This is a genomic window from Nocardia sp. NBC_01009, assembly GCF_045208035.1.
GTDB lineage: Bacteria > Actinomycetota > Actinomycetes > Mycobacteriales > Mycobacteriaceae > Nocardia.
Genome location: NZ_CP108695.1, coordinates 4,999,810 through 5,461,182, shown reverse-complemented (window position 1 = coordinate 5,461,182; position 461,373 = coordinate 4,999,810). Strand labels below are relative to the sequence as shown.

The 461,373-nt window shown below is 65.5% G+C and carries 386 protein-coding genes, 1 tRNA gene, 15 pseudogenes and 1 riboswitch (2 of these 403 cut by a window edge); of the genes and pseudogenes, 201 read left to right on the top strand and 201 right to left on the bottom strand.

Going from position 1 to position 461,373, the window contains the following annotated elements; translation table 11 throughout:
- Together OHA42_RS24360 and OHA42_RS24355 are read left to right on the top strand one after the other, a co-directional pair.
- Window positions 1-644 carry the 3' portion of a vWA domain-containing protein gene (locus OHA42_RS24360; protein ID WP_406230171.1) on the top strand. 556 nt of this gene lie to the left of the window's left edge, so the window shows 644 of its 1,200 coding nt (coding positions 557-1,200); its start codon lies beyond the left edge, outside the window; the stop codon is at window positions 642-644.
- 715 nt (window positions 645-1,359) lie between these two features.
- Window positions 1,360-2,373 carry an alcohol dehydrogenase catalytic domain-containing protein gene (locus OHA42_RS24355; RefSeq protein WP_406230170.1) on the top strand — a complete coding sequence of 338 codons (1,014 nt, stop codon included), beginning with the start codon at window positions 1,360-1,362 and terminating at the stop codon, window positions 2,371-2,373.
- Window positions 2,374-3,169: 796 nt separating this feature from the next.
- Here the strand turns inward: OHA42_RS24355 and OHA42_RS24350 are convergent.
- A pseudogene (locus tag OHA42_RS24350) lies at window positions 3,170-3,637 on the bottom strand (transposase); the annotation flags it as partial.
- Window positions 3,638-3,641: 4 nt separating this feature from the next.
- Window positions 3,642-3,881 carry an excalibur calcium-binding domain-containing protein gene (locus tag OHA42_RS24345; protein ID WP_406239578.1) on the bottom strand — a complete coding sequence of 80 codons (240 nt, stop codon included), beginning with the start codon at window positions 3,879-3,881 and terminating at the stop codon, window positions 3,642-3,644.
- On the opposite strand from OHA42_RS24345, the gene OHA42_RS24340 reads away from it, so the two are divergent.
- Window positions 3,844-4,062 (top strand): hypothetical protein, encoded by a 219-nt coding sequence (locus tag OHA42_RS24340; protein WP_406239910.1) that lies wholly within the window; start codon window positions 3,844-3,846, stop codon window positions 4,060-4,062. The genes OHA42_RS24345 and OHA42_RS24340 overlap by 38 nt on opposite strands.
- Before the next feature lie 356 nt (window positions 4,063-4,418).
- On the opposite strand, the gene OHA42_RS24335 is transcribed toward OHA42_RS24340, so the two are convergent.
- Both OHA42_RS24335 and OHA42_RS24330 read right to left on the bottom strand, forming a co-directional pair.
- Window positions 4,419-6,377, bottom strand: coding sequence for a glycoside hydrolase family 15 protein (locus OHA42_RS24335; RefSeq protein WP_406230169.1), 1,959 nt, complete (start codon window positions 6,375-6,377; stop codon window positions 4,419-4,421).
- A 432-nt stretch (window positions 6,378-6,809) separates the two neighbouring features.
- Window positions 6,810-7,037, bottom strand: coding sequence for a hypothetical protein (locus tag OHA42_RS24330; RefSeq protein ID WP_406230168.1), 228 nt, complete (start codon window positions 7,035-7,037; stop codon window positions 6,810-6,812).
- 522 nt (window positions 7,038-7,559) lie between these two features.
- On the opposite strand from OHA42_RS24330, the gene OHA42_RS24325 reads away from it, so the two are divergent.
- Entirely contained in the window at window positions 7,560-8,309 is a 750-nt protein-coding gene (locus OHA42_RS24325) for a FadR/GntR family transcriptional regulator (protein ID WP_406230167.1), read from the top strand.
- Complete coding sequence (locus OHA42_RS24320; protein WP_406230166.1) at window positions 8,309-9,040, top strand: cache domain-containing protein; 732 nt, start codon at window positions 8,309-8,311, stop codon at window positions 9,038-9,040. The genes OHA42_RS24325 and OHA42_RS24320 overlap by 1 nt, the downstream gene beginning before the upstream one ends.
- Window positions 9,041-9,191: 151 nt before the next feature.
- Here the strand turns inward: OHA42_RS24320 and OHA42_RS24315 are convergent, their stop codons facing one another.
- Window positions 9,192-10,097 carry an MFS transporter gene (locus OHA42_RS24315; protein ID WP_406230165.1) on the bottom strand — a complete coding sequence of 302 codons (906 nt, stop codon included), beginning with the start codon at window positions 10,095-10,097 and terminating at the stop codon, window positions 9,192-9,194.
- Between the two features lie 27 nt (window positions 10,098-10,124).
- On the opposite strand from OHA42_RS24315, the gene OHA42_RS24310 reads away from it, so the two are divergent.
- The 5 genes from OHA42_RS24310 (at window position 10,125) to OHA42_RS24290 (ending at window position 14,485) form a co-directional block, all read left to right on the top strand.
- Entirely contained in the window at window positions 10,125-10,697 is a 573-nt protein-coding gene (locus tag OHA42_RS24310; RefSeq protein WP_406230164.1) for a sigma factor-like helix-turn-helix DNA-binding protein, read from the top strand.
- A gap of 143 nt (window positions 10,698-10,840) precedes the next feature.
- A complete protein-coding gene (locus OHA42_RS24305; protein WP_406230163.1) occupies window positions 10,841-11,755 on the top strand; it encodes an SDR family NAD(P)-dependent oxidoreductase in 915 nt (304 codons plus the stop codon).
- An 86-nt stretch (window positions 11,756-11,841) separates the two neighbouring features.
- The gene (locus OHA42_RS24300; protein ID WP_406230162.1) at window positions 11,842-12,309 is read left to right on the top strand and encodes a hypothetical protein; all 468 of its coding nucleotides are present in this window, start codon (window positions 11,842-11,844) and stop codon (window positions 12,307-12,309) included.
- A 111-nt stretch (window positions 12,310-12,420) separates the two neighbouring features.
- The gene (locus tag OHA42_RS24295; RefSeq protein WP_406230161.1) at window positions 12,421-12,603 is read left to right on the top strand and encodes a hypothetical protein; all 183 of its coding nucleotides are present in this window, start codon (window positions 12,421-12,423) and stop codon (window positions 12,601-12,603) included.
- 445 nt (window positions 12,604-13,048) lie between these two features.
- Window positions 13,049-14,485, top strand: coding sequence for a glyceraldehyde-3-phosphate dehydrogenase (locus tag OHA42_RS24290; RefSeq protein WP_406230160.1), 1,437 nt, complete (start codon window positions 13,049-13,051; stop codon window positions 14,483-14,485).
- A gap of 236 nt (window positions 14,486-14,721) precedes the next feature.
- On the opposite strand, the gene OHA42_RS24285 is transcribed toward OHA42_RS24290, so the two are convergent.
- Complete coding sequence (locus OHA42_RS24285; protein WP_406230159.1) at window positions 14,722-15,306, bottom strand: isochorismatase family protein; 585 nt, start codon at window positions 15,304-15,306, stop codon at window positions 14,722-14,724.
- A gap of 471 nt (window positions 15,307-15,777) precedes the next feature.
- On the opposite strand from OHA42_RS24285, the gene OHA42_RS24280 reads away from it, so the two are divergent.
- Window positions 15,778-16,737, top strand: a complete 960-nt coding sequence (locus OHA42_RS24280; protein WP_406230158.1) for a LysR family transcriptional regulator — start codon at window positions 15,778-15,780, stop codon at window positions 16,735-16,737.
- Window positions 16,738-17,214: 477 nt separating this feature from the next.
- Window positions 17,215-17,715, top strand: coding sequence for a tetratricopeptide repeat protein (locus tag OHA42_RS24275; RefSeq protein ID WP_406230157.1), 501 nt, complete (start codon window positions 17,215-17,217; stop codon window positions 17,713-17,715).
- Between the two features lie 296 nt (window positions 17,716-18,011).
- Here the strand turns inward: OHA42_RS24275 and OHA42_RS24270 are convergent, their stop codons facing one another.
- From OHA42_RS24270 to OHA42_RS24255, 4 genes are all read right to left on the bottom strand, one after another.
- Window positions 18,012-19,157, bottom strand: coding sequence for an alpha/beta hydrolase family protein (locus OHA42_RS24270; protein ID WP_406230156.1), 1,146 nt, complete (start codon window positions 19,155-19,157; stop codon window positions 18,012-18,014).
- A gap of 154 nt (window positions 19,158-19,311) precedes the next feature.
- Window positions 19,312-19,578, bottom strand: a complete 267-nt coding sequence (locus OHA42_RS24265) for a family 1 glycosylhydrolase (RefSeq protein WP_406230155.1) — start codon at window positions 19,576-19,578, stop codon at window positions 19,312-19,314.
- Between the two features lie 91 nt (window positions 19,579-19,669).
- Complete coding sequence (locus OHA42_RS24260; RefSeq protein ID WP_406230154.1) at window positions 19,670-20,488, bottom strand: class I SAM-dependent methyltransferase; 819 nt, start codon at window positions 20,486-20,488, stop codon at window positions 19,670-19,672.
- A 51-nt stretch (window positions 20,489-20,539) separates the two neighbouring features.
- A complete protein-coding gene (locus OHA42_RS24255) occupies window positions 20,540-21,025 on the bottom strand; it encodes a hypothetical protein (RefSeq protein WP_406230153.1) in 486 nt (161 codons plus the stop codon).
- Between the two features lie 457 nt (window positions 21,026-21,482).
- On the opposite strand from OHA42_RS24255, the gene OHA42_RS24250 reads away from it, so the two are divergent.
- The gene (locus OHA42_RS24250; protein WP_406230152.1) at window positions 21,483-22,889 is read left to right on the top strand and encodes a selenium-binding protein SBP56-related protein; all 1,407 of its coding nucleotides are present in this window, start codon (window positions 21,483-21,485) and stop codon (window positions 22,887-22,889) included.
- 312 nt (window positions 22,890-23,201) lie between these two features.
- On the opposite strand, the gene OHA42_RS24245 is transcribed toward OHA42_RS24250, so the two are convergent.
- Entirely contained in the window at window positions 23,202-23,432 is a 231-nt protein-coding gene (locus tag OHA42_RS24245) for an ATP-binding protein (protein ID WP_406230151.1), read from the bottom strand.
- 206 nt (window positions 23,433-23,638) lie between these two features.
- A riboswitch (guanidine-III (ykkC-III) riboswitch) is annotated at window positions 23,639-23,703 on the top strand.
- Between the two features lie 14 nt (window positions 23,704-23,717).
- Between OHA42_RS24245 and OHA42_RS24240 the strand changes: the two genes are divergently transcribed.
- Both OHA42_RS24240 and OHA42_RS24235 read left to right on the top strand, forming a co-directional pair.
- Window positions 23,718-24,032 carry a DMT family transporter gene (locus OHA42_RS24240; protein ID WP_406230150.1) on the top strand — a complete coding sequence of 105 codons (315 nt, stop codon included), beginning with the start codon at window positions 23,718-23,720 and terminating at the stop codon, window positions 24,030-24,032.
- A 1-nt stretch (window position 24,033) separates the two neighbouring features.
- Window positions 24,034-24,336: pseudogene (locus OHA42_RS24235) on the top strand (DMT family transporter); the annotation flags it as partial.
- A gap of 273 nt (window positions 24,337-24,609) precedes the next feature.
- On the opposite strand, the gene OHA42_RS24230 reads toward OHA42_RS24235, so the two are convergent.
- Window positions 24,610-24,990, bottom strand: a complete 381-nt coding sequence (locus OHA42_RS24230; RefSeq protein WP_406230149.1) for a nucleoside deaminase — start codon at window positions 24,988-24,990, stop codon at window positions 24,610-24,612.
- Between the two features lie 389 nt (window positions 24,991-25,379).
- Between OHA42_RS24230 and cynR the strand changes: the two genes are divergently transcribed.
- The 5 genes from cynR to OHA42_RS24205 all read left to right on the top strand — a co-directional run bounded on the left by cynR (window position 25,380) and on the right by OHA42_RS24205 (window position 28,944).
- Window positions 25,380-26,264, top strand: a complete 885-nt coding sequence (gene cynR / locus OHA42_RS24225) for a transcriptional regulator CynR (RefSeq protein ID WP_406230148.1) — start codon at window positions 25,380-25,382, stop codon at window positions 26,262-26,264.
- 140 nt (window positions 26,265-26,404) lie between these two features.
- Complete coding sequence (locus tag OHA42_RS24220) at window positions 26,405-27,007, top strand: carbonic anhydrase (RefSeq protein ID WP_406230147.1); 603 nt, start codon at window positions 26,405-26,407, stop codon at window positions 27,005-27,007.
- Window positions 27,008-27,122: 115 nt separating this feature from the next.
- Complete coding sequence (gene cynS / locus OHA42_RS24215) at window positions 27,123-27,593, top strand: cyanase (RefSeq protein WP_406230146.1); 471 nt, start codon at window positions 27,123-27,125, stop codon at window positions 27,591-27,593.
- A 142-nt stretch (window positions 27,594-27,735) separates the two neighbouring features.
- Entirely contained in the window at window positions 27,736-28,236 is a 501-nt protein-coding gene (locus tag OHA42_RS24210) for a nucleoside deaminase (RefSeq protein ID WP_406230145.1), read from the top strand.
- A gap of 150 nt (window positions 28,237-28,386) precedes the next feature.
- Window positions 28,387-28,944, top strand: a complete 558-nt coding sequence (locus OHA42_RS24205; protein ID WP_406230144.1) for a heme-binding protein — start codon at window positions 28,387-28,389, stop codon at window positions 28,942-28,944.
- 28 nt (window positions 28,945-28,972) lie between these two features.
- On the opposite strand, the pseudogene OHA42_RS24200 reads toward OHA42_RS24205, so the two are convergent.
- Window positions 28,973-29,149 (bottom strand): annotated as a pseudogene (locus OHA42_RS24200) (class I SAM-dependent methyltransferase); the annotation flags it as partial.
- A 62-nt stretch (window positions 29,150-29,211) separates the two neighbouring features.
- The gene (locus OHA42_RS24195; RefSeq protein WP_406239576.1) at window positions 29,212-30,069 is read right to left on the bottom strand and encodes a class I SAM-dependent methyltransferase; all 858 of its coding nucleotides are present in this window, start codon (window positions 30,067-30,069) and stop codon (window positions 29,212-29,214) included.
- Between the two features lie 410 nt (window positions 30,070-30,479).
- On the opposite strand from OHA42_RS24195, the gene OHA42_RS24190 reads away from it, so the two are divergent.
- The 3 genes from OHA42_RS24190 (at window position 30,480) to OHA42_RS24180 (ending at window position 34,462) form a co-directional block, all read left to right on the top strand.
- Window positions 30,480-31,844 (top strand): hypothetical protein, encoded by a 1,365-nt coding sequence (locus OHA42_RS24190; protein ID WP_406230143.1) that lies wholly within the window; start codon window positions 30,480-30,482, stop codon window positions 31,842-31,844.
- Window positions 31,845-31,988: 144 nt separating this feature from the next.
- Entirely contained in the window at window positions 31,989-33,233 is a 1,245-nt protein-coding gene (locus OHA42_RS24185) for an AAA family ATPase (protein WP_406230142.1), read from the top strand.
- Window positions 33,230-34,462: a DUF2201 family putative metallopeptidase gene (locus OHA42_RS24180; RefSeq protein ID WP_406230141.1), complete on the top strand. Its 1,233-nt coding sequence runs from the start codon at window positions 33,230-33,232 to the stop codon at window positions 34,460-34,462. The genes OHA42_RS24185 and OHA42_RS24180 overlap by 4 nt, the downstream gene beginning before the upstream one ends.
- A gap of 160 nt (window positions 34,463-34,622) precedes the next feature.
- On the opposite strand, the gene OHA42_RS24175 is transcribed toward OHA42_RS24180, so the two are convergent.
- The gene (locus OHA42_RS24175) at window positions 34,623-35,174 is read right to left on the bottom strand and encodes a hypothetical protein (protein ID WP_406230140.1); all 552 of its coding nucleotides are present in this window, start codon (window positions 35,172-35,174) and stop codon (window positions 34,623-34,625) included.
- Window positions 35,175-35,916: 742 nt separating this feature from the next.
- Here OHA42_RS24175 and OHA42_RS24170 point away from each other — a divergent pair.
- The 3 genes from OHA42_RS24170 to OHA42_RS24160 are packed head-to-tail and all read left to right on the top strand — an operon-like array spanning window position 35,917 to window position 38,589.
- On the top strand, window positions 35,917-36,891 hold the full coding sequence (locus OHA42_RS24170) for a 4Fe-4S binding protein (RefSeq protein ID WP_406230139.1): 975 nt from the start codon (window positions 35,917-35,919) through the stop codon (window positions 36,889-36,891).
- Entirely contained in the window at window positions 36,888-38,003 is a 1,116-nt protein-coding gene (locus OHA42_RS24165) for a 4Fe-4S binding protein (protein WP_406230138.1), read from the top strand. Before OHA42_RS24170 ends, OHA42_RS24165 begins: the two co-directional genes overlap by 4 nt.
- Window positions 37,993-38,589, top strand: coding sequence for a cupin domain-containing protein (locus tag OHA42_RS24160; protein ID WP_406230137.1), 597 nt, complete (start codon window positions 37,993-37,995; stop codon window positions 38,587-38,589). The genes OHA42_RS24165 and OHA42_RS24160 overlap by 11 nt, the downstream gene beginning before the upstream one ends.
- Window positions 38,590-38,824: 235 nt before the next feature.
- On the opposite strand, the gene OHA42_RS24155 is transcribed toward OHA42_RS24160, so the two are convergent.
- Window positions 38,825-39,061 (bottom strand): hypothetical protein, encoded by a 237-nt coding sequence (locus OHA42_RS24155; protein WP_406230136.1) that lies wholly within the window; start codon window positions 39,059-39,061, stop codon window positions 38,825-38,827.
- 36 nt (window positions 39,062-39,097) lie between these two features.
- Between OHA42_RS24155 and OHA42_RS24150 the strand changes: the two genes are divergently transcribed.
- Window positions 39,098-39,961: a class I SAM-dependent methyltransferase gene (locus OHA42_RS24150; RefSeq protein ID WP_406230135.1), complete on the top strand. Its 864-nt coding sequence runs from the start codon at window positions 39,098-39,100 to the stop codon at window positions 39,959-39,961.
- Window positions 39,962-40,042: 81 nt separating this feature from the next.
- Here OHA42_RS24150 and OHA42_RS24145 read toward each other — a convergent pair whose 3' ends face one another.
- The 5 genes from OHA42_RS24145 to OHA42_RS24125 all read right to left on the bottom strand — a co-directional run bounded on the left by OHA42_RS24145 (window position 40,043) and on the right by OHA42_RS24125 (window position 44,829).
- On the bottom strand, window positions 40,043-40,207 hold the full coding sequence (locus OHA42_RS24145) for a hypothetical protein (RefSeq protein ID WP_406230134.1): 165 nt from the start codon (window positions 40,205-40,207) through the stop codon (window positions 40,043-40,045).
- Window positions 40,208-40,780: a hypothetical protein gene (locus OHA42_RS24140; protein WP_406230133.1), complete on the bottom strand. Its 573-nt coding sequence runs from the start codon at window positions 40,778-40,780 to the stop codon at window positions 40,208-40,210.
- Between the two features lie 241 nt (window positions 40,781-41,021).
- A complete protein-coding gene (locus OHA42_RS24135; RefSeq protein WP_406230132.1) occupies window positions 41,022-41,627 on the bottom strand; it encodes a recombinase family protein in 606 nt (201 codons plus the stop codon).
- Window positions 41,628-41,970: 343 nt separating this feature from the next.
- Window positions 41,971-42,984, bottom strand: a complete 1,014-nt coding sequence (locus tag OHA42_RS24130) for a fatty acid desaturase (protein ID WP_406239574.1) — start codon at window positions 42,982-42,984, stop codon at window positions 41,971-41,973.
- A gap of 114 nt (window positions 42,985-43,098) precedes the next feature.
- Window positions 43,099-44,829 carry a BCCT family transporter gene (locus OHA42_RS24125; protein WP_406230131.1) on the bottom strand — a complete coding sequence of 577 codons (1,731 nt, stop codon included), beginning with the start codon at window positions 44,827-44,829 and terminating at the stop codon, window positions 43,099-43,101.
- A 1,097-nt stretch (window positions 44,830-45,926) separates the two neighbouring features.
- Here OHA42_RS24125 and OHA42_RS24120 point away from each other — a divergent pair.
- The 5 genes from OHA42_RS24120 (at window position 45,927) to OHA42_RS24100 (ending at window position 50,332) form a co-directional block, all read left to right on the top strand.
- Complete coding sequence (locus tag OHA42_RS24120) at window positions 45,927-46,382, top strand: hypothetical protein (RefSeq protein WP_406230130.1); 456 nt, start codon at window positions 45,927-45,929, stop codon at window positions 46,380-46,382.
- 91 nt (window positions 46,383-46,473) lie between these two features.
- Complete coding sequence (locus tag OHA42_RS24115; RefSeq protein WP_406230129.1) at window positions 46,474-47,988, top strand: DUF4158 domain-containing protein; 1,515 nt, start codon at window positions 46,474-46,476, stop codon at window positions 47,986-47,988.
- Window positions 47,989-48,054: 66 nt separating this feature from the next.
- Window positions 48,055-49,467 (top strand): PQQ-binding-like beta-propeller repeat protein, encoded by a 1,413-nt coding sequence (locus OHA42_RS24110; RefSeq protein WP_406230128.1) that lies wholly within the window; start codon window positions 48,055-48,057, stop codon window positions 49,465-49,467.
- Window positions 49,468-49,818: 351 nt separating this feature from the next.
- On the top strand, window positions 49,819-49,992 hold the full coding sequence (locus OHA42_RS24105; protein WP_406230127.1) for a hypothetical protein: 174 nt from the start codon (window positions 49,819-49,821) through the stop codon (window positions 49,990-49,992).
- Between the two features lie 130 nt (window positions 49,993-50,122).
- Window positions 50,123-50,332 carry an inositol monophosphatase family protein gene (locus OHA42_RS24100; RefSeq protein ID WP_406230126.1) on the top strand — a complete coding sequence of 70 codons (210 nt, stop codon included), beginning with the start codon at window positions 50,123-50,125 and terminating at the stop codon, window positions 50,330-50,332.
- A gap of 517 nt (window positions 50,333-50,849) precedes the next feature.
- Here OHA42_RS24100 and OHA42_RS24095 read toward each other — a convergent pair.
- The 3 genes and pseudogenes from OHA42_RS24095 to OHA42_RS24085 all read right to left on the bottom strand — a co-directional run bounded on the left by OHA42_RS24095 (window position 50,850) and on the right by OHA42_RS24085 (window position 52,588).
- Window positions 50,850-51,296, bottom strand: coding sequence for a hypothetical protein (locus tag OHA42_RS24095; protein WP_406230125.1), 447 nt, complete (start codon window positions 51,294-51,296; stop codon window positions 50,850-50,852).
- A 392-nt stretch (window positions 51,297-51,688) separates the two neighbouring features.
- Window positions 51,689-51,857: pseudogene (locus OHA42_RS24090) on the bottom strand (DUF4158 domain-containing protein); the annotation flags it as partial.
- A 272-nt stretch (window positions 51,858-52,129) separates the two neighbouring features.
- Window positions 52,130-52,588, bottom strand: a complete 459-nt coding sequence (locus OHA42_RS24085; protein WP_406230124.1) for a MarR family winged helix-turn-helix transcriptional regulator — start codon at window positions 52,586-52,588, stop codon at window positions 52,130-52,132.
- Window positions 52,589-52,651: 63 nt separating this feature from the next.
- On the opposite strand from OHA42_RS24085, the gene OHA42_RS24080 reads away from it, so the two are divergent.
- The 4 genes from OHA42_RS24080 to OHA42_RS24065 all read left to right on the top strand — a co-directional run bounded on the left by OHA42_RS24080 (window position 52,652) and on the right by OHA42_RS24065 (window position 54,190).
- Window positions 52,652-53,020, top strand: a complete 369-nt coding sequence (locus OHA42_RS24080; protein WP_406230123.1) for a VOC family protein — start codon at window positions 52,652-52,654, stop codon at window positions 53,018-53,020.
- Between the two features lie 211 nt (window positions 53,021-53,231).
- Complete coding sequence (locus tag OHA42_RS24075; protein ID WP_406230122.1) at window positions 53,232-53,450, top strand: hypothetical protein; 219 nt, start codon at window positions 53,232-53,234, stop codon at window positions 53,448-53,450.
- A 123-nt stretch (window positions 53,451-53,573) separates the two neighbouring features.
- On the top strand, window positions 53,574-54,014 hold the full coding sequence (locus tag OHA42_RS24070) for a hypothetical protein (RefSeq protein ID WP_406230121.1): 441 nt from the start codon (window positions 53,574-53,576) through the stop codon (window positions 54,012-54,014).
- A gap of 26 nt (window positions 54,015-54,040) precedes the next feature.
- On the top strand, window positions 54,041-54,190 hold the full coding sequence (locus OHA42_RS24065) for a hypothetical protein (protein ID WP_406239908.1): 150 nt from the start codon (window positions 54,041-54,043) through the stop codon (window positions 54,188-54,190).
- A 578-nt stretch (window positions 54,191-54,768) separates the two neighbouring features.
- Here OHA42_RS24065 and OHA42_RS24060 read toward each other — a convergent pair.
- Together OHA42_RS24060 and OHA42_RS24055 are read right to left on the bottom strand one after the other, a co-directional pair.
- Entirely contained in the window at window positions 54,769-54,942 is a 174-nt protein-coding gene (locus tag OHA42_RS24060; protein WP_406239572.1) for a helix-turn-helix domain-containing protein, read from the bottom strand.
- Complete coding sequence (locus OHA42_RS24055) at window positions 54,932-55,129, bottom strand: recombinase family protein (protein ID WP_406230120.1); 198 nt, start codon at window positions 55,127-55,129, stop codon at window positions 54,932-54,934. The genes OHA42_RS24060 and OHA42_RS24055 overlap by 11 nt, the downstream gene beginning before the upstream one ends.
- Window positions 55,130-55,254: 125 nt before the next feature.
- Between OHA42_RS24055 and OHA42_RS24050 the strand changes: the two genes are divergently transcribed.
- Window positions 55,255-55,683, top strand: a complete 429-nt coding sequence (locus OHA42_RS24050) for a hypothetical protein (RefSeq protein ID WP_406230119.1) — start codon at window positions 55,255-55,257, stop codon at window positions 55,681-55,683.
- A gap of 813 nt (window positions 55,684-56,496) precedes the next feature.
- Entirely contained in the window at window positions 56,497-56,742 is a 246-nt protein-coding gene (locus tag OHA42_RS24045; protein WP_406230118.1) for a hypothetical protein, read from the top strand.
- On the opposite strand, the gene OHA42_RS24040 is transcribed toward OHA42_RS24045, so the two are convergent.
- The 4 genes from OHA42_RS24040 to OHA42_RS24025 form a co-directional block, all read right to left on the bottom strand.
- Window positions 56,743-57,057 carry a hypothetical protein gene (locus OHA42_RS24040; RefSeq protein ID WP_406230117.1) on the bottom strand — a complete coding sequence of 105 codons (315 nt, stop codon included), beginning with the start codon at window positions 57,055-57,057 and terminating at the stop codon, window positions 56,743-56,745.
- 74 nt (window positions 57,058-57,131) lie between these two features.
- Window positions 57,132-58,577 (bottom strand): MFS transporter, encoded by a 1,446-nt coding sequence (locus tag OHA42_RS24035; RefSeq protein WP_406230116.1) that lies wholly within the window; start codon window positions 58,575-58,577, stop codon window positions 57,132-57,134.
- Window positions 58,562-59,020: a MarR family winged helix-turn-helix transcriptional regulator gene (locus OHA42_RS24030; RefSeq protein WP_406230115.1), complete on the bottom strand. Its 459-nt coding sequence runs from the start codon at window positions 59,018-59,020 to the stop codon at window positions 58,562-58,564. The genes OHA42_RS24035 and OHA42_RS24030 overlap by 16 nt, the downstream gene beginning before the upstream one ends.
- A 483-nt stretch (window positions 59,021-59,503) precedes the next feature.
- Window positions 59,504-60,406 (bottom strand): LysR family transcriptional regulator, encoded by a 903-nt coding sequence (locus OHA42_RS24025; protein ID WP_406230114.1) that lies wholly within the window; start codon window positions 60,404-60,406, stop codon window positions 59,504-59,506.
- A 188-nt stretch (window positions 60,407-60,594) separates the two neighbouring features.
- Between OHA42_RS24025 and OHA42_RS24020 the strand changes: the two genes are divergently transcribed.
- From OHA42_RS24020 to OHA42_RS24010, 3 genes and pseudogenes are all read left to right on the top strand, one after another.
- Complete coding sequence (locus OHA42_RS24020; protein WP_357962516.1) at window positions 60,595-60,888, top strand: DUF1330 domain-containing protein; 294 nt, start codon at window positions 60,595-60,597, stop codon at window positions 60,886-60,888.
- 512 nt (window positions 60,889-61,400) lie between these two features.
- Window positions 61,401-62,180 (top strand): family 16 glycosylhydrolase, encoded by a 780-nt coding sequence (locus OHA42_RS24015; protein ID WP_406230113.1) that lies wholly within the window; start codon window positions 61,401-61,403, stop codon window positions 62,178-62,180.
- 1,138 nt (window positions 62,181-63,318) lie between these two features.
- Window positions 63,319-63,453 (top strand): annotated as a pseudogene (locus OHA42_RS24010) (Tn3 family transposase); the annotation flags it as partial.
- A 286-nt stretch (window positions 63,454-63,739) separates the two neighbouring features.
- Here OHA42_RS24010 and OHA42_RS24005 read toward each other — a convergent pair.
- Window positions 63,740-63,958, bottom strand: coding sequence for a hypothetical protein (locus OHA42_RS24005; RefSeq protein ID WP_406230112.1), 219 nt, complete (start codon window positions 63,956-63,958; stop codon window positions 63,740-63,742).
- A 328-nt stretch (window positions 63,959-64,286) separates the two neighbouring features.
- On the opposite strand from OHA42_RS24005, the gene OHA42_RS24000 reads away from it, so the two are divergent.
- The 3 genes from OHA42_RS24000 to OHA42_RS23990 all read left to right on the top strand — a co-directional run bounded on the left by OHA42_RS24000 (window position 64,287) and on the right by OHA42_RS23990 (window position 66,362).
- Window positions 64,287-65,498, top strand: a complete 1,212-nt coding sequence (locus OHA42_RS24000; RefSeq protein WP_406230111.1) for an IS110 family transposase — start codon at window positions 64,287-64,289, stop codon at window positions 65,496-65,498.
- A 53-nt stretch (window positions 65,499-65,551) separates the two neighbouring features.
- Entirely contained in the window at window positions 65,552-65,920 is a 369-nt protein-coding gene (locus tag OHA42_RS23995) for a VOC family protein (RefSeq protein WP_406230110.1), read from the top strand.
- Between the two features lie 190 nt (window positions 65,921-66,110).
- On the top strand, window positions 66,111-66,362 hold the full coding sequence (locus OHA42_RS23990) for a hypothetical protein (protein ID WP_406230109.1): 252 nt from the start codon (window positions 66,111-66,113) through the stop codon (window positions 66,360-66,362).
- An 808-nt stretch (window positions 66,363-67,170) separates the two neighbouring features.
- Here OHA42_RS23990 and OHA42_RS23985 read toward each other — a convergent pair.
- A tRNA-Leu gene (locus OHA42_RS23985) sits at window positions 67,171-67,255 on the bottom strand.
- 427 nt (window positions 67,256-67,682) lie between these two features.
- On the opposite strand from OHA42_RS23985, the gene OHA42_RS23980 reads away from it, so the two are divergent.
- The 5 genes and pseudogenes from OHA42_RS23980 (at window position 67,683) to OHA42_RS23960 (ending at window position 70,705) form a co-directional block, all read left to right on the top strand.
- The gene (locus OHA42_RS23980; RefSeq protein WP_406230108.1) at window positions 67,683-68,039 is read left to right on the top strand and encodes a winged helix-turn-helix transcriptional regulator; all 357 of its coding nucleotides are present in this window, start codon (window positions 67,683-67,685) and stop codon (window positions 68,037-68,039) included.
- A 214-nt stretch (window positions 68,040-68,253) separates the two neighbouring features.
- Window positions 68,254-69,615 carry a M20/M25/M40 family metallo-hydrolase gene (locus tag OHA42_RS23975; protein ID WP_406230107.1) on the top strand — a complete coding sequence of 454 codons (1,362 nt, stop codon included), beginning with the start codon at window positions 68,254-68,256 and terminating at the stop codon, window positions 69,613-69,615.
- Window positions 69,616-69,635: 20 nt separating this feature from the next.
- Window positions 69,636-70,163 carry a YbhB/YbcL family Raf kinase inhibitor-like protein gene (locus tag OHA42_RS23970; RefSeq protein ID WP_406230106.1) on the top strand — a complete coding sequence of 176 codons (528 nt, stop codon included), beginning with the start codon at window positions 69,636-69,638 and terminating at the stop codon, window positions 70,161-70,163.
- A 133-nt stretch (window positions 70,164-70,296) separates the two neighbouring features.
- Window positions 70,297-70,347, top strand: a pseudogene (locus tag OHA42_RS23965) (hypothetical protein); the annotation flags it as partial.
- A 217-nt stretch (window positions 70,348-70,564) separates the two neighbouring features.
- Entirely contained in the window at window positions 70,565-70,705 is a 141-nt protein-coding gene (locus tag OHA42_RS23960; protein WP_406239906.1) for a hypothetical protein, read from the top strand.
- 157 nt (window positions 70,706-70,862) lie between these two features.
- Here the strand turns inward: OHA42_RS23960 and OHA42_RS23955 are convergent, their stop codons facing one another.
- The 5 genes from OHA42_RS23955 to OHA42_RS23935 all read right to left on the bottom strand — a co-directional run bounded on the left by OHA42_RS23955 (window position 70,863) and on the right by OHA42_RS23935 (window position 76,285).
- Window positions 70,863-72,314 carry an amidase gene (locus tag OHA42_RS23955; protein WP_406230105.1) on the bottom strand — a complete coding sequence of 484 codons (1,452 nt, stop codon included), beginning with the start codon at window positions 72,312-72,314 and terminating at the stop codon, window positions 70,863-70,865.
- A 224-nt stretch (window positions 72,315-72,538) separates the two neighbouring features.
- The gene (locus OHA42_RS23950; RefSeq protein ID WP_406230104.1) at window positions 72,539-72,712 is read right to left on the bottom strand and encodes a hypothetical protein; all 174 of its coding nucleotides are present in this window, start codon (window positions 72,710-72,712) and stop codon (window positions 72,539-72,541) included.
- Between the two features lie 233 nt (window positions 72,713-72,945).
- The gene (locus OHA42_RS23945) at window positions 72,946-73,674 is read right to left on the bottom strand and encodes a GTP cyclohydrolase II (protein ID WP_406230103.1); all 729 of its coding nucleotides are present in this window, start codon (window positions 73,672-73,674) and stop codon (window positions 72,946-72,948) included.
- 95 nt (window positions 73,675-73,769) lie between these two features.
- On the bottom strand, window positions 73,770-74,600 hold the full coding sequence (locus tag OHA42_RS23940) for a GTP cyclohydrolase II (RefSeq protein ID WP_406230102.1): 831 nt from the start codon (window positions 74,598-74,600) through the stop codon (window positions 73,770-73,772).
- Between the two features lie 215 nt (window positions 74,601-74,815).
- Window positions 74,816-76,285, bottom strand: coding sequence for a carbohydrate kinase family protein (locus tag OHA42_RS23935; protein ID WP_406230101.1), 1,470 nt, complete (start codon window positions 76,283-76,285; stop codon window positions 74,816-74,818).
- 490 nt (window positions 76,286-76,775) lie between these two features.
- Here OHA42_RS23935 and OHA42_RS23930 point away from each other — a divergent pair, with 490 nt between their 5' ends.
- Both OHA42_RS23930 and OHA42_RS23925 read left to right on the top strand, forming a co-directional pair.
- A complete protein-coding gene (locus OHA42_RS23930) occupies window positions 76,776-77,054 on the top strand; it encodes a hypothetical protein (RefSeq protein WP_406230100.1) in 279 nt (92 codons plus the stop codon).
- 55 nt (window positions 77,055-77,109) lie between these two features.
- Entirely contained in the window at window positions 77,110-77,526 is a 417-nt protein-coding gene (locus tag OHA42_RS23925; protein WP_406230099.1) for a hypothetical protein, read from the top strand.
- Between the two features lie 46 nt (window positions 77,527-77,572).
- On the opposite strand, the gene OHA42_RS23920 is transcribed toward OHA42_RS23925, so the two are convergent.
- From OHA42_RS23920 to OHA42_RS23910, 3 genes are read right to left on the bottom strand one after another with little or no spacing between them, the layout of a single operon-like run.
- Window positions 77,573-78,649, bottom strand: coding sequence for a quinone-dependent dihydroorotate dehydrogenase (locus OHA42_RS23920; RefSeq protein WP_406230098.1), 1,077 nt, complete (start codon window positions 78,647-78,649; stop codon window positions 77,573-77,575).
- A 4-nt stretch (window positions 78,650-78,653) separates the two neighbouring features.
- Window positions 78,654-78,935, bottom strand: a complete 282-nt coding sequence (locus OHA42_RS23915) for a DUF5703 family protein (protein WP_406230097.1) — start codon at window positions 78,933-78,935, stop codon at window positions 78,654-78,656.
- Window positions 78,935-79,957 carry a YncE family protein gene (locus tag OHA42_RS23910; protein ID WP_406230096.1) on the bottom strand — a complete coding sequence of 341 codons (1,023 nt, stop codon included), beginning with the start codon at window positions 79,955-79,957 and terminating at the stop codon, window positions 78,935-78,937. Before OHA42_RS23910 ends, OHA42_RS23915 begins: the two co-directional genes overlap by 1 nt.
- A gap of 165 nt (window positions 79,958-80,122) precedes the next feature.
- Here OHA42_RS23910 and OHA42_RS23905 point away from each other — a divergent pair, with 165 nt between their 5' ends.
- Genes OHA42_RS23905 through OHA42_RS23890 form a run of 4 tightly spaced genes read left to right on the top strand, consistent with a single transcriptional unit; the run spans window position 80,123 to window position 83,528 of the window.
- Window positions 80,123-80,479 carry a hypothetical protein gene (locus tag OHA42_RS23905; RefSeq protein WP_406230095.1) on the top strand — a complete coding sequence of 119 codons (357 nt, stop codon included), beginning with the start codon at window positions 80,123-80,125 and terminating at the stop codon, window positions 80,477-80,479.
- Between the two features lie 6 nt (window positions 80,480-80,485).
- A complete protein-coding gene (locus OHA42_RS23900) occupies window positions 80,486-81,019 on the top strand; it encodes a hypothetical protein (RefSeq protein WP_406230094.1) in 534 nt (177 codons plus the stop codon).
- Window positions 81,019-83,112, top strand: coding sequence for an MMPL family transporter (locus tag OHA42_RS23895; protein ID WP_406230093.1), 2,094 nt, complete (start codon window positions 81,019-81,021; stop codon window positions 83,110-83,112). Before OHA42_RS23900 ends, OHA42_RS23895 begins: the two co-directional genes overlap by 1 nt.
- A gap of 17 nt (window positions 83,113-83,129) precedes the next feature.
- Window positions 83,130-83,528, top strand: a complete 399-nt coding sequence (locus OHA42_RS23890) for a YrdB family protein (protein ID WP_406230092.1) — start codon at window positions 83,130-83,132, stop codon at window positions 83,526-83,528.
- 249 nt (window positions 83,529-83,777) lie between these two features.
- Here the strand turns inward: OHA42_RS23890 and OHA42_RS23885 are convergent, their stop codons facing one another.
- The 4 genes from OHA42_RS23885 to OHA42_RS23870 form a co-directional block, all read right to left on the bottom strand.
- On the bottom strand, window positions 83,778-84,641 hold the full coding sequence (locus tag OHA42_RS23885) for a heme ABC transporter ATP-binding protein (RefSeq protein ID WP_406230091.1): 864 nt from the start codon (window positions 84,639-84,641) through the stop codon (window positions 83,778-83,780).
- Window positions 84,642-85,032: 391 nt separating this feature from the next.
- A complete protein-coding gene (locus OHA42_RS23880) occupies window positions 85,033-86,106 on the bottom strand; it encodes a FecCD family ABC transporter permease (protein WP_406239571.1) in 1,074 nt (357 codons plus the stop codon).
- Window positions 86,107-86,488: 382 nt separating this feature from the next.
- Entirely contained in the window at window positions 86,489-87,553 is a 1,065-nt protein-coding gene (locus OHA42_RS23875) for a hemin ABC transporter substrate-binding protein (RefSeq protein ID WP_406230090.1), read from the bottom strand.
- Between the two features lie 62 nt (window positions 87,554-87,615).
- The gene (locus tag OHA42_RS23870; RefSeq protein ID WP_406239569.1) at window positions 87,616-88,590 is read right to left on the bottom strand and encodes an aldo/keto reductase; all 975 of its coding nucleotides are present in this window, start codon (window positions 88,588-88,590) and stop codon (window positions 87,616-87,618) included.
- A 294-nt stretch (window positions 88,591-88,884) separates the two neighbouring features.
- On the opposite strand from OHA42_RS23870, the gene OHA42_RS23865 reads away from it, so the two are divergent.
- The 7 genes and pseudogenes from OHA42_RS23865 to OHA42_RS23835 all read left to right on the top strand — a co-directional run bounded on the left by OHA42_RS23865 (window position 88,885) and on the right by OHA42_RS23835 (window position 93,617).
- A complete protein-coding gene (locus OHA42_RS23865) occupies window positions 88,885-89,814 on the top strand; it encodes an undecaprenyl-diphosphate phosphatase (RefSeq protein WP_406239567.1) in 930 nt (309 codons plus the stop codon).
- Between the two features lie 13 nt (window positions 89,815-89,827).
- A complete protein-coding gene (locus OHA42_RS23860) occupies window positions 89,828-90,598 on the top strand; it encodes a histidine phosphatase family protein (RefSeq protein ID WP_406230089.1) in 771 nt (256 codons plus the stop codon).
- 71 nt (window positions 90,599-90,669) lie between these two features.
- Window positions 90,670-91,254 carry a DUF3090 domain-containing protein gene (locus OHA42_RS23855; protein WP_328400927.1) on the top strand — a complete coding sequence of 195 codons (585 nt, stop codon included), beginning with the start codon at window positions 90,670-90,672 and terminating at the stop codon, window positions 91,252-91,254.
- Between the two features lie 3 nt (window positions 91,255-91,257).
- Window positions 91,258-92,058 (top strand): SCO1664 family protein, encoded by an 801-nt coding sequence (locus OHA42_RS23850; RefSeq protein WP_406230088.1) that lies wholly within the window; start codon window positions 91,258-91,260, stop codon window positions 92,056-92,058.
- A 121-nt stretch (window positions 92,059-92,179) separates the two neighbouring features.
- Entirely contained in the window at window positions 92,180-92,620 is a 441-nt protein-coding gene (locus OHA42_RS23845) for an aldo/keto reductase (RefSeq protein WP_406230087.1), read from the top strand.
- 22 nt (window positions 92,621-92,642) lie between these two features.
- Window positions 92,643-92,852: pseudogene (locus OHA42_RS23840) on the top strand (MarR family transcriptional regulator); the annotation flags it as partial.
- 294 nt (window positions 92,853-93,146) lie between these two features.
- A complete protein-coding gene (locus tag OHA42_RS23835; RefSeq protein ID WP_406239565.1) occupies window positions 93,147-93,617 on the top strand; it encodes a nitroreductase family deazaflavin-dependent oxidoreductase in 471 nt (156 codons plus the stop codon).
- A 55-nt stretch (window positions 93,618-93,672) separates the two neighbouring features.
- Here the strand turns inward: OHA42_RS23835 and OHA42_RS23830 are convergent, their stop codons facing one another.
- Entirely contained in the window at window positions 93,673-94,539 is an 867-nt protein-coding gene (locus tag OHA42_RS23830) for an LLM class flavin-dependent oxidoreductase (protein WP_406230086.1), read from the bottom strand.
- 275 nt (window positions 94,540-94,814) lie between these two features.
- Here OHA42_RS23830 and mshC point away from each other — a divergent pair, with 275 nt between their 5' ends.
- Window positions 94,815-96,053, top strand: a complete 1,239-nt coding sequence (gene mshC / locus OHA42_RS23825; RefSeq protein WP_406230085.1) for a cysteine--1-D-myo-inosityl 2-amino-2-deoxy-alpha-D-glucopyranoside ligase — start codon at window positions 94,815-94,817, stop codon at window positions 96,051-96,053.
- Between the two features lie 253 nt (window positions 96,054-96,306).
- Window positions 96,307-97,407, top strand: a complete 1,101-nt coding sequence (locus OHA42_RS23820; RefSeq protein ID WP_406230084.1) for an MBL fold metallo-hydrolase — start codon at window positions 96,307-96,309, stop codon at window positions 97,405-97,407.
- Window positions 97,408-97,730: 323 nt separating this feature from the next.
- Here the strand turns inward: OHA42_RS23820 and fadD11 are convergent, their stop codons facing one another.
- From fadD11 to OHA42_RS23805, 3 genes are all read right to left on the bottom strand, one after another.
- Entirely contained in the window at window positions 97,731-99,548 is a 1,818-nt protein-coding gene (gene fadD11 / locus OHA42_RS23815; protein ID WP_406230083.1) for a fatty acid--CoA ligase FadD11, read from the bottom strand.
- A gap of 83 nt (window positions 99,549-99,631) precedes the next feature.
- Window positions 99,632-100,738, bottom strand: coding sequence for a methyltransferase (locus OHA42_RS23810; RefSeq protein WP_406239563.1), 1,107 nt, complete (start codon window positions 100,736-100,738; stop codon window positions 99,632-99,634).
- Between the two features lie 358 nt (window positions 100,739-101,096).
- Window positions 101,097-101,981, bottom strand: a complete 885-nt coding sequence (locus OHA42_RS23805; RefSeq protein ID WP_406230082.1) for a LysR substrate-binding domain-containing protein — start codon at window positions 101,979-101,981, stop codon at window positions 101,097-101,099.
- Between the two features lie 70 nt (window positions 101,982-102,051).
- On the opposite strand from OHA42_RS23805, the gene dapA reads away from it, so the two are divergent.
- Complete coding sequence (gene dapA, locus OHA42_RS23800) at window positions 102,052-102,999, top strand: 4-hydroxy-tetrahydrodipicolinate synthase (protein ID WP_406230081.1); 948 nt, start codon at window positions 102,052-102,054, stop codon at window positions 102,997-102,999.
- A 393-nt stretch (window positions 103,000-103,392) separates the two neighbouring features.
- Here dapA and OHA42_RS23795 read toward each other — a convergent pair whose 3' ends face one another.
- Window positions 103,393-104,319, bottom strand: coding sequence for a lipase family protein (locus OHA42_RS23795; RefSeq protein ID WP_406230080.1), 927 nt, complete (start codon window positions 104,317-104,319; stop codon window positions 103,393-103,395).
- Window positions 104,265-104,564, bottom strand: coding sequence for a hypothetical protein (locus tag OHA42_RS23790; protein ID WP_406230079.1), 300 nt, complete (start codon window positions 104,562-104,564; stop codon window positions 104,265-104,267). Before OHA42_RS23790 ends, OHA42_RS23795 begins: the two co-directional genes overlap by 55 nt.
- Window positions 104,565-104,778: 214 nt before the next feature.
- Here OHA42_RS23790 and OHA42_RS23785 point away from each other — a divergent pair, with 214 nt between their 5' ends.
- A complete protein-coding gene (locus OHA42_RS23785) occupies window positions 104,779-105,501 on the top strand; it encodes a dienelactone hydrolase family protein (RefSeq protein WP_406230078.1) in 723 nt (240 codons plus the stop codon).
- Window positions 105,502-105,702: 201 nt separating this feature from the next.
- Here the strand turns inward: OHA42_RS23785 and OHA42_RS23780 are convergent, their stop codons facing one another.
- Genes OHA42_RS23780 through OHA42_RS23770 form a run of 3 tightly spaced genes read right to left on the bottom strand, consistent with a single transcriptional unit; the run spans window position 105,703 to window position 107,862 of the window.
- Window positions 105,703-106,485: a crotonase/enoyl-CoA hydratase family protein gene (locus OHA42_RS23780; protein ID WP_406230077.1), complete on the bottom strand. Its 783-nt coding sequence runs from the start codon at window positions 106,483-106,485 to the stop codon at window positions 105,703-105,705.
- Window positions 106,486-106,530: 45 nt separating this feature from the next.
- Entirely contained in the window at window positions 106,531-107,211 is a 681-nt protein-coding gene (locus OHA42_RS23775) for an enoyl-CoA hydratase-related protein (RefSeq protein ID WP_406230076.1), read from the bottom strand.
- A gap of 33 nt (window positions 107,212-107,244) precedes the next feature.
- A complete protein-coding gene (locus OHA42_RS23770) occupies window positions 107,245-107,862 on the bottom strand; it encodes a TetR family transcriptional regulator (RefSeq protein WP_406230075.1) in 618 nt (205 codons plus the stop codon).
- 237 nt (window positions 107,863-108,099) lie between these two features.
- Between OHA42_RS23770 and OHA42_RS23765 the strand changes: the two genes are divergently transcribed.
- Complete coding sequence (locus tag OHA42_RS23765; RefSeq protein ID WP_406230074.1) at window positions 108,100-108,648, top strand: TetR/AcrR family transcriptional regulator; 549 nt, start codon at window positions 108,100-108,102, stop codon at window positions 108,646-108,648.
- Between the two features lie 4 nt (window positions 108,649-108,652).
- Here the strand turns inward: OHA42_RS23765 and OHA42_RS23760 are convergent, their stop codons facing one another.
- On the bottom strand, window positions 108,653-110,569 hold the full coding sequence (locus tag OHA42_RS23760; protein WP_406230073.1) for a Na+/H+ antiporter: 1,917 nt from the start codon (window positions 110,567-110,569) through the stop codon (window positions 108,653-108,655).
- A gap of 83 nt (window positions 110,570-110,652) precedes the next feature.
- Between OHA42_RS23760 and OHA42_RS23755 the strand changes: the two genes are divergently transcribed.
- Together OHA42_RS23755 and OHA42_RS23750 are read left to right on the top strand one after the other, a co-directional pair.
- On the top strand, window positions 110,653-111,543 hold the full coding sequence (locus OHA42_RS23755) for an alpha/beta fold hydrolase (RefSeq protein WP_406230072.1): 891 nt from the start codon (window positions 110,653-110,655) through the stop codon (window positions 111,541-111,543).
- A 43-nt stretch (window positions 111,544-111,586) separates the two neighbouring features.
- On the top strand, window positions 111,587-112,201 hold the full coding sequence (locus tag OHA42_RS23750) for a TetR/AcrR family transcriptional regulator (RefSeq protein WP_406230071.1): 615 nt from the start codon (window positions 111,587-111,589) through the stop codon (window positions 112,199-112,201).
- A 147-nt stretch (window positions 112,202-112,348) separates the two neighbouring features.
- On the opposite strand, the gene OHA42_RS23745 is transcribed toward OHA42_RS23750, so the two are convergent.
- On the bottom strand, window positions 112,349-112,723 hold the full coding sequence (locus OHA42_RS23745; protein ID WP_406239561.1) for a hypothetical protein: 375 nt from the start codon (window positions 112,721-112,723) through the stop codon (window positions 112,349-112,351).
- Between the two features lie 241 nt (window positions 112,724-112,964).
- On the opposite strand from OHA42_RS23745, the gene OHA42_RS23740 reads away from it, so the two are divergent.
- A complete protein-coding gene (locus tag OHA42_RS23740; RefSeq protein WP_406230070.1) occupies window positions 112,965-114,488 on the top strand; it encodes a GMC oxidoreductase in 1,524 nt (507 codons plus the stop codon).
- A gap of 91 nt (window positions 114,489-114,579) precedes the next feature.
- On the opposite strand, the gene OHA42_RS23735 is transcribed toward OHA42_RS23740, so the two are convergent.
- Window positions 114,580-115,122, bottom strand: coding sequence for a hypothetical protein (locus OHA42_RS23735; RefSeq protein ID WP_406230069.1), 543 nt, complete (start codon window positions 115,120-115,122; stop codon window positions 114,580-114,582).
- Between the two features lie 241 nt (window positions 115,123-115,363).
- On the opposite strand from OHA42_RS23735, the gene OHA42_RS23730 reads away from it, so the two are divergent.
- Both OHA42_RS23730 and OHA42_RS23725 read left to right on the top strand, forming a co-directional pair.
- Entirely contained in the window at window positions 115,364-115,720 is a 357-nt protein-coding gene (locus OHA42_RS23730; protein ID WP_406230068.1) for a VOC family protein, read from the top strand.
- Between the two features lie 84 nt (window positions 115,721-115,804).
- Window positions 115,805-116,413 (top strand): glyoxalase, encoded by a 609-nt coding sequence (locus OHA42_RS23725; RefSeq protein WP_406230067.1) that lies wholly within the window; start codon window positions 115,805-115,807, stop codon window positions 116,411-116,413.
- A 178-nt stretch (window positions 116,414-116,591) separates the two neighbouring features.
- Here OHA42_RS23725 and OHA42_RS23720 read toward each other — a convergent pair whose 3' ends face one another.
- The 3 genes from OHA42_RS23720 to OHA42_RS23710 form a co-directional block, all read right to left on the bottom strand.
- Window positions 116,592-118,289 (bottom strand): GMC oxidoreductase, encoded by a 1,698-nt coding sequence (locus OHA42_RS23720; protein ID WP_406230066.1) that lies wholly within the window; start codon window positions 118,287-118,289, stop codon window positions 116,592-116,594.
- A 202-nt stretch (window positions 118,290-118,491) separates the two neighbouring features.
- Complete coding sequence (locus OHA42_RS23715) at window positions 118,492-119,373, bottom strand: SGNH/GDSL hydrolase family protein (protein ID WP_406230065.1); 882 nt, start codon at window positions 119,371-119,373, stop codon at window positions 118,492-118,494.
- Window positions 119,374-119,625: 252 nt separating this feature from the next.
- Window positions 119,626-120,621 (bottom strand): helix-turn-helix transcriptional regulator, encoded by a 996-nt coding sequence (locus OHA42_RS23710; protein WP_406230064.1) that lies wholly within the window; start codon window positions 120,619-120,621, stop codon window positions 119,626-119,628.
- 61 nt (window positions 120,622-120,682) lie between these two features.
- Here OHA42_RS23710 and OHA42_RS23705 point away from each other — a divergent pair.
- Together OHA42_RS23705 and OHA42_RS23700 are read left to right on the top strand one after the other, a co-directional pair.
- Window positions 120,683-121,234 (top strand): annotated as a pseudogene (locus OHA42_RS23705) (DinB family protein); the annotation flags it as partial.
- A 33-nt stretch (window positions 121,235-121,267) separates the two neighbouring features.
- Complete coding sequence (locus OHA42_RS23700; RefSeq protein WP_406239559.1) at window positions 121,268-121,651, top strand: RidA family protein; 384 nt, start codon at window positions 121,268-121,270, stop codon at window positions 121,649-121,651.
- 216 nt (window positions 121,652-121,867) lie between these two features.
- Here the strand turns inward: OHA42_RS23700 and OHA42_RS23695 are convergent, their stop codons facing one another.
- On the bottom strand, window positions 121,868-122,500 hold the full coding sequence (locus OHA42_RS23695) for a YitT family protein (RefSeq protein WP_406230063.1): 633 nt from the start codon (window positions 122,498-122,500) through the stop codon (window positions 121,868-121,870).
- Between the two features lie 210 nt (window positions 122,501-122,710).
- Here OHA42_RS23695 and OHA42_RS23690 point away from each other — a divergent pair, with 210 nt between their 5' ends.
- Window positions 122,711-123,811 (top strand): 3-oxoacyl-ACP synthase III family protein, encoded by a 1,101-nt coding sequence (locus OHA42_RS23690; protein WP_406230062.1) that lies wholly within the window; start codon window positions 122,711-122,713, stop codon window positions 123,809-123,811.
- A 457-nt stretch (window positions 123,812-124,268) separates the two neighbouring features.
- Here OHA42_RS23690 and OHA42_RS23685 read toward each other — a convergent pair whose 3' ends face one another.
- Window positions 124,269-124,619, bottom strand: a complete 351-nt coding sequence (locus tag OHA42_RS23685) for an alcohol dehydrogenase catalytic domain-containing protein (protein ID WP_406230061.1) — start codon at window positions 124,617-124,619, stop codon at window positions 124,269-124,271.
- 389 nt (window positions 124,620-125,008) lie between these two features.
- Window positions 125,009-125,947 carry a hypothetical protein gene (locus tag OHA42_RS23680; protein ID WP_406230060.1) on the bottom strand — a complete coding sequence of 313 codons (939 nt, stop codon included), beginning with the start codon at window positions 125,945-125,947 and terminating at the stop codon, window positions 125,009-125,011.
- Window positions 125,948-126,654: 707 nt separating this feature from the next.
- On the opposite strand from OHA42_RS23680, the gene OHA42_RS23675 reads away from it, so the two are divergent.
- Complete coding sequence (locus OHA42_RS23675; protein WP_406230059.1) at window positions 126,655-127,026, top strand: DUF4913 domain-containing protein; 372 nt, start codon at window positions 126,655-126,657, stop codon at window positions 127,024-127,026.
- A 71-nt stretch (window positions 127,027-127,097) separates the two neighbouring features.
- A complete protein-coding gene (locus OHA42_RS23670) occupies window positions 127,098-127,814 on the top strand; it encodes a metal-dependent hydrolase (RefSeq protein WP_406230058.1) in 717 nt (238 codons plus the stop codon).
- Between the two features lie 531 nt (window positions 127,815-128,345).
- On the opposite strand, the gene OHA42_RS23665 is transcribed toward OHA42_RS23670, so the two are convergent.
- Complete coding sequence (locus OHA42_RS23665) at window positions 128,346-128,726, bottom strand: MerR family transcriptional regulator (protein WP_406230057.1); 381 nt, start codon at window positions 128,724-128,726, stop codon at window positions 128,346-128,348.
- Window positions 128,727-128,776: 50 nt separating this feature from the next.
- Here OHA42_RS23665 and OHA42_RS23660 point away from each other — a divergent pair, with 50 nt between their 5' ends.
- Window positions 128,777-129,676, top strand: a complete 900-nt coding sequence (locus tag OHA42_RS23660) for an NAD(P)-dependent oxidoreductase (protein ID WP_406230056.1) — start codon at window positions 128,777-128,779, stop codon at window positions 129,674-129,676.
- Window positions 129,677-129,959: 283 nt separating this feature from the next.
- Complete coding sequence (locus tag OHA42_RS23655) at window positions 129,960-130,946, top strand: SMP-30/gluconolactonase/LRE family protein (protein ID WP_406230055.1); 987 nt, start codon at window positions 129,960-129,962, stop codon at window positions 130,944-130,946.
- A 111-nt stretch (window positions 130,947-131,057) separates the two neighbouring features.
- On the opposite strand, the gene OHA42_RS23650 is transcribed toward OHA42_RS23655, so the two are convergent.
- Window positions 131,058-132,152, bottom strand: coding sequence for a hypothetical protein (locus OHA42_RS23650; protein WP_406230054.1), 1,095 nt, complete (start codon window positions 132,150-132,152; stop codon window positions 131,058-131,060).
- 95 nt (window positions 132,153-132,247) lie between these two features.
- On the opposite strand from OHA42_RS23650, the gene OHA42_RS23645 reads away from it, so the two are divergent.
- A complete protein-coding gene (locus OHA42_RS23645) occupies window positions 132,248-133,045 on the top strand; it encodes a HugZ family protein (protein ID WP_406230053.1) in 798 nt (265 codons plus the stop codon).
- Window positions 133,046-133,100: 55 nt separating this feature from the next.
- Here the strand turns inward: OHA42_RS23645 and OHA42_RS23640 are convergent, their stop codons facing one another.
- Window positions 133,101-133,472: an MmcQ/YjbR family DNA-binding protein gene (locus tag OHA42_RS23640; RefSeq protein ID WP_406230052.1), complete on the bottom strand. Its 372-nt coding sequence runs from the start codon at window positions 133,470-133,472 to the stop codon at window positions 133,101-133,103.
- Between the two features lie 195 nt (window positions 133,473-133,667).
- Complete coding sequence (locus OHA42_RS23635) at window positions 133,668-133,784, bottom strand: DUF4253 domain-containing protein (protein ID WP_406230051.1); 117 nt, start codon at window positions 133,782-133,784, stop codon at window positions 133,668-133,670.
- A 21-nt stretch (window positions 133,785-133,805) separates the two neighbouring features.
- On the opposite strand from OHA42_RS23635, the gene OHA42_RS23630 reads away from it, so the two are divergent.
- On the top strand, window positions 133,806-133,952 hold the full coding sequence (locus tag OHA42_RS23630) for a hypothetical protein (RefSeq protein WP_406230050.1): 147 nt from the start codon (window positions 133,806-133,808) through the stop codon (window positions 133,950-133,952).
- Here the strand turns inward: OHA42_RS23630 and OHA42_RS23625 are convergent, their stop codons facing one another.
- The 4 genes from OHA42_RS23625 to OHA42_RS23610 form a co-directional block, all read right to left on the bottom strand.
- Complete coding sequence (locus OHA42_RS23625; RefSeq protein WP_406230049.1) at window positions 133,953-134,930, bottom strand: HAD family hydrolase; 978 nt, start codon at window positions 134,928-134,930, stop codon at window positions 133,953-133,955. It abuts the gene before it with no gap.
- A gap of 25 nt (window positions 134,931-134,955) precedes the next feature.
- The gene (gene ligD / locus OHA42_RS23620; protein ID WP_406239557.1) at window positions 134,956-135,894 is read right to left on the bottom strand and encodes a non-homologous end-joining DNA ligase; all 939 of its coding nucleotides are present in this window, start codon (window positions 135,892-135,894) and stop codon (window positions 134,956-134,958) included.
- A 331-nt stretch (window positions 135,895-136,225) separates the two neighbouring features.
- The gene (locus OHA42_RS23615; RefSeq protein WP_406230048.1) at window positions 136,226-137,014 is read right to left on the bottom strand and encodes an FkbM family methyltransferase; all 789 of its coding nucleotides are present in this window, start codon (window positions 137,012-137,014) and stop codon (window positions 136,226-136,228) included.
- Window positions 137,008-161,451, bottom strand: a complete 24,444-nt coding sequence (locus OHA42_RS23610; RefSeq protein ID WP_406230047.1) for a non-ribosomal peptide synthase/polyketide synthase — start codon at window positions 161,449-161,451, stop codon at window positions 137,008-137,010. The genes OHA42_RS23615 and OHA42_RS23610 overlap by 7 nt, the downstream gene beginning before the upstream one ends.
- A 1,001-nt stretch (window positions 161,452-162,452) precedes the next feature.
- Between OHA42_RS23610 and OHA42_RS23605 the strand changes: the two genes are divergently transcribed.
- Both OHA42_RS23605 and OHA42_RS23600 read left to right on the top strand, forming a co-directional pair.
- Window positions 162,453-163,346, top strand: a complete 894-nt coding sequence (locus OHA42_RS23605; protein ID WP_406230046.1) for a hypothetical protein — start codon at window positions 162,453-162,455, stop codon at window positions 163,344-163,346.
- 125 nt (window positions 163,347-163,471) lie between these two features.
- Window positions 163,472-164,401: a hypothetical protein gene (locus tag OHA42_RS23600; RefSeq protein ID WP_406230045.1), complete on the top strand. Its 930-nt coding sequence runs from the start codon at window positions 163,472-163,474 to the stop codon at window positions 164,399-164,401.
- A gap of 495 nt (window positions 164,402-164,896) precedes the next feature.
- Here OHA42_RS23600 and OHA42_RS23595 read toward each other — a convergent pair whose 3' ends face one another.
- Window positions 164,897-166,336: a short-chain fatty acid transporter gene (locus tag OHA42_RS23595; RefSeq protein WP_406230044.1), complete on the bottom strand. Its 1,440-nt coding sequence runs from the start codon at window positions 166,334-166,336 to the stop codon at window positions 164,897-164,899.
- Window positions 166,337-166,568: 232 nt separating this feature from the next.
- A complete protein-coding gene (locus OHA42_RS23590) occupies window positions 166,569-167,222 on the bottom strand; it encodes a TetR family transcriptional regulator (protein ID WP_406230043.1) in 654 nt (217 codons plus the stop codon).
- Window positions 167,223-167,282: 60 nt separating this feature from the next.
- Here OHA42_RS23590 and OHA42_RS23585 point away from each other — a divergent pair, with 60 nt between their 5' ends.
- On the top strand, window positions 167,283-167,804 hold the full coding sequence (locus tag OHA42_RS23585; RefSeq protein ID WP_406230042.1) for a VOC family protein: 522 nt from the start codon (window positions 167,283-167,285) through the stop codon (window positions 167,802-167,804).
- 177 nt (window positions 167,805-167,981) lie between these two features.
- Window positions 167,982-168,857 (top strand): TIGR03619 family F420-dependent LLM class oxidoreductase, encoded by an 876-nt coding sequence (locus OHA42_RS23580; RefSeq protein WP_406230041.1) that lies wholly within the window; start codon window positions 167,982-167,984, stop codon window positions 168,855-168,857.
- Between the two features lie 434 nt (window positions 168,858-169,291).
- On the opposite strand, the gene OHA42_RS23575 is transcribed toward OHA42_RS23580, so the two are convergent.
- Together OHA42_RS23575 and OHA42_RS23570 are read right to left on the bottom strand one after the other, a co-directional pair.
- The gene (locus OHA42_RS23575) at window positions 169,292-170,137 is read right to left on the bottom strand and encodes a fructosamine kinase family protein (protein ID WP_406230040.1); all 846 of its coding nucleotides are present in this window, start codon (window positions 170,135-170,137) and stop codon (window positions 169,292-169,294) included.
- Window positions 170,134-170,922: a helix-turn-helix domain-containing protein gene (locus tag OHA42_RS23570; RefSeq protein ID WP_406239555.1), complete on the bottom strand. Its 789-nt coding sequence runs from the start codon at window positions 170,920-170,922 to the stop codon at window positions 170,134-170,136. Before OHA42_RS23570 ends, OHA42_RS23575 begins: the two co-directional genes overlap by 4 nt.
- Before the next feature lie 100 nt (window positions 170,923-171,022).
- Between OHA42_RS23570 and OHA42_RS23565 the strand changes: the two genes are divergently transcribed.
- Together OHA42_RS23565 and OHA42_RS23560 are read left to right on the top strand one after the other, a co-directional pair.
- On the top strand, window positions 171,023-171,514 hold the full coding sequence (locus tag OHA42_RS23565; protein WP_406230039.1) for a thioesterase family protein: 492 nt from the start codon (window positions 171,023-171,025) through the stop codon (window positions 171,512-171,514).
- Between the two features lie 39 nt (window positions 171,515-171,553).
- Window positions 171,554-171,694, top strand: coding sequence for a hypothetical protein (locus tag OHA42_RS23560; protein WP_406230038.1), 141 nt, complete (start codon window positions 171,554-171,556; stop codon window positions 171,692-171,694).
- Between the two features lie 827 nt (window positions 171,695-172,521).
- Here the strand turns inward: OHA42_RS23560 and OHA42_RS23555 are convergent.
- Window positions 172,522-173,337 carry a galactosyltransferase-related protein gene (locus OHA42_RS23555; protein ID WP_406230037.1) on the bottom strand — a complete coding sequence of 272 codons (816 nt, stop codon included), beginning with the start codon at window positions 173,335-173,337 and terminating at the stop codon, window positions 172,522-172,524.
- 191 nt (window positions 173,338-173,528) lie between these two features.
- Between OHA42_RS23555 and OHA42_RS23550 the strand changes: the two genes are divergently transcribed.
- The 7 genes from OHA42_RS23550 to OHA42_RS23520 all read left to right on the top strand — a co-directional run bounded on the left by OHA42_RS23550 (window position 173,529) and on the right by OHA42_RS23520 (window position 179,752).
- Complete coding sequence (locus OHA42_RS23550) at window positions 173,529-173,864, top strand: hypothetical protein (RefSeq protein WP_406230036.1); 336 nt, start codon at window positions 173,529-173,531, stop codon at window positions 173,862-173,864.
- A 5-nt stretch (window positions 173,865-173,869) separates the two neighbouring features.
- Window positions 173,870-174,016: a hypothetical protein gene (locus OHA42_RS23545; RefSeq protein WP_406230035.1), complete on the top strand. Its 147-nt coding sequence runs from the start codon at window positions 173,870-173,872 to the stop codon at window positions 174,014-174,016.
- Window positions 174,017-174,596: 580 nt separating this feature from the next.
- Window positions 174,597-175,172, top strand: a complete 576-nt coding sequence (locus OHA42_RS23540) for a hypothetical protein (RefSeq protein WP_406230034.1) — start codon at window positions 174,597-174,599, stop codon at window positions 175,170-175,172.
- A 55-nt stretch (window positions 175,173-175,227) separates the two neighbouring features.
- Entirely contained in the window at window positions 175,228-176,571 is a 1,344-nt protein-coding gene (locus tag OHA42_RS23535; protein WP_406230033.1) for a Dyp-type peroxidase, read from the top strand.
- Between the two features lie 172 nt (window positions 176,572-176,743).
- Window positions 176,744-177,850: a DUF4331 family protein gene (locus tag OHA42_RS23530; RefSeq protein WP_406230032.1), complete on the top strand. Its 1,107-nt coding sequence runs from the start codon at window positions 176,744-176,746 to the stop codon at window positions 177,848-177,850.
- 11 nt (window positions 177,851-177,861) lie between these two features.
- Window positions 177,862-178,935: a hypothetical protein gene (locus OHA42_RS23525; protein WP_406230031.1), complete on the top strand. Its 1,074-nt coding sequence runs from the start codon at window positions 177,862-177,864 to the stop codon at window positions 178,933-178,935.
- A 151-nt stretch (window positions 178,936-179,086) separates the two neighbouring features.
- Window positions 179,087-179,752 carry a nitroreductase family deazaflavin-dependent oxidoreductase gene (locus OHA42_RS23520; protein ID WP_406230030.1) on the top strand — a complete coding sequence of 222 codons (666 nt, stop codon included), beginning with the start codon at window positions 179,087-179,089 and terminating at the stop codon, window positions 179,750-179,752.
- A 281-nt stretch (window positions 179,753-180,033) separates the two neighbouring features.
- Here OHA42_RS23520 and OHA42_RS23515 read toward each other — a convergent pair whose 3' ends face one another.
- The 3 genes from OHA42_RS23515 to OHA42_RS23505 all read right to left on the bottom strand — a co-directional run bounded on the left by OHA42_RS23515 (window position 180,034) and on the right by OHA42_RS23505 (window position 182,179).
- The gene (locus OHA42_RS23515) at window positions 180,034-180,492 is read right to left on the bottom strand and encodes a hypothetical protein (protein ID WP_406230029.1); all 459 of its coding nucleotides are present in this window, start codon (window positions 180,490-180,492) and stop codon (window positions 180,034-180,036) included.
- Between the two features lie 365 nt (window positions 180,493-180,857).
- Window positions 180,858-181,814: a hypothetical protein gene (locus OHA42_RS23510; RefSeq protein ID WP_406230028.1), complete on the bottom strand. Its 957-nt coding sequence runs from the start codon at window positions 181,812-181,814 to the stop codon at window positions 180,858-180,860.
- Window positions 181,811-182,179, bottom strand: a complete 369-nt coding sequence (locus OHA42_RS23505) for a hypothetical protein (RefSeq protein ID WP_406230027.1) — start codon at window positions 182,177-182,179, stop codon at window positions 181,811-181,813. The genes OHA42_RS23510 and OHA42_RS23505 overlap by 4 nt, the downstream gene beginning before the upstream one ends.
- Before the next feature lie 164 nt (window positions 182,180-182,343).
- Here OHA42_RS23505 and OHA42_RS23500 point away from each other — a divergent pair, with 164 nt between their 5' ends.
- Entirely contained in the window at window positions 182,344-186,315 is a 3,972-nt protein-coding gene (locus tag OHA42_RS23500; RefSeq protein ID WP_406230026.1) for a CHAT domain-containing protein, read from the top strand.
- Between the two features lie 85 nt (window positions 186,316-186,400).
- On the opposite strand, the gene OHA42_RS23495 is transcribed toward OHA42_RS23500, so the two are convergent.
- From OHA42_RS23495 to OHA42_RS23440, 12 genes are all read right to left on the bottom strand, one after another.
- Window positions 186,401-186,679, bottom strand: a complete 279-nt coding sequence (locus OHA42_RS23495; RefSeq protein ID WP_406230025.1) for a hypothetical protein — start codon at window positions 186,677-186,679, stop codon at window positions 186,401-186,403.
- A gap of 503 nt (window positions 186,680-187,182) precedes the next feature.
- Entirely contained in the window at window positions 187,183-187,308 is a 126-nt protein-coding gene (locus tag OHA42_RS23490; protein WP_406230024.1) for a hypothetical protein, read from the bottom strand.
- Window positions 187,309-188,069: 761 nt separating this feature from the next.
- Window positions 188,070-188,432, bottom strand: coding sequence for a hypothetical protein (locus OHA42_RS23485; protein ID WP_406230023.1), 363 nt, complete (start codon window positions 188,430-188,432; stop codon window positions 188,070-188,072).
- Between the two features lie 67 nt (window positions 188,433-188,499).
- On the bottom strand, window positions 188,500-188,907 hold the full coding sequence (locus OHA42_RS23480) for a hypothetical protein (RefSeq protein WP_406230022.1): 408 nt from the start codon (window positions 188,905-188,907) through the stop codon (window positions 188,500-188,502).
- A gap of 197 nt (window positions 188,908-189,104) precedes the next feature.
- Window positions 189,105-190,847 (bottom strand): hypothetical protein, encoded by a 1,743-nt coding sequence (locus OHA42_RS23475; RefSeq protein ID WP_406230021.1) that lies wholly within the window; start codon window positions 190,845-190,847, stop codon window positions 189,105-189,107.
- A 31-nt stretch (window positions 190,848-190,878) separates the two neighbouring features.
- Window positions 190,879-192,621 (bottom strand): hypothetical protein, encoded by a 1,743-nt coding sequence (locus OHA42_RS23470; RefSeq protein WP_406230020.1) that lies wholly within the window; start codon window positions 192,619-192,621, stop codon window positions 190,879-190,881.
- A gap of 42 nt (window positions 192,622-192,663) precedes the next feature.
- Entirely contained in the window at window positions 192,664-194,364 is a 1,701-nt protein-coding gene (locus OHA42_RS23465) for a discoidin domain-containing protein (protein WP_406230019.1), read from the bottom strand.
- Window positions 194,361-194,864, bottom strand: a complete 504-nt coding sequence (locus OHA42_RS23460) for a hypothetical protein (protein ID WP_406230018.1) — start codon at window positions 194,862-194,864, stop codon at window positions 194,361-194,363. The genes OHA42_RS23465 and OHA42_RS23460 overlap by 4 nt, the downstream gene beginning before the upstream one ends.
- Window positions 194,861-198,850 (bottom strand): discoidin domain-containing protein, encoded by a 3,990-nt coding sequence (locus OHA42_RS23455; RefSeq protein ID WP_406230017.1) that lies wholly within the window; start codon window positions 198,848-198,850, stop codon window positions 194,861-194,863. The genes OHA42_RS23460 and OHA42_RS23455 overlap by 4 nt, the downstream gene beginning before the upstream one ends.
- Window positions 198,847-201,060 carry a hypothetical protein gene (locus OHA42_RS23450; protein WP_406230016.1) on the bottom strand — a complete coding sequence of 738 codons (2,214 nt, stop codon included), beginning with the start codon at window positions 201,058-201,060 and terminating at the stop codon, window positions 198,847-198,849. The genes OHA42_RS23455 and OHA42_RS23450 overlap by 4 nt, the downstream gene beginning before the upstream one ends.
- A 52-nt stretch (window positions 201,061-201,112) precedes the next feature.
- Complete coding sequence (locus OHA42_RS23445) at window positions 201,113-205,384, bottom strand: DUF6603 domain-containing protein (protein ID WP_406230015.1); 4,272 nt, start codon at window positions 205,382-205,384, stop codon at window positions 201,113-201,115.
- Window positions 205,385-205,398: 14 nt separating this feature from the next.
- Complete coding sequence (locus tag OHA42_RS23440; protein ID WP_406230014.1) at window positions 205,399-206,544, bottom strand: ComEC/Rec2 family competence protein; 1,146 nt, start codon at window positions 206,542-206,544, stop codon at window positions 205,399-205,401.
- Between the two features lie 1,385 nt (window positions 206,545-207,929).
- On the opposite strand from OHA42_RS23440, the gene OHA42_RS23435 reads away from it, so the two are divergent.
- A complete protein-coding gene (locus tag OHA42_RS23435; protein ID WP_406230013.1) occupies window positions 207,930-208,343 on the top strand; it encodes a MerR family transcriptional regulator in 414 nt (137 codons plus the stop codon).
- 35 nt (window positions 208,344-208,378) lie between these two features.
- Here OHA42_RS23435 and OHA42_RS23430 read toward each other — a convergent pair whose 3' ends face one another.
- Together OHA42_RS23430 and OHA42_RS23425 are read right to left on the bottom strand one after the other, a co-directional pair.
- On the bottom strand, window positions 208,379-208,597 hold the full coding sequence (locus OHA42_RS23430; protein WP_406230012.1) for a hypothetical protein: 219 nt from the start codon (window positions 208,595-208,597) through the stop codon (window positions 208,379-208,381).
- Window positions 208,598-208,761: 164 nt separating this feature from the next.
- Window positions 208,762-209,118 carry a MerR family transcriptional regulator gene (locus OHA42_RS23425; protein ID WP_406230011.1) on the bottom strand — a complete coding sequence of 119 codons (357 nt, stop codon included), beginning with the start codon at window positions 209,116-209,118 and terminating at the stop codon, window positions 208,762-208,764.
- A gap of 530 nt (window positions 209,119-209,648) precedes the next feature.
- Between OHA42_RS23425 and OHA42_RS23420 the strand changes: the two genes are divergently transcribed.
- Complete coding sequence (locus OHA42_RS23420; RefSeq protein ID WP_406230010.1) at window positions 209,649-210,080, top strand: ATP-binding protein; 432 nt, start codon at window positions 209,649-209,651, stop codon at window positions 210,078-210,080.
- 12 nt (window positions 210,081-210,092) lie between these two features.
- On the opposite strand, the gene OHA42_RS23415 is transcribed toward OHA42_RS23420, so the two are convergent.
- Window positions 210,093-210,242, bottom strand: coding sequence for a hypothetical protein (locus OHA42_RS23415; protein ID WP_406230009.1), 150 nt, complete (start codon window positions 210,240-210,242; stop codon window positions 210,093-210,095).
- Window positions 210,243-210,508: 266 nt separating this feature from the next.
- Here OHA42_RS23415 and OHA42_RS23410 point away from each other — a divergent pair, with 266 nt between their 5' ends.
- On the top strand, window positions 210,509-210,661 hold the full coding sequence (locus tag OHA42_RS23410; RefSeq protein WP_406230008.1) for a hypothetical protein: 153 nt from the start codon (window positions 210,509-210,511) through the stop codon (window positions 210,659-210,661).
- A gap of 142 nt (window positions 210,662-210,803) precedes the next feature.
- On the opposite strand, the gene OHA42_RS23405 is transcribed toward OHA42_RS23410, so the two are convergent.
- The gene (locus OHA42_RS23405) at window positions 210,804-211,367 is read right to left on the bottom strand and encodes a type 1 glutamine amidotransferase domain-containing protein (protein WP_406230007.1); all 564 of its coding nucleotides are present in this window, start codon (window positions 211,365-211,367) and stop codon (window positions 210,804-210,806) included.
- A 555-nt stretch (window positions 211,368-211,922) separates the two neighbouring features.
- On the opposite strand from OHA42_RS23405, the gene OHA42_RS23400 reads away from it, so the two are divergent.
- On the top strand, window positions 211,923-213,443 hold the full coding sequence (locus OHA42_RS23400; RefSeq protein ID WP_406230006.1) for a catalase: 1,521 nt from the start codon (window positions 211,923-211,925) through the stop codon (window positions 213,441-213,443).
- Window positions 213,444-213,447: 4 nt separating this feature from the next.
- On the opposite strand, the gene OHA42_RS23395 is transcribed toward OHA42_RS23400, so the two are convergent.
- The 6 genes from OHA42_RS23395 to OHA42_RS23370 all read right to left on the bottom strand — a co-directional run bounded on the left by OHA42_RS23395 (window position 213,448) and on the right by OHA42_RS23370 (window position 219,007).
- A complete protein-coding gene (locus tag OHA42_RS23395) occupies window positions 213,448-214,848 on the bottom strand; it encodes an AMP-binding protein (protein WP_406230005.1) in 1,401 nt (466 codons plus the stop codon).
- On the bottom strand, window positions 214,841-215,443 hold the full coding sequence (locus tag OHA42_RS23390) for an energy-coupling factor transporter transmembrane component T family protein (protein ID WP_406230004.1): 603 nt from the start codon (window positions 215,441-215,443) through the stop codon (window positions 214,841-214,843). The genes OHA42_RS23395 and OHA42_RS23390 overlap by 8 nt, the downstream gene beginning before the upstream one ends.
- Window positions 215,440-216,120 carry an energy-coupling factor ABC transporter ATP-binding protein gene (locus OHA42_RS23385; protein ID WP_406230003.1) on the bottom strand — a complete coding sequence of 227 codons (681 nt, stop codon included), beginning with the start codon at window positions 216,118-216,120 and terminating at the stop codon, window positions 215,440-215,442. Before OHA42_RS23385 ends, OHA42_RS23390 begins: the two co-directional genes overlap by 4 nt.
- Window positions 216,121-216,184: 64 nt before the next feature.
- Window positions 216,185-217,312 (bottom strand): thiolase family protein, encoded by a 1,128-nt coding sequence (locus tag OHA42_RS23380; RefSeq protein ID WP_406230002.1) that lies wholly within the window; start codon window positions 217,310-217,312, stop codon window positions 216,185-216,187.
- A complete protein-coding gene (locus OHA42_RS23375) occupies window positions 217,309-218,430 on the bottom strand; it encodes a class I adenylate-forming enzyme family protein (protein WP_406230001.1) in 1,122 nt (373 codons plus the stop codon). Before OHA42_RS23375 ends, OHA42_RS23380 begins: the two co-directional genes overlap by 4 nt.
- On the bottom strand, window positions 218,423-219,007 hold the full coding sequence (locus OHA42_RS23370) for a biotin transporter BioY (RefSeq protein ID WP_406230000.1): 585 nt from the start codon (window positions 219,005-219,007) through the stop codon (window positions 218,423-218,425). The genes OHA42_RS23375 and OHA42_RS23370 overlap by 8 nt, the downstream gene beginning before the upstream one ends.
- 855 nt (window positions 219,008-219,862) lie before the next feature.
- Here OHA42_RS23370 and OHA42_RS23365 point away from each other — a divergent pair.
- From OHA42_RS23365 to OHA42_RS23345, 5 genes are all read left to right on the top strand, one after another.
- Window positions 219,863-220,345 (top strand): TrkA C-terminal domain-containing protein, encoded by a 483-nt coding sequence (locus tag OHA42_RS23365; protein ID WP_328400793.1) that lies wholly within the window; start codon window positions 219,863-219,865, stop codon window positions 220,343-220,345.
- A gap of 3 nt (window positions 220,346-220,348) precedes the next feature.
- A complete protein-coding gene (locus tag OHA42_RS23360; protein WP_406229999.1) occupies window positions 220,349-221,554 on the top strand; it encodes a cation:proton antiporter in 1,206 nt (401 codons plus the stop codon).
- 302 nt (window positions 221,555-221,856) lie between these two features.
- On the top strand, window positions 221,857-222,630 hold the full coding sequence (locus tag OHA42_RS23355) for a BTAD domain-containing putative transcriptional regulator (protein WP_406229998.1): 774 nt from the start codon (window positions 221,857-221,859) through the stop codon (window positions 222,628-222,630).
- 512 nt (window positions 222,631-223,142) lie between these two features.
- Window positions 223,143-224,408, top strand: coding sequence for an FAD-dependent oxidoreductase (locus OHA42_RS23350; RefSeq protein ID WP_406229997.1), 1,266 nt, complete (start codon window positions 223,143-223,145; stop codon window positions 224,406-224,408).
- A complete protein-coding gene (locus OHA42_RS23345) occupies window positions 224,408-225,169 on the top strand; it encodes an alpha/beta fold hydrolase (protein WP_406229996.1) in 762 nt (253 codons plus the stop codon). Before OHA42_RS23350 ends, OHA42_RS23345 begins: the two co-directional genes overlap by 1 nt.
- A gap of 25 nt (window positions 225,170-225,194) precedes the next feature.
- On the opposite strand, the gene OHA42_RS23340 is transcribed toward OHA42_RS23345, so the two are convergent.
- Window positions 225,195-225,572: a helix-turn-helix domain-containing protein gene (locus OHA42_RS23340; RefSeq protein WP_328400782.1), complete on the bottom strand. Its 378-nt coding sequence runs from the start codon at window positions 225,570-225,572 to the stop codon at window positions 225,195-225,197.
- A gap of 115 nt (window positions 225,573-225,687) precedes the next feature.
- Between OHA42_RS23340 and OHA42_RS23335 the strand changes: the two genes are divergently transcribed.
- From OHA42_RS23335 to OHA42_RS23320, 4 genes are all read left to right on the top strand, one after another.
- Entirely contained in the window at window positions 225,688-226,200 is a 513-nt protein-coding gene (locus OHA42_RS23335) for a luciferase family protein (RefSeq protein WP_406229995.1), read from the top strand.
- A gap of 9 nt (window positions 226,201-226,209) precedes the next feature.
- Entirely contained in the window at window positions 226,210-226,821 is a 612-nt protein-coding gene (locus tag OHA42_RS23330; protein WP_406229994.1) for a malonic semialdehyde reductase, read from the top strand.
- A gap of 215 nt (window positions 226,822-227,036) precedes the next feature.
- Complete coding sequence (locus tag OHA42_RS23325) at window positions 227,037-227,951, top strand: STAS domain-containing protein (protein ID WP_406229993.1); 915 nt, start codon at window positions 227,037-227,039, stop codon at window positions 227,949-227,951.
- A gap of 143 nt (window positions 227,952-228,094) precedes the next feature.
- On the top strand, window positions 228,095-228,883 hold the full coding sequence (locus OHA42_RS23320; RefSeq protein WP_406229992.1) for a M15 family metallopeptidase: 789 nt from the start codon (window positions 228,095-228,097) through the stop codon (window positions 228,881-228,883).
- Between the two features lie 15 nt (window positions 228,884-228,898).
- Here OHA42_RS23320 and OHA42_RS23315 read toward each other — a convergent pair whose 3' ends face one another.
- The 3 genes from OHA42_RS23315 to OHA42_RS23305 form a co-directional block, all read right to left on the bottom strand.
- Complete coding sequence (locus tag OHA42_RS23315; RefSeq protein ID WP_406229991.1) at window positions 228,899-229,456, bottom strand: hypothetical protein; 558 nt, start codon at window positions 229,454-229,456, stop codon at window positions 228,899-228,901.
- A 106-nt stretch (window positions 229,457-229,562) separates the two neighbouring features.
- Window positions 229,563-230,078 (bottom strand): MarR family winged helix-turn-helix transcriptional regulator, encoded by a 516-nt coding sequence (locus OHA42_RS23310; RefSeq protein ID WP_406229990.1) that lies wholly within the window; start codon window positions 230,076-230,078, stop codon window positions 229,563-229,565.
- 231 nt (window positions 230,079-230,309) lie between these two features.
- A complete protein-coding gene (locus tag OHA42_RS23305) occupies window positions 230,310-230,534 on the bottom strand; it encodes a hypothetical protein (RefSeq protein WP_406229989.1) in 225 nt (74 codons plus the stop codon).
- A 286-nt stretch (window positions 230,535-230,820) separates the two neighbouring features.
- Here OHA42_RS23305 and OHA42_RS23300 point away from each other — a divergent pair, with 286 nt between their 5' ends.
- The 5 genes from OHA42_RS23300 (at window position 230,821) to OHA42_RS23280 (ending at window position 234,700) form a co-directional block, all read left to right on the top strand.
- Window positions 230,821-231,618: an SAM-dependent methyltransferase gene (locus tag OHA42_RS23300; RefSeq protein WP_406229988.1), complete on the top strand. Its 798-nt coding sequence runs from the start codon at window positions 230,821-230,823 to the stop codon at window positions 231,616-231,618.
- A 116-nt stretch (window positions 231,619-231,734) separates the two neighbouring features.
- Window positions 231,735-232,139: a BlaI/MecI/CopY family transcriptional regulator gene (locus OHA42_RS23295; protein WP_406229987.1), complete on the top strand. Its 405-nt coding sequence runs from the start codon at window positions 231,735-231,737 to the stop codon at window positions 232,137-232,139.
- Between the two features lie 389 nt (window positions 232,140-232,528).
- Entirely contained in the window at window positions 232,529-233,491 is a 963-nt protein-coding gene (locus OHA42_RS23290) for a M56 family metallopeptidase (RefSeq protein WP_406229986.1), read from the top strand.
- 169 nt (window positions 233,492-233,660) lie between these two features.
- On the top strand, window positions 233,661-234,209 hold the full coding sequence (locus OHA42_RS23285) for a hypothetical protein (protein WP_406229985.1): 549 nt from the start codon (window positions 233,661-233,663) through the stop codon (window positions 234,207-234,209).
- Window positions 234,206-234,700: an LOG family protein gene (locus OHA42_RS23280; RefSeq protein WP_406229984.1), complete on the top strand. Its 495-nt coding sequence runs from the start codon at window positions 234,206-234,208 to the stop codon at window positions 234,698-234,700. Before OHA42_RS23285 ends, OHA42_RS23280 begins: the two co-directional genes overlap by 4 nt.
- Before the next feature lie 169 nt (window positions 234,701-234,869).
- Here the strand turns inward: OHA42_RS23280 and OHA42_RS23275 are convergent, their stop codons facing one another.
- From OHA42_RS23275 to OHA42_RS23250, 6 genes are all read right to left on the bottom strand, one after another.
- A complete protein-coding gene (locus OHA42_RS23275) occupies window positions 234,870-235,190 on the bottom strand; it encodes a CopG family transcriptional regulator (protein WP_406229983.1) in 321 nt (106 codons plus the stop codon).
- On the bottom strand, window positions 235,183-235,392 hold the full coding sequence (locus OHA42_RS23270) for a hypothetical protein (RefSeq protein ID WP_328400740.1): 210 nt from the start codon (window positions 235,390-235,392) through the stop codon (window positions 235,183-235,185). The genes OHA42_RS23275 and OHA42_RS23270 overlap by 8 nt, the downstream gene beginning before the upstream one ends.
- Before the next feature lie 207 nt (window positions 235,393-235,599).
- Window positions 235,600-236,970, bottom strand: a complete 1,371-nt coding sequence (locus tag OHA42_RS23265) for a DUF4153 domain-containing protein (protein WP_406229982.1) — start codon at window positions 236,968-236,970, stop codon at window positions 235,600-235,602.
- Window positions 236,971-238,489: 1,519 nt separating this feature from the next.
- On the bottom strand, window positions 238,490-239,518 hold the full coding sequence (locus OHA42_RS23260; protein WP_406229981.1) for an ATP-binding protein: 1,029 nt from the start codon (window positions 239,516-239,518) through the stop codon (window positions 238,490-238,492).
- The gene (locus OHA42_RS23255) at window positions 239,515-240,219 is read right to left on the bottom strand and encodes a response regulator (protein ID WP_406229980.1); all 705 of its coding nucleotides are present in this window, start codon (window positions 240,217-240,219) and stop codon (window positions 239,515-239,517) included. Before OHA42_RS23255 ends, OHA42_RS23260 begins: the two co-directional genes overlap by 4 nt.
- A 508-nt stretch (window positions 240,220-240,727) precedes the next feature.
- Window positions 240,728-241,555: an SAM-dependent methyltransferase gene (locus OHA42_RS23250; protein WP_406229979.1), complete on the bottom strand. Its 828-nt coding sequence runs from the start codon at window positions 241,553-241,555 to the stop codon at window positions 240,728-240,730.
- A gap of 322 nt (window positions 241,556-241,877) precedes the next feature.
- Here OHA42_RS23250 and OHA42_RS23245 point away from each other — a divergent pair, with 322 nt between their 5' ends.
- From OHA42_RS23245 to OHA42_RS23225, 5 genes are all read left to right on the top strand, one after another.
- Window positions 241,878-242,594 carry a hypothetical protein gene (locus tag OHA42_RS23245; protein ID WP_406229978.1) on the top strand — a complete coding sequence of 239 codons (717 nt, stop codon included), beginning with the start codon at window positions 241,878-241,880 and terminating at the stop codon, window positions 242,592-242,594.
- Between the two features lie 28 nt (window positions 242,595-242,622).
- Window positions 242,623-242,880 carry a hypothetical protein gene (locus OHA42_RS23240; RefSeq protein ID WP_406229977.1) on the top strand — a complete coding sequence of 86 codons (258 nt, stop codon included), beginning with the start codon at window positions 242,623-242,625 and terminating at the stop codon, window positions 242,878-242,880.
- A gap of 149 nt (window positions 242,881-243,029) precedes the next feature.
- Window positions 243,030-243,557 carry a hypothetical protein gene (locus tag OHA42_RS23235; RefSeq protein WP_406229976.1) on the top strand — a complete coding sequence of 176 codons (528 nt, stop codon included), beginning with the start codon at window positions 243,030-243,032 and terminating at the stop codon, window positions 243,555-243,557.
- Between the two features lie 391 nt (window positions 243,558-243,948).
- Window positions 243,949-244,524 (top strand): copper chaperone PCu(A)C, encoded by a 576-nt coding sequence (locus OHA42_RS23230; protein WP_406229975.1) that lies wholly within the window; start codon window positions 243,949-243,951, stop codon window positions 244,522-244,524.
- Complete coding sequence (locus OHA42_RS23225; protein ID WP_406229974.1) at window positions 244,517-245,725, top strand: Dyp-type peroxidase; 1,209 nt, start codon at window positions 244,517-244,519, stop codon at window positions 245,723-245,725. The genes OHA42_RS23230 and OHA42_RS23225 overlap by 8 nt, the downstream gene beginning before the upstream one ends.
- Window positions 245,726-245,794: 69 nt before the next feature.
- Here OHA42_RS23225 and OHA42_RS23220 read toward each other — a convergent pair whose 3' ends face one another.
- The 7 genes from OHA42_RS23220 to OHA42_RS23190 form a co-directional block, all read right to left on the bottom strand.
- On the bottom strand, window positions 245,795-246,154 hold the full coding sequence (locus OHA42_RS23220) for a hypothetical protein (RefSeq protein ID WP_406229973.1): 360 nt from the start codon (window positions 246,152-246,154) through the stop codon (window positions 245,795-245,797).
- Window positions 246,155-246,350: 196 nt separating this feature from the next.
- Window positions 246,351-246,563 carry a hypothetical protein gene (locus tag OHA42_RS23215; RefSeq protein WP_406229972.1) on the bottom strand — a complete coding sequence of 71 codons (213 nt, stop codon included), beginning with the start codon at window positions 246,561-246,563 and terminating at the stop codon, window positions 246,351-246,353.
- 92 nt (window positions 246,564-246,655) lie between these two features.
- Window positions 246,656-247,051: a DUF3224 domain-containing protein gene (locus OHA42_RS23210; protein ID WP_406229971.1), complete on the bottom strand. Its 396-nt coding sequence runs from the start codon at window positions 247,049-247,051 to the stop codon at window positions 246,656-246,658.
- Between the two features lie 50 nt (window positions 247,052-247,101).
- Window positions 247,102-247,986: a virginiamycin B lyase gene (locus tag OHA42_RS23205; protein ID WP_406229970.1), complete on the bottom strand. Its 885-nt coding sequence runs from the start codon at window positions 247,984-247,986 to the stop codon at window positions 247,102-247,104.
- A complete protein-coding gene (locus OHA42_RS23200; RefSeq protein WP_406239553.1) occupies window positions 247,983-248,624 on the bottom strand; it encodes a CatB-related O-acetyltransferase in 642 nt (213 codons plus the stop codon). The genes OHA42_RS23205 and OHA42_RS23200 overlap by 4 nt, the downstream gene beginning before the upstream one ends.
- A gap of 308 nt (window positions 248,625-248,932) precedes the next feature.
- Window positions 248,933-250,324 (bottom strand): ATP-binding protein, encoded by a 1,392-nt coding sequence (locus tag OHA42_RS23195; protein WP_406229969.1) that lies wholly within the window; start codon window positions 250,322-250,324, stop codon window positions 248,933-248,935.
- Window positions 250,321-250,995, bottom strand: a complete 675-nt coding sequence (locus OHA42_RS23190; protein WP_406229968.1) for a response regulator transcription factor — start codon at window positions 250,993-250,995, stop codon at window positions 250,321-250,323. Before OHA42_RS23190 ends, OHA42_RS23195 begins: the two co-directional genes overlap by 4 nt.
- A gap of 76 nt (window positions 250,996-251,071) precedes the next feature.
- On the opposite strand from OHA42_RS23190, the gene OHA42_RS23185 reads away from it, so the two are divergent.
- The 3 genes from OHA42_RS23185 (at window position 251,072) to OHA42_RS23175 (ending at window position 255,059) form a co-directional block, all read left to right on the top strand.
- Entirely contained in the window at window positions 251,072-253,054 is a 1,983-nt protein-coding gene (locus tag OHA42_RS23185; RefSeq protein WP_406229967.1) for a glycoside hydrolase, read from the top strand.
- 3 nt (window positions 253,055-253,057) lie between these two features.
- Complete coding sequence (locus OHA42_RS23180; RefSeq protein WP_406229966.1) at window positions 253,058-254,011, top strand: endonuclease/exonuclease/phosphatase family protein; 954 nt, start codon at window positions 253,058-253,060, stop codon at window positions 254,009-254,011.
- A gap of 562 nt (window positions 254,012-254,573) precedes the next feature.
- Window positions 254,574-255,059 carry a hypothetical protein gene (locus OHA42_RS23175; protein ID WP_406229965.1) on the top strand — a complete coding sequence of 162 codons (486 nt, stop codon included), beginning with the start codon at window positions 254,574-254,576 and terminating at the stop codon, window positions 255,057-255,059.
- 473 nt (window positions 255,060-255,532) lie between these two features.
- On the opposite strand, the gene OHA42_RS23170 is transcribed toward OHA42_RS23175, so the two are convergent.
- Both OHA42_RS23170 and OHA42_RS23165 read right to left on the bottom strand, forming a co-directional pair.
- The gene (locus OHA42_RS23170) at window positions 255,533-256,084 is read right to left on the bottom strand and encodes a dihydrofolate reductase family protein (protein ID WP_406229964.1); all 552 of its coding nucleotides are present in this window, start codon (window positions 256,082-256,084) and stop codon (window positions 255,533-255,535) included.
- A gap of 292 nt (window positions 256,085-256,376) precedes the next feature.
- Window positions 256,377-256,679 (bottom strand): hypothetical protein, encoded by a 303-nt coding sequence (locus OHA42_RS23165; protein ID WP_406229963.1) that lies wholly within the window; start codon window positions 256,677-256,679, stop codon window positions 256,377-256,379.
- 452 nt (window positions 256,680-257,131) lie between these two features.
- On the opposite strand from OHA42_RS23165, the gene OHA42_RS23160 reads away from it, so the two are divergent.
- Entirely contained in the window at window positions 257,132-258,424 is a 1,293-nt protein-coding gene (locus tag OHA42_RS23160) for an IS630 family transposase (RefSeq protein WP_406229962.1), read from the top strand.
- Here the strand turns inward: OHA42_RS23160 and OHA42_RS23155 are convergent.
- On the bottom strand, window positions 258,421-259,422 hold the full coding sequence (locus tag OHA42_RS23155; protein ID WP_406229961.1) for an AraC family transcriptional regulator: 1,002 nt from the start codon (window positions 259,420-259,422) through the stop codon (window positions 258,421-258,423). The two genes, OHA42_RS23160 and OHA42_RS23155, sit on opposite strands and share 4 nt — an antisense overlap.
- A 269-nt stretch (window positions 259,423-259,691) precedes the next feature.
- Between OHA42_RS23155 and OHA42_RS23150 the strand changes: the two genes are divergently transcribed.
- The 4 genes and pseudogenes from OHA42_RS23150 (at window position 259,692) to OHA42_RS23135 (ending at window position 262,166) form a co-directional block, all read left to right on the top strand.
- Window positions 259,692-260,249 carry a cupin domain-containing protein gene (locus OHA42_RS23150; RefSeq protein ID WP_406229960.1) on the top strand — a complete coding sequence of 186 codons (558 nt, stop codon included), beginning with the start codon at window positions 259,692-259,694 and terminating at the stop codon, window positions 260,247-260,249.
- A gap of 184 nt (window positions 260,250-260,433) precedes the next feature.
- Entirely contained in the window at window positions 260,434-260,874 is a 441-nt protein-coding gene (locus OHA42_RS23145; protein WP_406229959.1) for a hypothetical protein, read from the top strand.
- Between the two features lie 339 nt (window positions 260,875-261,213).
- A pseudogene (locus OHA42_RS23140) lies at window positions 261,214-261,309 on the top strand (deaminase); the annotation flags it as partial.
- Window positions 261,310-261,650: 341 nt separating this feature from the next.
- Window positions 261,651-262,166, top strand: coding sequence for a hypothetical protein (locus OHA42_RS23135; protein ID WP_406229958.1), 516 nt, complete (start codon window positions 261,651-261,653; stop codon window positions 262,164-262,166).
- A gap of 554 nt (window positions 262,167-262,720) precedes the next feature.
- Here the strand turns inward: OHA42_RS23135 and OHA42_RS23130 are convergent.
- From OHA42_RS23130 to OHA42_RS23105, 6 genes and pseudogenes are all read right to left on the bottom strand, one after another.
- A complete protein-coding gene (locus tag OHA42_RS23130; protein WP_406229957.1) occupies window positions 262,721-267,301 on the bottom strand; it encodes a caspase family protein in 4,581 nt (1,526 codons plus the stop codon).
- Window positions 267,291-267,680: a hypothetical protein gene (locus OHA42_RS23125; protein ID WP_406229956.1), complete on the bottom strand. Its 390-nt coding sequence runs from the start codon at window positions 267,678-267,680 to the stop codon at window positions 267,291-267,293. The genes OHA42_RS23130 and OHA42_RS23125 overlap by 11 nt, the downstream gene beginning before the upstream one ends.
- Window positions 267,681-268,407: 727 nt before the next feature.
- A complete protein-coding gene (locus tag OHA42_RS23120; RefSeq protein WP_406229955.1) occupies window positions 268,408-268,791 on the bottom strand; it encodes a hypothetical protein in 384 nt (127 codons plus the stop codon).
- Window positions 268,792-268,975: 184 nt separating this feature from the next.
- Window positions 268,976-270,031: a DUF4185 domain-containing protein gene (locus OHA42_RS23115; RefSeq protein ID WP_406229954.1), complete on the bottom strand. Its 1,056-nt coding sequence runs from the start codon at window positions 270,029-270,031 to the stop codon at window positions 268,976-268,978.
- 436 nt (window positions 270,032-270,467) lie between these two features.
- Window positions 270,468-271,072: pseudogene (locus OHA42_RS23110) on the bottom strand (DUF4232 domain-containing protein).
- An 844-nt stretch (window positions 271,073-271,916) separates the two neighbouring features.
- Entirely contained in the window at window positions 271,917-272,849 is a 933-nt protein-coding gene (locus OHA42_RS23105; RefSeq protein ID WP_406229953.1) for a LysR family transcriptional regulator, read from the bottom strand.
- A 140-nt stretch (window positions 272,850-272,989) separates the two neighbouring features.
- Here OHA42_RS23105 and OHA42_RS23100 point away from each other — a divergent pair, with 140 nt between their 5' ends.
- The 17 genes and pseudogenes from OHA42_RS23100 (at window position 272,990) to zomB (ending at window position 293,516) form a co-directional block, all read left to right on the top strand.
- Entirely contained in the window at window positions 272,990-274,189 is a 1,200-nt protein-coding gene (locus tag OHA42_RS23100; RefSeq protein ID WP_406229952.1) for an ATP-grasp domain-containing protein, read from the top strand.
- Window positions 274,186-275,091, top strand: coding sequence for a CoA-binding protein (locus OHA42_RS23095; protein WP_406229951.1), 906 nt, complete (start codon window positions 274,186-274,188; stop codon window positions 275,089-275,091). The genes OHA42_RS23100 and OHA42_RS23095 overlap by 4 nt, the downstream gene beginning before the upstream one ends.
- A gap of 31 nt (window positions 275,092-275,122) precedes the next feature.
- Window positions 275,123-276,745, top strand: coding sequence for an acyl-CoA carboxylase subunit beta (locus OHA42_RS23090; protein WP_406229950.1), 1,623 nt, complete (start codon window positions 275,123-275,125; stop codon window positions 276,743-276,745).
- 37 nt (window positions 276,746-276,782) lie between these two features.
- Entirely contained in the window at window positions 276,783-277,283 is a 501-nt protein-coding gene (locus tag OHA42_RS23085) for an acetyl-CoA carboxylase biotin carboxyl carrier protein (RefSeq protein ID WP_406229949.1), read from the top strand.
- Complete coding sequence (accC, locus tag OHA42_RS23080; RefSeq protein ID WP_406229948.1) at window positions 277,280-278,710, top strand: acetyl-CoA carboxylase biotin carboxylase subunit; 1,431 nt, start codon at window positions 277,280-277,282, stop codon at window positions 278,708-278,710. The genes OHA42_RS23085 and accC overlap by 4 nt, the downstream gene beginning before the upstream one ends.
- Window positions 278,707-280,143: a hypothetical protein gene (locus OHA42_RS23075; RefSeq protein WP_406229947.1), complete on the top strand. Its 1,437-nt coding sequence runs from the start codon at window positions 278,707-278,709 to the stop codon at window positions 280,141-280,143. The genes accC and OHA42_RS23075 overlap by 4 nt, the downstream gene beginning before the upstream one ends.
- Window positions 280,144-280,148: 5 nt before the next feature.
- Window positions 280,149-281,645 (top strand): pyruvate carboxylase, encoded by a 1,497-nt coding sequence (locus OHA42_RS23070; protein ID WP_406229946.1) that lies wholly within the window; start codon window positions 280,149-280,151, stop codon window positions 281,643-281,645.
- Window positions 281,638-282,063, top strand: a complete 426-nt coding sequence (locus tag OHA42_RS23065; RefSeq protein ID WP_406229945.1) for a Zn-ribbon domain-containing OB-fold protein — start codon at window positions 281,638-281,640, stop codon at window positions 282,061-282,063. The genes OHA42_RS23070 and OHA42_RS23065 overlap by 8 nt, the downstream gene beginning before the upstream one ends.
- Window positions 282,060-283,604 (top strand): class I adenylate-forming enzyme family protein, encoded by a 1,545-nt coding sequence (locus tag OHA42_RS23060; RefSeq protein ID WP_406229944.1) that lies wholly within the window; start codon window positions 282,060-282,062, stop codon window positions 283,602-283,604. The genes OHA42_RS23065 and OHA42_RS23060 overlap by 4 nt, the downstream gene beginning before the upstream one ends.
- A 3-nt stretch (window positions 283,605-283,607) precedes the next feature.
- The gene (locus tag OHA42_RS23055) at window positions 283,608-284,780 is read left to right on the top strand and encodes a thiolase C-terminal domain-containing protein (protein WP_406229943.1); all 1,173 of its coding nucleotides are present in this window, start codon (window positions 283,608-283,610) and stop codon (window positions 284,778-284,780) included.
- Between the two features lie 60 nt (window positions 284,781-284,840).
- Window positions 284,841-286,244, top strand: a complete 1,404-nt coding sequence (locus OHA42_RS23050) for an MFS transporter (RefSeq protein WP_406229942.1) — start codon at window positions 284,841-284,843, stop codon at window positions 286,242-286,244.
- Between the two features lie 352 nt (window positions 286,245-286,596).
- Window positions 286,597-287,310 (top strand): hypothetical protein, encoded by a 714-nt coding sequence (locus tag OHA42_RS23045; RefSeq protein ID WP_406229941.1) that lies wholly within the window; start codon window positions 286,597-286,599, stop codon window positions 287,308-287,310.
- Window positions 287,311-287,710: 400 nt separating this feature from the next.
- Window positions 287,711-288,232 (top strand): hypothetical protein, encoded by a 522-nt coding sequence (locus tag OHA42_RS23040; protein WP_406229940.1) that lies wholly within the window; start codon window positions 287,711-287,713, stop codon window positions 288,230-288,232.
- Window positions 288,233-288,795: 563 nt separating this feature from the next.
- Entirely contained in the window at window positions 288,796-289,293 is a 498-nt protein-coding gene (locus OHA42_RS23035) for a pyridoxamine 5'-phosphate oxidase family protein (RefSeq protein WP_406229939.1), read from the top strand.
- A gap of 586 nt (window positions 289,294-289,879) precedes the next feature.
- Complete coding sequence (locus OHA42_RS23030) at window positions 289,880-290,536, top strand: hypothetical protein (RefSeq protein WP_406229938.1); 657 nt, start codon at window positions 289,880-289,882, stop codon at window positions 290,534-290,536.
- 877 nt (window positions 290,537-291,413) lie between these two features.
- Window positions 291,414-291,557 (top strand): hypothetical protein, encoded by a 144-nt coding sequence (locus tag OHA42_RS23025; protein WP_406229937.1) that lies wholly within the window; start codon window positions 291,414-291,416, stop codon window positions 291,555-291,557.
- Window positions 291,558-291,581: 24 nt separating this feature from the next.
- A pseudogene (gene zomB, locus OHA42_RS23020) lies at window positions 291,582-293,516 on the top strand (flagellar motor control protein ZomB).
- A gap of 347 nt (window positions 293,517-293,863) precedes the next feature.
- Here zomB and OHA42_RS23015 read toward each other — a convergent pair.
- The 4 genes and pseudogenes from OHA42_RS23015 to OHA42_RS23000 all read right to left on the bottom strand — a co-directional run bounded on the left by OHA42_RS23015 (window position 293,864) and on the right by OHA42_RS23000 (window position 296,282).
- Window positions 293,864-294,094, bottom strand: a complete 231-nt coding sequence (locus OHA42_RS23015; protein WP_406229936.1) for a DUF6400 family protein — start codon at window positions 294,092-294,094, stop codon at window positions 293,864-293,866.
- A gap of 80 nt (window positions 294,095-294,174) precedes the next feature.
- Window positions 294,175-294,417 (bottom strand): hypothetical protein, encoded by a 243-nt coding sequence (locus OHA42_RS23010; protein WP_406229935.1) that lies wholly within the window; start codon window positions 294,415-294,417, stop codon window positions 294,175-294,177.
- Window positions 294,414-294,641: pseudogene (locus OHA42_RS23005) on the bottom strand (tyrosine-type recombinase/integrase); the annotation flags it as partial. The pseudogene OHA42_RS23005 and the gene OHA42_RS23010, both read right to left, overlap by 4 nt.
- 186 nt (window positions 294,642-294,827) lie before the next feature.
- Window positions 294,828-296,282 carry an FAD/NAD(P)-binding protein gene (locus OHA42_RS23000; RefSeq protein WP_406229934.1) on the bottom strand — a complete coding sequence of 485 codons (1,455 nt, stop codon included), beginning with the start codon at window positions 296,280-296,282 and terminating at the stop codon, window positions 294,828-294,830.
- Between the two features lie 175 nt (window positions 296,283-296,457).
- Here OHA42_RS23000 and OHA42_RS22995 point away from each other — a divergent pair, with 175 nt between their 5' ends.
- Window positions 296,458-297,579 (top strand): LuxR C-terminal-related transcriptional regulator, encoded by a 1,122-nt coding sequence (locus OHA42_RS22995; RefSeq protein ID WP_406229933.1) that lies wholly within the window; start codon window positions 296,458-296,460, stop codon window positions 297,577-297,579.
- A gap of 130 nt (window positions 297,580-297,709) precedes the next feature.
- On the opposite strand, the gene OHA42_RS22990 is transcribed toward OHA42_RS22995, so the two are convergent.
- Window positions 297,710-300,499, bottom strand: coding sequence for an aminotransferase class I/II-fold pyridoxal phosphate-dependent enzyme (locus OHA42_RS22990; protein ID WP_406229932.1), 2,790 nt, complete (start codon window positions 300,497-300,499; stop codon window positions 297,710-297,712).
- A 254-nt stretch (window positions 300,500-300,753) separates the two neighbouring features.
- Window positions 300,754-301,374, bottom strand: coding sequence for a helix-turn-helix domain-containing protein (locus tag OHA42_RS22985; protein WP_406229931.1), 621 nt, complete (start codon window positions 301,372-301,374; stop codon window positions 300,754-300,756).
- Window positions 301,375-301,864: 490 nt separating this feature from the next.
- Here OHA42_RS22985 and OHA42_RS22980 point away from each other — a divergent pair, with 490 nt between their 5' ends.
- Window positions 301,865-302,380, top strand: a complete 516-nt coding sequence (locus OHA42_RS22980; RefSeq protein ID WP_406229930.1) for a hypothetical protein — start codon at window positions 301,865-301,867, stop codon at window positions 302,378-302,380.
- Between the two features lie 59 nt (window positions 302,381-302,439).
- On the opposite strand, the gene OHA42_RS22975 is transcribed toward OHA42_RS22980, so the two are convergent.
- Window positions 302,440-303,051 (bottom strand): TetR/AcrR family transcriptional regulator, encoded by a 612-nt coding sequence (locus OHA42_RS22975; protein ID WP_406229929.1) that lies wholly within the window; start codon window positions 303,049-303,051, stop codon window positions 302,440-302,442.
- 278 nt (window positions 303,052-303,329) lie between these two features.
- Here OHA42_RS22975 and OHA42_RS22970 point away from each other — a divergent pair, with 278 nt between their 5' ends.
- From OHA42_RS22970 to OHA42_RS22960, 3 genes are all read left to right on the top strand, one after another.
- Window positions 303,330-304,289 (top strand): AMP-binding protein, encoded by a 960-nt coding sequence (locus OHA42_RS22970; RefSeq protein ID WP_406229928.1) that lies wholly within the window; start codon window positions 303,330-303,332, stop codon window positions 304,287-304,289.
- Between the two features lie 343 nt (window positions 304,290-304,632).
- Window positions 304,633-305,145 carry a DUF2231 domain-containing protein gene (locus OHA42_RS22965; protein ID WP_406229927.1) on the top strand — a complete coding sequence of 171 codons (513 nt, stop codon included), beginning with the start codon at window positions 304,633-304,635 and terminating at the stop codon, window positions 305,143-305,145.
- 33 nt (window positions 305,146-305,178) lie between these two features.
- Entirely contained in the window at window positions 305,179-305,619 is a 441-nt protein-coding gene (locus tag OHA42_RS22960) for a hypothetical protein (RefSeq protein ID WP_406229926.1), read from the top strand.
- A gap of 1,013 nt (window positions 305,620-306,632) precedes the next feature.
- On the opposite strand, the gene hrpB is transcribed toward OHA42_RS22960, so the two are convergent.
- Window positions 306,633-309,071 carry an ATP-dependent helicase HrpB gene (hrpB, locus tag OHA42_RS22955; RefSeq protein ID WP_406229925.1) on the bottom strand — a complete coding sequence of 813 codons (2,439 nt, stop codon included), beginning with the start codon at window positions 309,069-309,071 and terminating at the stop codon, window positions 306,633-306,635.
- Between the two features lie 291 nt (window positions 309,072-309,362).
- Here hrpB and OHA42_RS22950 point away from each other — a divergent pair, with 291 nt between their 5' ends.
- The 4 genes from OHA42_RS22950 to OHA42_RS22935 all read left to right on the top strand — a co-directional run bounded on the left by OHA42_RS22950 (window position 309,363) and on the right by OHA42_RS22935 (window position 314,057).
- Complete coding sequence (locus OHA42_RS22950; RefSeq protein WP_406229924.1) at window positions 309,363-310,535, top strand: phosphotransferase; 1,173 nt, start codon at window positions 309,363-309,365, stop codon at window positions 310,533-310,535.
- A 158-nt stretch (window positions 310,536-310,693) separates the two neighbouring features.
- Window positions 310,694-311,953 (top strand): cytochrome P450, encoded by a 1,260-nt coding sequence (locus tag OHA42_RS22945; RefSeq protein WP_406229923.1) that lies wholly within the window; start codon window positions 310,694-310,696, stop codon window positions 311,951-311,953.
- Window positions 311,954-312,972: 1,019 nt separating this feature from the next.
- Window positions 312,973-313,314: a hypothetical protein gene (locus OHA42_RS22940; protein ID WP_406229922.1), complete on the top strand. Its 342-nt coding sequence runs from the start codon at window positions 312,973-312,975 to the stop codon at window positions 313,312-313,314.
- Window positions 313,311-314,057 (top strand): NAD-dependent epimerase/dehydratase family protein, encoded by a 747-nt coding sequence (locus OHA42_RS22935; protein WP_406229921.1) that lies wholly within the window; start codon window positions 313,311-313,313, stop codon window positions 314,055-314,057. Before OHA42_RS22940 ends, OHA42_RS22935 begins: the two co-directional genes overlap by 4 nt.
- On the opposite strand, the gene OHA42_RS22930 is transcribed toward OHA42_RS22935, so the two are convergent.
- Window positions 314,018-314,212, bottom strand: a complete 195-nt coding sequence (locus OHA42_RS22930) for a helix-turn-helix domain-containing protein (protein ID WP_406229920.1) — start codon at window positions 314,210-314,212, stop codon at window positions 314,018-314,020. The two genes, OHA42_RS22935 and OHA42_RS22930, sit on opposite strands and share 40 nt — an antisense overlap.
- Window positions 314,213-314,271: 59 nt before the next feature.
- On the opposite strand from OHA42_RS22930, the gene OHA42_RS22925 reads away from it, so the two are divergent.
- The 3 genes from OHA42_RS22925 (at window position 314,272) to OHA42_RS22915 (ending at window position 315,905) form a co-directional block, all read left to right on the top strand.
- Window positions 314,272-314,499, top strand: a complete 228-nt coding sequence (locus tag OHA42_RS22925) for a dihydrofolate reductase family protein (RefSeq protein ID WP_406239551.1) — start codon at window positions 314,272-314,274, stop codon at window positions 314,497-314,499.
- Between the two features lie 26 nt (window positions 314,500-314,525).
- Window positions 314,526-315,440 (top strand): alpha/beta fold hydrolase, encoded by a 915-nt coding sequence (locus OHA42_RS22920; protein WP_406229919.1) that lies wholly within the window; start codon window positions 314,526-314,528, stop codon window positions 315,438-315,440.
- Window positions 315,441-315,623: 183 nt separating this feature from the next.
- Entirely contained in the window at window positions 315,624-315,905 is a 282-nt protein-coding gene (locus tag OHA42_RS22915) for an alpha/beta hydrolase (protein ID WP_406229918.1), read from the top strand.
- Between the two features lie 23 nt (window positions 315,906-315,928).
- Here OHA42_RS22915 and OHA42_RS22910 read toward each other — a convergent pair whose 3' ends face one another.
- On the bottom strand, window positions 315,929-316,999 hold the full coding sequence (locus OHA42_RS22910; RefSeq protein ID WP_406229917.1) for a hypothetical protein: 1,071 nt from the start codon (window positions 316,997-316,999) through the stop codon (window positions 315,929-315,931).
- Between the two features lie 358 nt (window positions 317,000-317,357).
- On the opposite strand from OHA42_RS22910, the gene OHA42_RS22905 reads away from it, so the two are divergent.
- From OHA42_RS22905 to OHA42_RS22880, 6 genes are all read left to right on the top strand, one after another.
- Window positions 317,358-318,449 carry a TauD/TfdA family dioxygenase gene (locus OHA42_RS22905; RefSeq protein ID WP_406229916.1) on the top strand — a complete coding sequence of 364 codons (1,092 nt, stop codon included), beginning with the start codon at window positions 317,358-317,360 and terminating at the stop codon, window positions 318,447-318,449.
- A complete protein-coding gene (locus tag OHA42_RS22900) occupies window positions 318,446-319,423 on the top strand; it encodes an ornithine cyclodeaminase family protein (RefSeq protein WP_406229915.1) in 978 nt (325 codons plus the stop codon). Before OHA42_RS22905 ends, OHA42_RS22900 begins: the two co-directional genes overlap by 4 nt.
- Window positions 319,414-320,799, top strand: a complete 1,386-nt coding sequence (locus OHA42_RS22895) for a Y4yA family PLP-dependent enzyme (protein ID WP_406229914.1) — start codon at window positions 319,414-319,416, stop codon at window positions 320,797-320,799. The genes OHA42_RS22900 and OHA42_RS22895 overlap by 10 nt, the downstream gene beginning before the upstream one ends.
- Window positions 320,792-321,895, top strand: a complete 1,104-nt coding sequence (locus tag OHA42_RS22890; RefSeq protein WP_406229913.1) for a PLP-dependent cysteine synthase family protein — start codon at window positions 320,792-320,794, stop codon at window positions 321,893-321,895. The genes OHA42_RS22895 and OHA42_RS22890 overlap by 8 nt, the downstream gene beginning before the upstream one ends.
- On the top strand, window positions 321,892-323,295 hold the full coding sequence (locus tag OHA42_RS22885) for an MATE family efflux transporter (protein ID WP_406229912.1): 1,404 nt from the start codon (window positions 321,892-321,894) through the stop codon (window positions 323,293-323,295). Before OHA42_RS22890 ends, OHA42_RS22885 begins: the two co-directional genes overlap by 4 nt.
- A gap of 426 nt (window positions 323,296-323,721) precedes the next feature.
- Entirely contained in the window at window positions 323,722-324,492 is a 771-nt protein-coding gene (locus OHA42_RS22880; RefSeq protein ID WP_406229911.1) for a hypothetical protein, read from the top strand.
- A gap of 13 nt (window positions 324,493-324,505) precedes the next feature.
- Here the strand turns inward: OHA42_RS22880 and OHA42_RS22875 are convergent, their stop codons facing one another.
- The 5 genes from OHA42_RS22875 to OHA42_RS22855 all read right to left on the bottom strand — a co-directional run bounded on the left by OHA42_RS22875 (window position 324,506) and on the right by OHA42_RS22855 (window position 330,260).
- Window positions 324,506-325,951, bottom strand: a complete 1,446-nt coding sequence (locus OHA42_RS22875; protein ID WP_406229910.1) for an ABC transporter ATP-binding protein — start codon at window positions 325,949-325,951, stop codon at window positions 324,506-324,508.
- A complete protein-coding gene (locus tag OHA42_RS22870) occupies window positions 325,948-326,754 on the bottom strand; it encodes an ABC transporter permease subunit (RefSeq protein WP_406229909.1) in 807 nt (268 codons plus the stop codon). Before OHA42_RS22870 ends, OHA42_RS22875 begins: the two co-directional genes overlap by 4 nt.
- Entirely contained in the window at window positions 326,751-327,680 is a 930-nt protein-coding gene (locus OHA42_RS22865) for an ABC transporter permease (RefSeq protein ID WP_406229908.1), read from the bottom strand. The genes OHA42_RS22870 and OHA42_RS22865 overlap by 4 nt, the downstream gene beginning before the upstream one ends.
- A complete protein-coding gene (locus OHA42_RS22860; protein ID WP_406229907.1) occupies window positions 327,677-329,206 on the bottom strand; it encodes an ABC transporter substrate-binding protein in 1,530 nt (509 codons plus the stop codon). Before OHA42_RS22860 ends, OHA42_RS22865 begins: the two co-directional genes overlap by 4 nt.
- Window positions 329,207-329,816: 610 nt before the next feature.
- A complete protein-coding gene (locus tag OHA42_RS22855; protein ID WP_406229906.1) occupies window positions 329,817-330,260 on the bottom strand; it encodes a hypothetical protein in 444 nt (147 codons plus the stop codon).
- A 533-nt stretch (window positions 330,261-330,793) separates the two neighbouring features.
- On the opposite strand from OHA42_RS22855, the gene OHA42_RS22850 reads away from it, so the two are divergent.
- Window positions 330,794-331,036 carry a hypothetical protein gene (locus OHA42_RS22850; RefSeq protein WP_406229905.1) on the top strand — a complete coding sequence of 81 codons (243 nt, stop codon included), beginning with the start codon at window positions 330,794-330,796 and terminating at the stop codon, window positions 331,034-331,036.
- A gap of 93 nt (window positions 331,037-331,129) precedes the next feature.
- Here OHA42_RS22850 and OHA42_RS22845 read toward each other — a convergent pair whose 3' ends face one another.
- Window positions 331,130-331,456: a GYD domain-containing protein gene (locus tag OHA42_RS22845; RefSeq protein ID WP_406229904.1), complete on the bottom strand. Its 327-nt coding sequence runs from the start codon at window positions 331,454-331,456 to the stop codon at window positions 331,130-331,132.
- 984 nt (window positions 331,457-332,440) lie between these two features.
- Here OHA42_RS22845 and OHA42_RS22840 point away from each other — a divergent pair.
- From OHA42_RS22840 to OHA42_RS22830, 3 genes are all read left to right on the top strand, one after another.
- Window positions 332,441-332,872, top strand: a complete 432-nt coding sequence (locus tag OHA42_RS22840; protein WP_406229903.1) for a nitroreductase family deazaflavin-dependent oxidoreductase — start codon at window positions 332,441-332,443, stop codon at window positions 332,870-332,872.
- Window positions 332,873-333,110: 238 nt separating this feature from the next.
- Window positions 333,111-333,959: a hypothetical protein gene (locus OHA42_RS22835; RefSeq protein WP_406229902.1), complete on the top strand. Its 849-nt coding sequence runs from the start codon at window positions 333,111-333,113 to the stop codon at window positions 333,957-333,959.
- The gene (locus OHA42_RS22830) at window positions 333,956-334,585 is read left to right on the top strand and encodes a hypothetical protein (RefSeq protein ID WP_406229901.1); all 630 of its coding nucleotides are present in this window, start codon (window positions 333,956-333,958) and stop codon (window positions 334,583-334,585) included. Before OHA42_RS22835 ends, OHA42_RS22830 begins: the two co-directional genes overlap by 4 nt.
- Window positions 334,586-334,721: 136 nt before the next feature.
- Here OHA42_RS22830 and OHA42_RS22825 read toward each other — a convergent pair whose 3' ends face one another.
- A complete protein-coding gene (locus OHA42_RS22825) occupies window positions 334,722-335,567 on the bottom strand; it encodes a class I SAM-dependent methyltransferase (protein WP_406229900.1) in 846 nt (281 codons plus the stop codon).
- 261 nt (window positions 335,568-335,828) lie between these two features.
- Between OHA42_RS22825 and OHA42_RS22820 the strand changes: the two genes are divergently transcribed.
- The 3 genes from OHA42_RS22820 (at window position 335,829) to OHA42_RS22810 (ending at window position 338,759) form a co-directional block, all read left to right on the top strand.
- Window positions 335,829-336,455 carry a hypothetical protein gene (locus tag OHA42_RS22820; protein WP_406229899.1) on the top strand — a complete coding sequence of 209 codons (627 nt, stop codon included), beginning with the start codon at window positions 335,829-335,831 and terminating at the stop codon, window positions 336,453-336,455.
- Entirely contained in the window at window positions 336,455-337,987 is a 1,533-nt protein-coding gene (locus OHA42_RS22815; RefSeq protein ID WP_406229898.1) for a hypothetical protein, read from the top strand. Before OHA42_RS22820 ends, OHA42_RS22815 begins: the two co-directional genes overlap by 1 nt.
- Before the next feature lie 229 nt (window positions 337,988-338,216).
- A complete protein-coding gene (locus OHA42_RS22810) occupies window positions 338,217-338,759 on the top strand; it encodes a dihydrofolate reductase family protein (protein ID WP_406229897.1) in 543 nt (180 codons plus the stop codon).
- 888 nt (window positions 338,760-339,647) lie between these two features.
- On the opposite strand, the gene OHA42_RS22805 is transcribed toward OHA42_RS22810, so the two are convergent.
- Window positions 339,648-341,297, bottom strand: a complete 1,650-nt coding sequence (locus OHA42_RS22805) for a sulfatase-like hydrolase/transferase (protein WP_406229896.1) — start codon at window positions 341,295-341,297, stop codon at window positions 339,648-339,650.
- 331 nt (window positions 341,298-341,628) lie between these two features.
- Here OHA42_RS22805 and OHA42_RS22800 point away from each other — a divergent pair, with 331 nt between their 5' ends.
- Together OHA42_RS22800 and OHA42_RS22795 are read left to right on the top strand one after the other, a co-directional pair.
- Window positions 341,629-342,696 carry an ADP-ribosylglycohydrolase family protein gene (locus OHA42_RS22800; protein WP_406229895.1) on the top strand — a complete coding sequence of 356 codons (1,068 nt, stop codon included), beginning with the start codon at window positions 341,629-341,631 and terminating at the stop codon, window positions 342,694-342,696.
- A 155-nt stretch (window positions 342,697-342,851) separates the two neighbouring features.
- Entirely contained in the window at window positions 342,852-342,998 is a 147-nt protein-coding gene (locus OHA42_RS22795; protein ID WP_406229894.1) for a hypothetical protein, read from the top strand.
- A 66-nt stretch (window positions 342,999-343,064) separates the two neighbouring features.
- On the opposite strand, the gene OHA42_RS22790 is transcribed toward OHA42_RS22795, so the two are convergent.
- From OHA42_RS22790 to OHA42_RS22755, 8 genes are all read right to left on the bottom strand, one after another.
- Window positions 343,065-343,676: a TetR/AcrR family transcriptional regulator gene (locus OHA42_RS22790; protein WP_406229893.1), complete on the bottom strand. Its 612-nt coding sequence runs from the start codon at window positions 343,674-343,676 to the stop codon at window positions 343,065-343,067.
- Between the two features lie 244 nt (window positions 343,677-343,920).
- On the bottom strand, window positions 343,921-344,436 hold the full coding sequence (locus OHA42_RS22785; protein WP_406229892.1) for an SRPBCC family protein: 516 nt from the start codon (window positions 344,434-344,436) through the stop codon (window positions 343,921-343,923).
- A gap of 23 nt (window positions 344,437-344,459) precedes the next feature.
- On the bottom strand, window positions 344,460-344,840 hold the full coding sequence (locus OHA42_RS22780; protein WP_406229891.1) for an alpha/beta hydrolase: 381 nt from the start codon (window positions 344,838-344,840) through the stop codon (window positions 344,460-344,462).
- A gap of 50 nt (window positions 344,841-344,890) precedes the next feature.
- On the bottom strand, window positions 344,891-345,784 hold the full coding sequence (locus tag OHA42_RS22775; protein ID WP_406229890.1) for a short-chain dehydrogenase/reductase: 894 nt from the start codon (window positions 345,782-345,784) through the stop codon (window positions 344,891-344,893).
- Entirely contained in the window at window positions 345,781-347,244 is a 1,464-nt protein-coding gene (locus OHA42_RS22770; protein ID WP_406229889.1) for a flavin-containing monooxygenase, read from the bottom strand. Before OHA42_RS22770 ends, OHA42_RS22775 begins: the two co-directional genes overlap by 4 nt.
- 2 nt (window positions 347,245-347,246) lie before the next feature.
- Window positions 347,247-348,746, bottom strand: a complete 1,500-nt coding sequence (locus OHA42_RS22765; RefSeq protein WP_406229888.1) for an aldehyde dehydrogenase family protein — start codon at window positions 348,744-348,746, stop codon at window positions 347,247-347,249.
- A gap of 28 nt (window positions 348,747-348,774) precedes the next feature.
- Window positions 348,775-349,851 carry a PDR/VanB family oxidoreductase gene (locus OHA42_RS22760; protein WP_406229887.1) on the bottom strand — a complete coding sequence of 359 codons (1,077 nt, stop codon included), beginning with the start codon at window positions 349,849-349,851 and terminating at the stop codon, window positions 348,775-348,777.
- Entirely contained in the window at window positions 349,851-350,744 is an 894-nt protein-coding gene (locus tag OHA42_RS22755) for a metal-dependent hydrolase (protein ID WP_406229886.1), read from the bottom strand. The genes OHA42_RS22760 and OHA42_RS22755 overlap by 1 nt, the downstream gene beginning before the upstream one ends.
- Before the next feature lie 97 nt (window positions 350,745-350,841).
- On the opposite strand from OHA42_RS22755, the gene OHA42_RS22750 reads away from it, so the two are divergent.
- On the top strand, window positions 350,842-351,456 hold the full coding sequence (locus tag OHA42_RS22750) for a TetR/AcrR family transcriptional regulator (protein ID WP_406229885.1): 615 nt from the start codon (window positions 350,842-350,844) through the stop codon (window positions 351,454-351,456).
- A gap of 106 nt (window positions 351,457-351,562) precedes the next feature.
- Here the strand turns inward: OHA42_RS22750 and OHA42_RS22745 are convergent, their stop codons facing one another.
- The 4 genes and pseudogenes from OHA42_RS22745 to OHA42_RS22730 all read right to left on the bottom strand — a co-directional run bounded on the left by OHA42_RS22745 (window position 351,563) and on the right by OHA42_RS22730 (window position 354,205).
- Entirely contained in the window at window positions 351,563-352,447 is an 885-nt protein-coding gene (locus OHA42_RS22745; protein WP_406229884.1) for an alpha/beta fold hydrolase, read from the bottom strand.
- 229 nt (window positions 352,448-352,676) lie between these two features.
- A pseudogene (locus tag OHA42_RS22740) lies at window positions 352,677-353,035 on the bottom strand (Rv2640c family ArsR-like transcriptional regulator).
- Between the two features lie 91 nt (window positions 353,036-353,126).
- Window positions 353,127-353,708 carry an HdeD family acid-resistance protein gene (locus OHA42_RS22735; protein ID WP_406229883.1) on the bottom strand — a complete coding sequence of 194 codons (582 nt, stop codon included), beginning with the start codon at window positions 353,706-353,708 and terminating at the stop codon, window positions 353,127-353,129.
- An 83-nt stretch (window positions 353,709-353,791) separates the two neighbouring features.
- Window positions 353,792-354,205 (bottom strand): VOC family protein, encoded by a 414-nt coding sequence (locus tag OHA42_RS22730; RefSeq protein ID WP_406229882.1) that lies wholly within the window; start codon window positions 354,203-354,205, stop codon window positions 353,792-353,794.
- 220 nt (window positions 354,206-354,425) lie between these two features.
- On the opposite strand from OHA42_RS22730, the gene OHA42_RS22725 reads away from it, so the two are divergent.
- Window positions 354,426-355,412: a glycosyltransferase family 9 protein gene (locus OHA42_RS22725; protein WP_406229881.1), complete on the top strand. Its 987-nt coding sequence runs from the start codon at window positions 354,426-354,428 to the stop codon at window positions 355,410-355,412.
- Between the two features lie 14 nt (window positions 355,413-355,426).
- On the opposite strand, the gene OHA42_RS22720 is transcribed toward OHA42_RS22725, so the two are convergent.
- Complete coding sequence (locus tag OHA42_RS22720; RefSeq protein WP_406229880.1) at window positions 355,427-355,750, bottom strand: ArsR/SmtB family transcription factor; 324 nt, start codon at window positions 355,748-355,750, stop codon at window positions 355,427-355,429.
- 183 nt (window positions 355,751-355,933) lie between these two features.
- Between OHA42_RS22720 and OHA42_RS22715 the strand changes: the two genes are divergently transcribed.
- Complete coding sequence (locus OHA42_RS22715) at window positions 355,934-356,653, top strand: M23 family metallopeptidase (RefSeq protein ID WP_406229879.1); 720 nt, start codon at window positions 355,934-355,936, stop codon at window positions 356,651-356,653.
- 144 nt (window positions 356,654-356,797) lie between these two features.
- Window positions 356,798-357,916 carry a hypothetical protein gene (locus tag OHA42_RS22710; RefSeq protein ID WP_406229878.1) on the top strand — a complete coding sequence of 373 codons (1,119 nt, stop codon included), beginning with the start codon at window positions 356,798-356,800 and terminating at the stop codon, window positions 357,914-357,916.
- A 148-nt stretch (window positions 357,917-358,064) separates the two neighbouring features.
- On the opposite strand, the gene OHA42_RS22705 is transcribed toward OHA42_RS22710, so the two are convergent.
- On the bottom strand, window positions 358,065-358,391 hold the full coding sequence (locus tag OHA42_RS22705) for a hypothetical protein (RefSeq protein ID WP_328400577.1): 327 nt from the start codon (window positions 358,389-358,391) through the stop codon (window positions 358,065-358,067).
- Window positions 358,392-358,628: 237 nt separating this feature from the next.
- Between OHA42_RS22705 and OHA42_RS22700 the strand changes: the two genes are divergently transcribed.
- Entirely contained in the window at window positions 358,629-358,964 is a 336-nt protein-coding gene (locus OHA42_RS22700) for an RNA polymerase-binding protein RbpA (protein WP_328400575.1), read from the top strand.
- A gap of 227 nt (window positions 358,965-359,191) precedes the next feature.
- Here OHA42_RS22700 and OHA42_RS22695 read toward each other — a convergent pair whose 3' ends face one another.
- The 10 genes from OHA42_RS22695 to OHA42_RS22650 form a co-directional block, all read right to left on the bottom strand.
- A complete protein-coding gene (locus OHA42_RS22695; protein ID WP_406239549.1) occupies window positions 359,192-359,974 on the bottom strand; it encodes an ABC transporter permease in 783 nt (260 codons plus the stop codon).
- A 142-nt stretch (window positions 359,975-360,116) separates the two neighbouring features.
- Window positions 360,117-361,112, bottom strand: a complete 996-nt coding sequence (locus OHA42_RS22690) for an ATP-binding cassette domain-containing protein (RefSeq protein ID WP_406229877.1) — start codon at window positions 361,110-361,112, stop codon at window positions 360,117-360,119.
- Complete coding sequence (locus tag OHA42_RS22685; protein ID WP_406229876.1) at window positions 361,109-374,863, bottom strand: amino acid adenylation domain-containing protein; 13,755 nt, start codon at window positions 374,861-374,863, stop codon at window positions 361,109-361,111. The genes OHA42_RS22690 and OHA42_RS22685 overlap by 4 nt, the downstream gene beginning before the upstream one ends.
- A 436-nt stretch (window positions 374,864-375,299) precedes the next feature.
- Window positions 375,300-376,919: an apolipoprotein N-acyltransferase gene (gene lnt, locus OHA42_RS22680; RefSeq protein WP_406239548.1), complete on the bottom strand. Its 1,620-nt coding sequence runs from the start codon at window positions 376,917-376,919 to the stop codon at window positions 375,300-375,302.
- Between the two features lie 200 nt (window positions 376,920-377,119).
- Complete coding sequence (locus OHA42_RS22675) at window positions 377,120-378,718, bottom strand: amidohydrolase (RefSeq protein ID WP_406229875.1); 1,599 nt, start codon at window positions 378,716-378,718, stop codon at window positions 377,120-377,122.
- Between the two features lie 28 nt (window positions 378,719-378,746).
- Window positions 378,747-378,998 (bottom strand): hypothetical protein, encoded by a 252-nt coding sequence (locus OHA42_RS22670; RefSeq protein WP_406229874.1) that lies wholly within the window; start codon window positions 378,996-378,998, stop codon window positions 378,747-378,749.
- A 63-nt stretch (window positions 378,999-379,061) separates the two neighbouring features.
- Entirely contained in the window at window positions 379,062-379,364 is a 303-nt protein-coding gene (locus tag OHA42_RS22665; protein WP_406229872.1) for a chorismate mutase, read from the bottom strand.
- 52 nt (window positions 379,365-379,416) lie between these two features.
- Window positions 379,417-379,917, bottom strand: a complete 501-nt coding sequence (locus OHA42_RS22660; RefSeq protein WP_406229871.1) for an FxsA family protein — start codon at window positions 379,915-379,917, stop codon at window positions 379,417-379,419.
- 103 nt (window positions 379,918-380,020) lie between these two features.
- Window positions 380,021-380,680, bottom strand: a complete 660-nt coding sequence (locus OHA42_RS22655; protein WP_406229870.1) for a response regulator — start codon at window positions 380,678-380,680, stop codon at window positions 380,021-380,023.
- Window positions 380,681-380,831: 151 nt separating this feature from the next.
- The gene (locus tag OHA42_RS22650) at window positions 380,832-382,007 is read right to left on the bottom strand and encodes a sensor histidine kinase (protein WP_406229869.1); all 1,176 of its coding nucleotides are present in this window, start codon (window positions 382,005-382,007) and stop codon (window positions 380,832-380,834) included.
- Window positions 382,008-382,306: 299 nt separating this feature from the next.
- On the opposite strand from OHA42_RS22650, the gene OHA42_RS22645 reads away from it, so the two are divergent.
- Complete coding sequence (locus OHA42_RS22645; protein WP_406239547.1) at window positions 382,307-383,074, top strand: sulfite exporter TauE/SafE family protein; 768 nt, start codon at window positions 382,307-382,309, stop codon at window positions 383,072-383,074.
- 17 nt (window positions 383,075-383,091) lie between these two features.
- Here the strand turns inward: OHA42_RS22645 and OHA42_RS22640 are convergent, their stop codons facing one another.
- Window positions 383,092-383,643 (bottom strand): TetR/AcrR family transcriptional regulator, encoded by a 552-nt coding sequence (locus OHA42_RS22640; protein ID WP_406229868.1) that lies wholly within the window; start codon window positions 383,641-383,643, stop codon window positions 383,092-383,094.
- Window positions 383,644-384,102: 459 nt separating this feature from the next.
- On the opposite strand from OHA42_RS22640, the gene OHA42_RS22635 reads away from it, so the two are divergent.
- Both OHA42_RS22635 and OHA42_RS22630 read left to right on the top strand, forming a co-directional pair.
- Entirely contained in the window at window positions 384,103-385,632 is a 1,530-nt protein-coding gene (locus OHA42_RS22635; protein ID WP_406229867.1) for a TldD/PmbA family protein, read from the top strand.
- 20 nt (window positions 385,633-385,652) lie between these two features.
- Window positions 385,653-387,029 carry a metallopeptidase TldD-related protein gene (locus tag OHA42_RS22630; RefSeq protein WP_406239545.1) on the top strand — a complete coding sequence of 459 codons (1,377 nt, stop codon included), beginning with the start codon at window positions 385,653-385,655 and terminating at the stop codon, window positions 387,027-387,029.
- A gap of 51 nt (window positions 387,030-387,080) precedes the next feature.
- On the opposite strand, the gene OHA42_RS22625 is transcribed toward OHA42_RS22630, so the two are convergent.
- Window positions 387,081-387,464, bottom strand: a complete 384-nt coding sequence (locus tag OHA42_RS22625) for a PPOX class F420-dependent oxidoreductase (protein ID WP_406229866.1) — start codon at window positions 387,462-387,464, stop codon at window positions 387,081-387,083.
- Entirely contained in the window at window positions 387,461-388,030 is a 570-nt protein-coding gene (locus OHA42_RS22620; RefSeq protein ID WP_406229865.1) for a PadR family transcriptional regulator, read from the bottom strand. The genes OHA42_RS22625 and OHA42_RS22620 overlap by 4 nt, the downstream gene beginning before the upstream one ends.
- A gap of 331 nt (window positions 388,031-388,361) precedes the next feature.
- Between OHA42_RS22620 and OHA42_RS22615 the strand changes: the two genes are divergently transcribed.
- Complete coding sequence (locus tag OHA42_RS22615; RefSeq protein WP_406229864.1) at window positions 388,362-388,511, top strand: hypothetical protein; 150 nt, start codon at window positions 388,362-388,364, stop codon at window positions 388,509-388,511.
- Window positions 388,512-388,524: 13 nt separating this feature from the next.
- Here OHA42_RS22615 and map read toward each other — a convergent pair whose 3' ends face one another.
- Window positions 388,525-389,292, bottom strand: a complete 768-nt coding sequence (gene map / locus OHA42_RS22610; RefSeq protein WP_406229863.1) for a type I methionyl aminopeptidase — start codon at window positions 389,290-389,292, stop codon at window positions 388,525-388,527.
- A 98-nt stretch (window positions 389,293-389,390) separates the two neighbouring features.
- Between map and OHA42_RS22605 the strand changes: the two genes are divergently transcribed.
- Complete coding sequence (locus tag OHA42_RS22605; RefSeq protein WP_406229862.1) at window positions 389,391-389,654, top strand: helix-turn-helix transcriptional regulator; 264 nt, start codon at window positions 389,391-389,393, stop codon at window positions 389,652-389,654.
- Window positions 389,655-389,823: 169 nt separating this feature from the next.
- On the opposite strand, the gene OHA42_RS22600 is transcribed toward OHA42_RS22605, so the two are convergent.
- Window positions 389,824-390,216 (bottom strand): PPOX class F420-dependent oxidoreductase, encoded by a 393-nt coding sequence (locus OHA42_RS22600; protein WP_406229861.1) that lies wholly within the window; start codon window positions 390,214-390,216, stop codon window positions 389,824-389,826.
- A 176-nt stretch (window positions 390,217-390,392) separates the two neighbouring features.
- Entirely contained in the window at window positions 390,393-391,676 is a 1,284-nt protein-coding gene (locus OHA42_RS22595; RefSeq protein WP_406229860.1) for a cytochrome P450, read from the bottom strand.
- 336 nt (window positions 391,677-392,012) lie between these two features.
- On the opposite strand from OHA42_RS22595, the gene OHA42_RS22590 reads away from it, so the two are divergent.
- From OHA42_RS22590 to OHA42_RS22580, 3 genes are all read left to right on the top strand, one after another.
- The gene (locus tag OHA42_RS22590) at window positions 392,013-393,656 is read left to right on the top strand and encodes a GMC oxidoreductase (protein ID WP_406229859.1); all 1,644 of its coding nucleotides are present in this window, start codon (window positions 392,013-392,015) and stop codon (window positions 393,654-393,656) included.
- 714 nt (window positions 393,657-394,370) lie between these two features.
- Window positions 394,371-410,147: an amino acid adenylation domain-containing protein gene (locus tag OHA42_RS22585; RefSeq protein WP_406229858.1), complete on the top strand. Its 15,777-nt coding sequence runs from the start codon at window positions 394,371-394,373 to the stop codon at window positions 410,145-410,147.
- Entirely contained in the window at window positions 410,144-410,818 is a 675-nt protein-coding gene (locus OHA42_RS22580; protein ID WP_406229857.1) for a DUF6875 domain-containing protein, read from the top strand. Before OHA42_RS22585 ends, OHA42_RS22580 begins: the two co-directional genes overlap by 4 nt.
- A gap of 287 nt (window positions 410,819-411,105) precedes the next feature.
- On the opposite strand, the gene OHA42_RS22575 is transcribed toward OHA42_RS22580, so the two are convergent.
- Window positions 411,106-411,327, bottom strand: coding sequence for a hypothetical protein (locus tag OHA42_RS22575; protein ID WP_406229856.1), 222 nt, complete (start codon window positions 411,325-411,327; stop codon window positions 411,106-411,108).
- Between the two features lie 367 nt (window positions 411,328-411,694).
- The gene (locus tag OHA42_RS22570) at window positions 411,695-412,141 is read right to left on the bottom strand and encodes a MarR family winged helix-turn-helix transcriptional regulator (RefSeq protein WP_406229855.1); all 447 of its coding nucleotides are present in this window, start codon (window positions 412,139-412,141) and stop codon (window positions 411,695-411,697) included.
- 82 nt (window positions 412,142-412,223) lie between these two features.
- Here OHA42_RS22570 and OHA42_RS22565 point away from each other — a divergent pair, with 82 nt between their 5' ends.
- The 4 genes from OHA42_RS22565 (at window position 412,224) to OHA42_RS22550 (ending at window position 414,854) form a co-directional block, all read left to right on the top strand.
- Window positions 412,224-412,598 carry a cupin domain-containing protein gene (locus OHA42_RS22565; protein ID WP_406229854.1) on the top strand — a complete coding sequence of 125 codons (375 nt, stop codon included), beginning with the start codon at window positions 412,224-412,226 and terminating at the stop codon, window positions 412,596-412,598.
- A 32-nt stretch (window positions 412,599-412,630) separates the two neighbouring features.
- Complete coding sequence (locus OHA42_RS22560) at window positions 412,631-413,005, top strand: cupin domain-containing protein (RefSeq protein WP_406229853.1); 375 nt, start codon at window positions 412,631-412,633, stop codon at window positions 413,003-413,005.
- 488 nt (window positions 413,006-413,493) lie between these two features.
- On the top strand, window positions 413,494-414,159 hold the full coding sequence (locus OHA42_RS22555) for a hypothetical protein (protein WP_406229852.1): 666 nt from the start codon (window positions 413,494-413,496) through the stop codon (window positions 414,157-414,159).
- 77 nt (window positions 414,160-414,236) lie between these two features.
- The gene (locus tag OHA42_RS22550; protein WP_406229851.1) at window positions 414,237-414,854 is read left to right on the top strand and encodes a transposase; all 618 of its coding nucleotides are present in this window, start codon (window positions 414,237-414,239) and stop codon (window positions 414,852-414,854) included.
- 7 nt (window positions 414,855-414,861) lie between these two features.
- Here OHA42_RS22550 and OHA42_RS22545 read toward each other — a convergent pair whose 3' ends face one another.
- The 4 genes from OHA42_RS22545 to OHA42_RS22530 form a co-directional block, all read right to left on the bottom strand.
- Window positions 414,862-415,863 carry a zinc-binding dehydrogenase gene (locus OHA42_RS22545; RefSeq protein ID WP_406229850.1) on the bottom strand — a complete coding sequence of 334 codons (1,002 nt, stop codon included), beginning with the start codon at window positions 415,861-415,863 and terminating at the stop codon, window positions 414,862-414,864.
- A gap of 187 nt (window positions 415,864-416,050) precedes the next feature.
- Window positions 416,051-416,740 carry an alpha/beta fold hydrolase gene (locus OHA42_RS22540; protein ID WP_406229849.1) on the bottom strand — a complete coding sequence of 230 codons (690 nt, stop codon included), beginning with the start codon at window positions 416,738-416,740 and terminating at the stop codon, window positions 416,051-416,053.
- Between the two features lie 86 nt (window positions 416,741-416,826).
- A complete protein-coding gene (locus tag OHA42_RS22535; RefSeq protein WP_406229848.1) occupies window positions 416,827-419,556 on the bottom strand; it encodes a LuxR C-terminal-related transcriptional regulator in 2,730 nt (909 codons plus the stop codon).
- Between the two features lie 77 nt (window positions 419,557-419,633).
- Complete coding sequence (locus OHA42_RS22530) at window positions 419,634-420,155, bottom strand: MarR family winged helix-turn-helix transcriptional regulator (protein WP_406229847.1); 522 nt, start codon at window positions 420,153-420,155, stop codon at window positions 419,634-419,636.
- A gap of 194 nt (window positions 420,156-420,349) precedes the next feature.
- On the opposite strand from OHA42_RS22530, the gene OHA42_RS22525 reads away from it, so the two are divergent.
- Together OHA42_RS22525 and OHA42_RS22520 are read left to right on the top strand one after the other, a co-directional pair.
- Entirely contained in the window at window positions 420,350-421,216 is an 867-nt protein-coding gene (locus tag OHA42_RS22525) for an EamA family transporter (protein ID WP_406229846.1), read from the top strand.
- A gap of 110 nt (window positions 421,217-421,326) precedes the next feature.
- On the top strand, window positions 421,327-422,559 hold the full coding sequence (locus tag OHA42_RS22520; protein ID WP_406229845.1) for an MFS transporter: 1,233 nt from the start codon (window positions 421,327-421,329) through the stop codon (window positions 422,557-422,559).
- Window positions 422,560-422,687: 128 nt separating this feature from the next.
- Here OHA42_RS22520 and OHA42_RS22515 read toward each other — a convergent pair whose 3' ends face one another.
- Entirely contained in the window at window positions 422,688-425,585 is a 2,898-nt protein-coding gene (locus OHA42_RS22515) for a UPF0182 family protein (RefSeq protein WP_406229844.1), read from the bottom strand.
- Between the two features lie 287 nt (window positions 425,586-425,872).
- Here OHA42_RS22515 and OHA42_RS22510 point away from each other — a divergent pair, with 287 nt between their 5' ends.
- A complete protein-coding gene (locus tag OHA42_RS22510) occupies window positions 425,873-426,343 on the top strand; it encodes a cupin domain-containing protein (protein WP_406229843.1) in 471 nt (156 codons plus the stop codon).
- A 203-nt stretch (window positions 426,344-426,546) separates the two neighbouring features.
- Window positions 426,547-428,208 (top strand): hypothetical protein, encoded by a 1,662-nt coding sequence (locus OHA42_RS22505; RefSeq protein WP_406229842.1) that lies wholly within the window; start codon window positions 426,547-426,549, stop codon window positions 428,206-428,208.
- Window positions 428,209-428,334: 126 nt separating this feature from the next.
- Here the strand turns inward: OHA42_RS22505 and OHA42_RS22500 are convergent, their stop codons facing one another.
- On the bottom strand, window positions 428,335-430,926 hold the full coding sequence (locus OHA42_RS22500; protein WP_406229841.1) for an MFS transporter: 2,592 nt from the start codon (window positions 430,924-430,926) through the stop codon (window positions 428,335-428,337).
- Between the two features lie 419 nt (window positions 430,927-431,345).
- Here OHA42_RS22500 and OHA42_RS22495 point away from each other — a divergent pair.
- Window positions 431,346-431,610, top strand: a pseudogene (locus OHA42_RS22495) (helix-turn-helix transcriptional regulator); the annotation flags it as partial.
- 233 nt (window positions 431,611-431,843) lie between these two features.
- On the opposite strand, the gene OHA42_RS22490 reads toward OHA42_RS22495, so the two are convergent.
- From OHA42_RS22490 to OHA42_RS22475, 4 genes are all read right to left on the bottom strand, one after another.
- Window positions 431,844-432,374 (bottom strand): hypothetical protein, encoded by a 531-nt coding sequence (locus OHA42_RS22490; RefSeq protein ID WP_406229840.1) that lies wholly within the window; start codon window positions 432,372-432,374, stop codon window positions 431,844-431,846.
- Window positions 432,375-432,900: 526 nt separating this feature from the next.
- Window positions 432,901-436,473 (bottom strand): cobaltochelatase subunit CobN, encoded by a 3,573-nt coding sequence (cobN, locus tag OHA42_RS22485; RefSeq protein ID WP_406229839.1) that lies wholly within the window; start codon window positions 436,471-436,473, stop codon window positions 432,901-432,903.
- Window positions 436,474-436,719: 246 nt separating this feature from the next.
- On the bottom strand, window positions 436,720-436,944 hold the full coding sequence (locus tag OHA42_RS22480) for a hypothetical protein (RefSeq protein ID WP_406229838.1): 225 nt from the start codon (window positions 436,942-436,944) through the stop codon (window positions 436,720-436,722).
- 401 nt (window positions 436,945-437,345) lie between these two features.
- Window positions 437,346-437,786, bottom strand: coding sequence for a nuclear transport factor 2 family protein (locus OHA42_RS22475; RefSeq protein WP_406229837.1), 441 nt, complete (start codon window positions 437,784-437,786; stop codon window positions 437,346-437,348).
- 119 nt (window positions 437,787-437,905) lie between these two features.
- Between OHA42_RS22475 and OHA42_RS22470 the strand changes: the two genes are divergently transcribed.
- From OHA42_RS22470 to OHA42_RS22460, 3 genes and pseudogenes are all read left to right on the top strand, one after another.
- Window positions 437,906-439,144 (top strand): precorrin-3B synthase, encoded by a 1,239-nt coding sequence (locus tag OHA42_RS22470; RefSeq protein WP_406229836.1) that lies wholly within the window; start codon window positions 437,906-437,908, stop codon window positions 439,142-439,144.
- A gap of 29 nt (window positions 439,145-439,173) precedes the next feature.
- Window positions 439,174-439,723, top strand: a pseudogene (locus OHA42_RS22465) (hypothetical protein).
- A gap of 89 nt (window positions 439,724-439,812) precedes the next feature.
- Window positions 439,813-440,361 carry a hypothetical protein gene (locus tag OHA42_RS22460; protein WP_406229835.1) on the top strand — a complete coding sequence of 183 codons (549 nt, stop codon included), beginning with the start codon at window positions 439,813-439,815 and terminating at the stop codon, window positions 440,359-440,361.
- Window positions 440,362-440,515: 154 nt separating this feature from the next.
- Here OHA42_RS22460 and ddaH read toward each other — a convergent pair whose 3' ends face one another.
- Entirely contained in the window at window positions 440,516-441,388 is an 873-nt protein-coding gene (gene ddaH, locus OHA42_RS22455; protein ID WP_406229834.1) for a dimethylargininase, read from the bottom strand.
- A gap of 139 nt (window positions 441,389-441,527) precedes the next feature.
- On the opposite strand from ddaH, the gene OHA42_RS22450 reads away from it, so the two are divergent.
- Genes OHA42_RS22450 through cobJ form a run of 3 tightly spaced genes read left to right on the top strand, consistent with a single transcriptional unit; the run spans window position 441,528 to window position 444,200 of the window.
- Entirely contained in the window at window positions 441,528-441,965 is a 438-nt protein-coding gene (locus OHA42_RS22450) for an Lrp/AsnC family transcriptional regulator (RefSeq protein ID WP_328400492.1), read from the top strand.
- 43 nt (window positions 441,966-442,008) lie between these two features.
- Window positions 442,009-442,644 (top strand): precorrin-8X methylmutase, encoded by a 636-nt coding sequence (locus OHA42_RS22445; protein ID WP_328400490.1) that lies wholly within the window; start codon window positions 442,009-442,011, stop codon window positions 442,642-442,644.
- Window positions 442,641-444,200, top strand: a complete 1,560-nt coding sequence (cobJ, locus tag OHA42_RS22440) for a precorrin-3B C(17)-methyltransferase (protein ID WP_406229833.1) — start codon at window positions 442,641-442,643, stop codon at window positions 444,198-444,200. The genes OHA42_RS22445 and cobJ overlap by 4 nt, the downstream gene beginning before the upstream one ends.
- 45 nt (window positions 444,201-444,245) lie before the next feature.
- On the opposite strand, the gene OHA42_RS22435 is transcribed toward cobJ, so the two are convergent.
- Entirely contained in the window at window positions 444,246-445,472 is a 1,227-nt protein-coding gene (locus tag OHA42_RS22435; protein ID WP_406229832.1) for an MFS transporter, read from the bottom strand.
- On the bottom strand, window positions 445,472-446,122 hold the full coding sequence (locus OHA42_RS22430; protein ID WP_406229831.1) for a GntR family transcriptional regulator: 651 nt from the start codon (window positions 446,120-446,122) through the stop codon (window positions 445,472-445,474). The genes OHA42_RS22435 and OHA42_RS22430 overlap by 1 nt, the downstream gene beginning before the upstream one ends.
- Window positions 446,123-446,212: 90 nt before the next feature.
- Between OHA42_RS22430 and OHA42_RS22425 the strand changes: the two genes are divergently transcribed.
- Window positions 446,213-446,743: a PadR family transcriptional regulator gene (locus tag OHA42_RS22425; RefSeq protein WP_406229830.1), complete on the top strand. Its 531-nt coding sequence runs from the start codon at window positions 446,213-446,215 to the stop codon at window positions 446,741-446,743.
- A 20-nt stretch (window positions 446,744-446,763) separates the two neighbouring features.
- On the opposite strand, the gene OHA42_RS22420 is transcribed toward OHA42_RS22425, so the two are convergent.
- From OHA42_RS22420 to OHA42_RS22405, 4 genes are all read right to left on the bottom strand, one after another.
- Window positions 446,764-447,513 carry a cobalt-precorrin-6A reductase gene (locus OHA42_RS22420; RefSeq protein WP_406239543.1) on the bottom strand — a complete coding sequence of 250 codons (750 nt, stop codon included), beginning with the start codon at window positions 447,511-447,513 and terminating at the stop codon, window positions 446,764-446,766.
- Window positions 447,510-448,103, bottom strand: a complete 594-nt coding sequence (locus tag OHA42_RS22415) for a hypothetical protein (protein ID WP_406229829.1) — start codon at window positions 448,101-448,103, stop codon at window positions 447,510-447,512. The genes OHA42_RS22420 and OHA42_RS22415 overlap by 4 nt, the downstream gene beginning before the upstream one ends.
- 99 nt (window positions 448,104-448,202) lie before the next feature.
- A complete protein-coding gene (cbiE, locus tag OHA42_RS22410) occupies window positions 448,203-449,453 on the bottom strand; it encodes a precorrin-6y C5,15-methyltransferase (decarboxylating) subunit CbiE (RefSeq protein ID WP_406229828.1) in 1,251 nt (416 codons plus the stop codon).
- 236 nt (window positions 449,454-449,689) lie between these two features.
- Window positions 449,690-450,451: an SDR family NAD(P)-dependent oxidoreductase gene (locus OHA42_RS22405; protein ID WP_406229827.1), complete on the bottom strand. Its 762-nt coding sequence runs from the start codon at window positions 450,449-450,451 to the stop codon at window positions 449,690-449,692.
- Between the two features lie 156 nt (window positions 450,452-450,607).
- Between OHA42_RS22405 and OHA42_RS22400 the strand changes: the two genes are divergently transcribed.
- Entirely contained in the window at window positions 450,608-451,015 is a 408-nt protein-coding gene (locus tag OHA42_RS22400) for a PPOX class F420-dependent oxidoreductase (protein WP_406229826.1), read from the top strand.
- 54 nt (window positions 451,016-451,069) lie between these two features.
- On the opposite strand, the gene OHA42_RS22395 is transcribed toward OHA42_RS22400, so the two are convergent.
- The gene (locus OHA42_RS22395) at window positions 451,070-452,197 is read right to left on the bottom strand and encodes a M24 family metallopeptidase (RefSeq protein ID WP_406229825.1); all 1,128 of its coding nucleotides are present in this window, start codon (window positions 452,195-452,197) and stop codon (window positions 451,070-451,072) included.
- A 292-nt stretch (window positions 452,198-452,489) separates the two neighbouring features.
- On the opposite strand from OHA42_RS22395, the gene OHA42_RS22390 reads away from it, so the two are divergent.
- Window positions 452,490-453,464, top strand: coding sequence for a 5'-3' exonuclease H3TH domain-containing protein (locus OHA42_RS22390; protein ID WP_406229824.1), 975 nt, complete (start codon window positions 452,490-452,492; stop codon window positions 453,462-453,464).
- Window positions 453,465-453,601: 137 nt separating this feature from the next.
- Here OHA42_RS22390 and OHA42_RS22385 read toward each other — a convergent pair whose 3' ends face one another.
- The 7 genes from OHA42_RS22385 to OHA42_RS22355 all read right to left on the bottom strand — a co-directional run.
- Window positions 453,602-454,375 carry a DUF4333 domain-containing protein gene (locus OHA42_RS22385; protein WP_406229823.1) on the bottom strand — a complete coding sequence of 258 codons (774 nt, stop codon included), beginning with the start codon at window positions 454,373-454,375 and terminating at the stop codon, window positions 453,602-453,604.
- A 150-nt stretch (window positions 454,376-454,525) separates the two neighbouring features.
- Window positions 454,526-457,231 (bottom strand): DEAD/DEAH box helicase, encoded by a 2,706-nt coding sequence (locus OHA42_RS22380; protein WP_406229822.1) that lies wholly within the window; start codon window positions 457,229-457,231, stop codon window positions 454,526-454,528.
- Window positions 457,232-457,233: 2 nt separating this feature from the next.
- Window positions 457,234-458,187: a twin-arginine translocase subunit TatC gene (gene tatC, locus OHA42_RS22375; RefSeq protein ID WP_406229821.1), complete on the bottom strand. Its 954-nt coding sequence runs from the start codon at window positions 458,185-458,187 to the stop codon at window positions 457,234-457,236.
- Window positions 458,188-458,304: 117 nt separating this feature from the next.
- Complete coding sequence (gene tatA, locus OHA42_RS22370) at window positions 458,305-458,571, bottom strand: Sec-independent protein translocase subunit TatA (protein ID WP_406229820.1); 267 nt, start codon at window positions 458,569-458,571, stop codon at window positions 458,305-458,307.
- A gap of 87 nt (window positions 458,572-458,658) precedes the next feature.
- The gene (locus OHA42_RS22365; protein ID WP_406229819.1) at window positions 458,659-459,687 is read right to left on the bottom strand and encodes a 2-dehydropantoate 2-reductase; all 1,029 of its coding nucleotides are present in this window, start codon (window positions 459,685-459,687) and stop codon (window positions 458,659-458,661) included.
- Window positions 459,684-460,673: a YafY family protein gene (locus OHA42_RS22360; RefSeq protein ID WP_328400456.1), complete on the bottom strand. Its 990-nt coding sequence runs from the start codon at window positions 460,671-460,673 to the stop codon at window positions 459,684-459,686. Before OHA42_RS22360 ends, OHA42_RS22365 begins: the two co-directional genes overlap by 4 nt.
- A protein-coding gene (locus OHA42_RS22355; protein WP_406229818.1) for a helix-turn-helix transcriptional regulator crosses the window boundary here: on the bottom strand, window positions 460,670-461,373 show its 3' portion. 292 nt of this gene lie beyond the right edge of the window; the window shows 704 of its 996 coding nt (coding positions 293-996); the start codon falls outside the window, past its right edge; its stop codon occupies window positions 460,670-460,672. The genes OHA42_RS22360 and OHA42_RS22355 overlap by 4 nt, the downstream gene beginning before the upstream one ends.

The following is a 461,373-nucleotide window of genomic DNA, read 5'->3' as shown; positions in this document are numbered from 1 at the left end:
CCCATCCGCACGGCAAGCGGATCGACTTCCGGGCGACGATGAACAACTCCCGCCGCACCGGCTGGGAGTCGGCGGTGCTGGTCCGCACTCGTCCCCGTAGCCGCCCGCGCCGAATCGTCATGATCTGCGACGTCAGCCGCTCGATGCAGCCGTATTCGACGATCTACCTGCACCTGATGCGGGCCGCGGTGCAGCGCCGTTCGCCCGATCGCCCCGAGGTGTTCGCCTTCTCCACCTCGCTGACCAGGCTGACCTCGGTGCTGGCGCACCGTTCGCCGGATGTCGCGGTGGCCCGGGCCAACGACAAGGTGGTCGACCGCTACGGCGGCACGCACATCGGCCGATGCCTCGGCGCGCTGCTTGCCACTCCGTCCGGCAATGCGGTACGCGGCGCCGTTGTCGTCATCGCCTCGGATGGCTGGGACAGCGACACCCCCGATGTTCTCGCCCGCGCGATGGCTCGGATCCGACGCCGGGCTTGGCGCGTCATCTGGCTCAATCCCCGTGCGGGCGACTCCCGGTTCCAGCCAGCCACCGGTGCGATGGCGGCAGCCCTGCCGTACTGCGACATGATGATGCCCGCGCACACGCTGGCGGGCATGCATGCGTTCATACAGGACCTGGCATCGGCGGTTGTCACCTGATGGCCAGACAGCGAGTATTCGCCACCGTCAACGGCCGCAAGACCGACCCGGTCGACGCACGCTAAGTGGCGATGTACTCGCCGAATCTGCTTCCTGTCGAGCCCGATTCGGAGTTGGTCATACTGGGCATGCTCGCTGATCGCCGAGACGAACTCGGTCGCGCGCGAACTGCGACGATCAACCGACTGCACCGGTTTCTGCTCGAGTCTTCCTCGATGGCGCCAGAAAGTTCCGGTCCGCTATGCATCCGCTGGCACAACCAGCACACCATGCCGGTCCGCGACTTCGCAGTCGGCTCAAAGATTCGACATCCGAACCACCCACTCGAAGGTTGCTCGAGGAGCCACGCGCAAGCGCACCCGTCGCGGTACACCTCAGTACCGCCTCGGCGAACGTATAATTTTCCAGGCACCTTTATTGGGTCGGTGCCTTCTGCACGGGCGTGCGACGCCGCGCAGGCGGATGATGAGCCGTGGCCGGCCAGCGCAAGGTGGCACGACCAGATAGTTCTACGGATACGACCAGGGTGCCGCTGGCACCATCATCGAAGGCGATAGCAGCGTCGGTGGCATCCAGGGGTGCCACTGACCGTGAGAACTGATGTTTCATCCGGTGCCCCGATTGCCGTTCGAGAATTGCCGGCGCCGCTGCCTCGATCCTGCTGCGGTGAGGCCCTCGCCGCCACCGACGCTCCCCGAGGAAAGCGAGGATACCGATGTCTACTCATCATGCTGTTCACGTGCAGTCCGCCGGTGCGGCGTTGAAACTGGTCGAGGTTGATACGACTTCACCACCTCGTGACCATGTGCGCATCGCGGTCTCGGCGTGTGGGATCTGCGGCACCGACCGCGCGTTCATCAGCGGCGGGTTCCCGGACATGGCGTGGCCGCTGACACCTGGGCACGAGATCGCCGGCACAATCGCCGAACTGGGCGCCGATGTCGACAATTACGTCGTCGGTGACCGTGTGGCTGTGGGCTGGTTCGGTGGGCATTGCAGCAAGTGCGTCCCATGCCGGAAAGGCGACTTCATCCACTGCCAGAACTTGCAGGTCCCCAGCTGGCAGTACCCCGGCGGATACGCCGAGTCGGTGACCGTACCGGCCAATGCGCTGGCCCGCATCCCCGACGAGCTTTCCCTGGCCGAGGCCGCGCCGATGGGTTGCGCCGGAGTCACCACCTTCCTCGCGCTTCGCGAAACCAGGGCGGTGCCCGGCGACCGCGTGGCCATTCTGGGGATCGGCGGACTGGGCCACCTCGGCGTGCAGTTCGCGCGCGCGATGGGCTTTGAAACGATCGCGATCGCCCGCGGCCCTGACAAAGCCGAGGACGCCCGCGCGCTCGGCGCCCACCGTTACATCGACTCGACCGCCGGTGACGTCAGCAAAGCGTTGCGCGGGCTCGGTGGTGTGTCGGTCGTTCTGGGGACCGTCGGCAGCGCCACAGCCATGGCCGAAACGGTTGGTGGGCTGCTACCGCGCGGTGAACTCATCGCCATCGGCGTCACCGCCGAGCCATTGCCGATCAGCCCGGTGCAGCTGATCATGACCGGACTCAGCGTCACCGGCCACGCCTCCGGCACCGCGCGCGATATCGAGGAAACGATGCAATTCGCGGTCCAATCCGGTGTGCGCGCGCGAACCCAGGAACGGCCACTGGATCAAGCTGCCGAGGCCTATGCCGCAATGGAACAGGGGCGGGCCCGATACCGCATGGTCCTCACGGTCTGACTGCTCAGGGTTGGCCGCGACGCAATTCTGACGCTCCGAAAACTCGGATGCCTTGCGCGACGGCGCCTTCCGTGCCCGCTCGATGCGGGTAGCGCTGGCGAACTGCGGCGGATCCCAATCCGGTGGCCGCTGGCTGAACGCGTGGAGGTGGTCCGACAGTCGGTACACCGGCGAACCGCTGCTACATACCGAGGTGTGCAGCGGTTGATGCTTGTTTGATGAGCGCCTGCCGTCTCGAGTTATGTGACAGCAACACGCACCCTCCCGGGGTACGACGTGCGAGCCCGACCCTTCCACGACCAACCGCGGGCACGCGACGGGGACCTCCTCGCCCGCGTATTCGACTGGAAAAGTTTGAGTATTTGCAGTTCAAGGCGCAATTTTCTCGGCTACGGCCACAATCGCGTGTCAGGTCGGTGAACGCACGGGTTCGAGGCGATGCCGGGACGATGCGACGGAAACCCACCTTGCCGAGTACACGAGATTGCTACCATCTAGCAAGCATTGAGCCCCGCGGTTTGGAGAGGCGGATTGCAATGGTTCCCAAATGGTGCCGATGGGCCGGGACGGTGGCCATGCTGGTGGCGGCGACCGCGGCATGTTCGTCGAACAAAGAGGGGAAGCCAGAGTCGCCGGGGTCGGCAGGCACAGCGACTGTCAGCCAGGTGCCGGACACCGGAAAGTTTGTGCCCAGGTACGACCGTGCGATGCTTTCGCAACTGGCCAAAGACGGCAAGAGCGGGTCAAGCCCAAACGCGTGGTGTAGCGGGGATGGTCACCGGTGATCCGGCTTTCATTAGGCGGTGAGAGCTGCGGGGGTGGTCTCCTCCTGTTCGGTGGGGTCGGTGGTGTCACGTGAGCGGGCCAGGACATCGAGTCCGAGGTAGCGGCGGCCTTCGATCCATTCGTCGTGCTGTTCGGCCAGGACGGCCCCGACGAGACGGATGATGGCGGTGCGGTCGGGGAAGATGCCGACGACGTCGGTGCGGCGCCGGATTTCCTTGTTCAACCGTTCTTGAGGATTGTTCGACCAGATCTGGCGCCAGATCTGTTTGGGGAAGCTGGTGAACGCAAGCAGGTCGGCGCGGGCCGCATCGAGGTGACCGGCCACCTTCGGCAGTTTTTCGGTCAAGGCGTCGAGCATCCGATCATATTGTGCGGCAACCGATTCCGGGTCGGCTTGATCGAAGACTGAATGCAGCAACGTGCGAACCCAGGGCCACGATGCCTTCGGTGTGATCGACATCAGATTGACCGTGTAGTGGCCTTTACTCGCAGGCGATGCCGTCGTTGTCGCGGTCGAGTTTCGAACTGTAGCCGGGTTCGCCGCGTCGTAGCGGCGCGGCGCCCGCAGCGCGAGCTGCGGCGCAGTTCGGGTAGTAGACGCTGGGAGATGCAAGGGTTGTCGGCGCGGGCGCCGCGGCTGGAGGTGCGACGGGCGCGGGTGCCGCAGCCGGCGGTGCGGGCGCGATGATCCCTGGTGGTGTGGCCGGCGTAGTCGGTATCACCGAGGCGGTTGTCGTCGGGTCGGGCGTCGCGCGGGTGGCGGGTGCCGCCGAGGTGGTGAGCCGCGCGCTGGTTGGCGGTGTCGACGTGGCCTGGGTGCTACACGCCGAGGCTGCGAGCGTGACTGCCGCGAAAGTACTGAGGACGACGGCATGTCGCCGTGTTATTGCCATGGTTGCCTGATTTCGAGGTAGAGGCGCGCGCCCGAGCGCCGGCCTCGGTAAGCCGCTTCCCCCGACAAGGAGCAAACACGTCTCACCATGGTTCACCACGCACGGACCGTACCCAGAGTTGTTGGTCTACGGTCGATTTCGGCCCTACGCAGTACGGACATCCGTGGGACTGCCCCGTCTATCGCCACCACCTCCGACACGTTGCGGTCCGAAGCCTCGACACGCCGGGTCCCCGAGCGGTAAGACCAGACCACCTACATTTGCACCTGGATCGCGGAAGCCACTGCAGCGGTGGCATTACCGATCGGCGAACCGCACCCTCTCGCGTCCAGTGGTCGAGCTGTGTGGTTATCCCGAGCGTCAGGGTTAGCGGTGCATGTATCCCGGTGTAAATGATGCAACGTCCAGTCGTGGGGCGATCGATTCCCCGCCGAGTGCCTGCCGCAGTGCAGCTTGTTCGTCCTGGATGACGTGCATTACGGCGTTGATCAGGGCGAGGTGGGTGAACGCCTGTGGGTAGTTGCCCCAGTGCCGGCCGGTTCGTGGGTCGATCTCCTCCGCGTAGAGGCCAAGAGGACTGGCGTAGGCAAGCAGTTTCTCGCACAGCTGTTTGGCTCGCTTCTTTTCGCCGATCTCCGACAGTGCCGAGACCAGCCAGAACGAGCAGATCGTGAAAGCGCCTTCTTCCCCCGCGCATCCATCGTCGGTTTCACTGACGCGGTACCGCAATACGAGGCCGTCCTCGGTCAGTTCGTCGGCGATGGCCAACACTGTGTTGCGTACCCGGTCGTCGTCGGGGGGCAGGAAACGAACCAGCGGGATGAGCAAGGTCGAAGCATCCAGTGCCGTGCTGCCGTAGTACTGGGTGAACACCTGCCGGGAGTCGACCGCATGGGTGCATATGTCGGCGCGGATTTCGTCTGCGGCCTGTTGCCAGCGATGTGCGCGTTCGAAGTCCTGGTGGATGCGAGCCAGCCGGGCGCCGCGATCGGCGGCAACCCAACACATGACCTTGCTGGAGGTGAAGTGTTGGGACTCCCCGCGTACTTCCCAAATGCCATGGTCGGGCTCGCGCCAGTAGGTGAGGGCGCTCTTGACCGCCCGGCCCAGCAGCGGCCACGCTCGTGCGTCGATTTGGTCTTGGTTGCGTGCGTAGAGATAGACCGCGTCCAGCGCAGCGCCCCATACATCGTGCTGGCGTTGCTGGTACGCGCCGTTGCCGATGCGCACGGGGCCGGCATTTTCGTAGCCGCGCAGGTGGGTCAGGGTCCGCTCGGTGAGGTCGGTTTCGCCGCCGATGCCGTAGACGATCTGCATGTCTCGGACGTTTTCGGTCAAGTTGATGATGTACGAGAAGAAGTCGTTCGCCTCCCAGCTGAAGCCCAGTGTGTACAGGCCCCACAGCGCGAAGGCGGAGTCGCGTATCCACGAGTAGCGGTAGTCCCAATTGCGTTGTCCGCCTGGGGTTTCGGGCAACGACGTGGTGGCGGCGGCACTGATGGCGCCGGTGGGGGCGAAGGTCAGACCCTTGAGGGTCAGCGCGCTGCGGGTGAGCTGGGCGGTCCACGGATGATCCGGAAACCGCCCGCCGGCCAGCCAGTGTCGCCAATGGTGGATTGTCCGTAGCAGCCGTTCATCGGCCTCGTCAACGGCGCGGGGGGCGTCGCGACTACCCCAGGAGAGCGCACAAAAGCGTGAGTCGCCCGCCTTCAGCAGGGTGCGGGCAAGCGCGTGCGTACCTTCCAGCCCCAAGCGCATGTCGGTGCTCAGTGTCAGCTGCAGATCGATCCCGTCAGCGCTGGCCTGCGCGAGGTGGTAGCTGTCGAGGTACTCCCACTGAGCGCGATGCCTGCCGTAGTCGAAGGACGGCTGGCAGTCGAGCATGAACTGAATCTGACCGGTCTCACAGTGCACCGTCCGCAGCAGAATGTGCTCGGCGTCGTAGTCGGTGGGAGTTCGGCGATGGGCGCTATGGCCGGGTGTCTGGTGCCGCCAGGGCCCGACCAGCAGCGCATCGCGAACTGTCGCCCACCCTTCGCCACTGCGCCAACTCGTCTCCATGACCATCGTGCCAGGGACGTAGCGGCGATCGGTGGGCACCATGAAGTCGGCAGGGGCGAACCGAAACGAACCGGCGGAACGATCGAGTATGGCTGCGAAGACGCTGGGGGAGTCCATGCGGGGTAGACACATCCACTCGATGGCTCCGCTGGGGGCGATCAGTGCGGTGACCTCGCAATCGGAGATGAAACCGTAGTCGTCGATGCGCGGGAACGCGGTGAGTCGCGGCGTGCGTTCAGTCTCGTCGTCCATGTGTTGCTCCATGGTCGTCTCGGCGCTGATATCTGGCCGGCTATTCCAAGCGGTTGCCTGGTGAACCGCCTTCTTTCCCGACCGGACTGCGAGCTGATCAGGATATGAGTGATGTGGCGTTTCCAAACAGCCCACCACCTTGCAGGGCGTATCGGCAACCCCGGCTTCTTGATGCGGGCAGGGCATTGCCCGCAGTTTGCGTGGAAGAGCAGCAAGCGATTCGGTGCCGGGATCGCGATGAAGGACGACAAAGTGAGGTGTCGCCGCCCCTACGACCCGCTCGGCAATGTGCGAGGCGCGTTCAAGGAGAAGTCGGCCCACGCGGAGCATTCCTCGCGATGACACCGCCGGCCCTGGTGGCGGCGCCGAGACTCCGAGTCCACGCTGGGGTGGGCCACGACATCCGGGGCTGAGCACGCACCGGAGTGGTCGGCGTTCGGCATGTTATGCCAGTACCCGCTGCCTCGCCGCCAGAGACATCGGCGGAATGAGTTTCGTCCAGAATTCGTGGCGGACCGCATCCCACAGCCTCGTCAGTTCTGGAAGCAGTTCTCGCGCCAGGGCCAGATCCGGGTAGTTGCTGGGGCAGAAGGAAGCTACCGGCGAAGCGTCGGATGCGTTGTCCACAGCGATAATTGCGATCAGATGATGCTGGACCAAGCGCCATGTCACACGCAGTCCGTCGACTTCCGTTCGCCACATATCATCCATCTTCGATACCCCGCCGCCGCACTCTTACCTCGGGCATTTGGCGACCACCATCAACCGGCCGCACTCGGTTACGCGCCACCCTCTCGGATGGCAACTCGGCACGGCCACGGATGCACCACTGGAGGTGCCCGCTAGGACAGGTCGGGTTCTCGGACATGAGGAGTTCCTGCTTCGATCGTGACGTCGGCGCGTCAAGTTGTCCGGGTGGGGCAGTTCACATGCCTTGAACATAAGACATTAGATTTCATAGTTCAAGAGGTTCTCCAGTAAAAGTCGCGTTAAGTCTTGCCGCCCATTCCGGGACGCGCCTCGTCACCAGGCGTCTCGGCACCCACCGCCCCGCCGCCTGGCGATTGCGAATACCGCCAGGCTGACCACGGGGGCGGGCAGGACCAAGTGTGGTGTACATCTAACTTTAGAGTTCATATTTCAAGTGTTAGTCGGCTAGAATCGTGTCACGTCCCCGCCACCCGAGGAGTCGCGTTGCCCCACCAGAAGAGGGCCGGATTGACCGCGCTCGGCGCTGTGCTGTCGCCGCTCGAGGGCGGCGGTCCGAAGACCGAGGCCGTGGCGCAGCGGTTGTCCGCTGCGATCAGCCTCGGCGTGATGGTCGACGGCCAGCAGTTGCCGAGTGAGACCGATCTCGCCAACCAGTTGGGGGTATCGACGATGACCCTGCGGGAGGCACTGGTGGTGCTTCGGCAGCAGGGCATCGTGCACACCAAGCGCGGGCGCGGGGGTGGCAGCTTCATCAGCGCTTCTGCGGAGGTTTTCGAGAGCACCTCGCTGGCGCGGTTGCAGCAGATGAGCATCCAGGAGCTGCGTGATCTGGGGGACGAGCACTTCGCCGTGACCGGAGCGGTTGCTGTGTTTGCCGCGCGCCGCGGGGTGCGGGCCGATATAGTTCGGCTCCGCGCCCTGACCGACCGGCTGAAGAACAGCACCGAACTTGTTTCGGCACGTCAAGCCGACAGCCGCTTTCATATCGAGATGGCGGTGTGCGCGCAGTCCACCCGGCTGACCCGTGCCGAGGTCGGTCTGCAGGCAGAACTCTCCGCCTTGCTCTGGCTGCCGCGGCTGAAACTGGACCCGGCAGCTGAGGCAGCCGCCCATCGTGACCTGGTGGACGCGATCGAACGAGAAGACGATGCCCAGGCCAGAGAACTGGCAGAATCGCATACAGAATCACGCATCCGCCGCCTCGTCGCCCTACGCTTGGAGCTCAGTGATTGATGAGGGACACCGATAGCTTTCCGACCCCGGCGACCGTCGAGTCGCTTGCTAGTTCCGTCGCAAAACTGGTCGACGAGATCTACCTGTCGCTGGAAACTATCGGAACCGCGCTGACAATCCTGTGGGGTGGTCTCACCGAGAAGCTGCGGTCCGCTCCCCAGTCGACTGACCTGGCACCGCTGCGCGAGACTATTGCCGGTGAGCTCGAGCGGCGCGGAAGGCTGTTCACCGGCGCAGGCGTAGTGATGGCCGACAGCGTTCTCGCTGATCGCCCCCGGCACCTGGAATGGTGGCTTCCGGACGCGCAACGCCTGCTGCTGGAATTGAATCCCGATAGCGAATACTTTTACGACTACACCGGAATGGACTGGTTCACGATTCCGCGCGAGCAGGGTCGGCGATGGGTGCAGGGGCCGCACCTCGATTACGCGTGCTCCGATCAGTATGTTTGCACATTCTCGATACCGGTCACGACCACATCGGGAACATTCCTCGGAATCGCCGGTGCCGACGTACCGGTCGCCGCGATCGAGGAGGTCTTGCTTCCGCGATTCCAGGCATCCGGTCAGCGAGTAGTGCTGGTCAACAGCGAAGGCCGAGTCATTATGGGGACCGATCCCGAATTCACGACCGGATCCAAAACGAGCCGGATGGACAGGTCTGTTGCGACAGTCCCGATCGAGGCGATGCCTTGGTCGTTGCGTCCGCTGGGATCCATTGGGTCCTACTGACACTTCAGAACACCGATACAGGTTCCAGTAGTAACCGCTGAAGAACGAGGGGTATCACGTAGCCCCGCTGCTCCTGAACGCACATGGAGTCGAAACTAATTGGGGCCGAGCAAGAATCTTCGGAAGGCCGACACGGCGGACAACGGTCGTGTCATGCAGCGGTCGAGGCCAGTTGTTCGGAGGGCTCTGTTCGCCGCATCCGGTGCGGCAGCCCGAAGATGCCGAGGAAGACCGCGATCATGGTGCCCACCCCGTACCAGAGGGTGTAGCCGAACGCGCGGGCGAAGTTCTGGGCGTTGGCTTGCAGGCCGGCGGCGGTCAGGATGCGCTGCACCACAGGCGGCGTGTCAGGACGGGCCCTGCAGCTGTCGGGGATTGGGGTGGGATCGGTCGCGGCGGACCTGTCGTGGACGCAGACGCGGAACCCCGCGATAACGGAATCCTGATCCGCAGTCGGCACACCGGCCGAGGTGAGTTGCTGATGCAGGGCGGGGGTGACGGCGCCGACACCGCGTCCGGAGTCGCCGGCGAGCCGCGTGAAGAGCAGGATGCCTGCCAGGGCGATCCCGAGGGCCATCCCTACCTGTTGGACGGTGCTCAACGTTCCGGACGCCGATCCCGCGTCGGGTGCGGGGACATCGGTGAGGATCAGGTCGACCATCGGGGCGACGACCAGACCGAATCCGAAACCGGAGACCGTCAGCGGGATGATCATCTGCCAGGAGGTGATTCCGGGCCCGTAATGCGTGGCCACCCAGATGTAGCCGGCGAACCCGGCGGCGTTGACCAGGGCACCGGTCGCGAGGACCCGGCGCCCGGCCCGGGGTACGAACACCTGCACCGACAGCCCGGATCCGGCGGCCGCGGCCACAGCGAACGGGGCGGCCGTCAGCCCGGCCCGCAGGGGTGTCCAGTCCAGGCCGACCTGCATGTAGAGCGTCCACACGAAGAAGAAGCCACCGAGCGCGACCCAGAAGAACCGTCGGGACTGCAGACACCCGAACCGGGTCAGCCCGCAGCCGGCACCGGCACGGGCACGGGCACGGACCCCGAGCATGAGGCGATCGTCGCCGATTCGGTCGGGTTGGCGTTGCTCACGGTCATCGAGACACTCACGCCGGCAGAGCGCGTTACCTTCGTGCTCCACGACCTGTTCGATGTCCCGTTGGCCGAGATCGCGCCGATTCTGGGCCGCTCGGTGAACGCGGCCGCCCAGCTGGCCTCCCGTGCTCGCCGCCGGGTCCGCGGAGCCGATCCTGTCCTCGACTCGGATCAAGCCCGCCGCAGGCGCATCGTCGAAGCCTTTCTCGCCGCCGCACGCAGCGGTGACTTCGAAGACCTACTCACGGTCCTCGACCCCGACGTCGTGCTCCACGTCGACGCCACCGTGGCCCCGACACACCGCCCGCTGGCGGTGCGAGGCGCGACGGCTGTCGCACGGGGGGCGCGCGCCTTCGCCGAGCGGGCCAGATACGCGCGGACCGCGCTCATCGACGGCCGCATCGGCATCCTCAACACACCGCCCGGTCGTGCGGCGCTGGTACTCGACATCACCGTCACCGGCACACGGATCACGGCCATCGATATCGTCGCCGATCCCGAACATCTGAGCTCACTCGACATCGTCCCGCTCCGAACTGAGCCAGGACACCGATGACCATGGCGATGTGTCGTGCACGCGTGCGTGGCGGTTGCCGCCCCTTGCGCAACTGCACTAGGAGCGCGACGGTGGGGATATAGGTCTCGCCCTCGCCGGGCTCGTCGGATGAACCGACGGACCGACCGATCTTTGGAGGAAATATGGCGAACAGGTGGACGGAACAAGACATACCAGTTCAGAAGGGCCGACTGGCGATCGTCACCGGCGCCAATAGCGGACTCGGGTTCGAGGCCGCTCGGGCCCTTGCGGCGCACGGCGCGTCGGTGGTGTTGGCAGTGCGGGATGTGGACAAGGGTAAATATGCCGCGGACCGTATTGCCGGTGTAGTCCCGGGCGCGGATACCACCGTCCAACAGCTCGATCTAACCTCGCTGGAATCCGTGCGCAATGCTGCCGAACAGCTCAGGTCCGCGTATTCCACGATCGATCTGTTGGTCAACAACGCTGGGGTGATGTACACGCCGAGGCAGATCACCAGCGACGGGTTCGAGCTGCAATTCGGCACGAATCATTTGGGACACTTCGCCCTGACGGGGCTGCTGCTCGACAGAATGCTGCCGGTACCTGGCTCGCGGGTGGTCACGGTCAGCAGCGTCGGCCATCGCATCCGGGCTCGGATCAACTTCGACGATTTGCAAGGGGAACGGTCCTACAACCGGGTGGCGGCGTACGGCCAGTCCAAGCTCGCGAATCTGATGTTCACCTACGAGCTGCAACGTCGCCTGTCCGGCACCGGCGAGACGATCGCGGTCGCGGCTCACCCCGGTGCCGCCAACACCGACTTGATGCGCAACATGCCGGCTGCGCTGCGTGCGCTCGTGCCTGTTATCGCACCCATCGCCACGCAGAGCCCGGCGATGGGTGCCTTGTCGATACTCCGCGCGGCCACCGACCCCGACGTGCTCGGCGGTCAGTACTACGGACCAGGTGGGTTCTTGGAGACCCGCGGCTACCCGAAAATCGTCGAATCGAGTCCACAATCGCATGACACAGCGATCCAGCAACGCTTGTGGACGGTCTCGGAGAAATTGACCGGAGTGACGTTCCCTGTCTAATCGCAGCTTGCCGCCGTCGCTCTGCGGCGGGAACGTCGTCGACGAAGGAACAACACCCCATCACCGGCGAAACACAAGGAGCAAACATGTCCACCATTCACTTCAAGGAGACGACGAACTCGACGCCCGAGCAGTTCGTCGCAGCGCTCACCGACTTCGGGCCCGGCCGCTCACAGCTGTTCGGCAACAGCACCGACCAATACCTCGAGGTGCACGCCCGGGGCCTCGGTGAGGCCGACGTCACCGAGGGTTCGCACGGTATCTGGGAACGCCTGCACTACGACTGGTCAGACCCCAACCGCGTCGTCATGACGACCACCGACTCCAACCTGTGGGGCGGTCACTCCGGCCACACATACACCTTCACACGCCGGCCCGACGGGACGACCGATGTGGATGTTGTCGTGGTGCGCGAGGGCAAGAACCTCACGGGGCGGGTGCTCGGCGTTGTGGTCGGAACCGTCGGTCAGGGCGTCTTGAAACATGCGTTCGGAAAGACCGTCAAGGCTGTCGAAGCCCGCAACAGCGGCGCGGGACCGACGGAACGCTCGTGACCGGACCCGCCACGGGGACGCCGCTCGCGCGCGCAGCGTGGCCTCCTGCACCACCTTATTGCCGACGCTGAGGCCCGGCTCGCACGCCACCTCGCTGCTATCGAAGCCGGAATGGACCCGGCAGCTCTCGTCTCCGCGATGAACACCGCACAAGCGGACAGAGCAGCAGCCCACACGGAACTACCGAATCTGCCCAGCACGCCGCGGCTGACCGAAACCGAGATCCGCGAGCTCGTCGACTCACTCGGTGACATCGCCGCAGTGTTGCCGCAGGTGCGCGTTCGGACGAGGTAGAGCTGTATCAAGAGAGTCGTGAATGTAGCGAACCCTGAGGAAAAGTGATGGCGAGGCCGCCGGCGGCCGCGAGGGTGACAATCCGGCCGGCTCCGGCACCGGATGCTTCGGTCGTCAGGTTCAACCACGGGGTCCCGTCAATGTAGTAATGCTCGGATTGCTTTGGGCAGGGGCCAATTTGCGATTCGAGGTCCACACAACTCGCTGACGAGTGGACCTCGAACGAGATTCGTTGGTATTGCTGATTCTTCGCGTAACCGCTTGGTGGCGGAGGGCGCTCGATCGGCGTCACCACCTGGCGATCTCACGAGTGGGTATCCGGCCTCGGTGATATCGCAGCCCTCATTAGCATCGATACGGCGAACAAATCGAGGAAATCCGAGGACCTACGTTGACTACCGACCATCTTGACCGCTGGAACGCTCACGAAGCTTCCGCGGAGGCGATGATTCCGATCATTGGAAGGTTGTATCGCGAGAAGGGGGTGACCGTCCTGCTGCACAGCCGGTCGTTGGTGAACAAATCGGTGATCCGCATCCTGCGGACGCACCGCTTCGCGCGGCAGATCGAGGGTGAGGAACTGTCGATCGACGAGACCCTGCCGTTCCTCGAAATGCTCGGCGAGTTGGATCTGGGGCCGTGCAAGATCGACCTCGGCCGACTGGCCATGGCCTATCGCACTGACGATCGCGGACTGTCGATCCCCGAGTTCACCGCCGCGGTTCTGGCCGACGTCACCAACGGCAACAAGGCTGAGCCCCAGGGCCCCCGGGACGTAGTCCTGTACGGCTTCGGCCGTATCGGTCGTCTGGTCGCTCGTCTGCTCATCGAGAAGACCGGGTCCGGCAATGGGCTGAACTTGCGGGCCGTGGTGGTGCGCAAGGGCGGCGGGGGTGATCTGGCCAAGCGTGCGTCGCTGTTGCGGCGGGATTCGGTGCACGGCCAGTTCAATGGAACGATCAAGGTCGATGCCGACAATGACACGATCATCGCGAACGGCAACGTGATCAAGTTCATCTACAGCGATGATCCGGCGACGATCGACTACACCGAGTTCGGGATCAACGACGCGATCCTGATCGACAACACCGGTAAGTGGCGTGACCGTCATGGCTTGTCGCAGCACCTGCGTCCCGGCATCGAGAAGGTCGTTCTCACCGCGCCCGGCAAAGGTGACGTTCCGAATATCGTGCACGGCGTCAACCACCGTGGGCTGGATCAGTCGGAGCGGATCGTCTCGTGCGCTTCGTGTACGACCAACGCGATCGTTCCGCCGCTCAAGGCGATAGATGACGAGTACGGCATTGTCCGCGGTCACGTGGAGACAGTGCATTCGTTCACCAACGATCAGAACCTGCTGGACAACTATCACAAGGCCGACCGTCGTGGTCGCTCCGCACCGTTCAACCTCGTGCTCACCGAAACCGGTGCCGCGTCCGCCGTCGCGAAGGCGATGCCGGACTTCAAGGCCAAGATCACCGGCAACTCGATTCGCGTTCCCACTCCGGACGTCTCGGTCGCGATTCTGAACCTGCAACTCGAGCGGGAGACCACGAAGGGTGAACTGCTCGAGTACCTGCGTCAGGTGTCGCTGGCCGGACCGTTGAGCCGTAACCTCGATTACACCGCGGCCACCGATGTGGTTTCGAGCGATTTCATCGGATCACGCGCGGCGTCGATCGTCGATGCCAATGCCACCATCGTCGATGGCGACACCGCGATTCTGTATCTCTGGTACGACAACGAATTCGGCTACTCGTGCCAGGTAGTGCGGACAGTGCAGTACATCTCGGGCATCGAGTATCCGACCTACCCGCAGGTCGACGTGCGTGTGGACCGCGCCGCAGACGGTCGCGTGCAGACTGCGGTCGACGCACGGTAACTCGCGCAGCTGCACGCGGCCGAAATGCCGGTCGGCACCCGAGCGCTGGAGCCCCTGCCAATCCACAGTGGCTACCCAGTGGTGGACGAAGACGTCGCCCGCCTGACGGCGTATGTGCTCAGGCACATCCATGTCCACGGCCCTACTCGTTCCGCTGCCCGACCTCGGCGGCACTTGGCGCCCGCTACGCGTCCCCGACCACCTGACGAGGACGACTGATCCCGGCATCCCGGGTGTCAGTTGCAGGTCTTGGCAAGCATTTCAACGATCTCGGTGGTGCAACCAGTCTCGCCGAGGAGAGGGAAGATCCGTTCGATGCTGTTGCGGTGCGCATCCACATCCAGATCGGCCATGGCGTCCGTCGCGAGCGTGACGTGGTAGCCGTGTTCGTGGGCGGCACGGGCGGTCGACTCCACGCCGATGCTGGTGGTGAGCCCGGCCAGCACGATCTGTGTGACGCCGCGGCGGCGCAGTTGCAGGTCGAGGTCGGTTCCATAGAAAGCACTCCAGGTGCGCTTGGTCACTGTGATGTCGTCGGGGTGGCCGGCGAGGTCGTCGACAATGACATCCCAGCCTTCGGGCAGGGAACCTGGCCGGCGCGGGACCTCGTTGCGACCGGGAGCGGCATCCGATCCGTCCGCACGGGCCGTGACCCGCACCAGGACGACCGGGGCGTTGTGTTCGTGGAAGGCGCGGGCCAACTCGACCGCCCGGGCCACCACCTCGGGGCCGGTATGGGGGACCGTGGGAGCGTCGATGATGGCGTTCTGCAAGTCGATGATGACCAGCGCGCTGGACGAGTCGAGTGTGGTGACAGTCATGAATTGTGCCTTTCCTGCATGGGCGGCTCAGCCGCAGTGTCTGACGTGTGGCTCGGGGCCAGTTCTTGCTTTGTCGTGTGGCTTGTATCTGAAAGCTGTTGGCGGCCCCTTTACTTGGCGTCATGCGAAACGTCTGCTGCCTGTGGGTGGGCACGGGCTGTTGCCAGCTCGAGCTCGGGTCCAAGTGCAGGATCCTGGCGGCGGGGTAGCAGCAGCGGGCTGGCGTGCCAGCACGGCGATCAGCGGGAACGCACTGAACCCCACCCCCGAGCCATAGGCGCTGACTGCGTATGCCGTCCACAGCCATCCGAACTGCCGACCCAACGATCCTCTGGCCACCAAGCTCCGCACCTCCCGCTTCGAACAACCCGCTGTTGATCGCTGTGACCAAAGCAAGGGCGGGGAGGCGGAATCAAACAACTGAGCTGACGGCGAGCCACAACCTCATGTTGTGCGAGTAGGGTTTGCTGCGTGGATCTTAACGCCGTGCGCACCTTCGTCGCCGCTGCGGACGCCGGCCAGTTCCAGGAAGCTGCCGCAGCGCTGTCGATCACTCAACAGGCCGTATCCAAACGCATCGCGACTCTGGAGAAACACCTGGATGTGCGCTTGTTCGCCCGCACGGCCCGCGGCGCCCAGCTCACGATCGACGGCCAGGCATTCCTGCCCCACGCCCGTGAACTGCTGCGGGTAGCAGAGCGCGCCGACGCCTCCGTGCGCCCCGGCCGGCGCGCGTTACGCGTGGATGTCGTCGCCCGGCGCGTCGTAACGGCAGTGGCCTTGCAGGACTTCCACCGCACACATCCCGGCATCGAGCTGGACGTCGTCACCCTCGATGCCGACCTCGACGCAGCGATCGCCGCTGTCGAAGCTGGAACGATCGACGCCAGCTTCCACGCCGTCCCCCCGCAGCAGCAGCTACCCGAGGCGATCAACACCGCCCGAGTGATCGACGAACCGCACCAGCTGCTCGTCGGCCCCCGCCACCCACTCGCCGACGCCCGCGCCGTCACGCCCCCGCAACTGGCCGGACACCGAATCTGGATGCCCGGCCTTGCTGCCCGTGGCGAGGTGACCGACTACTACGCCGAACTCGCCACCACCTTCGGATTCACCATCGACGTGCTCGGCCCTGTCTTCGCAAAAGAGGCCCTGCTGGACGAGATCGCCGACTCATCGGACCTGGCGACCCTGATCGGCGAAGGCTCGCGGTATCTGTGGCCGGACAGCTACGACCTGCGGCGCATACCGGTGCGTCACCCGACACCGGTCTACCCGATGTCAATAATCTGGCGCGACGACAATCCGCATCCCGCACTCATCAAACTCCGCGACTACCTCGACTCCAGGCGAGCAGAGGCACCCGACACCGAGGTATGGGTACCGAAATGGGAGCAGCGCATCCCGCGCACCACGGCGACGTCCAGCTGATCGGCAAAGACCGCAGTCTGTCCGATGCTGCGCGGCGAACCCCAGGATCGTCTCCTCTCGAATGGGCGCCAGATGGCGCGGCCGGTCCTGAATCAATCACGAACGTTCGCGAGACACCGTGCGCGGCAGGCTGTTTGCGCAGGAGAAGAGTGTAAAGCTTGCCGTGTACGCGGCAATCGGCGATTACTACCGGGACCCCCTCGACCCGCCCGTCAAACTTCAGGCGGCGACGCGGCTGCGGATCTTGTCGAGTCGGCGGTCTTGTTGCGGTGCGCGAAATAGGTTGATGTGCGCCCTTTGTGCTGAGCGCGGTGCAGATCGGCTCGACGCCCGATCGCGGACCGCCATGCGGTCCGGGTTGATCGGGCTGGGAGCCGCCGGCCCTGCGGCGCAGCGATGACGGCGCACCAATCGCGAGCCCGTTCGGCTACGAACAGATGCGTAGTACATCGCAATTTTCGGTCGCAAAGGAGATCAATGCGCAGGTCGGCGTTCTGGTTCTGGGGTAGCAGGATTGGGGCAGGGGTTGCCGCGTACTGCACGATCTTCGCGGTCGGATCGTGGTTTGCCGACGACGGCTACTGGCGTCCCTGTGCGGCAGCCAGCGTAGTCGGCGTCATAGCGTGGTTGTTCGGTCACCGGCTGGGAGTGCGAACGGCGGCTGTCGAGCGCGCGCCTACGGTGAATCCCGATGTTGCCCAGTGTCGGTGGGAGGTTGGTCAGAGTATCGACGCGTTCGGTGCGGAGGATCCGCGCACGCTTGGGGCCCAGCTGGTACTCGCCGATGCGTGCTGGGCGTCCGGGCAGCAGGACGAAGCGCTCTACTGGTACATGGCAACCCACGCCAGCTGCCTGCGTGCCCTCGGTTCGGATCATCCGATGTCGATCAAGGCAGAGCTCCAGTTGCGCGAAGCGCATCGCCGATCGAGATCCGGCCTCGACGACAATGATTCGGCCGGGCCGCCGGATTCGCTATAGCCACAACCGATTCGGGCCGGCCGGGCGACCCGGGGTCAGCTATCGAGGATGGCCCGTTTCGAATTGGCGGCTTCGTCGGTGTGTCAGCCTGTGTTGTCGCGTCGGCGGCGATGAGTGTGTCGACTTGTCGGGGGTGCAGGCCGGTGGTGTCGATGACTCTCGCCTGTTGACGGTGCCCGTATCGGGCATGGAGGCCGCAAGGATCCGATGATCCATTGATACGCAACACATCCCGCAGCTTCCACGCCACGAAATCAAAGGCGACTCTCACCGGGGTGAGATGATCCAGCGCGGGCTCAGGGGCTATCGCTGGCCGGGCTGGACTGGATGCGGGCCACGAACTGCTCGATGGCGGTCCACATCTGGGGGTTGAGTTGCGTGTGCTTGCCGGTGCCCAAAACGGTATGGAAGTCGACACCAGCGGCGGCGAGCTGGGCGACCAGGACGCCGTGCAGTGGGGAGGGAACGATGGCGTCGGTGACGTTGATGCACAACAGGATCGGGGCGTTGTAGCCACCGGTGGGAACAGCCATGTAAGCGTCTACGGCGGCAGGCATGGGCTCGACGGACAGGGGCTTCGCCAGCACGTTGTCGATGCTGAGGCCGCGGACGCGGTCCATGATCTGGGGCGTGCACATCGCGCCGACGCTGTCGAGCACGGAGCGGCCCTCGGAGGTCAGGTATTGGTCGACGCTCACCTCTGGTCGGGTGGCGCGGAGTCCGGCCAATATGCTGACGAACAGGTCCATGAAACCATCCGCAATTGCGGGCGGGGTGGGAGTGCCGGGTCCGAACAGAGGCGCGAGCTTCTCCACGTCGGACTCGGGGTCGATCGCGATGGTGCCGCGGAAGTCCAGGTCCGGGGCATCGGTGACCTGTAGGTGGCCGGTGCCGAGCGCGGCCTGCCCACCCTGCGACGCGCCGATAACCGCCCATGTCCGCGACAGTTCTGGGTGGGCAGACCGAACGGCGCGCACGAGGTCGATCGTGGCAGTCGCCTCGGTATCGATCCCCAGGTATGGATGCGTTCCGGTGTCGAAGAGGCCGAGGCCGAGATAGTCGGGCGCGACCACGGCGAATCCCCGCGACGCCAGGTACTGGAGCAGCGCATCTTCATCTCCCGCAATCGTCTGGGAGGGGTGCGCGAGCGGATCGGACTGGCCACCGCAACCCGGTCCGAGCCCGCTGGTGCCGTGGTCGTAGGCGATGATCGGCCAGCCGGACGGCGGCGGGGTACCGGCCGGGAGGTACAGCGCTCCGCTAGCTGGCTGTGTCGTCCCGTGCGAGCCGCGCATCCAGTACTCGATCACTGAGCCATCGGCATTGGACATCCCGCGCGTGCCTTCGGGTAGCGGGTACTCCGCGATCAGGGTTCCCGGGGTTTCTGCGTGTGCCGGAACGGCATGCATCAGTAGTGCGGCGCCGACTGACAACGTGACCACCGCTCGCTGGCATGTATGGACAACTCGCATCGAACACCTCCCATCCGATCCGACACCGTCGAAACCGTGAACGAGCGTATAGATCAGAGCGCGACAGCCCGCTTCAACACGCTGCTCAGCCGAAATCGTGTCCTGGGAAAAGGGGTGCAGCCGCTCAGGAATGCGGTGTCAGGCCATTGCGCGCGATCACATCACGGAACCAAGCGGCGCTCTGCTTCGGTGTCACCTGTTGACTGACGAAGTCGGTCCAGGCGAGGCCGAACTTGATCGAGTAGCCGTTGGTCGAGGCGAAGTTGTCCTGGAAGCACCAGACGATCAGCCCGCGTAGGTCCACGCCGTCGGCGATCGCGTCGTGGGCGGCGCGTAAGTCCACAGCTGCGAACGTCAAGCCGGCTCGGCTGATTTCGGTCGTCGCGCCCATTGCTTTGCCTGCTCATCGGTAGCGCTGCGCGACGGCTCTCGCATCGGCCACTGTGGCTTTCCTGCGGTCCGGGCAACGCCATATGGCCAGGTCAGGCCGATCGGCGTGCGGTGATCAAGAGGTACTCCCACTCCATCCGCCCGTTGCCCAGGTCGTGTTGGAAAGCGAGCTCCGCGAGTTCCCGGTCCAACCGCGCGATCCGGTCGGGTTCTGCGGCAATGGCCTTGTACACGGCGACCGTCGGTCCGTAGTAGGCCTTGAAGAAGTCGCGGAACTCGGCGCCGTCGGCGAAACGATCGATGACCGCGTTTTCGCGTCGCAGCTCCAGGTCGGCGACGCGGTCGCCCAAGAGCGACCGGACATGCGTCTCGTCGCCCCACATCGGTGGCGGCAGCGCACCGGGTGGGGGCGGCGGAGCGAACGGTTTCATCGTGGCGAACATCTGCCCGATGAATCCGGTGGGTGTCCAGTTGATCAGCCCGATCGTGCCGCCCGGCTTGGTGACGCGCACCAGTTCGTCCGCGGCCGCTCGGTGGAACGGCGCGAACATGACGCCTACGCACGAGATCACGGCGTCGAACTCGGCATCGGCGTAGGGCAATGCCTCGGCGTCGGCTTCCTGCCATTGCAGGTCGACGCCCCGGGCGGCGGCGATACGCCGGCCCGCGTCGAACAGCTCCGGCGTGAGGTCGCTCGCAACGACGTCCGCGCCGGTCTCTGCGGCCGGGATCGCTGCATTCCCGGATCCGGCCGCAATGTCCAGCACGCGCTGACCGGGGCCGATACGGCAGACCTCGACGAGACGCCGGCCCAGCCCAGGGATGACTTCGGTGGCGACGGCCGGGTAGTCGCCCAGTGCCCACATTGCTCGATGCCGCGTCGTGAGATCAGCGGGGCCGGATTCGGTCATCTGATGCTCCCTCTGTAGTCGGGCCGGCGGATGCTGCCGAACCTGATTGATTTACGACGAGTCGCGAAGTCGGATGTTGCGCAGGACAATTGCGGCCGAACGGTGGGCGTCGTGTGCCCGGAACACCACCAAGGGCGCGGCTGCTGGAGCAGCCGATCGCCAGCTGACACGACCGCCATTTCGACCTATGCAGGCCCGGCGCCGCGCTGCCGTGCAGCGGGTTCTGCTCGTGCTCTTTCGATGCGGTATCGCAATCGAATCGCCAGTCGCCGAGGTCCTGGGCTCGATAGGGTCAGCACCCGGCCCGATCGAACCCAACCATTCTGCCGGCAACCCGGTGTAAACGCGCCGGGACGGTCGCAGCTTGTCGTAGGTATCGAATGTGTCCATCTCGATACCGGTGATCTCCATGGCGATATCATTCTCCACGACGCCCTCGAACAGCGGTAGGTTGATGTGCACCGTGTTGCGGCCCGGCTTGTCTGATAAGTGGTAGCCCTTTCTCGGGCAATCGAGTCTCGGAATGAACGCCTCCATTGTTGCGTGTATGGACTCTTGCCTTGAATCGGAATTCGCGCCTGCGCCTTTGATGAATGGGTCATGGCCGTCGAGCATTTGGAGCCGTTCGAGGACGACGCGGATCCTCTGGCCTTATTGTTTCTCGGTCGAGTTGTTCCAGGGCAGGTCTGAATCGTTTGCCTGTTCCACCAGTTGGCGCGCATCTTCGCGAAGAAATTCGGCTTGTCGTTCTTCTCTTGCTGTTCGACTCCCGTCACCTACTCGCCCTCCCGGTCTTCCCGGAATACGACTGCGCCCTACCGCACGCTCTGCCCCCGCACTGGCGGTAGCTGGTGGATCTATGTCGAAAGGCCGAGACTGGTTACTGTCTGCCCGCGCCATTACGGCACGCGACCCACGGGTCGCGCCCATCTCGGAACCGCCGGATCGGGCGAGGTGCGTGGGTCTGCGCCCATCGACATGAAGGAGGCTGGATATGAATCACTCAGACATGGACCCGACCTTCTATCGGAGCGCAGCGGAGGCGGCTGCCGCGCCACCGGAGCGGCTCGCATACGTCGTTGCGTTCGACCGAGCGGCACAGAAGCCGGATGCGCTGTCAGTAGTCGATGTGGATCCGGGCTCGGCCACCTACGGCCGGGTGGTGGGCTGGACCGAGGTACCCCACCTGGGCAACGAGTTGCACCATTTCGGCTGGAACGCCTGCAGCAGCGCGCTGAAGCACGAGGGCCACCACATTGATGGACTGGCTCGGCGGTACCTGATCGTGCCGGGTCTGCGCTCGTCGCGCCTATACGTGTTCGACACCGTGCCCGACCCACGCCAGCCCACCCTGTCCAAGATCGTGGACAGCTCCGAGCTCGCGGCCAAGGCCGGCTACTCCCGTCCACACACGCTGCACTGCGGGCCGGACGGTGTGTTCATGACCTGCCTTGGTGGGGCAGACGGATCGGACGGGCCGGGCGGGATCGCGCTGCTCGATCACAACACGTTCGATGTGCTGCGGCAATGGGAGACCGACCGTGGGCCGCAATACCTCGCGTACGACGCCTGGTGGCATCTCAACCAGAACACGCTGATCAGCAGCGAGTGGGGCACCCCGTCCATGATCGAGGACGGGCTGAATCCGGAGCTGTTGCTGGCCAACAAGTACGGCCACGCGATCCACTTCTGGGACCTCACCGCCGGTCGGCACCAGCAGCGGATCGATCTCGGCGAGCAGTACCAGATGCCACTCGAGCTGCGCCCTTCGCACGATCCGAACGCCACCTGGGGGTTCGTCGGCGTGGTGATCTCGACCGAGGATTTGTCGGCCTCCGTGTGGCGTTGGCACCGCGATGGTGGCGTGTGGGCGGTAGACAAGGTGATCAGCATCCCGGCCGAGCCAGCTGATCCCGACCTGCTGCCGCCGGCACTGAAACCGTTCGGCGCCGTGCCGCCGCTGGTCAGTGACATCGACCTGTCGGTTGACGATGCATACCTCTACGTCTCGTGCTGGGGTACCGGAGAGCTCGAGCAGTTCGACGTGCGCGATCCGGCTAACCCGAAACAGACCGGGTCGGTCCGGCTCGGCGGGATCGTGGGCCGCACCCCCCACCCGGCCGCGCCGAACCAGCCGCTTGCCGGCGGCCCCCAGATGGTCGAGATCAGCCGAAACGGCCGACGGGTCTACCTCACCAACTCGCTCTACAGCACGTGGGACGACCAGTTCTACCCGGAAGGGGTTGGCGCCTGGATGGCCGTGATGCACACCGATCCCGACGGCGGAATGACCATCGACGAGTCATTCTTCCCGCACGACGAGGACTTTCGAGGTTTGCGGGTGCACCAGGTGCGCCTCCAAGGCGGCGACGCCTCCTCCGACTCCTACTGCTACCGGTAGTCGGGTCGACCGGTGACCACTGGACCTCGACCGTGTACGCCCGGTCGGCGAAGTGCCCGTACACGTCCAATCTCGGACACACAGGAGTGATTGCGGAAAATAGCTATATGCCGCCACCGATGTAGTTCACCGATGCGACAGTCCGGGACACCGCCGTCGGTCGCGAACCCGCCGTGTAGCACTCCGCGCGCGCTCGTCCGCGATCGCGCTGCGCCGCGGCCGGTGGTGTCGAGCGGGTCGGCTATCTGCGCAGGATGTGGACCAGGAGCACGGGCCGTGGGCGCCAGCCTTTCGGTCGACGGCGATCTCCTACTACTCGGGGGAGTCGGCCCACCTCCGGAAGGCGGACTCGTCGGGGATCCAGTAGTGGGATAAGTCGGCTATTGGTCCCTGGATTCTGGCGCCGTGTGCGCCGACCAGGGCCAGTCCGAATCCGGACCCACCAGTGCGGGAACGTGATTCAGTGCCGCGATAGAAGCGATCGAAGACACGCGGCGCATTGTCAGGTGCGATGCCAGGTCTCTCGTCGCAGACGTCGAGCACCGCGAATTCCGCGGCATCGAACGACGTGCCCAGGTCCAGGGCTAATAGATAGGCGGCGCTCGATTGTTGTCGTCTAGTCGGTCACATCCAACCTGCAATGCGGTATTCGATTCGTAGGAAGGTCCCCGAAAAATCCGCCATACACCCCGCTCACAGGAAGTCTTCACACCTTCGAAATCTGGAATGAGCCGTGTGCTACGTTGGTTGTCAAGGCCCTGATCGGGCCTCCGGACGAGGGCTCAGTACCCGGACAGCGACAAGACTGACCATGGAGGTCAGCTCGTCATGGCTTGGGTAATTCTGATTGCGTCGGGTGTACTGGAGGCGGTGTGGGCCACCGCGCTAGCCGCGTCGCACGGTTTCCGGCGCGTCGGCGCCACCTTTGTTTTCGCGGTTGCGTTGGTGGGCAGCATGATCGGGCTCGCCATTGCTATGAATACCCTGCCGACTGGTACCGCATATGCGGTCTGGGTGGGTATCGGAGCTGTACTGACCGCGGTCTGGGCGATTATCAGCGGTATAGAGAAACCGACTGCCGCGCGAACCCTCTTGCTACTCGGGCTGATCGGCTGCGTCACGGGCCTGAAGGCGGTGAGCTGACATGTCGTGGATCATTCTGCTCATCAGTGCGGTGTTCGAGGCCGTATGGGCGACCGCGCTCGGTAGCTCCCATGGTCTTTCCGAACCGGTCCCGACGGTGGTCTTCCTGATCGGGTTGGCGCTCAGCATGATCGGACTCGCGATCGCGCTGCGCAAGCTTCCGCTCAGCGTCGCCTACGCGGTCTGGATCGGCGTCGGCGCCGCACTCACCGTCACCTACGCGATGCTCACCGGCGCGGAATCGGTTTCCGCACTGAAGGTCCTGTTCCTCGGCGGTATCGTCGCCAGCGTGATCGGTCTGAAGTTCGTGAAGTCAGCGCCCGCCCAGGAGCTCGGTGCCGCAAAGGCGAAGGCGGGCAACGTACAGGCGGGCGATCTCACTGGCCATCGATCCGGCCGTAGTCGAATTTATCCAAACCGTTGAGCTTCCAGGGCTCCCGGCGGCCGAACCTTCGACCGAGGCTGACCAAATCGGCAGGCAGATTCGGATCCGAACATCTCGATCGTGCGATCGGGATCCGAACATCTCGGTCGAAGAGTATGGCGAGAGGCTGCCGGACGGTGCTGTGCGTTGGCGTCATGGATTCGCCGCGGCGTGACGGAGGAACGGCGCGAGTGCCTCGTCGCCCAGGTTCAGGCCGCAGACGGTGACCGCCGCGTCGCTGGACTCGATGACCTCGGCGCAGCGCAGACCAAATCGCGGGTACCCGCCGATGATCGCGTTGAAATCCGGCTCGGCGGCGCCGAACACGACGCGGGCGATCCCGGCCCAGACGACGGCCGCGGCGCACATCGGGCAGGGCTCACCACTGGCGTAGATCGTGGCCCCGGCCAGCTCCGCGGCGCGCCCGGCCGTGATCGCGGCCGTGATCGCGACCAGCTCGGCGTGGGCGGTGACGATGCCCGCACTGGCCACCTCGTTGCGGCCCTCGGCGATCACGGCCCCGTCGGCGGCCACGACGGGTCTCGCGGTCGGCCCCGCGGGCAATCAACTCTCGCACAGTCGCGGCGTTGTTGTTCGCTGCCGCCTGCAGGAGCGCGGGGTCGAGGGCCGGGGCGCGAGGGGCTCGGGTCGGTGCCGGCTCGGCGGCGGGTGCAGTCGGCGTGTCCGTGGTCGGCGCTGGCGGGGTTTCCGCTGCTGTCCGAGCGGCGGGAGGATTGGCCGTGCACGCCACGGCCGCGAGGGACAGCGTCGCGAATGCGCTCGCGGCCAACACGCTTCGGAGGGGATGCTTGTTCACCTGAGAACTCCTCACTGGTTGCTGATCTCCAGAGTGCCCAGCGCGCAAGATAGAGTCCAAGACATACTTCCCATCATCACGATAGAGCGCATCTATAGTGGCGGTCATGGAGCTGCGCCATATCCGGTATCTGTTGGCGGTCGCCGATCACGGCAACTTCACCCGCGCGGCCGAGGCGTTGCACGTGTCTCAACCCACCCTCTCGCAGCAGGTCAGGCAAGCCGAGCGAGCACTGGGGGTGCAGCTGCTCGACCGGTCCGGCCGCACCGTGCGCCTCACCGAGGCCGGCGCGGCGTACGCGCATCACGCGCGTCTCGCGCTGCGCGACCTCGACGCCGGTGAGCGCGCGATCCAGGACGTGCAGGACCTCTCCCGAGGGCACCTGCGGGTGGCGATGACACCGACCATCACCGCCTACCTCATCGGCCCGCTGGTGCACCAGTTCCACGCCGCGCACCCGGGCGTGACCCTCACCGTCGTGGAGACCACCCAGGACCGGATCGAGGCGGACCTGCTCGCCGACCGCGTCGATCTCGGCATCGCCTTCACCGGCACCCACGCCGCCGGGATCGAGAACGTCGCGCTGTTCACCGAGAACCTCAGCCTGGTGGTCGGATCGGCCCACACCCTCGCCGCGCGATCGGAGCCACTGCCGGTCCAGCAGCTCACGGACCATCCACTGGCGCTGCTCAGTCGCGACTTCGCGACCCGGTCTCACATCGACGAATACTTCGATGACTGCGAGATCGCGCCGAGCATCGGGATCGAAGCCAACTCCATCGGCGCGCTGGTCGAGTTCGTTCGGCGAGGATCGCTCGCCACGGTCCTGCCCGACGCCATCACGCGTGCTCATCCCGACCTACTGCCCATCGCGCTGGCCCCCGCGTTGCCCACCCGGACGGTAGAACTCCTGCGTCGCAGTAGCGCCTACCATTCGGCGGCAGCCCGCGCCTTCACCGCGATCGCCCAGGCCGCCACATGGTCGACCTAGCGGGATCGGCCCGCCCCGACTAGCTATAGATGCAACCAATCATTGCTATGAACAGCAAGTATTGGACTCTATAGCGACAGGTTGTGCATGGTGGATCTCGTCAGGTCCAACCCGGCCAAGCGCCCTGAAGGGAGCGATCCATGCACGACCTCGCCGCCGGTGTCACGCACTTTCAACGCGATGTCTTCCCCACCAAGGCGGAGCTGTTCGCCCGCCTCGCTACCACGCACCGTCCCGAGACACTGTTCATCGGCTGCTCGGACGCGCGCGTGGTCCCGGAGTTGATCACCCACAGCGAGCCGGGTGAGCTGTTCGTGATCCGCACCGCGGGAAACCTCGTCCCCGCCTACCCGCTCGGACCCGACGGCGTCGGGGCAAGCATCGAGTACGCCGTTGCCGTACTGAGCGTTTCCCGCATCGTGGTGTGCGGCCACTCCGGCTGCGGGGCGATGACCGCGCTGGCGGAACGCCACGACCTGAGCACAACGCCGACGATCGCCGAGTGGCTGCGTCACGCGGACGCCTCCGCCGCCCGGGCCGCCGGCGCCGCTGCCGGCGACGCCGTCCCGACGCTCGTGCGTGTGAATGTCCTCACACAGCTGGCCAACCTGGCCAGTCATCCCTCGGTTGCCCACGCGGTCGCCGCCGGCACCGCGACCGTCGAGGGATGGGTGTTCGACATCGGCACCGGCGCGATCACGGTCATCGACGCCGCCGGATCGGACAGCGTGCTCGCTGCCTGATCTCCCGGATCACCCATCTTGGTCCCCACGCATGCCATCCGGGACTTCCCCACAGCGCCGATACCTCCCGACCACCGGCCCGGCCGGCGTTCGACCCGAAAGGAACCCACGCATCATGGTGCACGCACAGTTCGACCCCACCGCCCGCCAGGCACTGGCCGCCGCAGCGGTGGACGCCAAGACGAGGAAGGACCTCACCTGGCAGGAGCTCGCGGACGCCGCCGGCCTGTCGGCGGCGTTCGTGACCGCCGCTGTTCTCGGCCAGCACGCCCTGCCCGAGAAGAGTGCCGCGGCGGTCGCCGACCTGCTCGGCCTGGGCGGCGACGCGGCGATGCTGTTGCAGACCATCCCGACCCGCGGATCGATCCCCGGCGGGGTCCCGACCGATCCGACGATCTATCGCTTCTACGAGATGCTGCAGGTCTACGGCACCACCCTCAAGGCCCTGGTCCACGAGCAGTTCGGGGACGGCATCATCAGCGCGATCAACTTCGAGCTCGATGTGAAGAAGGTCGCCGACCCCGAGGGCGGCGAGCGCGCCGTCATCACCCTGGACGGCAAGTACCTGCCGACAAAGCCGTTCTGACAACACCAGTCGCCAAGCCCTCGACCTCGAAGATCCGGGCCCTTCGCCGGGGAAGGGCAGCCGCACCGCATCGGTTGGCCGACACCCCTCCCCGGTCCGACCTCCACGGGCAGTCGGCTGAAACGCACCGCAAGGACAACTCATGGATTTTGCACGACACACCATCGACCTCGCGCGCCGCCACGTCGCCGAGGGCGGCTGCCCCTTCGCGACCGTCATTGTCAAGGACGGCCAGATCCTGGCGGAGAGCCCGAACAGGGTCGCCCAGACCAACGATCCCACCGCACACGCGGAGATCCTCGCCATCCGCGAGGCCTGTATCAAGCTCGGCACCGAACACCTGACCGGCACCACCATCTACATCCTCGCCCTGCCCTGCCCGATGTGCCTGGGCGCGCTCTACTACTGCTCGCCCGACGAGGTCGTCTTCCTCACCACCCGCGACGCCTACGAACCGCACTACATCGACGACCGAAAGTACTTCGAACTCAACACCTTCTACGACGAGTTCGCCAAGCCTTGGGACCAGCGACGCCTACCCATGCGCCACGAACCCCGCGACCAAGCGGTCGACGTCTATCGCCTCTGGCAAGAGGCCAACGGCGGCGAGCGACGCGTCGCGGGCGCCCCCACCGCCACCTAACCCGCACCTACCCCCATGCCCGTGCCGCCCGAACAGCCCGCCGACTGCAGCCGGTGTGGAGACGGCGACGGACGGCATCAACCAGCAGATGGCTGTCGCGGTACCTGTTGCCCGGCCGCCATCGATCCCCGACCACAGGAGAACGCAACAATGGACATTCGCAAGAAAACGGGCAAGCGCGCCGTGGCCCTCGTCGGCGGAACGCTCGTCGCCGCTGGCGCCATCGGTGTATGGGCGGGGGGTAGTCAGGACGCGGGCCCGGCTGCGCAACCGGCGCTGGCCAGCAAGGTCGAGCCCGCCGACCTGTGGCAGACCAATCACCTCACCGTGGCCGCCGCCACCGAGGCCGCGCAGGCCGCGCTCGCCGCCGCGAGCCAGGAGAACCAGCGGGTCAGCGTCGCCATCGTCGATCGTGATGGCAACACCATCGTGCTGCTGCGCGGCGACGGCGCGGGACCACAGTCCTACGAGGCCGCGGAGCGAAAGGCCTTCACCGCCGTCTCCTGGAACGCGCCGACCTCCCAGCTGGCCGGGCGTCTGGACAAGGCCCCGCATCTGGCCGACATTCCCGGCACCCTGTTCCTGGGGGGCGGTGTCCCCGTGGTCACCGACGGCGCACCGATCGCCGGCATCGGTGTCGCGGGTGCGCCCAGCGGTGACCTGGACGAGAAATTCGCGCAGACCGGCGTGGCAGCGCTCGGCGACTGAGGTCAAGCGTGGCACGGTGCAGGAGCCGGAGCGCCGCCGGCGACGCGTCGATCCCGGTGGCCGAGTAGCCCTTGGACGCGTAGTAGATCGCGTGATGTCCCGGGCCGGTTCCGGGGTCGGGCTCCTCGCCCCGCACAGCGCCGTAGGCCACCAACTGCTGCACCACCGGCTGTGGGCCGCCAATGTCCCAGGGGATCAGCGCAGGAGCATCCTGCTCCGGCGGCGCGTCACTTTGAAGCTGTTCGCGTTTCGCTGAACAGCGCCGAATCAGGACGGCTTACTAGCTGTCAGGTATTGCGTGCTGTCGAATATTTGCGCCAGCGGCTCTGGGACTGTTGCCATGGGACGGTCGTAGCGTGCGGCCAGTTCCTGCAGGTGCAGGCTCGAGGTGGTCCAGCCGTGGACGGTGAGCAATTCAGCCGGATCGCTGCGTTCGTCGGTATAGAACAGCGACGCGAGGTCGACCTTGGCGAACGGCATGCCTTTCAAGCCTTTCAAGTATTCCGACTCCTGCTCGGCGATGCGGCCCATATCGACGTTGTTGCCGACGGTCTCCGCCGCCACTGTGCTACCGGGTGCCGAAAGCCGACCGATCCGCGCGAACAAGGCATCCTGTGCGGCGCCGGGCAGGTAGGGCAGCAACCCTTCTGCCGACCATGCGGTGGGCGAGGTCGGATCGAAGCCTGCCTCGACAAGCGCCGCGGGCCAGTCGTCGCGCAGATCAACGGCGACCTCGCGCCGGTCCGACCTCGGCGCGGTGCCGGATTCGGTGAGCACCTGACGTTTGAACTCCAGCACTTTGGGCTGGTCGATCTCGAACACAACCTCGCCTACCGGCCAATCCAGCCGGTAGGCCCTGACATCGAGCCCGGCGGCCAGGATCACTGCCTGGGTCACCCCGGCCGCCGCCGCGGGCAGGAAGAAATCGTCGAAAAACCTACTTCGGTATCCGATGAACCCGGAGGTGAACGGGGTCTGCGCCCACAACGTCGGATCGGTGATCAGTTGCTTCATGTCCGAATCGCCGGATGCCACCACGAACAGGGCGGCGTACTCGTCATGGACGAGGGCATCCGGCTGTTTCGTCTCGATCGCGCGCGCGGCCGCGACGCCGAGCGCGGTCATGCCGACGCTGCTCACAATGTCCTAGGTATCGCCCTCGGTACGCATAATGCTGTCCTCGAAGTGTCCTCAATGCCATGGCTGACAAGTCGGAATCCGTGGTTGTGTTCGAGCGAGGAAGGGGAGCCCTCTTGTCCGGGTGGCAAATATGCTGCTGTCGATGGGTAGAGCGTTACGAACTCGATCCTACGACCCACCCGGAACCTGACGACCCTGCCGTCCAGGGTGAACGCATGCGCCCGTACTCTGCGCTCTCCGCCTCGGGCCGCTGCCGAGCCCGCCTGACGGCGGCCGTCGCGAGCTTGGTTCCCGCCCCGTGTTTGGCGAGTTCCGGCGGTGCGCTCTATGATCGACGCGATGATGATTACTTCTGATCGCAGATCGGGGGTCCTGTTCGTCCAACGTGAGTGCTGATGCTCACTGTGAAGACGAATGCGGACGATTCCCGCCTTTCCTTCTGGCCGCGCGTGCGTGAGTTCGCCGTGCCGCCCTCCATGATCGAAACCGCTACCGCTCGGCGTCGCGCCGGGGATTGGGCGGGTTCCTGTGCCGCAGCGGGTTTCGATGTCGATATCGATTTATGTTCCGTGGCAAGGGATTACGGCGGGGAGCTGGCGGCCGATGTCCGATCCGATCTCCGGAATTTAGCCCCGGATCTGCTGCGCTGGCACCTGCCGAGGGTTGCTCCCGATGGTTTGCTCCGGCCGGGGCTGACGATCACGCTTGCTCGTTACCCCTGGGACGCAGCTGGTTTCGTACATTTGGTGGTTCGTACCGCGCCGACTTGGGCGGATGCCGGGCAGCGGGTCGGCCTCGCGCTCTGGGATGGGCCCGGGACCGCGGTAGGCTTACATCCGCATCCCCGGCCGGACCGCCGTTTCCGGATGGACCTGCACCGCCACCTCTGGGATGCACGCAGGGCCGATGAGCTGCGAGTGCGGTGTGGAGCCGAACCGGGCGCTGACCGGCCGGCACTGGACACGGCTCTGCTGGAGACTGCGCCGCGGGATCGCGGCTACGCTGTTGATCGCTGGGATGCAGAGGCGCGAATCCTGCTCGATTCCGAAGGGCGACAGGAGAATACGTTCCTGGTGCGGTTGGGTGCCCGGCAACGGGTGATTGCCGAACTGGGGCCTGCTGGCTTGCGGATCGTGGCGGCATATCCGGCCGGAGCTGTCTCGGCGCTTCCGGTGCTGCCCGACGCTGCGACCTGGCAATCACCCGACCTGGAACTGCTTCTCACCGGCGTGATCTCGCTCGATCGACTGCATCCGTTGGTCGCCGCGGCGCTGGTGCCGGACTATTCGCCGAGCGAGTCCGTCTGGGGGCCACCCCAGGCGGAGCGAACACACCTGGTGGGATGCAGCGGCGAGCAACACCGAATCGGCTTGGTCGGCGGTGTGTTGTCCGCGCTGGACCACGACCCGGCCGAGATCCGGCGCGAGGAACTCCTGGCCGCCTTGACCGGCACCCCGCTGCCCTGCCAGCAGGCCATCGATCAGGCACATCGCCAGCCGGACTGCCTCACAGGCGTTCGCGAACGTCTCGCACACGGTGACACCGCCGGCGCACTCGCCGTCGTCGAAGGCCTACTCGGTCCCGAAGCGATCCTGCGTGACGGCGCTCTCCGGGACGAACTGGCAGCCACCGCGCAACAGCGAATCACCTATGGGCTCTACCGATCCGGCCTGTCCGAACCGCAACTCGCCCCCAACTACCCCGGCGTTCGCCGTCCACGAGATCGCCGCGCGCACCCGCGCAACGCGACGAGAAACTGACCCTGCCGGAGCAGTGCCTCCGGCGCGACTCGACTGCTACGGCGATCTTGCGACTGCTGCGCACGATCGCCCAACGGCCCGCGTCCGCGAGACGACTTCCCAGCGTCGTATCCGTTAATCCTCCTACAACACAAGGTGATTCATATGTCTGCTTCAGTCACGGGCTCCGCAGCTCACACCCCCGCGGATGACGCTTCCCAGCTCGACATCGCCGCTGATCTACTGACCCTGCTCGGCGAGACCACCACCGAACCGTGGCCCAACACCCAACTGGAGGCCCTCACCCTGGCAGTAGCCGCTGACCTGCCGGTGCTGCTGTGGGGTGAGCCGGGAATCGGTAAGACCGCGGCCCTGACGCAACTCGCCCAAACCCTGGATCTTCCGCTGACCACGGTAATCGCGAGCGTGCATGAGCCGTCGGACTTTTCGGGTCTGCCCATCGTCGGCGACGACCCGGCGGAGCACGGTGTTCCGATGGCTCCACCGGACTGGGCAGTGCGATTGGTCCGGGCGGGCCGGGGGCTGCTGTTCCTCGACGAGCTGTCCACCGCGCCACCCGCCGTGCAGGCTGCCCTGCTGCGGCTCGTGCTGGAGCGGCGGATCGGTTCACTGAAGCTGCCGCCCGGCGTCCGGATCGTGGCGGCAGCCAACCCGCGCTCGTCGGCGGCCGATGGCTGGGAGCTGAGCCCGCCGCTGGCTAATCGGTTCGTGCACCTGCAATGGGTGCACGATCACGATGTGGTCGTGCGCGGTCTCGGCGGCACCTGGCCGCGCGCGACACTGCCGCAGCTCGACCCGGAAAAGCTCACGGAGGCAGTGGCGTTCGCGCGTCACGCGGTGTGCGTGCTACTCGCGGCGCGCCCGAAGCTCGCGCATCAGATGCCGAGCAGCGAAGCGCGCCGGGGTGGCGCCTGGGCTTCGCCTCGCACTTGGGAGATGACGCTGCGGCTGATCGCATTCGCCACCGCCGCGGGGGCGTCCAGGGATGTGCTGTCGCTGTTGGTCCGGGGCGCGGTCGGGGATGGCCCGGGTTTCGAGCTGCTGACCAGCCTGGACCGGATGGACCTCCCGGACCCCGAGACGCTGCTGGCCGATCCGGCGGGCGCTGAGCTGCCCGAGCGCGGGGACCTGCGCCAGGCCACGCTCGACGGTGTGGTCGCGGCGGTGCGTAAGCGCCCGGAGCGATCCCGCTGGGATGCGGCGTGGGTGCTGCTGGTCAAGGCGATCGAAACCGGGGCGCCGGATCTGGTGGTCGTCCCCGCGACCACCCTCGCCACACTGCGCCAGGGAAATTGGGAGGTGCCGGTGTCGATCGAGAAGCTCGCGGGCGTGGTGTCGGTGTCGCAGCGCGCGGATCGCGCCGCCGACCTCGTGCGGGCGGGCCGATGACTGTGCCGGCATCGGATCAGAAACTGGATGTCGAAAGGCTCTTCGCCGCCCGGCTGTACGCCGTCCGAGTCCGGCCTTACCTGGCGACCGCCCTTTTCGCTCTGCACATCGTCGAATCGCGCCGCGTCCCGACGATGAGTGTGGACCGGCACTGGCGCTGCTACGTTTCGCCCGCCTTCGTGGACAGCATGCCCGTCGAGGAATTGGCCGGGGTCTTGGTCCACGAGGTCTCGCACCTGCTGCGCGACCATCACGGCCGTGGTGAGCGCTTCGCCCGCGAGCACGAGCTGAGCGGCCCTGGGGAACGGCTGCGCATGAATATCGCCGCAGATTTCGAGATCAACGACGACATCTTCGGCGAGGGACTGGTCCGCCCGGAGGGCGCGATCCTGCCCGCCGACATCGACTTGCCCGCAGGCAAACTCATGGAGGAGTACCTGCGGGAGTTCCGGTTCGGAACGTACACGCCGGGCATGGCGTGGCTCGATTGCGGCAGCGGCGCCGACGGCCTGGAACGCGAATGGGAGCTGGGGCCGCTCGGGGCGGACGGCCTCAGCGAACAGGAACGCGACGGCGTGCGCTTCCGGGTGGCGCAGGGCATCATCGGCCGCCCGGGCAACGTGCCCGAAGGATGGCGGCGCTGGGCGCAGGAAGCATTCCATCCACCGCAGCCGTGGCGCGACCTGCTCGGCGCGGCACTTCGCGCGGCCGTCTCCGCGCCCGGGGTCGGCGAGGACTACACCTATGGCCGGCCTGCGCGACGCTCGGCCGGTGTGCCCGGCGTCATCCTGCCTAGCCTGCGGCGCACGCCACCCCGCGTCAGCGTGATCATCGATACCTCCGGTTCGGTCAGCGACGCCGAACTCGGCAGCGCCCTGCTCGAAGTGACTGCCATCAGCCGCGCGGCGGGCGGCCGCCGCGACCTGCTCACCGTGTTGTCCTGCGACGCGGCCGCCCGGATCGCGCACCCGCTGTGCGCGGCCGAGGGCATACCGCTGGTGGGCGGTGGTGGAACCGACCTACGCACAGGCTTCGCCAAAGCCCTTCGCGCTCAACCCCGCCCGGACGTTGTCGTGGTCCTCACGGACGGTCAGACGCCCTGGCCCGAGACCAAGCCGTGGTGCCGCACCGTCGTGGGCTTGTTCCGCCGGGCTCCTTCGTGGGAACGCGATTCTGATTACGTTCCGGACAGACCACCGGCGTGGGCGCGAGTCGTCGAAATCTGCTAGCTGTTGCAGATCATGACGCTGTTGACGAGCAGGATAGGCGGGCGCACCAAGACTTTTCCTGTCGCGGTTGTGCTCGGAGTGGAGACGTCGGCGGGCCGAGCGGCCGGCGGGTGCCCGGCCCGCTTGTCATTGTGTTCGATTACCTCTACTGGGTGACCTATCACGGGGATGGTGTGAAGAAGCCGAACATGGCGCCGACGGTCCAGCCGACCGCGCATCCGATGATGGCTCCGACCAGGAAGAACCAGATCCCGATCATAACGCCGATCGCGCAGCCGAGGGCTGCTCCCATCATGACCGACATCGGTCCCATGGCCTGCTGCACGCCGGGCATATCCTGGTACGCGACAGCCTCTTGTGTCGGCCCGCCGACCGGTGTCAGGGTCAACTGTGTGCCGGAGCTGTCCAGCCGCGGTGTGACCGCGAGATTCTGTCCGGCCTCCGTGCGCAGTGTCGTCGGGATGGTGCCGACTACCGCGCCGTCGTTCGCAAGGACTGTGACCGAGTCGGGCGTGACGACGAAACTGCCGGCGGCGAGGGTCACCAGGGCGCTCGAGTGATCGCCCGCGAGACTCGCCGTATAGGCGACCGGGCCATCCACGCCGGTGACGTCGACATTCGCCAGCGTCGCCTCTCCATGTGCTGTCGCGGTAGCTATGCTCGTCGCCGCGACGGCCATGAATGCGGCCGCTATCAATTTTTTGAAGAACATTTGCCCTCCTACCTCTGCCGATTCTCTTCACATTCCCCGACGAACGGTCCCGGGATGGGTATAATCATCCGCCGTCGAATTGATCGATGTCGATGGGGTATTCGGATACCGAATTTTCGAAGTGTAGTCGGTTTTCATCTCCGGGTATATGTATTCGAATCGAAATTCCCGTTGGTATATCGCCCCGAGGATGCGGCCGGAGTTTATTGTACGGCGACTCTGATGGAGACGCGACAGCGCGATTAACTAGGTAATGCTTGTGTATGGCCGTCACCGACCCGCTGTGGGCCGAGCTCGCCGCCACTGACGACACCACTTCCCCTCGCCCGCCCATTCGACGGCAACAGCTCACGATCTAAGACCGTGTCTCATATCGCTCCTCGCCGAACTCGGCCGTCGATGACGAGCCCGCCGACGACCCCGGCGCGGGATCACGCTGCTGTGAGGTGGAGGAAGTGGGCTTCGGCGCTGCCGCGGTTGATCGCGTCGAATTGGCCCGGGGGCGAAGCGTAGTTGTCGAGCACAGAGGCTCACACGTCGTCGCTGCCGATAGGGGATCCCGAAGTACCCATGCGGGGCTATCCGCGCCGCTCCATCGGCAGCAGGACGTACGACGAGCAGTCCAGCGTCGGTGGCGGCTATGAGCCGATGCGCGCCGTCGGTCGAGAGCTCCACCGATGATCTCGGTTCCCACCGATGATTTTTCGTGCCAGGCGGTGTCTGTATCTCTGGGAGGTATGACATGACCGGAATATTGGATGCGGCCGAACTGCGGCAGGTGTGCCTGGACGCCGGAGCTGACGACGTCGGCTTCGTGGCACTGGACACGCCCGGCCTGGAGGGGGAGGTCGACTATGTGCGTGAAGCGCTTCCGAGCACCCGCTCGCTGATCGCGGTGTGTGTGCGGCTGGCGCGGGACAACTTTCGCAGCCGGGCGGCCAGCATGGTCAATACCGAGATCGACACCGCGATACCGGTGCTCGACCGGATCGGCCACAAGATCAGTATCGCGTTGCAGGACCGTGGATTTCGTGCCATGTACCCGTCGGTGACGTTTCCCGTCGAAGCGCACCGACTGCCGAGCCGCGGCTGGACGGTGTCGCACAAACCGGTGGCGGTAGCTGCGGGGTTGGGCCACATGGGAATTCATCGCTGCGTGATCCATCCGAAGTTCGGCAGCTTCATCGGGCTCGGCACCGTGCTGACCGACGCGCGGATCGCATCGTATTCCCGGCCGCTGGACTGGAATCCGTGCCTGGGCTGCAATCTGTGCGTGGCCGCGTGCCCGGTGGGCGCGATACACACCGACGGCAGTTTCGACTTCAACAGTTGCTACACCCACACCTACAACCAGTTCGTGAACAACTTCGCCGACTGGGTCGAAACCATGGCCGACAGCACCGACGCCGACGATTACGACCAGCGCATGAGCCCAGGCGAAACCACCGTGCAGTCACGCCGCCAGTATCGTTCCGGCTACTGCGTCGCGGTGTGCCCGGCCGGTGAGGACGTGATCGGGCCGTATCTGGCCGACCGCAAGGGCCACCTGCAGCTGGTGCTGCGCCCGGTACAGCGCAAACCCGAGAACGTCTACGTCAGCGCCGGATCGAACGCGGAAGCCCACGCCCGCAAGATGTACAAGCAGAAGACGGTGCGCTACGTGGATACCGGGATCATGCCGCCCGATGGCATCGACGCAGCGCCGGAGCCGAAATGAACGACGCCGAGCGGTTGTGGAATCCGCTGCACGTCCCGGTCGAGCGGGACTCGCGCGAGCGGCCGCATCCGACGGTCGCGGCCGCGCGGGCCCGAGCCGAGCAGGCGCCCGCCGGTGAGCCCGTGGACCTCGATGCCGACTGGCTGCGCGAGATATGCCTGGCCGCGGGCGTTGACGACGTCGGATTCACGGCACTGGCAACGCCCGGCCTCGAGGGCGAACGTGACTACGTCCTCGAGGCACTGCCGGGCACCTGCACCCTGATCGGATTCTGCCTGCGAACCAGTCGCGACAACCTGCAGAGCAGATCGACAAGCGCCGCCAACCGCGATGTCGCCACCACCCAGGAGTTGGCGCACGAAGCCGCCCGGCACATCTGCCTGGAACTGCAGCGCCGCGGCGTGCGGGCGCTGTATCCGGCATCCGGATTCCCGGCCGAGATCCACCGATTCCCCAACCGGAGCTGGGTGGTCTCGCACAAGCTGGTGGCGGTGGCCGCCGGGCTGGGACAGATGGGGTTGCACCGCAACGTCATTCACCCGAAATTCGGGACCTTCATCGTGCTGGGCACGATTCTGATCGACCGGCCGGTCTCCCGGTACTCGCAACCGGTCCTATCGAATCCGTGCATCGACTGCGGGTTGTGCGTGACCACCTGCCCGGTCGGCGCGATCCATGCCGACGGGGGATTCGACTTCGACGCCTGCTACACGCACAACAATCATCACGAGCTGTCCAACTTCGCGGGCTGGGTCGAGGAGGTGGTGGACAGCGCGGACGCGGCCGACTATCGGCGGCGGGTAACACCCAGCGAGACCTTGTCCGTGTGGCAGAGCCTGTCGTTCCAACCGCAGTTCCGCGCCGGATACTGTGTCGCGGTGTGCCCGGCCGGTACCGACGTGCTCGGCAACTTCCTCACCGACCCGGACGGTCACGCTCGCGACGTGGTGGCGCCCCTGATGCGGAAACCGGAATACGTCTACGTCGACACCGGCTCGGCCGCCGAGTCACATGTCCAGTCCAGGTTTCCGCACAAGACGGTTCGTCATCCCCGCCGAATGACGGTGCCGGAACCCGAGATCGATCCGGTGCCGGAGCGTCATGACCAGTGACGGCGACCTGCGGCGGGATCTGCCGATCTTCGAGATCTATGCCGGCGGGCGCGGCGCGCGGCTCGAGATTCATCCCTGGTTCTTCGTAGCCGGACGGCAGTATCTGGGCATGACCCGGGTACTGCCGCCGGGAACCGGACGCGCGCCCGCGCACGTCCACACCGGCATCGTCCAGCGTTCGTTCCTGCTCGCCGGCGCGCAGGCCCGCTATCGGAATGGCGGGCGTATCCGCACGCTGTCGCCCGGCGACGACATGATCATCGAACCCGGTGTGCCCCACACCGATCCGTACAACGACACCGACGCGCCCATCGTCGTCCGCAGCCTCTACACGCCGGGACCGGTGTGGTTACTGTCGTTCGCCAGAACCCTCGGGCAGGCGCTGCGGGACGGAAAGGTGAACTCGCAGCAGGAACTTCACCTGCCGCATCTACTGATGATGCTGGGGACACCGGGTTCGGTGACATTCGCGGCGGGAATTCCGCTCGGTGTGCAGCGGCGGATCCTGCTGCCCGCTGCCACCCGTTTCGCAAAGCATCGAGGTCATGCCCCGGCAGCGGGCTTACGCGCCCACATCTTCCGTTGACCGGCGGTTGTCGTGGCGCGGTTCTGCCGCAAGCCGGTCGGTTCACAACCATGCGTGTCCGTACACAAACCGCACGGGTCATCATTGCGGGAGTGGACGCACACGGAAGTTCTTCCTGGCGTATTCCGTGCACGGTGTGGTCGGATGGTGATCAACAAGACATCGACCCGGGGCCCGCAGGCCCAGCGAACGAGTCGCCGGACTTCTGCCACCGTCGCCGTGGGTCGGTTCAGTGTCAATTGTGGACGATTTGGCTGGTGAACCAGTCGAGGAGCTCGCCGACACCGGCGTCGTAGCTGGTGACGTGCACTCCCGACGTGTAGAACTGCGCGGCGTCACCGCCATGACGGACGAGGTCGGCCAGATCCGACAGTGTGGAACTGGTGGTGAGGTCGGTGCCCGCGGTGACATCGGCTGCTAGCCGCGTGGGCGGCACACGCAATTCCCGCGGAGTGAGCGTGAGTGAGTTCATAGAGCACGCGCCACATTCGCAAGTAGGTTCTTGAATGTGGATAACGACGGACCCAGCCGGACAGCGCTCATCACCGCGTACGCCCGCGCCTATCACCAGATCGCTGACCGACCACAGATCTTCACCGACCCCCTGGCGGCACGTCTGCTCGGCGTCACCGCAGAGGAACTGGCCGAATTGGGCACGCCCACAACCAATCACCTCGGTGACGGGGTCAGCGATCGGCCCCGCCGACTGTTCTTCGCCGCACGCGCGCGCTTCGCCGAGGACGCCGTGGCCGCGGCCATCGCCGCTGGTGTGCGGCAGGTCGTGATCCTCGGCGCCGGTCTGGACACCTTCGCCTATCGCAATCCGCGCCCGGACTTGCGTGTCTTCGAGGTCGACCACCCCGCCACCCAAGCGTGGAAACGCGAACGCCTTACTACCGCCGGAATCGACCGCCCTGAGACGTTGACCTTCGTGCCGGTCGATTTCGAAACCCAGACGCTGGCAGCGGGATTGGAATCCACCGGATTCAAACGGACGGACCCGGCCGTATTCGTGTGGCTCGGCGTCGTCTTCTATCTGACTCCGAACGCCGCCCACGCCACTCTCGAATACATCGCTGGTCAGGCCCAGCCGGTCGAGGTGGTCTTCGACTACCTGCAGCCCGCGAACAGCGACGAGGACCGTGCGCTCCAGCAGGCACGTGCCGATCGGCTGGCCAGCGTCGGCGAACCCGTGTTCAGCTACTTCACGCCCGACGACATCGCCGCACAGCTGCGCGCCCTCGGCTTCACCGACCTCGAAGACCACTCCGCCCCCGACCTCGTCACCCGCTACCTCGACGGATCGGCAAGATTCGGAGGCGAACCGCCCCACGCACTGCGCGCGATCCGCATACTACGCGCGAGCCGCTGAGGATTGCCCGCCACGTCGACTTGCACCACAATCTGTCGCGACGGCTAGCATCTCCGGCATCAGCCTCTGAACTGCACAAACTCAGAGAAATGCGGGAACGCACGTGGGCGGAGCCCCGGAGAACGTTCCGTATGCGTAGGCGGTCTTGATCATCTGGGCGTCCCGCAATGCCGCCAACACCCCCTTGCGGCCCGAGTTGGCGATTCGCTCGACGCGTTCGTCGAGGCAGTCGAACAGTTGCTGCAACTAGTTGTAGGAGAACGGGCGTCGCCCAGGGCGGCCTTCGTAGTCGGTGAGGTGTGCGACTGTGTTCCACTCGTGGCAGACCCGAGAGGGGATCTGTCCGAACTGACCACCGGCGACGCCTGTGCACGGTGATCGGGCTGGTGCTAGGGCGGCGAGGTCGATGTCGAGGTAGTCGATGTTTCCCGCGGCGGCCAGTTCGACGTCCACCAGGGCGAAATCGCGTCCGGCGGCCTCTGCCAGGAAGTGCAGGCACCGTTCGGTCGCGGCGGTGTGGTTGCGCCACAGGGACTTACCGACGAAGGTTTCGTGCTTGGCGACGATCATCGCCGTGACGATCACCCACGCCCGCGCCGGTGTCGCGGCTTCGATGGCCTCGGGCAGCGCTTCGCGGGTGCCTCCGACGCCGAGGATGTGCAGCACCTTCTGCAGATCGGCGGTATCCAGTTTGTGGGCAATGGAGTTGGCCACAAACGCGGCGGCAAGGGTGTGCGGTGTGCGGCGGGTGAGGAAGTTGATCAGCACACCGTCGCGGCGTTGTTTCGATGCCTCGCCTCGGATGTTGAGCTCGATCACCCGGGCGCGGTGCTGGCGGGCTTGCTCAGGGGGCCTGCCGGGATACGAGCGAAAGGGGCAATGCCCGTAACGCTGCCGGTCAGCGCCGCGGAAGGTCTGGCTCGGTGCCGCGGGCTGCTGATTAGGGCTGTCAGGCGTCGTTGTCGGCGAAGGGCGGTATACGGGGCCAGCCGGGATACGGGCCAAACCTGCCGCGGCGTGTTGCAATGTCTGGCCAGTGAGCTGAATGTCGGTGACCGCGTTATGCGGTGGGCGCTTCAGTGAGGTGAGGCTCCAGGGCGCGGTAGAGGGTGGAGCGGCCGATCTTCAGGTGTTTGGCGATGGCGGTGACCGACTCGCCGCGTTTGCGGCGGTCGATGGCGACGGCGAGGGTGTCGGGGTCCACTGCTGGGGGGCGTCCGCCTTTGCGGCCTTGGGCTGCGGCGGCGGCCAGGCCGTCGAGGGTGCGCTCGCGGATCAGTTCGCGTTCCATCTCGGCGGCCATGGCCGCGACCATGAACAGCATCTTCTCGGCCATGGTCTGACCGTTGGGTTTGTGCAGGCCGGCGCAGATGCCGGTGAGGATGTGCAGGTTGACCTCGCGGGCGTGCAGCTGGTCCTCGAGCAGGACGAGGAGTTCCTTCATCGAGCGCGCGACCCGGTCCGGCTTATAGATCACGAGTGTGTCGCCGGGCTTGAGCTTGGTGAGTGTCGTGCGCAGCTTCGGCCGGTCGCCGCGCGTGCTGGCGGTCTCCACGATGATCTCGCGGCAGTCGGCCTCGGCCAGTGCGTCGAGTTGGAGTTGGTGATCTTGTGATCGTCCGGACACCCTGGCGTAGCCGATCCGGACGGTGTTGGTGCGCGCCATCCCCGAATCGTCTCGCAAACTATCCCGGAACTCGATGTCCGACACCCGGTTGCGGGATGCATTCCGGGACGGCTCGTCGTGGGCTTTCGCGACTGCCCGTCGGTCGTCCCGGATTCGTTCGCGAGACACCCATGGCAGCAGGATGTTTCCGCAGGCTGGGTCTGTAACGCATGCCGTGTACGCGCCAAGGTATACCTGTCGAGGGTTTCCCTCCGGACACACGTGTTAACCGCCGGTATCTTGTTTCCAGCTGCAGGGCTTCGTAGAGGGCTGCTTGGTCTTCGGGTGCGCACCGCCCCGATGTCACCCAATGAGTCGATGAGCTTCTCCAGCTCCTTGGCAGTCAACTGCCTGATGGCCGGGATCGCATCCCAGCTCGGCTTGGGCTATGGCTCGTTCGGCCTGAGCCTGGTTCATGGGTTCGATCAGTGCCTGCACATCGACTCCGGCTTCGATCGCAGTCTGATAGCGGCAACTTCGTCTCCGCAGCGGCAAGTCGTTGCCGAACGACCTGGCGCTGAAAGTCACCGTCGGTGTCGGCCTGGGCCGCGAGGAGTGTGGCGATTGTCTCGGCGCGGTGGTGCCGGTCGAAAATAGTTGCGATCCAATTGTTTACCGGCACGATGAGGCGCGACTCGGCAAGGTTCACCGTCTTGGGATCACTCTCGAGTGCAGGACTGCTGGGCGCGAGAGTGCTTGCCCTGCACCGATACCAGACGGAGTTGTCCTTCGTTCCGCCTTCCATCTTCCGGTCGCAATCATCGCACCGGATTCGGCTGCGGAACCGATACAGATGACGGCCAGCCACTCTTGTTCGCTGGAGTTTGGCGCGCTGCTGCAGGCCCCCACCTCCGCGCGCCCGGCGCGCACGCTGCACCTGTAGGCGTCGACGCGTCGGCATGCTCGGGAACAAATGGTGCTCGATCTGATAGTTGAGCCCACCGAGGGCGAGGTCGGTCAACACACCACCCCGCACGTTGCGGGAGGTCAGCACCTGTCGACGTAGGTAGTCGGGGCGGTCGTCGCCGGTCAAGGTTGGCATGCCCTTGTGGTTCGGTGCGAAGATGCAGCCCATGTACAGGCCGAAGAGGCCCTGGTGGACAGCAAGGAACGCGAAGGCTTTGTCGGCGGGCAGAGCCGCGAACAGTGCGGCCGAGTAGGTGGTGAAGTGGCCGAACAGTAGTGCGCCCTCCAATCCGCGGTGTTTGACCGATCGATTTCTGAGCGCACGTACGCCGGCCACATGGAGGTTCAGGCCCTCCAACAACAGGAGGGGGAAGAACAGGAACGCCTGCGCCCTCCCGATGAGACGAGGCAGACCGCGGCTGGACCGTGCCTGCCGTTGTGACCAGACCAGAATGTCGGGCGCGACATCGGGGTCGAGTTCCTCGTGGTGCTCTCGTTGCGCTCTAGCGCGGCACGCATCTCGACATCAACGCCCCGTATGTCCGTGCCCCAGAGTGTGATCCGATCAGTCGTTCGGCTGGTCCGGTGTGGTCGTTCGGGAGTCGGCTACCGGCTCCGTGACGAGCTCGAAATCGCAGTTGTGGCGCTCCTCGCCCTGCGCTACTGCGCCTTCGACTAGCTCGGCAGCGCGTTTTTCACGCAGAATCATCGGATCCGAACTCACGTCTCGGTACAACGACACGCACAAGAATCCCATCACGATCACGAACGGCAGCGACACCACCGTGGTCAGCGCCTGCAATCCGGTCAGTGCGCCACCGAGGTTGCCGGGATCGGCGATGACCAGCATGATGGCGGCCACCGCGCCGGTCGCGGCGCCCCAGAAGATCACCGTCGTCTTGGACGGCTCGATGCTGCCCTTCTCGGACAACGTACCCATCACGATCGATGCGGCGTCGGCACCGGAAACAAAGAAGATGCCGACGAGGATCATCACCAGGACGGCGGTCACCGAGGCGATCGGATAGTGATCGAGCAGACGAAACAGCGCGAAGTTCTCGTTGACGGCTCCGTTCGGCTCGGTGAGGTCACGGGTCTGGCCCTGCTGGAAGATCGCGGAACCACCGAAGACCACGAACCACACCAGGCTGACAATGCTCGGCACCACGAGGACACCGGCGACGAACTGACGGATCGTGCGTCCGCGGCTGATCCGGGCGATGAACATGCCGACGAACGGTGTCCACGAGATCCACCACGCCCAGTAGAAGACAGTCCAGCTCGACAGCCATGCCTTCATCTCATCGCCACCGCTCACCGCTGTCCGCGAGGCCATCTTGGGCAGCATGGCGATGTAGTCACCCACCGAGGTGGGCAGCAGGTTGAGCATGAACAGGGTTGGGCCGGCGATGAAGACGAAGATCGCGATAACCAGGGCCAGCACCATGTTGGTATTCGACAGCCACTGGATGCCGCGGTCGATTCCGGAGACGGCCGACACGATGAACGCGACCGTCAGCGCGGTGATGATCGAGACAAGACCGACCTTGCCGATCGAATCGACCCACCCGTTGAACTCCATACCCGCACTGATCTGCAATGCGCCCAAGCCGAGCGAGGCAGCCGACCCGAAGAGCGTCGCGAAAATCGCCATCATGTCGATCACGCGACCACCGATGCCATTGGCGTGCCGCCCGAGAATCGGCTGGAACATCGACGAGATCAGCTGCGATCGTCCCCTGCGGAACGTGCCGTACGCGATGGCCAGACCAACCACGGCATAGATCGCCCACGGGTGCAGCGTCCAGTGGAACAACGTCGTTGCCATCGCGAGTTCGGCAGCCTCAGAACTTCCCGGCTCGGCAGTCCCCGGCGGAGGGCTCATATAGTGCGATAACGGTTCCGCGACGCCCCAGAACATCAGACCGATGCCCATACCCGCGCTGAACATCATCGCGATCCACGACGTGGTACGGAACTCCGGCTTCTCGTCGTCGGCGCCGAGCGGGATCTTGCCGTATCGGCTTGCTGCCAGCCAGATCACGTACACGACAAAGGCCGAAGCGATCAGCACGAACAGCCAACCGGTGTTGGTGATCACCCACGACTGCGCATCAGCAGACGCGGAACCGAGGCCGGCGTGGTCGACGATGCCCCATGCCACGAAAGCCAAGGAGCCGATCGCTGTGACGCCGAAGACCAGCCGATCGAGACCACGCTCCGTGGGCGGCCATCCCGCAGCATCCTGGGTGCTCTCGTCTGGGTCATCAGAATTTCGGTCGGTGTCTTTCGACAATAGAAATCCGAGTCCTTTCAGGATCGCGGAACTGGAAGACCCCTTTTCATCCGGCCACCGTATAGCGCCTTGGCAAGCAGCGCAGCGCAATACGTGTGTCGGCAAGGATCGGGAAAGTGCCGTACGATAGCCGCCCTCGCACCCGGCTCGCGAGAGCTATGCTCGGCGACAGCGTCGATTTACCCGAACCGGTGGGCCGTTGGACCAGCACGACCCGAGTCATTTGGCATGCGGAATGGCATGCAACGCAACGTTGCCTGAGCTGCACCTATGCAGCGCGTACGGCACGGCATCGGCCGCCGGATACCGGGTGTTCGAAATTCCTGCGCGTACCGCGAATCCGATCATGTGGCCCAGAAGAGACCGAGTGATCCGGCGGCCAGGGCGAGATATGGCAGCGGGTAGGCGAGGTCGGAGTACCGCCGAGCGCGGCGACCACGTCTTCGACCGTCTGATCGGCGGTCTGCTGTGGCGCGCATGGGAGTCGTCGAGGGGTATGCCGCCATCGGTGTGCCGCAGAGCTGGCTCAATCCGCTTGCGGCACTTCTACTCGCCGGTGCGGCCGGTCTGCTCATCGTGCGGCGCCGGAACGCGACCGGGTCGAACACCGGCGGCCCGCAGCGTGGCCGGGCCGAACGGCGCGGACCCGCACCACCGCCACCGGGGAATCGCCGCAGCAGGGTTGCACCTGCGCAACCCTGCGCCACGACATCGCCTCACCCAACAACTCTCGCTCAGACAGAGCTCGACATCCGACGCAGGTATCGGCGAATGTGGTGGCCGAGGCGGCGCTGTCGGCGAACGTCCTCACTGTCGAGTGCGCGGCGATCGAGTCCGCGAGTTCCTTATTGCCAGACAACCTTTGCTAAGCGGGCAACTCCGCCCAGGATCGGCCGCGAGTTGCCGGAACACCGCCGGTGCGAGCGGTTCGATTCCCGGTTGTCGGGCAACCGCGACCCACACCATCCCTGACCAGGTGCACTGACCTGGCTCACACCACCACGATCGCAGCCGCTGTCGGTGTTGCTCGCAATCACTTGTGTCCATCCACCTTTGGGCACAGCCGTACCGCCTCTTGTCGACGAAGGAGATCACTGATGTCCGCCATCACTGCTATCGAGACCATCACCCGCGAGCAGTACTTGCAACGGCAATACACCGGCGCTGCCGGGCCGACCCCCGTGATCGAGGACTCCGCGGTGCTCGAGCGCCGGCGTGCGGAGTTCCCGGACTGGCGCGGCAAGTACTGGGCCTTCACCACCGATGACCGCGACGTGCTGCGGCTGCGCCCGATCAACGTCGTCGCGCAGCCTGCTACCTACCCGCTGATCGGTTGCCCGACAGCGGTTTCCAGCTACAACCCATCACGACCACACCCGAGGACGGTACCGGCGACGGCCACACCGCAGCCGAGGCCGCCGCTGCGGCAGCGGCACAGGCGGTGGCCGACCGTGAGGGGGGCCTGCCGGGATACGAGCGAAAGGGGCAATGAGCTCCCGAATCTGCTGGGCGGGGCGGATATGCTCCGAGGTTGTCAGTCAGCGGGGTGGTGAGCTCGGTGTGACAAAACCCGACCAGTGTCGGACTGCGCGGGCTGGATAGGCTGCGCTGCGTTACGTCGGTTTCTTGCTCGGGGTCTGGGTTGTGACGGCGATCGATCGCACCGCGTATCCGCGGTTCAAGAGAGTGGTTCCCGCGCGGGAGCTGGTTGAGGCGTTCACGCCGACGGTCGCCGAGGTCGCGTGGGCGCGGGAGAAGACGCAGAGCGATCAGCATCTGCTGGCCTTGGTGGTGTGGCTGAAGTCGTATCAGCGGCTGGGGTATTTCCCGAAGCTGGACGAGGTTCCCGCAGTGGTGGTCGAGCACGTGCGTGGTTTGCTGGGTCTGTCCGATGAGGTGAGGGCCGAGCATGACGCGGACCGGACCGCGAAGTGGCATCGTGGGCTGGTCCGGGCGTTGGTGGGTGTGAAGTACGACGCGGGCAAGGCCCGTGTGATCGCGGAGGAGGCGATCGGCAGGGCGGTCACGACGAAGGACAACCCGGCTGATTTGATCAACGTGGCCTTGGAGGAGTTGGTGCGGGCGCGGTGCGAGTTGCCCGGGTTCTCCACGCTGGACCGGTTGGTCGCGGCGATCCGGGCGGAGACGAACACCGCGCTGTACGCGATGGTCGCGGCCCGGATCGACCTGGCTGCCAACGCCCGGCTGACGCGGCTGTTGTGGCGGGACCCGACATCGGGGCGCAGTGAGTTCGACCGGTTGAAGACACCGGCGAAGGCGGCAACGCTGGGCAAGTTCAAGCTGCGTCTGGCCCACCTGCAGGCGCTCGACGAGCTCGGCGTGACCGAGCAGTGGCTCGACGGCATCCCTGCGACGAAGATCGCGCATTTCGCTGGTGAGGCCCGGGTGACCGACGTGGGCGACATGCGGGACATCGGTGATGCGAAGCGGCTGACGTTGCTGGCGAGCCTGATCCATGAGTGCCGCACCTGCGCTCGGGACGAGGTCGCGATGATGTTCTGCAAGCGGATGGCCGTGATCCATAAGAAGGGCAAAGAGCGGCTGGAGCAGCTGCGTGAGCAGCACCGCGCCGAGACCGAGCGGCTGATCGATGTGTTCGGCGACGTGTTGGCCGGCGCTCGGGAGGCCTCCGCCCCGGCCGGAGACGGCGCGGGACCGGCTGCGGCGGTGGCCGAGCGGGCCGGTCGGTTGCTGTTGAAGACGCTGGCGGCCGCGGGTGGGGTGGAGCAGTTGTCGGCGGCGCATGAGGTGGTGTCGGCGCACCACGGCAACGCCGGTTCGGCGACTGGGTGCTGGATCTGTCCCCACCGGACGCGGTGCCGGTCACCACGCTGGACCTGGTGCCGGGGGCGCTGTTCCCTGGCGACATTACCGCGGCCGCCCCCGCGCCGCGCCAGACGCGGCAGCGTGTCACTTCGAAGAAGGGTTCTTGATGGCCACCACCCGCTGGGGTCTGTTACATCGTCCCGATCATGGTCGAGATCCACTGCGGCGTCACCATCGGAAGCTCGTTTGCTTCCTCAGACGCGGCATCTCCAGGTCGGCGAATCCCACCGCGCCGAGAACTTGATCTTCGAGCTATGGGAAATCACCAGCGAGGGGTCGTCCTCGCGATCGCCACCCTTCAACGATGGCTGATACCTTGCAGATTCGCACAGTTCGGCCCGCCTGGTCCAGATAGATGTATGAAGGAGACCTCTCCGCATGAACACGGCTGCACAGTGGTTCACCGGTCCGAACAGGCGTCGAAGTTGGATCGCGGTGCTGGTCGTGGCCGTCGTGGTGGGTGTCGCTGCGGTCGTATGGGCGGACCGATCACCACGGCAGTCCCAGCAGGCAACGCCGGTGGTGGGCGGCAAGTTTCGTATCGAGCCCACTCTAGGCTCCGCACCCACTCCTCGCTGGACGGTGCGCGCCGCCGATCTGTCCACTGACCCCGGCGCTGTTCTACTGTCCGCTCCGCACAGTCTGAACGTCTACTACGGAAACGGCACGCCGATGGATGCCGGGACCACGATCGTGGCGGCCACCGCGGTGCCGGACAGCGCGGGTGGCGGGGTCGGGCAGCCGGTCAGCGCGGTGCGACTGCACGGTATCGACCCCGATACCGGAAAGCCGCACTGGACAATCGATGTCGGCGCGATCGCCAGCTGCGCCGAACAGGTGTTTCAGGGCCTGCTGAGCTGTTGGGACACCCATCGGGTCCTGATCATCGACAGCGCGACGGGCACGGTGCTCACCGACCACATCACCGATTTCGAGGTGGAGAAGGTCGATGCTCGCGACGGTGTCGTCACGGTGGCGGGGCGAACCGCGGATTGGCAGACCGCTGTCTTCACGCGAGGAACCGTCTCAGATATCGCCGCGAGCTGGCGTAAGACGTTTCCGACAGTGGTTCCCGGAGAGCCGGTCATACCCGTCATCAGCGCACCGGACTACTTCCGGTACGGGCGCTACGGCAACATTCGTGTCTACGATTTGCGCACTGGCGAGCCGCTTTTCACCGGACCGGTCGGCTATGTCTTCGACGGCGGCATGATCGCCTCGCAGGTGATCGATCGCAGCGGCACCGCGGGAAAGGTCGCGTTGCTCGGCCGCGACGGACACCGCATCACCGAGGTCGCCAATGCCAGCTTCATGCTCGAGTGGTACCCGGTCGCCACCACGTCGCCACTGCCGATCCTGACCGGCGAGAGTGCCTACGAGCGCACGACAGGCCGAGTCCTGTGGACCAATCCCGAGATCGGCATCGACGACACAGCCGGGCGCAAGGACGCGATCGAGGGTGTGGTGCGAGATACCGTGATCATCCGATCACTCGATGGCACAACGCTTTCCGGGCTCGATCTCACCGACGGGCATCGAATCTGGCAGCGGCCCTCGCCGTTCGAACACGCCACGAAATTCACAAGCTATGACGGCATCACCGACGCAACCCATCTCATCCTGACCGACGGTGTCACCGTGCAGGCGATCGATGGCGTCGACGGAACTCCGGTGTGGTCGATGCTGTTGCCGCCCAGTGGTGATCCCAGAGTCCACTCGCAGGTGCGGGCGATGGGCGGTCGCATGGTCACCGTGACCGCGCATGAATTCACCGGATACGCTGCGGCATAATGTGACTCGAACGTTCGGCGGCAGCCTTCATCGGCAAATTCAGTCGGCGACCGCAAGCGCCGGGTAGCCGGTTCTGTCGGTCCAAACATTTGCGGGCGACGTTGATCGCCGTCTCGATTCGTCGTCGTTCTCTTCGGTCGACGTCTAGCTAGGCGGGGTGGTCGTCCCGATATCGGTCTTTGACGAGACACCGTGCAGCGCGCTACGCGGTATGCAGAACCTTCGCCTGAACCACCGCGCGAATGAAAGTAGTTGCCGAACTCGGCCATACAGTTCGACGATCTGCGCTCGGCCAGGTGACCTTCGTCGACTCCATCAGCATCCGCTGGTATGTCCTGAGCTCCGGTATCCGTGACAGTGGTGGATGACCTGGCTCTCGTCCAACAACTGGCCGACGCCGCCGACACCATGTCGATGCGGTACTTCACGGCCGGGAACATCTCACCGCAAACCAAGCCCGACGGCAGCCCCGTCACCGTCGCCGATCGCGCGGTCGAGCAAGCCATACGCCGTCTATTCTCCTGACCACTCGGCCCCGTGACTCTATGTCGCCGAATGGGTTCCATCGCAGCGTCTGGGCGCGGCGACTGCCCTGGTTGCCAAGTGCAGCGACGGCGGCCCGTTGTCGAACTGGCCTGAAGCATGTCAGGGTGCCATGCTGGTTGCCGCCGGGCAGGTCGATGTCTTCGTGCACCTGACGGGAGGTTCCTGGGACTTTGCCGCTGCGGTCCCGATCGTTGAGGAAGCCGGTGGAATGTTCAGTGACCTACACGGCGGACGCGACATCTCCTCAGGTACAGCTGTATTCACCAACGGCCGCGTACACAAACATGTACTCGATTTCCTTGCGCACGAGAGGGCTTGAGCCACTTCGACCTCGACCTCGATCGGCCGCACATCGGCATTATGAGATGACTGCGACCGTCTGCATCCTGGATATGGGAAGCGCGCCCGGATCTAGGTTGCGGTCAGGCCACGGACCTACGCCGGGTTTCGTCGACGCCACCTGACAGCGCGAAATCACCGCCACTTATCACTGCGAGTCACAGCACAAGCACATTCCGACAGTGCAGGCCCAGCCGATCGACCCCGACAACAGCACCGGCGGGGAGCACTTCGTCAACGAGTCGGAGCAAAGGTCACGCTCGTCGGTCCTGAGCGACGACTGAGCACGAGCGCCGAGGGCGGTTCAGCCTTCAGCTTGGACTGAACCGCTTCGGCGTGGGCGGTGGACAAGGCAATCGGTAGTCAGCCAGCCGCGGGGTGGCTGGGCGTCTTCGGGTCGCGCCCTGACCTGGCTGACGTTGGTGAATCCGGTTACGCGGCGCAGTGAGTTCGATCAGCCGAAGACGTCGGTGAGGGGCTACGGCGCCGGCAACAAGCTACGGGCAGTCTGCGCCAGGAACGACTTCGTAGAATCCTCCCAGGTCGCCGTTCGGCGCAGTCCCGAGTTCTCCAACATCGATGTGCCCGTTTGCCAAACGCTTCTCCCACTTGTCGGGGTCGAGGCTGTAGCAATTGATCTGGACCCGATATCCGCCCTTCGGCAGACGGCCGCGCATAGTTTCAGCAACTTTGCTATATATGTGCAGCAGGTCGACCGGATTTGCGGTCGAAGTCGCCACATGAATCTCGTTGCCGATGACTGCGACGTTGTAGGCCGGGAGTTCGGGGAACGACGTGGATGCGGATGTGGCCGAGGTCGGCGCTGAGCTTGTGGCCGACGAGGGCGCCGCGGCTGTGCTGTCGGTGCCGGAACATGCGGTGAAGACCGGGGTTATGGCAACGGCGACGATAGCGGCATACACGGCAGGGCCAAGGTGAACCATGGCCCGATCATGCCACCCTGCATTCGGGGTCAGCGGTGCCAGGAAACCCGTCCGGGACAAGCCGGGGTAACCCGTCCAGATCGATGGACATAGCCAAGCCGCAACGGGAGAACCCCGACCCGGATACCGGGGTGGGAGCATGACCGCCACCCCGGGCGACGCGACCGCCGAGGCTGTTCTGGGCCAGCCCGGAATGCCCGCAGTGGTCGGCGGCGCGCGGCACCGCAGGTAGCGGCGCACTATGCGCGATAACTTCCAGGCCGAACTGGGCCAAAGCACCTCTCGCGGTGGGTGACTCGCGAAACTATGTGCGGTAACCCATGACCCGCCTGTCGCTGACAGGCCACCGCCGCGCCCTAGCGCCGGATTCGGCGGATTTACTACGCGCCCCACAACGCGATCGCCAGCCCCAAACGGTCCGCCGGGCCCCGGCCACGTCCCGGATCCACGAACGCCAGATCAGCCGGGGGCAGCGTGAAACCGGAACAGCTCCTCGCGGCTGATCTCCGGGAACCCCCGCAGACGCTCCATCTCCTCGTCCGCGAACACCCTCGTCGCCACGAACCTCAACCTCCAGCACACCGACCAACCTCATCGGCAGCCAGCCGAGCACCAACCACCCGACCCCGCACCCTGAACGCGAAAACCGTGCTCTACCAGGCAGATACGCCATAACGGCCCGATTTTCGACCGATCCGACGGCGACCCCATAAGGGGCTCATCGCAGAAAAGGGTGTAGTTGGAGCCTGCCGGTTTTCGAGGTCGTCTGCACGGATTTTCACGCTCGGCTGCACTCCTATCCGGGCGCGACGAGACGTGCGCCGGGGAACGAGCTATGCACCGTCATTGCCATCGCGTAGGGAATGGATCATGCTCTGCAGGATCCGGAACGCGCCTGCCTGCTCGGTCTCGGTCATGCCGGCCAGCATTCTGACCTCGACGGACCGGACCGCTACGGTCGCTTTCTCGAGGCTCCGTCGGCCGCGAGGCGTGAGCCGCGCGGGAAGAACCTTCCCGACGGGCGCCTCCGCAGGCCTGGTCACGTAGCCGTCTCGTTCCAGGGCCTGGAGCAGCACGTTCATCGTCTGCCGTGTCACAAACGCGCCCCGCGCGAGCTCGGAGTTCGACAAGCCCGGTCGTTGAGCCAGCAGCTCGAGACAGGAGTAGTGCGTCACGCTCATCCCGAGCGGCCGCAGCACCTCCTCCATGGCTGCGCGGAGAGCGCTCGAGGCCTCTTTCAGCAGGTAGCCCAGTGACGTCTCCAGGTCGACGCCGACACCGTCTTGACTCATGTCAGAATTCTGACATAGATTGACCCATGTCAGAAAGCTGACACGAAAGGAAGGAGCATCATCATGCCCGCCACCGGCCCCGACTTCATCTCGCTCCAAGCGCGCGACCTCGACGCTTCGGAGGCGTTCTACGAGCAGTACCTCGGCCTCGTCCGCTCGCAGGCCGGACCTCCGCACGCCGTCGTCTTCGAGACGAAGCCGATCGCGTTCGCACTCCGCGACGTCGTTCCCGGCACCGATCTCGCATCCGTTACCCAGCCCGGTATCGGTGCCGCGATCTGGCTCCACGCCACAGACGTCCAGGCCATTCACGATGCTCTCGTCGCCGACGGTCACACCATCGTCTCCGCACCGATCGACGGCCCCTTCGGTCGGACATTCACCTTCGCCGACCCCGACGGCTACCAGGTCACTCTCCACGACCGCGCCTGATAGGCCAAACGCCACCGGATGATCACCGTTCCCCGAAGACCGCGGTTGCGCCGAGGCTCCGACCGAGGCCATCAACGGCCGACTCGAACACCTCCGCGGCACCGCCCTCGGCTTCCGCAACCATTGTCAGAAGCCTGACACGAGGGACCGACATGGGCTCGCCGCCTCGACCGCACACCCCGACGGCGCGGGCACTTCCAGCCTGGTCGATGTGTCGGTGATCCTGGAGCGCACCCGCCACCTCGAGGACACCGTCGGCGCGACGCTGGTGGTGCCGGTCATCCGTGGAATCGACCGCGTCGCCCGCGCTTTGGCGTCCGAGCGGGCAGGCGGCGCGGCCGGCGCCGCGATCGCGGCCGAGGCCAAAAGGCTGGACAACGAACCGAGCATCGAACTGCGGACCACCACGCACGAGCCCGCCGCACGCTAACGGGAAAATGGGGGTTTACCCGGAGGCGGTAGTGGACCGTCCTTGATACCTTTGCTGCACAGAACGTTTCGATGTGCTGTGCGGACCCTGCGATGGGGTTCCGTTCGAGTAGGAAGCCGATACTTGCTGACAAGAATGAATCCGGGCCGCGCGCGGGTGACGGTGGCGCGAGCCGTCGTGATCACGACAATGGCGCTGGCTCCCGCAGCCGCAGTGGTGCCCGCGCTCGCCGCTCCCTGTACGACGGTCCTGACCGTCGGCTGCCAGTCCGACGGCTACGACGCCTTCGGTTACGACAGCTTCGGCCGGGACCGCTTCGGCCGCGACCGATCCGGTTACGACAGTTTCGGCCGGGACCGCTTCGGCCGCGACCGATCCGGTTACGACAGTTTCGGCCGCGACAGCTTCGGTCGGGACCGCTTCGGTCGGGACCGCTTCGGTTACGACAGCTTCGGTTACAACCGACAGGGTTGCGCTCGAAACGGCGAGGACAAGCCCGAGGCCGACCATGCCGCATGCGAGAGTGCGCGTCAGGCGCCTCCGCCGACCGGCAGCGCTTCTTGAGTTGAGCGGATCGGGCGCGGTTCAGCGTGCGCGAGCTCATCGACGCCAGTAACCCCCTGGACGCGGCGTGTCGGATCATGATCCTCGAAGACCAGCTCGCCGAAGCCGAACGCATCAACACCGACTTGCAGCGCGCCCTCGACGACCGGCCGCCCGGAAACCCCTCTGCGAGCTGAGTGACCCCGACCGCCGGGCTGTAGAGGCGGTATCGCCTACGACACAGCCAGACTCAACGGGTATGTGAACCGAATCGGTGGCCCGTCAACAGCCACTAGCCCAGCCCCCGGAATCCCGAAGCTGACCCGATCCGCAAAGTAGCTTCGCGCTCAGGCAGTCCTGGAGCGGCTTCCGTCGCCGCTGGGTTCGCAAGAGGTGTGTCAGCGGAGCCGCCCGAGCCAGTTGGCACGGCGCCTGCTTGGTTCAGTGCGGTGGCGATGATCGACCCAAAGTGCTTGTATCTCGCGTCTTCTGGCAGTTGGACCGCGAGTCGTTCCGCCATGAGCATGTAGGATCGCGGCTTTACGTCATCGATCGTATCCGGCGGCAGACTGATCGTCACCCAGCGTTGCGCCAAACCACATCCCTCCCGCTGTGCCGCGCGCCTCAGGTTACCTCTCGGAATCGACGAACGCAGATTACTGACCGCTGTGACCAATCCGCCAGAAGAGTGCCCTGTCATCGGCATTATGGTTCGTTTGCGTAGCCAGCCGTTCTATGAATCGGACACTCCTGGAATGACTTTCGGTTATCAGTGTCAAGCGGGCAGGGACGTCGCGGGCCCGGAGCGGAGCCGGGCGCCGACACTGGCGGGGTTGAGGTGCCTGTAGAGGGTGCCGCGTTTGACTCCGAGGATGTCGGCGATCTGGGCGACGGTGTGTTGGCCCTCGTCGTAGAGGCGCTGGGCGAGTTTGGCTTTTTCAGCGGTCAGTTTCGGCCGGCGCCCGCCGGCGTCCGTGGGCGCGTGCGGCGGCGAGTCCGTCGGTGGTGTTGGCCAGGATCAGCTCGCGTTGGTACTCGGCGAGCACGGCCAGCATCCCGAACATCGCGCGCCCTTCGGCGGTGGTGGTGTAATCTTGGACCAGGATTCGGCAGCATCGAGATACTCGGTCGGGCATTCGCGGAAACGACTGTCTCAGCTCTCGCAATGTGGGAGCCGAATCGGGATCGGCCGTCGCGTGATCTGGGGCTGCTCCGCTGGATCGTCGAAGTCTTAACCCACCTGTCGAACGTAACTGACGAGGTGAAGGAGACAGTTCGCCCTGTCGTCGAAGATGTCCGCAAGGCACTGCAACCCACGCCGTATCGAGCCGCGTTCTACGAAGATCGCAACGCCTTCATCGAGCTCGTCGCCAGAGTCGACAAGATCGTCGCTGATCCGGCGCCCGCCATCGCATCCCGCAGGTCAGCGCTGGGTGATCCGGCCCAAGTCACTGTCCGCGAACTATCGGAGGTCTCTGCAGAGGTGCTGATCGACTACCTTGACCGCCACGACTGCGACGGCAGGTTGGTCGAGAAGGCTTTGCTGGCAACAGTTTCGACCAATTACGGATCGAAACCCAACTTCGGCGACGTGCTCGCTCGGCACTCCGAGCCAGGCAGAGCGGTCAGGGAGCTCACGCACAACCTGCGTCGCCAACTCGGTGGTAATCCCGCCGCCCGAGAGCAATGAGCACGTGAGATTCTGGCCTTGCCGAACTGCGGGCCGGAGGTAATCCGCGCTCTGCCGGCTTGGACTGCCCTCAAACTGAGCGGCGGCTACAGCCGAGCGTATCCGGAGATAATCGACGTGATCATCGATGCCCTTGGCGACGAAGCCGTCGCTTGGCAACGTTTGGCTGACAGCCCTGTTAGCTACACCGGACCGACCGCGTGGCTGCGTCTTGGCGAGGTGCTCGACGCCGCACAATCCGACGGCCATTGGCCCACGGCACCATCTCGGTGAACAGCAATCCTCTGGCGACGGTGGTGCCAACAAGGTATCCAGAAATTCGAGATGCGACTGGATTGTCGAGCGTAGCCTTAACGGGTCTCCGGTCGCAAAAATAGAATTGAATCTGTTGGCGGCCAGTGGCTTTCGGCCTCGGCTTGACTTCCCTGGATTGGATGTAGTATTTGCCCATTCAACCACTCGGCAAGTTCTGGTTCGGGTCCAACGGCGGCGGCTCTAGCGCGTGGTCTGTGGGCCGAACTTGCTTCGCGGCAGTAACCACAGCTCACTCCATTGGAGTGCTCCGTGCTGCTGCTGGCGAGCAGCGAGCCGAGCCGGTCGAGCTCGAGCCACAGGCAGCATCTCGAGCGCGCTGTTCAAGAAGCACTTGGGCGCTGAATTGCCACCAGAGTTCGGTGTGACCTGAACCCGCGCCGCTTGATTGCGCGGCGCGAAGAGTGTCGTAGATCGTTCGGTTCTTGAACACCAGCCCGGCCGAACCGATGTCAATGTTCGAACTCCGACAACGAAGAACCACACCCGATCCGAATCGAGATGCCGGGCAGGATCGCCCGCCACCTGACCGGCTACAGCGGCGATCTCGGTGACACCGAGCGCCTCGCCCTGCAACAAGGCCGGAAAGTGCGACGTGGCCAAGGCTACAGCCTGCACGTCACCGCACTGCCACATGTACACCGAACACTACTGGCTGCCACCGAAACGGTCGGAGAGAGCGCTTCGGCCGCTGATCGCAAGGCATTTCGGATCTACAGGGACCGACTGAACGACGCGACTATCTGATCAATCCGCAGCGTATCCGGCGAATTCCTGGGCGGTTGTTGTGACCATGCGACCGCCCATCGCGTGCACCGCGGAGTGCAATCGAGAATCACCGCTGGGCGGCAATGGCATTGACCACACCGACGAACCGCCTGCGCCATCGATCGCCTGCACGGTGACGCCGTCGGTCAAGATGAGATGGCTTGCGTCGGTGATGCCTTCGTACCTCGTGAACTGTGAGGTGTTCGCGAATGGCGACGGCCGCTGCCAGATTCGATGTCCGTTGGTGAGATCGAGACCGGAAAGCGTTGAGCCATCGAGCGATCGGACGATCACCCTATCGCGCGCGGTTGGCGCAGCGTGTCGAGGCCGCCAACACCGTCGACTGTGTTGGGATGAGTGCATCTGACTTACGGATTGGTCTCGGACGAGCGCCGACGGGCGAGAGCGAGGCTTGTCAGCGTCGTGATCGCCATGGCGCCGATGCCGACCAGTGCCGCGGTGGTGTAGGCGTTGTCGTCGGGGAAGAGGTGGCCGGGGCCGGTGCCCGCGGCGAGGATCAGGCCGCCGATGGCGCTGCCCAGGGAGTACCCGACGCTGCGGACGACGTAGTTGAAGCTCATGGCGCTCGACGTCTCGCTCTTGGGGGTGACGGCCAGGATGACGCCGGGCATCGCGGCCGAGAAGCCGCCGACGCCGAAGCCGAGCACGCCCATCGCCGCGAACAGTTCGGCCAGATCCGACCGGGCCGCCGCGAACAGGGCGAACCCGCCGCCGACCACGACGGCGCTGCCGGCCAGGAGCAGGGGGTCGGCGATCCGCGTCCGGACCCGCGGCGTGAGCTTGCCGGCGACGAACCCCAGCACCGAGAACGGGATGAGGACCAGCCCGGCGACGAAGGTCGTCAGCCCGAAGCCGTAGCCGGCGCCGTGCGGCGTCTGCGCGTACCGGGTGATGAGCGTGAGCAGGAGGTACATGCCGATTCCGCCGACGAACATGGCGAGGTTCGCCCCGGCGACCGCCGGGTGCCGCACCGCCCGCACATCGACCAGGGGCGTCGTGCTGCGTAGCTCGATGACGGCCCAGACGCAGAGCAGCACCACCGCGACGACGGCGAGGCCCGCCGCCACGGCGAGGTGCCGGCTCCACAGATTCCGTTCGCCGGCGAGGAACAGCACCAGGAGCAGCGCAGCGGCCAGGACGACCGCGCCTGCCAGGTCCACGTGGGCGGAGCGGCCTTCGGGGGCTTCGGGCATGGAGCGCCACGCGGTCAGGAGGGCGGCGGCGGTGACGACCAGGCCGAGGCTGTAGGCGGCCCGTACCCCGCCGAGTTCGGCGAGCAGTGCGGCCAGCGGGTAGCCGACGCCGGCCCCGATGATCGAGACCACCGAGATCAGGGCGATCACGGCCGCGCTGCGCTCCTCGGGGAGGTGGTCCCGGGCCACGCCCATCATCAGCGCCGTCAGCCCGAGCCCGACGCCCTGGGCCGCCCTGCCGGCCAGCAGCCACGCGAACGGCAGCGGCAGCACGGTGAGCGCGCTGCCGGCGACGACGACCGCCAGCGTGGCGAGGATCGTGGCCCGCCGATGCGGGCCGGCTCCGAGCCGGCCCAGGACCGGCGTGGCGACGGCGCCGCTGAGCAGCGCGACGGTCAGCGTCCACTGCGCGCTGCCGAGCGAGACGTGGAACGAGGTCGCCACGCTGGTGATGAGCGGCGCCCCGAGGCTGCCGACCGCCGCCACGACCAGAGCGATGAACATCAGGGCGGGGACCAGCAGCCGCGCCTCGGAACGCGCCACCGGGAACGCCTTCACCGCGACACCGCCGACCGGCTGCCCGGTCACTGCTTCGGCCAATCGCGGTCCTGGCTTTCGAGCTCTGCCAGATGCTTCAGCGCCGGAAGGGCCGCCACCAGCGCCTCGACCTCGTCGCCGGTGAGCTCGCCGATCAACCGCTCGAACGCGTGGACGCCCGCCTGGCGCCGCGTCCGGACATAGGAGGCGCCGGCCTCGGTCAGGCACACCAGCGTGACCCGCTTGTCGGACGCGTCGCCCCGCCGCTCGACCAGGCCGGACTCCTCCATCACCCGGACCAGGGCGGTCATCGCGGGCTGGGTGACGCCCTCGACCGCGGCCAGATCGGTGATGCGCCGCGGGCCGGTCCGGTCCAGGGTGGCCAGGGTGGCGGCGGACGTCAGGCTCATGTCCCGGGGCAGGCGTCTCGCGGCCGTGGTGGCCAGGCCGTAGAGGGCTGCCCCGATGGCGGCGGACGCGCCAGGAGCGGTGTCTTGACGACTCATGCTCAAAGCATAGCATTTTTATATTCATAATCTATGGAAATGGTCGACCGGCGCGGGCGGCCTCGATCCGCACCCGCGCCGGCGGCCGGCCATCGCGCTCGGTGCGCAGCCGGAACCTGCCGCGCCCGTCGACCACGGCCTCGGCCTCGGCCTCGGGAAGCAATGGAACAGTGGTTGGCGTTAAGCATTGACCGACGTCATGGACGCCGTTGACGGCGGGCGTTCCCGCCGGTTACCCATGCTTGTCCGGTTCGGCGTCGGCGAAGGCGCGGTATCCGCCGAGATCTCGGGCTGGGCGAGGACGTCGCCGCGGTGTACGACTCGGACCGGACCCGGCGCCATCATCGGATGCTGATCCGCCGGCGTAGCGAGGTCGTGTCGGACATTCAGCAAGACCGCCGTCGTCATCACCGCGAAGTCCGCCGGGCGCAAGGTCTTCGGCCTCGCCACCGCAGGCGTCCGTCTCGCTTGACCTGCTGCGCGTCAGTCCGGCAGCCAGTGCAGCTCGTGTGCCAGGGTTTTGGCGACGGCACGGATGCGGCGGTGTAGTGGTGACTGCTCGCGTGGGAGGACCAGGTGGATGGTCAAGGTGGGTGCGCCCTGCAGCGGTCGCCACGTGAGACCGGCCGTTTGTGTCGTGACCGCGGCTTCACCGGCCGGGGCGAGGGTGAGCCCGTCGCGTAGGTCACGCTGAGACATGTCGAAAGAGACTGCGGGCGTGTGGAATCGGGGGTGTGGTCGGGTGTCGCGGAACAGGGCGGACAGCTGATCGTGGATCACGGGGTTGGCCGTACGGTCGGGGAGTCGCAGCGGATACGCGGCCGCATCGGCGATCTCGATCTCCGGGTGTTCGGCCAGCGGATGATGCTGTGCCAATTGGACCCCGACGCGCACACGCCGCAGCAGGAACCGGCGCACGCCACGACCCGGCTGTTCACCGCGGGTGATCCCGGCATCGATGCGGCCGTCGGCGACCGCGGGGGAGATCTCCGGTGTCGCCATCGGGACCGCGCCGACCTCGAGTCCCGGGCTGCTGCGAATGAGCCTGTCCACCAGGGCCGGTGCCGTCTCGGCCCCCGTGCTGAGGCTGTATCCGATGCGCAGCGTGCCCAGTTCACCGGCCCCCGCATTCCGGGCGGTGTCCCATGCCCGCTCCAGCGCCGCCAGCGCGGGCGGCGCGGACTCCGCCAAAGCCGCACCGGCCGTGGTCAATACGACGCTACGCGTGTTGCGAACCAGCAGGCTCGTACCGAGTTCCGCCTCCAATCGGCGTATCCGTGCACTGAGTGCGGGCTGCGCGATACCGATCCGTGCGGCCGCGCGGGTGAAGTTCAACTCCTGCGCCAGCACCAGAAAGTACCGCAGGCTCACCGTATCCGGCGCCACATGCCCTCCCCCTCGATTGATAACGATCCGTTCTGAGTCTATCTCGTCCCGGTCTTTCCCTCGACCACACATCAAGCCCTAACCTGCGCATATGACGATTCCACTGACCGGAGTACCCGTCGCCGGGATCGATCGATCTGAGTGTCAATTCGAAGTCGGGCGTGTCCGGCCGAACACAGGAGGTTTCCATGGCTAAGGGCTACTGGGTCAGTGTCTACCCCGCCATTTCCGACCCTGAGAGGCTGACTGCCTACAACAAGCTGGCCCGTCCGGCTGTCCAGGCTGGGGGCGGGCGCGTCCTGTCCCGTGGCGGTCGAGTCGTCGCCCACGAGGCCGGAATCACGCAACGCGTCGTTCTGATCGAGTTCGACAGCTTTGAACAAGCCGTCGCGGCATACGAGAGCGAGGCATACCAGAAGGCGCTGGTGGCCCTCCCCGACGGCATCGAGCGCGACTTCCGCATCATCGAAGGCATCGACTGACCGGCGGGCCCAGCCATCGCTGAGCATCCGTCACCTGATACGCACACGGTGCTGAACGACGACTCACGAGACGAGTTCGAAGCCATGCCCCGCGTCCCAGTTCGTCGTCGACGTCCTCGACGGCCTGATCCCTGTCGGGCGGATCGAAGATGCGACGCGACGTCCGGGCCAGCTGGACTGTCTCGCTGACCTCGTCGACGAAACTCACCCTCGCCCGAAGCGAACCGCGAACCGCTTCTCACACGACAGATCGGTCCAGCGAACACAAGGCTTCGATGACCAGGGCGCATCTTGCATCCATCTGCCGTGTGCCCCGTCGGGGCTACCCGGCACGAATCCTGGACCACCGCAACTGGGTAGCACGACTATCGGCTCCCCTTCCGATCAGGCCATCAGGCTTCTCGAGGTGATCCACACCCAGTCCCTGACCTCGTCCAGACCTCCTCGGCCAGTTGACAATCCGCGAGCATCAAGCGAATGTTTGACCGTCGATTTCTAACGAGAGGTGATCCTTGATACGTACGTTACGGACCATCGGTGCGGGCTTGGCCAGCGCGGCGATCGCAGTCGCCACCCTCGGCCCGGCTGCGTCGGCCGACCAGCCGGCGGCGGACGGCCCCGGAGCACTGGTGTTCGCGGACGAGTTCGACGGTACTGTGATCGACCAGTCGAAATGGGCCATCCACTCGAACGCGGAGCCCGACCAGTGCCTCGGGAACAAAGGCAATCAGCAGCTCGAGTGGCACACCTGGGACGCGCTGTCGGTCGGCAACGGCGTACTGACGGTCACTGCGCGCAAGGACAACCCGCAACCGGGGTACGAGTGGTCGAGCGGGCTGATCACCACCGGGCAGGCGTGCGGGCACGACCCGGCCCACTCGTTCGCGGTGAAGCCTGGTGACTACGTCGAGACCCGGCTCAAGCTCCCGGCGGCGAAGGGGTTCTGGCCGTCGACCTGGACGTGGAACGGGAACGGTTCGAACGAACAGGACACCTACGAGTTCTACAGCGACAACCACCGCAAGCTGTACCTGACCAATCACCAGTCGGGCGGTGGCAGTTGCCCGTACGAATCCCCGACCGACCTCACCACCGACTGGCACACGATCGCCGAACGCCTAGGCCCGAACAAAACCACCTGGTACCTCGACGGCCGCCAGATCTGCGAACAAGGCCCGTACTCCGGCACGGGTGACGCCCTGATTTTCGACCTCTTCGTCTACGCTGGCATCCCACCCACAGTCACCCAGGAGTCGACGCAGGTCGACTACATCCACGTCTACCGCCCCTGACCCACCACCCGCGTTCAACGACTTGATCATCACACCCTCGTGACCGGAAGCGAGCGCGCCGTCGAAGTACCGGGCAAGGCCACGATCTTCGTCTTGCCGGACCGCGTCTCGCGGACGGTCTCCGAGGCCTGCGCGACATCCGAGAACAGGCGGTAACCCCGGGGTGTGACATATCGCTCAGGACTGCTGTTAATTCACCGTTGGCAGAGCTGCGAAAGCGTCAATAAACTGGACATTTTTGGACGGGCCGGACGGTGAGACCCATGGCCTCATGGCGCGGGTGCACGCACCTGTTCTGGCAGGACGTCCGATCGAATGCCTTCCAAGCAGGGTGCCGCAAAGAACCAGACGTGGCCTCCCTGAACTCGATCTGACCAACCAACAACGGTTCCACCCAATGGGCATGGCTCGCGATCTCCGGATGCCGACCTAGCGGGTTCCGCCACAGGTGTCGGCCTCGTCGGTCCACGGTTCGAACTCTTGGGCGACCGGCCCAAGTTCGTCGGCGGTCATACACTTTGACACGAGCGCTTGGCAGTCTCCACATCGCTCGCTTGACGAGTTTGTCGTTGTAGTCGACGTCGTGGCCGACAAACCAGATCGTGTCGGCTCCCTTCGCGGTTCGGCTGGCTGTACGACGTTCGAACTGCGTCGGCCGCAGTTGCACCTCCAGCGCGTACGGCGGTTGCGGCACGAAGATGTCGGCACGGGTGTTCGGGTCTTCGGGGATCGCGGCGTATCCGAGTTCACGGCAGTGCTCGAGCAGTCTGGTTTGAATCCACAGGTGCCGGGCGCTCATCGGCCCACCGCCGTCGTCGCTTCCATGTGCCCAGTGGCCGCAGCTGCCGCCCTGCTGGGTGCCGAGCCATAGGTGGCCCCCTCTTGCTGGGGTTCCGGTAGTAATCGCCGAAAAACAACGGATATGGCATAGCCCTGGTCAGGGGTGGTCCGTCGTTTTGGGCTATGGGGCAGTGTGTTTGGTGCTTGGCTTGGCTGCCGATGATGATGGTCGGCGCGGTGGAGGTTGTGGTTCGTGGCGCCGGGGTGTATGCAGCACCAACACGAAAACCGGCTTGTACCAGCGCGCTACGCCATATCCGCCCAAAATTCGGCCGATACTACGGCGACCCCAAGCTGTCTGGATCTGATCGCCGAACATTACGACGACCTGCTCCGGCTTGCCGGATCGCTGAAGTTCGGGCACGTCACCGCGTCACTACTGGTCGGCAAACTGTCGGTCTCCGGGCGGCAGAACGCCCTGACATCTGGAATCCCAAACCGAACAGGCGTGGCGATCTTGTCGCTGATGCCAGCGTTGACGTCTTCGCTGGTGATGCCGACGACGGTGGTGTGCATGATCTGCACGATGTCATCAACCTGGTCGGTGAAGGTGTTGGTGATGGTGAGCCGGCGATACGGCGCACCGAGACACCGGGAAAAGCAATACCGATCGGGCGGCTGGTCGCTACATCCCATACGCGCACGGTTTGTTCCGTGAAGGGTATCGGGCCTTTGATCCCACCCGAGGTTGGTTCGCCAGCGTCCACTATCGCGTTCGCCTACCGACGGGGTGAGCCCTGAGGCCGTTTGCTCCTGGCGAGTGGATGCGGTTCGCCGGTGATCGTCATAAGTGCTTCGATGACATCGCCACGGAGGTGGGTCAGTACAGCTGTGCCTTCGTGGTGCTGCCCGACGTAGACCCGCTCGACCGTCTCGCCGAACAGCTGCCGGACGTAAGCACGCACGGTCTCGGTGATCGAGTAGGTGGTGACCTCCAATTCCCTTGCCCAAGGCAGGTTCTCGCGGACACGGTCCCACAGCCCGTCGTAGCGCCTGCGGGTGATCGGCCGCCCGTTGCGCTTGCGCAGTACGCGATATGTGATGTGCTCACCCGTTACCTTTCTCGTGGCCCTGACACGGGGCCACGGTCGCCAGGCCCGGTATGACTTCTTCCCCCTGTCGCATTCATGATCCGGGGGGTGGTGTCACCGGGTTCCTGGTGGCGTCGACGGACCGCTGATAGGGACAGGGCCGATCGTAGGTCTCTTCGTAACGTGGGTGCCGGGCGTTGACGCTTGATCGGGCGACCGTTTCGGTTTCGACGCGATGAGGAACTGCGAAGTGACACAGGCGTATGCCGTGTTCTGCGGCATTGACGTGGGAAAGGGCGAACACCATGCGGTCGGTCTCGACACGACCGGCAAGCGGTTGTTCGACAAGCCACTACCCAACGACGAATCCCGGCTACGTGCTGTGTTCGACCAGCTCGCCACCCGCGGACCGCTGTTGATCGTGGTCGATCAGCCCAACACCATCGGCGCCCTACCAGTCACCGTCGCTCGCGCCTGCGGCCACGACGTCGCCTATCTGCCCGGCCTGTCGATGCGCCGCATCGCCGATCTCTATCCAGGACAAGCGAAGACCGACGCCCGCGACGCCCACATCATCGCCGACGCGGCCCGCACCATGCCACACACGCTGCGCCGAGTCGACACCGGCGACGAAACTCTCACCGAACTCGGTGTTCTCGTCGGTTTCGACGACGACCTGGCGGGCCAAGCCACTCGCACCAGCAACCGCATCCGCGGGCTGCTCACCAGCATCCACCCAGCGCTCGAACGTGTTCTGGGGCCACGGGTCGCGCATCCGGCGGTGCTGGAGATCCTGTCGCGTTGCGGCGGGCCTCAAGGAATCAGAGCGGCGGGCAGACGCAAGCTCACCACGATCGCGACCAAACACGCCCCGCGCATGGGCGCACGGCTGGTCAAGGAAATCCTGGCCGCGCTGCCCGCGCAAACGGTCACAGTCCCCGGCGCGAACGCCGCCGAGATCGTCCTGCCGAAACTCGCCGACTCCCTGAAAACTGTTCTGCTGCAACGACAACAAGTTGCCGCCGACATCGAGGAGATGCTCGACGATCACCCTCTTGCCAAGGTCCTGACCTCGATGCCCGGCGTCGGAGTCAGGACCGGCGCTCGCATCCTGCTCGAGGTCGGTGACGGCTCGGCGTTCGCGTCGGCCGGCCATCTCGCCTCCTACGCCGGAATCGCCCCGGTCACCCACCGCTCCGGCAGCTCCATCCGCGGCGAGCATCCCGCTCGATCGGGCAACCACAAACTCAAACGGGCCTTGTTCCTGTCCGCGTTCGCCGCGCTAAACGACCCGGCCAGCCGCACCTACTACGACCGTAAAAGAGCCGAGGGCAAGAAACACAACGCCGCCCTCATCTGCCTGGCCCGGCGCCGCTGTGACGTCCTCTACGCCATGCTCAAAAGCAAAGAGCCCTACCGAAATACGCTGGCGCCAGCGACGACGTGATGCCACCATGGCGCGATCGGATTTCATCCGGGCAGCAGCACAGGAGTTGGTCGATGACAGAGCCCTTACAACTGGCCGGGATATCTCTGGACTGCGATAACCCCGAGGCCCTGGCACGTTTCTATATCGAATTGCTCGGCGGGCGCCTGCTATGGAACAACGACGGCAGCGCCGGGATCCGCATCCCTTCCGGGCTCACCATGATCGCCCAGAAAGTCGCCGACTACACGGCACCGTCCTGGCCCGGAACCTCGATCGTCCACCTCGACCTAGCCGCGGACACCGACCTGGACCAATGCCAGCTGCGCGCGCTCCGGATCGGAGCGAAACCAGCACCCACGCAACCCGACCCTCGCTGGCGAGTGCTACTCGATCCAGCAGGCCACCCGTTCTGCATCACGACCTGCACCCCGCCGCCATAGGCACCGGCCCGCACCCCAGCTCACCGACATCCGCAAGCGCCCCGCTCCACCTTGACGAAAACCATAGGGACACCCCCCGACGTGCGGCATGCTTTCCCAGCGCGGCCATGAGACGGGGAGAAACCGGATGCCAGTGAAACCCGCCGCCCCGCGTGCGTAGCCGCACCAGGCAGTTGTCCTGGTCGAGATCGTGGAGCGCGAGATCAATGACAGCTTGCCGGTCGCAAGCTGTTTGGATGTGCAGCATGACGATCAGTTCGTCCAACTCGGGGTCATCACCGGCGGTGGAGGCAACGCGATGAACTTCCAGCAGCTGCTCGATGGTCAGAACGTCGCCTTTGCCAGCACGCCGGGATGGAAGCTTCGCCGCCGACGCTGGATTGCTGGAGGGATCGATGAGATTGTCACGCTCGGCGTGCTTGTAGAGGCGCCGCAACGCTGACAGCAGATTCTCCGCGGCTCCATGCCCACCCCGCGAATTGGCTCGACCGCGAGAACGAACCTGATGCACATTCACCAGTTCCTCTATCTCCCTGGTGGTCGGCTCGCGCAGCTCCCGGTCACCCCATACCTCACTGATCGCACGCCATGCCGACTCATAGGTCGCCAGCGTGGTCGGCGGAACCTTCGCGCACAGCTGGTCGATGTACTCACGAAATCGAGGAGAACCAGCCGGTGAGCGGCCAAAATCGCCGGCGCAGGTGTCGAGCATCGACGGTTGCAGATGAGCCGAAGGTTGTGTCATGGGGACTTCGTCTAAACTCACAGTGCTCCTAACACGACGCGACGAACGGCGCCTGCACGACGGCACTGCTCATCGGCTCGGAGACGATCAGGAAACCGACAGCGCCAGCGCCGAACGCGCTGGACCGATTGATTGACCGCCCCGGTTCGAACCGGAAATACTTCACGGCTCGCAGCGACCATCACCACTGTCAGGTACCCATCATCCGACGCTCGCCAGTCCACGGTCAAGATCTTGAAGATACCCACCTCGATGACTCTTGCCAGGTCATCGAGTGGTACTTGGCCCGGTTCGGACACGTAGTCGCATCGAGCCGACCCAGGCCCGCGCCCGGCCGGGGTGACGGTCCCTCCGTGCTAGCCGACGTCGGCATCGGGAAGGTGTCCGGGCCTCTCAATGACACCACTGCGCGGCATTTTTGCCCCCGCTAACGTGTCCGAACCCCTGTCAAGACCAAAAAATACACGGTTCCGTGGCAGATTTGCCACGGAACCGTGTCATTGAGTGTCCGGAGGGGGACTTGAACCCCCACGCCCGTTAAAGGGCACTAGCACCTCAAGCTAGCGCGTCTGCCATTCCGCCACCCGGACCGGTGGTGCTCAGCAAGGTTATCGGATGTGAGTGCGTGGAACCAAATCGCGCGTCTACCTGGCAATTCTCGGGGATGTGGCCGGGCGGCCGGGCGTTCACGGAGGTGGTGGCGAACGCACGGCGCCGTGGTCGGGTCAGCAGAGTTCCTCGATGGTTCGCTCGAATCCCAGCGGACTGTGGCCGTCGGCGATTTGGCGGTCGATGAGGTTTTTGATGGAGGCGACGATGTCGAGGGCGACGCCAGCGTCCGAGGACCGTCACCGGAGGGTGTTGGGTTTCCACCATTGCGGGTCGTCTCCTTGGTTGGTGAATGTGGTGGTCAGCGCGCTGGAACCAAGGTTGCTCTTTGCCCGATGGACCGACAAGTACCTACTATTCGGTCGGGTACTTACCACTCGGTTTGTGAACAGGTAGCGAGGTCGGACCATGGGCGAGAAGAGATCCGGACCATACTTCTGCGGCATCGACGCGGCGATGGATGTCGTCGGCGGGAAGTGGAAGGTGCTGATCCTCTGGGAGCTGGAGAACCACGGTGTGCGCCGCTTCGGTGAAATGCGCCGCGGCCTGCCGGGGGTGTCGGAGAAGATGCTCATCCAGCAGCTGCGCGAGCTCGAGGAGGACGGCATCGTGGACCGCGAGATCTATCGCGAGGTCCCGCCACGGGTCGAATACCGCCTGACCGAGCTGGGCACGGCGCTCAACGCTGCACTCGAACCGCTCGGCGCTTGGGGCCGCGCCCGCATAGATCGCATCGGGGCGGCCAAAGTCCACTTGTCCACGTGATCGAGGTCCGCATCGTGGTGGCCGGGTCCCGCGTTTCGCCCAAGCCATGTGCCACTCGTCGGCGATCACCCGGGCGGCTTTCCGCTCAGGCTGATGTTGGCCGCGGGCGGCCGTAGGATTGCCCACCACAAGCGGTGCTGTGCGGGCGTCCTTCACCCGGCGCGGCGGGAGGCGTAGCACGGGATCCCGGCGGGTAGATGGTAGGAAAGGGTACGTGTCAGCAACTGGCGAAGGATCCGGCCCGAAAAGCAGCAGTCGTGCGGTGTCGGAGGTGGTGGAGCTGGTCAGTGCGCTGATCCGGTTCGACACCTCCAACACCGGCGATCTGGCGACCACCAAGGGTGAGCGCGAGTGTGCGCAATGGGTGGCCGATCAGTTGCATCAGGCGGGTTACACCACCGAGTATGTGGAGTCGGGTGCGCCGGGACGCGGAAATGTGTTCGCGCGGTTGAAGGGCGCCGATTCCAGCCGGGGCGCGCTGATGATGCACGGTCACCTGGATGTGGTGCCGGCCGAGGCCGCCGACTGGAGTGTGCACCCTTTCTCCGGCGCGGTTCGTGACGGTTATGTGTGGGGGCGCGGCGCGATCGATATGAAGGACATGGTCGGCATGATGCTGGCGATCGCGCGCCAGTTCAAGATCGAGGGGACGGTGCCGCCGCGCGATATCGTGTTCGCCTTCCTCGCCGATGAGGAGAACGGCGGCAAGTGGGGATCGCAATGGCTGGTGGACAACCGACCCGATCTGTTCGCCGGGATCACCGAGGCAGTGGGGGAGGTCGGCGGGTTCTCGCTGACGGTCCCGCGCCCCGACGGCACCGAACGCAGGCTCTACCTGGTGGAGACGGCGGAGAAGGGGCTGGGTTGGATGCGGTTGCGCGCCAAGGCCCGTGCGGGCCACGGCTCGTTCCTGCACGAGGACAATGCCGTCACCATCTTGGCCGACGCAGTCGCCCGACTCGGCAAACACACCTTCCCACTGGTGCTTTCGGATTCCGTCGCCGAATTCCTGGCCGCGGTATCGGAGGAGACGGGCCTGCAATTCGATCCGGCGAGCCCCGACATCGAGGGCCAACTCGCGAAACTCGGCACCATTTCCCGCATTATCGGCGCGACGCTGCGTGACACTGCGAATCCGACCATGCTGCAGGCCGGTTACAAGGCCAACGTCATCCCACAGACCGCGGAGGCGGTCGTGGACTGCCGCGTGGTGCCCGGGCGGCAGGAGGCATTCGAGCGCGAGGTGGACGAACTGATCGGCCCGGACGTCGAACGGGAGTGGATCACCAAGCTCGATTCCTACGAAACAACCTTCGACGGGCATCTCGTCGACGCTATGAACGACGCCATCCTCGCCCACGACCCACAGGGCCGCACCGTGCCATACATGCTTTCGGGCGGCACCGACGCAAAGGCGTTTGCGCGCTTGGGCATTCGCTGCTTCGGCTTCGCACCGCTGCAGCTGCCGCCGGAACTGGACTTCACCGCGCTGTTCCATGGCGTCGACGAACGCGTTCCGGTGGACGCGCTCGAGTTCGGCACCCAGGTATTGGAACATTTCTTGTTGCACAGCTGAATCAATCCGGAGAGGACCCCATGACCTACAACCCCTACGACGCGCTCCCGCAGGTCCCCACCTTCACGGTGACCTCGGAAGACATCACCCCAGGCGAGTCGCTGCGCAACGATCAGGTGAGCGAGTTCTTCGGTGTCGGCGGCAAGGACATCTCGCCGCAGTTGTCGTGGTCCGGATTCCCGGAGGAGACAAAGAGTTTCGCGGTTACGGTGTACGATCCGGACGCACCGACCGCGGCGGGCTTCTGGCACTGGGCCGTCGTGAACGTCCCGGCGACGACCACCTCGCTGCCTGCCGGCGCGGGGAGCAAGGGCGGCACGCTGCCCGAGGGTGCGATCAACCTGCGTAACGACGCGTCGTTCCCCGGCTTTGTCGGCGCTGCGCCGCCCGCGGGCCACGGACCGCATCGGTACTTCGTGGTGGTGCACGCCGTTGATGTGGAGAGCCTGGAGGTCCCCGAAGACGCGACACCGGCGTTCCTCGGATTCAACCTGTTCTTCCACACCCTCGCCCGCGCGACCGTGGTCGCCACCTATGAGGTGAAGTAGTCTCGAAAACCGTTGTGGCCCTGAGCGGGACTTGGGTTCTAGTGGTTGTTGCAACACTCCTGGTGGAGGGGAGTTGTGGACTTCGAGATTCGGGCCGACCGACAAGCCACAAGGTTTCAGACGGTTGGTCCGCGTGCGAGCTGCATACTTGCAGCTCGTGCGCGAGGGGCTGAGCAACGAGGAAGCGTGCCGGATCGTCGGGATCAACGCGAGGACCGGCAGGCGATGGGCGAACGGACGCAACGCGTGTGGCCGATTCAAGGCGGCACCACTGAGCAATGCGGTGGTGCCGCCTTCACCGTCGGAGCCAGGTCGCTACTTGTCCGAGAACGACCGTATCCATATCCGACTACGGTGGAGGCCCGAGCAGATCTGTCCACCTCCATGCCCAGGACCATCCGGTGCTCGACGCCGATGTCGCCCGGCTCTCGGCGTTCATCCGGGACCACATCGGCATCGACGGGCACTACGCCTTCCACCTGCCCGATCTGGGCGGGAATCACCGACCGCTGCGCGACCCCGACAGCGCCGATGACGACTGACTCATCGGGCCAACCGTCCGGACAGCCGCGGGATTGTCACGGCCTTGCCGCCGTCGGTCGTGCTGGTTACCGGTCGACGTCATCGACCGTGCTCCGCGTGGCCAGCTTGTCGCTCGTCGTCCGCACCTCGTCCTCGACGGACACCCGGTAGTACGCCCTACTTCGGTGCCTGGAAGCCCCCGATCTTCTGCTCGAGCAGTTCGGCCAGCCGCAGCGGGGTGCGGTCCTCGAACATCGGACCTATGAGCTGCACTCCCACCGGCAGCCCCTCGGGGGACCGGCCCGCGGGAATGGCGGTGGCAGGCAGGCCGGGCATGGTGGCCACACCGGCCCAGACGAGCTGGTCGAAGTACGGGTACTCGACGCCGTCGATGTCGATGTGCCGGTTCTCCAGACCTCCGTTGTGGTCGTGCGGGAAGGCGGGTGTGGGCGTGATGGGGCACACCACGGCATCGAACTCGGCGAAGAGCTGCCGCCAGCCGTGGCGGTGGAGTTCGCGACGGTTGTTCGCCTCGACCCAGTCGCGGTGGCTGAGCACCATGCCGCGCAGCCGCGCCGCATCGAGACTCCGATCGTCCGCGCTCAGGGTGGCGGCGTGGGTCTGCAGCTGTTCGTACACGTCGACGGGAATACCTGCGGCGGCGTTCGACAACATCAGCAGCATGTAGAGCGTCGCCGCTTCGGTCAGATCGGGCAGCAGCGGACTGCGCCGTTCGACGCGGGCGCCCGCGTCGACGAGCGCCTCGGCGACCCGGTTCACGCCCGCCCGCACCGCCGATCCGGTCGGAATGAGCGGATGGTCCTCGACGATCAGGACACGGAAGTCCGACAGCCGCTCGTGGCGCGCGGGCGGCAGTGCGACGTCGTAGGCGACGCCGTGGGTCAGCGGGTCCGGTCCGGCCATCACGTCGAGCAGCAGCGCGAGGTCGCGGGCGGTGCGCGCCATCGGACCGACGACGGCGAGGTCGAGGTCGATCGGCAGTGCCGGCGCGGGCGGCGCGACCATGCCGCGGGTCGGCGCCAGTCCGAGTGTCGGCTTGTGTGCGTAGATGCCGCAGAAATGCGCGGGGGTGCGCAGCGAACCGGCGAGGTCGGAGCCGATGGACAGCGCGCCGAATCCGGACGCCAGTGCCGCCGCCGAGCCGCCGGAGGATCCACCCGACGTGCGGCCGTGATCCCACGGATTGTTGGTGGTGCCGTAGATCTCGTTGAAGCTCTGGATATCTCGCAGCATCAACGGCACATTGGTCTTACCGAGCAGCACCGCGCCGGCCGCCTTCAACCGCGACACCTGTACCGCGTCCTCGGCCGGCACATAGTTCGCGTGCTGCGGTATGCCCCAGGTCGTGGGCAGCCCGGCCATGTTGTAGGACTCCTTGACCGTCACCGGAATACCGAGCAGCGGCCGGTCCTCGCCGCGGGCGCGCGCCTGGTCAGCACGATGTGCGGCGGCCCGCGCCCTGTCGAAATCCGGCACACAGATCGCGTTGATCACCTTGTCGTCCCGCTCGATACGAGCGATCGCCTCCTCGGTCAGTTCCACCGAGGTCACCTCACCGGCCCGCAACGCCGCCAACAGTTCTTCTGCCGACTGAAGATTCCATTCCATGAATCCGACAGTATCGGCGCGCCGCAGAAGCCATAAAATGCCGATTCACACAACGGGAAAGTCGAACAGGCCGCCGAAGTCACGCACTCGTTCTGCCTTCGTAGAAGGTCTGCCCAGGTCGCAGTGTCGACAATGGACCAACTCCACTGGCACAAGCCATGAAATGCCGCTTCGTGCAATGGGATGGATGTCTCAATACTCATCATGTTCCCCCCGGCCACAGACTATTCGCCCGACCGCTGGCGATGGCGACGCGCGGCGGGATCGGTGTCGGCCTGGAAGTTCAGGAGACCTTCCGCGGACACCTGCGCGTACTTCGCGGGGCTGTGAACCGAAGTATGCCCGGACAGCTTCATCAGCACCGGCGTGGACGCGCCCTTCTCCGCAACGTGGGTCAACCGCGAATGTTCTCGCCCGGGTTCTGTCGGTTCGACGGGGTGCCGGAACTCCTCAGCGCCGGGCGACTATCCCCGCCCCGGAACTTCAACTGCCGTCCACGCAAAACGCTCGGCTGTGAAACCACAGCCGAGCGTCTGAATAAGCTCCTCGCCGAAACCAGTGGACCAACAGCGTGTTGCAACGCCCCCAGAATCCGCCAGATGCTCAGGGCCACAACAATTTCGATAGACACTCATCGTAACCGGACGTCGGGGATCGTGACGGTTCTCACCGCGAGAGCGAATCGCCGCATGCACCAGGACACCGGCGGACACCACCACGACCCATGTGACCGCCGAAACCTCGACGACCAGCCCACATCCTCGAGCGGGATCATGTGCCCGCGACGTTCCCGCTTGGCCTCGAGATACTTGCGCGCCTTGTCGCTGCGCGGCCGCGTCCCCAAAGGCACCACCGTGACGGCGATGCCCTGATCCCGCACCGCACGCACCTTGTCCGGATTGTTGGTCAACAGCCGCACCGAGCGCAGCCCCAGTGCCGTCAGCGCCTCGGCGGCGAGTCGGTAGCACCGCATATCCGCACGTAGTCCGAGGCGCTCGTAGCTGTCGAACGTGTCGACTCCCAGACGCTCACTGGTGCGCAGGCCGCGCGCCTTGTTGACCAGACCGGCGCCGCGCCCTTCCTGCTCCAGATACACGAGCACACCGCACCCGGCGCTCTGGATGAGGTCCATCGACTTGTCCAGTTCGGGACCGCAATCGCAGTCCTCGGACTGCAGGGCGTCGCCATAGAGACAGCGGGAATGGATTCGGACCAGGCAACCGTCGGTGATCTGGCCGAAGACGAGCGCATGACCGCCGTCTTCGCCGCCGGGAATCGGCATGACCCGGACGCGGAGCTCACGCCCCTTACGAGTCAGCCGATGTCCGGTGGCGGAGAGGCCCGGTGCCGCTTTGGCCATGCTCCTCCGATGCATAGTGAAGCGGTGCACGAACTGTGAAATTGCCAGTCGCACAATGAATCCATGGTAGCCGGAGGTCAGGTCCCATGGCACTGCTACGCGGGGACGGCGGCTCGCTGGGTGACTTCGTAACCGATGTGCTGCGCGGCATTGTCGACAGCGGGCTGCGTGGCAGGAGCCGACAGGCCCGGTTCGGCAGGCAAGTACGCGACGGCTTCGCTCGCCCCGGGCTGCGGGGTGGGATCGCGGCTCGGCTCTTCCGCCGCGGCAGCGGAGGTTCGCCGCCAGAACGCCAGACGACTCTTGCGGACGCCCCTGAGTCGACGACTGCGGCGTGGACGCTGCACGGCCGGGAAAGTGCCCAAGGCATCCGATTCCCAGTCTGCGGGCGCCCATGGCGCGTCGTCGGTCGGAATCCAATGACGCCGACGTCGACGTTTGGCCTCCAGATACGCGGCGGCGCGTGCGCTCAGTGGACGGGTGCGCAGCGGAACCACAGTCACCGCAAGGCCAGCCAACCGAAAATCCTCGGCCTTGGCCGGGTTGTTGGTCAGCAGCTGCACCGATCGCAGCCCGAGTTGCACCAGACTCTTGGCCGCGTGGTTGTACGTGCGGGCATCCGCCGGGTAGCCGAGTGCCTCGTAGCTGGCGAAGGTGTCGCTGCCGGTGCGCTCACTCTGCTGATAGCCGCGCGCCTTGGCGATCAGCCCGACGCCGCGGCCCTCCTGCTCCAGATACACCAGGACGCCCGCGCCTGCCGCCTGGATGAGGTCGAGTGCCTTGTCGAGTTCGGGCCCGCAGTCGCAGTCGTCGGAGCCGAGCGCATCACCGTAGAGACACCGGGAATGCACCCGCACCAGGCACCCGTCGGTGAGCTCACCGAAGACCAGTACATATCCGTACTCGGCGCCACCGGCGACTTCCATGACAGAAACCTGTATTTCGCGTCCCTTGCGGGCGAACCGATGAGTGGTCGCACCGAGTAGGGACCCGGCTGTGATCAATGCTGCCCCGGACCCGAGCCGGAGCGACGCCGTTGGATGTGCGTGGTCACGACGGGGACTGTAGCGGATGTGTGGTGTCGTGCAGATGAAGTGCGAGGCATGGTGGTAAAAAGTCGCAGTTCACGATGATGCGATGCTCACCGGTTCGCGGCATAACGCTCGACGATCTGGTCGATATCGCCGGTCAGCGGCATGGCGCTCGGCACGTCACCGAGCTTCTGCGTCAACAGCATGGCCGCGGTCGCCCAGTCGAGGTCTTCCCGGCCGAGCGACCCCTCCGAAACGACCACCCGGTAGGCGAGGGCCGCGGAGAAGGCGGCCGCCGCACCCGGCGCGTTCTTGAGTGCCCGCGGAAAATGTGTGACGTCGACGTTGAGCCGATCCGATCGCATCGCACACTGGAATTCGCCGACCGTGCACACCGCGCCGACCCCGAGCCCGCGCAGCCGCTGCGCGACATCGTCGCTCGACGCGGTGGTCACGGCCGGGAGCATTTTGTCGAGCTCGTCGGCGGAACCCACCAGGTAGTCGACCGCGTCGAGATAGCGATAGAGATCCTGTGGTACCCGCAGACTCGGGGTCGGACAGACGATCAACCGCGGTTTGGGTCGCATGCTCGCGACCATGGCCAGCACCTGTCCGATGATGCCGATCGGGTGTTCGAATGTCAGCAGCACCACATCCGAGGCGCCGAGCGCCGCACGCACATTCGGACCATCGAGATCCGCTCCTTCCAAGCGGACCCGATCGTCCTGCACACCGATCAACGCCATGTCGCCGCTCGAGGTCATGATGACCGCGGTGATCGGTGAGGGTGCGCGAGTGGCGGTCTTGATCAGCTCGGTCCTGACACCGGCCGTGTCGAGGTATGCCCTGATGCGACGGCCGTTTCCATCGTCCCCGAGCGCCGAGACGATGCTGACCTGGAGTCCGAGGCGCGCGGCCGCCACCGCCCGATTGAGCCCTTTGCCGCCGGGATGCTCGCTGTAGCCGTTGCCGCGAGCGGGCGCGTCCACCGCGGGTATGCGGTCGACACGGAAGAGGTGGTCCATGACCGCGTCACCGACCACCGTCACCATGCCCGGTCGGGGCTGCGAGTTCGGCAGCGTCACTACGATTTTCGGCGTGGGGGCCATCTGCGGGATGGTGTAGCTGGATTCGCCTGCGAGCAGGCCGGCCAGCGCGGTGAACGCGTCGTGCTCCGAGGAGGTGCGCAGCCGCTTCACCGTCGGTGCCTCGGGAATGGCCTCGGCCCGCAGCGTCTCGTGCAACTGCTGCCACATCTCGGCCAGATACTCCCGCCGCTGCCCGAGGTTCTCGGCGTAGAGGCGATCGAGATCGATTCCGTCCGGGGGGCTTTCACGAAACAACCCGAGCGAGAGTGCCGCATCGGCGATCAAGCGGTCGGTCGGCTGCAAGCGGCGTGCCATGTCGCTGACGACGGGCAGCATGGATTCCTCCGGTGACCGGCCCGTCCGCAGCGCGCGCTGCCGGACGACCACCAGGTCGAGCAGAGGCTCGACATCGATCTCGGTGTTGCGCAAGCGATCCGAGCTCAGGCCGGAGTACTTGCACAGCCGCGTGAGGATATTGCGTATCGCGACCATGCGAGAGTCCTGCGGAAGGTTCTGCAAGTTCCGCCCCTCCCTGGGTGCTGTCGATTCGTTGTGCTCTGCCGGCGAACTACCGGACGATCGGGGTTTAGCGCGAACACGATCCGGCAATCCCCAACTTACTCCGGCAATTGACCATCATGAAGGGCAAATGCCACACTGGTTTTCGGCGATCTGATCGCCCACCAGACGACTCGGGAGGGTTTGGTGATGAGGGTGCTGCTCCTGATGCGACATGCTCGGCGGCGCGGACAACACTGCGTCGGCGACTCCGACACCGAGCAGGAGACCAACCGCGCCACGGTCTAGGCGAACGGTTCGCGTTCACCCGGACATCCGACAGAAATCAGCCACCGTCGTCCGCTCCGCTCCGCTTCTTCCGATGGCAGCGAGACCCGGTCGATGCGAGTTACTCGGATCCACCGGGGCCCGACGCTCCCCGGCCGCAGCATCGGCGACGATTCCTCCGCCCATGGAGACAGCCGTGACGATCTACGAAAGCAGCCGGTCGATGACCAGCAGCGTCACGCCCGAATGGGCATGGCGAACAGGCCCCGAGGAACCGGCGTGGCGACTGAGCTGGTTGCCCCATCCACTGACCCGCGAACAGGCACTGGCCGGCATGGAACTGCAGGAGATCCTCAGCCATCCGGACCTGGCATCGGACCCCGCCGCGCAGGCGCTGGCCGATCGACTCGGAATCACCGTGCGGCAAGCCATCGGCCTGTTGCATCAACGGATGCTCGACAGGAGTCATTCGTGACCATGTTGTACCCCCCAGAGCTCACCAGGCTCGAGCTATTGCACCGGAGGCACCCATGAACGTGCATATGACCGAATGGACGATGATCAGTGACATAACCCCCGAATCTGCGTACAAGACCACCGGATCGGGGGCGGCAGTGTGGTCGTTGAGCTGGCTGCCCGACCAGCTGCTGACGAGGGAACAGGCGTTGGCCGGCATGGAACTCGACGAGATCCTCAGCGATCCGAGCGGCGTGCATGACCGGGATGCGCACTTCGAAGCGACCAAGCGAGCGGACACCATCGGCATCCGCTGGGAGCAGGCGGTGATCCTGCTGTCCAAGCGGATCCTGGCGCGTATGCGTCAGTATGCGGGCGAGATGCCGGAACCTGCGGGTGCGGCGGCCGGTGCACCGGTCACGACCGGGCGCACCTTCCGCTCACGCCGCATTTCGCTGCATCGCAGTGGGCCGCCTCGAGTGCTCGGATAGCAACGCGGCACACCATGCAAGGCTGCACCGAATGCCGCCGCAGGTGTCAGGCGCGATCGCCGTGCTCGGCGCCGATCGCGTCGGCGATCGATTTGTACCCGTTGTCGCGCAGCCGGGCGGCGATGCCACGGTGGATGTTGCGAGTCCAGAAAGGGCCGCCGTAGATGAAGCCGGTGTAGCCCTGCAGCAGGGTAGCGCCCGCGAGGATCCGCTCCCAGGCCTGGTCGGGGGTTTCGATACCGCCGACGGAGATGAGGACGAGGCGGTCGCCGACGCGGCGGTAGAGGCGGCGGAGGACATCGAGGGAGCGCTCGGCGACGGGAGCACCGGACAGGCCGCCCGCACCCATGGCTTCGACCTCGGCGACAGGAGTGTGCAGACCGTCGCGGCGGATGGTGGTGTTGGTGGCAACGATGCCGGCCAGGCGCAGTTCGACCGCGAGGTCTGCCACCGCGTCGATGTCCTCGTCGGAAAGATCGGGGGCGATCTTCACCAGCACCGGAACCTGCACGCTGTCGAGGACGGCCTGCAGCACCGGGCGCAGCGATTCGACGGCCTGCAGGTCACGCAGGCCGGGGGTATTGGGGGAGCTCACGTTGACAACGACGAAATCGGCGAGCGGACCGAGCAGTGCCGCGCTGATCGCGTAATCGGCTGCGGCGCCCTCCGGTTCGACGATCTTCGTTTTGCCGATGTTTGCGCCGACCGGGACTACACCGCGGCGGCCACGCAGCTGCTCGGCCGCGGCGGCCGCGCCGTGATTGTTGAAGCCCATCCGGTTGATGAGGGCATGATCGGCGGGCAGCCGGAACAGTCGCGGGGCGGGATTGCCCGGTTGGGCCCGGGCGGTCACTGTGCCGATCTCGGCGAAACCGAAACCGAGCGGTGCCCACGCGTCGACGCCGTCGGCATTCTTGTCGAAGCCGGCGGCTAGGCCGAGCGGCGCGGGGAACTCGACGCCGAAGGCGGTGTTGCGCAGGATCGGATCGTCGGAAACCAGGACCTTCGACATTGCCCAGCGCGAGGGCGGGAAGCGGTCGGCCAGTTTCATTGCGGCAAAGACCAGATGGTGGATGCGTTCCGGTGGTAGCAGGAACATCAAGCGCAATAGCAGTGCGTACATCGGTTCACATCCCCGGTTCGGGCTGGGGTAGCAGCGCGGTTTTTCGGCGGCGCAGCAGCACTCGGCGGCTGCCGTCTGTATAGGCGCGCACGCGCGAGAGTTCCCAGCCGCCGAATTCGGCTTGAATGGCCAGCCGCATGGACGCGGTCACCCGATTCACCTCCGGCGGTAGTCGCAGCGGCACGTATTCGTAGTCGTCACTGGTGGTTTCCCAGCTCGCGGGGAGCGCCGCGCGATGGCCGCGGGTCCTTCGGTGCTGTGGTGGTTGGTCATCCTTCGGCGCCATCACTGCCCTCCCTTCCGCTGGTCCGCCCGGATTCGCTGCAGACCGTTCCCGGTCGCGGATCCGACGAACAGATCGCCGGTGCGCTCGTCGATGGCGACCGAATTCGGCTGCCGGACCGTCGAAAATCGGCCCACTTCCTTCGGTATACCCGTCGACAGATCGAATCCGACGACTTCGTTGGTCTGCGTGCACGTCACCCACACGGTCTCGGACCGCTGGTCGTAGGCAAGCGCGTAAGGCGACGATCCTACCGGGAAACGCTGCCGCAGGACGAGCGGTCCGGCCGTGTAGACCAGCAGTTCGTTACCTGCAGTGTCGGTGACGACGATGCGGCCGAAGTGGTCGGTGATCAGGTTGGTGGCGCCGTCCCCGGCGCGCAGAGCCAACCCGAGCTGGTCTTTGCCCAGGTCGAGTTCGGTGAGCGAGGTCTGGCGGCGGTCGAGCACACTCACCCGATCGCCGGTGAGGGCCAACGCGTCGGCCGAGGCAAGCCCGGACACGGTGTCGAGGACCTCGCCTGCGGGAGACAGGACGCGCACCTTGCCGTCGGCCGTGCCGACGACGAGTGCGCCGTCGCCGCGTTCTTGCACCGCGTGCACGTCACCCTCGACGGTCACCGCGGTGGTCGTCGACGCCGCGGCGTCGACGCGCAGCACCCGATTCGGTAGCGCGACAAGAACTTCGCCGTCCTGTCCCGAGGCGAGGGCAGCGGCCTTCGCGGGCAGCGCGACCGCGCGCACCACAGGCGGGCTGGTGGCCGGGTCGATGAGCAGCAGCGCCGTCGCGCTGCTGTCGAGCGCTGCGAGCAGGCCGGTTCCGGTGACGACGAGCAGGTCGGTGATCGGTGTGGTGACCGACAGAACTTGATCGGCCGGTGCGGCGGTCGTATCCGAGGAGACCGCGGCGGTGGCCGGTGGTCTGGTCGGCAGATCTTTACCGTCGGTGTCGGAGGAGCATCCGGCCAGCAGCACCAACACCGCGACACCCGCAATGGCCGAGGGGACCGAGCCGCGAGGGCGCATCCACCGAACTCCTTCTACCGACGTACTACCGACCGATCATCCACAACATCACCATCTGACCATGATGGCGCACCGGCGCGGCCGACCGGGGTGGCGGCTCGAGGAGAATGTCGGTGTTCGGGGTTACGGTTAGGTTGAAACAGTGTCCAACTCAGGGAGATCCGGTTGAAAGCCGACCACCCATCGGGATTTGCCATCGATGACATAACCGTTGGTCCGTTTGCTCACGGATTCGGCACCACCGCCGACGGCAGGCCCTACGCCTTCCGCACGGTCCGCTCGACTGTCACGCTGGAGATCTACCGTGCCGACCTCGACAGCGACGTGCCGGGCCCCGAGGACGTCGTCGCGGTCGCCCAGGCCCGCGTGACCGACATCGATCTCGACGACGAACGCAGTGTGGTGGCGCTGGTGCGGGACATGATTCCGGACGCGGCGCCGGTCGAAGCGGCCGCCGAGCGTGACATGACGACGGTGCGGGCGCTGCTCGGACGAATCAGTTCCGTCATCGATGGTATGTAGATGGTGATGCCAACCACACGATTCGCCCGTACCGCGCTGACCGCAGCGGCCCTCATCACGCTGGCCTCGGCCGCGGCATGCAGCTCGGGACCGGACGAAGCGGCCGTCGACGCCGCGCGCTCCTCGGCCAACGCCTCACTGTCCTCATCGGTCGCCGCCTCCTCGAGCGCCGCGCACCGGCCACTGCCGACCGCCGCCGAACTGGACGCGCAGATCAAACGCGCACTCGACCCGGCGCTGCCCGACAGCGAACGCACCGATCTCATCGAAGACGGCGAGGTGTTCAAGGACGCCATCCCAGACATGTACAAGGCGCTGCAGGACAATCCGCGCGCCGTGTACGGGGTCACCGACCCGATCTTCGACAACCGCGACGGCACCTTGACCGCGACCATGCGCCTGGACAAAGACGGAACCGGTTCCGCCGTGCGCACCACCGTGGTGCATTTCGTGCTCATCGACGGCAAGTGGAAGATCTCCCGCACCGATCTGTGTGGCATCCTGCGCTCGGCCGATTACCGCACCCCGGCCTGCGGCTAGTGCTGGATACCGGCCTGGCACGGTGGGGCCATGTCGTCTATCGCCACCGGTATCTCGTGCTCGCGGTGTTCGCGCTGGCCGTTGTCGCCTCTGGCTGGTACGGCCGTGATCTGGCGGGCAGGCTGACCCAAGAGGGCTGGTTCGACGAGAGCAGCGAATCGGTGGCCGCCTCCAAGATCGCCGACGACACCTTCGGTCGCGATACCGACAGCGACATCATCGCCGTCTACACCGCGCCCGAGGGCAGCACGGTCGACGATCCGGCGGTGCGTACCGCGGTGACGACCGCACTGAATCAGGTGCTTGCCCGGCACCCCGACCGGGTCCAGAAGATCGACAGCTATTGGGACAGCCCGTTCGCCGTGCAGGCCACCGACGCCTCGCACACCCGCGCCTTCGCCAGCATCGGATTGCGCGGTGCAGGCACCGTCACCGTGGAGAACTACGCCGCGATCAAGGACGAGCTGGGCGCGGGACGGGCCGGCGGCGGGCCCGGTGGCACGACGGTGCAGCTTGCCGGGTTGCAGCCGGTCGTCGAGGGCATCAACCAGGGCATGCAGCACGACATCAAACGCGCCGAAATGATCGCACTGCCGATCGTGGCGATCCTGCTGTACTTCGTCTTCGGTGGGGTGATCGGCGCACTGCTTCCCGTTCTCATCGGCGGGATGACGGTGCTCGGCACACAGGGCACCATGCGCGTGCTCACCGACCACATCAATGTCAACGTATTCGCCAGCGCGGTAGTGACTTTGGTCAGTCTCGGGCTCGCCATCGATTACGGGTTGTTCACTGTGACGAGGTTCCGGGAGGAGTTGGCCGCCGGTCACACGGTGGAGGAGGCGACCGCGCGCACCGTCGCCACCGCGGGGCGCACGGTGTTGTTCTCGGCGGCGATCATCGCGATCAGCCTGGGCGCGTTGTTCATCTTCCCCATCGGCGTGCTGCGCTCGGTGCCCTACGGCGGCATCAGTTCGGTATTGCTCGCCGCGCTGCTGTCGGTCACCGCACTGCCCGCGGTGCTCAGCATCGTCGGACGCCGCATCGATCTGTGGGGCTGGCATCGCTTCTCCCATAGCAAAACCGAAGCCCAGATAGATGCCGGATTCTTCTCGCGGCTCGCCACAATGGCGATGGGGCGGCCGTGGCTGGTCGCGGCGCCGATCGTGCTGATGTTGCTGGCGCTGAGTGTCCCGTTCCGCCACATCGAGTTCGGCGGGCTGAGCGAGCGCTATCTCGCCGAGGACAATGCGGCCAGGGTGGCGCAGGAACGCTTCGACGAGCTTTTCCCGAGCTTCCGCACCGAACCGCTGAAACTGGTGGTGATCGGCGCGAATCCGCAGCAGCTCAGTGATATCCGGTTCGAGGCCAACCAGGTTCCCGGGCTCACCGGGCGCTTCGAACCCGGCGCGCCGACCAAAGACGGCATCAATGTGCTCAACGCGGGCCTCGCCGACAAGCGTGACGCCGACGCGGTGATCGCCGCACTGCGCGCCATCCCCGAACCGTCCGGCGTCGAGGTCATGGTCGCGGGTGTGCCTGCGCTGGAGCGCGACAGCATCAACGGATTGCTCGACGGGCTACCGGTACTGGCCGCGATCCTGGTGGTCGCCGCGCTGGGACTGATGTACGCCGCGTTCCGATCCTTCGTCCTCGCGCTCAAGGCCGTCCTCATGAGTGCTCTGAGTCTAGGCTCCACGCTGGGCATCCTCACCTGGATTTTCGTGGAAGGCCACGGCGCGGGGATCTTCCATTTCACCCCGGGCCCACTGATGTTCGCGGTGCTGGCGCTGATCGTGACGGTCATCTTCGGACTGTCCACCGACTATGAAGTCTTCCTGCTCTCGCGCATGGCCGAGGCCCGCGCGGGCGGCGCCGACCCACCCGAGGCGATCCGCTACGGCATTGCCCACACCGGCGGCGTCATCACTTCCGCCGCGGCGATCCTCATCGTGGTGACCGGCGCGTTCGGCTTCTCCGACCTGGTGCTGATGAAGTACATCGCCTACGGCATGATCGCCGCGCTGATCATCGACGCGACGGTGATCCGCATGTTGTTGACGCCCGCGGTGCTGAAACTGATCTGGCGCTGAGCCGAAGGAGAGCGATCGTGCGTGCGATCAAGGGTGCGAATCTGGTTGTGGTGTTCCTGCTGGAGCTGGGTGTGCTTGTGGGGGTGGGAATCTGGGGGTTCACCCTGCCTGCGGACACCGCGACCCGGATCGTCGCGGGTCTGGGCGCGCCCGCATTGTTCACCCTCATGTGGGCGCTGTTCGGTGCCGGGACGACCGCGAGATTTCAGCTGTACGGCGGATGGCGTCTGGCCCTCGAATTGTTGTGGTTCGGCGGTGGCGCGCTCGCCTGGTATCAGGTGGCCGGGCCGATCGCCGGCGTCGGATTCTTCGCGATGTGGGCGATCACGGCCGCGGTGCGCGCCGGTGCGCAGGGTGGACTGATCGTCGATATTGGGCAGGCGGAAGTCTTCCCGACAGCGCGTGACCGCCGCTAGATCCGTGCCGCTGCCGGCCGATCACACGTAGGTCACAACCGCCATCCTCCAACGCCGAATACGGGGGCCCGATTCATACTGCCTCTCGGCAGGACAACATCCGGGCGCCGGTGCGTACGCACGGCGTCCCAGTCCGTGGCCGAGCGTTGTTGCACTGCTCGCGGCAACCACCCTCGTCGGTGCTTTGCTCCCCGACCCACGTCATGACAACTTCGGCCGTCCGGGGCTTCGACCCGAGGACCGTACGGCTCAGCGGCGGACCGGCAGGACGAGTTGGGCGCCGGTTACCGGGTGGTCGAGTACCTCGACGGGGTGTTGGTAAACGCGACTGAGCAGTTCGGTGGTGAGGACGTCGCGAGGCGGGCCATCGGCAGCGACGCGGCCGGATTCCAGAACGGCGACACGATCGGCGTAGGCGGCGGCGATGCCGAGGTCGTGCAGGACGACGACAACGGCCGCGCCTTCATCGGCGCGGGTGGTTGCGAGGTTCAGCACGGCCTCCTGATGGCCGAGGTCCAGGGCGGCGGTGGGTTCGTCCAGAAGCAGGGTTGCGGTGTCCTGGGCGAGGACGCGGGCCAGCGCGACGCGCGCGCGTTCGCCGCCCGACAGCGTCGGAAACGACCGGGCCGCAAGGTGTTCCACGTCGGTGGCGGCCATGGCGGCGGCGATCTTCTCGTCGTCGAGCACACGCAGCCGGGTGCGCACCCATGGCGCACGTCCCATGGCGACGACTTCGCGCGCGGTGAATGGGAACCCGACGGTGTGGCTCTGCGGGAGCACGGCGCGCCGGCGCGCCATATCGAGCGCAGACCAGTGGGCCAACGACCGCCCGTCGAGTTCGACCGTCCCTTCGGCCGGGGCGAGCTCGCCCGCGAGGGCGGCAAGCAATGTGGACTTGCCGGCACCGTTCGGGCCCACCAATGCGACGACCTGCCCGGCAACGACCTCGAAGTCCACCGCCTCGAGCACACGACGACTTCCCGATCCGGTGGCATCACGTCGATCGATGCTCACACCGACAGCGCGCAGCGTGACCGAATCCCGTTCGTGCGCTACCGGCAGCTCGTGCGTCCGCGCAAAAACCCCGCCGAGCCCGTGCCGCATGCCGCTCATGTGTCGCCCCCAACGACCACGTCGGCCACGCGGCCGGTTGTCGCAGGCGATTCATCCGTCCATGCAGGGACCCCCTCGAGACCGAAGGGCATGCCTGTCACACGGTGACTCCGGCCGCCACGTCGCCCAGCTCCGGATGACTGGCTTGTTTGCGCGCTGTGCAGACCGAACCCGCGGGGACGTCCCGAGACCACGCCGTCGCGCCGCTCAGTGCGGGAGGACATGTCCGAGTCCGCAGCAAGCAGCAGAGCCTGTCGGGACTGTTCCGACCGTGCCGCGCCATCGAAACTCCGGTCAGTACTCTGGCGGCAGCCGCCACGCAACGACCACCAGCCGTTTACCGGCGCAGAAGCCGCGGCCGAGGTACGCGGGAAACGCGTCGATGAGCCGGTCATGCCCATCCTCCCGCGCGGGCGCGTGTTCGGCGCAGCAGCCAGAAGAAAAAGGGGCCGCCGATGAGGGAGGTGAGCATGCCGAGGGGGAGGTCAGCGTTATCGACGAGGGAGCGGGCGCCCACGTCGGCGGCAAGCAGGACCACCGCGCCGATGATGGCGCTCAAGGGGATCAGGACGCGGTGGGCGGGGCCGACGAGCATGCGGACCAGGTGCGGGACGATCAAGCCGACGAACAGGATGATGCCGGTGAAGGCGACCCCCGCGGTGGCCAGGATCGCGACGACCAGGATGACGTTGCGGCGCAAGCGTTCTACGTCGACACCCAGATGGCGGGCGGCGGACTCGCCGAGGGCCAGCAGGTCCAGGCGCGGTGCGATGAGGATCGCGGCGAGCACGCCGACGGCGGTGAGTGGCGCGACCACGCGCACCGAGTCCCAGGTGGCGCCGTTGAGGCTGCCCAGCTGCCAGAACACGATCTGATCGCGGGCGGCGGGGGAAGCGACGAACAGCAGGAAGGCGATGAGGCCGCCTGCGAAGGCATTGATCGCGACGCCGGTGAGCACCAGGGTGACCACCTCGGTGCGCCCATTGGATCGGGCAAGCACATACACGAGCAGGGTGGTTGCCAGACCCGACACGAACGCCGCCGCCGCGACCGACCACGCGGCGACGAACGCGCCGCCGAACACGATCACGGTCCCCGCACCGACCGCGGCACCCGCCGACACTCCGATCACACCGGGTTCGGCGAGCGGATTGGCGAACACGCCCTGCAACAATGCACCCGCTGTCGCCAATGCCGCGCCCACCAACATCGCCAGCACCACCCGCGGGAAACGGACCTGCCACAACGTCACCTCACCGGCAGGATGGGCGGGCATCGGCCCCCAGTCCAGGCCGACCCGATGCAACACACTGCCCGCCACCTCGGCGGGCGTGGTCGGCACCTGCCCGATCGCAGCGGAAGCCAGTGCGAGCAGAACCAGCACGGCCACCGCGACAACGAAGACGATCGCGGTGCGCGAACGGCCACGGGATTTCGGAGCAGTCGGCTGCGGGCTGTACGGCATCGACCGATCGATCGAGGTACTCCCCGACGTCGCTCCGCTCACCACAGCACCTCGCCTGCGCGTGCTGCCACCGGCCTCGGGGTCCCGTTCCTGCGAGACTCTGCGGCGATCCGGCCGGAATCTGTGCCGGTCTGCACCGCCCGGGACATGCCATTGCGGTCGCAGCCCGTAGCCCTTCGACCCGACACCGCCCCGAACAGGTTCGTGCCGAACAGGTCGGTTGCCCCGCGGTTCGGGGCGATCGTTGCCCGGACCGCCGGGGCGGTCGTTCCGATGACGCTCGAACTCGTGCCGAATAGACCGGCTTCGATGCCGAATACACCAGAAGCTGCTCCGAACGGACCCGAGTCCGTTCCATCGACTACTTGCTCGCCACCCACGCTCATGCCGGTCGGGTGCCGTACACGGCCTCGCTCAGGGCTGCGATGACGCGGCCGGTGTTCGGGCCGAAGCTCAGCAGGACCGCGTCGGACATGTCGACCACACGTCGGTTGCGGCCCGCGGGAGTTTGCGCGATGCCGGGGACCTTCTCCAATCCGTCGACCCCGCCGACCGAATGCAGGCCGTCGGTCATGACGAGCAACACGTCGGGGGCGGCGCCGATCATGGCCTCGCTGGTGATCGCGACGAAGGGTTCCTTCAGTCCTGCCACGGCGCCCGCGTCCTTGGCACCCAATGTGGCGATGAGCGCATCCGCACCGGAGCCGGGCCCAGCGAGCATGGTGATGGCGGTGCTGCGCAGGTAGAGGAAGGCGATGGTGAGGGGCTTGTCCTGCCTCGGGACGGCGGCGCTCGCAGCGGCGATCTCGTCGCGGGTGCGCTGGGCGAGAGCCTGCCCGCTGTCGGGAACGCCGAGGGCGCCTGCGACGGCCTCGATCTGGGGCACCACACCGTCCATCGTGCGTTGCGGGTCGAAGTACACGACGGTGACACCTGCCGCGCGCAACTGCTCGCGCACCGCGGGCGCGGCGCTGGTGCTGTCGGTGAGGAACACCGAAGGACGCAGCGCCAGAATGGATTCCACGTTCAGCGAACCGCTGCCTCCGGTCACGTTGGGCACGTTCTGCACCGCAGGGAACGAGGCAGCGGTACTGCGGCCGACGATTTTGGGACCCAGGCCCAACGCCCACACGATCTGCGCGAGGGTGCCGTAGCGGTCGGCGGCGATAATGCGGCTTGCGCTGGTGACGGTGACCTCGGAGCCGTCGAACGACCGCACCGTCGCAGGCAGGGTCGGGGTCGGTTCCGACCCGATCGGCGTGGGGTCGAGATTCGCCAGCTTGGCAGTGCTCTGTCCCTGACGCCCGGAGGTCGTGGCATCGCTGCCGGTGTCGCACGCGGCGACCCCGACGAGGATGGTCAGCGCGAGGACGGCATAGACCGCACGCTCCCATCCACTTCGGACGCCGCCGATCCGTCGCGCCTGGACGGACGCGGGCCCGGACAAGCACGCCGGAGAAGCTGAAGGCCTCGACGTCACACACCTCATGCAGGCAAGGCTAACTTGCGTCATTCCGTGCGTGCACTGACGTCGTCCAGAGCGGCCGCGATGGCCCGCGGCAGTTCGAGAGCCTCCGCGGCGAGCACACCGGTGAGCTGCCCGATGTCGCGGGCGCCGACGATCATGCTCGAGACGCCGGGGCGATCCCGAATCCATGCAAGCGCCACCGCGAGCGGCGAGGTGGCCAGGCCGTCGGCGGCGGTGACCAATGCGTCCACGACCCGGGTTGCGCGCTCGTCGAGCCGGTGGCGGATCTCGGCGGCGGTCGCCTCGTCCGCGCCCCGCGAATCGGCGGGCACACCGTCACGGTATTTGCCGGTAAGGATGCCGCCCGCCAACGGGGCGGACGCGATCAGTCCGACGCCGTGGTGATCGGCCGCAGGCAGGAAAGAACCTTCGGAGCCGCGCGCCAGCAGCGAATACGGCGCCTGCGCGACGGAGATCGGCGCAATGGCGGCGAGACTGGCCAACTGCCAGGCACCGAACCCGCGCACGCCCGCGTACCGGACCCGCCCCGAGCGCACCGCGAATTCGAGGGTCGCCGCGACTTCGTCGAGCGGAGTCCGCGGATCCCAGGCGGCGACGTTCCAGATGTCGAGGTAGTCGGTGCCGAGCTCAAGCAGCGTCCGGTCGAGTTGACGCAGCAGGGTGCGCCGCGAGGTGTCCACCGTCGGGCGGGCCGGTTCCGGCTCGGGCACCGACGGACCTGCGGGCGCAGGCGAAATCCTCGGCAGCACACCGGCACAACCACTGAGCACCAGATCGTCACGCGAGACCAGGTCACCGAGCAGCTCGGCCAGGATCCGTTGCGCCGCACCGCCGCCGTAGGCGGGAGAGGTGTCCACCAGCGTGCCACCGGCATCGGTGAACGCCACCAGCTGCACGGCCGCTTCGTCGGAATCCGTATGCGAACCCCACGTGTGGGTCGCCAAACCTATCCGGGACACCCGTAGGCCACTGCGACCGACCGTACGCTGTTCCATCACCGTGTCCACGATTTCGTCACGGCGCCAAGCCTAGAGCGTGCGAGCGAATGCGGGCGGTCACGTGCACTGTGCGTCGCATTGCCGCTGTCACCGCGTGTCGCGGGCGCGACGGACCTGCGACGGACCGCAGCGCTGGTCACCGCCCCGTCACCCGATCCTCGCTTCGACACTGTACTGTCGCTGCGTGATTGCGGCGGTGATCATGTCAGTGCGACCCGCCTGTGGACCAATTGCCCAGCCGGAACGGATATTTCGGGCAGAAGCGGAGGACGGTACGTGGTCGGCGAGTCCATGACCTGGGTGCAAGCGCTGATACTCGGTCTGGTGCAGGGGCTCACCGAGTTTCTGCCGATTTCCTCCTCGGCGCACCTGCGCATCGTGTCGGCGGTGTTCTTCGGCGACGACGCGGGCGCCTCGTTCACCGCGGTGACCCAGCTGGGCACCGAGGCCGCCGTGCTGGTGTACTTCGCCAAGGACATCTGGCGCATCGTGCGCGCCTGGTTCACCACCCTGGTACGCAAGGTGTCCGGGCCCGCCAGGCAAACCGTGCCGCTCACCGACCAGGTCACCACCAAGCTTCCCATCTTGCGACCCGGCGAGCCCATGCTTCTCGACGAGGACGCGCAGCGCGAACTCGACTACCGCATCGGCTGGTATGTGATCATCGCGACCATCCCCATCGGCCTGCTCGGCTTCCTGCTCAAAGACCAGATCCGCACCGGAGCCCGCAACCTGTGGCTGGTGTCGTTCATGCTGATCGCGTTCGCGCTGGTCATCGCCGCCGGTGAGTACTACGGTCGCAAGATCCGCCCGATCGAGCAGCTGACCACCCGCGATGGGCTGGTCATGGGTTTCGCTCAGTGCCTCGCGTTGATCCCGGGTGTGTCGCGCTCCGGCGCCACCGCCACGGCCGGTCTGTTCCTCGGGCTCGAGCGCGAGGCCGCCGTGCGGTTCTCGTTCCTGCTCGCCATTCCCGCGGTGACCGCGTCCGGCCTGTTCAGTCTGCCCGATGCGTTCGAACCGGCAGGAGAGGGACTCAATGCCAGCGGCCCACAGCTGCTCGTCGCCACGATCGTGGCGTTCGGTGTCGGCTACGCCTCGGTGGCGTGGCTGCTCAAGTTCGTCGCCAAGCACTCGCTGGACTGGTTCGTCGGCTACCGCATCGTGCTCGGGCTGACCATGATGGGCCTGCTGGCGGGCGGGGTGGTGTCGGCGACATGATTAGGCTGACCGCATGACGGTAATCCTGCTGCGACACGGTGTGTCGACTTCGAACACCGCCCGCACACTCGCGGGCCGCAGCCAAGGCGTCGATCTGACCGAGCGCGGCAACGAACAGGCCAGGGCGCTCGCCGCCCGCCTCGCCGCACTGCCCATCGAGCACATCGTGCACTCACCGCTCCTGCGCTGCCAGCGCACCGTCGCGCCGCTGGCGGAAAAACTCGACCTGGAACCGGAATATGACGACCGGCTGATCGAGGTCGACTACGGCGACTGGACCGGCAAGCTGCTGGCCGACCTGCTCACCGAACCACTGTGGAAGGTCGTGCAACAGCACGCCTCCGGCGCGGTGTTCCCGGGGGGCGAAGGGCTCGCGCAGGTGCAGGCCCGCGCGGTGGCCGCGATCCGCGAACTCGACCGGAAATTCGCCGAGCAGCACGGCCACGACGTGCTGTGGGTGGCGTGCTCGCACGGTGATGTCATCAAGTCGGTGCTCGCCGACGCGTTCGGCATCCATTTGGACGGATTTCAACGCATCGTGGTGGAGCCCGCGTCGATCAGTGTCGTCCGCTACACCCCGACGGCACCGTATGTCTGGCGTGTCAACGACACCGGGACCGACCTTTCCGCGCTGGCGGCGTCCAATATGCCACGCCCGGTGGCCGATTCCCGCGCCACGCAGGACGCCGAACCGGTCGACACCTCCGGTCCCGTTCCTGGCGGGGAGGTAGGCGGTACCGGAAGTGCGGATAATGGGAATGCGGAGCGTCGAGATTCCTTGTAAACGAGTAGTCGGCGTGTTGAATGTCTGTGCGCCGCGGGTAGTCGATCAGGGTCACGTATCAGGAGGTGCATGTGTCACGCGCAATCCATGTATTCCGCACCCCCGATCGTTTCGTCGCCGGGACTGTCGGTGAGCCGGGCGATCGTTCGTTCTATTTGCAGGCCGTGCAGGAACCGCGCGTCGTCAGCGTGCTGCTGGAGAAGCAGCAGGTGAAGGTGCTCGCCGACCGTATGGGTCTGCTGTTGGACGAGGTCGCGCGGCGCTTCGGCGCCGAGGTGCCGCCGCAGGCCGACGACGTGGCCGATGTGGATCCGCTGGTGACGCCGGTCGACGCCGAATTCCGGGTCGGCACCATGGGCTTGGGCTGGGACGCCGACGCGGGAGCGGTGGTGGTGGAGCTGCTGGCGATCACCGAGACCGAAGTGGACGAGTCGGTGGTGCTCGATGACACCGAGGAGGGCCCGGACGCGGTGCGGGTGTTCCTGACCCCGATCCAGGCGCGCGAATTCGCGCTGCGCTCGACCCGTGTCATCGCCGCGGGGCGGCCGCCGTGCCCGCTGTGCGGCGAACCACTCTCGGCGCGCGGGCACATGTGTGTACGAACCAACGGATACAAGCGCGGGGACATTTTCGGCGCCGCCGAGCTGGAGGAGTAGCCGGTGGCCGCGTGGCACACCGCCGAGCTGACGGTGATCGGACGGGTAACCGTCGCAAGCAATGTCACCCTCGTCTGTGACGTGCCCGCGAGCACGGATCCCGACGGCGCGCCACTGCGGGTGGTGTACAAGCCCGTGCGCGGTGAGCAACCGCTGTGGGACTTCCCCGACGGCACCCTCGCGGGCCGCGAGGTGGCCTCCTATCTGATATCGGATGCGCTCGGCTGGGGTGTCATCCCGGAAACCGTCCTGCGTGAGGGCCCCTACGGTCCCGGCATGGTGCAGCGCTGGGTGGAGTCCGTGGACAACCACACCGCGCAAGGCAACCGGCTCGACCTGATCGACCTGGTGCCCGCGGGCGCGGTTCCCGACGGCTTCTGCGAAGTGCTGCGCGCCCTCGACCCGGCAGGCAACGAGGTGTCGCTGATCCACGCCGACGATCCGCGCCTGCAGCGGGTGGCGGTGCTCGACCTATTGCTCAACAACGCCGACCGCAAGGGCGGGCACGCACTCGAAGGCACCGACGGTCAGGTCTACGGGGTCGACCACGGCATCTGCCTGCACAGCGAGCACAAACTCCGTACCGTGCTGTGGGGATGGGCAGGCCGCGGCGTCGGTCAGGATCTGCTCGACGACATCACCGCGTTCGCGAAGGCGCTGCCCGGTCAGCTCGCCGACGCTCTCGCCCCGCACCTCACCGACACCGAGATCGGGGCACTCGCCGATCGGACCCAGGAACTGCTGGACGACCCGGTGATGCCGGTGCCGCGCACCGCCCGCCCGATTCCCTGGCCCGCGTTCTGATCGGCAGGGTGACCCTCGCAGGGCCTCCCTGCGGTGTCGCGTCGTGTACCAGACTGGGCGCATGCGCTACCGACTCTTCGGCTCGACCGGCTGACGAATCTCTGAACTCGTCTTGGGCACAATGGGTTTCGAGGACGCCGAGGAAAGTCGACGCATCATCGACGCTTATGCCGACGCGGGTGGCAATGTCCTGGACACCGCAGCGGCCTACGGCGAAGGAGAGAGCCTGCTCGGGGCGGTGATCCAACGCCGCGACCGTTTCGTACTCGGCACCAAGTACACGCTGTCGCGCGACACCGCGGATCTGAATGCCGCGGGCAATCACCGCAAGAATCTGGTGTTGTCGCTCGAGCAGAGCCTGCGGCGGCTGCGCACCGACTACATCGACATCTACTGGGTGCATCTGTGGGACCGGCACACCCCGATCGAGGAAACGATGCGAGCGCTCGACGACGCGGTGCGTGCGGGCAAGATCCTCTACGTCGGCATCTCCGACGCACCGTATGTTGACTCCTTCGGTGTCGCGCTCGAATTAATTATGTGCATAATGTTATTCACATAACTAATCTGGCGAAGGGAACCCCATGGACTTCGAGCAAGCCGACGCACTCAACCAGGCCATCCGCCTGCTGAGCCTGCGCCACCGAGCCAGGGCCGCGGCGCTGCTGGCCCCACTCGGCCTGCACCCCGGGCAAGAAGCGCTCCTGCTCGAACTCACCCGGACGGGCCCGATGATTCAGGCGCAGCTCAGCGAGGCGCTCGGCTGCGAGCCACCCAGTGTCACGCTCATGGCCCGCAAGCTGGAAGCCTCCGGCCACATCCGCCGCAAACCCGCTCCTTCCGACAAGCGCGCCAGCATCGTCGAACTCACAGACAGCGGCAAAGCGCTAGCCCATCAGGTCAAGCAGCTATGGTGCGCTCTGGCGGAGGAAACCGTGGCCGGCCTGCCCGCCGAGACAGTGGCAGAACTACCCGGCATACTCCAGACCCTGACCGGCAACGTGGATGCCAGGCGCCCCCGCCACCCACATGGCCGCCGGCAGGGTCTGGTCGCGGAATCGCGGCAGGCCGGGCACATTGATCAAGACATGGCGTCGACCGGTGATGACGAACCGAGGGCGCCGGGGTGGGTCCGCGAGCACGTCGAGCAGATCGCACGCACCGGCACGACCGACGGCGTCACGGTCAGTGGCCTGCCCACCGTGCTGATGACCTACCGGGGCGCCAAGACCGGCAAGGTTCGCAAGGCGCCGCTGATGCGTGTCGAACACGAGGGACGCTACGCAGCTGTGGCGTCCAAGGGGGGCGCGCCGACCAACCCGCAGTGGTACACCGGCCTGGTCGCCGAGCCGGTCATCGAGCTTCAGGACGGCGCGGCGATCCTGGGGTACCGGGCGCGCGAGGTATTCGGGGACGAAAAGGCCCTCTGGTGGCGCCGGGCGGTGGACGCGTACCCGGACTATGCCGACTACCAGCGCAAGACCGACCGCCAGATCCCGGTCTTCGTGCTCGAACCAATCAGCGGCGGCACACCGGCCGGTGACGGCACCGAGGGCTAGTGCGGCGGGCTCCGGCACGGTCGAGGACGCATGTGGCTGTCGCGGCCGCAACAGCTCAACCCAACAGCGGGCGCACTTTCTCGCCGACGAATCGAACGAACTCGACCGGGTTCGGGTCGTCGTCGGCGGGTTCGAGCACGACGGTGTCCGCGCCTGCGGCCGCGTACCGGCGCACTGTGTCGGCGATGGAATCGGGGCCGCCGGCGATGCCCGCACCCTCTTGGAATCCGTTCTGCTCGGCCTTTGCCGCCAGACGACGGTCCGCGTCGGGTCCGGTGGCCGCGGCCAGGTACACGATCACCCGATGCGGTTCGGTTCGCCCGGCTTCGGCGCGTCCCTCATCGATCAGCGCCCGCGCCGCGCGCACACCGTCGGGAGCGGTGCGCGAGGTGAGGATGGTGCCATCGGCGAGCTCGCCGGACAGGCGCAGCGTCCGTGGGCCGCTCGCGGCGGCCAGCATCGGTGCGGGCACCGTCGGCGGCCAGTCCAGCGCGACCTTGTCCAGCTGCACGTAGCGCCCCGCGGTGGTGACGGTTCGACCGGAAAGCAATCCGCGCAGCGCGCCGAGCTGTTCGCGCAGCAAGGTCATCGGTGATTCGACGCCGGCACCGACCTGCGCCATCCATTCCTGCACACCGTGCCCGAATCCTGGCAGGAACCGCCCGGGGTGCAGCCGCAGCAACGAAGCGACCTCCATGGCAGTCAGTGCGACATTGCGCAACGGCACCGGCATCACCCCGATCCCGACGCGCACCCGCTCGGTCCGCGCCAGCACGGTCGCGGCCGCCGCGACACCACCACCCCAGAAGCAGTCCTCCCACAACCAGAGTTCCTCCAGCCCGCTCTCTTCCGCGGCATCGCCGACTGCGGCAAGATGTTCCGGAGGAATCCTGGGAAGCGCTACGGCACCGAGAACAGTCATCCGGCCACGGTATCCCCGAGCACCGACAGATGCGCTGGATCCGGCCCGCGACCGCCGGGCCGCGCGGCCCTATCGCTGACTGCGAGATCGCGATTCGCCCGGTTCGCCGACATCGCAATTCGACCCCGCATCGCATCGAACCAGCGAGACCGTAAATGTTGACATCCGCCGGTGACGACATTTGCGCAGGTCGAAACCCACCATAAGGGTGTGCTAGGTCGCTAATCAGGCGGGGCGAAGGCCGATGATCTCGACCACACCTTTACCCTCGAATCATGCAGTCCTGGTCCGATACCGCCCTTCCCACCATCCCCGGAGCAGGGCCACCGTTGCGGTTGTTCGACACCGCCGACCGACAGGTCCGGCCGGTCACCCCCGGCCCCACCGCCACCATGTACGTCTGCGGGATCACCCCATACGACGCCACCCACCTCGGGCACGCGGCCACCTACCTCACCTTCGACCTGGTGAACCGGTTGTGGCGGGACGCGGGCCACACCGTGCACTACGTGCAGAACGTGACCGATGTCGACGACCCGCTGTTCGAGCGCGCCGCCCGCGACGGCTTGGACTGGCGTGCGCTGGGCACCCGCGAGATCGAGCTGTTCCGTGCGGACATGTCCGCCCTGCGGATCGTGCCGCCACGCGACTACATCGGCGCCATCGAGTCCGTCGACGAGGTCGTGGAACTGGTGCAGAAACTGCTGGCCTCGGGTGCGGCGTATGTCGTCGACGATGCCGAATTCCCCGACATCTACTTCCGCGCCGACGCCACCGAGCAGTTCGGCTACGAATCCGGCTACGACCGCGCCACCATGGAGCGACTGTTTGCCGAGCGCGGCGGCGACCCCGACCGACCGGGTAAGCGCGACACCATCGACGCACTGCTGTGGCGCGCCGCGCGCCCTGATGAACCGTCCTGGCCCGCCCCCTTCGGCGCGGGTCGTCCCGGCTGGCACATCGAGTGCGCAGCGATCGCGCTCAACCGCGTCGGACCCGAGTTCGACATCCAGGGCGGCGGCAGCGACCTGATCTACCCCCACCACGAGTATTCCGCCGCGCACGCCGAAGCCCTCATTGCAGGCCGCCGCTTTGCCCGCCACTACGTGCACGCCGGTCTGATCGGCCTCGACGGCGAAAAGATGTCCAAGTCCAAGGGCAACCTCGTCCTCGTATCCAAGCTGCGCCGCGCGGGCACCGACCCCGCCGCGATCCGCCTCGGCCTGCTCGCCGGTCACTACCGCCAGGACCGCATGTGGACCGACACCGTCCTCGCGGAGGCCACCCAGCGCCTGGACCGGTGGCGGCGCGCAACGTCGCTGGCCGCCGGCCCCGCCGCCGAGGACACCATCGCCCGCCTGCGCCAGCACCTCGCCGATGATCTCGATACCCCGAAAGCCTTGGCTGCCGTGGACAACTGGGCCGACCAAGCCCTCGAGTACGGCGGCGCGGACCGCGACGCCCCGGCCCTCGTCGCGACCGCGGTCGATGCGTTGCTGGGCGTGCAGCTCTAAAGTCTCGTGCCACCCGCCCGTTTTCCGAGTGCGCAGTGGTGGCCTGCCTCTCGCCGACGACGGTCTTCGGAGGTCGGCCCCGGACGTTCTCCGAAGACCGTCGACCGGCCCACCACCGTCCGAATCCCGCAGTGCGACCGGGTTCGGTGTTTGTCCACGCATGGCGGTGGCAGGCTGCTCGGTGAGCAGGGCGGCGGGCGCTCAGCCAGTGGTCTCCCTTGCCCGCGCTGCGATTCCGTGATCTGGTACACACGTGTGCAACATTCATCCGCGCGTTCTGATCGGTCGGCACACCGCGCTCGGTGGCGCCTTCGATGCCCTCGCGCAGATCGCGGCCGGTCGTTTGGAAGCATCCACCGAGCCGGACGCCGAACGAACGGTCGTGGCACGCAGGCGTTTCTTCGGCGCCGACATCGTCGACGCGCAAACCGGAGCGGTGCGCGCCGACCGGGTGGTGTTGTCGTGGGTGGGATGCACAACTTTCGCGCTGGCAATCGGCGGATCGGTGTTCCTGCTCGACGCGTGGGTTCCTCGGTTCACCAGTTCGGGGTATGTGCCCGCCACTGCGCAGGACCTGGCCGACCTGCGTCCCGAGGCGATCTTCATCGGGCACGGACATTTCGATCACGCGGGTGACGCGGGCCGGATCGCGCAGGCTTGCGGCGCGGTCGTACACGGCACCGCCGAGCACTGTGCGGCTATTCGCGCGCAAGTGTCGGACCCGTCGTTCCCGACCTCCGAGCTCGGCAATGCCGAGACCCTGATCGGTGCACGTCACGAATTCACCGTCGGCAACGTTGCGGTGACTGCCGTCCGTCACCTGCATTCGGCCCCGACCGCCCCGGACCGCAGCGATCCGGCGTCACCGTTCTTCCCGGCCCCGGATATACGCCCGATCATGCGGCACCCACCGACAATCGATGGCGTCCTGCAGAACCTGCCGCGACTGCGCGATCCCGAAGGCGGTGTCCTGCTCTACCAATTCCGGGTTCCCGGATTCACACTCACCTGGCACGACTCCGCGGGCCCGCTGACCGAGAAAGCCCCGCACGTGTTCGACGTCTTGGCCGGCCTTGCCCCCACCGACGTCCAGATCGGTGCCATCCAGGGCTACAACCAGATCACCAACGGCCTACGGGACCCCCGCCGCTACATCGAATCCCTCGGCCCGACCCTCTTCGTCCCCAGCCACCACGACAACTGGCTCCCCGGTTTCACCAGCCCCGCCGCCCGCTACGACACCCCACTGCGCACGGAACTGGCCCGCCTCACCCTCGCACGGCGCCCGGAATTGCGCACCATGCACGACCCGGCCGACTACCTCAGCCCGCAGCGACTGACATTCTCGCTGTAGACCTTTCCCGCCCCGACCGAATCAGTGCTGCCGAGCAGCACATGACTGCGGCAATCACCGTCCACACCCAGGTCCGTAGCGTCTGAGTCGGCCGGTAACAATCCGCCCGATGGATGCGTGGGTCTGGTGCAGGCGGATAGTGATCCTGCTCGCAGCTGCGCCCGCGAAACCACCCACACACCACCGCGCCTGTTCACAGCGACACCGAGGTGATCCGAGGGATCACTGAACATGGTGCAGCACAGGGTGTTTCATAGTCGAGAGGCTCTCGCGACCGCGCTCGAGCGGGCGCACCTGCTGCTGGTCGGCGACCACCGAACCCGCTAGCCCGCAGACAGTTCCACCGACTCTGCAGGCTCGTGCACCGTCGCCTCGGGCTCGGCGGCATAGAGCTGCTCGATGGCCGCCGCGTACTTCGTGGCGATCGGCTTGCGGCGCAACTTCATCGTCAGGGTGACCTCGTCGCCGCCGGGTTCCCAGAATGTCGGCAGGATGGTGAAACGTTTGATCTGTTCGACGCGCGACAGTTGCGCGTTGCCCGCCGCGACGCCGCGCGCAATCTCGGCGATCACGCCGGGATCGGCGGCGAGCGTGGCGGGAGAGGCATCGGGCAGTCCGTGCTGCGCGGCATACGGTTGGGCGGATTCGGCGTCCAGCACGATCAGTGTGGTGTTGAACGGTCGCGCGTCCCCGATGGTGGCGAGCGCACCGACCAGTGGCGCGGCGGCTTTGATCGCGTTCTCGATGTTGGCCGGGGACATGTTCTTTCCCGCGGAGTTGATGATCAGTTCCTTCTTACGGTCCACCACCCGCAGGTATCCGTCGGCGTCGATGGTGAGGATGTCACCGGTGTGCAGCCAGCCGTCGGCGTCGATGGCTTCCGCGGTCTTCTCCGGCTCCTTGCGATAACGACGCATCACCAGGGGACCGCGGATCAGGAATTCGCCGTCCTCGGCGATCGTGGACTCCATGCCGGGCAGCAACCGACCGACCGTGCCCAGGCGCGCCTGCGCCGGCGGGCTGGCGCTGGCCACGCACGTCAGCTCGGACATGCCCCAGATCTCGGAGATGGGGATGCCGAGGCCCGCGAAGAACCCGAGGGTCTCCGGCGGGATCGGTGCCGCACCCGAAATCGCCCACTTCACCTGGTCCAGACCGAGTTTCGCGCGCAGCTTCGACAGCACCGCTACATCGGCCTTCGCCCATTCCGCCGCCAGCTCTGCCTCGACCGGTCGTCCATCCAGCTGTGCGGCCGCCTTGCGCGCTGCCACCTCCAGTGCCCACTGCAAAGCGGCGCGGGTGGCGTCGTCGGGTTCGTTGGCAACCGAGAATTCGACCGCGGCCTTGAGCTTTTCCCACACTCGCGGCACCGCACCCCAGATTGTCGGATGCACGTCCGATAATGCGGCGGGCAGCAACGCCCGGTCCGGCACGACGGTGATCTGGGTTCCGAAGTACTCCTGCAAATACAGCGCGGTCAACCGGTCGGCCATGTGTGCGCTGGGCAGGAAGGAGGTTTGGCGGTCGCCGAATTCGACCGACAGCACCGCGTTGAAGGCGTGCACCTCGGCGTGCAGGTTCGCGTGGGTGATCTCGACGCCCTTGGGGTTTCCGGTGGTGCCGGAGGTGTAGACCAATGTCGCGACGTCCTCGGGCTGCACGGCCTGCCAAGTCGCTTCGAAGTCGAAATCGGTGCGGCCCTTGGCTTTGAGTTCGGCGACGCTGATGGTTCCCGCATGCTCTGCATCGACGCACACGATGGTCTCGATCGGCACCCCGCACGACCGAACCCGGTCGACGTACTGTTCCTCGCAGATCACCACCCGGTTCTCGGCATTGGTGAACACATAGTTCAACTGCTCGGGAGCCAGGGTGTTGTACACCGAGAACGATGTCGCGCCGGTGTGCTGGGCGCCCACTTCCAGCGGATAGAACTCGACCCTGTTGGCCATCATCAGCGCGACAGTGTCGCCACGGCCGATCCCGAGGGCGTTGAGCCCGGCGGCGATGTGCCTGACCTGATCGGCGTATTCACGCCAGGTCAGGCTCTGTCCGCCTCCGATGGAGCGAACCGCGACCGCCTCGGGTTCGATCGCGGCGATGCGCTGGAACGCAGCACACGTAGTGTTCGGTTGATTCATCCCACAATCTCAATCACGTCGCCCGGCTTTGCTGTCCACGACGTTAGGGTGCGAGCCGAGCAGCGTGGGACGTTTCGCACTATTTAGCTGCTCAGACGCCACAGCGAGGTGATCTCCGCCACGCGAGCGGTATGCAGGGGATCGGTGGGGTCCAGCGGTCGGGTGTGGCGCGGTCGGGTGTCGAGGCGGTCGAGGACCCGCAGGCCCGCCGCGGCAATGGCGTCGGTCAGGTCGTTGCGGGTCCTCAGTCCGAGGTGCTCGGCCAGGTCCGACAGGATCAGCCAACCTTCGCCGCCGGGCGCCAGATGGGCGGTAAGCCCGTCGAGAAATCCGTGCAGCATGGCGCTGTCGGGATCGTACACACCCTGTTCGACGGCGGCGGTGGGCCGCGCCGGCAGCCACGGTGGGTTGCACACGATCAGGTCGGCGCGACCGTGCGGGAACAGGTCGGGCCCGATCACCTCGATACGACCGGCGAGTTCGAGCCGGTCGATGTTGTCGCGAGCGCAGACCAGTGCGCGCGGGTTGATGTCGGTGGCCACGACCCGCCCGATGCCGCGACGGGCCAGCACCGCTGCCAGCACCCCCGTTCCGGTGCCGAGGTCGAAGGCGGTGCGGTCACCGTCGCCCGACAGGGGCGCCCGCGCAACGAGATCGACGTATTCGCCACGGACGGGAGAGAAAACCCCGTAGTGCGGGTGGATGCGCGCACCCAGCGCAGGCACCTCCACGCCCTTGGCCCGCCACTGCTGCGCACCGATGGCGCCGAGCAACTCGGTGACCGCGACGACCATCGGCTCGCCGGGCGACCCATAGGTTTCGGCGCACACCCGCCGCAGATCGGGCGCTCGACGCAACTCGAGGGTGTGGTCCGCGGACAGCTCGACGACCAGTTTCCCCAGCACCCGCGCGCGATGGCCGCGGGCCCTGCGGTACAGGTGAAACGATTCGGCGACGCTGCCGCCCCGTGGCGGCGTGATGCGGTCGATGCGGCGACGCAGTGCCTGCAACAACTGGCGCGCTTGCTGAAAATCGCCCCGCCACAACAGCGCGGTGCCTTCACACGCCAGCCGGTAGGCGGTGTCGGCGCGCAAGGTGTCGTCGGCGACGACGACATGTCGCGGCATCGGTGCGGCGCTCTCGGAATGCCAGCGCGCGCTGCGGTCGGTGTCGGCTTCGGTCCAGTGCATGGTGGGCACGGGGGTGCTCCTCGTGATCGAACGTGCATGGGCACGGAGAGCGCTTCGACGAGGAGGGAGAACAGCCGGTGTCGGACCCGGGAGGCGGGGTCGGAACGGGAGGGCTAGCGGTCCTGCGTCGAAGCGCGAGCGAAGGAGTCGCCGAGGACCATGCCGAGCGTCACGAGAAGCCCTTCCACTGAGATACCCCACAAGACTCCCACACCGCGCAGGGTGTCGGAGGTCGGGGTCCGGGACAAGAGCCGGCAGCGGCTGCCAGCGTCGCGATCGACGAGCGGCAGGGGCCGCTGCTGGAGGCCTGAAATGCCGTGGTGCCGGTGCGGGTTCGGCGAGGATCGCCCTTCCGAGCTCAGGCAGACACTGTCGCGTTCATCGCGCGGGTGAAGGCGACGATAGCCGGATGGCGGTCAGCGCCTGCGCGGAAGGCGATTCTGGTATGGCGTGCGATCGGGAGTTCGGTGAGGATCACTTCGGCCGGCGGGTGTGTGGCACTCAGTTCGGGAACCAGTGCGACGCCCTGTCCGGCGGCCACAAAGGCCAGCGCCGTGGCGAATTCGTCGATCTGGTGGCGGATGTGCGGGAGAAAGCCCGCGGCTCGGCAGGCGCGGATGGTCATGGTGTGGCAGCGGGTGCCGGTGGTGGCCACGATCCACGGCTCGTCGCGGCAGGTGGCGAGCATCCCGCCGGGAGAGGCGGCGCGGGGCGTGGTCGAGGCGAGGAACATTGTCTCGCGGTAGAGGGGCTCGGTGCGAACTCCGGTTTCGGATGGGAACGGCACCAGGTCGTAGTCGTGCACGAGTGCCACATCCAGCTCGCCGGAGCGCAGCGCGTCCGAAACCAGCGCCGGATCGAGCTCTGCCACCTGGGGTTCGAGGCCGGGATGGTCCGCGGCCAGCATGCTCAGGGCCGCGGGGATGAAAGCCTGTGTGGCGGAAGGGAAAGCGCCGATCCGCAGTGGACCGGTCAGCCCCGCCTCAGTGTTGGCCAGATCTGCTTCGGCCTCTTCGAGCCGGGCCAGCACGGCTTCGGTGTGCCCGACGAGGGTGTGACCGGCCGGGGTGAGGGTCACCCGTCGACCGGTGCGCTGCAATAACGCCGCGCCCGCTTCCCGCTCCAGCGCGCTCAGTTGCTGCGAGACCGCGGAGGGTGTGAAGGCCATGGCTTCGGCGACGGCCGCGATCGTCCCGCGCCGCGCCAGTTCCCGCAGCAGTCGCAGGCGTCGAACATCGAGCATCAGCTGAGCTTACGCTCGAAGCCACAAATGCGAACTAGACCTGCGGTTATCTGCCGGACAAGCTGGACGTATGGCTCAGCACGAACCTCTGCAGGGGATATTCGTCCCGCTCGTCACCCCGTTCACCGCCATGGGAGAAGTCGCGGTGGAGGCCCTGGAATCCTTGGCTCACCGTGTCCTCGACGAAGGCGCGACCGGGCTGGTCGCGCTCGGCACCACCGGCGAACCCGCCACCCTCGACGCCGACGAAAAGCACACTGTCCTTGCGGTGTGCGCCGAAGTCTGCCGCACCCGCAACGCACCACTGATCCTCGGTACCGGCGACAACAACACCCGCGCCACCACCGCCGCGCTCGAGGCTCTCGAATCCCATCCCGAAATCACCGCGGCGCTGGTCCCGGTGCCCTACTACACGCGCCCGTCGGAAGCCGGTGTCCGCGCACACTTCACCCAGCTCGCGGCAGCCAGCCCGATCCCCGTGATCATCTACCACATCCCTTACCGCACAGCCCGATCCGTCAGCGCCGACACTCTGCGCGAATTGGGGCGCCTGCCCGGCATCGTCGCGGTGAAATACGCGACCGGTGGCATCGACGCCGATACCGTCGACCTACTCGGCGACCTGCCCGAAGACTTCGCCGTCCTCGCAGGCGACGACCAGTTCCTGTTCCCCCTGATCGCCCTCGGCGCCACCGGCGGCATCCTCGCCTCCGCACAACTGACCACCGCACCCTTCGTCGCCCTGATCTCCACCTGGCGCAACGGAAACCATGCGCAAGCCCGCGCACTGGGAGCCGCACTGGCGAAAATGTCCGCCGCCGCCTTCGGCGAACCCAACCCGACGGTGATCAAGGCGGTCCTGCACGCCCAGGGCCGAATCCCCACTCCCGACGTCCGCCTGCCCCTCCTCCCTGCCGGACCGGACTCGGTCGCCCAGGTCATCCAACATCTCGCAGCCATTGCCGACATACCGATCCCCGATCGCGACCCGGTAGTCACGCCATCGAGTGGCGCGTGACCGGGTGCGCCACCGGCATGTTGGCACGACCATGTGCCACTCACCGCGGGGCCCGGGCCGGCGGGCGTGGTCATGAAGCTGGATAAGAGCGCGCGTGTCATACGGTTTGCCGTCGAGGTGGATAGCGATCGACACATCGAAGAGCACGCTCCGGAGAACGCGCGGGCCGGCTGGTGCTTACCGAACCGCAGCGCTACCGACTCTTCGCACGCACCCTGCTCAACCAGCTGACGCCTCCACCGGCCATGACAGTGCCCGCACCACCGCACCAGTTGAAACAGCTCACGCCGCATACTCATACACCGCCCGAACCCACCCCCGCATGACTATTCGCGTCGATCCGGTCACCCATCACTCCGCCCCCACCCCGCCATCCACCGAGGTGCGACCCCGCTACCGGCCCATCCAGGTGTCGATCCGTTCCAGGGCACCAGGGGTGTATGCGCAGGTGATGTGATCACACGGAAGCACCGTGAGCGACACGTCGGCCCCCGCGTTCTGCCAGGTCTGCTGCAGCGCCCGCGCGCCCGCGACCGGGATCCACGCGTCGAGCAGGCCATGCCACAGGTAGATCGGCATGGTCGGTGTCGCGCCACCGGCTTTCGTCTCGCGGTAGACGCGGCGCACGAGATCGGTGTCGTAGGGGTCGACCTCCGTCAGCGAGCGCAACGGCACCGGCGCGACACCGAGCACCGCGGCACTCGAGCAGAGGTTCTTGTTCTGCTGCACAGTCGACACGCCGACATCGTTGAGCAGGTCGAAGGCGCCGGGTGTCACGCGGGCCACGCCCAGTGCCGCCATCAGGTACAGCACCGAGGCCGGCGGTTTGCCGTCCATGGTCTTGCGCAGCAAGCTCAGATCCGCGGGCGTGCCGCCTGCCGCGGCCCCCAGCATTCTCAGCTCGGGTGCGTAGGTGGGCTGCATCTGCGCGGCCCACACCGTCGCGATCGCGCCACCGCTGTAGCCGATCATCGCGGTCGGACTGCCCGCCAGCCCAGCGGACGGGAAGGCGAGCGCGGCACGGAGCCCGTCGAGCACCTCCCGGCCCTGAGTGGGTCCGTGCGCGTAGGCCATCCGGGGGCCTTGATAGTCGGTCATCACGACCGCGTAACCGCTCGACAGCAATTGGCGGGTGATATCGGGCGTCTCGATGGACACCTCATGGGTCAGTTGATACGACGGGTTACATTTCAGGCCGACACTGTCGATCGCGTAGTTGTTGCCGACAACCCTGCCGTTCCACGCCTTCGGTTTCATGATCGTGGTCAACGTGGCGATCGCCGCACGTCGGCGGCTGTCGTCTTGAACCACACCTGCCACGCGTCGAAGCTCGAAGTCAAGGCCAGCGGCGGCAGGATCCGCACCGAGCGGCTCGACAGGATCGCCCCGTTGGGTAATCCATCGGTGGCGAAATGCTGATCGAGATAGGCGTCACCGGTGGGGTCGGGGTCGAAACTCGACGCGTCGACAGGTTGGGCCGCGACAAGGGTCGATGCCGTGAACACGGTGAAGGCCAAAGCAATTGCGACGAAAATCGCGCGCCATGGCGGCCGGAGTTTGACCACGTTGCCCTTCTGTCGAAAGCCGCACCACCGGAGCTCCGCCCACCGCGCAAGGCTTGCTACGCGCAGTCGATCGGGTACCGCTCCGGACCCCTTCCGCGCAGACGTTAGCCGACCGAAGTGCGAAGTTCGGTGATTTCGATGGTCGTGTGCGATCGGAGATGTTTGCCGACGCGGTGCTGTACACGTCTGAGACAGTTCCCTAGATTCGCTAGGTATGAAGACCATCGAGCTCGACGCGCCCGACGGCACCATCGAGGCGATCCTGGCCCGCCCCACCGGCACGGGGCCGTGGCCGGGCATTGTGGTGCTGCACGACGGAGTGGGTTTCAGCGCCGATCTGCGCAGCAATGTCGAGATGCTGGCCGACTACGGCTACCTCACGATCACTCCGAATCTGTTCTCTCGCGGCCGAGTTCGCTGCATTCGCTCGGTCTTCCGCGCACTGTTGGTCACCGGCGACGGCCCGCCGGTGCGCGACATCCTCACCGCGCGTGACCGCCTGCTGGTCGACGCCGACTGCACACGCAAAATCGCGGTCGTCGGCTTCTGTATGGGCGGTGGTTTCGCGTTGCTCACCGCTCCCCAGGGATTCGACGCGGCGGCGCCGTTCTATCCGGGCCTCTACGGTGACTATCGCGCCCGGCTGGAGGGCGCGTGCCCGGTGGTGGCCAGCTACGCGGCACTCGACCCGTCACTGATCGGCGCACCCGCCAAACTCGACCGCGCACTGACCGAACTCGGCGTCGAACACGACATCAAGTCCTACGCCGGCACCATGCACGGCTTCGCCAATGTTCTTCCGGTCGAGCCACTGTTGCGCGTCACCGGCCTCGGCTACGACGAGGACGCCACCCGCGACGCCTGGCACCGCATCTTCGCCTTCTTCGACCGTCACCTCACCGCCGAAAACCCTGCCACCCAACCGGACCCGAACTAGCACCGAAGCAATACGGCACCGGGTGAGCGGAGTCGATGCGCACCCGCGCTCGGATCTCGGTCGCCGATCGTCACCTGGACTGCGGCTGGTCGGCCGATGCCGTGTGAACTCGACCTCGGTAAGTGGTCCGATCGAATCGGTTCGCGCCGCCCAGAGCTCGCCACCTCGATCGGACGGGGACCCGCCTGCAGCGGGACGGTGTCATTCGCCGTGCCACTGCGGTGCGCGCTTTTCGGCGAAGGCGCGGGGTCCCTCCTGGGCGTCCTTGCTGAGGAACACCCCCATCGCCTCCTGCATGCTCATCTCCCAGATGGGGGTTTCCCACTCGGAGCCGAAGTCGTTGACGCGGTGGATGATTCGCTTCGAGGCACGCACCGCCAGCGGCGCGTTGGCGGCGATGGTCTCGGCGAGTGCGATGGCGGTGGGCAGCACCTGCTCGGCGGGGACGACACGGTTGACCAAGCCCCAGGTAGCGGCCGCGGCGGCATCGATGGGGGTGCCAGTCAGCGCCATTTCCAGCGCGATCTTGGGTGGGATCTGGCGCGGCAGCCGCAATAGTCCACCGGCGGCGGCGATGAGGCCGCGCTTGACCTCGGGCAGTCCGAGGGTGGCGTCCCTACTCATCACGGCCAGGTCGCTGGCCAGCACGATCTCGGTGCCGCCGCCGAGGGCAAAGCCGTTGACGGCGGCGATGAGTGGTTTGTCGATGAAATGCTGGACGAGGCCGGCGAATCCGTATTCGGGGTGCTCGGGGTCGCCGATGCCGTTGCCGCGGGAGAGTTCTTTGAGATCCGCGCCCGCGCAGAACGCCCGGCCCGCGCCGGTGATGATGCCGACCCGCAATTGCGGGTCGGCGGCCAGTTCCTCGAGGGCCGCGCCGACGGCGACCGACAGTGCGGCGTTCACCGCGTTCATCGCCTCGGGTCTGTTCAGGGTGATGACAGCGATGTGGCCCCGGCGTTGCAGGGTGGCGGCCTCGCTCAAGACGGTCTCCTCGAATGGTGCGCGCTGGATCTGCTGGGGGAAAATCTACTCCGACAATGGAATCGTCGAGGGCGACTCGGAGGTGAGCGCGGCGAGTGCGCCGGCGAACATGGTGTTCTTGATGGCGCCGAGGGTCCCGGAGTCCTTGCCGCCCAACGGAGCCAGCAGTTCCAGCGCGGCGGCAGTCACCGCACCCTCGGGCGCGGTCGCATCGACGATGTCGTGGGCTAGGGCGTCCACACCGCCGAAGCGGCGACCGGTGGTCATCGAGGCGATGGCCGACTTCGGGGGGAGCTTGGCCTGGATGAGCGCGGCCATGCCGGGGGTGAACGGGATGCGGATGTCGACCTCGGGGAAGCAGAAGAAGCCGCGGTCGGCACGCATCACGCGGTAGTCGTGGGCGATGGCCAGCATGGCGCCGGCACCGAAGGCGTGTCCGGGCAGCGCGGCAGCGGTCGGGATGGGCAGGGTGAGCACGCGTGCGAACAACGCCTGCACCCGCCCGACATACCACTGGGCGCGTTCACCGTTGGCGATCAGCCAGTCCAGATCCAGACCGTTGGAGTAGAACTTGCCGCCGCCGGTGGTCACCAGACCTTGTGCGCCCTCGGCCAGCACAGTGTCGAGGTGGGCCTCGACGGCATCGAGGAAGTCGGGGGAGAAGCGGTTCTCGTCGCCGCCGAGGTCGAGGACGGCGATCTTGTCGTGGTAGTCGAGGGTGGGCATGGTGATTCCTTTCGAGGGGCTTCGGGAAACGGGTCAGTGCGGGCCCACATCCAGGACCGCGCGCACCGCGGCGCGCAACTGGTGGCGGGCACGGGGATCGGTGAGCCGGTCACGGCGCAACAGGATGGCGGTGGGCAAGTCGACGAGGCAGGTGGTGATCACCTCGACCGCGCGGGCGTCGCCGCGATCCCACAGGGCGCGCGCGAGGCGGATCATCAACTCCACCAGGGTCCGGTCGGTACCTGCCAGTTCGGCGGCGAGCGCTTCGGGTACCTCGTCGCCGAGCAGTTCGTCGCGGGACACCAGGTGCAGCAGCCTCGCGGATTCGGGGAACTGTTCGGCGAAGAGCACCGGGGTCTCGGCCGCGGCGAGCACCGCTTCGATCACCGCTTGGATCGCCGCGGGCGCTGTCGCGGCGAGGTGGGTGTCGACCAGTTCGGTCTGCATGGCCAGAAACCGGTGCGCGGCGCGCAACCAGCTGCGCCCGAGCAGTTCCGCGCGCGAGCCGAAGGTGTGATAGATCGCGCCGTTGGACACCCCGGTCGCCGCGGCGACCGCGCGGATGGTGACCGCCGCCGGGCCCGATTGCACCGCCAGCAACTGTGCGGCATCGAGCACGGCGTCGGGGTCGTGGGTCCGTGGGCGAGGCATACCGACCACCATAACAGAGCAATTGCTCTGTTATAGATCTGCACGAATCCTCCGACGTCGACTCCCTGCATCGAAACCCCTGTTGCGCACTGCCACTTCATGTTTCGGCCGGTCACGGATACTTTCCGGCGATGGGAGCCCCGCATCGTAGATTTCGTTACGCTCACACGAGCCGGCAATACGATGCGGTACTGTTCGGTCCTCCCCGCCTTGCCCGAACGACAGAACGGCGCACCGATGTCACGAGTGGTCACCAAGGAGCAGTATTTCGACACCGCTCTGGAGGTGCTCGCCGAACTCGGATTCAAAGGCCTCAACATCGGTGTGCTGTGCCGCCGCCTCGGAGTCACCAGTGGCTCGTTCTACCACCACTTCGGCAGCTGGCAAGGCTTCGTCGACGCGCTACTCGAGCACTGGGAGAACCGTCAGGTGCTCATTCTGCGCACACTGAACTTCAACCAGGGCAACCCCGACGACGACATCCGCGCCATGTCCGACCTCGCCTCGGGCCTGCACCATGCCGCCGAGGCCGCGATCCGCGCCTGGGCCGCCAACGACGAATCGGTCAACCTCGCACTCAAGCGGGTCGACGAGTCGCGCCGCCGCACCGTGCACAAGGCCATCAAAGGCGTAGTAGGCGCCGAAGACACCACCGCGGTGGTCACCTCGCTGGGCATGGCGATGCTGATCGGCTACCAGCAGATCGCCGCCAGCGGCGAGGACGTCTCTTTGGACAAGCTGCTCACCGAATATGCCCGGCTGATCTACTCCCACGCCCGCCGCTGACCACTCAGCCCAGTAGCTCGTCCACATAGCACCAGCGCCACGCCTCACCCGGCTCCACACTGCGCATCACCGGATGCGCGGTCGCCGCGTAGTGCTTGCTGGCGTGGTTGCCGACCGAGGAATCACAGCACGCGATGTGCCCGCACGCCAGACACATCCGCAGATGCACCCACGTGAGGCCCTCGGCCAGACATTCCTGACATTCGTCGGGAGCACCGGGTTCGAGAACCAGCGGCGCGTCGCGCAGGTGCTCGCAATTGTCGGCCGCGCCGGGCAGGGCGAGAGGTTCGACGTTTTCTTCCTCGGTTTCGTCGTATCGGTCGATGATCGACTCTTCCAAATCGAGCCTGGCCAGCACATGCTGCAGGATCGCGTAGTCCAGGGCGCCCGAATCCCGCACCCGCAGCACCGTTTCCCGTTCCGCGCGCAACATCTCCAGCCGCAGCCGTCGGTACTCCGCGGTCGGTGTCGCCTGCTCGGATTCCGCGCGCCCCAGCCGCTCCCACGCCGCATTGGTCTTCCAGGCGACCCGATCACGCAACGACTCGACCACCCCGGGCGGGGTGTCGGGGGTGATCCGGCGTTCGAGCTCCGCCAAGCCCGCTGCGGTAGCCTGCTGCAACAGGTTCGCCTTCAGCAAGGCGTCCTCCGCGCGACTGGGTCCACGCAGATGCAGCCACCGCACCAGCAACGGCAACGAGGTGCCCTGCACCAGCAGCGTGCCCGCGACGACGATGACCGCCAACAGTTTCAACACCGGCAGCTGCGGAGTGCCCTCGGGCAGCAACAACACCGCCGCGAGGGTGACCACACCCCGCATCCCCGCCCACGACACCACCGTCGCATAACTGAGCGGCACATCCGATCCGGCGCGGTTGATCCGATGGAACAGCAGCGCCCACGGATAGATCCACAACGGCCGCGCCAGCATCGCCGCCGCCAGCACCGCCGCCGCAGCGATGATCAACTGACCGTGGTCGAGCCCACTGCTCCACGCACCCTCGAGGATCGCCCGCATCTGCAGGCCCACGATCAGGAACACCGAACTCTCCAGAATGAACTGGATGGTCCGCCAATTGGTGCGCTCGGCAATGCGCGAGGCCGCACTCTGCCACACCGGCGCGCCGTGCCCGAGGATCATCCCGCAGGTGACCACCGCGATCACCCCCGAAGCATGGATGCCCTCGGCCGGCAGATACGCGATGAACGGCGCGAGAAACGACAACGAGGTGTCCAGCACGGGGTCGGTGATCCGGCGGCGCAGCATCGCCAGCAGATACGCCACCACGATCCCCACCGCGGCACCACCGCCCGCGGCGAGCAAAAAGTCGCCGCCCGCCTTCCACACCGTCACCGTTCCCACCGACGCCGCGATCGCGGTGCGCACCGCCACCAGCGCGGTCGCGTCGTTGAACATCGACTCGTCCTCGAGGACGGTCACGATCCGCCGCGGCATCCCGATCCGGCGCGCCACTGCGGTCGCCGCGACCGCATCCGGTGGCGCCACCACCGCCCCCAGGGCCACCGCGACCGCGAAGGGCACCGGCAACAGCCACCACACCACCGCGGCCACCATGAAAGTGCTGAACAGCACCAAACCCACCGACAGCGACGCGATGGTGCGCGCGTTGGCCCGGAAATCCACCAGTGAGGTCCGAATCGCCGCGGTGTACAGCAGCGGCGGCAGCAACCCCAGCAAAATGATCTCCGGATCCGGATGCACCTCCGGGACGAACGGCAGATACGACGCCGCGACCCCGGCCAGCGTCAACACCAGCGGTTCGGAGATTCCGAACCGCCGCGCCAACGCTGCCAGCGACACCGCCGACGCAACGAGAACAACGAAGCCGAACGCGACATCCACTGTGGCATTCTCGCAGAGCAAACGACCGGCGCGAACCGACCGCACAGTACGTGACATGAACTCTGACGGTGGTTCGGCGGAATCGCTGTGGCGCCCGCGTTCGCGCGCAATGCTTGTCGACACAAATGGAGGAGGTTGATATGGAGGAGTTTGCGCTCTGGCGAGCCAACGGACGGCGCCACACCCACCGCGGTCACCAGATCTTCTGGCGCGACGGCGGAGCAGGTGCGGACGGCACGCTGCTGTGTATTCACGGATTCCCCACCGCATCCTGGGATTGGCACGCGGTGTGGCCGGGTCTGTGCGCGCGATTCGCGCGCGTGATCGCACCGGACATGATCGGATTCGGCTGGTCGGCTAAACCGCGCAACTACCGCTACGCGATCGCCGATCAGGCCGACCTGCACGAGAACCTGCTGCGCGAGCAGGGCATCGGGCGAGTCCACATCCTCGCCCACGACTACGGCGACACCGTCGCCCAGGAGTTGCTTGCCCGCGATAGTCGCCGCCGCGCCGAGGGCGACGACTCGCTGGTGATCGAATCGGTGTGCCTGCTCAACGGCGGACTGTTCCCGGAAACCCATCGAGCCCGCCTGATCCAACGGCTGCTGGCCGGTCCGCTCGGCCCGCTGATCGGCATTCTCGGCACCGAGCGCACCTTCACGCGCAGCCTCGCGGCCGTCTTCGGGCCCCGCACCAAACCCAGCGAGGAGCAGATGCGCCAGTTCTGGCTACTGTGGTGCAGCAAGCACGGTAAACGCAACGGCCACAAGCTCATTCGCTACATGAGCGAACGCAGGGCGAACCGGGCCCGCTGGGTCGGGGCACTACAGGAAACCACGGTGCCACTGCGACTGATCGACGGCCTGCGCGACCCGGTCTCCGGCGCGCACATGGTGGCGCGCTACCGCGAACTCGTCCCCGACCCCGATGTCGTCGAACTGCCCGAAGTCGGTCACTACCCGCAGCTGGAAGCCCCCGACGACACCCTCGCCGCCGTCCTCAACTTCCATAGCACGCGCGTGAAATAACGCCGCCACCCGCCATTATGGACTCTCTCATAGGATGGCGGGTATGGCAGCGGCACGCCGAACAGGCAGTGAACCCTCCGCCCGCCCGCGCACCTCGAATGCGCGGCGACGCATGACCGACGGCGCGATCGAATCGCTGCGCATTCACGGAGCGAGCGCCACCAGCGTCGATCGGGTGCTGGCCGCCACCGGCGCCCCCCGCGGCTCGGTCTACCACCATTTCCCCGGCGGGCGCACCCAGCTGATCACCGACGCGGTCACCGCGGCCGGTGTCCTGATGTCGGAATTCATCGAAAGCACCACCCGCGACAACGACCCGATCGCCGCACTCGACGAATTCGTCGGCCTCTGGCGACACACCCTGCTCGACAGCGACTTCCGTGCCGGCTGCCCGATATTCGCCGTAGCCGTCGAAACCAACGACGACGCACCGGAATTCGCGCGCGCCGCCGCCACGGTATTCACCCGCTGGCACCGCGCGCTCACCGAACTGCTCGTGCGCCACGGTCTCGCCGCCGACCACGCAGGCCGCCTGGCCACCCTCACCGTCGCCGCGGTCGAGGGCGCCATCGCGTTGTGCCGCGTCGAGCGCTCTACTGCGCCGCTGGAAGACACGGTGTGCGAGTTGCAAGACCACCTCGCCGCCGCACTGTGTTAGCGGCGGCGCCCGCCCGGCATCCCTGGTGACGGATCATGTTGGGTGTTCGGCCGCACCGGAGGGCAGGTGACCGGACGCGCCAGAGTTCTGCGCCTCGCTGTCGGACGGGAGCGTGCGCCCGAGGCGTGCGAGGTTCGTCCGACAGCATCACACTCGGTCGCATACCCCCGCACCTAAGTCGGCGGCAGGACGATCTGCCGATTCGCACCATGCTTGCCGAAGACTCGCACGCCGCATCGGGCGATCACCCTCGAGGGGGTTGTCGGGTTCGAGGTTCCAGTGGCGTAGTACGGCGAGGACTTGGGGGCGAAGGCTTCGTTGTTCGATGACGTCCATGTCGACGAGGGTGAGGCCCGCGCGGGTGAGGGCGTGCTCGGTCGCGGGGATGAGGCCGATGCCCATGGTGCGTGGTGCGGTGCCCGCCGCCGCTCGAGACCCTAGGCGGGCGACCTCGGGTGAGCATGCGGTCGATGACGCCGACGTCGAAAACCACGGCGTCCAGGGCGCGATGGCGGTGAACATTCTGTTCACACTTCTCCTTTCGGTCCAAGATCGAAAATTTTCCGGCTTGTCCCCAAAGTTCCGCGCAGCCGCGCTTCGCACCTCTATAACAGGTTCCAATCCAAGACTCGATGAGGAGCCTGCTTTGCCTGTTCGCACCCATGAAATGCCTGTTGGTAGTCAGTCCGGCCAGGGGGTGAGCAGGCGCGGGTTTCTAGCTGCAACGGGTTTCACCGCGGCCGCCGCGCTGGTGGGGAGGTCCATGGTGCGGGCAACCGCGGCACCGCTGGCGGATGGGGAGAAGGTTCCCGCGCTCGTCATCGGCAGCGGATACGGGGGATCGGTCGCCGCACTGCGGCTCGCGCAGGCGGGTGTGGAGGTGACCGTGGTGGAGATGGGTATGTCGTGGACGACGCCCGGCTCCGACGGCAAGATCTTCTGTCCCGTGCTGAAACCCGATGGGCGGTCCTACTGGCTGCGCGACCGCACCGATCAGCCGGTCGGCTACTTCGCGGGCAGCAGCTACAACAAGGACATCGAAAGGTACACGGGCGTCCTGGATTCGGAGCAGTTCAACGGGATTCGCGTCTACCAGGGTCGGGGCGTCGGCGGTGGCTCGCTGGTCAACGGCGGTATGGCGGTGACGCCCAAGCGGGAGAACTTCGCGGCCATCCTGCCCTCGGTGAACGCCGATGAGATGTACAACATCTACTACCCGCGCGCCAATACCGGTCTCGGCGTGAACAATATCGACCAGAACTGGTTCGAGAGCGCGGAGTGCTACCAATTCGCGCGCGTGGGACGCAAACACGCGGAACGCTCCGGCTTCGGCTGGACCTTCGTGCCGAATGTCTACGACTTCGAGTACATGAAGAAGGAGCAGGCCGAGCAGGTCACCCGGTCGGCACTGGCCGGTGAGGTCATCTACGGCAACAACCACGGCAAGCGGTCGCTGGACAAGACGTATCTGGCCGCGGCCACCGGGACCGGCAAGGTGCGTATCACGCCCATGCACACCGTCACCGCCGTAACGCCCACGGACGGCGGCTACCGGGTGGAGATGAACGAGATCAATACCAGCGGTGCCACGGTGGCTACCAAAGCCGTTGTGGCGCAGAAGGTGTTCTTCGCGGCGGGCAGTATCGGCACCTCGAAGCTGCTGGTGGCAATGAAGGCGCAGGGCAAACTGCCCGACCTGCCCGATGTCGTCGGCAAGAAGTGGGGCAACAACGGCAATGTGATGGTGGGCCGCGCCAATCACATGTGGGACGGCACCGGCGTACTGCAATCCAGCATGCCGTGCCTGGGTATCGACAACTGGGCCGATGCGGGCGGCCCAGCCTTCGCCGAGGTCGCGCCCTTCCCGGCGGGGCTGGAGACCTACGTCAGCCTGTATCTGGCGATCACCAAGAATCCCAATCGCGGGCAGTTCACCTTCAACTCCGGTACCGGCAAGGTCGATCTGAGCTGGCAGACCGCACAGAACCAGTACTCCATCGATGCCGCCGAGCGCATATTCGACAAGATCAACAAGAAGGAGGGGACGATCTACCGGACCGACCTCTTCGGCGTCTACAAAACCTGGGGCGACGACTTCACCTATCACCCGTTGGGTGGTTGCGTGCTCAATGAGGCGACCGACAACTACGGTCGCCTCCCCGGCTACACCGGGCTCTACGTCATCGACGGCTCGCTGATCCCGGGCAATACCAGCGTCAATCCATTCGTCACCATTACGGCTCTGGCGGAACGCAATATCGAGAACATCCTCGCCAGCGATCTGTAACCTCGGCGGCACGCCCTCCTCCAGCCAGGCCCGCAACTGCTCCGACTGGGCGACCATGGTCGCCCACGCCTCGCTCTCGATTCGCCTGCCATTAAGATCGGTCCGTTCGATCGGTAGCGAGGGGGAAGTCTTTGCGCGGCAGGTCATCTGGGAATTTCGAGGCCGGCGGACGGCGAATGTCGCGGCGAGTGGCGTATGCGCTGCCAGCCGCGGTGGCCGCATCGCTGCTCGCCACGGGATGCGGATCCGCCGAACCCCGGAAAGCGCCCAAGCCGACAGCGCCGGTCACCACCGCTCCGTCGACCGCACCGCCCACCACCCAGTCGCCGCCGCGGACGACGCTCCCGCAGCCGCCGACGGCGACCAAACCCCCGACAACCACGGAGCGCGGTGGTCTCGGTGGCGGATCCGATGGCGGCAGCGGCAGCTGAATCAGAACCTGTGAGCTGAAGTTCCACTCCAGCAGTAGCTCGAGCACCTTCGGATAGCGATGTGGAAAGTCCATGGGAATTATGCCGAGGTGGGCTCGCTCAGTGCGGCGCTCGACGAGATAGCACACGACCCTTGGCATGACGGCGGCGGCATTGTCCACGGGCCAGGCTCGGTCGGCGTGGCTGGTGAAGTTGGTGTACATCAGGCCCTAGCGCGTTCCACAGAGCAAGGTCGAGATCGCCGAGCGCCGCCGCGGCGTGGGCGGGGTGTAGATCCGTCAGCACAGCACTTGCCGTAGGCGATCCGTGCCCGGATCAGTGGATGGTTCCGTGGTCGCCACGGATGTGGGTGGGCCGCGCCGGAGGAGATGCTATGAGCACGCCCGGTTGACCTCGACAGACGGACACACCGGGTCGATGTGACCCACGACTTCAGGAGTGATCATGACCAGCTCTCTCACCCAGGGAATCAAGACCGTGCTGCATCCCGTGTCCGACCTGGCCACAGCCAAGGCGGTCTACGCCGCCCTGCTCGGCGTATCGCCGCAGACCGACTCGTCCTACTACGTCGGCTTCGAGACCGAGGGCCAGCACATCGGACTGGTGCCCAGTGGTGGACCGCAGAGTCCGACCGCACCGGTGTCCTACTGGCACGTGCCCGACATCGAGGCGAAGCTGGCCGAGCTGACCGCCGCGGGAGCCACCGTGAAAGAGCCTGCGCACGACGTCGGTGGCGGCCGCCTGGTGGCCGCGGTGACCGACACCGATGGCAATGTCCTCGGGCTGATTCAGGACCGATAAGTACCGACCCCACTGCGTGTTCAGCGTCGTCACGACACCGAGCATCCACTCGAACCACCACACCATCTCACCGAAGGAACTGCCATGACCTCCATCGAACCCGTCACCCTCGAAGTGTCCGACCCCCAGGCCGCCGAGGCCATCTATGCCGCCGCCTTCGGGTTGGGAGACAAAGTAAGGTTCCGCGCCTCGCAGGCACCCACGACCGGCTTCCGTGGATTCATCATGTCGCTGGTGGTGTCCCAGCCGAGCACCGTCGACAGCCTCATCGGCACCGCGCTCGACGCCGGCTTCACCACGCTGAAGCCGGCCAAGAAGAGCTTCTGGGGCTATGGAGGCGTCATTCAGGCCCCGGACGGGACGATCTGGAAGGTCACAACGTCGCAGAAGAAGGACACCGGACCAACCACCCGCGAGGTCGACGACGTCGTACTGCTGCTGGGAGTCGAGGATGTCAAGGCGACCAAGCAGTTCTACGTCGACCGCGGCGTGGCCGTGGCGAAGAGCTTCGGCAGCAAGTACGTCGAGTTCGCGACCCCCGGGTCGTCGGTCAAGCTGGCGCTCTACGGACGCCGTGCCGCCGCCAAGGACGCCGGCATCTCCCCGGAGGGCACCGGGTCGCACCGGATCGTCATCGGCAGCGATGCCGGGCCCTTCACCGACCCCGACGGGTTCGCCTGGGAGGCAGTCTGACGCCTCGGCCGCCCACCACACCGAGGAGCAGCCCGTCGTCGACCTCGAGTTCGATGTGAGCCGGCACTGCACGCTGCCTGCCACTTCCGCCCGCTCCGATACCACCGGTGCGGCTGGAAGTGGGAGTGTGCGCACACCACCCTCCTCGGGCGCACCCCACACCGCACCCGAACGCGCACTAGATCGGAGTAATCGACAAGCGCAACGCGCCGGGCGCGGCCACCGGCACCACCGGGTTCTTCGGTGCGATCGCATCGATCCTGCGGTACCGAGCACCCAACAGCGGACGCCGATCGACCTCACCCTTGTTGGGCCACAACGACATTGCGCGCTCCGCCTGCGCGGTGATCGTCAGAGACGGATTCACCCCGAGATTCGCCGAGATCGTCGAACCATCCACGATGTGCAAACCCTCATAGCCGTACAACCGGTGGTACGGATCCACGACACCGGTATCGGGAGAGTCCCCGATTGCACAGCCGCCGATGAAATGACCGGTGATCGGGATATTCACCATCTCGGTCCAGCAACCCTGCGGAATACCATCAATCTTCTCCGCCACCCGACGGGCGACATCGTTGCCTTCCGGAATCCACGCCGGGGGAGCCGCACCGGTCCCCGGTTTGGTCGTCATCCGCCGACCGAACAGGCCACGCTTGTTGTAGGTGATGATCGAGTTGTCCACATTCTGCATAACCAGCAGACCGATCATCCGCTCCGACCACCGCCGCGGATTGTGCAGCGTCACCAGATCCCGGCGCCGGCGCACCAATTCACGCAACCCCAGCACCCAACGGCGCTTACCGTCCTGACCATCGACCAACACCGTGGTCAACAACCCCATGAAATTGCTGCCCTTGCCATACCGCACCGGCTCGATGTGGGTGTATTCGTTGGGATGGATCGAGGACGTGATCGCGACCCCCTTGGTGAAATCCGAATCCTTGTTGCGTGAACGCGCCGCCAGCACCGCCTCGGAATTGGTGCGCGCCAGATGCCCCAATCGCGGTGAGACATTCGGCAACACCCCGCGATCCTTCAACGTGTGCAACAACTGTTGAGTGCCGAGCGCCGCCGCGGAGAACACCACCTGATCGGCGGTGAAGGTCTGTTTCGCCTTGCGCACCCACCGCCCCGTCCGCACCGTGTCCACCGCGTACCCGCCACCGTGCAACGGGCGCACCGTCACCGCCGTCGTCAACGGATGCACCGTGGCACCGGCCCGCTCCGCCAAATACAGGTAATTCTTGACCAGGGTGTTCTTCGCCCCGTGCCGACACCCGGTCATGCACTCACCGCAATGCGTGCACGCCCGCCGCTGCGGGCCCACCCCACCGAAGAACGGATCGGCCACCGCCGCACCCGGGCGAGTGTCCTTGTCGGCGAACAACACTCCCACCGGCGTACGCCGATACGTCTGCGCGATCCCCATATCCTCGGCGACCGCCTGCATCACCCGATCCGACGGTGTCGTCGCCGGATTCGTCGTCACCCCCAGCATCCGCTTCGCCTGGTCGTAATGCGGCGCCAACTCCGACTTCCAATCGGTGATATGCGACCACTGCCTATCGCGATAGAACGTCTCGGGCGCCTCGTACAAGGTGTTCGCATACACCAGCGACCCACCCCCGACCCCCGAACCGCTCATGATGAAAGTGTCGTTCAGCAACGTCAACCGCTGAATACCGAAGCAGCCCAGCTTCGGGGCCCACAGGTACTCCTTCACATGCCACGAGTTCTTCGCGAACTCTGCATCCGCGAAACGACGTCCGGTCTCCAGCACACCCACCCGGTAACCCTTCTCGGTCAACCGCAGCGCCGAGACACTGCCACCGAATCCCGAACCGATCACCAGCACGTCGTAGTGCGTCCCCATGTGCGCGCCTTACCTTCCGGTCCGAACCGACACCGAGATTCGTGTTCGGCATGTACCTGATCGAGACGGTGTAGTCATGCCGACAACGGTAGACATCGGGATACATCGGGTGAGAGAGCCGGACGGCCACTGAATCGATATTTTCGGCCACCGGCGGGGCTCGTGTTCCGCCGCGGAGCACGACCGCTACCCGCCGACGGCGCTACCGACCAACCGCGGCAAGCACACTGCGCGCCTGATGGTCGGCGCCGAGCTGGTTCGGATGGAACGGCACCGCCGGACCCACCGGGGCACTGCTGAACGGCACCAAGCCCTCCGCCCACCGCACACCCGCAGGCTGACACGCATCATGCCCGTCACTGGCCGCATACGTATCGACCAACTCGACACCGGTCGCCTCGACCGCCCGCGCAACCATCGCATTCAACTCGACCAGCTTGCGACCCACCCATCGCGCATCCCTATCGGAAATCGGGATCGCCGGAAAACAACTGCCCTCGGTGCCGACACCCTTGAAATAGTTCAACACCAGCACCCGTGCATGCGGTGCGCGCGCCCGAACGCCCTCGATCGTCGCGACCACCTTCGGCTCCGCCGCCGCGATACTCGCCGACATTCGATCAACACCATCGACGACAAAAGAATCCAGGCACGGTGTCGCGCCGGGATCGAGAGTCGGACACCCCTGGACCGCCGCGGCCAAACCCGCGTCGTTGCCGCCGATCAACAGCGTCACCAAATCCGTCGAGGGGGTGAGCCGATCGAACTGCGGGGGATTGAGCCCCTTCTGGCTTCCCGTCATGTCGACAGTCTGCGCGCCACCACAGGACGCATCCCGAAACACCGCGACCGCCAGCGCCGCAGCGACCTGCTTGGCATAGCTACCCCGGCTCTGCGCACACGTCAATGGCACGAACTCCTCGGTCACCAACCCGGGATTCAGCGTCGCATCCGCCGCCCACGAATCACCCAGCGCCACATACTCGTCGAACCGCGACGGCGTCGCAGAAGCAGACTCCGAAACGACGGGCAGCGTCACACAGACAGCCGCACACGCGATCAACACCCGAGACACCTTCTTCATGAACCCTCCACAAGTGACCCGCCGTCGCGCGTCGGGCATGCTGGACGCACGTCCAGCATGAGTGAAAATACCACCCGGACAGCGACCTTACCGATCCAATGAACACCGCCCAGGAATCCCGACGCCACCAAGGCGCGCACCGTACCCCGAAAGCGACCGCCAGTCACGCGAACACCCTTGCCGCAAACCAGATTTCAGGACGCGGCGCTTACCCGCAACCAGACAGCGGAAGCACTCGAGGCGCCACCACGATCACAGCTCCACGTCCGGCACCGGTGAGATCGGCGCACCAGCCGCCAGCAGTCTCTCCGCCAACACGCGACAACGCCTCCCCAGCTCCGGCGGATCGAGCACCTCGAAATCATGCCCTAGCAGCAGCACGTGCATCAGCACGACGTCGAGACTGGCGGCGCCACTGAGCACCTCGCAGACCTCGCTCCCTCGCCGTCGCACGACGGCCGCCGACGCCGGAATCTGCGCGCGCACCGTATCGGCCGACGCGTGCACCAGGAAACGCGCCTGCTGCGCATAGACCCGACTCGCCACACCCTCCTGCACATACGACGCCGCATCGGGCACCACACGCGGTCGGAAGCACCAGGTTCGTGCCGACACATCAGTCATCCGATCGACGCGGAAGCTTCGCCAGTCATCACGATCGAGGTCATAAGCAAGGAGATACCAGCGCCGGTCGGAGGCGACCAGACGGTAGGGCTCGACCCGCCGCCGTCGCACCTCACTCCCGGCCGGGTAGCCAAAGCCGGCCTCGACCTCGTCACGACAGGCCCTGGCCAGCGTGATCAGCACCTCGGGATCGACCGGCGTGCGGCCTCCGCCGAAAGACTCCACCGAACCGGAGAGCGCACGCACCTCGTGCCGCAACCGGGTGGGCAACACCCGGTCGAGCTTGGTCAGCGCCCGGAGTGCGGCGTCGCCGGCACCGGCGACCGCGCCACCCGCGCCGACCAGCAGCGACACCGCGGTCACGATCGCCTCCTCGTCATCGAGAAGCAGCGGCGGCAAATCCTGCCCCGGGCCGAGCCGGTAGCCGCCACCGACCCCCTGGCCGGCACACACCGGATAGCCGAGCGCGCGCAACCGCTCGACATCGCGCCGAACCGTGCGCGGCGTCACCCCGAGCCGATCCGCCAACTCGGGGCCGGTCCAGACCGGGCGCTGCTGCAGCAACCCGAGCAGGGTGAGCACCCGCTCCGTCGTACCCCTCTCGCTACCGCTTGCCACGTCCATATCGCCACCCTGCCAGAAATAGCGGACCGATCCTGTCCGCTAGGGGTGCCACGCTGACCCCATGGACACAGACGAACTCGACTGGAACCGGACGCTACGCGAGCAGTGGGACTTTCACTGGAACCATCAGCTCCGAGCCCGGCTCGACGGCCTCACCGACGACGAGTACTTCTGGTCGCCGGTGCCGGACGCCTGGAGCGTGCGGCCGCGCGGCACCTCCACGGCGCCCATGCAGGTCGGCGCCGGGGACTTCACCATCGACTACGCCTTCCCCCAGCCGGTTCCCGCGCCCTTCACCACGATCGCCTGGCGACTCGGTCACGTCATCGTCGGCGTGCTCGCCGCACGCAACGCAGCACACTTCGGTGCGCCCGCAGCGTCGTACGAGACCTGGGGATACGCCGGCAGCGCGGCCACCGCACTCGACCAACTCGAGGCCCAGCTCGATATCTGGCTGGCCGGGGTGCGCGACCTCGGCGAGGCCGGACTCCGGGTCTCGGTCGGCGCTAAGGAGCCCTTCCCCGAGTTGTCAATGGCCGATCTGGTGCTGCACATCCACCGGGAGCTGATCCACCACCTGTCCGAGGTCTGCCTGCTGCGCGACCTTTACCTGCATACGAAACCCGGCATCGCTGGAAGGAGACTCATGACCACACACCTCGACCCCGACGAGCTCCATAGCAACCCCGCCTTCACGCAGGGCGTGATCGCACCCGCCGCCCGGACGGTCTATGTCGGTGGCCAGCTCGGCACCGACAGCGCCGGGACACTGCTCGACGGTATCGAGGCGCAAACCACTCAGGCAATGCGAAACGTGTTGGCTGTGCTCGCTGCCGCGGGTACCGGTCCCGAACATGTCGTCAAACTCAACATCTACCTCGTCAATGGGGTCGACGCGCAGGTGGGATACGCGGCATCGCGATCAGTGTGGGGCAATCACCGCACAGCCATCACGGTCGTTTCCACCGCGGGACATGCTCGTCCCGGCGCGCTCGTGGAGATCGACGCAGTAGCGATCATCCCGGAATAGGACGAACCACGGATCGAGGCTGCAATGGTGCACCTCGGCGCGTGACCGATGCCGTTCAGCTTCAAACGTGAGAGAAAAATGTCACAGTGACGTTTTGCGGTAGGGTTGCCGCACCTGGCGAAGGGGAGGGGATTCGAGGTAACCCCTTGCCTCCCAATAAAATTCGAGCACGTCTGGTAGTGGGCATGCTTCCAGCAGGTGCAGAGCGGAGCGCTGTCATGGTGCGGCGACAACCACGGCAGGCTCGCTCGCACGGTCGACGCGGAATCCCGGTAGGAATCGGTCGGCATACGGGATCATCATTTGAATCAGTGGCCCGATGCCGAATGCGTACACCAGTGTTGCGATGCCGACGCTGCCACCCAACATCCAACCGGTAGCCAGCACCGACATCTCGATCCCGGTTCGCACCGATCGCACCGACCACCCGGTCCGCGCAACCAGTCCAGTCATCAGTCCATCCCGCGGACCTGGACCCATCCCTGCACCGATGTAGAGCACCGTCGCGACCGCATTCACCACCACGGCTGCGGTCATCGCTGTCACCCGCAGTGGAATCGAGTCCCACGCCGGCAGCATCCACAACCCGACATCCACCGACACCCCGATGACCACCACATTGCTCACCGTCCCGACACCGGGCCGCTGCCGCAACGGAATCCACGCCAACAGCACCACAACCCCGGTCACCGCCGTCGCCGCGCCGAAGCTGATCGGCACATGCGCCGCTACACCCTGATGGAACACATCCCACGGATCCAACCCCAAACCGGCACGAATCATCACCGCCATCGACAACCCGTACAACCACAACCCGACATACAACGCGACCAACCGGCGAACCAACATCAACCCAGCATGCCGAGCACTGGACCTTAAAAACAGATCCACTTGCCGATCACTGGACCCTCGCTATCGGTATGATGCTCAACCACTCGGCGTGGTATCCACCCCTGCACGACATCGCCGCGCACCGGCCATCATGACCTGTTTGGTACATGATCACACCGACCATTGATGGTGTTGTGGGTGCGGCTACTCGTTGAGGTGGAGGCATTCATGAAAGTACGAATCATAGGCACCGGTGCATCGGTTCCGAATCTGGTGATGACCAATGAACGCCTACTCGACATGTTCCCCGGACCCCGTAAGAACCCTTGGACGCCAACGGAATTCGAGCAGAAGACCGGCATCAGGCAACGTCGATTCAGCGTCGATCTCGACGACAGAACAGGTCGCGCCGTGTTCCCGCCCGGCTACGGCGAACCACCCGGCCCCGCCGGGATCCTCGCCGAGAACGCACTGCAGGAGGCACTCACCACTGCAGACATCGACGCAAGGGAACTCGACGGCCTTATCATCGGTTGCTGCACACCAGATCTACTGCACTTCGGCACCGATGCACAGTTGCTGCATCATCGGCTCGGCATGCGCCCCGACGCCACCGTGCTACAGACCGACGTCGGTTGCGGCGGCGCCGTCTTCTGCCTGCAGTGGGCCAAGGAAATGCTTCTGAGCGGCATCCGCAAACGGATCGCGGTGGTCATTACTCACACGATGTCACCGCTGTTCGACAGCGAAATGTATACCGGCAGTGTTACGTTCGACGAGAATGAAGTCGGGGCCTTTCTCACGCCGCTCCTGTTCGGAGACGGTGCAGGCGCAGTGATTTTGGAGGCCACCGACGACGACAGCAACTCAGGGATAGTGTCATCCCTGGCCGTCAACGAGCACTACGAAATCACCCTCAGGCCCGGGGGCGGCAACCTACATCCACCCGGCCTGCCGAGTACCGCCCTGTCCGACCACGCGTTCTACATCACCGGAAAGCGGGTTGCCGACGCCTACGTACCGGTCATGAAGAAATCCATCGACCACGCCCTCGCGGAGGCTCGAATGGATGCCGACGACATTGCGCGCTTCTATCCGCATCAGTCCAACCTCCGGCTCATCGAGCGACTCATGGATGCCGCGAATATGCGCGAAGATCGAACGGCCACCAATGTCGAACGGTACGGAAACACCGCAGGCGCCAGCGTTCTCATCCTTCTCGCCGAAGATGTACGCGCCGGAACCGTCACTCTTGGCGGTGGTGAGCCGGTTGTCGTCGCCGCCATCGGCGCCAACCTGCAATACGGTGCACACGTGATACGACTCTAGTAACCAGAGTGGTCGCGCCCGCCTATCCCATCAAATCGTCACCGTGACATTTTGAGTGGATAGGCGAAACGGCCAGGGGAGAAGTGCGTCACGTTGCCAATCACCAGCGTTCGACTCACTGAGCCACACCGCGATTGCATTGGCGCGCAGTCACCAGCCCACAGGCAACATTGATGAATTTCCGTCGCAACGCGTATTTGACAGAAAGATTTCCATTCGAAGAATCCGACATCCAGAGGGATCGACGACACCGATTGACCGGCACACATTTCATCCAAAGCCGTGTTGGGCCGAGGTACCTACCAAAACCCCCAGGCAATCGATCAACCAAAAGGATGACAAACAGTTGAGGAGGACACCCCTTCCGGCACCCTCCTTGCAACGCCGATAATCAACATTATGTCAAGTGAAGTACCGCATATTGCATCAGTACCAAGTCACTCAGCGACACGCTGAGCTAACTCACTGCCCAACCATGGTCGCGATACGCCACATAGCGGTTGCCCCACTGCATGCCCGTGACTCCGATCGTGATGACGCGTTGCCCGACGGTCAGGCCATCTGTGCCGCTACCGAGTTCGTCGATCAGACCGACGAATTCGATTCCGGGTACTGTCGGGAACTCCGGGGTGAATCCGTAACTCCCGCGGATGGTATGCAGATCGCTGGCATGGACAGGTACAGCTGTCACCCGGATCCGGACCTGGCCGGCACCGGGCTCCGGAAGCGGGTGGGTCTGCAGATGCAGGACCTCAGACGGTTCGCCCAACTTGTCGGCGACGACAGACCGCATCGTTCGCATCTTCATGATGCTCCTTCGGTCGGATCCACTAGCTCCAATGCTGCCACCACAGCGGGGTCGTTTGGGGTCTAGACCCTCAGCGCGCACCAATCGAAAGTCTTAACGTGACAGTCCTGCAGCTGCGCAACCCCTCTGGAGCACGGTGACGACCCATGACGCTACCGCTGTCCGGTTGCAGAACGATGCCACTTCCCCGGCATTGGAAGAAAAGTTCGCGAGGAGTTGGAATACGACGAGATCGAATATGCAGGGTTGCCAGTACTGGCTGCGTGCTCTCGCCACAAGGTGATAGACCTTGACCGGTTCAGCATCCCGTTAGCTGATACAGCTCGCTCAGGCGATGCCGTGCATCATGTGGACCTGCGACCATGCCGTTAGGCGCCCTGCTTTCCGGATCAGGAAAGTGTGTCCGCCAGCTCCGCATGCAAATCGAACAGCGCGGTGATCTGGTCGGCTGACCGTCGGCCCATGCCGCACTCGGTGGCGATGCCGAAGTCCGCGACGGCGGTGCGGGCGGCTTCGATCCGACGCACTGCGCCGTCTCGACCGTCGGTAGCGTGCACCAAGCCGAGATAGAGATCGGTTTCGGGCGGCAGGTGGAGATCGGCGAGGGGTTTGAAGTAGTCGGCGTCGGCACGCGACCGCGGGACCGGCATGTGGATCCAATCGAGGCGCCTGCCCAGCCCGGAAAGGATGCGGGTCGCGACCGAGGCCAGCCGCCCGGTATCGGTGGGTTCGGCGAAGTGGCGGTGGCCGAAGTCGCCGTAGCACAGGTGGTATCCGAGTTCGACTGGTTCGGGTACCGCGGCGCCCAACCGGACCAGCCGCTGTGCGACTTCCTCGAGCTGGGTCGGATAGTCGCCGCCGAACCAGGACGGGAACACGCCTTCGAAGATGGCGAACTCGACTGCGGTATCCCATTGCACCGCAAGGTCTTCCGCCGGGATGCCGTCGACGATACGGGCCAACTCGCTGCGCAGCTGCGCCTCGTACCTGCCCTCCAACTCCCCCTGCGGTCCCGCGACGAACGCCCCGATCACCGCAATCGGCGTCGGCAGGCACACCTGGAATCGGGAGCCCTGCGGGATAACGCCTTCCTCCCGCAGGCGCCGAAAGACCTGCCACGACTCCAGGGCAGCGTCGGCATAGCCCAAGGGGCCGAAGTCGATTGATGCCGCGTCGACACCCGATTTGGGTTGCACTCGTTCACTTGGCCCGTATTCCGGGCTCGGCGGCGGAACGGTCTCCAGGTCCGGGTGTGCCTGCATCTTGGGCAGCTGCCACACCACCCAGTTGTCGCGCACTCCCGTCTCACCATCCGGAATGCGCTTCAATCGAGAACCTATCCGCTGTGCTGCTTCCGAGAACACCGTCTGCGCATCCGCCAACGGAACGCTGCCGCACAGATGAACTCCGCGACCTCTGCCCACCGCAATCTCCCTACACATCGCCTACCACTGGTCGAGCCGACCTGGTCGAAACCGGATTGTTGCCGCGCACCGTCCCGCTCGGTGCGAGACCGGGCGACGGTGCGCGGTCGGGTCACAGGCTCGCGACGAGGTCGCGCTACGCGATGCAGCGTAAGCGCGGCCACGCAATAAGGTTCCCCACATTTGGGAAGTAGTAGAGCACCCGCTCAGCCCCGGAATGCGGCGATGTTGCGGCGGACGAAAGCCGATTCGCAGGCAGGATGCGGAAGGCCTCGTGCGTGCTCAGATCGACTGCAGAGTCCAGGGATTGGGCGCGATCCCGGCAGAACTTCGTCGAGCATGTCGGCCACCTCGGGTGGTAGTGCTTCGGCGGCGCGCAGCGCACTTCCCCTCCGGGGTGACGGCCTGGCCTCATAGCAGTACCGCTCCCCTATAAATCCTCGTACTGCTCAACGCTCTCCGGTGATAGGCGAGGTCTCAAACGAGTGGTTCGCGGCGGCCCACCGCTTGTCGCCGAGCACCGAGCCAACGTGGCCGGAACGGTATGAAAGCAGCCGAGATTCGTCGCTACCCTCGAAGGTGGCTGGATCTACCACAGGTACGGGGGACGAATGAGTGACGAGCACAGGCCGGCCTTGTTCGGCTCCGTTGTCGAGTTCGTCGAGAGCTACTTGACGCTGATCTATCGGCGCGACACCGACATTCACGCGTGGTGCCCGGAATGGTGGCAGCACGCCGAAGCCGTCGTACGCCTGGATGCGCTCTGGAGAACGTGGGAGCACTACCGACTCGCTGGAAACACCGGGCTCTCGGTGTGGTTCCTCGACCATGCCGATGCTCACATGGGCGTCCTACTCAGCCTCGACGGTCCGTTCAGTGGCTGCTCGGTCCGCAACGGCCACTCCGCCAAAATACCTCCCCTGCCACTCGAAGCCCCTCTCCCGGATATGTTCCGATCCCCGACACTCACCCGAGACGACTAGCAGCGGGCGGCATTTCACCACCCCCACCAGCGCTTATCTGAAAAGCTCTGTGGTCAACTAACGTTCATGCAGTGCTAGGACATTCTCATGCGACCAGTGGCGCGTTTGCCTGGTCGGTAGCGGCCGCGACCTTGCCCATATCGGCGATGACGTACCCCGTATTGACAAGTGCGGACGTGCATCTCGGCCCTGTCGACATTCTGTTGGGCGTCTTTCTGACGGCGGGCGCCGCGCTCCTGCCCGATGCAGACCACCCCAACGGCACCATCGCCCACGTGCTCGGACCGATTTCGTACTACCTGTGCCGGTTCATCTCATGGATATCGGGCGGGCACCGCCATGCCACGCACTCGTTTGCGTTCGTCATCGCCGTGGCATACGGGACCTGGGCAGGCGAACACTGGCTCGGACGATATTTCACCCTCGCACTCGTCTTTTTCCTCCTGGCCCTCGCGGTACGCGCACTACATATCTGCCCCTCCGGCGACAGCATCAAGGCGTGGGGCACCGTGGTGATCCTCGCAGCCGCAGGCACCTTCGCCATGGACCACTGGATCACCGACAAACCGGTCTGGCTACCGTTCTCCGTCGGCCTGGGTGCACTCGCCCACCTCGCGGGCGACTGCCTCACCGACCGCGGCTGCCGCCTCTTCTGGCCTTTCCCGCTGCGCACCCGCGTGCCGATCATCGACCGCACCGGCAACAAGGTCGAAACCTGGGTTCTGTCACCATTGTTCACCCTCGGCGCCCTTGCGGCGCTCTGGTACGTCTTCACCACCAGCCCCTGACCGCCACCGGCGTGGCGACTGTCTTTCGTGGACCACGACCGGTCCACGAAAGACAGCGCCTGTCGGCACAGCCTGGCCGACACTCGAAAACCCCGCGCCTACCGCCGTACCAACAACGGCGGTAGGCGCCCCCTTCTGCCTTTGCTTTTCTTTTGATGATGACGTTGTGGATATCGGTGACGACGTTTTGGTAGCTCTATGCAAAGATATGCATAGGCCGATATTGACATGCGTTTTTGGTAGAGTGGCCGGTCGCATTGACCGGAGCCTCGCCCTGCCGTGCAGCTTCCATCCCATAGTGCAACGGACTGCGAACTCGGCATCGACTGCTCTCCCCCGTTGGTAGATGAGCCCTCCCGTCGCGCTTCCCTCGCCGACCAGTCGGCTAGCGCTCCCCTGCCCCACGCCCGCAGGAGATCGGCACGGGACTGACCATAGCGGCGCCACTTTGGCGTAATCGATCAATATACCGTTCCGGCACTGGCTGATTCATGCTGCGGGACCTACTGCCGCGGTCCGCGCACGAGTCGATCACCGTGTCGGGTCGCACACGATGGCAGGCGCCCGTTCGGCTGCGTCCAGGTAGCTGCGCAACGCTTGACGGTTCTGAGTGAGTGCGTCGATGCGTTCGTCGAGTCCTCGAAGGCATGCCCGGAGTACGTCGAGCAACTCGGTACATGGCGCGATGTCAGGGCCTGCGCCGGTCGCACAGGGCAGCAGGAGACCGATGTCCTCGGTCGAGAGTCCCGCCTCGAGCAGCCCTCTGATCTGGGTGACGGTCAGGATAGCGTCCTCGGTGAACTCGCGGTATCCGTTGGCTCCACGGCCGGGCTCTAGCAAACCCTGGGATTCGTAGTAGCGCAGTAGATGCGTGCCGACTCCGGTGCGGCGGCTCAGTTCCCCGATCAACACCGTGGCTCCTCCTTGACCTTCATACCGATATGAAGGTTGATGATACCGACATGACCGATAAATCGACGCCCGACTCCAACGCCGGCCACGCGCCGGTCACTGTCATCGGCCTCGGGCTCATGGGCCGAGCCCTGGCTGAAGCGTTCTTGGCAGCTGGACACCCGACAACCGTATGGAATCGCTCGGCCACCAAGGCCGAACCACTCCTCGCCCAGGGCGCCACCCTTGCGGGCTCGGTCCGCGAAGCCGTCGCAGCAAGCCCACTCGTGGTCATCTGCGTCACCGACTACGAGGCGGCACGCGAGCTGCTCGACCCGTTGGGGGATGTGCTCACCGACACGGTTCTGGTGAACCTGACCTCGGGCACCTCCGCCCAGGCGCGGGAGACCGCAGAGTGGGCAACCTTGCGAGGCGCGTCCTACCTCGACGGCGTAATCCTGGCTATTCCCCCGGCCATCGGTACTGCAGACGCCGTTCTCCTCTACAGCGGTCCACAGCCGGCCTTCGACCACCACGAGGCGACCCTGCGGAGCCTGGGCGCGAACACCACCTACCTCGGCGTCGATCATGGCTTGTCCTCGTTGTACGACATGGCGATGCTGAGCATGATGTGGAGCGTTTTGAACGGATTCCTGCACGCCGCTGCCCTGCTCGGTACCGCGCAGGTCGACGCGGCAACAGTCGCGCCATTCCTGAACAACGGGATCGGCAGCATGACCGAGTGGATCACCGCCTACGCGGACCAGATCGATGCAGGCAAGTTCCCTGCCGAGGACGCCACCATCGACACCCACCTGGCGTCGATGGAGCACCTCGTCCAGGAGAGCGAGACACTCGGTGTCAATGCCGAACTTCCCAGGTTCGTCAAGATGTTGGCCGACCGGGCGGTGGCACAGGGTCGTGGCGGCGACGGCTACGCCGCGATGATCGAGCAGTTCCGAAAGCCATAGGCATGAGCACCGCACCATTCGATATGACGGTGGACCGCGTGCACGGCACCACGATTCGTTAGCAGTCTCGATGACCGAACCCATACCGGTACGGACGTAGCAGGGGCGGACCCCTCCCCCTGTCTCTGCTACGTCCGGCGGAGCCGGACGGTTGGTGTTTCGTACCAGGTCGATGACATGCTTCGATGCGCATATCTACGTATGATCATGTTTTCAGTAGATCCATTTCGGTCGGAAGGAGACGCCCCTCGGGCTAACCTGGGGCATGTTTGCTGGTTCGACGATGCAACCCCACCGCTGGACGCCGCCGCAGGCGCTCCCCCGCGCTCGTGAAACGCGCAGCGCCACACCGCTCCCCCCGGTTTCCCGGCTGGAGGTGTCGAGTGCGGGCCCCGAGGATGTGGTACTCGCGCCGGATGGGCGGGTGCTTGCCGGGGTCGATGACGGGTCGATCCTCAGCATCGACCCGTCCGACGGGGACGTGCGACGGCTCGTGAACACCGGTGGCAGACCGTTGGGGCTGCATGCCGACGCGGACGGCTCGATACTCATCTGCGATTCGACGCGCGGACTGCTGCAGCTGGATCCCGATGGCAGCCTCGAAATTCTCGTCGACCAGGTCGACGGCGAGCCACTCTCCTTCGCCAGCAACGTCGTTCGCGATGACGACGGCACGATCTACTTTTCGTCGTCGTCGCGCCGCTATCGCCTCGATCAGTGGATGGGCGACATATTGGAGCATTCCGGCACCGGCAGGCTGCTGCGCCGTGATCCGTCGGGCGCGGTCGAAACTCTGCTTGACGGACTGCAATTTGCCAATGGGGTGGTCCTGTCCCCCGATCGTTCATGTGTGGTGGTTGCCGAGACGGGCGCATATCGGGTGTCGCGCTATTGGCTCACCGGAGCCAAGGCAGGCACCCATGATTATCTCGTCGAGAACTTGCCAGGTTTTCCGGACAATATGGGTCTCGGTAGCGACGGACTCGTCTGGATCACCCTCCCCTCGCCTCGAAATCCCCTGCTGGACTGGCTATTTCCGCTGCCGGGCGTGCTGCGAAAGATCGTGTGGACGTTGCCGGCATGGTTGCAGCCGAAACCGCCGAAGACGGTCTGGGTGATGGCCGTCGACTTCGACGGCAATGTCGTGCACGATCTTCAGATCGAAGGCACCAATTTCTCGATGGTCACCGGCGTTGTCGAGTACGAGGGGATTCTCTATCTGGGGAGTCTCACGGAGTCCGCGGTCGGCGTGACGCGGGTTCCGTCCTGACCAGAGCATCGTCCGACGTCGGACCGACCGGGTAGCTGTTGGGTGCCCGGGCACTCTCGGGTTCATCGCGCAAGGCGTGCGGATGTGGCGCGAGGGTGTCCGGGCCCGCGGTCAGAACAGTTGTTCGGGGTGGGCGTCGGCTTCGCTGCGGACGTCGGCGGCGAATCGGGCTTCGATGTCGTCGGGGTCGCCGGAGCTGTGGGCTGTGTAGAGCAACAGGCAGCCGCGGATGCCGTCGAGGAGGTCTTCAAGCAGGTCGAGGGCGGGGCGGACCGGGTCGAGGCGGCTGATGCGGAATTCGGCGAGCAGGGCTTCGCGGGTGTCGTTGTCGAGGTCGAATTTGCGGGCTTGTTCTTCGATTTCGGCCACTCGGCTGACGACGGCCCATGGTGCGGGCACGTGCCCTTCCGAGACGGACACGGCCTCGGCGATCAGGTCGACGACGATGTCGGTGGGTGTCTCACCTCCGCCGAGGCGTTCCAGCACCATGGTGGGGGTTTCTACCTGCAGCGCTTCGATGTCGTCGGCTTCGACGACGACATCGACGGTCGGTACGCCTGCCAGTTCGCCCGCGACCTCCGCGGCGGCGTCGAGCCAGTGTGCGGCAGCGACCGCTGCCGAGGCGGGGTCGAGTTCGGTGAACAGTTCGATGGAGCCGAGTGGGTCGGCGCGCAGCAGTTCGTCGGCGGCTTGGACCTGGGCAGGTGAGACGTCGGGTCTGGACAGCTCGACTGCTTGGCGTGCGCGTCCGGTGAGGTCGCCGAGTTCGGCGGATTCGATGGCGGCTTGTTCGGTGATGACTTCGGCGAGGATAGTGTTGCGCAGTTCGAGGTCGTCGATGCTGTGCAGGGTGCGTCCGACGCGGTGCGCGGATTCGACGACGCCGCTGTAGGAGACGAGCAGGCCGTGGTCGGTGGGCAGGTTAGGGGTGCGGATGGCCGCGTCGACTTCCTTGAAGTTTCTGCGTTCTTCGGCGCGGCGCCAGGCTTCGCTATTGGGGATGTCGGGATCGCCTGCGGCGCTGGCCGGGTGCGTGTAGGTGCGCCATTGGAACCGGGACAGGGTGGTCAGATTCGACGCCAAACTGGTTGCCTGGTCTGGGCTTATCGGGGGCAGTGCGGCCACCGTCGCCGCGAGATCGCCGCGTCCGGTCGCCCAGATGGCGACTAGTGCGTTGCGGTCTGCGTCGATTGCATATCGGGTCACATCCGCAAGTCTTGCCGATTCGGCGTGGTTGCGCGCGCGCAATCCTGTCCAACCCGCTGCGGTGACCGGCGTTTCTCCATGGCACGCTGGGGAGTATGACTCTCGATCACGGTGATCCCGGCGACGCGCCTTCGGTTCCGCAGCCGACCGCGCCGGTGGTGGATTCCGCGCGTCCGTCTGCGGCGGAGGAGGCCAGAACTGTTGCGGCGGCGACGAATACGGGGACGTTGGCCAGCCTGAGTGCGGATGGTTCGCCGTGGGCTTCGTTCATCACCTATGGCTTGTTGGATGGTCAGCCGGTGTTGTGTGTGTCCAGGATGGCGGAGCACGGCCGTAATCTGGCCGCGGATGCGCGGGCCAGCATTGCGATGGTGGAGCCGAATCCGCCTGCCGATCCGTTGGCGGGGACGCGGATCACTCTCGCGGGTGTCGTCGAGCAGCCGGTGGGTACGGAGGCCGAGGCGGCGCGGCAGGCGCATCTGGCGGCGGTGCCTGCGGCGAAGTATTACATCGACTACAGCGATTTTGCGGTGTGGGTGTTGCGGGTGCAGCGGATTCGGTGGGTCGGCGGGTATGGGCGGATGGATTCGGCGACGGCCGAGCAGTATGCCGCTGCCGCGCCGGATCCGGTGATACCGGTTGCCGCTGCGGCGATTACGCATCTCAACGATGATCATGCCGATGCGCTGTTATCGATGGCCCAGGTGCTCGGCGGGTATCCGGATTCGACGGCGGCCAGTTGTGAGCGCGCGGATCGGTACGGGCTTGATTTGCGGGTTGTGACGCCGCGTGGGGTGGCGCGTACACGGGTGGGTTATGCGGTGCCGCTGGATTCCATCGATGGGTTGCGGGCGGCGACGGTCGAGTTGGCGCGGCGGTCGCGCGAGGGCTGAGCGCGGCGGTCGGCACCTGCGGTGGGCCAGGATGCGGGCGGTGTTGGGGGTGGCTTCATCGGGTCCGAGGGTGGGGTGTCGATTGCGCCCAGTCGGGGACTTCGGCGACCAGTTCTTCGGGAGCGGATAAGCGCCAGGCTTCGAAGACCAGTTCGGACAGCTCGTCGGCCTCGATGCCTGCCAGGGAGACGACTATCCAGCCGAATCCGCCTGCGGTGAACTGTACTTCGAAGACCTCGGGCCTTTCGGACACCAATGCCAGCTGTTCGGACAGGGTCTGCTTCAGGCCGACGGTTTCGGTCCGCGGCCAGTAGTAGCCGAACCGCTTGCCGCGGACACTGAAGGTTGTGTACTTCTCGCCTTTGGCGCGTTGCACGTCGACGAGCGCGTCGATGATTCGGAAGAATTCTTTGTTGTGTACCGCCACCGCGGACCCCCTTACACAGAGTCCGCCGGAGCGGCCTTGGCCGATGGCGCACCGATCGGGAGGTAGGCGATCGCGTAGGCGCGGCGCAGCAAGGTGATCGGCATGGAACAACTCAACCACATCGTTCGGGGTGTCCGGACATCTCGCTGTTGGCTGGCCGCTGCGTTGCACGGGTCGCCGGGCGGGGCCGTGTGGTCAGTCCCACCAGAAGATCCGGTGCCGGTTGGCCATGAGTGCTGCGGCGAACTGCTCGATCGTGCTCTGGTCGATGATATCCGGGCAGGAGCAATACTGTTCACGCGCGATGTCCATCGCGCTCTCGATGGTCGATGGGTGCCGGTTTATTTAGACGCACTCGTCGTGGGAATTGTTGTCCTCGGTGTGCTTCCGCTGCGTGCCGCACTGTGGGCCGGGCTGGCAGTGAGCGCGCTCGCGGGCGCGTATCAATTTCTGCGTCGCGGTTTTCGTCCGCACGTGTGATCAGAACACCGTCGTCCAGTCGTGCTTGATGCTGACCACGGTCCAGCCGTGGGTGCCGGCCAATTCGAGCGCCTGCTCGGCTCCCGCGATGTAGTCGAACTCGCGGGCGGCGTCGTCGTGGCGCAGCAGCAGCCGCAACGACGGCCGGTCCGGCCGCTGCGAGAACTGCAGCATCGGGATGTCCCCATTGCTGTTCCCCGCCGCCAGCAGGGGCCGCCCACCGACACGGTTCCAGATCCGCACCGGCTTCTCGGGACCGTCGTCTAGGACATCCGCCTCTGGTTTTCGGACGATCGCGCCGCTACGGCCGTCGTCCTTCCAGGCCAGCGACACGCCGCTGCCGATGACCCGTTGGCGTGGAATGCCGTACACGTCCTGGCTGATGGGCCGCATGAAGTCGCGGCCGCCGCCGGAGACGATGTAGTTGCGGAACCCGTTGGCGGCCAGGTAGTCGAGCAGCTCGAGCATCGGCGCGTATCTGCACGCCAGGTAGTCCCGGTCGAGGGTGGGATGCCGCGCGGTGCGCAGGAACTGGTCCGCCTGGGCTTCGAACTCCTCGACAGTCACCTCGGCGAACGCGGTCAGCACACCCGCGGCGAGCACCTTCACCCCGTTGTCGTCGCCGTGGTAGTGCCGGGTGATGACGTCGTTCAACCAGCCATAGTCCTGCGCGTAGGCGGCCTGCCAGGGCTGACGGGTGCGCAGATTCTGATCCTGCTCGGCCATCGCGACGAGACGGCGCAGGATGAAATCGAGCTGGATAGGCATCGGCTTCTCACACCACAGCGTGCCGTCGTTGTCGAAGACCGCGACCCGGTCCTCGGATGGGACGCCCTCGGCCGTCACCCGCTCGACGAAACCCACCACGGCCGCCTTGGCGGCGCCGTCCCGCCAGCTGGCAAGCGGAGCGTCGTCGGGGGGTGAGCTCTTCCCTTTGATTTCGGCAGTATGCGTACCAGCCTCGCGTCTTTCGGTCATGGTGCTGCCCCTTCGATCCTTTCCGTCATCCCGGGAGCGTCACCTCGGCCTGGTCCTTGTCACTGCGCAGCCCACGCCAACTCGGATGCCGCAACCCTTCCCCGGTGAACTCACGAAATTCGATGCTGCCGACCAACTCCGGGCGCACCCAATGCACGCCGCCCCCACGGCCTCGGCCACCGACTGTGGCGTCGAACGGCATGACAGCCGTAGCGAGCTCATCGAGCCGAGCCCGCAGGCTACGACGAGTGGCCATGCTGAAGCCGGTGCCGACGTTGCCGATGTAGGTGAGCAGCCCGTCCTTATCGTGCGCAGCCAGCACGAGCGACCCGAACGTCGGCGCCATCATCCCGGTGCCCGGCGTCCACCCGATCACGATCGCCTCCGTGGTCTTGCGGATCGGGGTCTTGATCCACACCGGCGAGCGGCGGCCCGGGTGATACAACGAGTCGATCTCCTTCGACACGATCCCCTCGAGGTGGTGCTCGCGCGCGACCTCGAGCATCCTGTCGGCCGCCACCTCCAGCCAATACGGTGGGACGCTCACCAACCGGCCCGGCAGATCCAACCCGTCCAGGCGATCACGGCGGGGCAGGTACGGCAGCACGGTGACGTCCTCGCCGTCGATGGACAGCACGTCGAACCCGTAGAACTGGACCGGCACCGACGCGATCAGCTGCGCGGTCGGTCGCGCGACATGCATGCGACGTTGCAGCAAAGCGAATGATGGTGCACCCCGGGCGGTCTGCGCGATCACCTCGCCGTCGAGAATCAACGCTCTGCCTCGCGCCGACTCGGTGAGCGCGGCAGCCAGCTCTGGGTAAGAGTCGGTAATCTCGCGCCTATTCCTGCTGTACAAACGGCACGATTCGCCGCCGCAGACTACAACGGCGCGGACACCATCCCATTTCATCTCGATGGCCCAGGCAGCCGTGTCCGGTGGCCGCCCTGCGACGGCCAGCATCGGCGCTGGCACTGCCACCACAAGATCAGCGTATACCCAGCTACCGATAGGAGGACACTATCGACGCAGCGCCGCAGACGCGTCACGCGACTAACGGCATCCGCAGTACCGCACGAGGCGATCCGCACCGAGGTCAATGCAGCCGGGGACCAGCCCGCCGCCATCACCGCCTTGGCCAGCGAGCCAGAACTGGCGACCAGCACCCGTGAGGTCGAACTCAGCCCGGTTGCCCGGGTCCGGTTCGGCACCCGCGTAGCGGTGAGCGAGGCGACTACTTGCCGATACCAGGGAGCGTCATCTCTTTCGTCGTTTTCCAACTGGCCCGGCTTATTCAGTCGGCGCGGGGCCTGGCGGCAAATACCTCGTGCATTTCGGTTCCGATCAAACGCGGGTCCTGCTGAGTCTGCGCGGACATGCCCTGCCGACCGAACAGCTCGCAGACTTCTCGCAGGCGGCCGTCGCGATCATGGACTTCGGCGACGACGACGTGGATACGACGCCAGTCCGCGTCGGTGATGCCTTGCAAGACATCCAATTCCGCGCGCTCGACATCGACTTTGAGCAACCCGATCTCCCTATTGCGGCAGTGTTCGTCCAGTATCGCCGAAACAGTGGTGACCTCGACCTCGAGTGGTACGCCGTCGTGCAGGCCGGTGGTGATGAGCGCGATGGCCTTGTCGTCCAAGCCGCAGTTGCGCAGGTAGATCTTGGTGGCTTCGTCGTCTGCCTCGCGATCGGCGAAGAAACCGGAGTTCGCCGTTGCGCGCGGATACCAGGTGAACGGCCGCGTGCCCGGCGTGGCGCCGACCGCGATCTGGAGGGATATCCCGTCCGGAACATGCGCTGCAATATTGCGGTCCAGGCAACGAAAGGTCATCGGTACGGGCTCGACCGCGATGACCTGAATTCCGGGGCAGGTGTCGGCGAACATCATCGCGCTGAGTCCGATGTTGGCGCCGATGTCGAGGGCAACGTCTCCAGGGCAAAGGCACGCGGCGGCACGCCGGTAGAACCCGTGCGTCGCGGTCATCTCGCCCCACAGCATCCCGGCCTCGGCTGGGCTCGTGCAGGTCACCATTCTGCCGTCGTCGAGACGCAGTTGCTGCATTGTGGTCAGCATTGTTCCATGAACCTTTCGAGGACAGGGCCGACGATGGCCAGCGCGTGTGGATGACTCAACTCGAGGTGGCGGGCGTCGACGACAACGTTGTGAATGTCGCCGCTGACATAGGGCCGCCATGTCTGCGCGAGAGCGTCGTGGTCCGCGTGGTCTATTCCGGCGGTGAAGAAGACCAGGTCACCGTCGAAGACGCTCGGCCGATAACCGGCGGAGATATCGCTCGCGGTTCGGAAGCTCTCCATCACCCGATCCGTCTGTTCGGCGGTGAACAGTCCGGTTGCGATCACCTGCTTCCGGATCACGTTCCACGCTTGCTCATGGGTGGTTGCCTGCAGCTTGTCGCTGAGGTCGAACAGCTCCCGCCAGCCGCCGAGCAGATCGGCCATCAGTTGTCCCGGTGCGGGCTGGCCTGCGGGGGACGCGGCCGGTTCCGATGGTGCACCTGCTGCACTGTCCAGCATCGCCACGATGCCGACCCGATCACCGTCGCGCTGCAGCTGTGCCGCCATAGCGTGCGCGATCTGTCCGCCCAACGACCAGCCGAGCAGGTGATACGGACCCGTAGGCTGCACTCGGCGAATCTCGGCCACATAGCGTGCGGCCAGTTCGTCGACGGACTCCGCACATGGTTCGCCGGACACGACGTGCGGATCCTGCAACCCGTACACCGGCCGATCTGGATGCAAATGTTCGATGATGCCGCCGTAGAACCACGCCAGACCGCCCGCCGGGTGCACGGCGAAGACCGCCGGCTCGGATCCGCTCGCGCGCAGCGCCAGCAACACCTTCAGGCCGGAGTCACCTTCCGAGTCGTCGACCCTGCGCGCCAACGCCTGCGGAGTCGCATCCTCGAACATCCAGGGCAACTCGATCGTCACACCACGAGTCCGCAACTCAGTTGCCGCCAGGGTGGCGAGCAGTGAGTTGCCCCCCAGGTCGAAGAATCCGTCGGTCACCCCGACCCGCGGAGTTCCCAACACCTGCGCGTACACATCGCTGATCACTTTCTCGGTATGCGTGCGCGGTGCAACAAACCGATGTACTGCTTTGTCGAAATCGGGAGCGGGCAATGCTTTTCGATCCAGCTTTCCATTGATGGTCAACGGCAGATCGGGCAGGACCATGACCACCGAGGGCACCATGTAGCTCGTCAGCACCTCAGCGGCGGCCGCCCGGACTTGGCCCGGATCGATCGGCTGCCCGTCGGTGCCGACGACGTAACCGATCAGCTGATCGACGTCGCGCTCGTGGCGGTGCACCGCCGTGGCGGCCCGCGACACCGACGGATGCCGTAGCAGCGCCGACTCCACCTCGCCCAGCTCGATCCGGTACCCGCGCACCTGAACTTGTGCGTCGCCTCGGCCGGCGTAGGTCAACTCCAGCCCGCTGCTGGTCTTGCGCCAGCGGCCGACATCGCCTGTCCGATATAGTCGGCCACCGTTCGGATCGAACGGGTTCGCCACGAAGCGGCTCGCCGTCAACGCCGGGGCTCGCAGGTAACCGCGCGCGAGTTGCCCTCCGGCGACATAGATCTCGCCGCGGACTCCGATCGGTACCGGCTGCAGCCGGTCGTCGAGCACGTACACCCGCAGCCCCGGCAGCGGTGTTCCGATCCTGGCTGTGTTCGGGTCATCGACCTCGGCGAATGTCACGTGTACGGTCGTCTCGGTGATCCCGTACATGTTGACCAATTGCGGCGATCCGGGCTGATGCGCGGCGAACCAGCCGGTCAACCTCGCCGCATCCAATGCCTCGCCGCCGAGGACGATGTACCGGAGCACGAGATCGCCACAGCTGCAAACAGATTCGCGATATCGGCGCTCCGCGTCGAGGAATCCGTAGAAGGCCGAAGGGGTTTGGCTCAACACCGTGACGCGCTCGCGCGCCACCAGTTCCATCAACGCCTCCGGCGACCGGGAGGTGTTGTAGTCGACGACGACCAGCCTGCCTCCGGCCAGCAGGGCGCCCCACATTTCCCACACCGCGAAATCGAAAGCGTACGAATGGAACATCGTCCACACGTCGTCGGAATGGAAGTCGAATCGTTCGGCGGCGTGGGTTAACAATGTGACGGCTTCGCGATGGCTGACGGCCACTCCCTTCGGGGTGCCGGTCGACCCGGAGGTGTAGATCACGTAGGCGAGGTTGTCCGGTCGCGCGGCCGAGGGCACGGGGCCAGAGCAATCCGGGACCGCGGCCCCGGATTCTTCGATCAGTAGCGTCGGTGCCGCGTATCCCGTTACGTCCGAGGCCATTTCGACAGAGGTCAACACCGCGGCCGGACGCGCGTCGTCGAGGATGAAGCGCAATCGCTGCGGCGGGTTCGCCATATCCAGTGGCAGATATCCGGCGCCTGCGCGCACGACCGCGAGCAGGCCCACGACCAGGTCGACTGAACGCGACAACGCCACTGCCACCAGGGTTTCCGGACCGACACCGCGCTCGGTGAGCCGAACGGCGAGCTGGGTGGCGCGCCGATCCAGCTCCGCATAGGTCAGCTGTGACACACCATCGGTCACCGCGACCGCATCCGGCTGCGCCGAGACGCGGGAAGTGAAAAGCTCGGCCAGGGTCACATCCGCGACCGCGACGCCGTCGACTCCGGCAGCGGCCAGCACCTCGCGCCGCTGGCCGGAATCCATGATGTCGATATCGCCCACGGCGACAGCCGGATTCACGGCCCCCTGCTCCAGGATCCGGGTATACGCGTGCGCGAACCGAATCATCGTCTGCTCGACGTACAGATCGGTGGCGAAGGTCAGTCGTCCGACCATGCCGTCCGGACGACCCCCCGCACCGAACCGTTCGACGAGCTTGACGTTCAGATCTCCGTGGGCCTGGTCGAAGCCGTTCTCGATCGGTTCGACGGTGAGCCCCGCCAGCTCCAACGCGGCCGCGCTGAGATCCTGGACGTCGAGGCTCACCTGATAGAGCGGCATGTGCGCGGTTGACCGCCGCGGATTCAGCGCCTCCACGACCTCCTCGAAGGGCACATCGGCGTGGGCGAACGCGGCGAGATCCGTTTCGCGGGTGGCAGCGAGCAGGTCGGCGAACGGCTGCCGTGACGACACCCGCGACCGCAACACCAGCGTGTTGACGAACATGCCGATCAGATCGTCGAGTTCGCGGTCGCCGCGGCCGGCCACCGGGGTGCCGATCGTGACATCGTCGACATCGGCCAGCCTGGACAGCAGCACGGTCAAGGCGGCGTGCAAGACCATGAACACCGTTGCGTTGGCCTCGCGGGCGAGGGCGTCGATGCGGGCGTGCAACTCGGCGGACAGCTCGAAATCGACCGCGCGGCCGCGCATGGACGCCACCGGCGGCCGGGGCAGGTCGGTCGGCAGCTCGAGCAGTTCGGGCAGTCCGGTGAGGCTGTCGGTCCAGAATCGCAGCTGCCGGGAGACGAGTGAGTCCGGCTCGTGTTCGTCGCCGAGCACCTCGCGCTGCCACAGGGCGTAGTCGGCGTACTGGATCGGAAGGGGCGGCCAGTTCGGTTGTGTCCCTTGTCTACTCGCCTGGTAGGCCATTGCCACGTCCCGCGCGAGCGGCATCATCGACTGTCCGTCGGCGCAGATGTGATGCACGCAGAGCACCAGCACGTGATCACGGTCGCCGATGGCGAACAATTCGGCTCGCACCGGAGGTGCTTGGGTTACATCGAAGCCCGCGGAGACCACCGCCGCCGCCCGCTCCAACACATGATGTTCGTCGACCCGGATCGGCGCCAGAGCCGGTGCGACCTCGTCGACGCCGACCATGACCTGGCAGGGCGTCCCGTTGATCATCGGGAACTTGGTTCGCAGCGATTCGTGCCGGTCGATGACCAGCTCGCACGCGTGCCGCAGCGCATCGATATCGAGCTCGCCCCGCAGCCGAATCACCAGCGGAATGTTGTACGCGCCGACCGAGGTGTCGAATTGATTGAGGAACCACATCCGCTGCTGCGCTGGGGACAGCGGTACCAGAGCTGGGCGGGTGCGCGGTGCAGGCGGCACGGCGACGTTCCGGTCGGCGGTAGTGAGATGCGCGGCCAGTTCGGCGACTGTCGGTGCGTCGAACAGGTCCCGAATACCGACGCTCACGTCGAGCGCCGTGCGCAATCGCGCAACCACGCGCGTCGCCGACAGCGAATTGCCGCCGAGTTCGAAGAAGCTGTCCGCTGCGCCGACTTCGCCGCCACCCAATACATCGCCGAAAACGTTCGCGATGCGCTGTTCGGCGTCGGTACTCGGGGCGACCCATTCCCGCTCGTCCGGGAACGCCGGCGTGGGTAGTGCCGCCCGATCCAGCTTGCCGGTCGCGGTCAGCGGGAGCTCGGCGAGCTGCATCAGCACGTTGGGCACCATGTGCGCGGGCAGATGACGTCGGGCAGCAGCCTTGACGTCGCTCGGATCGATGCGTCCGTAGCCGACCAGATAGCCGACGAGTTGGTCGGTGCCGCGCTCGTCTGTGCGCAACACGACCACCGCGTGGTCGACTCCGGGATGCTCGGACAGCACGGCCTCGATCTCGCCGAGTTCGATGCGTTGACCGCGGATCTTGACCTGGAAATCGCGGCGGCCGAGGTACTCCACGGCGTGGTCCGAGGTCCAGCGGGCAAGATCGCCGGTGCGGTACATGCGCGACCCTGCCGCGCCGAAGGGATTCGCCACGAAGGCACCCGCCGTGGCCGCAGGCCGGTTCACATACCCGCGCGCCAGCTGGATGCCCGCGAGATACAACTCCCCCACCACCGCGACCGGCACCGGCCGCAACCACGGATCGAGCACGACGGCCTCGACGCCACGGATCGGTCCGCCGATCGTCACCACATCGCCCGGGTGCAGCGAACCGCTGATCCCGGCCAGAATCGTGGCCTCGGTCGGTCCGTACCCGTTCAGCAGCCGCCTCCCCGGCGCCCACACCGAGACCAGCTCCGGTGTCACCGCCTCGCCGCCGGCGATCAGCACTCGCAACGAATCCATACCGGCCGGTGCCATGGTGGCCAGCACGCTCGGGGTGATGAATGCATGCGAAACCCGTTGCTCCCGAATCAATTCCGCCAGCTCATCGCCGGCGAACGCGTCCGGTGCCGGCACCACCAGCAATGCGCCGTTCGTGTGGGCCAGCAGTACTTCGAGGACCATCACATCGAAACCGGGACCAGCCGCCTGCAGCACGCGCGAACCGGTGTCCACGCCGAAGCAGTCACGCACTACCGCGGAGAAATTCGCCAGCCCCTCGTGGGTGACCACGACGCCCTTCGGGATTCCGGTCGACCCCGAGGTGTAGATCATGTACGCCGCATCCTGGAGCTGTGGTGTCCGCAGGCGATCGGCATCGGTGACACCGGCCGCGGACTTCGCCGCGATAGCGGTCTCGGTGTCCGGATCGTCGAGGACCAGCGGGCACACCGCGTCGATAAGCAGATCCCGTGATGCCTCGATGGTGAGCGCGACTCGCACACCGGAGTCCGCGATCATGTGTGCCACGCGCTCGGCCGGATTGCGCGGATCGATCGGCACGAACGCCGCACCCGTCTTGGCCGTCGCCCACAGGCCGAGCACGAACTCCGCCGACCGCGCCATCGCCAACGCGACTTGGTCGCCGGGGCCGATATCGCCCTCGATCAACTGCCGCGCCAGCTGGTTCGACCGCGCATCCAATTCAGCGTAGGACATCGTGCGCCAACCCGAAAGCAGTGCTGCTGCATGGGGATTCACGTCCACGCCCGCGACCAGTAACTCAGCGAGCAGCTGCGGCGCCGCGGCACTGCCACCCGTGGCGGGCACCAACTCACGCCGATCGGCCGTGGACAGCAGATCGACCGAATCGAGCCGCGCGTGCGGATCAGTCGTTATCGCGCGCAGCACGATGTCGAGCCGGGCGGCGAGACCGGACGCCGTCTCGTCGTCGATGCGGTCCTGCTGGTAGCGCAGGCGGACGTGCAGTTGGTCGGTGTGGTGCGCCTGCACGATGATCGGGTAATGCGCGGCGTCGCGACCTTCCGCCGCGACCACCCGCATGCCATCGATGTCGGCGTCGCCCAATCCGCGGCCGTCGACCGGGTGGGACTCGAACACGACCAGCGTGTCGAACAGGGACACGGCATCCACGGCCGCCAAGATCTGCGGTAGTTCGAGGTAGTGGTGGTCGAGCAGACGGGTGTTGTCGGCCTGCAATCGAGTCAGAGCGTCCTCGATGGTCCGGTCCGGGCGCACCTCGACGACGACCGGAATCGTATTGATGAACAGACCGATCATCGACTCGACCCCAGGCAGGTCGGCGGGACGGCCGGACACCGTGCTGCCGAAGACCACACGGTCGGTGCCGAGCAGGTTGCCCAATACCACAGCCCAGGCGAACTGGACGATCGTCGCCATCGTCACCGCGTGTGTCCGGGCGAATTCCACCAACTCGGCCGTCGCGTCGCGATCGAGAACGACCGGCAGATCGATCGGGATGGTCGCGGTCGTATCGGTGTGCGGATCGGCGACCAGCGTGGGCTCGGCGACACCACGCAGCGCGGCCTGCCACACCTCGATGCTGCGCGTACGGTCGCGCCGGTCCAACCATTCCAGGTAGTCGCGGTAAGACACCGTATCGGGCAACAGCTGCGGCTGTGCGTCCACCGCGTACAAGCCGATCAGTTCACGCCACAGCAGCGGCAGCGACCAGCCGTCGAGCAGCAGGTGATGAGCAGTCAATATCAGCCGGAAGTCTTGCGGTCCCACCGTGACGAGCACGAACCGCAGCAGCGGCGGATCAGCCGGATCGAACCCGGCCGCCCGCTCGGCATCGATTATTTCGTCCAGGTCAAGTGTGCGCTCGGACAGCGTGATGTTGCGCCATGGGACGGCGGTATCGACCGGAATCACTTGTACCGGAAGGCCTTCGGCGGTTCGGGTGAAGGCGGCCCGCAGGTTGCGATGGCGTGCGAGCAAGGCCCGCGCGGCGCGCTCGAGCCGGTGCTCGTCGACCGCACCCGCCAACGTGAGTACCGATTGCGCGATGTAGACGTCGAGGTGGCCCGCGGCGACCTCGGCGTGGAACAGCAGCCCCGCCTGCAGCGGTGCCAACGGCCACACCTCGCTCAATCGTCCGTACCGGTCGGCGAACTCGTCCAGCTCGTGCTGGGTGAGGTCGACGAGCGGAGCGTCGGCTCGAGTCAGTCCCCAGTCCTGGTTGGCGACCGCCGCGATGGCGGTCAGGGCATCGACCCATTCTTCGACGAGTTCGGCCACGTCGTCGTGGTCGAGCAACCGCGAGGCGTAGCCGACGTATGCCGACAGCTGAGGTCCGGCCGCCGCGTCGACGATGTTCACGTCGATCGTGAGGACCGCCGCCGCCGGCATATCCGGATCGAATGCGGCCCGTCGGTCGAAGGGTTCGTCGGTCGGAACCCACGGCAGATCCGACAATGCCGTGAGATCGACGCCGATTCGCCCGAGATTGTTGACACTGATCTGCGGCTCCGGCAGTACCGCGAGTCGCTCGGCCGTCTCGGGATTCAGATAGCGCAGCAGGCCGTAACCGATTCCTTTGTCCGGGATCTCGCGGAGCTGGTCTTTGACGGATTTCACCGCCGCGCGCACATCAGTGGGATCGACACCACTCAGGTCGAGCGCCGCCGGATATCGAGTGGTGAACCAGCCAACGGTTCGGGAGACGTCTGCGCCCTCGGCGATCTGCTCCTCGCGACCGTGCCCCTCCAGTAGGACATTCATGCCCGCATATGCAATGCCGCGACGCCGCCGCCAGCGAGTCAGGGCGACGGTGAGAGCGGCGAGCAGCGCATCGTCGACGCTGCCGCGCACAGCTTCGGGCACCTCGTCGAGCAACGCCGAGGTCACGTCGGCCGGGAGCGACACGGTCAGCTGACGCACGGTCGACTGTGTGTCCAGCGCGGGATCCAAATCCGCACGTCCGAGCAACGGATCGGGTGCCGAACAGATCCGATGCCACAGCTCGAATTCGCCGGCGCGCGCTGCCGCGGCGGCGATCGCCGCATCCGACCACCGACGCATAGAGGTGCCCGACGCGGTCAACTCGACCCGCCGCCCCTCGGTGATCTGCTGCCACGCAGTCACGAAGTCGGGCAGCAGAATCCGCCACGACACCGCATCGACTGCCAGGTGATGGATCACGATGAGGGCACGGGCCTCCGCGTCGACGCCTTCTTCGGGCAGCAGGCACACGACGTGCGCCATCCTGCCCGCCGCCGGGTCGAGCCGGTTGAACGCCGCGGTGGCCGCCGCCTCCACCACGGCGGTGAAACCGGCGCTACCCGGAGCCTCACCGGCACCGAAGGTCCCGACGGAGACCGAACAGGCGGTATCGGCAGCGCTCGGGGGCAGCACCTCCCAGCGTTGGGCATCGAGCCGCGAGCGCAGCACATCGTGGTGTTCGACGATCGCCCGCACGGTCGAGAGCACGTCCTCGACGCGCGCGTCACGCGGCAAGCGCACCAGCATCGACTGCGCGAACCGAGCCGGTGCCCCGAGTCGCTCGACGAACCAGGACACGATCGGCGTGAACGCAATCTCGCCCACACCACCGCCGGGCAGCTCGTCGAGCGACGCCCGCTCGGCGGCCTGCGCCACCTGCGCCAGTCCGCGAACTGTTTTGCGCTCGAAGATGTCTCGAGCCGTCACGCCGATGCCCGCGGACTTCAGTCGCGAGGCCAACTGGATCGACATGATCGAATCGCCACCGAGCGCGAAGAAGGAGGTTGTGGCACCCACCGTCGCGACGCCCAGGACATCCGCGAAGGCGGCGGCGATGGCGCGTTCCAGTTCGGTCGATGCCGCGGCGGCACCGTCCTCGGTGGTCTCGAAGACGGGCTCCGGCAACGCTTCTCGATCCACCTTGCCCGTCGAGGTGAGCGGCAAGTGGTCGAGCACTGTGATCGTCGCCGGCACCATGTGGGCGGGCAAGGCGGCCGCCACGTGATCGAGTACCGCGCTCGGATCGGCGACTGCTGCGGGTTCGGCCGTGATGTACGCGGCGAGCACAGGTTGCCCGCCGGGCCCCGTACGACTCACGGTGACCGCAGTGGCGACCGCCGGATGCGTGAGCAGCGCGACATCGATCTCGCCCAGCTCGACACGCTGGCCCCGAATCTTGATCTGGAAATCGAGGCGCCCGATGTATTGCAGCATGCCCTGCGCGGTCCAGCGGACGATGTCGCCGGTGCGGTACATCCGTGAGCCCGGCGCACCATAGGGGTTCGCCACGAACGAACTTGCCGTTGTCGCAGGGCGATTCAGGTAACCGCGCGCCAGCGCGGCCCCCGAGAAGTGCAGCTCACCCGCGACTCCGACCGGCACCGGCCGCAGCCGCGCGTCCAGCACCACCGCCTCCGCACCGCGGATCGGTCCGCCGATGGTGAGCACCTCGCCTGGGCGCACAGGGTCGCTGATCGTGATCACGATCGTCGTCTCGGTCGGACCGTAGATGTGGTGCAATCGCCGCCCGGCCGCCCAGGCGGCAATCAGATCCTTCGCCGCCTTTTCGCCGCCGACCGCCAGCATCCGCATCGAATCCACCTCGGCGGGGGACATCGTCGCCAGCACACTCGGTGTCAGGAACGCATGTGTCACCTGATGCGTTCGGATCAGCGCGACCAGGTCTGCGCCGCCGAGTACTTCCGGCGGCGAGACCACCAGCGCCGCGCCGGCGGCGTGCGCCATCAACGCTTCCAGCAGGACCGCGTCGAAGGCGGGTGCCGCAGCTTGCAGTACGCGCGACGTGCCCTCCACCCGATAGCGCTCGCGCTGCTCGGCCGCGAAGGCCGCCAGCCCCTCGTGGGTAACCACCACGCCCTTTGGCGTCCCTGTCGAACCCGACGTGTAGATCACATATGCTGCATCCCGAATCCGCAGTGCGCGTTGGCGATTCGCGTCGGATATCGCGTGGTCGGGACGGGCGGCGATGTCGGCGGCCGTGCGCGGGTCGTCGAGCACCAGCCAGCGGACGCCGTCCGGCAGGGATGTGCGGGCGGCCGCGACCGTGATGCCGACTTCGGCACCGGAGTCGTGCAGCAGGTAGGCGATCCGCTCCGGCGGATAGCGGAGGTCCACCGGCACGAAGGTGGCGCCGGTCTTCGTGATCGCCCACATGGCTATGTGATAGTCGGCCGATCGTGGCACGGCCAGCGCAGCGCAGGTTCCCGGCCCTGCTCCCAAGGAAAGCAATTGCGCCGCAATCTGATTGGCGCGGCGGTCGAGTTCGATGTAGGTAAGGGTCCGGGTGCCGTCGATCAGGGCGATCGCCGAGGGGGTGGCTGCCACGGCCGAGGCCAGCAGATCGGGAAGCAGACGCGGCGCGGGGGCGGCGCTGCCGCGCGCCGGGACCAGCCGTTCGGCCTCCCCACTGCCGATCAGCGGGATGTCGCCCACCGGCCGCGTCGGATCGCAGACCACTGCATCGAGGACGCGGATGAATCGCTCGGCCAGCGATTCCGCGGTTGATTCGACGAAAATATCTGTGGCATAGACAATTTCGCCATCGATCCCGGCAGGTCGATCACCGTCGAGGCGTTCGGTCAGCAACACCGTGAGGTCGGTCTTGGCCTGGGCGATACCGGGATCGAGCAGTTCGACATCGACGTCCGGCAGCTGGAACCGGGCCGCCGGGGTGTTCTGCAACCCGAACAGCACCTGATAGAGCGGCGTATACGCCGTCGACCGGGGCCGGTCGAGCAGATCGACCAGTCGCTCATAGGGCAGATCCGCGTGCGCGAGCGCCTCGAAGTCGACACCGCGCACCTGCGCGACAAGGTGCCGGAAGGACCTGTCGTCGCGCACGGGCGTGCGCAGCACCACGGTGTTGACGAACATGCCGACGAGATCGTCCAGCGCCGGGATGCCGCGACCCGCTACGGGCGTGCCGACCGACACGTCACCGGTGTGTGCGGTGCGCGCCAAGACGATTGCCAGTGCGGAATGCAGCACGACGAATACGGTCACGCCCTCTCGACGGGCCAGCCGCACGACCGCGTCGTGTAGCCGCTGCGGTATGCCGAAGCGAACACTGCCGCCGACCATCGACATGGTCGCAGGCCGAGGTCGATCGGTCGGCAGGTCGAGCTGCTCTGGGGCGTCAGCGAGAACCTCGGTCCAGTACCCGATCTGCCGCGCGATCACCGACGGCGGATCGTCCTCGGCGCCGAGCATCTCCCGCTGCCACAGTACATAGTCGCCGTACTGGACGTGCAGCGGTTTCCATTGCGGTGCTTGGTCTTTCACCCGCGCGTGATAGGCGGCGAACACGTCGCGAGCCAGCGGCGCCATCGACGAGCCGTCGGCGGCGATGTGATGGACGACCAGCACCAGGATGTGCTCGTCAGGGCCGGTGCGATACAGCCGCGCCCGCACGGGCACCGCTGCCGAGACGTCGAAGCCCGTCTCGACGGTCTGCCGGATCCGCTCGCCCAGCACGATCTCCTCGGCGACCGGCTCCGCATCCAGTGCCAGGCCATCGACTACTGTCGCCACATCCCGCACGACCTGACATGGTTCGCCGCCGACCGTGGGATACACCGTCCGCAGTGGCTCGTGCCGGGCCACCACATCCTCGAAGGCCGCACGCAACGCATCGACGTCCAGCGCGCCGTTCAACCGGGCCGCGAAACCGATGTTGTAGGCCGCCGACGCGGTATCGAACTGGTTGATGAACCACAACCGTCGTTGCGCCGCCGCAAGCGGGATCGTCGCAGGGCGCGGCCGCGGCGCGAGCGGTATCAGCGACGACTGCGTGCGCTGCGCCAAGCGTGCCGCCAATCCGGCGATCGTCGGCTCCTCGAAGATATCGCGGATACCGACCTGGACACCGAGCGCCGCCTCGGCCCGCGCGGCGATCCGGGCAGCCGAGAGCGAGTCGACACCGATCTCGAACAGGTTCGCCCGCACGCTCACCCGGTCGCTGCCCGTGATTGTGGCGACGATATCGGCCAGTGCCGCTTCGCGTTCGGTGCGCGCCGGCACGAACTCCTCGTCGTCGCCGAACGTCGGCTGCGGCAACGCGGCTCGGTCGAGCTTGCCGTTCGGGGTGAGCGGCATCTCCTCGAGTACCTCGACGCGGACCGGAACCATATACGACGGCAGCGTGCGAGCGAGCTGGTCGCGAATCGCGCGGCCATCGGTGGTCACCGCTCCTGGCGCGAGCGTCACGTAGGCGACAATTCGCTCCGAGGTCGCGACGGCAACAGCACGAGCAACCTCCGGTATCGCGCACGCCGCCGCTTCGATATCCCCCGGCTCCACCCGCTGACCGCGGACCTTGACCTGGAAATCGCTGCGGCCCAGAAAATCCAGCTCTCCAGCTATCGTCCACCGCACCAGGTCACCGGTGCGATACAGCCGCTCCCCGGGCGCGCCGAACGGATGCGCGAGGAAGGCTGTGCACGTCAGGTCGGCGCGGCCGTGATAACCGCGCGCCAACTGCACACCCGAGACATACAGATCGCCGACAACACCAACCGGCACCGGTTGCAGTCGGTTGTCGAGCACGTAGACCCGCATGCCGGAAACGGGCGCGCCGATCGGGACCGTCGCAGGGGTCGTCGCACCGGGCAGGCAGCGCGCGGCGGTGACCACCTCGGCCTCGGCCGGGCCGTACCAGTTCACCACCTCTGCCTCGGTGAACACGCGCACCGCGGCGTCGACGGTGTGCTGTGCCAGCGCCTCACCGGCGACGAATATCCGACGGACAGAGGGCAATTCGGTATCACCGACGGCTTCGAGGAGAACATCGAGCATCGACGGGACGAAATGCACGGTGCTGATGTTTCGGCTCGCGATGAAGTCCGCCAAGTAGGCCGGGTCGCGGTGCCCGTCGGGTTCGGCCACCACGATGTGCGCGCCGATTTGCAACGGCCAGAACAACTCCCACACGGCGATGTCGAAGGTGATCGGAGTCTTGTACAGCACCGGGTCGGCCGCGTTGTGCGGCCACTGCTGCTGTGCCCACGCCAACTGACTCATGGTCGCGGCATGGGTCAGGGCCACCCCCTTGGGGACGCCGGTGGAGCCGGAGGTGAACAGGACGTAGGCCACGTTGTCCGGCCGCAGCGGCGCACACCGTTCCATGTCGGTGATCGGGGCACCGGACAGCCCGGCCAGATCCAGCCGATCGACTCGAACGGAGGTGAATCCCTCGGGCAGTCCGTCGCCGTCCGCTGATGTCGTGAGCACCATCAGCGGTCGCGCCGCACCCAGCACGCCGGCGATTCGCTCGCTCGGTTGATTCGGGTCGATCGGCAGGAACGCAGCACCTGCCTCGAGCACCGCATACAGCGCCGTCACGAGGTCGATCGATCGCTGAATAGCGACGGCCACAACGGTTTCCGACCTCGCATCACACGATATGAGCCACCTGGCCAGCCGATTGACGCGGGCGGCGAAATCCCGGTAGGTCAGCGCATCGCCGTCCGGAAGCCGAATCGCCGGAGCATCCGGGCTGCATTCCACCTGTTCATCGAAGGCGTCCACCAGGGTTCGGCCCACTGATACGGGGTCGCCGGTGTCGTTCCAACGCTTGAGCACCAGCTGCCGCTCGGTGGCATCGAGTAGATCGAGCTCACTGATCGGCGAGTCGGCATCGGTCGCGACGCCGTCGAGCAGGCGAACGAACCGGTTGGCGAAACGCTGTGCGGAGTTCGCGTCGAACAGGTCGGTGGCGTAGGTCAACCGCAGCGTCATGCCGGTCGGCTCGTTGTCCGGCCCGTGGTCCTCCGTCATCATGAGCAGCAGGTCGTAGATCGCGGCACTGTCGCCCGGGTCGATGGTCTCGACGGTGAGACCCGGAAGTTCCACGCGCGCCCGCACCATGTTCTGGTAGGCGAGCATGACTTGGAACAACGGCGTGTGCGCTGTCGACCGTGCCGGATTCAGCGTTTCCACCAGCTGCTCGAACGGCACGGTGGCATGGTCGAAGGCCTCGATGTCGCTGTGCCGCACCGCATCCAGCAGGCTGGTGAACGTCTGATCGAGCGTGACGCGGGTGCGCAGGACCAAGGTGTTGACGAACATCCCGACGAGGTGGTCGAGCGCCCGGTGGCCGCGACCCGCGTGTGGCACGCCGATGGTGATGTCGTCGCTGCCGGACAGCCGCGACATCAGCACCGCGAGTGCCGTGTGCACCACCATGAACGTCGTCGCCCGGGATCGCTGGGCCAGGGACTCCACCCGGCGCTGCAGGTCCGCCGGAATCTCGACGTGGATCACCGCGCCGCGGTGGGTCTGCTCCACCGGGCGCGGTCGATCGGTGGGCAGCTCTAGCAGTTCGGGTATGTCCGCGAGTCGGGTTCGCCAGTAAACGACATCACGGGACACGGGCGAATCCGGGTCGTCCGGCGAGCCGAGGACCTCGCGCTGCCACAGGGCGTAATCGGCGAATTGGATGGTGAGCGGCGCCCAGTCCGGCAGGTTTCCGCCGGCCCGCGCCCGATAGGCCGTCACGATATCGGCGGCCAGCGGCGCCACCGAATAACCGTCGCAACTGATGTGGTGCACGGCTACCGCGACCACCCAGGCCGTGTCCGGCAGCTGGTACAGCGCGACCCGCACCGGCACGCCCTTCGACACATCGAATCCGGTGTTCGAGAACGCGGCCAGCCGACGTGCCAGCTTGCGCTCATCGATCCGCTGCGGGCCGAGGTCCCAGCCCGCGACGACATCGGCCGCGTCCAGCACCACCTGAGTGGGCGTGCCGTCCACCGCCGGGTACACGGTGCGCAAGCTCTCGTGCCGCTCGACGACATCCCCGACGGCCGCCGTGAGCGCATCGACATCGAGTACTCCGTCGAGCCGAATCGCCAGCGGCACAATGTATCCCGGCGAAGCCGGATCGAACTGGTTGAGGAACCACATGCGGGCCTGCGCCGTCGACAACGGCAGACGGTCCGGTCTCGGTTTCGGCGTCGGTGCGGGCAGACCCGGCACCCCCCGCAGCTGTGCGATGCGCTCGGCCAACTCGGCGACGGTGGGCGCCTCGAACATCATTCGCACCGGTACGGTCGCGTCGACCATGGCGCCGATCCGGCTCAACGCCCGCGTGGCGACGAGCGAATTCCCACCCAGGTCGAAGAAGTCGTCGTCCGCGCCGACCGTCGGCAGGCCGAGCAGCTCGGCGAAAACCTCGGCGACGGCCTGCTCCACGAGCCCTCGCGGCGCCCGGTATTCCGCGTGGTCGCTCGGATCCGGAGCAGGCAATGCCCGGTAGTCGACCTTGCCGTTCGCCGTCAGCGGGACAGCGTCGATCCGGACGATCGCGGACGGCACCATATAGGCCGGCAGGCGCTCCAGCAAGAGTCGTCGAATCTGCTTGGTGTCCACTGCCTCTGGGGTGACCACGTAGGCGACCAAGCGTTGCTCGTCGCGGCCGGAATGTACCCGCGCAACGGCCGCGGTCACCTGTTCGTGCGCGAGCAGCGCTGCCTCGATGTCGCCCAATTCGATCCGCAGCCCGCGAATCTTCACCTGATCGTCGGCGCGGCCGACATAGCGCAGGGCGCCGCCCTTATCCCAGCGAACAAGGTCGCCGGTGCGGTACAGGCGAGATCCGTGCGCGCCGTCGAGCGGGTCGGCGACGAACGTCGCCGCCGTCAGATCGGGACGTTGGTGGTATCCGCGGGCCAGCTGGATGCCGCCCAGATACAACTCACCGGTCACCCCCACCGGAACAGAGTGCAGTCGCGAATCCAGCACATGCGCGATGACATTCGGCTCGGGAACCCCTATCGGCACCGCGCCGCCGTCGATTCCGTCGATGCGATACGCGGTGACGCTGACGGCGGCCTCCGTCGGCCCGTACAGGTTGTCGATGCGCGCGTCGCTGAGATCGCGGAAACGGCGGACGGTTTCGGCCGGCAGCGCCTCGCCGATGCACAGCACGCGCCGCAGGTCTGGGAACTGGCGTCCGTCGGCCGTCTGGTGGAACACCGAGAGCAATGACGGCACGAAATCCGCTGTCGTCACGTGATGTTCGGCTATCAACCCGGCCACCGCATCCGGGTCGCCGCTCCCGTCGGGGCCCGCGACAACCAACTTCGCACCACATGACAAGGGGCAGAACAACTCCCAGACCGACAGGTCGAAGGTGACCGGAGTCCGCAACAGCATGACGTCGTCGCCGAGCTGGTAGTACTTGCACATCCAGCGGAGTTGATTGACCACCGCGGCATGCGGTACCGCCACACCCTTCGGTACCCCGGTCGAGCCGGAGGTATAGATGACATACGCCAGGTTCTCGGGATGCAGCGGCTCGAGCCGATCGGCGTCCGTCACCGGCGACCCATCCCAACACTCGGCGTCGAGTTCCGCGAACGCCCATATCGGGACGTCGTCGGGCAGACTCGCTTCGTCGAACGGGCGGGTGAGCACCGCCCGCGGCCGTGCGGCGGCGAGCACGGCGCGCACGCGATCGAGCGGGTGATCCGGATCCAGAGGCAGGTAGGCCCCGCCGGCCGCGTGGATCGCATACAGCGTGGTCAGCAGGTCGATGGAGCGACGCATCGCCACGGCCACAATGGTTTCCGGGCCAACTCCGCGTCCGATCAAGGCATGCGCCAGCGAATTCACCCGCGCCGCGAACTCTCGGTAGCTCAGTCGCGCGCTGCCTTCGGAGTCGATCACGGCCGTGCTGTCCGGCGTCGCCGCGGCCTGCGCGGCGAACAGGTCCGCGATCGTCGCAGACGACGGCGGCGTCGTCCCCCCGGTTTCGCGTGCGGCCAGCTCGCGCGCCTCGTGCGCGGTCAGCAGCTCGATGTCACCGACCGCGCGGGCGGGATCGGCGACTATCGCCCGCAGCAGCAGCACAAATCGATCGACCATCGAAAGGATCGTCGCCTTGTCGAAAAGGTCTGTGGCGTAATTGAATTCGACTGCCATCGCGCCCGGTTCACCGTCGCGCTCCGCGGTGTCGACGAGATTGAGATGCAGATCGTATTTGGCCACGCTCGGATCGGCGGTCCGGGCCGACACCGTCAGTTCCTCGAACCGCACCGTCGGAATCTCGATGTTGTGGAACGAGAAACCCACCTGCGTCAACGGCGCGTGGGCCGTCGTGCGTGGCGGATTCAGCACTTCGACCAGGCGCTCGAACGGGATGTCGGCGTGGTCGAAGGCGGCCAGATCGGTAGCCCGGACCTGCTCCAGGATCTGGAGGAAGGACGCGCCGGGTTCGATACGCGTCCGCAGTACCAGGGTGTTGACGAACATTCCGACCAGGCGCTCGAGCCCTGGTTCGCCGCGACCGGCGATGGGTGTGCCGACAGCGATATCACCGGTTCCCGAAAGCCGCGCCAGCAGTGCGGCAAACGCCGCGTGCAGCACCATGAAGACGGTCACGTCGCGGCGGCGGGCCAAGGCGACCAGGTCACGACCGAGGTCGGCGGGCAGTGTCGCCGAGACCGTCGCACCGCGGAACGATTGCCGCACCGGGCGCGGACGATCGGTGGGCAGGTCGAGCACTTCGGGCAGATCGGCCAGAGAAGCCCGCCAATACTCGATCTGGGTGGCGGCCGGGCAGTTCGGGTCGTCCTCGGCGCCGAGCCATTTCCGTTGCCACAGAGCGTAATCCGCGTACTGCACCGACAACGGCGACCACTGCGGCGCCTTGTTCCGGAGGCGGGCATTGTAGGCGGTCATCAGGTCCGCGGCCAGCGGTGCGAGCGAGGATCCGTCGAAGCTGATGTGATGGACGATGAGGACCAGAGTGTGTCGATCGGATGCACTGCGCAGCAACGTGATTCGGAACGGAACCTCGCGGGTGACGTCGAAACCGACCGCGGCCGCCGCGGCGATGTGCGCCTCGACGTCTGCCGCCGCCACCTCAACCGGCTCCAGCGGGGGTAGTGCTGCCTGCACCGACACGATCAGCTGATGCAGTCCGCTGTCGCTGTCGGGGTAAACGGTCCGGAGAGCTTGGTGCCGGTCGAGCACATCGGCGATCGCCGCGTGCATGGCGGCCACGTCGAGGGGTCCCGACATGCCCACGACCAGGGCGATGTTGTATAGCGCCGAGCCCGTGTCGAACTGATTGAGAAACCACATGCGGGCCTGGGCGGGCGACAGCGGGATCCGCGCCGGGCGTTCCTGCGGAATCAGCGGTTCCCGCCCGGGTGCCTCGATGGCCCGCAGATCCTCGGCGAATGCCGCGATGGTCGGCGCGTCGAACACGGTGTGCAGCGGAATATCGACACCGAACACTGCGCTCAGCCGCGCGGCCACTCGCGTCGCCGACAGCGAGTTGCCGCCGAGATCGAAGAAGTTGTCGAGGACGCCGACGCGATCGATGCCCAGCACAGCGCTGCACACATCGGCGACGATCTGCTCGGCCGCGTCGCGTGGCGCGACGAACTCGGTGGTCTCGGCGGCGAACACCGGTGCCGGCAACGCGGCACGGTCGATCTTGCCCACCGATGTCAGTGGTAACGCGTCGAGCACCGTCATTGCGCCCGGAACCATGTGCAACGGCAGGTGTTGTGCGGCGTAGGCCGTCAGCTCCGCGACGTTGACGGCCTCCGTCGCCGGCATGACGTAGGCGGCAAGCCTCTGCCCGCTCTCCGTCGCAACGCTGACCGTCACCGCGACCGCCACCGCTGGATGCCCGGCGAGGACGGCGTCGATTTCGCCGAGTTCGATGCGCTGGCCGCGGATCTTCACCTGGAAGTCGGTGCGCCCGACGTATTCGAGGGTGCGCCCGGGTGTCCAGCGGGCCAGGTCGCCGGTGCGGTACATACGTGCTCCCGTCGCACCGAACGGATTGGCCACGAATGCCGCCGCGGTGTCCGCGGGTCGGTCCAGGTATCCGCGGGCGAGATGGATCCCGGAGATGTACAGCTGTCCGGTCACCCCTACCGGTACCGGCTGCAGATTCGCGTCCAATACCAGGGCCTCGACACCGCGGATCGGGCCACCGATCGTGACGCGGGCACCGAAGCACAGCGGATCACTGATCGCGACCATGATCGTGGTCTCGGTCGGCCCGTATCCGTTGAACAACCGACGGCCGGGACTCCACACCGCGGCCGTTTCCGCCGACACCGCCTCCCCACCGGCGACCAATACGTGCAATGAATCCACATCGGCGGGCGACATCGTCGCCAGCACGCTCGGCGTGATGAATGCATGCGAAACCCGTTGCGTGCGAATCAATTCCGCCAAGCGATCCCCAGCGAAGACATCCGGGGGCGACACCACCAAGGCCGCACCGTTCGGGTGCGCCATCAGCAACTCCAGGACCACCGCATCGAAGCCCGGAGCCGCCACCTGCAACACCCGCGCGGAACTGTCGATCCGATAGCGTTCACGTTGTTCGGCGGCGAAATTCGCCAAGCCCTCGTGCGTCACAGCGACGCCCTTCGGCTCGCCCGTCGACCCCGAGGTGTACACCACGTACGCCGTGTTCGAGGCACGGCAGGCGTGGATCCGATCCGTGTCCGTCAGGGCGGCCGGGGATCGCGCCGCGATGCAGGCCTCGGTGCCCGGATCATCGAGAATCAAACGCGCGACCGCGGACGGGAGCAGGCCCTGGGCTGCTTCCACCGTCAACACCACCCGAACATCCGCGACCATGAGCGCGACTCGCTCGGCCGGATTCCGCGGATCCACCGGGACGAATGCCGCACCCGCCTTCGCCGCCGCCCACATCCCCACCACGAGTTCCACCGACCGCGCCATCACCAGCGCGACCTGATCATCCGAGCCCGTCCCCCACTCGATCAGCAACCGAGCGAGCTGATTCGACCAGACATCCAACTCCCCGTACGACACCGTGCGTTCTCCCGACACGATCGCCACGGCATCCGGCTCCCGGACCGTCAGCAACTCCGCCAGCACCCGTGGTGCCTCGGCACAGCCGCCCGACGCGGGCACCAACGCGGCTCGCTCGGTCCTCGACAGCACATCGACAGCACCCACTCGCTGCTGCGGATTCGACGCGACCGACTCGAGGATCCGATGCAGTCGCGCGGCGAAATCCTCGATCGTCCCCCGATCGAACAGGTCGGTCGCGTAGTTGATCCGCAGTGCGAGATCGCTTGCTGCCCTACCGTTCTCGGCGACAGTGACGATGATGTCAACCTTCGCCGGTTGCGGTCCAGGATCCAGGATCTCGGCGGTGAGCTCGGACAGTTCCAGGCTCGGGCGGTCCATGTTGTCGAAGGCGAGGTACACCTGACACATCGGTTCGTGCGCCAGCGACGGCATCGGATCGACCGCTTCGACGACGCGTTCGTACGGCAGGTCGCTGTGGGCGAAAGCTTCGATATCGATGTCTTTGACTCGCGTCAGAAACTCCGTGAACGATTCGTCGCCGCGCACCTGGGTGCGCAGTGGCACCGTATTGACGAACATGCCGATCAGCGGTTCCAACGCGCGCTCGCCGCGGCCCGCGACCGGCGTTCCGATGGTGATGTCCGCCGAATCCGACAGCCGGGCGAGCAGAACGGCCAACGCGGCATGAACGACCATGAAGGTCGTGGCGTTCGCCGTGCGCGCCACCCGCTCGATCCCGGCGCAGGTCTCGGCGGGGAGCACGGAGTCGACGACGTCGGCGAGCATGGACTGGCGAGTCGCCCGTCGACGGTCGACGGGGAGATCCAGCAGCCGAGTCATCCCCGCCAATTGCACTGTCCAGTAACGCAATTGGCGCGCCGCGAGCGATTCTGGATCGTTTTCGTCGCCGAGCACACTGCGATGCCAGATGCTGTAGTCGGCGTACTGCACGGTCAGTGGTCGCCAGTCCGGGCCGTGTCCGTGCGACCTCGCTCGGTAGGCCGCTGCGAAATCGGCCGCGAGCGGTGGCAGCGACGATCCGTCGCAGCAGATGTGGTGCAGTACGACAACCAAGACCTGCCGCCGCTGGTCGGTGGACGCCAGCAGTGCGACCCGGATCGGCGGACGTCGGCGCACGTCGGTCCCGGTCGAAGCCAGCTCGCGGATCCGGTTGTCGACATCATCGGGGTGGGTGGGCTGTGGGGTCGAATCGAGATCAGCAGCGACTTGCTCGGCCGACAGGATCACCTGCGTTCCTTGGCCATTCACGGCGGGATAAACGGTTCGCAGGGATTCGTGCCGTTCGATCACGTCGGTCAGCGCCGAGCGCAGTGCCGCGGTATCGAGGTGTCCGGTCAGCTGCAGCACCAGCGGTATGTTGTACGCCGCCGACCCCGGGTCGACCTGATTGATCAGCCAGATCCGGTTCTGTGCGGGCGCCAACAGAATGGGCTCGACGCGTGGCTGCGCCCGCAGGGCAGGGCGGCTGGATTGCTGACCGGCTTCGATATGGGCGGCGAGTTGGGCGACGGTCGGCTTGCCGAACACGTCGAGCACCGATACCTCGCACCGGGTCAGCTCGGCGATCCGCACGGAAGCGCTGGTGGCGGTCAGCGAATTGCCGCCCAGGTCGAAGAAGCTATCCAGCACACCCACCTGCGGAGTGCCCAGAACCTCGGCGAAGACGTCGGCGATGATCTCCTCGACGACGGTGCTCGGCGCTACATACGGCGCGGCCGAACCGAAGGCCGGCTCGGGCAGCGCCCGATAGTCGACTTTGCCGTTGACGGTCAGCGGCAACGCCTGCAGAACGACAATGTGTGCCGGGATCATGTATTCCGGCAGCATCGACCCGACATGCGCGCGTAGCACCTCGGGCTCGCAGACCGCGTCGGCAGCGGGCACGACGTAGGCGACCAGCCGGGCCGCTTCCGTGCCCGGCAGGTGCACGATGACGACCGCCGTCGAGACCACGCTGTGACTCAGCAGCGCACTGCGGACCTCGTCCAGCTCGATCCGGAACCCGCGCAGCTGCACCTGCTGGTCGGCGCGTCCGCGATATTCCAACTCGCCCTTACTATTTCGGCGAGCGACGTCGCCGCTGCGATAGAGGCGCTCACCCGGCCCGCCGAACGGGTCGGCGACGAAGCGGCCCGCGGTCAACCCGGGGCGGCCGAGGTAGCCGCGGGCGAGTTGCGTTCCCGCGACGTAGATCTGACCCCAGGCTCCCAGCGGCACCGGGCGCAATCGTTCGTCCAGGGTGTACACGCGCACGCCCGGCAGCGGTGGACCGATTGTGCTCGGTGCGCCCGGCACGGCGATGTCGGGGGTCAACCGGAGATAGGTGACGAAGACGGTGGTTTCGGTGATGCCGTAGCTGTTGGCCAGCACCGGCAGGTTCGGATTGTGCTCGTACCAGTCCGACAAACCCGCCGGATCGAGAGCCTCGCCCGAGAGAACGACCAGTCGCACCGAAAGCTCACCGTCGGGCTCGCTGGCGTCGACATATCGCTGTCGCGCGGTCGCGAATTGATGGAATGCCGAGGGTGTTTGGCTGAAAACGCTCACCTTCTCGCGCGCCACCAGGCGCACGAGGTCATCCGGCGAACGCGTCGCAGGGCTGTCCACCACGACCACCCGGCCGCCGGTTACCAGCGCACCGAAGATCTCCCACACCGAATAGTCGAACGTGAACGAATGGAACAACGTCCACACGTCGCCGGCGCGGACTCCGATTTCGGTACACGCGTTCGTCAGGTAGGTGGCGACCGCGCGATGAGTGATCGGCACGCCTTTCGGCCGTCCCGTCGATCCGGAGGTGTAGATGACGTAGGCGACGTTGTCGAGGCGCAGCGGGCGGGTGCGATCCGCATCGGTGATCGGACGATCGGTTTCCACACCTGGGTCGTCGTCGAAGAGCACCACGGGGCCGGCATCCCCGGGCACCTGATAGCGCATGCTCCGGTTTGTCACTACAGCGATCGGATCGGCGTCGTTCAGCACGTAGTCGAGTCGATCGAGCGGGTGCGCGAGATCCAGCGGCAGATACCCGGCACCCGACTTCAGCACCGCCACCGCGACGATGATCAGATCGGCATCGCGTGGCATCGCGATGGCCACCAGCGAATCCGGCCCCGCACCGAGGGCGATGAGCTTGCGGGCGAACCGGTTCGAGCGCTCGTCGAGCTCACGGTAGGTGAGGGCGGTCGTACCCGACGTGACAGCGACCGCGGACGGGGTGGCCGCGGCCTGTCGCGTCAGCAGATCGACCAGTGTCGCAGAGGTCGCCGCGCCGTCGTGGCCGGCGAGTTCGCCGAGCATGCGCTGCTCCTCGGCGGGATCGACGAGCGGGATATCGACCAGGCAAGTGTCGACGGGCGAGTCGATCATGCGATGCAGGAAGTCGACGAATCGACTGGTGTGCACGTCGAGTTCGTCCTGGCTGTACAGGTTGGCGTTGCCGTGCAATTCGATGAGCAGCGGCGCGTCGGCCCCGGAGCGGTACATATTGAGCTGCAGGTCGTCCAGAGCCCCGGACGTCAGTGCGCGGTAGCGGCCGATCGCCGATCCGAGCCGAATCTCGGAATCGAAGAACAAGATATTGACGATCGGACCGAAGGAGGTCGCGGCCGCGTCCAACGCGTTGGAATCGCGGCGCAGATCCTCGAACCGGTAGAGCTGGTGCCGCATCGCCAGGACGAGCTCGGACACCGATGCGCGAATCAGCCCTTCCACGGTGGTCGTCGCGTCCACGGCGAATCGGATCGGCACCATGTTCGCCAACATCGCGGCGGCGTTCCGCAAGCGCATCGTCACCCGTCCGGTCACCGGCAGCGACAAGGCGATGTCGTCGGTGTCCGTCATGCGGGCGAGAAACGCGGCGAACGCGGCCACCACCACCTGCGCGGCCGACGCGTGCAGGTCGTCGGCGAAACGGTCGAGCATGGCGGTCAACCGCGACGGCAGCGGCCGACCGGCGAAGCGGTCGACTTCGCTCCACTTGGCGGTGCGACCGGACAGACTCGTCGTCGACGGCAGATCGGCGACCTTGTCGAGCCAGTACGCCTTGTCGGTGTCGAACCGGCGGCTCATGCGATATTCGCGCTCCGCCGCGATGATGTCCGCCAGCCGGGCCGCCACCAGTCGGGCCGGCGGCCTGCCCTCGAGCAGCGCGTTGTAGTGCTCGGCCACTCGGTTCAGGATGTTGAACGCGCCGTAGCCATCGGTCATCAGATGATGGGCGCGCGCATACCACAGATACCGGTCTTCGCCGAGCCGGATGAGCCGCGTCGCGGCGAGCCGGTCCCGGGCCAGATCGATGGCCTTGGTGTTGTAGTCACGGCGCATCCATTCCATCGCCGCCGCGTACGGATCGTCTTCGGCGCTGAGATCCAGCAACGGTTCGTCGTAGACGATGCTGCGGTCGACGAACTGATACGGGTGACCGCCGGATTCGACCACCCGGACAACAAGAGACTCGGTCTCGTGGCCGGCGTCGTTCACTGCTTTGGTGAACGCGTCGTAGTCTATCGGCCCCTCGATCTCGACGTAGTGCGCGATATTGACGTTCGGGCCGCCGGGAAGATTGTTCGCGAGCCACATTCCGTATTGCGCCCTCGAAAGCGGAATCAGATCCGGATCTCGGTCGGCAGGCGCGGCTGGATTCGGACTCATCGTCTAACCCCTCCTCAAATTCCGAGACCCAGGAGCAGCGCGCAACAAGAATCCGCCCGTGCCCAGAATTTTCCGTAGGTGCATTCTCCGTTACAGATGCAATTACATATACTCGTCGCCGACGTTGAAGCGAGCTTCCACCCCCTACGGCGGTCATGTGCCGGTCGGAACGCATGACGTTACTAATGACGGCTCGAAGTCGTAGCCGCTCTCCGATGGAAGCGCTCTTCAGACGCCGCCTGCCACAGGTACATAAACCCCCTGACCTTGCCGAGCAACTGTGCAACAAATTCGTCGTAACACGACAATGTGCCGCCGCAGGCGTGTAGACGTCCAGTAAACCGCTGCTCACGCGAGGGCGACGGAGACCTCGCCGGACGTGTCAAGGCGTGTACGATATGTCCGTAATTAGATGAGATCCGCGTTGTCGAAATAGCCGATTCCCGCGCCCCACCTCGGTTCGGTATCACACCCCAAAGTTGGATCTGCCCCATGACGGCTGGCGCTTCGAACATTATCCTGCCCCTCGAAAGACAAGATGCTCACACATTTACGCACAGTAATTGCGCGTATGGACCTTCTGCGCCCGAGAAATATGGAAACCCGTTGCGCCGCACCCATCTAATGCTACTGAACACCGGCTTTGATGTCTCGCACTTCACGTGAATCGATGAGCTCCGCGGCCGAATGATGTGATTTGATCGATCGCGACACCGAACACCACCGCGCCCGCTGCCCGAAAGTCAGATGAATCGTGAGGAGTAATTCGGGGCCGGTGCGGCTGTCACGTCACCGATCCGGCTGAGGGCCGCTGCAGGATTCGGTGACTGTTGGCTGTGCGGCCTGCTTGGTCGCTGGGGGTCATGACTGTCTCGGACTCGATGGGGTCGATCTGCCGAGTCCGGGTTTCGCGTCCTGATTGCACCCGAACTACTACGATCATGGTCCGAGTCGACGATTTGGCGGGGGAGGCCCGTTCGAGACCGGAGGGGCCTATACGCATGACCGATTCCCAGCACGAACCCGGCGATAACCCGAACCTGGGCACCGCCGAACCCGCACCGCCGCCATTCAACCCACCCGGCGGCCAGGACAATCCCACTGCAGGCGCAGATCTCGCGTTCTTCGGTCCCGCTACGGCGGGCCCGGCTGCCGACTCGCCTTGGTACGGCCAACCCGGTCAGCGGTACCGGCCACCACCGCCGTATCTCCCACCGTCGACTGGTAGCGGCAAAACGGGTCTGATCGTCGCCGGCGTTCTCGGGCTGGTGGTGGTGCTGGGTATCGGTGTGGCGATCGGCATCTTCCTCGGCGGCGACGATGGTGGGTCCGCCGGTGCGTCGTCCACCGCCCGGCAGGGATCGGGGCCGGGAACCTATTCGATGAACGGGATCACCAATGCGTGCGACCTGGTCGACCCCACACCGTTGACCAAGTGGTCGTCCACGCCGAAAGGCGCTCCCAACCATCGGGAAACCCGGCCGTCCACCCACGACAGCGGCAGCCTGAAATGCGATGTCGGCTACACCAGTTCGACCGGCGCCGAGTTCTCCATGAACAGAGCCGAAATGAGCGTCGAGGCCGAGTTCACCGACGGGACAGCTCCGCCCTTCTACGACCATTGGAAACACGCCGACACCGTCACCGCCGGACCGGGGTCGGTCTCCGGCGAGGTCACCGGAATCGGCAGCCAGGGCTACTGGCATTCCGAAGTGACCGGCAACCTCGTCGCGGAAATGGCCTACGTCGTGTGTGTGCAGGACGGCAATGTTTCGGTGCGGGTAAAGATCGCGCTTACGCGTGAGAAGGGTTCTCCTACGGTGAGCCTGGACGAACTCGATTCGATCGCCAGGCCCCAAGTCCGCAGGGCGCTGGACGGTTTGAAGGAGAAGTAGAGGCCGTCGACTCGAGCAGGCCGGTGGGGACGGTGCAGATGACTGCTCGATGGCGCAGGAATAGGATCGCTTCGGAGTTGATGGTCGACGGGTGAGCCCGTTGCAGAACCGGAGGGACTACGGGGATGACGTACTCCCAGCGCGGACCTGACGATCAGCCGACGCCGGGAAGCGCCGATCCCGCTGTGCGGCAATACAATCCGCCGGCGGGCGGCTGGGATGACCCCGACTCGGGCACCTACACGTCAGTGCCTGCACCTACGTTTGCTCCCGGTCAGCCTGTTATCGGGTACGGCCAACCTGGTCGGGGGTACGGGCCGCCACCACCGTCGACCGGTAGCGGCAAAACGGGTCTGATCATCGGCGGCGTTCTCGGGCTGGTAGTGGTGCTGGGTATCGGTGTGGCGATCGGCATCTTCGTCAGCGGCGGCGACAGTGGCGGCAATTCCGCCGCTGGCCCGGCCTCGTCCAGCACGCCGGCCCTTTCCAGCGCGGCCCCGGCCACGTCGCGCCGCGTAGCTGCGCCGGGGATCTATTCGATGAGCGCGATCACCAATGCCTGCGACCTTGTCGATCCCACGCCGTTACACAGGTGGTCATCCACGCCCAGAGAAGACCCCCGGCATCAGGAATTTCCGCCGAATACCTCCGACGGCGGCAACCTGTACTGCGCGATCCGCTACACCAGCCCCTCGACCGTCGACGACGACGCCACCGTCGACGAAGCCGGAATCGGCCTCCAGGCCCAGTTCACCGGCGCCGAGGCCGCCCCCGCCTACGACCGTTGGAAACAGACCGACACCGCCGCCACCGGAGCGGGGCTTGCCTCCGGCGAGGTCACCGGAATCGGCGCCCAGGGCTACTGGCACACCGCGACCACCGACACCGGCAACGGAATCACCTACATCGTGGGCGTGCACGACAGCAACATCTCGGTGCGAGTAGAAGTCGCCGTCCTGCGCGCAAAAGGCGAACCCCCGGTGAATCGGGACGAGCTCGACACGATCGCCAAAAACCAAGCCCAGCAAGCTTTGAACGGGCTAAAGAAGGAATAGGCGCCACCAGCCGTGCGCGACGGTGTCCGATAGTCGATAGTGTCACCGACAGTGTGTAGACATCCAGAGAGCACGGCCTGACACAGCATGTCGATGATCTCCGCGTCCACCGAATCTTGTAGCTCCGCAAACGTTTTCCTTCGTGAGCGACCTTAGCCAGTGGCCGCGAGGAACTGTTGCATCAACTCCCCAGCCTCTCGACGACCTTCATCGGGAACCACTCGGCGGTGCGGTCGATCCCGAACCTGTGCGCACTGCCGCGGCCGCGCTTCCAGAGAGCCCGGAGCGGTCAATATCGGGCTGATCGAGGATATCGGCAGGCTGTGTCTGGCCCGCGGCCTGCTGGTGATCGTCGAAGGAATCCTCGAACCGACAGACCTCAGCGCCAGTGGATCCGGTGACGGTCTTGCGCCGCGCGGCTGGCGGCCGACGGCGAGTGCTGTTCTGTCAGTGTGCGATTCGTTAGCACTAACGAGCAGTACCGACCTGGATCGGTCACGGGGTGGCGGGCAAGATCGGCGGGACGTATTCGAACGTCATTCCGAGCAACCATACGAGAAGCAGTACGACCGGCAGGTGGAATAGGAACTGCAGGAACGTGAATCCGACGAGGTCCCGTGCCCGCAGTCTGAGCACTGCCAGCAGAGGAAGCATGAAGAACGGGTTGATGAGGTTCGGCAGTGCCTCGGCGACGTTGTATATCTGAACCGTCCAGCCGAGGTTCATGTGAACGTCGGTCGATGCCTGCATGACGTAGGGGGCTTCGACCAGCCACTTTCCGCCGCCGGACGGGACGAAGACGCCTAGCACCACGGTGTAGAGGGCGATGACGATGGCGAAACTTCCGCCGCCGCCGATGCTCGTGAAGAACTCCGCGAGGTGTTCGGAAATGGTGAGACCGCCACTGCCCTTCGCCTTGGTGAGGATCGCGGCCATGGCGGCGTACAGCGGGAACTGGACGAGAATGCCGGCCGTGGCGGGTACGGCGAGGGAGACGGCTTGCAAGAACTTGCGCGGGGTGCCGTGGAGCATCAAGCCCAGCATGAGGAAGACGAGCAGATAACCATTCAGGCTGCTGACAACGGTGAGCAGTGGTTTGGCGGTGAGCTGTGAGGTCAACCAGCCCGCCGTCATCAGGCCGGCCAGGATTGGCAGGATGCGGCTGTACTCGAGCCATTCCCCGGGACGGGAGCGTGGAGCCACCTCCGCAGGCTGGTCATCCAGATCGACGTCCAGCTCTTGAGCGGTCTTGATTGCTGCATCCTTCGGCGCCGAGAAGTGAGCGATCACCACGGTGAGCGCCATGACGATGGCGCACATGAGCAGGGACTGCCACGTGAAGATCGTGTGTCCGAAGTCGAGGACACCGGTAATTCTCAGCAGCGCCGGAGGCAACGAGGTGGCGGTGGCCTGTAGCTGCGCGGCCGAGGAGGATATTCCCAGCGCCCACACGGCGCCCAACCCCATGAACGCCGCCGCGCCGAGCGCGCGATAGTCCACGCGCAGATCGGTCCGACGGGCGATCGCCCGGGCCAGTAGACCGCCGAAAACTAGACTGAGTCCCCAGTTCAGAAATGATATCGACATGGAGAGGAACGCAACGAAACTCACCGCACTGCTGGCAGTTTGCGGCAGGGTGGCCAGCCGGTCGATCAGCCGGGCGACAGGTGGGGACGTGGCGATGACGTATCCGGTGAGAACCACCATTGCCATCTGAAGAGTAAAAGCGGTCAGATCCCAAAAACCGTCGCCGAACGCGTTCGCGACTGTTCGCGGTGACGAGCCGTTGGCCAGCGCAGCGGCAGCCACGATGAATACGCCTGCCAGCGCGACGACGTAGGCATCCGGGAACCACTTCTCCGTCCACTTGGCGAGCGACTGCGCAACCCGCGCAAGGCCCTTTTCGGAGATGGCTTCTTCTATCGTGGACGTCATCCAGTTGTTCCTCTTCTTTCCACACGCCGCCCGTACGCATGTGATGCACCGCACACGGGCTCGGTTGGTCAGTATTGGTGTCCACTTTGTGTGCGGGCAATAGAGAAATGCGCAGGTATCGTCTGCAAAAGTGCAGAAACTGTCGATGGTCTGGCACTCGACGACTTGAAGTTCCCGCCGGGAAGTGGTGTGCCGATCGTGGCGCCGGTAGCGCTTCGGTCTGGGTGCGGGGTTAGCGAGATCGGTTGCTGCCGGCGGGAGCCGGATCGCGAACGGGGACGGGGACGGTGAGCATGGCGACGATCATGTCGATGATTTCGGCGGCGTCCTGCTCCGGGTTCGCGGTGCGGACGCCGGACTCCAATGCGCGTTCGTAGTCGGCGAAGAGGGCGAACATGACCGTTGCCATCGTTTCCAGGCGTTGGCGGCGTCGGCGGGGTGGCAGTTGTGGGAGCGCGGCGTCCAGGCGGGCGGCGATGATGCGGACCGCGGCACGGTCGGCACCTGCGAGGCGGCGGGCGTCGGCGATCACGGGGTGGGCGCGGACGACTTCGAGGAAGCGGCCGTAATGGGTGACGCCGGCGGTGCCGACCAATTCGAGGATCGGTGCGGCGAGCATGGCGACCAGGGTGTGGATTTCGTGCGCGGTGCCGTCGGCTTCGTGTTCGGCCAGCAGGCGCATCCTGCGGTCTTCGAGCCAGTTCATCCTGCGCTCGACGATGGCTTCGATGAGGCCGGTGCGTGAGTCGAAGTAGTAGTGGACCGCGGAGTTGTTGCGTTGGCCCGCCGCCGCGGCGATGTCGCGCAGCGGGACCTCGACGCCACGTTCGGCGATGAGCCGTTCCCCGGCGGCGAGCAGTGCCGCGCGCGAATCGTCGATGTGCATACCCGAACTGTACTAAACGCGAGTATTGACGATATTAAGCATCAGTGATTAATTGATGATGTGGGAAGTCCAGAGGGCCGCATCGCGCACGGACCGATATTCCAGCTGTGCTGGGTGGTCCGGGACATGGCGGGCGCGCAGCGGGAGTTCACCGAGCGCTATGGGGTGGCGCAGTGGCTCACCATCCCGGACGTGCAATTCGGGCCGGAAACCACCGAATTGCGTGGCGCGCCCGCCGATTACACGATCACCGTGGCGTTGGGCTATGCGGGCGGGCAGCAGTTGGAGCTGATCGAGCCGAGGAGCGGCGTGAGCCTGTACTCCGAGCATCTCGACCGCGTCGGGCCCGGTCTGCATCACGTCGCGTGGGTTCCCGAGGATTTCGATGCCGCACTGGCCGAGGCGGCGGCCTGCGGGTCCAGCATCCTGGCCAGGGGGACATCCGAAGGGGCCGGGATGGAGTTCGCCTACCTCGACGGCGGCGCATTCGGTTCCCACGTCGAGCTGATGCGGCTGTCGGCGGACATGCGCGCGATGTTCGATTACCTGATCCCCGAAGGGTATTCGAACCCGTGGACCTAGAGGTTGTATGCGGCCGGCGCCGGCGCATCGAATACTGCGCAGGACAGCTCGGGCTATTCCAGTGGCACCTGCCTGGGGGAAGGTTCCTATTTCGGCCGCCGCGCAAGCGTTCACGCCGCGCGCACCGCAACCACGACCGAGCACGACGCACCGCACACACACCGAAGGACCCCTGATATGCGATTCACCTACGCCGAGACGATGGTCGACCCCACCTATTACGTGCCGCTGGCCCGCGCGGCCGAGGAGTCCGGGTATACGACGATGGTCGTGGCCGACAGCGTCGCGTACCCGAAGGATTCCGACGCGAAGTACCCCTACACTCCCGACGGGAGTCGGGAGTTCCTGGAGAACAAGCCGTTCGTCGAGGCGTTCGTGGTGACCGCCGCCATGGCCGCGGTGACGACGACGCTGCGGTTCACGCCATTCGTGCTGAAGCTGCCCATCCGGCCACCCGTGCTCGTCGCAAAACAGGCCGCCTCCATCGCCGCGCTCAGTGGTGACCGGCTCGGGCTCGGCGTCGGAATCAGCCCGTGGCCCGACGATTTCGACATGATGGGTGTGCCGTTCGAGCATCGGGGCGCGCGGATGGACGAGTGCATCGACATTGTGCGCGGGCTCACCGCGGGCGGCTACTTCGAGTTCCACGGCAAGTTTTACGACATCGCGCCGATCAAGATCAATCCGGTGCCGGGCGCGCCACTGCCCATCCTCATCGGCGGGCACAGCGAACCAGCGCTGCGGCGTGCGGCCCAACGCGGCGACGGCTGGATGCACGCCGGCGGCGACCCCGCCGAACTGGATCGTCTGCTGGATCGCTTGACCGTGCTGCGCGCCGAATACGGCACCCGCGAGGACTTCGAGGTGCATGTCATTTCGCTGGACGGGTTCACTGTCGACGGCGTGAAACGCCTGGAGGACAAGGGCGTCACCGATGTCATCGTCGGCTTCCGCTACCCGTATACGACCGAGGTCGACACCGAGCCTCTGGACACCAAGATCGCCAACCTGTCCCGGTTCGCGGAGAAGGTGATCGCGCGAACCAGCCGGTGAGCGGCGCGAGCGAACGGACGGAACACTCCGTGAGAAATTCGGCAGAGCGGAGTTCGAGCAGGAGCTCGCCCACTACGGCCAGGTCGCGGACCTGTTCACCGAGGGCATGGAGTACATCGTCATGAGCCCAGCGGACTCGCGGTGTGTTCCGCCCTCCCTCCAACAGATCCGACCACCAGCGAACGCTCGTTACACGGCACACACTGCAATGCCGCCGTGCATGCGCAGTCCGATCTTGCGTCGGCCCGGGTGAGCCGCTCCGACGACGATCCGATCAGATCGAAGGTGCCGCAACGGCCTTCACCTGGCGCCCACAGCATTCGTTCGGCCCAGGTCATCACCGCGGGGTGCCGGTCATGAGGATCCGATAGACCACAGGACGTCGGGGCAACGAGCAGCAACGTGCACCGGATGCCACAACGCGTCCGGTGCACTCATATCGCGAGTATCGCGGTAGCGGCGGCGATGGTTCGGTCTCGGTACCCTGCACCGAACAGCAGCACGTGCACGAGCAGTGGATGCAGTTGGTGCAACGGGATTCGGGTGCGCCAGCCGTCGGCGAGCGGATGGGTTTCCCGGTAGGCGGCGTGGATTCGGTCCAGGTGCGGAGCGCCGAACAGAGCCAGCATCGCCAGGTCGGTTTCGCGATGACCGCCGTGGGCGGCGGGGTCGATGAGGATCGCCCGGTCGGTGGTCCAGCGAATGTTGCCCGACCAGAGGTCACCGTGGATGCGGCTGGGTGTTTCCTGCGGGCCTGCGAGGGCGTCGATGTTCTCGATGACGCGTTCGAGCATGCGGGTTCCGTCGGGACCCAGGTGCGCGGCAGCACGCGGAAGGTAGGGGGCGAGGCGGCGCTCGGCATACCAGTGGGACCACGGGCCGTTGCTCGTCGTGTTGTCCAGCGGGAGATCAGCGATCCAACCGGACCACGGCGCTCCGAACGATCCCGGTGCATGCGCGTGCAGCGCGGCGAGTTCGCGGCCGAATCGTTCAGCGGCGACGGCGGTGGCTGGTGCTTCCGGCAACCACGGCAACACCAGCATGCGGTCATCGACGGCCAGCACCTCCGGCACGAGTCCTGGCGCCCCGACGCCGAGCCAGCGCAGACCCTCCGCTTCGGCGCTGAGTATCCGCGCCCGATCGGCGGCGACCTTCGCGAAAACGTCGCGGCCGTCGGTCAACATCGCGCGATGCAACGTCCAGGAATGGCTCGCCCCTAGGTCGGTCGTCGCCCGGACCGCAACACCGAGCAGCTCACTCAGATCCGTGGCGACACTCACGAGTGCGCCGTCGTCAGCAGCTTCTTCGTGTCCGGGTCGGCCGGATAGAACGACTCGATGGCCAGTTCGGCGACGGTGACGTTCATCGGCGTGCCGAAGACGGTTGTCGCGCTGATGAATGACAGCTCGCGGTTGTCGTGGCGCAGCCGCAGCGGGACCACGACCTGATCCGGCTCCGGCAACGACAGTTCGATCTCACCGCCGGGGTATCCGCGCAATTCCTCGAGCAGTTCGATCAGTTCCGGCGCGCCGGTGACCTCGATCCGGCGCGTCAACCGCTCGAACAGGTGGCCGCGCCATTCGGCGAGATTGACGATGCGGCTTGCCATGCCATCGGGGTGCAGACTCAGGCGCAGTGCGTTGGGCTGCGCGGTGAGCAAGGCCGGGTCGATGCCTTCGAGCATCAGCGCGATACCGGCGTTGGCATCGACCATGTTCCAGTTCTGGTCGATCGCCAGTGCCGGATACGGTTCGAGTCCCGCCAGCATCTGACGCATCGCCTCGCGCACCGGCGCCATCGCGGGGGTGTCGAGGGCAGGTTCGGCGTACACCGGAGCGTATCCCGCCGCCAGTAGCAGGCGATTGCGTTCGCGCAGCGGAACCTCCAGCTGTTCACACAGGTGCACGAGCATGGTGCGGCTGGGAGTGGCGCGACCGGTTTCGATGAAACTGAGGTGCCGGGTGGAGGTCTCGGCGCGCCCCGCCAGTTCCAGCTGACTGAGCCTGCGCTCGAGGCGCCAATGTCGCAACAGGTCACCGGCGGTCTGGGTAGTCACCTCCTGAATCCTACGAACTCACGGTCCAGCCGGCCATTACCTCTCGGGTAATCGACGCGGGTAACGTCGGCAGGCGATCGTTGTGACGGATCGAAGGGACACCCGACCGATGACCGCAACCACGCACTACACATTCGACACCGATACCGCCGGCACCCGCATCGGCGACCACGAATACGGTCTCGAACTGTCCGACCGCTGGTCGACACTCGGCGGCACCCTCAACGGCGGCTACCTGCTGGCCACCGCACTGCAAGCGCTGCGCGACGAACTCCCCCAACCCGATCTGCTGTCCGCTTCCGCGCACTTCCTGCGCCCCGGCACCCCCGGCCCCGCCCTCGTCCACACCGAGATCGCGCGCATCGGCCGCAGGACAGCCACCGGCCAGGCCATCCTCACCCGCGACGACCGAGAAATCATCCGCGTCCTGGCCACCTTCACCGACCTGGCGGTGGCACAGGGCCCGACGTTCGTGCGCAACGCGCCTCCCACACTGCCCGCCCCGGAGCAATGCCTCGATCCCCTTCGCGGTGTCACCCCGGCCGGGGCCACCATCGCCGAACGAGTCGAGTTCCGGATGCCGCAACTCGCCGGATTCTAGACCGGCAAGCCCGGCGGAACCACCGCCGCCGAATTCTGGATGCGCTTCGCCGACGGCCGCGACGCCGACCCCATCGCCCTCGCGCTCCTCGTCGACGCCGCCATGCCGGTGGTGTTCGACCTAGGCGTTCCCGGCTCCTCGACGGAGAAATTCAGTAAGGGATCCATAGGTGTCTCGTGACACCGCCGCATTCAAGATGCCGGAGAACGTTGTAGCAGAACACTTTTCAGCTGTCGAACCACCATCCGGCATTCGCGCCGATCCGTATAGACCACTTGACGCCAGTGACTCGCCGCTGTCGCGCCCATCACAAACATCCGCTCAAACATCCGACACAGAAACGAGAAGTCCCCTCCGACGTAGGGGAGGAGGGGACTTCCACTTGTCGGGATGACAGGATTTGAACCTGCGACCACTTGCCCCCGGTTCAAATCTCCTGAACGCATCCCAGAAGACCCCATCACACCAGGTCAAGCCCATATTTGCACGTCAGCACCTGCCCATCATGTCCCATCAGATCTCGGCAAATCCCATCAAAAGTGTGAGATTTTGGTGGGACGGATCGAATGACAGATCTGCACCCCTCTCGGCCTGGCGCGCCGGTGTGAGACATTCCGATCCTGCTTCGCAGTAGCCGTACCGGACGTCCACGTTCCGAAAGCACCTGAGAAAGGCGCGTCCGACGGCTGCTGTCTCGACGGAGTGTCAGGTGCGACACGCTGAACCTCTTTCTCCATCAGCAACTCTGCAGCAGTTGCCACTCCGACAGCCCCTATGACAACGCCACAGCGGCATCACTGCCTAGTACTCCAGCCGTAGTTCATGATCATTGTCGGGTTGTCGCTGGTAGTGGCTGGTTCGGGCGCGGTGTTGGTGGCGTCTTCGCCAGGTCGACCATTGGAGGCGATGGGTGAAGGTGTGTGCGGGCCGGTCGATCAGCACGTTGAATCGGTGACGTAATTCGTTGCGGGTCAATGGGATCGATCCAGTGCGCACGCGGGACCGTCTCAGTCCGAGACGGTGTCGACGCGGACAGTGTCTACCGCTGCGGCGATGTCTTCGGCTAAGGTGCCGACCGTCTCACCCCTGAGCAGATGGCTGACTCCGCGGGCCTCGTTGTCCCGTTCGCTCGTCATCTTCGCGGTGCCTGCCGGTAGATTCCGGACGTCGTCGCCGTGCGTGAGGTGCGCAGCCCGACCTGCCTCACCGATCTCGTAGCCAGCGAGCTTGAGGCGGATCAGCAGGTCTATGTCCTCCCATCCCCAGGAGCGAAACGCAGAGCGATAGCCGCCGACCTCGGTCAGCATGTCCTTGCCGACCATGATCATTCCGGGGCCGAGATAGGCGCCGGAGACGTAGTTCTGGCGCGCTTTGGTAACCGAGACCTGCCTGCCGTCGGGGAGGCGCAGCGTGAAGATGGAGTCTCGGGTGGCGACGATGCCAAGCTGATCAGTGCCCGGCAGCGGTGCCAGCGCTGGCTCGTCGTGCACCTCATGCAGGATGACAGCCCTGTCCGCGCTGGTTGCCGCCACCATGTCCGAGACCTCTGTGGCTGCCATGACAATGTCGGCGTCGAGAACGAAGATCAGCGGGGCGTCAAACGGTGTGAACCCGATCCCCAGGTTGGCGTACTTCGCGCAGCCGAAGGCACCGTGCGCGGAGACGATCCCCGCGTTGCCGCCGGTGTCGCGCAACCACGCTCGCAGCTCATCGTTGTCCTCGCCGGGGGTCGCGACGACGTAGCCCGCAGTCGCCCGCAACCATTCGGCGTTGCGGGCCAGGGTCTTGCGCAGCTCAGGCCGGCGATGCCAGGTGATGACCACTGCGACCTGCGCGAGCGCGGACTGTTCCCCGGCGGTCAGCATTTTGCCCGAACTCCTGATCATCAAACCCCTTCAGGCGGGACCGCGCCGGCACGCAATGACTGGCGACGATACGAAACAAAGTCTTTGATCAACTCGCCTGCCAGCGGAAAATTACGTGAGCGACCGGCGGCCCGATTGGTGCGCATCAAGTGCTCGAGGTCGGCTCGGTGCGCGTCGGTGCGGTAGGGCGGTTGCGTGGTGAAGGCGGCACCAGGCCAGCGTGTGCGCAGGCTGCCGGGCAGCGGCCCTGGGTGAGCGCCATCGACGCCTGGCGGAATCGAGATCCGTCGAGTCGCAAAACACCACACAGCCAGCTTTCGCCGCCCGTCGTCTGTGCGGGCGGACCAGTCGCCGAGTCACCTTTCGAGGGCGGTGCGGGTCCGGCCTCCGCGCGTGAGGCGCATCCGGATCGCTGGGACCTGCGGGATCGGGTGCGAGAGGACTACTGGGTGGCGGTCCCGCTGTCCCGGTTCGCGTCCGGGTAGGCCGGATGCCGATGGATGACGCGCTGAAGGGTCTGCCGTTCGTGACCACACCGTGGACGGACGGCTATGCCGGGTGGGTGACAGACGGCTGGGTGATCACGGTAACCGAGATCGACTGGTTCGGACGGCCCGCCGGTCATGTTCGAGACTGATCCGCCCTCGCTGGGCGACTGTTGCGACCTCATGCCGGAACAGCTCTGGAATGAGATCTGCGACCACTACGACGATATCGCTACCGGTTGTGTTCGATTGACAACGAGGAAGTGTTGCACTGGTTGTTTGTTCGCGGAAGAGTTGATCGACGAGGTGGTCGGCGGCGACGTGGCTGTCACGCTCGTATCAAAAACTCCATTTGCTTGTGATCTTTCTGCAGAGCTATAACAATTATCTCTCCAATCGGAGGCAGATGCGTCAATGTTCCGTCTCGTTCGTTGGGCACCACGGAGTCCGGCCCGGCATTGCGCGGAACTGGTGCAGGAGGCGGGAATCCGTGAGAGTTGCGACTTTTGTCTTCACGTCGGGGAAACGCGGTGGGCGACGGATCGATGTGGAAGACTCGATCGCGACGGGCGGCTCCACACAGACGGAACCCTCGTAGGTGACGAGAGGCCTTGTTCTCGTTGCCGGCTATCAGGATCTGGTACTTCGAAACCCCTTGCTCGTCTGGTTCATGAACCGGACGAGCGACGGTGAGTCACACGTCAGAAGTGACCGACTACGAAGGAGATAGCCATGGCGAGTACGCAACAGGCCACGCCGGCCAGGCGGCCACGAAAGGGCAAGAAGAGCGGGCCGGTGACCGAGTATTGCGCCTTGTGGCATATAAAGCCCGGACATGCCGAGCAGGTGATCGATGAGATTGCGGCGGGCCTGTCGAGCCGGGGGGATGTACGGGACATGTACAAGAAGATCGGCGTTCACGACGCCAGGTATGTGGTCCTCGACAACGGTACGCGGCTTCTCATCACGATCAGCTTCGACTTGGATTTCGACCCCTACTTCGACGACGCCATCGCATCCCTCGTCGGCGGCGACAAGAGCCAGATCAAGTTCGGCTGGATGAATCATCTTGTGGAGGCGCCCGAAGGCGGCTACGACTCCATGTCGTGGGAGGAGTTCAAGAATTGGCTGGTCGAGACCCAGACCGAAGCCGACATCTTCGCCAATACCAACGACGCGACCGTGCAAGAGATCGACAAGGCGCTGCGTGTGCAGCAGGCGTTCCAACAGGTGCTCGACCACCCCGAGGCCGCGCAGGCGCTCCAGCACCCGGCGTTGAAGCCGCTGTTGGAGGAAGCGGCGGGCTGAACCCGCACGGCGGAACGGTTGGCGGAGGCCACCGGTTATGGAGACGAATGTATCCATGGCAACAGTAGAAGAGCCTGTCGTGCTCGAATTGGATGATATCCAGAACGGGGCCATACATCCGCGGCCCTCGCCGTACGTCGGCGCCTATATTGTGCTGCGCATCGACGACCCGCGCGCCGGTCGTGAGCTGTTACGCAGGCTGATTCCGGCGATCGCCGACGCCACCAGCCCGATGGACCCAAGCGAGCAGGCCTGGGTCAGTGCCGGACTCAGCTTCCAGGGCCTCGAGGCGCTGGGTGTTCCGCAGGACTCGCTCAACAGCTTCCCCCTGCCGTTCCAGCAGGGCATGGCCGCGCGCGCGGCAGAACTGGGGGATGTCGATGACAGCGCCCCCGAAAACTGGGAGAAGCCGTTTGGGACCCCAGATGTCCATGTCGGGCTCAGCGCGCTCTCGCCCGACACGGCGCGGCTCGAGCCCGTACTCGCGCGCGCCCGGACGGCGTTCGAGGAACTCTCCGGGGTCACCGCTCTATGGAGCCTGGATTGTCACGTGCTGCCCACGGAGAGAGAAGCTTTCGGGTTCCGGGACGGCATCAGTCATCCGGCAATTGAAGGCAGCGGCATTCCGGGAACGAACCCCCGAGAGAAGCCCCTTAAGGCGGGCGAGTTTTTGCTGGGCTATGAGAATGAGCGGCATGAACTGTCTCCGATGCCGCGGCCCGAGGTCCTGGGTAAGAACGGCACCTATGTCGCTTTTCGTAAGCTGCACCAACGTGTTGCGGCGTTTCGCCAGTATCTGAAGGCGAACTCCTCGACTCCGGAAGAGGAAGACTTTCTGGCGGCAAAGATGATGGGGCGCTGGCAGAGCGGCGCGCCGTTGGCGCTGTGTCCGATGCGCGATGACCCCGAGTTGGGTGCCGACCCGAAACTCAACAATGATTTCCTCTACAAGGATGATGATCCGCAGGGCTTGAAAACGCCCGCCGGCTCCCACATTCGACGTCTGAATCCGCGCGACTCGGACATCAGTGGCTTCGTGCGTTTTCATCGCATGATCCGGCGCGGCACCAGCTACGGCCCGATGCTTGCGCCCGGCGTCATCGAGGACGACGGCGCCGAACGAGGGTTGGCGTTCGTCTTTGTCGGAGCGAACTTGGAGCGGCAATTCGAGTTCGTCCAGTCGGAGTGGGTGAACAAGGGGCAGTTCTTTCATGGCCCTGTCGGCGATAGGGACCCGATCGCGGGCGCGAACAGCGGAAGCGATCACTTCACCATCCCGCAACAGCCGATCCGCCGGCGGCTACAGGGTCTGCCGGCCTTCGTCGTCACACGAGGAGGCGAGTATTTCTTCGTGCCCGGCCTGCGTGCCCTGCACTGGTTGGCCGATCTCGAGACCTGAGGAGGAGGGATGCAGCGACTCACGCTCCCTGACCCGCCCGCAATTCCCGACGGGGTGGTCGGTGCCTGCGCTGGTGAGATCGCGCTCCACCAGAGTCTTTTCGATGGTCTGAAGGAGTTGGTGAGAAATGTCTGACCATAATTCCGGGCCTCGGGCCTTGGCGGATCCCGTTGTGGACATCACCGACGTCTACGCCTTCCCCAGTCCGCAGCAGCCCGGCTTTCTGGTCTTGGTGCTCAATGTGTTTCCGAACGCGGAACCGGCCGCGCTGTTTTCCGATGCGGTCGACTACCGATTCCGGCTGCGGCCGGTCACGCTCTCGCACGGAACCGCAGCCGCGTTTGCCGTCGGCGAGAAGGAGTACGTCTTCAGCTTCCGTTTCGCGGGCCCGGTCGAGCACCAGGCCGGCTCGCCGCTCGCGCAGGAAGGCACCTGCACCGCCTCGACCGGGCAATCCGTGTCCTTCCGGGTGAACGACGAACAGGGTGGACAGGCTCACGGCCTGCGCGCCTTTGCCGGACGGCGGATGGATCCTTTTTTCTTCGACGGGGTCAGGGCGGCGCAAACCCTCATGACCCGACAGTTGGCGTTTGTCAGCGTCGGCGACAGCAGGCAGTACCGCCAAAACGTCCTCAGCATCGTCGTCGAACTCGACATCGCCACGACTTTCGGGGCCGACACTGGGCCGCTGTTTGCCGTCGTCGGCGAAACGATGATTCCCGGGCCGATCACGGTCCGTCTGGAGCGCTTCGGCCGCCCCCTGATGAAGAGCGTCGTCCTCGGCGCAAAGGACTTCGATACCGTCAACCGGGATCTGGACATTCGCGATCTGTATAACCAGGAGGATCCATATAACCTGGGGCCGACATACCTTGGTGCGTATCGGGCGCGGATGAACGCGAATCTCGGCTTCTGGGATGGCCTCGACCACAAGATCGACTGGCCGCCGGACGCGCACGGCACCCACCCTCTGACCGAGCTGCTGTTGGCCGATTTCATGGTGATCGATGTGTCGAAGCCGTATGCGGAGGATAGCTACTTCGAGATCGAGCGGGCGTTGTTGAAGGGCGCCGACCATCAGACCTGTGGTGGCCGAAGCCTCAATGACGATGCCGCAGACACCATTGTGACGACGCTGGTCAATGCCGGCAACGGCGCACGGATCAGCGACGGTGTCGACCAGCAGGCGGTTCGGGCCGCTCGCACCTTCCCATATCTCGTTCCCCCGGAACTGAACCCACCGGCCAAGATCGAGCTTTCACTTGACAAGTCCGGGTGAGGGTGGCGGTGATGACGAGACGCAGCGACCCGGCAGCAACCGGCGGAGTGATCGATGGCGAGTTACCAACGACGGCAGGTGCTCTCGCGCTGGCGAATCTGCAAGCGCAGATCGACGGCCAGCAGCGAATCGCCCTCGCGGGAGGGCTCGATGTTGATGGTCGAGCCGAGCTCATTGAACTAGTGGCGCTGCGGGGGCACATCCTCGGTCGCATCGCGGACTACGAATGGGCGCAAGCGCGGGCCGAACAGCTCACGCACGATCGCCCGGCTGACGGCGTAGCCCTCATCGCTCGCGCCCGGGCGCGAGCGACACTCCATCGCTTCACCGATGCGCTGGGTGACCTCGATGAAGCCCGGCGGCTCGGAGCAGATCCCCCCGTGGTGGATGCCGAACACGCCGCGATCCTCCAGGCGGTCGGACGCTACGACGAAGCCCTCACATTCATGCGGGAGGCTGTGAAACGCCGAGCCGATTTCGCCTCTGTCGCGGCGCTGGCTTCGCTCTGCGCTGAGAGCGGGGATGTGGCCACCGCCGAGCATCTATTCGACGAGAGTCAGGATCACTACCGGGGAGTCTCGCCGATTCCGCTGGCACAGCTCCACTTTCAGCGCGCCAAGATGTGGCTCGTCCGAGGGGATCTCCCACGCGGGCACCGCTGGCTCAGCGCCGCGCATCGCCGCCTTCCGGCCTACGCCCCCGCGCAAGGCCATCTGGCCGAAGTCGAGGCGGCGCTCGGCGAGACCGACTCCGCGATCGCCCGGCTGCACCCGCTGACGATCTCCTCCGACGACCCCGATTACCCGGCACAACTCGCCCGGATACTGAGCGAGGTCGGCCGCGTGGAAGAGGCTCGTGAGTGGCGTGCCCGGGCGGCAGCGCGCTACGACGAACTGGTCACGCGACATCCCGAGGCCTTCGCCGACCACGCGGCGGAGTTCTTGCTCAACGCGGGTGCCGACCCGCATCGGGCACTACTGCTCGCGAGGAAGAACCTCGAGGTCCGCCAGACACCACGGGCCCATGAGCTCCTCTCTCGCGCCACGCGTGCAGTTGACGGCGCTCGGGCCGGAGGCAGGAGATAGGCCAAGCGGACGGCATCGTTATCGGTGCCGAACCGGCCAGTATGTTCGCCACACAGGCAACGGTGCGCGCTCATGGCCGGCCACCGGCCATGACCGCCGAACAGATCCGCCAGGCGCGCGCCGTCCTCACCCGCGGGTCGGCCTCGGCTTCATGTTCGGCACCCGGCTGCTGATGCTCGAACACGTCGGCCGCCGCACCGGAACCCGCCGCTATGTCGTGCTGGAGGTCGTCGACCGGCCCACGCCCGGCGAGTATGTGTCCGGCTTCGGCGACCGCGCGCAGTGGCATCGCAACATCCGAGCCCACTGCGGCGTCCGCGTCTGGTGCGGGCTACGCCGCGCCGCGGCGGCCACTGCGCCACCCATGACCGAAGCCGAAGCCACGGCCGCGCTCGACCGCTATATCCGCAACCACCCCGGCGCCTGGAAAAACCTGCGCGCCACCCTCGAGCACGCAACCGGCATCACCGTCGACACCCTGCCCATGGTCCGCCGTGCGCCTGAGCTGACCGACATCTCAGGGCATGTCTTCTCGGCGTCAGCGCTTACACCGCCAAGAGAATGTCACCGGCCCGCCAAATTTTCACGTTCCGGCTTGCTCGCAGAACGACTTGTTGTGGGTCGTGGCCATACATTCGTCATATTGCTTGTCGGCGTGCGCCTGGTTGTCCTTCTCGGCCTGGTCTTCTCTTTGCAGACACTGCCTGTAAGCGGCATAGTCGTTCGAGCTCAATGCGCAACTCTTCGGGTCGGCACTCGCGGACCCGGCGTCGGCGACCACGGCCATGGTGGCGAGAGCGCCTGCGACGATGGCTAGGCGAGCAATCAATGGGAATCCGCGCATGCCTGGCTCCTCGGTGATCGGGGACGGTCATCGATACGGTGCGGATGGTTCGCGGTGGATCACGACAGGATGCTAGGCGTTGGCCCCGCCAGAAGCCCATGGCGCGCCGGTCAGAACGGACAGCGGTACTGGCACGCACGGTCGACGATCTACAAGGGGGTCCGGGAACATTGACGAGAAAAGTCACGCCGGATTCCGTGGATATGTTCCTCGACCTCCATGAAGGTCAGAAGCCGAAGAGGGCGGTCCGCTCCTCAACGGAGAAATTCAGTAAGGGATCCATAGGTGTCTCGTGACACCGCCACATTCAAGACGCTGGAGACCGTTGTAGCAGAACACTTTTCAGCTGTCGAACCACCATCCGGCATTCGCGCCGATCCGTATAGACCGCTTGACGCCAGTGACTCGCCGCTGTCGCGCCCATCACAGGCGACCGGCATTCCGTGGGCGGTGGTGATCAGACAGGGCTTGACGCCCCAATACCAGCGCGACAGCGGGGCGCAGTACCCGTAGTTGGCGAGCCCGGCCAGCTCGGACCGTTTACGGGTGGGCACCGAGGTACCGCACGGAATCGGCGTGGCGTCGATGAACCGGAACTCGTCGGTTCCCGCCGACACCAGGGCGGCCAATCGTTGCACGGTGTCGGCGATCAGCGGCCCCGCCGCGTTGATCCGCTTGTTGTATCCGGGTTGGCGGGGCAGGTACCGGAACATCGCTCCCAGCCTGCTGTAGCAGAACCGCAACCAGTGACGCTGCGAGGGAAAGCCCAGCAGGACTTGGGCAACCGCCAGGCAGATAATTCTGCATCGGTCAACTCTTCGGACGCCCCTGGCGTTGCCGGTGCGCCCGGACCACATGATCATCGACGAAAACGTAAAGTGCGGTCAGGAGGGTATCGAGGTCTGTCTTCACAAACCGACATCGATACCCTCCTCTGCGTCGAACTCGAGTCGAGACGGCTCAAGGTTAGGAATCAGTCGTCTAGTCCCCCATCAGAATCCGTGCGTGTTCTATGCGCCGGAGGACACCACAAACCGTGAGCCGGGTGTTTCCGGACGGCGGATTGCGCCTTTGTCGTCTAAACACCCTTGCGCAGGCGGGCGGTGATTTCCCTGCCGATGCGCGGAGTGAATTCCTCATTCGGAACGTTTACGTTCAAAGATTCGGCCAGTGCTGCGCAGTGAATGTCCACGACGGCCTCGGTGAGGGCGGCGAGGGAGTCCAGTGTCGACCGGGCACGCCGCCGGGCGGTCACGTACACCACGATCGCGATCAGGATTGCGGGCCACCACGCGAGTGCGAGCACCACATACAGCATGGCCCATCCTGCCAAGGTGGCCGATCGATCGAAAGACCCACGCGCGGTGTCGACTTTGCCACTGACGCCGTCGGGGAGGACGACAGACAGCGCCGGCCAGCAGGTCGTCAGATCGAGGCCGTATTCGTTCCGTATCCGGATTCCGGTCACCTGAACGCGATCCCCCATCCAGGTGGGTTTGACGGGTCGCGCCAACGCAATCCGATTGCGGGCGTCCGCGAGTTCGGCCAGCACGGCATCATCTGCCGCGGCGGTCTGAGCGGCATGGAAGGCGGCTTCGATGAAGTCCCATCTTCCACTGCGATGGTCGATCGCCAGACGGCAGAGTCGGTTGTGGGCGTTGCGGATCCGCGTCGGCAGCCAACGCAGCCAGGTGAGCGCGGCATACCTGGGCGGCGGTCCATCGATGCGAGAGCGGCGGTCCACGAACCATGCCCGCTGCACGAGCGAGGTCGCAGCCTGGGCGGCGATGCCAGCTCCGACCGATGCCAGTAGTACACTCGCCACACAGAGAACGATGGCGCTGTTACCGGCCTTTCCGAGCTGCTCGGTCAGCTGCCCCATCCGATCGACCAGTGCCTTGGCGTCGAATGCGCGCCGGTGCCCCAATGTCGAGCCGATCGCCGCAACCGCAATGAACAGCACACCGGGGAGAGCCAGCAATGTCACCCATTTTTCGGCCAGCTTCTTGCCGACCTCGGTGAGAAATGGGTTCACGACCGTTGACCACCGACCATACGGTGCAGCGGCCGTTCGCTGCCCTCGTCCAAGTGACATTCCGGAATCGGCCCGCTGGGCCCGCGGCGTTCCCTGCGCTTGCATTCACCGGCTGGGCAGCGGAACCACTCGTCGACAGGCCCCCCGCCGGCACGACCCGGCAGTGGACCAGCACCGCGGACTTCGGACTCCGGAAGGCCGAGCCGTAAAGCCAATTCGGTGACATCATCCTCGGAAGCCTGTCCGGCCCGGGCTCGCGACAGCAGATCCTCGACGTCGGACGATCGGCCCACCAGCGCTGCTCGTCGCCGCAGCCGAGGCAGGGCCGGACAGAGCTCGGCAACGACATCCGCTGCACTGTTCACTACACCCCTCCTGAGTTGATGCCGTCCGGCGCGCCGTCATCATAGGCACAGCGAACGCGCGAGCCACGATCATTGGCCAAGTGTGGCAACGGTTCCCGAGTCTGCACATCCGCAAACCGGGCAGGCTAGCCTGGACCGACGCGATATTTCCGGGGAGGGAACACATGGAGGCGCAACTGCACGAGGCGATCACGATGATCAACACTGCAGTTCAACTATGTTTCTGCACTGGGAATCCCGCGTACGCCCGCGATCCGAAGGTAGTCGCCATCGCCGATTACCTGCTCGCCGTGGCTCCTCGGGAACCAGCAGTTCGTGACGAGATCTCGTGGCTTTCCGCATGGGCGACCCGATCGACACCGTTACCCAGCTGGAGCGAACTGGAATCGCGCTTTCTCCAGGAGAATCCGCGGTCGACACTGCTGGGTTTTCCACAACAGCTGAGTCTTTCGCTCACGAACACGGTTCTCAGCACATCACCTGGGCGAGCCCTCATCCCCGGGCCGGCCTTGTCCGCCGCAGTCGCCGCGCTCGATCTGACGATCAGCAACGGAGCTGTGGCGCAGTATCGCAGCGCATACAACACATTCCGCTACACGCTGGACACCATCGCGTGTTTTCACCCGCTCCGGGTGGCGCTGTTCCGGGTCGTCGCAGACGTACTGGTGGACCGAGTCGAAACGACCGGTGATCCGGCAGACCTGAACCTGGCGATTCAGGCCCATCAATTCGCCGTCGATATCGCCATGGATGTCGAACCGGGCGACGACCGCAATGGGATACTGCTGGCGAATCTGCACACCTACCTGTGGACCCGGTACAAGCAGACCGGCTCGATACCCGACCTGGACCGCGCGATAGACAACGGCCGACTCGCGGTGCGGGAAGGAATACCCGACAGCCGTGACCGAGGCACCATCCTGAACCAACTCGGTAACGCCCTGCGATCCCGATACGGGCAAACCACGCTTTCGTCCGATAACGACGAGTCGATCAAGGCGTATGAATACGCTGCCGCAAGTGCGATAGGGAATCACCTCATTCGCGCCATGTATCTGTCGAACCTCGGCATCGCACTATTCGACCGATTCCAAGTGAGCCATGATCCGCGTGACCTGACGGAGTCGATTCGGGCCGTATCCGAAGCTGTCGACGAAACGCCGCCGGATCACGAAAAATGGCCGCGATACGCGCAGATCCTCGTCGCCTGGCTCCTGGTCCGTATCGAGCGCTCCGGTGCGGATTCGGACATCGACTCGGCCGTGCGGCTCGCCGATCGGGTCGTTCGCCACACACCGCACAACGACCCCGAACAGTACGAACGTCTGCGAGCTCTCTCGGAAGCACGGACGATGCGTTATCGCTACAGGGAAGACGATCGAGACTTCCATGCGGCAATGACGGCCAGAAAGCGAATAATCGAGGACCGGCCATTCGACGATCTCGAGCTTTCATTGGAATACGCCGCAGTCGGCGAACTGGCTATCCTCCGGCACTCCAGGCTGGGAACCGAGGAGGACCTCTCCGAGAGCATCGACTATTTTCGTGAAGCCGCACAAAGAATTCCACCGGACCACCCGAGACACGCTTCCACAGTGGTCATACTCGGTACCGCGCTGTGTACCAGATCCGAGAATACTCGGAGCCTGGAGGATGCGAACCTCGCAGTACATATGCTGGACAACGCGGCGAAGCGGACTGCGACCGGAGACCCCCTACACACCATGTTGTTGTCGTGCCTGTGCACTGCCCTCAGCGCGGCTTATCGACGTTCCGGCGACGTCCGCATTCTCGACCGAGCGGTCCAGGTGGGCAGAAGCGCCGTCCAGGCGACGGCGCCCGACAGCACCGAACACTGGCTGCCACTCTCCACTTTGGGTGCCGCCCTGTGGGCGCGGTCCGAACTATTCAGTGACAGTATCGAACTCGGCGAGGCGATCGAACTCAGCCAACGCGCGATCGCCGCCGCCCCCGACGATGACGAGAGCGCGCCCGAGCATATCTACCGAAATCTAGCGGTCGCCCTGTGGTCACGATGCCTTAAGACAAAGCGACTCGAGGACATCGACGCCGCGATTCATGCGGCACGGCGCGCGACCGAGCTGACGCGCACACCCTTCCGCTCCGCCAGCCTCGGAATCCTTGGCAGTGCGATCGGTGCCAGATTCGCACAAACAGGAGACCCGTGCGAAGCCGATGAGGCAGTACAAGTCTGCTCGCAGGCAGTGGAACTGCAACCATCGGGAAGTCCGGACCATGGCCGACTCCTGTCCAATCTGGCCAATGCCCACCTCGCGCGTTGCACCCTCAACAGATCACTCAGCGACGCGGACGCGGCCGTTCAATTGAGCCGGGAGGCAGCGGCTCTCGCATCCGATCCGGATGAGCGAGCGGTCCGGATGGCCGCTGCCGGTGACGCATTCCGGTTCCGGTACACGGCCACCCACGACCGGTCCGATGCGCAGCAGGCAGCGGCGCACTACGAGCTCGCCCTGCGAGCGCCCGATCTCAGTCCATGGTTCCGCTGCCGGGTTGCCCGTTCGCTGGCCGAGACTCATACCGACCTGGACGAATGGGACAAGGCATTGGCCGTGTACGACGAGGCGATCGGCCTGCTCCCCTACGTCACTGATCGCCGCCTCGACCGCTGGGATCAGGAATACCAGCTGGCGGACCTCGCGGGCCTTGCAACCGAAGCCGCAGCGACTGCATTGACCTGCCGCGATCACGAATCGGCCCTCAGCATGCTCGAGCACGGGCGTGGAGTGCTACTGGCCCGGTCCCTGCATTCCCACGATGAACTCGATTCGCTCAGCGAAACCGACGCACAGCTGGCCCGGACTTTCGTCCGACTTCGCAACAACCTGGAAGGTATTCAGCATCGTTTCGAATTCACCGGCGAAGTCCTGCGGTCGCCGGAACAGATCGTCGACGGCTTGGCCGAGGCGATTCTCGCTATCGAGGAACGGCGACCCGAGCAGCGGCACCGTGTCGCGGACGAGTTCACGCGGACCGTGGACCGTATTCGTGAACTCGACGGATTCGAGCGTTTCCTGCTACCCGCTCGACTCGAGGATCTTCTTCCAGCCGCATCCGAAGGCCCGATAGTTGCGCTGAATATCGGCAGAAATCGCTGCGATGCGCTCATCGTTACTGCCGACGGTCTCCGCGAACCGCTCGAACTGGACCGCATCAGCTTCGACACAGTCGTCGCTCAGGCCGCGAGGATGTCCGACGCCGTCACCGAGCAACCCGACGACGCCAACGATATCGCCTTCGATGTATTGAAGTGGATGTGGGAGGACATCGCCGAACCGGTCCTGACCTTTCTGGGCTATACCAGTACACCGTCGGCCACAGACCCGTGGCCGCGCCTGTGGTGGATGCCCACGGGTGCGGCAACCCGATTGCCGCTGCACGCGGCTGGCGACCACCACGCCGAACCAATGAGTGCTGGACCTACGGTCCTGGATCGGGTCGTGTCCTCGTACGCGCCAACGTTGTCAGCGCTGCTGTCGAGCCGGAAACGTTCCCGGTCACGCCGACTCGGCGACAAAGTTCTCGGAGTCGCCATGCCCGTCACCGAGGGCAGGGCTCCGCTGCGGCGGGCGCCCGCGGAGGTTCGCCGGGTCGCAGAGCTACTCGCCGGACAGGCCGTAATCCTGACTGATGAGGACGCGACGACCGAGGAAGTCATGACGCACCTGGAGGACGCAGCCTATGCACATTTCGCCTGCCATGCCGACAGCGTCCCCCTCGACCCGGGCGCGAGTCACCTCTTCCTGAAAAGCGGCAAACTCACGCTACGCCAGATCAGCAGCCGCCGACTGAACTCCGCTCACCTGGCCTACCTCTCGGCCTGTGCGACAGCACGCGGTGGCGTGAAACTCGCTGATGAAGCCATCCACATCTCCTCTGCCTTCCAGGTCTCCGGCTTTGCGAATGTCATCGGAACACTCTGGCCGATCGGCGACTACCAAGCGAAAATAGTCGCCGAACTCATCTACGAACATCTGGCTCGAGACCGAACAGATGTCGCCCGAGCAGTTCACAACGCAATTCGCACCCTACGCCGCAGCGACCTGCATCTCGCCAACCCCCTGACATGGGCCTCGCATATCCACATCGGACCCTGATTCGTGTCTCCCGATAGCTGAATCGACGGTGACGGCTTCCCCACCCCACCGTCGAAGGATCGCGCAACGCGTGGACGGAAGCCGGTCAGACGGCAGCGTGGTGCAACTCGCGGTGCTCGGCCCACGGGCGCTGGCGTTCCTCCTGGGTCATCGCGAGGAATCCCGGGGACAGCGCCTCGTACGGCGTGTTGTGCGCCAGCACGTCGTACCGCGGACTGAGCACCACGCCGGGCATCGGCTCCAAGTGATCGAGAATCACCTGAAGCCCTTCCGGCAGTGCGCTTCCCGCGAGGACCGTCGGCACATCCGCGAGCCGGTACGGATGCGCCACTTCGGCGGCATCCAGCGACAAGGTCCTGGGCACCGCGTCGAGCACCTGGACGCTGACGTTGATCTCCCGCCCGTGCTCACGCCAGGAGAACTTCGGGAAGGGTAGAGGATGGAACTCCTACCAGTATCGCCAAGCGGCAGGAAACATACAGCTCAGGAGGCGATTTCTCGCCGCTGCCACGCCCCACAGGCTCCCGAATCGCGTATAGGACCTCGTGCTGCGGCCAGCCCTGGGGCTTGCCAAGAATGCCTGTCCGGTGGCCATCTGGCAGACATCCTCGCCTACTAACGCGCCATGCAGGAGCCTTCCGCAGGGACCGACCGGCGTCCTCCGGGCCGCCGCTGCGGAAATGTCATCACGCTCGCTACCGGTAATGCGAACCGACGATGGCATCAGTATCTGCCCGACCAAGGAATTCGAGGACCTGCTGAATGCTCTCGGCCGTACTCACCCATGACACGGTGACGTTGATTCCCGCATCACCTGGCGCGTAGCCGAGTCCAGATCGCTTCAACGGTCGAACACATGCTCCGGAGTTAGCCGTTCCAGCCGCGTTGATTCATGCGTTCGAAGTAGGCGTCGTCGGCTGCTTGGATCTCTTCCTCGGTCATCGCCTTCGGACTATCTGCCGCCGCGTCGGCCGGGCCGAGCGTCTCGTGCATGGATCGGATACCGGCTGCGACACGCTGGTCCCGGGTGAGTGGACGTATCGCCTTCTGAGCCTGCGTTGCTGCGTCCTGGCGGATTCCTCCAGCGCAGCGATGACCGTGTCGGCGCCGTGTTTCCATTCCACCCACGCCTCGTCATAGGCGCTGGCCGCGCTTCTCACCCCGGATGGCTCGGGCCTTCTCGGCCGCGAACCGGGATGCTTCACGCCTCCGCAGTGGGTCGACCTGGAGTTCGCCCGACATGCCCGCCTCCCTCGTTGTGCAAATTGCCATTGCTGGCCGCCGCCGCGCCCGAACTGCAGGCCGCGCCAGAGCACGACCCGAGTCCGCCCATCGCCGACGCGCCAGAGGGCCAGCTCCTCCACGGAGAAATTCAGTAAGGGATCCATAGGTGTCTCGTGACACCGCCGCATTCAAGATGCCGGAGACCGTTGTAGCAGAACACTTTTCAGCTGTCGAACCACCATCCGGCATTCGCGCCGATCCGTATAGACCACTTGACGCCAGTGACTCGTCGCTGCCGCGCCCATCACAAACATCCGCTCGAACATCCGACACAGAAACGAGAATTCCCCTCCGACGTAGGGAGGAGAAGACTTCCACTTGTCGGGATGACAGGATTTGAACCTGCGACCACTTGACACAGGTTCCAATCATCTCAACATGGCTCAGCGGACCTCATCACACCTGGCCACAGCCCATATCTTGATGTCAGCACCCGCCGATCATGTCCCATCAGATCTGGGCAAATCCCATCAAAAATGTGAGATTTTGGTGGGACGGATCGAATCACAGATCCACACCCCGGCACCGCTCGCCGGTGCGAGACATTCCGATCCTGCTTCGCAGTACTGCTGTTCGCCTTCGCGACAGCGCCGACGGCGTGTCAGGGTGTGACACGCCAAACATCCACGACCATCAGCAATCCGGCAGCAATTGCTACTGCGGCTGCCGTGGTGGCCCATCTTCAGCCACAGGTTGGACTGCCAACCGATCCATTCCTCGTCGTGGTCGAACCCGATGAGCGACCGCTCGTTGATTTTCGCCGCATCGCCCATCACCAGCACCCGCTGACAGTTGCCGAGGTCGTCCCACTCCCCCTGCAGCAGCGTCGCCAAACTGCTCTGATTCGTGATCACCTTGGGGAGGTTCCCATTCGACGTCGGTGCGCGAACAAGCCGCCGATCATGAACAGATTCGCCCGGTCCCACTCTCGGGCCAGGAGCGGAATAGTTCAGCCGGAACGTACATTTGAGCCGGCTCCGTCTCGACCTTGTGCCCGGAGGGGCTTGTGAACTTGCCGGGATCAGTCATCAGATCTTTCATGAACGTTCTGTCGCCGTCCCGGTAGTCCTCGGGATCAAGGGTGCAGTAGAGGGTCTTGATGGTGTAGGCGAGCTTGCCCGTGGCGTCGAGCAGTACCTTGTGCAGCAGGTTGAAGTGGTCCTTGTCAGGGTGGGTGATGATCAGCGAATCGAGAGTGCGCGGATTGTCCAGCCGTCCCAGGTAGTCGGCCAGCTTGGCTTTCAGGTGCGCGACCAACAGCGTTATCTCGTCGCCCCTAGCACCGTTGGGCGGCGTCCTCGGTGCCACTGCCCCCGAGGATCCGCAGCCGATGAGCACGGCGTGTGTGCCCCTTCCCGTCGCTAGATCACCCCTTTCGTAGAACCACAGCAGCGCGCAATCACCCTGACGACATTGAAGAAGATCGCCTCGACCGGCATACCCACCCTCCGGTCACGAAACTCTCGACGGCGCCACGGGCACGGCCATGGCTCATGGGGTCGGCGCTACCCGACTCCCGAAATGGTTCCGGTGCCCAGCGGTATCCACAGCAACGTCGCCGAGGAACTGCCCGAGCCTTGGTATTTCACGGTGGTGAGGTTGTTCTTTCGGACCGGGAGAATGGCCGACCGGATCTTGGGTGCGCCAGAGGCGGGCGGTGGACTGGCCCATACGGTGGCCCCTTCGCTGCCGATCCTGGCTTCGCCGGTGGCGCTGGGATGCCTGGTGACCGAGACCATGACGTAGCCGTCGGTGGGCGGGGTGAAGGTCTGCTCGATACCGCTGCGCATCGTGAAGACCTGCGGCGTGCCGTGCAGACGCCGTATGCCTTGCCTGGCGTCCAGACTGCCGACGACTTCGACATCGCCTTCGGTGCGCATTCCTCTGCAGAAAAGCCTCGGGGACCCCGTGACTGTGAGCGAGTCACCGAGGGTTGCGGATCCTGCCACGTCGATCGTTTTCTCCACCGTCACGTCCCGGTTGGCCACCACCGGTGAACCGACAGTGATGTACCCGCCCCCTGGAATCATGACCTTCCTTACTGCGGCGATGTTTTCGGTCACCGTGAAGTCGGCGAAGGTCAGTCTTCGACGTCCTACCTCGATATGGGTGGTCAGATACCGAACATGTCCGCCGCGGGTGGCGGTGAGGGTGAAATTGGTGGCATCGGTCAGCGGTGGCGATGTCCAGCTGCCGCCACTTACCTCGACCGTCTGCTCGGTGCCCGTGGAATCCCGGTATGAGATTGTGTATTTCGCGTGCCGTACGCCGTTCCACAGCAGGGTGGCGGGCTGGTTGTAGTCGACGACGGTGCTTGCCGGGCGGAAGCCGTGGACGTAGAACTCGTTGGCGACCTTCTCGATTTCGTATTGGCTTCGGGTGAGCAGGTAGCCCTGCGCCTCCCATTCGGCCACCACCACCTGCTCCACACCGATCAGCGCTCGCCCCGGCGCACCGTTCATGTCGAGTCCCGAAATCGTGAACTCCGCCCTGCGCGTGTTGTCGAACACATCCGGGCTGTCCGGAACGAAGCGGAACACCGCCAGGTCAGGATCGGAGAGGTCCGGCGCCAGCGGCGTCCAGTGCACTCCGGTGTCGCCGAAGTACACTGAGCCTCGGGCACTGGCGGCGTGGTCGGCAATGGCTCCGGCCTGACGGCCCACCGGTACTCGTATCGCGATACCGGTGCAGCGGGGCACGTCGCTGCCGGAGCTCGGGCCCACCGTGAACCGCAGCCGGCCGTACTGGAGTTCGTCGAAGGTGCTGACCGGCAAGGGATTCGGCGCAGTCACCAGAGCCGTCGGGATGCTGTTCCTGTTAACCAGGTCCAGCATGCGTACCGCTACCGGGTGGGCGCCTGGTTCCTTGGTCACCAGTTTGAGAGACATGACGCGCGGCAGCCCTGAGGGAGCAATCTCGATTCGCTGGACCCCCGCCTCCACCCGTCCGAATAAGCCCCACCAACCCGGCTCCCCATAGGTCGAGTACCATACTTCGAACTTCGGCCACAGGTAGTTGCCTGCGCCATCGCCCAATTCGAGCACCACCAGGTGTGGCTGTATCTGGCGGCCGTGCAGCGCGATGGTGATCGCCGCCTCCGTGGGCGGTGTCTCGGCACTCAGGTAGAACGTCGACGGATTATCGTCCAGTATGTTGTCTGCGGGGTATCCGTTGGCTGCGGGCATCGCCGAAGTGACTCTGCCCCACCGAACGTCGGGATAGCCGCCGGCGCCCTCGTCGAATGTCATGGTGTCCTTTCCGATCACGGGTTCGCGGCCCTCACCCGGCGGGGGAAATTGCGCCTCTGCCGAAGGGAATCCAGATCAATTCGGCCGAGGCCGATCCGTCGCCGGTCAGACGTACCTCGGCGAGCTTGTCCCGGCGGACCGGCAGCAGCGTCGTGGCTTTGGTCGTCGACGACGGATCGGCCCATACCGTGAACTCTTCGGTGGTGATGCTGGCCAGGGCGCGGGTGGTTGTCCTGGCTACCGCGAGAACCGCGATGCCGTCCGTGCGGGGATAGAACCGCTTGGTTGCCCCAGCCTGCAGCGGGAACCGCTGCGGTGTGCCGAAGAATTCGACTGCACCGTCACCCGGCGCGAGTTCCTGGGTCACCATGAGGTCATTGATACGCAGCGTTTCGGTGTCCCGGATGTGGACCGTACCGTCGGACACCGACGACGCGACCCGGACGGGGCCATGCACGGTCAGCGAGCCCACCGAAAGGCGACTTGCCACCCGGAGTTTGCCGTCGATCGTGAGCGGATTGCCGGTGCCCGAGACTATTCGACTGGACGATACGTCGGTGGCGACCAGCCGGGTCACGGTGTTCGACAGCGGGACCGTGAGATAGGTGGTGAGATAGTAGTCCTTATTGCCGGTGGTCGCCTTGAGCGTGAAGTGGGTGCTTTCGGTCAGCAGTGGTGTCTCCCAGGAGCCATCGCTGACGGCGACATTCGTCTCGGCTCCGCTGGTGCCCCGGTAGTACATCCGGTATTGGGCGCTGCCGGGTCCTTCCCATCGCAGATGGGTCCTGGTACCCGCCGTGATTGCCGCGGTGTCGGGTCGCAGGCTGTGGAAGTAGAAGCCGCCGGGCACCTTCTCGACCGCGATCCGGCTGCGGGTGGTGATGAAGTCATCGTCCCGGCCGGATGCTGACACCACCTGGTCGATGTCCAGATACACGGTCTGGGCGACACCGGTCAGCTCGATATCGGCCAGGGTGAGGTCGACCTGCCAGGTTCCGTCGAACGTCGCGGTGTCCCGCGGCACGAAGGAGTACACCGCGTATTCCGGGTGCCGGTCGTCGAGTTCTTGTGGCATCCACTCGGTGCCCTGGCTGGGGCCGTCGACCGCGCTGGCCGAGCATCGGACAGCCGCGGGGTCCACGGTCAGTGCCCAGCCCTGCCGCCCTTCCGGTACCCGCACGGCGATCTTGCGGCAGTAGGTCGGCAAGGCCGCTCCGTCGCCCCAGTCACGTCCGAACGACAGGCGCACCGTCCCGAACTGTGCCTGCTGAAAGGTGCTCATCTGCAAGGGAGCTGGATCGGTGGTCAGCTGCGCAGGCACTCGGCTGCGTGCCGCGATCTGGAATCGGCGCACGGCCACCGGCGCCCCGCCCGCCGCGGTGGCCCGCAACCGCACGTACCGAGCGGAGATCGGGTCGGCCGATTCGAAGTCGATCCGGTCGATCCCGGCCGGGTAAGTGGCCAACGAGGTCCACCTCGATTTATCCGGCGAATACTCCAATGCCACTGCGGGCCAGGGATTTTCACCGAATCCGTCGCCGAGATCGACCGCGATATCTGTGAGTTCCAGCCACGTGCTCGGCGGCAGCGTTACGGTTACGGCGTCATCCGCCTGCGGAGTCCGGTCACCGCGGTGGAAGGTCCACATCTGCTCGTCGAGCATGCACTCGATCGGATGACCGTCGGCCTGACCCATCGTTGTTTCGGCGGTCAGCACCCACTCGCCGGACTGCGCGGCCGCATCGGTTGCGGCGGGAATATCGGAAGAGGTCATGACTGCCCTTTCGATGAAGTGGATGATGCGGCCGACCGGGTGTCAATCGCGGCGCCCCCAGAGCCCGAATTGATGGAACATCGCCGACCCGGCGGAATCCGGTTTGCGCCTGCGCACGTTGACCCGTCCGACCCAGCCTTCGACAAATATCGGTGTGGCGGTATCGCCCGAATCCGCTTCCACTTCGGCCACGATCTCCGCGTTCGCCTCCGACCACTGCAGAGTGCCCGTGCTCGGGCCCTCTGCCGTGGATGGCACCGTCACGACAAGTATTCGACCTTGGGGTCCCGTAGTCGTCCCATCTGTGGGCGCCGAGTACCGGGGGCTCAGCAGCGTAACCGCGACGTCCCGGAGGGACAGCCGATGACCGGGGAGGAATGTGCCATTTACCTCAACGCGAGCATCGACCGTGAGCTTTCCCTCGATCTCGACGTCTCCCCTAACAGAGAGATACTCTGCTCCGACGAGGATGCCATCCTTTTCGACCGTCAGCGAGCCTTCAATGGAGAGCCCGCTGGAGCCGGCGAAGTCGATGACGTTCTCGTCGTCCGCGACGAGCCGCGGGGTCGTCAGAGTGCCGGTCACCCTCAGGTGTGCGGCATCGACCTCACCACCCTCGACCTTCACCGAGGTGGTGAGATAACGCTTCTCGCCACCGCTGGTGGTGGCCTCCAGCGTGAAGCTGGCGTTCTGTCGGCACGCGGGTGATGGCCAGAATCCGTTCGCCACTTCGACACTGGTCTCGTTACCGTCCGCGCCGCGATAGAACATTCGGTATGTTGCATTGCCCGACCCGTGCCACAGCAGATCGACCGGCCGATTCCAGCCGATCACCGCACTGCGCGGGCGTAGATTCTCGAAATAGAATTCGTCGGCGCTCTTGACCACCGGATACCGGTTCGCCCGTTTCATGAATTCACCCGGCGTCTCCGGTAGCGCGGTCTCCTCCTCGATATCAATATGCGCAGTACCACCCGCGCCGTTGATTTCGATACTCGCCAGTGAAATCGCCAACGTCCACCCCGCGTGAAACCGCGCCGTCACCTCCGGTCGGCACCGAAACACCGTCACCTCCGGGTCGGTGCTGATGCGGGTGACATTCCAGTGATACCCCTGCTCCTCCCCGGCCACTGGTGCCGCGCCCGACCGGATCCGCGTGGGCGAACTGGTCAGCGCCTCGGGCCGCCGCCCAGTCGGCACTTTGATCAGAATCGACTTGCAGCGCACGGCGGTCGAGGAGTCCGATCCCGCGGGCCCGGTGAACGAGAACACGAGTTTGCCGTACTCCGGCACCGCGAAAGTGCTCGCCCGCAACGGAAATGGATCGGCCACAGTCGATGACCGCAGGGTTGCCGGTGCCCTGACCTCGAACGAGCGGATGGCGATGCGGTGCCCTTGGTCGTAGAGGCTTCTGAGCCGCAGGTATCGGGCAGTCACCGGGGTATCGGCGTAGTGATCGAATTTCGCGACCCGGTAGGGCACGGTGGCCAGCTGGGTCCAGCTGGTCATGTTATTGGAATACTCGAGCACGCCGGAATGCAAATACCACGAACTGGTGCTCGTGCCCGGATACAGAGTCACCTCGGCGATCGCGCGGGGCGCGCCGAGGTCGAGCATGATCCAGTCGTCTGTCTTCGGATGATCGGCACTGAGATAGAACGTGTCCAGATCATCGTCGAGCATCAGATCCACCGGATGGTCGGGGTTCGCCCCCACGGAGGTGGTTACCACTGTGTCGCTCATGCCTGTCCTTTCAGACCTGCCAGGGAACCGGCGGTGAGCGTGCTGATCCGGACCTGCCCGCCGCGGTCGGAGAAGGTGGATGCGACGGCGGTCTGCTCGGTGATATCGACGGTGTCACTGTCGAAACCCGGATTCATCTCGATCCGGAACGACACCGACCAGGACCCGTCGAAGAGCGCGGGTTCCTCCGGCCGGATCCGGAAGACCACCCGGGCGGGGTCGGTGGTGTCGGGGATAACCCACCACTGCTGTCCGTGCGCACGCCGCGCCACCGTCGACGCCGCAGTGCTCAGCGACAACGCCCTCGCAGCCAACCGCGGATCGCTGTGTGCGGCAATGGAAAGGGTGAAGCCTCGGCATTGCACCGGCTCACCCGACCGGATTTCGCCCTCTCCGACGGTCAACCGCAGCTGGCGATGAGTCGGTCCGGAGTCGGCGCGGGGCGCGAGCCCGGCCTCGATCCGGTAGGACAACAGCAGAGTGGAGTCTGGTGTGGTCATCGGGTTCCTTCCTCTTCCAGACCCGCAGGCCGCAGCTGCAGGTATCCGGCGCGAGCGATCGGGATGGCGTCGCCGAGGTGGGCCGCAGTGTCGGCGGCGAGGATCGCCAGATTCGTCCACACACCCGGACTTTCGTCGCCGGCTTGCGGTTCGACCCACGTCCAATCGCCGAACCACGATGCGGGCCTGGGCATCACAACACCGCCCTCGGCGGGATCGGTGACCACGTCGAACCGACGCACCGCCAAGCGAACCCCGTTGTCGGCCCTGGTCGACATGATCCGGACGTACCGGCCGAGCACCGGCTCGCCGAGCCGGACGTGATGCTCCTCGACCCGAATAGGCAAGGGACCCAACAGTATCCACTCATTCTGGTCGGTCGAGCATTCGAAGACACCCGAGTGCAAGGTGCGGTCGTTGGGTCCCCGCCCGCGCCCTTGATAGAAGTGCACACCCGTAATCGCCTGGGGCGAGCCCAGATCGAGCATGACCCAATGGTCGGAGTTCGCATGCTCGACGCTCTGGAAGTACGTCGACAGATCCCCGTCGAGTATCAACTCGACCGGATGCCCGGGATCGATGGCGAGCGAGGTGGACGCGATCACCGTGCCGCTGGGCCGTTCCAGCGCGAGCAGCGGGTCGAGCCGGAAGGACGCGCGCACTGCGGCCAGCGCTCGATGGGTGATGTCGGCGTCGACCTTCAGGGTGGCGACCGGGAGGATGTCGGTGGTGGCGTGCACGGCCGTGTGCGGGCAGACCAGCAACGTCACGTATCGAGTGACGAACCGGTCGACCGGGCGGGCGGGCAGCGCTAGTCCCGCGCCGGTGCCGATCGGCACGAGATAGTCGCTGCTTCCCACCGGTTCGGTGACGCACAGTTTCCGGTAGTCGGTGGCCGTGTCGAGCTCGGAAGTGAAATAGCCGATCAGCCCATCGGCCAACTGCTGATATTCGCCGAGTCGGATCGGCCACAGATGGGCCGTGTAATCCGTTGTCGTCGGGTTGGGCTCGGTGCCGTCCAAGACGGTATCCCAGCTGGGGTCGGTGAGCAGCGACCCGAGCAGCTCCAGCCCCAGCCGGGCCCGGACCAAGGCGACCGGGCGGCCGATCAACCGGGCCGGCGCACGGTCCTCCTCGGGAGCCGGGTCGGTGATGGCGTCCAGCGCGTTGTCGATGGTGTCGGTCAGGTCTCTGAAAGCGGCCAGACCTGCTGCCAGCAATCCCGAAACGAATCCGGCCACATGCGGGTAGAGGGCGGCGAAATCGTCCGGTTCGGCGAAGGGGGCATGTGGTAGCCCGGTCCAAGTGAGCTCGTCGCTGCCGTCCGCACGGCGGATCTTGCGTAGTTCGCCCAGCGGGCTGCCGTCGGGCGCGTACACCAGCAAGGTCTGGTCCAGGTGGTTGACCAGCACCCATCCCGCGACCGGTGTGTCCGCGGCCGGCTCGGTGGATGAGGCGGTCGTCAGCGGTGCGTCGTCGTGATGGCGGACCGGCTCGAACACGAGCCGGGTGTCCTGCAGCAGCCGGGGCGGCAGCTGGATGAACCGTTTCTGGTTCGGCAGCGGCGGAGTGCTCAGCGGCTGCTCCGCCTCGACGCTGGCCGCGCGGACCGGTTCGAAGTCGATCGGTTGCTGCTGTTCGGGGCCGACGATTCGCAGTGCCTGTCCGAACCGGTCGATGATCCGCAGGTCGGTGAAATAGAACTGGCCGGCGCGCACCGGCTGGAACCGGCGCTGGCGGCGATCACCAGAACCGTCGGGAACGTAGTTGCTTTGCCCGGCCTCGGTCAAAATGCTGGCGTCGGTGGTGGTTTGGGCGGCTCCGTCGAGTTGCAGCAGCCAATCATTGAAGCCGTCGAGGTTCTGTGACAACAGCTCCAGCTTGCTGAAGTCGTCCATCAAATTCCGTAGTGCCCCCGCGAATTCCGTTCCGGCGCTGCCGATCAGCCGCCTGGTCTGCTCGCGCAGCACATACGGGATCGCCGGGGTGAGGAAGGCGCGTCCGCTGAAGATGGTCCATCGCAGCCCGCCGACACCATCACCCGGCGGAGCGCCGGAGCCCTTCCAGTGAAAGCCATCGTCGTAGAAGTCCCAGTCCTCGGCGCTGACCGGGGTTGGGCAGTATTCGATCTCCCACTGCAGGAACAACGGCAGCCATGGTTGCTTCCAGACGCGCGCGTATTCGGGAAACGGTCCCGTGGTGAGCGCGTCGGGGGCGGCGACGATGTCGTGCAGCGCGGTCTTGTCCGCTCCGGTCGCGGTACGGGCGGCCTGTTCGAGCATCGCCATCTCGGCGATCAGCGGCTTGCCCCATTCCAGCCCGATGATGTTGGGCGCCAGCGGATTCGGCTCCGGTCGCAAAGTGGTCGACCCGGCGGTCACCTCCGTCAGCAGCCTCGACGGAAGTCGGCACGGCAGCGGGTCGTTCTCCTCGCGGCCGAGCGGCCTGGTGGTACCGGAACCGGACAGGACCAGGACAGGGTCTATCGGCCGATGGTAGTGATGCCGCGGTGAGCGGATGAGTTCCTGATGCGCGGGCAGGTTCTCCTTCGTCGCGTATTCGTCGATGAGCCTGGCGAGTTCACCGGGGTCCTCGTGCCACGGGATCTTCTCCCGGGCCGAATCCCGTTCCTGCTCGCAATCGCTGGCCGCCGCGGTCAGCTCGGTGACCTTGGTATTCCACGTCGCGGCGTCGAACTGGAATCCCGACGGCCGATGATGAGCGGGCAGATGGCGCAGCCACCACACCGACCACAGCCGCCATCGGGCATCGGCGAGCGCGGCGTCGGCGGTGTCGTGCGCGGCCTGGTGCTCGTTGAGCGTGTTCAGCCAGTCGGGCTGTACCGGTGGTGGGGGCGGTGTCGGCGCATCGTCACCGACGCGGTTGACGACCCGCCACACATGGCCGCCCTCACGGCCGGCGAACCAGGACCGGCGCATCAATTCGTTCAGATCGATCGGCCCGTCGGCCTCATCGAGGGCGTCGGGGTTGCCCAGGAATAGGGCGCGAACGAGTTCACCGGCGCCGGGTTCCTGGGACTGATGGTTGATCAATGCCTCGGCGGCCTCGTCGAAGCTCTGCCCGACCGAGACTTTCACGTCGCTCGCGTCGGGCCGATCGGATTTCGGGAACCCGATTTTGTGTTTCCATTCGATACCCAGCGCGGTCCCCGAGTAGCGGGTGCGTTCGATGGTGTCGGGCATATCTGCGGGCGGCTTCCAGCCCAGTGCTTCCAGTACGGCGCGCAGACCACGCTGACCGGCATCCGGGGGCAGCAGACCGGGGATGTCGGCGGCGCGGCGCAAGATGTCTTCGTCATCGTCGGAGTACCAGCCGATCACCGCATAGCTCAGTGTCGCGGTTGGCGGCCGCATGCCGCCGGTCCCCAGATCCTCCAGAGTGTCCTGGAAGTGGAAGACGTTCTTGTGATACGAAGCGAACGCGGCGAAGGCGGGCAGACCGGCACCGATCGCGGTCAGAAACAGCCCCTGATTCGTGGCGGGTTCCCGCCACGGTCCATCGGACAGCGCATGCGCGCGGCCGATCCGGTCGTAGGCGGCCTTGTCGGCGTGCGGGTTCAGATATGGGTTGGCGGTGCTGACCCCGAGACCGTCCGAGGCCAGGCAGTCGCTGTGCACCACCCAGCCCGCGGTCCGGCGTGTGGCGCCGATGTAGGAGTACCGCACGACCAGCCAGCGGTTGGGCACCAAGGGAAACACGCTGTCGCCGGTCTCGGGATGAAAGTAGCCGGTGGTCAACGCCTCCGGCAGCTCCCACTGCAGGTGCACGCCCTCGAACAGGTCGTTCTCGTGCACGTCTTCCTGGCTCTGGTACGGGCGCGGTTCGCCGCTTTCCTTCTCGTCGGGATCCACCATGAGCGAGAACGACGGGACCCATCGGGTGAAGTAGCCCTCTTGTTTGCGGACGTTCTCGTTGGCGACCAGGGCATGCAGTTCGATCGGGACGATCAGGTCGGTATCGGTCATGCGCGGTCCTCGGTGTCGGCGATGTTGTGCGCGATGAAGCGCTGTTCGACAGGGGTGTTGACCAACTGGATGGCGAATGCGCCCGGTGACAGATCGTCGAGCGAGAACTTGTCGGCCAACGCGTGTATCAGGCCATCATCGCCGGCGAGTTTCAGAATTACCGGTCGGCGACCCGAAACGCGTTCTCGCACATAGCTATCGGTGATGGTGCTGGTGGCGGGGAAATCCTCTTCCAGCGAATAGCCGAGCTCGCGCTCATCTTCGGGAGTCAGGTCACGTAGCGTGATGACGTCACCGTTGTCCAGGCCGAAATGGAAACCCTGACCGGGCTCGCGCATCACGATTTCGTCGGGCATCAGGTCGAACAAGACCAACAGGGTGTCCGGTGCGACATGTTCGCGGCGCAGCTCGTTGATCGGCAGTCCTCCGGCGTTGATGAACATGTCGAATTCCGGTAGCTGCTCGATCAGCGCCGACCGGATCAACAGGCCCGCCTTCGGCCTGGCAGGGTTGCCGACCTCGGCGATACCTGCCCGGAATTCGCTGTGCAACCGCTCATCCAGGGAGGTGTGGATGCCTACGTCGGTGGCACCGGCGATCAGCGCATCGATCCAGGCCGGGTCGACGCGAAACAGCCGCAGCGATTCCGGCGGCAGCAACTCCGGGTGCGGCACCAGATAGCTGAACGGCACCCGCTGCAGCGACTCGAGTTCGTCCAGCCACACGGGGACGCTCGGGGCGCTGCGGGCGGCGGTGGCCCGCAGAATCTGTTGCCGGCGTGGCTCGTTCAGTGTCGCGCGCGCCTGCGCACGAGACAGCCGCGCTCTGCGCGATGTGGGCCGCGGGGTGCTGTGCCCGGTGACCATGGGAGCGGTCAGCGCCGCTGTCAGCCGCGCCCCGAAGCCCGGCTCGGCAAGCCGCGCCAGCGCGGAATATGGCTGGCCGGAATCCGACAGAGCCCGTTCGGCTCCCAAGGCCATCATCTCGACCGCCTCGTTGGCCAGCCTTCGGCGGGCCCGGGTTACCTCCTCGGTGAATACCGGATCGGCCAGCGCGAGCGTGCGCCCGAGGGTGTAGGCCGCGGCATAGCTGATGTCGAACAGCCCGTGCTCGGTTTCGTAGATCAGCGCATGGTCGGCGGTGGTGTGCCCGGTGCTGCCCACCACCGGCGGTGTCGGCGTGGTGACCGGGGTGAACGGCCCGCGGTACCAGGCGTAGGTCAGCTCCCCCGAAGCCACGCGATACGACACCGGCACATAGCCCAGCCGCAACCGTTCCCGGGCGTATCGTTCCGACTCACCGGGCGTCCCGGTCGGCGGTGCGGGAGCCAGTCGCAGTGCGAGCGGTTCCGGATCGGTGTAGCCGGGGCGTGCCAGCCCCGCGAACAGGGCGGGGATATTGAGCGTCCCGTACGGATCGTTGGTGAACGACCACGATTTCAGGACGCACAGCCGCACCGCGTCGGTCTCCTCCCCCGGCCCGCCGGGACCCAGCCGATCTTTGAACCCTTCCAGCGAAACCAGGTGCGCCGCATAGGTTCCCGCTGCGCGCGGAATCCTGTTCGAGGTCAGCACCGAGTACATGCCCTCGGAGAAGTTCTCGTTGCCGTTGCGGCACTGCGGCACGGTCCGTACGTCGCGTACGTGCGCCAGGTACCGGAGTTCGTCCTCGCGCGGCACAATGGCGGTGAACAGCGCGGCGGGCACATCCAGGGTTTGGCAGGGGCTTTGCTGGATCGTCGGGCCGATCCCGAGATCGCTGAGTTCGGGGCCCTTGACTCGGGTTTCGTCGGGGGCGCGTAGCTTGGCCACGGTTCGGGTGACGGTCAGGCCGAGGGCCTGCGGGTCGTCGGGCAGTTCCCCTTCACCGAATACCAGCAGCGCCAGCCATTGCGGCCGATCGGATTTCGCGAGCAGCTGCCGTTCCCACGGCAGGATCGCCCGATCCAGGGTGATGTGCGGCAGTACCCGCGAATAGATGCCGCTGGCACCGGCGCCGGGATAGATTGCGTGCACCGAGGATTCGTCCAGGACGAAGCGGACCGCTCGGATCTCGAACTGGTCCTCAACTAGCAGCTTCTCCCCCGCTGTGACATCAAGTTCGTTGTGGGTGAGCAGTTGTTCGGCCCGGAAGGTGTAGACACCCGCGGTGGCCTTGGGCATCAGATTGTCGTGAAAGCGGATCTCCAGCTCGGGATCGGTGGTGGTCATCTCGGCTCATCTCATGGTCGGGGTCCACGAAAACTGTTGCGGTGCAGTGTGGTCACGGTGCGGCGGAGGTGAGTGGCTCGTCGGTGAAATACTTGGCGGCCCGGTCGGCGAATGCGGTGAGCGGCCCATCGGCACCCGGTGCGAACCCGAGGTCCGACAGCGCCTCGTGCACCGCGGTACGCCGTTCCCGCGAAGCGCCGGAGCCGACTCCGGTCTGTTCGTCGATGATCGCGGCGATGGACCGCGGATTCACCACCGGCGTCGGCCCCTCCGTTGCGGCATCCCGCGGTGGCAGCAGTGCCTTGCGCTGCGGCTCGATCTTGAACGCCAGGGAGGAGACCGGGCCCAGGGAATCGCCCAACTCCGGTTCCGGAACGTCGAATCGGAGCCCGACGGGCACACCGGTCAGCAGGCCGTCACCGTCGAGGACATCGGAGGCGCTGTTCAGCTTGTCGCCCCACAGCGATTTCGGCATGTCCTGTTCGACGACGGTCACCGTCCAGCCGGCATTTTCATCTTCCGGATCGAACACCGACCGCGTACCGGGTTCGGTGATGTCGCCGAGCCACACGCTGACCTTGTGGACCGACCGGACTCCCTGCTTATCCATGGGGCGGATGTTCACGGTCGCCGCGCCGACGCCCTCGCGTGGTGTTCCGTTGAGCGTGATTTCGGTGGCAGGGATGACGCCCCCGGTCGCAATGGTGAATCCGTCGGTGGACACCAGCGTCGGCTCGCCGCTCTCGGTACGCGCGACAATCTCGACGGGGGCGACGTCGGCGAGGATGCCGCGCAGTGGGGTGACGCTCAGTGGCGACGGCAACTGCATGCGGAATTCGTCCCAGCCGATTGCGGCGGGGCCGTCGCGGTCGGCGCCGATCCCGATGGTGAAGGAGACGAACCACACTTTGACCTTGACGCGTCCGCCGACCGGCGGGCCCCACAACGTCAACTCGACCCCGACCGACAGCGATACCCGCACCCGAACGAACAGCACCTTCACCGAGGCCGCCACGCCGATGCTCATGCCCATCGACAGGTCGAAATAGAACGGCTTCCACTGCACCAGCACATCGAGCCACGCGGAGAACCAGGCCTCGACCCGGATGCCGTGTTTGGCGTCGTAGCGGGCGTCGAGGGCACCACCGGCCATGAAGGCTCCGTCGGTGACCGCCGCGTACACCTGCCCCCGGATCACGACGGGCCCCCGCTGCCACAGCCATCCCACTCGCGGAACCACCGGGTAGTACGAGGGCCGGTTGAACTTCTTGTGATAGCCACCCAGGGTGAATACGAAGCCGCGGCCACCACCGACCGCGGTACGGTCCTTGCCCCAGATATACAGCGACAGACCGCCGGACAGCTCCGCTGCAGGGTCGAGGATATAAGAGCCGGGTGCCACGACCACATCCATCGAGAACAGATTCTCGTCGGCGCGGTAGGCGATCGCGAGGTCCACCGCCACCCGGGCGATCGGCTTCTTCGCCGCTTTGCTGCGCGGCAGGTCCACCACCGCTCGACCGAGCAGCATCACCTTCCAGTCCTGGCCGCCCTCGACCAGCAACAGGACCTTCGCCTCCAGGAACTTGAACGAGGAGAATTCCAGGCCGCCCGCACCCCAGTACTGGCCCTGTTTCGGGGTGATCCACCCGCCCGATCCCGAGAGCCGCTCCAGTACCTGTTCCGGGGTCGTGTCCCCACCACCTGAAAGTCGTTGCACAAGAGGGAATTCCGACACCTCGTCGATCCGGGGTTGGCGGACCGTAGAGTTGATGCCGAATCCGAGCGACAGGGCGTTGACCCGGAACGCCGGCGGTCCGAACAACCCCAGCTGAGGATGCCCGGCAATCTCCCCGAACAGGAACATCGACGTCCAGCCCTCGTGGCTGCGCACGTAACTACCCGCTGCCAGCAGCCCGAAAAAGGGGGTCTCCACGGCGGCGAAACCGGCGAACACCTCGTCGTATGCGCCGGCGGGGCGGCGTTCCAGCGCGCCGGTCAACCGCACCGGGGGTTTGTCCATGTTGATGCCCGCGCCATGCAGCCTCGGGGAAACCGCGAAGTCGGTGCTGATCGCGACGCCGAGCCCGATCAGCGACAGTTGCACCGGCGGCACCGACAGTGTCGCGTCGAACGTGACGAAGATCCGCCCGTCGGCGAAGCCTGCGCCGATCGAGGTCACCCGTACCGGCCCGGCCACCACGTTCAACGCCTGGGTGATCCCGCCGCCATCGCGCACCGCCACGTTCCGGGAACCCTTGGGCGGGTTCAGCATCAGCGGCGGTTGCGCCGCGCCGGCGACCGTGAGCCCGATCGTCACTGAAACACCAGCGGGCATCCCGGTCGCCGGCAGGCGCGGCGGGGACCCCGCGTCGGTCAACGTCAGCACCCGATCGATCGCTGCCACCTGCGCCGTGCCCAATGGTTGTGCTGCCCAACCGAACCCGACGGTGGTCAAAACGACGTCGTGGCTGGACGGGACGGCACTCCCGATCAGCGGCAGCGCCGACAGCTTCGCGTCGATCCGTCCATCGACCACCAACGCCGTCACCCGCTGGGTTCCAATTGGGGTCGCGGCGGCCAGCACGCTCACCCGCGCGGTCGCGACCACGAGCGCGAACGTCCCATCGGCGCGGTCGTAACCGAGCACCACACGACGCATTTCCGGCCACACCGAGTCCGGCACCAGCTCGCGTAGTCCGGTCGTGTCGACCCCGGCCGCGGCCAGCATATCCAGCACCGAGATCGGTTCCTCGCCCTCTTCCGACCAGGACGCGGAAAAGGCACCGGCATCGCCCAGCGTCACGGTGAGATCCATTGCTCGCGATGTCCCCGCGTCGACCGGCAGCGGTATCCGCAGGGCAGCTGACAACCGCTTGTCGAAACCGGTGGCGGTCTGCTTAGGAGTCAGCTCGATGCCGAGGTCGAAGCGGGCCGGATTCTCGTCACCGCCCAGCGGCAGCTCGAATCCAGCAGTGAGAACGAACTGCCTTGTGCCAGTCGCGTACTCGACGCTGAGCTGCGCCAACGTCAGCCCGGCCACGACATCCGGTAAGCCGGGCGCGCCGAAGGTGTCCTCCAGCACACTGGTCAGGTCCGCGAGAGTGATGCCCGCTGCGGCACCGCCGAAACTCCAGCCACCTCCCGGTTCTCGGACCGCCCGCACCACGACCTCACCGACACCGACACCGAACACCCCCGCCACCGTCACAGTGCGGGCTCCGTCCGCCGACTCCAGCAGCAGGCTCAGGCCGTCGATCGTGACGCCACCGGTCAACTCCCACACCCCAGCGAGCCCGAGCTCGAACTCGTAAGCCGAACTCGCCCGCGCGGTGTCGGTCCAAATCCGCAGTTCGGAGACGGTCAGTTCCTGCGGCAGTCCGATATCTCCGCCGAAGAACTGTTCGGCCAGCTCCGCCAGCGGCACCGGCTCGGTCAGGGTGCCGGAAAGCTCTCCGCCGGGCACCGAAATAGTCACCGCCACACCGACATCGGCGATGGTCAGCACCGCACCCAGGTCCAGTCGCACGAAACCCTGCGCGGTGGGCGAGGCCATTCCGACACCGACCGACACCTCCGACAGTTCGAACAGCCCCCCGGCGAGCGACCAGCTGTCGGCCAGTTCGACATTGGCGTATCCAGCGACAATGGCCGTCGCGTACGGGTCGAAATCCAGTCCGATCCCGGTAATCCGGGGACTGCCCAGCAGATGCGAGAACTGTTCGGGCAGCGCGAATGCCTCCGCCGGCAGTCCCGGCGCCAGCACGGCCAGCTCGCGCAGATTCTCCACGCTCACCGGGTCGAACCAGCCGAACGCACGGAAGGTGTCGCCGAACCCAGGCGTGAGCGCACTCAGATACAGTGCGGGACCGAATAATCCGAGTTCGAGACCAATGCCGTCACGCACCTGGCAACCGGCGTCGGGGTCGGCATCGTCGAGACTGACCGCGGCCAGCACCAGATGCACGGCGACGGCACCGTAGCCGCGCAGAAATTCGAGGGTCACGTCCAGCGTGCCGGATTTGATGTGCCAGCCGGGCACGGAGATCGCCAGTTCGAATCCGACCACCCGCTCCCGGTCCGGATCGGTGTCGAACCGGATCCAGGCGGGCCGTTCCCCGCCGAGCGGGTCGGCGGCGACGGTGCCCGACACCGTCAGCGAATCCCGGTCCGCCACAGTGTCGGCGAGGACAAGAGTGCGCACCGACAAGTGCTCGGTGAACAGGTCCGCCACCCCGTCGATGCCGAGGTCCTCTCCCGCGAGGGTGAACCTCTGCCCCTCGGCCGGGAACAGCGCCAGCAGGTCGGTCACAGTGAGCGCCATGGTCTGCCTCCGAATCAGGCCGAAGTGATCTTGAAAGAACCGGCTCCGCCATTGGCCGGGTCATCGATGGCCAGGTACCAGTACCACCCTTCCGAGCTCTCCAGATTCTTCTTGGAGTCGTAGGTGTAGCTGTAGAGCGAGGTGCAGATCGCGCCTTTGGTGTTGGTGGAGAAGAACTTCCCGAAGTTGGGCTGGCCGCTCTCCTTCTCGAAAGCCACGTACCCATGCGCGGGCACCCGGTCCTTCGCCACCTCCGGCGACCACGTACTGACATCGCGGATCACCTTGGCGCGCGGAGTTCCGGTGCCGTTGAACGACTTACAGTCGGAGCTGATGAACACCCCGTCGGGCATGAGACGCTTGATCCAGGTGTCGCCGGAGGAGGTGTCGCTGCCGTGGTGCCCTAGTTTCAGCCAGGTTTGGGTCTTGCGCGCGAACGGATCGCCGGTGCCGGGTTTGAACACTGCCGCGATGGCGGTTTCGGTGTCGACGGTGGCATCGGCCATCAGGAACACCTTCTGACACTTGCCGCTTGCGGTCTTACCCTCCAGGTACAACACGATGCTGTTGGCGTTCGCATCCTCCGCCGGCGTCTTGGCCCGCCCCCCGGTCTTGGCCTTCTTCGCCGCCGGCGCCCCGCCGGCCATCGCGTGCGCCGCGATCAGATACAGCTTGGCGCCGCCGTGATCGACAAGTGGCGTCCCGAGTGTGGCCGGCATGGCAGCCTGCACCGGCACGTTTGTCAGCGGGGCGGCGGTAGTCGTCGAGATCTTGGCGGAGTTGGTGAGCAGGTGATACACGAACCGGCTCGGGGTAGCCGAGGAGGCTTTTCCATAATTGGTCGGTTGCCCCGTATAGAGGACGTGGTCGATCTCGACGTCGAGCTTCGGATCGTCGGCCCCGTCACCGAGCACCTTCGACACCAGGTTGTAATGATCGATGTCCGGGTGACTGAGGATCAGGTAGTGCAGCTTGTCGCCAGTCTCGGCGAGGTAATCGCGGACCCGTTTGCGAACCAGGTCCCCGGTAACCGAACCGCTCTTGGTGGAACCACAGTCGACGAGCACCGACACATCCCCCGCCGGATTCCCCGGGTCCCAGAAATGCAACATCGTGCAGTCACCCTGACCGACGTCCATGAACGCAATATCGACCGGCATATGCCACATCCTCACAGAGGAGTTTGTAAAGCCTTGCGCCACAGCGTGTTCCGACATTGCAACGACACCGGGAACCTCACCGTAGCACGCCGATCAGTCCCGAATGTTCGAATTCGACTGGACCCCAATTGAATTCAACCCGACCGGTCTTAAGAAAACGCGAGCGGCTCGCCGACACCCGGCACCGCTCCGCGCCCACTCCGCGCCGACATTGCGGAAGTCGCTGTCGCCCTCGCAACCTGACCGGCGAAGCACATCCCCTCGCCCTCCCCTCGATCAAGACGCTCAGCGACCCGCCATCGCAGCTAATGCCCGCGCGAAAGGACAGACCGATGTATCACCTGATAACACCCCCTCGACACCAAGCCGGGCAGAAGTGTTGGATACACCCGAGAGGTCTTGTTGCAGGTACCAGCACCAAAGACGTGCCGCAACAGCGCAACTGCTCGCGAGGGGGCCTCCGGATGGACTTCACGTGTCCGCACTGCCATCGACTCGACTTCGTTCAGAATGTGCCCGCCTTACACGCTGACGGAGTCTCCACCAGCCACGGCACCGATCTCTACTCAGGTGTCGGGCTAACTTCCATCGGCTTGGTGCCGGTTTTCGGCACTGCAACGGTCGAGCGCATCCACACCACCGAACTCGCGCACGGTGAAAAACAGTCTCGCAGTGCTGGTGCGGGTGATGGAACAGGCAGTGCGAGACGAGATCCGGGAGAGGAACCCGGCGCACATTCGCGGGTGGCAGAAGCTGTATCTGCAGCTCGAAGACGAACTCGATGACCCGCGTTCGTTGGCGCTGCCCAATCCCGGTCGCGGAGAAGGCCAAACCGCGCAAGATCGAGATCGAGCACAGCGACCGCCGCGAGGCGATCAACGTCTGACCAACCCGACCTGACAGTTCCCCTCGGAGTCAGCGCCACGACCACGGCGGATGCCTAGGAAAGTAACCCGCCACCAAGGACGGAAGAAATCTGTTGTTCCGGGTGTAGACATTCCGTGATGGCCGGTATACAGTCGCTGTCGTTCGAATTGATAAGTCCAGTGGCCGGGCAGGTGAGCTGCCCGGATCAATGAGGTTCCACCGTCCCCTTCCGGCGGAGGCGCTAATCCGGTGTAGTCGGCCGGACCGCCGGGAGGGGGCGAAGAAGCAAGGAAGAAGAGCAAGACCGAGAAGTATGCAGACAGGACCCGGCAATCCAGGAGGTGGTGCTCACTGAAGAGTCATTTATCAGTTCCGCGTCCCAGGAAATGTCGGGAGCGGTGTAGGACATCGGCCCACGTGGCCGATGAGCAGAATTGATATCACCACCCTTTTCGTAGACCCAAGGCCCCGGCGCACATGCGCCGGGGCCTGTTGGCGTTGAAACCCCGAGAGGCACTGTGCAGCAACCGAACAACCCCACCGACGGCGCCAGCGCCGCCGACAAACTCGATGACGACACCTACCCCGCCTACAGCATGGGACGCGCCGCGGAAATCCTCGGCGTCACCCAAGCGTTCCTGCGCGCCCTGGATGCCGCCGAACTGCTGACCCCGCAGCGATCGGCCGGCGGGCACCGCCGCTACTCCCGCTACCAACTGCGCATCGCCGGGCGCGTGCGTGAGCTCGTCGACACCGGTAACCCCTTGGACGCGGCCTGCCGGATCGTGATCCTCGAAGACCAGCTCGCCGAGGCCGAGCGCATCAACACCGACCTGCAGCACGCCCTCGACGACCGGCCGCCCGAAAACCCCCTGCGAGCTGAGCGAACCCCGTCCGCCGGGCCTGCGATAACCAGACTCGGCGGTATGTGAACCTTACCGGCGGTCAGACATGGAAGACTTCCCGTTCAGCGGCGGCCATAACGCGCGCTGAGACTCCGATCGCTGCTCTCCTTCGCCGCCCACTTCCGCTCCATCGTTGCGACCTTCTGCGCAAGCGGAGAGAGATCCGCGACGACACGGGACAGACGGCGCACCTCCGCCTCGAGACGCTTGATTCGTTCCGTGTCGGTGAGCGCCGCATCGCTGCTCGGTGTGTCGGTGCCCTCGAACTGTTCGTGTGCCAAGGCAATCTCCTTGTGTCGATGTCGTCGTGGCTGCTGCCCGACAACTCATACCCATATTGTGATTCGCGAATGTGGGGTCAGCACGGGGGGCGAGGAGCAGATCCGCCCGATCCGGCGCTAAGCATCTGGCCGGTGCGTGTTTCAGTCACGTTCACTTCTCAGTTTCAGTCGGCGTCGGTGCGCTGGTCGAGGGCGTGCTGCAGGTCGGTGTTGAGGCGCTGGGCCTCGGCAAGCTGGTCTTCGAGGATCACGATGCGGCACGCCGCCTCGAGGGCGTTACCGGCATCGACGAGCTCGCGCACCCGCCCGGCGATACGCAACTGGTAGCGCGAGTAGCGGCGGTGCCCACCCGCCGAACGCTGCGGGGTCAAAAGTTCGGCGGCGTCGAGGCCGCGCAGGAACGCTTGGGTGACACCGAGGATTTCCGCGGCGCGACCCATGCTGTAGGCAGGGTAATCCTCGTCATCGAGTTTGTCCGCGGCGCTGGGACCGTCGGCGGGATTCGGGTTCGGTTGCTGCACAGCACCTCTCGGGTTCAACACCGACAGGCCCCGGCGCATGTGCGCCGGGGCCTGGGATCTACGAAGGGGGGGATTGATATCAACTCTGTTCACCGGCCGCGGCGGGCCGATGTCCTACACCGCACCCGATAGTTCCCGGGACGCGGAACTGATAAATGACTACTCAGTGAGCACCACCTCCTGGATTGCCGGGTCTTACCTGCGTACCTTCTCGGCCTTGCTTGTTCGCTGTACTTCTCGGTTGTGTGCTCCTTCGTCCCCCTCCGGCGGTCCGGCCGACTGCACCGGAATTTTCTTCTCCGCCGGAGGGGACGGTGGAACTTCACGTTCCGGGCAGTTCACCTGCCCGGCCTCTGGACTCATCAATTCGAACGACAGCGACTGTATACCGACCCTCGCGGAATGTCTACACCCGACACAACAGATTTTTGTCTACCGGTGCAGGGGATTATTTCGCATGAGGTAGACGGTTTCGGATCATTGCGACCGGGGTAGATCCGGTGCACTCGGCTAGCGAGGCAGGAGGGGTGATGATCATGACGACACCGGTGCTCGATGATCTGCACCGCGCCCGGGATCGCGGCGTTGCGATGGATCTCGATCTCGACCTGATCGCGCCCGCGCGGGCGCGGGCGATGGTGCGCGAGTTGCTGGCGCCGCTGTCGGGGGTGGAGCTCGCCGATGCGATCCAGGTATTCGACGAGCTGGCCGCCAACGCCCGCCGCCACGGACGGGCACCACGGCGAGCCCGGGTATCACTGCGTGCGGACCGGCCGTTGTTGCGCATAGAAGTTGACGACACCGGCCCCGGTGTCCCCCATCTGCGCACCCCGGACGGTACCGGCGGGCGCGGCATGATCCTGATCGACCGACTCGCCACAGCATGGGCCTACGCCCGCTACCACGGACACAAGACCGTGTGGGCCGAGATCGCTGTGGACCGGTACCAGCATCCAGCGTGACCGGTGGTCGGATCAGCGACCCGACCACCGACGCGCCGCCGGGTCGCTGTCGGCCTGATAGCGACGCAGCCCCTCGTCGGAGACCCGCGCGTACTTCGCGAGGCTGCGTACCGAGGTATGTCCCGACAGCTTCATCAGCACCGGTGCCTTCGGCCGAATCACCTTGAGACTCCCGGCATCTCCGGATTTTCGACCGACTTCGGGTTGGCGACTGCATCGTGGTGGTGGGACGAGAACAAGCGGGCCCGCCGGTCGGTGCGGTCGTGCGTACAAGCTTGTGCTCCCCCGCAGAACCGGATTCGCCTACGATTTTCATATCGGCAGCGCTTTCGCAGTCGACATGCAGGGCGCGCCCCAGGCGACCCGAGGCCGCCCTCAAGAATTGAGGAGCCGGTCGGACACCGTCATTCGGCACTATCGAACTCACCGTGCACATCCGCCACCGTCCGGCCCCGGGCTGGCTGGCCTGCCGGGTCCACACCAACTACCTCATCGACGGCTTCCACGAGGAAGACTTCGAAATCTGGGACAGCACAGGCTCCCTCGTCGCTCAGTCCCGCCAGCTCGCCCTCATCCCCTAGGGCGACGAACACGATCGAGGGAGCACCCATCCCGGAACGCATGATCACCGAGATCGTCGACGACATCGTTTTGCCACAGCTGTCCTGACCGCCAGTGGACGAAACGCGTCCGTTCGACCTACATGCCGACCTCTCACATCGGCTAGAACGCTGCCAACAGTTCGGTGGCGATCGCATCGCAGAAGTCCGGAATATCGCCCGGGTTGCGAGAGGTGATCAAGGTCCAGCCGTACTCCGGTGACCGGACCACCGACCGATCGGTCCACAGACCATCGGCGTTGATCACATCGGTGCGCAGTGAGTGATACGACGTCAGAGACTTTCCCTGGAGCAGATCGGCCTCGACGAGCAGCCACGGGCCGTGGCAAATGGCCGCGATGGGTTTACCTTCGGCGGCGAACTGTTTGGCCAGCTCGACCGCACCGTCGGCGACCCGCAATTTGTCGACGTTGACGGTGCCACCCGGGACAACGAGGACGTCGAAATCGTCGGCGTCGACATTGTCGAGCGTCGTATCGGGATGAACGACCACATCCTTGTCGACATCGTGCCGGAACGTCTGGATGTCATCGAGTTTCGGCGCCGCGTGCACCGCAGTAGCTCCGCGTTCTCGCAACCAGCCGAGCGGCACCAGCAGTTCGTCCCGTTCGACACCGACGTTCGAGGTGATGAACAGCACGCGTGCCTCGGTCAGTTGGCCTGACATGGGTGACCTCCTCGCGGTTCAGATACCTTCGGCCTACCCGAGTCGTGGCAACCCAAACGATCGGTGCGAATCGGATCGGCGGCCTGCGGCGAGTCCGGACGGAGAGGACCCGTTCCTGGATACGCCATGAAGCGACGCGCTGCCACCTGCGACTTTCTGCCGCCAACCGCGCGAGTTCGCGTTACGTTTGGTGGTGCGACACCTGGGAAGACGGTCGGTAGAACCTACGGAAGGGTTTCGCCATAGCGATCACCGAGGACTTGTCACCACACACCGTGCAACCGTCGCGGCGTGCAATGACAGTTCTCCGTGCTACAGGTCGCAATCCTCGACGAACACTCTCACCACACCACCGCGACCGTCTCCGATCTCGTTCGCAGACAACTCGGTCACGTGTGGTCCTCGGGGATCAACGATGTGCTCGACGTCGGCACCCCTGGGGTTTGCCGCGGTGTTTCGAGGCGACCGAACCGGCAGCCCGGTCCGAGACCAGGACTGCACGCAACCATCACCACCCGATCTGCCGACGACCTGCCTGCTACCTAGAGGAGTGAGATGTCCGAGCAGAACTACACCACCGACGACGCCGGTATCCCGCAGCCGAGCGACGAGCATTCCCTGACCGTCGGCCCGGACGGTCCGATCCTGCTGAACGACGCCTATCTCATCGAGAAGATGGCCGCCTTCAACCGCGAACGCGTGCCGGAACGGCAGCCACACGCCAAAGGCGGCGGCGCTTTCGGCACGTTCGAAGTCACCCACGATGTCAGCGCCTACACCAAGGCGGATGTGTTCCAGCCGGGTAAGAAAACAGAGATGCTGGCCCGGTTCTCCACCGTCGCGGGCGAGCGCGGCAGCCCCGACACCTGGCGTGACCCGCGCGGGTTCGCCCTCAAGTTCTATACCGAACAGGGCAATTTCGACATGGTCGGCAATAACACGCCGGTTTTCTTCGTGAAGGATCCGATGAAGTTCCAGGACTTCATCCGCTCGCAGAAACGCCGCGCCGACAACAACCTGCGCGACCACGATATGCAGTGGGACTTCTGGACGCTGTCGCCGGAATCCGCGCACCAGGTGACCTGGCTGATGGGCGACCGCGGCATCCCGCGTACCTGGCGGCATATGAACGGCTACTCCAGCCACACCTATCTGTGGGCCAACGCCGCGGGTGAACGGTTCTGGGTCAAATACCACTTCAAGACCGATCAGGGCATCGAGTTCTTCACCCAGGACGAGGGTGATCAGATGGCCTCGATGGACACCGACTATCACATCCGTGACCTGTGGGAGGCGATCGAGGGCGGCAACTATCCCAGCTGGACGCTGCACATGCAGATCATGTCGTTCGAGGAGGCGAAAACCTACCGGTTCAACCCCTTCGACCTCACCAAGGTCTGGCCGCACGCCGACTATCCGCTGATCGAGGTCGGCACGATGACCTTGCATCGCAATCCGGTCGACTACCACACCGAGATCGAGCAGGCCGCTTTCGAACCGAGCAGTGCGGTGCCGGGCACCGGGCCGAGCCCGGACAAGATGCTGCTCGGCCGTTGGTTTTCCTATCCGGACGCGCATCGCCACCGCATCGGCGCCAATTACAAACTGCTGCCGGTCAATTCACCGCACGCGACCACAGCGCGGTCGTATTCGAAAGATGGGGCGATGCGCTACACGAACGTGAGCGACCCCGTCTACGTGCCCAACTCCAAGGGCGGCCCGCACGCCGATCCCGCGGTCTCCGGCCCATCCATCGGGTGGCACAGTGACGGCGAAATGGTCCGCACCGCGTACACATTGCGCCGCGACGACGACGATTGGGGCCAAGCGGGCACACTGGTCCGCGACGTTCTCGACGACGCCGCCCGCGAGCGGCTGGTCGACAATATCGTCGGACATCTGCTCAACGGTGTCTCTGCACCCGTGCTGTCCAGGGCATTCGAGTACTGGCGCAGTGTCGACAAGAATCTGGGCGACCGCATCGAGACGGGCGTGCAAGCCAAACAGGACGAGCTCGACCCGAAGGCCGTGAAACAGGCCAACCCGGCCCGCTCCTCGGCCCAGCACAAGGCGTAGTGCACTAAGCAGTTCGGGCTTCGACTCCGCGATGAGTAGCGAGAATCGCAGACAGAGCCGGACGGTCGAGTTTTCCGCGCGCAGTGCGTGGCAGGCGGTCGAGAACCACGAGTTGGATCGGCATGCTCGGGCTCGGGAGGGTCGCGCGCAGGTGTCGCCAGATTTCGCCGGTGCTCGGCGCTCCGTCGTGCACCACGATCGCGGCGGCGGGCGCTTCACCCATTCGGGCGTCGGGCACTGCGAGGCAGGCGGCCTCGGTGATGCCAGGTAGCGCGGTGAGCGCGGCTTCGATGGCTGCGGGTTCTACATTGAGGCCCGCGCGGATCAGCATATCGCTGTTGCGGCCGAACAGGTGTAGGTGGTTGCCGACCACGCGGCCTCGGTCGCCCACCGACATCCAGCCGTCGACCGGTCCGTTCACCACACCGTCGTCGGTGAGGTAGCCGTCGAACAGCATGTCGCTGCGCACGAACACCAGCTCGTCACGGATCTGCGCCTCGACGCCATCGAACAGTCGGCCCGCGGACGTCTCCTCGACGGCCCCGAGTCCCCGATCGAAGGACACGAAGCTCAATTCGGACGCGCCGTAGAAATGCACGAGCGACGCGTTCGGAACGATCTCCTGCAACGCAAGACGTCCCGGGCGCGGCCACCGGGCCGCCGAGGACAGCACCTCACGGACGGTCTCGACCGCATCGATGCCCGACCGCACCACATCCCAGGCGATCGTCGGCACCGAATACAGGTGTGTCGCCCCATCGGGCAGCGACTGCGCCACCGGCCGCAGGTCCACTGTCGCGCCGCGGGTGAGGGCATGCAGGGCGCCGTAGAGAAAATGCGTGTGGTCGAGGACACCGGGCACCGCGACGCGATCCCCGCGCCCGATATCGAAGGTGTTGTCGGAGCGATCGAGGGTGGCGGCCCACGAATGTTGGTTACGCACGAACAACTTCGGTTCGCCGGTGGTGCCGGAGGTGATGCCGACCAGCAGTTCGTTCTCGAGGTACGCGCGGCCGACCGGGCCGTTGGATTCCAGTGCCGACGCCGTCTGCACATCCTCCTCGAAGCCGAGTCGGCGCAACCGCCGGTGTTGGTGCGGCGCGGCGACGACGGCGCTTGGCTTCGCGAGCTCGAGCACTCGGGCCAGTTGATTCGCCAGCAGGTGCCGGTGCAGCAGCACAACGCTGACACCCGCGTGCATGGCCGCCGCCACCGCGACGAGCGATTCGATATCCGAGGTGGGCAGCACCGCGACCCTGTCCATACCGTCGAGCCCGGCGGCGGTACGGGTCACCCGCGACCAGAACTCCCGGTAGTCGATGCTCGCACGAGCGGCGACGATCGCCGTCGATTCCGGATGCTCGCCGACTCGCCGCACGATCCGCTCGGCCAACAGTTCAGTCATCGTCGAGGCCCCTGGCGGCGAGCGCGTCACCCATCGCGTCCGCGGTGCGCAGCGCTCGCACCAGCACCGGTGTGACCAGCGCCGTCATCGACCACTGCAACCCGCGAGCACGCCTGGCCTCGGCGACGTCGTGCACGATCTCGGTCAGCAACGGAACACACCGGATGGCCAGCGCCAGCAGCAACCCGATCCGCTCGGGATCGACCCCCACCTTGCGCAGCGGTCCGAGCGCACGCGTCACGGCGTCGAGCATGTCGGTGACCCGCGTGGTGAGCGTGACCAGCGCCGCGAGCGCCACCGAGAGCAGCAACACACCGCACACGACAACCGCACGCGCGGGCGAGGTGATCAGCACCTGGAACACGGCGATGATCAGCAGCATCCACACCATCGGACGCAGTTGGGCCACAACGACTTTCCATGGAACGCCGGCCATCGCGAACAATCCCGCCACCAGCACCCCCACCACTGCGACGGCCACCGGGCCACGCACGAACACCGTGGCCGTCACGATCGACGTGATCAGCAGCACCAGTTTCGATCCGGCAGGCATCCGGTGCAGCAGTGAGTCACCGGGAAGATACACACCGATCATCCGACCGATGCCCGATATGCGGGGACAGCGTCACTGGGGATTCCGTCGAACGCCACGGCGCCGTCATCGATGACGATGACGCGTTCGAAGCTCTCCAGCAGCGACAGCTGGTGCGTCACCACGATCACCTGCTGGTCCACGGAGTCGAGCGCGGCGGCGACCACACGGGCGTTGCGCAGATCCAGCAGGGTGGTCGGCTCATCGGCGATGATCACCTCCGGTCGGCGAATGAGAACCGCGCCGATGGCCAGCAACTGCTTCTGACCGCCGGACAACAGGTGCGAGGGATGCTCGGCGTGCTCCTCCAGCCCGAACCGGACCAGCAACTCCTCGACGCGCGCCGCGACCTCCTGCTTGCTCAGCCCGGTCCGTCGCAGCGAGAACGCGAGATCCTCCGAGACAGTGGGCATCACGATCTGGGTGTCGGGGTCGGTGAACACGAACCCGACCTTGCGGCGCACCTGCGCGCCCTGCCTTGCCGCGTCGACCCCGTCGACGGTGACGGTGCCGGAGGTCGGTCGCAACAACCCGTTGATCATGCGCGCCAAGGTCGACTTGCCGGAGCCGTTGGATCCGATAATGCCGACGCGACGCTCGCAGATGCGCAAATCGATGTCGCGCAACACTTTTCGATCACCGAAGTGGTGGCCGACCGAGTCGAAGACAATTTCACTCACGACTGCGCCTCACTACCGCTCGTGCGCCGGGTGCACAGCAACCCGGCTCGTTCGCTGTACTCACTCACGACACTCGCTCCACGAGCATCGCGATGCCTTGCCCGCCGCCGATGGCACACGCCGCGAGCCCGAGCGTGGGGCCACCCTCGCGCAGCATCTGACTTGCCAACCGCACCAGCAAGATAGCTCCGGACGCACCCCACGGATGGCCCATCGCGATGGCGCCGCCCTGCGGACAGATCGTGGATTCGTCCAAACCCAGTTCATCGGACACCGCAAGCACCACCGAGGCGAACGCCTCGGTGATCTCGACGACACCGAGATCCTTGGTATCGAAACCGGTGCGCCGCAGCAGTTTCCGAATGGCGGGCACCGGTCCGAGACCGGGAAGCGCCGGATCGGAGCCGGCCACCGCCGACCCGAGTATCCGCAACGCGGGCAGTCCAGCAACCAGCGACTCACTGGTGACCGCCAGCATTGCGGCGCCGTCGGAGATACCGCACGAGTTACCCGCAGTCGCGGTGCCCTCGACACCGAAACTGGGGCGCAGTCGCGCCAGCCTGGCTTCGGTCATCCCCGCGCGGATGCGTTCGTCGCGGTGCACGTCACCGATGGGCACGATCTCCGCGGAGAAGTCGGCTGCGGCAGCGAGGGTGTGCGAACGCGCGGCATAGGCATCCTGCCGTTGTCTGCTGATGCCGCGCACGCGCGCGAGGTCGTCGGCGGCCGCACCCATGTCGGGATCGGGGAAGCCTGGTGGCGCAAAGGGGGCGCGGGTGTAGCGCACGGGATCGGCGGCCGCGATCGGCGGCCAGAAGCGCCACGGCGCTGTGCTCGCGGACTCGACGCCGCCGGCCAGAATGAGCTCGTCCGCGCCGCTGCGCACCCGCAACGCCGCCTGCATGACAGCATCCAGGCCCGAGCCGCACTGGCGATCGACCGTGACGCCTGGAACGTGCACGCCCGCACCGGCGTGCAGTGCCACGATCCGCGCGGGGTCGCCACCCGGGCCGAGGCAGTTGCCCAGGATGACATCGTCCACCTCGGCGTCGATGCCCGCGCCACGCACCGTGGTCAGCACTTCGCGCAGCACCGGGGTGGCCAGATCGGTAACGGTCAGATCGGCGAACCCGTGCCCGGCGTTGCCGATCGGCGTTCGACGCGGCGCCACCAGAACGGGGACATGATTCATGTCAGCAAGTCTTTCAGCCGACCACGGGCGACCTTGCCGCCGCCAGTCCGCGGCAGTGCCTGCAGTGCCACCCAGCGGCGCGGCATGGCCTCCTTCGTCAGCACTCGACGGGCGCGCGAGCGGATCTCCTCGATGCTCGCGCCGTCGAGTTGCACTGCAGCGGTGACGGTTTCACCGAATACCGCGTGCGGCGATCCGATGACGGCCGCGGCGGTGACACCGTCGAGCGTTTCGAGGATGCGCTCGACATCTTCGGCGACCACGGTGGTGCCACCGACGTTGATCGCGAACTCGCCACGGCCACGAACCGTGAGCTCGCGGTTATCGCCCAGCTCGGCGAGGTCGCCGACGCCGAACCATTCGGGGGCGCCGAGCACGCTATAGGGAGAACGGATGTAGAGCAGTCCCCCGCGCACCTCGGCGTCGACGCCGTCGAGCAGTCGAAGCGGCTCGGGGACCCGGCGCGCCGCGACGAGGGAGACTTCCGCGGACCCGTAGTACTCGATGAGCGCGATGCCCTCGGCCGCTGCCGCGGCGCCGTCGTCCAGGGCGATGCCGGCGACGATTGCCGTGCGCAGCCGCGGAGCGGTGTGCACCACCTCCCGCAGCACGGCAGGGACCGCGTGCACGACCGTGGCCTGCGACGGATCGTCGGTGACGCACGCGCCTCGCCACAATGCGTGCAGCGCGCCGAACAGATGCATCGTCGCGTGCAGCGGGCCGGTGATCAATACGCGATCGGTGGCCAGGATGCCGGTGATCGTGGTGAACGCGGGGAAACTGTCGAACCAGGATGCGGCGGTCCGCGCCAGTGCCCGTGGCCTTCCGGTGGAGCCCGAAGTGGTCACCAGCAGAAATGCCGACGGCGGAATACTCGGGCGGTGCGGGCGGGCGTCGGGGTTCTCGACGATCACCGGGATGCCTCGGCGTGCTGCGGCACAGACACAGATCAACACGTCCGCAATCGTGAGCATCGACGCGTCGTAGACCGGCTCCCGCGGCCCGTGCCGATCGATCCACCGCTCGATCGCGGCGTCGAGCTGCGCATAGGTGTAGGTGCGGCCGTCGATGTCGAGAGCGGGCGTGTCACCCGCGCCCCCGAGTTCGGGACTACGCACGGATCAGACCGGGGTATGCGCGGTGCACCCCCTTGGCGACGACCGTCGCCACGACAACCTTGAGCAGGTCACCCGGAATGAACGCGAAGTTGGTGGTGATGGCGTGCCGGAAATCCAGATCGGTGCGCAGCAGCAGACCAACTGTGCCGAGTACGTAGAGGATCAAAATCCCGCCGACCGCGTTGACGACCAGACCGAGCACGATCGGGTACTTCGGCAGGATCCGGGCGGTGCACAAGCCGATGAACAGCGCCGCTGGAATCCAGCCGATGAGGTAACCGACACTCGGACCGGCCAGCGCCGTCAATCCGGTACGGCCACCGGACAGCAGCGGCAACCCGATGATCGTCAGCGCGAGGAAGACGACTACCGCGGCCGTGCCCTTGCGCGCCCCGAGCACCGCACCGGCCAGAATGACACCGAGGGTCTGCACCGTGATCGGCACCCCGCTGAATCCGACTGTGATGGCGCCCGGCAGGCCCAACGCTGCGATCAACGCCGCGAACACGGCGATCTGCGCCATATCCCGCGCTGACATACCGACCCTGGACTTCCGAGGGCTCTCGACACCTGCCACGACGACATCCTTCGTTATCAACTTGAACGACGTTCAAGATAGCAGGCGACCACGGCCGCGAACCCGTCGGCGCACGCGATCCGCTACCAACGACTCCCATAACCATGCGCGGTACGCGGCCATTCGAAAAAGATCGGCCGCCACGCCGCCGTGGTCGTTGCCATCCCCCCGGTCGCTATCCAGGCTTACCGCCTATGTCCGCCACCTGCCCGTCCTGCTCCTGGTCCTCGCCGATGCATGTGTCGTCGCACCGCTCGGTTCGCTATCTACGCTGCGTGTGCGGCATGTGGCTGGTGGCACACCGCGGTGGCGTGCATCTTGTTGCCGGTACCGGCAAGAAATCGGTGGCCTCCGAACATTTCGAACTGATTCCACTGCCCGAAGCCTGATCCTCGACGCCGGCACATCCCGAGCCTTCGACCCCGCCGACACCGAGGTCCCCGGCGACAGGCAAGGCGGATGAAGAGCCACCGGAATGCCGTTGGGGAACGATCTCTTGTGCGGCACCCCAGTTACCGAACCACAGCCGGTTGTCGTGCAAGCGCGGCGATTCCCCCACAAAAAGGTCGCTGATCAGCGTTTTCGGCGTGTATATAACCACTCCTCCTGTGAGCGGTTTGCTGACATCGGGTTCGTCTTCGGCAACTACACGAGCAGCACCCCGCCAGATCGACACGACGACGGAAGAAATCTTCGAACTTGTTCGGCACCCGATCCGTCACGGCAGCACGGGGTGCGCCCGAGCGGCAATTCCACACAACGTTTCGCCTGGTACGAGACCGACCCAGGTAGGTTAAACGGACAAATCGCCCATCCGGTGCGCATGGTCGATGGGGGCGAAGCTAGGCTCGAAGAGTGAACGTAGAGGTGACGCCATTGCCGGGAATCGGTGTACGCAAGGACTTTCCGATCAAAAGTGGGCACCGCAGGATCGGCGTCATCGACCGCAAAGACGGCACGATCGACCTGATTCTGAGCCGAGCAGACAACCCGGATGTCACCGATCAGCTCCATTTGTCGGCGAACGAAGCAGCGGCATTGGCGAACCTGTTGGGCGCACCGCAATTGGTGGCGCGGCTGCGTGCCGAGCATCGGGAGTTGGACGGTGTCAACACGCGACAGTTCCCGATCCTGCGCGGCTCACCCTACGACGCGCGAATGCTCGGCGAAACCGAGATGCGCACGCGGACAAAAGCTTCCATCGTCGCAGTAATGCGCGCAGGCCAGGTCATCGCCTCGCCCGGCCCCGATTTCACGTTCGCCTCGGGCGATCAACTCGTCATTGTCGGTACCGCGGAGGGCCTCGAGGCCGCCGCCGAGATCCTAAGCCACGGCTGATCCATGGTGTTCGAAGGAACCGCGCTCTCGCTGATCCAGCTGGGCGCGGTATTTTTTGGCCTCGGTCTGCTCGGCCGCCTCGCCGCACGCATCGGAATGTCGCCGATTCCCCTGTATCTCATCGGCGGACTGGTCTTCGGCAACGGCGGGTTCATCGCGCTGAGCAATGTCGACGAGTTCATTCACCTCGCCAGCGAGATCGGCGTGGTACTGCTGTTGCTGTTGCTCGGCCTGGAATACAGTGCGCCGGAACTGGTTACCGGAATGCGAAGATCCTGGCAGGCCGGACTGCTCGACATCGCGCTCAACGCAACGCCCGGCGTCGTGGTCGCTCTCGGCCTGGGGTGGGGTCTCACCGGAGCGATCGCGATGGCAGGGGTCACCTATATCTCCTCCTCGGGAATCGTCGCGAAAGTCTTGAACGACCTCGGCCGACTCGGTAACCGCGAGACGCCGGTCATCCTGTCGATCCTGGTGTTCGAGGATCTCGTCATGGCGGGCTACCTGCCGGTGTTGACCGCCGTGCTTGCCGGTGCCGGATTCCTCGCCGGACTGAAGACACTGTCCATCGCGCTGATCGCCGTCACCGTGGTGCTGGTAGTTGCGCTGCGCTACGGCAAGTACGTCTCTGCGATCGTGGCCAGCGAGGACCGCGAGATCTTCCTGCTCAAACTGCTCGGTGCCGCATTGCTGGTTGCCGGATTCGCCTCCGCAGTACAGGTTTCCGCGGCTGTCGGCGCGTTCCTGCTCGGTATCGCGATCTCCGATTCGACCGCGCACAACGCCACCAAGATCCTCGAGCCGCTGCGCGACCTGTTCGCGGCGATGTTCTTCGTCCTCTTCGGCCTGACCACCGATCCGGCCAGCATCCCTCCGGTATTGGGGTGGGCCTGCCTACTAGCAGGGGTTACCACCGCAACCAAACTGGCGACCGGCTGGTGGGCCGCCCGGCAGGCAGGTGCCTCCCGTTACGGCCGGGCCCGCGCGGGCACCGCACTGGTGGCGCATGGCGAGTTCTCCATCGTGATCGCGGGACTGGCCGTCGCCGCGGGCGCGGTCCCCAGCGAGTTCGCTGCGATGGCAACGACGTACGTGCTGATCATGGCGGTGATCGGTCCGATCGCCGCACGCGTGGTCGAGCCCATCCTCGGCATGGTTGCGCGCCGCCCGTCCCGGCCGCAGCCCGCTGCGGAACCGCACGGCGAATGATCGCGAGCCGACCCATTTCGCCCTGATCTCAATCTCCTTGTCCCGTAGGGAAATTCAGCAGAGACGCACGTCGAGTTTACTCGGATATTACTCAGGTTTCATCGACGCGATACGGCATCCTCGATAGTGTTGACCCTACCTACAGCGAGGTGGGATTTTCGAAGACCTCACATCGGTCGGGGGGAATACGCCCGTAGGGAGAGCTCGTGAAGTATCCAGTGTGCGCTCGCGTGTTAGGTCCGTTGACGCTTGCTCTGAACAATCGCAACGCAACGCCCACAGCCCAGAAACAGCGACAACTCTTGGCATTGCTACTGGTCAGGCATTCGACAGTAGTTCCGGTCTCGACACTGATCGAAGAGCTGTGGAGCGAGGACCCGCCGCGCAGCGCGGTCGCCGTAATCCAGACATACGTACTCGGAATTCGCAAGAAGATGGCGGAGCAACTCGACATCGGACAGGCCGAGGTCGCGGAGCGATATCTCCGCACGCGCAGCAAAGGCTATTCGTTCGAGGTACAGGATTGCGTTTTCGACCTGCGCAATTACCGCTCGTTGTCGGATGCCGCCAGAATCGCCGCCAAGGCAGGCGACGATCACCGCGCCGTCGATCTGTTCCATGCGGCCGAGGCCTGCTGGACCGGCCCCGCGTTGGTGGACGTGGAGGCGGGCATGCCGCTTGCCGCGGAGATCTCGCACCTGGATCATCTGCGGCTGGCCAATGTCGAGCTGCGCATCGAAGCCGAACTCCGGCTGGGCCGCTATCGCGAAGTATGCCCCGACCTGGCCCGATTGACTATGCAGCATCCGCTGGACGAGCGCATGCAGGCCTACTACATGTTCGCGCTGAGCCGTTCGGGTCAGCGGCATCTCGCGCTCAGCTCATACCAGCAGTTCTGCAAAGCGATGCAGCACGAGCTCGGGCTCGACCCGTGCATGAAGCTGCAGAAGCTGCACCAAGACATCCTCGCCGCCTCGGACGAACGCGTCGGCATGATGCTCGAGCGCAAGCACGCCGGCTATCTGATCGGCTTCTATCCACCCGCCGACCCTGCGGCATCCGCTACTCCCGCCTAGCAATATTCCTCGCGCAACGGCACTTCCATGAATTAAGTCACGCAGAGTGCAGATACCACATGCGCGAGTCGAAGACCTCGATCAGGAAAGCCTTTCCCGCAGCCGGTCATTCGCCCACCGTTGCCGAATCCGGCCGGCTTGCGCTTATTCCAAGCGAATATTCGCTTCGCGCGTTCATGTCGACATGAACACCCGGAGCGCATTTCCCGCACTTCTCCGGGAAAAGAATGCCTCGACGTCACCCTCCCGGCGTCGAGGCATTCGTGCGAGCACGGTGCGGTGAAATCTGTTTCCCACAGCCTGCGCGCACCCACTCGAGAACACCTCGAATAGACGGCTGGAGCAGTGCTGGAGCACCACTCACCATGCTTGATTCCCAGCATCGCCGCAACACCACGATCTTCCTGCGGAGGGAGCAAAAGCTATGGATACCAGTGCATTCGGCGGTATCGGATGACCCGCCACCGCGTGCTCACCGGCGACGAAGCCTGCTGGGACGGAGGGGCGCCGATATGCCGGAGGTGACCAGCGAATCGGTCGACGTCTGCGTCGTCGGCGGCGGACCCGCCGGTCTGATGGCAGGACTGCTGCTGGCCAGGTCCGGTGTGGATGTGCTCGTGCTGGAGAAACATCCGGACTTTCTGCGCGACTTCCGAGGCGACACCGTGCATCCCTCGACGCTGCGGGTGATGGACGAGCTGGGACTGGCCGACGAGTTCCTCGCGCTGCCGCATGTCGAGCTGCCGCAACTTCCGATGGCCACTGCCATGGGGCCGGTGATATTCGCCGACTTCCGCAAACTGCCGGGACGTTTCCCGTTCGTCGCGTTCATGCCGCAGTGGGACGTGTTGAACTTCCTCGCCGATGCGGGTCGCCGATACCCGGGCTTCCGGCTGCTGCAAGAGGCCGAAGTGACCGAGCTGGTCCAGCAGGACGGCACCGTCGTCGGCGTGCGCGCGCGCACCGCGGACGGCCCTTTCGAGGTCAGCAGCAGGCTGGTCATCGCCGCCGACGGACGCAACTCGCTCGCGCGCGGCTCCGGCCTGCTCGAGGTCGCGGCAAGCGTGGCCCCGATGGATGTGCTGTGGTTCCGGGTGCGTAAGCCCGATGGTGACCGGCTGCCGACGGTGCGCAGCGGCAAGGGCTTCTTCATCGTCTGCATCGATCGCGGCGACTATCTCCAAGTCGCGTACATGATTCCGAAAGGCGGCTTCGACACGATCAAGGCCGCTGGGCTCACCGCATTCCGAGCCGACCTCGCCGCGATCTACCCGACTCTCACCGGGCATCTCGATGCGGAGATCCGCAGTTGGGACGATGTGAAACCGCTCGACGTCCGGGTCGACAGGCTGCGCCGCTGGTATCGGCCGGGGCTGGTCGCCATCGGCGATGCCGCGCACGCGATGTCGCCCGCGGGCGGGGTGGGCATCAATCTCGCCGTCCAGGACGCGATCGCCGCCGCCCGCATCCTGGCGCCGCCGCTTGCCGCGGGCCGACGCCCCACCGTCGCCGAACTCCGCGAGATCCAGCACCGACGTCAATTGCCCATGCGGGTGGTGCAATTCGCACAGCTGCGACTGCTGTCGGATCTCTACCCGAACGCCGGGCGGCCCGGCACGGACAAGCCACTGCTGGTCCGGCTGCTGCGGCAGGTTCCCGGTCTACCGCACCTCGTTGCCAGGGTCATCGGGCTCGGTCTGCGATCCGAACATGTGCCGCCGATAGCGGCGCGTAGTGAAACACCCACTGCCCCAACAACGCTCAGGGAGAACCACTAGTGTCGACCTATCTGCTCATCCATGGAGCCTTCCACGGCGGCTGGTGCTGGCAGCGGGTGACGCCGCTACTCGCGGCCGAGGGTCACACCGTCCACACGCCCTCGCTCGTCGGGCTCGGCGACCGGGCCGAGTTGCTGACGTCGGAGGTCGGCCTCGACACCCACGTGCAAGACCTGGTCGAACTCATTGTGTCCGCAAACCTCACCGACATCGTCCTGGTCGGACACAGTTACGCGGGCATCGTCATCACCGCGGTCGCGGACGCGGTGCCGGACCGGATCGCCGAACTGGTCTATGTCGACACCTTCGTCCCCCGCGACGGCGAATCTGTCGCCGACATCATGCCCGGCATGGTCGAGGCGTTCGTCGCCGCGGCGGCGACCGCAGGCGACGGCTGGCGGGTTCCGCCGCAAACCACACCGATGGGCGACGGTGGCCTCTACGGCGTGACGGACGAACCCGACCTCAGCTGGGTGGCCTCGATGCAAACGGCGCAGTCGCTCGCGACATTTCAACAGCCGATGCGCCTGCGCAACCCGGACGACCTCGCGGCGATACCGGTGACCCACGTGCACTGCAGCGAGGGCGGCGAGGACTTCAAACAGATGCGCGCGGCCGGCCTGCCGCGCACCTTTCCGCCCGCCGACTTCCCCGCCGCGCGCATCCATGTGCTACCGACCGGGCACGACTGCATGATCACCATGCCGCGCGAATTGGCAGGCCATCTCCTCGAACTCGCACCGGCACGGGTCGAGAGCTGACCCGCGACGGCAACCTCCGATGCGCTCACACGCTCGCGTCGTAGGCGGCGCGGGCGGCGAGCACCTCGGCCAGGTGCTCGCCCGACCAGTCCACGATGCTGCCGAACACCGGGGCCAGCGTCGCGGCCAGCGGGGTCGCGGCGTACTCCACGCGCGGCGGCACCTCGGCGTAGTAGGTACGGGCAACCAAGCCGTCACGTTCGAGCTGACGCAGGCGCTGGGTCAGCACCTTCGGTGTCAGGCCGGGGATTCGCTGCTGCAATTCAGTAAAGCGCAGTCGGCCATCATGGGTCAGCACCCACAGCACCTGCGTCGACCATCGCCCGAAGACGAGGTCGATCACCGGCGTGATCGGGCACGGATCCACGGTTGCGGTCACCGCCGCGCGGGGCACAGTGGTCATCGATCCTCCAGTCGAGCCGCTTTCCTCTTGGTAACTACTATACTTTGGAAAGTATTGTGATTCCCAGCAGCCGCACACACCGCGTGAGTGAGCGAAAACCCAAGGGAGCACAGCAATGTCGACGACAGTGCACAACCGGCCGGGACTACCTACGCGATCCGGGAACCCGCCTCTCACGCGAGCACACAATCCACACCAGCAACTCGACCAGACCGCGCCGACGATCCTGCAAGAGACCCTGTGGGCGCGCATGGTCACCCTCGACGGCGTCATCGTCGGCCGCAGCAGCGTATCCCTCGCCGACACCCGCGCACTGCATCTGCGACCGGCCGACGCCGGTGGTCCCGCCGAGGCCTTTCTGGCGGGCACCGAATTCGCGCACCTGCACGGGTCCGCCGACGGCAGCCTGCACATGTGCCTGCCGACCGAGGTCGTTGCGGAGGCGATCACCCGCGGCTGGGCGGAGCTGCATCCGATGGCGCGACAACGATTCCTGCCCGCGACGGTGGTGATGGTCTACGGGCCGCGCGACACCGACGAATTGAAGATCACCTGGCGGTTGGTCCGTGCCAGCTACCAGTTCGCCCGCGGAGCGCGCGGGAGCGACACCCAGCCCGTCGACAACTGAGGAGACTCCGTGAACACCGCTCAGCCCACCACCTACCTCACACTGGCCGCCGACGCCCAGAATCTGCTGTTCCGCGAGGCGCGCACCGCCAACACCTTTGCCGACCATCCGGTCGACGACGAGCAGATCCGTGACATCTACGAACTCGTCAAGTACGGGCCGACCTCGATGAATCAGCAGCCGCTTCGCGTTGTGCTCGTGCGTAGCCCGCAGGCGCGCGCCCGCCTCGTCACTCACATGATCGACAACAACAAGCCCAAGACCGCCGGCGCACCGCTGACCGCAATTCTGGCCGCCGACTTGAACTTCCACGATCAGCTGCCCAAGGTGTTCCCCCACGCACCGGATGCCAAGGACTACTTCACCGACGACGCCTACCGCGCGGAATCAGCACGCTTCAATGCCCTGATCCAGGTTGGCTACTTCATTCTCGGCATCCGCGCCGCCGGACTGGCGGCAGGCCCGATGAACGGCTTCGACGCCGCGGGCGTCGACAAGGAATTCTTCCCCAACGGAAACCACAGCTCGCTCGTCGTCGTCAACATCGGCAAGCCGGGACCGAACGCCTGGTTCCCGCGTTCGCCTCGGCTCGACTACGACGAGGTCGTGACGACGGCATAGTTTCCCGCCTGATCGGGACAGGGTTCCGACCGTCGCGGGAACCCTGTCCCGATCGATGGCTCCGGCACCCGGCTACCCGAACTTTCCGGCGATGCCGGCGACCGGCGATTCGCCGGTCCCGGGTATAGGCTTTGCCTGCCAGTCGGCAGAGGTCCGCGAACGCCGTGGGTGCGCTGGCGGCAATCGGGTGCCGGCCGCCCGATTAGGGATCGGAGATGGTGTTGCTCGAGGTGTCGCTCGACGGAAGCATCGCGACGATCTCCACCGGATCCAGCGAAGGCCTGCTCTCCGAACTGGTGGAGCACCTGCGGCAGAACCGAACGGTCCTGCGCGAGGAATGGGCGCGCCGCATCACCGAAGCACAGCTACTCACCGCGATGACACCCGATGAGATGTTCTCCGAAGCGACATCGGTATACGACAACTATGTCGCGGTGCTGGAGACCGGTTCCGTGGAAGCGCTGCAGGCCTACGCACGCGATCTCTCCGAACGCATCATTCCCCGTGGTGTGGAAACCGATGAGGTCCTCGGTATCGTGCTGTTGCTGCGTGATGTGCTCGCGCGCTCGTTGTTCGAGAAATACCAGGGCGACTTCGATCTGCTCAACCAGGTCCTCGACGCCTACGAACCGGCCGCCAACCGCATCGCCAACACCGTGGGCGTCTCCTTTGTCCAGGAACGCGAGCGCATCATCCGCCAACAGCAGGAAGCGATCCGGGAGTTGTCGACTCCCGTTCTGCAGGTGCGTGAGCAGCTGCTGATCCTGCCGATCATCGGCGTGCTCGACGGGCAGCGGGCCCGTCAGCTCACCGAACAGCTGCTGAGCGCCATTCGGCACAATCGCGCCAAGGTCGTCGTCATCGACATCACTGGTGTACCGACGATCGACTCCACCGTCGCCAACCACCTCGTGCAGACGGTCGAAGCATCCGGGTTGATGGGCGCCAGCGTGATCATCACCGGCCTATCCTCGGAGATCGCGTTGACCTTGGTGACAATCGGGTTGGACCTGTCGAAGATGAACGCCGTCGGCGACCTGCAGGGTGGCATCGAGGAGGCCGAACGCCTGCTCGGCTACGACGTCACCCGCAGTGGCGCCGGAGATTTTCTGCATACGGGCGAGCGATGAGCAGGCCGTGCGCGCAGGCATCGATAGTCCGCAATGTCGGCAAAAGCACCCGCATATCACGTCGGTGGTGACATACGGTGTCCGTCGAAGGCCGAGCACTCATGAAAGTGGTTGTGCCCGAGCTGGAATCGCGAGGAGGAAACATGAGCTCCCGGTCGTTGCTGCGGCGTCTCGGCACGCTTGCGCTGGCATGCGTGCTGACGGTGACGATCGCGGCGTGTGAGGACAGCCGCTCCGAAGCGCCACCGGCCGGCGAGGCAGCGTTCGTCTCCGTCACCGAGGTGGATCCGACGATCCTCGTCGATGCTCGCTATTTCGGGCAGCACAATTTCCTCGGTACCCGCGTGGCCGGATATGAGGCACCCAAGTGCCTGTTGACCAAGCAGGCGGCATCGGCCCTCGCCCAGGTGCAGCAGGAGTTGCGGCCGATGAATCTCACACTGAAGACCTACGACTGCTACCGCCCACAGCGCGCCGTCGACCACTTCGTTGCTTGGGCCCGCGATCTCGGCGATGTGAAGATGAAGGCCGAGTTCTACCCTGCTGTGGACAAGGCGAATCTGTTCCGGGACGGCTACATTGCCGAGAAGTCGGGCCATAGTCGGGGCAGCACGCTGGACCTCGCCATTGTGGCGCTGCCCGCGCCCGAGGCCGAGCAGTATCACGAGGGCGATCCGCTGCGTGAGTGTTTCCGGCCCGCGGATCAGCGGTTCCGTGACGACATGCTCGATTTCGGCACCGGATACGACTGCTTCGATCCCGCGGCGCACACCGCGAACCCGGCCGTCGGCGGCACCCAGCGGGCAGTGCGCACGCTACTGACGAACCTGATGGACGAGCACGGGTTCAAGAACCTCGCCGAGGAATGGTGGCATTTCACCCTGAGGGACGAGCCCTTCCCGCAGACCTACTTCGACTTCCCCGTCCGCTGAGACCGCCTCGGCCGCCTAGAGCAGCGGAGCCGTCGTCGCGTTCGTACGCTCCACGTATTCGTCGTTGATCAGGTGGTAGGCCTGCCCCAGATCGTCGAGGGCCTGCCGCCATCGGGATTCGGCGTCACCGTCGCCGGGGTTGCGGCTCAGCGCCAGCAACGTCTCGGTGGCATCGGCCGACCGCGTTGCGGCATCGAGCAGAATCGGCGCGGGATCGACCGTCGTCTCGGCGGCCAACGCCTCGATACGGTCACGCAGCCGGCGTGCGTCGACACCTGCTTGCACGCAAGCATTCGTATCGGGCGCCTGCCGGGCGCTCATCGCGGCAGCGCGAGCGACCTCGTCCGCGGTCGTCGCCGTGGCGAGCACCTGGCGCATTTCGCCACCTACCGCGTGATACAGCAACCCCACCAACAGCGAACGCTCCGAATCCGGCCCGCGAAGACCCGCGCTGTCCGGCTCGCCGATCTCCGCAGGATCTATGTGCAGAATCGCCAGCACGGCCCGCAACTGCGCGATCGTCACCATCGTGTAGCGCTCCCCATCCGTCGCAGCGGCCCTCGGCCGCATCATGGGACCCTGGCAAAACAGTGGGGTCCGGACAAAACCGGCGAACCATTAACCCGCCAGTAGCCACTTTTCCGGTCCGGCGCGTGCATGAAGGCCAACTCGGGTGTCCTCAGCCCGCCACTACCGCGGCGATCGACCGGTTCCCGACTCCGCTGGGCACGGTGCCCGCCTCGCTCAGCGCACCGGCAAGATGGTCCGACAGCGTCTCGCACATGGCGGCCAGCTGGTCCTTGCGGTCGGAGTCGAGGGCGTCGAAAACCAGGCTCCGCACCGTGTTCAGGTATTCCGGAGTCGCTTGGTCCACCTTCCGGCAGCCGTCCGCGGTGATGACGGCGTACACCCCGCGTGATCCCGCTGCGGCGCTGCGCACCGCCCAACCCCTGCGCTCCAGCTTCGACACGGCATGGGACAACCGCGATGTCGAGGCGTTCGCCGCGCTGGCCAACTCGGTCATGCGCATCCGATGATCGCACTCTTCCGACAGCAGCGCCAGCACACGGTATTCGAAATGGGTGACCCCGAATTCGCGTTGCAGCAAGCCATCCAGGACACCCGGCAGGCGTGTCGTCACCGTCACCATCGCCCGCCAGGCCCGCTCTTCGGTGTGGTCGAGCGCCGTCGCCATGCCTTGCCCCCGCTTTCAGCCAAGTGACATCGAGTCCCGTATTCGGATGTGCACCGCGTCGGCTACCCGACGCGACGACAATAGTTTGCCGTGCCTTCGCTGGATCCACGAAACCCTATATAAACGAGCGAACACTGTCCATGGGTTGGACAAATTCTGAGATGTGGTTGTCCGCCGGGTCTGTCACGACCCGATCCCTGCGCATCGTGCGTCGCCGACGCCATCGCTTGTCTACCGCGCCTGCAAATGCCACGCCAGCCCAGCGGAGATCGGCTGGCCCGTCGCGTCCTCGTAGACGATATATGCCGGGCTCGGATTGACCTCGAAGCAGACGATTCGCCCGTCGTCGGCGAAGCGCAGGTCGATGTCCGACAACTCGAGACCGAGTCGGCGCGTCAACCGGACGCATTGCTCGCCAACCTCGTCCGGGATGGTGACGCTGATCGAGCACAACATGAGCGAGACCAGCAAACGACGGCTCGCGCGCCACCGCTGCGAATGGCCAGCCCCTTCTCCGCCGGGCCATGATGGTGGTGACAGGCGTACTCACGCCCGTCGCCGGTCGACAGCTACTCGAGCGGGCCCGATCCGGCCATGGTGTGCGCGCCGAGCGAGATCCCCTGTGCCGCTCAGGACTTCATCGATACCACGAATGCTCGATTGAGCCGCGCGAACGAAGCCGCCGTGGTTAGGTTCATCTGGTTCGGAATGGGTGTGACAAGGTTGTGCAGAAGGATGGACGATGACGGGTTCTGAGTCGGTGGGCTTCGACACGACCAAACCGAGCATCGCGCGCGTCTACGACGCGCTACTGGGCGGGACGGACAACTATCCCGCCGATAATGCGGTCGTCGAGCATCTTGCCGAGACGCTGCCGGAGATCCGTGAAGTCGCCCAGGTGAATCGGGCCATGCTCGGTCGCGGCGTCCGCTACCTCGCGGGCCCGGCAGGCATCACACAGTTCCTCGATCTCGGCGCCGGACTGCCCACCATGGAGAACACTCACCAGGTCGCGCAGGCGCTGCAATCGGGCGCGAAAGTCGCCTATGTCGATATCGATCCGGTCGCGTTGGCACACGGTCGCGCGTTGGTGGAGAACAACGAAGGGACGGTGGTCGTGGCCGCGGACCTGCGCACCTCCACCGAAGTTCTCGACGATCCCGCGGTTCGGCAGACGATCGACTTCACCAGCCCGGTCGCTGTCATGCTCGTCGGGATCTTGCATCACCTCCACGACGATGAGGATCCCGCGGCCATCGTCGACAGCTATCTCAGTGCCGTGCCCTCGGGCAGCCACCTGTTCATCACGCATTTCTGCGACTCCGGCCCGGAGGCACGCGCCCTGGAGAAGTCGTTCCTGGAATTCCTCGGCACCGGCCGGTTCCGAACACACGAGGAGGTACTCGACCTGTTCCGGGGACTGGAACTGGTCGAGCCCGGTCTCGTATACCTGCCCGAATGGCGGCCCGCCGATGAAGACCCCGGCGAGCTGACCATCACCCAACGGCTGATGGTCGGCGGGATTGCGCGCAAACCCTGAGGGTCCCCCACAGCGTTGCCGCGCGGATCATGGTGTCTGAAAGTACTATGTACGTACGCAGAAAGTAGTGTGCGACGGGATGCCGGTCCCACCACCGCCACTACTGGAGGTGAACTATGCGCGTACGGAGATTCGGCGAGCTCGAAGCGGTCATCATGGACCGAGTGTGGGATCGCGACGAACCGACCACTGTCCGTGGGATTCTCGACGAGATCAGCGCCGAACGCGAGATCGCGTACACCACGGTGATGTCGACCATGGACAATTTGCACCGCAAAGGCTGCCTCGAGCGGGAACGTGTCGGCAAGGCGTACTGGTATCAACCCACGCTGACCCGTGAGCAGTACAGCGCAACTCTGATGCACGAGGCCCTCCATGGCGGTGGCCGATCAGATCTCGTGCTGGCCTATTTCGTCGAGCAGATCGATGCCGAGGAATCAGCGGGACTGCGTGCTGCGCTGCGACTTCGGCGAGATCTGCCGCAGCCGAGGTCGGCCGGAAGCCTGTCCCAGCAACAGTGAACGCGGCCGGCGACATCGAAGGGTGTCGGAGGACTCGTGGGGCTTGCCACACATGGCAATGCGACTCACACTACGCCCACTGCCGTACACACCGGACAGCCGCCGCCGCGCGCAATGACAGGTCCGGTTCAACAGCTTTCCGACACAACACCTTTCAAAGCCGACCCACCGGGATTCCTGGACGCACCCCGCTTCCTGGACAAGCAGATATTACGTATGTAGATAGTAGGTGTCCGCTAGGTTAAGTGCATTCGCGGTGTGCCGCACGGCTCGACGCCGATCGACAGGAGGAACGCCTTGATGCGTTTTCACGCATTCAAGACTTCGAAACAGCGCAGCACCGAGCTATTCGCCCGGATCCGACGACCTGTCGCGCAGCGGGCCGCCGGATGAGCGAGGCGGTCTGCCTGATCCTCTCCAGCTTCGCCGTCGCCGTGCTGGCTCCACGCCCCCTCGCGCGACTCACCCACCGCGGCATCGCGCCACAGTTCGAGCTGGTCGCGTGGCTGAGCGCGATCGGGTCGGTAATCGTCTCTTGGACAGTGGTTCCGGTGATCGTCATCGCCTACGTGATCGTTGATTTGGCCGAGCCGGGCCGCCCGGTCCTCGACAGCTGCTACACCCAACTGCACGACGCCGCCACCGGTCACTACGGAGTCCTGGTGCAAGGCGGGTTCGTCGCACTGACGGGGTTCGCCATGTGCGCAGGAGTGGTGCTGCTCGTCCGCGTCGGACGGTGGTTTCTCCTGGCCCGCAGCACCACCCATGAGCACGCACGTATGGTTCGAATAGCCGGGCGGCACGATGCCGGATTGGATGCCATAGTGCTCGAGGTCGCCCAACCGGCCGCCTACAGCGTGGCGGGCAAGCCACGCACCGTCGTCGTCACGCGCGGCGCGATCGCCGCTCTCGACCAGCACCAGTTGCGTGCCGTATTGGAGCACGAGCGTGCCCACCTCGCCGGTCGGCACCATCTGTGGCTCGCACTGACGCGAGGGCTCGCGGCCAACCTCTCCCGGATCGAGCTGTTCACCCTCGGCGCGACCGAAGTCGCCCGACTCCTGGAGATGTGCGCAGACGACGCGGCCGCGCGCGTGCACGGCCGACCGGCCGTATTGCGCGCACTGCTCACCCTTTCCGGCATCCCCGAAGCCGCCTCTGCGGTGCTCGGCATGTACGGGGTCGACCTGCCCGCACGCGTCGAGCGGCTGATCCCACCGATCGAACCGCGGCCGGGACTTCGCGCCCACCTCGCCCTGGGAGTTGTTGTCGCACTGGTCATTATCGGGCCGCTCGCGTCGGCAACGTTGGCCGCCATAGGCATTGCCGTCTCCGCCCCGCTGCTCGGCTGATCGTCGCCATCGACTATGCGCCCTTGCGCACGGCATCGGTCGCGGGTTGTGCACAAGGTATTCGAGCGGGAGCGACCCCAGGTAAGGCCGATTGCCGATCCGAGGATCGGATGAAACATTCTGATCACGCAATCTTGCGCATCACGCAAGATTGGATACTGTCGGAAGCATGGCATTCGTGCTCGGATTGCGAGAACTGCTCAGCGAACACCCCGAGCTGATCGACACGGTGGTCGCACACGAACCGCCGCTGGCCGGCCTGTTGCCGGATGCCGACAAGTGGCTGGCATTCCTGGACGGCATCCACGAAAAGAGCCACAGCGAAGGCACTCCCGCGGCGATGGCGGCATTCGGCGCGGGTATCGGCCTGCAGATGGGCGGGCGCCCGCCGGCCGAGGATCGGTCACCCGAGGCAGCGGCGATGTCCGCACGGATCCAGCAGAATCTGAAATTCTGGATGGAACACGAACTTCGCCAATACCCCCGCTACACACCGGACTTCACGAGTTTGCAGGCCGCGGCCGGCAAACTGGTGCTCGCCACCGGTCACGATTCGGCGGACACATTCACCGCCGAGCCGAATGCCGTTCTCGCCGAACAGCTCGGGCTGGACGTGGTGGAGTTCGCGGGCAATCACGTCGGCTACATTTTCGCCGCCGACGAGTTCGCCGCGCAACTGGCCGACTTGCTGACCAGCAGGGCCGGGGCCACTGCATGACCGCACCGGGCGGTGCACCACGACAAGTCGCTGTCTGCGGACCACGTGACTGCACCCACGCGGACGCGATACATGCCGCCGAAGTCGGTCGGCTTCTTGCCGAAGCGGGGGTGACGGTGCTGTGCGGCGGCGGCGTCGGGGTGATGGCCGCTGTCGCCGAAGGCGCTTCTTGCGCAGGCGGACTCGTCATCGGTGTCCGCCCCGACACCGACCGCAGCGCGGTCTGCGCGGGACTGTCAGCCGTGCTCTATACGAACATGGGTGAGGCGAGGAATGCGATTCTTGTGCGCTCCGCCGACGCGGTGATCGTCATCGGCGGATCATGGGGCACACTCTCCGAACTCGCCCTCGCCCACCACCGCGGAGACATCCCCGTGGTCTGTCTCGGCGGCTGGCAACTCCGCGACGCGGATGGAAACCCCATCGACGCAGGACAAGTCGCCACCGACCCGGCCGACGCAGTCCGCCGGGCGCTCGACCCGACCGGCTGATCGAGCGACCGACAGACACGCCACAGAACCAGTTCACGCCAGGGCTCACGGTGCGGCGTCGTTGCGTGACGGACCCGCCCACGGCGATCGGCGCGTCCAGCAATTCCGACCCCGGCAGGCAATCAGCACAATCGGCGCGTCCGGGTGTGCTGCCGACCGGTGCGGTCTGCTATGCCGATTGGCGCAGTGGATGCAGGGCGGCGAGAGCGCGGAGTGCGTCGGCGCGAGAGATCGGCTGGTCGTTCTCCAGGGCGGCGAGCTCGAGTTCGATCCAGTCGCGGATCAGTGCCGACATGGTGACGTTGCGATCTTCGGCGGCCCTCTTCACCCGCTGATGCAGCTCGAACGGGATGCGCAGCGACGTGGTAACGGTGACCGCGTCCGCACGCAGCACCGGCGGCGCTTCGGCCGCATCCACGGGCTCGTCACCGAATTCGAGGCCGGCCAGGAAATCCTGGACGTCCTCCGGCTTCGTCGGATAGTCAGTCATCGGCGTGCTCCCAACGCTCGAACTCCGCGACCTGCGTGTCCGCCATCTCGACGGCACCCAGGATGTCCCACTGCCAGTCCTCGGTCCGGCGGACGGCGACGATGAGCGGCCTGCCTGCGTCGGTCCGGCCCCACACTGTCAGGACCGCCAGCCCGCCGGGACCGCGCGCCCGCCGAGGCCATCGGCGAACACCGGTGAGCACCTGTAGCACCTCGCGAGGATCGATCCCGCTTAGTGATAGCAATGCCCACTCAGGCCAGTTATAACCCACAAACAGGGATAATACAAGTGTATTGCGTTCGGGAGGGCGGGTGGGCTGCCAGACCGTCTCCTCGCCGGCCCGGCCGATGCGCGCCCTTCCGCACCAGCTTTTGCGGCGGCTCGTCGAGAGCGCGCGCACCGGCCGGACTCATCGTGCGCGTGCTCGTGACAAATTCCAGCTCTGCCAGCTGTCACCGTCGAGGTCCGTGCGAATCTGATCGAACACCTCGGCACGCAGCGGTTCCGGCAGACGCTCCAGTGCCGGGACGATATCCGGCGAGAGGGTGCTCAGGTACTCGGCGTCGAAGTTCCTCCCGTGCTGCCAACGGTCGATGTTCTTGTCGGCGATAAGACCTTCAGGGTTCAGCACGGCAAGAGCGACCAACGTTGCGGTGGCCGTGCCGATCGCGGCACGAGGCAGCCAGGCGCGGTCCAGCCGGAGCACCGCGGCGATCACCAGCAGGTAGACCAAGCCGAGCCACAGTTCGCACACCTCGACCAACAGTCGCAGCACCGTGAATCCATACGCCTGCTGATAGGTCCACATCCGGCCGAGCGCGGACGCGACAATGACCAACGAGAGCACACTCACCGCGCACAGCAGCGTTCGCAACCACTGCCGATCGGCCGCCGAATCCTTTGCCGCCCAACGCAAGACGACCAGGATGACGGCAAGGGTCAGCATCGTCACGATCGACAGCTGCCAGAAACCGCTGCGTGCGTACTCGGCGTAGGTGAGCCCAGCGGTCCGCTGCACGTAGTTGTCACCACCGAACAGCGCAACGAACTGGGCACCGACGAAGAGCGCGAACAGCGCCGTCAGTGCGCCGACGGGCAACACCCACTCCAGTCGTCGCAGCGATCGACCGGTCTCGGCTTCTTCCTCGTCGAACGGCGTGGCAGGCGGTCCGGCCAGTAGGTACATCGCGCCGAGTGAGCCCAGCCCGACGACTGCGAACAGGACAGTCCACTGCACGATCGCCCCGGCGTCGATCTCCGGTGTCACGCTCGCAAGCAGGTTGGCGAACGTCGCGTCCGCCCCACCGAGAAGTGGTGCGAACACCGCCAACAGCACAACCGTCACCGCGACCGACGCCGCGACCCGCCACGACCTGTCCTGACCATTCCCGCGCATCCGGCCGATCGCCGCGTACACCCACGGCAACGCCGCGAACGACTCGATCGGCACCGCAATCACGTCGTACCAAACGCCATTGGCCGATCGCCGCCCGACGGCAGCCAGCGATCCGGCCACACAGGCAGCGAGTACGCACAGCACGAACAGCCATCCGGCGGCGCGGAACGCACCCACCGCGAGCAAGGCCAATGCTGAGGCCGACCACCAGATCCGGCCCCAGTCCCCCAGGACGCCGCCGTTGCGGTCCGCGAGATCCGACAGTGGCGTCGTCGCCTCGACCGCGACCGACGCAGCCCGCGCGGCCGGTCCCGCAGTGTGCTCCGATCCAATTTCTGTTCCGGCGGCATGCACCGCTCCGGCGGTGGCGGACCACGGCTGCACAGCCCCAGTCGTTGTCGACCCCTCCCGTACAGCCCCGACCTTTGCTGTCCCGGGCTGTACGGCCCCGGCTGTGGCCAACCCCGACGGCAACGCTCCAGCTGTCACGGACCCCGCCTGCATGGCTCCGATCGTTGCCGACGCGGCCCGCACTGCTACAGCTGCGGCCGACCCAGCCCGCACGGTTCCAGCTGCTGCCGATCCCTCGTCCACGGCTCCGACCGTTGCCGACTCAGCCTGCGCAGCAACCGGTTCCTGCGCGGCCGACGATGCCACCTCGGTCGGTGGTTCCGTCGAGGAATCTTTCGCCGGAGACTGCGATGTGTGGAAATGCCCCGCCCCCGCCGTGGCGACCTCGACAACACCGACCGCCGCGTTCCCGTCGGCAGGCAGACCCAGAGACCCACCGTCCGATGTGGACGCGGCACCAGCTCCCACGGTGCGCCGCGCACGCCGATCTACCAAGAACACCGCGGCCGAGGCCACCGCTCCGGCCAGCACCCAACCGACCCCTGGACGATCCAGCGGGATCAGAACCGCTCCTCCCACCCCCGCGATGCCAGCGGCAGGCAGGACACTCGATGGACAGGTGACTCGCCGCCACCTCGGCGGTTGCGGTACCCATAATCCCGGCGCGCGGAGCGCTTGAACTCCGGCCGGAGGAGGCGGCATCCGGTTGCCCGGCGCAGTCGAGGGTGACTCCTGCCAGACAGGAGAAACAAGTCGCGTAGGTTGCGTCGGAGCCGACGAGGTCGTTCGCCAACCTGCGCTCCACGGCGGTGCCGCATGGTCCGATTCCGCGTCACTGTGTGGAGCCGTCGGCGTCGGCTCACCCGCCGTAGCGTCACTTGCCGACACTGGCGTTTCGTCGGAGTGAGGCTCTAGGGACGTCGATGCCGATGAAACCCCCTCGGCTGCGGAGTCAGCGGCGATCGCTGCTGCTGTCGCACTATTCGGCCCGCCCACTGCGGCATCGGACGCCTTTCCCTTGCGCGACATCACCCCCTCTGTGGAAAGTGCAGCGCTGGCCGAAACACCACAACCCGAGGACTGTTCGATGTCCGATGCCGTCGAGCCGGCGGATCCTTGTCCGGCGGGGCTTTGTTCGGCGGAACCTGCCCCAGCAGGACCCCGCCCATCGGCACCGTCTCCCGCGGCATCTTCCCCGGCGACGCTTTGGCCGCCAGCACCTTGTCCGGCCGAGGTCGGCGGCGTTGTTCTGCTCCATCGGTATGGCCGTGTCACACGGGTCAGCGACGCTGCCGATGTGGCCGGTTCATCCGGCACCGCCGAGCGGAAGTTGGGGGTTGGGTCGTTCGGTGATGCGGAGCCCTCGGCCACAGCCCCGCCATGCTGCGGATGCTCGTCGCCGGATGGTCGTTTCGATGTCGGTGGTTCGTCTGGCGTCGCGGGTTGTTCGGGCATGAGGTTCCCCTCCTGTGGGTGTGCGGGAGCGCCCCGGGACCTGTTGAGTGGCTCGGGGTGTGGTGAGTTGGGTTGGACCAGAGGTGGTTCGGGGGCGTCAGCGGTCGGGCAGGACTACGCGGATGCGGGAGCCGGGGTCGGCCACCGCAATGGTGCCGCCGTGTAGGTCGACGACCCAGCGGGAGATGGCGAGGCCGAGGCCGGTGCCGCCGCCGTCGGTGCGGCCGCCGCGGGTGAAGCGGTCGAAGACGCGGGCACGTTCCGCCGGCGGGATGCCGGGTCCTTCGTCTTGGACCTCGATGACCAATTGGCCGTTATGGGCATGGGCGGTGATCCGCACTCGGCCGCCTGCGGGCCCGTGGCGGGCGGCGTTGTCGAGCAGATTCAACAGCACTTGATGCAGGCGTGCACGGTCTGCCGACACGCTGGCCGTGCTCGGTTGCACATCGGTGCTGAATCGCACGCCACGCCCGAGCGCCGCCGCCATCACCTCGGCCTCGGCGACGACCTGGGCGAGCAGCGGGACGACGGCGAGGCGTTCGCGATCGAGCGGGAGCGCACCCGCCTCGATGCTGGACAGATCGAGGAGCTCGGACACGAGCAAGCCCAACCGCTCGGTCTGCGCGAGGGCTGTGCGCAGCGTCGTGGGGTCGGGCTCGGACACCCCGTCCACAAGATTCTCCAGCACAGCATTGAGCGCGGTGATCGGCGTGCGGAGCTCATGGGAGACATTGGCGATGAGATCGCGGCGCTGCTGGTCGGCGGCCGCCAGGTCGGCGGCCATTTGATTGAACGCTGCCGCCAGCTGCCCGACCTCATCGCGCGAACTCGCGCGAACTCGCCGTGTGTAGTCGCCGTGCGCCATCCGTTTGGCTGCGGCAGTCATCTCACGCAGCGGCCTGGTGATGCCGTGCGCCAGGAACTGCGAAGTCACCAATGCGATGACGACGGCGGTGAGCGTGGTCCGCGGCGGCAGCCAGCCGATCTTGAAGCGAAAGAACCCGAAGGCCACCCCACCCGAAACCAGCATAAGGATCGCCAACTTGAGCTTGATCGACCGGACCGGATCGAGCGGGCGCGGCAACACCTCGGCCACAAAGTCACCGACCTTCTCCACGGTGCTCATCGTGCCTCCAGCGCGTAGCCGACACCGTGCACGGTGCGGATGAGGTCGGCGCCGAGCTTGCGGCGCAAGGCCTTGATGTGGCTGTCGACGGCGCGGGTGCCCGCGGCGTCGGCCCAGTCCCAGACTTCCTCGAGTAGACGTTCGCGGGCCAGCACCACGCGGGGCCTGCGGGCAAGTCGAGCGAGCAGCTCGAATTCGAGTGGGGTCAGCTGAGCTTCGACATCACCGCGCCAGACACGACGCTGATCGAGGTCTATGCGCAGGTCGCCGACGACGATGGCGGCATCATCACGGTCGGCCGCGCGGTCCATACGCCGCAGCAGTGCGTGCACCCGGGCCGCGAGCACACGCATGGAGAACGGTTTGGTGAGATAGTCGTCCGCGCCGACGCCGAGCCCGATCAACTGATCGGTTTCATCGGTGCGAGCAGTGAGCATCAGCACCGGCACACCGCGCCCGGCCTGAATGCGCCGACACACCTCGAGCCCATCGAACCCCGGCAGCATCACATCGAGCACTACAAGATCGGGCTCCCCCGCCTCCACCGCGGCGACCGCCGCGGGGCCGTCGTGCGCTGTCTCGACGGTGAACCCCTCCGCCCGCAGCCGTGCCGCGACGGACTCGGCAATGGTCACCTCGTCGTCGACGACGAGGATCCGACGCGATACCGGCGGCCCCGTGACCAGTGCGCTCTGCTCCATGCTCCGAAACCCTAGCCACCGCCTGTGGAGAGAAGCGGTGTCAAATGTGGAGATTCCGTGTGTTCGCCGTTCGTAGGAATTCGGAAAACCACTCTGGATCGACCCGAGTCGCTCGACCGGCCAGATCGTGATCGGCCGCTACTCCGAGGACTGCGGCCGGCCGCTGCCCGATGCCTGGGCTCCTCAGGCGGACACCAGGCAGGGCTCGTTGTCGATGCCTTCGTATTCGGTCCCGCGGCCGAAGCGCAACAGGCACAAGGTATTTGCTACGACCAGGAGGGTGGAGACTGCGTGGACTGCGCAGCCGATAGGTAGACCGATGTGGGTGGCCGGCACCAGAGCGGCGACGATGAGCAGGGAGCAGGCCAGGTTTGGCGAACGATACCCGTGGTGCGACGGCTGAGGGCGCCGGCAAAGGCGGCCGATATCGTCGACCGTCCAGTGCGACGTTCGCGGTCTCGAGCCGCGCGCGCTATCCGCGCCGATCAGAAGCTCGTGTGCACCGCGACTATTTGCGCGCTATCCCGCCGACCATCAGTCGCTCGGCAAGGGTGAGCTTGCCGCGCACGATCCGGTCCGGCCGCCATTCGGGCAGATACGCCAGCCCGGGCTCCACCAGTTCGAGACCACGGAACAGCCGCAGAATCTCCTCGCGCGTCCGGAACCGCCCCGTCCCCAGATATTCCAGGAACGACTGCTCCACCGGGCCTGCCTCCGGACCCTCGTTGATGAAGTGCGTGATGAACACATGACTGCCCGGCGGCACCGCGTCCAGGTAGCCGTCCACAACACCTTCGGGGTCTTCGCCGTCGTGCAGGTGATGCAACATGCCGACGAGCAGGACCGCGACCGGCTCGGAGAAATCGATCATCTTCTGCACGTCGGGGTGTGCCAAGACCTTGTCCGGCTCACGCAGGTCGGCGGTCACCACCCGAGTGCTCTTGTCCTGTTCCAGCAGAGCGCGCCCGTGCGCCAACACAATTGGATCGTTGTCGACATACACCACCCGTGCATCCGGCTGGAACGACTGGGCGACCTGGTGGGTGTTCTCCATGGTCGGCAGCCCCGCACCGAGGTCGAGGTACTGCTTCAGCCCGGCTTCACCGGCCAGGTACCGCACGCCGCGGCCCAGGATCGCGCGATTCAATTTCGCAAGCACATCGACCTGCGGCATCGTCTCGACGAGGTGATCGACCACGTGTTGGTCGACCTCGTAATAGTCTTTCCCGCCGAGTAGTGCGTCGTAGACTCGCGAAATACTCGGCTTGGTGGGATCGATGCCCACCGGTACCGACTCGGAACCCATCATCGTCACCCTCCCATGCAGGATCCGCATGTCTGGATCGTTCGGAGCAACCTAACCATGAAGGGCCGGTGTCACGTGGCCCGATACGCCATTCTGTCGTGTTGTGACGCACAACGGAAATCCCGAGCGCCACAACAGATCCTGCGCCCTGGAGTCGATCATCGAGCGCGATCCGAGCACCGCCTCCGTCGACGTGCGATCGACGTCCGCGCTGGACGGTTGCCCATCCGCAGGCCTGTCGGTCGTCGGTACCGCAGATCGGGAACGGCTACACCAAACCGTGTCCGACCTGCAACGGAAGGGATGGCACATGATCCAGCCCGCCGGCGAGCCGCGGTGCACAGTTAACAGCATGTTTGCTAAGGGACGGATCGGGATTCGCGTGCTCGTGGCCGCGGCGGTCGCGCTCCTGGCCACCCACGGGTTCCCAGGGTCGGCGACAGCGGCAGACCAGCGGGCGGCCCTCGGCGGTGGATCGGGCATCGTGCTCGGCGGACAATCGGCCTGCACCCTCACCACGATCGGTTTCGACCGCGCCGATCGGATGGTCGGACTGACCGCGGGACATTGCGCGGAACTCGGCGTGTCGGTCAAATCCGAGCACATGCCGCAGGCCGGGATCATCGGCACCGTGGCCGCGGTCGATCACCACGAGGACTACGCCGTGATCGAGTTCGACCGCGGCAAAGTCCACCCGATCCGGCAAGTGACCTCGACACTCATCGCCCGAATCGGTACCCCACCGCACGAAGGCGACATCGTCTGCAAGAACGGGCGCACGTCCGGATTCAACTGCGGCGTCGTGTGGGACACCCACCGCTGGTGGTTCCAGAATCACGTGTGCTCGCAACCGGGAGACTCGGGCGGTCCTGTCACCATCGGCGACCAGCTGGTCGGGATGAACGTCGGACACATCGGGGTCAAGGCGCTCGGCGTGACCGTCTTCGACATCATGTGTCAGGGCACGGGGGTGCCGGTCCACGATCCGGCGGTGGCCAGTCAAATCGGCATGGTGCTCGACGACATCGATCGGTCCGGCGGCATCGGAACCGGCTTCCGTCCACTCTGACCGCGGCACCGATGGCCCGTACTCCTGTGTGGCCGTACGATATTCCTGTGCCGCACAGATCCGCACCGAGCAGCTCGCCGCCGCCACGCTCGGCGTTCCCGGCGCGGACGAGACCTGGCGCCGGCCCTTGCCGCCGAACCGTCGAACCGTCGCCGGGGCTGTCGCAGGCGAGGTGCGATGGGCCGCCGATCATCTGTTGCCGTGGATGCTGCGACGCCTGCATGGACGCTCGTCGGGCACGGACATCGAGCCCAAGCGGCCGACCTTGCTACCGGTACCGAGCTGACGGTGTCGGCTCGAGGTCGGCCGTCGGTCTATACGGGCGCGTCGATGGCAGTCGACGCACCGCGACAGTCGGTGCACATCGAGCCAAGACCGGATCAACCGCTCGATCCCACGCGTATGCGTCCTACGACCGGCAGTAGTATGGCCCGGGTGCGAACACCGACGGAGGCAGCGGCGCGGCTGCGCGGTGCTTTCGTCGGATCAGCATCCGGTGCGGTGAGTATCGCCGCCCACGCTCTCGCCGGCGGCACGGTCTCCCCCAGCCGATCCGCGCTCGCCCTCCTGCTCGCCGCCTGCACGCTGACCGGCGCTGTGGTGGCCTCGATGCGCACCCAGCACGGCGTTGTCGGAGTCATGGCGATGCTCGCGATCGGCCAGACTGTCGGCCATCTCGCCTTATCGATGTCGGCGGGCCATCACCACAGCACGCATACCGGTGGGGCCATGCTGATGGCACACCTGATCGCCATCCCGGTGGGCGGCCTCCTCATCCACAGCGCGCAACGCGCCATCACCGGTGCGGCGTCGAGTGCAGTGCGCGCCGTCGGCGTGCTCGGCAGCGGACCGCTCGCACCCAGGACCCCTGCCCTCGCTGTGTCGTTCGGCGCTACGCCGACCCCGAAGCGGTTGCTGTTCAGTTCGGGCATCGGCACCCGGGGACCTCCGGCGCCCCGCTAGCCCGTCCCGCCGGCAGTCGATGCGGTCATACACTCAGCGCCATCGGCATATTCGCTCGACCTCGGTAATGCGTTGCCAACAACAGTGGATACGCGCATGCGGCCGAGTGCAGGACCGCACCCGCATCGAGCAATGTCGGATGTGCCCGCACCGCGCCGGCGCGCTGTACAACAGCGCGCTCGACGAGCTTCAGCACGATCCCACTCTATGCAGGCACTCATTTATCGGCCGGAGTCGTTCGGCGACCCTTGCCTGGCTCGTGTCTCGTGTCGCATCGAGTCGAGCACGACTACCTCGAACCGACCCACGCAGCGTCGATCGAACGTGTCGGTGTCGCCAATCGCACCCTGCCTGCAGCGGAAAACCCATCCCTTCCCGATCGGAGCCTCCCATGCTGACAACAACCCGACCATCCGCACTCCGCGCCTCCTATCTATTGCGCACGGCGGCCGCCCTCGCGTCGGTCCCACTCCTGCTCGTCGGCTGCTCATCCAACGACAAGGACGCCGCACCCACCAAGGCAGCGGATTCGATCACTGTCGAGGATCAGTGGATCAAGGCCGCCGAGAGCGGTATGTCGGCCGCGTTCGGCGATCTGAACAACTCCGGCACCACGTCGGTGACCGTCGTCTCCGCCAGCAGCCCCGCCTCCGAACGAGTCGAGCTGCATGAGGTCGTCGCGGCCGCGGACGGAACCAAGAAGATGCAGCCGAAAAGCGGTGGCTTCGTGATTCCGGCGCACGGCAGTGTCGCGCTGCGCCCCGGCGGCGACCACATCATGTTCATGGGGCTGAAGGCGGCGCTGCGCACCGGCTCGGAAACCCCGGTCACGCTCACCTTCGACGACGGGACGACCACCGCCTTCACCGCCCGAGTGCGCGACTTCCCCGGCAACCAGGAGAATTACGCACCAGAAGGCGACCACATGAGTGGCGGCACCCCGCAGACCCCCGCGCACGGTGGCTGAGTCCGCCCGCCAAGGACGCGTCTCTCGCCGACACCTGTTCGGCGGGGCCGCCGCCGCGGCCGGCGCCGCCGGACTCGGTTGGGGCGCGGTCGCGCTCGGCGATCGGCAAACCGGCGACACCGATCAGACGCCGACCACGATAGAGCCCTTCTACGGCGAACACCAGGCAGGCATCGAGACCGCACCACCGGCGCAGGCGACCTTCGTGGGGTTCGATCTGCGCCCCGGCACCGACCGCGACGACATCATCGGGCTCCTGCGGATCTGGACCGACGATGCCGCGCGGCTCACCCAGGGCCGCCCCGCACTGGCCGACACCGAACCCGAACTGGCGCACCGGCCCGCCCGGCTCACCGTCACCGTGGGACTGGGTCCGGGGATGTTCACGGTGGCCGGCCTGGAACAGCGCAGGCCGTCGTGGCTGCATCCGTTGCCGCCGTTCGACATCGATCGTCTCGAACCGGCCTGGAACGACGGTGATCTCCTGCTGCAGGTCTGCGCCGACGAGGCGACGGCTGTGTCGCATGCGGTACGGGTGTTGTGCAAGAACGTGGCATCGCTCGTCTCGGTCCGCTGGGTGCAACGCGGTTTCCGCAACGCCGCGCCAGGGCAGACCCCGCGCAATCTGATGGGGCAGGTCGACGGCACCGTCAATATCGCGCCGGGCACACCTGATTTCGCCCGGCTGGTCTGGGACGACGGCAGCGTGCAGCCCTGGCTGGCCGGCGGTACGTCGCTGGTGCTGCGCCGCATCGCGATGAAGCTCGACACCTGGGACGAAATCGATCCGGAGGGCAGGGAACTCAGCGTCGGCCGCAAGCTGGCCGACGGCGCGCCACTGACCGGGAGCAGGGAATTCGACGAGCCGAACTTCGCAGCCGTCGACGCACACGGCATTCCGGTCATCCCACCATCCGCACATATCGCCCGCGCCCATCACGCCCACGACGGCGAGCGGTTCCTGCGCCGCGGCTACAACTACGACGACGCGCCGCCGCCCGGTCAGACCTCCAACTCCGGGCTGCTGTTCGCGGCGTTCCAACGTGACGTGGATACCCAATATCTGCCGGTGCAGCAGCGTCTCGCCGAATTCGACGCCCTCAATGTCTGGACGACACCGATCGGGTCCGCGGTGTTCGTCATCCCACCCGGGGTGCGGTCACCGGGCGGATACCTCGGACAATCGCTGTTCGAGTCGTGACGACTGGTCCGATGCCCGCGTTCGGCAACGCCGGCATCGGACTCTCGTGACTCGGTTTCGACTTGTGCCTCAGGTCCACAGCACGGCGACGAACACGTTCACGATCGCCAGTCCGCCCGCAGCGTGCGTCAGCCATGGCACGTTCTTCCCTCGTTTGGCATCCGCATGCCCCATCTCGGCGAATGCCGCGACCAGCACCGCGATGACCAGCTTGGTACCGACCTTCGCCATATCGAGGTCCTTGCCGAGCGAGTCGATCGACTCGGCCATACCGACGAGCACGAGACCGGTGATGATCTGCAGACGCGCGCCCCACACCATTACCGTGGACACGTTCGGCTGTCCGGCCGCGTAACCCCCGACCACCGCGGCCAGGCCGAGCAGGTGTGTGACGACTACGACGTTATAGACGAATTGCGACAGGTTCACGTTGCGAACTCCCCACGGTTTCGGTGGTTGTGGACCGTTTTGTAGCCACGGTATTCGAGCACGCCACATCGGGGTGCCGCGATGGGGGTGGACGCCATGACGGAGGACGTTGTACGGCCACTGGTTCCGCGACAAGGAGACAGCGGTAGCACTTGCACCAGCCGCATCTTGAACCCCACCGCCACAACGCTTTCGGTCACCATGGCGTGAGCTGTTCGACAGTGCTCACCCGCTTCGAGAACATCGGTGCGGGCACGCCGGCGATCGGCGCATCACCTTCGAGCACGCCGGATTCGGTGACGACCGGACCGCATGTCAGCGCGGGCACGAGTCGATTGCGGGCGATGAACTGCTTCCTGGACCGCTCGTCGGGCGGTGAGGAATCGGATCGACTCGGAGGCTGCTTCACTCAGCGAGAAGACAATCTGTCCGCCGATCACGTCGCCCCGGCACTGCCCATCGCCGAGGTATGGAAACGCACTGGGGGTGGCCCGAACACCTTCACAAAGTGTATTCGAGTGTGAGGATCTCTCGTTGTGCCTCTTCGGCGCGGCCGGAGATGCCGGTGAGTTCACCCGTCCCCGAGCCTGGGACGATAGTGCCGAATGTGCGTTGGGTGGTGCCCTCGGCCAAGCCGCCGTGCTGGATGACGAAAGTGCCGCGGCGGCCGTCCAAGGTTCCCTCGACGCGCTCGCTGGCGACATATCCGGCGCCATCGTGGCCTTGTGCGGTGAGCACGTCGACGACACCGGCGCCGTCGATCACCCCGTGGTAGCGCTTGTGGATGCGGACCCGGGTCAGCTTGGGTCCCTCGGAGGGTTCGTCGTAGACGGTCTCGTCGAATTCGGTGATCTCGAAATGTGCGTCGATAGTGTGGGTTTGCTGTTGATCGTCCATCGGCGGTTCCGGGTCTGCGGTCCAGATCCCTTGTCTTCCTTTCAATTTCGTTAGTCGGCGAGGCGTGCGAGGGTTCCGCTTTCCAATGCTGCCCATATCGCGCCGTCCGGGCCCTGGGTGATGCCGTGGGGTTCTGACCGGGCGGTCGGCAGCTCGTGTGTGGTGATTACGCCATCGATGGTGATGGCGCCGATGCGGTTGGCGCCCCACTCGGTAAACCAGAGGGTGCCGTCGTCACCGGCTGTGATGGCGTGCGGTCGGGCGGCTCGGTCGGGCAGCGGGAACTCGGTGATCACACCGTCGGTGTCGATGCGGCCGATCTGGCCGGCGCCGATCTCGACGAACCATATTGCGCCGTCCGGTCCGGCGGTGACGCCGACCGGTGCCGCGGCCTCGGTCGGTAGTGGGTACAGGGAGATGGCCGGGTTCGTGCCCACGGATATGCGGCCGATCGCGTTGCCGGCGTTCAGGGTGAACCACAGTGCGCCATCGGCACCGGCGGTAATCGCGGCGGGAAACATGCCCGGGGTGGGAAGCGGGAACTCGGTCACCTGGCCTTGCGGAGTGATCCTGCCGACCATGTCGGAATTGGTCTGGGTGAACCACAGGGCACCGTCGGGGCCTGCGGCGATGCCGAACGGCCCGCACTCGGCAGTGGGCAGCGCGAACTCCCGCACCGAGCCGTCGGTGGTGATCCGGCCGATCCTGTGGGCCCGGTTTTCGGTGAACCACAACGCATCGTCAGGTCCTGCGGCGATGATCGTCGGGCCGCAGTCCGGGTCGAGTTGGTGGATTGTGGGCTGCCGGCCAGGAATTAGTCGCCCGATCCGGCCGCTGTGGACCAGCGTGTACCACAGTGCGCCATCGGGGCCTGTGACGATGGCGTACGGGCCCTCGTCGGCGCCGGATACCGGATTTTCTTCGACGGTCGTCATCGCCCGCTCGCCCCACGATGCTCGGAGGCGATGCGTTCGATGTCGGCCGGGGCGCCGGCCATGATCGTTCGGGAGTGCTCGGTGACCAGCTCGACCGGCCAATCCCACCAGGCGGCATGCAGCAAGCGGTCGACGTCGGCAGGGTCGAAACGACGGCGGATCGGCGTGGCCGGATTACCGCCAACGATGGTGTAGGGCGGAACGTCCGCGGTGACCAGCGCACCGGCCGCGATAATCGCACCGTCACCGATACACACCCCCGGTAGCACGGTCGCGCCGTAACCGAACCACACGTCGTTGCCGACGACGGTGTCACCCCGGCTGGGCATCCCGGTGACAATATCCAGAGTCTGCTCGGCCCAGCGGCCGCCGAACATCGTGAACGGGAACGTCGAGACGCCCATCGTCGGATGTTCGGCCCCGGCCATCAGGAACCGTGTTCCCGCCGCGATGGCGCAGTACTTGCCGATGATCAGCCGTTCCGGCCCGTAAGCGTAGAGCACGTTGCGCTGCTCGAAACCGGTCGCACCGTCGGGATCGTCGTAGTAGGTGTAGTCCCCCACAACGATTTTCGGCGAGCTGATCAGCGGCCTGAGGAACACCACGCGGTCATGAGCAGGCAGTGGATGCACGGTCATCGGATCGGGTGACAAACCAAAGTCCTTTCCTGATACCGCCGGAGAGCAGCGGCCCAGCAATTATGCATGCGCCGCAGGTGCAGGGCGGCATCGAGCCGGCTCGGATTCGACCACATAGCCGACCGTGCCACCGAGCACACGGGAAAGGCGTGCGTGCATGACGTCGGCGAGCGGCTAGTCGTCGGACACCACGGACACTCAGGATCCTGCGTGGCGCACACAACGCGGTCATAGCGCAAGGCTGCCGTCTTTTCTGCCTGGCAACTACTGTTGCTGTTTCTGGGAATAGACCTGGCGAGCTGCCGAGATCAGCTGGTGCGGATGGCGGGTAGGTTCAGTTCAAGGATTCCTCCACCATCCGGCGCCGACCCGGCGGTGACTGTGGCTCCGTGCAGGTCGGCGACCTGTGCCACGATGGCCAATCCCAGTCCGTGGCCGGTTCGGTTACCTGCGGCGCTGGCCCGGTAGAAGCGGTCGAAGACGCGCGGCAGGTCTTCGGCGGCGATTCCGGGGCCATGGTCGCGCACTGTCAAACGGTGATCGCGTAGGCCGATGTGGACTGTTCCGTGTGGCGGGCTGAATTTGGCGGCGTTGTCGAGCAGGTTGGTGACGGCTCTGCTGAGGCGGGTGGGTGCGCCATGGATCGTTGTCGGTTCCAGGGCCTCAGCGAAGATGATTGTGGGCCAATGCCTTCGGGTGGTCTTGACGCAGTCCGCGACGAGGGTGTCCAGCCGGAGATCCTCGAAGGGTTCATGCATGGCATTCGGGTCGTCGGCGCGGGCGAGGTCGATGAGGTCGGTGACGAGTCCGGAGAGTTCTTCGGCTTGGACGCGCAGTGCGTCGCCGGTGTCGGCGAGTTGCTGTGGGGTAAGGCGCTCGGCGCGGCCCAACAGGTCGATATCGGTGCGTAGCGCGGTGAGCGGGGTGCGCAGTTCATGCGAGGCGTCGGCGACCAGACGGCGCTGAGCCGCCCGGGAATTGCGCTCCGCGGTCAGCGCCTGGTCGAGTTCGTCGAGCATGGTGTTGAAACTGCGGGCCAGACTGGCGAGTTCATCCGAGCCGATCACGTCGATGCGGTGGCGAGGGTCGCGGGTGGTGGCGACCCGTTCGGCGGCCCGCGTCAGCGCCGTGACCGGAGCCAGTGCGTTTCGCGCCAAGAGGAACCCGGCGCCGATCGCGAGCACGGTGCCTGCCGCGGCCGCGGCGAGGAGTGCCAGGCCGACGCGGCGCAGGCCGGTGTCGACGGGGTCGGACCGCTGCGCGACCTGCACGGCGCTGCCGGGTTGCAACTGGGCGGTGTACATCCGCAGCGGATACCCGTCGAGGGTGATGTCAGTGAAGTAGGCCTGCCGCGATCCGGCTGCCACCGCGCGGGTTTCGGTGTCGACCGGCAGCGAGTCTTCGGGGTCGTGCTCGGATGCGATGCGACCGTCGGCGGCGACCACCTGAACACAGCTCGGTGCGGCCAGATATCGGCACGGTCCGGACATCGCGGCGATATCCGGCTCGGCGGCGAACTGCCGGGTGATCCGGGTCGTCTCACGGCGCAGTCCGAGATCGAGGGCACCGTTCATTTCGTGGCTGACCACGGCGTAGGCGGCCAAGCCCATGCCGGTGAGTGCCAGCGTCATCGCGAGAACGAAGAAGCCTGCGATGCGTCCGCGCAGCGACCGTGTCAGCCGATCGACACGCAGCCTCATGGCGGCGGTCCGAGCCGGTAGCCCACACCTCGGATGGTGTGGATGAGCCGTGGCTGCGCATCGACCTCCAGCTTGCGCCGCAGATAGCGGATGTAGACCTCGAGTGAGTTCGACGATTGGCCGAGCTCGTGCCCCCATACTCGTTCGATCAGTGTCTCGCGGGGCAGGGCCTGGCCGCTGTTGCGTAGGAACACCTCGAGCAGCGCGAACTCGGTCCGGGTGAGCTCGACCACCCGTTCGCCGCGCCGTACCTGATGCGCGGTGGTGTCCATGACGAGGTCCGCGCAGGACAGTACGGCTCCGTCGTCCGGATAGGTGCGGCGCACCAGTGCCCGCACCCTGGCCAGCAGTTCGTCCAAGTCGAAGGGTTTGACCAGGTAGTCGTCGGCGCCTGCGTCGAGGCCCGCGATGCGATCGGCCACCGCGTCGCGTGCGGTGAGCATCAGGATCGGGGTGCGATCACCGCGCGCCCGGAGTTGCTTGCACGCGGTCACACCGTCCATGAAGGGCATCAGGACATCCAGCAGCACGACCTCGGGATGCCATTGCTGTATCTCGGTGAGCGCGGTGGCGCCGTCGCGGACGGCGCGGGTCTCATAACCCTCGCTGTCCATCGCGCGCACGAGTGCGTCACGTACCGCGGCTTCGTCGTCGACCACCAAGACACGCATGGTCGCCCATAGTACGGAGCCGCCGCGGCGGACCCTTCTCACCGGATTCTCATCCGGCGTCGGAAACGTGCTGGATATGAAATGGCGAAGCCTCGATCGAATCGACCGATCCACCGCGGCGGCGACAGCAACGGTCCTGTGCTCGACCGTTGCCCTGTGCCTGGCCGCGGCGCTGAGCACCACAGCATGTGCCCGCCCAACGACTGCCGAACCACCGTGGGTGCGTGGGAGCCACGTCGTGATCCCGGTCAACGGCGGCCGCGCCGATGTGGACACAACCACGCTTGCGGCGGTCACCGAGGGGGTCGGGATCGATCTGTCCGCTCCAGCCCAGAGCGAGCTCGGCCCAGTCGGCGCGATCCGGGTAGACGGTGACGTCGCCACCTGGAACTACCCCGACCAGGCGCTCACCGCCTCGGCCGCCGCCGAGCACGGCCGACTTCGGGTCACGCTGCGCAGCGATCGCGACGGACGCCTCGTCTGGCCGGTGACCGGCGCTGACCCGGCCGCGGTGTCGCTGCAGCTGCCGCGCGGCGAGGGCCTTTCGCTGCCCGTCGCGGACCCGTTCTGGAATTCCCCCAATGCCACCCTCATCGACAGCGCGCTCGATATGACGTCCGGGCTGACCATGCCGTTCTGGGGCTATCGCATCGGGGATCGCGGCGTCGGCTACATCGTGCCCACCGACATCGGCACCGCATTGACCGTGACCTCCACCGAAGGCAGATTGCAGACCCGAGCCACGCACGAATTCGATGCCCGCGCGGCAACCCGCGAATACACGGTGACCTTCGCACTGACCGATGCCGACCCGATCGCCGCCGCGAAGGACTACCGCAACTGGCTGATGGAGCACGACCAATTCAGGTCGCTCGCCGACAAGATCCAGCAGAACCCGTCGATCGCGCGGCTGCTCGGAGCCTTCCACGCCTATGTGTTCGGCGACGGTAAGTCACCGGAGGCGATGCGGCAGCTGCACGACCTCGGCGTGAGCCGGATGTGGATCGGCTACGACTCCGACGACAACCCCATGTCGGCAGCGGCGATCGATGCCGCTGAAAAGGCCGGATACATTGCGGGACCGTATGATTCCTACGCCAACGCCCAGGATCCGGCCACTGCCGACAACCCCTCGTCCCGCTGGCCGGACCAGGTGTGGCCGGACGGTTGCGTACTGACAGCGGACGGGACGCCGCAGACCGGATTCGGCGACCGCGGCTGCTATCTGAGTTCGCAGGCACTGGCACAGGATCCGACGCTGCTCGACGACAGGTACGCCGCCATGACCGGCAACGGTGCCGACACCTACTTCCTCGACGTCGATGCCGCGGGCGAGTTCTTCGACGACTACAGCCCGAACCATCCGATGAACCAGCGGCGGGATCGCGAAAACCGGCTCGCCCGAATGCGCCTGCTGGCGCAGGACCGGCAGCAGGTGTTGGGGTCCGAGGCCGCAGGCGCGTGGGCCGCACCGGATCTCGCGTTCAACCATGGCGCGCAGACTCCGGTGACCGACCTCCTGTGGCCGCTGGAACGCAATAGGGAGGTCTGGGGCGGCTACGCGCCCGCGGGTGCGCCGAAGGTCTTCTTCAAACCGGTCGATCTGCCCGCTGGGGTGGCCGAGGCCATGTTCGATCCGGCCTACCGGATTCCCCTGTACGAGACGGTGTTGCATGATTCGATCGTCAACGTCGACCGCTGGGAGCTGTCGTATTACAAGCTGCCTCAGCAGCGGACGATGCGTGCGTTGACCGCGATGCTGAACAATACGCCGCTGAACTTTGTGCTCGACCGCGCGACGCTTGCCGATCACGGCACCGAAATCGCCCGTCTGCAGCAGTTTTTCGCACCATTGCACGAAAGTGCCGCCACTCTGCCGATGACGAGTTTCCAATGGCTGGCCGACGACCATTCGGTGCAGCGCAGCGTCTTCGGCGACAACGCGCTCACCGTGACAGCCAATTTCGGGTCGCAGACCTATGGCGAGTTGCCCGCCGGATGTGTGGACGCCACGCTGGCCGGTGACACCACCCCGCGCCGACTATGCCCGGGGCAGTGAACGATGACACTCCAGACGGACCGGATCACCCCGAGCCAGCGTCGTCGTGATCTCGTGTGTATCAGTGGCGCAGCGGTTCTCACCGTTGCGCTGATCGGACATGAGCGAGTACCCGATGTGTTCGGCATCGGGATCGTGCTGGACAGCGCGTTGCCCTGGCTCGGTGTGGGCATTCCGGTGCTCACACTGACAGCTGCGCTGTGTCGGTCCAAGGTGGGCGCACTGACGCTTCTGGTGCCGCTGATCGCTTGGACGTACCTGTTCGGCTCGTGGTGGGCGACCGGAACCGGCTCGGCCACGGTTCCGTATCCGACACAGGTGAAGGTCGTCACGCAGAACCTCTACGCGGGCAACCAGCAACCAACCGCCACCGCACGCGCATTGTCGGCGCTCGATGCCGATCTCATCGGTCTACAGGAGTTCTCGGCAGGAAACGCGGATGCCGTGAGCTCGATCCTGGCCGATGACTACCGGTATTACGTGGTGGAAGGAACTGTCGCGCTGTGGAGCCGGTATCCGATCTCGAGGACCACCTCCGTCGATGTCGGTCTCGGTTGGCGCCGCGGCCTGCGCGCCCACGTCGAAACTCCGCACGGCGGTCTGGTCGTCTACGTGCTGCACCTGCCGTCTTTTCGGCTCGGTGACACAGCGCAGCGCGATCACGGATTGCGCACTCTGTCACGGAGTTTGGCCTCCGATACAGCCGAGCGGGTCGTTGTGCTCGGAGACTTCAACACCACCGACACCGACCGCCGCTGGCAGGGATTCGCGCCCGGCTACCACGACACCCAGCGATCCGCCGGTTCCGGTCCCGGATTCACCTGGCCGGCACGGCTTCCCGTCGTCCGACCCGACCACGTACTCATCCGCGGCATCCGGGCAACCTCGTCGAAGGTGGACCGGACGCCCGGCACCGACCACCGCGCCGTGGCGGTCACCCTCGATCTCGAGCAGTGACCGGGTCATAGTCGTTGGACCACTTTCGCCCCGCATGGTCCGAGCCCGCGCTTCCGCCGCATTCTCCAAGGATTTTCGTCAAGGTGCCGACGCGGGTTGTCAGTCCATTGTGTACGCCCTCCCGCGACAGCCGGTGTTCGCACAACCTGGTTTCGGGCGGCCGGTGCCCGCGCAATCGGCCTACGGCCAGCAGTGCCAGCACAGCATGGACGGAGATCGCCCCACGACGACGGACTTCAGTCCTCGACGCCGACCGGGCAAGCGTCGCGTTCCCGCTCCAGAGCCGGTGTCATCGTCGCGCGCTGTGCGTGGGGCTGCTGGTGCTGATAGTGATTGCGGTCGTACTCCTCGCGATGTGAGTTCGCCCAGCGACGGGATCTCGGCGGGCTGGAACAGTTGCCGTTGCCGCCGGATCAGCGGTGGAGTTGAGATCTTCAGAGCTGTAACGGCTTTCGGTTCTGGTCGACGAGATCATCAACTGCATCTATTCCGAATGTTACAGTGATTTCACTAACGCTCCTATTGTCGTAACAACGGCTGCTGGTGACCCGGTAAACCAGGCATGACTCTCAATCGCAAGCACCTGCAACAGTTTTCGGCCCGCGCTGGTGTCATCGCAGCGGTGACCGCCGCCGGGTTGGTCGGGCTCGCAGCGCCATCTACCGCCATTCCGCATGACCCAGGCTTTCCGTTCTCGCCGACCCTGACGCGCCTGGTTCCGACCAGCTGCTCCGCGATCATCGACGCGGTCACTGTGCGGCAGGAGAAGCCTGGCACGTTCGGCGTGCGGGTGAACGTCACCCAGACCGGGGACAGCTGCTCGGACTGGAAGGTCGCTGTGCGCTTCAAGAACCTGGATACCGGGTATGCGGACGGGCAGCAGCACCGCGTCGTGAACGGCGTCGTCCAAAACACGGTGGACGGCGTGATCGTCGGTTTCGGCACGGCGCCGGGCGTCGGCCGGGTGGAGGCTCGGATCGTCGCGCTGGACTCGAACGACAGGGAGATGGAGCAGATCTCGGGTACGGCGACGTTCACACTGAACTGAGCGCGGGTGCCGTGTCCAGTGATCGCTGGACACGGCACACTCGGCGGTCAGTCACCGTGCAGGATCAGCATGGTGTGCGCACCATGGTGGAACTCGTACGGGGGCTGGCTGATCGGTGGTGGTCACGGTCGGTTTGCTCTCGGTGGTACGGGGAAACTCTGCACGCTCACGGCAAGGCTGGCACCGGCGTGCCGTCCGGTGAACGGCATCCCGCGGCCCCGCCTTCAAAGGTGTTGCGGCGCAACGGTGGGACATGCACCCGCGCGGGCTGATGTTCAGGGCGAACCGCGCGCCTAGCGGCACTACCGGATGTTCACACGGGCGTCGCGGAGAGCACCGGGGCAGTATGACACTCTGCCCGTTGATCTTCCGAGGTGCCGCGCTGGCCGGTTCGCTTACTGGTCCTGACAAAATGATCGATGTGGTGGCGTCGGGCGTGTCGAGTAGCAGGGGCTGCTGCGGTTGAACGGATCTCAGTCGGCGAGATAGCGCAGCATCACCACGGTGTTGAAGTGCCTCGTCTCGGCCAATCGGAGCTGGATGCGGGTGTTCAGCGATGGGAACAGCGGTGTGCCGCCGCCGAGCATTACGGGCAAGAGGAACAGCTGGTACTCGTCGATGAGCCCGTGTGGCATCAGCGAGGCCGCGAGGCTCGCGCCACCGACCTCCATGACGCCATCGCCTCCAGCCTTGAGCCTGCGGACCTCCTCGACCGCGTTCTCACTGATCAGCGTGCTGTTCCAGTGGACCTCGGTGAGTGTCCGGGAGAAGACGACCTTCGGCTTCTCCGTCCAGAGCCTGCCGAACTCACGCTCGATGCGCGGCGCGTCCTCGGGCACGTGCGGCCAGTACTCGGCCATCAGCTCGTACAGGCGACGGCCGTGCAGCGAGACCTCGATCTCGCGGTAACGGTCGTTGTGGAATTGGTGCAGTTCCTCGTCCGGGTTGGTCCAGTCGATGTTGCCGTCGCGGTCGTTGATGTAGCCGTCCAGGGACACGCTGAACCCGTAGATCAGTTTCCTCATGACCGGGTAGACCTCCTACGCGCTCGAAGCTCATCGGCGCTCATCGGACAAAACTGGTCCTGACAAAATCGTCGGACATGGCGGTAGCAGATGACGCAGGTGGCGAGGCCGAGGAAGGCTTCATGGCGACCTCGGGGTAGTCACAGTAGCTTTGTTCGGGTCGGGGCCGCTGTTGGCGACGTAGGCCTGCAGGGTCCCGTCGCTGTTCTGCACACACGCCATCGAGTACGCGTACTGGTGCGCGACGCAGGCGGTGTAACCGTTGTCGTTGTTGGGATAGGGATAGTTGCCGTCATCCTGTCGGTCCTGAGTCGCCTTCTCGGGTCAGCTTCTGCAGTTCGACAGCGGCACGACCAGCTATGGACGGATCGGGGTTATTCACGGCTTCCTCGACGAGATGGTCTCTGCGCGCTTTCCTGCGATGCTCCAGCAGCTCGCGAAACAGCGCTGCGAGGGTCTCTTGGTAGGCGTCGTCGTAATAGACCGGGAAGGTGTTCGACGGCATCGGTCGGTCGAAGCCCTTGACATCCCAGTCGTATTCGGCGTCGTACAGCCATTGCCGTAGTTGCTCGTCGGTTGGACGGTCCGCCGTCACGAGGTCACTCCTTCCGAATACGGTGCCGATTGTTGTATCGATGGCCGTTGATCCTCAGATTCTCCCCTTCCGTACGAACCACTCGCCCCGGGGTCAGCCTCGACGAGGAAGTCCAGACCGGCCGCCGACCCCGGCGTGCCGCCAGGAAACCGATCGCGAGCACACTTGCGCGCAGGTCTGCGTCTGTGACTTGCGCAATGCGTGTGCGACCGCCACCGCTGCTCCACGAAGAGCTGTAGGACAGGCACACACTTGATGCATGTCCAGACCCTGGAACCAATTGCGGAGCAGGGTCACACCGGCGAGCACAGAGACCGCTGAAGAGATCCTCGAATTACTCGTTCAACGGATTTCTGGCGCAGGACACTAGTGTGTCGCGCCTGAAATAAGTCCGGTAAGTTGTTAGCCTGTTTTGCGTGTCGCATCGTGGGCCTTCTGCTGTTGAGATCGTTGTGTCCGACGCCGAGCGTGTGGAACTGGCGCGCAGGGCGGGCTCGTCGGATCGGCGTGAGGCGCAACGGGCTCGGATCGTGCTGGCTTGCGCTGAGGGTATGTCGAATGCGGGTGCTGCGCGGCTTGTCGGTGTCTCGGTGGGGTCTGCGGCGAGATGGCGTGGGCAGTTCGCCGCCGAGGGCCTGGAAGGACTGGGCGATCGCGATCGTGGTGGGCGGCCGGTGGCCGAGATCGTATTGACCGGCGATGAGCGTGAGACGTTGCAGAGGTGGGCGCGTCGAGCGAAGTCGTCGCAGGCACTCGCGGAACGCTGCCGGATCGTATTGGGCTGTGCGGCAGGCAAATCCAACCAGGATGTAGCGGCCGAGTTGGGTATCACGGCTCAGACGGTGGGTAAGTGGCGGAGGCGTTTCGCGCAGAAACGTCTCGAGGGGTTGTCCGACGAGCCGCGTCCGGGGCGTCGACCCTCGATCCTGCTGGACAAGGTCGAAGAAGTCCTCACGATGACCCTGGAACAGAAACCGGTAGACGCGACGCATTGGTCGCGGACCTCGATGGCCAAACGAAGTGGCTTGTCGCCCTCGACAATTGGACGGATCTGGAGCAAGTTCGAGCTGAAACCGCATGTGGCCGATGGCTTCAAACTCTCGACCGATCCGTTGTTCGTGGACAAGGTCGTCGATGTGGTCGGGCTGTATCACAATCCGCCGGAGAAGGCGGTCGTGCTGTGTGTGGACGAGAAGTCCGGGATCCAGGCACTGGACCGCTCGCAGCCGGTGCTGCCGATGATGCCCGGCATGCCCGAGCGATACTCCCACGACTACGTCCGCCACGGCGTGACCAGCTTGTTCGCGGCGTTCGATATCGCAGACGGGGTCGTGATCTCCAAGCTTTACCAGCGCCGCCGCGCGCAGGAGTTCAAGATGTTCCTCATCGCGATCGACAAAGCCGTGCCCGCGGAACTGGACGTCCACCTGGTCTGCGACAACTTGTCTACCCACAAGACACCAGCGATCAACGTCTGGCTGGCCAAGCATCCTCGCTTCCATATGCATTTCACCCCAACCGGGTCGTCATGGCTCAACCAGGTCGAGCGCTGGTTCGGGTTCCTCACCGACCAACTCCTGCGCCGCGGAATTCACAAAAGCGTTGCGGCACTGGACAAAGACATCACCGCGTGGATCGAACAATGGAACGCCGACCCGAAACCATTCGTCTGGCGCAAAACCGCGGAGGAGATCCTCGAATCACTCGCTAAATATCTTCAACGAATTTCAGGCGCGACACACTAGCTACTTGTCCCTGAAATAGTGCCTGGGGTGCGGCTGCCTCGGACGTGGCCCGCCAGTCCCTCGCGGAGTTGGCTCGGCGTGGTGTCGAAGCGTCGACGGAAGGCCTTGTTGAAGCTGCTGGCCGAACCGAAGCCCAGGTCCGAGGCAATATCGGTGATACTGCAACGCTGGTAGGCGGGGCTGCGCAGGCGGTCGCGCGCCAACTGCAGGCGTTCTTCCCGGATGACTTCACTCGGCGTGGTGCCTGCGGCGCTGAACGCCAGTTGAATTTGACGCAGTGACCAGCCGAGCGCACCGGCCACGCGCGTGCCGGTGAGGTCCGGGTCGCCGGCATGGTTGTGGATATACCGGCGGGCGGTCGCTTCCACATCGGCGAGCTGGGTGGATGAGCTCGCCGGATCGCCGAGAATCTGCATGCACAGCAGATCTACCAACCGTTCGGAGACGGTGTCGAATTGGCGGTCGGTGAGTGCGGCGCATTCGGTGTACAGGCCGCTGACCATCCCGGCCGTCACGCGCCCGAGTCCGGTCGTGAGATCCAGCGGGCGGGTGGGCGGCGCGAGGTGGTTGAGGCGATGCTGTATCTCCTGCCGCGGAATGGTGATGATCAGCCCTCGCGTGCCGTCGGACATGGACATCGCGAAGGGCTGGTCGATGGCCACCAAGCACATCGTTCCCGGAGTGAGGATCCCGTGCCCGCCGTCGGAGCCGAAGGCCAGCCGCCCGGCGAAAGGAACGATCAGCCGATAGTCGTCATCGGGGTCGGCACGGATGAGCTTCGGGTTGCGAAGGTAGGTGACGGCGTCCGATTCCCATCCGACGAGCTGGTAGGCGTCCGTGCGCCGCAGTCGAGTGTGCCCCTGGAAGTCGGTGCGGCTCGGGAACCGGTAGCCCAGTCGGCAGTGGTACATGTTGATCAGATGGGCCCAATAGTCGGCGCGCTCATGTGGATCCACCACACTTGTCGTGTCCGAGTCGGCAATAGCCGCTTGGTCCATGAATACCGTCTCCCGGCTCGGCGATCATTGGTGGCCTGGTCACCAACCCAATTCGAGAAGAAGTGTACGGCGGAACCCGCGCGGACCACAGCCGGATCAGCACTGCCGCTTTTCGAGTTCTTCGCACTCGGACAATGCTCGTGCGTTCCGAGACAAGCGGGTATGCGCGGGCGGTGGCTACGGTCCGAATAGCTGATGCCCGGATCGGCAGGTGTGGCTATCGGTGCCGACCCGATTCAGCTGGTTGCGGACGATAATAAGGAGCTCAAATGCGCAGAATCGTGGTCGGCGACGACGGAACCGGACAGGGGCGGGTACTGGCAGACGACAGCATCGACCCGCTCACACTGGCGCTGCTGCCCGGCGCTGAGATACACCGGATGTGGGAACTCGACGAGCTACCCGATCTGCCGGTCGACCGGATCCCTTCGCAGACCGATACACGCTACTTCCCCGTCCCGGGCGGGCTGCGTTTCGGATTCATCTCCATACCTCCCGGGCTGACCTATGAGCCCGACGCCGACCTGTCCGAGGAAGCACTAGCCGCCGTCACCGCGGAAGCGGAGACGAAACTACCTGGGATGATGGCGGCCTTCGACCCCGCTGCGCCCGGCATGCACAGCACCGCGAGCATCGATTTCATTGTCGTGCTCAGCGGCCAAGGCCGAATGCGCCTCGGCGACGGTGTCGATATCTCGCTGCGATCGGGCGATTGCTTGATCCAGAACGGCACACCACACGCATGGTTCAACGACGGTACGGTGCCATTCGTCTTCAGTTACACCCTCTGCGGCGTCGCCGACCGGAATGTGCCGACAAAACCATGACTCACCCCCAGCAGCGGAGGTCGGCTGGATGAGGTTCGTCGGAAGTCGGTGGCACTGCTTCGAATACACGCTGGTGGCGGCCGGTCCGTGCGCCGTAGCTGTCGATCCCTCGACAGTGGGGGCGGCGTCGATATTCTTCGATTGCCTGGTAGTGCGAGTCGTCGTCGAACCCGGCGACTATCCCTTGACCGACGAGGCCGTTCACGCGATCCGGTACCTGTGCGTCGAGAGCGAGGCGGCCTATATCGTCCTCGCCGGAATCCCGCACTTCGCGACCCCGGGTAGTCGATTTACGCCGGCCGCGAAACAACTGGATATCCTTACCCACGTCGCCGACACACTCGACGTGCTTTCGGATTTCGCCGAACGACTGGAGGAATACGGGGAACGCGTCCACCTGATGCCGTTTGGATGGAAGGTCGCCTCGCGCGCCGAAATATCGGCGCGGCTATGGGATTTGCCTTCCATCACCGTATCCGCCTCCAGGGATGTTCACCGGGTGCCGGATTCTGCTTCCCTGGACATCCGTTCGGCCAGTGCACTGTTCGCAGATCCGGTTCTCGGGCGCGGCGCGATACCGATGGCGACGGAGTTGACCAGCGCCTTCGGTCTGGCCAACTGCTAGGAGGATTTCAGCCTGTCCCAGCAGCGCGCCCCTCCCCACTCGTCAAACTGGCCACCGACATGCTTGCCGTCGTCGGCGAACATCTCACCGACAATCGCCCCTGACCGGGTACCGAGCCAGCCTGCACGGTACCCGGCACTATGGGACGTCTCGAGCCGCAGCCGGCCTCGTCCGCCGAACGCGCGACAGGCGGCATGAGCGTAGGTTGCTGACCTATGTGGCGTCCGGGCGGCACCCTTCCCTCGGACAGCCAGCGAATGTGTGCACCGAGATCGCGGGTCAGGTTCGGCTGCTTGACGGGGGCATGGATGGACTCAGGCATGGAGGGTGGGCCGGTAGGAGTCCGAGGTGCTGTTGCGCTCGCACGGCAGCCTGTCGATGAACCGGGCATTGATGGCCGCCGGCATGGTCGACCGCGTCCAGGTGACGCTGTTCCGTGAACTCGACACAATGGGACATTGTGCGCCGCAATCGATCTCGCCGCGCAGCCCGCCCAGCGGCTATTACAGTGCGTTGTTGAGCGATATCTACTCAAAGTGGATGAACGGGAAGACCTCTCGAAATCGCTGCAGGGTTGGGAGTTGGCATCGTCGTTGCGGTTGTGCTGCGCATCGCAGGCTTCGGTGCTGCCGATCAGCGCTGTTAGTTCCCTTGCGCCTTACCACTTCCGGGAACTCTGTTCCGACTTCTTCGCGGACGCCGGTGGAGTGGGGCTCGGTGTTCGACCGAGCATTGTGCCTGTAGGGTTCGGTGATCAATCCGGGGAGGACTACCGCATGGCGCAGCTTCAGCATCGGATCGACGAATTGACCGATGACTCAGGATTCCTCGGTCTTGTCGACCCACATGCGTACACGTCGTTCGTGGGCGAAGACTGGACCTTGGAGATGCTGTTCGAGCGCGTCGAATCGGAAATGCGGCAGCGGACGATGCTGCTCTGGGGAACCGGCGGCGAGGAGCAATGGCGGATCGACCTTTCGGATTCGCCGGTAGATCCGCGGCTGCCGATCATCAGGCAAATCGCCGGCCCCATCACCGTGACGCGGGGTGAGCTGGTCGTCGTCAATTTGGACACGGTCACCATGGCTGCCCAGTTCGCGGACTCCGCTGTGGACGACGACAAGGATATATACGGGTCCAGTATCGAACTCCCAAACGGCGACTACATCTGCACCATCAGTCAACTGACCGATTCCGAAGAGGATCGGACACATGAAGGCCCCGACTTCCACCTCCAGCTGCTAGCTGGACGAACCTCACCATGGTTCGGGGTCGCATGGTCCGAACTATGACGTTCCGATCGAACGCACGGCATTCGGCATTGTCGTGCGTTCGGGACTGGCGCGGCGCGTAGGACTCGCACGTGGTCGGCCCCGCTTCCGTCGACGAAGTTCCGGCCGCCGGCGAGTCTGAGGTGGACGGGATCAGCTGGCGCCGCCCGCTCCGAGGGCTGACCGGCAGCCGAGACAGTCGATCCGGCGAGCCACACGGTTTCTCGGTCCGGCTGTCCGCACCCCCAAGTCGGGGCAGGGATTTCTGAGGTCTGACCACTGATAACGACCTCTACGACAGCTCGTAAGCGATGAACTCATGTTCCGCACACGCAGGTAGTAGTGGATCTGGTGCATCTTGGTGAACACACGCCAGCTCACCCGCGTTGTTGCGCGACGATGACAGCGACCTGCCCTGTCGGCTAGCGCTGGGCTGTGCTGGTGTGCCTATCTGGCAACCTAATCGCGTCGTGGTGGGGCCAGGAGCGACCGTGACGGAGCTGCCCGCGCCCCATCTACCCTGGTGACACCACCGGCGCCGCGCGATAGTGGTTTCCCAACAAGACAATTCGCGATCAACCACAGGGATCGCGGTACCGAACGCCCGAGGCGTATCGCTTCCATTGCTCCTCGCTCATCGGTTGTGCGAGCGAGCACAGGTGCCGATAGGCGCGATCGACATCGAGATCGATGAGTTCGATTCGACCGGTATCGTTATTCGTGTAGTAGGCCAGGGTGCCACCGGCGTCGACAGTGAGCGGAACCGAGTCATCCCACACTTCGTGATACGGATCAGCGGGAACGGCGGCGAGGCCAACCGGCTTGCGTGGATCGGTGATATCCCAAACTCTGATCGTCGCGTCGGCAGCCGTGGCAGTGAGAACCTGCCCTCCCTGACTTATGCCCAGCAATTTGACATAGGCGGCGCTGACAGTGGACAACGGCTCGGGGTTGCTCGGATCCGCGATATCCCAGAGTTGAACCACTGCCCCATCCCCGCGGGCGGTGGCAACGACATCATCGCCGAAAGCATGGGCATCGGTAGCGACCGTGTCCGAGATCGGACTGCTGATCTGCACCGGATGGCGCCGGTCTCGGCGATCGACCACGATCGCGGACGGTGCAACCGGTGGCGTGGTGAACGACCTATACCGCAGCACGACCACCGCGCCCCCGGCTCCGACCTCGGCGCCGTCGAACCCCAACGGTGGTGGCGGATGCCGTACCTCGAAGGTCATGTTCGGCGCGTCGGCATCGGATATATCCCACAGTTGGGTCGAATCCTTCCCGTCGATCAGCAGTGTGCCGGGATCTACGAATGTCGGCGGATGAAAACCGCGTTGCATCGGTATCGTTGCGCGTTGCCGTGGGTTTCGCGGATCGGAGATGTCCCACAGCACGAGACCACGATCGTCGAAACCCGCCACGATGCGGCTATCCGGGCCGAACGCCGGGTTGCTCAGGCCACGAATCGTCCCCGCGGCTATCGGATGTTCGGAATCGGTGGCGTCCCACAGCACCAGATCGCGATCACGAATATTCGGCAGGCCGAGCAGCAGGCGGCCGTTCGGCGCAAAGGTGGCGATAATTCCCTCGCCTGCGCCGGGTAACTCGGACTCGAGCTCTGGCTGATAGGGATCCGACATTCGCACGAGCCTTCGGCCGATCAGCATGCCGTTGCCGTCGAGGCCGAAACGTATGGCATCGCGCTGTGACATGCCGAAATTGCCGCCCGACGACGAGATCGGTCCTACCTGCAGCGCCGCCGGTCGCGGCGATGTCCATACCCGCACCGTACCGTCACCATTTCCGGTGGCGACTACCCGCGCGTCATGGCCGAATGCCACCGAATACGACTGCGTATCCGGGAATTTGGTAGCGGCAACGAACCACATGGTCTGGGTCTGGCCGCCGTAGGAAAAACCGCAGCGCCACCTATCCACGATGCCGGTGGGATCGACGGTCATGAAGGTCTCCGCGTCCCGTTCGAATTCGACGATCTTGAACGTGGTCGACCGTTCCGTGCGGTCAGGTGGCGGGCCATGGCATTTCAGCACCGGCCGATCCGGATCGGTGAAGTCCCATACCCGCACGGCACCACCTTTTCCGGCGGCGGCGAGCAGATTGCCCTTCTCGTTGAAGTCCACCCCGAGCAGATAGGTCATCGGGTCGACCTCCGGGGTGGGGCGTGGCACCGGATGCCGCGGGTCGGCGACATTCCATGACTCGACGATGCCTGCCACAGCCACGACGAGGGTGCGGCTATCCGGACTGAATGTCAGCGCGATGCCCATTCCGGTCGCGCTCTTCAAGCCCTCGAAGTATAGAAAGCCGAGCATTCTGAGGCCGGTATCCGGATTCGGCTGTATGGTTGCCGCACGGTCGGGGTGGCGTGGGTCGCTGATATCCCAGAGCAGTATGTTGCCAAGCCTGTCAGCAAAGGTGACGGTTCGACCGTCCGGGCTGACAGCGATGTTGTTGTCCACCCGAAATGCCTGGGCGAAAATGTCATCGTTGTCGGCGACCTCGACGGCGACCTCGGACAGCATTGCGGGTCGATCAGGATCGGCGACGTCCCACAGCTGCAGCGTATGCGCGCTGACTCCGACGAGGATTCGGCTGTGCGGTACGAAGATGATGGTGGAGACGTTCGCCGGGCGGATCACCGCACGCGCCTTCGGATGTTGCGACTCGGAGACATCCCAGAGCCGGATGGTGGTGTCCTCGCCGGAACTGGCCAGCAGTTGTTCATCCGGCGAGAACACGACTTTGCCGACTCGCTTACCGTGTCCGGTCAACGACACCGGGAACGGCGTGAGATTGGAGGTGAGAACTCCCGCCCTGGCTTCCGCGGTCGGCGCGATCCGGTAGGCGGCCAAGCTGAGCTGCATTGCGCCCGCAGGATCCGAAGCTCGAATCTCATCCGCCATCGCGGCCAAGCGCCGTGAGTCGAACTGCGCCGCCTGACGCACCGCGTCGCGGCGTTGCGCGGTGGCGAAACCGCCTGCGGCGACGGCGATCAGCAGCAGGATAGCCGCGCCGAGTGCATAGGCGCGGGTGCGCAACCGCACCCGGTCCGCAGCATTCAGGAACTGCTGCTCCACGTCGCCGAGTCGGTTGCCATGGTCGGGATCCTTAGCCCAGTCGTGAGCCGTCATGAGCTTACTACCGCGGTAGAGCAGTCCGTCTTCGCGACCACCGTCCTGCCATCTGCGGGCGTCGTCGACCAACTGCTGATGGGTAAGCAGTCCGCGACGGTCCTCGTCGAGCCAACTGCGCAACAGCGGCCAGGCGCGCAGCAACGCATCGTGTGCCAGTTGCGCGGAATCTTTGTCGACCGTGATGAGTCTGCGCGCGAGCAGCGCTTCGCGGGCGGCGGCGAAAGCTTCGGCTTGGTCGGGACGTTCGGCGGCGATCGCGGCGAGATCCACCCGGCGACGGGTGTCGTCGGTATCGGCGCCGACATGGACCATCCGCAGCAGTAGCGCCTTCGCGGCGGCCCGCCCGGTCGCATCGAGACTCGAGTAGGCGGCATCGGCCTGCTGCGCGACGGCATGCCAAATCCCCCCGGTCGCTTCGTATCCGGCAAGGGTGAGCACGGCACCCTCACGCCTGGACCAGGTCTCGCGCAGCGCATACGACAACAGCGGCAGGCTGGCATGGGCGACGTCCCGGCCTGCGCCGAGATCGTGCAGTAGTCGGTCGGTGAGCGGACTGGAGTCCGCCGCATCGACGCCGGGTTCCAGCTCGAGTCCGCTGATCCGTGCGGGCTCCTCGATGATTTGACGCAGCTGTGGTCGATCCAGGGGGCCGACGGTGATCTGTCGTTCGGTCAAGGCATCACGCAGGGGCGCGTAGCGCAGGCACGGCGAGTAGAAATCCGAGCGCAAGACGATCAGCGCCACGGTGGATGTACGCGTCTCCTCGCACAGTGTGCTGATGAATTCCGCCCGTTCGCCTTCGTCGTCGCATTCGGTGAACACTTCTTCGAACTGATCCACGATCAGTACGATCCGTGTATCCGCCGCACCACCGGATAAGGTCTGCGCCAATGCTTTTCGCAAGGCGGCGAGCGGGTGTGCGCCCGGAGTGATCAGCAGATGCGGCCACGCCGCGGATCCTGGAACGTCGAGTTCACCACGCCGCATCGCGGGGAGGATCCCCGCTTGCACGACCGATGATTTGCCGACACCCGAGACGCCGACCACAACGATCGGCCCCCAGGCACCGACTAGCCGGGTCATCCTGGTGAGTGTTTCGGCCACGAATTCTCTACGGCCGAAGAAGAATTGCTCGTCGTCGACGGTGTACGGGTCGAGCCCTCGATATGGGCACGGCCGGTCCGCCGCATCCGCGGTGGTGGTCTCGGCGCCCCACGGCCGGGCCAGAACCTTGGGTGCGGCCGCATTGGGCGCCAGGACAATCGCACCTGCATTGCCGTCACCCGGCCATCTCTGCGGCGCGGAGAGACCACGCGCGACGAGGATCCGACGCAAGCACCGGTACCCGCCGTCAACGGTGATCACCGCGGGTTCAGCGGGATCGCCTTCGGTCAGCAACGTCAGGAACTCACCACTGAATGCGGTATGCCGGGATTCAGGAGGCGCGAACGCCTGCTCATTCGGCGGTGCGGCAGCCAGCACGTAACTGCTCCGCATCGGCGCCAGCGTGTAGGCATCGGCCGGTAACGGACCGAACGAACCGGTGGCCCGGCCGCCGTAACAACAATCGAGAATCACCAGAATCGAGGTGGCCCGACAGCGGCGCATAGCCGTTCGGATGGACTGATAACTGACCGCGTCGAATCCGAGCCGGGTGCTTTCACCGCTGGTCGTGAAGGTAGCCAGGTACAGCTGGTTGTCTTCGTCGATGAGTCCGTGGCCGAGGTAATACAGCACGAACACGTCTGTTGCCCGGGTTGCGGCGGTGACGAGCGCGTCGCCGAATGCAGCCGGATCGGCCGGATCCACGTGTGCCACTATGTTTTCCGGCAGTACACCGCACCGCTCGATGAACGTTGCGGTCAGCTCGGCGACCGTGTTGGCAATCGCCGGTACCGCCGGGAGCCCGGATTCGGCGGCGAAGCCGCCCGACCCGACGATGAGAACTCGGGTTCCGCGGGAACTCAGCGCCGATGCGGGTGGTTCAGCCGTCATCGTCGGGGCTGTCCTCCATGAACCGAGTGAGTTCGTTTACGGCCGTATCCACTTCGGCGGGCGTCCAGGCCTGGGCGGCCGGCGCCTGGAATTCCATCTCTGATCCATCCGGTCTGCGGATCGTGACCGTCACCGCGTTCACCCGATGACGTAGCCATTCGATCAGCACGTCGGCGGTCGCCCGCGCGACGACGGTGGCGGTGCCCCCTGCACCCAGCGCGATCGTCAGTGTGTCGGCCAGACCTCCGAGTTTGTCCCGCTCTAGCTCGGGCTCGATCAAACCGGCGTGCCCGCGCAGTCCGTCGGCGTCGGTCAGCCACTGCAGCAGGCTGCGCACGTCATCGGACCCTTGCCGCTCTACTCGGATGAGAACACTCACGATTTCTCCTCTGACGATGTGACGCCATCGTGGCACAACAAACACACTTGGGCGCGTAGGCCGCCCAATACTTCTGGTCTGCCCGCCGGACTCACGCGGACCGGCCAGGTGCGCAGCCTCCTCTCGAGTGGTGCTCCTGGTTTCATCGGGTCGCCGTCCGCCCGACCGTTTTGCAGGGTTCCGGGCTCGCTCCGACCGGATCTAAGCGATCGACCGTTGTCCCCCCGCAATACACCAGAACATCCGCTCATGCGTTCCGTGCGGGGCATGCTCCGGATGGAGAGCCTCTCAACGGTTCGACTGGGCGTGGCCTTCTATCCGGCCTCGCCGAACGAGTCTGCGGGCAGTTGCTCGTAGGCTTCCGCCGGGCACCCCGGTGGGCGTTTGCGGCCGAAGTCGGCATACACATCACCCCATCGGGTGGGGACGATCAGGTGGGCAAACTGGTCGAGTTCAGCGTCGCACCATCATTGAAGCAGCTTGAACAGCTGGCCGATCTCCGCGTCTGTCATGGGCGTGCCGTTGGTGTCTGCCATGCCGAAAGACTAGGTGCACTGATCAGTGCGTGAAAGTGCTGATCCATATCGCGGAACACATTCTGCTCCTTCCACTTACGATGCCGTCGGCCCCTACGATGTAACGGCGAGTCGAACATCCGCTTCTGCCAATTAGTGGGTTATCGGAATAGCAGTGACGGCGAGGACACTGCCGATGCGTTCCGTGAGCGTCATAGTCGCCGTTCCGGGGTGTCGAGAATCCAAGACCGAGTGGATAGAACTCCGCTCAATCGGACTCTCCTTCCCGCTGCGGGATCGATATCGACGCGAATTGTCGTCCCCGACAGGTGGAAGGGGCCGTTCCACAGATCCGACGGGGCGAGTTCGGTGCCGACCGCCAGGACCACGTCGGCATTCTCGACCAAGGCGCGCACGCTCGGGTGATGCAACCCGGCTCCTATCGCGAGCGGATGCTGTTCGTCGAGAACGCCTTTGCCGTTCGCGCTGGTGACCACCGGAGCGCCCAGCTGTTCGGCGAGCCGACGGACCGATTCACTTGCCCAGCGGGCACCACCACCCACGATGATCACCGGGCGCTGCGCCGCGGCGAGCAACTCGGCGGCGGTAGCCAGTTCCCTTACAACTCAGCACTGCATGCTAAACGCAACCGGTCATGACCAGGACGGCCCGGTGCACGAGTTGCGCGCCGCGCCCGCCGTCACGGGTTCCGGTCATTGGTCATCACCGGGGCCGACGGCGCTGATCCATCCCGTGTACCCGAGCTCGATGTCAGCGCGGCTATGGGGTGATGCCGTCGAATTGCATGACCCAGTACGGGTTGTTCGTGATGGTGTTCCATTGCGAGACATACAGGGTCACGTCGGTGGCTGAGGCGGATCGGGGGTGGATGTAGCCGCCGTAGAGTTGCGGGAAGGAGCGGACCCAGAACTGCCACCACGGTACGGCGCCGTGGATCTGTTGTCTCGGATTGGTCCATACCTGGTCGATTGCCGCCACGGTGCGGGTGGAGATGCAGTAGCCGTTGACGTCGAAGTAGGACATGACCCAGGTACCCGCAATGTTTTTCACACTCAGCTCCCCGATGGGTCCCATCCCCGCGAACAACGGGGTGGGAGTCGGGTTGCCCCACTGCCAGGCCGAGCCGTTGTAGCCCCAGTACTGGTAGTCGGCGCGGGTGGCGATCTGCTGCCACGGCACGCGCATCAGGATCGGCCCGTCCTGGTTGTGGGAGCGCCCCCATTCCTTGGACACGATGTACAGGTAGCCGTCGCTGTTGTTGTTGCCGATACCCGCGAAGGACTGCATCATGAACGGGCTCCAGCCGTCGTAGCCGTCGCTGCCGTCGTTGCGCCACACCGCTGCGTAATCCGTCCAGGTAGTGCCGTCGTCGTCGGAGTAGGCGAGCCCGCAGAACAGCGCCCCGTACTGGTCGTCGGAGGCGTTCCAGTCGTGGACGCTGGTGTAGGTCAACCAGGTGCGCCCGTTCGGGTCGACGAAGGCGTCGTTGGGGATCCGGGTGACCTCGATCCCGTAGCCGTTGTCGGCGTTGTGGGTGTAGGTGAGGACCTGTTTCGCCTGCGCCCCGCCGGAGGCGCTGGTGAAAGTGGTGGTGGTGTCCGGGATGTTGGGGCTGAACAGCAGGATCGGCGAGCCGAGCCAGGTGCCGGAGCCTTGGCTGTTGCCGGTGAACGTGTCACCGAACACAAATCCGGACCGGCCCGGCCCGAAGCGGCTGCGGTCGTAGGGGATGCCGAGGTCGGCTCCGCCTACCCCGAACTGCTGCGCGGTACTGGCGCTATACCCGTTGATCGCCGTGCCCCAATGTCTCGACATCACCGAGGTCCTCCCTGCTCATGCATTCGTTCGTTACTGGTGTCCCTGGGCGAGCGAACATTGCCGCGGGGCCAACGACCGGCGTCACCACCGGCGCATCGGACGGGACCGGGACCGCAAAATCGACTGCGGCTGGTTAGGTTTCGGCCGCTGTGGATTCGTTCTATGTGGATTCAGCGAGGACGAATCGGGCCCATGCCCCGGCTGGACTGGAGTTGTCGGTCGTCGACCGATACTTGGAAGTGGGCACGTCGGCGAAAAGGGAATCAACCATGACTACCCTCCGAGAAGGACGACCGACCCCTTGGGGGGGACCGGAATTGCGGTGGTAACTACCGATTTTCCGGTGCCGCGGCCGCGACGTCAGCAGTAGTGCACTACTGTGACCGCGTCGTAATCGGCCATGCCGCAACAAGCCCCGTCCCCGCCCGGCGGGCTAACGGCCGCTGGTGCCCGCCACGACGGCGTGAATCCTCAATTGTGTGGTGGTCGCCTGCGCGAGACTGCATGCTGTCGCGGCGCGTTCGAGGTAGAGCGATACGGTGTTGTCGGGCGGGTAGATTCGCAGCCCGGGTACCGACACCGGTTGCCATTGCTCGGGCGGAATGTTGTGCACGTTGATCGCATACGCCAGCGCCGACACCCGCCCACCGGGCGCCAACTGAACCGGGCCGGACGAGGTATCGTCCCGCGCGGCGGCGCGCCGACAGGTGCGCTGTCCAGGCCGGTAGCGTAGGAGACACCCGGGAATCCTCCGAGTACGCACGTACCGGACCCGTTGTTGGTGAACACGATCGGGAAAGCAACGGTTCCGGCGGCCGCGGTTTCCGGTGCGAGACCGGCCGTGAGATCCGACGTCTGACATTGCGGTGCAACGGCATCCGAAGCACGCGCCGACGGCGGCGGTGCGGCCGGCGGCGGCGAACCCACATGCACCGCCGAGCTTGCGCTGCTGCTCGTCGTCCCAGGCGGGGCCGGCTGTTCGGTGCCACAACCTGTGACGGTCGCCGCCGTAGATGCGGTGAGCAGCCACCACGCCATCCACCTTCTCCTCACACAAGCTCACGGCAATCCGCGGGTGGACGAAAGCGCAGTGGAAACGCCATTGCCACAACGGAATACGCCACTAAAGATCGGTCCCGTATGCCTGACTGGATCGATCCGCCGCCCCGCGCCGAATGGCCAGCGGTGTTGGTCAGCGATGGGATCGTCGCTGGTGTGATGGCCGAACTGCAGAGTGCATACCTGTACCGATCGTCATCCATCGGCGACCAGCCCACGTCGGCATGCATGACGGCCGCGAACCTCGACGGCGCTAACCTCACCCAGGCGTATCTGGCCGCCGACTTCACCAACGCGAGCCTCCGTCATGTGATCGCACCTATGCACGCGTCAACCCATCGCTCTTCAACGGCGCCGATCTGGTCGGACTTGGCATGTTCTGGGCCAGCACCGTGAAGACCGACTTCCCTGCCGCCCGAGTCTGAGCACGCTCGGCTTGTTCTTCGCCGATCGATGTCCCGGATTGCTTGCAGCGCTGTATGAATCCGATGATCCCGTACAACCACTCCGTCCACGGGCGGTTGTGAAATGGCTTCGGCCGCAACCCGTTCGTGTGGTTTCTGAACCTCGCGAGTCCTGGCTGGTCGTGCGGCCGACGGCCTTGGTGGGTCACCGCAAGCCGCCGCAGTAGGCCGTTCCTCGCCGCCTTCGCCACGAAGCTCCGCCAGCTCCCGCTGGAGGCGTTGAAGTTCCTCGCGCACGAACTGGTCTCCCGCGGGCACGAGGGTATTCGTCGAATCAGGCGCCGGTCGCGGGTCATCGTTCGATGGCACGGACTACCTGTGGGTGTGCGCGACGATCACGGAGAGGCCACCGATAGCGCCTATTCTCCAGGGGAAGGCAGCGGTCGCCGCGGGTAGTTGCGCGACCATTCCACGCTGACCTCGCGTAGTGCGTGGATGAGCTTTCGCACTGCGGGCGCTGGTTGAGTGTCGGTCCGCCTGATCAGGCAGACGGTCAGCTGAGGTGGGTCCCAGTCCGTTGCGGGTGTCGCGATCTCGTCGGTGCAGAAGTCGCGGAGTGCATGCCGAGGCAGCATGGCGATGCCCACTTGGGCGGCGACCATGAGGATGCTGGTATGCGGGTTGGTTGTCTCGTAGACGATGTCTTGTGTTGGTGGTGAAAATGTGGAATCCACCAGCTCCCGCAGGGCATAGCCGCGCGCGGACACCACCCAGGACTGGTTCTCGAGGTCCTCGATGCTGACCGTTGGTTTGTTGGCTAACGGATGGTGCCGGGAAACGCACAGCACGACTTCGTCGGTGATCAGATCGGTCGCGGTGAGGCTCGCGGTGGAGGCTGGAGCACCGGTGCCGACCACCAGCCCGAGGTCGAGTTCACCGCTCGTCACGCTGTCGCGCACGGCCTGGGAGCCAGATTCCCACACTGAGAAGCGCACGTTGGGAAACGAGTTCTGGTAGAGCGGTACCACTCTCGGTAGAAGTATCTGGCTGGCCGTGGTGACTGCGCCCAGGCGAACGCTGCCGCTGCGCAGTCCGTTGATCAGCCCGGCCTCCTCGCGAAGGGCGCGGTCGGCCTGCAGCACTTGCCGCACGTGCGGGAGCAGAATCCGGGCCTCGGCGCTGGGGAGGACGCCGTTGGCGCGGCGGATCAGCAGGATGACGTTGAGATCCTCCTCGAGGCGCCGGATCTGCTGGCTGAGTGTCGGCTGCCCGACGCCCACCTCCTGGGCTGCTTTGCGCAGCGAACCGTGGCGGATCGCCGCCTCCAGGTAACGCAGCTGCTCCGATCTCATGCCGCGATGATAGCCAGAGCGATCGACAATGACGATCACGGTGGTCGATGGCAACCACTTCCTTGAATCAGTTAGCTGGATCACAGTGGTACGTGACTCGAGAGGCCCACCCTGAGGGCCCCTGAACGAAGGGAGACGCGATGCCCCGCGCCACTGAAAGCGCCGCGATGCCATGGCTGCGCCGGGCCGGTGTCGAGACGCCCGAGCTGGTCGTCGTCGCGGATGAGCGGCTATTGGCGTCGGAGGAGCTTGGATTCGGGCCACCATGGGTGGTGAAGCCCGACATCGCGGGCAGCGGCAAGGGGCTGGGCGGCCTCGTGCATATTTGCCGGACTCGGGGCGAGCTGTCCTCCGCCGTCGATGCGACCCTTCGAAGCGGCGCTCCCGCGGTGGTGGAGGAGTACGTCGACGGGGAGGAGTGCTACCTCTCCATTGCCCTGAACGAGACCACGCGTGACGCCGTTGTGCGTGCCGATGCCACCGGCGGTGTCGGATTCGACGCTCATCAGGCAGCGGCTGTCGCGGTCGGCCTGGCGGGAGGCCTCGAGGACCATGTCGTAGCCGGCCTGCTCGACGAGGCTGCCGTCCACGACCCACGGCTACGCGGTGCGATCGCGGATGCGCTGCAGGTTCTGTGGACCGCCTTCTGCGATGCGGAGGCCGCCCTCATCGAGGTAAACCCCTTCCGGTGGGACGGTGAGCGGCTGGTCGCCGTCGGCGTGGCGGTCGAATTCGACCCCCACGGTCATCCGACCGCACAGGCACGTCGACCGACGCCGCTGGTCGAACCCGAGGCTGCTCTGGACCGCGCGGCCACCGCGCGCGAGCTGGCGGTGCGCGAGGCCGACGCCGCCGAGCCGAATCGGGCCGGCATCAAGTTCTTCGAGTTGGACGGCGATGTGGCCTGCATGATCACCGGTGGTGGTGCGGGACTTCTGGCCCTGGACTACTTGACGGACCTCGGCGTCCGCCCCGCCTGCTATCTCGACGCGTCGCCAGGCGCCGGCAGTGAGAAGCTGCGGACACTTTTCAGTTCCGCACTGTCAGTACCCCGGCTCCGTGGGGTGCTGTTCGGCGGCGCAGTGCTGAGTCTCGCCGATGCGCGTGACGTCGCGCTCGAGTTCGTTGCTGCGGCGGATCGGGCCGGATTCGACGCGACTCGCGTGCCTGCTGTCATCCGGCTGGCCGGCCCGCACGAAGCGGAGGCCCACGCAATCCTCAAAGAGCGCCTGCCAGGTGCGCTCGTCCTCGATCGCGCAGCCTCGCTCGAGGACGCATGTGACCTACTGCTGACCGCCATGGAACGGTCACCGCAGGAACTGGAAGGGCTTGTTCGATGATTCGTCGACTACTCGAGGCTGGTCCTGGGCTTCTCGTCCAGGGCATCACCGGTAGGCAGGGGCAGTTGGAGACCCGCTGGATGCTCGATTCCGGTGTCAAGGTGTCAGCAGGCGTCACGCCCGGCAAGGGTGGCTCCGTGGTGCACGGGGTGCCGGTCTTCGACACCGTCGCCGCGGCCGTTGCGGCGACGGGCGCGCAGGTGGCGATGAGCTATGCACCGCCGCAGGCCGCGGCCGACGCGGTCGTGGAGGCAGCGCAGGCGGGCCTGGAACTGATCGTGGTCAGCTCCGAGAACATTCCGCAGCATCGTTGGCTTCGGGCACTCGAGGTCGCGCGAGCGCACAACTGCCGGGTGATCGGGCCGAACTCCCAGGGCGTCGTCGTCCCGGGTGTGGGCAGAATCGGTTGTCCCGGGGGTGACGAACCGTGGCAGCGGTTCGCGGCCGGTTCGGTGGGCATCGTCTCACGCAGCGGCGGCATGGCCTCCGAGCTGGCGATGTTGGTGCGGACATGGGGATTGGGCACCAGTGTGCAGATGTCCATCGGCGGCATGCCGACCGTTGGCACCACACTCACCGAAGGTGTCGAACTTGTGGCGAGTGATCCGAACACTCGCACAGTGGTGGTCTTCGGTGAACCTTCCAGTGGCCAGGAAGTCGACTTGGCAGTCGCGGTGGTGGACGGACGAATCGAGGTGCCGATCATCGCGATGGTGGCCGGGCGGGCCGGGGATTCCTTGCCGACGGCGCTGCCGTTCGGTCACGCGCCGCGCGACGCCGATGGTTCGACCGTCCAGGAAAAGTGTGCAGCACTCGCCGACGCGGGCGTCCTCGTCGCTCGTTCGACGCATGACGTGCGCGTGCACCTCGCGGAAGTACTCCCGGCCGCGGTGGTTCGCTGACCGGCATCCCTGACAGACAGGAAACCTCACGATGACCCAGATCGAACCCCGAGCGGCTGCCCTGGCCCTGACCATCGGCACCAGCGCCGCGGACAACACCGGCCGGCCATGGTTCGAAGCGGAAATAGCCAAACGCCGTGAGTTCGCCTTGGCGATGGGCGGCCCCGACAAGGTCGAGCGCCAACATGAGCGTGGGCGTTTGACGGCGCGCGAACGCATCGAGCGACTCCTCGACGCGGGGTCGTGGCGCGAGATCGGCATGATGACCGGCTCGGCCCGCTACGACGAACGCGGGCAGCTGATCTCGGTCGAACCGTCGAATGTCATCTGTGGGCAAGGCCGGATCGACGGCCGCGAGGTGATCGTGGTCGCGGAGGACTTCACCGTGCGCGGAGGCTCGTCGGAGGCGACCAACCCTGAGAAATGGCAGTACGTCGAGCGCTTGGCGCTGACCTACCGTTGGCCCGTGGTCCGGCTGGTCGAGACCGCCGGCGGCAGTGTCAACCTCCTCGAGCAGATGTCTGCTACCAAGATTCCCGGATACCCGCACTGGCCGATGGTGGAACTGTTGGGCACCGTCCCTGTCGTGGGCGTCGCGCTCGGCGCCGCCGCCGGACTCGGCGCCGTCCGGGTATGCGCGAGCCACCTGTCGATCATGACCGCCGAGAGTTCCTACCTCTTCGCCGGCGGACCCGCGGTTGTGAGGAAGGCCGTGGGCGAAGACGTCACCAATGCAGAACTCGGCGGCGCGGGTGTGCATGCGCGCGGATCGGGCGTTGTGGACAACGAAGCCGCCGACGAGTTCGAGGCACTCGAGCAGGCCGTCCGTTTCTTGTCCTACCTGCCATCGAGCGTCCATGAGCTTCCCCCGGTAACGCCGTGCGCCGATCCGGTGGACCGGCGAAATGAGGCATTGTCAACGACGATCCCCGCAATCAAGCAGTACTCATACGACATGCGCGAGTTGCTGGCCTCGGTCTTCGACGACAGCAGCCTGTTCGAGATCGGACGTTACTTCGGACAATCGCAGATCACGATGCTCGCCCGTCTCGACGGTCATCCCGTGGCGGTCCTCGCGAATGACCCCAGGTGGCTCGGCGGCTCATTGACTGTCGACTCCGCCGAGAAGACCACCAGGTTCGTCGACATGGCCGATACCTTTCACCTGCCGGTGGTGAATCTGATCGACCAGCCCGGCACCTTTGTCGGCAGCGATGCCGAACAGAAAGGCACACTGCGCAAGGGCATCAGGACGGCGATGGCGCTCGAGCAGGCGCGAGTCCCCTGGCTCTCGCTGTTCGTGCGTCGCGCCTACGGACTGGCCGGCGCCGCCTATGGCCCGGTGGGTGGTGGCAGCATCAACCGGCGTCTCGCCTGGCCGACGGCACACTGGGGATCGATTCCCATCGAGGGCGGCGTCGAAGCCGCCTACCGGCGCACGCTCACGGAAAGCGATGACCCGGCCGCGCTCCGCAAGGAGCTGTATGCCCGGTTCCAACCCGTGGAGAACCCGTTCCGAACCGCGGAACGGTTCGGCATCCAGGACATCATCGATCCCCGTGACACCCGTCCGATGCTGTGCGAATGGGTGCGTCAGGCCTACCGAATCCTGCCTGAACAGCTCGGTTCGACCGCGCGCACCATGCGGGCCTGACCGCACATCCCATCGCCGAACTTACGAGGAGTGGACCATGAATCTTCAACACGCAGACGTCCGACGCATCCTTGAACTGCTGGACACCGCAGAGCATCTCGATTCGCTCGACCTTCGGATCGGAGACGTCGTCCTTCAGGCGCGCAAGCCCGGGGCGGCGGCGCTGAGCGCGCTGCCGGTCGAACTCCCCACGGCGGCCCCGGCCGTCAAGACGCCGATACCCGCGACGGCCGCGTCGGCGGCCGTCAACAGCCCGGCACCATCCGAGGTCCCGGATCGAATGCTCGCGATCCGAGCGCCGATGCCCGGCACGTTCTTCCGCACGCCCGCTCCGGATCAGCCGCCGTTCGTGGAAGAGGGCCAACAGGTCGATATGTCCGCGACGCTGTGCCTGGTCGAGGTCATGAAGATGTTCAACTCGGTCGCGGCGCCGGTAGCCGGACGGATCCATTCGATCCTCGTCGAGCACGGTCAGGCGGTTGAGCAAAACCAGATACTGATGATCGTCGACCCCATCGAGACGGAGGTCGAAGCATGACCGGCGACATCCCCGTCGTTGGGCACGACATCCGGAGGGTGTTCGTCGCCAATCGCGGCGAGATCGCAGTCCGCATCATCCGGGCGTGCCGCTCGCTGGGCATCGACACTGTTCTCGGTGTCTCCGAGGCGGACGTCGACAGCCTGGCAGCGCGGATGGCCGACGAGGTCGTCGTCATCGGCCCGCCCCAGCCGACACACAGCTACCTCCGGGCGGACCTGCTGGTCCGGGCCGCGAGAGGGACCCGGTGCGACGCGGTCCATCCCGGCTACGGATTCCTGTCCGAACGAGCGTCGTTCGCCCGCGCCTGCGGTGACGCCGGCCTGATCTTCATCGGTCCGACGCCCGAGTCCATCGACAGCATGGGCGACAAGATCACAGCGGTGGGCCTGGCCGCCGCGGCAGGGGTTCCGTGCGTGCCCGGCTCAGGAGCGGTGTCCGATCCGGACGAGGCCCTGACGATCGCCACGCAGATCGGTTTTCCCGTCCTGGTCAAGGCCACTGCGGGCGGCGGCGGGCGTGGCATGCGGGTCGTGGGGTCTGCCGAGGAACTTCCGGATGCTTTCAGATCCGCCGCATCGGAGGCCCAATCCGCCTTCGGCGATCCCACCCTGTACGTCGAGAAGTTCATCGAACGAGCGCGGCACATCGAAATCCAGATCATCGGTGATCAATTCGGCAACGTCGTGCATCTGGGTGAGCGAGAGTGTTCGACACAGCGCCGCCATCAGAAGCTGATCGAGGAGGCACCCTCACCGGTGCTCGGCGAAGACGAACGTGCGGCAATGGGTAAGAGCGCTGTCCGCCTCGCACAAAACGTGGACTTCGTCGGTGCGGGCACAGTCGAGTTTGTGGTCGACGACCGCGACAACAGCTACTACTTCCTGGAGATGAATACCCGCATCCAGGTCGAGCATCCCGTCACCGAGATGATCAGTGGACGAGATCTGGTGGCCGAGCAGATCCGCATCGCATCCGGCCTGCCGCTGTCCTTCACGCAGGACGACATCGCCCTGGACGGCCACGCTATCGAGTGTCGCATCAACGCCGAAGATCCCGACCGAGGTTTTCTCCCCAGTCCCGGGTTGGTCCAGGAGTGGGCGCCGCCGAGCGGGCACGGCGTTCGCGTCGACACCCACTGCTATTCGGGGTACACGGTCACGCCGTACTACGACTCGCTTCTCGCGAAGATCATCGTGCACGCCCCCACCCGAACCGAGGCGATCGAGAAGATGCGCACCGCGTTGTCCGAGTTGACGGTCAGCGGTCCGACGACAACTGCGGCGTTCCACCACGCGGTGCTCGCCCACCCACACTTCTGCGAGGGGTCGGTCACCACGAGATGGGTCGAGGACATCTTTCTCCCAGCGCGTGATCAGGACCTCGGCGTTCGTCAGTCCCCCATAGAGGCGGGAGCATCCGCATGAGCAGCCACCGGCTCACATTCACCGACACGAGCCTTACCGACGGCCAGACGGTGGTTTGGTCTGGTGCACTGGACAATCGGATGCTCCTCTCTCCCGCGGGAGCGCTGTCGTCCAGTGGGCTCGCAGCGGTCGAGGTGCTCAGTCCCGCGGTCCTGGACCAGTGCCTGGCCAGAGACGAGCACCCGTTGCAGCGGGTAGAACTCGCCTGTAGGAACTACGGCTCTATTCCGCTGCGCGCCACCGTCAACCTGCTGACCGGGCATGGACGACCGGGCGCCGACGTCCTCGGCCCCACGACGGTCTATGCCTGGCTGTCGGCACTGGCCACAGCGGGCCTGCAGCAGGTGGTCCTGCTGGATCCGTTGCTGGACCTCGCCCGCCTGAAGCCGGCTCTGGGATCCGCCACCACTGCGGGATTGACCGCCATCGCCGCCCTGCCCTACACGGCCGACGACGGCATGTCGGACGAAATCTACGCGCAGCGAGCGGAATCGCTCGTCGCTGCCGGCGCTGCGCGGGTGATGCTCCGGGACGAAAGCGGAGTCCTGACACCGGACCGAGCTCACACTCTTCTCCCCGCACTGGTGTCGGCTCTCGGCAGCACTCCGCTCGACCTTCACACTCGATGCCACACCGCGCTCGGGACCGTCGTCGCTCTCGAGGCCGGCCGGCTCGGCGTCAGTAGCATCGACACCACACTGCCCTCGGTCGCCAACGGTGCCTCCCTTCCATCTCTGCCGTCATTGATCCGCGTCCTGCAACATGACCAGGACTTCCAGGATCTGCCCGACCTCGACAGCCTGCTGTCCGCTGATACGGTCCTTGCCGAAATCGCCGACCAGGAAGGCTTTCCCGCTGCGGCGCCGTGGTCTTTCGATCTGGCGACCTACGTCCATCAACTGCCGGGGGAGGTGGCCGCCGACGTGCGCAGTGCCCTGCGCGAGCGTGGGCGCTGGGCAGACCTGCACGAGTTCGCCGCAGAATGCGCGGTCGTGCGCCGTGAGATGGGCTCACCGCCGATGGTGGCCCCGTTCGCGCGCGCGATCGCCGAGCAGGCGATGTGCCACTTCGATGGCGAGCAGCGATACGAAAGCCTGCGGCCAGTGCTGCGCAGGCTGCTGCAAGGGGTGTACGGCACGGCGGACGGTGACCTTCGCACCGACCTCCAGGAGCGGGTCGGCCTGGTGCTGTCGCCCGAAGCCTCTTCCCCCGCAGTCGAAGCCGATCTCGGAACCGACGAGGAGGTATTGATCGCCTGGGTGGCCGGAGTCACGGTCGCCACCGTCCCGCGGCGGGTGAACGCGGTAAGGCCATACGAAACATTGACACCCTACGAGAGCCTCGCTCGCGGATTGCTCGATCGTGCCGGCCGCTACGCCACATTGAGCGTGCATGCGCCCGGTGTCCGCATCCATCTGCAACAGGAAGGGTGAATCCAGTGCTCGCCAACCTTCGGCCCCTTGTCGAGGCCGACTGCGCCCGCACGGGTCAGCGCCGGACGATCGCCCTGACCGACGGCACGCTCCGGGACGCTCATCAATGCCTGTGGGCAACCCGGATGCGCACCGAACACATGTTGCCCATCGCGGAAAGGATCGAACAAGCAGGCTTCGGTGCCGTCGAGGCGCTCGCGATGGTGGGCTTCGACGCCGGAATCCTGTTCCTGCAGCAAGATCCGTTCGAGCGGGTGCGTCTGCTGCGTGATCGGATCCCGATAACTCCCCTCCGGGGCGCCATCCGCAGCAATTTGCTGCACGGCTTCTACCCGCAACCGGCCGACATCAACGAACTCTTCATCGAGCGGATGTTCGTCAACGGCATCCGCGACTTCGCGGTCCTCGACTCCCTCCATTCCTGGGACAACGTGGCACCCGGAATCCATGTCGCGAAGCGGCTCGGGGCGAAGGTCACGATCGCTCTCGTGTTCAACCACGCGCCGGGCTACGACGACGACTTCTACGTCCGGCAGGCCCGAGAGGTCATCAATCGCTTCGGCCCCGACACGATCTGCCTCGCCGACGCCGGTGGCAGCCTGACCGTGGAACGCACCCGGACGCTGGTACCAGCACTACGGGCGGCGATCGGCGACACTCGGCTGGAGCTGAACACGCACTGCTTGACCGGGATGGGTCCGCAGGTCGCGCTCGAGGCGGCGGTGTACGGCGCGGATCAGATACTGACCGCCATCGACCCGTTGGCCAACGGAAACTCGCTGCCGTCGGCTCAGATGATGGCTCGGGATCTGCGCGCCCTTGGATTCGACGTCGACGTCGACGACCGAGCGCTCGACGAGGTCGGGGACTACCTGGGCAAGCTGGCGGCGCAACTGGAGTACCCCGTCGGAGTCCCAGCGGAATACGACCCGGCGAACTATCAGACGCAGTACGCCGGCGGCGCCATGACGAATCTCGAGGCGCAGCTGAAGGCGGCCGGAATTGCCGGCAAGCTGCCTGCGGTGATCGAGGAGATCGGCCGGGTGCGTGAGGAATTGGGCTCGCCCGTCATGGCGACGCCGTTCCCCGCCATCGTCGCCGCCCAAGCAGTGATGAACGTGCTGAACACCGAGCGCTACACCGTGGTGCCGAACGAGGTGAAGAAGTACGTGTGCGGATACTTCGGCGCGCTACCGCTACCCGTCGACGACAACGTCAAGGACTTGGTGATGAACAACGGCTCTCGTGACATCTCCGAGACACCGCCGCAGCTCGACCCGATCGTGCCGCAACTGCGCAAACGGCACGGGCACCTCTCACCGGACGAGATGATCCTGCGCTACATGTACGACGACCAGAAGATCGACGCACTCGTCCCGGTCGAGGACACCTTCAGCGTCGAGCAGTCGGTCGTCGAGCTGATGGCCGGACTCAGTCGAATGCGGAGCAAGCAGAACGTGCGGCTGGTAGCACCGGGCATCGAACTGCGAGCCAATGTCTGACTCCGCGCTGCGCCCGGAACCGCGCCCCACTACCGAGACGGCAACGTACTGGAATGCAGCCCGCGAGGAACGCCTGGTGGTCCAGCGTTGCGAGGAGTGCGGGCGTCATCAGTTCTATCCGCGCGCTTTCTGCACGGCCTGCCTGTCGGAACACCTCGAATGGGTGGACTCGGCGGGAGCGGGGAGCATCTACACCTTCACGATTTGTCGGATTCCGGCCGATCCGTCGATGGCGGACAAGGTTCCCTATGCCGTGGCCATCATCGACCTCGACGAGGGCGTGCGCCTGCTGACCAACATCGTGGACTGCCCGATCGACCGCATCCGCGTCGGCGCCCGCGTCGAAGTCCGCTTCGAACGCATCAGCAGTACCACCGTCCTCCCCCAATTCACCCTGACAGATCTGGACGACCGATGATCACCGACTACTTCGACGCGGGCGCCGCCCGATACCCGGAGCGCACGTTCCTACAAGCCGGCACACTGCGGCTCAGCTACCAGGACGTCGTGGTGGCCTCGCACGCGATCGCGCACGGACTGACCCAGGAAGGACTGGCGGACGGCACCATCGGCATTCTGTCCCCGAATCATCCCGACGGCTTCGTCGCGATGCTCGGAATCCTGCGCGCGGGCGCAACCTACGTACCGCTCAACGCCCGCGACCAGATCGAGGACCTGATCTGGTTCATGCGATTCACGGAAATGTCGGCGTTGGTCTACCACGAACAGTACCTCCCGCACATAGACCGCATTCGGGCCGAAGTACGCACGCTCACAGCATGTATCGCGCTCAACGAGGACACCGCTCCCGGTCACAGTGCCGAGGCATGGAAGCGAGACCACAGAGGACAGACCTGCGACACCCGACGAGACCTCGACGACATCGCGCTGATCAAGTCCTCCGGAGGTACAACCGGTCGCCCCAAAGCGATCATGCAGAGCCACCGCTGCCTACTTGCCGCCTACCGAATCGCCAATCAGTTCACCGCACCGGCGAAGGACCCGGTACACCTGGTGGTGGCACCGCTGACCCACGCTGCGGGCGCGACGGCAATGGGACTGTCCGCCTTCGGCACACGCAATGTGATAGCGCCGTCCACCGACCCCGCAGTCATCCTCGAACTGATCGAGCGGGAGCAGGTGACACACATCTTCCTGCCGCCGACGATGATCTACCGGATCCTGGCGCACCCGCACGCACAGACACGTGACTGTTCCTCCCTCGAGTACGTGATCTACGGCGCCGCGCCGATGTCGGTGGACAAGCTCGAGGAAGGGCTGGAACTGTGGGGTCAGGTGTTCGTCCAGTTCTACGGGCAATCCGAGGCGCCGGGAGTGATCACGTGCCTCTCGCGAAAGGATCATTACCTCAGCGACAATCCCGCGGCCGTCGAGCACCTCGCGTCGGCCGGCCGCCCGACCGGGGCGTGCGAGGTGGCGCTGATGGACGACGCCGGCGGGTTCGTCCCGGCTGGTGAGCGCGGGGAGATCGTCGTCCGGGGTGAGCTGGTCTGTCCCGGGTACCTCAACAATGCCGAGGCCAATGCCGAAGCTCACCGCTTCGGCTGGCACCACACCGGAGATATCGGGGTCTTCGACGAGAGCGGTTACCTCTACGTCGTCGATCGCACCAAAGATGTTGTGATCTCCGGCGGATTCAACATCTATCCCAGTGAGATCGAACAGCTGATCTGGTCTCATCCCGCCGTGCAGGACTGCGCTGTCGTCGGTGTGCCCGACAACGACTGGGGTGAGCGGCTCACAGCGGTGATCGAGCTGAAGTCGGAGTCCGTGGTGACCGCCGAGACCATCATCGAGATGTGCCGGAAACGGTTCGGCAGCCTGAAGACCCCCAAGCAGGTCGAATTCTGGGAGACGTTGCCGCGCAGCTCGATCGGCAAGGTCCTCAAGAAGGATGTTCGCGCCAAGATCATCGCCGCATCCATGGGGACGGAATAACAGATGGCGGACAAGAGCACTCTTGCGGGCCGGTACGCCATTGTCGGGGTGGGTGAAGCGGGACTGGGCAGTGCGCCCGCCGGGTCCACGGCGTTGTCGCTGCAGTGCAGGGCGGCCCGCCTGGCGCTGCTCGAGGCCGGGCTCGGCCTTGCCGACATCGACGGTGTCTTCGCCCACTGGGACGATCGCGCGAACGCCCTACTTGTTGCTGAGTATCTCGATATTCACCCACGATATGTCGACAGCACAGTGGTCGGTGGCCAGTCCAACATCACCCACCTGGTCCATGCGATGGCGGCCATCGAGGCAGGCTTGTGCGAAGTAGCGTTGGTCACCTACGGCAGCACCCAGCGTCTGGACAAGAGTCGTGCACGCGGCGGCATCGTCCAAGACCCGCGCTCACCGATGGGCCAGTTCACGACGCCGTACGGAATGCTCAATCCTGTCGGGTACTACGCAATGCTCGCCCAGCTGTACTCGAGTCGTTTCGGCGGCGCGCCAGAGGATCTCGGCCAGGTGGCACTCGCCGCCCGTCGGTGGGCACAGCTCAACCCGAACGCTACGCGTCAGGGACCTCTGACCATGGATGACTATCTCGCGTCACCGGTCATTGCCGACCCGCTACGCAAGCTCGACATCTGCCAGATCAACGACGGCGCCGGCGCCATGATCTTGACCAATGCTGACCGTGCCCGCGACTTGGCGCAGAAACCGGTATCGATCCGAGGTTTCGGTGACACCTACCGGCATCACATGACCCCCCTCGGCACTGAGGACTGGCTCGACAACGGCGCGCTACGCATGATCGCAGACAACGCACTTGCCATGGCGCAGCTCGACCGCCGAGACATCGACATGGTCCAGATCTACGACGCATTCACCATCAATGTGCTCGTAGCGCTGGAAGCGCTCGGCTTCTGCGAACTCGGCGGCGCTGGCGCATTCGTCGGCGGTGGACGAATCGCCCCGGGCGGATCCTTCCCGCTGAACACCTCCGGCGGAGGGCTCTCGTTCAACCATTCCGGCCAGTTCGGCATGCAGTTGACGATCGAGGCGGTCCGCCAACTACGCGGCGAATGCGGCCCGCGTCAGGTCCCCGACGCACGAACCTGCCTGGTGCAAGCCGGAGGAATGGTCATGTCCGCGCACATGGTCATGATCCTGGACGCGACCTGACCTCTCGGCCCCGGCCATCGTGGCCTCGCCCGAACGCTCAATCCCTCCCAAGGAGGCCCCATGCAAGAAACCACTATCCCGCCGGGCGCAATGGTGACGGCCAACCTGCTCTCCCGCCTGGACCGGCTACCGATGACGAGGACAGCACTGCTGACCACCATCCTCGTGACCGTCATCTGGCTCGCCGAGGGGTTCGAGACCGGGGTGATCGGCCCGATCCTGCTGCTGGTCAAAGAGTCCTGGGGCCTGACGGCCCAGGGCACCGCCCAGCTCGGCATCGCCTCCACCACCGGCATCATCGTGGGCGCAGCCCTCGCTGGTCGTCTCATCGACCGCTATGGCCGCAAGGTTGTTCTGCTCTGGGGCGTCACGCTGTTTTCACTGTTCTCCGCGCTGTGCGCAGTGTCCGCGGATGTCGGCTGGATCATGGCGATGCGTGTTCTCGGGGGCCTCGCGCTCGGAGCGGTCTTCCCGATTCCATACCTCATGCTCTCGGAACTGCTGGGGACCCGATCCCGCGCGAGAATGATCGCCGCGGCGTCCGCAGTACTCGCGCTGAGCTATCTCATTCCTCAGGCAGCCGCGCTCGTCATGGTCGACCATCTTCCCGTCGATCTGGCCTGGCGCATCCTGTTCCTTATCGGTGGCCTGCCGATTCTGGCGGTGCCGTTCATCTATCGGTATCTGCCCGAAAGCCCGCGTTGGCTGTTGCTCGAGGGCCGTGGATCCGACGCACAGGCGCTGGTAGAGCGGATGGAACGCGAGGCCGGCTACAAGCACGACGACGACCTCCTGCATCCCGGAATCACTGCCATCGTGCAGGCCGAATACGAGGCCGCCACCGAACGAGGCAGCAATTCTGCGGCCCTGTTTCGTCGGCCGCTGCTCGGCCGCTTCCTTCTGTGCCTGCTCATCTGCGCCGGCGCAAGTGCTGGCACCTACGTAATTTTGGTGTACGCGTCAACGATTTACGCGGATATGGGGATGTCAGCCCGAGGAGCGCTGGTCACCACCATCGGGATCATCATTGCCGGCGCAGTGGGGGCGATCGCAGTGGGGCAGTTTGCCGACAGACTCGGCCGTAAGAAGACCTTCCTCCTCTACAGCCTCGGCTCGATATTCGGTTTCAGCCAGCTCGCGCTGTCTCACAACCTTGCATTCGCCGTCGCCTGCGGTCTTGCCAGCGCGTTCTTCTGCACGGGTTTGGTGCCCTTCACCAAGCTGTTCACGGCGGAGCAATTCCCCACTCGCGCACGGGGAACCGCCGCCGGGTTCGTGGAGTCCGCGAGCCGCTGCTTCGGTGGGGTTCTCGTCGTCGCGTCGGTTCCCTTCATGCAGTCGAAACTGGGGGCGAGTGCTCCGTTCTGGTTGATCTGCGCGATCTTCCTGGCGTGCCTCGGACCCGTCATGCTCCGCGCGCGTGAAACCCGCGGCATGAGTATCGACCAGGCAGGAGCGTCCTGAGTTCTGATGTCCCACGGGGTGTTCAGGCATTCCGAAGGAAATAGTTGACCCACAGTTCAAATATTCGATCTGCGCTTTGAAGTCACTGGACGTGCGGGATGGCCGACTATGTCCTGCTGCCGTCGCGAGCGTGCGATCGTCCCGGTCGCCGCTGGACCTCTCGACCCAGTTGTGACCGAAGCGGAACGCTCATCCACAAACACCCAACACGGAAAGGAGTTGCGCCGTGCCCCACGGGGTCTCGGTGGAACAACGCATTCCCCGGGCCGCCCCAAGTCCCCCGGCATCAATACCTGCCGTATTGAACCACCATACCTCAACCCAACGATCGACCAGCACAGGGACATCAATCATGACCATCACCAAAGTTACTGCCGCAGCTGTTATTACCGCCGCCACCTTAGGTCTCACCGCCGGCACCGCTTCGGCTGCACCGACTTCGGGCCCACTCGGCGTCGACGTCGCGCCCGGCGTCAACTACACAGCTTACAAGGACGGCAACGCCGCGGTCATCACCGTCGACGCGGGCAAACTCATCGTCGACCACGGCCAATTCCAAATCCGTTCCAACAACGGCGAAATCATCGCCGGTGTACCCCTCGAATTCAATGTCGACGACATCGCCTTCCCCATAGACGCCAAGATCGACGGTGACACCGCCACCCTCACCCCCGCGCTCGACATGACCCGCGCACACTACAAGCCCGCCGCGCTGCCGTTCGAACAGCAGGCACCGTGGAAAACGCCCTACGACCGCGAAGTCGCGGCCTGGGCCCGGATGAGCCAGACCGTCATCCTCGGGGCCGGAATCGGCGCCATCGTCGGAGCCGTTGGCGCTGGCACAATCGGCTGCCTGCTCGGCGGCGCCGCTGGTGCCGCGCTCACCGGTCCCCTCGCCACCCTCTTCGGCGCAGGCCCGCTCGCCGGATGCCTCATCGGCGCCGCCGCGCTCGCCCCCATCGGCGTCCTCGCCGGCTCCATCTTCGTCGGTGCACCGGTCGCCATCGCCGCTGGCATCCAATACTTCACAACCATCAATGAGCCCTTCCCCCAGCCCCAAAAGTAAACGTGAAGAACAATTCGGCTGAACAAGTCGACAGGACCGGGTGTGGCTACTGCCCCAAAGTCGTCGATTTCCGCTGGTGAAGCAAGTGAGTGTAGCCGTCAATTCCTCCTCCGGACACCAGGGCTAACCACACAAGGGTTAGCAGACACTGCGGCAATTTGCTGTCGATGGTCGTACTGGATCTGAGCGTTCAGCGCCGTATCCAGTGCGATCTTGTCCTCTGGTGCGCCAGCCTCGAGGAACTGCGCAGCCCACGCCAACTCGGATGACGCAGCCCTTCCCCGGTGAAAACTGGGGGAATGTAGGTATGTGAACCACGCGCTATTCCTCTGGATGAAGGCTAGGTTCTGTCCGGTGGGTCCGCAGGGAGCGCCTTGTTCGGCTCCTAAGCTGTGGTGCTATGGGGAACGAGCTCACTCACGAGGGCAGCGCCTTCATCAATTTTCGGGACTACAAGTTCCAGGATTCGAGGTCCCATGGCTTCAGGTGGGTGGATATCAAGCATCTGCGGCTCCCCGCAGAGTCTGTCGGCGACAGGGAGCTGCTCGCCGCACTCATCGGGCATGAACAGTTCCGGGACGACTATGCAGGTGGTGGAGTGCTGCCGGAGGGACCCAGGCACGGCCCGTATTGGCTGAGGCTGGTCACACCCGACGTCTACGAGAGCATCAGCCGGGAGAAGGGCGTGCACATCCTCCGGGAGTGGGTGGACCCGCTCTGGGACGTGCCCGCCGAGCTGGAGGCGGATCTGCAGCAGGAGGTGTTCGGCCGCTTGGCCGCGGCAGACCACATCTACTACCTGAGCGAGCTCGGGGACGAGGCCATCCACGACTGGGGGCGTGTGCACGACTACTTCCACGAATTCGTGCTCATCGACCGCTCGGCTGGGCAGATCACACTCCTTGTCGCGGCCGACGACTGAGCCGACCGTCAGAGATGCTACTGAGGACGTCTAAGCGATCAGGAACACGACGTCAGCGTCGGTCCGGACGGCACGCAGGATCCTCTCTCCAGAACAGGATTTGCGTGGCATAGCAATCGGCGCAGGGCTCGGGGCGGCTGCGGCGTGAGCGATAGCAGCCTTGGCAGACCGGCCCAATTACAGGGCGTCGCGATGACAGACGAGCGGTCGTAGCCGCCCTCACCGATCACCGCGACATGAAATCACCCACAGCCCAACACCGCTCACCGAATCAGGCTTACCGCGGCCAACCGCCGGATGCTCCCCTACCCCCGCTACGGCCACGGCCACTGACCGGAGCACCGAACGGCATGACGGCGGTGGCGAGTTCATCGAACCGGGCCCGCAGGCTACGGCGAGCGGCCATGCTGACGCCGGTGCCGACGTAGGTGAGCCGACCGTCCGGGTCCAGAAAAAATCCGGAAATTCATGCGCCGTAGATGTCGAGAACGCTCGGGCGGCTCCGTCCCAGGGGTACGAGCAGCCGAAGGGGCCTCGACGACACCGACGAAGGAGCGACCACCATGCAACCGAACGAGATCACCGCGATCCTGAACCTCCCGATCAGCCAGGAGCTCCTGGCCCGCGACCTGCTCCGCATGGCCTACGTCGCGAAGGACGGCACACCTCGCAACATCCCGATCGCATTCACCTGGAACGGCTCGGAGATCGTCGTCTGCACCACGAAGAATGCCCCGAAGCTGCCCTCCCTGCGGCACAACCCCGAGGTCGCGCTGACGATCGATACCGAGGTGCACCCGCCGAAGATCCTGCTCATCCGCGGTCGAGCGGAGCTGGACGTGGTGGACGGCATCCCGGAGGAGTACCTGCAGATGAACGGCAGTTACGAAATGACCACCGAGCAGCGCGTCGCGTGGGAGGCCGAGGTCCGCTCGCTCTACGACGGCATGGTCCGGATAGTCATCACCCCGACGTGGGTCAAACTCATCGACTTCGAAACCACCCTCCCCACCGCGGTCGAGGAGCTGGTCCAGCAGCGAGCCGAGCGTGAGCACGCCTGAACCGATCAACGCGGCAAGACCTGGCGGCCGAAGCCGTCGCGAACCCCCAAGCCCGCGAGGCGATTGCCGACTAGACGCGTTTCATCGCCTACCCGAAAATCGGTCGATGTTTGGACCGTCTGACCCATCCTCACGGCCCGGGCGATATCTGCCACGGCTGTTGCCCCAACGTCGGTGAACGCCTCAGCTGTGGAAAGATCAGGACCCTCGCCAAACTTGATTCCGGAGGTGACAGCAGCGAGCTGGAACATCCCCCCGCGCGCGACAACGACTGCGATGAATAGCGGGGGCAGCTCTTTGTCCAGCAGCTCCGAGACCAGACCCGGCCACCAAGTCCCGTGCGGTGCGGCGCGTCTCGACACGCCGGAACCGCCCGGCTACACGCCCCATCAGGTCCTCGAAGCTATCCTGCCACCTATCACCCGACACGCTGTGCGCGGCGACCACCCGCGAATTCAGTTGTATTACACACAAATTCGACAGGATCGCGCGGTGGCCGCCTTTCACCGGCACCGACACCCCGAACCCGACCGTGATCAGGCCACAGGCCTGGTCACGATGTGCGGCCGGAGTCTAGGCTCCCGGCATGAGCACGGCCCAAACCGAGAAAAGCCGACCGGGGAACCGACGATACCGGTCACTGCTTAGCAGACATCTTCTGCTCGTCTGCACCTTCGTGGCCTGCCTTGGGATACTCGTCGCGGCGAGCGAGCCGGCCAGCACCGAGCTGAAGTCGTTGTCGCCGTCGCCGTTGTTGATCCTCGGGGGGACATTCATAGCGGTTGTGGTGTGGTGCATGGTCTTCGTCTACCCGATCCTGGCAATCCGATTCCGGCAGCTTCGGGTACCTGAGCTCGGACCCCTGGCTGCTCCCGCACTGATAATCGCGCTCACGCCCATTTTATGGAGCGCAGACCTGCCAATGGCTGTGCGCTGGCACCTCTCGGCGCACGCCTTCGATGATGCGGCACGGCAGGTGAGTGCCGGGGTCGATCCACGGACGTTCGAAGGTGACCGCCTCGGCCTATATCGCATTCGCGGTGTGCAATGCCGCGACGACGGCATCTACTTCAGGACTGGCCCTATGGCGGCCTATTGCTCGATGGGAAGTGGCTTTGCCAATCTTTCTGGCCACCGGCCCGCGACAGGCAAATCCCATCACCTCAGCGGCGACTGGTATTGGTTCTGTTTCAACAGCGCGGGGGTTGTAGTGCCCGACCACCCCATCGGAGAACTGCACTAGCCGGTGACGAAACCGCTAGCCTGAAGTGACGAAGGCCAACAGGCCTGAGAGGGTCGGCAGTTGCGCACGAAGGTGATTCGATGCGCTAACCTGCCTCCCCAGACCAGCACTCCAATCTGACCCGAGCAGGTCCGCATCATCACCCGGTTCCAGGTGTCGAGATAAACCCCCAGTGCGGCTACTACTCCCGTCGCGTCTGTCCGATGCTGGCCGGACGCAGCCACCGCTACAACCCCCACCCGGCGGAACGTTTCTCCCGCTGCGAGGACCCGGCCTGTCGATGCGCGGTCTGGACGGTGCCCGACCGCGATCCCCGCGAACCCGTACACGAAGGCCAACCCGCCGAAGCCTGGTACGAGGCGTGGATACCGTTGTCGGACTACATGGCGCCACGCCCGCGACGGCTACGACGTCCTGGCCCATCTCGCGGCCGAGGCCGTCCACGCGGCGGCGGAGCGAGGTCCTCGACACGGCGGCGGCGTATCAGATCGAGCAACGCGATTGTTCGAGGAGCCCGGCGCCGACGAGTCGTCCGAGACTGCCAGCGAAAGTGGGTGATTGCCGCGATAACTGAGCCATCAGCGGATGCTTGCGACGTGTGATTACCACGAGCAGGCAACCGCTTTGGACATACGCTGGGACGGCAGTGCCCCCGAATACTCCCAAGCGCGTGTCCAATGAGGAAACCGCCCGCCATGCTCGCCGATCGGCCCGCGACCGTAGCCGGCCGCTGGTACAGGCTCGAGGCTGCTGCTCTGAAAGTGCTTGTGCGCGAAAGATCCTCGAAGTCGGGTCCGGCCGCACGGCTGACCCCAAGATTTTGGCCCCTCGTTGGATCGCACGGTATGGTTCGCCCGTACCAATGAGGAGAAGATCCATGAGTTACCTTTCCGGGCAGCCCGGACAGCGCGGCGGTCTCGTATCCTCCGGCTTCCTGCTGAGCGCGGTAGCCGGGGGGATGGTCGCCGGTATCCGGCTGTCCACAGTGGTTCCTGCTCATCATGACGTTCGGTTCGCTTAGGTGACGCTGACTATCTCGCCCGACATGGTGGTGAGCGAAGAGCTTGCGGTTGCGCCGGCGACACAGCGACCATCTCGCACAACTTTCGTCAGCGGAATTGTGCTCACCGCTGCGCTTTTCGCGATCGGTGGCTGGGAGCGGCGCTGGATCGCCGACGACGGCTTGACCGTGCTGCGTACGGTGCGAAACCTGCTGGCGGGCAACGGCCCAGTCTTCAACGCGGGTGAACGCGTCGAAGTCAACACCAGTACGGCCTGGACCTACCTCATCTGGTTCTTCAGCTGGCTGACGCAGGCCCGGCTGGAGTACGTGGTGCTGGGTATCGCGCTGACGCTGTCGGTTGCGGCCATCGTCTTCGCGATGCTGGGCGCGGCCCGGTTATGGGATGGGGGCGGTGCCCAATTACTGCTTCCGGCAGGCGCTCTGGTCTATATCGCGGTGCCCCCGGCCCGCGACTATGCCACCTCGGGACTGGAGTCCAGCCTGGTCATCTGCTGGCTGGCGGTGCTGTGGTGGTGGCTGATCCGCTGAAGCCGCGCCGAAACAGTGCGCTTCGCAAGCGTTTTCGGCCTGTCCTTCGTCACGGGTCTTGCGCCGCTGATCCGACCGGAGATGACGCTGGTCGGCGCGCTGGCGCTGCTCATGATCTGCTGCGCGCCACAGCCGGGGATCCGGGTGCGGCCGTGGATGTTCCGTGCACTGATGGTGGCGGTGGCGGGCGTGGCGCCGGTCGCCTATCAGATCTGGCGCATGGGTTATTACGGTCTGCCGTACCCGAATACGGCCGTTGCCAAAGATGCGGGCGGCGCGAAATGGCGGCAGGGGTTGGTCTACCTGTGGAATCTGGTTGGTCCGTATTGGCTGTGGGTGCCGCTGGTGGTGCTGGGCGTGGCGGCGGTGGTGGCGGTGCGGTCCCGACGTATCGGTGGCCATGCCGCTATCGCGTCCGACCGCGATGCGAAACCGGCTCTGCGCGAACGTATTCACCGACTCAGCGGGTGGCTGCGGACCCCGGCCGCGGTGGTCGCACTCATGCTCGGCAGCGGTGTCCTGCTGGCCGTCTACGAGATCCGTGTCGGCGGCGACTTCATGCACGGCCGGATGCTGCTGCCGCAGCTGTTCTGCCTGCTGCTGCCCGTCATGGTGCTGCCGCTGAAGTCTTGGACCGCGCAGGCGGACCCGCGCCGCACCGGCCGGGCCTTCCTGATCGTGCCGGCGGCATTCGCCGGAACCGTGGGCTGGGCGCTGTTCGCGGCCAACGCCACCGCCATCGAGACCGACACCAAGATCAGCACCTCCGGCATCGCAGACGAGCGGCTCTACTACGTCCAGACCACCGGCCACGATCACCCGCTCCGCGCCGAGGACTACCTGGACTACCCGCGTATGCGCGCCATGGTCGGCGATATCGCAAGAAGCCCGAACGGCGGTCTGCTCATCAATTCGCCGTCCTGGAGCTGGACCATCGTCCCGCCTCCGACACCGATCCCGGATGGTGGCGCCGGGCATACCGTGTTTTTCGTGAACCTCGGCATGATCGGCACGAACATGCCCCTCGATGTCCGCGTCCTCGATCCGATGGGTCTGTCGTATCCGCTTGCCGCACACACTTTTCGGTTCCCAAATGCCCGTATCGGCCATGACAAGAACCTCGACTCGGACTGGGTGGTCGTGGACGCCGGCATGGTGGACGAGCATCCCTGGATGCCATGGTTCCTGGACGAGGGCTGGGTGACCCGGATCCGAACCGCCCTGAGCTGCCCGGAAACTCGGGATATGCTGGCCTCCACCCGCGCCCCGCTCACCTTCGACCGATTCCGGCGCAACATCCAGCAGTCGGTGGAATACGCCGAGTACCGCATCGACCGGGTGCCGGAGTACGAGATCGAGCGGTGCCACGTGGTCGACCGGAGCGACCCTGACGCACCGAGGTTGCATCTTGACATAGGCGCACCATGAGCGTGCCTTCGGCAGAAACGCCCAGCCAGTGCAACCCGTTGGCCCGCGACATCACTTTCCACCGATATCAAGCAATCTCGACCCGCCGACCGACGCCATAGTCTGTCGACAACCAACGTCGGAATTCACCTGCACATCCACGCCCGCATCCGCTGGTTCGGCTCATCTTCAGCGGCAATCGTCCGATCACCTTTTGCCACTACAGATGAGCCACCCAGGTCATCGGTATGAGCCATTACTGCGCATCCACTACCCACGAAACTCAGCCGAGAGCCTGAGCAGCTAGGTCACGACTCGCCGGAGGCAACACGCCGAACACCAGTCATGGTTCGTGCTCGGCGGTGAGATCAGTCGGCAATACGGCGCGGCGCCCGATCCGGCAGGATCCCGGCCCGGACGAGTTCCTCGTAGATCCGCTGCTGCTCATCGTCGAGATTCGAGTACAGCATGTCGTACGCCAGATCTTCCTCGGCGAGCACCGCGACCGGATCCCAGTCGTCACCGAGCGCCGCGACGACGGCGCTGCGCCGTCGTGCCTCGTCCAGCGTGAGGTCGTACGCAAAATTGTGGGCGACCATATGGGCATCTCCAACCAGGTTCTTTCCGATAACGAATTGAAGACGATGCCCAACCACGCCTTCTCGGGCAATGACGTGCATCACGTTTCTCGGCTGGACTTCGTCACATTTGATGCCTGTGCGCGGACTGGACCACGGAGTAAACGCGTCCGCATAATCGCCACGACACGTCCACCGCTGAAATCGGGCACGGCGACGTGCGCCGACACCGACGCTGCCGACATCTCCAGGCCCGCCTTCTCGGCCAGCAGCCGACGCAGCTCTGTGCCGGACCAGACCTCGCGTTGCGCCGCGGCCATCCGCAGCCGCCACCGGACCCTCATACCGTCCCGCCCTCTCCGCCGAGCTCGGCCAACGCCAAGGTGACCGAACGGCGATACGCGTCCTCGATGAACGTCGTCGACGGCCGGGCATACCGCATCGTCGAACTCACAGTCCAATGACCTAGAAGTTGTTGAATCGCAACGCGATCCACACCACGCTCGTCGTTGTGGGTCGCGCAAGCACAGCGCAGGGCATCCGGGCTGAACCGCTCCGTCACCGGCCGATCGTTCCGCACCTGCCAGTTCGGGCGAGTCCTGGCAGCTATCGACCGCTCAAAGTGGCTGGAAGAGCACAACCCGGACTATCAACCGCATCCAGACCTGGACCTTCTGGCTAATCGTCGCAACGAGATCGTCCACGAGGGCAAATCCATTGCCCGATTCTCGCGACGAGGCGGGCAGCTCAGGGGTTATCCGTCGGCCAGGTGTTGGGCGAGCGAGGCGGCTTCGGTTGCCAGGCCGGGAGGATTGGTGGCGATGAACATCGAATCGGTGGCCAGGTTGCCGAGGATGTGCCAGGTCGGGTCGGGGCGGTCGGCAACGAGGAGTCGGCGGGTGCCCGGTTCGGCGCGTAGACCACCGGTGGGCGCCAGTTCGGCCGCGCCGCAGGCGAGTAGGGCGCTGACCAACGGTTCGGTTTCCAGCGGCGTGGTGTAGGCAGGTGGGTTGACGGCGTTGAACACGGTGTCGGCGGTCCACTCGGCATCGTCGAACACCGTGAAACCGCCGCCCGCACGCGCCTCGATCTTGGTGACCCCGGAGCGAAGTCGGAGCTGTCCCGAATCCAGCAGGCGCAGCATGATTCTCGCGTTGTGCGGGACCATCGGGGAGCTCAGGCTGCTGATGGTGCGGAAATGCACGGTACGAAGCAGCGTTCTGTCCTCTTCCGGGAGCACGGGCCACAGGATCGGGCCAACGACTCGGATCGCCATGGCCAGCAAACGCCGGCCATGGTGCGGGGAATCGATCGCGGCTAGTTGGCGGCGCAGCCGGGAAAGCGGCTCCTCGGTATCGGTTTCCAGGATTTCGGCGGCGAAGGCGTCGAAATCCTGACCGAGGTCGGCAAGTTCGGCCCGCATCAGCTCGACCAGCTGAGTGAAGGTGACGGTGCCATTTTCGGCTAGCCGTGGCACATTGGCGGGGGTGAGGTGTTTCGGCTCCAGCGGAATCGGGCGCTGCTGGACGAAGGGCAGGACGCCGCTGCGGGACAGCAGGCTGATCGGACCGGTGTGGCCGTTCGCGGTCAGGGCGGCGGCGATGTCGACCGCGGTCAGGCCGCTGCCGATGACCGCGACGTGTGCCTCGGGCCGGACGCCGGTCAATGTCCGGGCCAGCGGATAGGGCTCATTCGTATACCCGGGCGCGCCGGTCAGTCCGTAGTGGTCACGGGGTCGGCCACTTCCGACGCATAGGACGGCGCGATCGACCACATGGGTGCTGCCGTCGGTGTACAGCGCACAGCCGCCATCTGGGCCAAATCCGGTGACGTTGGCATTCACCACGCTCACCTGCCACCCGTTGCGCCGCAGCCGCGTGATCGCGGTCCGCGCGCTCTGCTCGAGATACTCGCCGTACACGCCACGCGGCACAAGTGGCTGCCCAAGACCCTCGTCGAGGTAGCGCGCCGTATCGCCGCGGCCATCCAACCAACGCTCGTAATGGCTTCGGTCGCTTGCTCGCACCGACATCAGTGCAGGCGGGGCGTTCACCCGCACGGCCTCCAGGTCCGGCTGGTACGGCCGGCCCCGCCATATCGAGGACGAGCCGTCGAACACGGTAATGCTGCGGGGCGTCGAATCGATTCCGGCGAGTGCGTCGAGCAGGCCGACCGCGGCCGCGCCAGCGCCGATGATGCCGATGTGCATGTTGGATCTCCCTTGGTTCATTGCTGCCCGGCTGTCGGGGCGATGTGGAGACCAGCGTCATCCGGCGGCAGCGTGCGCAGTATCCCGCGATTGCGGGAATTTCCCTGCCGTCCTTCGGCTTTCCCCCTCATATGCGGGATGACGATTGTGTCCGGGGGGCAGCAAGATGGCGAGCATGAGCACTCCGACACCGCACGCGGTCGGCGCACTGCTGTCGGGCATCGCCACCGCTACCGACGCCCATGAGCTGTTCGCACAGACCTCTGCTCGGCTACGCCGGATCACGCCGTTCGATGCCGCGGTGTGGGTGGCGACCGATCCGATCAACGGGCTGACCACGGCGCCGGTGCGGGTCGAGAACCTGCACGAGGGTGGTTGCGGAACTTACTGGGAATCCGAACTCTTCGCCGAACACGTGAATCTCTTCCGCGATCTGGCGCGAGCCCCGGTACCGGTCGCCGGGTTGCGGGAGGTGACCGGCGATCGCCCCACGCTGAGCCCGCTTTACCGGAGTTTCATGTGCCCACGTGGCTTCGAGGACGAACTGCGAGCGGTGCTGCGCGTCGACAGACAGCCGTGGGGGCAGCTGAGCCTGTTCCGGGAGCGCGGGCGAAAGCCGTTCCGAGCTGCTGACATTGCGTTGGTGCATACTCTGTCCGCCCCGATGGCCCGGCGGCTGCGCAGCTTCGCACAGCCCTCGACACCGGCTGCGACGCACCGCGGCGATGCCCCCGGCATGCTGCTGTTCGACGCGACAGGTGCCCTGGTCTCGATCAACGACGAGGCCCGTCACCTGCTCGCCGAGATGCCGCCGGGACCGTCCGCGGCGACGGCCGCAGGCATCGAATTACCGCTGCCGGTCTGGATTCTCAGCACTGCAGGCCGGGCCCGATTGACCGGCGAGAACACCCGGATCCGCATCCGGACCACCACGGGCCGCTGGTTGATCTGCCACGCTTCCTGCCTGCGTGATGCCGACGGGAATGCCGGAATGACCGCGCTGGTGATCGATGTGGCCACCCCCTCGGAGGTCGCGTCCCTGGTGGTCGCCGCCTACGAACTGACCCGCCGCGAACTCGAGGTCACCGAACTCATTGCGCGCGGCCGCTCCACCGGCGAAATCGCCGCCGAGCTCAACCTTTCCGCGCACACCGTCCGCGACCATGTGAAAGCCACCTTCGACAAGGTCGGCGTCACCAGTCGCGGTGAACTCGTGGCAAAGCTCTTCACCGACCACTACGAACCTCTCGCGGCCCGCGCAACGCTGCGAGTCCTCGGCGGCGCGGCGAGCGCCTGAAGCATCGGCTTGCATCTGACGAATTACATTGCGCCACAACTTCTATTCATACACGCGGACGGTTGGGGGAACGGTCGGCGATCAGAGCCCTCGGATGGAGGGCAGGACAACAGATAGTCTGCTGGACAGCTCACGACACCCCTACCCGACGGTGGCTGGGCGCGGGCGCACCAACGGGCGCCGCGGCACTTGCGTGCCGAGCCGCGGCCAGCCGCGCAAGCGCGGCCTCGGTGAAGATCGACAACCCTAGGTCGGGGTTGTATCCGTGAATTTCCTTGACGTCGAGCTCGGCCAGGAAATACAGGATCTCCGTCGAGATCACCTGGCCCGGGACCAGCACTGGGAAGCCGGGCGGGTAGGGGACGACGAAGGTGGTGGACACCAGGGTCTTCCCCTTGGCGAGCCGTCGCCCGGCGTCGCCGAGCAGTACCTGTTCGCGGTCGGACTCCTCATACCCTGCGTAGAAGGCCGATCGCATGTCGCCGAACGTGCTGGCGCCGTCGGGACGAAACGTGCTGTCGAACTCACTGAAGTCGGGCAGCGCTGGCAGATACTTGGTGATCTCGTCAACCCGGCGCTGTTGCAGGGCGCGATCGGCCTTACCGGCCGCGTTCTGGCTGCGCTCGAAGTCGGTAGCCACCCGACGCAGCACGTCGAGCAGGTAGTGCACGCTCGACCAGGTGACGCCGATCGTGAAGATCAACAGCACACTGTTGATCGAGGTCTTGTTGATCTGGATGCCGAACCGGTCCATGAGGATCTTCTCGCGGAACTCGTACCCGTTCATGCCGGTCTTGCCGATGAACAGGGTGACCCGTGTCGGGTCGAGCACGAACTGATCGGACCGCCACGCCTCGTTCCATGAGGCCAAGCCACCCTGCCTGACCTGCCGGTACGAGCTGACTTCAGAGGGCCGGAACTCGTCGGGCACCAGGTCGGCCTCGTCGAGGATGCGGAACCACTTGCCGATCAGCCGGTCTTTGCGGACGCGGTGACGGAAGACCAGCGCCATGTCGTAGACATTCCGGACCAGCTGGAATCCCTCGATGTCGACCTGCCGACGCGCCAAGTCCAACGACGCCAAGAGTTGCTGGTTCGGCGACGTCGAGGTGTGGGTCATAAACGCCTCATCGAATACCTCGCGCACAAGAGCTTTGAAATCCTGGTCACGGACATGGATCATCGACGCCTGCCGAAGCGCCGACAGCGACTTGTGGGTGGAATGCGTCGCGTACACGCGTACCCGAGCGCGCCCGGGGTCGGGAAGCAGCCGGTGGTTGCCCCACTCGGCACGGTCGACTCCCTGCATCGACGCACGCCACTTGCGGTACTCCTCCGCATACCCGGGCGACGACAACGTCGATTCGAGTTGCTCGGCGGCAACCATCGCGGTCCGCTGCCGTGCCCACGGCACCGCGGTTGCGAACGCGTACCACGCCTCGTCCCACAGGAAGCAAATGTCCGGCTTGATCGCCAGGACCTCCTCCATCACGCGCCGGGGGTTGTAGACAATGCCGTCGAAAGTGCAGTTGGTGAGCAGCAGCATGCGCACTCGGTCCAGTTGTCCGGCCGCCTCGAGGTCCAGCAGCGCCTTCTTGATGGTGTGCAGCGACACGGCTCCGTAGATCGCGAACGGCTCGAGCGGGTAGGCGTCCAGGTACATCGGGTACGCCCCGGCGAGCACCAGGCCGTAGTGGTGCGACTTGTGGCAATTGCGGTCGATCAGAACGATGTCGCCCGGCCGGGTCAGGGCCTGCACGACAATCTTGTTCGCGGTGGATGTTCCGTTGGTGACGAAGTACGTCTGATCGGCACACCACGTTTCGGCGGCTTTGTCCATCGCCGCCCTGATCGTGCCGTGCGGGTCGAGCAGTGAGTCCAGCCCGCCGGAGGTGGACGACGTCTCGGCCATGAAGATGTTGCGGCCGTAGAATTCGCCCATGTCCTGCAGCGACTTGGAGTTGAAGATGCTGGCGCCACGCGCGACGGGAAGGGCGTGGAATTGGCCGACCGGCGCGGCCGCATAGGCACGCAGGGCGTCGAAAAACGGTGTGGCGAACCGGCTCCGGACGCCGGCGAGCACCGTGCTGTACAGGTCGGTGACATCGTTGAGCCGATAGAACGTGCGATCGTAGACGTCCGGCCCGTCCTCGGTCTCCGCGGCGATCGACTCGTCGGTGAGCAGATACAGGTCGATATGAGGCCGCAGCTCCCTGATCCACTCGCCACATTCAACCCAGGCGTGGGTACGGTCGGTTACGACCACGTCGTCGTTGGCGCCGAGCAACGTGGTCATCAACGGCACCCGGTCGCGTGAACGAAGCGGCAGGTCATCCCGGATGATCGCCGCTTGAATCTCGCCGTTCAACGCGACGGCGGTGATGGCGTCCTCGATGCTCGCCACGACAAGCAGCTCGAACTGCACATCGTCCGACGGGCCGCGAAGCGCCCGCAGGCTCTCCGCCAGGCTCTCGGGAGCCTCGGGCGGGGAATCGTCGCCGAGCAGGACGGTGTAGAACTGCTGCCGTTTGGCCCGCGCCACCAGTTCCTGATCGGCCATCGGCGCGGATGTGTCGAACACAGCTGTGCGGTCGCCGTACTCGGAGAGCAGGCGCACGGCCAGCGACACCTCCTCGGTGAGCCGCGTCGTGGCAAGATCGGCGACATATCCGCGAAACGTTGCCAGTCTCGCCGCGCCTGGGTACAGCCAGTACCGCTCGTAGGCGCCGAGACGATCCAGGAGGCGCCGCACTCGGGCGGTGGCGTGGGTGGTGTCCAGCCCGGCACGATTGACATCTGCGAGCTGCCGGCACGCATCGTCGAGCAGATTCCACGTATCGATTCGCGAGTACGACGGGTTCGCTACCGCCGCCAGCGCGGAAACACAAAGACCTTTCGGACGCTCTCCGTCTCGATGCATATCGTCAGTTCCGCCTCCAATCAGTGCAGGCGAGGTGATCTGTCGAACACAACAGATCGCCCTGGAACATTCATCCTTGCAAATATTGTGTCCCGCCGTCGATCAAATTCCTAGCTGGCATTCAGGAATTAATGGCGGTGGCCCCAAGGCTGCCGCACCGATGAGACTGCGGTGGCTATCCGAAATTTGGGACTTTAACCTGCGCAAACATTGTGTCCTAACCGACCACGAATCGTCGACGATGCCTGGGTCACCTATTCGGGGCGGGCGTCGAATCGATCAGGGTCCGCGGCCATGCTCGGCAGGATGTAGCGGCGCACGTGGCGCAGAACAGCAGCGCTGTCGTCTGCGTCGATGGTATCTCCCGGGACAGTGCCGAGGCTGATCAGAATGCGCGCCACCCACTCCGATACCTCGGCGAGGTCGTGGTGTGGATGGATCTCACCGCGCGCGGCGGCGGACTCGACGTAGGGACGCCAGAAGGCGGCGAGATCGGGAACGAGACCGGAAACCCCTGCGCCGGCACACAGTGCGAATTCCTCGGGCTCGGCCATTCGTAACCGCAGCAACAATGTCCCTGGGTCGTCGTAGGCCCCGCGCCCGATGCGCACACCTGCTGTGAGCTGTTCGGCAAAGGTTCCGAGCGTGTCGAGTTCGGCGCGCGCGCCGCTCCACAACGCGTCGTTGAGCCGGACGATCGCCGCGCCGAGCAGCGCAGCCTTGTCCTGGAAGTGCCGGTAGAGCCACGCTCGCGAGACACCCGCTTCCTCGGCGACTTCGATGACGGTAGTTGCCCGGATTCCTTTGCGTGCCAACAGTTTCTGAGCGGCATCGAGAAGCCTGTCGACCACCGTGGCGGTCTCTGCTTCGATCACGCGGCTCACTTTCGGTACGGGTTCATCGGCACGACAGCGGTTTCGCTCAAACCCTAGCAAAAACTAGACAGATCTGAGAATGTGTCTACCCGTAGACAAAATTCGAGATGTGTCTACAACGCCGAAAGGAAAGTAGCCATGTCCCCACCGCGGACCGCGGTCATCGGCGCCGGCATCAGCGGCCTGACCACGGGCATGGTGCTCAACATGCCTTGTCGCAGGTTGGTGTAGGCACGGTCGCGCATCCAGCCACCGGCGCGCCGAACACATCGACACGACCCGCTGGTCCAGATCGCCGACCTCGACCGCGCCGCCCCACCGCACGCCGCGGCCACATCACGTGCCGGGGTCAGGCACTCCCCGTAAGACCTACAGCCTGTATAGTTACAGTGTGTAAACCATCCGTTCCGGTTGGCCTCGAAGACTCGCTACGGCCGCACTCGCTGCGCAGCCTCGACCCCTACACATGGAACCTATGCAACGAGACCATATGCCCATCATGTTGCCCGTCACGGTCGTGCATACCCCCGATCGGATCCACCCCGTCGGTAACCATCACCAGCACGGCCCCGGTTCGGAAGCCGCACCACCGCAGCTCATTCCGTCCGCCCCCACGCGCTCGACAGTGCCGGCGCCGCCCACTGCCGAAGAGCTCCTTCCCGACACCGCGACCAATGCGACCGTGCGCGGATTGATCACGTCCTATATCGATGAGTTCGTCATCACCCCGTTCAGCATCGCCGGACAACGGTGCCACGGTTTCGCGGCTCGGCTGGCCGACGACCGCCCCGGCGAGGCGTGGCTGCTGAGCTGGTTGCCCGATGCGGTCCTGAATCGTCGGCAGGCGTATGCCGCGATGGTTCTGGACGCGGTCTTGGTCGACCACGAACTCGACAGCGCCACCATGCTCAGCGTCATGCGGCGACTTGCCGCGCAGATCGCCCGCCCCCTCGAAGAAATCCTGACCCAGCTGTGCTACGTCACGGAGGGACCGCAGCTTCGATAAGCCCGACGCGAAACAGCGTGGCGCAATCCGTCCGGTGATCCGAGCGAGGACCCGTCGGCTCAGTTGCCCGATCTTGCGATCACCGGCGACTGCAGCAATGATGCCGCCCCCACGACAAGATCGGCGTACAACGCCAATACCCGCTCACGCGGAATCTGTGGGTTGCGCAGCCACCAGCGACCCAACTGCTCGGCAATCCCTGAAGCCGCATACGAAAACGCCATCAGATCGTCCTCGCCCACGACCCCTACCAGAGGGCGCACCAACTGCCCGACTTGCACGATCGTCGAATGCCGCAACTGCCCCAGTTGCTCCGCCAGCGTTCCTTCCAGATTTGCCGACGTCGTGAACAACAGCGCCCACCGCTGCGGGTTGGAAACGATGAGGTCGAAGTACGGGGCACCCCCAGCCGCAGCGATGGCCCGTAAGTTCCGACCCGCTTCCACGACCTCCGTCACACCAGCGACAAGGCTCTGCTCGAACTGGGCACGAGCACGATGCACGCATGCCAGGAAGATTCCTTCTTTCGAACCGTGATGCTGGTACACGATCGGCCGAGTCACCCCCGCCACCCGAGCGATCTCATCCACACTCACCCCCTCATACCCCCGCTCGGTGAACAACACCTCCGCCACATCAAGCAACTGCTGTTCACGCTCGGCCGCACTCATCCGCACCCGACGCGCCCCTGCAGCCGCAGGCTCAGCCATCTCCGCTTCTCCTTCGATCGAGGCCCTCACATTTGTATACACAGTGTAACTTAGGTGCATCGGTCGACGCCCCGATGAATCGCTCCGTCTTCACCCGCACGAGCTCACAGAACTCAATGCCTCCGGCCCGCACGCGGCGGGGAACCAGAGACTGCCACGCAGAACAATCCGGGCACTGCTCAGCTGCCGGCGACGCGACATTCGTATGGAACACACCACGCACCAAACGATTCGGGCTCGTGCGACCACTGATCGCCAATGCGGAAGCCAGGGACGCGGCAGCACCGACCCCCGAACATTTCCGGAGCGTGTGCTACCTGCCGTTGGCACACATCGCCGAACGCATGGTGTCGGTCTACATGGCCATTCACAAGGCCGGTCACGTGACGTTCTGTCCGGATCCGAGCAACCTCGTGGGATTGCTCGTTCGGACCCGACCAACGAGCTTCTTCGGGGTACCCCGAATTTGGGAGAAGCTCGCGGCCGCACTGCGCGCACGCCCGGAATCATCCCTCGCCGACGTCGGTCTGGATCAGGTCACGTGGGCCTGCAGCGCCGCCGCGCCGCTGCCCATGGATGTGCAGGAGTACTTCCGGACCCGCGGCATCGCGATCCTCGAGGCCTGGGGAATGACCGAAACCACGGGCGTGGCCACGGCGACCGGCGCGGCGGACTTCCACCTCGGATCGGTCGGAAAGCCCATCCCCGGCAATGAGATTCGGCTACTCGACGACGGTGAGGTCCTCGTCCGTGGTCCCATCGTGGCCACCGGATACCTCCAGGCTGACGGATCCGTTACACCCGTCACCGACGACGAGGGCTGGATGCATACCGGCGATGTCGGGCGGCTCGACAACGGGCACCTCTACATCATCGATCGGAAGAAAGACCTCATCATCACCGCGGGCGGCAAGAACATCGCCCCCACCGCGATCGAAGCGCTGCTGACCAAGCACAACTTGATCGGCCAAGCGCTGGCCTACGGCGACCGCCGACTGTACGTCGTCGCCCTCATAGTGCTCGACCAAGAGGCGGTTACAGCATGGGCGACAGCCCGCGGCATCGTCGTCGAATCCGCCGATGACCTTGCCACCCACCCCGACCTGATCGCAGAAATGGACCGTGCGGTCGCGGAGGCCAACCAGGAGCTCGCTCGCGTTGAACAGGTCAAACGTTTCACCGTCCTCACCACCGAATGAACTCCGGATGGCGGAGAACTCACCGCGAGCATGAAGATCAGAAGGCGCAACGTACACGAGATGTACGGCAACCTGATCGACGCACTCTACTCGTGAGAATTCGCACCGCGTGTCCGGTGGAGTCCTCGCTGCCACCACAGCCAGCCTCGGAGCCGAAGGGCTGGATGGAGGATGAACCAGGCGACCCGACCGCTGACACCAGCTCTGACCAATTACCCCGGCGCACAATGCCGAGCGGGGTGTAGACGCGAGCGTCCGGGGAACGCGGGGGAAAGGCGAGGCGGCCAGGCACTTTTTCTCCGGAGGGACGAGCAGGAGCGTCCACGAGGTCAGGGAGGTTGTCATGACGAGTGATCCCCAACAGGCCAAACAGCCGGTCAGCGCCGCCCTGGCGGGCCCATACGGGCATCCATTTCATCCGATCCTGGTCACCGTCCCGATCGGGGCCTGGGTGGCAAGCTTGGTCTTCGACCTGGCCTCCCGCCTCGTCGACGATCCGGACTTCCTGGCCCGAGGGTCGATGTGGCTGATCGCGATCGGTGTGCTCGGCGCCCTCGCCGCAGCCGCGATCGGACTGCTGGACCTGCTGGCCATACCGACCGGCACTCCCGCGTTCCGGACCGGGCTGGTCCACATGAGCCTGAATCTGGCTGTGGTCCTAGTCTTCGCCGTCGGTTTTCTGTGGCGGCGCACCGGTGACGGCCCGCACGGTGCGGTGAGCTGGGGCCCGCTGCTGTTGAGCGTGGTAGCACTGCTGGCGCTCGCAGTATCGGGCTATCTCGGCGGCAAACTCGTCTTCCGCTACGGAGTCCGTGTCGCCGACGAGACCACCCAGGCCAGCGGATTCCAGCGTTGAACCCCACCTCTACCAATCACCGAGGAGCACATCATGGGTATCGCCGCATTGATCCTGTGGCTGTTGACTGCGGTCGGCGGTTTCGTCATGCTCGGCACCTGGGTCGCTAAAGGAGGTGCGCGCCAGCCCCGTAGCACCCACCTGCCGCCACCGGTGCTGTTCGGTCACTTCCTGTTGGCCGTGACCGGACTGATCGTGTGGATCGTCTACCTCGCCACCGACAAGGACGCGCTGGCCTGGAGCGCCTTCGCACTGCTGGTCCCCGTCGCACTGCTCGGATTCACCATGCTGATCCGCTGGGTACCGGTCTACCGGGCCCACGCCGCCCCAGCATCGACCGCCGCGGCACCGGCGGCACACGATGCTCCAGCCGAGCGGCATTTTCCCATCGCGATCGTCGCCGGTCACGGTGTGTTCGCCGTGACCACCGTGGTACTGGTATTGCTGACCGCCCTAGGCGTGGGCCAGAGCTGATCGACGTGGCAAATCCTGCTCTACACGTCTCCATCACCCCGACAGGACGACAGCCAACGAAACAACCCTCGAATCCTCCCGATACCGAGCATGTCGGCCTCATCGCTGGGTAGTCAGTAAACGCTCAGCTATGAGAACGTAGGAGGTGATGAAGGTGGTGATACCGATGTGGACGCAAATGATGGACATGATGCGCAACATGTGGAACATGATCTTCCCGAACATGCCCATGTAACCCCCAACCCACAGCGACCCGAAGACAGCGCCCCACGATCGATGACCGTGGGTTCAACCGATTAGCCGATCACCGAGGGCGCGACCGATACCCACGGCGTCATCTGGTTTATTCGGGCTTTTCGGCTGCTCAGCCTCCAGCGTGTCACGGATTGCGAGATTTCCGCTTCTTCGCACTTGCCGGCCCCTGGGCGCGCGATTGCATCACCGTCGCCGACACAGTTCCCGACGGTTTCGACGAACTTGCCTTCTGACAGCTCTGGACGACTTGGCCGAACCGGTGCACGGTGTCGGCCAAGTCGTCCGATCGTCATACTGGCGGCGGACCGACCGGTGTGAGGAGCATCCGGCCAGCGGTGGCCTCCTTGATGGCACGCATCCGCCGGATAACCTCTTCGACGGGTCCGGGAATTTGTGTAGTTGTCATGACGCCCTCCTCCGCATAGATCGTTGTTCCTGTCACACGGCATGTGTGGATACCGTTCTGAACATATCGCGTAATCCATTGGCGCGGTGTTGATTTCACTACTTCGCAGAATTCGAGACAATACCGACCAAGCCCGTTCATGTGAATATCCGCTACCGGTATCGAAATATTTTCTCGATCTCGATGAAAATTCCAGACGGCAATGGCGCGATGGATCGCCTAGGTCACACTGATGTGCTTCGCATCGGCCACCGCTGCACTACCGCAGCGACGCCCGTAGCCAAGTTGATCGAATGCTGGGCGATGCCGACGTGCGTACTCATGTTGCTCGACGCGATGTCGCGTGTTCGGGCTAACCGCGACCCGCGTTGCGGGCGGTGCCGCGGTGGGCGGGTACAGTGCCGGGATCTTCCGGCCAGGCGTGTTTGGGGTAGCGTCCGCGCAGGTCGGAGCGGACCTGTGGCCAGCCGGTACGCCAGAAAGAGGCCAGATCCGCGGTGACCGCGACCGGGCGTTGGGCGGGTGAGAGCAGATGCAGCACTACCGGGACGTGGCCCTCGGCCAAGCGCGGCGCGTCCGTCCAGCCGAAGATTTCCTGCACCTTGACCGCGAGCACCGGCGGGTCGGCCGAGTAGTCGAGGCGGTGGCGACTGCCGGACGGGACCTCGATGCGTTCGGGCGCGAGTTCATCCATGTGCGCCGCGGCGGGCCAGGGCAGCAGGCGGCGCAATGCCTGTCCGGCATCGACGCGTTCGAGGTCGGCGCGGCGACGAGCGGTGGCCAGTTCGGGGCCGAGCCAGCTGTCGATCCCGGCGAGCAGTGACTCGTCGTCGACCGGCGGCCAAGGGGCGCCGAGGGTGCGGTGCAGGAAGTCGAGACGCTGTCGCAGGACGATCGCGTCGGCGTCCCAGCGCAGCAGGCCCAGCCCGGTCTCGCGCAGTCCACGACGCACCGCATCGCCGAGCAATCGGCGATCGGGGTCCCGAATCGGATACTCCGACAACAGAATCGCTCCGAGTCGCTCGACTCGGCGAGCAACCACGTCACCGTCGGTCCAGTCCACCTCGTCGACGGTCACCAGCAGATTCGATGCGGCACGGCGGGCGAGCTGTTCATCGGCGACGGCGGCCAACCGTATCCGCCCGTCGGAGTGCCCAGGGTCGCGAGTCGCCACCGCGACCGCCAGCCACTCCGCATCACCCAATCCGGAACCGGGTGGCAGCGTCGCCGCGGTGCCACCAGCCATGAGATAGATCGACGAGCCCGCACCACGGCGACGCGCCAAACGTTCCGGATGAGCCAGCGCGATAACCAGAGCCGGATCGTCGACACCGTCGGACACTTCGACCAATCGCGCCAGCCGCTCGACCTCTCGTCGCCACCGGGTCGGGCGCTCCCGCCGCAGTTCTCGCAGAGCAGCCGTGATATCCACGCCGCGAGCGACGGTGTCGTCGTCGAGTACCGTGACCACTTCCGCGGCCGCCCGCCCCCCGACCTCGGCGGCGCCGTCGAGCAACGCTCGTGCCAACCGCGGATGCAGTCCGATCCCGGCCATCCGACGCCCACGCTCGGTCACCTCATCCGCATCAACCGCCCCCAATGCGCTCAATACATCACGCCCGGCGGCCAATCCGCCGGACGGTGGAGCGTCCCACCAGGCGAGGCCATGTCCGTCGGGGGTACCCCAGCATGCCAGTTCCAACGCCAACCGTGTCAGATCCGCCGTCCGGATCTCTGGCTCCGGATAGGCGGGCAAGGTGGCGTGTTCATATTCCGGCCAGCAACGCCATACCCGACCCTGCGCTTCGCGCCCGGCCCGTCCGGCCCGCTGCTCGGCAACCGCCGCCGAAACCCGGACTGTCGCAAGTCCTGCCAGCCCCCGCACTCGATCGATGCGCGGGACCCGAGCCAGCCCCGAATCGACCACCGCCCGCACCCCCGGCACCGTCAGACTGGATTCGGCCACCGCAGTGGACAGCACCACTCGCCGCCGCGACCCGGGCCGCAGGGCGGTGTCCTGGCCCACGGCCGACAGCCTGCCGTGCAGCGGAACAAGGTCCACCCCTTCGACATCCGCCAATAGCTGCGTCGTCCGGCGGATTTCAGCGGCGCCGGGCAGGAAGACCAGCACGTCACCGCCAGTTCCGGCGAGCGCGGCCCGGGTAGCCCTGGCCACGTGCGCCTCGATTCGCTCCCGTGGCAACGACGGAACATAGGTCAGTTCGACAGGATGAGTCCGCCCCCGCACCTCCAGGACCGGCGCCGCGCCATCTTTACCCAGGAGTATCGAAAGGCGTTCGGCCGCAACGGTCGCCGAGGTCGCGAGCACCCGAAGGTCCGGCCGCAACCCCGCGCGAGCATCGAGCAGCAAGGCCAGCAGCAGATCCGCGTCGAGGTGCCGTTCGTGGCACTCGTCGAGCACGACCGCATCGACCCCGGTCAGCTCGGGATCACCCTGCAACCGCCGCACGAGCAACCCCGATGTGACGACCTCGACCCTCGTCCCCGGACCCACCTGCCGATCCCCGCGCACCGAGTACCCGATGGTCTCCCCCACCGATTCCCCCAGCAGCGCGGCCATCCGCCCGGCCGCCGCCCGCGCCGCCAGCCGCCGGGGTTCGGCCACCAGCACCCGCCCCGGTGTCCCGGCGGCCAACGCCAATGGAACCAACGTCGTCTTTCCGGTCCCCGGTGGCGCCACCAACACCGCGGTCCCGCGGTCGGCCAGGGTTGCGACAATTCGATCGAGAGCCGCACGGACCGGCAGATCGGGAAGCTCAGGCAGTTTCATCGCCAACCAGTCTGCCGCCCGCGTATTCCCTCCTCGCAACGCCTCCCTGGATCGCTCCTGGAATGCAGTTGATGATTCGACCCGCGGCGGCGACGTGGACATGGCCCAGACCGCGTTCAACACCGGATCCGCCGCCGGGTGACCAGTCAGGCGGTCGCGATAGCGTCACAACCAGCGAAAATGTTGTCGTACAACATGATCCGAACCTATCGGGTACTGTCCTTCGGCACGTGTTTGTGAACGGGACAGCTGCTCAGAATATTTCGTACACTCCGGAATCGAGGCAAACGATTGAACCACAAGCTCTGGTTGCTCGGTCGGGTCGTCACAGTCGGTGGTCATGTGCTGCTAGAGAAGATCACCCGGCCGAAAGCGCGGAGCGCCGACGACGTCCCCATCTCCGGTGACGCGATCACCGTCGACTGGCTGACGGCTGTCCTGTGTCGCGACGTCCCCGATGCCGAGGTGCTCTCGTTCAGCACATCCAATGGCAGTCACGGCACGTCCACGCGGGTTGCGATTCGCGTCGACTACAACGAGGCGGGCCAGCAGGCCGGATTGCCTACCGAGCTGTTCGCGAAGACCACCACCTCCCTCAGCCAGCGCATATTGCTAGGCGGGGCGAAAATGATCGACGGCGAAACCCACTTCTTCATGGACTTGCGTCCCGATGTCGAGATAGAGGCGCCGATCGGCTATTGGGGCGCCTTCGATCCGTCATCGTGGCGGTCCATTGCGCTCATGGAGGACATCGCCGCGACTCGTGGCGCGGTGTTCATCGAGCCGAATGCCCCGATCGCCCGCGACCAGATCGAAGATCTGGTCCGCAATCTCGCCCGACTACACGGCACCTTCTGGAAGCATCCGTCGATCGCGGTCCTCAAGACCCCGAACGACATGCTCGACGCCGTCCGCTCCGCGATCGATATGAAGAAACGCTGCGAAGTCGGCATGGAGCGGGCCAAAGAGGTTATCCCTGCGACCCTCTACGGTCAGAGCGACCGATTGTGGGCCGGCGTCGAGCGCGCGCTCGATATGGCGACCAAGGACATGGCCCCGACCTTGCTGCACGGCGACCCGCACATCGGGCAAACCTACGTGACCAGCGACGGACGCATGGGGTACGCCGACTGGCAAGTCGTGATGCAGGGCGGCTGGGCGCATGACTTCGCGTATACCGTCAACTCGGGATGCGAGCCCGACGACCGGCGCGCGTGGGACCGCGAACTGCTGGAGGTCTACCTCGACGAGCTTGGGCGCGCCGGCGGCGAGGTGCCGTCCTTCGACGATGCCTGGCTGGCCTATCGGCAGCAGTCCATGTTCGCCTACGCGGCCTGGGCATTCACCATCGGCCGAGCGGCATATCAACCCAAGATGCAAACGGACGAAACCTGTTTGACCCTGTTGAAGCGAATCACCACCGCCCTCGACGATCACGATTCGCTGGGCGCCCTCGGCATCTGACGAACCTCCACGTGGTTCGTCGCAGCCAAGATCAGTACCCCGACGCTATGCCCCTCAACCGGTTCCGGCCGGAATCAGGTAACGCGCTCCCCGGCGCTGCGCCTCGGCACAGAACCCGTCCCACCCGCCGTGCACACGAATTGTATGGAGTTCCATCCTTGAGTACGCCGCCGTCCCAAATACCCGCCCAATCCTGCCCGGTCTACCACGGCTCACCGGTAGATTCCGACGACCCGCGAGTGCCGCTGCACGCGCCGGAATTCGCCGCCGATCCGCACCGCGCCTACCGCGAAATGCGCAGCCAATACGGCTCTTTGGCTCCCGTAACGCTCGCACCCGGCGTACCCGCCACCTTGGTGATCGGCTATAACACCGCGGTACGGATCCTCAACGATCCCGAACACTTCCCCGCCGATCCCCGCACCTGGCAGAAGAACATCCCCACCGACTGCCCAATCCTCCCACTGCTGGGGTGGCGGCCACTCGCGAGCAGAAGCACCGGACTCGACTTCGCGCGCTACCGCCAGGCCAGCACCGCGAGCCTCGACGCAATAGACCTCTACGCGCTCCACGACATCGTGGAAGGCATCGCCATCCCGCTGGTCAACACCTTCTGCCAGGACGGCAAAGCCGACCTGATCGGCCAATACGTGTTCCCGCTCGTGTTCCAGGTCGTCAATACATTGCTCGGCTGCCCCCCGGAGATCGGGCAGCGAGTCGCCGCCGGCACGGCCGCCATCGTCGAGGGAGTCGATGCCGAAAACGGCAACAAGATACTGTTCGAGGCGCTCCTGGAACTCGTAGCACTCAAACGGACCGAACCAGCAAACGACATCACCACCGTGCTGCTGCAGCATCCGTCCGAACTCGACGAAATGGAAGTCGTCAACCACGTAGCCCAGGTCTACGGCACAGGGATCGAATTCCTACTGAACCTGATCGTCAACACCCTGCTGGTGATCCTCACCGACGACCGGCTCGGCGGCAGTGTCATGGGCGGAAACCTCTCCTCCCGCGAAGCCCTCGACGAAGTCTTGTTCAACGACCCACCATTGGCGAACCTCCTGATCAGCTACCCTCGCCAACCGATCCTCGTCGACGACGTCTGGCTACCCGCGCATCAGCCGGTCGTCATCAGCATGGCCGCATGCAACAACGACCCCGCGATCCGGACCGAGAACCAGGCAGGCAATCGCGCGCACCTGGCATGGGGCATCGGCCCACACGCCTGCCCGGCGCAATCCTCCGCCTACCTCATCGCGCAGGACGCCATCGATCAGCTCCTCGATGCGCTGCCCGAGATGCGACTGGACCTCCCGACCGGGGAACCAGTCTGGCGGCCGGGCCCCTTCCACCGCGCCTTGACAGCACTGCCGGTCGCCTTCCCGCCTTGTCCTCCGTTGAACGTGCACAACTGAGCGTGCAGCGCCCACCAGGCCAGCCACGGCATCGCCGCCAGCGGCGTCAGGCTTGCGGCAGGCGTAGCGGACAGCCGGATGTCCAGCCAGCCAGGGCCGGTGTTCAGCTCCCCGCCCGCGCCGGCCACCTCGGCGGCCAGGCCGGTCACAACCGGCGGTGAACTGTCTCCTTCGATGCGAAGTCGTGCGTCGGCGACGTTGATTCGGACCTCGCGGGGCGGCTGTTCTGAAGTCCAGCTGAGGACTGTTGCCCGCAGCGCCCTGGCCAGCAGTTCGTCCACAGGCGCAGGCAGCGCGGCGCCGTCGGAGCGGATGAGGGCGGTGATCCCGAGGGCTTCGAGTACCGCACCGGTCGCCGCGAGTTCCCCGGTCAGGCTCCACCGGCCGTGGTCGCCGGCCACGGCGCGGACCGTCGCCAGTGCGTCGCGGGCGGTGTGCACGGCGGCGGCAAGTTCGGCGCGCGGGTCGGGGGCGGCGTGCGCCCGGTCGAAAACGACGATCAGCCCGGCGAGTCGGTCACAGAGCGACTCGCACAGATCCCGGGCCACCCGGAGCCGCTCCTGGGCCGCCTCCAGGCGGGCGACATCGGCCTTCGCCTCCTGACGCTGTTGGGTCAGGTCGTGCAGCCAGCACAGTGCGTACAAGCCGACGCCGGTGCCCGCCGTCGCGAGCACGGCCCAATACGGCCGCATACCCGGGTCCTGCGTCGCCCAGTACCGGACCGCGAACTCGCCGAACAGCACCGGACCGACCGCCAGCCAGGCCGGCCCGGGCCGGAACGCGAGCAGGATCGTGGCGAGGAGCAGGTTCGTGACCGTGGCGTATGGCGAGCAGGTGAAGTACAGCAGGTAGGACAGCCCGGCCTGCGCGGCGAGGAGGACCCCACCTTCCGTCGGGTCACCCGCCGGAACGCAACGGGCACGAACAGCGCCGTCTGCATGACCACGACCGCCGCCGGCCACAGGATGCCCCAGCCCTCGGCTACCTCGGCGAACTGCGAGACCTTATGGTCCCCGGAGGTGGGCCGGCTGGATCCAGAACATGTGGTCGGCGTGCACGTGACGCAGATCTTCTCCTTCCCCTCCGGCGATCCGGCCGAGCTGGTCGATCTGACCGAAGAGGAAGGAGCCGCCCTGGGGGTCCTGAAGTGGTTCTGGGAGGAGAAGGGCGCATTCAACGTGCTGCACTCCCAGCAGCCGCAGACCCTCGCGCACGCCCTCGCCGACTCGCCGGCCGGCCTACTGGCGTGGAACGCCCAACTGTTCGACGAGACGGTCGAGGACGACTTCGTGCTCACCAACACCGCGATCTACTGGTTCACCGGCACGGCAGCCCTCGAGCAGCACCCTGTCGAAGTTTGATGTCGAGCAAGGCGGTATACATCGACGCCGCAGGCAATCACGCAAACTCGCAGGTCGAGCCGCGATTCGATGGACCGATCAACGAGTCTGCGCCCACCCTGACGGCGAACGATATCGACTATCGGTCCCACGCCGGGTACGGGCCGAACAAGGTTGCCGCCGAACAAGTCTCGCTCGACAGCGGACTGCCGATCAGCGTCTTGCGACCATCGAGGGTCCACGGGATCGGCGGCAGCTGCCCACGCGAATGGGTCTTCGTCAAACGCATCTTGGACCGGCGCACCGCCGTGCTACTCGCCCGACGTGGAACCGGGGTCGTCCACACCACCGCAGCGGCCAACATCGCCGCCCTGATCGAAACCGTCGCCCACACACCAGGTACACGAATCCTCAATATCGCCGATCCCGATTCCCCCAGCGCACTCGACATTTCCCGCACCATCGCCAACCACCTCGATCATCAGTGGAACGAGGTACTCCTCGACGATCAAACCGACAACCGGCTCGGTGCGACACCCTGGGACTCAGCTCACCCCGTTGTACTCGACACCTCCGCAGCGGCCGCACTCGGTTATCGGCCGACCGGTGACTACGCAACAACGGTTGCCGCACAGATCGACTGGCTCCTCGACGCAGCCGAAGCCGGCGACAGATCGAGGATCCTTCCAGCGGCCGACGATCCGTACTTCGGCCACTTCTTCGACTACACGGCCGAAGACCGATTCCTGGCCCGCGTCTGGTAGATCATCTCTCCCAATGGTGAGAGTGAGCTGTTCGGCCTGCTTCGCGGAGCCGGTCGTGCATCATGTTCGCCGTTGCGGGTGACCTCCCGCATGATCGTCGACGCAGGCCGCTCCAAACGCCGACCGATTTCCGCATACCCAAGCCCCTCCGCCACGGAAAGAACCCGCTCGTCCAACCGTTCCTCGAAACGATCGCCGATCCGGTTCGGTCTCCATCGTCCGCCAGCTGCTCGCGGCCGGTCTCATCGACGAGCTGCACCTGCTCGTCCATCCGCTGGCCCTGTGCACCGGTGAGCGCCTGTTCGACGAGGGATCTTCCATCCCGTTCCGCCTGCTCTCCGCGCAGCCCTTCACCACCGGTGTGGTGCATCTGGTCTACAGCCCCCAGGACGACGCCCCCACCGGCGACTACAACGACGCCAAAGCACACCTTCCCCAATAGCCTTCAGAACCCGAGAGGATCGGACCATGCGAATCCGTATTGTGTCGGCGACCGCCCTCACCGCCGTGGCCTTGTCCGCCATGCTGATCAGCGGCTGCGGCAGCGACGACACCACCGGCGGCGCGTCCACGTCGGAAGCCCGGCCCGCTACGGCCGACCAGGTATCCGCAGACGGCAAAGGCCGCTATGCCGAGATCAATGGCAGTCGGCTCTACTACGAGACGCACGGCACCGGGCAGCCGTTGATTCTGCTGCATGGCGGGTACTCCACCGCCGAATCCACCTTCAGCGCATTCATCCCCGAACTGTCCAAGACTCGCCAGGTCATCTCGGTGGAGCTGCAGGCCCACGGCCACACACCCGATCGCGGGGGCCCGATGAGCTACGAGTCGCTGGCCGATGATGTCACGGCGCTGATCACCCACGTGAAACTCGGCAAGGCCGATCTGTTCGGTTACTCACTCGGCGGCGGCGTGGCCCTGCAGGTGGCCGCCCGGACACCGGACCTGGTCAATCGGCTGGCCATCACTTCGGCTCCCTACCGTTCCGACGGCTGGATGCCCGAGACCCGTGCGGGCATCGCCGCCATTAACCCCGATGCCATGCGCGACAGCCCCATGTACCAGCTCTACAGCAGCGTCGCACCAGACCCGGCCGGCTGGAACGCCCTTGTCACCAAGACCAAGCAGCTGCTCACCCAGGATTACGACTGGACCGCGCAGCTGGCGAAGATCAAAGCGCCCGCCCTCGTCATGACCGCCGAATCCGATGCCCTGTATCGAGACCACGCCACCGATATGGTCTCTCGGCTGAACATCGGAAAGCCCGGCAGCGCTCGACTCGAAATAGTTCAGGGCACAACACATTACGACATCATGTACCGGTCCGATCTGCTCCTGCCCCTGCTCACTTCATTCCTCGAGCCGGCGACTGTCCGGTAAGTGCGCCAACCAGGCCAGCCGCGATCGGAGTTTCGATCGCGGCTTCGCCGCGTCACCGAGCCGACGCGGCAAGTGTCGTTCGACCACAACGATATTCAGGTGACCATCAGCACAGCTTAGCCTAACGGCCACTCACTCGGCGCGGGCGCATCTGTCATCGCCATTCAGTCGAATACCGTTGAGATGCAGTCACTTTCGGCGACGATCCTTTGCGGAACACCCCAAGATGTCGCGGCGCTGAACATCGATATCCCCAACCAGCCGACACTTCTCATACACGGCCGCGACGACCGGATCGCGCCGATCGAACCGATCCGAGAGTGGGCTCGGGCACGCCGCAATATCAACATGCGTGAATTCGCCGACGCCGGGCACGACCTGCTGCACGAACCACACCACGGGAACGTCACCGAAGCCGTGATCGAATTCGTCCTGGCTTCGCGGCACGACCGTACGAGCCGATGAGGTCATGGCCAGACAGTGCGGTGTCATCCACGCGCCCTGGCGGCCAGGGCACCACCGACTCTCCCCACCCCGAGATCGACGATGCGTTCCGTGAGTTGCGAGTACGACAATCCGACCCTGGACGCGGCCAAGGGCAGCAGGCTGCCCGGAGTGAGGCCTGGAAGGGCGTTGACCTCCAAGCACACCGGCATTCCATCGGCGTCGCAGCGGAAGTCGATGCGGGAGTACGAGTACTGACAAAAACCCAGCGCTCGATGCGCGCGCAACGCAATTTCCTGCAACTGCTCAGAAAATTCCGAGGATATCTCAGCGGGACACACTTCAGCGACCGCACCTATCTGATACTTGGCCTGATAGTCGAATAGTGAAGATGCCAACAGTATTTCAACAACAGGGAGTGCTTCTTCGCCCAACACTCCCACCGTGAACTCCCTGCCGGAAAGGTATGACTCCACAAGCAGTTCCCCCTCCGATGCGGCCAAGCCGTCGAGCAAGTGGAGCTCCTCGATTCCACGAACGACAGAAGTGTTGACGCTGGAGCCTCCAGTCGCCGGCTTCACGACGGCCGGTCCATCACCGAGAATCCGCCGCACGTCCGACTCGGCAACCGGATCGTTCGCTCGATAAATCACACGGGGTGCCGTCGGCACGGACGCGACCTGAAGGATCGCAAGGGCTCGCGCCTTATGCCAAGCGGCAGAACAGGCATCGCTGCGGGGGCCGGTGAACGGAACACCCAGCATTTCGAGCCACGACTGCAAATGCCCGTCCTCCCCCCATCCGCCGTGCACCGCAACGTAAGTCATATCTGCATCATGTAGGCAGGCGAGGACTTCCTCGTCGAGCAGCGACGCCGCGATGTTGCGACGCCATAGCCGCTGCTGCTCGATATCTGGCGGATTGTTCGGCACATGATAGGGAGGAAGTGCGGCTGGAAACCGCAGTGGTCCCGCCAGTATCGGCAATTCGGCCGCAAGGTCGATGAGCGTGACCTCATGCCCCAGCTCCAAAAGGGATTGGACAGCGGCCGTACCCGAAGACATTGATACATCTCGCTCGCCACTCTCCCCGCCACAGATCACGTTGATACGCACCGGCGCATTGTGACACAACGCCACGGCTGTGATGAGTGGGCGACATATCAGGTGCCACGGTCACTGTGAGGCGTTTGCCGACGAGTCGTCCAGAGGCGACCGACGCCGAGCGGGCCGCATCGCGGACCCCGCGGCCAATCGAGCCTGGGGCAGACCCGCCGACTGGAGCCAGCCCTTGGACCCGACTACCCATGCAGCGCCCCCAAGTAGGAGTCATCGCCTGCACGAACATCGCTGGGCGGGTGCATAATTCGGACATCTAAACAGATTGACGCGAGCTTAGGAGTGCCTTGCCTAACACGCCGTACTCCGCTATGGTCGACCCCGTTCTTGATTTGCGAGTGGGTCACGTGCCCGGGTGCACGACCACGTTCCCGCGCATCGCCGAACGACCGTGCGCCCTTCGACAGGGCAGGGCACTGCAAAGGGGAAGTTCAGGATGTCGATTGCTGTAAGCAGCGAAATACGTTCACTTGAAAAGCGTATGTTGAGCGCGAATTCGCAAGTGTTCTTGCACCAGCTGGGCACGACGTTGGCTGCAGCATACGGAGGGTTGTCCAATCCTCGCTGTCGGCAAGCGATCTCGACACTGGCAGCAAATATCGAGGGTGAGCTGCGCGAGAAGATATGTCCACCGGCCACGGACGGGGGTGTATGTGTAGTCCGCGGGCTCCTCATCGATGAGCAATCGGTCGGCCGAACTCCGCCGATCTGGGCAGCGATCGATGACACGGCAAGTTTGCCGTTGGATCTGCAAATGTTGTTGCTCGCCAGCATGATCGGCGAACCTTTCGGCTGGCGAGGCCAGCAGGAGGGGCGCCTGGTGAACAATGTCATGCCTGCGCGAGGTTATGAGAGCGTGCAGACCGGGGCGAGCAGCTCGATTCTGTTGAGCCCACACACCGAAGATTCCTTTCATCCACATCGCTCGCACGTCTTCCTTCTCGGTTGCGTTCGCAACCCGGACGGTGTCGCGACGACCATAGCCTCGGTTCGCGATGTGAATCTCTCCGCTGCCGACCGCGAAATACTCTTGCGCCCAACGATTCCGATCCTGCCGGATCTCACCTATGGAGACGTGGAGAAGTGGGGAGCCGCAGATCCGATTCCTACGTTGTGGGAACGGTCGGACGGGCTGTGCCTGCGCTACGACCCGGACTACACGCCGTGGGCCGACGCCGATCCCGATTACCGAGCGGCCTACCTGCGATTGGGAAGCGAACTGGAGCGGGTTACTCGTCGTGTCGTGCTCGAGCCCGGTGACCTCGCGATCATCGACAACGACGTGGTTGTACACGGCCGCGTCCCGTTCACAGCGCGATTCGACGGCACCGACCGGTGGCTCAAGCGGGTAAATGTCGCGATGCCGGATCGGCCGCGCCCGATGGCCGAGTTGACCGAGAATGGCTACGGCCAGCAGGTCGACTATCTCTCCTTGGAGTCGAAATGAATGACATGCCGCTGCGCGTGCTCTCGCGCAATGACCTGGCGGACATAGCTATCACACCCGCCGAGGTGATCAAATCGGTGCGAGATGTTTACGTGACTCTCGCACAAGGCCAGTCTCGAAATCCTGCCAAGATAGCGCTTCCCGTGCCGGACCGAGACTCGATCTCGTATTCGATGCTCGGCTATGACGGGTCTCGACGAGTGGTCGCCTTCAAAACGTCGTACAAGCAGGAGAAGGGACGCGGACAGAAGCAGTACTACACCACTATCACACTCTATGATGACGACTCCGGCGCTCCGATCGCGCTGATGGACTGCGCTCGGATCGGGTCGCTGCGTACACCGGCCGCGACTGCACTTCTCGTCGAGGCCAGCGCTGCACCGACCGCCAGGACGGCGCTGTTGATCGGGACCGGTACCCAGGGCAGGCAGGCATTCCCCTACCTGCTCGAGGTGCTGCCGAACTTGGATCGCCTGTTGCTCTATGGGACCCATGACGCCGGAATCGCCGCGGTGCTGGAGGTATTCCACCAACACCACCCGGATCGGACGATCGAGGTGGTCACTGACGTGACCGGTGCGGTACTCGACGCCGACATTGTGCTGGCCGCCTCTGGCCCAGCCACGGCGGTCAAGGTACGGACAAACTCCTTGAAGCCGGGCGGGGTACTGGTGGACGTCGGATACGGCGTCGCGGACTCCGCGCTGCTGGACTCCGACTACGCGATTGCCACCAGTGCGGGCCAGCTGGCGGTGACCGGGAAGTATCTGGCTGGTCCGGATGGGACGCTACGACCGGTCGACGCCGAGCTACCGGAGATACTCGCCGGCCGCGGCCTCGGGCGAAAGACGCCGGAGGATCGGGTCTTCGCATATAACAGTGGGCTGGTCGTCACCGACATCGCAGTGGGGCATGCGCTGGCAGTCCGCGCTATCGAAGAAGGCCGTGGACAGGAGCTGCGACTGTGGAACTGACCGAGACCGCCGCGCTGCCGCTCCCGGCAAAAGAACTGGGCTGGGTCACTCGGGTGCAAACCGATCCGACGTTGCTCGCCGATATGGCAAATGCGGTAGGCGGCGGCCCATTTCACGTGGTGTACCCCGAGCAGTTCACTACGAATCTCGCGGCGTTCGTCGATGCGATGGTCACTGCCGGTGTCGACGGCAAGGTGTACTTCGGCAAGAAGGCCAACAAAGCCGCGTGCTGGCCGCGTGCCTGTGCCGAGGCGAACACCGGAGTGGATGTCGCAAGCGCGCCGGAGTTGATCCATGCTTTGGCCAACGGCGTTCGAGGCGAGGACCTGGTGATCACCGGGCCCAGCAAAAGCGATGATCTTCTGTGGCTGGCCACTCGCCATCGCTGCCTGATCACGGTCGACGAGCTCGACGAGCTCGACCGAGTGATCGCGATTGCCGACGCGGGCGAAGCGGTCCGCATTCTGTTGCGAGTCCTGCCGCCGTCGAACCCCAACAGTCGATTCGGACTCAACGACAACGAGCTGGCCCTTGCGATCGACCGGTGCATAGCGCATCGCGCACACCTGAGGATGGAAGGCTTCTCCTTTCATCTGACCGGGTACAGCGTCGCACCGCGCGCATGGCAAGCCTCCGATCTGATCGACCGGTGCCTGTCCGCGCGAGCCAAAGGCCTTGCGGCCACCTCGGTTTCGATCGGCGGCGGATTCGCCGTCGACTACGTCGATGCGAGCCCCTGGCAGCAGTTCCTCAGCGAGTATCAAGATTCCTGGTTCCACACCCGGAAGACCTTCAGCGGGTTCTACCCCTATCACGCGGATCCCGCAGGCGCGGAGATGCTCTCGGCGATCCTCGGCAGCTCGGTTGCCTCGGAGCATTCCGATCTCGCTGCCAAGTTTGCGCAGACCGGTACCCGATTGCTGATCGAACCAGGCCGGGCACTGCTCGATGGCTGCGGCTTCACCGCCTTTCCTGTCCTCGGCTACAAGCCGAGACAGGACTACGGGTTCATCACCGCGTCCGGGCTCAGCTTGAGCTTGTCCGAACAATGGTTTGCCAGTGAGTATCTGCCGGATCCGACGCTCTGGCCCCCGCAGGCGCCGAGCACCCCGACGAGTGCCTGTGTCGGCGGCTCGAGTTGCCTCGAAACAGATATGTTGTCCTGGCGCAAGATTCGATTCGATCGTGTCCCGCGCAGAGGTGATCTGTTGATATACCCGAATACCGCTGGCTATCAAATGGATTCGAACGAGTCGGAGTTCCATCAGTTGCCATTGCCACCGAAGGTCGTCGTCACGACCTCGCCGGAACGCATCCGGTGGCGACTGGATTCCGCTGGTGTTTCCCATCGAGGGGGCGGTCACAGCCATGAATAATGCGCTGCAATCGACAAATCATCGCACCGGACAACGAGCCGAGAACATCGCCGAGCGTGTCTCTGATCTGGTCGGCCGTACGCCGCTCATCGAATTGTGCAGAACCGGCTCAGGATCGCGACTGCTACTCAAACTCGAGCAGTTCAACCCGACGGGCTCCGCAAAGATTCGGATGGCTCGACAGATGGTGCTCGACGCCGAGCTGGACGGTCGGCTCCCGCCGGGCGGGCACATCATCGAATCCACCTCAGGGAATACAGGTCTCGGCCTCGCGGTGGTCGCCGCCGAGCGTGGCTACCGATTTACCGCGGTCGTGGACAATCACTCGGCCAAGGACAAATTGCGGGCGATGGTCGCCATGGGCGCACAGCTGGTCTATGTCGCCGATACCAGCGACGACGGTCCGAGCCCGACCGCACGTGAAGAGCACGCCGCCCAACTTGCCGCTTCGGAGGAGGGCGCCTACTTCTTCGATCAGCACAACAATCCGAGCAACGCGCGGGGATACCGGGCGCTGGCCGACGAACTTCGTGCAGACCTTGCTACCGACGTGGACTACCTGGTCAGCTCGGTAGGCACCGGCGGTTCTTTATTCGGTACCGCGCGTGAACTGCGTCGCCTCGGTTCGTCGGTCAGGGTGATCGGTGTCGAACCTGTCGGTTCGATCGTATTCGGTGGCCCGGGCGGTCCATATTGGCAGTCCGGCACCGGCACTCCACCCGGTGCCCCGATCGGCAGCACCATCGACTACGACCTTCTCGACGAGGGGGTTAAGGTATCGGATGTTCACGCCTTTGCGACCGCGCGCACGGTTGCGCGACGCAACGGTTTGATGCTCGGCGGTTCGGTCGGTGGAGCAGTGTATGTAGCGATGAAACGGCTCCGTGAAATTCCTCCCGGCAGCACGATGGTGACCATCGCATGCGATGGCGGCGAAAAGTATCTCGACACGATTTTCAATGACGAATGGATGCGTGAGAAGAACTTGCTGAACTCGGTCGCAGAAGCGGAGGTCACACAATTGCTCGATGAATATGCCAGTGAAATCGGCTCGTCAGCGTTGACTCGGCCCTCGCCACGATCGACGCCGGCATGAGCCTCGCGATCGGTGTGCGCGACAGTCGCCCGTTGATCGCTCTCGCGGCTCCCATCGCGGGGATCCAACTCGCGCAAGTGGCGCTGACCACCACGGACCTCGCGATGATGGGCTTGCTCGGTGTGCAGGCGATCGCCGCGGGCGGGCTGGCGATAACGCTGTACAACCAGGTGCGCACGATGAGTGTGGGTGTGGTGACGGCGGTCGGAAATTTGGTGGCGGGCGCGGTGGGCCAAGGGGAATCGCGCGCGGGTACCGACCAACTCGACGAGCAAGCGCGATCGGAGATCCGTCAGGTCATTCGTGCGGCATTTCTGGTGGCGACCTTCGTCGGTCTGCTCGCGGGAGGTGCGCTTGTCGCACTGAGCTACTCGCTCGTGTGGTTCGGTCAGAACGCGCGCATTCTGGAACTGGCACGGCCGATGATGATGGCATTGGCGTTCGGCCTGGTGCCGATGTTGTGGCTGAACGTGCTCCGTCAATTCGCGGTAGGCATGCGCAGACCCGGATCGCTGCTGTGGGTCACCATCGGCTCTGTCGGGGTGAACGCAGCCATCAATGGCGCCTTCATCTACGGCTGGTTAGGACTTCCGGTCCTGGGGTTGACCGGGATCGGTTGTGCCACCTCCTTTGTCAACCTCTTGACATGCTGCGCCTTCTTCCTGATCGTCCGCAGGGACACCCATCTTGCGCCATTGCTGTCGATCCAGGGCTGGCGCGCGGATCTGAGGACAGTTCGCGCGATCCTGCGAATCGGGATCCCGATCAGCTTGACATACGGATCAGAAGCAGGGCTTTTCTCTGTCGCTGCACTCATTATGGGGAGTTTCGGTCCGACTGTGTTGGCTGCGCACAATGTAGTCATCCAATTGACATATATCGTCTTTCAGGTAACCATCGGCCTTTCACACGGGTCGTCCATCTTGGTGAGTCGAGTGGTCAGCAAGGGAGATCTCGACGAAGCGAGAAGTACCGCCCGCATAGCATTGGCCCTCGGTGTCGTAGTAATGGGCGCAGTGGGCATCGTATATATGATGGCTCCCCGAGTGGTGCTTGTCCCCTTTCTCGATCAAACAGAGGCGGCGGACGTTCTTCCTTTGGCGAAAACCCTTCTCTTCATCGCTGTCGTGCAGCAATTCTTGGACTGCGCACAGAATATCGGTGTCGGACTTCTGCGTGGCCTCGGCAACACCAAGAGCGGCTTTCGAATCACACTCGTCGGTTATTGGGCGGTCGGGCTACCTGTGCTGCTGACCTGTGCCTATGGTTTCGGGCTACGCGGTCCAGGAGTGTGGATCGGATTGTGTGCAGGCTTGGCGGTCACCGCGACGCTGCTGTTGCGGCGTTTCGACCGCGACCTCCACAAGCGAGAGCCCGCGCGCACCGCCGCGTTCGTTTGAAAAACCCAGATCCACCGAGTTACGAAAGAGATCGACATGCGTCTGAATAGCTATGATGAATGGTCGCCACTCCGAGAAGTAATTGTAGGATCGGGGCTGAACTACACCACACACGAGCGCGAGCTGACGTTCGACATGTTCCTTCATGAGAACATTTCCGGCGACAACAACCTTGCACGCAAGCCATGGCTCTACCCGCCATTCTCGCCGCCGGCAGGGACGGATGCACGGTCGAGAATCAGAATCTCGCAGCGCCATGTCGACGAACTGAACGAAGATATCGCAGGGCTCGTCCGCACGCTGGAATCCCTCCATGTCCGGGTTCATCGCCCACTGGATATCGGGCCTACGGTCCCCGAGGTACAGACTCCCGCATGGTCGGCGGCAATGATCCCTGCGCTCAACGTACGCGACAACGTAGTCATCATGGGCGATGAAATCGTCGAGACCCCACCGATGATGCGTTCGCGCTATTTCGAAAACCAATTGTTGAAGCCGGTGTTCATGGACTACTTCCGGAAGGGAGCTCGGTGGTCGGTAATGCCGCGACCACTCATGACCGACGGATCGTTCGACTTCTCCTATGTCGAGGGCACCGGTTCGGCCGACGAGCCGCTGGCACCGGTCGGCCGTCCCGACGGCTCGCCATATCACGTCGGCTTCGAGATGATGATGGATGCCGCGCAGATACTGCGCTTCGGCGAGGACGTCCTGGTCAATGTGTCGACAGCTCATCACCAGCTCGCCTTCGAATGGCTGGTCCGGCAGTTCGAAGGTCGCTTCCGACTGCATCGGCTCTACCGGCTCAGCGATGATCACATCGACAGCACCGTATTGCCGCTTCGCCCCGGACTGTTGCTGGCGCGCTCGCCCGAGATCGTGGATCAACTGCCCGTCGAGCTGCAAAAATGGGACCGCATCTACTATCCCGAACCGGCAGCAGACGGCTTCCCGAGCTACGACGACAACGATCTGGTGCTCACCAGCAAGTTCATCGACATGAACCTGCTGTCCATCGACTCCGAGACCGTGCTCGTCAATTCGGCGCACACCGAACTCATCGATCTCCTCGAGGCGAACAGAATGACCGTGGTACCGGTCCAGCACCGCCACCGTCGGCTCTTCGGCGGTGGATTCCATTGCTTCACTGTGGACACCGTCCGCGAAGGCGGGCTGGAGGACTACTTCTCCGGGTAATCGCGCCCCGTGCTCAGACCAGCAGCGCCCTCGTCTGAGGTGCGCTGGGGTCTGCCAGCACCCCCGCGGTGTCTCCGTGCTCGACAACCATTCCGTCGGCAAGGACAAGGATCCGGCGGCAATACCTGGCCACAACTGCCATGTCGTGGCTGACGACCAGGACCCCGATCCCCCGTGCGATTCGAGTTCGCTCCACCAACTCCATAATCGATTCAGCGGTGCTGGTATCGAGTGCCGATGTTATCTCGTCGCAGATGAGTACATCCGGTTCAGCGGCGAGCGCGCGCGCGATCGCGACGCGCTGCCGCTGACCGCCGGAAAGCTCGTCCGGATATCGACCCAACACATCGACGTCCAGCTCCACACTGCCCAGCAGACGTGCGGCGCGATCAGCGACCTCAGCCTTTCCGGTCATCCCGTTGAGCCGCAGTGGTCGCGAAAGTGCTTGCAATACAGTCTGCTTCGGGTTGAGTGTGGACAGCGGGTTCTGCGGGATCAGCTGCACTCGCCTCCGGTCGCGGCGAGATCGGCGTGCGCGCCCGACAGCCAATTCGCGTCCATCCACCTCGAGAGTGCCCGACGCCGCGGAATGGATACCGGCCAGCACTCGGGCCAACGTGGTCTTCCCCGCGCCCGACGGCCCGACGACTGCGACCGATTCACCGGCCCCGATATTGAGGTCGACCGATGCCAGCAGCCTTCTGCGACCCGCCATTGCGGATATCGCGTGCGCCTGCAGGGCGGGCGGGCCCGCAACCACAGGATCCGAAGGCCGCGTCGCCAGCTCCAGCAGTCCCACCTGTGGCTCGCCCAGCGCAACCACGTCATCCGCGAGCCGGTGCAGAACCTTGGTGTCATGGCCCGAAACCACCACCGCGACATCATCGTCGGTGGCCAGCGAACGCAGCAGCTCCGCTATCCCGTTCCGCAGCTCCCCATGCAACCCGGCGATAGGCTCATCAACAACAAGGACACCAACTTTGCGGACCAGCGCGAGCGCAAGCGCGACCCGTCGCTGTTCACCACCGGACAGTTCGCCAGGACGCCGACAAAGACAGTGCTCGGGCAGCCCGACGCGAGCGAGCACGGTACCCAGATCGGCGTCTCTGGAATGGTTCGCCGCTTCCCTGAGCAGTGACCGAACCCGCATTGTCGGATTCAGCGCGGCACCCGGATCCTGGCTCACGAAAGCGATGTGCCCGCGGCGGAAGGACTGCAACGCACCGGGACTCAGCGCGAACACATCCTGTCCGGCGACCCGTACCGAACCGCTCGATCTAGTCGTACCGCTGGAAAGGTGGCCGAGCACCGCACGCATCAGCGTGGTCTTCCCCGCTCCGGATGGACCGGTCAACGCCGTGACGGAGCCTTGGGGAACCCACAGCGACGTCATTGCCAGCAATACCGCACCCGACGAAGAATGGATCGCGAGATCCTCGACCTGCACCCCAGTCGTCATACGCTGCTCCGCCCACGCCCGAACGCCGCAACGGCGCTGTTCACACTGACCGCCAACAGACCGATCGCCACACTCGGCGCCAGCACCGCGGCGGGGTTGAGCAGGATCCCGGAGGCGTTCTCGCGGACCATCACGGCCCAGTTCGCGTCTCCGAGGGTGGTCGGCAGCTGTAGGAACGCCGCAGTACTCACGAGGTACATCGCCTCCACGAATCGTAGGCCCAATTGAGTGAGCAGTGTTTCGCGCAGGTTCGGGAGCAGTTCTCGAAAAATGAGGTAACTCAACCGTTCTCCCCGTGCCTGCGCCGCTTCGATGAAGCCCGACGCCGCCACTCCGGTCGCCGCTGCTGCGAACACTCGCGCCGAGTACGGCGTACCCGCGATCACCGATACGACCACCAAACCCACGGCTCCGGATTCGGGCCAGGAGAGCATAAATAGCAGGATCGCCAACACCGGCGGCAACAGCATGCCCAGATCGGCGGTGCGTTCGATCCATGCCCCGGTTCTCGGATGCAGCGCTGCTATCGATCCGAGGATCGCAGCGAACGCGGTCACCAGCACGGCGATGGTCGCGCCCAGCAGCAGCAGTCCCCAGCCGCCACATAGCAACTGGCTCGTGACGTCTTGGCCGAGCCGATCGCCGCCCAGCCAGGCCGCGCTGTTGGGCTTCTCGAAGGTAATACCGACCGCATGATCGACTGTGTGCGGCGCGAGCGCGGGTCCGACTATCGCAATGGCGACAACGGCGGCCGCGGGTAACACCGCCGGCCACAGCCTCCGGGAGGTGGTCGAGGTCGTCATCGTCGACCTCGATTAGCCCAGGCACGAATGGCGTCGGCCAGCAGCAAGACGCACATGATCGTTGTTCCGGTCATTGCCACGACTGCCGCTACGAGCGCGGTATCGCGGTCGGAGACAGATCCCGCGACCATAGCGCCCATCCCTGGATAGTTGAATATCGTCTCGACAACGAGAGCGCCGCCGAACAACGTACCGACCGAGGTTGCGAAAGACGTTGCGATCGTGGGCAACGCGAACGGCAGGACGTGACGGAGTAGGACAGTCCTTTCCGGGAGCCCATTCAGAACGGCGCTCTCGACATGTGGTGCGGCGGCCGCGTCGATCAACGCGCCACGCACCACCCTCGAATTCCAGCCCGCCTGTGGTATCGCCAGGGCCGCAACAGGCAGGATCAGCATCTCCGGGCTCGCCGGATATCCGGAGCGGTCGGTGAAAGTCACCGCGGGCAGCCAATCCAGCCACAGCGAGAAAACCAGCACCAACAGCGTTGCCACCACGAATTCCGGAACCGCGATGACGAAGGCGGAGCTCGGTTGCATAACGCGAGCGGCGAAGCCGGAAGGCCGCGCGGACCACCACAACCCGCACAGCAGCGAGATCACCACCGTGGCCAGCATCGCGACCGATGCCAGCAGCAAGGTTTGTGGAAACTTGGCCGCCAACAACTCATTCACCGATTGCCCCCGGGCCGTGGTGCCGAAATCTCCAGTAGCGGCCCCACTGAACCAGTTCCAGAAACGGACCGGCAGCGGCCGGTCCAATCCCAGCTCGTGCTCCTTCGCCGCTATCCGATCCGCTCCCGCATCACGTCCGAGGACGGCCCGTGCCGCGTTTCCCGGTAGCAGGTCGACCACAACGAATACCACTGCAAGCAGTGCGATCAACAGTCCGAGCCGCCGCACCACCAGTCCGGCGAATGCGATCAACTCGACAACCAAACGCGTTCGAGCTGAACTCGGCCGTATCCTCCTAGCTTCGGCAGACCCTGGACTGCACGGGACGCAACATCGATTCCATCCGCCATGCCCCACACGATGTAACCGCCACGGTCGTACTGGATCTGTTGAATCGCCTTACTCGCCTCGGTGAACTTCACGCCCGCCGGCGCGGCGAGTGCATCGGCGTAGGCTTTGTCGAAATCCGCATCCTTGAAGCCGGTTTCGTTCCACTTCGTTCGCGACGACATGACCTTGCTGGCGAAGAACATGACCGAGTCATTGGTGCCCCAGTTCACTGTGTAGAACGGGGCCTTCAGCCAGGTGTCATCGTAGAAAGCGTTCGCTTCTTGGACGACCACTTCGATATTCAGCCCGATATCCTCGAGCTGGCTTGCGAACACCTTCGCCGATTCCACCTCACCCGCGGCCTCCTGCTTCGTGACCAGCGGATACGTTTTTCCGGTGTCGAACTTCGCGTCCGCGAGCAGTTGCTTTGCTCGGTCGACATTGCGCTTTCGCTGCGCGATCGATGAGTCGAAGGTCGGATCAGCAGTGCCCAGAATATCGTTGGCCACGCTGCCGTAGCCCGAAAGCACCTGTGCGACCATCGCTGGGCGGTCCACGGCAAGACGGAGCGCTTCCCGCACGCGCGGATCAGCGAAAGGCCCGTCGGAGGTCCTCATCGCGATGACAATCGCGACATCATTCGGACGGCGGATGACCTGGAGGTCACTGCGGGCTTCTGCCGTCCGCCCCGCGACGGCGCCGACACTCGATGCGACATCGATCTGCCCGGCCATGATCGCGTTGGCCATCGATTCAGGGCTCTCGAACAGGGTCACTTCGACAGCGTCGAGCAAGGGGGCGCCGCCGTGCCAGTTGTCATTTCGCACCAGCCGGGCGTTGCCATTGTTGTAGCTTTCGAGCCGGAACGGGCCGCTGCCAATGCCTTTGGTGAAGTCCGTGGTTCCCTTGGGGACGGCAAATGTCATCAATCGCAGCAGCAACGGCAATTGACTGTTCGGACCCGCGCAGGTCAGCACAACGGCGTTCGTGCCGACCGGCTTGATGTCATCGACCGACGACACAGGCACCTTGGTCTCACCTGCGACCTCACGCAGACGCCGAAGCGACCACACCACATCGTCGGCAGTGACCGGACGACCGTCGTGGAAGGTGGCGCCCTCGGCGATCGTGAATGTCCAATTCCGTTGCTCTGCATCGGATTCCCACTTCGACGCCAACCGAGGGGCCACGTTCGGATCGGCTCCGGGAACCGTCAGCGGATCATAGATGAGCGACATGATGAGGAAATCGCTTTCATTGCTCATCGTCGCGTGAGGATCCCGCTCGGTCTTGGATGATTTGCCGATTGCACCGATACGAAGCGTGCCGCCGCGCTGAGGCGAGCCACCAGAGCCATCGGACGAAGATCCGTCTCCACAAGCGGCGATCGCCAGTATCGCACTCAGTCCGAGGCCTGCTTTGAAGAGTTGACGCCTATTCAAATCCATCGCTCGACCTCACCCGGGTTCACGTCCTTCGAAGGTTAGCCTCTGCTAACTCGATAGAGGCTAGCGTGGCGACTCACCGACAGGCAACACCTCAACTGTTGCGATGACCGCGAATTGGGCGAGCGATCCGTCGACCACTGCGTTGATAGTCCTGGACGGTCACCTACACACGCTCGCCCTTCTCGGCACCATCCAGCAGGTCCCCGCTAACACGCTCGGTGTCACCGGTTTCGGCCAATCGGGAACGATCGAAGACCGCTACCGGCACCACGGCATCGACAGCGTCATTGGGGCGCACTGCAACTCACGTACCTGTCCGACTGACAACGTGGGGCGACGATCTGAATCCCCAGGTGCGCCACATCGCACGCCGAACTCCATTCGGGCACAGCCGAACTCGGCGACGCAAGGTAGGAGGAACCCGAGTCCGGGTGACAGAAAACGGTCTGGCAACCCGGCGCTGTCCGGACCGAAGGGCAGTGTCGCTGTGTCGCCACGCCTGCGGTTGTCCAGGATTGCTGCGGATCGACAGCGCCAGCGGGGCCGCTGCGCAGGCCGGGAAATCTGACCCCAGAACTGATCAGTCCTAGGCCCACGCACCAGGCACGGGCTAGGGCACCAGCAGATACCACTCCGCGAACGGGCCCTGGATCGGCCATGTATCGGCCATGATCTTGGCCGGACCCATCCCCACCCACAGGTCGACGGTCACGGTGTCGCCTTGCGCCGCATCGGTATGCACGTATACGTCCTGGGTCCGCCCGCCCGCTGAGCCCACCCACCCCAGCATCACGTGATTGCCGCACGGCCCGCGCTGGTAACCCAGTGGTGTGACGTGCGCCAGCACGTGGCCAGGCTGATGTGGTGCGGCCTCCACCGCCACGCCGATCGCCCCGGCACAAAAATTCGCATCGCCGAAGGTATAAAGCGTGGTACCTAACGGCGCCCATTGCGGTAGCGGATCCGCCTGCGCCGGTGTCACCACCGTTCCGCACACCAGCGCACCGATTCCTACCGAAACCATAACCCCCGCGACCATCCGCCGCACCGTCATCCGTCGATGTCCTTCCCACGCAATCACACTCGCGGGCTTACTACCCGCACCAGCCATACGGCCGGGGACCGACCCCACCGACATCGCAGCGGCGAGTAGCGGGAGTCGTTCCAGCAGTGAGCGTATCGAACAAGCTCGGCCGCAGCGAACGTTCAGGCGTTCTCACAGCGGTACGGAGCGCAGCCGTCTTCCCGTCGAGATCCCTTGGCCGGTAACAGTTCTGCCCCGATACCGGTGGCGGCGAGCGACTCGCTGACCGGCCCCCCAGCCTCGACTGATCGACATGACGACTCGGTGCACTGCACACCGCAAACTAAAACCAGCCATCCTGGTGCTGCTTACAGCACCTCCATTGGATGAACGCACTCTCCTGGACCCGGTCCTGACGCCAGTTGTAAGTAGCCGCATCCGGAGCTGTCTGAACACCTATCCGATATCCGGATCGGGGACACGCGCAAGCCCGGACGCCGATCTCCGCGAGTACTCGGTTTGCATCCCGCTGGCCAATTGGTTGGGGGCTCATTCCCGTTGGCTTGCCCCAACATCGAGAGCACAGGACAATACCCACGACATCGAAACTGACCGGAATCGTCGCGCTCGTCAGCGGCGCAAGTATCGGTATCGGCGCCGCCACCGCCCGCAAACTCGCCGACACGGCGCCTTCGTCGTGCTCGCGGCCCGCCGCAGAGGCGTTCGACAACCTGATCGAAACCTACAAGGACGACGCGATCTGGGAACTGATGCACTTCGGCCACCCACGGTGGCCGCGGCAATAGCCGAATCCTCCGCCCACAACCGTGGGCGGACGCCGAATCGCACTGTCATGCTCAGCAAGTCGAAATAACAATCACGACACCAGACGGGAGGAACTACGGCCCGACCTGGGGCGGCAAGTACGTGACGTCGCGCGCGACTGCTTCATCGATCTGCTCGGGGGTCAGTAGTGCCACTGTGTGTGAGACCGCCGCTCCATATGCCGCAGTACGGATTGCGAGCGCAGCGGCAGCAACCTCGTCCGGAACATCGCCGATGACGAACAGGTCGTCTTCACCGAAAGCGAAATAGCAGGCTTCTACCTGGCCGCCCACGCTTTCGACCATCTCCGTGATGGCTACTCGGCGAGCGCTGCCCCCCTGAGCGAGCAGGCCACGCGCTCCTTCCTGGGAGTAGCTGACCCGCCACAAATATTTGGGCATCTCGTGTCGCCTCCTCCTCGCAATACCACCGCGTCCCGCATCCACTCGGTGCGCCCGAGACTACGGTCTCGACTACCGAATAGGCGGCAATGTCGAAGCAATTCCCAGCAATGATGCAGCAATGTGATGGTGCATGCTACGGCTCGGCCTCGTATCATATCATTGACAATGCGAAAAAAGGCGCCGAACACTGGAATGTTGTCCTGATCGGATTGCCTTGCATCAGGGGCGTAGCGTTATTGCGGATCTCCAGAATTACACCACGGGCGGCGTTGCTGCCACAGGTCGGCGACCTGGAAATTGCCGCGACCACTGCTCGCCTCAGGTCGGTATCCCTCACGAGCCGGCCTCGGCACTTGTGGCGGATACGATAAGACGAGTAGCTCGCTACTCGTTCAGGTCGGGCGATCCGTGGCGCACCATACGACCGATGCTCGATGAGGGCCGCGCACCATGTCTCACAACGATGGTAGGTCCGATAACGAGCTTCTGGGCGCCGGCGCAACGGGCGAGATCGACGCTGGTGGTAACTACACGAATCTGAAGGACTTTCCGCCCGCACATTTCGGGAAATGGAACCTTATCGTGGATTGAGAAACGCCGGTCTGCTCCGGCAATTAAAAGTATCGTTGATTCGCCGACGCGCCTCTCAGCGACTACAGACGCATATACGTGTGCCGTCGCCAGCCAATCGCGCGGCGCATGACCGTCCAAGTCGTGCGCGGCTAGAACCCGCGCCCCGGACGTCGACGCCATCATCCCCAGTGCTGGGTGCTGGTATACCGAAATATCAGAAGGCGTCGAACAGTTGGGGCTATGCCGCGTGGACTGTAGGAGTGCCTGAGGTGGGGGCTGAGTGATACGGAACTGCACGGCTTCGAGAGTTCTCCCGGAGCCCGGATCCACACGACGGGAGGTGCTGGTGTTCGAAGTGCCCGCGGTAGTGCGCTTCGCGCAGTCGCGTTCCGGTGTAGATTCCGCAGCATGCCCAGTGATGCCCAACTGAAAATCCAGAACGTCATCCACCGTGCCCTGCTCAAAGTAAGCGGCGGGAAGCTGGGCAAAACCATCGTGGGTATGCCGACCCTCGAGCTCACCACGATCGGTCGCAAAACCGGTGAGCCGCGAAAGGTCATGCTGACCGCGCCGGTCATCGATGGCGAGACGATCGTGATCGTGGCCTCGCGCGGCGGCGACCCCACCCACCCGGCGTGGTTTCTGAATCTGCGCGACAATCCTGATGTCGAGGTGTCGCTGCAGAGCGGTCCCAAGCAAGCGATGGCGGCTCACGTGGCCACCACGGAAGAACGCGCGGCGTTGTGGCCCCGGGTTGTCGCGGCGTACGAGGGCTACGCCGGCTATCAGCGCAAGACCACCCGTGCGATCCCGCTCGTGCTGTTGACGCCGAATCAGTGAGATCTCATACGCTCCGGTCGTGCTCTTCCAAGCTGCGTTGCCGGTCATTGTGATGGCGAAGCAGTCCGGTCTCCTCGAATTTCGCAAGCTCACTCGGTCCGACCCCATCCCCGCGCTGTTCCTGCAGGCACGAGCGCCGAAACAGGTAGTGCGCTACTCATGTCGACACCTCGGGACGGGAACAGACTGACTCCGGGGCACGGATCCCCCGAGCCTCCCGCGTCTCGGAGAGGTGATCATGAGAGGCGACGCGCGAGTGTTCCTTGTCGCGGTGGCCGCGGCTGGGCTGCTCGGCGCGGTATCGGTACCGATCGCCGCGACGGCGCCTACGACGACCTGGCCGGTCCCGCCGACCGGAACGTCAGGGAGCTCCGGTACGTCCCCCACACCGTCCGCGAGTCCTGATACGGTCCCCGAATCCACTGTCCGCGTGCCGCCCACCGCCCAACGCGGTACGCAAATCACCATTTACGGCGATTACTGGCCCTGCGACGCGGTGAGCGTCGCACCGAACTGGTCTGATTCGGTGACCACCGCCTACGTCCACCAGTATTCGTTCGATGCTCCCGTCAGCGTGCCCGACCGGGCCGAACTCGGCGCGCATTCGATCAACGTCACCTGCCGCGCGACATACGACCACGTTATCCGGAAGGAAGCGTCCATCAAGATCGTCCCCGCGCAGGTCGGCCCGACCACCACGACGACCACCTCCAAACCCACGACCACCGAGCCCGTCACGCGGCCACCCACCACGCAACCGCCGACCACGCAACCGCCGACCGCAGCGCCACGGAGCGATGATCATCGGCGGGACAACCACATCGGCGACGCGCTTGGCATCGGCGGGTTTCTTCTCGCCGTCGGTGTCGCGACGCTCGTACTGCACCGGCGGCGCAAGCACCCGACCGATCCGGCGCGTGCGTACCACCGTGATCCGCACCCGCCGCAGGTATGCGTACGTGTGGTCGAGGACATCAGCCCGTCGATTTACGTTCGGCAGATCACCCGCCCCGCCCACGCTCCAGCTGTTCAGGTTCGGCTGAGCGGCGGCGAGCCACGTCTACATGTCAGGGAGGTGCCCAGATGACGAGTCCCGCATCGATCACGGCTCGGGCGGTGCTGCTCCCGGGCGCCGCGCGCGAGGCCGGCGTGGGCGAGCTGGCCGAGCGCCTGCACGAGAGAGGTGTCGAGCAGCTGGCGCTGCGTCGAGCGCCAGTCGTTACCGTGGTCCTGCGGTCGGCGGCGCTGCGCGAGCTGGCCAGGGCGGTCGACGGGCTGCTCGAGATCGACCTCGGCAGGGTCGCGGTCGCGGGTTGGCGCCGCTACGACCGGCTTCGCCGTACGGCGATGCGAACCTGCCCGGACCGAGTCGAGCAGGTCGAGTTGTTCGAACACGAGGTCACCCACACCTGCTGTCCACGGCTCGAGGTCACCGTGGACGGAAACCGGGTGGGCGAACTTGCGCTCGAACTCGGCGTTGCGTTGCTGCTTCAGCCGCTCGCGGCAACCGTGCGCGGCGGCATGCTGGTGGCGTTGGGTCCTGGTGACTGCACTGTGACAGTTTCCGTCGCCGCGCCGGAAGTCGGGCCGATCCTGCAGCGCAAACGCACGCTCCACGTGGCGACCATGGTCGACCTGCGACGGCCGATCCCGCTCATCGGCCGCCAGCCGGCCCGGCCTCCCGCGACACCGGGCGCCGATCTCACCGCGTGAGCAGGCCGTCGCTCCGAACGCACGACGCCCTCACTCGTAGCCGTGAATCCGCTCGCGGTCCTGGTAGACCGGTGGTGGCTGGCATGTCGGACAAATCTGATCCGAATGACGTCCAGGGACAAGGGATCCTGGGCACTCACGCCGTGCCGGCGTGGATCAGGTGCGGTCCTGAATGCATAGGGCGAGCGGTTGTTCGGATGCCGTAGGTGGCCAACAGCTGTGTCGCGGAACGGTCTTCGACCCGATCGAAACCGAAGGACAACAAATTGCCGCGGATCTCGTCCGCGGTAAAGAAACTGAGCCACGGTTCGCCCACCGCGGCCACACGATCTGCGCGTGCCTGTTGTAGTCCGGCCGCGGGATCGTGGGGTGTCGAGGAGACCGGATACAGGTAGTCGAAAACCACCTCCGCGGGTCCGCCGTGGCCGGCGATGTAGCGAAGAGTGTCCTCGACCGACGTTCTGGTCAGGTACATGACAACGCCGAGCCAGATGAACACCGCGCTCCGAGCGCGGTCGAGCCCTGCCTCGGCCAATCCGTCTGCCAACGTGGATTGTTCGAAATCAATCGGGGCGAAGGTCAGCGATGACGGGATCGCGATTCCGGTCTCGGACAGTCGGCGCCGCTTCCACTCCTGGGTATCGGGGTGATCGACCTCGAAAAATCGCACGTCCTCGTGGGTATTGCGGTAGGCGGTGGTGTCCAGTCCAGCCCCGAGGATCACTACCTGACCAGTCCCCCGGGCGACCGCGGCCGCCACGATGTCATCAGCGAATCGGCTGCGCGCCGCGATAAACAACCGCCGCCGACGAGCCAGATCCTGATCGAGACCATTGTCGAATTCATTTGCCCGCAAGTCGGATTCGCCGATGATCTGCAGAGCTAACGGATCGGTGAACACCCGTGGCTCGTCGGCAACCTGATGGTCGGCCCTCGCGCGCGCTACGGCCATTGCGGTTCTACTCGGTTGCCCGACCTGCATGCCCGCCACCTTACCGACTCGGTCTGGCCGCAACTACGGAGCAGGCGGGGAGAACTCGCGTTCGACCGGTCGGGATGTGGGGCTCGTGCGGATGTAGGAACTCTGGCCGATGCGGACGGCGGATGGGTCAGGCCTCTAGCTCGTCGACTGGAGCCGCATGCGCCTGCCTGCTCGACGACTGGACCATTCGTTACATGTTGACGTTTGATGTCGATATGTAATACTCGCTTGGCCCGGCGATCACGAGAGGGAGGTGCGCCGTTGACCGACAACGCCCGAGAGGCGCTCGAGATACTTCGCGATGCGAGTCAATTCAAGTGGTATGTGATCCCGCTTCTGCTGATCGTCATCTACATCTATGCCGTCGAAATCGAGCGGCGGAACTGGAATGTCCTGTTCGCTGGACTCGCGTTGTGGGGCATGGACTGGTTCAACGAGATCTGGAACGCCCTGGTCTTTCATTTCACCGGTCGTGCGCCGGTCTGGGGCGCGGCCGGCCCCACCGCATATCAGATCCTCATCGGCCTCAACATCGAGATCTGCTTCATGTTCGCCATCATGGGGATCGCGGCGGCAAAGATGTTGCCGCCCCGCGAGACCCGCATCTTCGGCCTGCCAAACCGGCCAGTTCTCATCGCGGTCAACTCCGCCGCGGCGGTCGGCGTCGAAGTGTTGCTCAACAAGACCGGGGTACTCACCTGGGAATGGTCGTGGTGGCAGCCAGGCTTCCCCGTCCTCATCTGGCTCATCGGCTATGTACCGTTCTTCGCGGTCTGCTTCTTTGTGCATGATCTGCCCACCGTGCGTGCCAAAGCACTCACACTCGGCGCGATCCTCGGCGTCGACGCCGTCGCGATCCTCGGCTTCGGCGCCGCGGGGTGGCTGTGATGCGACCCGAAGCCATCCGGCGTACCGCCGTTGCCGCTGTGACCGGGCTGGTATTGGCCGGGGCGGCAACGCATTCGGTGACTGTCGCGGACCCCGGCTGCGCGCCGGTGGGCACGGTCGGCACCCCGGAAGTGACAGTCGACGAATCCACTGCCGGACTGGCGGCGTTGGCTCCTGCCGCCGTCGACCTGCCCGAGCGGATCCACTTCCGCACCACCACCGACTCGTTCAACCGACGCTGGACATTCGCCAACCGTGACGGCCACGTATACGTGAAAGAGTCCGCCGCCCAGGGCGGTTGGCGCACCGTGGCGCTGCCGGGCTGCCTGGAGGGTCGCGTCGTCGGTGTCTCCGCCGACGACGACGAGGTGATGATGATCGACCGCGACGGCCGGTTCTACACCATGGACCACGCGCTCAGCGCACCCCGGGACTGGAACTGGAGCAGCCGCTACGGCACCCCACTGTGGACCGGCCCCGGAAACACGCTGCCCCCGGGCACTCGCACCTGGTCCTGGTCGGTTCTCTCACCCAACGAGGACCACGTCTGGCGAGATACCGCCGGCAACGATCACCCGGTCGGCGGAGCGAAGGTGTCGCACGTCTATGCGCTCACCCACGATGGTCAGCGCATCCAGTACATCGATCCCTGGTTACCGGTGGATCACAGCTACGAGATGGCGACGCCGCACGGCGGTCGGTTCCAGGCGGTCGCGCTGTCCACGAGCGCATCGACCTCGCTGATCGTCAATCGTTTCGGCGACTTCTACACGCGCCTCTACGATTTCGACATCTCCGGCGCCGACAAGGTGTTCTTCCGCTACTCCTATCACGATCAGAGCGAACTGCCCGAGGCTCCCGACATGCTGTCGGAACGCATGGACAGCCGATACGCCGCGATTCAGCTGCCCGCACCGGACTGGATGCGGCAGCCGAAGGTGCCGGGCGAAATCACCGACCGCATCTCCATTCACCGGACCGGGCCCGGCTCGTCGGCCCGGGAACTGCGAGTCGAGGGCCGTGACGGCGGTCGAACCGGCTACTGGACAAAGCAACTCACCGACGAGTCGTGGACATTCGTCCGTACCGATCAGCCTCTTGCCGGGGCTGTGCTGGAGAATTCGCCGACCGATCGTTCGCTCGATACGCTGGCGGCCCCTTCGCCGTACGACTATGACGGCGTCTTTGTGCAGGGGTGGAGAGCACAAGTGCACACCTTCGATGTGGCCGTCACCCCGACACCGCTTCGGATCGACTTCGGCGACGGTAAGCAGCTGGATCTGATTCTGCACACTATCGACGGGTTGCGCCAGACGCCACAGCAGCCGGGAATCTCCAGTCAGCCACGATATTTCGACGGGACGATAGAACTGGCGCCGAAGCTGCTGGCGGGCCTCGACGCGCAGCCCGCCGTGGTACGCGAATTCGTCCGAAACATACTGGGCGGGAACCGTTTCACGGAAACCTCTGTCGATGTCACCGATACCCGGTTCCACATCGCCCGGCTGGATCTGACCTTGAACCGATCCTGATTCGACTCGACCGGCGCGGCCTTCTGGACCGCCGGGCGACCGGCGGCAGGGCGACCGGTCGGGTTTATGGGATGTCGGTGGCTGACGTTCGCGGTTGACTCGTCGGCTCCCGCGACGGCGACTCGGTGGACGTCAGCGTAGGTCCGTCAACCGACCGGAAGGAAACCGTAAACCCCTGTCGGCACAGTTGGGGTCAACGCACCGACCACACCCGATAGAGGACAGACCAATGCGCAAACTTGTCGAATCCACCTTCGTCACCACCGACGGCGTCATCGCCGAACCGCACAGGTGGAGTGCCCCGTACTGGGACAACGAGCATGCCGATTACGCCGCCGGACTGCTTTTCGCCTCCGATGCACTCCTGCTCGGTCGCGAAACCTATACGGGCTTCGCCAGTGCGTGGCCGACCCGGCCCGCAGGTGACGAGTACACCGACCGTATCAACGCCATGCCCAAATACGTTGCCTCACGGACCTTGCGGCAAGAAGACGCGACCTGGAACGCGACAATTCTGCAGGGCGATGTCACCGAAGCGGTTCGCGTGCTGAAAGAACAGGACGGGGCTGACATCCTCAAATTCGGCACCGGCTCCTTATCGCACCTCCTGCTCGACAACAAGCTCGTCGACGAGTACCACTTCTGGATCTTCCCGACCATCGCCGGCGCGGGCACCCGCCTCTTCGAGGGCCGCGACGTCAGCCACCTCGAACTGCTCGACACGACCACCTTCAAGTCCGGCATCGTGGTCCACCGCCTCGCCCCGCGCTGAACAGCCCGAACCGAAGACCCGGCCCTATCCGGACCGGGTCTCATATTTTGCGACAGCGGGCGACGCACTTCGGTAACCACAATCCGGACATATTCGACAATAGTGGCATCAATAACGGTCGGTATCGGACCTGCGCGCGTCACCCAAACCGAGGATGGCCAGAGCGGCGGTCACAACCGGACATCATTACGGCACCAATCAAGTAGCCATGGAAGATCTATTTGGAAATAATCAGCCTCAGTCGAACATGTCTCGATACTAGAGGATTAACCCTCTTTCAATGTCTTTCATATTGATGCAGAATTGTTGGGATCAATTCCATCTGCTCAACCCGAAGGAGTTCGCCATGCGAACCAAATTAGCACTCTCGCTGGCCGCAGTCGCCACAGCATCATCCCTCGGGATGATCGCGCCTGCTATCGCGTCAGCGGAACCGTCGCCAGCGGCACCGGAAGTCGTGCAAGTAGTCGGCTCCGTGACAGTGTGCCTCTGGTTGCCATTCGGATCCGCCAGTATCGGTATTTGCATCTGAGTCCGGCACATATTCCGCACTGCCGCCATACGCCGAGCGCGAAGCTCCACAAAAAGCCTGGTCGGGGCCGCTCGGCACAGGGATGGACCGGGGTCTCCCACTCGCCCGAAGGGGATCATGACTTCCCTGGTCCATGCAGTTGGTCTGGCACTATTCCGGGTTGCAGCATCAGAACTAGTCAGTCCGTCGTCGAACCTACTGCGCTTTGACAATTGCATCGCACCATCTTCTTTCTAATTCCGATAACCACATTGCCAACTACCGTAACAAAACAACTCCGACACAATGCACCACGCCGATGAGCGCGCTGACCGCACCCACCCGGCATGATCGAGCCATAACGATCCGGCCCGGGACTACTTGGGCAGGGCGTTTTGCAGTTCACCGAGCACGTGTTGCGCAATTGCGAGAATATTGTGTTCCTGCGCCAGATAATCTGCCCAGCCTTGCTCCTGAGCTTGGCGCAGGTGGCCTGGAAGCGGCTGGTTCAGTTCCGAAATGGCTTGTTGCAGTAGCGGTTCCATCTGGGCGCGCAGATCACCATTACGTGCGGCTTGGTTGTCGAGTTCGAGTTGCCCGCCCGCCGCCGCGTAGTCATAGAGCTCGAATTCTTGTTGCTGAGCTGGGTCTACTTCTATTCGTCCGTTGATGAAGTGTGAATAGGACACGTATTTCGCGTCGGCGGTGCGCACCGCTGCAACGTGTGCAGGTGCATTCTGGTTGAAGAGCACGGCCGCCTCTTCGATGGTGGGTTCGTCGGTGGCGTGCACGATCCAGGGCCGCCCCGGTTTGCTCCTATCGCGGCACAGGGCTGCGATGTCGAGGCGATCGGCGAGGTGTGCGTACCTCGCGTCCCCGCGCCATGCGCTCCCGCCCGAGGCGATCGTCAGTAGCAGTGGGGTGATATCGGCGCTGGAGGTGAGCTGTTCACGGGTACTGGTCGAAGACTTGGGGCTGAGTAGACCGCGGGGATCGTGCACATACAGCGGTACCCTGATCGCCTCGTCGTAGGCGGCGCCACCTTTGCCGTGCAGCCCGTGCGAGCCCGCGTAGTCCCCGTGGTCGGAGGTGAAGACGATGACGGTGTTGGCGGCGACATCCGGGCGCTCGTACAGCGCGTCGAGCACTCGGCCGATCTGGATATCGACCTGCTGTTGCAGCCACAGATAGAAGTTGCGCATGTCGATCCACTGCTGCTCGGCACCGGGAGTTCCGTAGGGAGCCCACCCGAACGCGACCGCCGAGGCTTCCACCAATGCCAGCTGCAGGCGAGGCTTCTGAGCCAGCTGCTCGAGGCTTTCGTAGTTCGCGGGCAGGTCGTTCATCCAGCGTGGAATGTCGAGCTGCGCTTGGAGGCGTTGGGTCCATCGAGGCCACCATTGGATGTCGTGCGGATTGACCAACGACACCGTGCAGCACCACGGCGCTCGACCTGCTTCCGCATCGAGCCATCCGATGAATTGGTCGACGATGGCCGGGTCCATCTGCAAGCCCTGTCCGGGCGCACCGTTGGGCGACGGATAGGTGCCGCCCGTGAATCCATAATTCGCGAGCGACCCCGGAATCGTGTCCGAATCGTGGCCGAGATGCCACTTCCCCCACCACGTCGTCTCGTATCCGTGTTCGCGGATCATCGAGCCCCAAGTGGGGAACAACGGTGACAACGTGGACTGTGAGGTCATCATGCAACCGGTCTGATGAGAGTACAAGCCGGTCAGCAGGACTCCACGCGACGGTGTGCAGTCGTTGGCCGCGGTGTAGTGCTGCTCGAATGACACAGCGCCTCGGCGGATTCGAGCGATATGCGGCAGTATCCCGTCCAACGCTTCTTGGTCGGGGAACCACATCGGCGCACGCATCTCGTCTACGAGCACAACGAGGATGTTCGGCCTATCAGGGTCGACATCGGCGCGGGCTTTACCGGCCCCCGTCGCGCCCGACGCCGCGGTGGCAGCCGTTGCGGCCGCGGCACCGCGGGCAAAGAAAACACGCCTGCTGATCGTCACGCTTCTACTCCGTTCACGGAATGTTGCACATGTCGATTACCTGGGATCTGGTCGAGCAGTCGGTACCCAGCGGAAGTGTCGCTATGGATCCGGGGGCCTCACCTGGTACGCCGGACTCGACCGCAATCGGCACTATAACGTCGATGTACTCGTGGATTTGGTAGGCAGGCTGCGTGGATTCCCAGTGCAGTCGCGCAGCAGAGGTCACCGAACGGAGCGATCATCCGGGGTACGTGCGTGTTCATCGTTGGGGCGCGCCGCTGTGTAGCGGGCAAGGCGGCAGGACCTGTGCGGAATAGATGCGTAATGATGGTGTCTCGTGGTGGATTACATGACGGTCTTCGACCGGGTTCGGGGCTCCCTGCTAGGCGGGGCGGTTGGTGACGCGCTCGGGTGGCCTATCGAATTCCTGCAGCTCCAGCAGATTCGCGAGCGATATGGCCCTGACGGTGTGACGGGATTTCTACCGCAGTACGCTGAGGGTGCGCCGCAGCAGATTACCGATGACACCCAGATGACCCTGTTCACCGCGGAGGGGTTGTTGCGGTCGGCGCCCGGTATCGATCCCGTGCCGGCGCTGCGCCGGGCGTATCTACGCTGGCTACAGACCCAGCGGCAAGAGGGACCAGCATCGGATATCGATGGCTGGCTGGCGGGTTTGCCGTTTCTGTATGCGGTGCGTGCGCCAGGGAATGCGTGCATGTCCGGGCTGGGTCAGCAGGCACGGGGATATCTCGCACCGCACCCGTTCGGTGAACCCGGTCCGGTGAATCCGGGGTCGAAAGGATGCGGCACGGTGATGCGCTCCGCGCCGTTCGGACTGGCCGGCATGGGGCCTGATCGTGCGTTCGCCACGGCCGCGGGGGCTGCGCAGTTGACTCACGGGCATCCCACGGGATATCTCGCGGCTGGTGCGTTCGCGGCACTGGTCGATCGCGTGGTGAGCGGTATCGAACTGCCAATTGCCGTGCAGCAGACGGTCACCCAGCTCACGGAGATACCCGCAACAGCGGAAACAGCGGCGGCACTCACACGCGCCGTCGAGTTGTCCGAGCATGCAGCCACCGCAGAACTCCTCGAGCAGGTAGGCGCGGGATGGATCGCCGAGGAATGCCTGGCCATCGCGGTGTTCTGCGCCCTGCACGCGGCCAAGACGAACGATGTGCGCGCAGCACTGCTGTTGTCGGTGAACCACTCGGGTGACTCCGATTCCACCGGCGCGGTCGCCGGCAACCTGATCGGCGCCATCCATGGTGTCTCCGGGCTGCCGATGGATTGGGTGTCTACGGTCGAGGGGCGAGATGTGCTGGTCCAGGTCGCCGATGACCTCGTCATGAACTATGGACTCGGCGACCGGTCCGCACTCCATGCCCGATACCCGTTCGACGAAGGCCTATGACAGGCCGGTCGTGACGTCTACGCGGGGCTTTCGTAACCTCCGAACTCCCGCACAAGAGCATCACGCCTCATCAATCGGCTACGGCCACCCGAGTCGTCGGCTCAACCATTCTCGCGGTACCTGAGCCGAGCGTGCTTGGTAGTGCCGCAGTTTCGGTGAGTGTGGCGGCGCGGGCAGGCGACTACTGCGCATCCAGTGACACCATCGAGCTCAGCGCCGAACAGGTCGAACGGCTCGACAACCTCACCCCGGCCGCCGGTGCGCGCCACGACGAAGGACATATGGCCGTCATCGACCGTTGACCACGTCCATGGCGGGAGGCGCCATTTTGTCGATCAGCAGCGAAGGGGGCGCGCTCGCCCGCGACCTCAACGATCTCGTTCCGCGCCGCTTCCGATCCTGGATGAGCGGGCCAGCGCTATCGGCTCGATGACCTGAGCGGCATGCTCGGCGAAACGTTCTCGATCGACGGCGGGTCCCTCAGTGACTCGTCGTCGATAGAGAAAGGCCAGTGCGCCGAAGATTGCCACAGCGTTGAGACGGACGTCGACCGCGTCGTGTTCGGTCGCCGCGATATTGCGCACACCGATCGATCGGACGATCGGCCCGACGAATTGCTCGATCAGTGCTATTGCTCGGGTCGCCAGCACCGGCGAAACCTGCGATTCGATGAACATGATCCGGCCTCGTCGCGGATCGGTCATCAAATAGTCGGTGAATGCGTCGACCCCGAGCCGAACCAAGTCTGGTGTGGACGTCTGGGCGGTCGCCAGCGCCGATAACAGCGCACCACGCGCGTCGAGCACAACGATCTCCAGAACGGTGATCATGAGCTGGTCGATGTTGGTGAAGCTTTCGTAGAAGTACCTCTCGGTCAGTGCGGCCTCGCGGCACACGCTGCGCATCGAAATGCCCGCGACACCGGCCACTCCCATCAATTCGGTGCAGGCCTCGATCAGCCGTGCACGCCGGGAGGCCACGCGGTCTGCCGACGCAATCCCCCGCCACCTGCGCCCTCCGAACTCCGACCTATCGGACACGTCGACCGTGGCTCCGTCCGCTGTTCGAACCCGATTACGTCCACGACGCCGACCCGGGCCGCCGCCTCGCTGAGTCGGCCCGGTCGAGGTCAGTTCACTTGGCGCGCGTCCTCGCCCCAATACTTCTTGCGCAACTCGCGCTCGAGAATCTTGCCCGCACCGGAGATCGGCAACTCGGTTTTCCTTACTTCCCGGCTCCGGGCAAGACTGGGCTGTCCTGGATGCGGCGGCTGATGCCACGCGCGATACCCGAGGTGACGATGCGATTGGCCGGGTCGAGCAGCCACAACAACGGCCGGACGCCCGTCTCGCCTTCCAACGCGAACGTCCACGTCAATCTTGTACCGCCAGTGGTCTTTTCGAGGGTGATGTCCTCGCCGAAGCGGCGTAGCCCCGGGATGGATGCCGCGTCGACGGTGAATGTCATGCGCTCGTCGACATTCCAGCGGTAGAACCGTTCCTCGAGCCGGACCGCGCCTGCCAGTGTCACCACGCGCGTGGTGCCCACTCCGAAGGGCCGTGGCGAGGTCCATTCCACTCGGGTGATCATCGATGACCACGACACGAGGGCATCGTCGGCGCACAATGCTTCCCATACCCTCCCCGGAGGGGCCAGGATATCGATGACGTGTACGTAGCGGCGGCCGGCCGTAGCGAGAAACGTGTCGTCGGATTCGTCGAGGGTGTACTTGCGTGCCATGGCTGTCGTCCCTTTCGGAGTGCTCAGACCGCGAGGGTGGCGGCGCGGTCGAGATTGGTGGTGATGAACAGGGCGGCGGCGCGGTATGCCGAGCGCGACTCGGGAATCAGGGCCGCCAAGGCATGGAAGACGTGCATCTGATCCGGCCACACCTGCAACTCGCACCGCGCACCCGCTCGGTCGAGCCGGTCGGCGAGTTCGATCGAGTCGGCGGTCAGGAACTGGGCGTCACCGACCTGGATCAGTCTCGGCGGCAAGGTCATTCCACACGTCGGACGCAAGTCCAGGCGCGGATCGGCAGAACCGTCGGTGTATAGATCGACGACGGCGCGGGCCCGCGCCACCGTTGCCGTGCTACCCGAATGCCGTACCGATTGACCGGAGCCATACTGGTGAACTGTCACACCCGCCAGCTGACGAGAAATCCGGGAGCGCACCGATCCTCGGACAGTGGTCATGATGCAGGCCGGCCGTTGCGCTGTTCGACCTCGCGGACCAGCGCCTGCACCCCGGCGTCGCGGGCGAGTCGGTTGTCCAGCACCACGTTTACCGCTCCGCGCAAGAGGGCGTACGGCTCCCAGCCGCTGGGGGCGATGGTCCGCGCGGCTCGCCGACCGATGCCGTCGGCAATGGTCTCGGCGGCCTCTGCCGCGGTGATTCGCACGTTGAGCGGCCATGGCAGCATGTCGCCGAGCGCGCGGCCCAACTCGTCTCGATCGAGGGTGTCGTGTGTCATGGCCGTCTCCACAACGCCGAAGTAGGCGACGCCGGCTGTAGCACCAACTGCGGCTAATTCGACCCGGAGCGCGCGCCCGAGTTGCTCGACGCCCGCCTTGCTGATCATGTACGGCGCACCACCCATACCGGGCGCGAAGGCAGCCGCCGACGAGACCACCACCACATGACCTTTCGCGGCGATCACGTGGTCGAGGGCCGGATGAACCGTATTGAACACACCGGTGAGATTGATGCCGATGACGCGGTCGAAATCGCTGCTGTCCATGGTTCGCAACGTCGCCGGACGCGGGACCACACCCGCGTTCGCGACTACGACGTCGAGGCGGCCGAACCTGGCCACTGCCTGCGCGATCGCCTTGTCCGTCGACTCACGATCCGCGACGTCCGCAGCGATCGCACAGGCGCGATCTCCGAGTGCTTCCGCCGCGATGCGGGCGGCGCCTTCGTCGATGTCCACCAGCGCGACCGAAGCCCCGCGGGCGTACAGGATCTTCGCCAGTTCCAGGCCGATTCCCTGCCCGGCTCCCGTAATCAGCACCGTCTTGCCGCGCACCTCATACGAGGTGCTACCGATCCAGCGCAGCGGGTTGAGCTGTCCTATGTCCATCATGCACTCACTTCATAGGAGCTGGCGTCGAATCGGCTTGTACGACTTCGGTATTCGAAACTCCAGTTCGGGTAGAGGCCGGCATTGTGGCCGTCCGGTGTCTGGTAGTAGCTGTGGCATCCGCCGGTGAGCCACACCGTCGAGCGGCTTCGTTCCTGCATCTCGTCGAGGAACGCCTCCTGCGCTTCCGGCCGTACCTCCACGCGGCGTGCGCCCTTGGCCCGCATCGTCTTCAATGCGTCCACGATGTAAGCGATCTGTGACTCGATCATGTAGATCGCGGATTGGTTTCCGGCCGCCCCGAAGGGCCCCAGAGTGAAGAAGAAGTTCGGGAATCCTGACAGGGCACTGCCGAGATAACTTTGCGGACGCTTCTCGTACAGTTCGGCGATGGTGACGCCGCCACGACCGGTGAATCGCCCGAAAGCCTGGGAGACAGGCTCGAATCCGGTGCCGTAGATGATCGTGTCGACCGGAATCTCGACGCCGCCGCGTGTCACGATCGAGTGTGCGCGCACTTCGGCGATGCCGTCGGTGACGACCTCGACATTATCTCGATCGAGAGCGGGCAGATACGCGTCGGAGAAGATCGCGCGTTTACAGCCGATCATGTAGTCCGGAGTCAGCGCCTTGCGCAGGTGCGGATCGCGGACCTGACGGCGCAGCTGCCACTTGCCGAGCAGCTCGTACGGGTGACGGAACCGTTTGTCCACGAACCCGATCAAGCCGAAGCCTTCGATCAATGTGTAGAAGCTACCCCGAATCGCTTTGCCTGCCAGTGGCACTCGGCGCAGCAGCTGCCGCTCCAGTCCGAGCGTCCTGCGGTCCATTCGCGGCACGATCCACGGCGCCGATCGCTGGAACAGGGTCAGCGCGCCGACCTTGGGCTGGATCTCCGGGACGAATTGCACCGCCGAGGCGCCCGTGCCGATTACCGCGACCCGCTCCCCCGTCAGATCATGCTCATGATCCCAGTGCAACGAATGAAATGCCCTGCCCTGGAAGGTCTCCAACCCGCGCAACGATGGGTATTTCGCCTCGCTGAAAACGCCGGTCGCGGAGATCAGGAAGTCCGCGGTGAAATCTCCGGTCACGGTGCTGACGCGCCATAGCGATTCCGCATCGTCCCACCGGGCATCGAGCATTTCCGCGCTGTAGCGGATGTGGCGCACCACATCGTGGGTCACCGCCACCGATCGGATGTACTGCAGGATCTCTTCCTGCCGGCCGTAGGTGCGCGACCATTCCGGATTCGGGGCGAAGGAGTAGCTGTACAAGTGCGATGGAACGTCGCATGCACAGCCCGGATAGGTGTTCGCCTGCCAGGTGCCGCCGAGGTCATCGGCACGTTCCAGAATCACGAGATCGTCGAACCCGGCTTCGCGAAGCTTTATCGCCAGACCGATGCCGGCGAAACCGGCCCCGACGATCGCAATGTGCCGGTGTTCAGTGTCGGTAGCCATGGTCAGGGGGTCCTTCCATGTAGCACCGAAACGAGTCGGTCGACGACGGTGTCGACCGCGGCGCTACGAGTGAACGTGGTGAGCGCGAGCGGTGACGGGAACCGTTGGCGCGTAGTGGCTTTCGCGTAGGTGAATTCCTTGAGTCCGTCGGGTCCGTGCACGCGACCGAACCCGGAGCTACCGACTCCGCCGAGGGGCAGTGTCGGAATGGTCGCGTGCGCGACAAAGGCATTGATCGACGTGCCACCGGATCGGATGCGATCGGCGATCTGCCTGCCGTTGCGCCGTGCGAATACGGTAGCGCCGAGGCCGTATTCGCCCGCGTTGACGCGCTCGACCGCCTCGTCCATGTCGCGCACCTTCGCGACGGTCAATGTGGGACCGAACGTTTCCTCGGTGACAGCCGACGAATCCTCCGGAACATCGACCAAGATCGTTGGTTGCACGAACTGCCCATCGATCGCTTCGGGCCCGCCCAGCAACGCAGTGGCACCACGCGATATCGCGTCTTCGATATGCCTGCGGATCACTGCTATCTGCTTCGGCATGGTGATCGGGCCGATCTTCGAATCGCCACCGCCCGCGGTGATTCCGCTCGCGTCCGCGACCAGCTTCGCTACGAACTCGGCGTGGACATCCGCGTGGACATAGATGCGTTCTACAGCCAGACATGTCTGCCCGGCATTCGACAGTCCGCCCCATACTGCCGCGTCCGCCGCGGCGTCCAGATCAGCGTCGGCGTCGACGATCAAAGCGTCCTTGCCACCACATTCCATCAGCACCGGCGTGAGGTTCTCCGCACACGCCGCCATGACCCGTTTGCCGGTGGCCGTCGAGCCGGTGAAGCCGATCTTGCCAACGGCACTGCGACACAACGCCGCGCCGGTCTCGGCGAGACCGGTAACCACCGACAGCACCGGATGTTCCGGCACAACAGCGTTGAATGCGTTTGCCAGCCATATGCCGGTGCCGGTGGCGTACTCGCTCGGCTTGAACACCACGGCATTTCCGGCTGCAAGCGCGAACGACAACGATCCCATCGGTGTGAACACCGGGTAGTTCCACGGGCCGATCACACCGACGACACCGAACGGCCGATACTCGACAGTCGCCTCTTGGTTGATCGCCAGCAGCCCCGGGGACACCGAGCGGCGGCTGAGCACCTTCTCGGCATTTGCGGCGGCCCACTTCAGGTGTTCGAGCGCCATCGCGATCTCGAGCTTCGCATCCGAAACGGGCTTGCCCATCTCGGTGTGGATGATCTCGGCCAATTCCGCGCGTCCGCGGGTGATCTCGGCCCGCCACGCGTCCAAGCGTCGACGGCGCTCGGTGCAGCCGAGCGCAGCCCACCACGCGCCGGCATCGTGAGCCGTCGCTACGGTCGCGTCGACGTCAGCGGCGGCATGCACAGGGTAGCTACCCACCGAACGCCCGGTAGCGGGGTCGTGGACCTCGAAGGTGGAAAGAGCTTGGCTCGCACCCGTTTTGATTGTTGCCGTCATGGACGTCGTTGCCCTTTCTACGCCGCGATCAGAGGTCGAGGACGAGTCGATCGTCCGCCGCGCGCGATACGCAGCTGAGCATGTGGGTGTCGCGCTGACCGTCGGTGAGCGTTCGGTCACGGTGATCCACGTCGCCCGCGAGCACCGTGACCTTGCATGTGCCGCAGAACCCTTGCTGGCAGGAGTAGACGACTCCGGGAAGCTCGCGCCTGATCGCGGCGAGTGCGGTCTCCTCGGCACCCACATGAACAGTCGCACCGGTGCGCGCCAGCTCGACGTCGAATTCCTTGCCGTCCACGACCGGGAGAGCCGAGAAACGTTCCGTGTGCAGCGAACCCGTCGGATTGACAGTGAACATCGCCTGCTGCGCGGCCGCCAACACGGGCGGCGGACCGCAGACGTACACCGCGGCGCCGGCCTCCGCCCGCGTGAGCAGTTCAGCGGCATCCGGGATGCCGAACTCGCTGTCGGGCCGAATGTCGAGCTCGCCGCCCCGCAGCCGCTCCAGCTCGCCGAGGAATGGCATCGTCTCGCGCGATCGGCCGAGATACACCATCTTCCAGCGAGCACCGGCAGCGTCGGCCGCCTTGACCATCGGCAAGATCGGCGTGATCCCGATACCGCCGGCCACAAAGAAATACGACGGTGCGTCGATGAACGTGAACGCATTGCGCGGCCCGCGCACTCGGACAGCGTCGCCCGGGCACAACGCATCATGAACCTCACGCGATCCGCCGCCACCGTCCGCAATGCGCCGGACGGCAATCCGGTAGCGGAAGCGGTCGCTGGGGTTGCCGCAGAGCGAGTATTGACGCTGGCGTCCGGAGGGCAGGAACACATCGAGATGCGATCCCGGCTTCCATGCAGGTAGCGGCCCACCATTCGATGCGGTGAACGTCAGACTCACCACATCCTCGGCCTCGATGCGAACGTCCTCGACGACAAGATCCAGTTCGAACCCGGTGCGACGCACCGGGTTCGACCGCGACAACAGAGATGCGGTAGACCCGGCAACGAAAACCCGCAGGTAAGCATCCATCACCGCGCCGAGGACACGCAGGGTCGCGGGCGGCGTGAATTCCGGTGCCACTGTGTCGGTTCCCATCAGTGGCCCGCTGCTCGCGCAGCGGGAGATCGGGCGAGGTAACGCAGCGCGGTGTCCATCGGGCCGAGCTGCGACGGATGGAAGCCCGGGCGCAGATAACGCGGCAGCTCGGTGAAGAACACCGTGAAGCTCGGGATGACACCGCGGACCGTGGCACTCACGAACTGCAGCGGCCACAGCCGCCCCTTGTTCGGCTCCGAGTCCTTCCGGTACAGATGGGCCGTTGAGACGATGAACAGTGGTAGCAGGGTCGCACTGGCGAGGGCTGCGGTGCGCGCCTTCCGCGCATAGCTGCCGTCGACGTACATGTAGGCGTCATAAACGACACTGCGGTGTTCGACCTCTTCGGCACCGTGCCAGCGGACCAAATCCAGCATCGTCGGATGCATACCCTTTTCCTCGAGGATGTCGGCCTCGAGCAGCCATTCGCCCAGCACGGCGGTGTAGTGCTCCATACCGGCGAACAGGCCGAGACGCTCTTTGAGCCAGGCGTCCTTCGCCCGGCCGGTCAGTCCGTGGTCACCCAGGATCCGGTCGACCAGCCACGCAATCTTTCGTACATACGATTCGACGTCGAGACCGATTGATTGCAGGTGGCGGCGGGCACCTTCGTGACTGCTCGCGTGCATCGACTCCTGGCCGATGAATCCCGCAACCTCTTCGCGTAGCCGCTCGTCCCGGATCAGCGGCAATGCTTCGGCCAGGCAGTTGGCCATCGCTCGCTCACCCTCGGGCAGCACAAGGTGCATGACATTGACGATGTGCGTGGCCAGCACCTCACCCGGGATGTAGTGCATCGGCACCGAGTCGAAGTCGAAGTGGACATCCCGAGCATTGATCGCATGCGCTTCATCGCTGTAGTGGTGCTCCGCTGCACCAGCAGTCTCAGCCATGCACCGAATGTACAGTGCAACATTTAACATTGCAATGTGGCAGCAACAAATAGCCTCTGCATGTTGCACAACGTCTATTTCTTGCTACGCTCGAGGCGTGATCTCCACAGCTGTGACCTCGACAAACAAGCCCGAGATCGATGATTCGGCGGAGTCTCGCATCCTGGATGCCGCTCTCATCCAGTTCGCAAAGGTGGGCGTCAAGAAGACGACGATCGAGGACATCGCACGACAGGCCGACGTCGATCGGGTCACCGTCTATAGGCGGATCGGCTCCCGTGACGATGTGGTGCGGGCGGTCATGACCCGCGAAGTAGAGTCGGCGCTGGCTGAACTCGACGCGATATCTGTGCGCAACAACGACGTCCATACCCTCGTCGCCGACATCTTCGTCACGGTGATCACCCGGTGGCGCACACACCCGCTGGTCAACCGGATGCTGGCACTGGAACCGGACCGCGTGCTCCCTCAAATCACCACCGATGGTGGGCCCGTGTTCACGATGTCGGTGGCAGCAACCGCTGCCGCACTGCAGGGCGCTGTTCGTAACGGACTGCTACCCGATGCCGCCGACCTGGATACCCGTGCGGAGATCGTTTGCCGCGTCGTTCACTCGTTCATCCTGCAGCCGCACACAACGGTCGCGCTCGAATCCGAAGATGCCCTTGGGGCATTCGCGCGAACGTATCTGGTGCCGATCATCACCGGATGACAGATTGCTTTACTGCGGCGACCGTCCTGGACCGATTCGAGACTCTCGATTCGCAAGGAGATCAGTTCGTGGGTGCCCACTCGGACGTTCGAGAAGTTCCACGTTGTCAAAGCTTGCGCCACTCGATGATCGCGGCAACGATCTCGTCGGCAGCATCCTCCTGGATGTAGTGCCCCGCGCCATCCAGCAAGACAGTTCGATGGTCCACGAATTGTTGCTCCCATCGGCGGCGTTCGGGCGCACGGAACGCGACGTCCTTCGTTCCCCACACCAGCAACACCGGACGGTCGCGCAGCACGGCCAGCCCCTGCTCGACTTCGGCGAGAAATGCTCTGCTGCGGAGGATTTCGCGAGGGAACACGTGCACCGGCCGGCGTGATTCCGGTGTCGGGAACGGGCCACGGTAGGCGTCCATCACCGCGTCGGACAGTTTCTTGCGCCGGACACCGGCCGGGATGATCCGTTCGACGAAGAAATTGTGGTGCAGGATCAGCCGGCCCCCGATCGGACCGCCCAAGAACCGTGAAAACGCCTGGGTACCCGGATCGGACTTGGGCCACGCCCACGTGTTGCCGACCACGAATGCAACGAACCGGTCGGGGTGCCGCGTGGCGACGGCAAATCCGATCGGGCCGCCCCAGTCCTGCACCATCAGTGTCACATCACGCAAGTCGAGCCGCGTGACCAGCTGTTCGACCACATGGGCATGCTCGGCGGGCGTGAATCCGTACCCAGGAGAAGCCTGCGAGAGTCCGAACCCGGGATAGTCGATCGCGATACAGCGGTACTGATCCCGCAACCCCTTGATCACGTCGCGGTAGAGGAACGACCACGTCGGATTGCCGTGCAGCAGGATCAGCGGCGGCCCGCTGCCCTCGTCGACATAGTGCACCCGCGAGCCGCCGATCTCTTCGAAGTGGCTTGCGAATGGGTAGAGCTCAGCAGGGATCCAGGCCGGTCCGGAAGGCGTGCCGGCGTTACTACTGTCCATCGCGCATCGTCTCCTTCCCACAGTGGTGGGTTCAACCGGAAGTCTGCTCCGATATCGGTCGCACTTGCCGCACTTCCGGAGTTCGCAGCCGAAGTAAGCCATTCCGCCCTACCCGCACGCCGGTGGGGCGGTTGTCCTCCCAGGACTCCTGGGTCGCCCCAGGCGAGATCTACTCGATTGGGGCGGCCGTCACCGGCCACGCCAGTTGCCGCAACCACGTCGCTGCCGGTTACCGGCAGCATTCGGGGTCGAGGACGAAACACAAGGCGGACAACGCATCTCGTCGTGCCGCATGGTGCACGCTCATCCCCTGGCGCGTCGACTGCACCAGCCCCGCGGTGCGCAATTGCCCGAGATGATGGCTGACCGTAGATTCCGCGAGCGCGACGGCCGCCGCCAGATCACGGGTGTTCGCGCTGCCGTCACGCTGCGCGAGCAGCACGACATCAGTTTCACCCGAACCGGATCCGCCAGCGCCTTCAACCGAAGGGCCACCTCGAGCGCGGCCCGGTCATCGACGGGCGCCGCGCCCACCGGCGCGCAGCAGATCGGTGCGGAGACATCGATCGTTGGCAACGCTTTCGGCATACCACCATCTTGACATATATCGAAATCCTGGAGGCCGGAGAAACGAATCCGGCCCGCACCACGGGCGCGGGCCGGACATTGCTTCGCGAGGTCAGAAGCCCCCTTGCAACCGCTTGGCGTCCCTGCGAACACCGAACGACGTGATGATCTCCATGATGCCGAGGACCACCAGCCAGATGCCGGCAACCCACGCCAGCGTCGCCACCGACTCGATCGGCCAGACGATCAGCACGATACCCGCGATCGCAGTGATCACACCGAAGAAACCGATCCAACCGCGCCCGGGCAGTCCCGGCTCGGAGATCGCGGCCATCGCCGAAGCCACCCCACGGAACAGCCACGCAATACCGATCCAAATGCCGAGCAACAGAATCGAAGCAAGCTCGTCGCGGAAACAGAAGACGCCGATCACGATCGACAGGACGCCGGTGATGAAGGAGAGCACGCGCATACCGGCACTCGCCGGTGCACCGAAGGCGGCCAGCAACTGCAGCACACCGGAAACCACCAGATAGATGCCGAAGATGATGCCTGCCACCAACAACGTCTTGCCCGGCCATACCAGAATCAGGACACCCAGGATCACCGAGAGGATGCCGGTGACCAGAACTGATTGCCATGCACTGCGAGCAAGCACTTGCAGCGGTCCCTCTACCACGCTGTTTGTCGTCATATCGAAATGCTAGGCCCTGCCGGCGCGGTTTTCTGACCATTTGCTGAACAACGCGCCGAGTGGTCACGGCCACCCGGATCCGCCTATTGAGCAGCGGGAGTTATGTTAACCATCCACGCGACGCCGAACTTGTCCGTGCACATGCCGAACTCGTCGCCCCACATCTGCTTCTCCAGCGGCACCGTCATAGCGCCCCCTTCGACCAGCTTGTCCCAGTAGCCGTGTAGTTCGGCGCTTTCGTCGCCGCTGAGGCTGATCGAAATGCTGCTTCCCGATTTGTATTCCATGCCGGGCGGGGTGTCGGAGGCCATCAGCGTGAACCCGCTCGGCGTCTCCAGCATGCCGTGCATGACCAGCTCCGCGCCTGGCGCTTCCTTGTCGCCGAACTTGCCGAACGTGTCGACTGACAGGGTTCCGCCGAACACCTCTCGATAGAACTCCAAGGCCACCTGGGCCGTGTCTCCGAAACTGATGTAGGGGTTGAGCCGGGAGACCATGGGACGCTCCTTGGGAGTAGGTTGCCGCCACCTGGGAGATTAGTCCCCGGACCGAGGCCGCGGCATGGATACCGGGCCTGTGGCATAAATAACGTCCGACTCGTCGACGTTTACTGCCAGAAAAGGCCGGGTAGTCATCCCTAAGTGACTCTCGTCGTGTGCACCACAGGTGCGCGCGTTCGGGTCGGGTTCGTGAGTCTCGGGTGGCTAGGAGAAGAGGGTGGCGGTTGTACTCGTGCTGCAGGCACGTGGCCTCGGTGATCTGCTCACCGCGGTCCCGGCGTTACGTGCGCTGCGCAGAGCGAGGCCCAACGACCACATCGTCTTGGCGGCGCCGCACCGGTTGAAGCCGATCGTCGACCTGATCGCCTCAGTCGACGCCATGGTGCCGACCGGTGAGCTCAGCGCATTCCGCTGGGACGGCCCGCCGCCCGAACTCGCCGTCAATCTGCACGGTCCGAGCGCCGAAAGCATCGTCACGCTCACCAAGACCGATCCCGGCCGCATCCTCACCTACCGCAACGCCGCCTTCCCCGACCTCGAGGGCCCGGAATGGCAGCCGGACATCCACGACGTCGAGCGCTGGTGTCATCTGCTCGAATCCGACGGCATCGTCGCCGATCGACGCAACCTCGGATTGGTGCCGCCGGTATCGACGACCAGCCATCGGGACTGCGTCGTCGTGCATATCGGTGCAGGCGCTGTGGCTCGGCGCTGGCCGCCGGACCGATTCGCCGCCGTCGTCCGCCATCTACTTGTGCTCGGCCGCGAGGTGGTGCTCACCGGCGACGAGATCGAACGGGATATCGCGTTGAATGTCGCCGCACGCGCAAGCCTGCCTACCAGGCGAGTGCTCGCGGGCGAACAGAACCTGATCGAGCTGGCTGCCACTGTCGCCGAGGCCGAACTCGTCATTTCCGGCGATACCGGCGTCGCGCATCTGGCCACCGCCTTCGGCACCAGGACGGTGCAGATGTTCGGCCCGACCCCGCCGCGCTGGGGCGGACCGCCCCCGCACCTGCTCGGCAGGCATGCGGTGCTCTGGGCGGGCCAGGTCGGCGACCCCGATGCCGACACCCCTGATCCAGGCCTGCTGCGGATCGGGGCCACCGAGGTGATCAACGCCGTCGACAAGCAGCTCACCAAGCGCACGTGGCCGGGCACCGGCACCGATCGCCGTCGCGCCACTTACCGCCGGGTGGGCTGAACACCCGCCTGCGGTCAGATTCCCTCTTCGGCCCGTGCGGTGCTGAGCGCGGCCGCGTACGCGGCCAGCGCGCTCGGCCAGAACTGTTCCAGATAGTCGCGTGCGTCGCCGAGCCCGCGCGGGTCGAGGGAATACAGCCGCCGGTTCCCGTCGCGGCGCACCATCACCAGCCTCGCTTCGCGCAGCACCCGCAGATGCTGCGAGACCGCGGAGCTACTCACTCCGACGGTGGTCGCCAGCTGACCGACGGATAACGGCGCCGTGGGCAACGACTCGAAGATCGCACGGCGAGTCGGGTCGGCCAGCGCCTCCAGCGCACGAACTCCGTTAGTGTCCACTTAAGTAGTGTGATCAACTAGCATCCGATCGGTCAATTCGGCCGATTCGAGGATTTCGCCAGGTCGGCTCGATTGTCACGCAGTTTCGTTATGCACTTGTGATCAATCAGCAGGGCTTTTGTGCCAGTGTGACGGTAACCACATGATTGCGGCACCCGCATCACGCTCCCGTACGTTCGAAGCATGCCCGTGACCGTTCCGTTATCAACCAGCCGTACCCGCCGATACCGCGTCGCCACCCGAGCAGCCGCCGTCACCGCGATCGTCAGCGCCGCATTCGGCGTGCTGGCCGCAACTGATCACCATCAGGCCGATGCGACTTCCGCAGGCCAGCTCATCGCAGGTAAGTCCCCTGCTGTGATGACCGACGCCGAAGCCCGCAACGCCGTTCAGTTCATCTCCTTCACACCGCCCGAGGCACCGACGCCGCAGGTCGTGCCCGAGGCCGTGATCTGGGAGCAGAACCGGATAGCCGCCGAAGCCGCCGAAGCCGCCCGGCCGCACACGGTCCGCCCGATCTTGGGCGTACTGACCTCCAACTTCGGCATGCGCTGGGGCGCACTGCACGCAGGCCTCGACTTCGCCGACCCGATCGGCACCCCGATCGCGGCCGTCACCGACGGCACCGTCATCGAGGCAGGCCCCGCCTCGGGCTTCGGCCTGTGGGTGCGCGTCCAGCAGGACGACGGCAGCATCGGCGTCTACGGCCACGTGAACGACATCCTGGCCGAGGTCGGCCAGGATGTCCGCGCAGGCGACGTCATCGCCACCGTCGGCAACCGCGGCTTCTCCACCGGCCCGCACCTGCACTACGAAGTGCACCAGCCGGGCGTCGGCCCGGTCGACCCGATGCCGTGGCTTGCCGCTCGCGGCATCGACGTCGGGCACGCGGCCGACGACTGAGTCGCCCCGAATAGTCCAGCGGCGTTCGCGAGTCGATGAGGAGCTCGCGAACGCCTCCGGTTCTTCCCCTAATACTGCGGTATCAGCCGCGAATGGCGCTGTAGCGGGACGTGTTCGAGCGGCGCCGATTCCTACCGTCGGTGCATGCCGACGATCGACATCGACTCCGCAGCCAGGGATACCGCGCCCCGGCACCGCCGCACCCCGACCCGCGTCCGCCCCGCAGGCCGACTGCACCGCCCGCTGCTGTGGATGGTGGCCTCGATGGCCGCGCTCATGCTGGTCTCGGTGGGCGGCATGATCATCGACGACCGGATCTTGCTCGGCGAGTCGGTCTGGCTCAAACCCTTCAAGTTCGGCTTCGCCTTCATGCTCTACGGCTTCACGCTGGCGTGGCTGTTGTCGTTGCCGCACAAGGGAAGTCGGGCCACCTGGTGGCTGGGCACGGTGTTCGCGATCACCGGATTCGCGGACGTCGGCTTCATCGCCGTGCAGGCCGCACGTGGCACCTTCAGCCACTTCAACAACTACAGCACCGACACCGTGAACTCGATCGGCCAGCAGGTGTTCATGTCCGGCGTCCCCGGCCTGTTCCTCGCGAATCTGATTATCGCGCTGATTCTTTCGTGGCAGCGAATCGTCGACCGGCCGATCGCGCGTGCCATTCACGCCGGCCTGGCGCTGGCCGTCGCGGGGATGGCGATCGCCTACCCGATGGGATATACGGGTAAGCAGCGCGTCCGCGATGCGAACGGCAACATCGTGGAACTCATCGCCGGACACACCGTCCTCGACGACGACGCCGCACGCTCCGCGAACGTGCCCCGCGACGGCATGGGCGGTATGCCGATCACCCACTGGAGCACGATCGGCGGCGACCTACGGGTGCCGCACTTCGTCGGGCTGCACGGTATCCAGGTGTTGCTCCTCGCGGCCTTCGCATTGGCCTATCTGGCCCCCCGGCTGCCATGGCTGCGCACCGAACGTGCGCGCACGGCGGTCATGGGCGTGCTGGCCCTCGGCTACGCCGGGATGCTGTCGATCGTGACCTGGCAGGCCATGCGGGCGCAGTCGCTGATCCACCCCGACAGCGCCACCCTGGCCGCCACCGGTGGGCTCGCGGCAACCATGGGGCTGCTGCTCACTGCCATCTATCTGCGCAATCGCGCAACCGAAATCGACCGGGCAGACGATCCCACTCAGCCGCTCGCCGCCATCGCCAAGTCTCGACTCCGCACACCGGGTGCTCAGCCGCTCGGCTGAGTCATGCGCCACCGTGATCCCCGATCGCCAGCCGAACTACTCCCCGGCCTGCGGAGTCGTTCGGCTCGATTCGTGCCGAGACAATCGCGCCACCGTGCCCACGCGGCCTCGGCGCGCAACACTCCGACTCCGCCGTGCAGACCAGGAATCAGCGCAAGCGTTCGGCGTCCCGGGTCAGCTCGAGCAGCGTCGTGCTGAGAACCTTCAGCTCCTCGGTGTTCGCGCCCTCACCGATCGCGGTAGCGACGTCCTCCGCGGCGCATCTCGCGGCGAACCAGCGGTCGGCCAGATCCGCCGCCTCCTGTGCGCTGAGCACAACGGAGTCGTCGGGAATCCCCGTCCCCTTCAAGCTGTTGCGGTGTTCGTAGGCGCGTTGGCGACACGATTGGCGGCAGTACCGGCGACGACGTCCGGCCTCCGATTCCACGATCTCCCGCCCACACCACAGGCAGGACACCAGCAAGCGGCGCGACATGAGGCAGAACATTAGTGGTCGGTCCCACTGAATGAACCTGGAGGTCCCCAGGAGTGGCGACACCACGGCCGTGGCACAGCCAGTACCGCGCACCGACTACAATGGAACGGTTCACCGTCGCCGTGTCGGGAACTATTAGCGCAGGCCCGTTCGTTGCACATAAGGTCCAGCGAGCGCGAGCTCGTCCGGACACGGTCGCAGCGCAACAAGACTCGAGCACCTAGGGAGAGGCACACCATGGCAGATCGCGTACTCCGGGGCAGTCGGCTCGGAGCGGTGAGCTACGAGACCGATCGCGACCACGACCTGGCTCCGCGGCGGATCGCTCGGTACAAGACGGACAACGGCGAGGAATTCGACGTGCCGTTCGCCGACGACGCCGAGATCCCCCCGACCTGGCTGTGCCGTAACGGCCAGGAAGGCACCCTCATGGAGGGCACCACCCAGGAGACCAAGAAGGTCAAGCCGCCGCGCACCCACTGGGACATGCTGCTGGAGCGTCGCAGCAAGGACGAACTCGAGGAACTGCTCAAGGAGCGCCTCGACCTCCTGAAGACCCGTCGGCGCGCCTAGGTCGCAGACCCCGCACATCGACGAAGGCCGCTTACCTCGAATTCGTTCGAGGTAAGCGGCCTTTCGCGTCTCCGGAACATTGCTGCCCGGCTGCCGGCCGGAGCCATGCACAACAGCAACCGGTCTGCCGCATTCCTCGGCAGGCCGGTTGCGCGCTGTTCAGCACGATGAGGTGCTCGTTTACACACGACGACACCTACCGCGGCAGTGGCCGACCGCTCGATCGGCTAGTGGCTCGCGACCTTCCGGTAGCGCAGCAGGGCCAGCGGGACGACGATGGCAAGGATCAGCAGCGAGCAGCCGACGGCGTACTCGATGCAATGCTCGGCCGCCCAGCCGGTCGGGGGGACGAACGAGGGTGGCGCGCCGTTGTCGAACAGCTTTCGGCCCGCAGCCGAGACCGCGGTGATCGGGTTCCATTCGGCGACGGTGCGCAGCGGGCCGGGCAGTGCCTCTGCGGAGATGAAGGCGGAGGAGATGAACGTGAGCGGGAAAAGCCAGATCAGGCCCGCGCTCTGGGCTACCTCGACGGTCGGCGAGAGCAGACCGGTGAGGGCGCCGACCCAGGACATCGCGAAGGCGAACAGCAGGATCACCCCGAATGCCAGTGCGGCGTCGGCGATCCCGCCATTGATCCGCCAACCGACCGTATAACCGCACCCGACCATCACGGCCAGGCTCAGGATATTCACTACGAGGTCGGACAGAGTGCGGCCCATCAGCACCGCGAGCCGTGACATCGGCAGCGTACGCATCCGGTCGATGATGCCCTTGTGCAGATCGCCTGCGAGCCCGACGGTCGTGAAAGCCGCATTGAAAGCGACCGTCTGGGTGAAGATGCCCGCCAGCAGGAATTCGCGATATTGGCCGCCACCGAGCGAAGCGCCGAAGATGTACGCGAAAAGGAACACGAACATCAGCGGCTGGATCGTCGCCGTCACCAGCAGCGTCGGCACCCGCAGGATGGTCAGCAGGTTCCGGTAGGCGACGATCGCGCTGTCCCGAATGATTCGCGCCCGCGGCTCATGCGTAATCCCGTGGGTTGCTTCTTCTTTCGCCGTGGACGGCGACTTCGGCGCTTCGTCGCGCTCCAGTGTCGGGGTAGTACTCACGACGACACCTCGCGAGTACTCGGCACGGCGGTTCGGTCACTCAAGACAGGATCTCCTCTTGTGCGTCATCGGTTTCCGGCGCGAGGCTTGCGGATGTGCGCGCCGCGGTGCCGGTGAGGGACAGGAATACGTCGTCGAGACTCGGGCGGTGCACGGTCGCGTCCACAACGCACACACCGGCGTCATCGAGGCGCCGCAGCGCCTCGACCATGGTGCGTGAGCCGTCACTGACCACCACCGATGCCAGTTCGGAGCCATCGCCGCAGCTCGGCTCGCCGATACCGACCTGGGCGAGCACGGTCAGCGCGGGCTGCACGTCCTGCCCGGCGGCCAACGTGATGGTGAGCCGGTCACCGCCGATGGAGGTCTTCAACTCGTCGGACGAGCCGCGAGCAATGACCCGGCCGTGGTCGATGACGGTGATCCGATCGGCGAGCAGATCGGCCTCCTCCAGATACTGCGTGGTGAGCAGCACCGTGGTGCCGTCATCGACGAGATCGCCGATGACGCGCCACATGTCGATCCTGCCGCGCGGGTCGAGCCCGGTGGTCGGTTCGTCGAGCACCACTACGTCGGGCCGGGCAACCAATGCCCCGGCCAGATCGAGGCGCCGCGCCATGCCACCGGAGTAGGTGCCCGCCCTGCGATGCGCGGCATGGTCGAGCCCGAAGGCACCGAGCAGCTCGGCCGCACGAGATGTCGCCTGGCGCTGGGACATTCCGTACAGCCTGGCCACCATGCGCAGGTTTTCGTAGCCGGACAGGTTGGCGTCTACCGCCGCGTACTGACCGGACAGGCCGATGCGCCGCCTGGCCGTCGCGGGATCACGCAGCACGTCGATGCCTGCAACCCGCACCGTACCCGCATCCGGACGCAGCAGCGTGGTGACGATGCGGACCGTCGTCGTTTTGCCCGCACCATTGGGACCGAGCAGGCCCAGCACCGTTCCGGCCGGGATCTGTAGGTCGATCTCGTCGAGCACCCGTACCCGGCCGTAGCTCTTGACCAGGCCGAGCACTTCCACCGCCAAACTCACGATTGCACCTCGTTCACGGTCGGCTCGCTCACCTGTGTGCCTCCTTCGCAGTGCCGCTGCCGAGGACCCGGGGGCTGCGCATCGAGATGCCTGCACAGCACCGGCCCGATCACGGCGAGCGAGTCCGGTGTCGTCATGGCCGAGTGTCGGCACGGCAGTTGGTGGTCATGGATTTGCCCTGTGACGAACGGCCCCCAGGCCGCCGCGCAGCGGGCGGGATCGATTCGGTTGATCTCGTCATCGGCGGCGGTGAAGAACAGCAGGTCGCCGTCGAAGGTGCGCGGCCGGAAGCAGTGCGCCTGCACTGTGCCGTTGGTGTAGCCGGCATAGAGCTGCTCCAGGTGTTCGACGGTGAGCGCCGCGAACGGGCCCGGCTGGGACCGCAGGAGTTCTGCGGCATCGCTCAGATTGATTGCCGGGCCGGGCTCCACGCCGTCCCCGAGCAGGTCGGCGCCGAATTCGCCGATGATCTCGGCGACACTGGGGATGGCGTGTTCGAGCCACTCGTCGGAGAGTTGATAGCTGTCCATCATCGCCAGCAGCGCGACCTCGTCGCCCGTCTCCTGCAGTTGGACGGCCACCTCGTGCGCAATCAACCCGCCGAGCGACCAGCCGAGCAGGTGGTAGGGACCGGCCGGCTGGATCGCCTTGATGTGCGCCACGTAGTGGCCGGCGGCCTCCGCGATGGAGGCGAACCCGTCCTCCCCCGCGACATGCGGCGCTTGCAGCCCGTACAGCGGCCGGTCCGACGGCAGATGCGCGAGCAGACCCGAATAACACCAGGCCAGCCCGATCGCGGGATGGATGCAGAACAACGGCGCCTGTGTGGAAGCCGTGCTCGGGCGGATCGGCAGTACCGGCCCCAGCGCCGCGGCGATGGCCGTGGCGGCGGTACCGGGTCCGCTCAGCCTGGCCGCGATGGCGGCCGGGGTGGACTCGCCGAACATCAGCTGCACCGGGAGGTCGATCCCGGAAGCCCGCAGCTGCGCAACAACTTTGGTGGCGAGCAGCGAGTTGCCGCCGAGCTCGAAGAACCCGTCGTCGGCACCCACCGACTCGACACCGAGCACATCGGCGAAGGCCGTGCACAGCGCAACCTCGGTCGGCGTCGCCGGTACGCGGTAGCCGTCCGCCGCACGGAACACCGGCTCCGGCAACGCTTTTCGGTCCAGCTTGCCGACCGGGCTCAGCGGCACCTCGTCGATCAGCATGATCGACTGCGGCACCATGTAATTCGGCACCAGCTCGGCGACGTACTCGATGAACTCGGCAGCGGCGACGGCAGTCCCCGCGCGCGGCTTCACATACGCCACCAGCGCGGTGACGCCCGCGGGCGTGTGATATCCGATGGTGGTGGCGAATTCGACAGCGGGGTGGCGGGCCAGCGCGGTGTCGATCTCGCCGAGCTCGATACGGAAGCCGCGGATCTTGACCTGATGGTCGGTGCGGCCGACATACTCGATCTCGTGTGCCGACGCGGCCTGCCCGCTCCAGCGCACCAGGTCGCCGGTGCGGTACATCCGTTCGCCCGGTTTGCCGTACGGATTGGCGACGAAACGCTGAGCGGTAAGCCCCGGCCGATTCAGATAGCCACGGGCCAGCGCATTGCCCGCCAAGTGCAGCTCACCGGTCACGCCGATCGGCGCGGGGTGCAGGCGGGTGTCCAGGATTGTCGCGTTGACGCCGCGGATCGGGCCGCCGATGGTGATCGGCCCCTGCGGCACCATCGGTTGCGAGATCACCGTGACGATGGTGGTCTCGGTGGGCCCGTACACGTTGTACAGGTTGCGGCCCGGCGCCCAGCGGGTGACCAGGTCCGGCGGCAACGCCTCGCCGCCGACCAGCACATGCGCCAGCTCGGTGACCCCGGTCGGGTCGACCGTGCCGAGCGCAGAGGTGGTGATGAACGCGTGGGTGATGCGCTCCTCGATGAACACCTGTGCGAGATCGGCGCCGCCGACGACGCCGGCGGGCGTGATCACCAGTGTGGCCGCGCCGCCGAGTGCGAGCAGCAGGTCGAGCATCGCGGCGTCGAAGCTCGGCGTCGCGAAATGCAGTACCCGGCAACCGGGTTGGACGTCGAAGCGCTGCGCGGTCTCCGCGGCGAAGTTGGAGAGCCCGCCGTGGGTGACCACCACACCCTTCGGGGTGCCGGTCGAACCGGATGTGTAGATCACGTACGCCGGATTGTCCATGCGCAGCGCGGACGTCCGCTCCTCTTCCGTGATCGGCGTATCCGAGGAGTCGAGCACCGTGGCGCGGAATTCCGGATCGTCGAGGACGATCCACTCCGCGCCCGCGGGCAACTGATCCCAGTACTCTGCGAGCGTGATACCCAGTGCCGCACCGGAATCCGACAGCATGTGACTGATACGCTGTTCGGGGTACAGCGGGTCGACGGGCACGAACGCGGCACCGGCCTTGGCCACCGCGAGCACCGTCGCCACCGATTCGATCGAGCGCGGAATCCCCAGCGCCACCAGGGTTTCCGGCCCGACGCCGCGGCCGATGAGCACCCGGGCCAGCCGGTTCGTCCACCGATCGAGGGCGTCGTAGGTCACCTCGGTGTCGTTCGCGCGCAGCGCGACCGCCTTCCGATCGACCTCCACCGCCTGTGCGAACAACTCCGGGAAGGTCACCGGGAGGTCCGGTTCGCTGCCGCGCACGGGAGCGAGCTCGGACCACTCGGCAGGATCGAGCAGTTCCAGATCGCCGATGGCGGTGGTCGGATTGGCGGCGATGGCGCCGAGCAGGCGCACCATCCGCTTACCGAGCCGGACCGCAGTCTCTTCGTCGAACAGATCGCTCGCGTAGTTCACCGACAGTGTGATGCCATCGGGTTCCCGCTGCGCGGTCTGCGATTCGACGAGGGTGAACTGCAGATCGAACTTCGCGATCCCGGCGTCCACATCGACGGCCTCGATCCGCAGCCCGGGCAGCTCGAGCACCCGCGCCGGATGGTTCTGCACCGAGAGCATCACCTGGAACATCGGATGGTGCGCCTGCGAGCGGGCCGGGTTGAGCACCTCGACGAGTCGCTCGAACGGCAGGTCCGCATGCGCGAAGGCGTCCAGGTCGGTGTCGCGGACATGGTGCAGCAGGTCGGTGAACCTGTCATCCGGATCGATGCGGGTCCGCAACACCAACGTGTTGACGAACATGCCGACCATCCGATCCAGGGCCGGGTGGCCGCGCCCGGCGATCGGCGTGCCGACGGCAATGTCGTCGGCCGCGGTCATCCGGTGCAGCAGCACCGCGAGCGCGGCGTGCATCACCATGAACATGCTGACGTTATTGCTGGTGGCGACCGTCTGCAGCTCCCGATGGGTGAGCCCATCGATCACGCATTCCACGAGACCGCCGCGATAGGACGGCGTGGGCGGGCGCGGCCGATCGGCGGGCACGGCCAGCAGCTCCGGGAGCCCCTCGAGGGCGCTACGCCAGTAGTCCAGCTGACGACTCACCACCGAAGAAGGATCGGACTCGGTGCCGAGAGTGTCCTGTTGCCAGAGTGTGTAGTCCGCGTACTGGATCTCGGGTTCGGGCCATTCCGGGCTCTGCTCGTCACAGGCTGCCCGGTAGGCCATCGCCACATCGGCGGCCAGCGGTTCCAGCGACCATCCGTCCATGGCGATGTGGTGCACCACCAGCAGGAGGATGTTCTCGGTCGACGCGGCCGGCTGCACCGAGTTGTCGGCGTCCGCCGGACCGGCGGCGGGAGCCACCGTGATCAGTCCGGCCCGGATCGGCGCCGTCTCGGCCAGATCGAATCCCGGTGCGGCGAAACGCCGCACCGCATCGGACACGTCGTCGGGTCCCACGGTCGCAACGAACAGGGTGACCGCGGCCGCTGCTGGATCGAGGACGACCTGTGACGGTTCCCCATCGATCTCGGTGAATACGGTGCGCAGGGTCTCGTGCCGACGCTGGACCGCGTGCAGCGCGCGGACCAGTGCATCGACGTCGAGCTCGCCGTGCATCCGCAGCACAACCGGAATGTTGTAGGCGCCCGCGGTGTGGTGGGCTGCCGCGCCTTGTGCGCTGATCTGGTTGAAGCGGTTGAGGAACCACAGCCGACGCTGCGCCGCCGACAAGGGAATTCGTTCCGGGCGGTCGCGCCGGACCAGCTCCGGCCTGACCAGCTCGCCTGCCGGACCGGAGTCGAGCAGTGCGGCAAGCTCGGCGACCGTCGGCGACGCGAAGACGGTCCGCACCTCGAGCCTGATATTCGTCGCCGCGGCCAGGCGGGCCACGAGTTGGGTTGCCAACAGCGAGTTTCCGCCGATGTCGAAGAAGCTGTCGCCGGCCCCGACGGCATCCACACCGACCAGTTCACCCATCACGCCCGCGACGAGACGCTCGGACTCGGTTTCCGGCGCGCGCTCGACGGTGTCGGCGACCAGCTGTGGTTCGGGCAGCGCGGCACTGTCCAGCTTGCCGGTCGGCGTCAGCGGAATCCGTTCCAGCACGGTGATGATCGCCGGAACCATATGCGCGGGCAGTTGTTCGGCGGCCTTGGCGCGGACCTTGTCGATGTCCACGCCCACCGCGTCGTCGGCTGCCTGCACGAACGAGACGATCCGATCCACGCCCGCGATATGCCGCACCTCCGTGTGTGCGAACCGCACGTACTCACTTTCGGCGAGCGCCGCGGTGATTTCGCCGAGTTCGATGCGGAATCCGCGCACCTTCACCTGGTGGTCGCTGCGACCGAGGTACATCAGCTCGCCTGCACCCGTCCAGCGCACCACGTCGCCGGTGCGGTACATCCGCGAGCCCGCCTGGTCGCAGGTGTCGGCGACGAACCGGGACGCGGTGAGCTCAGGGCGCTCGAAATAGCCTCGCGTCATGCCGAATCCGCCGATGTAGAGGTCACCCGGCACGCCGACAGGCACTGGACGCAAGCGCTCATCGAGCACCAGCGCCCGCGCCCCGCGCACCGGCGTACCGATGGTGATCGGTTCGTCGACGGCCAGCGGCCTCGAGAACGTGACGACGACGGTGGTCTCGGTGGGACCGTACACATTGAACAGCTGCCGTCCCGGTGCCCAGCGGGCCACCAGGTCCGAACCATAAGCCTCGCCACCGATCATCAGACCGCGCAGGTTCGGCAGGGGCCACCGATCGTGATCGATGGTGGCCAGCGCGGCCGGGGTCATGAAGGTGTGGGTGACGCGCTCACGCTCCATCAGCGCGGCGAGTTCGTCGCCGCCGTAGGTGTCCGGCGGGCAGATCACCATCGTGGCACCAGATCCCACCGCGAGTAGCAGGTCCAGAACGGCGGCGTCGAAACTCGGTGAAGAGAAGTGCAGCGTGCGCGAATCCCGATCGACCTGCATGCGTTCGCGGATCTCGTCGGCGAGGTTCGACAGGCCGCTGTGCGTGACGGCGACGCCTTTGGGTTTGCCGGTGGAACCAGAGGTGTAGATGAGATAGGCGAGTTCGCTGACACGCATCGTCCGCAGCCTGTCCGCGTCGTCCACCAGGCTGTCGTCGAGCTGGTCCAGCTCCGCAAGGAACTCGGGATCGTCCAGCAGCAGCCACTCCGTGATGGTCGCGGGGCCGGCCGACGACAGGTCATCCGCGGCCACGCTCGGCCGCAGCGAGTCGGCGTGTTCGGACATTGTCACGCCGACCGAGCAGCCGGAGTCGACCAGCATGTGCCGGATCCGGTCGGCCGGGTACTTCGGATCGATCGGAACGAACGCCGCGCCGGACTTGGCCACCGCCAGCATGGTGGCGACCGATTCGATGGAGCGGGTCAGCCCCAGCGCGACACGATCGCCCGTGCCCAGGCCGCGCCCGATCAATGCGCGCGCCAAGCGATTCGAGCGCCGGTCGAGCTCAGCGTAGGTGAGGGAGGTGGCGCCGTAGCGCACCGCCGGACGGTGCCCGTGCACCTGCGCGGTCGCCGTGAAGTAAGCGGCCAGGGTGCACTGCGGGGTGGTCGGACCACCGTGAGCCGGTGCGAGCGTGCGCCGTTCGTTCTCGGTCCGCGCGTCGATGTCACGCACCAGCACCCGCGGGTCCGCCGTGACAGCGGCCAACACTCTGAGGAAGCGGTCGGCCAGGGTTTCGATAGTCGGCGCATCGAAAAGTTCGGTGGCGAAGACGAATTCGAACTCGCGGCCCGGCTCACCGGGCCCTCCGTCACGACCGAAATGCGCGACTCGCAGCTCCAGGTCGAACTTGGCCAGCGCGATGTCCAGTTCCTCGGCGCGCAGCGCGAGGCCGGGCAATTCCAGGGTGGGGGCCGCCGCGTCCTGCACCGTCAACGCCACCTGGAACAGCGGGTGACGACTGGTGGCCCGCGCCTCGCGACCCAGTTCTTCGACGACGCGCTCGAACGGAATATCCGCGTGTGCCATGGCGGCCAACTCGGTGTCCCGGTCCGCGCGCAGCAGCGCGGCAAACGAGGTGTCGGGGTTCACGTCGGAGCGCAGCACCAGGGTGTTGACGAACATGCCGACGAGCTCGTCGAGTTTGGTGTCGGTGCGGCCCGCGACCGGGGTACCGATCACCACGTCACGACCGCCGGTCACGCAGCGAAGCAGCACCGCGAGCGCGGAGCGCAGCACCATGAACAGGCTCACGCCCTGCTCACGGGCCAACTCACCGAGTGCGTGCTGCACCGGCTCCGGCACCGTGAAACGCACCGTCCCGGCCCGCAACGTCGGGTCGGCGGGGCGCGGGCGGTCATAGGGCAAGGGCAGTTCGTCGGGCAGACCGGCAAGCGCAGTGCGCCAGTACTCCAATTGAGTGCCCGCGATGCTCTGCTCGTCGGACTCCTCGCCGAGGCAGGCCCGCTGCCACAGCCCGAAGTCGGCATACTGCACCGGCAGCGGCGCCCACGCGGGCGCGCCGCCCTCGCGCCGCGCCGCGTAGGCGGTAGCGAGGTCCTTGGTGAGCGGGTAGAGCGACCAGCCGTCCGCGGCGATGTGATGCACCACGATGCCGAGCAGATGACGCTCGAATCCGGTGCTCAGCAGCATGATTCGCAGCGGTATGTCCTTGGTCAGATCGAAACCGCGGCGTGCCAGCGTGTGCAGCGCGAGGTCCGCGCCCGTCTCGTCGGTGACGGTCGGCGCGAGGGTCGGCATAACCCGCGCAGTCGGCAGCACGATCTGCTGAGCGCCGATGTTGTCCTGTGGGAACACCGTCCGAAGCACTTCGTGGCGATCCACTACGTCGGTGAGGGCCGCACGCAGCGCCGCGACATCCAGATCGCCGTCGATTCGAATGACGAATGCGATGTTGTAAGCGCTGGATTCGGGGGAGAATCGGTTGAGGAACCACAGTCGCTGCTGCGGCAGCGACAATGGAATGCGTCCCGGACGTGGGGTGTGCTCAGCCAGCGCCATCCGTTGCGTCCGGGGCGCTTCCGTAATGCGCTCGGCGACGCCCCCGACCGTCGGCGCTTCGAAGATCTCCCGCACCAGCAGGTCGACACCGAATTCCGCGTGCAGCGCGGCGGCGAGCCTGGTGGCCAGCAGCGAGTTGCCGCCGACGTCGAAGAAGCTGTCCTCCACACCGGTCACCGGCCGCCCGAGAATAGCGGCGAACACCGCCGCGACGCGCCTCTCCAGCTCCGTGCTCGGCGCGCGGGAGGATCCCAGCGCGGCGAAGACCGGTTCCGGCAACGCTTTTCGATCGAGCTTGCCCGCGGGACTGACCGGCATCTCGTCCAGCACGATGACCGACGCAGGCACCATATATCCCGGCAGTCGCTGCCGCGCGGTCTCACTGACGGCGGCGGCGTCGACCGCCGCATCGGCGGTCAGGTAGGCCGCGAGCCGGGGCTGACCCTGCTCATCGATGTGCACAATGGTGATCGCCGAGCGCACACCTGGATGCGCGCGCAGCACGTGATCGATCTCGCTGAGCTCGATGCGGAAGCCACGGATCTTGATCTGGTCGTCGGCGCGGCCGAGGAAGCGCAGGTGCCCGGTCCAATCGGCGACCACCAGGTCACCGGTCCGGTACATCCGTTCACCTCGCCTGCCGTGTGGATTGGCCGGGAAGCGTTGTGCGGTAAGGCTGTAGCGGCCATGGTAGCCGCGGGCCAGGCCGGGGCCCGAAAGATACAGCTCGCCGGGTGTCCCGGGCGGGACCGGATGCAGCCGCCCGTCCAGCACGAACAGGCGCATGCCACGGACAGGAAGACCGAGCGGCACGGGCGCGCCGACGACCATCGGCTTGCTCGCGGTCGCGGCGACAGTAGCTTCCGATGGTCCGTACATGTTGTGAATGCGATGTTCGGCCGACCAGGTCTCGACCAGATCCGCTGCGCATGCCTCACCGCCGACGATGACCACATCGAGGTCTGGTAGGCCCTCGGGCGGCACGGTCGCCAACGCCGCCGGGGTGATGAAGGCGTGGGTCACCCGCTCCTCGCGCAGCAGCGCGGCGAGTTCGGCGCCGCCGTAGATCCCTGCCGGCGCCACCACGATCGTCGCGCCCGCCGCGAAGCCGAGCAGCATCTCCAGGACCGACGCGTCGAAGCTCGGCGAGGAGAAGTGCAGTGTCCGTGCCGAATCCGTCACGCCGAACAGATACATCTGCTCGCTGGCCAGGGACGCGAGCCCGGCGTGCGTGACAATGACCGCCTTCGGCTGTCCGGTGGAACCGGAGGTGTAGATGAAATATGCCGGATGGCTGGTGCGCATCGGGTGGTGACGATCCGCGTCGGTGATCGGACCGGTGGAGTAATCTGCGCATTCGGTTTCCAGTGCGTCGGAGCCCAGCACCAGCCAGTCGACGTGGGTCTTGTGGTGCTTACCGCGGGCGGCAGGCCAGGCCGGCATGGCGGGCAGGCAGTCCGGGATGGTCAGGCCGAGTATTGCGCCCGAATCGGAGATCATGTGCCCGATCCGCTCGGCCGGGTAGCTCGGGTCGATCGGCACATAGGCGGCGCCGGTCTTGGCGACGGCCCAGACCGCAGCGATCGAGTCGAGGCTGCGCGGCAGTGCGATAGCGACCACGACCTCAGGGCCTGCACCGTGCTCGATCAGGGCTCGCGCCAGGCGATTGGACAGCTCGTCGAGCTCGCGATAGGTGGTGTCGACGCCAAGGTAGCGCACCGCGACCGCGTCGGGCAGACGCTCGGCGATATCGGTGAGCAACCGGGCCAGGCTGATCGTCGGCTCGGCGGGCGAACTGGCAATCGGCACCAGGTTCGCGGTTTCGCGTCGGTCGAGAATCTCCAGATCGCCGATCGGCATGGTCGGCGCGGCCACCACCGCGTTCAGCACGGCGACAAACCTGCGCGCAAAACTCTCGATCGTGTGCCTGTCGAAAACATCGGTGGCATAGCCGAATTCGACGGCCAGAGGACCATCGCAGACGCTGTCGTGAATCTCGAGCTGCAGATCGAACTTGGCGACATCGGATTCGATCGGCAGCACCTCGGCCCGCACGCCGGGCAAATCGATGCGCATCTCCGGCGCACGGTCATAAGACAGCATCACCTGGAACAACGGATGGCGCGCTGCCGAGCGCTCCGGGTTGACGACCTCGACAAGACGCTCGAACGGGACGTCAGCGTTGGCGAAGGCGTTGAGGTCGGTCTCGCGCGCCACGTCCAGCATCCGGTCGAAGCCGGCGGCGGGATCCACATCAGTACGCAGGACAAGGGTATTGACGAACATGCCGACCAAGTCGTCGAGCGCCGGGTCCGAACGTCCCGCGATCGGCGTGCCGATGGCGATATCCGTTGTCGCGCACAGCCTCGCGAGCAACGTCGCCAGCGCGGCATGCAGGACCATGAACATGCTCACGCCTCGCGCCGCCGCCAGTTCGGTCGCGGCACGGCGGGTCGCGGGGGAAATCGTGAACTCGACCCGATCACCGGTGGTCGACCGGCGCAGCGGGCGCGGGCGGTCCAGCGGCAGATCGAGCTGATCGGGCAGGCCCGTCAGTGCCGTGCGCCAGTAGATCAACTGTCGGCTCAGTGCACTGGCCGGATCGGCTTCCTCGCCGAGCAGCTCCCGCTGCCACAGTGCGAAATCGGCATACTGCACCGGCAGCGGCGTCCACTGCGGCGCGATGCCGATCGACCGGGCGGCGACGGCCGTCATCAGGTCTCGTGCCAGCGGCGCGATCGACCAGCCGTCACCGCAGATGTGGTGTAGCACAACGAGAAAGACATGCTGGTCGGACCCTGTGTGCCAGAGCGCGACCCGGATCGGCGCCTGACTACGCAGATCGAAACCGTACCCGGCGAATTCGGCGGCGAGCGCAGCCACGTCCGCACCGACCGCATCGATCGGATCGAGGGTGAGCGGGATTTCGGCGGCCGGATGCACGACCTGCCAGGGCCCCTCGGCCGAGTCGGGAAAAGTGGTGCGCAGGCTCTCGTGGCGTTCGATCACGTCGACGAGTCCGGCCCGCAGTGCCTTGTAGTCCAGCGGGCCGTCGATCCGGACCGCGAGCGGCATGTTGTAGGCGGCGGCGTGTTCGGCGAATCGGTTCAGGATCCACAGTCGTTGTTGGGCCAGCGAGAGCGGAATCTTGGCCGGGCGTCCGACTGGGACCAGTTTCGGGGAGAACGTGTCCGGGTTGTGAGTGGCGAATCGCTCGGCCAGTGCGGTGATGGTCGAAGCCTCGAACAGGTCGCGGATGGTGAGACCGGTACCCAGCGTGGCGTTGATTCGGGCCACCGCCCGCGCGGCGATCAGCGAGTTGCCGCCGAGGTCGAAGAAGCTGTCCTCCACGCCGATATCGTCGGTCTGCAGAACCTCCGCGAAGATGTCCGCGAGCACCCGTTCCACCTCGGTGCGCGGCTCGGCGGCGGACCGGCCCGCCGGACGATGGGCGTGGGTCGGCGCAGGCAGGGCCTTGCGGTCGATCTTGCCGTTCGGGCTGAGCGGTAGTTCGTCGAGAGCCACGAGCACCGAAGGCACCATGTAGCCGGGCAGACTACGGCGCAGGACCGCGAGCAGCGCGCCGGTGTCCAGGCTCGCGGCGTCGATGTTCGCCGCCGCGGCAGGCACGACGTATCCGAGCAGTTCGTCACCGGTTCGTCCGGCCTGCGCCACGCATACTGCACGCGCAACCCGCTCGTCCTCGAGCAGAGCCGCCTCGATCTCGCCGAGTTCGATGCGCAGGCCGCGGATCTTGACCTGGAAGTCGCTGCGCCCCAGGTACTCGAGGACACCGCGGTCCGTCGCGTCGGCCTGCCAACGCGCGAGATCACCGGTCCGGTACATCCGGGTGCCCGGCCTGAACGGATTGGCCACGAAACGATCCGCGGTCAGCCGCGGCTGACCGAGGTAACCGCGAGCCAGCTGAACACCGGCCAGATACAGCTCCCCCGCCACCCCCGGCGGCACCGGTTGCAATCGCGAATCCAGCACATAGGTTTGGGTGTTCCACACCGGTGATCCGATCGGCACACTCGGCGGGTCGACGGGGCAGGGCCAGTAGGTGACATCGACCGCGGCCTCGGTGGGTCCGTACAGGTTGTGCAGCTGCGTTCCGTGCAGCGCGGCGTAGAAATCACGGACTGTGGCCGCCGGCAACGCCTCACCGCTGCAGAAGACCCGACGCAATCCGGTACAGCCGCGCATATCGGTATCGGTGACGAACAACGACAGCATGGACGGCACGAAATGTGCTGTGGTGATACCTTTTCCGGCGATGGTGTGGGCCAGATAGCTGGGATCCCGATGCCCATCCGGTGCCGCGATCACCAATCGGGCGCCGATCTGCAAGGGCCAGAAGAACTCCCATACCGACACATCGAAAGTGGCCGGTGTCTTCTGCAGCACCGCATCGGTCGCGTCGAGTGGATATTCGTGCTGCATCCAGCGCAGCCGGTTGACGATCGCGGCGTGAGTCACGCCGACGCCCTTGGGCTTTCCGGTCGAGCCCGAGGTGAAGATGACGTACGCCAGGTGATCGGCGCGCAACGGCGCGCGCCGGTCGATGTCGTTGATCGGGCGCGGGTCGTAGTCCGACAGCTCGACGGTATCGATGGCCAGCTGCGCGGTGCCCGCGGGCAGGGTGAGCTCGTCACGTGCGGCGGTCAACACGCATACCGGTTCGGCCTGGTGCAGGATCTCCTCGATCCGCTCGGCCGGGTGGTCGGGGTCCAGCGGCAGGTAGGCCGCACCGGTCTTGACGATCGCATACATACCGACGAGGAGTTCCGTGCTGCGCTGCAGGCACAGTGCAACCACGGATTCGGGACCAGCGCCACGGGCGATGAGCAGCCGGGCCAGCCGGTTGGCGCGCTCGTCGAGCTCGCGGTAGGTCAGTGTCTCGTCGCCGAATTCGAGCGCCGTCGCCTCCGGGCAGATCACGGCACGATCGGCGAACAGGCCAGCGAGGGTGCCTTGTCGGGCCGACGTCTCCGTGGCGTTCCACCCGGTCAGCACGCGTTCGCGTTCGGCATCGGTGATCGCCGTCAGCGACAACGCCGGGGTGCTGGGTTCGGCCGCGAGGAACCTGGTCAAGAAATCGAGGAAGCGGCTGTGGTGCGTTGCTACTTCGGCATCACCGTAGAGCCGTGAGTTGGCCTCGAAATCGACATGGATGCGGTTGCCATCGCCGTTGTACAGGTTGATCGATAGATCCTCGACCGGGCCGGTCGCCAGCACGTGCAGCGTGCCGAGCAGGCTGCCGAACTTCAGCTCGGTATGGAACAGCATGATGTTGACCATCGGTCCGAAGAATCCGCGGGCGTCGCGGGAGTAGCCGCAGTCTCGGCGGATGTCGTCGTGCTGATAGCGCTGATGACGCAACGCTCCGGTGATCTGCAGTTCGGCGGCACGGACCGCATCGCGCACGGTGGTCTCGGAACCGAATTGCAACCGGATCGGCACCACATTCGACACCACACCGGCCGAACGGCGCAGCGCAACGGTGGTGCGCGCCGAGACCGGCAGGCTCAGTACCACGTCAGGATTGCCGGTCACCGACCGCACATAGCTGGCCAGCGCCGCGACGAACAGGGTCGAGTTGTGTGTTTCGCACGCGGCCGTCGCCGCGTCCATCGCCGCCGAGGTTGCGTCGTCGAGGAAGGCCGTGGCGCGTCGCCTGCCCGCTTCGAGCCCTGCGGTGGTGTCGTTCACGTTCGACAGCGTCATCGGCTCGCCCGCACCCACCAACTGCTCGTGCCAGTATTCGCGGTCGGTGCGGAACCGGCTCGAATCGCGGTAGGTGGACGCGTCGGCGTAGATCGTGGCCAGTGGCGTTGCCCGCGAGACCACCGGTTCGGTGTGGCCCTCGATGGCGGTGTAGATCTCGGCGGTTCGGGTCAGCGCATTCATCGCACCGTAGCCGTCGATAACAATGTGATGAGCACGTGCGTACCAGATGTAGTCCGAATCGCCGGTCCGCAGCACCACATTGGCAGTGAGGGGATCGCGTTCCAGATCGATCGGCGAGCTGGCATGCTCGTTCATCCAGCGCAGCGCGGCAGCGTGCGGATCGGCCTCCTCGCGCAGATCGATCCTGGCCCAGCCCGGGCGCCGTTCCGGATCGATCACCTGGTGCGGGACACCGTCGATCTCGACCAGGCGCACATGGCCGACCTCGGTTTCGGCGCCGAAACGTTCGATCGAATAGAGGAGCATGCCGACATCGAGATCGCCGTGAATCTCGACATACTGAGCGATCGTGAGCGGCACATCGGGGCGGATCCGCTGCGCGTACCACAGGGCCGTCTGCGCGGGCGAGAGTGCAAAGGGCTGGGCCGAGAATTCACCAGAAGAACATTGGGCTACACGGTCCGTGGCCAATGAACTCATCAATCACTCCATTTCTGCCGCTGTTGACGCACTCCCCGAGCACCGCCACAGCAGACGCGCACGCGCCAGCCGTAGGACGTGATCCACGCCCTATGATTCGGAGCACCACATCGGCCGGATGGCCGACGTTTTGGATTTGTTTCACATCCAACGCCGTTGGCGGCAAGCCACTTTCGTCAGCTACGTCTCCGCAAACCTGACAATTTTGGCGAAAATAGCCCTATACGGCGGGATATGACGAGAAGCAGGGCAGTAAATCTCAGCCCCGGCTACAGCCTGGCGAACGGTGCATGAGGCCGCGGGGCGAGCACCCGTCAGTCACACCCGCCCCAAAAGATACCGAATGTTCGGTTATTGGACGTGTCATCGCTGCGTGGAGAAGATCAACCGCCGCATGGAACCATCGGCGGCAGCGTGGATCGAACGTGCGCCAGGATCACCCGACCGGCTCATCGAGGGAAGCATCCGCACCGGTCGCTGTGCTACCGCGGGCATTGCGCCGCCGGGTAGTCGTGAACACCACAGCGGCAGTGGTCAGGATAACCGAGAGCAGTTCCGGCGCGGGTCCGATTCGGGTCGCAAATGTCATCGAGCTGCGCAGCGGTAGCTCGGCGACCAGCGCGGCGGGCACAAACTTGGCGGTCTCCTGCTGTACCGCACCGTCCGCCCCGATGATCGCGCTGACACCGGAGGTCGCGGCGACGACGAGCGCGCGGCCGTGCTCGACCGCGCGCACGCGCGACATGGCCAGCTGCTGGTAGGTCATCTCGCTGTCGCCGAAGGTCGCATTGTTGGTCGGCACGGTCAGCAGTTGGGCGCCTGCTCGCATCGAATCACGGAAGGCCCGATCGAAGGCGACCTCATAGCAGGTGGCAACACCGATCTCGACGCCGTCGGCGCGCACCACACCGTCGCCATGACCGGGCACGAAATATCCGGCACGATCGGCATATTCGGAGAACAGTCGGAAGAAGCTGCGCATCGGCAGGTACTCGCCGAACGGCTGGATGATCTTCTTGTCATGCCGCTCCCCCGGACCGGCCGCGCCGTTCCACACGATCACCGAATTGGTCGTCGTGCGGTCGGCGTTCACCAGCACCGCGCCGACCAGAATGGGCGCACCGATCTGCTGCGAAGCTTCGGTAATCAGCGCGCCCGCGTCGGCGTTGCGCAATGGGTCGATGTCCGACGAATTCTCCGGCCAGATCACGATGTCCGGCTTGCGGACCTGCCCCTCCGCGACTGCCCGAGCCAATTCCTCGGTGCGCCGGACATGGTTGTCCAGCACGGCGCGCCGCTGCGCATTGAAGTCCAACCCGAGCCGCGGCACGCTGCCCTGGATCGCGGCGACCGTGATCATCCGGTCGCCATCCTCCGGGTCGGGCAGCGCGGACCGGAGGATCGCTCCGGCGCAAGGCATGATAGCCAGAGTCACTGCCGCAGTTATAATCCCGAGGCGAGCGGGCCGGCTACGGGTTGCTTCGGCGTCCGCACGCGCTGCCACCCGCAGCTGGAGAACAAAGGCCGCCGTCGCAGCACCGGTCAACGCCACCGCGAAGCCGATCAACGGAGCGCCGCCGAGCATCGCCAACGGCAGATACCATCCGTCGGCCTGACCGAATGCCACACGGCCCCACGGAAACCCACCGAAGGGAAAGCTGGATCGGACCCATTCCGTCGTCGTCCAGGCCAGCGCCACCCACAGCGGCCAGGCAGGCAACGTGCACAGCAGGCGCACCAGTAGTCCGAAAAGTCCGACATACACCGCACACACCGTCGAAAGCGTCAGCCACGGCACCGGGCCGACGTAGATCCCCGTCCACGGCAGCAGTGGAATGAAAAACCCGAGGCCGGCGAGGAATCCGAAGCCGAATCCGCCGTGCAGCCTGCCACTGCCGCGCACCGTCAGCGTGAGCACCGCGATGCCGAGCGGCGCGAGGAACCACCACGGGCGCGGCGGGAAGCTGCCGAACAACAACACACCCGCGAGCACCGACGACACCGACCGCCACCACACCGGATGCCGTCCGATGAGGGTCGTGAGCTGCCGCCACAGGTCAGCGCCCCACTCGCGGTTCACCGGTGGCCGCCTTCCGCCACTACACCCGTCGGCCCGTCTCCCACCGGGTCCTCACTGGTCATCAACCATAAATCCGGTCGCGTCGCCCCGCGGCCTGCTGGGTTCGTCACGGTCGCGCGCTCCGCGATGCAGGCCGCGCGGTGGCATCGAGATCCGTCATTGCGATACCGCCGGTTTCACGCTTCATGAATCGTTACTCCGCGGTGCACGGTGCGCAAACAGGTCGGCAGTGCGGCATCGAGGTCCAGCGGGGGCAGTCCGGGGACCCGGGAACGCGGGTCGGTGGACCAGCGCTGGACCGTGTCCGCGGCTGCGGCGACGACGAGTTCGTCGGCGTCCCACACCGCGTAGGAGGCGGGAGCGCCAGGGATCAGCGTGCCCGCAATACCGTCGCGAACTCCGCCTGCTCGCCACGCTCCCCTGGTTGCTGCGGCGAAGGCGGCGCGCGGCGAGAGACCGTGGCCGGAAGTACGGTGCTGGACGGCGGCGCGGACGGCCGACCAGGGGTCGAGAGCAGTGACCGGTGCGTCCGATCCGATCGCGAGCGCTATACCGGCAGCGGCCATCGCGGCGAAGGGATTCAAGGTGGCGGCGCGTTCGCCACCGAGTCGGGCAGCGTACATTCCGTCCTGCCCGCCCCAGGTCGCATCGAAAGTGGGTTGCACGCTGGCGATTACACCCCAGGTGGCGAGTTTGCCGATCTGCTCGGCATCGATCATTTCCGCATGTTCGACGCGGTGCGCGCGCGCGGCGACGGCCGGTCCGCCCAGAGCTGTCACCACCCGCTCGAATCCGGCGACCACCGCGTCCATCGCGGCGTCGCCGATAACATGGAAGCCCGCCTGGATTCCTGCCTCGGTGCACGCCTGCACGTGTGCGGCGATCGCGTCGGTGTCGATGTAGCCGATGCCGGAGGCGCTGGAGTCGGCATACGGCTCGCGCAGCCAGGCGGTGTGCGAACCGAGCGAGCCGTCGACGAACAGATCGCCGCCCAGTGCGTGCACACCGAGTTCACCGGCCAGGGCCCGCGCCTCGTCCGCGGTACGCACCAGCTCACCCCAGTACGCACGAACTTCCACACCGTGCTTGAACTCGAGCAGTTCGCGCACGTCGGTGCGGCCCGCGATCTCCGGTCCAGCGCACTCGTGCACGGCGACGATGCCACGGGCGGCCGCGGCATCCAGAGCCGCCCGGCGGGCCCGATCACGGTGGGCCCGATCCAATTCCGCGAGCACGGTCGTGCGCACCAGGTGATGCGCGGTGGCGCGCAAGGGTTCACCCCTGGTGAATCCGGTCGCTCCGGTCACCTGGGGGACGGCGTTCAACAGCGCGGTGGACACCACTGCCGAATGCGCGTCGACCCGTGACAGATAGACCTGACGGCCGATCCCCGCCGCAGCGTCGATCTCCTCGATAGTCGGTGGCCTGCCCTCGGCCCAGCGCGTCTCGTCCCAGCCGTCACCGAGGATCGCCCCTTCGGGATGTGCGGTCGCATATTCGCGCAGCAGTTCCAGGCAGTGGGCGAGCGAACGCGCGAGCGACAGGTCCAACCCCGTCAGCTTCAAGCCGAGCGCCGTCACATGCACGTGCGGATCGACGAACGCCGGTGCCACGAACGCATCGCCGAGGTCGATGATCTCCGCATCGGCATGCAGCGCCCGGCCCGGTTGCTCGGCGCCGAGCCACACCACGGTCCCGTCGGTCACCGCCATGGCCGTCGCGTCGGGTGAACTGGAACTGTAGAAGCGACCGCCGATCAGCAACTGGGTACTCACGGGAGACCAGTCTGCCGTATGTGGCTCGTCAGCCTTTCAGCGCCGCTTGCGGTGACTCGTCGGGCGGCAATGCCAACAGCGCCATGACTTCGGCATACGCGGGCGGCGACGCACCGTGCCCACTGCCCGAAGGGCGGCAACCCGCCTCCACAGCAATGAGCTCCAGCCGCAGCGCCGCGGCCGTGAATCCGGAAATAGATTGTCCCGCAGCCGCCGCCGCCTGCCTGACGGCTGCGGCCAACTCCTGGCTCACCGTCACGGTGAGCTGCTCGGTGGCCATCTGGGCACGATAGCCCTTCGGACCGCCGTGCGGAAGTAGGCGGGTGCCCAGCGGCAGCAAGCGCTACGTGGCGACCCGGTCGCGAATCGCGGCCTGCTCCGCCAGTTCGAGTTCGATGAAGGCGCCGATCATTGCCCGCCATACCGATTCGGCGACCGCGGGCGCCAACCCCGCCGCGGCGGCGCGCTCCCGCGCCAAGGCGACTACCTGCTCTACCCGGGTGGGCGCTCGCACCGCGTGCTCATCGGTCTTGTGCGTGGCGGCCATGCGCACCAGTTGCTGGCGGTCGGCCAAGAGCCGGACAAGGTCCGCGTCGATCGCATCGATGCGAGAGCGGACCTGTGCGAGTGACTCCGGATCAGACATGTCCGTAGACCTTAGGCCACGGCATGCCCTTCGGGGGCGCGAGCGCGATCGGTCAGCCGCGGTCGATCGCGCGGCGAGTGCTGGTCCGTCCGTCGTCGTACCACTCGGTGACGACGACACCGTCGACGACATCGTCGCGGCGAATGATGTCGTCACCGTCGATGACGACACCGCGGTAGGGCATCGCCGCGGCCAAGCGGCCGAAGCGGCGCGCACCGAACGCGGTCACCACGGGCCGGACCAGGAAGCGGGTCGGCGGCAGCAGCAGAAGCAGACCGAACAACGAGGTGACAAGGCCCGGGATGAACATCAGCAAGCCGCCGACGGCGACGAGCACGCCATCGGCAGCCGCGGTGCCGGGGGCGATTTCACCGCGGCCTGCGCGGCGGAACTGCTCGAACACCCGCCTGCCCTGCAAGCCGAACAGAAGCATGCCCGGGGCCGATCCCGCAATCAGCAGCAGGATGGTGGGCATGACACCGATCAACTGGCCGACGCCGATGAGCGCGGCGATCTCGACGACCACATAGAGCACGAACAACACGGCAGGCATGGCGATCCTTTCGGACGATCTACCCGATCCAACGCACCACAGCCCGGATTTTCTCCCGAACCGGGCTGATAGCTTGCTGAGATCTGCCGCTTGCTGACCCAGATCACCCGCCAGGACGAACCAGTCCGGTCTCGTATGCGAGCACCACGGCCTGGACTCGGTCGCGCAGTCCGAGTTTGGTCAGCACCCGGCCCACATGCGTCTTGACGGTCGCCTCCGAAAGGTACAACTGCTCGGCGATCTCCGCGTTGGAGCGACCGGCGGCGATCTGCTCGAGCACCTCACGCTCCCTCGCGGTCAGCACGTCGAGGACACCGGGGTCACGCATCCCGCCCGGGTCGTCGGCAATAAGCCGATCCAGCAGCCGCTTGGTCACTTTGGGCGACACCACCGCGTCCCCCGCCGCCACGCTGCGAATGGCGGAGATCAGATCCTCGGGTGGGGTGTCCTTGAGCAGGAAGCCGCTCGCCCCCGCCCGCAGCGCCCCCAAAGCGTGCTCGTCGAGATCGAACGTCGTCATCACCAGCACTCGGCAGCCGTCGCCCGCGTCGACGATCCGCCCGGTCGCGGTGACACCGTCGACGACGGGCATCCGCACGTCCATCAACACCACATCCGGCCGCAGCTCCTTGGCTCGTGACACCGCCGTGGCGCCGTTCTCGGCCTCTCCGATCACCTCGATGTCGGGATGCGCACCCAGCACCATCTTCAACCCCATGCGCATGAGTTCCTGGTCATCGACAACGAGAACAGTGATCGGCACCTGCCCAATCTATCGTCCCTGCGGGTCCACCCCGGCCGGTCCCGCTTCGCCCACCTTCCGATCCCGTGCCACCCTGTTTCCTTCCCGGACCGGCAGTCTCGCCTGCCCCATCACGAAAGCCGTTGCACTGCTGGATGATTCCGACTCAGCCTCAGGTCTCGTCGGAGATGTCGAGCGGAATAGTCGCGCACACGCGCCAGGCGCCGTCGGTAGCGCGGCCCGTTTCGAGGGTGCCGCCGAGGACGGCAATGCGTTCACGCATTCCGGCCAGCCCCATACCGCCGCCCTTGATCGCGTTGCCGTTCGGGTCCTGGACCGGGATACCGCCGGAGTCGGTGACCTCGATCAGGACGTCGGTCTCCCGCCGCAGCACCCGGACCCAGGCTTTCGGGTGCGGGCCTGCGTGGCGCAGGGTGTTGGTCAGTGATTCCTGGACGATGCGGTGCACACCGAGGCTGACCTCGGGCGGGATGGTGTCGAGTTCCCCGGTCAGCTCTAGTTCGACAGCGAGGCCGGTGCCGCGCATCATCTCGACGAGCTTGGCGATGCCAGCGGTCCCGTGCTGCGGCACCTGCTCGAGCGCTGGTTCGATACGCAGCAGCGCGACGGTGCGGCGCAGTTCGCGCAGTGCCTCGCGGCCGGTGCCTGCGATGGTGGTGAGGGCTTGCTCGGCGGCGTCGGGGTCGCGACGCAGTGCGTACCTCGCGCCGTCGGCTTGCACGATGATCACGCTCACCGCGTGCGCGACGACGTCGTGGAGTTCACGCGCGATACGGGTGCGTTCGAAGGACACCGCGTCGTGCGCACGCCGTTCCCGGTCGTAGTCGGCGACCGCAAGTCGTGCTGCGACCTCGGTGTCATAGGCGTGCCGTGCACCGATGAATTCCGCGAGCGTCCAGCACAGCAGGAAAAACATCGCGGTGAAGATGGCGTCGCTGCCCGCGGGCTTGTGTAACAGCAGGAAGGAAAAACTGCTGTCCACCGCGAGTCCAGCGGCGAACCACAGACCCTCGCGGCGGCCGACATAGGCGACCAGTGTGTAGAGCATGATGCCGAGCCCGAACAGTGCGATGTGGTCGGCCTTGTCCTCGGCCAAATATCCGACCACCGTGGAGGTGATCGACAGAGCCAGCATCGCCGCCGCCATCGCACGCGGATACAGCCGGCGGAAGGCCACCGGACCGGGCAGTAGCACCCCGATGCCGAGGTAGGCGAGCTTGTGATCGGAATTGGCCACGCCGAGCACCTCGAGCAGCAACAACGCCATGGCCAGCGCCGAATCCGCGACAAGGGGCCTACCGCGAAGCCACAGACTGAATCGGCGCACAAATATCAGCCTATGTCGGGGTCGGACACACTCGGTGGGCCGATCGGGAGATCCCGCGTGTCGTCCGGCCCGTGATCAGCTCGGCGGGCCGGTTCGACCTTCCTCGCATGTCGGCCCGACGCGCTCAGACCAGCGCTTCCGCCGATCTCATCGATGCGGCCGACCGCGGCTCGGGCATGTTCGGCGATCCCAGCTCCCGCATGGCGAACGCTCGGGAGATACGCGCGAAGCGGCAGGTCGGCCGCCGCAGCACATGGGTGCCGACGATCCGACCCGGGCCCGTCTGGTTTCCTGACTGCGTGGATTTTACAGACTGGGCGGCCTTACTGGTTGCCGCTACGGCCGCGGGTTGGGTCGACGCGGTGGTCGGTGGCGGCGGATTGATCATCTTGCCGACCCTGTTCCTGGTATCGCCTGGGATCACGCCGCAAACCGCGCTCGGCACAAACAAATTCGCGGCCGTCGCGGGCACAGGAGCCTCGGTAGCGACCTTCGCGCGGAAGGTTCCGATGCGCTGGCGGGTACTGCTGCCCGCCGCGGGCATCGCCGCGGTGGCCGCCGCGGCCGGTGCTGCCGCGGTCTCCCTCATCGACCGCGACCTGTTCATTCCGATCGTGATGGTGGTGCTGGTCGGGGTCGCGGTCTTCGTCACCCTGCGCCCCGCGATCGGTGTCACCATCGCGACGCATCCGCCGACGCGGCGCAAATTCATCTTGGTGGTCGCGCTGGCCGCCGGGCTCGTCGGTTTCTACGATGGCCTGCTCGGACCGGGCACCGGCACGTTTCTGATCATCACCTTCGCGACGCTGCTCGGCACCGAGTTCGTGCGCGCTGCGGCGATGGCGAAGGTGATCAACTGCGGGTCGAACGTCGGCGCGCTGATTTTCTTCGGCGTGACCGGTCACATCATGTTCGGGCTCGGCGCAGCCATGGCCGTGTGCAATGTGGCGGGCGCGATCGCCGGCTCGCGCATGGCTTTACGCAAGGGCGCGGAGTTCGTGCGGATCGTGCTGCTCGTGGTGGTGATCGTGATGGTGGTTCGGTTGGGCTGGCAGCAATTCGGCTGACGCGGGAAGCGCAGTGCTCAGCCGACCGGATGGGCGTGCATGGTGGAGTTCGAGGCGAGCCAGGGTTGCAGCACCCGCGAGGTCGTTTCGTGGATGTGCTGGTGCAGTCGCTCGCCGTCCTCCGCACCGGCGTGCGGACTCTGGAACAGCACGGTGAGCGCACCGGAGACAGCACCGACGACCGCACCGACCAACGCCGCGGCGCCGACCTCGTCCAGTTCCGAGGGAAACGCGTGATGCAGTTGCCTGGCGATCTCCCGCTGGGCGACCAACTGTGCGTGCGCCGCACGCCCGCTCACCGCAGGCACGATCCGCGAGACCTGTGCGCGCAATGCGGCGATCCGCGCGCTCAGATCGTCGACGAGATGTTCGCCGGGATTGTCGCCCGCCGCGCGCAGCGCACGCAGCAGCACCTCCACCGGACGTTCGCCGGGGCGACGGCTTGAGATCGCGGCCACCGCCGCGCGCACGCGTTCGTCCTGCTCGGGGAACAGCAGTTCTTCTTTGCTCGCGAAGTAATTGAAGAACGTGCGGGTGCCGACCTCCGCCACGGCGGCGATGTCGGCCACCGTCGTTTCCTCGTAACCTCTATTCTCGAATAGTTCGACGGCTGCCTCGAGGAGGGCGCGGCGGGTACGGTCTCGTTTGCGATCGCGGAGGGCGGATGGCGGCACGCGGGCACAGTACGGCATTTGGCGACTTGGGTACGGTAGGCGACGGCTTCGCGCGTGCCGTTACCCATTTGCGATGGTCGAAGCCCCATCCACCCCGATTTGCGACGACCGGCGCGGCGTCCTGCAGCCTGCACTCCCGATAGCAACGAACCTCCGAACCGTGCGTCGCGGTTCGCCAGGGCGCAGCCGAACATTCACCCATTCAAGCGTTTTGGGCGGTCGCGATACGGGGCACCGCGCAAGCACCGTGTGCCGCTTTGCAGTTCATGCAACATTGCGCCGTAGGCATACTCGCACGGCGTGTATTTGCGGTGCTGCGCCACTGTAGCGAGGGGAGCGACTACGTTGGTCCGGGTGAGCATCGCGACTTCCAAGGATGTGGACGCCGAGTTCCTTTCGCTACCGCTGACCGCGCTCGCCGATGCCGCGTTGTCCGCGGCGAAGGCGGCGGGGGCAGAGCACGCGGATCTGCGAGTGCACCGGCTGGTCACCCAGTCGATCCGCTTGCGAGACGGCCGAGTGGAGGCAATCACCAATGCGACCGATCTCGGTTTCGCGGTCCGCGTGGTGGTCGATGGCACGTGGGGCTTCGCCTCGCACGCCGCGCTCACCCCACAGGCCGCAACCGAGGTGGCCCGCCGCGCGGTGACGGTGGCAACGACGTTGCGCGCGCTGAACCGTGAGCGCGTCGAGCTTGCCGCGGAGCCCCGCTACGACAATGTGCGATGGGTGTCGTCCTATGACATCGACCCCTTCGCGGTGTCGACCACGGACAAGGTCGCGCTGCTGCAGGACTATTCGGGCCGACTATCCGCCGCCGACGGCGTCGACCACGTCACCGCCTCGGTGCTGCAGGTCAAGGAACAGACCTTCTACGCCGACACCGCGGGCTCGACCATCACCCAGCAGCGGGTACGGCTGTATCCGCAATTCGAGGCGATCACCGTCGATTCCGCGGCCGGCGTCTTCGAAACCATGCGTACCCTCGCGCCCCCCGCGGGACGCGGCTGGGAGTACCTCACCGGCACGGACAGCACGTGGGACTGGGGCGGCGAGCTCGCACAGATCCCCGGGTGGCTGACCGAGAAGGTGAAAGCCCCGACCGTGCAGGCAGGCCCCACCGATCTGGTCATCGACCCGACCAACCTGTGGCTGACCATCCACGAGTCCATCGGCCACGCCACCGAATACGACCGCGCCATCGGCTACGAATCCGCCTACGCCGGCACCTCGTTCGCGACGCCGGACATGCTCGGCACCCTGCGGTACGGCACCCCGATCATGCACGTCACCGGCGACCGCACCCAGGAGCACGGTCTTGCCACCGTCGGTTACGACGACGAAGGCGTTGCCGGGCAGCGCTGGGATCTGGTGCGTGACGGCGTCCTCGTCGGCTACCAACTCGACCGCGTGTTCGCTCCGCGTCTCGGGCTGGACCGCTCGAACGGCTGCTCCTACGCCGACTCGCCGCACCATGTTCCGATCCAGCGCATGGCCAACGTCTCGCTACAACCCGATCCCACCCACGACACCACGACCGAAGAACTCATTTCGCGCGTCGAGAACGGCATCTACATCGTCGGCGACAAGTCGTGGTCGATCGACATGCAGCGCTACAACTTCCAGTTCACCGGCCAGCGGTTCTTCCGTATCCGGGACGGCAAGCTCGACGGCCAGCTCCGCGACGTCGCCTACCAGGCGACGACCACCGACTTCTGGGGCTCGATGGAGGCGGTGGGCGGACCGTCCACCTGGCGGCTCGGCGGTGCGTTCAACTGCGGCAAGGCCCAGCCGGGTCAGGTCGCGGCGGTCAGTCACGGCTGCCCGTCGATTCTGGTGCGCGGCATCAACATTCTCAACACCCGGACGGAGGCGGGCCAGTGAACGCGATCGGTACCGGCCTGATGCCCGCGGGCGCGGTCGTCGAGCAGGCGCTCGCCCTCTCGCGCGCGGACGAGGCAATAGTGATCGTCACCGACGCCAACGAGGCTTCACTGCGGTGGGCAGGCAATTCGATGACCACCAACGGTTCCTCGATTTCCCGCGACTGGGCGGTGATCTCGGTCTTCCGAGACGGACCGAACTCCGCGCGGGTCGGCAGCATCAGCTCGACCAGTGTCGACCCGAAGGACATCGAGGCCATGGTGCGTGCCAGCGAGGCGGCCGCCCACACCGCCGAACCCGCCAAAGACGCGATGCCGTTGCTCACCCCCGACGTCGACGACGCAGCCGACTGGGCGGCGGCGCCGGGCAGCACCGGCATCGAGGTTTTCACCGCTCTCGCCCGCGACCTGTCCAAGGGTTTCGACGGTACTGATCGCCTCTACGGTTTCGCCCACCACCAGATCCACACCACCTGGCTCGGCACCTCGACCGGTATCCGACGCCGGTTCGTGCAGCCCACCGGTTCGGTGGAGATCAATGGAAAACGCGGCGAGGGGGCCGATCTGGCCAGCGCCTGGGTCGGTGTCGGCACCGCGGACTTCACCGATGTCGACATTCCCCGCCTGCTCACCGAACTCGCACGTCGCCTCGATTGGTCCAAGCGGCGCGTCGAGCTGCCCGCGGGCCGCTACGAAACCCTGCTGCCGCCCTCGGCAGTCGCCGACCTGATGATCTACATGGCCTGGGAGATGCAGGGCCGCGGCGCGCAAGAGGGTCACACCGCCTTTGCCCGCGCGGGCAGCACCCGAATCGGTGAGCGGCTCACCGACATTCCGCTGACCCTGTACTCCGACCCGTGGGCCGGTGGTCTCGAATACCGTCCGTTCGTCGCGACATCCGCTTCCTCGGAGGCGCTCTCGGTCTTCGACAACGGCATGCCCGCACAGCGGGTCGACTGGTTGCGCGACGGCGTCATCGAATCTCTCGTCTATCCGCGCGCCACCGCCGCCGAATTCGATGCGCCCACCACGCTGCCCGCCGAGAACCTGCTGCTCACCGGCGGCTCCGACGCCGATCTCGACGATATGATTGCCCGCACCGAACGCGGCCTGCTGCTCACCACACTCTGGTACATCCGCGAGGTCGACCCGGCCACACTGCTGCTGACCGGGCTCACTCGTGACGGCGTCTACCTCGTCGAGAACGGGGAAGTCACCGCCGCTGTCAATAACTTCCGCTTCAACGAGAGCCCCATCGATCTACTGCGCCGCGTCAGTGAAGCGGGTGCGACCGAGACCACGCTCCCCCGCGAATGGAAGGACTGGTTCACCCGAACGGCCATGCCGCCGTTGCGAATTCCCGACTTCCACATGTCTTCGGTCAGTCAGGCGACCTGACCGACGCGGGCAATGGTCGGCGGCTGATCATCCGACCGCGCCCAGGGACGGTCAGGCGACGGGTGTGATTTCGATGCCGATGGTGGCCGCTTTGCCACGGCGCAGGGTGCTTCCGAGAATTACCAGCGGGCCGAGCAGCCAGTACTTCTTCTTGAGTAGCTTGCGGACCCGCTCGGTGCCCTCCGCATCGAGCACCCGCCCGGTGCCCTCGATCACCTCGCCGTGCGGCTTGCCCGAGGCGCTGCACGGCTGCACCGTGACGGCCGGGTTGCGGCGCAGCCGTTTCACCTTCCAACTGTCGGTCACCGTCCACACATACAGCTTGCCTGCGTCGGCTGCCGCCCACACGGCGGTGGCGACGGGTGTGCCGTCCTTCCGGAACGTTGTCAGCAGAACGTAATCCGCCTTGCCGACGGCCCCGAGCGTGTTCGTCATGAGGGCAGCGTATTCGGTCGGTCGGGCATCCGGTATTCGCCCGCTTCCAACCGTTCGAGCAGGCCGCCGGTCCACCCGGCCAGGTGGCCGAACACTCCGCTCCACAGTTCGAGCAGGTCGGTGGCGTGTGGTGGTTCGTAGCGGCCGGGGAACGAGGGGATCATGGCGAGCAGGTCGTTGCGGACGGCTTCGCTGCGGCGGCGCTGTTCGCGCAGCTTCTCGACGACGTGAGCACGCGGCAGCGTGTCCATGAACGCGATCGCGGCGCCGAGTTCTTCCATGTCGATGCTCACCAGCGCCTCGTCCATCAGCGCGCGAAACTCTGCCTCGCCGGCTTCGGTCACTTCGAACAGGGTGCGGCCAGGGCCCTGATCGCTGCCCTCGGTCCCGAAGGCGCTGAGTTTGCCTTCCTGGGTCAGTTGCCTGAGCGCGTGATAGATCGAGCCCGGTTTGACGTTCGTCCACGTTTCCGCACGCCAGGACAACAATTCGCGGCGCACCGCATAGCCGTAGGTGGGTTGACGCAACCGCATCACACCGAGGACGAGCAGCCGCACAGCCGACATGAACGAGCTCCTTTCATCACAGGCAAGGTTCCCGCGAAGGGCTGCCCGCGCATCACCCGATTCCGGCCCGGCCAGAGCAGGTTCACAATGGTCGACCCGGTGGGCAACTTCGTGATCTACATCCAGCGCGACGAACCGATGGAGGTCGAGTACGGCGGTTCGCGTGAGCTCGAAGGCCTGGCACGGGTTGTGAACAACGCGCGAATCCTGCGCGATTTCAAGAACGACGACAAGACCGCCATCCGCGTACTCGAGGTCGGACTCGGACGATTCGGCGCCGAAGCCCCCCCCCCCCCGCAGACAAGGCACGGCACTGTCCGCGCTGATCGAATTGTCCGTTGCCACGAACGAATCCGCCCGTGGCGAACGGTGCCGCACCGAACTGCGGGCGATGAAGCTTTCCGAGGCCGAGCGCACGTCGGTAGCGAAAGAACTGCGCGCGGCGACCGATCTGGCCGACTGGCTATCCGAAGAAAGCTGACCTGAGCCGCCCGTCATCCGACCAGCGTCAGGATCTCCGGTCCATCGGCAGTGATCGCCACGGTGTGCTCGGAATGCGCGGTGCGCGAGCCATCGGCCGACCGAATCGTCCAACCGTCGGGATCGGTGTAGATCTGGTCGGTCGTGGCCGCGAACCAGGGCTCGATGGCAATCGTCAGCCCCGGCCGAAGCCGGTATCCGCGCCCGGCGCGCCCCGCATTCGGTATGTGCGGGTCTTCGTGCATGGTGCGCCCGAGGCCATGCCCGCCGAATTCGGTGTTCACCGGATACCCGTAGCCATGCGCCACATCCGCGATCGCGGCCGAGATATCTCCGATCCGATTGCCGGGCAACGCCACTGAGATTGCCGCGACCAAGGCCTCCTCCGTGGCCCGCACCAGTTGGACATCCGCCGGCGCGGCCCTGCCGACGATCACGCTGACTGCCGAATCCGCCACCCAACCGTCGACGCCGATCGCCAGATCCATGCTCAGCACATCACCATCACGCAGCACGTAGTCGAACGGAAGCCCGTGCAGCACAGCGTCATTGACCGATAAACAGGCGGTGTTACGGAACGGTCCCCGCCCGAACGACGGCGCGTAATCCCAGTAGCACGACTCCGCGCCCCGCTGCCGAATCCGTTCCCGCGCAATAGCTTCCAGGTCCAGAAGGTTCATACCGACCTGCGCGCGCTGCCGCAGCTCTGCCAGGATCTCCGCGACGAACTCCCCCGCGACTCGCATCCGCGCAATCTCGTCGCGACTCTTCAGTTCCACCATCAACCTGCTCCGTTCGGTATTTTAATACCACTCTAGCCGGTGCGGTATTTTAATACCACCCACTTGCGGTATTTAAATACCGCTCATACGCTGATGTCATGGTTCGCCTCCCACTGACGCCCGCACAGGTCGAGGCCGGTCGCCGCCTCGGCACCCGGCTGCGCGCCGCTCGCGCGGACCGCGACCTCACCGAAACCGCTGCCGCAGCAGGAATCTCGCCGGAAACCCTCCGCAAGATCGAAACCGGCCGCCTCCCCACCCCCGCCTTCGGCACCATCGTGTCCGTCGCCGCGGTTCTGGACATTCCCCTGGAAGAACTAGCCGACACCTGGCGCTCAGCCGGCCTCGCCGAATCCGCTTGACGACCCTGGGCGCGAGCTCGAACGCAGGACCCACACCGTCATCGTGGCGCTTCTAACCGCCTCTGGGCGCGGCTACTGCCCGCAAGAAACAGATACCGGCGTTGTTGTGTCGCGTGGCCCCGCTAACTGCCGAGAGCATGGGCTCCCGCATCGCGGCACCGGCGAGCCCTTACTCCCCAGCGACGGCGCGAGGTGTAATGACGATGCCGACAGACCGATCCGCGCCCCTGATCAGCTTGTGCCCGCGGATGGCGAGTTTGCCGAGCAGGCCGTATTTGTCAGCGACGAGGTCGCGCACTCGCTCGGTGCCCTCGGGGCCCAGAATCTCGGCAGTCCCGGCGAGGACCTCCCCGCCACCGGTGCGACCGCGGTTATCACACACCTGGACCGTGACATCCGGATTGCGCCGGATGCGCTTGACCTTCCAGGTGTCGGGGTTGGTCCACACCACGATACGGTCGCCGTCCGGCGCCACCCAGACCGGAGTTCCGACTGTAGTGCCGTCCTTCTTGAAAGTAGTCAGCCGCGCGTACTTGCTATTGCTCACTTCATTCCACGTCATGACAAAACGGTAGGCCGCTGGCGAGGCTGGAGACATCCGTCTACGGTCACATTCCGAACTACGCGCCATGACGTACTTCCATCGCCCGTGAGCTGACGTTATTCCCCCAATCGGCCCTCCTTCACAGGGCACGACCGGACCCCGCGTTGCGCCACCGACGTCACGGCCTCATACAGCTAGTCGGCAGATAGTTTGGCGGGCATCGAGCGGTAGCTGTTCAGATTCACCAGGCCACGTGGGATCGGCGGGCCGTCCAGACGCAGATCCGGGTACCTCTCGAAGAGCGCGCGCAGTGCGACGGCGCCTTCCAGTCGGGCAAGGCTGGCCCCCAGGCAGCCGTGCACCCCGCTGCTGAACGATAGATGTTCCGCGGCGTTGGCCCTGGTCACATCGAATCGTTCGGGATCGGGGAAGACGGTGGGGTCCTTATTGGCGCCCGCCAGCAACAGCAGGACCAGGGAACCGGATTTGACATGCTGATCGGCGATGTCGACGTCACAGCTCGCGATCCGGCCGGTTATCCGTATGGGACCGTCGTAGCGCAGGATCTCCTCGACCGCCCCCGGCCACAGCTCTGGCCGCGCCGTCAGCATGTCCAACTGGTCCGGATGGCTTGTCAGCAGGGCGATTCCATTGCCGAGCATGTTCACCGTCGTCAAGAATCCGGCGTCCAGCAGCAGGGCCGCGTTGGCCACCTGCTCGCGGCGGGTGAGCTCGCCACCTGTCACCAGCATACTGAGCACATCATCGCCCGGTCCGGCGCTGAGCCCGGCGATGTGCTGTTCGAAGTACCGCTGCCCCTCGGCCAGGTCTTCGATGGCGCGGCGGAAAGTGGTCCAGGTCAGGCCTCGGTCGAGCAGCGGCGCACCGGTATCTCCCCACTTCAACATGGTCGAATGCATGTCGGCGGGCAACCCGAGAATCTCGGCGATGATCGCGATGGGCAACTGCGCGGAGAAGTCGTCGATCAGATCCGGTCGAGGCGTCGATTTCAGGCGTTCGAGCAGGTCATCGGTTACTTCGACAACCCGTTCCCCCAGTTTGGCTATCGCCTTCGGCGTGAATGCTTGCCCGACCAGGCGTCGGTAGTGGGCGTGTTCGGGCGGATCGGTCACCAGCATCGAGGGCGGTTCCGCGAGGTTGGGAAGTTCCAGATCGGTCTTGGTCAGCACCCAGCGGATCGGCTTCGGCAGGGCTCGATTGTTGGGCGTGACCACGCCGAAGCGACGGTCCCGCAGGATCAGTCGGCACAGTTCATGGTCCGCGGTCACACGAACCCTCGATATCGTTGGCATCCGTCCCCGCCGCCGGATCTCCTCGATCGATCGAGGCGCTCCGAGCCCGCGATCCGGACCGGCCAGGATCTGCGCGAGGGGATCGCCCCGACGCGCCGACCACACGAGATAGGACCTTGCCAGGCGATGCAGGACCAGCCACCGAATCCACGCGCGCGTTAACATTGTCACCTCCCACGCTGGACTTTCCCTATGGTAGAGCGCCGCCGACGGCACCGTCGGCTAATCTTCGGCTAGTCTCCGTCCGCGAGGGTGACGGAGGGGCCGGAAGGCGCTGCGTATGGCCGACACGGTGGTCGAACGGACCGACTCCGGCTTGTGGTCCTGGCTCGCAGGTAGCGTGGTAGAACGGACTTTGCCGGGATCAGCAACCCCCGACGATGCACATCGCCATAATCATCGCCAGGTACCGGCCACCAGCTCGCGCGTTACCGAGTTTTCCGAATCACCAAGAGATTTGGGGATGTGATGGAGCGACGTTCAGATCACGTGCGGGGCACGATGGACAGGCGCGGTTTCGTCAAGGGCGTCGGCCTGGCCGCCACGATGCTGGGTCTTGCGGGTGGAAGTACACTTGCGACGGCCGGGTCCCCGGCGTGGGCGGACGACTACGGCCTGAACCCGAACGCGTCGGTATACCGCGCACTGGTGCCGGAAATCTTCGCGCCGCTGCCGGATCCGGCCGACCACGTGCCTGCGATCGTCGTCGGATCTGGGTTCGGGGCGTCGATCACCGCGCTGCGCTTGGCGCAGTCCGGGACCGAGGTCGCGGTGCTCGAGCGTGGGTCACGCTGGCCGAATGATCTGTGGCGCGACATCTTCGCCGTCGACACGATTCCGGATGGCCGCGGCTTCTGGCATCGCACCACCTTTACCGGCGTGACCAGGATCCCCATGTCGTTCGATCCGTTCGGCGGTGTCCTCGACGTTTCCAGCTACCCAGGCATCGATGTGTGGCGCGGAGCGTGTGTGGGCGGCGGCTCGGTGGTGTTCACCGGGGTGATGATCGAGCCGGAGCAGCGGTTCTTCGACCATGTGTTCGGCGGCGTGGTCGACTACCGCGAGATGCATGACGTCTACTACCCCAGGGTCCGAAATATGCTGCGGCCGAGCCCGATCCCGGACGACATCTATCACTCTGTCGCGTTCGCACACGCGCGGGCCTGGGACGATCAGTTCCGCGCGGCCGGCTATATGCCGCAGCACATCGACGGCCTTTGGAATTGGAACGTCGTCCGCGACGAACTGGCCGGACGATCGACGCCGTCGGCGACGGTCGGCTGTTCGAACCTCGGCAATTCCAACGGCGCGAAGTTCGATCTGAATCAGAACTACCTGCGCTATGCCGAGGACACCGGCGTTGCGCGGATCTACCCCGGCCACCGCGTGGACGCCATCGCCAAGGAATCGGGAGCGGCGGGTCGTTATACCGTTACCGTGACCAAACTCGCACCTACCGGTGAGGTGCTCCGTATCCGGACGCTGACCTGCGACAAGCTGTTCCTCGGTGCAGGCTCTATCGGCACCTCCGAGCTGCTGGTGCGCGCGCGGGATACCGGCGCGCTGCCGAACCTGAACGAGCACATCGGCGAAGGCTGGGGCAGCAACGGTGATGTCGGCTTGGCACGGCCGCTCGGCTCGTTGGACGTGGGTCTGCAGGGCACGCCGTCCGCGAGCCGGATTCTGGACGAGGCGGGCGCACCTGTGTCGCTGGAGAACTGGTTCATCCCCGGCGCAACGCCTTTTGACATCGGCACTCTCGCGTCGCTGGGCATAGTGCTCGACGACACCCGCGGCCGGTTCGTCTACAACCCGACCGATGGGCGGGTGAACCTGCAGTGGCCTGAAAACGGCGCTGCCGGCTACCTCGCACGAGCGCAGGAAGTCAACGACAAGGCGGCCTGCGACTGCCCGACGATCGCCCTACCAGTCTTGGGAGGGGACGCCTCATTCACCTCACATCCGTTGGGCGGCGCAGTGATCGGACGCGCAACAGACCGGTACGGTCGGGTGTGCGGTTATCGAGGCCTATACGTGATGGACGGGGCGGCTGTGCCCGGCAGCACCGGAACAGTGAACCCGTCGTTGACGATCAGCGCGCTGGCTGAGCGCAATATCGAACAGATCATCAGTTCTGGAGAGTAGTGCACTCGCTTGGGCGGGAGACCGTTGTGCGCCAGGACGGTGCATGAGTCCCGCCGAGCCGGAAAGACGACCTTTAAGGATGCGGCGCCCCGTGGGCGATAAATCAGGCAATAGAATAGCCGAACCATCGACTAGCGAGCCCGAATCAGCATCGTCGAATGCAGACAAATGCGGCGCAAGATCAGTCGAAATGCGTTGGACCTGCACTTACTTTTGTGAAATTAAACAGTGGAGCCACGGATAATCGAAGTCCATATCTAGCTTCTGAAAGCCGCTGGTCCATCGCTTACTCCGTAGATTTCACCAATTCCCAGGAGGCGTTCGAGGCCGCTTCGGTACAATTCGACCCAATTTGCATCTCGTTCAATATCACGGCAAGCACAAGGTCAAGACAGCTATCAAACTCGCCGCTGTTGGCCAGGGTCATCAATAACGACGGGCCGACGATCGATCGCTCGCAGTCAAGGTAATCCACATTCGGGTGTCCACATAAGTGCATTGAAGTATCGAGTGGGGCGGATGTCTACGAGTCGACCGAGTTCGCCATTCGGGCCCGATATGTCTCAACGATCTCCGCCGAGAAATCGCAGCGCGCGCATGTCAAATTTCGAAATTTCAGACACTATTTCGCGGCGGCGGATCGCGGGCCCTCGGGGGCTTACGCATACCAATCAGTCGGCTTATACTGGGCGCGGTCGGGTCTGGAGGCAAGTGATGACCGTTCCGCGACCGCAGTTCCCGCCCGACCCGGAATCGGCTGGGGACTCCGAGCCGAACGCGTCGGTCACTCAGCTGGTGCCGCTGTCTGCGGGGCAGCGGGGGCTGTGGCTGGCGCAACAGTTGAGCCCGGATGTGCCGATATGCGAGGCGCAGTATCTCGAGTTCCATGGGGATCTGGATCTCGAGGTATTGCGTAAGACGTCGATTCAAGCAGGCCTCGAATTCCAGTCCGGGTATCTGCGGCTGGTCGAGGTCGATGGTGAGCCGTATCAGTTGTTCGATCCGTCGCTGGATTCGACGGGGCCGCTCATCGATATGCGTGGTGAACCGGACCCCATGGCGGCGGGATTGCAGTGGATGCGCCAGGAATACACCGCACCTTTGGATATGACCCGCGACCGGTTGCTCTCATGGGTGGTCGTGCAGGTCGGGGATCGGCATTTCCTGTGGTACTGCAGGATTCACCACGTCGCATTGGACGGCTATGCCGCGATGATGATGATGAACCGGGTCGCGGCGCTGTACACGGCGGCGGTGCAGGGCCAGACAGCAGAGCCGTACCGGGCGGCGGACCTGCGTACCCTCTACGAGGCCGACCGCAGCTACCGAGAGTCGAAGCGGTTCACCAGCGACCAAGCCTATTGGGTGGACAGACTCGCCGATGTCGAGGACGAGTCCAGCCTGGCGGACGGGTACGCACCCGCGCGCGCGGACAGTGTGGTGGCTACAGCCGAACTGCCCACCGCGACGGTGGGGCGGATCGATCAGTCCGCGAAAGTGCTGGATGCGACGCCGGCCGCGGTGGTGATCGCCGCGTTCGGAAGTTATCTGGCCCGTATGACCGGCCGGGACGAGGTCCTGGTCAATATTCCCGTATCGGGTCGCACAACCGCGGTACTGCGGCGGTCCGGGGGAGTCTTCGTCAACCTTGTGCCGCTTCCGATCGTGCTCGGTGCGCAGGACACGGTCGCGACGCTGGTGCGGCGGGTGCAGTCCGATCTGATCGGAGCGCTGCGGCACCAGCGGTGCGGCCTCACCGACATTCGCGCCGCCGGGGGATACAGCGGACAGCGGCGGTTCGCAGGCCCGATGGTGAATGTCATGTATTTCCCCCAGGAGCTCCGGCTCGGGCCGATGACCGCGGAATTCCATATCCTCAGCTCCGGACCGGTCGACGATTTGCTGGTCGACCTGTATCAAACCGGAGACCCGCCACAGACAATCCTCCATTTTTTGGCCAATCCCAACCTGTATACCGGCCCCGAACTGTCGGCGCATTACACCAGATTCGTGCAATTCCTCGACGCGTTCGCCGCGGCCGCACCGGACACTGATCTAGGGCAGGTCCACCCCGACAGCGCCCGCCATGGCGCCGGGATACGGCGCCGTCGCGAGAACCTGGCGTTCTGGCGTGCCACGCTTGCGGACCTTCCCACGGAGCTTTCTCTGCCGACTGACAGGTCGCGGCCGGTGGTGGCGACGAATCGGGGCGCCACCATCGACTACACGTTGGATGCCGCGTTGATGCAGGCATTGGAAATGCTCGCGCGGCAACAGAATTCGTCACTGTTCATGGTGGTTCACAGCACGCTCGCGGTCCTGCTCGCCCGGCTGAGTGGCACCACCGACATTCCGATCGGCACACCGATCGCCGGGCGCGACGCAGCCGAACTCGACGACGCGGTCGGCATGTTCGTCAACACACTGGTATTGAGGACCGAAGTCGATCTCGCCGAATCGTTCACCGACCTACTCTGCCGGATCAAACAGGTCGATCTGGATGCCTTCGGCCACGCCGACATTCCATTCGAACAACTCGTCGACCAACTCGCCTCGCAACGGTCCCGATCCCGACACCCGCTCTTCCAGGTGATGTTGGCATTCCACAATCTGGAACAAGCGAAGCTCGAACCGCCGGGCCTGTCCCGCTTCGATCTGCAGGTCCTGTTGTCCGACAAGCATGACAGCGGCGAGATGGCAGTAGTGATCACCTACGCCACAGATCTATTCGACGCACAGACAATCGACGCTCTCGCACACAGGTGGTTCCGGATACTCGAGTCGGCAGCCACCGATCCCACGATTCCGGTCGGGATGATCGAGGTACTCGAGCCCGCCGAACGAGCCGATCTGCTGGCACGTTCAGGCGCACCACCCACAAAAGCGCCCACCACACTGGCCACCCTGTTGACCACAGCTGCCGCACGGGATCCCGACGCCACCGCGATCTATTCCGATGGGCGGCAACTGAGCTATCGGGAGCTGGACGAACGTTCCAACCGATTGGCCCGGCTACTCATCCAACGAGGAGTCGGCCCGGAAGATGTTGTTGCGATAGGTATTCCACGTTCACCGGAGTCCGTGTTCGCGGTATGGGCGGTCGCCAAGTCGGGAGCCGCGTTCCTCCCGATCGACCCGACCTACCCCCTCGAACGCATCACCCACATGCTGACCGATTCGAAAGCGGCCATCGGTTTGACGGTGGCGTCGGCGCGCGCGCGGCTACCCGACGACATCGATTGGTTAACAGCTGAGCACCTCGATGAGACCGAGAACCGCCCCGTCACCGACGATAACCGGGTACGCCCACTGCGACCGCACAATCTCGACGCGGCCGCGAGCCGACCCGTCTCCGACAGTGACCGGGTACGTCCGTTGCGTGTCGACGATATCGCCTACGTCATCTACACCTCAGGATCGACCGGACTACCCAAAGGTGTCGCGGTCACCCACCGCGGACTCTGCAACTGCGCCACCGAGCACCAAGATGCGATGAGCATCGAACCACGTTCTCGTATCCTGCATTTGGCGTCACCCAGCTTCGATGTGTCGGTACTTGAATTGCTGTTGGCGTTGTGCGCGGGCGCGACCATGGTCATCGCACCCAGCGACATCTACGGCGGGGACGAACTCGCCGAACTACTCGACCGCGAGCATGTCAGCCACGTCCTCATCACACCTTCCGCGTTGTCCACCATCGACCAGACCCGTTGGCCACTACCGGACTTGAGGTACCTGCTGGTCGGTGGCGAGGGCTATGGCTCCGAGTTGGTCGAGCGCTGGAGCGGCGGCCGGAGCATATTCAACGAGTACGGCCCGACCGAGGCCACCATTGCCGCGACGCTGACATCCCCGTTGGTGGCGGGTGAGTTGGTCACGATCGGCGGCCCGATTCGCGGTGTCTCGGAATGGATATTGGACCAACGACTACAACCCGTACCAGCCGGTGTGGCAGGCGAACTGTACATCGCGGGCACACTCCTGGCCCGCGGATACCAGCACCGGGCAAGCCTGACAGCTCAACGATTCATAGCGTGCCCCTGGATGCCCGGCGAACGCATGTACCGCACCGGGGACGTGGTCCGATGGACAACCAACGGATCGATCCAACATCTCGGCCGATCCGACTTCCAGGTAAAGATTCGTGGTCTCCGCATCGAACTCGGAGAGATCGACGCAACCCTCATCACCCACGAAAGCGTCGGCTTCGCCACCACCATCGGCCACCACTACGAATCCGGCACCCAGACACTTGTCTCGTATGTCCTTGCCGCACAAGGCCACTCGATCGACACCACGACCCTCACCGAACACCTCGCCAACCGGCTGCCGTCCTACATGATCCCGTCCTCCATCATGGTGCTCGACCGGATCCCGTTGACACCGGTCGGGAAACTGGACCGCAAGGCACTACCAGATCCCGAATTCACCGACACCACACCGTTCCGAGCACCCCAAACACCCACCGAACACACGATCGCCAAATCCTTTGCCGAGGTATTGAAAATCGACACCATCGGCCTCGACGATTCGTTCTTCGCCCTCGGCGGCGACAGCATGATCGCGACCCGGGTTGCCGCACGACTCGGGGCAGCGCTGCATACCGAGATTCCGGTGCGATTGTTGTTCGAGGCGTCCACGGTAGCGGCGCTCGCGACCCGCATAGAGCAGCATTCCGGCACGGGGCGACAACGCCCACCACTGATTGCCGGGCCGCGCCCCGATCTTGTGCCGTTGGCACCAGCCCAACAACGGATGTGGTTCTTCAACCAGTACGACACCAGATCGGGGGCATACAATGTTCCGATCGCCATTCGGTTGCGGGGCGAGTTGAGCGTCGACGCCCTGCGATCGGCCGTGGTCGACGTGCTGCGCAGACACGAGTCTTTGCGGACGCGGTACCCGGACCACGACGGAATGCTGATCCAGCTGATCGAACCCGCCGACGAGGTGGACCCCGAGCTGGCCCTGACATCGGTTCCGCCGAGCCAACTGGACGCAACGGTAACCGAATTCGTCACCGAAGGCTTCGATGTGAGTATCCGGGCGCCCGTGCGTGCCCGATTGTTCCGCGTTGCCGGTGGCGAGGAGCCCGAATACGTATTGGCCGTCGTGGTGCACCACATCGCCGCGGACGGTTTCTCCATGAAACCGCTGGCCCGCGACGTGACGACCGCGTACATCGCACGGATCCGCGGAGAAGTCCCTTCGTGGACACCGCTTCCGGTTCAGTACGCCGACTACGCACTGTGGCAACGAGCTACCCTCGGCCCGCCCGACGATCCGGAATCGCTGTGCGCCCAGCAGATCCGATACTGGACTGAAACTCTGGACGGAGTTGCCGAGGAACTTTGTCTGCCGGCTGACAGGTCGCGGCCGGTGGTGGCGTCGAATCAGGGGGCCACCATCGACTACACGTTGGATGCCGAGTTGGTGCAGGTATTGGAAAGGTTAGCGCGGCAACAGAGTTCGTCATTGTTCATGGTGATCCACAGCACGCTGGCGACCCTGCTTGCCAGATTGAGTGGTATGACCGACATTTCGATCGGCACACCGATCGCCGGGCGCGGCGCGGCCGAACTCGACGACGTGATCGGCATGTTCGTCAACACTTTGGTGTTGCGGACCGAAATCGATCTCGATGAATCGTTCACCGACCTCCTCGGCCGGGTCAGACAGGTCGATCTCGATGCCTTCGGCCATGCCGATGTTCCGTTCGAACAGCTCGTGGATCAACTCGCTCCGCAACGGTCCCAATCCCGACATCCGTTGTTCCAGGTGATGCTGGCATTCCAGAACCTGGAACCGGTGAAGCTCGAACTGCCCGGCCTCGACGTGTCGATGATCGACCTACCCAACAAAGTGTCCCGTTTCGACCTGCAGGTCGTGCTGTCGAACAATCCTGACAGCGGCCAGATGACAGCAGCGATCACCTATGCCACGGATCTCTTCGACGCCGCGACAATCAACTCACTTATGCATCGGTGGATCCGAATACTCGAGTCGGTGGCCGCCGATCCCACGATTCCGGTCGGGATGATCGAGGTGCTCGAGCCCGCTGAACGTGCTGGCCTGCTGGCACGATCTGGTGCACCCCCAACAGCGCCCACCACACTGGCTGACCTACTGACCACAGCAGCCGCACGGGATCCCGACGCCACAGCGATCGTGTTCGACGGGCAGCAACTGAGCTATCGGGAACTGGACGAGCGTTCGAATAGATTGGCTCGTCTACTCATCCAGAGGGGTATCGGCCCGGAAGATCTTGTCGCGATAGGTATTCCACGCTCCCCCGATTCTGTACTCGCGGTATGGGCAGTCGCCAAATCGGGAGCCGCGTTCCTCCCGATCGATCCGACCTACCCCCTCGAACGCATCACCCACATGCTGACCGATTCGAACGCGGCCATCGGCCTGACCGTTCCCTCTGTGCGAACACAATTGCCCGATGACATCGACTGGTTGACACCCGACAATCTCGACGAGGCCGAGGACCGTCCCGTCACCGACAGTGACCGAATACGTCCGTTGCGTGTCGACGACATCGCCTACGTCATCTACACCTCAGGATCGACCGGACTACCCAAAGGCGTCGCGGTCACCCACTACGCACTCAGCAACTGCGCAACCCAGCACAAAGACGCCATGAGCGTCGAAACGGATTCTCGTATTCTGCATTTGGCTTCACCAAGCTTCGATGTATCGGTACTGGAAATGCTGATGGCGACATACACGGGCGCGACCATGGTCATCACACCCAGCGACATCTACGGCGGCGACGAACTCGCCGAACTACTCGACCGCGAGCATGTCAGCCACGTCCTCATCACACCTTCCGCGTTGTCCACCATCGACCAGACCCGTTGGCCACTACCAGATTTGAGGTACCTACTGGTCGGCGGCGAGGGCTATGGCACCGAGTTGGTCGAGCGCTGGAGCGGCGGCGGCCGCGACATGCTCAACGAGTACGGGCCCACCGAGACCACGATCACGACAAACCAGAGCGCTCCATTGGTGGCGGGTGAGTTGGTCACGATCGGTGGCCCGATTCGCGGTGTCTCGGAATGGGTATTGGATCAGCGGTTGCAACCCGTGCCTCGTGGTGTGGCGGGTGAGTTGTATATCGCGGGCGCGCTACTGGCCCGCGGATACCATCGCCGGGCGGGCTTGACGGCCGAACGTTTCGTCGCGTGTCCCTGGATGCCCGGCGAACGCATGTACCGCACCGGGGACGTGGTCCGATGGACACCCGACGGATCGATCCAACATCTCGGCCGATCCGACTTCCAGGTGAAGATTCGTGGTCTCCGCATCGAACTCGGAGAGATCGACGCAACCCTCACCACCCACGAGACCGTCGGTTTCGCCACCACCATCGGCCACCACAACGAATCCGGAGCCGAGTCGCTGGTTTCGTATGTCCTTGCCGCACAAGGTCACTCGATCGATACCTCGATCCTGACCGAACATCTCACCAGACGGTTGCCCTCCTCCATGGTCCCGTCCTCGATCATGGTGCTGGACCGCATCCCGTTGACACCGGTGGGCAAACTGGACCGCACGGCGCTACCGGATCCGGTATTCCACGGCACGAAGGCATTCCGAGCACCCGAGACACCGATCGAGCGCACGATCGCCGAATCCTTCACCAATGTATTGGGTATCGACAGGGTCGGCCTCGACGATTCGTTCTTCGCGCTCGGCGGTGACAGCATCATGTCGATCCAGTTGGTGACTCGGGCCAGGGCGACGGGTGTGGTGTTCTCGGCGCGCGAGGTGTTCGAGCGTAAAACGGTGGCCGGGCTGGCCGAGATCGCCGTTCTCGACGACAGCGCCGCGGCGGCCTCCCTCCCGTCGGATCTGGAACTGGTCCGGCTCGGGCAGTCCGAGATCCAGCGACTCGAAGACAGCTATCCGGCGTTGAGCGACATCTGGCCATTGACTCCGTTGCAGGAGGGGTTGTTGTTCCATGCGCTGGTGTCCGAGGAGTCGATGGACGCCTACTTGGTGCAGTTGGTCCTCGAGTTGCGTGGGCAGGTCGATCCGGAGCGGCTGCGTCGAGCCGGGCAGATGCTGCTCGACCGGCATGCGAATCTGCGCACCGCATTCGTCACCGACACCGCCGCCGGACCGGTGCAGGTGGTCAATGAAGACGTCGAGGCGTCATGGTCGCAGCTCGACCTGTCCGGGCTGGATGACGGTGCACGGAATCGCAAGTGGGATCGACTGATGGCCGCGGACCGGGCGACCCGGTTCGACCCAGGTCGCGCCCCGCTGCTCCGGTGGATGCTGGTCACCACGGGGCCGGAGCACTACCGGCTCGTGCTGACCAATCATCACCTGCTGCTCGACGGCTGGTCGACGCCGCTGCTCCTGAAAGAGTTTCTGATCCTCTATGCCACCGACGGCGACGCCGCGATACTGCCGCGTACACGTCCCTACCGGGACTTCCTGGCGTGGATCGTAGGGCGGGACCAGGCTGCGTCACTCGATGCTTGGGCCCGCGCGTTCGACGGCGCCGACGGGCCGACCCTGGTGGCTCCGGCCGATCCCAGCCGCCCGTATACCGAATCACGGGATGTGCTCGGCGAACTGACCGAGGAACAGACCGCGTCGCTGACCGGCCTCGCGCGGGCCCGTGGAATCACCCTCAACACCGTGATCCAAATGGCATGGGCGATCGTGTTGGGCGCGTTGACATCCCGGGAGGACGTGACATTCGGCGCTACGGTGTCCGGACGGCCCCCGCAGATCTCGGGCATCGAATCGATGATCGGGCTGTTCATCAACACACTGCCGGTTCGCGTCCGTCTCGACCCCGCCGAGAGCTTGGGGCAGCTGCTCGACCGGATCCAGGCGGAGCAGGCCGCGCTGCTCGATCACCACTACGTGGGTCTGACCGACATCGAGCGGGTGGCCGGGCCAGGGACGGTATTCGACACGATCACGGTGTTCGAGTCCTTTCCGATCGATCGTGGTGGGTTGACCGCCGATACCGACATCGGCGGCATGCGGCTGCTCGACGTGACCGGCACCGACGCCGCGCACTATCCACTGGGAGTGGTTGCGCGTGTCGACACACGGCTGCACCTCAAAATCAAGTACCTGCCCGAACTCTTCGACCAGGACACGATGGATGCAACCCTGCAGCGGGTCCTGCGCGTGATCGGCGTCGTTGCGGACGACCCGGATCTGCCGCTGGCCCGGCTGGATCTGCTCTCCCCGGCCGAACACCGGGAATTGACGCCGGTATCGGGTGACCCGGCTGTGCCGGAGCAGGTGTTGCCGAAAGTGCTGGCGGCCGCGGCGGAGCGGGATCCGGGGGCGGTCGCGGTGGTGTACGGGGAACGGCGGTGGACGTACGGCGAGCTGGATGCGGAGTCGAATCGGTTGGCACGGTTGCTGATCGGTCGGGGTGTGGGGCCGGAGGCGAGTGTTGCGGTCGGGTTGCCGCGATCGGTCGATTCGGTGCTAGCGCTGTGGGCGGTGGCTAAGTCGGGGGCAGCGTTCGTGCCGGTGGACCCGCAGTACCCGACCAGCCGGGTCGAGCACATGCTCGCCGATTCGGGTGTGGCGATGGGAATCACACTGTCGGAGTGGCGTGATCGGCTGCCTGGACCGGCGCCGTGGTTGGTCCTCGACGAGTCGGTGCTCGAAGCGGAGGTCGCGGGGTTGCCAGCGTTGCCGGTGACCGATGCAGAGCGAACATCGCCGGTGCGGGTCGACAATGCGGCGTACGTGATCTACACATCCGGCTCGACAGGTATGCCGAAGGGCGTGGTGGTCTCACATCGAGGGCTGGCGAACCTGGTGGCCGAACAGGGTTCGCGGTTCGACATCGGACCGAGCGCGCGGGTGCTGCATTTCGCGTCTCCGAGTTTCGATGCGGCGATGCTGGAACACCTGTGGGCGTTCGGGACGGGTGGGCGGCTGGTGATTGCGCCCCCGACCATCTACGGCGGGGGCGAGCTGGCGCAGATCCTGTTGCGCACGAAGGTGACCCATGCCGCGCTGACGCCCGCCGCTTTGGGGACGGTCGATCCGGACGGGCTCGAGGACCTCGGGACCGTCGTAGTCGGTGGCGAGGCGCCCTCATCCAAGTTGGTGTCACGGTGGGCACCGGGCCGGAGATTTTTCAACACCTACGGTCCGGCAGAGGCCACGATCATGACCGATGCCGGTGCGCCGATGGTGGCAGGTGAGGCGGTGACGATCGGCGGACCGATCCACGGGGTCGGTCAGGTCGTGCTCGACGCGTGGCTGCGACCGGTGCCGGTCGGGGTCGTCGGGGAGTTGTATCTGGCGGGCCCGGGTCTGGCTCGCGGTTACCGCAACGGGATGGATCTGACGGCGTCGCGGTTCGTCGCCGATCCGTTCGCAGGCCCGGGGCAGCGCATGTATCGGACCGGCGACTTGATGCGGTGGCTGCGGCTACCGGAAGGAAGTCTGGCGCTCGATTATGTGGGCCGGTCGGATTTCCAGGTCAAGGTGCGTGGTTTCCGCGTCGAGCTCGGCGAGGTCGAATCGGCTCTGCGAGCCTGCCCGGGTGTGGCCGGTGCGGTAGCGACTGTGCACCGGGACCCTGCCATCGGCGACCGGTTGATCGGGTATGTGGTGCCCGAGCTCGGCACCGACCTCGACGCGGCCGCCGTCCTCGCGTTCGTCGGGGAGCGATTGGCCTCGCACCTGGTGCCCGCGACTGTCGTGGTGCTCGACGCGCTGCCGGTGACGGCGAACGGCAAGCTCGACCGCACGGCTCTGCCCGCGCCGGACTTCACCACGCGCCGCGGCGAATTCCGGGCACCGGCCACCGAGGTGGAGACGGCTCTCGCGAGCCTGTTCGCCGAGGTATTGGGTATCGATACGGTCGGTCTCGATGATTCGTTTTTCGCCCTGGGCGGCGACAGCATCATGTCGATCCAATTGGTGACTCGGGCCAGGGCGGCGGGTGTGGTGTTCTCCACGCGCGAGGTGTTCGAGCGTAAAACGGTGGCCGGGCTGGCCGAGATCGCCGTTCTCGACGACAGCGCCGCGGCGACCTCCCTTCCGACGGAACTGCCCGGCGGCGGCGTAGGGCTGGTACCGGTGACACCGATCATGTGTTGGATGTTCGAACGCGGCGGCTTCGACCGTTTCTGTCAGTGGGTGATGCTCACACTGCCGACCGGCATCGACGCCACCGGAATCGGTGCCACCGTCCAGGCGGTTATCGATCAGCACGACATGCTGCGGTCTCGACTACGCCAGGAACCCGCGCACACGTCGGGCTGGGCGCTGCGGGTGCAACCGACCGCGATGCCCGCTGCCGGATTGATCCGGCGCGTGCCGGTGGATGCGGCCCCCGACAGCAGCGCCTTCGCCACGCTCGCCGACGCTGAGGCGAATGCAGCGGCCGAACGCCTCGACCCTGCAGCCGGGGTCATGCTCCAGCTGGTCTGGTTCGATTGGGACGGACAGCCGGGACGGCTGCTCGTCGTCGCACATCACCTGGTCATCGACGGCGTATCGTGGCGGATCCTCGTTCCCGATTTCGCTGCGGCATGGGCTCAGCTCAGTGTCGGGCAACGGCCGCGGCTCGCGCCTGTCGGCACCTCGATGCGACGCTGGGCGCATGCCCTGAACGCCGCCGCCGAACGTCTCGATGAACTCGACTGGTGGCGGTCCACGCTCGGCGTTGCCGATCCGCCGATCGGTACCCGCCCGATCGACCCGGTCGTGGACGTGCAAGCCACCGTCGCCACCGTCGAGGTGGCGCTACCTACCGCGGTGACCCGCGCCGTACTCACTACCCTGCCCCGAGCCTTCCACGGCAACGTAGACGATGCCCTCATCGCCGGGCTCGCGCTGGCGCTGACTCGATGGCAGTGCCGCCACGGCAACACCGTCACCGAGGCGCTGCTCACCCTGGAAAGCCACGGCCGCCATGACACGGTTCTTCCCGGTGCCGACCTCACCCGCACCGTCGGATGGTTCACGACCACCTACCCGGTGCGGCTCGACCTGTCCGATATCGACATCGACGACGCGTTCGCCGCAGGGGCTGCCGCCGCGGCGGTCCTCAAGTCGGTCAAGGAACAACTCCGACAGGTCCCCAACCGTGGGATCGGCTATGGGTTACTGCGCTACCTCAACGCCGATACCGCCCGCATCCTGCGTGAACTGCCCACTCCCCAGCTGAGCTTCAACTATCTCGGCCGGTTCGACACCATTCCCGCAACGTTGCGCGATGTCGGGTGGATGCCCGTCGGCGACGACACCGGCGGCGGCGCCCAGAACCCCGACGCACCCATCGCAGCCCTGCTCGGCATCAACGCGGTCACCATCGACACATCGGACGGGCCTACTCTTACGGCTGCCTGGGAGTATCCGACCGGCCTGCTCACCTACGCCGAGGTCACCGACCTCGCGGGACTGTGGCGCGACGCGGTGACCGCTCTGGCCGCCCACGCGTCCGGGCCCGGCGCCGGCGGGCTGACCCCCTCCGACGTCGACCTCGTCGACCTCGACCAAGACGCGATCGACCGGCTCGAAACCAAACGTTCGACACTGGACGACATATGGCCGCTCACGCCGCTGCAAACGGGGTTGCTGTTCCACGCCCAGCTCGCCGACGGGACCCTCGACGCCTACCTCGTGCAACTCTGTGTGGAACTCGGCGGGCACGTCGACGCGGACCGGCTGCGCCGCGCCGCGCAGACTCTCATCGGACGGCACCCGAACCTGCGGACCGCGTTTGTGCGCGCCGGCGCCGGCGAAGCGGTCCAGGTGGTGCACCAGCACGTCGACGTGCCCTTCACCCAGATCGACTTGGCCGAGCGCGATGACATTGGGGCCGCGCTCGAACAGCTCATGGACACCGACCGCCGCACCTGCTTCGACGTGACCGCGGCGCCACTGCTGCGACTGACACTGATCAGCACCGCACCCCAGCAGTACCAACTGCTGGTGAGCATGCATCACATCCTGATAGACGGCTGGTCCACGCCACTGCTGATCCGGGAACTGCTGACCCTCTACGCCACCGACAGCGATGCCACGGTGCTGCCCCCCGTGCGTCCCTACCGCGACTACCTGATGTGGCTGAACTCCCAGGACCAGGATGCGGCGGAAGCCGCGTGGGCACAGACACTCGACGGCATAGCCGAGCCGACTCTGCTGGCGCCCGCGGACCGCGGCCGTCGGCCCACCATCCCCGCACGCGAAATCCGGGTGCAGCTGAGCGAACAGCGCACCGCGGCCCTGGTCGCGGTGGCCCAGCAACAAGAGGCCACGCTCAACACCCTCATCGAAGCCGCCTGGGCGATCGTGCTCGCCACTTCCACCGCCCGCGAGGACGTGGTCTTCGGCACCACCGTCTCCGGGCGCCCCCCGCAGATCCCCGGCGTCGAATCGATGATCGGGCTGTTCGTCAACACCGTGCCCGTGCGGGTCCGGCTCGACCACCGCGAAACCCTGGCCCAACTACTACGGCGAATCCAAACCGAACAAGCCTCGCTGCTCGACCATCACCACCTCGGGCTCGCGCAGATCCAACGCGTGGCCGGTCCCGGCGCGATGTTCGACACCGTGACCGTCCTCGAGTCCTACCCGGTCGATCGGGCCGGGCTGTCCGAAGACACCGACATCGCGGGAATGCGTGTCCTCGACGTGCACGGACACGACGCCGCGCACTATCCGCTCGGACTGGTGGTCCACCACGACACCCGACTGCATCTGACCTTCAAATACCTGCCAGAACTGTTCACACAACACCAGATCGACGCCATCGCCGATCGAATGGTGCGCGTGCTCGACACCATCGCCGAACACATCGACCTCCCGCTGACCCAGCTCCAGCTGCTATCGCCGGTCGAGCGAGCCACGCTGGTACCTGTTCACGGTCGGCCCGGTGCGGTGATGTCGGTGTTGCCGCAGGTATTGACGGCCGCGATGACGCCGGACACAGAAGCGGTGGTATGCAACGGCGTAAGGCTGTCCTACCGCGAACTCGATGAAATGTCGAACCGGTGGGCGCGGGTACTGATCGAAACAGGAATAGGGCCGGAATCGTTCGTAGCCATAGCATTACCGCGCTCCATCGACGCCGTGACAGCCGTGTGGGCGGTCGCCAAATCCGGCGGTGCGTTCGTCCAGATCGACCCCACCCATCCCCCCGCCCGGACCACCGGCATGGTCACCGATTCCGGTGCCGCCGTCGGGCTGACACTCGGGATCTACCGAGACCAGCTACCGGACACCACCAGATGGCTCGCCCTCGATGCCCCCTCCTTCGCCGCGGCGACAGCGTCGGTCTCCCCGACTGCGATCACCGACCCCGACCGCACCTCCACGCTACGGCCACAACACCCGGCCTATCTGATCTACACCTCGGGCTCCACCGGGACCCCTAAAGGGGTCGTGGTCACCCACAGCGGTATTGCGAACCTGGCCGCAGACACGCGGGAGCGGTTCGGCCTCACCCCGACCGCTCGAGTACTGGCCGCCGCCGCCGTAAGCTTCGACGTCTCGATCCTCGAATGGCTCAGTGCCGCAGCCGCCGGCGCCACACTGGTCCTCGCTCCTGCACCAGTAGTCGCCGGCACCGAACTAGCCGAGTCGATCAAGGCCGAACACGTCACCCATGCCGCCTTCACCCCAACGGTGCTCGCCTCGCTGCCCCCCGACGAACTCGACACCCTCGGCACTGTGATGCTCGGCGGCGAGATATGCCCACCAGACCTGGCAAAACAATGGATACCGGACCGCACGGTAGTCAACTGCTACGGGGCTACCGAAACCACAATCACTAGCTGCGCCGACGCTCCTATGAGCACAACCGCGGACAGCCCGATGACAATCGGCGGCCCGACCCGGGGATTCACCGTTGTCGTACTCGACCGCAGGCTGCGCCCCGTCCCACCTGGAGCAGTCGGCGAACTGTACGTGTCCGGGCCAGGCCTCGCCCGCGGCTACCACAAGCAGCCCACAACCACGGCAGCCCGATTCGTCCCCGACCCGTACGGGCCGACCGGGACACGGATGTACCGCACCGGCGACCTGGTCACCTGGGCCGCCGACCGAACACTGCAATACAAAGGCCGCAGCGACCTGCAAATCAAAATTCACGGCCATCGCATCGAACGCGGCGACATCGAAGCCGCGCTACGCAGCCACCCCGATATCACCTACGCCGCCGTGGCAGTCCACACCCGACCCGACGGCGCCGACCAACTCACCGCCTACGTCGTCCCTACCCCCCACACCACACCCGACACCATCGCACTGACCACCTACCTCGCAACCCGACTACCCACCCATATGATCCCCACCACCATCCTCACCCTTGACCGAATCCCCCTCACACCCACCGGCAAACTCGACTACAAAGCCCTACCTGCACCCGAGCGGCGACCTTCCCGGTTCAGGTCGCCGTCCACCCCACTCGAGGCGACCGTCTGCGACGCCTTCACCCAGACTCTCGACATCGAACGCGTGGGCGTCGACGATGGCTTCTTCACCCTCGGCGGCAACTCGCTGGCCGCCACCCAACTGGTGGCGCGGCTGGCGGAGTCGACCGGTGCCGACGTGCCGCTGCAGTGGGTCTTCACCGACCCCACACCGCAATCGCTGGCACGGCGCATCGACACCCGCCGACGCGGCCTCGACGAACAAGATCTCGGCGACGCGCTCTCGGTCGTGCTCCCGCTGCGCGCCGCCGGTACCGACCCGCCACTGTTCTGCGTCCACCCGGCCATCGGATTGGCCTGGGGTTTCAGCGGACTCGTGCAGCACCTCGACCCCAACCGTCCGGTCCAAGGCCTGCAGTCCCCCACGCTCACCGACCCCACCGCCGAGTTCGACACGCTCGACCAACTCGCCGCCCGCTACGTACGGGAGATCCGATCCGTCCAGCCGCACGGCCCTTACCACTTGCTCGGCTACTCGCTCGGCGGCACTATCGCCCACGCGATCGCCGTCCAGCTCCGCCGCGACGGCGACGCCGTCGCGACCCTGGCGATGATGGATACCCGCGTCATCACCGCCCGTAGCATCCGCACCCCCACACCCACCATCGTGGACCTGCTTACCGAGTTCGGCGGTCTCGCCGTTTCCCAGCTCCCTGCCGACCTCACCATCGAGGCCGCGGCCGAGTTGCTGCACCGGCAAGGCGGACTCTTCACCGCCCTCACCCCCGAGCATCTCGTGATCCTGCACCACGACTACACCCGGCTCATCGACCTCACCCGCGGCTACCGGCCGGCCCCCTTCGACGGTGACCTGATCTACTTCAGCTCCGCCACCGACCCCAGAGACGACGGTCCCTCTCCGGCTCTCGCATGGAACGACTCCATCACCGGCCGCATCACCGAACACCGCATTCCCGCCCGGCACGAACGGATGACCGACCCGGACGCACTCCGCGCCATCGGACTGGTCCTCGCCGAGCATTTCCGGTCCACCGATACTCCCTCGCCGGAGACCCCCACCCACGCAAGGACAAGCCGATCGTGAACACCTACCGACTCATCGGGACACGCACCGGCGTCGAACCGTCGAACCTATTCGCCCTCGACCCGGCAACTGGTGCGACCGAGCACCCCAACGCTGCCGAACTCCGCCGGTGGACCCGCGAATACTTGTGCCAACCCCACCCGGCACTCGGCCGACCCGGCCCCGTCTGCCCCTACACCAGCCACGCCATGGAACGCCGATACCTGTGGGTCGTGTTCATCGATGGTCGCTATATCGACATCGAGCGCATAACCGCCATTGTCGACGACCTATACGAGCTGTTTCCCGCCCTGCCACCCCGGGACGAACCCGATTCCAAATTCAAAGCCGTCCTGGCAGTATTCCCCCATCTCACCGAATACGCCGATATCGAAACTGTTCAACAGGACCAGAAAACCCGGTTCGTCGAGAAAGGGCTGATGATCGGCCAATTCTATCCGGGCTGCACCTTCCCCGGACTACACAATCAGGCATTCCCGGCACTCGACGCCCCCCTGCCTATCCTCGCCGTACGCCATATGGCTCCCACCGACTTCCCATTCCTCAACACTCGCCACGAATGGATCGACACCTACCTCAGACTTTTCGCCCCCGACCTCCCCGAGTTCATCACCTCCGCGATTTCCCATAAACTCGTACAAACACCCGACGCCGGGGAAGGAACTCCGTGAGGTCGGCTTCGTCGATAGCAACCGAGTCGCTGGGTCGCTGGCGCCGGAGATGACTTCGGGCTCTACCGCGACGGTCTCTTCCCGCCGTCCATCGTGCTCGATCAGCGCGGCGGTCGAGGGCACCGCCGCACCGGGATCGCATGGCCGGATTCGGGCCTCGTGCTCCGTTCCCCCGACGTTGCGATCTGACGAAAGATCAACTCAACGCCTGCAAGCCGCGCCCATAGAGCCGAATCCCGGCCACGTGAATCAGCCTATGCCACAGCAGCATCCCGGTGGAGGTTGTGCTACTTCAGGTCGTCGACGGCGGCGGGTTCGATCGGACAGCTCACCGTGCGTGGCACATCGATCCGCGCATTTCCGAGCACGGGTGGGCTCGACGCATTATTCGAGACGGTGGCTATGCGGACGGTGTCGACGGGAACCGATTGGTCGCCGAGAATATCGAGTGCCCCAGCCCCGGCCAGAATGAAGCCAGCGGTAGCGACAATGAGCTTCGAACATGTCATGACCTGCTCCCGCTGGTTGGGCGAGCTTGCTTACCGAGCCCGAGCCGTCCCGTGGATGCCTCGCGCTCCGTTGGTCGCTAGAAATTTGCCGATGGGTTAAAACCGTAAGTCGCGATTCGCTAGTTGATCAAGACACAGATGGGTTACGAATTAGATAATTCGGGGTGTCACTGCCTGGGATCCGACGAGATCCGCGGTAAATCGCGGTCTCACGATGCCAGTCTGCGCCTACTGTGACTCACTCCGGCTACCGTCTTCGCAATGGGCGACATCGAACTGAAGCCGCCGACAGTCGCCTCGATGTCAGACATTGCCCAACCCAGGTGTCACCCCCGTGGACGTGGGCAATCCTGTGGCAATTGGTGAATCATAGCGGCCGAAAGGTTCGCTCGGCACCGGAATCTGCTGCCGCGCTGACGATCTCGCCCAGCACGGACCGCACCGTCGCGACCTGGTCTGCATCCACCCGCGCGACCAGCTTTCGCTCGTACTCGGCGTGGAATTCCCGCACAGCGTCCAGTGTGTCGCGACCCCGGTCCGATAGGTGCAGCAGTTTGGCGCGTTTGTCCGCCGGATCTGGGCGCCGCTCCACGTAGCCGTGCCGCACCATTTCGTCGACGACCTTGGCCGCACCCTGCGCGGTGATCCCGAGGCGCTCCCCCAATTGGCTTGCGGTGAGCGCGCTCTCGGCCAGCGTGCGCAGCACGAAACCGTAGGAGGCGCCGAGCATGCGATGGCCGTGCTCGGCCATATGCGTGTGCAGCTCCCGGACGAACGTCTCATATGCCTGCCCGAGCAGGACGCCGAAATCCATCCTTGACTCTCCTCCCACAATATGTTCAACTCTAGTTGAACACTATAGTTGAACACCTCGGTTTAACGCTAGGAGTCACAGCATGCCACTCATCAAATCCGCCGACGCACCCGTCTTCGAAGCTCCCCTCATGACCGCCGTCGGCCTGGCCGCACCCAGCCGCGGCTCCACCGAGAACAGCGTCTGGCGCTTCACCATGCACCCAGGCAATCCCGGCCACGAGCACGCGGTCTCGCGGGAGGAGATCTTCATCGCTCTCGCTGGCAAGGCCCGCGCCACCATCGACGGCGAAACCCGCGACTTCTGCGCCGGAGACGCACTGGTGATCCCGGCCCACACCGTCTTCCGCGTGTCCGTGCCAGGCGACGAACCGTTCGAGGCGGTGGCGATCCTGCCGGTGGGCGCCTACGCCCAAGCACCCGGCGGTGACCGAGTGAGCCCGCCCTGGGCTCAATAGTCAACGCACACAATCGATTACACAGGAGAGTCATGCCGCACATCACCGCCGACCGCGCCCCTCGCTTCGAGAACGAACACGCCGCGTTCGTCGGCCTGGCCGCACCCAGCCGCGGGTCCACCGAGAACAGCACGTGGCGACTCACCATCAAACCGGGCGTCGACGCACCGGCGCATGCCCTGGATCGCGAGGAGATCTTCATCGCGCTGTCCGGCACGATGACCGTCACCCTAGGCGGCGAAATCCTCACCGTGGAAGCCGGAGACGCACTCATCGTGCCCGCACACGAACTATTCGCCATGTCCAATCCGAGCGATGAACCGTTCGAGGCCGTCGTGGTGCTGCCCGTCGGCGGGCAGGGGCTCATTCCCGGTCAGCCGCCAGTCGTCGCACCCTGGGCGCGCTGACCCGCAACCGTCGGCCGAGTAGCTCCCGAATTCGCGGACGGAACGGGCCTAGCATCCATGCTGGCCAGCCGTTTAGTTGCACCATGCGTCAGCCCACCCCTTACTCGACCTGAAGGTGAGGTCCCAATAACTCGGACTGGGCATCTCGCCGAATCGCCGCAGATAGCTCGTTCACTAGGCAAGTCGAGTGTCGGAATGAACCGCGGCGTCATCGTGATCGGCGCACCAGCACCGGCGCGAACCGCGCCGGTTGAGCGTCCCAAGAGTCTGTCCTGGCTCGAGGCGAAGGCTCCCTCGGATACCCATCCGCGCATGGCAATCGAGGGCGCTCGGGCCTTCGGACTCGGGGCCAGCCGAGAGGGCAGCTGCGCACACTCGCCTCGCAGCCGCACGCGAGGTGGGCGATCCGGATGCCACAGCTGCCGCGCGAAACATGGTGGGATGCTTGCTGATCCGTTTGTGTCGGTGCGTGCCGTTAGTCTGCTGGCATGGTCGGACCGGACTCGGCGCTGCGCCGACTGATGCGCGAGGCAGGGAAGCTGCTGCAGCCGTATGGCTTTCACGGCTCGGAGGCTATCTGGGTGCGAGTCGTGCCGGGTGGTGTGGCGTCGGTCGGCCGCACCCGGACACTGCGCACCTGGACCGGAGGGCAGCAGGTGCTCAGATTCGGACTGAGCCTGAGCGCTACCCCGACCGCCTGGTGGGAATTCTGTAACTGGCGCAATGCGCAGCTGGGTCTCCCGCTCACGCCGCTCGAGCAGGCCACCGGTCCCGGCCTGATCGGCGACCACGGCCTACCGGATGACCTCACCGAGTTGTGGTCTCTACAGGTCGACCCGACACAACCGGGCAGGCATGCGCTGCAGGCAGACATCGACGCTATCCGCGCCGAGCTGCCCCGGCGCGTGCACGCCTACGCGCGACGGGCGCTGCGACTACTGGAACCGGACCGGTACCTCGACGAACTGTTGGCCGACCCGAACCCGCGGATCGAGACCTGGGAGGCGATCATCGTCCTGCTCGCTGACCGTGGACCAGGACCGCAACTCGACGACGCATGCATTCAATTCCGGGCATGCCTCGCGGAGCGGGACACGGCGGCCTACGCAGAGAACCTCATCGCGTACGCACGAGGCCGCGCCGCCCTGGTTTGAGTAGGTACGGCACCAGGCCGTGTTTAAAAGCGCATTAAAGTCGTTGCGGGCGTTGGTGTGTCGTTGACCGAGTAGTGATGAGGTCTCCGGTAGATGGTGTATCGACCCAGATTCACCTGCTTACCGGAGGCCTCGTGGACAGCGTAGCGGCGACGAGGCGAGCGGACCTGACTGACGAGCAGTGGGCGGTGCTGGAGCCGTTGCTGCCTGTATTCGACAAGCCCGGTCGCCCGTGGAGATGGACGAAACGGCAGCTCGTTGACGGTATTCGGTCGCGGATACGGGTCGATGCTCCGTGGCGGGACGTACCGCAGTGTTACGGGCCGCGGCAGTCGGTGTACGGGTTGTTCAGGCGATGGCAGCGCGGCGGGGTATGGGCACGGGTGTTGACAGCGTTGCAGACGGTAGCGGACGCGGCGGGGCTGATCGCGTGGGACGTGAGCGTGGATTCCACCGTTTCGCGGGCGCATCAGCATGCCGCCGGTGCGCGGAAACGGGGATCTGCAAGTCGAGCCGCCGGGTACCGAGCATGGAGCTTCGACGAGCAAACATACAAACAGCGTCACGCTGTGGAATGCGGCATCAATCTGCTCAAACAGAACCGTGCTGTGGCAACGAGGTTCGACAAACTCGCCGTCCGCTTCATCGCGACCGCACAGATCGCTGCCATCAACATCTGGCTACGGAGCTTCTGAACACGGCCTAATGCCGGACGCGGACGACGAGTTTGCCGGTGGCGCGGTCGTGCTCCATGTCGTCGTGGGCCTGCGGCACCTGCTCCAAGCCGTCGTAGACGCGGTCTACGGGGAAGGCCAGCTCGCCGCCCGCGACCGCATCGAGGATCTCCTGGAAGGCTTCCCGAGGCAGGTCGGCGGCGTCGCCGAAGTAGCCCGCCAGGCGCACACCCCTGGGCAGGTACTCGTTGGGAGAGAAGTCCCGCACCGTCCACTGGTTGGACAGGCTGCCGCTGAAGCAGGCCGTGCCGTGCACGCGCACCGCGCGCAATGTGTCGGGCAGGGTCGGCGTGCCGACGAGATCAAGGGCGGCGTCGACGCCGTCCGGGTACAGCTCGCGCACGGCGGGCGCGACCTCGCCGGTGTCGAGCAGCGGATGGTCGATACCGTGCTCCTTCAGCGAAGCGAGACGGGCGGCCCGCCGGGTGGTGGACAGCACCGTGGCACCGCGCCATGTCGCCAGGGCGGCGGCGGCCAGGCCCACCGAGGAGGTGCCGCCGCGGATCAGCACGGACTGACCGGGCCTCAGGTCCAAGCCGATGGTGAGCGAGCCGTAGGCGGTCTGCACCATCTCCGGCAGGGCGCCCAGCACCTCCCAAGGCAGGTCGGTGTCGATGGGGATGACCTGGGACAGCGGCACCGAGGTGTATTCGGCATAGCCGCCGTCGAAAGTGCGCCCCATGTCCCCCATCATGGCGACAACCTTCTGCCCAACAGCCAGCCCGCTGCCGGTCGGAGCCGCGTCGACGGTGCCAGCCGCCTCGATACCCGGCACCCGGGGGAAACTGACGCCCACGCTCACACCCAGCCGAAGCTTCAACTCCGAGCGGTTGAGGCCGAACGCCTCGACGCGGATGCGCACCCAACCGTCCCTCTCGGGCGGGAGAGGCAGAGTGGTCAGCCGCAAATTCTCGATGGGACCAGGGGCGGAGAGTCGGACGGCGCGCATAGTGGTCGGCGAGGACGTCATGGCCTGCCTTCTTCCCAGGTAGGAGGGTCGGTCAGCGGTGATCAACATGCAGCCGCTACTGCTTCATTCCCGACTCGCCACGGGTTTCCGCCTGTTGAGATTCACCCCCGACCATGCCCTTGCCGACCACGCCGCTCGGCCGCGGGTGGACGGGGACCCGGCCGGTGGCCGCCGATCCTGTTCGAGGCTAGGCCACGCCCGCTGCGGTTCGGATGATGTTCGCGACCACGTCGGGTCGGGAGACATAGACGGCATGGCTTCCCGGGGTCTCGATGACGGTCGCACCGATCCGTTCGGCCATCGAGGCTTGCGCCGCGGGCGGGATCATCTTGTCCTCGGTGACTCGCAGGTACCAGCTGGGCTTCAGCCGCCAGGCGGCCGCACTCACGGTCCCGCCGAGCGCGTCCAAGCCCCACGGAACTTGGGAATCGGCCAGGAACGCCGCTTCCTGCGAGGAGAGATCCCCGGCAAATGATTCGCGGAACTTCGTCCTGTCGAGGAACAGGTATCCCTGCTGAGGTGCCAGGATCGGGGGCTGAGGTCCGTCTTGGGGGAAGCCGGCGATGAGTGTGTTCACCGACTCGCCCTTATCGGGGGCGAAAGCCGTGACGTAGACGAGAGCGGCGACCTTGTCGTGGGTACCTGCTTCGGTGATGACCGCTCCGCCGTAGGAATGTCCGACGAGGACGACCTCGCCATCGATGTCGTCGAGGATCTGTCGTGTGGTTGCGGCGTCGTCGGCGAGCGACTTGGTCGGGTTCTGCACGACGCGCACGCTGATGCCGTCTCGAGTGAGCTCGTCATAGACCGCCCGCCATCCGGACCCGTCCACGAAACCTCCGTGAACCAGGACGACGGTCTTGTTATTCGCACCCATTCGGGTCTCCTATGCACTGAATTGCTGTTCGACACAACCGAATCTAGGTTCGTGGCAGGGCTGGTGAATCCGTCAAATGACGTAGGTCAGCCGGGATGTCTGCGCATCGCGTCGCGCAGTGCGCTGCGGGTGGTGATGCCGAGTTTCGGGAACACGCGGTGGAGGTGGGTGGAAACCGTCCTCGCCGAGAGGAACAGTCGCTCGGCGATCTCCTTGTTGGTCAGTCCCGACGCCGCCAGTTCGGCGACCGCCTGTTCTTGTGGCGTCAGCACAGAGCCACGGATCTCTGGTAGCGCGGGCTCGCCTGCCGCTCGCAGTTCCGATCGAGTCCGTTCCAACCACGGAACCGCTTGCAGTCGTTCGAATGCCCGTGCCGCAGCCGTCAGATGGGCTCGGGCTGCGGCTGGTTCACGCTCTCGACGCAGCCGTTCCCCGTAGAGCAGTTCTATTCGGGCGCGGTCGAATACCCAGCGATCGCTATCGGGAGTGGCCAGGGTGTTGTCGAACAGCCTGCGCCAGTCGTCTGGATCGGTGACGGCGAGCGCGGCGTTGGTCAGCATCCGGAGCCTGACGGAAAGCCCGGGCAAACCGGCCGTGACAGCGGCCTCGGCGTGGGCTCGCGCCTCGACAATCCTGCCGCTGCGGGCCGCTGCCTCGGTGAGGTCGAGCACCAGCCACACCGCGTGTGGTGTGTAGCGCGGAAAACCACCCGGTGCGTTGACCGACGCCGCATGCCGGTACGCCTCGTCGAAACCCGAGCGCCCTAGCGCGGAAAGACATCGGATATGGGATGAGTAGGCGGCGAAAGTCACGAGGTGCCGTGGCGCGGCCCACAGCAGCAGTTCCTCGGCGGCAAGGTCGGCGGTATCGGTGTGGCCACGGGCCGCATCGACGAGGGCGCGCAGGAATTGGCCGGGTCCCGCGAGCAATGTGTAGCCGAGCTCGGCACACAATTGCAGCCCCTCATCGGCGACCTCGATCAGTTCATCCCAGTCGCCTTCGAAGAAATCGACCTGCGCAATCAAAAACAGAGCTTCGATAGCCTTGGCGATCGCACCGCCACGGCGACCGTCAGCGATCACTCGCCACAAGGATTCGCGGGCAACACCGATGCGATCGACATAGGCAGCCGCCGTCGCCACGCGGATGATCCGCAGTGGATCGGAGGAGAAGCGCAGTCCGTCGAGTGCGTCACTGAGCTGTCGCAGAGCTTCCAGGGTGGCTTCGACCGGGTTGACGAAGATGTTGTGTAGCAATGACAGCGTGTCCGTCGGCTGCAGCTCGGCGCGCTCGAGAACCTCGCTGATGTCGTTCCAGAGTACCGGTCGTCCACTGAAGAAGCCGACATATAGCAACGTGTGCAAGGCCTCGATCATGGTGTCCTCGCCCGAACCGATATCACGATCGTGAACTCGAATAGTCGCGAGTAACAACCTGCCTGCGGTGGTGGCGTCACCTTCATCGTTGAGGAGTTGGGAGGCCGCGGCGACTGCCACTTCCAATGACGGTGTTTCGCCGACCTCGGTGCGGTTCGCTTCCAGCAGCAGGCGGGATGTGTCGGCGAGGTCGCCGGTGATCAGTGTCCCCAGATAGGCCGCGCGCGCTGTGCGCCGGGCGCGATCGGAGTCCGAGGTGCTCAGCTCAGCGGCCCGCAGCATCGCAGCCGTCGCGCGCCGGCTGTCGCCATGACGAATCATCTGCTGCGACAACGCTTCCAGCGACGCGGCGATCTCCTCGTCGGGACCGACCGCCGCCTGCCCGAGATGCCAGGCTCGCCGTTGTGGTTGCCTGGCGAAAGCCTCGGCGAGGATGCGATGGACCTGACGGCGTTCCTCGCTCGTCGACTGCTCGATGACCGCCGAGCGAATCAGCGGATGACGGAACTCCACCCGGCCTGTGCGAGGGCTCGCGCGGACAACCCCTGCGCGCTCGGCAGGCGGTAGATCGGCCAGCCCCACCGGTGTGAGTGCACAGTCCTCGAAGGTCATGCTGTTTTCGGCACCGGCGAGAACGACGAACAACAACATCCGCCGCGTTCCGTCCGGCAACCCCGCGAGACGATCGGCGAACAATCTTTGCAACCGGTCGGTCAGCGGCAAGACTGCGGGCAAATTGGCCGGGGGACTGCCCTTCTCGAACGCAATGGGCAACTCGAGCAGCGCCAGCGGATTACCCTGTGCGTCGGCACGTAGGCGTCGACGCACATTCGCGGTCAGCGCCGGATACACGGCGCGCAGCAGCGCGTCGGAGTTACCGTCGTCCAGCGCCGGCAGGTCATGGACACCGAAACCACTGCGGGTGAAGCCATCATCGGAATCCGCGCGCACCGCGACGACCATGCGGATGTCGATCCCTGTCCAGCGCCGGGCTGCGTAACTCAACGCCATCGTGCTGGACAGATCCAGCCACTGCACATCGTCGACGATCATCAACAGCGCAGCGCCCTGTCCCGCTGCCGCTCGCAGCAGTGCCAGCGTCGCCGCGCCGGCGATCAGCTGCGATGGCATCGCCCCCGGCTCCAACCCCATGATCACATTCAACGCTTGCCGATGTGCAGCACTGAGCTCGCCGATTCCGTTCGACAACGGGTGCAAAAGCTGATTCAGCGCACCGAACTTCAGATCGGCTTCGTACTCGAGCGCCGCCGCCCGCAACACCCGAATGCCGTGGGACGCCGCGATATCGGCAGCCATATCCAGCACGGCGGTCTTTCCCACGCCCGGCTCACCACGGACGACCAACACCGGCTCGTCGCCGGCCTGTCCGAGGACGAACCCCGTAATCAGGTTACGCTCGACCTCACGACCAACCAACACGGCGACCCCAACCCCCGTTCGACAGTACTGTTCACCGAGTTGGCGCGACCAGGTGAACAGTAGGACAACTACTTTCGCTACACAATCGACTCAGCCAGTGTCTGACTCAACTTGCGCAGCAGGTCGGTCAGGGCCAGCCGCTCATCAGTGGTGAGGCCGGAGATCAACCGCGCCTCGTTGTGGACGTGTTGCTCGACCACCTCGTCGATGACCTCACGGCCCCGCTCGGTCAGCTGGATCAGTCGACCGCGAGCGTCGTCTTCGGCCGCGCGCCTACTGACCAGTCCGGCGCGCTCGAGTCGGTCGACGCGCTTGGTGACCGCCCCGGAAGTCACCATCATCGACTCGCACAGCTCACCGGCGCTCAGCTCGAACGGGCGACCGGAGCGCCGCAGGGTGGCAAGCACATCGAACTCGCCCCGACCCAGGTCGTGGTCGCTGAAGACTCGACAGAGCTGCTCGTCCAGCGCCAAGTGCAGGCGGGAGATTCGGCCGATCACATGCATCGGGCTCGGGTCGAGATCGGGCCGTTCGCGGCGCCACTGGCCGACGATGCGATCGACAGCGTCGGGTTCGGGCGAGTTGCGGTCCATAGCCATTCGTTGACTATACCTTCCACGGAAGGTAATTTATCTTCCGTGGAAACTAAATACCTATCGAGACCTTCTTCCAGCATCTCGGCCAGGCCGTTCGGCTGGAAGATCACCGCGCTCGCGCCCGCTGTATGGGGAACTACTGATTCGTTGAACGGCGTGCTACTGCCGCCGAACGGGCCCTCGCCGACCGCTCTGGCATGAAGAGCGGCCAGCAACTCCTTACCGTGGGCATCACGGCGCTGGCACCGGCGATCTGGGGAAGCACCTACCTGGTAACGACCGAGTGGTTGCCGCCGGACCGCCCATTGCTTGCCGCCACTGTGCGGGCGCTTCCCGCGGGCCTGATTCTGCTGACCTTCACGCGCACGCTGCCGATCGGGATCTGGCGGTGGCGCGCCCTGGCGCTCGGAACGCTCAACATCGGCGCGTTCCTCTTCCTGTTGTTCGTCGCGGCCTATCGCCTACCGGGTGGCGTAGCAGCAATGATCATGTCGGCGCAGCCGATGCTTGTACTGGCCTTGGCGGCGCTGCTCATCGGAGACAGAATTCGATACACGCACGTGGCGGCGTGCGCACTCGGCACAGGCGGTGTCGCGTTGCTCGTCCTCAAAGGGACAGCGGCACTGGATTTTCTCGGTGTGGCGGCGGCACTGGCCGGCGCGGCAAGTATGGCTACCGGCATCACGCTGACCAAACTGTGGGGGCGCCCAGACGGAGTGGGGCTGCTTCCCTTCACGGGCTGGCAACTCACCGCAGGCGGACTCGTGTTGTTGCCCTTCACGCTGTTCACCGAAGGGCTGCCGACCACCATCAGTGGAACCAATGCCATCGGATTCGGATATCTCATCTCCCTGGGCGCTGTCCTCAGTTATGCACTGTGGTTCCGCGGGATAGAGAAGTTGTCGGCGCTGGCCGTCTCGTTCCTTGCCTTGGGCAGCCCGATCGTCGCAACCCTCCTCGGATATCTGTTTCTGCATCAGACGCTGTCGATTCTGCAGCTGGTCGGAACCCTGGTGATTATCGGTGCCGCGCTGCTTGCGCAATCCCGACCGGTCAACCCATGAGGGCTCCGCTCAACGGCCCCCTGACAGCGACAACCCAGCGATGTCCGTGCCGAAGCCTACAAAACCTCAGTTTATCCGTAAGTCATACCTGAAACATCAGAGAGAAGAAATTGGCCACACAAGATGAACACCCGAACTCGGCCGTGAGATCATGGCTCGGCGTTTCCGCAATCACAGCCAGTCTATTCATCTTCGTCACTACTGAGCTGATGCCCGTCGGCCTACTTACTCCGGTAAGCACAAGCCTGAACATATCGGTGGGCGTTGCGGGGCTGATGGTTACGTTGTACGGCATCTCAGCCGGACTGGGCGTACCGTTTATCGTGGCATGGACCAGGCGCCTCAACCGACGAGTGCTGCTGTCCGCGCTACTGGCGATATTGGCTCTGGGAAACCTGATCACCGCCATCTCACCGAACTATCCGCTGGTCTTGACAGCGCGGCTGATCATGGGATTTGCCAACGGGGTGTTCTGGGCCATAGGCGTAGGCATGGCGATGCGCCTTGTTCCAGGACGGCACGCGAGCAGAGCGGCCGCGGTCGCACTGTCCGGCATCTCGATCGCCACGGTAGTCGGCATGCCGCTGGGCACATTCCTTGAAAGCCTCACCAGCTGGCGAACCACATTTCTTATCTGGAGCGGCCTCAGCGCGCTGGTGTTCCTCGCGGTCGCTGCCATAATTCCATCACTACCGTCGGATAATGCGGTTTCGGTCCGGGAAGTCTTCAAGCTTCCACTCGAGAACGCGCGACTACGTATGGTGATGTTTACCGTCGTACTATATGTACTCGGCCATTTCGGGGCGTACACTTTCATACGACCCTTCTTGGAGAACAATTCATCGGCCACGCCCGCCTATATCACCGGATTGCTGATTATTTATGGCGCCGGAGGGGCGGCCGGAAACTTTATCGCCGGATATACCTCGACCAAGAATCTGAGGGCCAGCTTTATCGTCGCCTGCACCGGACTCGTGGCGTCCTTGCTGTTGCTGCTCACGATCGGTCACGGACAGGCCGGTCTGATTGTCTCGGTGGTCCTCTGGGGAGTTTCGTTCGGCGCCATGAACCTGTGCCAGATCAACATGACGCTCGCTGCCGCGCCCGATACCTTCGAAGCCGCTATGTCACTCAACACCTTGGGATACAACACCTCGATCGCGCTCGGAGCGCTCTTCGGTGGGCTGTTCGCCGATCATTCAGGTGTCCGAAGCGTCTTCTGGTTCGGTGTGGCGCTGACAGCGGCTTCGCTGCTCGTCACACTCAGCAGTCGCGGGAAGCCCACACGCACCGTCCCCGATGACGCGTCGGCCGCCAGTGATCAGCCGGTCCTCCAATCCTGAACATCAGCGATGCCCGCATCTCCGACCGCCTAGGAAAAGGTCCCGTGTCAGCGCGGGTCGCCATCGGGCCCGATAATCTGCACCTTGGCGAATATCGCGCACTCGCCTTGTTCGAATAGCCGGAAGCCTTATCGACCGGGACGTTCGAGGTCGTTCAACTCCTGTTGGAGACGCTCGAGGGCCGCACGGATGGCGTCGATCTGCGCGTTGAGTTCGGCGATCTTCGCTTGATCCACAGCGGGCGGGGATTCCGCTGGTGGGGGCGGCGGCGATGCGGGCTGCCGGCCCGGTGGCGGTGCGGGCGCGGGGCCGTCGCCGGGTGCGGTGGCAAGTCTGCCGGTGTCGGCGCCGAACACCTGGTCGAGCGCCTCGGCCAGCGTCGGGGCGTAGCCGACGCGGACGCCACCGGTGCCCGGGTCGCGGTAGCTGACGAGGACCCGTGCCAGTTGCGGGAACGTCGATCCGTTCGGTGTTGTCGAAATCCGCTCGGTGAAGAGTGGTTCAACGTAGAGCACCCCACCGTCGGCGATCGGGAAGGTGAGCAGGTTGCCGTACTGGATCCGGTTCGAACGCTCGAGCAGAGTCCGCTCGGACGCCACTCTGGTGTCGGAGATCATCGAGTTCTGGATCTGCTGCGGTCCCTGGGTGAGTGTGTCGGTAGGTAGCTGCAAGACGCTGATCTTGCCGTAGTTCTCGGGGTCGGAATGGGCGGAGACGTAGGCGGAGAGGAATTCCCTGTTGAAACCGACCATCGCGCTGGCCAGACGGAACGACGGCCGGGCGTTGTCCGGGTCGCCCAGCAGGACGTAGAACGGGTGCTGGTGCGGGTTGGTATCAACGGTCGGGTCACTGGGCACCGACCAGAAAGCGTTGTTGGTGAAGAACTCTCGTGGTTCATCGACGTGGTATTTGGCGAGCATCTCGCGTTGGATCGTGAACAGGTCCTCCGGGTACCGGAAGTGGGCTCGCAACTCGGCGCTGATCGACTCCTCGGGTTCGACCGTGCCGGGGAAGACGCTCATCCATGCCGCCAGAACCGGGTCGTGCTGGTCGACTTGGTAGAGGGTGACCGTGCCGTCATACGCGTCGACGGTGGCCTTGATCGAGTTTCGTAGGTAGGAGATCTCTCGGGGATGGCGGATGCCGATGTTGTCGCCCGGCTCGAGGGCTTCGAGCGAGCTGCGTTTGGCGTAGGGGTAGCCGTCGATTGTGGTGTACGCGTCGACGATCCAGACGATCCGGCCCTTCACGACCGCTGGGTAGGGGTTGTTGTCGGTCGTCAACCACGGCGCGACGAGCTCGACGCGATGGCGCGGATCCCGGTTGAAGATGATCTTCGATCCGGGACCGATCGCTTTGGAGAAGATGATGTTGCGTTCGGTGTAGCTGGTGGCGAAGGCCAGACGGTTGAGCCAGTTCCCGATCGAGACGCCTCCCGCGCCGGTGTAGGTGTATTTGGTGGAGTCGGTGTCGTATTCGCGGGGTTCGGTGCTGCCGCCGACGATGGCATAGTCAGGGCTCGCCTGGGCGATCACCTCGCCGTAGTAGATGCGCGGCTGATCCACCGGGATCACTTGATGCCCGGACGCCAGGGACGCGATGTCACTGACCGCGTAGATGGGGTATCCGCTGTTGCTGCTGGCGGCGTCGTGGTCGGCGTTGCGGACAGCGGCGTTGACACGGTTGGCCGGTGCGGCAACGAAGCCGTCTCCATGGGTGTAGACGGTGTGCCGATTGACCCAGTGGGTCTGATTGCCGCTCAACGCATTCGGGGTCAGCTCGCGGACCGCCACCACGTAATCACGTAGTTCCTTGCCGATGCGGTAACGATCCAGGTCCAGATTCGTCGGGAAACTGTAGAAGTTCTTCAGCTGTTGCTGCTGAGTGAAGGTTCGCGAGAGCACATTCGGATCGAGCAGGCGGGCGTTGGCGATCGTGGTCACGTCCGCCGCAACCTCGGGCGGCGGCTTGGTACCGACGCCGGGGTAGGCGCGGTACTCGACCCGGTCGCCGTCGATCCCGTACGCCTGTCGGGTCGCTGCGATATTGCGTTCGATGTACACGCGTTCCATGTCGGCGGCGTTCGGGCGAACCGAGAACTGCTCGACAACAAGCGGCCAGACGCCGCCCACCAGGATCGACGAAAGCAGCAGTAGCGCGGCCGCCATCGCCGGGATTCGGAGATCCCGGACCACGACGGCGGCGAAGACCGCCGCGGCGCAGATGACGGCGATCGCGAAGAGAATCAGCCGGGCGGGCAGGACTGCGTTGATATCGGTGTAGCCGGCACCGGCGAAGGTCGGTTCCTTTCTGCTGCTCGACAGCAGCGAGTATCGGTCGAGCCAGTAGGCGGCTGCCTTCGAGACGATGAACATGCCGGCGAACACCGCCAACTGCACGCGGGCGGCGCGAATCAGGCCGCTCGTCTTTCCGGACAGCCGTAAACCGCCGAACAGGTAATGCGTCGCGAGGCTGACCACGAACGCGAGAACGGTTGCCACGAACAGCCAATTCACAACGAGTCGATAGAAAGGCAGATCGAAAACGAAGAACCCGACATCATGTCCGAACTCGGGATCCGACACACCGAAGGACCCGCCGTGGATGAACAGTTGAACTGTCCCCCAACTCGACTGCCCGATAAGCCCGCAGACGAGACCCACCAAGGTAGCGATGCCCAGCCCGATCCGCACCGGCCACCGGAGCACCACGGCGCGATACGGCCGAAGGACGTCTTCTTCCGCGGAGCGGGCGAACAGTGGCCGGAACCGGAACGCGAGCCACATCGCCGCGAAAAGGATGCCGCCGACGAACAGTGTGACCGCGACGAGCAGCGACAGGCGAGTGAGCAGCACAGTGAGCCAGACACCGCGGAATCCGACTTCACCGAACCAAAGCCAGTTGACGTAGACGCTGGTCAGTCGAGGAACGACCAGCAACGACACGACGAACACCACGAGGGTGATCAACAGTACCCGCGTGCCGCGATGTAACCGCCGCAGGCTGGGGCCGTCGCGTGCGCTCATCTCCCACACTCCCGTGGCTGCGCCGAGCCGAACGGTGTTAGCCGACGCATGACCGTCTGGCCTGATTCTACCGGCGGCGGGTGATCCCGCTGCCGGCCGACTTCGCGATCATGTGGGAGGTCGTACCGTTCGGCACCATCGAGCCGACTGAAGATCGAACTCGAACCGGACACGCATAACCGCCTCACTCATCAGTCGATGGCCGGCCGTTCGATCGGACTCCAACCATCATGTCCCGCTCGGCGGTGCCGGAGGAGAATGGGTGCTGAGTCCGAGCGGAGGTTGCGATGGCCAGCGTGGAAGTCGATTATCGGTTGCATGGGGTGCGGATCGTGCATGCCGACGAATTGGATCCGAATACGCCGCAGACACCAGGGATGAATCGCGCCGCCGCGATCAATACGGCGCGGGCGGGCGCGCAGCGGCTCTGGGCGGGGACGGCACTCATTCATCCCGATGCCAAGACCGGCGCGCACCATCATGGCCATGTCGAGAGCGTCATCTACGTTGTTGCCGGCCGGGCTCGGATGCGGTGGGGCAACCGACTCGAATACACCGCGGAGGCCGGGCCGGGCGACTTCATCTATGTCCCCCCGTTCGTGCCACATCAAGAGATCAACGCCAGTTCCGACGCGCCACTATCGTGCGTCGTGGTCCGCAGCGACCAAGAACCGGTTGTGGTCAACCTCGACCTGGCCGATATCGAATCGGATCCCGAGCAGGTGGCCTGGGTCGATGACCTGCATCCGCCACGCTGACAGTGCATCTGGTTCCGCGGCAGGCCATCGCTGATTTCTCGATCTCGGTCCAATAGCCGGTGTTATGTTGGCGATGCCAAATGCGTTGTTTCAGCTCGTGTTGTTCCGTTTGTCGACCGTCGATGCCCGCATCGGCGAACGGGTGTATGTGCGTCACCGTCAGGTTCGAGCGCAATACCGACCGCGAGGACAGGAGCACGGTTGTGAGCAAGCCTCGATATTTCCGGACGAGTACCGCAGTGATCGCCATGGCAGTGGCGGCGGTTTTCGTGCTGCCGGGATGTGGCGATGACTCGTCCGATGCGACGAACACCGCGAATGTGGGCGAACAATCGGGCGACAGTCCGCCGCGAAACCCGAACCTGGCCGCGCAGAAATACGCGGTCACCCACCTGGATTCCGGCCAGTCCGACAGTTTCCCGGACCCGGTGCCACGCGGCACCTTCCATATCGACCCGAAGCAGATGCCGCGAGTGGCGACCGGGCCGGTCAACATCATGACGCTGGCGTCGACGGACTCGAAGTACCGGTGGATCTCCTCGACCTCCGGTGTGCGGTATGTCGACGTGTCCGACGGCGGGTTCCGGCAGGTCGCATCGATGGATACACCCGGTGTCGCGCCGATTCCGCCTCGAGCGTTGGATCAGGTCCTGGATCAGAACTTCTCCGACGTAGGTCAGATCGAGACCGCCATCCGCGACGATTGGGGCGGGGCGACCTGGCAGCGGATCGCCAACGGCGTCTACAGCCTGGTCGACAAGGACAACAACGTCTATTACGTCACCCAGAACTCAGAGATCGTGAAGTTCGGGCTGAAGAATAAGGACAAGCCCGAGGACGGTATCGAGATCGTCGCACAATTGGACTTCAAGCCGTGGCTGGGCGCCGGGACGACAACACTGGGTATTCCGGAGAACATCGTCGGCGTCAACATGACATACGACGGGCATCTGACCGTGCTCGGATCTCGCGCGCTGTTCGTCATCGATCGCACGCTGGCCGGTGAGCCTCAGCAGGTTCGGTTCGGAGACGACGAGACCGTCTCCAATTCGATGGCCATCGACGAGAAGGGCGGCATCTACGCCGCGACGGACAAGATCATGCGCAAAGTGGTGTGGACCGGAAACAAACTGTCCACGGCCGAAGCCGACGGTGCCTGGTCCTCGCCGTATGACTTCGGCCGCCAGCCTCCTGCGGTGAAGTTCGGTATCGGCACCGGCTCCACACCGACGCTGATGGGCTTCGGCACCGACACCGACGAATTGGTGGTGATCACCGATGGCGCCGACCATATGAAGCTGGTCGCGTTCTGGCGCAACAAGATCCCCGACGGGTTCACACAGAAGCCGAGCACCAAATCCAATCGCATCGCCGATCAAATCGAGGTGACAGCGGGCCTGTCCGATCCCAAGCCGGAGTTCATCCAGAGCGAGCAGTCGGTCGTCGTGAACGGTTACGGCGCGTTCGTGGTGCAGAACATCGGGGCCGAGGGCGCACCCGATCGCCTGGTGGATGTGATCGCCAACGGGCCGGTATTCCAGCCCCCGCACGGCATGCAACGATTCGAATGGGATCCGAACGCCGACAAGTGGACCTCGGCATGGACCCGCGGCGATGTCGTCTCCACCTCGATGGTGCCCGCGGTATCCAGCAGGGCCGGGATGGTCTTCGTCAACGGCTATAGCAAAGCCGACGGCTGGGAGGTCACCGGTATGGATTGGCAGACCGGAGAAACCGTGCACCGCACCATCTTCGGCCGATCGAACCTCGGCAACGGCGCGTACGCGATCGTCGAAGCCTTCCCCAACGGCGACCTGCTGTTCAACAGCATCGGCGGCCCCTTCCGCGCCAAGATCGCAGAGTAAGTACGCGGGTCTCGGGCTGCAAAAGCCGCGAAGCCACGCACTGTTGCAGCCCGACTACGCGAAAGTTCACCGGCGTGGTCTGATGCCGAATCGACGAGTCCAGCGGCTGCCGGCGCGCCTCGATGCTCAGCGGTGGATCGCCGAATCATCCTGTCCGTAGCCGAGTTTCACGTCGTGGACCACTTCGCCACCGATCACCGTCACGCGACTGGACACCGGCGGATAGCCGCGAGCCACCACGGTGTACTGCCCCTCGGGTAGATCACTGACGACGTAGCGGCCGTTCTCGTCGGTGCGAGCGGTGGCGGTCAGGTCGCCGTCGGCATCCAAGACAGTGATCTGGACGTCGGGAACGAATCGGTCGCCGTCCGACCATGCCGATCCGGCGAGCACCGCCATCGGAGCCAGGTCGATGTCCTGGCGCAGCAGGCCGCTGTCGGGCACGGTCAGGGTGGCGGCCTTCGGACGCATATGGTCGGCGACGGCAACCAAGGTGTAGGTGCCCGACACGACGCCATGACAGACGTAAACGCCGTCACCCGCCGTGATGGCCGCGCCGACGACCTCGCCGCGCATGTCGGTGAGCGTGACGGTCGCGCCGGCCAGCGGTTCGCCGCGCCGGGCCGATCTGACTACGCCCGACAACTCGCCGGAACCCATGAGCGTCAGGTCCAATTGCAGGGTCCGGTGGCCGACGGCGACGCTCACCGCCTCCGGCTGATGTCCGGTTGCGGACGCGATCAGCACGTAGTTACCGCCCTCTGGCACAGCGATGACGTACCCGCCGTGCGGATCGCCGGTCGCCCGGGAAACCTGGTGCCCACGCTGGTCGATCAGGGTCAGCGCGGCTCCGGGCACCGGCCGGCCGTCCCCGTGCCGGATACGACCGCGGATCGAGCGGCGATCGGGTTCGGAGCGGACTTCCATCGAATCCGGATCTGCCGCTGCCGTTCCCGACACCGAGACCTCGTACACGCCGTTGCCCTGATGATCGACCGAGAGGTGCCCACCCGCCAGCACCGGCGCAGGTTCGGACAATGCCTGCGCGGCGCCCTCCCACACCTGCGACTCCTCCCACGTGGAGTCCGCACCTACCGACTGCGCGACGAGCTCGGCCTCCGCCGGCGCGGCGGACCCCGGGACTGGATCGTCCTGCAGCGGAATCTCCTTCATGAACACCAGCACCATCGCGCCGAGCAGCGCGACCGCGGCGGCGACGTAGAACACTCCCGACATGGAACTGGTGAATCCGGTCAGGATCGGCACCCGCAGGTCCTCCGGCAGCTCCGCGATTCCACTCGTATTGCTCTGCATGCTGCTGAGCTGGGCGGCGTCGAAACCGTCCGGCAGCTGTCCGCCGAACGCGTCGATGATCTTGTGTGGCAACAGGTTGAACAGAATCGTCAGGAAGACCGCGACCCCCAGCGTCCCGCCCATTTGCCGGAAGAATGTCGCCGCCGCCGTCGACACGCCCATATCCGAACGCGGACCGGCATTTTGGGCCGCGATGATCAGCGTCTGCATGCAGCCACCGAGGCCGACCCCGATGATTCCCGCGTACACCAGCGGCTGCCACAGCGGGCTGTCATAGAGCACGCGCGCGTGCAGCGCCGCACCGACCGCCATCACGAAGGAGCCGAGCACCGGCAGCGCCTTGTAATGACCGGTGGCCTTGGTGATCTGCCCGGCCGCCTGCGAGCCGATCATGATGCCGAGCACCAGTGGCAGCATCAGCAGACCCGACTTCGTCGGCGAGTAGCCGCGCACCACCTGGAAATACTGCGGCACCAGGACGATGGCGCCGAACATCGCGATACCGACGATGAAGCCACCGATGATCGCGACGCTGAACGTCGAACTCTTGAACAGCCGCAGCGGGATCAGCGCGGCGTCCTTCATCAGGAATTCGATGAACAGGAACAGCACCAGCCCGGCCGCGCCGATGCCGTAGCAGATCAGCGCCCGGTCGGAACTCCACCCCCAGTTCCTGCCCTGTTCGGCGACGATCAGCAGCGGCACCACACAGATCGTCAACGCCAACGCGCCGAACCAGTCGATCCGGTGCTGCTGACGCTGATGCGGCACATTGAGCACCTTGGCGACCACACCGAGCGCCAGCACGCCGATCGGCACGTTCACCAGGAATACCCAGCGCCAGCCTTCGAGCCCCCAGAGGTCGTCGTAGTTGGAGAAGAAACCGCCCAGTACCGGGCCCAGGACCGTGGCCGAACCGAAGACCATCATGAAATAGCCCTGGTAGCGCACGCGTTCGCGGGCGGGCACGATGTCGCCGATGATGGTGAAGGCCAACGACATCAGCCCACCGGCGCCGAGGCCCTGGAAGGCCCGGAAGCCCGCGAGTTCGTACATCGAGGTCGCGAAGGTACAGGCGATGGAGCCGAGGACGAACAGGCCGATCGCGGTGAGATAGAAGGGCTTTCGCCCATAGATGTCGGCCAGCTTGCCGTACAGCGGTGTGGTGATCGTCGCGGTGATCAGATATGCCGTTGTCGCCCAGGCCTGCTCGTCGAATCCGTGCAGACTGTTCGAGATCTTGACGATCGCCACGCTCACGATGTTCTGGTCGAGTGCGGCCAGAAAGATGCCGAGCAGCAGGCCGGACAGGATGGTCAGGATCTGCCGGTGTGACAGCGACGCGTCCTCGCCTGCGTCCAGGACCGGCGCCGCCGCCGGTGCCTGAATCGTGGAATTCGTCATGTAGGGGCCCTAATTCTGATCGGCTAGCTGCGGTGGAGTGTCTCGAAACCTGTTGCACACGGGTCACGAACAGTCGACCCGACACTCGACGAGGCCATGCGCCTTGCGATCTCGGCATGCAGTAGCTCGGCGAGCTTGACCGGTGCACTGCGGGCCGTCGACGACGAGGCAGCGCAACACGGTGGCGGCCGGTAATCGATCCGTCCGGCCAGACTTCATTAGCACCTGAAACTAGTTGCGACCGCACACTATACAGACGCCCTTCCAACGCGCCACAGCCGATCACCCACCGCATCGACGCGGGCGAGAAAGGTGAGCTCGTCCGCGGCGCCGCCACCCGATCTACGACGCCCGCCGCTCCCGCGGAGCGCGCAGGCTTGCGAAGGCGTTCTTTCCGCAAAGCCTGAGATCATCGGGGAATGCTGGAAACCTCCGCACGATTGCTGCGGCTGATGTCGCTGCTGGCGGCACTGGGATTGGACCGGACCCGCGTTGGCCGAGTGGCGCGGGGTGTCGACGCGAACCATTCGCACCGACGTCGAGCGGTTGCGGCACCTGGGCTATCCCGTGGACGCGACTCCTGGCGCCGCAGGCGGGTATCGGCTCGGCGCCGGATCCGCGCTGCCTCCGTTATTGCTCGATGATGACGAGGCAGTCGCTGTCGCGGTGGGGTCGGGGACCGCCCCCAATGTCGATGCTCTATCTCGGGTTACTCGATGTCGACTTCGAGGTGCTCGACGCACCCGACTCGCCGGGCACCTGCGAGCCACCGCTGAGCGGTTCCGTACAGCGGCGGGTGCCCTATGAATTCATGGTGTCGAGAGATTTGAACATCAATATCCCCGGCCGGGCGGCAATTTCCTACCGAGCCCGGTCGAGGATATCCACTATGGCTTATTCAGGCCTGCGCTGACGGATCACTGGTTGGCGCCGATGATTCCGCCGACGATCGCGCCGACGATACAGCCGGGAATGGCCGTGACGACGAGGAAGATGAGCCCGATGAGCGCCCCGACGACGCAACCGATCGCAATACCCGCAACAGTGGTGCCCGCGTCACCGATGTTCTGCAACGCACCGGGTTCCGGCGCCACGGCGCCGACCGGGGTCAGCGTCAAAGCCGTTGCCGTGCTGTCGATTTGCGGCGTGACCTGCACCTGCTGACCGGCGACGGTCTGCACCGCCGTCGGCAGCGAGCCGACCACCGACCCGTCGGGCGCCAGCACCGAGATCACGCCCGTGGTGGGCGTCACCTCGAACGTCCCCGACGCCAGCGTTACCGTCGCACTCGAACGGTCGGGTGCCACCGCGGCCGTGTAAACGACACCGCTGTCCACCCCTTCGAACTCTGCGCCCGGCGCCACCGGCTGACCGTGCGCAGCCGCCGCGGCGATGCCCGTTGCGGCGACAGTGAACATCGTTGCCGCTATCAATCTCTTGATCATCATAAGACTTTCCAATCATCCGGCCGATTCGATTGACGTTCCCCGAGAATCGGCAAATGGGACACGGATAATCATGCGCCCCAGACGCTATCGCTGTCGATAGAATGACGAAATCGAATTGCCTTGCAAGATCAATTAATTCACCTGCCCAAGAAATTGGGTGGTTGAAATTCCCGCAATTCTATTGCACACCCCAACGTGCGGGATCCGACGTTACCGACAAATAAACCGACATGTCGGTACCGCACCCGCTCACGCCCTCGGTGATCGAGGCAGCCGAATTGACGTTGAAACGAACCAATCACAGTGCTCCGCAACGGATTCGGCCGAACTAACGACTCCGAGACGACGTTTGGACGACCAGCCGCAAGACCATCTCGGGATCGACGTATCGCCGCGCACAGAAGATGAACGACCATGAGGGAACACGCCGATCCGCCGGCCAGGTCCGCCCGCCCCGGGTTGAGCACACCCGCGCCGAGGCCACCTGGCCGGTATCGAACCAAATCGACCGCCGCTCCGAGCGGAGCTACTCGAGCTCGCCCTCGGTCTCGAGGTAGACCTGCCGCAACCGATCGAGCGTGGCCTGCTCCGGCTGCTCCCACAGGTCCCGCTCGGCGGCCTCCAGCAGCCGCTCGGCAATTCCGTGCAGCGCCCACGGGTTGGACTGCTCCATGAACTTCCGGTTCACGTCGTCGAAAACGTAACTCTCCGCAAGCTTTTCGTACATCCAGTCGGCGACGACATTGGTGGTTGCGTCGTAGCCGAAGAGGTAGTCGACAGTGGCCGCCATTTCGAATGCGCCCTTGTAACCGTGGCGGCGCATCGCCTCCAGCCAGCGCGGGTTCACCACGCGGGCACGGAAGACCCGGGAGGTCTCCTCCGAGAGGGTGCGGGTGCGCACCGCATCGGGGCGGGTGCTGTCACCGATGTACGCCTCGGGGTTCTTGCCGGTCAGCGCGCGCACGGTGGCGACCATGCCGCCGTGGTACTGGAAGTAGTCGTCGGAGTCGGCGATGTCGTGTTCGCGGGTGTCGGTGTTCTTGGCGGCCACCGTGATCCGCCGGTAGGCGGTACGCATGTCGTCGGCCGCGGGTGCGCCGTCGAGGTCACGGCCGTAGGCGAAGCCGCCCCACGCGGTGTACACCTGCGCGAGGTCGTCGTCTGTGCGCCAGCTCTTCGAGTCGATCAACTGCAGGATGCCCGCGCCGTAGGTGCCCGGCTTGGAGCCGAAGATGCGGGTGGTCGCGCGGCGCTGGTCGCCGTGTTCGGCGAGGTCGGCCTGTGCGTGCGCGCGTACGTAATTCGACTCCAGTGGCTCGTCCAGCTCGGCCACCAGCCGCACCGCGTCGTCCAGCAGCGCAAGCACGTGCGGGAACGCGTCGCGGAAGAATCCGCTGATCCGCACGGTGACATCGATGCGGGGGCGGGCGAGCTCCGCCAGGGAAATAACCTCGAGCGTGATGACGCGGCGGCTGGCCTCGTCCCACACCGGCCGGACGCCGAGCAGCGCAAGAACTTCGGCGATATCGTCGCCGGAGGTGCGCATCGCCGAGGTGCCCCACACCGAAAGTCCCACCGACCGCGGGTATTCGCCGTGGTCGGCACGGTATCGATCCAGCAGCGAATCGGCCATGGCCTGCCCGGTTTCCCAGGCCAGTCGCGACGGCACCGCCTTCGGGTCGACGGAGTAGAAGTTGCGGCCGGTCGGCAGCACGTTGATCAACCCGCGCAACGGCGAACCGCTCGGGCCCGCCGGGATGAATCCGCCGTTGAGCGCGTGCAGGACCCGGTCGATCTCGATGCCGGTCTGGCGCAGCCGCGGCACTACTTCGGTGGCGGCGAACCGCAGCACCTGCCGCGCCGCGGGGTTGTCGGTGAGCGTGTCCACGGCATCGGCGGACCAATCGGTCGCCTGCAGCGCCGAGACCAGCTCGCGCGCTTGGGCTTCCACCCGGTCGACGCGCTCACGGGTCTCGGTTCCGGATTCGTCGAGCCCGAGCGCCTCGCGCAGCCCTGGCACATTGCGCTCGCCCCCCCACAATTGCCGCGCTCGCAGCATGGCGAGCACCAGGTCGAGTTCGCTCTCCCCAGTGGGCGACTGCCCGAGAATGTGCAATCCGTCGCGGATCTGCACGTCCTTGATCTCGCAGAGCCAGCCGTCGACGTGCAGCAGCATGTCGTCGAAGACATCCTCTTCCGGGCGCTCGGCCAACCCGAGATCGTGGTCCATCTTCGCCGCGCGCATCAGCGTCCAGATCTGCTGCCGGATCGCAGGCAGTTTGGCGGGATCGAGGGTGGAGATATTGGCGTGCTCGTCGAGCAGCTGCTCCAGACGTGAAATGTCGCCATAGCTTTCGGCGCGCGCCATCGGCGGGATCAGGTGATCGATCAGGGTGGCGTGTGCTCGACGTTTGGCCTGCGTGCCCTCACCTGGATCGTTGACGAGGAACGGATAGATCAGCGGCAGCTCACCGAGCGCGGCATCGGTGCCGCACGAAGCGGACATGCCGAGGGTCTTGCCCGGCAGCCACTCCAGGTTGCCGTGCTTGCCGAGGTGCACCATCGCGTCGGCGGCGAACCCGTCCGGTGCGGCGATCCAGCGGTAGGCCGCGAGATAGTGATGGCTCGGCGGCAGATCCGGGTCGTGGTAGATGGCGACCGGGTTCTCACCGAAACCACGCGGCGGTTGCACCATCAACACCACATTGCCGAAATGCAATGCAGCAATGACGATTTCGCCGTTGGGATCGGCGGAGCGATCGACATACAGCTCCCCCGGCGGCGGGCCCCACGCCTCGATCACGGCCTCGCGCAGGTCCTCGGGCAGCGTGTCGAACCACGCCGCGTACTGCGTCGCGCTGATCCGGATCGGATTGCCTTCGAGCTGTTCGGCCGTCAACCAGTCGGGATCTTGACCACCCGCGGCGATGAGCGCGTGGATAAGCGCGTCGCCATCGCGCTCCTCCAGCCCGGGAACCGCACCGGCAGGCCCCAGATCGTAACCAGCCGAACGCATCTCGGTGAGCAATCGGATCGCGCTCGCCGGGGTATCCAAGCCGACCGCGTTGCCGATGCGGGCGTGTTTGGTCGGATAGGCCGACATCATCAAGGCAACCCGACGCTGTGCGGCCGGAATGTGACGCAGCCGCGCATGCCGCACCGCGATACCCGCCACCCGTGCCGCGCGCTCGAGGTCCGGCACGTAGGTGGACAGACCGTCTGCGTCGAATTCCTTGAACGAGAACGGCACCGTGATGATCCGGCCGTCGAATTCCGGCACCGCCACCTGAGTGGCCACATCGAGGGGCGAGAGCCCGTCGTCGTTGGCCTCCCACTGCGCGCGGCCACTGGTCAGGCAAAGGCCTTGCAGGATAGGCACATCGAGCTCGGCCAACGCCGCGACGTCCCACGCCTCGTCGTCGCCACCGGCGGACGCGGTCGCGGGCTTGGACCCGCCGGCCGCGAGCACCGTCACCACCAGTGCATCGGCCTGCCGGAGTGTGTCGAGCAATGCGGGTTCGGCGGTGCGCAACGACGCACAGTAGAGCGGCAGGGGCCGCGCTCCGGCGTTCTCGATTGCGGCACAGAGCGCATCGATGTATCCGGTATTCCCCGCGAGGTGCTGTGCGCGGTAGTAGATGACCGCGACCGTCGGGCCGTCGACCGTCGCCGCGGTGCGCTCCAGCTCGCCCCAGCTCGGCAACTGCACGGGCGGCTCGAAGCCGTGCCCGGTGAGCAGCACGGTGTCGGACAAGAAGTTGTGCAACTGACGCAGATTCGTCGCACCACCGGCCGCGAGGTAGTTGTGTGCGTCGGCGGCAACGCCGCCGGGCACCGTCGAGCACTCCATCAATTCGGCGTCGGGCGCGAGCTCGCCACCGAGCGCCACCATCGGCACTCCACTGACACGTACCGCTTCCAAGCCATCTTCCCAGGCCCGCTTACCGCCGAGGATCCGCACGATCACCAGATCGGCGCCGTCGAGCAGCGCGGGCAGCTCTTCGACCAGCAACCGAGCGGGATTGCCCCATTGATAGTCGGCGCCACTCGCGCGCGCGCTCAACAGATCGGTGTCGGACGTGGACAGCAGCAAAATCACAGGTGACGGCCTTCCTCGGGTTACGCGCCCATCGGGTTCGTTGCTCGCCGGAGAGGGTCTGGCTTGTGACAGTGGCGCGACCGCACCGGAGTTCCACCGGTTTCCTCGTCGCCCGCCGAGCATCCAGATGCTACCTGCCAGGGCGGCACGCACCTGCCACCTGTCTGTCTGCCGCAGCGGGCAGACTCGTCGAGGCACGTTTCTGCCCGATACGAACCCTGCGGATCGGACGCGCAGTTCCCCGTTCTACAGGCGCGGGTCGAAGACCAGCCGGAAGTCCGTCAGGGACTTCCGATCTCCCACGGCACTGAACTCTCTGCCCGGCAGTTCATTCACCGGCAACCTGGCCTGCTCGGCGATCAGTGCCGCGGGCACCCACATCGGGTCCCGCGCCGAATGCCACGGTGTGTCTAGCTGCGCACGATCCCCGAACACAAGAATCACGCGAACCTGAACGCGATCGGACGCCATACCTCCATGATGAACGTCGAAGAACGCCACCGGATAACGATGACGGCTCATCCGCAGCAACGCGGCTATCCGGTAGCGGCGCGGGCGGCATCGTCGACGATGCGGGCGCAGTCGGCATGGCTAGTGTGCCGCAGGCGGGTGAGTCCGGCGAAAACGAGCGGGCCGACAAGCTGCACCTGCGCGAGCCCGAGGTCGAGTTGCCCGAGCTGCGAACGACCGGGCTGTCGAGCGGTTCGTCGAAAGGCTGCCGGTATATCTCGATGAGGTCGACACGAAGGTTCGGCAGGAGGTCCTCGGCGATCACACACTGGCACTGACCGTCGTATCGGCCGGGATCTTCGACCCGCGCCGGCTGGTCGAGATCGAGATCGCGGCCGCACGACGCTGGGCCAGGTGTACACCTAGGTCAGGTCGGCGTTTCCCTCGATGACCTTGAGGTGGTAGTGGAACCGGTTGACGCGCCAGCCGGAATCGGTGCGTTCGGCCCCGAGGGTGTAACTGCCGATGAAGGTACGGGTTTTGCCGTTGACCGCGTCATTCTTCAGGTGGACGGCGATGGCGTCGGCGTGCACCGCGGCATGGTCGGACTGCAGGTCGATGAGGTAGTTACCCGCCTGATGGTGCACTGCGTCGAGGTCGGAGAGGCCGGTGCGCCAGTCGCCGACGATGTCCGCGGCATCGCGGATGCCGACCGGGCCGCCGAAACCGCCGTCGAAATCGACCTTCGGGGTGAACACCACATCGAGCAGATCGTCCCAGCGCTTCTGATCGGTGTAGACGAACATCCTGGTCAGAACGTCGACAATCGCGAAACGGTCGGCGAGGGATGATGATTCGGTCATGCCAGCAGACTAGCGAGCCCGCCGGTCCGCTGCCACACGACAAACGCAGCACCGTGGGTAGTCCGCGCCCGGGGTGACCTTGGGCCGAATACCTGGCCGGGTCGTACCCTGGGTGGGTCATGACGCGTACATCTCCCGACTCCTGCCCCGGCGTGCTGCGGCTGCATCAGGCTGCCGACGGACCGCTGGCTCGTGTCCGCGTGCCCGGCGGACGGCTGGAAGCGCAGCAGTTGCAGGCACTGGCCGAAGCCGCCCATGAGCTCGGCGACGGAAACATCGAGCTGACCTCACGCGCCAATGTGCAGCTGCGTCGGGTGCGCGACGCGACGGAGCTGACCGCGCGACTGGAAACCGCCGGGCTACTGCCGAGTCATACGCACGAGCGGGTGCGCAATATCGTTGCCTCGCCGCTGGCAGGGCGCGTCGGCAGTCGGGCCGATGTGCACCAACTCGTCCCCGCGCTCGACGCCGGCCTGCTCGCCGCGCCTCGCCTGGCCGACCTGCCCGGCCGCGTGTTGTTCACCCTCGACGACGGCCGCGGCGATGTCAGCGGTCTCGGTGGCGATATCGGCGTGCATGCCGTCGACGCCGACGAGTTCGCGGTCCTGCTGGCCGGGCTCGACACCGGCATCAGGGTGTCGGCCACCGATGCCGTCGATGTCATGCTCGCCGCCGCGCACGGCTTCCTCGACCTGAGCTCCGGCCAGTGGCGGCTGCACGAAATCGAGAACGGCGTCGAACGTCTCACCGACCTGCTCGGACTCGCCGCCCGCGCCGATCTGCTGAAAATCGCTGCCATCCAAGATATTCCGATCGGCTGGCTGACCCAGGACAACGGCTTGGTCAGCCTCGGCGCCGGCGTACGGCTCGGGTCGCTGCCCGCACGCACCGCCGAATTCATCGCCGCCGTCGAACGACCGGTCTTCCTCACCCCCTGGCGCAGCCTCGTGCTGGCGGACCTGGAGGAATGGCCCGCCGAGCAGGTCGTCCGCGTGCTCGCCCCGATGGGTCTGATCTTCGATGCCAATTCCCCGTGGCTGCTGGTCAGCGCCTGCGCCGGTCAGCCCGGCTGCGCGAAGTCGCTCACCGACGTCCGCGCGGATGTCGGTGCCGCGGTGGACTCGGGCCGGATACAGCCCGACAGCGCAACGTTCAACTCCGACGCGCCCCACTCCGAACTCGTTCTGCCGCAACCTGATCCGACCTCCTCCGACACTCCGAGCGCCCCTGTCTTCGAGGCCGGCGAGGTGACGGTTGGCGAACGGCAGCACTGGTCGGGCTGTGCGCGCCGCTGCGGCAGGCCGCGCGGTGCGGTGACCGATGTCGTCGCCACGCCGGACGGCTATCGCGTCGACTGATCGTCCTCCTGCGGGAAAGGCCGTGCAGCATGGCAATTGACAGACTGAGCGACGACGAGATCCAGGCCATCGGACGACGAGCGCCGCGCGCTGATCAGCCGCTTGCAGCTGCCACCCGAGCGGGTGTTGCCCAGGCCGGAATTGGTCCGGATTCACCGCGGGGTCCGACTGACCCTGATGGTCGTCGGTTCGCTGGTCCTCATCCCGTGGATCGTCTATCTCGCAGTCACGCTGCCGGCCGATTACCAGGCCAGGAACTGGACCCTGACCTGGGTCGGCTTCGACATCCTTCTGGTCGCCATGATGGCGACCACCGCCTACCTGGGCTGGAAACGCAGACGACTGCTCATCCTCCCCGCGTTCGGGACCGGCCTGCTGCTGCTCGTCGACGCCTGGTTCGACGTGATGACCGCCGACGCCGACGACGTCTGGCTCTCGGTCGGTATCGCGCTGATCGGCGAATTGCCGTTGGCCGTACTGCAGATCAGCGGCGCGCTACTGCTGTTCAAGTTCCTGACCGAAGCGCACCCACTCGCCGACCCCGCCGTCAGCGCTTGGCGTACGCAACTGCCCTTCTGACCGCACCACGGCGCGAGCGCGGCGGGTCGAGAGTCGGTGCACCGGAGAGCATTCCAGGCCACGGCGCCCGGAGCAACTATCCTTCCACCATGATCGACACCGCAGCTGACGACCTTGCCCTGCCCGCCGCGCTGGCCGAAGTGGTCGAGATCGGCTTCGAGTGGGAGTGGGACGAGGAGACCGACATCTCTCACGGTTGCGACTTCGAGCCCTACACACATTTCGAGCCGCCCGCGCGGACCGCGTATTGGTTTCGCCTGTGGACCGGCAACGAAGCGGCCGACGGCAGTGAATTCCGATTCTTCGGAGCGACGGGAGCCGGTGACTACGCCGGGTTCTGGCTGGTTCGGCCCGCTGCGCCGATCGCCGAGCAGCCGATCGTGTATCTCGGTTCCGAGGGCGAATGCGGCTTGATAGCACGCAATCTCCTCGACCTGCTCTGGCTGTTCGCGGACGGTTACGGCCCGGCCGAGGCGTTCGCACCGACCCATTTCGGTGCGCGGGTGCCGAACGAGGCGTTCCGGGCGATCGCCGAGCGGTACGGGCCGAGACCGGGCCGGTCCGCTGCGGAGATCGTGGCTGCGGCACGGGAGGAGTTCCCGAACTTTCCGGAACTCATCGACGCGATGTGCCGGTAGGCGAAACCCGTAGGCCGCACGAGGACGTGAGCGCCATTGCGATGCCGGTCGTCCCGCCCCGTCGGCCATGACCAACGGGGCGGGACGACCCGGGATGACGGCCTGGACACCCAGGCTCATCCCCGACCTCGGCGAAGATCACTACGTCGATCGGCTAAGCCGCGTTCTCTTCTCTTCTCGGATCATCGTGGATCTCGAGGGTGCAGCATTTGACCCCGCCGCCCGCCTTCAGCAGTTCCGACAGGTCGAGGCCGACCGGGTTGTACCCGTGTCCCCGCAAGGTCTCGATCAGGTCGACCGCCCTGTCACTGACGAAGGCGTTCAGTCCGTCGCAGACGCCGTTGAGGCCCAGCACCACCGCATCCGCGTCGGTGGCGATGATCGCGTCCGGATACAGCTCCGCGAGCAACTCGCGGCTGGCCGTGCTGAAGGCGGGCGGGAAGTAGGCGATGTTGGCGTCGCCGAGTGCCATCATCGCTGTGTCCAGGTGATAGAACCGCGGATCGACCAATTCGAGGGACACCACGGGCAGGCCGAAGAAGCGTTCGACTTCGCGGTGTGCGGCAACCGAACTGCGGAACCCGGTCGCGGCAAGGATCCGATCACCGACGAGGAGGAAATCGCCCTCGCCCTCGTTCACCTCCTGCGCGCCGACGAGTTCGGTGAGTCCGCGCTGGGCGAACCATCGGTGATACGCGGGGCCCTCGGCGGCGCGTTCGGGATGGGTGAAGCGCGCCGACAACGCTCGGTCGCCCACGATGAGTCCGCTGTTCGCGGCGAACACCATATCGGGCAGTCCCGGCTCACCGGGGACCAGATCGACCTGGTGACCGTACTGCTCGAAGGTCGAGCGCAGGGTTTCCCACTGGTCGAGGGCGCGGGCCCGGTCGACCGGTTCGGTCGGATCCATCCACGGATTGATCGAATAGAAGACCTCGAAGTGGTCGGGGCGGCACATCACGAACCGTCGCGGTGATGGCAGTCGCGGGGTGGGTGGCTCGTTGTGGAGCGTGGCTACGGAGGTCAACGTGTCTCCCGGAGGGTAGGCGCGGATCATTCGACTGACACGAAGGTAATTCGCCTACTATTGCGTCAGAAACAACGAATCGTTGCGCAGATATGCGGAATACCGGCGAATCGTTGCGCGGCGACAGAATGGGTGTGGTGTGGACGACATCGACCGGCGGATTCTGGCCCACTTGCTCAGGGAGGCACGCGCGTCGTTCCAAGAAATCGGCGCGAAAGTCGGCCTGTCGGCGCCCGCGGTCAAGCGGCGTGTCGACAAGATGGTGGCCAGCAGGCAGATCACCGGATTCACCGCCATGGTCAATCCCGCTGCGCTCGGCTGGAAAACCGAGGCATATGTCGAGGTCTACTACCGCGACAACATCACCCCGGCCGAACTGCGGCGCAGCCTCGAACCGATTCCCCAGGTCGTCGGGGTGTGGACAATCGCGGGCGAGGCCGATGCGCTGGTCCACGTGATGGCCACCGATATGGCCGAGATCGAGTCGACCGTCGAACGCATCCGTGAGAACACTCGGGTCGGCCGCACACGTAGCGCCATCGTCATGTCGCGCATCCTCGAACGGCCGCGGACCTGACCCGCGCCGACCTCCCTCGGCGGGCACTCCTAGGGTGGTCGGCATGTCCGACGTGCGTGCCAGCTACCTCACCGACGGGGCCGAGATCTATCGGCGCTCGTTTGCGACGATCCGCGCCGAAGCGGATCTGACCGCGTTCCCGCCGGATGTGGCACAGGTGGTGGTGCGAATGATTCATGGGTGCGGACAGGTGGATCTCGCACAGGACGTGGCCTTTTCGCCCGGGGTAGTGGCGGCGGCCCGCACCGCGCTGCGTACCGGTGCACCGATTCTGTGTGATGCCAACATGGTGGCGTCGGGGGTTACGCGCAAACGGTTGCCCGCCGATAACGACGTGCTCTGCACTTTGACAGATCCGCGCGTGCCGGAACTTGCCGCCGCACTGGGCAATACGCGCTCGGCCGCGGCGCTCGAGCTGTGGCGGGATCGGCTCGACGGCGCGGTGGTCGCCATCGGAAACGCACCGACCGCACTATTCCATCTACTGGACATGCTCGATGCCGGCGCGCCGCGCCCAGCGGCGGTTCTCGGCATTCCCGTCGGATTCATCGGAGCCGCCGAATCCAAAGACGCACTGATCGACTTCGGTGGGGTCGAATTCTTGACCGTGCGCGGCCGGCGGGGCGGCAGCGCCATCACCGCCTCGGCGCTGAATGCGATTGCGAGCGAACAGGAATGACCAACAGCACGGTCCACGGCAAGTTGTGGGGTGTCGGGCTCGGGCCCGGCGACCCGGAACTGGTGACGGTCAAGGCGGCCAGGATCATCGCAGCGGCCGATGTAATCGCCTTCCACAGCGCCAGGCACGGCCGCAGCATCTCACGCGCGATCGCCGCCCCGTACATGCGCGAGGGCCAGCTCGAAGAGCACCTCGTCTATCCGGTGACCACCGAGACCACCGACCATCCCGGCGGATATCAGGGCGCGATCGACGAGTTCTACGAGCAGGCGGCCGAGCGTCTGGCGGCACATCTGGCGGCGGGCCGCTCGGTGGCGCTGCTCGCGGCGGGCGATCCGCTCTTCTACAGCTCCTACATGCACATGCACCGCCGCCTCACCGACCGATTCGATACCGAAATCATTCCGGGCATCACCTCGGTCAGCGCCGCGTCCGCGGCTCTGGGCACCCCTCTGGTGGAAGGCGAACAGGTGCTCACGGTACTGCCGGGCACCATGCCCACCGCCGAGCTCACCCGCCGCCTCCGCGACACCGAAGCGGCCGCCATCATGAAACTCGGACGCACCTACCCCGGTGTGCGCCAAGCGCTCTCGGATTCCGGACGACTCGACGGCGCCTACTACATCGAGCGCGCCAGCTCCGATCGTCAACGCGTCCTCCGCGCCGCCGACGTCGACGACGCGGAGGTGCCGTACTTCTCGATCACCCTGGTGCCGGGCCCGCAGCCGACTACCCCATTGCGCCTGGCGAGCAGCAAGCAGACGCAGCGCCGGGCCGCAACCGGACCGACCGCCGCACCGTCGAACGGTCTACCGGGAGAAGTCGTCGTAGTCGGACTCGGCCCCGGCTCGGCGGACTGGACCACACCGGAGGTGAGCAAAGCCCTCGCCGAGGCCACCGATCTCGTCGGCTACACCACCTACATCAACCGCGTGCCGGCGCGCCCCGGGCAGCGCAGACATGCCAGCGACAATCGCGTGGAATCCGAGCGTGCCGCTATGGCACTGGATTTGGCCAAGCAGGGCGCGCAGGTCGTGGTGGTCTCCTCGGGTGATCCCGGAGTGTTCGCCATGGCGGCGGCGGTGCTGGAAGAATCCGCCGACCCACAGTGGGAGGGGGTGCCGGTGCGGGTACTGCCCGGCATGACCGCCGCCAACGCCGTGGCCAGCCGAGTCGGCGCGCCACTCGGCCATGACTACGCGATGATCTCGCTGTCGGACCGGCTCAAGCCGTGGGAGGTTGTCGCCCAACGTCTCTCGGCCGTGGCCGCCGCCGACATGGCGATCGCGATCTACAATCCGGCCTCCTCCCAACGCACCTGGCAGGTCGGTGCGATGCGGGATCTGCTGCTCGAACACCGCAAGCCCGACACCCCGGTGGTGATCGGCCGCGACGTCGGCGGCCCCACCGAGTCGGTCCGGGTGGTGCCACTCGCCGAACTGGACCCCGCCGAGGTCGACATGCGCACGCTGCTCATCATCGGCGCATCCACCACCGCGTCGAGGGACACCGACGACGGCCCGCGCGTCTACACCTCGCGGCGCTACCAACGCTGATCGACCGACCGCGCCCGGCTACCCAGCGTCAGGCGGATTGACCGGTCAGCTTCGGTAGTTCCGGGCAACCACTGCCAGGCAGCCGGCTGCGGCGACCGCGGCGACGGCGAACATCGTCGGGTAGCCGAGGCCCGCGGCCTCGTGCAGGAAGGCGAGGAGGGCGGGAACACCGAAACCGAGATAGCTTGCCGAGTAGAAGACCGCGGTGAGGCCGGCCAGGTCGTCGGGGCGGGCGATTCGTTCGATCTCCTGAAGGCCGGCGACCAGGCCGATGCCATATCCGGCACCGAGGACGATTGCGGTGACGACAGTGGACCAGAGGGTGAGGGTTCCCGATGCCAACGCCGCAGAGACCATTCCTGCGACGACCAGAATCAACGCCGCCACTGCGGCGCGGGCAGTGCCCGGGCGGTCGATGCGCCGGGCCGCCGATTGGATCGCGAAGCCGCAGCCGAGAGTGATGACGGTGATCAGTGCCGAAAATGCGATCGGTGCATCGTGCACGCGCGGTGCCATCAATGTCGGCATCACCGCGTAAGCCGTTGCAGCGGAGGTGAACAGCCACAGCGCGACCGGCAGTGCCACGTGTCGGAATCGGCGGTGTGCAGCGGCGGGGACCTTCAGAGCCTCGACAAGACGGCCCGGATTCTCCTGCGGGACCAGTGTTTCCGGTGCGCGCGCCACCCAGGCCGCGGCGATCAGACACAACACTGCGTTGATCAGATAAGCGAGCGTGTTCGGCAGTGGTGTCCACTGGGCAAGCACGCCTGCCACCCCCGCGCCGACGGCAAAGCCGCCCGTGAGACTCATCGCCGAACGTCGCGCGCCGGTTCCCGCGGGCCGTTCGGGCCCGAACGGTGGCTGGGCGAGCTCTTTCAGCCAGCTGCTACCCACCGCCATCGCCAGACCGAGCGCCACCCCGCACAGCACCCGTCCGGCCGACAGCATCGGCACGGACCCTGAGCCGAATGCCAGCAACAGCGAACCCATGGCAGCGATCAGCGGCGCGGGACGCAGCAGCGCGCGACGGCCATAGCGGTCCGAGAGGGGGCCGCCGATCAGCAGCGCGGGCACAATGCCGAGCACGTACTCGAACAACAACATGTCGACGGTGGTGACGGGCAGTCCGTTGTTCTTGTACATCACCAGCAGCGGGGTGAATTCGTTTCCGCCCCAGGCGATCGCGAACATGGCCGCAGCAACGCCCCACCACTGCCTCGAGATGGTCTTGCGCGCGGGTGATCGGGCGTCGATGGCGGTGAGCGTTGCCATCACAGCCCTCTCAGTTCCAGCTGGTGCACGCCCGCGAGATGCTCGACGAGTGCGGCGGCGAAGCCTGTCGCATCGCCTGCTCCGATCAGGTCGGCCAGCCGTGCGTGCTGCTCGATGATCTTGTCGATGTCGGTCGAACCACGGTGCAGCGCAACACTGTTCATCCGCCGCTGCCGTTCGCGCAGTGAATCGTAGAAGCCGGTGAGCAGCGGGTTGCCCGCAGCGACGACGTAAGTGCGGTGAAAGTCGGTATCTACCACGGCGAAACGAGCGAAGTCCTTGGTGTCGGCCAGTTCCCGCTGCCGGTCGAGTGACTCCTGCAGGGCTGCGTCGAGCGTCGAGCGATCAACAGCGACCAGTGCACGCACAGCCCCGGTCTCCACGACGTACCTGGCGTGGGCCACGTGCTCGGCCTCCGCCGGCGGGATCGGCACTATCAGCGCACCACGCTTGGGATAGAGCTTCATCCACCCCTCCGCCTCGAGCCGCAGGAACGCCTCGCGGACCGGTGTCCTGGACATGCCGAGGTCGGCGGCGATCTCACCCTCGCTGATCAGTTCGCCGCCCGGCAGCATGCCGGTGAGAATGCGTTCTTTCACCTCGTGAAAAGCGCGCTCGGCCGATGAATACGTCTTAGACACAAGTTGCATCCTAAATGAATCGCGGACGGCGTATTCGCCCACCCGTTGCCGGTCGTATAACCTTCCACTATGGAACGTTGAGAGCGAAGGAGCTGTCCGTTGACGAATACCGCGACACAACGCAAACCGCTGAATTCCACAGCCGCGTCACTCCTCGGGTTTCTGCACGAGGGCCCGATGTCGGGGTGGGATCTGGTGTCCGCTGCACAGGACCGTATCGGTGATTTCTGGACGATCACCCAGAGCCAGGTGTACCGCGAGTTGGCCTCGATGGATGCGTCCGGGCTGGTCGAGAAGGGCGAGACGGGAGCACGGGAACGAACCCCCTATCAGATCACCGATGCGGGCCGCGAAGCATTCCTGGAGTGGATTGCCCGAGATCCGGGCGGCGAGACAATTCGAGTGCCTTTGCTACTGACGATGTCCTTCGGAGAACACCTCGACCCCGATCATCTCGACCAGATGATCGCCGCGAACCGGGAGATCCACCAGCAACGACTCACCCGCTATCTCGCCCAGGACTACACCGGGAAACCGCCACACCAGCGCGCCACGCTGGAGTTCGGCATCGGCTACGAGCGCGCGGTACTCGAATGGTTCGACCGCCTGCCGAGCCTGCTCGGCCGCTGACAGCACGGGGTAAGCACCACTCAGGCGCGGGAAGCGGACAGTGTGCGCAACCACTGCACGGCGTCCGGCACGTTCTCCGCAACGATCGCGTCGGCCGGGAGCGCGGGACGGTCGATCATGACGACGGGAATACCCGCGCCGCGAGCCGCGACGAGCTTGGCGTCGGTGTGATCTCCCCCGCTGTCCTTGGTGACCAGCACGTCGATGCGGTGCGATGCCAGCAACTGCGATTCGGTCTCGACCGCGAAAGGGCCACGTGCAAGCAGTAATTCGTGATGTGGCGGCAGGCTGCCCACCGGCGGGTCGATCGCGCGGATCAGAAACCACGGCGCGGTCAGGCCGGCGAAGGCGCCGACCCCCTGCCGACCGATCGTCAGGAATACTCGATCGCCCAGTCCCACAACGGCTGCCGCGGCGGCCTCGAGATCGGGCACGCGGATCCACTTGTCCCCCGGCCCCGCGGACCAGCCGGGCCGACGCACATGCAGCAGCGGCAGATCCGCCCGCGCCGTCGCAGTGGCTGCGTTCGCGCTGATCGTGGCCGCGAACGGATGCGTAGCGTCGATCACCACCTCGATTGCGTTGGCTACCAGCCACTCCCCTAGGCCGTCGACGCCACCGAAGCCGCCGATCCGCACCACGCCTTCGGGCAGCAGCGGGTCGCTGACGCGTCCGGCGAGCGAGGAAACGATATCGAATCCCCGCTCGCCGGACGCGATTTCGGCGAGTTCCCGGGCTTCCCGGGTACCGCCCAGAATCAGGATTTTCAGGGCTGACCGCTGAAGTAGGCGATGCCCGCGTTGATCAGGTTCGGTCCGCCCGCGATGAGCAGGCCGATGAGCGCACCCACCGGCAGGCCGATGCCGAAGAAGAAGAACCCGATCACGGCGCCGATGAGGGCACCGAGCGATGCGCGCTGCAGTTCGGCGAAGAACCAGTCCTGCGACGCACTGATCTCGGCCGCGGACGGCGCGGCAGCGGTCGGCTTGACCTCCGGCGTCAGCGTCAGCCGCTGTGTCGTGGGATCGATGGTGGCCGCGATCGGGATGACGTCCCCCTCGCCCACCTTGGCCGCAAGCGGGATCGAGGTGACGACCACACCCGCCTCGTTCTTCACCGTGACGTACTTCTGGTCGGCATCGAGGCTGAACGCACCACCGGTCAGGGTGGTCACGATCGACTTGTCGACGATTTGCACCGCGTAGCCGACGGTCTGGTCCTCGCCTGTGACGGTCGGTGAGGTCGTCTGGTTCTGCACCGCGGGCGCCGGGGCCGCCGGCGCGGCACCGGATGTGCCGGCCGCGATACCCGTGGCGGCGATGGCCAACAGCGAGGTGGCGGCAAACTTCTTGTACTTCATCAATCTCCCAATCAGGAACCGGATTTCCGATCACGCTCGGATCTCGGGCCCGACCCTACCTGTTCACCTCGGCCTGCATCACCGTTCCGATCGAGGCTTTCACAGCGAGTCCTTGCCCTCTTTGCGCACCGACCACTGCGTCACCGGCAGTTGTGGGCGCCATGCTGTGAACGTCCCCAATGGTTCCGCCCGGTAAATCTGAAACTTGCGCAATTCACCGCCGTGGGTTTTTGCCCAGCTCAGCAGCAGCGCCTCCGATTCCGCGGTCACCGCGTTCGCGACGAGCCTGCCGCCGTGGCGCAAGTACGACCAGCATGTCTCGAGTACGCCATCCTGGGTGATCCCACCACCGACGAAAACCGCGTCAGGAGGGGCATATTCGGTCGATCCGACCTCGGTGCGCACCTCCCCGCGCACGACGACCTGCGGGACACCCAGGGCGGTGGCATTGTCGGCGATCTGGCGCCTCCGGTGCTCGAGCCGTTCGAAGGCGATCACCTGGCAACCCGGGTGTGTGCGACACCATTCGATGGCGATGCTGCCCGAGCCGCCGCCGACATCCCACAGCAGCTCTCCCGGTGCGGGCGCCAGGGCCGCAATGGTCAGCGCCCGCACTTCCGCTTTGGTGAGTTGCCCGTCGCCACCGAACAGCGCATCCGGGAGGCCCGGGATCCTCGTGGCACGCGGGCCCTTCGAATCCGCGACGCATTCGATCGCCACGATGTTCAGCGGATCGCCTGCAGGCAGATCCCAGCTCTGTGCGGTGGCCACCCGAACCCGCTCGTCCGGGCCACCCAGCTGTGCGAGTATCGTCACCGTCGACCCACCGAATTCGTTGCGGCGCAACAGCTCCGCGATCCGCTCCGGCGTGTGCTCATCCGCGCTGAGCACCAACACCCGCCGCCGATCCGCCAGCTCCGGCAGCACCGCCTCCACCGGCCGACCGACCGCGCTGACCACCGGCACCTCGGCAAGCGCCCACCCCAACCGCGCACATGCCAACGCGGCCGACGAGGGCTGCGGCAGCACCCGCAGGGCCACAGCGCCGAACAGTCGCACCAGCGTCACCCCGATTCCGTAGAACATCGGATCGCCACTGGCCAGCACACAGATACGAGCGCCCGCGTAGTGCTCGAACAACCCGGGCAACGCAGGCACCAACGGCGACGGCCATGCCACCCGCTCAATCGCTGGATCGACTGGCACCAAAGCCAACTGGCGCTCCGCTCCGAACAACACCGCGCATCCGGCGATCGCCTCCCGCGCTGCCCGCCCGAGCCCGTCCCACCCGTCGGCTCCGATCCCGACAACCGATATCACCGGGCCCGTCCACGACACGACATTCGCCACGGCAACCTCAGTATCGATACCCGGTGTGACAGAACATATTTCGGCTGGACTGATCGGTTCGGCCGCCGACCGCGCCGGGTTCGGCCGCGCTTCGGGCTCTACACTCCGAGGCGACCTGCGGGCCGATCCGGCGACCGGAATCGATGCACTCCCCGGCCGCGCCGCACCCAACACGGCCTCCGGCTGATCGATCCCAGACGATCCGGAAGTCGATCCAGAAGCGGGCGTCGGCCCGGTCACCGAGGCATCCGCCGCCACACTGCCTGTGGCAGCAGGCGCATGACGAAGAACACCGGTTGCAGTACGCGCGGGCACCACACCCGACCTGCGCGGCGACGGAGACCATTGACCACGGCGACGGCGACCTGGTCCGGCGTGCTCGAGAATGGAGCCGGGTCCATGCCCTCGGTCATCCGTCCGATCACGAAGCCGGAGCGGACCAGCAGCAGGTGAACACCGCTGCCGTGCAACGCATCCGCAAGCCCTCCGGCGAAACCGTCGAGTCCCGCTTTGGCCGAGCCGTACACGTAGTTGGCCCGGCGCACCCGCACCCCCGCGACCGAACTGAACACGACGATCTGGCCGCTGCCCTGCGTACGCAGCAGATTCGCCAGCGTGGTGAGCACACTGATCTGTGCGACGAAATCGGTATGCACCACCGCGAGCGCATGCGCCGGATCCTGCTCGGCCCGCGCCTGATCTCCCAGCACCCCGAACGCGAGCACGGTCACCCCCAATCCGCCATGCTCGGCCGCAAGCTTCTCGAGCAACGCGGGATGACTCGCCGTGTCATCGGCATCGAACTCGATGCAATGCACCGCCGTCGCCCCGGCAGCCAGCACAGCCGCGCCCTCCTCGGCCAACTCGCCGCTACGCCGCGCCGCGAGAATCACCACCCGCCCCGGCGCCAACCGCCGGGCCACCTCGAGCCCGATCTCGCTGCGCCCACCGAGCAACAGCACCGGCCCGTCGGCAATCCCGCCACCTCGCAATCCCATGCCCACAGTTTGCTCTCCCCCCGCTGCACACCTTGCGCCGACCATCCGACAACGCGACAGCACGTTCGCGGACCGATGATTCCAGGTAACCGCAGTGCCGCCCGGTCACCGACGGTCGCCACCGGCTTCCACATCGACCACGACTACGGTCGTGGGATGCCGACCAGCACAGCACAGCTGTCCCCGACCGCACTCGAGTTCGTCACCGAGCGGCACCTCGCGACGCTGACCACGTTGCGAGCAGATGGCACCCCGCACGTTGTCGCGGTGGGGTTCACCTGGGATCCCGAGGCCGGGCTCGCGCGGGTGATCACCAATGACGGATCGGTGAAAGTGCGCAATGTGCGCCGGTCTGGGTACGCGGCGGTCAGCCAGGTGGACGGCATTCGCTGGCTCACCCTCGAAGGCCCGGCAATCGTCCTCGACGACCCCGACAGCGTCGCCGAAGCAGTCGATCGCTACGCCGGACGCTACCGCGTGCCCCGAGAGAACCCGACCCGCGTGGTAATCGCAATTCAGGTGCGGCGAGTGTTGTCGAGCAGCACACTCACGACACCGAGCTGAGGCCTCGGGCAACTGCAGGGCGACGCCGCCGCGGGCGGCTGCCAGTACCCGGGCTTACAACACCGTCAGCCCGTGTGGGCGGTTGTTCATCGACTCACAGCCGTCCTCGGTGACCACGACGATGTCTTCGATCCGGGCGCCCCACTCGCCACGGAAGTAGATGCCGGGTTCGATGCTGAATGCCATACCCGGCTGCAGGATCAGGTCGTTGCCCGCGACGATGTACGGCTCCTCGTGCACGGACAGGCCTATACCGTGACCGGTGCGGTGCACGAAGGCGGGGCCGAAACCGGCGGCGGTCAACGGGTTTCGCGCCGCGGCGTCGATCGATTCGGCGGTCACGCCGGGGCGGACCGCGGCGACCGCGACAGCCTGGGCCTGTTCCAGCTCAGCGAATTGCACCGCCACATCCTGGCTCGGTTCGCCGAGCACGTAGGTGCGGGTCGAGTCGGAGTAATAGCCGGGCTCTACTGGACCGCCGATATCGATCACGACCACATCACCCTGTTCGATTACCCGCTGCGATACCTCGTGGTGCGGGTCCGCACCGTGCGGGCCGCTGCCCACGATGACGAACGCGGCAGCGGTGTGGCCCTCCTCGACGATCGCGGCCGCGATGTCGGCGCGCACCTCTGCCTCGGTACGCCCGGCGCGCAGCCACTCACCCATCCTGGCGTGCACGCGGTCGATCGCCGCTCCGGCCCTGCGCAGCGCGTCGATCTCCGCGGCGTCCTTGACCATGCGCATTTCACGGAGCACGGGCGTAGCCGAAACCGGCAGGCCGCTAAAGGATTCCGCCAACGGCAGCAGGTGCAGTGCGGGCATCGCATCGGTGACAGCGACCCGGGAACCGACATGCAGCGCCGACTTCACCAGCTGATACGGATCGGTGCCGTCGACCCAATCGAACACCGGCAAACCGAGATCGCCCGCCGCCGAACCCTCCAGCGATGCCAGCTCCAACTTCGGGATCACCACCGAGGGCGCAGCACCGTCGGCCGGGATCACCAGGCAGGTGAGCCGCTCGAAGGATTCGGCCGCCGACCCGATCAGGTACCGCAAATCCGGCCCCGGCGTGATCAGGAGGGCATCGAGATGAGCGGCCCGCATCAGCTCGACGGCCCGCTCGAGCCGATTACCGTAGACATCCGCCGCAAATCGTGACTCCGTGTGCGAGCTCATACCCCTCGACGTTACCCGCCACCGCTGCCCGACAGGCCGTTTACCCCGCTTCTGCAACCGCAACCCCTGGACACGAGCTCGCCCGACCTGTGGCGGCGCAACACCGTTCATGGATCGTCGGCGCGGCGTACGACGGCCGCGTGAGCACGTCGAACTCAGCCCGTAGACACGGGTCTCCGCCGCCGCCCCTGAGCGCAGTGCTCACGCTCCCGACCTGGATTATCGGTGCCGAAAGCCGGGTCGGGAGCGCAATCACCGAGGCTTGTCGGGATGGGCAGGTAGCCTCACCAGCGTGACTTCAGCCGCGACTTCCGGTGGACCTCTCCTACTGCTCGACGGAGCGAGCCTATGGTTCCGCGCATTCCATGCGATCCCCGAGAAGATCACCGCACCCGACGGCCGGTCGGTGAATGCGGTGCGTGGTTTCACCGACATGGTCGCGTCGCTCATCACCAAGCATTCGCCGAGCAGGTTGGTTGTCTGTCTCGACCTGAATTGGCGGCCTGCGTTCCGGGTGGAGCTGGTGCCCTCGTACAAGGCGCACCGCCTCGACACCTCGATGGACGCCGCTCCTGGCGCCGAGGAAGTGCCGGATCGGCTCACCCCGCAGGTCGAGATGATTCTGGAGGTGCTGGCTGCGGCAGGCATCGCGACGGGCGGCGCGGAGGGGCTGGAGGCCGACGACGTGCTCGGGACGCTGGCCACCCGGGAGCACACCGACCCGGTGGTGGTCGTCAGCGGTGATCGCGACCTGCTGCAGTTGGTGCGCGACGAGCCTGCACCGCAGGTGCGCGTGCTCTACGCGGGTCGCGGACTGGCCAAGGCCGAACTGTTCGGCCCCGCTGAAGTCGCCGCGAAATACGGTGTGCCCCTGGCGAATGCGGGACGGGCCTACGCGGACATGGCAACGCTGCGCGGTGACGCATCGGACGGGCTGCCCGGGGTGGCAGGCATCGGTGACAAGTCCGCCGCGCTCTTGATCTCCCGATTCGGTTCACTGGAAGCGCTGCAAGCCGCCCTCGACGATCCGGTCGCGGATCTTTCGCAGGGTGTGCGCGCCAAGCTGCGGGCCGCCGAGACCTATCTGAAAGCCGCCGCTCCCGTGGTCCGCGTGGTCTGCGACGCCGAAGTCGAACTCTCGCGACCGGATACGCTCCCCACAACTCCGGCGGACCCGCAACGTCTGCGCGAACTGGCCACCGAATACAACGCGGAAAGCCCCGTCGCGCGCCTGGTCACCGCTTTGGCGGCGGCCAACGCCTCCTGACACGCCGCACAGCGGAGTCGGGCGGAGTTCGCACTTCAGCAGCGCCGGTGAAATGATTTGCGCCAGGCAGCATTCCGCCCGGGGCTCGATGACTCACCGGGCGCCCGCGCCGCAGCGCGAGCGTCCCGGTACCCGAGTCAGTTGGGGCGGCCGACCTCGTAGGTGCCGTCGTCCTTGGTGATCTTGACGGTGACCTTCTTCTGCTCACCACTGACCTTCAGGGTGCAGGTGAAAGTTGCGTCGACCTCGACCTTCTGGCCGGAGGGGCAGGACACATCGGCGACATCCTGGATGCCGTAGGAGTCCGAAAGCACCTTCTTGACGCCGTCTTGCACCGCGGTGTTGTCCAGCTCGTCCTTGCTGGTCAGCACCAGTGCCAGGGCGATGATGGCGCCGACCACGAGGAGCGCGCCGACACCGAGGCCGATGATCAGGCCTTTGCCCTTGCCACCGCTCTGTGTGGGGATCTGCTGACCCTGCTGGCCCCACTGCGGCTGCTGACCCTGCTGGCCCCACTGCGGCTGCTGTCCTTGCTGGCCCCAGTCCTGCGGACCCGGCTGCTGCGGCTGCTGGCCCCAGTCCTGCGGACCCGGCTGGCCGGGCTGCTGGCCCCACTGCGGCTGATTCGGCTGGCTCGGTTGCTGGCCCCACTGCGGCTGATTCGGCTGGCTGGGCTGCTGGCCCCACTGCGGCTGATTCGGCTGGCTCGGTTGCTGACCCCACTGCGGCTGCGGAGGCTGCGACTGATCCCACTGCTGGGTCGGCGGCGCAGTCTGCGGCGTCTGCTGCTGGCCACCCCACGGCGACGGCGACGCGCCACCGGGTGTCTGCTGTCCGCCCCACTGCTGGGTGGGGTCGTTGCGTCCCTCCCCGGGACCAGGGGCGTCGTTCGGTCCGTACGGGCCGCTCATCTGCTTGCCTCCACTCGCATCGTTGTACATACGGTAGCCCCCCGCGTGAGACTCGTCGCAGAACAGGACCATTCCCATTTCCGAACCGATCCTGTCCGACTCCTCCGCCACGGTCGGTACGCGAAAGAAATCAAATCACAATCGAATCGGCTACGCCGCGTCCACCGCAACGACACCCCGTCGGATTGCCCGCACCGCCTTCGCCGCGGTCCCGGCAATCTCCGGGTCGTCGGCGGTGCTGTGGATCTGATCGAGCAGGTCGATCACCTGCCTGCACCAGCGCACGAAATCGCCCGCCGATAGCGGGGTGCCCCGATCGCCGCTGGCCAGCAACGACTCGGCCAACCCATCGCCGCGCGCCCATTTGTACACACCGGTAACGAATCCGAGATCCGGTTCGCGGGTCGGCTGCAGCTTGTGGCGCGCCTCGTCCGAACGCAACTGGGTCCACACGCCGACCGTGCCGCCGACCGCTCGCCGGATCGGCTCCGTCGGTCCGCTCACGCCGAGATATCCACCCTCCTGGCGTGATTCGTAGACCAGGATGGACACGACGGCGGCCAGCTCGGCGGGCCCGAGCCCACGCCACAGTCCCTGGCGCAGGCATTCGGCGACGAGCAGGTCGCTTTCGGCGTAGATCCTGGCCAGTCTGCGCCCCTCCGAGGTCACCTCGCCTTCGTGCACGAAACCACGCTCTTCCAGCAGTGCGAGAATCCGATCGAAGGTTCGGGCCAGTGAGTTCGTCGTCGCGGCAACCTTCTGGCGCATGGTCTCGGTCTCGCGCGCCAACCGGTTGTAGCGCTCACCGACCCGACTCATCTGCTCGCGATCGGCGCGGGTGTGCGCCGGATGCGAGCGCAGGCTACGCCGCAGTGTGTCCAGTTCCCGATCCTCAGCCACCTTGGATCGCTGGCCGCGCCGCTGGCGGCCGGGTACCGAGATACCGGTGCTGCGCAGCGCCGAGGCCAAGTCACGGCGAATACTGGCGGTCCGGTGATCGACCCGGCGGGGCAGACGCATATGACCGAGTGCCTTCGCGGGCACCGGGAAATCGGCGACCGATACCCGGCCCGCCCATTTATCCTCGGTGAGCACCAGCGGGCGCGGGTCGCCCGGGGTGGCATCCGGCTCCAGGATGACCGCAAGCCCGGCCCGACGCCCGGACGGAATCGCCACCACATCACCGCGGCGCAGCGATGTCAGCGAACTCACCGAAGCGCCGCGGCGGTCGGAACGGTTCTGTTGTTCGAGCTGCCGTTCCCGTTGTTTGATCCGATCGCGCAGCGAAATGTATTCCAGGAACTCACCGTCCGCGCCGCCGAGCTGGGTGCGCAGCTTGCGCAACTGGTCTTCGTTGCGTTCGATGCCGCGCACGAGCCCCACCACCGAACGGTCGGCCTGGAACTGTGCGAACGAGCGCTCGAGCAGGGCGCGGGCTTCCGCAGCACCCATCCGGTCGATCAGGTTGATCGACATGTTGTAGCCGGGCCGGAACGAACTGCGCAGCGGATAGGTCCGGGTCGAGGCGAGACCGGCCACTGCACTGGTGTCGACCTCCGGCTGCCACAGCACCACCGCGTGGCCCTCGACGTCGATGCCACGGCGGCCCGCACGGCCGGTGAGCTGGGTGTATTCGCCCGGGGTGAGCTCGGCGTGCGACTCACCGTTGTACTTGACCAACCGCTCCAGCACCACCGTGCGCGCGGGCATATTGATGCCCAATGCCAGTGTCTCCGTAGCGAATACCGCCCGCACGAGCCCACGCACGAACAATTCTTCGACAGTGTGCCGGAAGGCGGGCAGCATGCCGGCGTGATGCGCGGCAAGCCCGCGGTGCAGCGCCTCGCGCCACTCCCAGTAACCGAGCACCTCGAGATCGTCTTTCGGCAGATCTCCGGTGTGCTTCTCGACAATGGCGTCGATCGTCTCGGTTTCGTCGTCCCTGCTCAGGTCCAGCCGGGAGCGCAGGCACTGCGCCAGCGCGCCGTCACAGCCCGCCCTGCTGAAGATGAAGGTGATCGCGGGCAGCAGCCCTTCGTCGTCGAGCTTGGCGAGCACTTCCGGCCGTGGCAGCGGGCGGAAGTCTCGGCGGGGCCCACCGCCGCGACCGTTGCGCGGGCCACCCCAGCTGTTCATCCGATCCGCGCTCTCACGCTGCCGGATATAGCGGACCAGGTCTTCGTCGACGAGGATCTTCTGCTCGCTGGAGTCGGTGTCGAACAGGTCGAACATCCGCCGCCCGACCATCACGTGCTGCCACAGCGGTACCGGGCGCGTTTCGTCGACCACCACGGCGGTGTCGCCCCGGACGGTCTCCATCCACGCGCCGAATTCCTCGGCGTTGCTGACCGTCGCGGACAAGCTGACCAGCCGCACATCGGGCGGCAGGTGCAGGATGACCTCTTCCCACACCGCGCCGCGGAAGCGGTCCGCGAGATAGTGCACCTCGTCCATCACTACGAAGGCCAGCCCGCGCAGGGCATCCGAGGAGGCATAGAGCATGTTGCGCAGCACCTCGGTGGTCATCACCACCACCGGCGCATCCGGATTGATCGACTGGTCTCCGGTGAGCAGACCCACCTGATCGCGGCCGTGCCGCTCGGTGAGATCGGCGAACTTCTGGTTGGACAGCGCCTTGATCGGCGTGGTGTAGAAGCACTTTCCACCCGCAGCGAGCGCCAGGTGCACCGCGAATTCACCGACGACGGTTTTGCCCGCACCGGTCGGCGCACATACCAGCACGCCGTGCCCACCCTCGAGGGCCGCACAGGCGTCGCGCTGAAATGGATCCAGAGTGAAACTCAGCTCGGCGGAAAACTTTGCCAGCTCGCCTACCTGCGACCGGTGATATGACACCGTCAGAGGGTATCGGAGTAGTCCGACATCGGTCGCCCAGATTTCTCTGTCGGTTCGACAATCGACTCGGCCGGCCGGATCGGCTCGGGGCCGCTGAGCGAGGATGCTTCCTCATCCGACAGCGCCGCAAGACTTTCACTTTCCTTGCGTGCGCGACGCCGATCGTTGACCCGAGCGAACTGTACGGCCACCTCGAACAAGACGGTCAGCGCCAGGGCAAGCGCCAGCATCGAGAACGGGTCCTGCGGAGTCACGATGGCGGCAAAGACGAAGAGCCCGAAGATGAGTCCGCGTCGCCAGGCCTTCAGTCGGGCGTAGGTCAGCACCCCAACCAGGTTCAATCCGACGATCAGCAAGGGTGTTTCGAAGCTGATGCCGAAGATGATCAGCAGCTGAATGATGAACCCGAAATACTGTGAACCGCTCAGCGCCGTGATCTGCGCGTTGTTGCCGATGCTCAGCAGGAAGCTCAACGCATGGGCGACAACGACATACGCCAGCACCGCGCCTGTGGCGAACAGTACGGTGCCGGACGCGACGAACCCGACCGCGTACCTGCGCTCCTTGGCGTACAGACCCGGGGTGATGAACGCCCACAACTGGTACAGCCAGATCGGCGCGGCGAGCACCACGCCCGCCGTCATGCCCACCTTCAAACGCAGCATGAACTGCTCGAACGGGGCGGTCGCCAGCAATCGGCAGGCGCCGTCCGGCGTGAGCGAGGCTCGGGAGGAGGCAGGCAGCGAACAGTACGGCCCGAGCAGAACGTCGCCGAGACTCTCCAGGCCGAAGATCGAATGCGAATACCAGAAGAAACCGAACAACGTGGTCAGCAGGACTGCGGCGATCGAAATCAGCAATCGGCTGCGCAGCTCTTGCAGATGCTCGACCAACGACATGGTGCCGTCGGGATTCGTCCTGCGCTTGCTGTGCCGAGGATCGAACGGGATTCGCATGGTGGTGTGTTGGCCCCTGGGTTGGATGTGCCCGCGTCGGCGGCGGCGCCGTCGATTCGGCGGGCAACAGCGCTATGCCCGGAGTGAGTGCAACTCACCCCGGCGCTGAAGCTCGACTCAGACCGACTTCGGCGTGGTTTGGGGCTCCGCGGCGGTCGCCTGCGACTGGGCGATGGTCGCCTGCGGCAGCTCCTGGACCGGTTGCTGAACCGGTGCCGCGCTCGCCGGCGCGGTGCTCTCGCTCTGCATCTGGCTGACCTCGCTCTTGAAGATGCGCAACGACCGACCCAGGCTGCGGGCGGCGTCGGGCATCCGCTTCGCGCCGAAGAACATCACGAAGAGCCCGGCAATGATCAGCCAGTGCCAGATGCTCAGACTGCCCATGGTTAACCTCCCAAGAATGTGGTAGCTCTGATGCTACCGGACCATGACGTGGGCGAACTCCCGCGTCAGTACTCGTTTGCCCAACGTTCAACCCCGGGCGGTGGCAGCCGCGGCCCGCAGCTGATCCCACAGTTCGGGGCCCGTCCAGGTGCGCCGGTCGCCGTGTTCGGCGGCCACGATCAATTCGATCAGTCGTTGATTCACCGGTGTCGGTGCACCGACCATGGCGCCGAGGCTCACAATTTCGCCGCACAGCCAGGAGATCTCCGTCTTGCGGCCGAGCGCGAGATCGTCGGCCATCGACGAGCGTGCGACCGGGTCGATGGCCAGCACCTGACCCGCCACCCGGCGAAAGATCCCGTCCGGGACGGTCAGCAGCCGAACCATGAGGTGCGGCGGGAGCGGGGTCAGCCGGGCCGGGCGAATTCGCGCTCTGTTCATCGCGGCGAGCGCTTCGCCCTGGGTGAGCGCCAGGCAGCGGCGGTAATTCCGGTCGGCGAGTTCCTCGCGCAGCGGCCTGCCGGAGAGTGCGTTGATGGGATTGTTGAGATTGAGCAGCAACTTCGCCCACTGCACAGGCAGCAGGTCGGGATGACGGCGCAGCGGCAGCCCGGCCCGCGCGAAGAGCTCGACGAAGTGCGCTAATGCCGGATCATCCTGCACGGCGAGCCCGCCGTCGGTGCCGCGATGGAAGCGACCGTCCGCGTGATGGACGACGTTGAACATCACCATGCCCGCAAGCACCACGCAGGTGGGCAGGACATCCCGGATCACGGTGTCGTTGCCGATCCCGTTCTGCAGGCTCAACACCACGGTGCCAGGGCGAATCTTGCCCGCCAACTCGCGCACCGCCTCGGAGGTCGCCGCTGATTTCACGGTGACGAGCACCAAGTCCGCCGACCCGACGTCCGTCGGCTCGGTGGCGACACGGAACTCGTCTGCGCCCACCACGTCCTCGCCGCCGTCGAGGTCGGTCAGGTGCAGCCCGGACCCGCTGATCTCATCGAGTGCGCGACGCCTGCCGACGAACGTCACGTCCGCGCCTGCCGCCGCCAGCTTGCCGCCGACGAAGGTGCCGACACTGCCGGCGCCGAGCACCATCACGTGACAGGTCACACCGGCCCGACTTCCTCTGATCCGACTTCTTCGTACGCCGCCAGCGCGGCATTCGAGCGCTCACGCACGGCGGCGACCAACTCGGGCGGCCCGAGCACGGTGACACCCGAGCCGAAGCCGAGCAGCAACCGCGCCATCCAATCCAGGGTGGCGAACCGCATGGTCGCCTCGAGACTGCCGTCGGGATGCACGGCCAGCCGATGCATCGGATACTGGTCGAGCACCCAGCCGTAGTCGCCGCGAATCCGTAAGCGAGCCAAGGGAACCGCGGGATCGTCCTGGAACAGGTCGAGTGCGGCGGACTCCTCGGTCGCATGACTGGGCGGGCGTGCCTGCTCAGCCAATTCGGTGGCCGCCTCGATCCGGTCGAACCGGAACAGCCGCACCCCTTCTGCCTGCCTGCACCACGCCTGAAGGTAACTGTTGTTGTCCACCAAGACGATTCGGATGGGATCGACGACCCGTTCGGACACCACATCGCGACTGGCCGAGTAGTAGACCAGGCGCAGCGCATGCTGGCGAGCCAGCGCAGAACGCACCGTCGCCACCGCGGGCGCCTCCACCGGCGCGCTCGACGACTCCCCCAGCCCCACGCCTTCGGCAGATCCACCGTGGGAGATGGCCGATTCGATTTTCGCGATCGCCGCGTGCGCCGCGGTCGGATCGACCATGCCGGGCATGTCCACGATCGACCGCAATGCGACAAGCAAGGCCGTGGCCTCGGTGGAGGTCAGCCGCAGCGGACGGTCGATGCCCGCCGAGAAGGTGACCTCGATGCTCTCCTCGGAGAACGACAGATCGATCAGATCACCGGGTCCGTAACCGGGCAGCCCGCACATCCACAGCTGATTCAGGTCGCCCATCAGCTGTTTGGTGGTGACGCCGAGATCGACGGCCGCCTCGGCGGCGCTGATGCCGGGATGGGCGATGAAATACGGGATCATGTTCAGCAACCGCGAAAGCCGAACCGACAACCGTGAGCTCACGCTGTCACCTCCGTGCGATCGAAGACCGACCGCAGTCTCGCAACGACATCGGCGCGCAGTTCCTCGGGCGCGAGCACCACCGCATCGGGTCCGAGCCCGGTGATCAACCGGGCCAACCAGTCGCGGGAGCGGACGGGCAGCTCCACCACGACACCGTGACGTGCACCGATCATTCGGTCGCCGGCGATCCGGCCGAGCCTGCGGATTTCCCGGCCGCGATCGTCGGCCACCCACACGGTGGCCGAGCCGGTCACCGGGGCGCTGCCGGTGACGGTGTCGACGATCGCGCGCAGATCCACCCCATCCGGCTTGCTGACCACGTTCGGCGGGCCATAGGCGGTTACATCGTCACCGATCCGCGAGAGCCGGAAGCTGCGCACTGCGTTCCGGTCCCGGTCGTGGCCAACGAGATACCAGCGGCCGTGGTGGGTGACCACACCCCACGGCTCCACATCACGCATGAGATAGGGCGCGTTGACCGCGCCGCGGTGTTCGAACCGGACCGCCTGCCCCGCGTCGATGGCCGTCAGCAGTTTGCCGAGCACCGGTTCCGAGCCGCGGGTCCGCGCCGGCACCGCGGGCACCGACGCCACCGCGGCATCGGTCTCGACGTGGATTCCGGCCGCGCGCAGCTTGAGCAATGCGCCCTCGGCCGCGTTGGCGAGCTCCGGCGACTCCCACATCTGCACGGCGACCGCGA

Excerpts from the sequence above, each read along its gene's own strand:
- OHA42_RS24355 (WP_406230170.1), top strand. The coding sequence starts at position 1,360 with ATGTCTACTCATCATGCTGTTCACGTGCAGTCCGCCGGTGCGGCGTTG.
- OHA42_RS24340 (WP_406239910.1), top strand. The coding sequence starts at position 3,844 with ATGATCCCTGGTGGTGTGGCCGGCGTAGTCGGTATCACCGAGGCGGTT.
- OHA42_RS24335 (WP_406230169.1), bottom strand. The coding sequence starts at position 6,377 with ATGGAGCAACACATGGACGACGAGACTGAACGCACGCCGCGACTCACC.
- OHA42_RS24320 (WP_406230166.1), top strand. The coding sequence starts at position 8,309 with ATGAGGGACACCGATAGCTTTCCGACCCCGGCGACCGTCGAGTCGCTT.
- OHA42_RS24315 (WP_406230165.1), bottom strand. The coding sequence starts at position 10,097 with ATGCTCGGGGTCCGTGCCCGTGCCCGTGCCGGTGCCGGCTGCGGGCTG.
- OHA42_RS24305 (WP_406230163.1), top strand. The coding sequence starts at position 10,841 with ATGGCGAACAGGTGGACGGAACAAGACATACCAGTTCAGAAGGGCCGA.
- OHA42_RS24300 (WP_406230162.1), top strand. The coding sequence starts at position 11,842 with ATGTCCACCATTCACTTCAAGGAGACGACGAACTCGACGCCCGAGCAG.
- OHA42_RS24295 (WP_406230161.1), top strand. The coding sequence starts at position 12,421 with ATGGACCCGGCAGCTCTCGTCTCCGCGATGAACACCGCACAAGCGGAC.
- OHA42_RS24290 (WP_406230160.1), top strand. The coding sequence starts at position 13,049 with ATGATTCCGATCATTGGAAGGTTGTATCGCGAGAAGGGGGTGACCGTC.
- OHA42_RS24285 (WP_406230159.1), bottom strand. The coding sequence starts at position 15,306 with ATGACTGTCACCACACTCGACTCGTCCAGCGCGCTGGTCATCATCGAC.
- OHA42_RS24275 (WP_406230157.1), top strand. The coding sequence starts at position 17,215 with ATGCGCAGGTCGGCGTTCTGGTTCTGGGGTAGCAGGATTGGGGCAGGG.
- OHA42_RS24265 (WP_406230155.1), bottom strand. The coding sequence starts at position 19,578 with ATGGGCGCGACGACCGAAATCAGCCGAGCCGGCTTGACGTTCGCAGCT.
- OHA42_RS24260 (WP_406230154.1), bottom strand. The coding sequence starts at position 20,488 with ATGACCGAATCCGGCCCCGCTGATCTCACGACGCGGCATCGAGCAATG.
- OHA42_RS24255 (WP_406230153.1), bottom strand. The coding sequence starts at position 21,025 with ATGGAGGCGTTCATTCCGAGACTCGATTGCCCGAGAAAGGGCTACCAC.
- OHA42_RS24250 (WP_406230152.1), top strand. The coding sequence starts at position 21,483 with ATGAATCACTCAGACATGGACCCGACCTTCTATCGGAGCGCAGCGGAG.
- OHA42_RS24240 (WP_406230150.1), top strand. The coding sequence starts at position 23,718 with ATGGCTTGGGTAATTCTGATTGCGTCGGGTGTACTGGAGGCGGTGTGG.
- cynR (WP_406230148.1), top strand. The coding sequence starts at position 25,380 with ATGGAGCTGCGCCATATCCGGTATCTGTTGGCGGTCGCCGATCACGGC.
- OHA42_RS24220 (WP_406230147.1), top strand. The coding sequence starts at position 26,405 with ATGCACGACCTCGCCGCCGGTGTCACGCACTTTCAACGCGATGTCTTC.
- cynS (WP_406230146.1), top strand. The coding sequence starts at position 27,123 with ATGGTGCACGCACAGTTCGACCCCACCGCCCGCCAGGCACTGGCCGCC.
- OHA42_RS24210 (WP_406230145.1), top strand. The coding sequence starts at position 27,736 with ATGGATTTTGCACGACACACCATCGACCTCGCGCGCCGCCACGTCGCC.
- OHA42_RS24205 (WP_406230144.1), top strand. The coding sequence starts at position 28,387 with ATGGACATTCGCAAGAAAACGGGCAAGCGCGCCGTGGCCCTCGTCGGC.
- OHA42_RS24195 (WP_406239576.1), bottom strand. The coding sequence starts at position 30,069 with ATGACCGCGCTCGGCGTCGCGGCCGCGCGCGCGATCGAGACGAAACAG.
- OHA42_RS24190 (WP_406230143.1), top strand. The coding sequence starts at position 30,480 with ATGCTCACTGTGAAGACGAATGCGGACGATTCCCGCCTTTCCTTCTGG.
- OHA42_RS24185 (WP_406230142.1), top strand. The coding sequence starts at position 31,989 with ATGTCTGCTTCAGTCACGGGCTCCGCAGCTCACACCCCCGCGGATGAC.
- OHA42_RS24180 (WP_406230141.1), top strand. The coding sequence starts at position 33,230 with ATGACTGTGCCGGCATCGGATCAGAAACTGGATGTCGAAAGGCTCTTC.
- OHA42_RS24175 (WP_406230140.1), bottom strand. The coding sequence starts at position 35,174 with ATGTTCTTCAAAAAATTGATAGCGGCCGCATTCATGGCCGTCGCGGCG.
- OHA42_RS24170 (WP_406230139.1), top strand. The coding sequence starts at position 35,917 with ATGACCGGAATATTGGATGCGGCCGAACTGCGGCAGGTGTGCCTGGAC.
- OHA42_RS24165 (WP_406230138.1), top strand. The coding sequence starts at position 36,888 with ATGAACGACGCCGAGCGGTTGTGGAATCCGCTGCACGTCCCGGTCGAG.
- OHA42_RS24160 (WP_406230137.1), top strand. The coding sequence starts at position 37,993 with ATGACCAGTGACGGCGACCTGCGGCGGGATCTGCCGATCTTCGAGATC.
- OHA42_RS24155 (WP_406230136.1), bottom strand. The coding sequence starts at position 39,061 with ATGAACTCACTCACGCTCACTCCGCGGGAATTGCGTGTGCCGCCCACG.
- OHA42_RS24135 (WP_406230132.1), bottom strand. The coding sequence starts at position 41,627 with ATGGCGCGCACCAACACCGTCCGGATCGGCTACGCCAGGGTGTCCGGA.
- OHA42_RS24120 (WP_406230130.1), top strand. The coding sequence starts at position 45,927 with ATGTCCGCCATCACTGCTATCGAGACCATCACCCGCGAGCAGTACTTG.
- OHA42_RS24110 (WP_406230128.1), top strand. The coding sequence starts at position 48,055 with ATGAACACGGCTGCACAGTGGTTCACCGGTCCGAACAGGCGTCGAAGT.
- OHA42_RS24100 (WP_406230126.1), top strand. The coding sequence starts at position 50,123 with ATGCTGGTTGCCGCCGGGCAGGTCGATGTCTTCGTGCACCTGACGGGA.
- OHA42_RS24095 (WP_406230125.1), bottom strand. The coding sequence starts at position 51,296 with ATGGTTCACCTTGGCCCTGCCGTGTATGCCGCTATCGTCGCCGTTGCC.
- OHA42_RS24085 (WP_406230124.1), bottom strand. The coding sequence starts at position 52,588 with ATGAGTCAAGACGGTGTCGGCGTCGACCTGGAGACGTCACTGGGCTAC.
- OHA42_RS24080 (WP_406230123.1), top strand. The coding sequence starts at position 52,652 with ATGCCCGCCACCGGCCCCGACTTCATCTCGCTCCAAGCGCGCGACCTC.
- OHA42_RS24055 (WP_406230120.1), bottom strand. The coding sequence starts at position 55,129 with ATGCCCGACCGAGTATCTCGATGCTGCCGAATCCTGGTCCAAGATTAC.
- OHA42_RS24045 (WP_406230118.1), top strand. The coding sequence starts at position 56,497 with ATGCCGGGCAGGATCGCCCGCCACCTGACCGGCTACAGCGGCGATCTC.
- OHA42_RS24030 (WP_406230115.1), bottom strand. The coding sequence starts at position 59,020 with ATGAGTCGTCAAGACACCGCTCCTGGCGCGTCCGCCGCCATCGGGGCA.
- OHA42_RS24020 (WP_357962516.1), top strand. The coding sequence starts at position 60,595 with ATGGCTAAGGGCTACTGGGTCAGTGTCTACCCCGCCATTTCCGACCCT.
- OHA42_RS24000 (WP_406230111.1), top strand. The coding sequence starts at position 64,287 with ATGAGGAACTGCGAAGTGACACAGGCGTATGCCGTGTTCTGCGGCATT.
- OHA42_RS23995 (WP_406230110.1), top strand. The coding sequence starts at position 65,552 with ATGACAGAGCCCTTACAACTGGCCGGGATATCTCTGGACTGCGATAAC.
- OHA42_RS23980 (WP_406230108.1), top strand. The coding sequence starts at position 67,683 with ATGGGCGAGAAGAGATCCGGACCATACTTCTGCGGCATCGACGCGGCG.
- OHA42_RS23970 (WP_406230106.1), top strand. The coding sequence starts at position 69,636 with ATGACCTACAACCCCTACGACGCGCTCCCGCAGGTCCCCACCTTCACG.
- OHA42_RS23955 (WP_406230105.1), bottom strand. The coding sequence starts at position 72,314 with ATGGAATGGAATCTTCAGTCGGCAGAAGAACTGTTGGCGGCGTTGCGG.
- OHA42_RS23945 (WP_406230103.1), bottom strand. The coding sequence starts at position 73,674 with ATGGCCAAAGCGGCACCGGGCCTCTCCGCCACCGGACATCGGCTGACT.
- OHA42_RS23940 (WP_406230102.1), bottom strand. The coding sequence starts at position 74,600 with ATGGAAGTCGCCGGTGGCGCCGAGTACGGATATGTACTGGTCTTCGGT.
- OHA42_RS23935 (WP_406230101.1), bottom strand. The coding sequence starts at position 76,285 with ATGGTCGCGATACGCAATATCCTCACGCGGCTGTGCAAGTACTCCGGC.
- OHA42_RS23925 (WP_406230099.1), top strand. The coding sequence starts at position 77,110 with ATGAACGTGCATATGACCGAATGGACGATGATCAGTGACATAACCCCC.
- OHA42_RS23920 (WP_406230098.1), bottom strand. The coding sequence starts at position 78,649 with ATGTACGCACTGCTATTGCGCTTGATGTTCCTGCTACCACCGGAACGC.
- OHA42_RS23915 (WP_406230097.1), bottom strand. The coding sequence starts at position 78,935 with ATGGCGCCGAAGGATGACCAACCACCACAGCACCGAAGGACCCGCGGC.
- OHA42_RS23910 (WP_406230096.1), bottom strand. The coding sequence starts at position 79,957 with ATGCGCCCTCGCGGCTCGGTCCCCTCGGCCATTGCGGGTGTCGCGGTG.
- OHA42_RS23900 (WP_406230094.1), top strand. The coding sequence starts at position 80,486 with ATGCCAACCACACGATTCGCCCGTACCGCGCTGACCGCAGCGGCCCTC.
- OHA42_RS23885 (WP_406230091.1), bottom strand. The coding sequence starts at position 84,641 with ATGAGCGGCATGCGGCACGGGCTCGGCGGGGTTTTTGCGCGGACGCAC.
- OHA42_RS23880 (WP_406239571.1), bottom strand. The coding sequence starts at position 86,106 with ATGCCGTACAGCCCGCAGCCGACTGCTCCGAAATCCCGTGGCCGTTCG.
- OHA42_RS23870 (WP_406239569.1), bottom strand. The coding sequence starts at position 88,590 with ATGGAACAGCGTACGGTCGGTCGCAGTGGCCTACGGGTGTCCCGGATA.
- OHA42_RS23865 (WP_406239567.1), top strand. The coding sequence starts at position 88,885 with ATGACCTGGGTGCAAGCGCTGATACTCGGTCTGGTGCAGGGGCTCACC.
- OHA42_RS23860 (WP_406230089.1), top strand. The coding sequence starts at position 89,828 with ATGACGGTAATCCTGCTGCGACACGGTGTGTCGACTTCGAACACCGCC.
- OHA42_RS23845 (WP_406230087.1), top strand. The coding sequence starts at position 92,180 with ATGGGTTTCGAGGACGCCGAGGAAAGTCGACGCATCATCGACGCTTAT.
- OHA42_RS23835 (WP_406239565.1), top strand. The coding sequence starts at position 93,147 with ATGGCGTCGACCGGTGATGACGAACCGAGGGCGCCGGGGTGGGTCCGC.
- OHA42_RS23830 (WP_406230086.1), bottom strand. The coding sequence starts at position 94,539 with ATGACTGTTCTCGGTGCCGTAGCGCTTCCCAGGATTCCTCCGGAACAT.
- mshC (WP_406230085.1), top strand. The coding sequence starts at position 94,815 with ATGCAGTCCTGGTCCGATACCGCCCTTCCCACCATCCCCGGAGCAGGG.
- fadD11 (WP_406230083.1), bottom strand. The coding sequence starts at position 99,548 with ATGAATCAACCGAACACTACGTGTGCTGCGTTCCAGCGCATCGCCGCG.
- OHA42_RS23810 (WP_406239563.1), bottom strand. The coding sequence starts at position 100,738 with ATGCACTGGACCGAAGCCGACACCGACCGCAGCGCGCGCTGGCATTCC.
- OHA42_RS23805 (WP_406230082.1), bottom strand. The coding sequence starts at position 101,981 with ATGCTCGATGTTCGACGCCTGCGACTGCTGCGGGAACTGGCGCGGCGC.
- dapA (WP_406230081.1), top strand. The coding sequence starts at position 102,052 with ATGGCTCAGCACGAACCTCTGCAGGGGATATTCGTCCCGCTCGTCACC.
- OHA42_RS23785 (WP_406230078.1), top strand. The coding sequence starts at position 104,779 with ATGAAGACCATCGAGCTCGACGCGCCCGACGGCACCATCGAGGCGATC.
- OHA42_RS23775 (WP_406230076.1), bottom strand. The coding sequence starts at position 107,211 with ATGCCCACCCTCGACTACCACGACAAGATCGCCGTCCTCGACCTCGGC.
- OHA42_RS23770 (WP_406230075.1), bottom strand. The coding sequence starts at position 107,862 with ATGCCTCGCCCACGGACCCACGACCCCGACGCCGTGCTCGATGCCGCA.
- OHA42_RS23765 (WP_406230074.1), top strand. The coding sequence starts at position 108,100 with ATGTCACGAGTGGTCACCAAGGAGCAGTATTTCGACACCGCTCTGGAG.
- OHA42_RS23760 (WP_406230073.1), bottom strand. The coding sequence starts at position 110,569 with ATGTCACGTACTGTGCGGTCGGTTCGCGCCGGTCGTTTGCTCTGCGAG.
- OHA42_RS23755 (WP_406230072.1), top strand. The coding sequence starts at position 110,653 with ATGGAGGAGTTTGCGCTCTGGCGAGCCAACGGACGGCGCCACACCCAC.
- OHA42_RS23750 (WP_406230071.1), top strand. The coding sequence starts at position 111,587 with ATGGCAGCGGCACGCCGAACAGGCAGTGAACCCTCCGCCCGCCCGCGC.
- OHA42_RS23745 (WP_406239561.1), bottom strand. The coding sequence starts at position 112,723 with ATGTTCACCGCCATCGCGCCCTGGACGCCGTGGTTTTCGACGTCGGCG.
- OHA42_RS23740 (WP_406230070.1), top strand. The coding sequence starts at position 112,965 with ATGGTGCGGGCAACCGCGGCACCGCTGGCGGATGGGGAGAAGGTTCCC.
- OHA42_RS23735 (WP_406230069.1), bottom strand. The coding sequence starts at position 115,122 with ATGTACACCAACTTCACCAGCCACGCCGACCGAGCCTGGCCCGTGGAC.
- OHA42_RS23730 (WP_406230068.1), top strand. The coding sequence starts at position 115,364 with ATGACCAGCTCTCTCACCCAGGGAATCAAGACCGTGCTGCATCCCGTG.
- OHA42_RS23725 (WP_406230067.1), top strand. The coding sequence starts at position 115,805 with ATGACCTCCATCGAACCCGTCACCCTCGAAGTGTCCGACCCCCAGGCC.
- OHA42_RS23720 (WP_406230066.1), bottom strand. The coding sequence starts at position 118,289 with ATGGGGACGCACTACGACGTGCTGGTGATCGGTTCGGGATTCGGTGGC.
- OHA42_RS23715 (WP_406230065.1), bottom strand. The coding sequence starts at position 119,373 with ATGAAGAAGGTGTCTCGGGTGTTGATCGCGTGTGCGGCTGTCTGTGTG.
- OHA42_RS23710 (WP_406230064.1), bottom strand. The coding sequence starts at position 120,621 with ATGGACGTGGCAAGCGGTAGCGAGAGGGGTACGACGGAGCGGGTGCTC.
- OHA42_RS23700 (WP_406239559.1), top strand. The coding sequence starts at position 121,268 with ATGACCACACACCTCGACCCCGACGAGCTCCATAGCAACCCCGCCTTC.
- OHA42_RS23695 (WP_406230063.1), bottom strand. The coding sequence starts at position 122,500 with ATGTTGGTTCGCCGGTTGGTCGCGTTGTATGTCGGGTTGTGGTTGTAC.
- OHA42_RS23690 (WP_406230062.1), top strand. The coding sequence starts at position 122,711 with ATGAAAGTACGAATCATAGGCACCGGTGCATCGGTTCCGAATCTGGTG.
- OHA42_RS23685 (WP_406230061.1), bottom strand. The coding sequence starts at position 124,619 with ATGAAGATGCGAACGATGCGGTCTGTCGTCGCCGACAAGTTGGGCGAA.
- OHA42_RS23675 (WP_406230059.1), top strand. The coding sequence starts at position 126,655 with ATGAGTGACGAGCACAGGCCGGCCTTGTTCGGCTCCGTTGTCGAGTTC.
- OHA42_RS23660 (WP_406230056.1), top strand. The coding sequence starts at position 128,777 with ATGACCGATAAATCGACGCCCGACTCCAACGCCGGCCACGCGCCGGTC.
- OHA42_RS23655 (WP_406230055.1), top strand. The coding sequence starts at position 129,960 with ATGCAACCCCACCGCTGGACGCCGCCGCAGGCGCTCCCCCGCGCTCGT.
- OHA42_RS23645 (WP_406230053.1), top strand. The coding sequence starts at position 132,248 with ATGACTCTCGATCACGGTGATCCCGGCGACGCGCCTTCGGTTCCGCAG.
- OHA42_RS23635 (WP_406230051.1), bottom strand. The coding sequence starts at position 133,784 with ATGGACATCGCGCGTGAACAGTATTGCTCCTGCCCGGATATCATCGAC.
- OHA42_RS23625 (WP_406230049.1), bottom strand. The coding sequence starts at position 134,930 with ATGACCGAAAGACGCGAGGCTGGTACGCATACTGCCGAAATCAAAGGG.
- ligD (WP_406239557.1), bottom strand. The coding sequence starts at position 135,894 with ATGCTGGCCGTCGCAGGGCGGCCACCGGACACGGCTGCCTGGGCCATC.
- OHA42_RS23615 (WP_406230048.1), bottom strand. The coding sequence starts at position 137,014 with ATGCTGACCACAATGCAGCAACTGCGTCTCGACGACGGCAGAATGGTG.
- OHA42_RS23610 (WP_406230047.1), bottom strand. The coding sequence starts at position 161,451 with ATGAGTCCGAATCCAGCCGCGCCTGCCGACCGAGATCCGGATCTGATT.
- OHA42_RS23605 (WP_406230046.1), top strand. The coding sequence starts at position 162,453 with ATGACCGATTCCCAGCACGAACCCGGCGATAACCCGAACCTGGGCACC.
- OHA42_RS23600 (WP_406230045.1), top strand. The coding sequence starts at position 163,472 with ATGACGTACTCCCAGCGCGGACCTGACGATCAGCCGACGCCGGGAAGC.
- OHA42_RS23595 (WP_406230044.1), bottom strand. The coding sequence starts at position 166,336 with ATGACGTCCACGATAGAAGAAGCCATCTCCGAAAAGGGCCTTGCGCGG.
- OHA42_RS23590 (WP_406230043.1), bottom strand. The coding sequence starts at position 167,222 with ATGCACATCGACGATTCGCGCGCGGCACTGCTCGCCGCCGGGGAACGG.
- OHA42_RS23580 (WP_406230041.1), top strand. The coding sequence starts at position 167,982 with ATGCGATTCACCTACGCCGAGACGATGGTCGACCCCACCTATTACGTG.
- OHA42_RS23565 (WP_406230039.1), top strand. The coding sequence starts at position 171,023 with ATGACCGCAACCACGCACTACACATTCGACACCGATACCGCCGGCACC.
- OHA42_RS23560 (WP_406230038.1), top strand. The coding sequence starts at position 171,554 with ATGCGCTTCGCCGACGGCCGCGACGCCGACCCCATCGCCCTCGCGCTC.
- OHA42_RS23545 (WP_406230035.1), top strand. The coding sequence starts at position 173,870 with ATGCCGATGGATGACGCGCTGAAGGGTCTGCCGTTCGTGACCACACCG.
- OHA42_RS23540 (WP_406230034.1), top strand. The coding sequence starts at position 174,597 with ATGGCGAGTACGCAACAGGCCACGCCGGCCAGGCGGCCACGAAAGGGC.
- OHA42_RS23535 (WP_406230033.1), top strand. The coding sequence starts at position 175,228 with ATGGCAACAGTAGAAGAGCCTGTCGTGCTCGAATTGGATGATATCCAG.
- OHA42_RS23525 (WP_406230031.1), top strand. The coding sequence starts at position 177,862 with ATGACGAGACGCAGCGACCCGGCAGCAACCGGCGGAGTGATCGATGGC.
- OHA42_RS23520 (WP_406230030.1), top strand. The coding sequence starts at position 179,087 with ATGTTCGGCACCCGGCTGCTGATGCTCGAACACGTCGGCCGCCGCACC.
- OHA42_RS23515 (WP_406230029.1), bottom strand. The coding sequence starts at position 180,492 with ATGTTCCGGTACCTGCCCCGCCAACCCGGATACAACAAGCGGATCAAC.
- OHA42_RS23500 (WP_406230026.1), top strand. The coding sequence starts at position 182,344 with ATGGAGGCGCAACTGCACGAGGCGATCACGATGATCAACACTGCAGTT.
- OHA42_RS23490 (WP_406230024.1), bottom strand. The coding sequence starts at position 187,308 with ATGCACGAGACGCTCGGCCCGGCCGACGCGGCGGCAGATAGTCCGAAG.
- OHA42_RS23475 (WP_406230021.1), bottom strand. The coding sequence starts at position 190,847 with ATGACATTCGACGAGGGCGCCGGCGGCTATCCCGACGTTCGGTGGGGC.
- OHA42_RS23470 (WP_406230020.1), bottom strand. The coding sequence starts at position 192,621 with ATGACCTCTTCCGATATTCCCGCCGCAACCGATGCGGCCGCGCAGTCC.
- OHA42_RS23465 (WP_406230019.1), bottom strand. The coding sequence starts at position 194,364 with ATGAGCGACACAGTGGTAACCACCTCCGTGGGGGCGAACCCCGACCAT.
- OHA42_RS23460 (WP_406230018.1), bottom strand. The coding sequence starts at position 194,864 with ATGACCACACCAGACTCCACTCTGCTGTTGTCCTACCGGATCGAGGCC.
- OHA42_RS23455 (WP_406230017.1), bottom strand. The coding sequence starts at position 198,850 with ATGACCGATACCGACCTGATCGTCCCGATCGAACTGCATGCCCTGGTC.
- OHA42_RS23450 (WP_406230016.1), bottom strand. The coding sequence starts at position 201,060 with ATGACCACCACCGATCCCGAGCTGGAGATCCGCTTTCACGACAATCTG.
- OHA42_RS23445 (WP_406230015.1), bottom strand. The coding sequence starts at position 205,384 with ATGGCGCTCACTGTGACCGACCTGCTGGCGCTGTTCCCGGCCGAGGGG.
- OHA42_RS23440 (WP_406230014.1), bottom strand. The coding sequence starts at position 206,544 with ATGCCGGTCGATATTGCGTTCATGGACGTCGGTCAGGGTGACTGCACG.
- OHA42_RS23420 (WP_406230010.1), top strand. The coding sequence starts at position 209,649 with ATGATCATGACGACACCGGTGCTCGATGATCTGCACCGCGCCCGGGAT.
- OHA42_RS23405 (WP_406230007.1), bottom strand. The coding sequence starts at position 211,367 with ATGTCAGGCCAACTGACCGAGGCACGCGTGCTGTTCATCACCTCGAAC.
- OHA42_RS23400 (WP_406230006.1), top strand. The coding sequence starts at position 211,923 with ATGTCCGAGCAGAACTACACCACCGACGACGCCGGTATCCCGCAGCCG.
- OHA42_RS23395 (WP_406230005.1), bottom strand. The coding sequence starts at position 214,848 with ATGACTGAACTGTTGGCCGAGCGGATCGTGCGGCGAGTCGGCGAGCAT.
- OHA42_RS23390 (WP_406230004.1), bottom strand. The coding sequence starts at position 215,443 with ATGATCGGTGTGTATCTTCCCGGTGACTCACTGCTGCACCGGATGCCT.
- OHA42_RS23380 (WP_406230002.1), bottom strand. The coding sequence starts at position 217,312 with ATGAATCATGTCCCCGTTCTGGTGGCGCCGCGTCGAACGCCGATCGGC.
- OHA42_RS23360 (WP_406229999.1), top strand. The coding sequence starts at position 220,349 with ATGGTGTTCGAAGGAACCGCGCTCTCGCTGATCCAGCTGGGCGCGGTA.
- OHA42_RS23350 (WP_406229997.1), top strand. The coding sequence starts at position 223,143 with ATGCCGGAGGTGACCAGCGAATCGGTCGACGTCTGCGTCGTCGGCGGC.
- OHA42_RS23340 (WP_328400782.1), bottom strand. The coding sequence starts at position 225,572 with ATGACCACTGTGCCCCGCGCGGCGGTGACCGCAACCGTGGATCCGTGC.
- OHA42_RS23335 (WP_406229995.1), top strand. The coding sequence starts at position 225,688 with ATGTCGACGACAGTGCACAACCGGCCGGGACTACCTACGCGATCCGGG.
- OHA42_RS23325 (WP_406229993.1), top strand. The coding sequence starts at position 227,037 with ATGGTGTTGCTCGAGGTGTCGCTCGACGGAAGCATCGCGACGATCTCC.
- OHA42_RS23320 (WP_406229992.1), top strand. The coding sequence starts at position 228,095 with ATGAGCTCCCGGTCGTTGCTGCGGCGTCTCGGCACGCTTGCGCTGGCA.
- OHA42_RS23315 (WP_406229991.1), bottom strand. The coding sequence starts at position 229,456 with ATGATGCGGCCGAGGGCCGCTGCGACGGATGGGGAGCGCTACACGATG.
- OHA42_RS23310 (WP_406229990.1), bottom strand. The coding sequence starts at position 230,078 with ATGGCGACGGCGCTCGACCACACCGAAGAGCGGGCCTGGCGGGCGATG.
- OHA42_RS23305 (WP_406229989.1), bottom strand. The coding sequence starts at position 230,534 with ATGTTGTGCTCGATCAGCGTCACCATCCCGGACGAGGTTGGCGAGCAA.
- OHA42_RS23300 (WP_406229988.1), top strand. The coding sequence starts at position 230,821 with ATGACGGGTTCTGAGTCGGTGGGCTTCGACACGACCAAACCGAGCATC.
- OHA42_RS23295 (WP_406229987.1), top strand. The coding sequence starts at position 231,735 with ATGCGCGTACGGAGATTCGGCGAGCTCGAAGCGGTCATCATGGACCGA.
- OHA42_RS23290 (WP_406229986.1), top strand. The coding sequence starts at position 232,529 with ATGAGCGAGGCGGTCTGCCTGATCCTCTCCAGCTTCGCCGTCGCCGTG.
- OHA42_RS23285 (WP_406229985.1), top strand. The coding sequence starts at position 233,661 with ATGGCATTCGTGCTCGGATTGCGAGAACTGCTCAGCGAACACCCCGAG.
- OHA42_RS23280 (WP_406229984.1), top strand. The coding sequence starts at position 234,206 with ATGACCGCACCGGGCGGTGCACCACGACAAGTCGCTGTCTGCGGACCA.
- OHA42_RS23275 (WP_406229983.1), bottom strand. The coding sequence starts at position 235,190 with ATGACTGACTATCCGACGAAGCCGGAGGACGTCCAGGATTTCCTGGCC.
- OHA42_RS23260 (WP_406229981.1), bottom strand. The coding sequence starts at position 239,518 with ATGAGCACCGTGGAGAAGGTCGGTGACTTTGTGGCCGAGGTGTTGCCG.
- OHA42_RS23255 (WP_406229980.1), bottom strand. The coding sequence starts at position 240,219 with ATGGAGCAGAGCGCACTGGTCACGGGGCCGCCGGTATCGCGTCGGATC.
- OHA42_RS23250 (WP_406229979.1), bottom strand. The coding sequence starts at position 241,555 with ATGCGGATCCTGCATGGGAGGGTGACGATGATGGGTTCCGAGTCGGTA.
- OHA42_RS23245 (WP_406229978.1), top strand. The coding sequence starts at position 241,878 with ATGTTTGCTAAGGGACGGATCGGGATTCGCGTGCTCGTGGCCGCGGCG.
- OHA42_RS23230 (WP_406229975.1), top strand. The coding sequence starts at position 243,949 with ATGCTGACAACAACCCGACCATCCGCACTCCGCGCCTCCTATCTATTG.
- OHA42_RS23210 (WP_406229971.1), bottom strand. The coding sequence starts at position 247,051 with ATGGACGATCAACAGCAAACCCACACTATCGACGCACATTTCGAGATC.
- OHA42_RS23205 (WP_406229970.1), bottom strand. The coding sequence starts at position 247,986 with ATGACGACCGTCGAAGAAAATCCGGTATCCGGCGCCGACGAGGGCCCG.
- OHA42_RS23200 (WP_406239553.1), bottom strand. The coding sequence starts at position 248,624 with ATGACCGTGCATCCACTGCCTGCTCATGACCGCGTGGTGTTCCTCAGG.
- OHA42_RS23195 (WP_406229969.1), bottom strand. The coding sequence starts at position 250,324 with ATGAGGCTGCGTGTCGATCGGCTGACACGGTCGCTGCGCGGACGCATC.
- OHA42_RS23190 (WP_406229968.1), bottom strand. The coding sequence starts at position 250,995 with ATGCGTGTCTTGGTGGTCGACGACGAAGCCGCGGTACGTGACGCACTC.
- OHA42_RS23185 (WP_406229967.1), top strand. The coding sequence starts at position 251,072 with ATGAAATGGCGAAGCCTCGATCGAATCGACCGATCCACCGCGGCGGCG.
- OHA42_RS23180 (WP_406229966.1), top strand. The coding sequence starts at position 253,058 with ATGACACTCCAGACGGACCGGATCACCCCGAGCCAGCGTCGTCGTGAT.
- OHA42_RS23175 (WP_406229965.1), top strand. The coding sequence starts at position 254,574 with ATGACTCTCAATCGCAAGCACCTGCAACAGTTTTCGGCCCGCGCTGGT.
- OHA42_RS23170 (WP_406229964.1), bottom strand. The coding sequence starts at position 256,084 with ATGAGGAAACTGATCTACGGGTTCAGCGTGTCCCTGGACGGCTACATC.
- OHA42_RS23155 (WP_406229961.1), bottom strand. The coding sequence starts at position 259,422 with ATGGACCAAGCGGCTATTGCCGACTCGGACACGACAAGTGTGGTGGAT.
- OHA42_RS23150 (WP_406229960.1), top strand. The coding sequence starts at position 259,692 with ATGCGCAGAATCGTGGTCGGCGACGACGGAACCGGACAGGGGCGGGTA.
- OHA42_RS23135 (WP_406229958.1), top strand. The coding sequence starts at position 261,651 with ATGGCGCAGCTTCAGCATCGGATCGACGAATTGACCGATGACTCAGGA.
- OHA42_RS23130 (WP_406229957.1), bottom strand. The coding sequence starts at position 267,301 with ATGACGGCTGAACCACCCGCATCGGCGCTGAGTTCCCGCGGAACCCGA.
- OHA42_RS23115 (WP_406229954.1), bottom strand. The coding sequence starts at position 270,031 with ATGTCGAGACATTGGGGCACGGCGATCAACGGGTATAGCGCCAGTACC.
- OHA42_RS23105 (WP_406229953.1), bottom strand. The coding sequence starts at position 272,849 with ATGAGATCGGAGCAGCTGCGTTACCTGGAGGCGGCGATCCGCCACGGT.
- OHA42_RS23100 (WP_406229952.1), top strand. The coding sequence starts at position 272,990 with ATGCCCCGCGCCACTGAAAGCGCCGCGATGCCATGGCTGCGCCGGGCC.
- OHA42_RS23095 (WP_406229951.1), top strand. The coding sequence starts at position 274,186 with ATGATTCGTCGACTACTCGAGGCTGGTCCTGGGCTTCTCGTCCAGGGC.
- OHA42_RS23090 (WP_406229950.1), top strand. The coding sequence starts at position 275,123 with ATGACCCAGATCGAACCCCGAGCGGCTGCCCTGGCCCTGACCATCGGC.
- OHA42_RS23085 (WP_406229949.1), top strand. The coding sequence starts at position 276,783 with ATGAATCTTCAACACGCAGACGTCCGACGCATCCTTGAACTGCTGGAC.
- accC (WP_406229948.1), top strand. The coding sequence starts at position 277,280 with ATGACCGGCGACATCCCCGTCGTTGGGCACGACATCCGGAGGGTGTTC.
- OHA42_RS23075 (WP_406229947.1), top strand. The coding sequence starts at position 278,707 with ATGAGCAGCCACCGGCTCACATTCACCGACACGAGCCTTACCGACGGC.
- OHA42_RS23065 (WP_406229945.1), top strand. The coding sequence starts at position 281,638 with ATGTCTGACTCCGCGCTGCGCCCGGAACCGCGCCCCACTACCGAGACG.
- OHA42_RS23060 (WP_406229944.1), top strand. The coding sequence starts at position 282,060 with ATGATCACCGACTACTTCGACGCGGGCGCCGCCCGATACCCGGAGCGC.
- OHA42_RS23055 (WP_406229943.1), top strand. The coding sequence starts at position 283,608 with ATGGCGGACAAGAGCACTCTTGCGGGCCGGTACGCCATTGTCGGGGTG.
- OHA42_RS23050 (WP_406229942.1), top strand. The coding sequence starts at position 284,841 with ATGCAAGAAACCACTATCCCGCCGGGCGCAATGGTGACGGCCAACCTG.
- OHA42_RS23045 (WP_406229941.1), top strand. The coding sequence starts at position 286,597 with ATGACCATCACCAAAGTTACTGCCGCAGCTGTTATTACCGCCGCCACC.
- OHA42_RS23040 (WP_406229940.1), top strand. The coding sequence starts at position 287,711 with ATGGGGAACGAGCTCACTCACGAGGGCAGCGCCTTCATCAATTTTCGG.
- OHA42_RS23035 (WP_406229939.1), top strand. The coding sequence starts at position 288,796 with ATGCAACCGAACGAGATCACCGCGATCCTGAACCTCCCGATCAGCCAG.
- OHA42_RS23030 (WP_406229938.1), top strand. The coding sequence starts at position 289,880 with ATGAGCACGGCCCAAACCGAGAAAAGCCGACCGGGGAACCGACGATAC.
- OHA42_RS23025 (WP_406229937.1), top strand. The coding sequence starts at position 291,414 with ATGAGTTACCTTTCCGGGCAGCCCGGACAGCGCGGCGGTCTCGTATCC.
- OHA42_RS23015 (WP_406229936.1), bottom strand. The coding sequence starts at position 294,094 with ATGGTCGCCCACAATTTTGCGTACGACCTCACGCTGGACGAGGCACGA.
- OHA42_RS23010 (WP_406229935.1), bottom strand. The coding sequence starts at position 294,417 with ATGAGGGTCCGGTGGCGGCTGCGGATGGCCGCGGCGCAACGCGAGGTC.
- OHA42_RS23000 (WP_406229934.1), bottom strand. The coding sequence starts at position 296,282 with ATGCACATCGGCATCATCGGCGCTGGCGCGGCCGCGGTCGGCCTGCTC.
- OHA42_RS22995 (WP_406229933.1), top strand. The coding sequence starts at position 296,458 with ATGAGCACTCCGACACCGCACGCGGTCGGCGCACTGCTGTCGGGCATC.
- OHA42_RS22990 (WP_406229932.1), bottom strand. The coding sequence starts at position 300,499 with ATGCATCGAGACGGAGAGCGTCCGAAAGGTCTTTGTGTTTCCGCGCTG.
- OHA42_RS22980 (WP_406229930.1), top strand. The coding sequence starts at position 301,865 with ATGCCCATCATGTTGCCCGTCACGGTCGTGCATACCCCCGATCGGATC.
- OHA42_RS22975 (WP_406229929.1), bottom strand. The coding sequence starts at position 303,051 with ATGAGTGCGGCCGAGCGTGAACAGCAGTTGCTTGATGTGGCGGAGGTG.
- OHA42_RS22965 (WP_406229927.1), top strand. The coding sequence starts at position 304,633 with ATGACGAGTGATCCCCAACAGGCCAAACAGCCGGTCAGCGCCGCCCTG.
- OHA42_RS22960 (WP_406229926.1), top strand. The coding sequence starts at position 305,179 with ATGGGTATCGCCGCATTGATCCTGTGGCTGTTGACTGCGGTCGGCGGT.
- hrpB (WP_406229925.1), bottom strand. The coding sequence starts at position 309,071 with ATGAAACTGCCTGAGCTTCCCGATCTGCCGGTCCGTGCGGCTCTCGAT.
- OHA42_RS22920 (WP_406229919.1), top strand. The coding sequence starts at position 314,526 with ATGCGAATCCGTATTGTGTCGGCGACCGCCCTCACCGCCGTGGCCTTG.
- OHA42_RS22915 (WP_406229918.1), top strand. The coding sequence starts at position 315,624 with ATGCAGTCACTTTCGGCGACGATCCTTTGCGGAACACCCCAAGATGTC.
- OHA42_RS22900 (WP_406229915.1), top strand. The coding sequence starts at position 318,446 with ATGAATGACATGCCGCTGCGCGTGCTCTCGCGCAATGACCTGGCGGAC.
- OHA42_RS22890 (WP_406229913.1), top strand. The coding sequence starts at position 320,792 with ATGAATAATGCGCTGCAATCGACAAATCATCGCACCGGACAACGAGCC.
- OHA42_RS22885 (WP_406229912.1), top strand. The coding sequence starts at position 321,892 with ATGAGCCTCGCGATCGGTGTGCGCGACAGTCGCCCGTTGATCGCTCTC.
- OHA42_RS22880 (WP_406229911.1), top strand. The coding sequence starts at position 323,722 with ATGGGCGATGAAATCGTCGAGACCCCACCGATGATGCGTTCGCGCTAT.
- OHA42_RS22875 (WP_406229910.1), bottom strand. The coding sequence starts at position 325,951 with ATGACGACTGGGGTGCAGGTCGAGGATCTCGCGATCCATTCTTCGTCG.
- OHA42_RS22870 (WP_406229909.1), bottom strand. The coding sequence starts at position 326,754 with ATGACGACCTCGACCACCTCCCGGAGGCTGTGGCCGGCGGTGTTACCC.
- OHA42_RS22860 (WP_406229907.1), bottom strand. The coding sequence starts at position 329,206 with ATGGATTTGAATAGGCGTCAACTCTTCAAAGCAGGCCTCGGACTGAGT.
- OHA42_RS22855 (WP_406229906.1), bottom strand. The coding sequence starts at position 330,260 with ATGACGGTGCGGCGGATGGTCGCGGGGGTTATGGTTTCGGTAGGAATC.
- OHA42_RS22845 (WP_406229904.1), bottom strand. The coding sequence starts at position 331,456 with ATGCCCAAATATTTGTGGCGGGTCAGCTACTCCCAGGAAGGAGCGCGT.
- OHA42_RS22840 (WP_406229903.1), top strand. The coding sequence starts at position 332,441 with ATGCCCAGTGATGCCCAACTGAAAATCCAGAACGTCATCCACCGTGCC.
- OHA42_RS22835 (WP_406229902.1), top strand. The coding sequence starts at position 333,111 with ATGAGAGGCGACGCGCGAGTGTTCCTTGTCGCGGTGGCCGCGGCTGGG.
- OHA42_RS22830 (WP_406229901.1), top strand. The coding sequence starts at position 333,956 with ATGACGAGTCCCGCATCGATCACGGCTCGGGCGGTGCTGCTCCCGGGC.
- OHA42_RS22825 (WP_406229900.1), bottom strand. The coding sequence starts at position 335,567 with ATGCAGGTCGGGCAACCGAGTAGAACCGCAATGGCCGTAGCGCGCGCG.
- OHA42_RS22815 (WP_406229898.1), top strand. The coding sequence starts at position 336,455 with ATGCGACCCGAAGCCATCCGGCGTACCGCCGTTGCCGCTGTGACCGGG.
- OHA42_RS22810 (WP_406229897.1), top strand. The coding sequence starts at position 338,217 with ATGCGCAAACTTGTCGAATCCACCTTCGTCACCACCGACGGCGTCATC.
- OHA42_RS22800 (WP_406229895.1), top strand. The coding sequence starts at position 341,629 with ATGACGGTCTTCGACCGGGTTCGGGGCTCCCTGCTAGGCGGGGCGGTT.
- OHA42_RS22785 (WP_406229892.1), bottom strand. The coding sequence starts at position 344,436 with ATGGCACGCAAGTACACCCTCGACGAATCCGACGACACGTTTCTCGCT.
- OHA42_RS22775 (WP_406229890.1), bottom strand. The coding sequence starts at position 345,784 with ATGATGGACATAGGACAGCTCAACCCGCTGCGCTGGATCGGTAGCACC.
- OHA42_RS22770 (WP_406229889.1), bottom strand. The coding sequence starts at position 347,244 with ATGGCTACCGACACTGAACACCGGCACATTGCGATCGTCGGGGCCGGT.
- OHA42_RS22765 (WP_406229888.1), bottom strand. The coding sequence starts at position 348,746 with ATGACGGCAACAATCAAAACGGGTGCGAGCCAAGCTCTTTCCACCTTC.
- OHA42_RS22760 (WP_406229887.1), bottom strand. The coding sequence starts at position 349,851 with ATGGGAACCGACACAGTGGCACCGGAATTCACGCCGCCCGCGACCCTG.
- OHA42_RS22755 (WP_406229886.1), bottom strand. The coding sequence starts at position 350,744 with ATGGCTGAGACTGCTGGTGCAGCGGAGCACCACTACAGCGATGAAGCG.
- OHA42_RS22745 (WP_406229884.1), bottom strand. The coding sequence starts at position 352,447 with ATGGACAGTAGTAACGCCGGCACGCCTTCCGGACCGGCCTGGATCCCT.
- OHA42_RS22735 (WP_406229883.1), bottom strand. The coding sequence starts at position 353,708 with ATGACGACAAACAGCGTGGTAGAGGGACCGCTGCAAGTGCTTGCTCGC.
- OHA42_RS22730 (WP_406229882.1), bottom strand. The coding sequence starts at position 354,205 with ATGGTCTCCCGGCTCAACCCCTACATCAGTTTCGGAGACACGGCCCAG.
- OHA42_RS22715 (WP_406229879.1), top strand. The coding sequence starts at position 355,934 with ATGCCCGTGACCGTTCCGTTATCAACCAGCCGTACCCGCCGATACCGC.
- OHA42_RS22710 (WP_406229878.1), top strand. The coding sequence starts at position 356,798 with ATGCCGACGATCGACATCGACTCCGCAGCCAGGGATACCGCGCCCCGG.
- OHA42_RS22705 (WP_328400577.1), bottom strand. The coding sequence starts at position 358,391 with ATGTCGCGCCGCTTGCTGGTGTCCTGCCTGTGGTGTGGGCGGGAGATC.
- OHA42_RS22700 (WP_328400575.1), top strand. The coding sequence starts at position 358,629 with ATGGCAGATCGCGTACTCCGGGGCAGTCGGCTCGGAGCGGTGAGCTAC.
- OHA42_RS22685 (WP_406229876.1), bottom strand. The coding sequence starts at position 374,863 with ATGAGTTCATTGGCCACGGACCGTGTAGCCCAATGTTCTTCTGGTGAA.
- OHA42_RS22670 (WP_406229874.1), bottom strand. The coding sequence starts at position 378,998 with ATGGCCACCGAGCAGCTCACCGTGACGGTGAGCCAGGAGTTGGCCGCA.
- OHA42_RS22665 (WP_406229872.1), bottom strand. The coding sequence starts at position 379,364 with ATGTCTGATCCGGAGTCACTCGCACAGGTCCGCTCTCGCATCGATGCG.
- OHA42_RS22660 (WP_406229871.1), bottom strand. The coding sequence starts at position 379,917 with ATGCCTGCCGTGTTGTTCGTGCTCTATGTGGTCGTCGAGATCGCCGCG.
- OHA42_RS22630 (WP_406239545.1), top strand. The coding sequence starts at position 385,653 with ATGCCCGCGGGCGCGGTCGTCGAGCAGGCGCTCGCCCTCTCGCGCGCG.
- OHA42_RS22625 (WP_406229866.1), bottom strand. The coding sequence starts at position 387,464 with ATGACGAACACGCTCGGGGCCGTCGGCAAGGCGGATTACGTTCTGCTG.
- OHA42_RS22620 (WP_406229865.1), bottom strand. The coding sequence starts at position 388,030 with ATGTCGGCTGTGCGGCTGCTCGTCCTCGGTGTGATGCGGTTGCGTCAA.
- map (WP_406229863.1), bottom strand. The coding sequence starts at position 389,292 with ATGGTGGAACTGAAGAGTCGCGACGAGATTGCGCGGATGCGAGTCGCG.
- OHA42_RS22605 (WP_406229862.1), top strand. The coding sequence starts at position 389,391 with ATGGTTCGCCTCCCACTGACGCCCGCACAGGTCGAGGCCGGTCGCCGC.
- OHA42_RS22600 (WP_406229861.1), bottom strand. The coding sequence starts at position 390,216 with ATGACGTGGAATGAAGTGAGCAATAGCAAGTACGCGCGGCTGACTACT.
- OHA42_RS22595 (WP_406229860.1), bottom strand. The coding sequence starts at position 391,676 with ATGTTAACGCGCGCGTGGATTCGGTGGCTGGTCCTGCATCGCCTGGCA.
- OHA42_RS22590 (WP_406229859.1), top strand. The coding sequence starts at position 392,013 with ATGGACAGGCGCGGTTTCGTCAAGGGCGTCGGCCTGGCCGCCACGATG.
- OHA42_RS22585 (WP_406229858.1), top strand. The coding sequence starts at position 394,371 with ATGACCGTTCCGCGACCGCAGTTCCCGCCCGACCCGGAATCGGCTGGG.
- OHA42_RS22575 (WP_406229856.1), bottom strand. The coding sequence starts at position 411,327 with ATGACATGTTCGAAGCTCATTGTCGCTACCGCTGGCTTCATTCTGGCC.
- OHA42_RS22570 (WP_406229855.1), bottom strand. The coding sequence starts at position 412,141 with ATGGATTTCGGCGTCCTGCTCGGGCAGGCATATGAGACGTTCGTCCGG.
- OHA42_RS22565 (WP_406229854.1), top strand. The coding sequence starts at position 412,224 with ATGCCACTCATCAAATCCGCCGACGCACCCGTCTTCGAAGCTCCCCTC.
- OHA42_RS22560 (WP_406229853.1), top strand. The coding sequence starts at position 412,631 with ATGCCGCACATCACCGCCGACCGCGCCCCTCGCTTCGAGAACGAACAC.
- OHA42_RS22555 (WP_406229852.1), top strand. The coding sequence starts at position 413,494 with ATGGTCGGACCGGACTCGGCGCTGCGCCGACTGATGCGCGAGGCAGGG.
- OHA42_RS22550 (WP_406229851.1), top strand. The coding sequence starts at position 414,237 with ATGAGGTCTCCGGTAGATGGTGTATCGACCCAGATTCACCTGCTTACC.
- OHA42_RS22545 (WP_406229850.1), bottom strand. The coding sequence starts at position 415,863 with ATGACGTCCTCGCCGACCACTATGCGCGCCGTCCGACTCTCCGCCCCT.
- OHA42_RS22540 (WP_406229849.1), bottom strand. The coding sequence starts at position 416,740 with ATGGGTGCGAATAACAAGACCGTCGTCCTGGTTCACGGAGGTTTCGTG.
- OHA42_RS22530 (WP_406229847.1), bottom strand. The coding sequence starts at position 420,155 with ATGGCTATGGACCGCAACTCGCCCGAACCCGACGCTGTCGATCGCATC.
- OHA42_RS22525 (WP_406229846.1), top strand. The coding sequence starts at position 420,350 with ATGAAGAGCGGCCAGCAACTCCTTACCGTGGGCATCACGGCGCTGGCA.
- OHA42_RS22515 (WP_406229844.1), bottom strand. The coding sequence starts at position 425,585 with ATGAGCGCACGCGACGGCCCCAGCCTGCGGCGGTTACATCGCGGCACG.
- OHA42_RS22510 (WP_406229843.1), top strand. The coding sequence starts at position 425,873 with ATGGCCAGCGTGGAAGTCGATTATCGGTTGCATGGGGTGCGGATCGTG.
- OHA42_RS22500 (WP_406229841.1), bottom strand. The coding sequence starts at position 430,926 with ATGACGAATTCCACGATTCAGGCACCGGCGGCGGCGCCGGTCCTGGAC.
- OHA42_RS22490 (WP_406229840.1), bottom strand. The coding sequence starts at position 432,374 with ATGATGATCAAGAGATTGATAGCGGCAACGATGTTCACTGTCGCCGCA.
- OHA42_RS22480 (WP_406229838.1), bottom strand. The coding sequence starts at position 436,944 with ATGGCGTCCGATCGCGTTCAGGTTCGCGTGATTCTTGTGTTCGGGGAT.
- OHA42_RS22475 (WP_406229837.1), bottom strand. The coding sequence starts at position 437,786 with ATGACCGAATCATCATCCCTCGCCGACCGTTTCGCGATTGTCGACGTT.
- OHA42_RS22470 (WP_406229836.1), top strand. The coding sequence starts at position 437,906 with ATGACGCGTACATCTCCCGACTCCTGCCCCGGCGTGCTGCGGCTGCAT.
- OHA42_RS22460 (WP_406229835.1), top strand. The coding sequence starts at position 439,813 with ATGATCGACACCGCAGCTGACGACCTTGCCCTGCCCGCCGCGCTGGCC.
- OHA42_RS22445 (WP_328400490.1), top strand. The coding sequence starts at position 442,009 with ATGTCCGACGTGCGTGCCAGCTACCTCACCGACGGGGCCGAGATCTAT.
- cobJ (WP_406229833.1), top strand. The coding sequence starts at position 442,641 with ATGACCAACAGCACGGTCCACGGCAAGTTGTGGGGTGTCGGGCTCGGG.
- OHA42_RS22435 (WP_406229832.1), bottom strand. The coding sequence starts at position 445,472 with ATGGCAACGCTCACCGCCATCGACGCCCGATCACCCGCGCGCAAGACC.
- OHA42_RS22430 (WP_406229831.1), bottom strand. The coding sequence starts at position 446,122 with ATGCAACTTGTGTCTAAGACGTATTCATCGGCCGAGCGCGCTTTTCAC.
- OHA42_RS22415 (WP_406229829.1), bottom strand. The coding sequence starts at position 448,103 with ATGAAGTACAAGAAGTTTGCCGCCACCTCGCTGTTGGCCATCGCCGCC.
- OHA42_RS22405 (WP_406229827.1), bottom strand. The coding sequence starts at position 450,451 with ATGGGATTGCGAGGTGGCGGGATTGCCGACGGGCCGGTGCTGTTGCTC.
- OHA42_RS22400 (WP_406229826.1), top strand. The coding sequence starts at position 450,608 with ATGCCGACCAGCACAGCACAGCTGTCCCCGACCGCACTCGAGTTCGTC.
- OHA42_RS22395 (WP_406229825.1), bottom strand. The coding sequence starts at position 452,197 with ATGAGCTCGCACACGGAGTCACGATTTGCGGCGGATGTCTACGGTAAT.
- OHA42_RS22385 (WP_406229823.1), bottom strand. The coding sequence starts at position 454,375 with ATGAGCGGCCCGTACGGACCGAACGACGCCCCTGGTCCCGGGGAGGGA.
- tatC (WP_406229821.1), bottom strand. The coding sequence starts at position 458,187 with ATGCGAATCCCGTTCGATCCTCGGCACAGCAAGCGCAGGACGAATCCC.
- tatA (WP_406229820.1), bottom strand. The coding sequence starts at position 458,571 with ATGGGCAGTCTGAGCATCTGGCACTGGCTGATCATTGCCGGGCTCTTC.